Annotated in this window: 436 protein-coding genes, 12 tRNA genes and 3 pseudogenes (2 of these 451 only partly in view); 166 read left to right on the forward strand and 285 right to left on the reverse strand. The window is 57.6% G+C overall.

The genetic code is table 11. The annotated features are described in order from the left end of the window. Both C7436_RS03675 and C7436_RS03680 read right to left on the reverse strand, forming a co-directional pair. Positions 1–227: the beginning of a MarR family winged helix-turn-helix transcriptional regulator gene (locus C7436_RS03675; RefSeq protein ID WP_121206750.1), read on the reverse strand. 241 nt of this gene lie to the left of the window's left edge; only the first 227 of its 468 coding nucleotides appear in the window; its start codon is at positions 225–227; its stop codon lies beyond the left edge, outside the window. A 2-nt stretch (positions 228–229) separates the two neighbouring features. Continuing rightward, complete coding sequence (locus C7436_RS03680; RefSeq protein WP_023009992.1) at positions 230–715, reverse strand: glutathione peroxidase; 486 nt, start codon at positions 713–715, stop codon at positions 230–232. 255 nt (positions 716–970) lie between these two features. Here C7436_RS03680 and C7436_RS03685 point away from each other — a divergent pair, with 255 nt between their 5' ends. The 3 genes from C7436_RS03685 (at position 971) to htpX (ending at position 3,646) form a co-directional block, all read left to right on the forward strand. Continuing rightward, positions 971–2,185, forward strand: coding sequence for a pyridoxal phosphate-dependent aminotransferase (locus C7436_RS03685; protein ID WP_011785252.1), 1,215 nt, complete (start codon positions 971–973; stop codon positions 2,183–2,185). A gap of 12 nt (positions 2,186–2,197) precedes the next feature. Beyond that, positions 2,198–2,671, forward strand: a complete 474-nt coding sequence (locus tag C7436_RS03690; RefSeq protein ID WP_011785253.1) for a hypothetical protein — start codon at positions 2,198–2,200, stop codon at positions 2,669–2,671. A gap of 93 nt (positions 2,672–2,764) precedes the next feature. Then, positions 2,765–3,646, forward strand: a complete 882-nt coding sequence (gene htpX, locus C7436_RS03695; RefSeq protein WP_121206751.1) for a protease HtpX — start codon at positions 2,765–2,767, stop codon at positions 3,644–3,646. 62 nt (positions 3,647–3,708) lie between these two features. On the opposite strand, the gene pdxB is transcribed toward htpX, so the two are convergent. The 3 genes from pdxB to C7436_RS03710 are packed head-to-tail and all read right to left on the reverse strand — an operon-like array spanning position 3,709 to position 6,718. Further along, positions 3,709–4,863 (reverse strand): 4-phosphoerythronate dehydrogenase PdxB, encoded by a 1,155-nt coding sequence (pdxB, locus tag C7436_RS03700; RefSeq protein WP_014421208.1) that lies wholly within the window; start codon positions 4,861–4,863, stop codon positions 3,709–3,711. A gap of 23 nt (positions 4,864–4,886) precedes the next feature. After that, on the reverse strand, positions 4,887–6,158 hold the full coding sequence (locus tag C7436_RS03705; RefSeq protein WP_014421207.1) for a DEAD/DEAH box helicase: 1,272 nt from the start codon (positions 6,156–6,158) through the stop codon (positions 4,887–4,889). Beyond that, complete coding sequence (locus C7436_RS03710) at positions 6,155–6,718, reverse strand: elongation factor P hydroxylase (protein ID WP_227499482.1); 564 nt, start codon at positions 6,716–6,718, stop codon at positions 6,155–6,157. Before C7436_RS03710 ends, C7436_RS03705 begins: the two co-directional genes overlap by 4 nt. A gap of 146 nt (positions 6,719–6,864) precedes the next feature. On the opposite strand from C7436_RS03710, the gene dsbD reads away from it, so the two are divergent. Beyond that, a complete protein-coding gene (gene dsbD, locus C7436_RS03715) occupies positions 6,865–8,742 on the forward strand; it encodes a protein-disulfide reductase DsbD (RefSeq protein WP_121207036.1) in 1,878 nt (625 codons plus the stop codon). A 1-nt stretch (position 8,743) separates the two neighbouring features. Here the strand turns inward: dsbD and tusA are convergent, their stop codons facing one another. Beyond that, positions 8,744–8,989, reverse strand: coding sequence for a sulfurtransferase TusA (gene tusA / locus C7436_RS03720; RefSeq protein ID WP_023009987.1), 246 nt, complete (start codon positions 8,987–8,989; stop codon positions 8,744–8,746). A gap of 84 nt (positions 8,990–9,073) precedes the next feature. Between tusA and C7436_RS03725 the strand changes: the two genes are divergently transcribed. Further along, positions 9,074–9,367 (forward strand): antibiotic biosynthesis monooxygenase family protein, encoded by a 294-nt coding sequence (locus C7436_RS03725; protein ID WP_011785260.1) that lies wholly within the window; start codon positions 9,074–9,076, stop codon positions 9,365–9,367. Between the two features lie 9 nt (positions 9,368–9,376). On the opposite strand, the gene rlmM is transcribed toward C7436_RS03725, so the two are convergent. Then, positions 9,377–10,453 (reverse strand): 23S rRNA (cytidine(2498)-2'-O)-methyltransferase RlmM, encoded by a 1,077-nt coding sequence (gene rlmM, locus C7436_RS03730; protein WP_031210493.1) that lies wholly within the window; start codon positions 10,451–10,453, stop codon positions 9,377–9,379. Positions 10,454–10,584: 131 nt separating this feature from the next. Here rlmM and C7436_RS03735 point away from each other — a divergent pair, with 131 nt between their 5' ends. Then, on the forward strand, positions 10,585–12,474 hold the full coding sequence (locus C7436_RS03735; RefSeq protein WP_121206753.1) for a sensor domain-containing diguanylate cyclase: 1,890 nt from the start codon (positions 10,585–10,587) through the stop codon (positions 12,472–12,474). Here C7436_RS03735 and C7436_RS03740 read toward each other — a convergent pair. Next, a complete protein-coding gene (locus C7436_RS03740; protein ID WP_228198050.1) occupies positions 12,447–13,094 on the reverse strand; it encodes an alpha/beta family hydrolase in 648 nt (215 codons plus the stop codon). The genes C7436_RS03735 and C7436_RS03740 overlap by 28 nt on opposite strands. 234 nt (positions 13,095–13,328) lie before the next feature. Here C7436_RS03740 and ccoN point away from each other — a divergent pair, with 234 nt between their 5' ends. The 9 genes from ccoN (at position 13,329) to C7436_RS03785 (ending at position 22,009) form a co-directional block, all read left to right on the forward strand. Further along, complete coding sequence (gene ccoN / locus C7436_RS03745) at positions 13,329–14,759, forward strand: cytochrome-c oxidase, cbb3-type subunit I (RefSeq protein ID WP_023009983.1); 1,431 nt, start codon at positions 13,329–13,331, stop codon at positions 14,757–14,759. Positions 14,760–14,773: 14 nt separating this feature from the next. Beyond that, positions 14,774–15,382, forward strand: coding sequence for a cytochrome-c oxidase, cbb3-type subunit II (ccoO, locus tag C7436_RS03750; protein WP_011785265.1), 609 nt, complete (start codon positions 14,774–14,776; stop codon positions 15,380–15,382). Positions 15,383–15,386: 4 nt separating this feature from the next. Next, complete coding sequence (locus tag C7436_RS03755) at positions 15,387–15,572, forward strand: CcoQ/FixQ family Cbb3-type cytochrome c oxidase assembly chaperone (RefSeq protein ID WP_011785266.1); 186 nt, start codon at positions 15,387–15,389, stop codon at positions 15,570–15,572. Further along, entirely contained in the window at positions 15,569–16,459 is an 891-nt protein-coding gene (gene ccoP / locus C7436_RS03760) for a cytochrome-c oxidase, cbb3-type subunit III (protein ID WP_121206754.1), read from the forward strand. Before C7436_RS03755 ends, ccoP begins: the two co-directional genes overlap by 4 nt. A gap of 131 nt (positions 16,460–16,590) precedes the next feature. Beyond that, a complete protein-coding gene (gene ccoG / locus C7436_RS03765; protein WP_121206755.1) occupies positions 16,591–18,024 on the forward strand; it encodes a cytochrome c oxidase accessory protein CcoG in 1,434 nt (477 codons plus the stop codon). A gap of 51 nt (positions 18,025–18,075) precedes the next feature. Beyond that, complete coding sequence (locus tag C7436_RS03770; RefSeq protein WP_121206756.1) at positions 18,076–18,591, forward strand: FixH family protein; 516 nt, start codon at positions 18,076–18,078, stop codon at positions 18,589–18,591. Next, positions 18,588–21,035, forward strand: a complete 2,448-nt coding sequence (locus C7436_RS03775) for a heavy metal translocating P-type ATPase (protein ID WP_121206757.1) — start codon at positions 18,588–18,590, stop codon at positions 21,033–21,035. Before C7436_RS03770 ends, C7436_RS03775 begins: the two co-directional genes overlap by 4 nt. 36 nt (positions 21,036–21,071) lie before the next feature. Then, on the forward strand, positions 21,072–21,308 hold the full coding sequence (ccoS, locus tag C7436_RS03780; protein WP_121206758.1) for a cbb3-type cytochrome oxidase assembly protein CcoS: 237 nt from the start codon (positions 21,072–21,074) through the stop codon (positions 21,306–21,308). Between the two features lie 11 nt (positions 21,309–21,319). Next, positions 21,320–22,009: a sulfite exporter TauE/SafE family protein gene (locus tag C7436_RS03785; RefSeq protein WP_121206759.1), complete on the forward strand. Its 690-nt coding sequence runs from the start codon at positions 21,320–21,322 to the stop codon at positions 22,007–22,009. Between the two features lie 3 nt (positions 22,010–22,012). Here C7436_RS03785 and ttcA read toward each other — a convergent pair whose 3' ends face one another. Further along, positions 22,013–22,921 carry a tRNA 2-thiocytidine(32) synthetase TtcA gene (gene ttcA, locus C7436_RS03790; protein ID WP_011785273.1) on the reverse strand — a complete coding sequence of 303 codons (909 nt, stop codon included), beginning with the start codon at positions 22,919–22,921 and terminating at the stop codon, positions 22,013–22,015. Positions 22,922–22,994: 73 nt separating this feature from the next. On the opposite strand from ttcA, the gene C7436_RS03795 reads away from it, so the two are divergent. Genes C7436_RS03795 through C7436_RS03805 form a run of 3 tightly spaced genes read left to right on the forward strand, consistent with a single transcriptional unit; the run spans position 22,995 to position 25,412 of the window. Then, on the forward strand, positions 22,995–23,651 hold the full coding sequence (locus tag C7436_RS03795; protein WP_022991796.1) for a TetR/AcrR family transcriptional regulator: 657 nt from the start codon (positions 22,995–22,997) through the stop codon (positions 23,649–23,651). Between the two features lie 19 nt (positions 23,652–23,670). Beyond that, complete coding sequence (locus C7436_RS03800) at positions 23,671–24,339, forward strand: DNA-J related domain-containing protein (RefSeq protein ID WP_228198051.1); 669 nt, start codon at positions 23,671–23,673, stop codon at positions 24,337–24,339. Positions 24,340–24,377: 38 nt separating this feature from the next. Continuing rightward, positions 24,378–25,412, forward strand: coding sequence for a polysaccharide deacetylase family protein (locus C7436_RS03805; RefSeq protein ID WP_121206761.1), 1,035 nt, complete (start codon positions 24,378–24,380; stop codon positions 25,410–25,412). Between the two features lie 9 nt (positions 25,413–25,421). On the opposite strand, the gene C7436_RS03810 is transcribed toward C7436_RS03805, so the two are convergent. The 6 genes from C7436_RS03810 to C7436_RS03835 form a co-directional block, all read right to left on the reverse strand. Then, entirely contained in the window at positions 25,422–26,495 is a 1,074-nt protein-coding gene (locus C7436_RS03810) for a MalM family protein (protein ID WP_121206762.1), read from the reverse strand. A 20-nt stretch (positions 26,496–26,515) separates the two neighbouring features. Continuing rightward, entirely contained in the window at positions 26,516–28,141 is a 1,626-nt protein-coding gene (locus C7436_RS03815) for an OmpP1/FadL family transporter (RefSeq protein WP_014421190.1), read from the reverse strand. Positions 28,142–28,180: 39 nt separating this feature from the next. After that, positions 28,181–29,191, reverse strand: coding sequence for a transporter (locus tag C7436_RS03820; protein WP_121206763.1), 1,011 nt, complete (start codon positions 29,189–29,191; stop codon positions 28,181–28,183). 55 nt (positions 29,192–29,246) lie between these two features. Continuing rightward, positions 29,247–30,047, reverse strand: coding sequence for a C39 family peptidase (locus C7436_RS03825; protein ID WP_011785280.1), 801 nt, complete (start codon positions 30,045–30,047; stop codon positions 29,247–29,249). A 188-nt stretch (positions 30,048–30,235) separates the two neighbouring features. Continuing rightward, a complete protein-coding gene (locus C7436_RS03830; RefSeq protein ID WP_121206764.1) occupies positions 30,236–31,699 on the reverse strand; it encodes an SLC13 family permease in 1,464 nt (487 codons plus the stop codon). 30 nt (positions 31,700–31,729) lie between these two features. Then, positions 31,730–32,050 carry a TraR/DksA family transcriptional regulator gene (locus C7436_RS03835; protein WP_023009976.1) on the reverse strand — a complete coding sequence of 107 codons (321 nt, stop codon included), beginning with the start codon at positions 32,048–32,050 and terminating at the stop codon, positions 31,730–31,732. 145 nt (positions 32,051–32,195) lie between these two features. Between C7436_RS03835 and C7436_RS03840 the strand changes: the two genes are divergently transcribed. The 3 genes from C7436_RS03840 to C7436_RS03850 all read left to right on the forward strand — a co-directional run bounded on the left by C7436_RS03840 (position 32,196) and on the right by C7436_RS03850 (position 36,227). Continuing rightward, the gene (locus tag C7436_RS03840; protein ID WP_121206765.1) at positions 32,196–32,552 is read left to right on the forward strand and encodes a phasin family protein; all 357 of its coding nucleotides are present in this window, start codon (positions 32,196–32,198) and stop codon (positions 32,550–32,552) included. Between the two features lie 70 nt (positions 32,553–32,622). Further along, complete coding sequence (locus C7436_RS03845) at positions 32,623–34,422, forward strand: PHA/PHB synthase family protein (RefSeq protein ID WP_121206766.1); 1,800 nt, start codon at positions 32,623–32,625, stop codon at positions 34,420–34,422. An 80-nt stretch (positions 34,423–34,502) separates the two neighbouring features. Then, a complete protein-coding gene (locus C7436_RS03850; RefSeq protein ID WP_121206767.1) occupies positions 34,503–36,227 on the forward strand; it encodes a diguanylate cyclase domain-containing protein in 1,725 nt (574 codons plus the stop codon). 41 nt (positions 36,228–36,268) lie between these two features. On the opposite strand, the gene C7436_RS03855 is transcribed toward C7436_RS03850, so the two are convergent. The 15 genes from C7436_RS03855 to C7436_RS03925 all read right to left on the reverse strand — a co-directional run bounded on the left by C7436_RS03855 (position 36,269) and on the right by C7436_RS03925 (position 51,374). Next, entirely contained in the window at positions 36,269–37,249 is a 981-nt protein-coding gene (locus tag C7436_RS03855; RefSeq protein WP_121206768.1) for an AgmX/PglI C-terminal domain-containing protein, read from the reverse strand. 5 nt (positions 37,250–37,254) lie between these two features. Continuing rightward, positions 37,255–37,755: an ExbD/TolR family protein gene (locus C7436_RS03860; protein WP_014421183.1), complete on the reverse strand. Its 501-nt coding sequence runs from the start codon at positions 37,753–37,755 to the stop codon at positions 37,255–37,257. Beyond that, positions 37,752–38,264 (reverse strand): ExbD/TolR family protein, encoded by a 513-nt coding sequence (locus C7436_RS03865; RefSeq protein WP_121206769.1) that lies wholly within the window; start codon positions 38,262–38,264, stop codon positions 37,752–37,754. Before C7436_RS03865 ends, C7436_RS03860 begins: the two co-directional genes overlap by 4 nt. A 25-nt stretch (positions 38,265–38,289) precedes the next feature. Continuing rightward, positions 38,290–38,997: a MotA/TolQ/ExbB proton channel family protein gene (locus tag C7436_RS03870; protein WP_121206770.1), complete on the reverse strand. Its 708-nt coding sequence runs from the start codon at positions 38,995–38,997 to the stop codon at positions 38,290–38,292. Between the two features lie 133 nt (positions 38,998–39,130). Next, positions 39,131–39,442: a hypothetical protein gene (locus tag C7436_RS03875; protein WP_121206771.1), complete on the reverse strand. Its 312-nt coding sequence runs from the start codon at positions 39,440–39,442 to the stop codon at positions 39,131–39,133. Positions 39,443–39,457: 15 nt separating this feature from the next. Further along, entirely contained in the window at positions 39,458–40,027 is a 570-nt protein-coding gene (locus C7436_RS03880) for a tetratricopeptide repeat protein (RefSeq protein WP_121206772.1), read from the reverse strand. Continuing rightward, positions 40,014–42,896: a tetratricopeptide repeat protein gene (locus tag C7436_RS03885; RefSeq protein WP_228198052.1), complete on the reverse strand. Its 2,883-nt coding sequence runs from the start codon at positions 42,894–42,896 to the stop codon at positions 40,014–40,016. Before C7436_RS03885 ends, C7436_RS03880 begins: the two co-directional genes overlap by 14 nt. Continuing rightward, positions 42,889–44,823 (reverse strand): tetratricopeptide repeat protein, encoded by a 1,935-nt coding sequence (locus C7436_RS03890; protein ID WP_228198053.1) that lies wholly within the window; start codon positions 44,821–44,823, stop codon positions 42,889–42,891. Before C7436_RS03890 ends, C7436_RS03885 begins: the two co-directional genes overlap by 8 nt. Before the next feature lie 20 nt (positions 44,824–44,843). Beyond that, a complete protein-coding gene (locus tag C7436_RS03895; protein WP_121206775.1) occupies positions 44,844–45,395 on the reverse strand; it encodes an AraC family transcriptional regulator in 552 nt (183 codons plus the stop codon). 19 nt (positions 45,396–45,414) lie between these two features. Then, on the reverse strand, positions 45,415–46,575 hold the full coding sequence (locus C7436_RS03900) for a DUF3570 domain-containing protein (RefSeq protein WP_458367878.1): 1,161 nt from the start codon (positions 46,573–46,575) through the stop codon (positions 45,415–45,417). Further along, on the reverse strand, positions 46,562–46,798 hold the full coding sequence (locus C7436_RS03905) for a DUF4266 domain-containing protein (RefSeq protein ID WP_014421175.1): 237 nt from the start codon (positions 46,796–46,798) through the stop codon (positions 46,562–46,564). Before C7436_RS03905 ends, C7436_RS03900 begins: the two co-directional genes overlap by 14 nt. Before the next feature lie 19 nt (positions 46,799–46,817). Then, entirely contained in the window at positions 46,818–47,321 is a 504-nt protein-coding gene (locus C7436_RS03910) for a TlpA family protein disulfide reductase (protein ID WP_014421174.1), read from the reverse strand. Positions 47,322–47,333: 12 nt separating this feature from the next. Beyond that, the gene (locus C7436_RS03915; protein WP_121206776.1) at positions 47,334–47,978 is read right to left on the reverse strand and encodes an outer membrane beta-barrel domain-containing protein; all 645 of its coding nucleotides are present in this window, start codon (positions 47,976–47,978) and stop codon (positions 47,334–47,336) included. Then, entirely contained in the window at positions 47,948–48,700 is a 753-nt protein-coding gene (locus C7436_RS03920) for an SH3 domain-containing protein (protein ID WP_023009961.1), read from the reverse strand. The genes C7436_RS03915 and C7436_RS03920 overlap by 31 nt, the downstream gene beginning before the upstream one ends. A 22-nt stretch (positions 48,701–48,722) precedes the next feature. Next, a complete protein-coding gene (locus tag C7436_RS03925; RefSeq protein ID WP_458367879.1) occupies positions 48,723–51,374 on the reverse strand; it encodes an HzsA-related protein in 2,652 nt (883 codons plus the stop codon). 198 nt (positions 51,375–51,572) lie between these two features. Here C7436_RS03925 and C7436_RS03930 point away from each other — a divergent pair, with 198 nt between their 5' ends. From C7436_RS03930 to C7436_RS03940, 3 genes are all read left to right on the forward strand, one after another. Next, positions 51,573–52,796 (forward strand): hypothetical protein, encoded by a 1,224-nt coding sequence (locus C7436_RS03930; RefSeq protein ID WP_121206778.1) that lies wholly within the window; start codon positions 51,573–51,575, stop codon positions 52,794–52,796. Positions 52,797–52,799: 3 nt separating this feature from the next. After that, complete coding sequence (locus C7436_RS03935; protein WP_121206779.1) at positions 52,800–55,292, forward strand: LamG domain-containing protein; 2,493 nt, start codon at positions 52,800–52,802, stop codon at positions 55,290–55,292. Between the two features lie 120 nt (positions 55,293–55,412). Next, positions 55,413–56,867 carry a general secretion pathway protein GspF gene (locus C7436_RS03940; protein ID WP_228198054.1) on the forward strand — a complete coding sequence of 485 codons (1,455 nt, stop codon included), beginning with the start codon at positions 55,413–55,415 and terminating at the stop codon, positions 56,865–56,867. 20 nt (positions 56,868–56,887) lie between these two features. On the opposite strand, the gene C7436_RS03945 is transcribed toward C7436_RS03940, so the two are convergent. Next, complete coding sequence (locus C7436_RS03945) at positions 56,888–57,889, reverse strand: FAD:protein FMN transferase (RefSeq protein WP_121206780.1); 1,002 nt, start codon at positions 57,887–57,889, stop codon at positions 56,888–56,890. Positions 57,890–58,089: 200 nt separating this feature from the next. Here C7436_RS03945 and C7436_RS03950 point away from each other — a divergent pair, with 200 nt between their 5' ends. Both C7436_RS03950 and glpD read left to right on the forward strand, forming a co-directional pair. Then, entirely contained in the window at positions 58,090–59,340 is a 1,251-nt protein-coding gene (locus tag C7436_RS03950) for an ABC transporter substrate-binding protein (protein ID WP_121206781.1), read from the forward strand. Positions 59,341–59,526: 186 nt separating this feature from the next. Beyond that, positions 59,527–60,966, forward strand: coding sequence for a glycerol-3-phosphate dehydrogenase (glpD, locus tag C7436_RS03955; RefSeq protein ID WP_410110927.1), 1,440 nt, complete (start codon positions 59,527–59,529; stop codon positions 60,964–60,966). On the opposite strand, the gene C7436_RS03960 is transcribed toward glpD, so the two are convergent. The 3 genes from C7436_RS03960 to edd are packed head-to-tail and all read right to left on the reverse strand — an operon-like array spanning position 60,950 to position 64,325. Then, positions 60,950–61,546 carry a uracil-DNA glycosylase family protein gene (locus C7436_RS03960; protein WP_121206783.1) on the reverse strand — a complete coding sequence of 199 codons (597 nt, stop codon included), beginning with the start codon at positions 61,544–61,546 and terminating at the stop codon, positions 60,950–60,952. The two genes, glpD and C7436_RS03960, sit on opposite strands and share 17 nt — an antisense overlap. Beyond that, positions 61,543–62,508 carry a glucokinase gene (gene glk, locus C7436_RS03965; RefSeq protein WP_121206784.1) on the reverse strand — a complete coding sequence of 322 codons (966 nt, stop codon included), beginning with the start codon at positions 62,506–62,508 and terminating at the stop codon, positions 61,543–61,545. The genes C7436_RS03960 and glk overlap by 4 nt, the downstream gene beginning before the upstream one ends. Continuing rightward, positions 62,505–64,325, reverse strand: a complete 1,821-nt coding sequence (edd, locus tag C7436_RS03970; protein ID WP_121206785.1) for a phosphogluconate dehydratase — start codon at positions 64,323–64,325, stop codon at positions 62,505–62,507. Before edd ends, glk begins: the two co-directional genes overlap by 4 nt. A gap of 275 nt (positions 64,326–64,600) precedes the next feature. Between edd and pyk the strand changes: the two genes are divergently transcribed. Next, positions 64,601–66,049 carry a pyruvate kinase gene (pyk, locus tag C7436_RS03975; protein WP_121206786.1) on the forward strand — a complete coding sequence of 483 codons (1,449 nt, stop codon included), beginning with the start codon at positions 64,601–64,603 and terminating at the stop codon, positions 66,047–66,049. Between the two features lie 77 nt (positions 66,050–66,126). Here the strand turns inward: pyk and C7436_RS03980 are convergent, their stop codons facing one another. The 3 genes from C7436_RS03980 to zwf are packed head-to-tail and all read right to left on the reverse strand — an operon-like array spanning position 66,127 to position 69,006. Next, a complete protein-coding gene (locus C7436_RS03980; protein ID WP_121206787.1) occupies positions 66,127–66,774 on the reverse strand; it encodes a bifunctional 4-hydroxy-2-oxoglutarate aldolase/2-dehydro-3-deoxy-phosphogluconate aldolase in 648 nt (215 codons plus the stop codon). 50 nt (positions 66,775–66,824) lie between these two features. Continuing rightward, entirely contained in the window at positions 66,825–67,538 is a 714-nt protein-coding gene (gene pgl, locus C7436_RS03985) for a 6-phosphogluconolactonase (RefSeq protein WP_121206788.1), read from the reverse strand. After that, the gene (gene zwf / locus C7436_RS03990) at positions 67,531–69,006 is read right to left on the reverse strand and encodes a glucose-6-phosphate dehydrogenase (RefSeq protein WP_121206789.1); all 1,476 of its coding nucleotides are present in this window, start codon (positions 69,004–69,006) and stop codon (positions 67,531–67,533) included. The genes pgl and zwf overlap by 8 nt, the downstream gene beginning before the upstream one ends. A 207-nt stretch (positions 69,007–69,213) precedes the next feature. On the opposite strand from zwf, the gene C7436_RS03995 reads away from it, so the two are divergent. After that, positions 69,214–70,086, forward strand: a complete 873-nt coding sequence (locus C7436_RS03995) for a MurR/RpiR family transcriptional regulator (RefSeq protein ID WP_011785314.1) — start codon at positions 69,214–69,216, stop codon at positions 70,084–70,086. Between the two features lie 54 nt (positions 70,087–70,140). On the opposite strand, the gene C7436_RS04000 is transcribed toward C7436_RS03995, so the two are convergent. From C7436_RS04000 to C7436_RS04045, 10 genes are all read right to left on the reverse strand, one after another. Beyond that, positions 70,141–71,994: a SurA N-terminal domain-containing protein gene (locus tag C7436_RS04000; protein WP_121206790.1), complete on the reverse strand. Its 1,854-nt coding sequence runs from the start codon at positions 71,992–71,994 to the stop codon at positions 70,141–70,143. 158 nt (positions 71,995–72,152) lie between these two features. Next, positions 72,153–72,425: an HU family DNA-binding protein gene (locus tag C7436_RS04005; protein ID WP_008174603.1), complete on the reverse strand. Its 273-nt coding sequence runs from the start codon at positions 72,423–72,425 to the stop codon at positions 72,153–72,155. Positions 72,426–72,663: 238 nt separating this feature from the next. Then, positions 72,664–75,081, reverse strand: a complete 2,418-nt coding sequence (lon, locus tag C7436_RS04010) for an endopeptidase La (protein WP_121206791.1) — start codon at positions 75,079–75,081, stop codon at positions 72,664–72,666. Between the two features lie 175 nt (positions 75,082–75,256). Beyond that, positions 75,257–76,540 (reverse strand): ATP-dependent Clp protease ATP-binding subunit ClpX, encoded by a 1,284-nt coding sequence (gene clpX, locus C7436_RS04015; RefSeq protein ID WP_011785317.1) that lies wholly within the window; start codon positions 76,538–76,540, stop codon positions 75,257–75,259. A gap of 76 nt (positions 76,541–76,616) precedes the next feature. After that, positions 76,617–77,252, reverse strand: coding sequence for an ATP-dependent Clp endopeptidase proteolytic subunit ClpP (gene clpP, locus C7436_RS04020; protein WP_011785318.1), 636 nt, complete (start codon positions 77,250–77,252; stop codon positions 76,617–76,619). A gap of 163 nt (positions 77,253–77,415) precedes the next feature. Continuing rightward, positions 77,416–78,720, reverse strand: coding sequence for a trigger factor (gene tig, locus C7436_RS04025; protein ID WP_113879023.1), 1,305 nt, complete (start codon positions 78,718–78,720; stop codon positions 77,416–77,418). Positions 78,721–78,938: 218 nt separating this feature from the next. Then, a tRNA-Leu gene (locus C7436_RS04030) sits at positions 78,939–79,023 on the reverse strand. A 65-nt stretch (positions 79,024–79,088) separates the two neighbouring features. Beyond that, positions 79,089–79,164: transfer RNA gene (locus tag C7436_RS04035), tRNA-His, on the reverse strand. 88 nt (positions 79,165–79,252) lie between these two features. After that, positions 79,253–79,329, reverse strand: a tRNA-Arg gene (locus C7436_RS04040). A gap of 32 nt (positions 79,330–79,361) precedes the next feature. Next, positions 79,362–79,438, reverse strand: a tRNA-Pro gene (locus C7436_RS04045). A gap of 219 nt (positions 79,439–79,657) precedes the next feature. On the opposite strand from C7436_RS04045, the gene folD reads away from it, so the two are divergent. Further along, positions 79,658–80,518: a bifunctional methylenetetrahydrofolate dehydrogenase/methenyltetrahydrofolate cyclohydrolase FolD gene (gene folD, locus C7436_RS04050; protein WP_121206792.1), complete on the forward strand. Its 861-nt coding sequence runs from the start codon at positions 79,658–79,660 to the stop codon at positions 80,516–80,518. An 84-nt stretch (positions 80,519–80,602) separates the two neighbouring features. Here the strand turns inward: folD and C7436_RS04055 are convergent, their stop codons facing one another. The 3 genes from C7436_RS04055 to C7436_RS04065 all read right to left on the reverse strand — a co-directional run bounded on the left by C7436_RS04055 (position 80,603) and on the right by C7436_RS04065 (position 86,001). Further along, positions 80,603–82,783, reverse strand: a complete 2,181-nt coding sequence (locus C7436_RS04055; protein WP_121206793.1) for a malate synthase G — start codon at positions 82,781–82,783, stop codon at positions 80,603–80,605. A 147-nt stretch (positions 82,784–82,930) separates the two neighbouring features. Next, complete coding sequence (gene cysS, locus C7436_RS04060) at positions 82,931–84,322, reverse strand: cysteine--tRNA ligase (protein WP_121206794.1); 1,392 nt, start codon at positions 84,320–84,322, stop codon at positions 82,931–82,933. Further along, entirely contained in the window at positions 84,322–86,001 is a 1,680-nt protein-coding gene (locus C7436_RS04065; RefSeq protein ID WP_121206795.1) for a glutamine--tRNA ligase/YqeY domain fusion protein, read from the reverse strand. Before C7436_RS04065 ends, cysS begins: the two co-directional genes overlap by 1 nt. Positions 86,002–86,162: 161 nt before the next feature. Between C7436_RS04065 and C7436_RS04070 the strand changes: the two genes are divergently transcribed. Next, a complete protein-coding gene (locus C7436_RS04070) occupies positions 86,163–86,663 on the forward strand; it encodes a peptidylprolyl isomerase (protein ID WP_121206796.1) in 501 nt (166 codons plus the stop codon). Beyond that, positions 86,660–87,394: a UDP-2,3-diacylglucosamine diphosphatase gene (lpxH, locus tag C7436_RS04075; RefSeq protein ID WP_121206797.1), complete on the forward strand. Its 735-nt coding sequence runs from the start codon at positions 86,660–86,662 to the stop codon at positions 87,392–87,394. Before C7436_RS04070 ends, lpxH begins: the two co-directional genes overlap by 4 nt. A gap of 33 nt (positions 87,395–87,427) precedes the next feature. Here the strand turns inward: lpxH and C7436_RS04080 are convergent, their stop codons facing one another. Beyond that, a complete protein-coding gene (locus C7436_RS04080) occupies positions 87,428–87,658 on the reverse strand; it encodes a ChaB family protein (protein ID WP_121206798.1) in 231 nt (76 codons plus the stop codon). 30 nt (positions 87,659–87,688) lie between these two features. Further along, positions 87,689–88,225: a type 1 glutamine amidotransferase domain-containing protein gene (locus C7436_RS04085; protein WP_121206799.1), complete on the reverse strand. Its 537-nt coding sequence runs from the start codon at positions 88,223–88,225 to the stop codon at positions 87,689–87,691. 184 nt (positions 88,226–88,409) lie between these two features. On the opposite strand from C7436_RS04085, the gene C7436_RS04090 reads away from it, so the two are divergent. Further along, on the forward strand, positions 88,410–90,500 hold the full coding sequence (locus tag C7436_RS04090; protein ID WP_211329847.1) for a catalase: 2,091 nt from the start codon (positions 88,410–88,412) through the stop codon (positions 90,498–90,500). A 91-nt stretch (positions 90,501–90,591) separates the two neighbouring features. Here the strand turns inward: C7436_RS04090 and thpD are convergent, their stop codons facing one another. The 3 genes from thpD to C7436_RS04105 form a co-directional block, all read right to left on the reverse strand. Next, a complete protein-coding gene (gene thpD, locus C7436_RS04095) occupies positions 90,592–91,449 on the reverse strand; it encodes an ectoine hydroxylase (protein ID WP_410110922.1) in 858 nt (285 codons plus the stop codon). 164 nt (positions 91,450–91,613) lie between these two features. Next, complete coding sequence (locus tag C7436_RS04100) at positions 91,614–92,447, reverse strand: hypothetical protein (protein WP_121206802.1); 834 nt, start codon at positions 92,445–92,447, stop codon at positions 91,614–91,616. 188 nt (positions 92,448–92,635) lie between these two features. Beyond that, entirely contained in the window at positions 92,636–93,133 is a 498-nt protein-coding gene (locus C7436_RS04105; RefSeq protein WP_228198055.1) for a response regulator, read from the reverse strand. Between the two features lie 417 nt (positions 93,134–93,550). Between C7436_RS04105 and C7436_RS04110 the strand changes: the two genes are divergently transcribed. Further along, positions 93,551–94,303 carry a Crp/Fnr family transcriptional regulator gene (locus C7436_RS04110; RefSeq protein WP_121206803.1) on the forward strand — a complete coding sequence of 251 codons (753 nt, stop codon included), beginning with the start codon at positions 93,551–93,553 and terminating at the stop codon, positions 94,301–94,303. Between the two features lie 217 nt (positions 94,304–94,520). Here C7436_RS04110 and C7436_RS04115 read toward each other — a convergent pair whose 3' ends face one another. Further along, positions 94,521–95,291 (reverse strand): ferredoxin--NADP reductase, encoded by a 771-nt coding sequence (locus tag C7436_RS04115; protein ID WP_011785332.1) that lies wholly within the window; start codon positions 95,289–95,291, stop codon positions 94,521–94,523. Between the two features lie 136 nt (positions 95,292–95,427). On the opposite strand from C7436_RS04115, the gene C7436_RS04120 reads away from it, so the two are divergent. Further along, positions 95,428–96,333, forward strand: coding sequence for a LysR family transcriptional regulator (locus C7436_RS04120; RefSeq protein WP_014421143.1), 906 nt, complete (start codon positions 95,428–95,430; stop codon positions 96,331–96,333). Here C7436_RS04120 and miaE read toward each other — a convergent pair. Continuing rightward, complete coding sequence (miaE, locus tag C7436_RS04125; RefSeq protein WP_114435015.1) at positions 96,306–96,917, reverse strand: tRNA-(ms[2]io[6]A)-hydroxylase; 612 nt, start codon at positions 96,915–96,917, stop codon at positions 96,306–96,308. The genes C7436_RS04120 and miaE overlap by 28 nt on opposite strands. 257 nt (positions 96,918–97,174) lie before the next feature. On the opposite strand from miaE, the gene C7436_RS04130 reads away from it, so the two are divergent. Next, entirely contained in the window at positions 97,175–99,769 is a 2,595-nt protein-coding gene (locus C7436_RS04130; protein WP_121207040.1) for a bifunctional aconitate hydratase 2/2-methylisocitrate dehydratase, read from the forward strand. 168 nt (positions 99,770–99,937) lie between these two features. Here C7436_RS04130 and putP read toward each other — a convergent pair. The 12 genes and pseudogenes from putP to C7436_RS04190 form a co-directional block, all read right to left on the reverse strand. Then, a pseudogene (gene putP, locus C7436_RS19045) lies at positions 99,938–101,432 on the reverse strand (sodium/proline symporter PutP). A gap of 312 nt (positions 101,433–101,744) precedes the next feature. After that, positions 101,745–102,524, reverse strand: coding sequence for an AraC family transcriptional regulator (locus C7436_RS04140; RefSeq protein ID WP_011785337.1), 780 nt, complete (start codon positions 102,522–102,524; stop codon positions 101,745–101,747). A 98-nt stretch (positions 102,525–102,622) separates the two neighbouring features. Continuing rightward, on the reverse strand, positions 102,623–103,267 hold the full coding sequence (gene tmk / locus C7436_RS04145; protein ID WP_011785338.1) for a dTMP kinase: 645 nt from the start codon (positions 103,265–103,267) through the stop codon (positions 102,623–102,625). After that, a complete protein-coding gene (gene mltG, locus C7436_RS04150) occupies positions 103,264–104,334 on the reverse strand; it encodes an endolytic transglycosylase MltG (RefSeq protein ID WP_011785339.1) in 1,071 nt (356 codons plus the stop codon). The genes tmk and mltG overlap by 4 nt, the downstream gene beginning before the upstream one ends. Next, positions 104,334–105,152: an aminodeoxychorismate lyase gene (gene pabC / locus C7436_RS04155; protein WP_121206804.1), complete on the reverse strand. Its 819-nt coding sequence runs from the start codon at positions 105,150–105,152 to the stop codon at positions 104,334–104,336. The genes mltG and pabC overlap by 1 nt, the downstream gene beginning before the upstream one ends. 6 nt (positions 105,153–105,158) lie before the next feature. Continuing rightward, the gene (fabF, locus tag C7436_RS04160) at positions 105,159–106,406 is read right to left on the reverse strand and encodes a beta-ketoacyl-ACP synthase II (RefSeq protein ID WP_011785341.1); all 1,248 of its coding nucleotides are present in this window, start codon (positions 106,404–106,406) and stop codon (positions 105,159–105,161) included. A 125-nt stretch (positions 106,407–106,531) separates the two neighbouring features. After that, on the reverse strand, positions 106,532–106,765 hold the full coding sequence (gene acpP / locus C7436_RS04165; protein WP_008938713.1) for an acyl carrier protein: 234 nt from the start codon (positions 106,763–106,765) through the stop codon (positions 106,532–106,534). Between the two features lie 132 nt (positions 106,766–106,897). Continuing rightward, positions 106,898–107,641 (reverse strand): 3-oxoacyl-ACP reductase FabG, encoded by a 744-nt coding sequence (fabG, locus tag C7436_RS04170; RefSeq protein ID WP_121206805.1) that lies wholly within the window; start codon positions 107,639–107,641, stop codon positions 106,898–106,900. 16 nt (positions 107,642–107,657) lie between these two features. After that, positions 107,658–108,596, reverse strand: coding sequence for an ACP S-malonyltransferase (fabD, locus tag C7436_RS04175; RefSeq protein WP_014421135.1), 939 nt, complete (start codon positions 108,594–108,596; stop codon positions 107,658–107,660). Positions 108,597–108,723: 127 nt separating this feature from the next. Then, on the reverse strand, positions 108,724–109,728 hold the full coding sequence (gene plsX / locus C7436_RS04180; protein WP_014421134.1) for a phosphate acyltransferase PlsX: 1,005 nt from the start codon (positions 109,726–109,728) through the stop codon (positions 108,724–108,726). Between the two features lie 42 nt (positions 109,729–109,770). After that, positions 109,771–109,950, reverse strand: coding sequence for a 50S ribosomal protein L32 (gene rpmF, locus C7436_RS04185; protein ID WP_011785345.1), 180 nt, complete (start codon positions 109,948–109,950; stop codon positions 109,771–109,773). 30 nt (positions 109,951–109,980) lie between these two features. Then, entirely contained in the window at positions 109,981–110,538 is a 558-nt protein-coding gene (locus tag C7436_RS04190) for a YceD family protein (protein WP_121206806.1), read from the reverse strand. A gap of 141 nt (positions 110,539–110,679) precedes the next feature. On the opposite strand from C7436_RS04190, the gene C7436_RS04195 reads away from it, so the two are divergent. Continuing rightward, positions 110,680–111,273: a Maf family protein gene (locus tag C7436_RS04195; RefSeq protein ID WP_121206807.1), complete on the forward strand. Its 594-nt coding sequence runs from the start codon at positions 110,680–110,682 to the stop codon at positions 111,271–111,273. Between the two features lie 13 nt (positions 111,274–111,286). On the opposite strand, the gene C7436_RS04200 is transcribed toward C7436_RS04195, so the two are convergent. Genes C7436_RS04200 through rluC form a run of 3 tightly spaced genes read right to left on the reverse strand, consistent with a single transcriptional unit; the run spans position 111,287 to position 114,083 of the window. After that, positions 111,287–112,336 carry a S49 family peptidase gene (locus tag C7436_RS04200; protein ID WP_121206808.1) on the reverse strand — a complete coding sequence of 350 codons (1,050 nt, stop codon included), beginning with the start codon at positions 112,334–112,336 and terminating at the stop codon, positions 111,287–111,289. A 29-nt stretch (positions 112,337–112,365) separates the two neighbouring features. Beyond that, positions 112,366–113,016 carry an HAD family hydrolase gene (locus C7436_RS04205; RefSeq protein ID WP_121206809.1) on the reverse strand — a complete coding sequence of 217 codons (651 nt, stop codon included), beginning with the start codon at positions 113,014–113,016 and terminating at the stop codon, positions 112,366–112,368. Continuing rightward, complete coding sequence (gene rluC, locus C7436_RS04210; protein WP_121206810.1) at positions 113,016–114,083, reverse strand: 23S rRNA pseudouridine(955/2504/2580) synthase RluC; 1,068 nt, start codon at positions 114,081–114,083, stop codon at positions 113,016–113,018. Before rluC ends, C7436_RS04205 begins: the two co-directional genes overlap by 1 nt. 630 nt (positions 114,084–114,713) lie before the next feature. Here rluC and rne point away from each other — a divergent pair. Further along, positions 114,714–117,881 (forward strand): ribonuclease E, encoded by a 3,168-nt coding sequence (gene rne / locus C7436_RS04215; RefSeq protein WP_121206811.1) that lies wholly within the window; start codon positions 114,714–114,716, stop codon positions 117,879–117,881. Positions 117,882–117,883: 2 nt separating this feature from the next. Further along, positions 117,884–118,426, forward strand: a complete 543-nt coding sequence (locus C7436_RS04220; RefSeq protein WP_014421126.1) for a YecA/YgfB family protein — start codon at positions 117,884–117,886, stop codon at positions 118,424–118,426. Positions 118,427–118,430: 4 nt separating this feature from the next. Here the strand turns inward: C7436_RS04220 and C7436_RS04225 are convergent, their stop codons facing one another. Beyond that, entirely contained in the window at positions 118,431–119,297 is an 867-nt protein-coding gene (locus tag C7436_RS04225; RefSeq protein WP_011785353.1) for a PHP domain-containing protein, read from the reverse strand. An 87-nt stretch (positions 119,298–119,384) separates the two neighbouring features. Here C7436_RS04225 and C7436_RS04230 point away from each other — a divergent pair, with 87 nt between their 5' ends. From C7436_RS04230 to C7436_RS04240, 3 genes are all read left to right on the forward strand, one after another. Further along, a complete protein-coding gene (locus C7436_RS04230; RefSeq protein WP_011785354.1) occupies positions 119,385–119,684 on the forward strand; it encodes a YciI family protein in 300 nt (99 codons plus the stop codon). A 117-nt stretch (positions 119,685–119,801) separates the two neighbouring features. Then, positions 119,802–120,470: a TIGR04211 family SH3 domain-containing protein gene (locus tag C7436_RS04235; protein WP_011785355.1), complete on the forward strand. Its 669-nt coding sequence runs from the start codon at positions 119,802–119,804 to the stop codon at positions 120,468–120,470. A 5-nt stretch (positions 120,471–120,475) separates the two neighbouring features. Beyond that, positions 120,476–120,766: a PilZ domain-containing protein gene (locus C7436_RS04240; RefSeq protein ID WP_011785356.1), complete on the forward strand. Its 291-nt coding sequence runs from the start codon at positions 120,476–120,478 to the stop codon at positions 120,764–120,766. 49 nt (positions 120,767–120,815) lie between these two features. Here C7436_RS04240 and rraA read toward each other — a convergent pair whose 3' ends face one another. Then, positions 120,816–121,295, reverse strand: coding sequence for a ribonuclease E activity regulator RraA (gene rraA, locus C7436_RS04245; protein ID WP_011785357.1), 480 nt, complete (start codon positions 121,293–121,295; stop codon positions 120,816–120,818). Positions 121,296–121,333: 38 nt separating this feature from the next. Then, positions 121,334–123,706 (reverse strand): phosphoenolpyruvate synthase, encoded by a 2,373-nt coding sequence (gene ppsA, locus C7436_RS04250; protein WP_014421120.1) that lies wholly within the window; start codon positions 123,704–123,706, stop codon positions 121,334–121,336. Positions 123,707–123,838: 132 nt separating this feature from the next. Between ppsA and ppsR the strand changes: the two genes are divergently transcribed. Next, positions 123,839–124,654 (forward strand): posphoenolpyruvate synthetase regulatory kinase/phosphorylase PpsR, encoded by an 816-nt coding sequence (gene ppsR, locus C7436_RS04255; RefSeq protein WP_011785359.1) that lies wholly within the window; start codon positions 123,839–123,841, stop codon positions 124,652–124,654. 44 nt (positions 124,655–124,698) lie between these two features. Here the strand turns inward: ppsR and C7436_RS04260 are convergent, their stop codons facing one another. Further along, positions 124,699–127,623, reverse strand: coding sequence for an insulinase family protein (locus tag C7436_RS04260; protein ID WP_121206812.1), 2,925 nt, complete (start codon positions 127,621–127,623; stop codon positions 124,699–124,701). A 99-nt stretch (positions 127,624–127,722) separates the two neighbouring features. Between C7436_RS04260 and C7436_RS04265 the strand changes: the two genes are divergently transcribed. The 3 genes from C7436_RS04265 (at position 127,723) to C7436_RS04275 (ending at position 130,833) form a co-directional block, all read left to right on the forward strand. Then, positions 127,723–128,184, forward strand: a complete 462-nt coding sequence (locus tag C7436_RS04265; RefSeq protein ID WP_023010480.1) for a hypothetical protein — start codon at positions 127,723–127,725, stop codon at positions 128,182–128,184. 114 nt (positions 128,185–128,298) lie between these two features. Beyond that, positions 128,299–129,684: an MORN repeat-containing protein gene (locus tag C7436_RS04270; protein WP_121206813.1), complete on the forward strand. Its 1,386-nt coding sequence runs from the start codon at positions 128,299–128,301 to the stop codon at positions 129,682–129,684. 51 nt (positions 129,685–129,735) lie between these two features. After that, positions 129,736–130,833 carry a response regulator gene (locus C7436_RS04275; protein ID WP_023010482.1) on the forward strand — a complete coding sequence of 366 codons (1,098 nt, stop codon included), beginning with the start codon at positions 129,736–129,738 and terminating at the stop codon, positions 130,831–130,833. Here the strand turns inward: C7436_RS04275 and C7436_RS04280 are convergent. Then, entirely contained in the window at positions 130,813–131,520 is a 708-nt protein-coding gene (locus C7436_RS04280) for a nucleotidyltransferase family protein (protein WP_081699711.1), read from the reverse strand. The two genes, C7436_RS04275 and C7436_RS04280, sit on opposite strands and share 21 nt — an antisense overlap. Here C7436_RS04280 and C7436_RS04285 point away from each other — a divergent pair. Further along, positions 131,512–132,366 (forward strand): 6-carboxytetrahydropterin synthase, encoded by an 855-nt coding sequence (locus tag C7436_RS04285; RefSeq protein WP_121206814.1) that lies wholly within the window; start codon positions 131,512–131,514, stop codon positions 132,364–132,366. The genes C7436_RS04280 and C7436_RS04285 overlap by 9 nt on opposite strands. Positions 132,367–132,492: 126 nt before the next feature. Here C7436_RS04285 and C7436_RS04290 read toward each other — a convergent pair. The 3 genes from C7436_RS04290 to gltX form a co-directional block, all read right to left on the reverse strand. Continuing rightward, positions 132,493–132,568, reverse strand: a tRNA-Glu gene (locus C7436_RS04290). Positions 132,569–132,575: 7 nt separating this feature from the next. Next, positions 132,576–132,651, reverse strand: a tRNA-Ala gene (locus tag C7436_RS04295). Positions 132,652–132,767: 116 nt separating this feature from the next. Beyond that, a complete protein-coding gene (gene gltX, locus C7436_RS04300; protein ID WP_121206815.1) occupies positions 132,768–134,249 on the reverse strand; it encodes a glutamate--tRNA ligase in 1,482 nt (493 codons plus the stop codon). Between the two features lie 142 nt (positions 134,250–134,391). Here gltX and C7436_RS04305 point away from each other — a divergent pair, with 142 nt between their 5' ends. Then, positions 134,392–135,357 (forward strand): zinc ABC transporter substrate-binding protein, encoded by a 966-nt coding sequence (locus C7436_RS04305; RefSeq protein ID WP_023010486.1) that lies wholly within the window; start codon positions 134,392–134,394, stop codon positions 135,355–135,357. On the opposite strand, the gene C7436_RS04310 is transcribed toward C7436_RS04305, so the two are convergent. Then, positions 135,337–136,251, reverse strand: coding sequence for an AEC family transporter (locus tag C7436_RS04310; protein WP_121206816.1), 915 nt, complete (start codon positions 136,249–136,251; stop codon positions 135,337–135,339). The genes C7436_RS04305 and C7436_RS04310 overlap by 21 nt on opposite strands. Positions 136,252–136,559: 308 nt before the next feature. On the opposite strand from C7436_RS04310, the gene rnk reads away from it, so the two are divergent. Both rnk and C7436_RS04320 read left to right on the forward strand, forming a co-directional pair. Next, the gene (gene rnk / locus C7436_RS04315; protein WP_121206817.1) at positions 136,560–136,946 is read left to right on the forward strand and encodes a nucleoside diphosphate kinase regulator; all 387 of its coding nucleotides are present in this window, start codon (positions 136,560–136,562) and stop codon (positions 136,944–136,946) included. Positions 136,947–137,048: 102 nt separating this feature from the next. Beyond that, on the forward strand, positions 137,049–138,203 hold the full coding sequence (locus C7436_RS04320; protein ID WP_121206818.1) for a cytochrome P450: 1,155 nt from the start codon (positions 137,049–137,051) through the stop codon (positions 138,201–138,203). 68 nt (positions 138,204–138,271) lie between these two features. Here C7436_RS04320 and selD read toward each other — a convergent pair whose 3' ends face one another. Beyond that, entirely contained in the window at positions 138,272–139,309 is a 1,038-nt protein-coding gene (selD, locus tag C7436_RS04325) for a selenide, water dikinase SelD (protein WP_014421107.1), read from the reverse strand. A 101-nt stretch (positions 139,310–139,410) separates the two neighbouring features. Between selD and C7436_RS04330 the strand changes: the two genes are divergently transcribed. Further along, complete coding sequence (locus C7436_RS04330; protein WP_121206819.1) at positions 139,411–140,583, forward strand: trans-sulfuration enzyme family protein; 1,173 nt, start codon at positions 139,411–139,413, stop codon at positions 140,581–140,583. A gap of 13 nt (positions 140,584–140,596) precedes the next feature. Here C7436_RS04330 and C7436_RS04335 read toward each other — a convergent pair whose 3' ends face one another. Next, positions 140,597–141,400, reverse strand: coding sequence for an SDR family oxidoreductase (locus tag C7436_RS04335; RefSeq protein ID WP_121206820.1), 804 nt, complete (start codon positions 141,398–141,400; stop codon positions 140,597–140,599). Positions 141,401–141,607: 207 nt separating this feature from the next. Between C7436_RS04335 and C7436_RS04340 the strand changes: the two genes are divergently transcribed. From C7436_RS04340 to C7436_RS04350, 3 genes are all read left to right on the forward strand, one after another. Then, entirely contained in the window at positions 141,608–142,048 is a 441-nt protein-coding gene (locus C7436_RS04340) for a methylglyoxal synthase (RefSeq protein ID WP_121206821.1), read from the forward strand. Positions 142,049–142,124: 76 nt separating this feature from the next. After that, positions 142,125–142,865, forward strand: coding sequence for a type 2 periplasmic-binding domain-containing protein (locus C7436_RS04345; RefSeq protein WP_023009904.1), 741 nt, complete (start codon positions 142,125–142,127; stop codon positions 142,863–142,865). A gap of 37 nt (positions 142,866–142,902) precedes the next feature. Next, positions 142,903–143,955, forward strand: coding sequence for an NAD(P)H-dependent flavin oxidoreductase (locus tag C7436_RS04350; protein WP_121206822.1), 1,053 nt, complete (start codon positions 142,903–142,905; stop codon positions 143,953–143,955). Here the strand turns inward: C7436_RS04350 and C7436_RS04355 are convergent. Beyond that, entirely contained in the window at positions 143,952–144,563 is a 612-nt protein-coding gene (locus C7436_RS04355) for a class I SAM-dependent methyltransferase (protein WP_228198056.1), read from the reverse strand. The two genes, C7436_RS04350 and C7436_RS04355, sit on opposite strands and share 4 nt — an antisense overlap. A gap of 144 nt (positions 144,564–144,707) precedes the next feature. Here C7436_RS04355 and C7436_RS04360 point away from each other — a divergent pair, with 144 nt between their 5' ends. Beyond that, complete coding sequence (locus tag C7436_RS04360; protein ID WP_121206823.1) at positions 144,708–145,559, forward strand: protein NO VEIN domain-containing protein; 852 nt, start codon at positions 144,708–144,710, stop codon at positions 145,557–145,559. A gap of 1 nt (position 145,560) precedes the next feature. Here C7436_RS04360 and C7436_RS04365 read toward each other — a convergent pair whose 3' ends face one another. After that, complete coding sequence (locus C7436_RS04365; RefSeq protein ID WP_121206824.1) at positions 145,561–146,475, reverse strand: ROK family protein; 915 nt, start codon at positions 146,473–146,475, stop codon at positions 145,561–145,563. Positions 146,476–146,685: 210 nt separating this feature from the next. Between C7436_RS04365 and C7436_RS04370 the strand changes: the two genes are divergently transcribed. After that, the gene (locus tag C7436_RS04370; RefSeq protein WP_121206825.1) at positions 146,686–147,318 is read left to right on the forward strand and encodes an HPP family protein; all 633 of its coding nucleotides are present in this window, start codon (positions 146,686–146,688) and stop codon (positions 147,316–147,318) included. Between the two features lie 3 nt (positions 147,319–147,321). On the opposite strand, the gene C7436_RS04375 is transcribed toward C7436_RS04370, so the two are convergent. Genes C7436_RS04375 through C7436_RS04385 form a run of 3 tightly spaced genes read right to left on the reverse strand, consistent with a single transcriptional unit; the run spans position 147,322 to position 149,452 of the window. Continuing rightward, positions 147,322–147,666 carry a YdbL family probable chaperone protein gene (locus C7436_RS04375; RefSeq protein WP_121206826.1) on the reverse strand — a complete coding sequence of 115 codons (345 nt, stop codon included), beginning with the start codon at positions 147,664–147,666 and terminating at the stop codon, positions 147,322–147,324. A 41-nt stretch (positions 147,667–147,707) separates the two neighbouring features. Then, entirely contained in the window at positions 147,708–147,923 is a 216-nt protein-coding gene (locus C7436_RS04380) for a YnbE family lipoprotein (RefSeq protein WP_022992281.1), read from the reverse strand. Then, positions 147,920–149,452: a YdbH domain-containing protein gene (locus tag C7436_RS04385; RefSeq protein ID WP_121206827.1), complete on the reverse strand. Its 1,533-nt coding sequence runs from the start codon at positions 149,450–149,452 to the stop codon at positions 147,920–147,922. Before C7436_RS04385 ends, C7436_RS04380 begins: the two co-directional genes overlap by 4 nt. A gap of 127 nt (positions 149,453–149,579) precedes the next feature. Between C7436_RS04385 and dusA the strand changes: the two genes are divergently transcribed. From dusA to C7436_RS04410, 5 genes are all read left to right on the forward strand, one after another. Then, positions 149,580–150,593 carry a tRNA dihydrouridine(20/20a) synthase DusA gene (gene dusA, locus C7436_RS04390; RefSeq protein WP_121206828.1) on the forward strand — a complete coding sequence of 338 codons (1,014 nt, stop codon included), beginning with the start codon at positions 149,580–149,582 and terminating at the stop codon, positions 150,591–150,593. A 117-nt stretch (positions 150,594–150,710) separates the two neighbouring features. Continuing rightward, the gene (gene tal / locus C7436_RS04395) at positions 150,711–151,676 is read left to right on the forward strand and encodes a transaldolase (protein WP_121206829.1); all 966 of its coding nucleotides are present in this window, start codon (positions 150,711–150,713) and stop codon (positions 151,674–151,676) included. A 26-nt stretch (positions 151,677–151,702) separates the two neighbouring features. After that, positions 151,703–152,152 (forward strand): tellurite resistance TerB family protein, encoded by a 450-nt coding sequence (locus C7436_RS04400; RefSeq protein ID WP_121206830.1) that lies wholly within the window; start codon positions 151,703–151,705, stop codon positions 152,150–152,152. Between the two features lie 14 nt (positions 152,153–152,166). Next, a complete protein-coding gene (locus C7436_RS04405) occupies positions 152,167–153,294 on the forward strand; it encodes a 3-deoxy-7-phosphoheptulonate synthase (RefSeq protein ID WP_121206831.1) in 1,128 nt (375 codons plus the stop codon). Further along, complete coding sequence (locus tag C7436_RS04410; RefSeq protein WP_121206832.1) at positions 153,291–154,064, forward strand: glycerophosphodiester phosphodiesterase; 774 nt, start codon at positions 153,291–153,293, stop codon at positions 154,062–154,064. The genes C7436_RS04405 and C7436_RS04410 overlap by 4 nt, the downstream gene beginning before the upstream one ends. Positions 154,065–154,092: 28 nt before the next feature. On the opposite strand, the gene sthA is transcribed toward C7436_RS04410, so the two are convergent. The 10 genes from sthA to C7436_RS04460 all read right to left on the reverse strand — a co-directional run bounded on the left by sthA (position 154,093) and on the right by C7436_RS04460 (position 164,559). Next, positions 154,093–155,484 carry a Si-specific NAD(P)(+) transhydrogenase gene (gene sthA / locus C7436_RS04415; RefSeq protein ID WP_011785397.1) on the reverse strand — a complete coding sequence of 464 codons (1,392 nt, stop codon included), beginning with the start codon at positions 155,482–155,484 and terminating at the stop codon, positions 154,093–154,095. 72 nt (positions 155,485–155,556) lie between these two features. Further along, a complete protein-coding gene (gene nqrM, locus C7436_RS04420; protein ID WP_014421086.1) occupies positions 155,557–155,799 on the reverse strand; it encodes a (Na+)-NQR maturation NqrM in 243 nt (80 codons plus the stop codon). Positions 155,800–155,811: 12 nt separating this feature from the next. Next, positions 155,812–156,861 (reverse strand): FAD:protein FMN transferase, encoded by a 1,050-nt coding sequence (locus tag C7436_RS04425; RefSeq protein ID WP_121206833.1) that lies wholly within the window; start codon positions 156,859–156,861, stop codon positions 155,812–155,814. Positions 156,862–156,870: 9 nt separating this feature from the next. Next, positions 156,871–158,097, reverse strand: a complete 1,227-nt coding sequence (nqrF, locus tag C7436_RS04430; RefSeq protein ID WP_121206834.1) for an NADH:ubiquinone reductase (Na(+)-transporting) subunit F — start codon at positions 158,095–158,097, stop codon at positions 156,871–156,873. A gap of 37 nt (positions 158,098–158,134) precedes the next feature. Beyond that, entirely contained in the window at positions 158,135–158,743 is a 609-nt protein-coding gene (gene nqrE / locus C7436_RS04435) for an NADH:ubiquinone reductase (Na(+)-transporting) subunit E (protein WP_011785401.1), read from the reverse strand. Continuing rightward, complete coding sequence (locus C7436_RS04440; RefSeq protein WP_014421083.1) at positions 158,743–159,408, reverse strand: NADH:ubiquinone reductase (Na(+)-transporting) subunit D; 666 nt, start codon at positions 159,406–159,408, stop codon at positions 158,743–158,745. The genes nqrE and C7436_RS04440 overlap by 1 nt, the downstream gene beginning before the upstream one ends. A gap of 2 nt (positions 159,409–159,410) precedes the next feature. Next, positions 159,411–160,214 (reverse strand): Na(+)-translocating NADH-quinone reductase subunit C, encoded by an 804-nt coding sequence (locus tag C7436_RS04445; protein ID WP_022991580.1) that lies wholly within the window; start codon positions 160,212–160,214, stop codon positions 159,411–159,413. Further along, a complete protein-coding gene (locus tag C7436_RS04450) occupies positions 160,207–161,415 on the reverse strand; it encodes an NADH:ubiquinone reductase (Na(+)-transporting) subunit B (protein WP_011785404.1) in 1,209 nt (402 codons plus the stop codon). Before C7436_RS04450 ends, C7436_RS04445 begins: the two co-directional genes overlap by 8 nt. 4 nt (positions 161,416–161,419) lie before the next feature. After that, a complete protein-coding gene (locus C7436_RS04455) occupies positions 161,420–162,766 on the reverse strand; it encodes a Na(+)-translocating NADH-quinone reductase subunit A (protein WP_014421081.1) in 1,347 nt (448 codons plus the stop codon). A gap of 323 nt (positions 162,767–163,089) precedes the next feature. After that, positions 163,090–164,559 (reverse strand): glyceraldehyde-3-phosphate dehydrogenase, encoded by a 1,470-nt coding sequence (locus tag C7436_RS04460; RefSeq protein WP_121206835.1) that lies wholly within the window; start codon positions 164,557–164,559, stop codon positions 163,090–163,092. Between the two features lie 171 nt (positions 164,560–164,730). Here C7436_RS04460 and mfd point away from each other — a divergent pair, with 171 nt between their 5' ends. Both mfd and C7436_RS04470 read left to right on the forward strand, forming a co-directional pair. Further along, a complete protein-coding gene (gene mfd / locus C7436_RS04465) occupies positions 164,731–168,252 on the forward strand; it encodes a transcription-repair coupling factor (protein ID WP_121206836.1) in 3,522 nt (1,173 codons plus the stop codon). A 29-nt stretch (positions 168,253–168,281) separates the two neighbouring features. Beyond that, a complete protein-coding gene (locus C7436_RS04470; RefSeq protein ID WP_121206837.1) occupies positions 168,282–169,076 on the forward strand; it encodes a CsiV family protein in 795 nt (264 codons plus the stop codon). On the opposite strand, the gene C7436_RS04475 is transcribed toward C7436_RS04470, so the two are convergent. From C7436_RS04475 to C7436_RS04495, 5 genes are read right to left on the reverse strand one after another with little or no spacing between them, the layout of a single operon-like run. Continuing rightward, on the reverse strand, positions 169,057–169,845 hold the full coding sequence (locus tag C7436_RS04475) for an S-methyl-5'-thioinosine phosphorylase (RefSeq protein ID WP_023009890.1): 789 nt from the start codon (positions 169,843–169,845) through the stop codon (positions 169,057–169,059). The two genes, C7436_RS04470 and C7436_RS04475, sit on opposite strands and share 20 nt — an antisense overlap. Continuing rightward, positions 169,842–171,083, reverse strand: coding sequence for a mechanosensitive ion channel family protein (locus C7436_RS04480; protein WP_014421076.1), 1,242 nt, complete (start codon positions 171,081–171,083; stop codon positions 169,842–169,844). The genes C7436_RS04475 and C7436_RS04480 overlap by 4 nt, the downstream gene beginning before the upstream one ends. A gap of 23 nt (positions 171,084–171,106) precedes the next feature. Further along, positions 171,107–171,607: a L,D-transpeptidase gene (locus C7436_RS04485; RefSeq protein WP_022991585.1), complete on the reverse strand. Its 501-nt coding sequence runs from the start codon at positions 171,605–171,607 to the stop codon at positions 171,107–171,109. 58 nt (positions 171,608–171,665) lie between these two features. Next, complete coding sequence (locus tag C7436_RS04490) at positions 171,666–172,343, reverse strand: TetR/AcrR family transcriptional regulator (protein WP_011785412.1); 678 nt, start codon at positions 172,341–172,343, stop codon at positions 171,666–171,668. A 60-nt stretch (positions 172,344–172,403) separates the two neighbouring features. After that, positions 172,404–173,297, reverse strand: coding sequence for a hypothetical protein (locus tag C7436_RS04495; protein WP_014421074.1), 894 nt, complete (start codon positions 173,295–173,297; stop codon positions 172,404–172,406). Positions 173,298–173,454: 157 nt separating this feature from the next. Between C7436_RS04495 and C7436_RS04500 the strand changes: the two genes are divergently transcribed. Next, the gene (locus C7436_RS04500; RefSeq protein WP_121206838.1) at positions 173,455–174,072 is read left to right on the forward strand and encodes a riboflavin synthase subunit alpha; all 618 of its coding nucleotides are present in this window, start codon (positions 173,455–173,457) and stop codon (positions 174,070–174,072) included. 3 nt (positions 174,073–174,075) lie between these two features. On the opposite strand, the gene C7436_RS04505 is transcribed toward C7436_RS04500, so the two are convergent. The 5 genes from C7436_RS04505 to C7436_RS04520 all read right to left on the reverse strand — a co-directional run bounded on the left by C7436_RS04505 (position 174,076) and on the right by C7436_RS04520 (position 182,526). Next, a complete protein-coding gene (locus tag C7436_RS04505) occupies positions 174,076–175,215 on the reverse strand; it encodes a class I SAM-dependent methyltransferase (protein WP_121206839.1) in 1,140 nt (379 codons plus the stop codon). A gap of 195 nt (positions 175,216–175,410) precedes the next feature. Then, the gene (locus tag C7436_RS04510) at positions 175,411–176,466 is read right to left on the reverse strand and encodes a class I SAM-dependent methyltransferase (RefSeq protein WP_121206840.1); all 1,056 of its coding nucleotides are present in this window, start codon (positions 176,464–176,466) and stop codon (positions 175,411–175,413) included. 133 nt (positions 176,467–176,599) lie between these two features. Beyond that, the gene (locus tag C7436_RS18795; protein ID WP_170155411.1) at positions 176,600–176,773 is read right to left on the reverse strand and encodes a hypothetical protein; all 174 of its coding nucleotides are present in this window, start codon (positions 176,771–176,773) and stop codon (positions 176,600–176,602) included. Between the two features lie 126 nt (positions 176,774–176,899). Continuing rightward, on the reverse strand, positions 176,900–177,577 hold the full coding sequence (can, locus tag C7436_RS04515) for a carbonate dehydratase (protein ID WP_011785417.1): 678 nt from the start codon (positions 177,575–177,577) through the stop codon (positions 176,900–176,902). A gap of 68 nt (positions 177,578–177,645) precedes the next feature. Continuing rightward, positions 177,646–182,526, reverse strand: a complete 4,881-nt coding sequence (locus C7436_RS04520) for an NAD-glutamate dehydrogenase (protein ID WP_121206841.1) — start codon at positions 182,524–182,526, stop codon at positions 177,646–177,648. 143 nt (positions 182,527–182,669) lie between these two features. Between C7436_RS04520 and C7436_RS04525 the strand changes: the two genes are divergently transcribed. The 6 genes from C7436_RS04525 to C7436_RS04550 are packed head-to-tail and all read left to right on the forward strand — an operon-like array spanning position 182,670 to position 189,649. Beyond that, positions 182,670–183,632, forward strand: coding sequence for an AAA family ATPase (locus C7436_RS04525; RefSeq protein WP_011785419.1), 963 nt, complete (start codon positions 182,670–182,672; stop codon positions 183,630–183,632). 31 nt (positions 183,633–183,663) lie between these two features. Further along, complete coding sequence (locus C7436_RS04530) at positions 183,664–184,602, forward strand: DUF58 domain-containing protein (RefSeq protein WP_121206842.1); 939 nt, start codon at positions 183,664–183,666, stop codon at positions 184,600–184,602. Then, positions 184,599–185,066 (forward strand): DUF4381 domain-containing protein, encoded by a 468-nt coding sequence (locus C7436_RS04535; RefSeq protein WP_022991592.1) that lies wholly within the window; start codon positions 184,599–184,601, stop codon positions 185,064–185,066. Before C7436_RS04530 ends, C7436_RS04535 begins: the two co-directional genes overlap by 4 nt. Beyond that, positions 185,063–186,082 carry a vWA domain-containing protein gene (locus tag C7436_RS04540; RefSeq protein ID WP_121206843.1) on the forward strand — a complete coding sequence of 340 codons (1,020 nt, stop codon included), beginning with the start codon at positions 185,063–185,065 and terminating at the stop codon, positions 186,080–186,082. Before C7436_RS04535 ends, C7436_RS04540 begins: the two co-directional genes overlap by 4 nt. Then, positions 186,075–187,913: a VWA domain-containing protein gene (locus C7436_RS04545; protein WP_121206844.1), complete on the forward strand. Its 1,839-nt coding sequence runs from the start codon at positions 186,075–186,077 to the stop codon at positions 187,911–187,913. Before C7436_RS04540 ends, C7436_RS04545 begins: the two co-directional genes overlap by 8 nt. Continuing rightward, positions 187,907–189,649 (forward strand): BatD family protein, encoded by a 1,743-nt coding sequence (locus C7436_RS04550; RefSeq protein WP_121206845.1) that lies wholly within the window; start codon positions 187,907–187,909, stop codon positions 189,647–189,649. The genes C7436_RS04545 and C7436_RS04550 overlap by 7 nt, the downstream gene beginning before the upstream one ends. Positions 189,650–189,694: 45 nt before the next feature. On the opposite strand, the gene ccmI is transcribed toward C7436_RS04550, so the two are convergent. The 9 genes from ccmI to ccmA are packed head-to-tail and all read right to left on the reverse strand — an operon-like array spanning position 189,695 to position 196,936. Beyond that, a complete protein-coding gene (ccmI, locus tag C7436_RS04555) occupies positions 189,695–190,969 on the reverse strand; it encodes a c-type cytochrome biogenesis protein CcmI (RefSeq protein ID WP_011785426.1) in 1,275 nt (424 codons plus the stop codon). Positions 190,970–191,002: 33 nt separating this feature from the next. After that, the gene (locus tag C7436_RS04560; RefSeq protein ID WP_023010579.1) at positions 191,003–191,485 is read right to left on the reverse strand and encodes a cytochrome c-type biogenesis protein; all 483 of its coding nucleotides are present in this window, start codon (positions 191,483–191,485) and stop codon (positions 191,003–191,005) included. After that, positions 191,485–192,021, reverse strand: a complete 537-nt coding sequence (locus C7436_RS04565) for a DsbE family thiol:disulfide interchange protein (protein ID WP_121206846.1) — start codon at positions 192,019–192,021, stop codon at positions 191,485–191,487. Before C7436_RS04565 ends, C7436_RS04560 begins: the two co-directional genes overlap by 1 nt. Then, the gene (locus C7436_RS04570; protein WP_121206847.1) at positions 192,018–194,015 is read right to left on the reverse strand and encodes a heme lyase CcmF/NrfE family subunit; all 1,998 of its coding nucleotides are present in this window, start codon (positions 194,013–194,015) and stop codon (positions 192,018–192,020) included. The genes C7436_RS04565 and C7436_RS04570 overlap by 4 nt, the downstream gene beginning before the upstream one ends. A 34-nt stretch (positions 194,016–194,049) precedes the next feature. Continuing rightward, a complete protein-coding gene (gene ccmE, locus C7436_RS04575; RefSeq protein WP_014421059.1) occupies positions 194,050–194,529 on the reverse strand; it encodes a cytochrome c maturation protein CcmE in 480 nt (159 codons plus the stop codon). Positions 194,530–194,543: 14 nt separating this feature from the next. Next, positions 194,544–194,777, reverse strand: coding sequence for a heme exporter protein CcmD (gene ccmD, locus C7436_RS04580; protein ID WP_121206848.1), 234 nt, complete (start codon positions 194,775–194,777; stop codon positions 194,544–194,546). A gap of 3 nt (positions 194,778–194,780) precedes the next feature. After that, positions 194,781–195,524, reverse strand: coding sequence for a heme ABC transporter permease (locus tag C7436_RS04585; RefSeq protein WP_121206849.1), 744 nt, complete (start codon positions 195,522–195,524; stop codon positions 194,781–194,783). A 58-nt stretch (positions 195,525–195,582) separates the two neighbouring features. Beyond that, positions 195,583–196,308, reverse strand: a complete 726-nt coding sequence (ccmB, locus tag C7436_RS04590) for a heme exporter protein CcmB (RefSeq protein ID WP_011785433.1) — start codon at positions 196,306–196,308, stop codon at positions 195,583–195,585. Further along, positions 196,298–196,936, reverse strand: coding sequence for a cytochrome c biogenesis heme-transporting ATPase CcmA (gene ccmA, locus C7436_RS04595; protein WP_022991602.1), 639 nt, complete (start codon positions 196,934–196,936; stop codon positions 196,298–196,300). The genes ccmB and ccmA overlap by 11 nt, the downstream gene beginning before the upstream one ends. Positions 196,937–197,096: 160 nt before the next feature. Between ccmA and fliK the strand changes: the two genes are divergently transcribed. Both fliK and C7436_RS04605 read left to right on the forward strand, forming a co-directional pair. Next, positions 197,097–198,461 (forward strand): flagellar hook-length control protein FliK, encoded by a 1,365-nt coding sequence (fliK, locus tag C7436_RS04600; RefSeq protein ID WP_121206850.1) that lies wholly within the window; start codon positions 197,097–197,099, stop codon positions 198,459–198,461. Next, positions 198,458–198,778, forward strand: a complete 321-nt coding sequence (locus C7436_RS04605) for an EscU/YscU/HrcU family type III secretion system export apparatus switch protein (protein WP_011785436.1) — start codon at positions 198,458–198,460, stop codon at positions 198,776–198,778. The genes fliK and C7436_RS04605 overlap by 4 nt, the downstream gene beginning before the upstream one ends. Here the strand turns inward: C7436_RS04605 and C7436_RS04610 are convergent. The 17 genes from C7436_RS04610 to flhA form a co-directional block, all read right to left on the reverse strand. Further along, positions 198,758–199,861, reverse strand: a complete 1,104-nt coding sequence (locus C7436_RS04610) for an ATP-binding protein (RefSeq protein ID WP_121206851.1) — start codon at positions 199,859–199,861, stop codon at positions 198,758–198,760. The genes C7436_RS04605 and C7436_RS04610 overlap by 21 nt on opposite strands. Further along, positions 199,858–202,137, reverse strand: a complete 2,280-nt coding sequence (locus tag C7436_RS04615; protein ID WP_121206852.1) for an ATPase, T2SS/T4P/T4SS family — start codon at positions 202,135–202,137, stop codon at positions 199,858–199,860. The genes C7436_RS04610 and C7436_RS04615 overlap by 4 nt, the downstream gene beginning before the upstream one ends. 26 nt (positions 202,138–202,163) lie before the next feature. Continuing rightward, on the reverse strand, positions 202,164–202,556 hold the full coding sequence (locus C7436_RS04620) for a DUF2802 domain-containing protein (protein ID WP_023009871.1): 393 nt from the start codon (positions 202,554–202,556) through the stop codon (positions 202,164–202,166). Between the two features lie 62 nt (positions 202,557–202,618). Next, on the reverse strand, positions 202,619–203,107 hold the full coding sequence (locus tag C7436_RS04625) for a chemotaxis protein CheW (RefSeq protein WP_011785440.1): 489 nt from the start codon (positions 203,105–203,107) through the stop codon (positions 202,619–202,621). A gap of 129 nt (positions 203,108–203,236) precedes the next feature. After that, a complete protein-coding gene (locus tag C7436_RS04630) occupies positions 203,237–204,013 on the reverse strand; it encodes a chemotaxis protein CheW (protein WP_121206853.1) in 777 nt (258 codons plus the stop codon). Beyond that, positions 204,006–204,803 carry a ParA family protein gene (locus tag C7436_RS04635; RefSeq protein WP_011785442.1) on the reverse strand — a complete coding sequence of 266 codons (798 nt, stop codon included), beginning with the start codon at positions 204,801–204,803 and terminating at the stop codon, positions 204,006–204,008. The genes C7436_RS04630 and C7436_RS04635 overlap by 8 nt, the downstream gene beginning before the upstream one ends. A 21-nt stretch (positions 204,804–204,824) precedes the next feature. Next, a complete protein-coding gene (locus C7436_RS18735) occupies positions 204,825–204,971 on the reverse strand; it encodes a hypothetical protein (RefSeq protein WP_157680627.1) in 147 nt (48 codons plus the stop codon). Positions 204,972–204,994: 23 nt separating this feature from the next. Continuing rightward, a complete protein-coding gene (motD, locus tag C7436_RS04640) occupies positions 204,995–205,777 on the reverse strand; it encodes a flagellar motor protein MotD (RefSeq protein ID WP_011785443.1) in 783 nt (260 codons plus the stop codon). A 19-nt stretch (positions 205,778–205,796) separates the two neighbouring features. Next, on the reverse strand, positions 205,797–206,537 hold the full coding sequence (locus tag C7436_RS04645; RefSeq protein WP_011785444.1) for a flagellar motor protein: 741 nt from the start codon (positions 206,535–206,537) through the stop codon (positions 205,797–205,799). Then, the gene (locus tag C7436_RS04650) at positions 206,537–207,682 is read right to left on the reverse strand and encodes a protein-glutamate methylesterase/protein-glutamine glutaminase (RefSeq protein WP_023009867.1); all 1,146 of its coding nucleotides are present in this window, start codon (positions 207,680–207,682) and stop codon (positions 206,537–206,539) included. The genes C7436_RS04645 and C7436_RS04650 overlap by 1 nt, the downstream gene beginning before the upstream one ends. Before the next feature lie 33 nt (positions 207,683–207,715). After that, a complete protein-coding gene (locus C7436_RS04655; RefSeq protein WP_121206854.1) occupies positions 207,716–209,839 on the reverse strand; it encodes a chemotaxis protein CheA in 2,124 nt (707 codons plus the stop codon). A gap of 18 nt (positions 209,840–209,857) precedes the next feature. Further along, positions 209,858–210,643, reverse strand: a complete 786-nt coding sequence (locus C7436_RS04660) for a protein phosphatase CheZ (RefSeq protein ID WP_011785447.1) — start codon at positions 210,641–210,643, stop codon at positions 209,858–209,860. A 21-nt stretch (positions 210,644–210,664) separates the two neighbouring features. Next, on the reverse strand, positions 210,665–211,048 hold the full coding sequence (cheY, locus tag C7436_RS04665) for a chemotaxis response regulator CheY (RefSeq protein ID WP_011785448.1): 384 nt from the start codon (positions 211,046–211,048) through the stop codon (positions 210,665–210,667). Between the two features lie 160 nt (positions 211,049–211,208). After that, positions 211,209–211,952 carry an RNA polymerase sigma factor FliA gene (locus C7436_RS04670; protein ID WP_023010591.1) on the reverse strand — a complete coding sequence of 248 codons (744 nt, stop codon included), beginning with the start codon at positions 211,950–211,952 and terminating at the stop codon, positions 211,209–211,211. Between the two features lie 32 nt (positions 211,953–211,984). Continuing rightward, positions 211,985–212,797 carry a MinD/ParA family protein gene (locus tag C7436_RS04675; protein ID WP_011785450.1) on the reverse strand — a complete coding sequence of 271 codons (813 nt, stop codon included), beginning with the start codon at positions 212,795–212,797 and terminating at the stop codon, positions 211,985–211,987. A 72-nt stretch (positions 212,798–212,869) separates the two neighbouring features. Next, positions 212,870–214,183, reverse strand: a complete 1,314-nt coding sequence (gene flhF, locus C7436_RS04680; protein ID WP_121206855.1) for a flagellar biosynthesis protein FlhF — start codon at positions 214,181–214,183, stop codon at positions 212,870–212,872. 55 nt (positions 214,184–214,238) lie between these two features. After that, on the reverse strand, positions 214,239–216,413 hold the full coding sequence (gene flhA, locus C7436_RS04685) for a flagellar biosynthesis protein FlhA (RefSeq protein WP_036148968.1): 2,175 nt from the start codon (positions 216,411–216,413) through the stop codon (positions 214,239–214,241). A gap of 223 nt (positions 216,414–216,636) precedes the next feature. On the opposite strand from flhA, the gene upp reads away from it, so the two are divergent. Together upp and C7436_RS04695 are read left to right on the forward strand one after the other, a co-directional pair. Then, positions 216,637–217,275, forward strand: coding sequence for a uracil phosphoribosyltransferase (gene upp, locus C7436_RS04690; protein WP_011785453.1), 639 nt, complete (start codon positions 216,637–216,639; stop codon positions 217,273–217,275). 2 nt (positions 217,276–217,277) lie between these two features. After that, entirely contained in the window at positions 217,278–218,534 is a 1,257-nt protein-coding gene (locus C7436_RS04695; protein ID WP_011785454.1) for a uracil-xanthine permease family protein, read from the forward strand. A gap of 52 nt (positions 218,535–218,586) precedes the next feature. Here the strand turns inward: C7436_RS04695 and flhB are convergent, their stop codons facing one another. From flhB to C7436_RS04810, 23 genes are all read right to left on the reverse strand, one after another. Further along, on the reverse strand, positions 218,587–219,723 hold the full coding sequence (flhB, locus tag C7436_RS04700; RefSeq protein ID WP_011785455.1) for a flagellar biosynthesis protein FlhB: 1,137 nt from the start codon (positions 219,721–219,723) through the stop codon (positions 218,587–218,589). 2 nt (positions 219,724–219,725) lie between these two features. Next, positions 219,726–220,511, reverse strand: a complete 786-nt coding sequence (fliR, locus tag C7436_RS04705; RefSeq protein WP_014421043.1) for a flagellar biosynthetic protein FliR — start codon at positions 220,509–220,511, stop codon at positions 219,726–219,728. A 4-nt stretch (positions 220,512–220,515) separates the two neighbouring features. Beyond that, complete coding sequence (fliQ, locus tag C7436_RS04710; protein ID WP_014421042.1) at positions 220,516–220,785, reverse strand: flagellar biosynthesis protein FliQ; 270 nt, start codon at positions 220,783–220,785, stop codon at positions 220,516–220,518. An 8-nt stretch (positions 220,786–220,793) separates the two neighbouring features. Beyond that, positions 220,794–221,555, reverse strand: a complete 762-nt coding sequence (gene fliP, locus C7436_RS04715; RefSeq protein ID WP_011785458.1) for a flagellar type III secretion system pore protein FliP — start codon at positions 221,553–221,555, stop codon at positions 220,794–220,796. Between the two features lie 4 nt (positions 221,556–221,559). After that, complete coding sequence (gene fliO / locus C7436_RS04720; RefSeq protein ID WP_121206856.1) at positions 221,560–222,009, reverse strand: flagellar biosynthetic protein FliO; 450 nt, start codon at positions 222,007–222,009, stop codon at positions 221,560–221,562. Between the two features lies 1 nt (position 222,010). Further along, the gene (gene fliN / locus C7436_RS04725; RefSeq protein WP_121206857.1) at positions 222,011–222,511 is read right to left on the reverse strand and encodes a flagellar motor switch protein FliN; all 501 of its coding nucleotides are present in this window, start codon (positions 222,509–222,511) and stop codon (positions 222,011–222,013) included. Further along, positions 222,504–223,502, reverse strand: a complete 999-nt coding sequence (fliM, locus tag C7436_RS04730; RefSeq protein ID WP_011785461.1) for a flagellar motor switch protein FliM — start codon at positions 223,500–223,502, stop codon at positions 222,504–222,506. Before fliM ends, fliN begins: the two co-directional genes overlap by 8 nt. 41 nt (positions 223,503–223,543) lie before the next feature. After that, positions 223,544–224,044 carry a flagellar basal body-associated FliL family protein gene (locus C7436_RS04735; protein ID WP_011785462.1) on the reverse strand — a complete coding sequence of 167 codons (501 nt, stop codon included), beginning with the start codon at positions 224,042–224,044 and terminating at the stop codon, positions 223,544–223,546. Positions 224,045–224,225: 181 nt separating this feature from the next. Next, positions 224,226–225,410, reverse strand: coding sequence for a flagellar hook-length control protein FliK (locus C7436_RS04740; protein WP_011785463.1), 1,185 nt, complete (start codon positions 225,408–225,410; stop codon positions 224,226–224,228). Between the two features lie 97 nt (positions 225,411–225,507). Beyond that, positions 225,508–225,858, reverse strand: coding sequence for an Hpt domain-containing protein (locus C7436_RS04745; RefSeq protein WP_011785464.1), 351 nt, complete (start codon positions 225,856–225,858; stop codon positions 225,508–225,510). Between the two features lie 23 nt (positions 225,859–225,881). Beyond that, the gene (locus C7436_RS04750; protein ID WP_014421037.1) at positions 225,882–227,606 is read right to left on the reverse strand and encodes a fused response regulator/phosphatase; all 1,725 of its coding nucleotides are present in this window, start codon (positions 227,604–227,606) and stop codon (positions 225,882–225,884) included. Positions 227,607–227,616: 10 nt separating this feature from the next. Next, the gene (locus C7436_RS04755; RefSeq protein WP_014421036.1) at positions 227,617–227,922 is read right to left on the reverse strand and encodes an STAS domain-containing protein; all 306 of its coding nucleotides are present in this window, start codon (positions 227,920–227,922) and stop codon (positions 227,617–227,619) included. A 137-nt stretch (positions 227,923–228,059) separates the two neighbouring features. Further along, positions 228,060–228,503 carry a flagellar export protein FliJ gene (gene fliJ, locus C7436_RS04760; protein WP_121206858.1) on the reverse strand — a complete coding sequence of 148 codons (444 nt, stop codon included), beginning with the start codon at positions 228,501–228,503 and terminating at the stop codon, positions 228,060–228,062. After that, complete coding sequence (gene fliI, locus C7436_RS04765) at positions 228,503–229,894, reverse strand: flagellar protein export ATPase FliI (protein WP_011785468.1); 1,392 nt, start codon at positions 229,892–229,894, stop codon at positions 228,503–228,505. The genes fliJ and fliI overlap by 1 nt, the downstream gene beginning before the upstream one ends. Continuing rightward, complete coding sequence (locus C7436_RS04770; protein ID WP_022991625.1) at positions 229,875–230,765, reverse strand: flagellar assembly protein FliH; 891 nt, start codon at positions 230,763–230,765, stop codon at positions 229,875–229,877. Before C7436_RS04770 ends, fliI begins: the two co-directional genes overlap by 20 nt. Further along, complete coding sequence (fliG, locus tag C7436_RS04775) at positions 230,765–231,808, reverse strand: flagellar motor switch protein FliG (protein ID WP_011785470.1); 1,044 nt, start codon at positions 231,806–231,808, stop codon at positions 230,765–230,767. The genes C7436_RS04770 and fliG overlap by 1 nt, the downstream gene beginning before the upstream one ends. Then, positions 231,801–233,507 carry a flagellar basal-body MS-ring/collar protein FliF gene (fliF, locus tag C7436_RS04780; RefSeq protein ID WP_011785471.1) on the reverse strand — a complete coding sequence of 569 codons (1,707 nt, stop codon included), beginning with the start codon at positions 233,505–233,507 and terminating at the stop codon, positions 231,801–231,803. The genes fliG and fliF overlap by 8 nt, the downstream gene beginning before the upstream one ends. Before the next feature lie 15 nt (positions 233,508–233,522). After that, positions 233,523–233,891, reverse strand: a complete 369-nt coding sequence (gene fliE, locus C7436_RS04785) for a flagellar hook-basal body complex protein FliE (protein WP_011785472.1) — start codon at positions 233,889–233,891, stop codon at positions 233,523–233,525. Between the two features lie 255 nt (positions 233,892–234,146). After that, positions 234,147–235,592 (reverse strand): sigma-54-dependent transcriptional regulator, encoded by a 1,446-nt coding sequence (locus tag C7436_RS04790; RefSeq protein WP_121206859.1) that lies wholly within the window; start codon positions 235,590–235,592, stop codon positions 234,147–234,149. 23 nt (positions 235,593–235,615) lie between these two features. After that, entirely contained in the window at positions 235,616–236,851 is a 1,236-nt protein-coding gene (locus tag C7436_RS04795; RefSeq protein ID WP_011785474.1) for a sensor histidine kinase, read from the reverse strand. Between the two features lie 213 nt (positions 236,852–237,064). Continuing rightward, a complete protein-coding gene (locus C7436_RS04800; protein WP_011785475.1) occupies positions 237,065–238,513 on the reverse strand; it encodes a sigma-54 dependent transcriptional regulator in 1,449 nt (482 codons plus the stop codon). Positions 238,514–238,583: 70 nt separating this feature from the next. Then, the gene (locus C7436_RS04805; protein WP_014421030.1) at positions 238,584–238,913 is read right to left on the reverse strand and encodes a hypothetical protein; all 330 of its coding nucleotides are present in this window, start codon (positions 238,911–238,913) and stop codon (positions 238,584–238,586) included. A gap of 80 nt (positions 238,914–238,993) precedes the next feature. Continuing rightward, on the reverse strand, positions 238,994–240,352 hold the full coding sequence (locus C7436_RS04810; protein WP_113878964.1) for a DUF1329 domain-containing protein: 1,359 nt from the start codon (positions 240,350–240,352) through the stop codon (positions 238,994–238,996). A gap of 219 nt (positions 240,353–240,571) precedes the next feature. Between C7436_RS04810 and C7436_RS04815 the strand changes: the two genes are divergently transcribed. Both C7436_RS04815 and C7436_RS04820 read left to right on the forward strand, forming a co-directional pair. Further along, on the forward strand, positions 240,572–241,054 hold the full coding sequence (locus tag C7436_RS04815; protein ID WP_121206860.1) for a DUF6586 family protein: 483 nt from the start codon (positions 240,572–240,574) through the stop codon (positions 241,052–241,054). Positions 241,055–241,111: 57 nt separating this feature from the next. Further along, positions 241,112–241,372: a hypothetical protein gene (locus C7436_RS04820; protein ID WP_121206861.1), complete on the forward strand. Its 261-nt coding sequence runs from the start codon at positions 241,112–241,114 to the stop codon at positions 241,370–241,372. Between the two features lie 7 nt (positions 241,373–241,379). On the opposite strand, the gene C7436_RS04825 is transcribed toward C7436_RS04820, so the two are convergent. After that, complete coding sequence (locus tag C7436_RS04825) at positions 241,380–241,874, reverse strand: cell division inhibitor SulA (RefSeq protein WP_121206862.1); 495 nt, start codon at positions 241,872–241,874, stop codon at positions 241,380–241,382. A 39-nt stretch (positions 241,875–241,913) separates the two neighbouring features. Beyond that, positions 241,914–242,525, reverse strand: coding sequence for a transcriptional repressor LexA (lexA, locus tag C7436_RS04830; protein WP_031210455.1), 612 nt, complete (start codon positions 242,523–242,525; stop codon positions 241,914–241,916). A 166-nt stretch (positions 242,526–242,691) separates the two neighbouring features. Here lexA and C7436_RS04835 point away from each other — a divergent pair, with 166 nt between their 5' ends. Genes C7436_RS04835 through C7436_RS04845 form a run of 3 tightly spaced genes read left to right on the forward strand, consistent with a single transcriptional unit; the run spans position 242,692 to position 245,118 of the window. Next, a complete protein-coding gene (locus tag C7436_RS04835; RefSeq protein WP_121206863.1) occupies positions 242,692–243,693 on the forward strand; it encodes an amidoligase family protein in 1,002 nt (333 codons plus the stop codon). After that, the gene (locus C7436_RS04840) at positions 243,686–244,423 is read left to right on the forward strand and encodes a gamma-glutamyl-gamma-aminobutyrate hydrolase family protein (protein ID WP_121206864.1); all 738 of its coding nucleotides are present in this window, start codon (positions 243,686–243,688) and stop codon (positions 244,421–244,423) included. Before C7436_RS04835 ends, C7436_RS04840 begins: the two co-directional genes overlap by 8 nt. An 11-nt stretch (positions 244,424–244,434) precedes the next feature. Continuing rightward, positions 244,435–245,118 (forward strand): SIMPL domain-containing protein, encoded by a 684-nt coding sequence (locus tag C7436_RS04845; protein ID WP_228198057.1) that lies wholly within the window; start codon positions 244,435–244,437, stop codon positions 245,116–245,118. 9 nt (positions 245,119–245,127) lie between these two features. Here C7436_RS04845 and C7436_RS04850 read toward each other — a convergent pair whose 3' ends face one another. Next, positions 245,128–248,895 carry a translocation/assembly module TamB domain-containing protein gene (locus C7436_RS04850; RefSeq protein ID WP_121206866.1) on the reverse strand — a complete coding sequence of 1,256 codons (3,768 nt, stop codon included), beginning with the start codon at positions 248,893–248,895 and terminating at the stop codon, positions 245,128–245,130. Next, positions 248,892–250,598, reverse strand: a complete 1,707-nt coding sequence (locus C7436_RS04855) for an autotransporter assembly complex protein TamA (RefSeq protein WP_458367880.1) — start codon at positions 250,596–250,598, stop codon at positions 248,892–248,894. The genes C7436_RS04850 and C7436_RS04855 overlap by 4 nt, the downstream gene beginning before the upstream one ends. 247 nt (positions 250,599–250,845) lie before the next feature. Between C7436_RS04855 and C7436_RS04860 the strand changes: the two genes are divergently transcribed. Beyond that, positions 250,846–251,850: a hypothetical protein gene (locus tag C7436_RS04860; protein ID WP_121206867.1), complete on the forward strand. Its 1,005-nt coding sequence runs from the start codon at positions 250,846–250,848 to the stop codon at positions 251,848–251,850. A 13-nt stretch (positions 251,851–251,863) separates the two neighbouring features. Here C7436_RS04860 and C7436_RS04865 read toward each other — a convergent pair whose 3' ends face one another. The 4 genes from C7436_RS04865 to C7436_RS04880 form a co-directional block, all read right to left on the reverse strand. Continuing rightward, positions 251,864–252,373 carry a shikimate kinase gene (locus C7436_RS04865; RefSeq protein ID WP_121206868.1) on the reverse strand — a complete coding sequence of 170 codons (510 nt, stop codon included), beginning with the start codon at positions 252,371–252,373 and terminating at the stop codon, positions 251,864–251,866. Then, complete coding sequence (gene sstT, locus C7436_RS04870) at positions 252,370–253,596, reverse strand: serine/threonine transporter SstT (RefSeq protein ID WP_121206869.1); 1,227 nt, start codon at positions 253,594–253,596, stop codon at positions 252,370–252,372. The genes C7436_RS04865 and sstT overlap by 4 nt, the downstream gene beginning before the upstream one ends. A gap of 126 nt (positions 253,597–253,722) precedes the next feature. Next, positions 253,723–253,799: transfer RNA gene (locus C7436_RS04875), tRNA-Met, on the reverse strand. 108 nt (positions 253,800–253,907) lie between these two features. Further along, positions 253,908–255,224 carry an acetyl-CoA C-acetyltransferase gene (locus tag C7436_RS04880; RefSeq protein WP_121206870.1) on the reverse strand — a complete coding sequence of 439 codons (1,317 nt, stop codon included), beginning with the start codon at positions 255,222–255,224 and terminating at the stop codon, positions 253,908–253,910. Between the two features lie 191 nt (positions 255,225–255,415). On the opposite strand from C7436_RS04880, the gene C7436_RS04885 reads away from it, so the two are divergent. After that, the gene (locus tag C7436_RS04885) at positions 255,416–256,822 is read left to right on the forward strand and encodes a 3-oxoacyl-ACP reductase (RefSeq protein ID WP_041656364.1); all 1,407 of its coding nucleotides are present in this window, start codon (positions 255,416–255,418) and stop codon (positions 256,820–256,822) included. Between the two features lie 131 nt (positions 256,823–256,953). On the opposite strand, the gene C7436_RS04890 is transcribed toward C7436_RS04885, so the two are convergent. The 6 genes from C7436_RS04890 to C7436_RS04915 all read right to left on the reverse strand — a co-directional run bounded on the left by C7436_RS04890 (position 256,954) and on the right by C7436_RS04915 (position 259,662). Beyond that, positions 256,954–257,029: transfer RNA gene (locus C7436_RS04890), tRNA-Val, on the reverse strand. Positions 257,030–257,038: 9 nt separating this feature from the next. Then, positions 257,039–257,115, reverse strand: a tRNA-Asp gene (locus tag C7436_RS04895). Positions 257,116–257,157: 42 nt separating this feature from the next. Continuing rightward, positions 257,158–257,233, reverse strand: a tRNA-Val gene (locus C7436_RS04900). A gap of 179 nt (positions 257,234–257,412) precedes the next feature. Continuing rightward, entirely contained in the window at positions 257,413–257,682 is a 270-nt protein-coding gene (locus tag C7436_RS04905) for a hypothetical protein (protein ID WP_121206871.1), read from the reverse strand. Positions 257,683–257,727: 45 nt separating this feature from the next. After that, complete coding sequence (locus tag C7436_RS04910; RefSeq protein ID WP_011785493.1) at positions 257,728–258,585, reverse strand: DUF2846 domain-containing protein; 858 nt, start codon at positions 258,583–258,585, stop codon at positions 257,728–257,730. A 117-nt stretch (positions 258,586–258,702) separates the two neighbouring features. Continuing rightward, positions 258,703–259,662 carry a hypothetical protein gene (locus C7436_RS04915; protein WP_121206872.1) on the reverse strand — a complete coding sequence of 320 codons (960 nt, stop codon included), beginning with the start codon at positions 259,660–259,662 and terminating at the stop codon, positions 258,703–258,705. 186 nt (positions 259,663–259,848) lie between these two features. On the opposite strand from C7436_RS04915, the gene purE reads away from it, so the two are divergent. The 6 genes from purE (at position 259,849) to C7436_RS04945 (ending at position 267,192) form a co-directional block, all read left to right on the forward strand. Next, positions 259,849–260,340, forward strand: coding sequence for a 5-(carboxyamino)imidazole ribonucleotide mutase (gene purE / locus C7436_RS04920; RefSeq protein ID WP_011785495.1), 492 nt, complete (start codon positions 259,849–259,851; stop codon positions 260,338–260,340). Between the two features lie 163 nt (positions 260,341–260,503). Beyond that, positions 260,504–261,622 carry a 5-(carboxyamino)imidazole ribonucleotide synthase gene (locus tag C7436_RS04925; RefSeq protein WP_023009845.1) on the forward strand — a complete coding sequence of 373 codons (1,119 nt, stop codon included), beginning with the start codon at positions 260,504–260,506 and terminating at the stop codon, positions 261,620–261,622. Between the two features lie 73 nt (positions 261,623–261,695). Then, positions 261,696–262,274: a superoxide dismutase [Fe] gene (sodB, locus tag C7436_RS04930; protein WP_011785497.1), complete on the forward strand. Its 579-nt coding sequence runs from the start codon at positions 261,696–261,698 to the stop codon at positions 262,272–262,274. Between the two features lie 256 nt (positions 262,275–262,530). Continuing rightward, complete coding sequence (locus C7436_RS04935; RefSeq protein WP_121207042.1) at positions 262,531–264,591, forward strand: putative bifunctional diguanylate cyclase/phosphodiesterase; 2,061 nt, start codon at positions 262,531–262,533, stop codon at positions 264,589–264,591. A gap of 23 nt (positions 264,592–264,614) precedes the next feature. Then, a complete protein-coding gene (locus C7436_RS04940; protein ID WP_011785499.1) occupies positions 264,615–265,202 on the forward strand; it encodes a LemA family protein in 588 nt (195 codons plus the stop codon). A 10-nt stretch (positions 265,203–265,212) separates the two neighbouring features. Beyond that, positions 265,213–267,192, forward strand: a complete 1,980-nt coding sequence (locus C7436_RS04945; RefSeq protein ID WP_121206873.1) for a M48 family metallopeptidase — start codon at positions 265,213–265,215, stop codon at positions 267,190–267,192. Positions 267,193–267,279: 87 nt separating this feature from the next. Here the strand turns inward: C7436_RS04945 and gspD are convergent, their stop codons facing one another. From gspD to C7436_RS04975, 6 genes are all read right to left on the reverse strand, one after another. Further along, positions 267,280–269,229, reverse strand: a complete 1,950-nt coding sequence (gspD, locus tag C7436_RS04950) for a type II secretion system secretin GspD (protein WP_114433390.1) — start codon at positions 269,227–269,229, stop codon at positions 267,280–267,282. A gap of 34 nt (positions 269,230–269,263) precedes the next feature. After that, positions 269,264–270,112 carry a type II secretion system protein N gene (locus tag C7436_RS04955; protein ID WP_121206874.1) on the reverse strand — a complete coding sequence of 283 codons (849 nt, stop codon included), beginning with the start codon at positions 270,110–270,112 and terminating at the stop codon, positions 269,264–269,266. Position 270,113: 1 nt separating this feature from the next. Next, on the reverse strand, positions 270,114–270,905 hold the full coding sequence (gene gspN / locus C7436_RS04960; protein ID WP_114433394.1) for a type II secretion system protein N: 792 nt from the start codon (positions 270,903–270,905) through the stop codon (positions 270,114–270,116). A gap of 166 nt (positions 270,906–271,071) precedes the next feature. Further along, positions 271,072–272,724, reverse strand: coding sequence for a chaperonin GroEL (gene groL / locus C7436_RS04965; protein WP_014421008.1), 1,653 nt, complete (start codon positions 272,722–272,724; stop codon positions 271,072–271,074). A 76-nt stretch (positions 272,725–272,800) separates the two neighbouring features. Then, positions 272,801–273,088: a co-chaperone GroES gene (groES, locus tag C7436_RS04970; RefSeq protein WP_011785505.1), complete on the reverse strand. Its 288-nt coding sequence runs from the start codon at positions 273,086–273,088 to the stop codon at positions 272,801–272,803. Positions 273,089–273,284: 196 nt separating this feature from the next. After that, positions 273,285–273,842: an FxsA family protein gene (locus tag C7436_RS04975; RefSeq protein ID WP_023009840.1), complete on the reverse strand. Its 558-nt coding sequence runs from the start codon at positions 273,840–273,842 to the stop codon at positions 273,285–273,287. A gap of 72 nt (positions 273,843–273,914) precedes the next feature. Here C7436_RS04975 and C7436_RS04980 point away from each other — a divergent pair, with 72 nt between their 5' ends. After that, a complete protein-coding gene (locus C7436_RS04980) occupies positions 273,915–274,676 on the forward strand; it encodes an SDR family oxidoreductase (RefSeq protein WP_011785507.1) in 762 nt (253 codons plus the stop codon). A 23-nt stretch (positions 274,677–274,699) separates the two neighbouring features. Beyond that, positions 274,700–275,023: an MGMT family protein gene (locus C7436_RS04985; RefSeq protein WP_121206875.1), complete on the forward strand. Its 324-nt coding sequence runs from the start codon at positions 274,700–274,702 to the stop codon at positions 275,021–275,023. Between the two features lie 42 nt (positions 275,024–275,065). Here the strand turns inward: C7436_RS04985 and C7436_RS04990 are convergent, their stop codons facing one another. Next, a complete protein-coding gene (locus tag C7436_RS04990; protein ID WP_121207043.1) occupies positions 275,066–276,580 on the reverse strand; it encodes a fumarate hydratase in 1,515 nt (504 codons plus the stop codon). A 477-nt stretch (positions 276,581–277,057) separates the two neighbouring features. Here C7436_RS04990 and C7436_RS04995 point away from each other — a divergent pair, with 477 nt between their 5' ends. Beyond that, on the forward strand, positions 277,058–279,874 hold the full coding sequence (locus tag C7436_RS04995) for a hypothetical protein (RefSeq protein WP_121206876.1): 2,817 nt from the start codon (positions 277,058–277,060) through the stop codon (positions 279,872–279,874). A 63-nt stretch (positions 279,875–279,937) separates the two neighbouring features. Here C7436_RS04995 and C7436_RS05000 read toward each other — a convergent pair whose 3' ends face one another. Then, complete coding sequence (locus C7436_RS05000) at positions 279,938–280,990, reverse strand: CaiB/BaiF CoA transferase family protein (protein ID WP_121206877.1); 1,053 nt, start codon at positions 280,988–280,990, stop codon at positions 279,938–279,940. Positions 280,991–281,176: 186 nt separating this feature from the next. Here C7436_RS05000 and C7436_RS05005 point away from each other — a divergent pair, with 186 nt between their 5' ends. Further along, positions 281,177–282,193 carry an AraC family transcriptional regulator gene (locus C7436_RS05005; protein WP_121206878.1) on the forward strand — a complete coding sequence of 339 codons (1,017 nt, stop codon included), beginning with the start codon at positions 281,177–281,179 and terminating at the stop codon, positions 282,191–282,193. Between the two features lie 10 nt (positions 282,194–282,203). On the opposite strand, the gene C7436_RS05010 is transcribed toward C7436_RS05005, so the two are convergent. Together C7436_RS05010 and rmuC are read right to left on the reverse strand one after the other, a co-directional pair. After that, positions 282,204–283,079 (reverse strand): hypothetical protein, encoded by an 876-nt coding sequence (locus tag C7436_RS05010; protein ID WP_121206879.1) that lies wholly within the window; start codon positions 283,077–283,079, stop codon positions 282,204–282,206. A gap of 4 nt (positions 283,080–283,083) precedes the next feature. Beyond that, entirely contained in the window at positions 283,084–284,730 is a 1,647-nt protein-coding gene (gene rmuC, locus C7436_RS05015) for a DNA recombination protein RmuC (RefSeq protein ID WP_121206880.1), read from the reverse strand. A 250-nt stretch (positions 284,731–284,980) separates the two neighbouring features. Between rmuC and C7436_RS05020 the strand changes: the two genes are divergently transcribed. The 4 genes from C7436_RS05020 (at position 284,981) to C7436_RS05035 (ending at position 288,766) form a co-directional block, all read left to right on the forward strand. Next, on the forward strand, positions 284,981–285,364 hold the full coding sequence (locus C7436_RS05020) for a hypothetical protein (protein ID WP_113878944.1): 384 nt from the start codon (positions 284,981–284,983) through the stop codon (positions 285,362–285,364). A gap of 132 nt (positions 285,365–285,496) precedes the next feature. Then, the gene (locus tag C7436_RS05025) at positions 285,497–286,303 is read left to right on the forward strand and encodes an ATP-dependent zinc protease family protein (protein WP_022991663.1); all 807 of its coding nucleotides are present in this window, start codon (positions 285,497–285,499) and stop codon (positions 286,301–286,303) included. Then, positions 286,300–287,817: an inactive transglutaminase family protein gene (locus C7436_RS05030; RefSeq protein WP_113878943.1), complete on the forward strand. Its 1,518-nt coding sequence runs from the start codon at positions 286,300–286,302 to the stop codon at positions 287,815–287,817. The genes C7436_RS05025 and C7436_RS05030 overlap by 4 nt, the downstream gene beginning before the upstream one ends. 1 nt (position 287,818) lies before the next feature. After that, positions 287,819–288,766 (forward strand): alpha-L-glutamate ligase-like protein, encoded by a 948-nt coding sequence (locus C7436_RS05035; protein WP_121206881.1) that lies wholly within the window; start codon positions 287,819–287,821, stop codon positions 288,764–288,766. A 67-nt stretch (positions 288,767–288,833) separates the two neighbouring features. Here the strand turns inward: C7436_RS05035 and C7436_RS05040 are convergent, their stop codons facing one another. Then, a complete protein-coding gene (locus tag C7436_RS05040; RefSeq protein ID WP_121206882.1) occupies positions 288,834–290,429 on the reverse strand; it encodes a BCCT family transporter in 1,596 nt (531 codons plus the stop codon). Positions 290,430–290,701: 272 nt separating this feature from the next. Here C7436_RS05040 and C7436_RS05045 point away from each other — a divergent pair, with 272 nt between their 5' ends. Together C7436_RS05045 and C7436_RS05050 are read left to right on the forward strand one after the other, a co-directional pair. Further along, positions 290,702–292,345, forward strand: a complete 1,644-nt coding sequence (locus C7436_RS05045) for an FMN-binding glutamate synthase family protein (RefSeq protein WP_121206883.1) — start codon at positions 290,702–290,704, stop codon at positions 292,343–292,345. Between the two features lie 110 nt (positions 292,346–292,455). Continuing rightward, positions 292,456–292,532 (forward strand) — tRNA-Pro (locus C7436_RS05050). Positions 292,533–292,622: 90 nt separating this feature from the next. Here the strand turns inward: C7436_RS05050 and C7436_RS05055 are convergent. From C7436_RS05055 to C7436_RS05120, 16 genes and pseudogenes are all read right to left on the reverse strand, one after another. Beyond that, complete coding sequence (locus C7436_RS05055; RefSeq protein WP_265936659.1) at positions 292,623–293,585, reverse strand: tyrosine-type recombinase/integrase; 963 nt, start codon at positions 293,583–293,585, stop codon at positions 292,623–292,625. After that, a pseudogene (locus C7436_RS19095) lies at positions 293,586–293,699 on the reverse strand (phage integrase Arm DNA-binding domain-containing protein); the annotation flags it as partial. Further along, on the reverse strand, positions 293,696–293,881 hold the full coding sequence (locus C7436_RS18850) for a hypothetical protein (RefSeq protein ID WP_211329850.1): 186 nt from the start codon (positions 293,879–293,881) through the stop codon (positions 293,696–293,698). The pseudogene C7436_RS19095 and the gene C7436_RS18850, both read right to left, overlap by 4 nt. A gap of 5 nt (positions 293,882–293,886) precedes the next feature. Further along, positions 293,887–294,558 (reverse strand): hypothetical protein, encoded by a 672-nt coding sequence (locus tag C7436_RS05065; RefSeq protein ID WP_121206886.1) that lies wholly within the window; start codon positions 294,556–294,558, stop codon positions 293,887–293,889. After that, positions 294,555–294,896 carry a hypothetical protein gene (locus C7436_RS05070; RefSeq protein ID WP_147423423.1) on the reverse strand — a complete coding sequence of 114 codons (342 nt, stop codon included), beginning with the start codon at positions 294,894–294,896 and terminating at the stop codon, positions 294,555–294,557. The genes C7436_RS05065 and C7436_RS05070 overlap by 4 nt, the downstream gene beginning before the upstream one ends. Beyond that, a complete protein-coding gene (locus tag C7436_RS05075; protein ID WP_121207044.1) occupies positions 294,893–295,162 on the reverse strand; it encodes a hypothetical protein in 270 nt (89 codons plus the stop codon). The genes C7436_RS05070 and C7436_RS05075 overlap by 4 nt, the downstream gene beginning before the upstream one ends. After that, the gene (locus C7436_RS05080; protein WP_121206888.1) at positions 295,159–295,359 is read right to left on the reverse strand and encodes a hypothetical protein; all 201 of its coding nucleotides are present in this window, start codon (positions 295,357–295,359) and stop codon (positions 295,159–295,161) included. Before C7436_RS05080 ends, C7436_RS05075 begins: the two co-directional genes overlap by 4 nt. Next, positions 295,356–295,640 carry a hypothetical protein gene (locus tag C7436_RS05085; protein ID WP_121206889.1) on the reverse strand — a complete coding sequence of 95 codons (285 nt, stop codon included), beginning with the start codon at positions 295,638–295,640 and terminating at the stop codon, positions 295,356–295,358. The genes C7436_RS05080 and C7436_RS05085 overlap by 4 nt, the downstream gene beginning before the upstream one ends. After that, a complete protein-coding gene (locus tag C7436_RS05090) occupies positions 295,640–295,852 on the reverse strand; it encodes a hypothetical protein (RefSeq protein ID WP_121206890.1) in 213 nt (70 codons plus the stop codon). Before C7436_RS05090 ends, C7436_RS05085 begins: the two co-directional genes overlap by 1 nt. Then, positions 295,849–296,007, reverse strand: a complete 159-nt coding sequence (locus C7436_RS18800; RefSeq protein ID WP_170155412.1) for a hypothetical protein — start codon at positions 296,005–296,007, stop codon at positions 295,849–295,851. The genes C7436_RS05090 and C7436_RS18800 overlap by 4 nt, the downstream gene beginning before the upstream one ends. Then, positions 296,004–296,192 carry a hypothetical protein gene (locus C7436_RS18855; RefSeq protein WP_121206891.1) on the reverse strand — a complete coding sequence of 63 codons (189 nt, stop codon included), beginning with the start codon at positions 296,190–296,192 and terminating at the stop codon, positions 296,004–296,006. Before C7436_RS18855 ends, C7436_RS18800 begins: the two co-directional genes overlap by 4 nt. Before the next feature lie 42 nt (positions 296,193–296,234). Next, complete coding sequence (locus C7436_RS05100; RefSeq protein ID WP_121206892.1) at positions 296,235–296,762, reverse strand: hypothetical protein; 528 nt, start codon at positions 296,760–296,762, stop codon at positions 296,235–296,237. After that, the gene (locus C7436_RS05105; RefSeq protein WP_147423424.1) at positions 296,755–297,045 is read right to left on the reverse strand and encodes a hypothetical protein; all 291 of its coding nucleotides are present in this window, start codon (positions 297,043–297,045) and stop codon (positions 296,755–296,757) included. The genes C7436_RS05100 and C7436_RS05105 overlap by 8 nt, the downstream gene beginning before the upstream one ends. After that, positions 297,038–297,226 carry a carbon storage regulator gene (locus C7436_RS05110; RefSeq protein WP_121206894.1) on the reverse strand — a complete coding sequence of 63 codons (189 nt, stop codon included), beginning with the start codon at positions 297,224–297,226 and terminating at the stop codon, positions 297,038–297,040. Before C7436_RS05110 ends, C7436_RS05105 begins: the two co-directional genes overlap by 8 nt. Positions 297,227–297,236: 10 nt before the next feature. Then, complete coding sequence (locus C7436_RS05115) at positions 297,237–297,440, reverse strand: hypothetical protein (protein WP_121206895.1); 204 nt, start codon at positions 297,438–297,440, stop codon at positions 297,237–297,239. 10 nt (positions 297,441–297,450) lie between these two features. Next, positions 297,451–297,840, reverse strand: a complete 390-nt coding sequence (locus C7436_RS05120; protein ID WP_121206896.1) for a response regulator transcription factor — start codon at positions 297,838–297,840, stop codon at positions 297,451–297,453. A 149-nt stretch (positions 297,841–297,989) separates the two neighbouring features. On the opposite strand from C7436_RS05120, the gene C7436_RS05125 reads away from it, so the two are divergent. Continuing rightward, entirely contained in the window at positions 297,990–298,724 is a 735-nt protein-coding gene (locus C7436_RS05125; RefSeq protein WP_228198058.1) for an HNH endonuclease family protein, read from the forward strand. A gap of 17 nt (positions 298,725–298,741) precedes the next feature. After that, positions 298,742–299,443: a type VI secretion system-associated protein TagO gene (locus tag C7436_RS05130; protein ID WP_121206898.1), complete on the forward strand. Its 702-nt coding sequence runs from the start codon at positions 298,742–298,744 to the stop codon at positions 299,441–299,443. A gap of 40 nt (positions 299,444–299,483) precedes the next feature. Here C7436_RS05130 and C7436_RS05135 read toward each other — a convergent pair whose 3' ends face one another. From C7436_RS05135 to C7436_RS05155, 5 genes are all read right to left on the reverse strand, one after another. Continuing rightward, positions 299,484–299,960 carry a hypothetical protein gene (locus C7436_RS05135; RefSeq protein ID WP_121206899.1) on the reverse strand — a complete coding sequence of 159 codons (477 nt, stop codon included), beginning with the start codon at positions 299,958–299,960 and terminating at the stop codon, positions 299,484–299,486. Between the two features lie 88 nt (positions 299,961–300,048). Continuing rightward, positions 300,049–300,504, reverse strand: coding sequence for a hypothetical protein (locus tag C7436_RS05140; protein ID WP_121206900.1), 456 nt, complete (start codon positions 300,502–300,504; stop codon positions 300,049–300,051). Then, positions 300,494–301,021: a type II toxin-antitoxin system HicB family antitoxin gene (locus C7436_RS05145; RefSeq protein ID WP_121206901.1), complete on the reverse strand. Its 528-nt coding sequence runs from the start codon at positions 301,019–301,021 to the stop codon at positions 300,494–300,496. The genes C7436_RS05140 and C7436_RS05145 overlap by 11 nt, the downstream gene beginning before the upstream one ends. After that, entirely contained in the window at positions 301,018–301,290 is a 273-nt protein-coding gene (locus C7436_RS05150; protein WP_158595256.1) for a type II toxin-antitoxin system HicA family toxin, read from the reverse strand. Before C7436_RS05150 ends, C7436_RS05145 begins: the two co-directional genes overlap by 4 nt. A gap of 55 nt (positions 301,291–301,345) precedes the next feature. Then, positions 301,346–302,338: an XRE family transcriptional regulator gene (locus tag C7436_RS05155; RefSeq protein ID WP_158595257.1), complete on the reverse strand. Its 993-nt coding sequence runs from the start codon at positions 302,336–302,338 to the stop codon at positions 301,346–301,348. A 398-nt stretch (positions 302,339–302,736) separates the two neighbouring features. Here C7436_RS05155 and C7436_RS05160 point away from each other — a divergent pair, with 398 nt between their 5' ends. After that, a complete protein-coding gene (locus tag C7436_RS05160; protein WP_121206904.1) occupies positions 302,737–303,027 on the forward strand; it encodes a hypothetical protein in 291 nt (96 codons plus the stop codon). Between the two features lie 458 nt (positions 303,028–303,485). On the opposite strand, the gene C7436_RS18740 is transcribed toward C7436_RS05160, so the two are convergent. Beyond that, a complete protein-coding gene (locus tag C7436_RS18740; protein ID WP_158595258.1) occupies positions 303,486–303,650 on the reverse strand; it encodes a hypothetical protein in 165 nt (54 codons plus the stop codon). Positions 303,651–303,851: 201 nt separating this feature from the next. Here C7436_RS18740 and C7436_RS05165 point away from each other — a divergent pair, with 201 nt between their 5' ends. From C7436_RS05165 to C7436_RS05320, 32 genes are all read left to right on the forward strand, one after another. Then, entirely contained in the window at positions 303,852–304,265 is a 414-nt protein-coding gene (locus tag C7436_RS05165; RefSeq protein WP_121206905.1) for an endodeoxyribonuclease RusA, read from the forward strand. Between the two features lie 163 nt (positions 304,266–304,428). Then, on the forward strand, positions 304,429–305,169 hold the full coding sequence (locus tag C7436_RS05170; RefSeq protein WP_211329851.1) for a Rha family transcriptional regulator: 741 nt from the start codon (positions 304,429–304,431) through the stop codon (positions 305,167–305,169). Continuing rightward, a complete protein-coding gene (locus C7436_RS05175) occupies positions 305,166–306,167 on the forward strand; it encodes a replication protein O (protein WP_121206906.1) in 1,002 nt (333 codons plus the stop codon). Before C7436_RS05170 ends, C7436_RS05175 begins: the two co-directional genes overlap by 4 nt. Next, positions 306,157–306,831 carry a DUF6475 domain-containing protein gene (locus C7436_RS05180; protein WP_121206907.1) on the forward strand — a complete coding sequence of 225 codons (675 nt, stop codon included), beginning with the start codon at positions 306,157–306,159 and terminating at the stop codon, positions 306,829–306,831. Before C7436_RS05175 ends, C7436_RS05180 begins: the two co-directional genes overlap by 11 nt. An 86-nt stretch (positions 306,832–306,917) precedes the next feature. Next, positions 306,918–307,148, forward strand: a complete 231-nt coding sequence (locus C7436_RS05185) for a hypothetical protein (protein ID WP_147423425.1) — start codon at positions 306,918–306,920, stop codon at positions 307,146–307,148. Between the two features lies 1 nt (position 307,149). After that, the gene (locus C7436_RS05190) at positions 307,150–307,482 is read left to right on the forward strand and encodes a nuclease domain-containing protein (RefSeq protein ID WP_121206909.1); all 333 of its coding nucleotides are present in this window, start codon (positions 307,150–307,152) and stop codon (positions 307,480–307,482) included. Positions 307,483–307,669: 187 nt separating this feature from the next. Beyond that, positions 307,670–308,194, forward strand: coding sequence for a hypothetical protein (locus tag C7436_RS05200; protein WP_121206911.1), 525 nt, complete (start codon positions 307,670–307,672; stop codon positions 308,192–308,194). Positions 308,195–308,213: 19 nt separating this feature from the next. Then, the gene (locus tag C7436_RS18675; RefSeq protein WP_147423426.1) at positions 308,214–308,582 is read left to right on the forward strand and encodes a hypothetical protein; all 369 of its coding nucleotides are present in this window, start codon (positions 308,214–308,216) and stop codon (positions 308,580–308,582) included. A gap of 26 nt (positions 308,583–308,608) precedes the next feature. Beyond that, positions 308,609–308,992 (forward strand): type II toxin-antitoxin system RelE family toxin, encoded by a 384-nt coding sequence (locus C7436_RS05210; protein WP_121206913.1) that lies wholly within the window; start codon positions 308,609–308,611, stop codon positions 308,990–308,992. Between the two features lie 153 nt (positions 308,993–309,145). Beyond that, positions 309,146–309,568, forward strand: a complete 423-nt coding sequence (locus C7436_RS05215) for a glycoside hydrolase family protein (RefSeq protein ID WP_121207046.1) — start codon at positions 309,146–309,148, stop codon at positions 309,566–309,568. 1 nt (position 309,569) lies between these two features. Then, a complete protein-coding gene (locus C7436_RS05220; protein ID WP_121206914.1) occupies positions 309,570–309,839 on the forward strand; it encodes a hypothetical protein in 270 nt (89 codons plus the stop codon). Next, positions 309,829–310,050 carry a hypothetical protein gene (locus tag C7436_RS05225; RefSeq protein WP_121206915.1) on the forward strand — a complete coding sequence of 74 codons (222 nt, stop codon included), beginning with the start codon at positions 309,829–309,831 and terminating at the stop codon, positions 310,048–310,050. The genes C7436_RS05220 and C7436_RS05225 overlap by 11 nt, the downstream gene beginning before the upstream one ends. Continuing rightward, positions 310,047–310,424, forward strand: coding sequence for a hypothetical protein (locus tag C7436_RS05230; RefSeq protein ID WP_121206916.1), 378 nt, complete (start codon positions 310,047–310,049; stop codon positions 310,422–310,424). The genes C7436_RS05225 and C7436_RS05230 overlap by 4 nt, the downstream gene beginning before the upstream one ends. A gap of 108 nt (positions 310,425–310,532) precedes the next feature. Then, positions 310,533–310,913: an HNH endonuclease gene (locus C7436_RS05235; protein WP_121206917.1), complete on the forward strand. Its 381-nt coding sequence runs from the start codon at positions 310,533–310,535 to the stop codon at positions 310,911–310,913. A gap of 105 nt (positions 310,914–311,018) precedes the next feature. Next, a complete protein-coding gene (locus tag C7436_RS05240) occupies positions 311,019–311,465 on the forward strand; it encodes a phage terminase small subunit P27 family (RefSeq protein ID WP_228198059.1) in 447 nt (148 codons plus the stop codon). A gap of 3 nt (positions 311,466–311,468) precedes the next feature. Beyond that, the gene (locus C7436_RS05245; protein WP_121206919.1) at positions 311,469–313,187 is read left to right on the forward strand and encodes a terminase large subunit; all 1,719 of its coding nucleotides are present in this window, start codon (positions 311,469–311,471) and stop codon (positions 313,185–313,187) included. Continuing rightward, positions 313,188–313,364: a hypothetical protein gene (locus C7436_RS18805; RefSeq protein WP_170155413.1), complete on the forward strand. Its 177-nt coding sequence runs from the start codon at positions 313,188–313,190 to the stop codon at positions 313,362–313,364. It begins immediately after the preceding gene. Then, the gene (locus C7436_RS05250; RefSeq protein WP_228198060.1) at positions 313,364–314,599 is read left to right on the forward strand and encodes a phage portal protein; all 1,236 of its coding nucleotides are present in this window, start codon (positions 313,364–313,366) and stop codon (positions 314,597–314,599) included. The genes C7436_RS18805 and C7436_RS05250 overlap by 1 nt, the downstream gene beginning before the upstream one ends. Continuing rightward, the gene (locus C7436_RS05255; RefSeq protein WP_121206921.1) at positions 314,596–315,198 is read left to right on the forward strand and encodes an HK97 family phage prohead protease; all 603 of its coding nucleotides are present in this window, start codon (positions 314,596–314,598) and stop codon (positions 315,196–315,198) included. Before C7436_RS05250 ends, C7436_RS05255 begins: the two co-directional genes overlap by 4 nt. A 32-nt stretch (positions 315,199–315,230) precedes the next feature. Further along, on the forward strand, positions 315,231–316,457 hold the full coding sequence (locus C7436_RS05260; RefSeq protein WP_121206922.1) for a phage major capsid protein: 1,227 nt from the start codon (positions 315,231–315,233) through the stop codon (positions 316,455–316,457). A gap of 66 nt (positions 316,458–316,523) precedes the next feature. Next, positions 316,524–316,871 (forward strand): head-tail connector protein, encoded by a 348-nt coding sequence (locus C7436_RS05265; RefSeq protein ID WP_121206923.1) that lies wholly within the window; start codon positions 316,524–316,526, stop codon positions 316,869–316,871. 11 nt (positions 316,872–316,882) lie between these two features. Continuing rightward, positions 316,883–317,134 (forward strand): hypothetical protein, encoded by a 252-nt coding sequence (locus C7436_RS05270; RefSeq protein WP_121206924.1) that lies wholly within the window; start codon positions 316,883–316,885, stop codon positions 317,132–317,134. A 1-nt stretch (position 317,135) separates the two neighbouring features. After that, a complete protein-coding gene (locus tag C7436_RS05275) occupies positions 317,136–317,657 on the forward strand; it encodes a head-tail adaptor protein (RefSeq protein WP_121206925.1) in 522 nt (173 codons plus the stop codon). After that, positions 317,654–318,211 carry an HK97 gp10 family phage protein gene (locus C7436_RS05280; protein WP_121206926.1) on the forward strand — a complete coding sequence of 186 codons (558 nt, stop codon included), beginning with the start codon at positions 317,654–317,656 and terminating at the stop codon, positions 318,209–318,211. The genes C7436_RS05275 and C7436_RS05280 overlap by 4 nt, the downstream gene beginning before the upstream one ends. A gap of 2 nt (positions 318,212–318,213) precedes the next feature. Further along, positions 318,214–318,675, forward strand: a complete 462-nt coding sequence (locus C7436_RS05285) for a hypothetical protein (protein ID WP_121206927.1) — start codon at positions 318,214–318,216, stop codon at positions 318,673–318,675. Positions 318,676–318,687: 12 nt separating this feature from the next. Continuing rightward, the gene (locus tag C7436_RS05290) at positions 318,688–319,422 is read left to right on the forward strand and encodes a phage tail tube protein (protein ID WP_121206928.1); all 735 of its coding nucleotides are present in this window, start codon (positions 318,688–318,690) and stop codon (positions 319,420–319,422) included. Positions 319,423–319,493: 71 nt separating this feature from the next. Continuing rightward, positions 319,494–322,586, forward strand: coding sequence for a hypothetical protein (locus tag C7436_RS05295; protein ID WP_121206929.1), 3,093 nt, complete (start codon positions 319,494–319,496; stop codon positions 322,584–322,586). Beyond that, positions 322,586–322,984 (forward strand): hypothetical protein, encoded by a 399-nt coding sequence (locus C7436_RS05300; protein ID WP_121206930.1) that lies wholly within the window; start codon positions 322,586–322,588, stop codon positions 322,982–322,984. Before C7436_RS05295 ends, C7436_RS05300 begins: the two co-directional genes overlap by 1 nt. Next, positions 322,981–324,453 carry a hypothetical protein gene (locus tag C7436_RS05305; RefSeq protein ID WP_121206931.1) on the forward strand — a complete coding sequence of 491 codons (1,473 nt, stop codon included), beginning with the start codon at positions 322,981–322,983 and terminating at the stop codon, positions 324,451–324,453. Before C7436_RS05300 ends, C7436_RS05305 begins: the two co-directional genes overlap by 4 nt. Before the next feature lie 9 nt (positions 324,454–324,462). Then, complete coding sequence (locus C7436_RS05310; protein WP_121206932.1) at positions 324,463–326,544, forward strand: hypothetical protein; 2,082 nt, start codon at positions 324,463–324,465, stop codon at positions 326,542–326,544. Continuing rightward, the gene (locus C7436_RS05315) at positions 326,544–328,385 is read left to right on the forward strand and encodes an RCC1 domain-containing protein (protein ID WP_121206933.1); all 1,842 of its coding nucleotides are present in this window, start codon (positions 326,544–326,546) and stop codon (positions 328,383–328,385) included. The genes C7436_RS05310 and C7436_RS05315 overlap by 1 nt, the downstream gene beginning before the upstream one ends. Before the next feature lie 3 nt (positions 328,386–328,388). Continuing rightward, on the forward strand, positions 328,389–330,302 hold the full coding sequence (locus tag C7436_RS05320; protein ID WP_121206934.1) for a hypothetical protein: 1,914 nt from the start codon (positions 328,389–328,391) through the stop codon (positions 330,300–330,302). 275 nt (positions 330,303–330,577) lie between these two features. Here the strand turns inward: C7436_RS05320 and C7436_RS05330 are convergent, their stop codons facing one another. From C7436_RS05330 to putA, 4 genes are all read right to left on the reverse strand, one after another. Then, on the reverse strand, positions 330,578–331,030 hold the full coding sequence (locus C7436_RS05330; protein WP_121206936.1) for a DUF4124 domain-containing protein: 453 nt from the start codon (positions 331,028–331,030) through the stop codon (positions 330,578–330,580). Positions 331,031–331,379: 349 nt separating this feature from the next. After that, entirely contained in the window at positions 331,380–332,645 is a 1,266-nt protein-coding gene (locus C7436_RS05335; protein WP_121206937.1) for an MFS transporter, read from the reverse strand. Between the two features lie 2 nt (positions 332,646–332,647). Continuing rightward, positions 332,648–333,859, reverse strand: a complete 1,212-nt coding sequence (locus tag C7436_RS05340) for an MFS transporter (protein WP_121206938.1) — start codon at positions 333,857–333,859, stop codon at positions 332,648–332,650. A 117-nt stretch (positions 333,860–333,976) separates the two neighbouring features. Then, positions 333,977–337,606 carry a bifunctional proline dehydrogenase/L-glutamate gamma-semialdehyde dehydrogenase PutA gene (putA, locus tag C7436_RS05345; protein ID WP_121206939.1) on the reverse strand — a complete coding sequence of 1,210 codons (3,630 nt, stop codon included), beginning with the start codon at positions 337,604–337,606 and terminating at the stop codon, positions 333,977–333,979. A gap of 199 nt (positions 337,607–337,805) precedes the next feature. Here putA and C7436_RS05350 point away from each other — a divergent pair, with 199 nt between their 5' ends. After that, on the forward strand, positions 337,806–338,258 hold the full coding sequence (locus tag C7436_RS05350; protein ID WP_011785524.1) for a winged helix-turn-helix transcriptional regulator: 453 nt from the start codon (positions 337,806–337,808) through the stop codon (positions 338,256–338,258). Between the two features lies 1 nt (position 338,259). After that, positions 338,260–339,396, forward strand: coding sequence for a glycerate kinase (locus C7436_RS05355; protein WP_121206940.1), 1,137 nt, complete (start codon positions 338,260–338,262; stop codon positions 339,394–339,396). Here C7436_RS05355 and C7436_RS05360 read toward each other — a convergent pair. Continuing rightward, positions 339,385–340,026 (reverse strand): Crp/Fnr family transcriptional regulator, encoded by a 642-nt coding sequence (locus C7436_RS05360; RefSeq protein ID WP_121206941.1) that lies wholly within the window; start codon positions 340,024–340,026, stop codon positions 339,385–339,387. The two genes, C7436_RS05355 and C7436_RS05360, sit on opposite strands and share 12 nt — an antisense overlap. Positions 340,027–340,138: 112 nt before the next feature. On the opposite strand from C7436_RS05360, the gene C7436_RS05365 reads away from it, so the two are divergent. Next, positions 340,139–340,327: a YgaP family membrane protein gene (locus C7436_RS05365; protein ID WP_011785527.1), complete on the forward strand. Its 189-nt coding sequence runs from the start codon at positions 340,139–340,141 to the stop codon at positions 340,325–340,327. Positions 340,328–340,416: 89 nt separating this feature from the next. Here the strand turns inward: C7436_RS05365 and C7436_RS05370 are convergent, their stop codons facing one another. The 21 genes from C7436_RS05370 to C7436_RS05470 all read right to left on the reverse strand — a co-directional run bounded on the left by C7436_RS05370 (position 340,417) and on the right by C7436_RS05470 (position 367,203). After that, positions 340,417–340,782 (reverse strand): MerR family transcriptional regulator, encoded by a 366-nt coding sequence (locus tag C7436_RS05370; protein ID WP_011785528.1) that lies wholly within the window; start codon positions 340,780–340,782, stop codon positions 340,417–340,419. Continuing rightward, positions 340,763–341,065 (reverse strand): integration host factor subunit alpha, encoded by a 303-nt coding sequence (gene ihfA, locus C7436_RS05375; protein WP_011785529.1) that lies wholly within the window; start codon positions 341,063–341,065, stop codon positions 340,763–340,765. Before ihfA ends, C7436_RS05370 begins: the two co-directional genes overlap by 20 nt. A gap of 3 nt (positions 341,066–341,068) precedes the next feature. Continuing rightward, the gene (pheT, locus tag C7436_RS05380; protein ID WP_121206942.1) at positions 341,069–343,441 is read right to left on the reverse strand and encodes a phenylalanine--tRNA ligase subunit beta; all 2,373 of its coding nucleotides are present in this window, start codon (positions 343,439–343,441) and stop codon (positions 341,069–341,071) included. 62 nt (positions 343,442–343,503) lie between these two features. Continuing rightward, positions 343,504–344,502, reverse strand: coding sequence for a phenylalanine--tRNA ligase subunit alpha (gene pheS / locus C7436_RS05385; protein ID WP_011785531.1), 999 nt, complete (start codon positions 344,500–344,502; stop codon positions 343,504–343,506). 137 nt (positions 344,503–344,639) lie between these two features. Next, positions 344,640–344,993, reverse strand: a complete 354-nt coding sequence (gene rplT / locus C7436_RS05390; RefSeq protein WP_011785532.1) for a 50S ribosomal protein L20 — start codon at positions 344,991–344,993, stop codon at positions 344,640–344,642. A gap of 50 nt (positions 344,994–345,043) precedes the next feature. Next, on the reverse strand, positions 345,044–345,235 hold the full coding sequence (rpmI, locus tag C7436_RS05395) for a 50S ribosomal protein L35 (RefSeq protein ID WP_007151842.1): 192 nt from the start codon (positions 345,233–345,235) through the stop codon (positions 345,044–345,046). Positions 345,236–345,327: 92 nt separating this feature from the next. Then, positions 345,328–345,873: a translation initiation factor IF-3 gene (infC, locus tag C7436_RS05400; RefSeq protein WP_081432078.1), complete on the reverse strand. Its 546-nt coding sequence runs from the start codon at positions 345,871–345,873 to the stop codon at positions 345,328–345,330. Further along, positions 345,870–347,795 carry a threonine--tRNA ligase gene (gene thrS, locus C7436_RS05405; RefSeq protein WP_121206943.1) on the reverse strand — a complete coding sequence of 642 codons (1,926 nt, stop codon included), beginning with the start codon at positions 347,793–347,795 and terminating at the stop codon, positions 345,870–345,872. Before thrS ends, infC begins: the two co-directional genes overlap by 4 nt. Positions 347,796–347,946: 151 nt before the next feature. Beyond that, on the reverse strand, positions 347,947–350,547 hold the full coding sequence (locus C7436_RS05410) for a TRAP transporter permease (protein ID WP_121206944.1): 2,601 nt from the start codon (positions 350,545–350,547) through the stop codon (positions 347,947–347,949). Between the two features lie 80 nt (positions 350,548–350,627). Beyond that, entirely contained in the window at positions 350,628–351,611 is a 984-nt protein-coding gene (locus C7436_RS05415) for a TAXI family TRAP transporter solute-binding subunit (protein ID WP_121206945.1), read from the reverse strand. 187 nt (positions 351,612–351,798) lie between these two features. Then, positions 351,799–354,186: an efflux RND transporter permease subunit gene (locus tag C7436_RS05420; RefSeq protein ID WP_121206946.1), complete on the reverse strand. Its 2,388-nt coding sequence runs from the start codon at positions 354,184–354,186 to the stop codon at positions 351,799–351,801. A gap of 46 nt (positions 354,187–354,232) precedes the next feature. Continuing rightward, positions 354,233–355,381 carry a WD40/YVTN/BNR-like repeat-containing protein gene (locus C7436_RS05425; protein WP_023010629.1) on the reverse strand — a complete coding sequence of 383 codons (1,149 nt, stop codon included), beginning with the start codon at positions 355,379–355,381 and terminating at the stop codon, positions 354,233–354,235. 145 nt (positions 355,382–355,526) lie between these two features. Further along, entirely contained in the window at positions 355,527–356,915 is a 1,389-nt protein-coding gene (locus C7436_RS05430; protein WP_121206947.1) for a DUF1329 domain-containing protein, read from the reverse strand. Positions 356,916–357,120: 205 nt separating this feature from the next. Further along, entirely contained in the window at positions 357,121–359,763 is a 2,643-nt protein-coding gene (gene pepN, locus C7436_RS05435; protein WP_121206948.1) for an aminopeptidase N, read from the reverse strand. Between the two features lie 31 nt (positions 359,764–359,794). Further along, the gene (locus tag C7436_RS05440) at positions 359,795–360,631 is read right to left on the reverse strand and encodes a DUF2797 domain-containing protein (RefSeq protein WP_121206949.1); all 837 of its coding nucleotides are present in this window, start codon (positions 360,629–360,631) and stop codon (positions 359,795–359,797) included. Next, positions 360,628–360,927, reverse strand: coding sequence for a YeaC family protein (locus tag C7436_RS05445; protein ID WP_121206950.1), 300 nt, complete (start codon positions 360,925–360,927; stop codon positions 360,628–360,630). The genes C7436_RS05440 and C7436_RS05445 overlap by 4 nt, the downstream gene beginning before the upstream one ends. 175 nt (positions 360,928–361,102) lie before the next feature. Further along, positions 361,103–361,777 carry a rhomboid family intramembrane serine protease gene (locus C7436_RS05450; protein WP_170155414.1) on the reverse strand — a complete coding sequence of 225 codons (675 nt, stop codon included), beginning with the start codon at positions 361,775–361,777 and terminating at the stop codon, positions 361,103–361,105. 16 nt (positions 361,778–361,793) lie between these two features. After that, entirely contained in the window at positions 361,794–362,807 is a 1,014-nt protein-coding gene (locus C7436_RS05455; RefSeq protein ID WP_113878887.1) for a metallophosphoesterase, read from the reverse strand. Between the two features lie 2 nt (positions 362,808–362,809). Next, positions 362,810–363,694, reverse strand: coding sequence for an NAD(+) kinase (locus C7436_RS05460; protein WP_011785545.1), 885 nt, complete (start codon positions 363,692–363,694; stop codon positions 362,810–362,812). Between the two features lie 76 nt (positions 363,695–363,770). Then, complete coding sequence (locus tag C7436_RS05465) at positions 363,771–365,006, reverse strand: DNA repair protein (protein WP_121206952.1); 1,236 nt, start codon at positions 365,004–365,006, stop codon at positions 363,771–363,773. 133 nt (positions 365,007–365,139) lie between these two features. Next, positions 365,140–367,203: an NADPH-dependent 2,4-dienoyl-CoA reductase gene (locus tag C7436_RS05470; RefSeq protein WP_023009319.1), complete on the reverse strand. Its 2,064-nt coding sequence runs from the start codon at positions 367,201–367,203 to the stop codon at positions 365,140–365,142. Between the two features lie 135 nt (positions 367,204–367,338). On the opposite strand from C7436_RS05470, the gene C7436_RS05475 reads away from it, so the two are divergent. Next, positions 367,339–368,385 carry an AraC family transcriptional regulator gene (locus tag C7436_RS05475; RefSeq protein WP_121206953.1) on the forward strand — a complete coding sequence of 349 codons (1,047 nt, stop codon included), beginning with the start codon at positions 367,339–367,341 and terminating at the stop codon, positions 368,383–368,385. Between the two features lie 23 nt (positions 368,386–368,408). Here the strand turns inward: C7436_RS05475 and C7436_RS05480 are convergent. Continuing rightward, positions 368,409–368,485, reverse strand: a tRNA-Asp gene (locus C7436_RS05480). Between the two features lie 118 nt (positions 368,486–368,603). Then, positions 368,604–369,635 (reverse strand): AraC family transcriptional regulator, encoded by a 1,032-nt coding sequence (locus tag C7436_RS05485; protein ID WP_121206954.1) that lies wholly within the window; start codon positions 369,633–369,635, stop codon positions 368,604–368,606. Positions 369,636–369,871: 236 nt separating this feature from the next. On the opposite strand from C7436_RS05485, the gene C7436_RS05490 reads away from it, so the two are divergent. After that, positions 369,872–370,747, forward strand: coding sequence for a MaoC family dehydratase (locus C7436_RS05490; protein ID WP_121206955.1), 876 nt, complete (start codon positions 369,872–369,874; stop codon positions 370,745–370,747). A gap of 3 nt (positions 370,748–370,750) precedes the next feature. Here C7436_RS05490 and C7436_RS05495 read toward each other — a convergent pair whose 3' ends face one another. Genes C7436_RS05495 through C7436_RS05505 form a run of 3 tightly spaced genes read right to left on the reverse strand, consistent with a single transcriptional unit; the run spans position 370,751 to position 375,438 of the window. Continuing rightward, the gene (locus C7436_RS05495) at positions 370,751–372,319 is read right to left on the reverse strand and encodes an ATP-binding response regulator (RefSeq protein WP_121206956.1); all 1,569 of its coding nucleotides are present in this window, start codon (positions 372,317–372,319) and stop codon (positions 370,751–370,753) included. Positions 372,320–372,370: 51 nt separating this feature from the next. After that, positions 372,371–372,991, reverse strand: a complete 621-nt coding sequence (fixJ, locus tag C7436_RS05500) for a response regulator FixJ (protein WP_014420970.1) — start codon at positions 372,989–372,991, stop codon at positions 372,371–372,373. Positions 372,992–373,029: 38 nt separating this feature from the next. Then, the gene (locus C7436_RS05505) at positions 373,030–375,438 is read right to left on the reverse strand and encodes a Lon protease family protein (protein ID WP_011785551.1); all 2,409 of its coding nucleotides are present in this window, start codon (positions 375,436–375,438) and stop codon (positions 373,030–373,032) included. A gap of 226 nt (positions 375,439–375,664) precedes the next feature. Between C7436_RS05505 and C7436_RS05510 the strand changes: the two genes are divergently transcribed. Further along, positions 375,665–376,054, forward strand: coding sequence for a PilZ domain-containing protein (locus C7436_RS05510; RefSeq protein WP_014420969.1), 390 nt, complete (start codon positions 375,665–375,667; stop codon positions 376,052–376,054). Here the strand turns inward: C7436_RS05510 and C7436_RS05515 are convergent, their stop codons facing one another. From C7436_RS05515 to C7436_RS05530, 4 genes are all read right to left on the reverse strand, one after another. Next, on the reverse strand, positions 376,055–376,516 hold the full coding sequence (locus C7436_RS05515; protein ID WP_121206957.1) for a flavodoxin family protein: 462 nt from the start codon (positions 376,514–376,516) through the stop codon (positions 376,055–376,057). It abuts the gene before it with no gap. A 32-nt stretch (positions 376,517–376,548) separates the two neighbouring features. Beyond that, a complete protein-coding gene (recA, locus tag C7436_RS05520; protein ID WP_011785554.1) occupies positions 376,549–377,592 on the reverse strand; it encodes a recombinase RecA in 1,044 nt (347 codons plus the stop codon). Between the two features lie 157 nt (positions 377,593–377,749). Further along, positions 377,750–378,250 (reverse strand): nicotinamide-nucleotide amidohydrolase family protein, encoded by a 501-nt coding sequence (locus C7436_RS05525; RefSeq protein ID WP_023009325.1) that lies wholly within the window; start codon positions 378,248–378,250, stop codon positions 377,750–377,752. A 37-nt stretch (positions 378,251–378,287) separates the two neighbouring features. Continuing rightward, a complete protein-coding gene (locus C7436_RS05530; RefSeq protein WP_121206958.1) occupies positions 378,288–379,388 on the reverse strand; it encodes an FAD-dependent oxidoreductase in 1,101 nt (366 codons plus the stop codon). A gap of 73 nt (positions 379,389–379,461) precedes the next feature. Here C7436_RS05530 and C7436_RS05535 point away from each other — a divergent pair, with 73 nt between their 5' ends. The 4 genes from C7436_RS05535 (at position 379,462) to fdxA (ending at position 384,009) form a co-directional block, all read left to right on the forward strand. Then, complete coding sequence (locus C7436_RS05535) at positions 379,462–380,166, forward strand: TIGR04283 family arsenosugar biosynthesis glycosyltransferase (protein WP_014420965.1); 705 nt, start codon at positions 379,462–379,464, stop codon at positions 380,164–380,166. Next, positions 380,163–380,786 carry a TIGR04282 family arsenosugar biosynthesis glycosyltransferase gene (locus C7436_RS05540; protein WP_121206959.1) on the forward strand — a complete coding sequence of 208 codons (624 nt, stop codon included), beginning with the start codon at positions 380,163–380,165 and terminating at the stop codon, positions 380,784–380,786. Before C7436_RS05535 ends, C7436_RS05540 begins: the two co-directional genes overlap by 4 nt. A gap of 111 nt (positions 380,787–380,897) precedes the next feature. Further along, positions 380,898–383,522: a DNA mismatch repair protein MutS gene (mutS, locus tag C7436_RS05545; RefSeq protein ID WP_121206960.1), complete on the forward strand. Its 2,625-nt coding sequence runs from the start codon at positions 380,898–380,900 to the stop codon at positions 383,520–383,522. Between the two features lie 163 nt (positions 383,523–383,685). After that, positions 383,686–384,009: a ferredoxin FdxA gene (gene fdxA, locus C7436_RS05550; protein ID WP_011785560.1), complete on the forward strand. Its 324-nt coding sequence runs from the start codon at positions 383,686–383,688 to the stop codon at positions 384,007–384,009. Between the two features lie 72 nt (positions 384,010–384,081). Here the strand turns inward: fdxA and C7436_RS05555 are convergent, their stop codons facing one another. The 5 genes from C7436_RS05555 to C7436_RS05575 form a co-directional block, all read right to left on the reverse strand. Next, positions 384,082–385,116: a hypothetical protein gene (locus C7436_RS05555; protein WP_011785561.1), complete on the reverse strand. Its 1,035-nt coding sequence runs from the start codon at positions 385,114–385,116 to the stop codon at positions 384,082–384,084. 129 nt (positions 385,117–385,245) lie between these two features. After that, complete coding sequence (locus tag C7436_RS05560) at positions 385,246–386,196, reverse strand: DegV family protein (RefSeq protein ID WP_011785562.1); 951 nt, start codon at positions 386,194–386,196, stop codon at positions 385,246–385,248. Positions 386,197–386,313: 117 nt separating this feature from the next. Next, entirely contained in the window at positions 386,314–387,132 is an 819-nt protein-coding gene (locus C7436_RS05565; protein ID WP_011785563.1) for a metal-dependent hydrolase, read from the reverse strand. 241 nt (positions 387,133–387,373) lie between these two features. Further along, positions 387,374–388,750, reverse strand: coding sequence for a solute carrier family 23 protein (locus C7436_RS05570; RefSeq protein WP_014420962.1), 1,377 nt, complete (start codon positions 388,748–388,750; stop codon positions 387,374–387,376). A 93-nt stretch (positions 388,751–388,843) separates the two neighbouring features. Beyond that, positions 388,844–390,472 (reverse strand): acyl-CoA synthetase, encoded by a 1,629-nt coding sequence (locus tag C7436_RS05575; protein ID WP_121206961.1) that lies wholly within the window; start codon positions 390,470–390,472, stop codon positions 388,844–388,846. Between the two features lie 148 nt (positions 390,473–390,620). On the opposite strand from C7436_RS05575, the gene C7436_RS05580 reads away from it, so the two are divergent. Beyond that, a complete protein-coding gene (locus C7436_RS05580; RefSeq protein WP_121206962.1) occupies positions 390,621–392,132 on the forward strand; it encodes a PAS domain-containing sensor histidine kinase in 1,512 nt (503 codons plus the stop codon). Continuing rightward, entirely contained in the window at positions 392,132–392,782 is a 651-nt protein-coding gene (locus C7436_RS05585; protein WP_014420959.1) for a response regulator transcription factor, read from the forward strand. Before C7436_RS05580 ends, C7436_RS05585 begins: the two co-directional genes overlap by 1 nt. Here C7436_RS05585 and C7436_RS05590 read toward each other — a convergent pair. Beyond that, positions 392,770–394,185 carry an aminotransferase-like domain-containing protein gene (locus tag C7436_RS05590; RefSeq protein ID WP_023009334.1) on the reverse strand — a complete coding sequence of 472 codons (1,416 nt, stop codon included), beginning with the start codon at positions 394,183–394,185 and terminating at the stop codon, positions 392,770–392,772. The genes C7436_RS05585 and C7436_RS05590 overlap by 13 nt on opposite strands. 205 nt (positions 394,186–394,390) lie before the next feature. Between C7436_RS05590 and C7436_RS05595 the strand changes: the two genes are divergently transcribed. The 3 genes from C7436_RS05595 to C7436_RS05605 are packed head-to-tail and all read left to right on the forward strand — an operon-like array spanning position 394,391 to position 396,738. Continuing rightward, the gene (locus C7436_RS05595) at positions 394,391–394,696 is read left to right on the forward strand and encodes a hypothetical protein (protein ID WP_121206963.1); all 306 of its coding nucleotides are present in this window, start codon (positions 394,391–394,393) and stop codon (positions 394,694–394,696) included. Next, positions 394,693–395,502, forward strand: coding sequence for a PhzF family phenazine biosynthesis protein (locus C7436_RS05600; protein ID WP_121206964.1), 810 nt, complete (start codon positions 394,693–394,695; stop codon positions 395,500–395,502). The genes C7436_RS05595 and C7436_RS05600 overlap by 4 nt, the downstream gene beginning before the upstream one ends. Positions 395,503–395,547: 45 nt before the next feature. Further along, the gene (locus C7436_RS05605) at positions 395,548–396,738 is read left to right on the forward strand and encodes a BaiN/RdsA family NAD(P)/FAD-dependent oxidoreductase (protein WP_121206965.1); all 1,191 of its coding nucleotides are present in this window, start codon (positions 395,548–395,550) and stop codon (positions 396,736–396,738) included. Between the two features lie 6 nt (positions 396,739–396,744). Here C7436_RS05605 and C7436_RS05610 read toward each other — a convergent pair whose 3' ends face one another. The 3 genes from C7436_RS05610 to C7436_RS05620 form a co-directional block, all read right to left on the reverse strand. Further along, complete coding sequence (locus C7436_RS05610) at positions 396,745–398,196, reverse strand: phospholipase D family protein (RefSeq protein ID WP_228198061.1); 1,452 nt, start codon at positions 398,194–398,196, stop codon at positions 396,745–396,747. A 109-nt stretch (positions 398,197–398,305) separates the two neighbouring features. Next, on the reverse strand, positions 398,306–399,244 hold the full coding sequence (locus tag C7436_RS05615) for a universal stress protein (protein ID WP_121206966.1): 939 nt from the start codon (positions 399,242–399,244) through the stop codon (positions 398,306–398,308). Position 399,245: 1 nt separating this feature from the next. Continuing rightward, entirely contained in the window at positions 399,246–400,733 is a 1,488-nt protein-coding gene (locus tag C7436_RS05620) for a SulP family inorganic anion transporter (protein WP_121206967.1), read from the reverse strand. A 169-nt stretch (positions 400,734–400,902) separates the two neighbouring features. On the opposite strand from C7436_RS05620, the gene C7436_RS05625 reads away from it, so the two are divergent. Next, positions 400,903–402,183, forward strand: a complete 1,281-nt coding sequence (locus tag C7436_RS05625) for an MgtC/SapB family protein (RefSeq protein WP_121206968.1) — start codon at positions 400,903–400,905, stop codon at positions 402,181–402,183. Between the two features lie 4 nt (positions 402,184–402,187). On the opposite strand, the gene alkB is transcribed toward C7436_RS05625, so the two are convergent. After that, positions 402,188–402,838, reverse strand: a complete 651-nt coding sequence (gene alkB, locus C7436_RS05630; protein WP_113878870.1) for a DNA oxidative demethylase AlkB — start codon at positions 402,836–402,838, stop codon at positions 402,188–402,190. A 90-nt stretch (positions 402,839–402,928) separates the two neighbouring features. Here alkB and C7436_RS05635 point away from each other — a divergent pair, with 90 nt between their 5' ends. After that, entirely contained in the window at positions 402,929–405,745 is a 2,817-nt protein-coding gene (locus C7436_RS05635; protein ID WP_121206969.1) for an HD domain-containing phosphohydrolase, read from the forward strand. 49 nt (positions 405,746–405,794) lie between these two features. Beyond that, on the forward strand, positions 405,795–406,577 hold the full coding sequence (gene djlA / locus C7436_RS05640; RefSeq protein WP_011785578.1) for a co-chaperone DjlA: 783 nt from the start codon (positions 405,795–405,797) through the stop codon (positions 406,575–406,577). Between the two features lie 9 nt (positions 406,578–406,586). On the opposite strand, the gene C7436_RS05645 is transcribed toward djlA, so the two are convergent. Further along, a complete protein-coding gene (locus C7436_RS05645; RefSeq protein WP_121206970.1) occupies positions 406,587–407,195 on the reverse strand; it encodes a methyltransferase family protein in 609 nt (202 codons plus the stop codon). A gap of 188 nt (positions 407,196–407,383) precedes the next feature. Here C7436_RS05645 and C7436_RS05650 point away from each other — a divergent pair, with 188 nt between their 5' ends. Next, complete coding sequence (locus C7436_RS05650; RefSeq protein ID WP_121206971.1) at positions 407,384–408,829, forward strand: amidase; 1,446 nt, start codon at positions 407,384–407,386, stop codon at positions 408,827–408,829. Here C7436_RS05650 and C7436_RS05655 read toward each other — a convergent pair. Both C7436_RS05655 and C7436_RS05660 read right to left on the reverse strand, forming a co-directional pair. Then, positions 408,820–410,694, reverse strand: a complete 1,875-nt coding sequence (locus tag C7436_RS05655) for a sensor domain-containing diguanylate cyclase (RefSeq protein ID WP_121206972.1) — start codon at positions 410,692–410,694, stop codon at positions 408,820–408,822. The genes C7436_RS05650 and C7436_RS05655 overlap by 10 nt on opposite strands. Positions 410,695–410,845: 151 nt before the next feature. Beyond that, complete coding sequence (locus C7436_RS05660; protein ID WP_228198062.1) at positions 410,846–411,574, reverse strand: pseudouridine synthase; 729 nt, start codon at positions 411,572–411,574, stop codon at positions 410,846–410,848. Positions 411,575–411,666: 92 nt separating this feature from the next. Between C7436_RS05660 and C7436_RS05665 the strand changes: the two genes are divergently transcribed. Then, a complete protein-coding gene (locus tag C7436_RS05665; RefSeq protein WP_121206974.1) occupies positions 411,667–413,292 on the forward strand; it encodes a methyl-accepting chemotaxis protein in 1,626 nt (541 codons plus the stop codon). Here the strand turns inward: C7436_RS05665 and C7436_RS05670 are convergent. Together C7436_RS05670 and C7436_RS05675 are read right to left on the reverse strand one after the other, a co-directional pair. Continuing rightward, on the reverse strand, positions 413,286–416,375 hold the full coding sequence (locus C7436_RS05670; protein ID WP_121206975.1) for an efflux RND transporter permease subunit: 3,090 nt from the start codon (positions 416,373–416,375) through the stop codon (positions 413,286–413,288). The genes C7436_RS05665 and C7436_RS05670 overlap by 7 nt on opposite strands. A gap of 5 nt (positions 416,376–416,380) precedes the next feature. Further along, the gene (locus C7436_RS05675) at positions 416,381–417,463 is read right to left on the reverse strand and encodes an efflux RND transporter periplasmic adaptor subunit (RefSeq protein ID WP_121206976.1); all 1,083 of its coding nucleotides are present in this window, start codon (positions 417,461–417,463) and stop codon (positions 416,381–416,383) included. Positions 417,464–417,795: 332 nt separating this feature from the next. Between C7436_RS05675 and ilvG the strand changes: the two genes are divergently transcribed. Genes ilvG through ilvD form a run of 3 tightly spaced genes read left to right on the forward strand, consistent with a single transcriptional unit; the run spans position 417,796 to position 421,466 of the window. Continuing rightward, complete coding sequence (gene ilvG, locus C7436_RS05680; protein WP_121206977.1) at positions 417,796–419,493, forward strand: acetolactate synthase 2 catalytic subunit; 1,698 nt, start codon at positions 417,796–417,798, stop codon at positions 419,491–419,493. Then, positions 419,490–419,768 (forward strand): ACT domain-containing protein, encoded by a 279-nt coding sequence (locus C7436_RS05685; RefSeq protein ID WP_011785586.1) that lies wholly within the window; start codon positions 419,490–419,492, stop codon positions 419,766–419,768. Before ilvG ends, C7436_RS05685 begins: the two co-directional genes overlap by 4 nt. Before the next feature lie 21 nt (positions 419,769–419,789). Beyond that, positions 419,790–421,466: a dihydroxy-acid dehydratase gene (gene ilvD / locus C7436_RS05690; protein ID WP_121206978.1), complete on the forward strand. Its 1,677-nt coding sequence runs from the start codon at positions 419,790–419,792 to the stop codon at positions 421,464–421,466. Positions 421,467–421,788: 322 nt separating this feature from the next. Here ilvD and C7436_RS05695 read toward each other — a convergent pair whose 3' ends face one another. From C7436_RS05695 to C7436_RS05705, 3 genes are all read right to left on the reverse strand, one after another. After that, complete coding sequence (locus tag C7436_RS05695) at positions 421,789–422,970, reverse strand: acetyl-CoA C-acyltransferase (RefSeq protein WP_121206979.1); 1,182 nt, start codon at positions 422,968–422,970, stop codon at positions 421,789–421,791. A 177-nt stretch (positions 422,971–423,147) separates the two neighbouring features. Further along, a complete protein-coding gene (locus tag C7436_RS05700; RefSeq protein WP_121206980.1) occupies positions 423,148–424,296 on the reverse strand; it encodes an acyl-CoA dehydrogenase family protein in 1,149 nt (382 codons plus the stop codon). A 77-nt stretch (positions 424,297–424,373) separates the two neighbouring features. Then, positions 424,374–425,135: a 3-hydroxyacyl-CoA dehydrogenase gene (locus C7436_RS05705; protein WP_121206981.1), complete on the reverse strand. Its 762-nt coding sequence runs from the start codon at positions 425,133–425,135 to the stop codon at positions 424,374–424,376. A gap of 117 nt (positions 425,136–425,252) precedes the next feature. Between C7436_RS05705 and C7436_RS05710 the strand changes: the two genes are divergently transcribed. The 7 genes from C7436_RS05710 to C7436_RS05740 all read left to right on the forward strand — a co-directional run bounded on the left by C7436_RS05710 (position 425,253) and on the right by C7436_RS05740 (position 434,226). After that, on the forward strand, positions 425,253–425,696 hold the full coding sequence (locus tag C7436_RS05710) for a MerR family transcriptional regulator (protein ID WP_023010745.1): 444 nt from the start codon (positions 425,253–425,255) through the stop codon (positions 425,694–425,696). A gap of 51 nt (positions 425,697–425,747) precedes the next feature. Then, positions 425,748–426,914 (forward strand): isovaleryl-CoA dehydrogenase, encoded by a 1,167-nt coding sequence (locus C7436_RS05715; RefSeq protein WP_014420930.1) that lies wholly within the window; start codon positions 425,748–425,750, stop codon positions 426,912–426,914. Positions 426,915–427,174: 260 nt separating this feature from the next. After that, positions 427,175–428,782, forward strand: a complete 1,608-nt coding sequence (locus C7436_RS05720) for a carboxyl transferase domain-containing protein (RefSeq protein WP_022990981.1) — start codon at positions 427,175–427,177, stop codon at positions 428,780–428,782. 12 nt (positions 428,783–428,794) lie between these two features. Continuing rightward, entirely contained in the window at positions 428,795–429,601 is an 807-nt protein-coding gene (locus C7436_RS05725; RefSeq protein WP_121206982.1) for an enoyl-CoA hydratase-related protein, read from the forward strand. Continuing rightward, positions 429,601–431,589: an acetyl/propionyl/methylcrotonyl-CoA carboxylase subunit alpha gene (locus tag C7436_RS05730; RefSeq protein ID WP_121206983.1), complete on the forward strand. Its 1,989-nt coding sequence runs from the start codon at positions 429,601–429,603 to the stop codon at positions 431,587–431,589. Before C7436_RS05725 ends, C7436_RS05730 begins: the two co-directional genes overlap by 1 nt. Beyond that, entirely contained in the window at positions 431,589–432,497 is a 909-nt protein-coding gene (locus C7436_RS05735; RefSeq protein ID WP_121206984.1) for a hydroxymethylglutaryl-CoA lyase, read from the forward strand. The genes C7436_RS05730 and C7436_RS05735 overlap by 1 nt, the downstream gene beginning before the upstream one ends. 40 nt (positions 432,498–432,537) lie before the next feature. Next, entirely contained in the window at positions 432,538–434,226 is a 1,689-nt protein-coding gene (locus C7436_RS05740) for an AMP-binding protein (RefSeq protein WP_121206985.1), read from the forward strand. A 60-nt stretch (positions 434,227–434,286) separates the two neighbouring features. Here the strand turns inward: C7436_RS05740 and C7436_RS05745 are convergent, their stop codons facing one another. Beyond that, positions 434,287–435,552, reverse strand: a complete 1,266-nt coding sequence (locus tag C7436_RS05745) for an MFS transporter (protein WP_121206986.1) — start codon at positions 435,550–435,552, stop codon at positions 434,287–434,289. A 155-nt stretch (positions 435,553–435,707) separates the two neighbouring features. On the opposite strand from C7436_RS05745, the gene C7436_RS05750 reads away from it, so the two are divergent. Then, positions 435,708–436,370: an HAD family hydrolase gene (locus C7436_RS05750; RefSeq protein ID WP_121206987.1), complete on the forward strand. Its 663-nt coding sequence runs from the start codon at positions 435,708–435,710 to the stop codon at positions 436,368–436,370. 75 nt (positions 436,371–436,445) lie between these two features. Here the strand turns inward: C7436_RS05750 and C7436_RS05755 are convergent, their stop codons facing one another. From C7436_RS05755 to C7436_RS05800, 10 genes are all read right to left on the reverse strand, one after another. Next, on the reverse strand, positions 436,446–437,351 hold the full coding sequence (locus C7436_RS05755) for an EamA family transporter (protein ID WP_121206988.1): 906 nt from the start codon (positions 437,349–437,351) through the stop codon (positions 436,446–436,448). Between the two features lie 19 nt (positions 437,352–437,370). Next, on the reverse strand, positions 437,371–439,101 hold the full coding sequence (locus tag C7436_RS05760) for a putative 2-aminoethylphosphonate ABC transporter permease subunit (RefSeq protein ID WP_121206989.1): 1,731 nt from the start codon (positions 439,099–439,101) through the stop codon (positions 437,371–437,373). A gap of 49 nt (positions 439,102–439,150) precedes the next feature. Beyond that, complete coding sequence (locus C7436_RS05765; RefSeq protein ID WP_014420920.1) at positions 439,151–440,221, reverse strand: putative 2-aminoethylphosphonate ABC transporter ATP-binding protein; 1,071 nt, start codon at positions 440,219–440,221, stop codon at positions 439,151–439,153. Between the two features lie 89 nt (positions 440,222–440,310). Next, positions 440,311–441,315 (reverse strand): putative 2-aminoethylphosphonate ABC transporter substrate-binding protein, encoded by a 1,005-nt coding sequence (locus C7436_RS05770; protein ID WP_228198070.1) that lies wholly within the window; start codon positions 441,313–441,315, stop codon positions 440,311–440,313. Positions 441,316–441,450: 135 nt separating this feature from the next. After that, positions 441,451–442,278, reverse strand: coding sequence for a phosphonoacetaldehyde hydrolase (phnX, locus tag C7436_RS05775; RefSeq protein ID WP_014420918.1), 828 nt, complete (start codon positions 442,276–442,278; stop codon positions 441,451–441,453). Positions 442,279–442,309: 31 nt separating this feature from the next. After that, positions 442,310–443,461 (reverse strand): 2-aminoethylphosphonate--pyruvate transaminase, encoded by a 1,152-nt coding sequence (locus C7436_RS05780; RefSeq protein ID WP_014420917.1) that lies wholly within the window; start codon positions 443,459–443,461, stop codon positions 442,310–442,312. Positions 443,462–443,478: 17 nt separating this feature from the next. Beyond that, positions 443,479–444,711, reverse strand: a complete 1,233-nt coding sequence (locus tag C7436_RS05785) for an NAD(P)/FAD-dependent oxidoreductase (protein ID WP_121206991.1) — start codon at positions 444,709–444,711, stop codon at positions 443,479–443,481. 98 nt (positions 444,712–444,809) lie between these two features. Continuing rightward, positions 444,810–445,538 carry a UTRA domain-containing protein gene (locus C7436_RS05790; RefSeq protein ID WP_113878846.1) on the reverse strand — a complete coding sequence of 243 codons (729 nt, stop codon included), beginning with the start codon at positions 445,536–445,538 and terminating at the stop codon, positions 444,810–444,812. A 176-nt stretch (positions 445,539–445,714) separates the two neighbouring features. Further along, entirely contained in the window at positions 445,715–448,144 is a 2,430-nt protein-coding gene (locus tag C7436_RS05795) for a metallophosphoesterase family protein (protein ID WP_121206992.1), read from the reverse strand. Between the two features lie 231 nt (positions 448,145–448,375). Beyond that, the gene (locus C7436_RS05800; RefSeq protein ID WP_121206993.1) at positions 448,376–449,011 is read right to left on the reverse strand and encodes a glutathione S-transferase family protein; all 636 of its coding nucleotides are present in this window, start codon (positions 449,009–449,011) and stop codon (positions 448,376–448,378) included. A gap of 146 nt (positions 449,012–449,157) precedes the next feature. Between C7436_RS05800 and C7436_RS05805 the strand changes: the two genes are divergently transcribed. Further along, the gene (locus tag C7436_RS05805; RefSeq protein ID WP_121206994.1) at positions 449,158–450,114 is read left to right on the forward strand and encodes a helix-turn-helix transcriptional regulator; all 957 of its coding nucleotides are present in this window, start codon (positions 449,158–449,160) and stop codon (positions 450,112–450,114) included. Between the two features lie 74 nt (positions 450,115–450,188). Then, positions 450,189–450,671, forward strand: a complete 483-nt coding sequence (locus C7436_RS05810) for a VOC family protein (protein WP_121206995.1) — start codon at positions 450,189–450,191, stop codon at positions 450,669–450,671. A 72-nt stretch (positions 450,672–450,743) separates the two neighbouring features. On the opposite strand, the gene C7436_RS05815 is transcribed toward C7436_RS05810, so the two are convergent. The 8 genes from C7436_RS05815 to C7436_RS05850 all read right to left on the reverse strand — a co-directional run bounded on the left by C7436_RS05815 (position 450,744) and on the right by C7436_RS05850 (position 455,652). Then, on the reverse strand, positions 450,744–451,040 hold the full coding sequence (locus C7436_RS05815; RefSeq protein ID WP_121206996.1) for an antibiotic biosynthesis monooxygenase family protein: 297 nt from the start codon (positions 451,038–451,040) through the stop codon (positions 450,744–450,746). A 103-nt stretch (positions 451,041–451,143) separates the two neighbouring features. After that, positions 451,144–451,641, reverse strand: a complete 498-nt coding sequence (locus C7436_RS05820; RefSeq protein WP_023010739.1) for a PH domain-containing protein — start codon at positions 451,639–451,641, stop codon at positions 451,144–451,146. Between the two features lie 193 nt (positions 451,642–451,834). Beyond that, positions 451,835–452,254 carry a GFA family protein gene (locus C7436_RS19100; RefSeq protein WP_121206997.1) on the reverse strand — a complete coding sequence of 140 codons (420 nt, stop codon included), beginning with the start codon at positions 452,252–452,254 and terminating at the stop codon, positions 451,835–451,837. Positions 452,255–452,257: 3 nt separating this feature from the next. Then, positions 452,258–452,605: a hypothetical protein gene (locus C7436_RS05830; protein ID WP_121206998.1), complete on the reverse strand. Its 348-nt coding sequence runs from the start codon at positions 452,603–452,605 to the stop codon at positions 452,258–452,260. Between the two features lie 98 nt (positions 452,606–452,703). Next, positions 452,704–453,372, reverse strand: coding sequence for a class I SAM-dependent methyltransferase (locus C7436_RS05835; RefSeq protein WP_113878839.1), 669 nt, complete (start codon positions 453,370–453,372; stop codon positions 452,704–452,706). 41 nt (positions 453,373–453,413) lie between these two features. After that, entirely contained in the window at positions 453,414–454,322 is a 909-nt protein-coding gene (locus C7436_RS05840; protein ID WP_228198063.1) for an alpha/beta fold hydrolase, read from the reverse strand. A 69-nt stretch (positions 454,323–454,391) separates the two neighbouring features. Further along, positions 454,392–454,988 carry a glutathione S-transferase family protein gene (locus C7436_RS05845; protein ID WP_121207000.1) on the reverse strand — a complete coding sequence of 199 codons (597 nt, stop codon included), beginning with the start codon at positions 454,986–454,988 and terminating at the stop codon, positions 454,392–454,394. A 172-nt stretch (positions 454,989–455,160) separates the two neighbouring features. Continuing rightward, positions 455,161–455,652 carry a 2-thiouracil desulfurase family protein gene (locus C7436_RS05850; RefSeq protein WP_211329852.1) on the reverse strand — a complete coding sequence of 164 codons (492 nt, stop codon included), beginning with the start codon at positions 455,650–455,652 and terminating at the stop codon, positions 455,161–455,163. A 446-nt stretch (positions 455,653–456,098) separates the two neighbouring features. On the opposite strand from C7436_RS05850, the gene C7436_RS05855 reads away from it, so the two are divergent. Together C7436_RS05855 and C7436_RS05860 are read left to right on the forward strand one after the other, a co-directional pair. Further along, the gene (locus tag C7436_RS05855) at positions 456,099–456,290 is read left to right on the forward strand and encodes a CsbD family protein (RefSeq protein WP_113878835.1); all 192 of its coding nucleotides are present in this window, start codon (positions 456,099–456,101) and stop codon (positions 456,288–456,290) included. Positions 456,291–456,613: 323 nt separating this feature from the next. After that, positions 456,614–456,868 (forward strand): hypothetical protein, encoded by a 255-nt coding sequence (locus C7436_RS05860; RefSeq protein ID WP_121207002.1) that lies wholly within the window; start codon positions 456,614–456,616, stop codon positions 456,866–456,868. A gap of 63 nt (positions 456,869–456,931) precedes the next feature. Here the strand turns inward: C7436_RS05860 and C7436_RS05865 are convergent, their stop codons facing one another. The 9 genes and pseudogenes from C7436_RS05865 to C7436_RS05900 form a co-directional block, all read right to left on the reverse strand. Then, positions 456,932–457,387 carry a host attachment protein gene (locus C7436_RS05865; protein WP_121207003.1) on the reverse strand — a complete coding sequence of 152 codons (456 nt, stop codon included), beginning with the start codon at positions 457,385–457,387 and terminating at the stop codon, positions 456,932–456,934. Between the two features lie 341 nt (positions 457,388–457,728). Further along, positions 457,729–457,827, reverse strand: a pseudogene (locus C7436_RS18915) (AAA family ATPase); the annotation flags it as partial. Positions 457,828–457,934: 107 nt separating this feature from the next. Beyond that, positions 457,935–458,399 carry a GNAT family N-acetyltransferase gene (locus tag C7436_RS05875; protein ID WP_121207004.1) on the reverse strand — a complete coding sequence of 155 codons (465 nt, stop codon included), beginning with the start codon at positions 458,397–458,399 and terminating at the stop codon, positions 457,935–457,937. 101 nt (positions 458,400–458,500) lie between these two features. After that, positions 458,501–458,749, reverse strand: a complete 249-nt coding sequence (locus C7436_RS05880) for a hypothetical protein (RefSeq protein ID WP_121207005.1) — start codon at positions 458,747–458,749, stop codon at positions 458,501–458,503. Between the two features lie 80 nt (positions 458,750–458,829). Further along, a complete protein-coding gene (locus C7436_RS18680) occupies positions 458,830–459,165 on the reverse strand; it encodes a hypothetical protein (RefSeq protein WP_147423428.1) in 336 nt (111 codons plus the stop codon). A gap of 112 nt (positions 459,166–459,277) precedes the next feature. Next, positions 459,278–459,520: a hypothetical protein gene (locus tag C7436_RS05885; RefSeq protein ID WP_121207006.1), complete on the reverse strand. Its 243-nt coding sequence runs from the start codon at positions 459,518–459,520 to the stop codon at positions 459,278–459,280. A 124-nt stretch (positions 459,521–459,644) separates the two neighbouring features. Continuing rightward, on the reverse strand, positions 459,645–460,079 hold the full coding sequence (locus C7436_RS05890) for a hypothetical protein (RefSeq protein WP_228198064.1): 435 nt from the start codon (positions 460,077–460,079) through the stop codon (positions 459,645–459,647). A 66-nt stretch (positions 460,080–460,145) separates the two neighbouring features. Beyond that, positions 460,146–460,484 (reverse strand): DUF2750 domain-containing protein, encoded by a 339-nt coding sequence (locus tag C7436_RS05895; protein WP_121207007.1) that lies wholly within the window; start codon positions 460,482–460,484, stop codon positions 460,146–460,148. 102 nt (positions 460,485–460,586) lie between these two features. Beyond that, positions 460,587–461,373, reverse strand: the 3' portion of a protein-coding gene (locus C7436_RS05900) for a hypothetical protein (RefSeq protein ID WP_121207008.1). 11 nt of this gene lie beyond the right edge of the window; only the last 787 of its 798 coding nucleotides appear in the window; its start codon lies beyond the right edge, outside the window; it ends in the stop codon at positions 460,587–460,589.

The raw sequence follows: 461,373 nt of genomic DNA on the forward strand, positions 1-461,373 counted from the left end.
GTCAATGTGCCCGAGTCCAGTCTTAATCTGGCCCCCAGGTCGCTGACCCGCGGCTTGATTCCCTCACGGTCCGCTTCCCACATCACCAGCATGACCAGGTACTGGGGATAGGTCAGCCCCAGCTCCTCCAGTAACGGCCGGTACCTGGCAGTCACCGCCCGGTTCAGTGCATACAGTGCAAAACAGATCTGGTTATCAAGCGCCAGTATCTGATCGTTATCTGTCATGGTCAGAGCAATTTCTCGATATCGGCGCGGATGTCGGCCGGCTTCGCCGTTGGCGCATAGCGCCGCACAACCTGACCTTCCCGGTTAACCAGAAACTTGGTGAAATTCCACTTCACTTTCTCAGAACCCATCAGGCCTTTGGCCTCACGTTTCAGGAACCGAAACAGCGGATGCGTGCCGTCACCGTTCACCTCAATCTTGGCGAACATGGGGAAACTGACACCGTAGTTCAGGGAACAGAACTGGCTGATGGCATCGTCGTTACCAGGATCCTGATTCATGAACTGGTTACAGGGGAAACCCAGCACCTCAAACCCACGCTCCCCCAATTCGTCATGGAGCGACTGCAGCCCCTCAAATTGGGGCGTAAAACCACATTTTGAGGCCGTATTTACGATAAGCAGAACCTTGCCCCGATAATCGTCCATTGAAACTTCCTGCCCTTTGATATCTTTGGCACTGAAGCTGTAAATGGTTTCGCTCGCCATGAACTATCTCTCCTGTATTGGCCGGCTCCGGCCGATTTGTATGAACGACTGATTTACATTGTGCACAATATAATTTCCCACAACAACACCGCAAATTGTCCGTTCGGGTCAGCCTGATGACACATCACTTCAAAGACGGTCCGTAAACTATCCTGAATTGGCCACAATTCCACACAATTGCCCCTGTTACCCCGAGGCGTCCCTCCGCTAGAATAAGGCTTTCGTTCAGAACCTTAGCGAAGGACCCAGGCTCCCATGCAGAACTTTTTCAAATCCGCCAAGCTCGACAATGTCTGTTATGAAATTCGTGGCGTGGTTCTGCGTGAGGCCCGCAGGCTCGAAGAAGAAGGGCACCGCGTTCTGAAGCTGAATATCGGCAATCCGGCAGCCTTCGAGCTCGACGTGCCGGAAGAAATCCAGCAAGACGTCATCTACAACATGCACCAGGCCCAGGGCTACGTGGAATCCAAAGGCCTGTTTTCGGCCCGAAAGGCCGTGATGCACTATTGCCAGCAGCGGGGCATCGCCAAAGTCGATATTGATGACATTTACCTGGGCAATGGCGTCAGCGAACTGATTGTAATGTCCATGCAGGCATTGCTGAACACCGGCGACGAAGTACTCATTCCGGCCCCGGACTACCCGCTCTGGACCGCCGCCGTCACGCTGTCCAGCGGCAAGCCGGTGCATTACCGCTGCGACGAACAACAGGACTGGTTCCCGGACATTGATGATATTCGCAAAAAGATTACCCGTCGGACCCGGGCTATTGTGCTGATCAACCCGAATAACCCGACCGGTGCCGTGTATTCAGAGGAACTGCTACAGCAGGTTCTGGAACTGGCCAGGGAACACAATCTGATCATCCTGTCGGACGAGATCTACGACAAGATTCTCTACGATGGTACCCAGCACACATCCATTGCCTCGATGGCGGACGATGTGCTGTTTTTCACCTACAACGGTCTGTCCAAGAACTACCGGGCGGCCGGTTACCGTTCTGGTTGGATGATCATCAGCGGAGCCAAACACAAGGCCCGGGATCTGATCGAAGGCATCGACATGCTGTCGAACATGCGCCTTTGCGCCAACGTACCGGCCCAACTGGCAATCCAGACCTCTCTGGGCGGCTATCAGTCCATCAACGATCTGGTGGCACCGGGCGGGCGTCTGTACGAGCAGCGCGAGACCGCCTGGCGCATGCTGAACGACATTCCCGGGGTGAGCTGCGTCAAGCCCAAAGGGGCGCTGTACCTGTTCCCAAGGCTGGACCCCAAGCACTTCCCGGTGGTGAATGACGAGAAGCTGGTTCTGGATCTGCTGCTTCAGGAGAAAATTCTTCTGGTTCAGGGCTCGGCCTTCAACATTGATGACAAGCAGCATCTCCGGGTTGTTTTCCTGCCCAGAGCGGACACGCTGTCGGATGCCATGGGCCGTCTGGGCAATTTCCTTGAACACTATCGCCAGTAAACCGGAGTCAGGATGGCAGACATTCATGTCGAGGAATTCTACAAGGACGTTGCAATTGCTCTGGTTCAGCTCTACATGTCGTTTCCCCGGCGGGTAAACCTGTTCGTGGAGGATATCGCCGGGCCAGACGAGCCCGACGAATTCGGCCTGCACAGCAAGCGCCATATGGCCTGTTTCGGTGCCCTGCTCTGGCTGTCCGAAGAAGGCCTGCTCCGTTACGTGGATACCATTCGCCAGGAAGCTCTGGATCAGGCGGTGCTGACCCGGGAGGCATTTGTTCGGCTCAGCGCCCCGGCCCCTCAGGCGCTTCTGAGGGAACTGTCGGCGGTTTCAAACGAGCCCGAATTGCCGCCTTCTGTTCAGAAAGACTTGTCCACCTATATTCATCTGCTGCGCTCCGCCCTGAAAAGCGGCAGTTCGAGCCGCATCAGTCTGGCGGTGCAATCAACCTTCTTCAACGATTCAGGCCTGCAACCCGTTCATTAAATGGCGTTAAGGTTCTTGAACCGCTGAACCGGATCCACATATATCGGTCAGAAAGGCGATACGTTTCCCGGTAAGCTGATACAGGAAAAAACCATGCGTATTCTGTTGTTTCTGGCCACTAACCTGGCCGTTATTCTGGTTGCCAGTTTTACCCTGCGACTGCTGGGGGTCGATAGTTATCTGGCACAACAAGGCATCGACTACGGCTCGCTACTGGCGTTTGCGGCGGTGTTCGGCTTCGCTGGTGCGTTTATCTCGCTGTTTCTCTCCAAGCCCATGGCGAAGTGGAGCACCAAAGCCCGGGTGATCGACTCGCCTCGCACGCCGGCGGAGCGCTGGCTGATTGAAACCGTCGCGGAGCTGGCAAAGAAAGCCGGCATCGGCATGCCCGAAGTAGCGATCTTCCCTGCTCAGCAATCCAATGCCTTTGCCACCGGATGGAATAAAAACGACTCTCTGGTGGCGGTCAGCGAGGGGCTGTTAAGCCGCTTCGACAAGGACCAGATCCGGGCCGTACTGGGCCATGAGATTGGCCATGTGGCCAATGGCGACATGGTGACTCTGACGCTGATCCAGGGCGTGGTAAACACCTTTGTTATCTTCGCATCGCGGGTGATCGGCTCGTTCGTGGACCGGGTCATCTTCAAGAATGAGAACGGCCATGGTATCGGCTTTTTTGTCGTGAGCATCGTGGCAGAAATCGTGCTCGGCATCCTGGCCAGCACCATCGTGTTCTGGTTCTCCCGTCGTCGGGAATACCGTGCCGACATTGCCGGTGCCCAACTGGCAGGGCGAGGCGCCATGATCAGTGCCCTGGCGCACCTGAAAAAGGAAAGTGAGGTTCCGGATCAGATGCCGGACACCCTGCAGGCATTCGGTATCAACCGGGGCGCCCGCGAAGGTCTGGCAGCAATGTTCATGACCCACCCGCCGCTGGAGGACCGAATTGCAGCGCTACAGAACGCCAAACTGTAATCACATGAAAAAGGGCGCCACACAGGCGCCCTTCTCTTTTGACGAGTAAGACATTCAGGGTGTCAGATCTTCAGTTTGAACCCGATGGCCCTGAAGCTGTCCTGAATCGACTTGCTGCTACCCTTCAACTGCACTTTCAGACTCGAGCATTCCCTGCGCACCGGGTAGTCCCTGCGTAGCCTGTCAAAGGCCTGCGCCCGCTCTTCAGGATTACCGCGCATGGTCAGCCGCAGGCGGGCATCGTCCCGGCGGGGATCGTAACAGGCGCGCAAAGCAACCTGAACGGCCTCATCTTCATCAGCACTGCTGGTAAAGGACACTTTACTGAGGGCCGGCTCCGGCAGAAACTGTCCGGCTTTCTTGCGCACAGGCAGCCCCAGGTAACGGCACAGGGCCTGGTAAATCATCTCCGTGCCCTGCATCTTGCCTTCCAGGCTGTAGCCGGCAATGTGTGGCGTCGCCAGCCACACCCGGTCTAGCAGATCCGGGTTGATTCTGGGCTCATGCTCCCAGACATCCAGCACCACCGTGGGCGAGTCCGCCTGCTGAAGCCGGGCAAGCAATGCCTCTCCGTCTATCACCTCGCCCCGGCCGGCGTTGATCAACAACTGATCCTGCCCAAGCGCCGCGAGCTCGCTGCCCGCGATCATCCGGTTGGTGGGATGGTCTCCAGTTCGCGTCAACGGCGTGTGCAAGGTTACAACGTCACACTCCAGAGCCTCGGCCAGCGGCACAAACTCCTCTGCGTGCTCTTCTTCAGCTTCCTGCCTGGGCGGATCACAGAGCTTTACCGTGAAATCCAGCCGCTCCAGCATTCGGGCCAACTCACCACCGACATTACCCACCCCGACAATCCCTACCGTCAGGGATGACCAGTCTTCAATACCCCGCTTTTCGGCGTACAGCGACAATACCGAGAGCACATACTCTGCCACACTGACGGCATTGCAGCCTGGCGCAGCGGCGAAACCGATGCCTTGTTCCTGGAGCCAGGCCTGGTCTATGTGGTCCGTTCCAATCGTGGCCGTACCAACGAACCGCACCCGGGCACCCTCCAGCAACTGCCGGTCTACCCGGGTTACCGAACGGACCAGAAGTATATCGGCATCCCTTACCTGGTCCGGAGCCAGCGTCCGGCCATTCACCCGGCGAATCTCTCCGATGTCGCCAAAAAAGGAATCCAGTAAGGGTATATTCTCGTCCGCAACGATCAGCATAACAGTGGTCTCACCAGTGACTCTCAATGACGACGTGGTCTGGGCCCGCGACCGCTGTTGCCCTGCGGCCGGCGACCACCCCGCTTGCGGGTAATCGGCGGGTTATCCATGGCGGCTGTCAGATTCTCATCTGGCACCGCCGTCTTCAGCTTCTGGCTGATGTATTTTTCAATCTCCGGCAGGGCAAACGCGTCCTCTTCACCAGCGAAGCTCACCGATACGCCGGTTTTACCGGCACGGCCAGTACGACCAATGCGGTGAACGTAATCTTCGGCATTGTCTGGCAAATTGTAGTTAAATACATGGGTCACGCCGTTTACGTGGATGCCACGGCCCGCCACATCGGTAGCAACCAGCACCTGGATCTGCCCCTTCTTGAACTGGTCTAGCGTTTTCAGCCGCTTGTTCTGGGCGATCTCGCCAGACATCAACGCCACTTTCACACCCTGGTTTTTAAGATCCTCTTCAAGATCACGGCACTGGTCACGACGGTTGGCAAAAACAATCGCTTTCTCTACTTCCGGCCGCTTCAGGTAATTCACCAGTACCGGCAGCTTTTCGTTATCGGACACCAGGAAAACAGTCTGTTCAACTCGTTCTGCAGTCTTCTGTTCCGGCTCGATCTCGACAAACTCAGCATTTCGGGTCCACATGGATGCCAGGTTGAGGACATCCTGGTTGAAGGTGGCACTGAACAGCAGGGTCTGACGCTCATCCTTGGGGGTACACTTGCGGATGATGCGCTTGACGTCCGGGATAAAGCCCATATCGAGCATTCGATCCGCCTCATCCAGAATCAGGATGTCGAGCTGATCCAGAAAAACATCCTGTGAGCCCAGGAAATCGATCAATCGGCCCGGAGTAGCCACCAGGATGTCGACAATTTCGTTCTGCAACTGCTCCCGCTGCTTGTCGTAGTTCATCCCGCCAACCACAGTAACCACATTGTGGCCAGTGTAATGACACAGCTGTTCGGCGTCCTTGGCAATCTGCATGGCCAGTTCGCGGGTGGGCGCCAGCGCCAGAACACGGGGCTCGGAGGCAAAACGCTCTTTCTCGTCGATCGGAGTTTCCAGCAAAGACTGAATCGCGGTAATCAGAAAGGCTGCAGTCTTGCCGGTGCCCGTCTGAGCCTGGCCAATGAGGTCTTCACAGGCCAGGGTCCAGGGCAGCGTTTCTGCCTGAATGGGCGTGCAGTACTCGAAGCCAATTTTGGAAATGGCATCCAGCAGTCGCTTGTCCAGATTGAGGTCGCTGAAGCGTAAATCGCCGGTATGCTTTGGTTCTGATGTCATAGGGGTTCAGGTATCCTTGATTGATCGTATTCCTGCTCTGCAGTTAACAGACGGGTCTTCACTCGAGCCCAGGTTTCATCTATCCGGGCACCAGTGCTGTAAAACTGCAAGAGCGAATCGTAGAACTGCTGTGCACGGCGGGGTAATCCACAGGCAAGGTAATCGCTCGCCTGGTTGAGCACATTCAGGCGGAATGCATCTCCATCGGCAGCGCCTCCGCCGGCGAGGTTGTCGACACTGATGTGAAAGCGGAAGCCGGCCGCCAGGGAAAACAGACACTCTATGGCCTGAGGTTTCACCTCCACCTGCTCAAACGCTTGCTGCTGTTCAGGTGTTCGTCCATCCGGACAGTACCAGTATCCGTAATCGTACATTGTGCGCCGATGCTCACCGGCAATGCACCAGTGGGCAATCTCGTGCAGGGCACTGGCAAAAAAACCATGGGCAAAGACTACCCTGGCAAGACCCTCGGGCTCGCTCACAGGGAGATATTCCGGTTCTTCGCTGCCCCTGACCAGAATCGTCCGGTATGATTCCCGGAACAGGTCATTGAACAGCATGATAAGATCGTCTGGATTGTGATTCATCGGTTGGCTATTGTGCGACTTTAACGCGGCCAATACCAGTGGGAACTTTCGCCACAGGATGGTGTCCACTGGCTTCGAACCGACTTCATGCATACCAGAATCAGGAAATGACCGTATCCATGTCAGCAGTCCAGGCCTTCAGTGCTCCTACGCGAAATCTGTTCTACCATCTTTTGCTTGTGTTGGCAGTGGTTCTGTCGCTGGCGTCTCCCGGCGCCAAGGCTCTGGGGTCCGGCAATGGCAGCCTGTTTGGTAACAGCGAATTTCTGCCGGTAGATGAAGCACTACCCTTTGATTACACCACTGATAACGGGGCTGTGGTGCTGGCCTGGAATATCACCCCCGGCCATTACCTCTATAAGAGCCGCATACAGATCAATGCCGTAACTGATGGTGTACAGGTTGGCGAACCCGGCTTTTCTTTGCCGGGCACGCTGACTGAAGACGAATTCTTTGGTGAGATCACCGTATTTTTTGATCCGGTCCAGGCCAGGGTACCCATCACCCTGCCCGACGGTGTCCGGGAAGCGGAGCTTCAGGTGACGTACCAGGGCTGTGCAGAGGCCGGGCTTTGTTATCCCCCGCAGACCCGGGACATCTTCTATTACCCTGGTGGCGACGCTGCCGAGACGGCAGCCAACAGCGTGACCTCCGATACCGGTAATGCGGCGCCCGCAGATACCTCCACCGCGACCGGCCTCGCCGGCTTTCTGTCCAGCCAGTCGATCTGGATGATCGCCGGCGTATTCTTTTTGCTCGGTCTGGGGCTGACCTTTACGCCCTGCGTTCTGCCCATGGTACCCATCATCTCCTCCATGGTCTCCGGGCGTAATACAAGAACCACCAGCCACGCATTATTGCTGTCTGGCAGCTATGTGCTGGGCATGGCATTGACCTACGCCGCGGCGGGTGTCATTACCGGCCTGCTGGGCGCCAGCTTCAATCTCCAGGCGCAGCTACAGTCGCCCTGGGTGCTGAGTGTTTTCGCTGGCCTGTTCGTGGTCTTTGCGCTGTCGATGTTCGACCTGTTCGAAATCCAGTTACCACGTTTTATTCGGGAACCCCTCAACGATGCCAGCCATCGCCTGACTGGTAGCCGTGTCGCCAGCATCTTCGGCATTGGTGCCCTTTCAGCACTTATTGTCTCGCCCTGCGTGTCTGCGCCACTGGCCGGCAGCTTGCTGTACATTTCCACCACTCAGGATGCCGTGATCGGCGGTGTGGCGCTGCTGGCACTGGGCCTGGGCATGGGAGTTCCCCTGATTCTGGTTGCCGTTGGCGGCCGGAAACTGCTGCCAAGCTCAGGGCACTGGATGACCACGGTGAAGCACTTCTACGGTGTCATGCTGCTGGCCGTGGCTATCTGGCTGGTTGAGCGCCTGGTACCGGTCTGGTTCAGCCTGACCATGTGGGGGCTGTTGATTGCTATTACTGGCGTGCAGCTGGGCGCATTCGATGCCGCCAAGGCTGGCTGGCAGCGCACCCGTAAGGGGCTGGGGCTGGTTATGTTTGCCTATGGCCTGGCCTTGCTGGCCGGTGCCGTCAGCGGCGCCAACGACCCGCTCAAGCCGCTGGCGCCCTTTGTGGCCTCCGCGGCGCCGGGACCAGTGGCGGGCGAGCTATCACATGCCAGCTTCCAGCGTGTTGAGGATCCGAACCAGATCCGCACATTGCTGGCCAATGCCAGTGACCGGGGGCAGCCCGTCATGCTGGACTTCTATGCGGACTGGTGTATTTCCTGCAAAGTCATGGAACGCAATGTGTTCAGCGATCCCCAGGTCATCCAGGCACTGTCACCCTACACCCTGCTGCAGATCGACATGACGGACAACACGCCCGCACAGCAGGCCCTGCTGGATGAACTCGGCCTGTTTGGCCCCCCGGCAATACTGTTCTATCAGGCGAGCGGGTCAGAGCTCAGCAACGCCCGCGTACTGGGCGAGATGGATCGGGATCAGTTTCTGGAGCACGTGGCCAACATTGGTCAGAAACTCTGAGTCAGGCGTCCTGACAGCGGCGGATCAGAAACAGGAATTCGCCGCCCGCTTCCTGCTGACTGAGAAGTTCGTGCCCGAGGAACTGGCAGAACCTCGGGATATCCCGAGTGGTTGAAGGATCGGTGGCCACCACCCGCAGCACCTGCCCAACCTCAACATCGAGGATGCGATTGTGCAGCATCATGACCGGCTCGGGACAGAACAGTCCCCGTGCATCCAGTTCTGCGTGATAATCATGATCGGACAAGCGTGACCTCCTGCAAGTAGCGTGATTTTTCTGAATCCAGTGCTAAATTATTGTTTATAGCAGCGAAAATAAAGGGAGATTGTCATGATTCGGGTACTTATTGAACGCCATATTGCCGAAACTCTGGAGTCGGCCTACGAAGACCGGGCCAGAAAAGTGTTACAGCAGGCCGTCAGTGCCCCGGGCTTTATCTCCGGTGAGACCCTGGTCGACTGCCGCGACCCCAACCATCGCATGACACTGGCAAACTGGCGTTCAGAGGCAGACTGGGATCGCTGGTACCGCTCTCCTGAACGCCGGGAATTAATGGCGGAACTCACCCCCATGATGGACCGGGATGAAGCCATTACCGTGCTCCAGCACAGCGATATGCCGTGAGCCCGGTGATCAGTCCAGGCGCTCGATGAAGCAGGTTATTTCTTCCCTGTCGTGGTAGAGGTGCCGGGCCCGGAGCCGGCAATTGAGCTCGGCCTCTGCCAGCCCCTGCAGCAGTATGTCCCGGCAGATCAGCCACTCCTCATAACGTTTCTTCATGGGTAGCTTGAGATTGAACACTGTGTAGCGACACAGCTTGCCGCCTACCCAGTCCAGCGCCAGGCGCGCTGTTTTTCGGGGCTTGTCGACGATATCGCAGACCATCCAGTCCACGGCCCGCTTCGGGCGCCAGGCGTAGCCATCAGCCCGGACATGCTCAACATGCCCTGTGGCCATCAACTCTGGATTCATGGGGCCATTATCGACCGCCGTCACCATCATGCCTTGCTGAACCAGTTGCCAGGTCCATCCGCCGGGAGCGGCGCCCAGATCTACCGCTTTCCGGCCGCCACCCAGGTAGTCCAGATAACGATCTTCAGGAATAAAGACTTTCCACGCCTCTTCGAGTTTGAGCGCAGACCGGCTGGGCGCTGAGGCAGGCAAACGCAAACGGGGTATGCCCTGCGGAAAAGGGGATCGATTATCGGCCAGGCTTAACCCGACAACAGCCGTTTCAAAATCCAGCAACAGCAACTCCAGACGGTCACCTTTGGCACTGTCCGAGTCCTGCGCCAGCAAGCCCGCCTCCCTGAGTCCGCGGGACAGGGGTGCCACCCATTTTCGGGCAAAGTTGCCCAGATCGCGGTCTTCATTGGTTTCCGTAAGCCGGGTTTCCAGTCGTGATGCCAGGCTGCCCTGCCAATCGGCGCCCCGGAGGAACTCGATAACGGCTCCAACCCGGTCCCTGGCCGGCAGCGGGCAATCGCCAATCACCAGAAACCAGTCCCGCACAAAGACCAGCTCGCCCAGCGGTATTCTCTGCATCAATTCAAAGGCGGATTCGGGCCCGCCAAGGGTAAACCGCACGAGCCCTGCGTTCCTGATCGGCTGAAAGTAACCGAACAGGCCACAAGCGGCCGCCGAATCCATCAACTCCTGGCCCGCCTCGGTTTCAAACCCCGGGCGACACATCAGCATTATCTGTTGCATTCCATAACCTTGTTGGTGACCACTGTCAGGATTCTGACGCACTGACAGCGATAAAACTTGAACGTGTTTAACGGCAGCACTTGTTCACGCTGGCTACACTTTCCGCCTCCCAACGTACCGCCTGGTGGAAGATGCTCCGACTCTGGAACCTGCTTACGGCCTGTTTTCTGGCCACGGCTGGCCTACTGTTCAGCGGCCAGCTTGCGGCTATGGAACCGTGTCCCGCTCTTGATGCCGCCAGCCCGGACGCCCGAAGTGCGATCAACCACCACATCTGTTTCTACTCGGCCCGCCCGGGTGAACCGGCCCATTCTGCAACCGCACCGGAGGAACTGCCGGCTGAACTGGCCTGGAAATCAGCCCGGGGCCATGATCTGGTATTCAGTCACACGGATTCCGTGTACTGGATTCAGCTCAATGTCCGCAACAGCAGCACCGAATCCGGTCTCTGGTACCTGAAGCTTCATTACCCACTGCTGGATGAGGTGACGTTCTGGCAAAAAAGCCGCTACCAAAGCGGCTACAGCCCTGAGGACGTCCGACCGCCACTGGCGACCGGCGACTTGTTCCCGTTTGCCACAAGAGGCATAGATTACCGTTATTACCTGCTCCCCGTCACACTGAATGCCGGGGAAAGCCGCGCCATCCTCATCCGGGTGCATAGCAGTGGCGCACTCAATGTGCCCCTGGGCATGATGACACCCGGTGAGGTTGTTGCCGAAAGCAATCACCTCACTCTCGTGCACGGCCTGTTTTATGGCGCGATGCTGGTACTGGCGGCATTCAACCTTCTGCTGTTCTTCAGTTCCGGCACCCGTTACTATTTTTACAACGCCTTCTACATTACCTCTCTGGGTATGTTCCTGTTCGCCATGGGCGGCTTTGCCAACCAGTACTTCTGGCCCAACAGTACGGCGCTGGCAAATCCCTCCATTCCGCTGACGCTCGCGGTCTGTGCACTGGCAATGGCCCTGTTTGGCAGCTCCTTTCTGGAGGTCGGCCCCGGAACTCTCTCAGCCAAGGTTCTGAAGTCACTGGCCACAGTCGCCACGGGTGCTGTGACACTGACACTCATCATTCCCTATACAAAATCCATTCTGATCAACACCGCGTTGGCGCTTATGGTTATTGTGGCTCTGCAGGTCATCGCCTACGTCCGCTGGCGACAGGGCTACAAACCCGCCTTCTGGTACCTGGCAGCCTGGATGGTGATGGTTATCGGCGCACTGATCTATGCCATGGCCGCGTTTGGCTATCTGGGCGATTACCCGGCCCGGGAAGTGATGATGCAGGCGATCGTCGGCGGCCAGGTGATCCTGCTGAACTATGCCCTGGTGCAACGCTGGCGCCTGCTTAACCAGAAATTGCTGGATGTCGAACACCAGGCCCGGACGGAACTGGAACTAAAGGTTCATGAGCGCACGGCCCAGCTCCGCAACACCATGCGGGAACTGGAGCAGGCAAACCGGAAACTGGCCTCTATAAGCCTCAATGATGCGCTCACCGGCCTGTACAACCGGCGTCACATGGATAACCTTTTACCTGAACTCTGCAGGGAAGCCCGTCGAACCGGAAATCCATTATCCCTGGCCCTGATTGATGCCGATCACTTCAAGCGAATTAACGATACCTGGGGCCATGACTTTGGCGATAAGTGCCTGAAACAGATCGCGGGTATTCTGGATGAGCATGTCAAACGCCCCAGGGATGTGGCCATCCGGTTTGGCGGTGAGGAATTTGCCCTGCTGCTCCCGGGCACTGACCTGGACGGTGCACGCACGCTCTGTCTCGGCATACTCAAAGCCATGCGGAAAACCCCGCTTATCGCTCCGGGCAATAAGACTTTTCATCTGACACTCAGCGCCGGGATTGCCGAACTGGCTACGGGACAGGAGCCGACCGACCTGTTCCGGAAAGCCGATGAAGCACTCTATCAGGCCAAAGGCGCAGGGCGGGATCAGATCGTACTCGCCAATCGTGTTTCAACGCCTGATCACAGTACGGCATCTTCGGCAAACTGACGCGTCAGAAGAGCAGCCTGCGCAATCAGGTCGGACTGTTGCTCTGGCTGCCGCGCCAGAGGCTGAAAATCGTGATTTCCGCCGTCCAGCCAGCACAGCCGGGTGAGACCCGGGATCTGCCCCTGTGCCTTCAGCTCATCCGGTTTGCCGAATGGGTCCCGGGTACCCTGCACCACCAGTAGAGGAACCGCGACCTTATCCAGATGGTCAGTCCGCCAACGATCCAGCTTCCCCGGCGGGTGAAACGGATAGCCATAACAGGCAACGCCATCAATATCCCTGCACTTCCCGGCAGCCAGAAGCGTGGCCATCCGCCCTCCCATTGATTTCCCCCCCACCAACAGTGGTACCTGACTTCCGAGCTCCTCTCTGGCCAGGGACACCTGATCTTCAAATGCCGCCAGCAAAGCCGGCTGCCGATCGGGCGGTCGTTTTCTGCCATCCTCCCGACGCTTCACCATATAGGGAAACTCAAACCGCACACTTTCGATGCCTTGCCCTGCGAGAGCCTCAGCTAACAACTCCATGAACAATGAGTCCATGGGCGCGCCTGCGCCGTGGGCCAGTATCATTACGGCTTTGGCATCTTTTCCGTAGCCTTTGGTCTTAATTCTTTTCACCAATTTTCTCTCTCTCGCTCCTGTTGCGGATCAAACCCGATGACAGAATGGATCTGGCAAGCCATTAAAGCGTCAATAAAAACATATTGAATAGACTTGCAACTTACTGGCCAGCCTACTGATTCCGGCGGATTTGACGGATGTCATAACTTGATCTTGATCATTGCAAAGGAATAATCGTTTCTCCATACTTGCCCCCGCATAATTCCCCATCCTGAACCCATTGGTAAGGCTATGAGCACAGTAAATGCAAACCTGACATACAACTATAAGGTGGTGAGACAATTCGCCATCATGACAGTGGTATGGGGTATTGTAGGTATGGCTCTGGGTGTGCTGATTGCAGCACAGCTGGTTTGGCCATCCCTCAACCTCGACCTGCCCTTTACTCACTTCGGTCGCTTGCGGCCGCTGCATACCAACGCCGTAATCTTCGGCTTTGGCGGAAGTGCCCTTTTTGCAACGTCCTACTACGTCGTTCAGCGAACCTGCCAGGCTCGCCTGATGTCTGACGGATTGGCGGCGTTCACCTTCTGGGGCTGGCAAGCGATCATCGTGGCTGCTGCCATCACCCTGCCGATGGGCCTGACAACGTCCAAGGAATACGCCGAGCTGGAATGGCCGATTGACATCGCGATTGCGGTTGTCTGGGTCAGCTACGCCCTGGTGTTCTTCGGAACCGTGATGAAGCGTAGCACTCCGCACATCTACGTTGCCAACTGGTTCTACGGTGCGTTCATCATTACCGTTGCTGTACTGCATATCGGTAATAACATGGCGCTGCCGGCCACCGCCTTCAAGTCGTACTCCGCCTATGCGGGTGTTACCGATGCGATGATGCAGTGGTGGTACGGTCACAACGCGGTGGGCTTCTTCCTGACTGCCGGCTTCCTGGGCATGATGTACTACTTCGTTCCCAAGCAGGCCAACCGTCCGGTTTACTCCTATCGCCTGTCTATCGTGCACTTCTGGGCACTGATCGCCACATACGTCTGGGCCGGTGGTCACCACCTGCATTACTCCGCTCTGCCTGACTGGGCACAGACCGCAGGCATGGTAATGTCCCTGATTCTGCTGGCGCCGTCCTGGGGCGGTATGATCAACGGCATGATGACCCTGTCCGGCGCCTGGCACAAACTGCGCACTGACCCTATCCTGCGCTTCCTGGTGGTTTCTCTGTCCTTCTACGGTATGTCTACCTTCGAAGGCCCGATGATGTCTATCAAGACCGTAAACGCTCTGTCCCACAACACTGACTGGACCATCGGCCACGTGCACTCCGGCGCCCTGGGCTGGGTTGCCATGATCAGTATCGGTGCGGTTTACCACCTGATCCCGAAACTGTGGGGCATCCAGGCCATGTACAGCACTGCCCTGATCAACACTCACTTCTGGCTGGCTACCGTAGGCACCGTGCTTTACATCGCCGCCATGTGGGTGAATGGCATCATGCAAGGTCTGATGTGGCGTGCAGTGAACGAAGACGGCACCCTGACCTACAGCTTCGTGGAAGCGCTTGAAGCCTCCTACCCGGGCTACTTTGTACGCTTCATCGGTGGCGCGATCTTCCTGACCGGCATGCTGATCATGGCCTACAACGTGTACATGACCGTACGCCAGAAAGACGCCGTTGCAGAAGATAATGCTGCGGTTCAGGCGGCGTAAGGGAGAGAGACCAGATGAGACACGAAATAGTCGAAAAGAACCTTGGTCTGATGATCGTGCTGATCGTGCTGACCATCAGTGGCGGTTTCCTTGCGGAAGTGGTACCCCTGTTCTTCCACAAAGAGGTGAACGAGCCGGTCGAAGGCCTGGAGCCTCTGTCCGCTCTGGAACTGGAAGGCCGGGACATTTACATCCGTGAAGGCTGCCACGTGTGCCATACCCAGCAGATCCGTCCGTTCCGGGCTGAGACTGAGCGTTATGGTCACTACTCCGTTGCGGGCGAGTTCGTTTATGACCGTCCGTTCCTGTGGGGTTCCAAGCGTACCGGGCCGGACCTGGCTCGTGTAGGTGGTCGTTACTCGGATGCCTGGCAGCGCCAGCACCTGTACGATCCGCGCAGCGTGGTACCCGAATCCAACATGCCTGCCTTCCCGTGGCTGTTCGAGAATCGTGTTGATCACGGTTCCATTGAGTCCCGGATGAAGACGCTGCAAACGCTCGGCGTGCCATACAGCGACGAACAGATTGCCAACGCAGCGAATGAGATCGAAGGCAAATTTGAAATCGAAGCGCTGGTCGCATACCTGCAGCAGCTGGGTACTGTGATTTCAGAGAAGCGGTGATCCCATGGATATTAATGAGTTACGCGGCATTCACACGCTGCTGGTAATGGCAGCGTTCTTCGGAATCGTCTGGTGGGCGTACAGCGCCCACCGCAAGAAGGCCAACGACGAGGCAGCACACCTCCCCTTCGATGACGACGAAGTCGAAAAGCGTACTCTCGAACAGGAAAAAACGGAGAAGAAACAATGAGTACCTTCTGGAGCATCTGGGTCAGTGTGATCGTGCTCGGTACCGTTTTCGGCTGCTGGTGGCTCCTCTGGGCCACCCGCAAGAGCCAGACAACCGATACTGAAACCGACCGGACAATGGGCCATTCCTTTGATGGCATTGAGGAATACGATAACCCTCTGCCGAAATGGTGGTTCTACCTGTTCGTAGCAACCTGCATCTTCGCCCTTGGCTACCTGGCTCTGTACCCGGGCCTGGGTAACTTCAAGGGTCTGCTGGGATGGACATCCACCAACCAGTGGGAAGCGGAAGTGGCAGCTGCCGAAGAGAAATACGGCGAAATCTATGCCCAGTTCGGCGACACCGCCATTCCTGAACTGGCGCAGAACGACGACGCCATGAAGATCGGCCAGCGCCTGTTTGCCAACAACTGTTCGGTCTGTCACGGCACCGCCGCTCGCGGCCAGGTGGGCTTCCCCAACCTGACCGACGACGACTGGCTGTGGGGTGGTCAACCAGACCAGATCCTGCACAGCATTGCCCAGGGTCGTAACGGCAATATGCCTGCAAAGGGCGTCATGCCGAATATGACCAATGAGCAAGTCGATCAGGTGGTTAACTACGTGCTGAGCTTCAGTGGACGCGAAGAAGATGCCGAGGCGGCCAAAGCTGGCGCCCAGGTGTTCGCACAGGCCTGCGTTGCCTGCCACGGTCCGGAAGGCAAAGGTATGGAAGCCATGGGTGCGCCCAACCTGACCGACAATGTCTGGCTCTACGGTTCCACCTATGAGTGGATCAAGGAGACCGTGATGAACGGTCGCCAGAACCAGATGCCTGCACAAGGCGGTCGTCTGTCCGACGACCAGATTCAGATCCTGGCAGCGTACGTTTACAGCCTGTCTAACTGAATCCGACCCGGCCAGGCTCGCCCTGGCCCGGTCTTCTCAACCCTGTATCTGCGCCCGCGGGTACAGGCTTGAGAAGATCAGCTGACCCTCCGAGGCCCGCTCCCAGCTTTACCACTCACCGGGAGGTACCCATGAGCAACGAGATTCCGGTCAAACAGGTTGACCCGAACGGCGATTCCTCCAATAACAAGAAAAAGCCAGAAACCGTCGACCTGTACGCCAGTCGACAGAAAATCTACGTCAAGGAAGTCAAAGGCTTTTTCCAGCGAATCCGGAATGTCAGCTTGACCCTTCTGATGGGCATGTACTTTCTCTTCGTTTGGCTTACCCTGGACGGGCAGCCCCTGATCCACTTCGACTTGCCCGCCCGAGAATTTCACCTGTACGGCGTGACCTTCTTCCCGAAAGATTTCTTTCTGCTTTCGGGCATGCTGATCATTTCAGCATTTGGACTCTTTTTCATCACCACTCTGTTCGGTCGGGTCTGGTGTGGCTATACCTGCCCCCAGACTGTCTGGACCTTTATTTTCATGTGGATCGAGGAAAAGGTTGAGGGCAGCCGCAACAAGCGGATGAAACTGGATAAATCTCCGAACTCCAGGGAGAAACTTGCCAAAAAATCGATCAAACACGCGCTCTGGCTGTTTGTTGCGCTGGCGACTGGCGTCACCTTCGTTGGCTATTTCTACCCTATCCGCGAGCTGATCGTTGACCTGTTTACCATACAGGCCAACGGCTGGGCCTATTTCTGGGTAGCCTTCTTTACCGTCGCCACCTATCTGAACGCCGGCTGGATGCGGGAGCAGGTGTGTCTGTACATGTGCCCGTACGCCCGCTTCCAATCCGTGATGTTTGACCCCAACACCCGCGTTGTTTCCTATGACCCCAACCGGGGCGAGCCACGCGGCAGCCGCAAGAAAGGCGTCGAACCCGCCGAAGTTGGCCTGGGCGACTGTATTGATTGCGGCCAGTGTGTTCAGGTCTGCCCCACCGGTATCGATATCCGTGACGGCCTCCAGTACGAGTGTATCGGCTGCGCCCTGTGTATCGACGCCTGCGATGAAGTTATGGAGAAGATGAACTATCCCAAGGGGCTGATTCGCTACACCACTGAGAACGAACTGGAGGGTAAAACTTCCAAACTGCTACGGCCGCGTACCTTTGGCTACGGCGCCGTGCTCATACTGATGATCAGCGCGGTGATCTTTACCATTGCCACCCGGGTTCCGGCCAAGATGGATGTGCTGCGGGATCGCGGCGCTTTGTTCAGTTTTAACGGCGAAGGACGGGTGGAAAACTCGTATACCGTCAAGATCCAGAACATGTCAGAAGTACCGCAAACCTTCAGCCTGTCTGTGGACGGTCTTGAAGACATGCGTATTCTGACAGACACCACGGTAACGGTGAGCAGTGGCGAGAATCTCTCCTTGCCCACGGTTGTAGATGTGCCACCGGAAGCGCTGGTGGATACCAATAACGACATTCGTTTCTACGCCGAGTCCCAACCGGATTCCTTGATTAAACTTGAAACTGAAAGCCGGTTTGTTGGTCCAAGGCCCCGCTAACAAGAGGGCCCGACAACCGGCTCTGAAGCCATAAACCGAGACAAGACCGTAATGACTGATAGCACAACACCTGCCCCCTGGTATCGCCAGCCCTGGTTCTGGTTCCTGACCATTTTTCCGCTGGCGTCGATGATGTGGGGGATAACGGCCCTGACAGTATCGTCCAGCATGGACAACTCGCTGGTAACCGACGACTACTCCAAACAGGGCCGTGGCATCAATATGTCCATTGCCCGGGATGAAAAGGCGGCCGATCTGGAGATGGCGGGCACGCTGAGCCTGAATGGTCGTTCTGCGACACTGGATCTGAGCACCGTGAATGGTGCTGCCGATTACCCGTACCTGGTGTTCAACCTGTATCACCCGACATTGTCTGGTCAGGATAAAACCATCCAGTTTACCCAGGTTGCTCCTGGTCAGTACCGGGGCCAGCTCCTTGAGGATGTCAGTGGTCGCTGGTACTACGACCTTCAGGGTCCAGACAATGACTGGCGGGTAAAGGGTGAGGTAAGGCTCCCTTCCTCCACCCCTATACGCATTAACGCAGAAGGCGACGCCCAAGGGTGACCACCCTGAACTGCTTCCATTGCGGAGAACCAGCGGATGGCGACCCCCCGATCACCCTGGAACTGCAGGGACAGCAACGGCATTTTTGTTGCCAGGGTTGCAAGGCTGTGTGTCAGACCATCCACCAGGAGGGTCTGACCGGTTTCTATGAGTTTCGCACCGAACCCGCCGTTACGCCAAGAGAGCTGACCCGGTCAGAACTCGATCGTATCCGGGAACTGGATCACCCCCTGGTTCAGCAAGCCTTTGTGGCACCAGTCAAGGCTGGCCAGGAGGCACAACTGCTGATCGGCGGTATTACCTGCGCCGCCTGCATCTGGCTGCTTGAGAATCACATGAAGCAGCAGCCAGGCGTGCAGAGCTTTACCGTAAACCACACCACACAGCGGGCTCGCCTGGTCTGGGCATCGGACAAGGCACGTCTCAGCGACCTTCTGATTGCCATCCATGAACTTGGCTACACCGCCCGCCCCTATCAGGCAGACGAAGCGGAACAGGCGCTCAAGGCAGAACACCGCTCGATGCTCATTCGCCTGGCGGTGGCCGGGATTGGTTCCTTCCAGAGCATGATGCTGGCCTTTCCCCTGTACTTTGAGCTGGTCAGTGATCTTTCCACAGATTTTGTGGATTTTTTCCGCTGGTTCAGTCTGCTGGTTGCCACGCCGGTGGTGTTCTACAGTGCTCGCCCATTCTTTACCAATGCCCGCCGGGACCTGCTCTCCCGTCATCTGACCATGGACGTACCGGTGGCCATCGCCATCGGGCTTGCCTATGGCGCAAGCGCCTGGATCACGTTGATCGGCGGCGAGGAAGTGTATTTTGAATCCGTATGTATGTTCACCTTCTTCCTGCTGCTGGGCAGATACATTGAAGTTCAGGCTCGCTATCGCGCCGGGCTGAGCGGTAATGCCCTTGCGGGCTTCCAGCCTTCTGTCGCGGCGCGGGTCCTGAACGGTGAGGCAGAGATCATTGCCATTCACCAGGTACAACCGGGTGATGTGATCCGGGTTCGACCAGGGGAAACGCTACCTGTGGATGGCGAAATCGTCTCGGGGGAGTCTACCCTGAACGAAGCCGCTCTCACCGGTGAATACCTTCCAGAAACCCGAAAGCCGGGCGACACCGTTCATGCCGGCAGCGTAAATGGGGAAAATCCGCTCGACATCCGCGTCACCCATGCCGGGGCCCAGACCCGGCTGTCCGGAATCTTGCGAGTTCTGGATCGCGTACAGTCCGAAAAGCCGCCGGTGGCCCGGATGGCCGATCGCATTGCGGGCAAGTTCGTCGGCCGTGTGCTGATACTGGCACCAGTGGTCTGGGCAGGCTGGTGGCTGGCCGGCGCCGACAACGCCTTCGATATCACGCTTTCCGTACTGGTGGTTACCTGCCCCTGCGCCCTCTCGCTGGCTACGCCAACGGCGATCACATCTGCCACGGTGCGCCTGAGAAGGCTTGGTTTCCTGCCTACTCGCGGTCACACCCTGGAATCCATGAACACCATCGATACCGTGGTGTTTGATAAAACCGGGACTCTGACCCGGGGAGAACTCAGCCTGACCGATCAATCGGTGTTCGGCAGTCTGGATCAGGACACCTGCATCCGGATCGCCGCAGGGCTGGAGAAGCATTCAGAACATCCGATTGCCAGGGTATTCCACGAGCAGCCTTCGCTTACCGTCAGCCAGGTGAGTAACCACTTGGGCGGTGGCTTGTCCGGGCTTTACCATGGCCGGGCGGTCTACATCGGGCACAAAGTCTTTGTCGCCGAGCACACGTCGGCAATTGCGCCAGAAGGTGAAGACGCCCAAGGCATGGAAATCTGGCTCGCGACAGACAAGGAATGGCTGGCACGCTTCCGGCTGGATGACAAGATACGGGAAGACGCGTCACAAGCCTTGCAGGCGTTACGGAAATCCGGAATCGAGACCTTGCTGCTTAGTGGGGATCGCTCCGGCCACGTGCAGCAGGTGGCTCATGCACTGGGCATTGACCGAGCCATTGGTGAAGCCTCACCGGAGCAGAAACTGGAAGTACTGGAACAGCTTCGCGCGGACGGACACCGGGTGATGATGGTGGGTGACGGGCTGAATGACCTTCCTTCCATGGCCGGGGCCGGGATTTCAGTGGCCATGGGAACAGCGGCAGACCTGACTCAACTCAAAGCCGACGCGGTGCTGCTGAACGGCCAACTGAACTCCCTGGTCGCGGCGATTGAAACCAGCAAACAAACCCGGAAAATCATCCGCCAGAATATGATCTGGGCGTTCGGCTACAATGTCTGCGCCCTGCCCCTGGCCGCAGCCGGCCTGGTTCCGCCCTGGCTTGCTGCCATCGGCATGTCCCTGAGTTCACTGATCGTGGTGCTTAACGCCTTGCGACTGAGCCGGGCCAACAGGAGCAACCCGTCTCCGGAGGCACCCCTTGGCGCACCCGAAACAGCCTGATACTTTGGGTAATACACTTATGAACAGGAGGTTATCGTGCAGATTGTCATGATACTGGTTCCGCTTATGCTCATCCTGGTGGCGCTGGGCGTCCTTCTGTTTTCCTGGGCCGTGAAAAACGGCCAGTACGATGACATGGACGGCCCCGCTCATCGCATTCTTTACGACGATGATAAAGATATGATTCCCAAAGAAGCTCGCCGAACCGAGTCGAAACCTGACGGTCAGAAAGACCAATCGGAGCAAACCGATACCGATACCGACAAGGGCTGACAGGATAGCCAATGCAGCCTGAACTTTATCTGAGCTACCCCAGCGCCTTCCTAATCGGGCTGCTCGGCAGTACCCATTGTCTGGGCATGTGCGGTGGCATCAGTGCATCGCTGTCCATGGCGTTGCCCGTCGGCCAGGGCTTCCGTTTTCGGCAAACCCTGTTATTGCTGGCATTCAATTTTGGCAGGATTGCCAGCTACGCCCTGATCGCAACCCTGATTGCCCTGCTCAGCACCAGTGCCGCCAGCCAGTGGCATGGTGCCGGATTGGCTCTGATGACCCTGGCGGGATTGCTGCTGATCATGATGGGGTTATCCATGGGGCAATGGTGGCAGGGTATTCGCTACATTGAGCGGGTCGGGGCGCCGGCATGGCGCTTCCTGTCGCCGCTTACCCGCAAGTTCCTGCCGGTTCACAATGGCGGCCAGGCCCTTGCTCTCGGTGCCTTGTGGGGATGGCTGCCCTGCGGCCTTGTTTACAGCACACTGGGATGGGCGGCGCTCCAACCAACCGTCAGCAGCGCCGCTCTCACGATGATGTTCTTCGGACTGGGAACCCTGCCGTCGATGTTGGCGACGGGCTTCGCCGCCAACTGGATAAGAGGCCTGAAAAGCAACCAGAGCTTCCGCAAGCTCAGTGGCCTGCTGTTAATCCTGTTTGGCCTCTGGACGCTGCCTTTCCAGGCCCTGCTGAATCACTGACGATCAGAGATTCAGTACATCCAGCCGGCCAAAATCCTGCTGGGGCTCCGCGGTTTGAACGGCCTGACGCTTGCCGCCAAGACGCCGCCCTTCCCTGAAGTCATATAATTCCGGATCGGCCAGGTGCGACGGCTCGACATTGCAAAGGGCCCGGAACATGGTTTCCAGACGGCCAGGATGCTGTTTGTCCCAGGTCTGGAACATTTCCTTGATAACCTGTCGCTGAAGGTTTTCCTGGGAGCCACATAGATTGCAGGGAATGATCGGAAATTCCCGAAGTGACGCGTAGCGGGCAATATCCTTCTCCCTGGCATAGGCCAGAGGACGAATAACCGTATTGCGGCCATCGTCGCTGTGGAGCACCGGTGGCATGGATTTGAGTTTGCCGCCGTAGAACATGTTGAGGAACAGGGTTTCCAGCAAATCATCCCGGTGATGGCCCAGGGCAATCTTGGTTACACCATGCTCCTCGGCGAAATTGTAGAGAATGCCCCGCCTCAGGCGTGAACACAGTCCGCAAGTGGTCTTCCCTTCAGGCACTTTTTCCTTAACAATACTGTAGGTGTCTTTCTCGATGATGTGATACTCGATACCCATCGACTCAAGATAGTCCGGCAGGACATGCTCGGGGAAACCCGGTTGTTTCTGGTCCAGGTTCACGGCAATCAGTTCGAAACGCACTGGCGCACTCTTCTGCAGATTGAGCAGAATATCGAGCATTGCGTAGGAGTCTTTGCCGCCGGACAGACAGCACATCACCTTGTCTCCGGCTTCAATCATCGAGAAATCAGCAATCGCCTGCCCAACTTCACGGCGGAGACGTTTCTGCAATTTGTTAAGCTCCAGTTTCTGGCGACGTTCGTAATCAGAAGCCGGTGTCTTCTCAGGGCTGGCAGTCATTGCTTCGGGCATTCGTTTTCACGCTCACAAGGTAAGTGAGCGGGCAATTATACGCGCCACAAACCATCAGGGACAGGATAGCAACATGGATATGTTGAAATTGACTTCACCACAAGCCACGGGCAAGCGCGCGCTCAACCGTATCCGAAATCGTCACGCCATTCTCAGGGCGGCCAGAGACTGTTTTCAGGAACACGGTTACGACAACACCACCATTCGGGACATTGTCCGCAGAACCGGTCTCGCCGCCGGCACCTTCTACAACTACTTTTCCAGCAAACAGGATATCTTCGCGGCCCTGCTCAGCGATTTCCTGACCTCGCTCAACAACGACATGAGCCAGCAGCGACAATCTGCATCCTCAACCCAGGAATTTGTCTACCGTGCCTATCTGGCGCTCTACAGTGCCACCGCGAAAGATCCGGTGGTGTATGAACTGGCCCATCAGAATCAGCGCGCCCTGAGAAACCTGTTCGGCTCAGATATTCTGGGCCTGACCATGCTGTCCCTTGAGGAAGACGTTCGGAACGCCATGACCCGCGGGCTGCTGCCGGCAGTCGATGCGGACTATCTTTGCGCCGCGTTTTTTGGCGTGGCCTACGACACCAGCATGCTGGTGGCCAGGCGGGCACACCAGAAGCCGGAACTCGCCCAGGACGAAGCCAGAACAGCGGCTGAGTTTTCCACCCAGCTGTTTCTGGGCGGCTTCCCGGCCCTGACCAGGCTTTCAAGCGAAGGCTGACTGGCATACCATGATGGCCATGACCATCTCCGCAGATAACCAGATACTCGATGACTCACCCGAAGCCCGTGGTGAAGAGCGCGGCTGGCTACAGCAACAGGTGCAGCATCTGTTGGTTGCCGTGGAGCACGAGCTGCGGGCCGCAGGCCCGGCCGGGCTATCCGAGCTGGAGCTAATTCGGGCCTTGCAGGGCGAGCGCTGGAGCCTGATTGGCATCGTCGACTTTCACGAGCCCGATCGACTGTACCCGGTGCACTTCCTGCTGTTCCACGTACTCTACCGTCTGCGCGATCAGATTGCCCTGGAGGGCGAGAGCCTGAATATCTCTCCGCTTCGGCTCAGTATCGGGCAAATGGTGACGCGCACCGAATCAACGGCACTGCCGGATTCTACCGATGCCCTGCGTGAGTTCTATCTGGATCTGTCACAGTACTTTCTCTCCGAAGCCGCCATTCAGGAAATGATGGACAACTTCTGGGCCGGCAACACCCTGTCCCGGCCCGAGCACTCGGAAGCCGCCGAGGCGGCCAGGACGCTGGGTTTCGATGAATTACCGGAGCAGTTCGCTACCGTCAAGAAGCGCTTCCGAAAACTCGTGATGCGTGCGCACCCGGACCGGGGCGGTGAGACCGGAGAAATCCAACAACTGAATCAGGCCTTCTCGGTTCTGAAAGCCCATTACGCCTAAATCATCCTACGAGATCCCGTGTGTCAGGAAACAAGACCATGCTTCGAATAAACAAACTGATTGCGTATCCCCTGATCAGTGCCCTGTTGCTGGCCGGAACACAGGCTCAGGCCGACCTGGTGGTTCTGCAGTATCACCACGTGGATGACAGTACACCTCCGGCGACCAGCACGTCCCGATCATTGTTTGAGGCGCAAATGAACATGATCCGGGATCTTGACCTTGACGTGGTGCCGCTGGAAGCCGGCACCAGGGCGGCACTGGCCGGCGAACACCCTGACACCAATGAAGTGGCCATTACTTTCGATGATGCCTATGAATCCGTCCATACCTTTGCTGCGCCGTTACTGGACAGGCTCGGGCTTCCATACACTGTCTTCGTCAATACTGACGCAGTGGGCGCCAAGGGTTACATGACCTGGGAGCAACTCCGCACAATGGCAGACAACGAGCTGGCGACCATCGCCAATCACAGTACGGATCACGCTCACCTGGCACGCAGACGGGGTGAACCCGAAGAGGCATGGGAAAACCGGATTACCAGCAGCCTGGACGAGGCTCAGCAAGAGCTGAAGAACCGTCTTGGCGTGGAGGAACCTCTGTTCGCCTATCCCTACGGCGAATTCGATCAAGCCCTGGAACAGAAGCTCAGCGAGAGAGGCTGGCTTGGATACGGGCAACAATCGGGAGCTATCGGACAATACTCAGGTAAAACCCGTCTGCCCCGTTTCCCCATGGCCAATGCCTACGGCCAATTGGGCAGCCTGAAAGACAAACTGATGAGCAAGACTTTTCCGGTACCGGCCAAAGACCTGCCCGACGGGGTGTTCGAGCAGAATCCGCCGCGTTTGAGGTTAACGCCCACCGATGCCATCAGCCCCTCCCGGCTTACCTGTTTCGCGTCCGGACTCGGTCGAATCAATTTTGAAGTGGTGGGAGATAGCATAGAGGTCCAAGCACCCAAAGCCATCAACAGCCGTCGGTTCCGATACAACTGTACCCATCCGGCGGGTAACGGCAGCTTCTACTGGCTGTCCCAGCAGTGGTTGAATCTGGACGCACCGGAAGACTGATGGTCGCCATCACTCCTCAAATGTCGTGATGCCGATTTCTCCGGTTTCAACGTGTGGAATCGCTTTGGGCGTGTCGCCCGCTTCCGTCACCGTTTGCCCAGCCAGGTCTTCCGGGCGGGTGAATACCACCAGCCAGCGCTCGCCCTGGCCGGGAAACGCCGGCACCCAGCTTTCCAGATACCCGCGACGGCGCCAGTTTTCCGGTTCGTAGTTCATAACCAGATCCGTCACTATCCGCACGGGCTGAAAGTCCTTGTCGAGAAATGCCAGGCTTGGTACCAGCACGCCATTGTGGGCGTAGGAACGCAGCCGCATCACAAACCCGGGGACAAAGGTACTGGATGGCAGGGCAATCAGCCGATAGGGCGAATCACCCGTGCTGAAACGGTGGCGGGGCGTGTCTTCCTCAAAATCAACACCAAACTCACGGCCTTCCTGCCACTGCAGGAAATCCCGGGCTGGCAGGGTCTGGCAACAGCTTTCGGCAAATACCGGGAAAAACGAATCCGATTCCTCAATCCCCAGTATGGCAAAGGCGTCGGGATCATGGCCCTCAACCGGCGTATGGTCATCTACAGTAACCGGCAGGTATACGCTGGCATCGCTGAGCATGACCGGCGCCTGATCCGCCTGTTTCTGCTCTTCGGTTCGCATATCCGGGGTGTAATAGCTGACACGGACAATGCCGTCGGCATCACGCCATGTGAAATAGGGTTGCCGCTGGCCAGGCCGGATAAACCCTTTTTTCGCCAGCTCCTCACCATCCGGATAATTCTCGGTGGTGTATTCGAGGTTTTCTTCCAGCTTTGCGGCGGCGCCGCGGTCGCTGCCAGAGGTCGGCCGATAAGCCTCAGACCCGGTGGCTTCGCCTGAGATGGCGACCGGCTCGGCATCCGGCTCACCTGGGGTAACGTCTTCGCGCTGGGCGTCGGGAATCCGGGAATAACGCACCCTGCCCTGCTCATCCACCCAGGAAAAGTAGCCTTCCCGCTCGGCAACGCCGCTGCTTCCGGTCTGGCAACCTGCCAGCAACGCGAGCGCAAACACACAGACCGCCAGTCCGCTGTATCGACCACGTCCCATCACAGCCCCCCCTGTCAGGATCAGAATTTGGTTCGGAAGCTCAAGCCTGCCATCACCACCCGCAGGGAAGTCTTGATGGTGAGGTCGGCATAGGGGTTATAGATGATGTTGGTGATGTTGTCGCAGTTCACGTTGCAACTGGTGTCGGCCGGAATGGTCTCAATCGATTGAAGATACGACAGGTTCATATCAATTTCCGTGTCCTTATCCCACTTGTACCCCATGCCAATACTGTACAGGTTCGCGCCCCCGAATGGCGCCATAATCGAGCGCTGGTCGTCCGGAATAACCGAGTCCCGGATTTCCACCCCAGCCCGCAGATCCAGACGAGATGATGCATGGAACTCAACACCAAAAGCCCAGTTCCACTGGCTCTTGAAACCCAACGGCAGGCGCAGGGTGTCCGAGGTGGCATTGTCCGGCGACAGAATGCGTGCCGCGTTCAGGAACTCGAGGTTACGATCAAACTGGAAATTGAAGGCATCCCACTGGGCAAAATCCGTCCAGCCCACATCCGCGTTCACGGTCAGCTTGGGATGAACATCCACGCTGATACCGGTCTGAAAATGTTGCGGGTAAACCAGATCCATGCTGACATTGCCCGCCTCCCGCGGTGCGCCGGAGGGCAGGCTCAGAATGGCCGATGATATGGCGCCCAGAATGGAGCCATTCACACTCTGCCAGAATCCGGACCAGTCATCGGTGTACTGTATCTCGAACTGCCCTTTGAGGTTCATGTCGGCTTCTGAGGTATAACTGGCCCCCCAGCGGAACCAGTCCGTCGGCTCCCACATAACGCCCAGGGCGTAGGTGGGTGAGATGGTTTCCTGCAGATTCAGGCTCATGGCCCCGATATCATCCCAGGGGCCGACATTACCGCCGCACAACGCAAGCCAGGGCTGCAGGGGCTCGTCACCGCTTTCACAGTTAAAGGCATCCTGCAGAACCTCTGCCACCCCCATCAGCAGGTTTGGCGCCCGCATGTACTGGTCCGCTGCGAAGCCGAAATGCGAGAGATGAATGCCCGCGCCCACAGACCATTCATCATTGATCTCATACCCGACGGTGGGAGACAGGTAGGTGGTCCGCTGGAGGGTGGCCGCCTGGGGCTGGTAGCGACCGGGGTCGTTTTTATCCCGGTAGAAGCCTGCGGCCATCGGCAGATAAAAAGCGTTGGCGAACGTCAGCTTCGAACCCGGCGGCTTGATACTGATACCCGCTGATGGCGCAACGGCAGGGCCAGGGGGCATACGAAGAATGCCGTAACCCGGCACATAGAGAGCTACGTTGTTGGTATGACTACTGCTGTTCGCAATCGGGTCGCGTTGCTTTCCGGTTAAAGGGTCAGTCTCGAGCCCGCTGATTCCGAATATCTCGTAGTCTTCATCTGCGTAGAAGTCGGCGTCAATATCCAGATAGATGCTGAGGAGGTTCACCTCAAGCTGGCGCCCGTCGAGTTTGGTCAGGCCCGCTGGATTGTAGTGAATGGCCATCAGTCCCGGGGGATCTGCTGTAACGGCGTTACCCAGTGCCAGCGCCTTCGGGTGTATCGTCAGGTTCTGCGTCATCTGTGCCTGGGCCCCGCAGGATACGCCTGCGACCATGGCGGCGGCCAGAAGATGTCGCTTGTGACTAGCTTGTCCCATGAAATCCTTCCCCTTCCCTTGAAACGTCCTCGATTTCAATCACTCTTTGAGGCCAGAGAAATTGATGGGCAGGGATACACCCAGGGAGAAGTCCGGCGCGTCCTCCGTCAAACCGATCCCGAGGCTGGTATTCACGATGGTCATATCGCTGAGACGGGTGCCCAGCGACATACTGAGGAAGCCAGTCATCTGGTCTTGGGCCACGGCCTGGTCACCGTTGGAGAAGGTCAGCACCGTCTCGTCGCTGTAGCTGAGCTGGCCAGACACACTGAGAGAGATGTCATAGGAAAGGGAGTAGGCAAAACCCAGAGAACCGGACAAGCCGAACCCTGGTTCCACCTCCTGTAGCAGCCGGGCGCCCCGAACCTGTTCCAGACCGTCGACCGTGAGGTTGTAGGTTGCGCTTACCGAGCCAAAGACCACCACCGGATCCAGTACCTTCGACATACTCAGGCCACCGCCCACGGAGTAATAGCCACTGCCGGTGGACAACTGCTCGTTGATGTCGATTTCGTAGGGACTGACGCCGGTTTTACTGTTCAGGGTGCCAAAGAAGGTGGTCGACATCTTGCCAGGCACATAGGCAAACGGCTGCCAACGTCCGGTGAAGGAGATATCGCCGAAGTCGTAAACGTTCAGCTCGTCCTGGGTGTCGTACTTCACTACCAGTGGAACACGGGTGCCGATGGTCAGGTTATCCAGTAACCCGTAATCGTAGGAAAAGGCATTTGTGAAGTTATGGGTGGCCGATGGAACAACGTCCAGATTACGCACCGAGCCGTTCGATATCGCCAGATCCAGCCGTTGGTCGCCGGTATAGGAATAATCGAACGAATAGTTCAGGGAGTGGGTGCCCTTCTTCTGCAGTGAGTAGTTCTTTTCGGCAGCCTGGAACACTTCCTCCAGCTGTTTGGTAGAATCCTCATCCCCTTCCTGACGCGCCAGTGCTTCCCGCGCCTGATCCACAGTCCCTTCCTGAGCCATGGCCATGCCCGGAAGCAGACCAGCCGCGGAAACAAGGATAAAACCTCGCACAAACCAACGATTCATCCTGACTCCCTACTTTTATTTGTTTTATTCCTGCCCGATCAAACAACCGGGAAAATTAATGACGACGGTAATGGAGCTGTTTGCGGGTATTTTCCACGCTACCGTCCGGATTGTTCTTCTGGCGTTCCAGCAAGTTCTGAATGCGTCTCTCCGTTGACTCGTGGAACGCTGGAATCTGCTGCATGGCCAGCAGAGTCATTGTCTGGTCATCCACAAAGCGCAGGTCTTCCTCTTTCAACTCAAGGTTATCCAGGGGTTTGTCGCTGCCCGGGAAGACAATGAACAGTACGTTGTCGTCCCACTTCTCCTGAAACTGCGCCACGGTGAAGGAAATATTGCCAACCGCCGGGTCTGCAAGGTAAACACGCCCGTCCCGGATGGTTCTCAGCACCACAAAGTGCTTGAAACCGGCGTGATCAATGGGAACGATTGCCGGATGGTCCAACTCCATCAGGTCCTCGATTTCTGCCTTGAAACCGCCAGAGGGATAGCCAAGGGCTGTGACCAGCCGCTTCATATCAAGCATGGAGAAAGCGCGGCGCTCAACGATGCGCTCGCTCTCACCGTAGTGCAGCAAACCTTCCATCACCTGGCGTTCGGTCAGAGACCGGCCAACATAGAAGTTGAGTACCGTGGTCAGGGCTGCGCTGCCGCAACTGTAGTCGTACGCCTGACGAACGATATTGCGGAATTTCTGCTCTACCAGGGGTTCGACCCGGGTGTCCCACCGAAGCTCGACAGGGCTGGCATCCACCTTCTGCTCCAGAACAATCGTGCCACGATCGAATGGCTCGACCTCGGTGGCTTCCTGCACCATGGTGAACGTGAGAATGGATCCGGCCAGCACCAGCAGCATTTTGGAAAGTCCCTGTTTTTATTAGACGTGCAACTTATCGGGTTACATGTTGTTACCGTACGATACCGAAATCGCAACTGGCTTAAAGATAACTGTGCCTCAAATCTGTCGCTGCAGAAGGGGCCTCCGGGAACCGGTATGAGAACTGGTTCAAGACCGGAGGCAAAGCCATGAAGTGGCGGGGAGCATCAGAGCGAGAACACCAGCCCCAGCAACCCGTATGTGATGAGAGTGACGACCACAATGCCCATCAGATTCAGGGCAAAACCCGCTTTGATCATGTCCGAAATCTGCATGTGGCCGCTGGAGAAGACAATCGCGTTAGGCGGCGTGGCCACCGGCATCATGAAGGCGCAGCTGGCTGCAATCGCGGCGGGGACCGTCAGGAGCAACGGAGAGACGTCCTGCGCCATGGCCAGAGCTCCCAGCAATGGCAGGAAGGCGGCGGCAGTAGCGGTATTGCTGGTGACTTCGGTCAGGAAAATAATCACTGAGGCCACTATCACCATCATGACAATGGTCGGCAATACACCAGCCACGCCCAGACTGCCGGCGATCCATTCCGCAAGACCGGAGCTGCTGATTACCCCCGCCATCGCCAGGCCACCGCCGAAGAGCAACAGTACTCCCCAGGGCAATTTGTTGGCGGAATCCCAATCCAGCACAAACGTGCCTTGACGGGCATCTACCGAGATAAGGAACATGGCGATCGCTGCCGCGATCGCGATGCCGGTATCACTCAACCAGGGCATCAGACTGGCAGACAACAGCGGGCGAAAAATCCACGCCGTTGCCGTGATGACAAATACCACGGCCACCAAACGCTCTCCCCGGCTCATGACTCCGAGTTTGGCCAGTTCATCCCGGATCATCTGGCCGCTGTCCGATGCCTGACCAATCCCGAAATCCCTCCGGGTCAACCACCACCAGGTCAGCACCAGCATTACCAGAGTGACCGGCACCCCCAGCACCATCCACTGGGCAAAGCCCACCGAGATGCCCTGGTTTTCACTCAGATAGGCCGCCAGCAAAGCATTGGGCGGGGTCCCGATCAGCGTCGCAATACCACCAATGCTTGCAGAGTAGGCGATGGCCAAAAGCAGCGCTGTTGCATACTTCCGAACACCCTCCGGGTTCGAGTTGTCCATCATAGCTACCACGGACAAGCCAATGGGCAGCATCATGATGGCGGTTGCGGTATTACTCACCCACATGCTCAAAAAAGCCGTCGCCAGCATGAAGCCGGCAATCTGTCGCTTGGGCTGATCGCCCATGGCTTTGAGCGTCAGCAAGGCAATACGCCGATGAAGATTCCATCGCTGCATCGCCAGGCCCAGGGTAAACCCACCGAGAAACAGGAAGATGATCGGATTGGCATAGGGCGCCGTTGCCTGCCCGATAGTGCCAAGCCCAAGCGCGGGTACCAGCACGATCGGTAAAAGGGCTGTGGCCGGAATCGGTATCGCTTCGGTGGACCACCAGGTGGCCATCAGCAGCATGAGCCCCAGCGCCGCCCAGGCCTCCGCCCCCATGGAGCCTGGCGCAGGCAGGGCCAGCGTTGCCAGGAGGAACGCCACCCCCAGGATCAGACCAATTACCTGACTCTTCGGCAGCCCGGAACGGGTTCCGTCGTTGCGTTGCACTTCAGCCATTGTTCATCCTGTGCTTTTGCGTCCAGGTTGTCAGTCTGACGCGCAATCTACACAAACCGTGGTATACGGCAATACCTGAAGCCGCCTGGGATCGATGTCATTACCACACTGCTCGCATTCGTTGCCGACGCCCTGCTCTATCCGCTCCAGGGCGTGATCAATCTGCTGGAGTTCCGCTCGCGTTTCCGCTTCCAGGGAATCCACTACCTCATCGTTCTGGGTCTGGCTCGCCTGCTCTTCGAAATCCTTTTCCAGAGCCCCTGTCTCCCTGCGCTGATGCGCCTGATAGCGGGACAGCCTGGCTTCAAGGTCTGCTTTCAGGGTTTCCAGTTCGGATTGACGGTTTGCCATCGGATGCCTCCCGGGTCTATGTGCCATCTGCTTAACTATAGACTAGGAGATATGGTGGAAGCCGGTTTGATGCCTGTCAAAATCGTGTCATCGAACGTGAGCTAAACTACTTGTTCCGACAATCACTACAAAGGAGTTGTAACGAATGAACCAGGATATGATCAACAAGGCTAACCGCCTCAACGAAACCCTTTTCACCCAGTTCAGCAAGGCCGCCGAAATGCAGATGAATGCGTTTCGTCGTTATGCCGATGTCGCCATGGACCAGGCTCGAAAAGTCGCCGAAGTTCGCGATCTGGATGGGTTGAAGCAACTGACCACCGACCAGGCAGAGACCCTCAAATCCCTCAGTGACCAGTTCACCCAGGACTGGAAAGCCTGGCAGGATTACTTCAGCGAAACCCGTGACCAGATACAGAAAGCCTTTGAACAGGATTCGAGCGAACCTGCCAAAGAGAAGACACCAACCGCCAAGGCCAGCGGTTCCAAATCTGCAGCCTGAAAGGCAGGACCAAAACCGGTCGGAATGGTATCCATTCCGGCCGTTTTTTATTCAGCGGCAGGAGAGCCCTATGTTCGGTCTGGATTTCGTGAGCAAAACCGCCACTAATCTGGTGAAAACCTTCGAGGACAACGTCCGCCAGGGCCAGCAACAGCTGGAAAAATGGCTCGGCGATACCGGGATGATGGAGGACACCAAACTCTCGACGCTGAGCGAAATCTCGGACGCCTATCGAACCATGGCCGAAGATCTGCTGCTGCACCCGCTCCGGTTCGCCAGTGCAGAAATCGATCTTGCCCGCAAACATCTGGGGCTGGCTCGCTACACCCTGACCAGACTCACCGGCAAACCGATGGAACCGGTCGCCGAACCGGACCCGGACGACCGGCGCTTCATGGCGGAGGACTGGCACCGGCATCTGTCGTTTGATGTGCTCCAGCAGGCCTATCTGATCAACTCCCGCGCCTTCCTGAACTGGGTTGAAGGTATGGAGGGGCTCCCCGGCCCGAGTCGCGACCAGATGCTGTTCTACGCCCGCCAGTTGACGAGCGCGCTTTCACCTTCCAACTACCCGCTGACCAACCCGGAAATTTTGCGGATAACCTGGGAGCGAAAAGGCATGAATCTGGTGGATGGGGCCCGCAACCTGGTAGACGATATCCGGCAGAACCCGAATCTGTTCAACGTCGCCATGACCGACCGTTCGGCCTTCGAGGTGGGCGGAAACCTGGCAACAACGCCCGGCAAAGTGGTGTACCAGAATGAACTGATGCAATTGATCCAGTACTCGCCAACAACTGAAACCGTGGCCCGGCGCCCGCTTCTGATCGTCCCCCCCTGGATCAACAAGTTCTATATTCTCGACCTCACCGAACGCAATTCCTTCATTCGCTGGCTGGTAGACCAGGGCCAGACGGTGTTTATGGTTTCCTGGCGGAATCCCGGGCCAGCCCAGAAAAACCGGGGCTGGGACGACTACATGACGTTGGGCCCGCTGGCTGCCATTGATGCCGTAACTGAAGCGACTGGCGAGCCCCAGATGAATGCCATTGGCTACTGCATTGGTGGTACGCTGCTCGGAACTACGATGGCCTGGCTGGCAAAAAAACAACGTAACCCGATCGTCAGCACCACCTATCTGACCACCCTGCTGGATTTTTCAGACCCTGGCGGCATCGGCGTTTTCATTAACGATCACTCAATCCGCGGCATCGAACGCACCATGGAGCGCAAAGGCTATCTGGATGGCCGGGCCATGGCCTTTACCTTCAATCTGCTGCGGGAAAACGATCTGTTCTGGTCGTACTGGACCAACAACTACCTCAAAGGCCTGAAACCCAAAGCGTTCGACCTGCTGTACTGGAATACCGACGGCACCAACCTCCCCGCCAGAATGCACAGCTACTACCTTCGGGAAATGTACCTGCATAACCGGCTGGTGCAGCCGGATGCCCTGACGATTGCGGGTGAAAGCATTGATCTTTCCGCCATCAGGGTACCTTCCTTCTTCCTTTCCGCCCGCCAGGACCATATCGCTAAATGGAAAACGACTTATCGGGGCGCCGGGGTTTACGGCGGCGATGTGCGATTCGTTCTGTCCGGTTCCGGCCATATTGCCGGGGTCATTAATCCCCCTTACAAGGAAAAATACGGGTACTGGACCAATAACCAATTGCCAGGCTCGCCGGATGACTGGTTTGATAGCGCAGAACATCACCCTGGATCCTGGTGGCCACACTGGCGTGAATGGCTGGCGACATTCGAGGGAGAGCAAGTTCAGCCCCGTCAGCCCGGGGAAGGCCCGCTTGAGGCGATTGAGGACGCGCCTGGAAGCTACGTAAAAGTTAAGGCATCGGAAGCCGGGGGTTGATAGACTTCAATATAAATGAGCGAAGGTTCACTTTTACCGAATTCTTCGCAACAGACCGACCAAGAATAACAGGAGTGCCCATGGGGCAGCCGCTTCCGATATCACGCATTATGCACACGGGCGTCCTGCTTCAGTGTGAGCTGGACACAACCATTGCCGATGCGGCTGCCCGGATGTCCGAAACCTCGGTCAGTTCCATTTTGATTACCGACGGCGGAACGGTTGTTGGTATCTGGACAGAACATGACGCCCTGGCGATCGACTTTACAGATCCCGAAACATTCCGGCAGCCGGTAAGTACGGTGATGAGCTCACCTGTGCTGTCCCTGCCCGAGACTCTGGATGCCGGTGAAGCCGCGGTTCGTTTGCGTGATACCGGAAAACGCCATTTTCTGGTGACTAACAGTAGTGGCAAACCGGTCGGTATCCTTTCCCAAACCGATCTGGCCCTCAACCAGGGCCTGGAACCCTACTTGCGACTTAGGGAAGTGCGGGCGGCCGTACCGCGCCCGCCACTGGTGGTTCGGGGCGACCAGTCTCTGGCGGAAGTGGCCAGTTACATGCATCGCCATCATGCCGATGCGGTGGTGGTCGATTGCGGCGAGGAAGGCTTGGGGATTCTGACCGAGCGGGATATGGTCCGGTTTATTGCCCGCCACACCAGCAACACCCTGGTCAATGAATTGGCGACCCGGCCTCTTCTCACCGTAAACGAAGAAGACCCGCTGATTCACGCACGTGATCTGCTGATAGATCATCGCATCCGCCATCTTGCCGTGGTCAATCAGCTTGGAGAGGTTACCGGCCTGATCGGTTATCACGACATGCTGACCGGCGCTGAGCAGATGTATCTGGACGATCTTCGCGAAGCCCTCGAACAAAGGGATCAGGCCCTGGCCAAATCGAGGCGAACCCTGCAACTGGCGGAGCGGGTCATTGAATCGTCTTTTGAAGGCATAATGGTGACCGACAAAGACGTCTGCATTGAATTCGTCAACCCGGCATTCACCCAACTGACCGGTTATACCGCCGAAGAGGTCATCGGTCGGTCACCGGATCTGCTCTCATCCGGGCGCCACGACAGCGAGTTCTACCGGCGCATGTGGAATTCCCTGGAAACCCACGGCTACTGGCGCGGAGAAATCTGGAATCGCCGAAAAACCGGTGAGCTTTATCTGGAACTACTGACCATTACGGCAATCACCGACGATGACGGCAATACCACACATTACGCGGGCCTGTTCACGGATATCACGCAAAATCGCAGGAACGAGGAACAGATCCGACAGCTAGCCTACTACGATGCCCTCACCGGTGTGCCGAACCGACGATTGCTGGAAGACCGGCTGGAGCACGCCATTCGCCATGCCCATCGCAAGGAAATGCTGCTTGCAGTGATGTTTATGGATCTGGACCGTTTCAAGGAAGTGAACGACACCCTGGGCCATGCGGTGGGGGATGACCTGTTGCTTCAGTTCACTACCAGGGTAAAAGACTGCCTGCGGGAAGACGACACACTCGCCCGACTTGGAGGCGACGAGTTTATTGTGCTGCTACCGGAGATGGAACGGCTATCCGACGTGTTTGCCGTGGCCGACAGGCTGATTGAAGCAAACAAACGGCCCTATCAGATCAACGGCAACCAGATAAACGTGGGTTCAAGCATTGGCATCAGCCTGTATCCGGAAGACGGTACCACCGTTCAGGAACTGATCAACGGCGCCGACATCGCCATGTATCGTGCCAAGCGGGAGGGGCGAAACCGCTACAAGCTGTTTGCGCCCCACACTGTCGAAAGCGCCTGATCAGGAGCGATCCTTCACCACCCCTGATCCGGAGCCAACCGTCAGCTCGACAACAGCTCGATCGGATAACGAATGGTGGTCTTGTCGACTCCTGGTCGTGCTCCAAAGTCTACCAGCCGCAACCGGTTGCAGATCTTGTTCTCAAGTGCCGGTTCATTGAGTGTTGACTCCACAACCGAGCAACTGGACACCGCACCATTCGGCTCGATAACCAGTTCGGGCGTGATACTGCCCTGCAGCGAGGGTTTTCGGCGCAGCTCGCGATTGTAGATGCTGTAAATGGCGGACTTGTTGGCATCCATGGTGCGGCGCAACTCCTCCCGGCTACGCGATTTCGAGGCAATTTCCTGCTGCTCCCTGCGCACCGTCTCTTTTACCGAAGCCACACGTTCCGCCTCGGCCACCTCCGCGCGCTCCCGTTCTGCCAGGGCAAGCTCACGGGTTTCCCGGCTCAAAGCGGTTTCGTTCACGCCACTACTGCGGGTGTTTTCGGTAGCGCGGGAAGCCAGGGTATCACCGGTCTTCCTGGCGATCGGCTCGGCCGTATTGGTAACCGGACTATCCAGTTTGACCGATTCCGCCAGCGAACTGATCTTCGACAGCTCGTTGCCCATGGCCAGAATACCGGTGTTTTTCGCCTTTTCCCGAGCCTTGGCCACCTCTTCCGGTTTGGGCTCTGGTTCCGGTTTTTCAGCCACTTCCGGTTCTGGAATAACCGGCGCTGGAGCGGGTTCGGGTTTTGGTTTTGGCTCAGGCTTCGCCTGCTCCACCGGCTTTTCCTCAGGCTTTGGCGGCTCGGGCTCTGGCAATATCGGCTTGGGTGGCTCCTTTTTCTCAACAATCAGCTTCGCCAACTGGGGCGGCAAGGCTTCCTGTTCCTGCCGATCCTGTTCCGGCAACTCAACCCAACTCACATAGCCCGCGAAAATCAGAAACAGGGGCACCACGACAACCGCCGCCGCCAACAGTCTCTTGCGCTCTCCCCTCTCCTGATTCCAGGGCAATCCGTAGCGATAATCCATTAGCTTCAGGCCCCCTGTTCCGTGCGCTGATTAACCGCCAGGGAAATGCTGGCATAACCGGCGTCCACACAGGTGGACATGATTTTCTTGAGCAGCTCGTAAGGAAGTTCCCGGTCCGCAAGAATGGTAATGGGGCGACCGGCCTCCGGTGCTGGCGCCGACGAACGACTGGCCTGGTAGTCGAGCTCCTGCTTCAGCGATGGCTCAACCTGCCCCTCGAAGGTCTGGAACGCGTCGCGTTTCACCACCAGCCGGCCGTTCACCAGGATATCCCGGTCGGTCACGGTTAGTGCCAGTACATCACCCGGGGGCTGTTGGGCAGTCGAATCGGGCAATTTGATGGTGTTGTTCTGGTTGAGTACCTGTACGTCAGACGAAGAGTTCACCATCAGGAAGAACACGAGGATGGTAAAAATATCCATCAGCGACACCAGGTTCATTTTTCCCTGGCTTTTGTTGCGCCGGTAATGCCGTTTCAGACGACGGGCCTTGGCGGATTCTTTCATGAACTCACCTCTGCGGATCCCGAGGTCTGGGCCGGCGCATCACCCAGTGAGATCTCGGGGAACAGTTCCGCCTCCACCACATTGCCGGCTACGACCGCCTCGTACGAGCGAACCGTATCCATCACCGAGACCAGAGACTGATACGAGGTCTGGCGGGAAGGCATGATGATCACGTCCTTCTTGTCCGGAACACGGCTCTTGATTTCCTTCATCACATCCTTCAGGAGAACGAAATCATGCTCGCCCTCACGCTGGGGGATATTCTTGATGACGCCGCCCTGGTTATCCGCAACGACCAGGCGATCGTCATAGATCACCACCTGGATCTGCAGCTCTTCCGCCTGCTCGGCCGACAGGCTCTCACCGGTCGGGAAGTTGAGTTCCAGAACGCTGGTGTGGGCGAACACCATATTCAGCAGCAGTACCGGCACCAGCACTATCATGAGATTCATGAAGGGCGTGATGTCGAGATCTGCCTCACTTTGTAGGCGACGATGCTTCCGTCTCATGGCCTGACATCCTTCTGGCTGGTTATCAGGCCGGGCTACCGGCCGGTGTCGCGACCTGTGCCGGCGCAGCGGCAGTCTGACCCTGTGGTTGTGCACCGGACTTGTTGCCGGAGCCATCGCTGAGGAGGTTCAGAACCTTGATGCCGGCCATCTCGAAGCTATCAACAATCTCGTTGGTCTTGGTTTGCAGCAGCGAATGGATCAGCAGCATCGGAATGGCTGACATCAGGCCAAACGCTGTAGTGTTCATGGCGACCGAGATGCTCTGGGACAACAGGCTCGCTTTCTGGGCCGGATCCGCTGCGGCTACTGCGGTAAAGGCGGCAATCAGGCCGATAATGGTACCAAGCAGGCCCAGCAGCGTGGCAATGTTGGCCAGTGTTGCCAGGTACTGTGTGCGCTTTTCCAGCCGAGGCATAACATCCAGCAACCCCTCTTCCATGGCGTATTCGATCTCTTCGCGACCCTGGCGGCGGGCGAGGCGCTGAAGGCCGAAGCCGATCATGGTGGACATGGCACTACCGGACTCCTGAGTGTAATTCAGGGCGCCCCTCAGATCGCGCTTTGCAATCATCTGATGCAGGCGGTTGAAATCCCGACGGTTGGTCAGTTTCTGGGCGGAAAGGTAGACGTAACGTTCAATGGCTACAATGAGTCCGATGATCAGCACAACGGCGATCGGAAACATAAAAAAGCCACCTTCCTGGAAGAAGCGAACGGCGGTATCGATCATTTTCTGGGCACTCCATGGTCCGTTTTCAGATCAGTCTATTCGCGAGCTCGCCCGGACAGGGTAAGTTCGCGCAAGTCTGTGTGAGGGTTTGTTTATTTTTGCGCAAGAACACAGAGCAGATGTGAGGAATGTCTCACTCCGACGATTCATCTGCCGGTTGTGTCTGTTTCAGGAATTCGTTGTGGTATTGCACCAGCCTCTGGAATTCATATCGTTCCAGCGGCGCAATCCCCTGATTAACCATGAGCCGCTCGTCTGGCGCCCGAAGTTGTTCAACTTCCGGTGGTTGCCAGGGCACCAGATACATGACTGTGGGCACTTCCTGGTCGCCACGAATGCGGGTACCTTCGATGGTTACCACACCCGGGGTGTCCTGGGCGTAAAGCATGGGCGCCGCAGCTATCAGAGCGGAAGCGGCCAGAATGATCGGCGCAAGACGTTTCATATCAGCCTATCCAAATCAGATCCTGTTTTTCGCATCAAATATCCAGTCTTCCAGTCTCGGGTGCGGTTCGCTGGCAGCCGATTGATAACGCTCATAGAGTTCGATCGCATCGGCAGGGTTACCCAGATAGATATCCAGCAGGAAGGCCAGATTAAGAATCGCAGGCGCGTAATCCGGATCCGCCGCCAACGCAGCTCGGTAATACCGTTCCGCCTCATCGAATTCTCCGGCATTTCGGGCAATCACGCCCAGATGATTCAACGCCTGGACATGCTCAGGATTGACTGCCCGCGCGCGCTCAAACCATTCTTTCGCGCCATCGGCGTCCCCTTCCCGGAAAGCAATGATGCCAAGGTTGGCCATGGGGCCGGCTTTGTCCGGATAGTTCCGGGCCAATTGTTCAAAAACGGTCCGGGCTTCGGCAAAGTTGCCCTGCTCCATGGCCTTGACCGCTTCGCTGAATGACGCCTCAAGGACAGCCTGCTCAGCCTGAGGATCAGATTCTGGCGGCGTCGGGGCCGTGACACATCCAGACAACGCGACTGACAACAAAAGACAGAGACCACAGGTCTTAATCAAGTTCATAGACAACCCCCGAGGTCACTTCTTCCTTCCGGTAGCGCCCTGGCAGCAGGACTTTCAGGGCCTCGTAGCTGCGCTTGACCCACTCATCGAATATGCCCTCGCGGGCCCGCCGGATGTTCTGCTCGTGGATATCGATGGCGTTGTCTTCGAATGGATAGGCCTGCTCTTCCAACAAAAGCTCGTACTGGGCCAGCTCAAGCTCACTCAACCCGGTGGGCCGCTCCGAATCCATCAGATCGGCACCGAGGCGTCCATAGATATGGGCAATCTGGTATCCGGCCTCGGTTGCGAACGTCGAAAGGCCGTAACTGGCGGTTTTCTTGTAGGCATTAACTGCCCGTTCAAGCGCATCGGTCTTTGCAGCCATGCTCTCATTCAGTGGCAACGTCAGGCGAATGTTGTCATACCGGGCAAGCGCTTCGCGGGCGAGAATGGCCGAAGCTGACGCGGCAAGGTAGCGCATGCGGTCGTCCGCCGCGTCCGGATTCCGGTCCACCGTTTCCATTTGCTTGCGCAACCAGTAATTTCTTTTTACGGTGTCATCAGCTTGCTGATAGAGCTCAGCCAGCCGATTGGCCGCTTCCATGTAGACATCGGCCGGCTCGGGATGGCTGTTGGCGTAATTCCGCCAGGTATCGATGGCCTTGTCACGGTTTCCGGCCTGATCGTACAGCTCTGCTGCAATCAACAGGTTTTCTCTTCGCTCTTCCGGCGTTGTCGCCAGAGCCACCATTTGTTGCAATTCGTCGGCTGCTCGCTCCCACTGCGCCGTCTCACGATAGGCCAACGCCAGTTTTGCCGGGACCGTATCAATCAATTCGTGGTCCGGGAAAGCCCTTCGGAAACCGGTCAGCACACCAATGGCCGGTTCCCAGAGCTTGGCGGTTATCAGAAGTGAGGCGGCATCGTATTCAGCGTTTGCCCTTAGTGCGGATTCCGGAACCACAGCACCGACTCGCAGGAACTCGCTGACGGCAGCTTCCACATTACCGGCATCGGCCAACTGCTCGGCCTGCCGATAGACCGCAGCGGCCAGGTTTTCACGTACTCCGCTTCTTCGCTCATCATCCTCGGCCATGGTTGCCAGGGCATCACGGTAAGCCTGCTCCGCCTCAGCGTACCGAGCCAGTTCAGAGAGGCTGTGACCAGAGAACAGTAAGGCTTCTGTCGTTAACTCAGCGGAAGGCGTGGGCTGCCAGGTCACAAGCCGGGCCGCCATATTGACGGTCTCTTCCCAGTTTTTCCGGTCAAGCTCCCGCTGCAGTGCAATGTAATACACCGCCGGGGCCCTGGTGTCTTCGGGAAACGCATTTGCAAACCTCAGCCGATTCAACTGCTGCAGTTCCTGATAAGCCGCCTGTTCTGATACGGATAGACTGTTCCAGGTTATTGAATACTCACGGAAAGCCAGAACCGACGCGTAGCCGGCTTCGGCTGCCCGCTCGGCCACCGTGTCCTCCGGGTAGTCATAGGCCACCCGCTCAAAAGCGGCGATCGCCGCCGGCCAATCTTCCAGCTCCAGATAGGTCTCACCCAGAAGGAACAGACGCTCCGGTGTGCGGGGATGATCCGGGAAGGTAGCGGCAAATTCTGCGTAATAGCTGGCGGCTTTGCGGTAGTGATCATCGGCCTGCTGCTGATCGGAGGCCTCCCCTGCCAACAGGTACTGGCGGTCTGCCAGCTCAGGCAGGAGCTGCTCCAACTGCTGCTCAATGAAACCCATCGCATCCGGGCCCGCTGCCTGCCAGTAATCGCTGTAAATTCCGTAAAGGCTGACAAAGTCGGCCTTTCTTTCAGGGACGGTACGGGTGAAACCGGCCAGTTCCAGGGTATCGATAATCCGGATGTGGTAGCGTGGCGCCCAGGGACTCGCCGGGTGGTCTTCTATGTAGGCCTCAAAGACGTCGATGGCATCACCGTATTGCTCCCGCTCCAGCAAGAGCTCGCTGTAGCGGTCGTAGACCAGGATTTCATAGGGACGTCCGCCCGTCTGGCGAAACAGCGCCTGCAGGGTTTCCGCTCCATCAAGGTAAGACAGGGACAGCCCTACGACCCGGAACAGATCCTCGATTAGCGTCTGGCTCCGCTGATCCACATCTTCCACCGGCTGGCCCTCAGGCATCACCAGATCAAGCACTTCTACATAGCTGAACAGGGCTTCCTGGTATTGCGCCTGCTTGAATAGACTCCAGCCCTTCATGTAGTGCGCGTTCACCAGAAACGAGGCATCGGCCATGCGCTCCTGGCTGGCCAGAGTAACCTCGCCGAAGGCCTGCTCGGCTTCCCGGTATCGGCCATCGATAAACAGCAGATCGCCGCGGCGAAACTGAGCTTCTATCCAGTAGTCCGAATCGGGGTACCGCCGGACCAGAGTATCCAGAGTATCGAGTTGCTGGGGCGTCGCGCCCCGAAGTTCCCAGGCCCTGGCAAGCTGATAATAGATCTTGTCATTGCCCTCGCGCTCCGGGTATTCGGACAGAAGACGCTGGTAGGCCTCGATAGCACCGGCGAGCTCATCGACAGCGGTATCGGCCATTTTCCGCTCCGCCCGCTGGAATTCCAGATCGGCCAGCCGGTGGCGGATGGTAACCTGCTTGCGGGGATCGTCCACCAGCGGCAAAAGCGCCTTGTAGCTTTCCATCACTGTTTCGATGGAGACATCATCCGCGGGGCCGCTGCCAGCCTCAATACCCTGAACCTGACGGGTTTCAGTCGCCGGAAGCGCGGCCAGGGTACCCTCACGGACCCTGGGCATTTCCTCGTCGCCGGCGGGCATCATCGACTGTAACATCTGACAGCCACTGGCCATGAGCAGCGCACCTGCTACGACAAGGCCTTTCACCATCTTTCCAGGAGTCCCGTTACTCATCACCGGCTCCCGGGTTTTGCGATCTACGGAACAGTTGGTCCGCCAACCTGGCCTGGGCATGGCGGGAAGCCACCAGATACCCATTGAGCTCCTCCTGCTGGGCGACAAGCATGCTGTCTACCTGGCTCAGGAGGATTCGCCGGGCGTTGCTCAATGCAACCGCCACCTCTTGGCCAAGGGTGGCGAGTTCGCGCTCGCTGGCAGAAATGCGGCGAGCCAGTTCGGCATGGCGGCCATCGTCGGACATCAGGGTTTCAACCCTCTGCCGCTGGGCCTGGAAGTGCTGCATTTCACGATCCAGCTCCCGCAACTGCTTTTGCGCCGCCCAGCGATTCAAGCCATAGTCATCCGCAATCCACCAGTCGAAGTAGGCACGCATCCTCCGGTAAGTCTCACGCTGCCTGGCCGTGGTGGCGTCGTCAGGCAAGCCCGCCAGAGTTTCTTCAACCTCGTTGAGCTTGTCTCTCAGTGCTTTCTGTTCTGCGGTCATGAAGAATTGAGCGTCTTCTTCAGCCAACGCAGTGGCGATCGTTTCCCTGAATTCCTCATGCAATGTCTGCCACTGGTTCGCCAGCTGGCTTTCGAGCGCCCGGCGGGTTTCCGCAATCCGCACCTGACGCTGTTGTTCGCGGGTTTCCAGCATGATTCGGAAGGATTCAAACCGGGACTGCCGCTCGGCGATAAAGGATTGCATTTGGTAGAGCTCGTTCAATTCTGCAAGCGCCTGCTGGAAAGTCTCCGAAGCCAGCACTTCGGCCATGCCGAAATCGGAAGGCTGGACCCGCAAACGGCCGTAGGAATCCGTGAGAATCCCGTCGCTGTCACGAGTGAAGTCAAGCTGCGCCATCAGACTCTCTTCAGTGAGCCGATTCCGGATAATGTCCAGCTCCTCAATACGGGCCTGGTAAAGGTCGGCCGCTTGCCTGAAGGCCGGCAATGCTCGCTGTGGTTTGTTCATCTGCTCAAGAACATAGGCCCGGGCGAACGGAACCTGCTGGCGCCATGGCAAAAACAGATCCCTGCTCGACAGCGTATCGAGCGCATCAAGTGCCCGATCCGGCCTGCCCTGCCCGGCCGCCGCTATGGCATAGTCGAAAAGGGCCTGGTCAGCGAATACGCCATTCAGCGGCATGTCGCCAAGGATCTCAAGCGCCGCGTCGAACCGGCCATCCCTGAGGTAAAGCCGGGCAAGTGACAGTCGGGCCCTGTCCAACAGGCCTTCGCGTTCGGCCTCTGGTTCGGCGGAATCGGCAGACTGTTGAATGATGGCGATGAGTGTCTGCAGTTCAGCCTCGGCTGTCGCGACGTCTCCCGCGTCCAGAGCGGCGACGGCAGAATTGTATTGCAGGTAAAGGGACCAGATGTCCGTGTCTTCCAGTTGTTCCTTTAGCGACGTCAGCTTCGATACGTCTTCGATCCTCGAAGACATCATGGCCACTCGTGCTCGCAGATAAACCCACTCCCGAAAGAGGTCATGGTTGGCCTCAGCGAGTATCTCACCATCCACGCGCTCAAGATTCTCGCCGGCCAGCTCACGATTACCTTCCAGGAAAAACACCTTACCCAGATAGAACCAGGCCTGATTGCGAACCTCCGGCGAAAGTGTGCTACCCGCGCCGTCACTACCGAGCAGTTCCGTGAACAATTTGCTGGCCTCACGGGTCATGCCCCAGGACAACATCAGCCCACCCTCTACCAAAGCCGGGTGATCACCATGTCCTTCGATACCGCCTTGCTCACGGGCAACCGCCAGCTGGGTCAGAGCCTCAAAGACATTGCCCTGATGATACTCATACAGAGCCCAACCGTACCGAAGGTCCTTCGCCCGCTCAGGTCCGGGCTCATCGGCCTGGGCCGGAGCAACCATCGTCAGCCATAACAAAGCGCCGGTAAACAATACCGAACGCGTTCGAAATGGTTTGATCACTGTCAATCCCACGGCGCGGCTTACTCCCACTCCACGATGGAAACTGAGGGCTGATAATCGGAAGAGCGATCCTCAACACGGATCTCCAGTGCAGCTGTGCCGGTGCCCTTCTCGAATTCCAGCGACGCTGCCTGTTTGTAAGGCCGCTGATCCGGCCCGATGCCCTCGACGAACGCCGTCACCTGATGGGCTCCGGTCTTCAGGTTGCCCACGTAAAGCCTCTGCATACCGCCGCGTTCAAGTGCTTTCGCCTGACGCTCGGTATAGAGGTGAGAGGCAACGATCTCGTCATCAACCTTCAGCTTGACCGCATCCAGCTTCAGAAACTTGCCCGCATCTACGCTGAGAAACACCGCAACCTGGGTGTTGGCCGGAAACAGCAGGTCCTCCTCAAGGATAAACAGATCCCGGTTAAGCCGGATAACCTTCTTCTTGAGAGCCTCAACCTGCTCGGCGACCGCGGTCTCGTCCTTCTCCTCCCCGGGATTGGACTGGGCGAAGGCAGGGGCTGTCAGGGCGAGGGTCAATGCCGCTAACAGCGCCGGAAATCGGGAGTTCAAGCAAGTGGCCATGGTCGTTCTTCCTGCATGCTCAGTATTCAAGAATCAATGACGCCCGGGTGACATAGGCATCGAAGGAATAAAGGGGTTCTTCGCCGGGGAGATAGTTTCCGGCCGCGGTGACATCCCGGAAGTTGTCATAATCAAAATTCAGCCAGTCCACCAACAGACTGAACTGCAGACGATCAATGCCCGGAAGCGACGTCTGTTTCCATTCGTACACCGCGCCGAATGCCAGGGTTGTTCCTGAAAGGGAGCTGAGCTCCTTGTCCCGGGCAAGATGGGTCTGGGAGTTCGCGAACGGGAACAGGTCGCTATAGAAGTCCGCCTCGCTCTGGGTGTAATAACGAACGGAACCCTCAAGGGTCCAGTGCTGGTTCAGCCCGTGAACGTATCCCAGCTCCATGGTATGGGCATTGATCCCCCAGGTATCTGAAAAATAGCGGTATTCACCGCGTATTGAGGCGCGGTACGGGAGATAGTAAAGCGCTCGCAAGGCCACCGAGGTGCTGGTTCGGGTTTCCGGATAACGCTCTGGTTGAGTCTCGAACAACGTTGAATCATTGGGATCAATGTAACGGTTCACTCGATACGGGTTTTGCAGATAACCCTCGTCCGTGACCACCTCAAGATCCAGGCCTACCAAGCTATTGCGGGTAACGACCTGACTCAGTCCGAGCTGGTAGTTCCGACGATCGGCTTCCTCGCTGAAGGTCTCGTTGCCAACCTTGCCCACTTCGTCCCAGCCACTGGCATAACCCATGGTGACCGTGGACATGCCTCCGAAGAATTCCTGGCTCACCGAAAAATAGAGGGTATTGGCTTCGTAATCATTTTCCGTACTGTTGGTATACCCCAGACTCAGAATGGCCTTGTCGTAAAGGTAATCCACACCCACAGTGTATTCTGTGCGCTCCTCCTCGTAGGCACTGGCTGTCGCCAATACATCCACCGAGGCAGCAGACACAGAATCCACGTAATACTGACCGGAAAATGAGACCTGGGGGCCAATGCCTTTGCGGACCAGCACCGACGGGCCATCAATCACCATGCCGCCACCATCGTAACGATGATAGAGCACGTCTACTTTGTCCACGGGTAAGGTCGCCGCTGTGGCGGACTGAACCGTGAGTAACGCCATCAGGGCCATCAGACTGAGTGCAGCAACCCGAAATCTGTCAGTTACAGCCACAGCCACCCCCTGAACCGCCTTCAGCGCCGCGAGCGGATTCTCTGGCCTGATAGACGTGATGCATGTAGGCGTCAGCCGTGCCATGCCTGCTCAGACTCATGACCGGATCCGCCAGATTGTCACGCTCGTAGGGTTTCACCCAGGGTTTTACCGAGCTGCAGCCGGTCGCCATCAGCAGCAGTGCAACAAGAGACAGGGACGACAGGATCGACAAAATTCGCATAGCGGGCACCGTCCAGAAGTTACTCGCGCACCAGTTCGCGAATCTGTTGCTCGTATTCATCCTCGTAACCTGGCTGGTAGCCGTAGTGCAGATATCGGGCATTGCCGTTCCGGTCAATCATCACCGTCGTTGGCATGGCCTGAACCTCATACAGCTCACTGACCGAGCTCTCCGGATCGTAAAGAATCGGATAGTTGACCGGCACCTTGTCGAGGAAACGGAGGGCTTCGTCCCGGTTCTCATCCACGTTCACTGCCAGAATGGTGAAACCGAGATCCTTGTACTGGCTGTAAAGCTCGTCCATCAGGGGCATCTCCTGACGGCAGGGCCCACACCAGGAAGCCCAGAAGTTAAGCATAACGACCTCGCCCCGATGATCCTCCAGCCGCAGGTTTTCCCCGGAGCGGCTTTCCAGGGTAAAGTCTGGCGCCGGTACGTTAATGGCCTCAGCCGCGGCCAAGGGGCTCGCGCAGGCCAGTACACCCGCCAATGCCAGTCTTGCTATGGATGCTCTCACAGCCATTCCTCCTTAATTTCAGAAAAACACAGACAACCCGGTACTGACCTCGGTATTGACGGAGGTCTTCTCTTCCCCAAGCACATCAATGTCGTAAAAGTGTTGCCGCACCCCAAAATGCACCGACACGCTGTCGGTCAATAGAACCTGATAGCCGGCACCCGCATTCAGGGTGAAACGGGTATCGCCGGCAAACTCCGTGGCCCCTGCCCCGGCAATCAGATAGAAATTGGTGTTGAAGGCGTAATTCTCTGTGAGGAACGCCTCACCCGGCAGCACGTTGTACCCCAGGTTGATGTTGTAGTAGCTATAGTCCCGTTCACTGTCGGTCAGCACCTCCACATCTCCGGCCAGCTTCTCGAAACTGGTCTCGCCGCCTTCCGCAAAGCCCACACCTGCTTCGAAGAAGAACGATTCGCTCAGGTGGTATGTCAGCTTGCCGCCGTACAACAGGGACGATTCAAAATCCTCAATGTTCAGCACACCCACAAATGCCCCGATCTCGAAGTTTTCGGTATCGATCAGGGCTTCGGTAACCGGCACCGGCGTCACATCGGGCTCGATCAGCGGGCGGTCTTTCTGCGCCTGTCCTGCCGCAGCGGTGCAAAGGCCTGCCGCAAGGCACAGCGGTTTCAGAAAAAGATGCTTAGTCCGATTTTCCATTCTGTCGCTTCTTCGTTGGTGGACCGGGTCGTGAAGACTTTGTAGTCCTTCACCTCGGCACGGATGAAATATCGATCGGTGATGTAGGCCCTGATTCCAAGGCCAGCATGGCCGATGCTGTTATCACGTTCCTCCGGCTGGGCGAGAGACGCTTTCGGCTCAACCCAGATGTGGCCAATCCCCAGGGTGAAAAAAGGCGATATCCGCCAGTCCGGAAATGGCTGATGCACCAGATTGCCATTAACCATCCGAATCTCGGAGGCACTGCCAAGAATCTGAGACCCCCACAGCTCTGCAGACAGATTCCGGGTCAGCCAAAGACCTCCATAGCCAGCCATCACGGCAGCACCGTCAAACTCGCCCATCATCAAACCGGCTTCTGCCCGTCGCTTCCCGAACGAATCCAGGTCAGGAACCTGGAGGCTCACGGTCTCTCCCGTGACATCCACGGTTTGAGCCAGGTCCGCCACCGACACCCAGCCCTCCCTGCCTCGGGAGTCCATCACCTTGATCCAGCTGGTCTTGCGCTGAAGGATGGTCAGCCACTCCCCTTTCTCACTTGTATGGAACACCGGGTATCCGGATGCCGGGCCCGTCCTCCAGGACAGATAGGCTTCGGTTACCTGCACCCGGGCCACATCCTGGCCCTCCGAGCCCCATAACCCACCGGCCCAACTCTGGGCAGGGAGCAAGAGTAAAATCATGAGAATGGCGATGGGCATGGCGCGAGCTTGAGTCCTTGGATCAGTCTTCCGGGGCATCGAAGGGGTTGTTGTAATACTGGCCACCAATATCCAGCCATTCTGAAATCAGCCTCAGTTCGGAAGGCTTCAGAAAACCTTCATGGCTGCCACCGGCTGCGAACACACCAAAGAATCGACTGAACCGAGCGCCATTGACAGACATGGATGGCCGAACCGGCACGGTGACCATGATCGGTTGCTCGTTCCCATCAGCATCAAGGATCGGATTGCCCTCTTCATCCCTTAGCACCTCCCCGGAATCCACCAGCACATCCACGAGGGCGCCGTTCATCAACTCCTGCTCGTTGTCCGGATAGAGGAGTTCGCGATAAGAATTGAAGTGCAGCGGCTCTGCAGGTGACGGGCCATCGCCCAGATCCAGCTGCCCGGCGGGCACCTGAGCAGCGCCTGCTGCATCGGCGGTAGTGTGGCAGCCGGTGCAGGTGGAATCAGAAATGACGTCCATGGTGACAGGGTCCACTTCCTGCCGGAGCTTACCCCAGAGTGGATGGATATGCTGTTCGTAGTTAATCACAATACGGCAGTTCGGCGACCACTCCCCAGCACAGACACCGGAAATGGGCGGAGCCGTGTCCAGGTCACCGTAAGCGTACGCGAAACTCGCGCCCAATGGCGCCACATTCGGGTCGGTCCATTCATCTTCGTACTCAAGATCCGGTGACGGTCGGCGAATGCCGTTGATGCGACCATAGACCTCGGCCATGGTTTCGCCCATGTCGGCAAACAGTGCAGGATTAGTGTTCAGAAAAGGCCGGCCAGTGGTTGGCGCCCCAGCCCAGGCGGGCGCGGGGCCGGCATCGGTGCGGCCATGAGGAACGGAGCTATCCGGATCATGGCAACCTGAACACTCCCGGGTCTCGCCAGGGCGCACGGACAGCCAGTTCTCATGCCTTGGCCCGAGTCTTCGCCCCTGCCCGTCCAGCACGCTGATCGCAAAGGAAACATTGGCAGGGACCGCCACTTTCACCGAGCCATCCGGCTCAACAGGCACATAACCGAGGATCTCACGCATTAGCTGGCCACGGCTTCGCCCATAAGCGCTGTTGTCAAAATCCCGTACGTCGTCATCGGGTATCGCCACGGGCTTCTCTAGCCGCAGGAATCTTGCTGGCCGCTGCTCCGGGGGCGTTTGCACCGGATTGGCCATGGCGGGGATGCCGGCTGGCGTGGTGTCCGTGCCGTCCAGATCGTAAACACTGCGAATGTGCAGAATTCCGTAGCCGTCATCCGCCAATGCGCCAGCATCGCCGGGGAACTGGGCCTCTGGAATAAAACGTTCCAGAGGGCGACTTCGCATCAGCAAGGCCTCGTCAAACTGGACGCCTTCTACCGCAGTCACAATCGGACGGCGGGTGCTTTCAGCCGCATCCAAAAGCCAGAGCCCATACACCGGGGGGGCCGGACGATATTGGTCAGAAGCCAGTCGGTCTTCCGTACAATTTACAATGCGATCGGTCGCAACTTCCCGCAATCGGCAAGGAGTCCAACTGACAAGGTAACGGCCGGTGCCATCCAGTAGCGGCGACGCAAACCCGTAGCGCCCGTCAAGAGACAACTCTCCATTCAGGCGAATGCCCGGAATCAATGAGCGTTGTCCCACAGCCTCAGTGCCATCGACGCGAAGATTGGCCTCAACAAAGCTTTCAACATCAATTTCTGCCAGCACCGACGCATAGTCGTCGCTTTCAAAGGGGCGCAACTGGACCAGCAGGTTGCCTGAATCCAGTGCCTGAGGCCGCAGGAACTGGATGTCGCCGGCTTCCGGAATGGACTCATGGGAATGCCGGCCGTAAAGGTAGCTCAACCCGGTACCGTCAGGATTGATGCGATAAAGGTTCACACCATTGTTTCGAGTCTGACCGGCATTATCCCAACGACTGAAAATGATGGTGCCATCGCCCATAACCACAGGGTCCAGGTCATGGCTCTGGTTAAAGGTGATCTGCTCGATATTGCGGCCATCGTCATCCATGACATGAAGCAGAAACGCCGGACTGTCCAGTTCCTCGTCCAGGCCGGAATACTGAGGCTTGCCCTCATCCAGCAGAATCGCCTTGGATACGCGCTGGCGTGTGGATGAGAAAACAATCCGGCCGTCAGGCAGATAAGCCGGCGCCACGTCCTGACCCGCGCGGGCGGTCACATCCGAATCAATAATACGGCGAAGCGATGCCGCGGTTCGATCGTATTCCCAGATATTCCAGGTGGGCTGTTCGTCATCGTCGGCACCCTCTATCTCTGGGGCACGCAGGGCAAACAGTAACCGGTTTCCATCCTGGGACACGTGAAGATCTTTGACATCGTAGCCCCCCTGTCCAGGGGTACCACCAGATAAGGCAGCAGAGGATATATCCTTTGCCGAAGATCGTGCTGCGGCGCTGGACTTCAGCAAAAGGCGGGCGCCTGGCCTGAATTCTGCGGGGTTCGCAAGGTCATCCTCAACCAGCGATCCGGTGTTTTCATTGAATACAAGTTGCCGTTCTATGTAGGCAACCGGCTCCTCGACCACAACCGGATCAGCCTTCTGGCTGTCACCGCCAGACAGGCATCCTGTCAGCGACAGCGCACCGATACAGGCCAGCAACCGACCACGGTGATAGCGAGCAGAGAGAACCGATGACGTGACTTCCAATGTAACAAACCCTGTGGTGGATGACATTCCATGACATAAATTAAGTCGGTTCGAACCTGTCACTCCAAAGCTTTTACGTAACGCAATGTAATAACGTGGCCTGGGACTCAATTTTTAAGATATAGCAAGTCGTAAACTTTTAACAATTGTCAAAAAGCATTAATGTGCGGACGCTAACCATCATTGAGGGATACGGACATGACCGCCCGGAACAGGATGACAAGCCTGATGACCATGGCTTGCAGTATCATCGTTCTTTCAGGAATGGTGTCCAGCCTGGCTGAGGCAGGCGCCAGGGAACAGGCCAAACAGATACACGACCGTATTGCGGGCGTTCCACCGTCCGAGAGCGTCCTCCAGTCGATGGCCGACCTGATACCTTCCAATCCCGAAGGCGCTGCGTTCATCGCCATGGAAGATCCCGCCTTTTACGATGTCACGCTCAAGAACTTTGCTGCGCCATGGACCAACGAGGCCATGTCCAAGTTCGTGCCTCTCAACGATTACATTGCCACCGTTGTCGGCATGGTTCGTGACGACCAAGATTTTCGGAAGATCCTTTTTGAAGACGTGCTCTACATTGGCGATCCGTCTCTCGGTTTACCGCCCTACTCTGTGAGCAACAACAACCATTACTCAGAACTGGAATCCCGGGGCATCAGCCTGCGCGATAACCTGATTCGGGTCAGCCAGTCCAGCTACAACGGACTGCCATCTTCGGCCACGGCCGGCGTGATCACCTCCCGTGCCTCTGCCCGAGCATTCTTCAGCGCGGGCACCAACCGCGCCATGTTCCGGTTTACCCTGATCAACCACATGTGCAACGACCTGGAGCAGGTCGCTGACGTTACCCTGCCCACCGACCGTATTCGGCAGGATGTCTCTCGCAGCCCCGGCGGAGACAGCCGGGTTTTTCTCAATAACTGCGTAGGCTGCCACACCGGCATGGATCCGATGACACAGGCCTTTGCCTATTACGACTACCGGTATGACCAGAACAACGACCCCGACGGTGAATTGGGGCGGTTGGTCTACAACGCCGTCGGCACGACAGATCCGGTAACCGGAACCCGGGTTCAGAGCAAATATCACATCAATTCGGCGACGTTTGAGCAGGGTTATGTCACACCTGACGACCGCTGGGACAATTACTGGCGCCAGGGTGCCAATCGACGCCTTGGTTGGGATCCGACCTTGCCCGGCTCCGGCAACGGCGCCAAAAGCCTGGGTCGGGAATTCGCCCACTCCCAGGCCTTCGCCCAGTGTCAGGTGAAGAAAGTCTTCGAGAACGTTTGCCTGCGCCCACCCTCGGACAGTGACGACCGGGCCAAGGTCAACAGTATGGTTGTCAGCTTCGCGAACCAGGGCTACAACCTGAAGCAGGTGTTCGCTGAATCCGCTGTTTACTGCATGGGGGAGTAACAGATGATGACACTGCGAGCACACACACCGGCGCAAGCCCTGAAATCGGTACTCGTTGTTGTGGGAGCCACCCTGCTGCTGGCGGCCTGTGGCGGAGAGTCTACAGAATCTCTTCCCAACACCTCCGGCAACTCAGGCGGCATTGTCTACAGTGGTCCGGCCCCGGCAACCGAGGATGTGTCCAATTTCAAACGCAGCGTTTGGGACAATCTGGTTACCCAGGATAAATGCGGGTCCTGCCACGGAGCCGATGGTCAGTCGCCCACCTTTGTTAATGAGCAGGACGTCAACAGCGCCTATTCCCAGGCAAAGAAGATTGTAAATCTCTCGGATCCGTCTGACTCCCTGATGGTAACCAAAGTGGCAGGTGGCCATAACTGCTGGTTATCCAGCAACTCTGCCTGCGCCGACATCCTGACAACCTACATCACAAACTGGGCAGGCGGTGGAGGTTCGGCCAAAACCGTCGAGTTACGTGCACCGGCCCTGAAAGATCCGGGGGCCACCATTTCTCTGCCGGCCGAGCCCGGCCTGTTCGCCACCACAGTGTATCCGGTGCTCGAACAGTACTGCAGCGAGTGCCATAGCGATGGTGGTCAGACACCCTATATTGCCAGTGCCGATGTAAACACCGCCTACGACCAGGCCCGAAGCCGCATTGATGCCACGGTGCCCGCCGACTCTCGCCTGGTACAGCGGCTGCGCTTTGACTTCCATAATTGCTGGGATAACGACTGCGTAGCCTCGGCCAACCTGATGGAAATAAAGATTCTGGAAATGGTCAAGGATCTGAGCGCAACGCCTGTCGACCCTGCTCTGGTGGTCAGCAAGGCGGTTGAGCTCAGTGCCGACGGCCTGCTGGCCAACTCCGGCGGTCGCTATGAAGACAATGTCATTGCCCTGTACGAATTCAAAGCGGGTGAAGGGCAAACTGCATTTGACACCAGCGGTATTGAGCCACCGCTCAATCTCACGCTCAGCGGCAACGTTGACTGGGTTGGCGGCTGGGGCATCGACCTTGGCCCCGCAGGAGAAAACAGCGAAGGATTTATGGTGCCTGCCGGCAAGGCCCAGGGCAGCACCTCGGCAAGCCGAAAACTCCATACCCAACTGACCACCTCCGGTGAATACAGCATCGAAGCCTGGGTAGCTCCCGGGAATATCACCCAGGAAGACGCCCGCATCGTCACCTATTCCGGCTCCGCGACCACACGCAATGTAACCCTGAGCCAGTCGCTCCAGCGTTACGAAGTACTGCATCGCTCCACCACCAGCGACGAGAACAGCGCCTTTGCGACTCAGGATGCCGATATGCTGTTGCAAGCAACCTTGCAGCATGTGGTGGTTAATTACAGCCCGACGACCGGTCGACAGATCTTTGTCAATGGCGAGTTTTCGGGCGACCTTGATCCCGACGAGGGCGGACTGCTAACCGAGTGGGACGACAGCTTTGCCCTGGTGCTGGGTAATGAAACCGACGGTAATTCCCCGTGGCAGGGGGCCATCCGTATGGTGGCCATTCACAACCGTGCATTGACACCCCAGCAGATTCAGGCCAACTTTGAAGTGGGTGTGGGCCAGAAGTTCTATCTGCTGTTCGGGGTCTCCCACCTGATTGACCTGCCACAGAGCTTTATCGTCTTTGAAGTCAGCCAGTTCGACAGCTACGCCTACCGATTCACCAGTCCGTTTTTCATCAGCCTGGATGACAGCGTCGAGCCCTCGAATATCCCGCTCAGGGGAATGCGTTTGGGCATCAACGGTAAAGAAGCCACTGTCGGGCGAGCCTGGGCCAACCTCGATGTCCTGCTCGATGCAGACCTCTACCAGCCAGGCATCGGCCAGCCACTGTCCCCTATGGGCACCATTATTGCGCTTGAAGGCGGCCCCGGAATTGACGAGTTCTTCCTGACCTTTGATCAGATTGGCAGCAACCAGTTTGCCCGGACCGAGCCCGCGCCCCTGCCGCAGCCCGAGCCGGCAGACCTTCCGGCGTCACCGGAAATCGGTCTGAAAACCTTTGATGAAATCAATGCCTCCATGGCCCGAATGACCGGCGTTGCCACCACGCATCCGGATGTAAGTGCCACCTACAATACCGTGAAGCAACAACTGCCCACGGTGGAGAATATTCAGGGTTTCCTGTCGTCGCACCAGATGGCTGTTACGCAATTGGCTATCCAGTATTGCGATGCGTTGATAGAGAACAACGAGCTCCGATCAACTATGTTCCCTGGCTTTAACTTTTCTGCTCCGGCCGAAAGCGCTTTTGATCATGGCGGCAACAGTTTGATTACGAGCTCCCTGATGACCCATTTCGTGGGAGATAATCTGGCTTCCCAACCGACCGACAATGAGATCCAGACAGAGCTGTATGCACTCATCAATAAGTTGAAAGCCTGTGGTGGTAATGCTTGTGAAGATGACCGCACCAAGACGATTGTCAAGGCAAGTTGTGCCGCTGTTCTTGGCAGCGCCACCACATTGGTTCAGTAAAGGAAGCCGATCATGTTTATACGCAAATCCCGGAAAAAACCTTTGGCAAACGGCAGCCCCCTCCTCCACCAGGATCATGGCAAGCCGCGGACCAGACGCGAGTTTATTTCCCAAGGACTGATGGCAGGTTCGGCCACCCTGTTTGGCGCCTCGGTCTTCAGCCTGTTCGCCAATCCACGTCAGGCAGCCGCAGCGCTGTCATCCGATCTCGAGAATCTGAAAGAAAGCTGCGGTATCGCCGTGTCCGGTGCCGGAAAGATACCCTTCATCTGCTTTGATCTGGCCGGCGGCGCCAACATCGCGGGCTCCAACGTACTCATGGGCAAAGCGGGTGGTCAGATGGACTTTCTAACCACTGCGGGATACAACAAACTCGGGCTTCCGGGTGACATGCTGCCTTCTGACCCAGCCTTCGTAAACGAGGAGCTTGGCCTGGCGTTTCATTCCGATAGTGGTTTTCTGAGAGGTATTATGCAAAGCACCAGTGCCAGCACACGCGCAGGCGTGGATGGCGCTATCATCGCCGCTCGCTCAGAAAACGATACTGGCAACAATCCACACAACCCGATGTATGGAATCTACAAAGCCGGCGCCAACGGAGAGTTACTTACGTTAATAGGCTCCCAGAGCTCGGAATCCGGGGGCAACTCCATGGCGCCGATGAACCTGATAGACCCCGAAGTGAGGCCCACCAAGGTAGACCGCCCATCTGATGCCTCGGGCCTGGTAGACGTAGGCGATTTGATCGGAATTCTTGATCCCTCCGATGCTGTGGCCGTCATGGAGTCTATCTACCAGATCAGCGACGCCAAAATGAAAAAAGTGAACGCTGGGATCACCACAGATGAGGTGGTCAAAAAGCTGGTGAAGTGCGGGTATCTCAAGAGTGCAGACCTCGCAGACCGTTATGGCAAAGAGGCAAACCCTCTTGATCCAATGGCCGATCCCGACATCGTTGGCCCGGCCGGTATTTTCTCAAGCTCGGAATTCAACGGGAATCGGGAATTCCAGAAAACAGCCTCTGTGATGAAACTGGTGCTTAACGGCTACGCTGGTGCAGGTACTATCACCATGGGTGGATACGACTACCACACTGGTGAGCGAGGCACGGGAGAGCGGCGGGACGAACAGGCAGGCCGCTGCATGGGGGCATGTCTCGAATACGCTGCACGAATTGGAACGCCGCTGATGCTGTATGTATTCAGCGACGGCTCGGTTTCCAGCAATGGTCGAATTGATGACTCCCTGGAAGGCAGAGGCAAAGGTGAATGGACTGGTGACAACCAACAAACGGCTGCCTCGTTCTTCCTCATCTACGATCCAAAGGGCCGCCCTACCCCGATTAGAAGGCAAATCGGCTCCATGCGTCCAGATGCATCCGTTGACACAGGTTCCAGCCCGGCCGCCAACAACGTCAACCAGTTGGTTCAAACGGTGCTTTTGAACTACATGGCACTGCATGGCGAACAGGGTGATTTTGGCGCTCGCTTTACCGGCCACGGCCTGGGCAACAGCACCATGCAGGACAGCCTGATTGCGTTCTCCAATGTGGTCAACGGCACCATCAACGGCTGACAGCAGGGACGTTGCCTCTACTAAGGCTCTGGGGGAACCAGCCCTTCTGACACATGCATCATGCGTTTGTCGTCGATCACAACCACATCGATCGCCGGCAAGCGCTCCACCATCTTGAGGCCTTTCTCAGGGCCCAGAACAAAAACCGCGGTGGACAAGCCATCGGTGGTCAATGCATCGTCACCAATAATCGTAACGCTCTGTACTCCCTTCACCGAACGGCCAGTGCTCGGTGACAGTATGTGGTGTACGCGCTCACCGGCGTCATCAACAAAAAAGCGCTCGTAGTCGCCGGATGTGGATACCGCTACATCCGCCAACGGCAACACCACCGCGTTGTCATTGCCAGACCGGGGATCCCGGATACCCACATACCACGGGCGCCCCCGCTTGTCCCCCAGCAGACGCATATCACCGCCAGCACTCAACCGGGCGTGGCGTATGCCGTGAGCTTCCAGCACTTCAATACCCAGATCAACAGCGTAACCTTTAGCAATGCCCCCCAGGTCCACCAGCATTCCCGGCTGGCGAAACGCCACCGTTTGCCCGGATACATCCAGTACGACATCGCGGAAGTTTACCCGCGTGAGCCCGGTCGCTACCTGTTCATCCGTTGGCTGCTTGCCGGCCCGAAAGTCATAGAGGTAACCCACCGAGCCAAAGGTGACATCGAATGCCCCCTCACTCAGCTCGGACACCTCACGGGCTTTCTGAAGCACCTTAAACAGACCATCACTGACGTTAACCGGGCCTTTTCCAGCCTCCTGGTTCAGCGCTGATAATTCAGAATCTGCCCGGTACCGGCTCATTTGGGTATCGACATGGTGAAATACATCGAATACCTCACGGGCCACCACATCGGCGGTCACGCTTTCATCAGCCCAGAACTCAAGCTCAACGGGCGTTGTCATTGCCGTGTCGGAGTATCGGTGCCACTCGGCACTGGCCGGAAGCGCCACCAGCAAAGCGAGCAATGCCATGAGCACCGCCGACAGGCATTCAGGCGAGCGTGAATAGATCATTCTTCTCAATGTTTCCCTGCCTTATAGCAACGGTTGTGTGATCGAACGCTCGTCCTACAAATTGTTACCGGAACTTCAACTTTAGTCCCATTGTTGGCCGGACAGTATCGGCTGACACTTGAGTTGCCCAATAAACAATCAAAATAACTGTTTGCAACGCAGCCATACCCGCTGTGCTGCCGTTACGGAGGCCAACGTAAATGAGACCAAGGAACGCGCTGATCTTTGCGACTGTCCTGCTATTATCCAGCACGCCCGTCCTCGCCGATACCCTCAAGATAGGTTTGAATTACCCCCAGACCGGAAGATACAAGGACCAGGGCCTTCAACAACGGCTTGGCGCCTATCTGGCGGTAGATGAAATCAACCAGGCTGGTGGTGTTATGGGCCAGCCCCTCGAACTGGTGATTCGCAATACCCGTGGAGAACCAGACCAGGGCGCCAGGAATACCGCCGAACTGATTGATCGCGAGGACGCGCAGATGGTTTTCGGTGGCGTCTCCAGTGCCGTCGCTATTGCTTCCGGCAAAGCCGCCAGGGATCGTAACCGAATCTATTTCGGCACCCTGACCTACTCCAATGCCACCACCGGCGCCGAGGGGCATCGTTATATGTTCCGGGAACCCTACAACGCCTGGATGACGGCCAAGGCACTGAGCCAGTATCTCAATCGTAACCACGCCGACCAGAAGTTTTTCTACATCACCTCAGACTACACCTGGGGATGGTCCGTGGAAGAATCGGTACGAAAGTTTTCCAATACCGAAAACACCGACGTGCACCAGGGTGTAAAAACCCCCTTCCCCCGGGCGCTGATCAATGATTTCCGCGCAGCGCTGGAACAGGCCCAGGAGAGCGATGCCAAGGTATTGATGATGGTATTGTTCGGCGATGACATGGTCCGGGCTCTGAACCTAGCCTATGAAATGGGTTTGACGGAAAAAATGCAAATCGTTGTGCCCAACCTGACACTGGGGATGGTCAGACAGGTTGGCCCGACCATCATGGAAGGTGTTGTTGGTGCCGCCCCCTGGGTCTGGAACCTGCCCTACGAGAACAACTACCAGCGCGGTAAAGACTTTGTTGAGGCCTTCTCAGACCGCTATGAAATGCGCCCTTCATCATCCGCGGCCTCGGCCTACAGCATCGTTTACCAGTATAAGGATGCTGTCGAACGGGCCGGCAGCACCAACACAGACGCCGTTATCCGGGCCCTTGAGGGGCATCGCTACAGCTTCCTGAAAGATGAACAGTACTGGCGCGAGTTCGATCACCAGAATGTCCAGACCGTCTACGTGGTTCGGATCAAACCTCGTGAAACCGTGGTGGCAGACCAGTTCAGCTCTGATTACTTCGAGATCATCGACTTCCTGCCCGGTGATGAGGCCGCACAAACCCGCGAAGAGTGGGAGCAACGGCGCAAAGAGGCAGGTAAGCCCACCCGCCTGTGACAGGGTCGCTTTACCGGACCAGGCAGTTTCCTGATAATCGTTCCATGACAGGCGTTATGTGCGATTATCAGGAGCACTCAGGCAGTGGCAAATAACAAAGGACTGGTTTCAGGCAACTCTCACACTCCCCCCACGCAATGCGATGTTCTGGTGGTCGGGGGCGGCGTAAACGGCACCGGAATTGCCATGGACGCCGCAGGCCGGGGGCTTCGGGTTGTTCTGTGTGAGATGAACGATCTTGCCTCTGCCACTTCGTCCAGCAGCAGCAAACTTATCCACGGCGGTCTGCGCTATCTTGAGCATTACGAATTCCGGCTGGTCAGGGAAGCACTCGGTGAACGGGAGGCCCTGCTACGAAACGCCCCACACATCATGTGGCCGATGCGTTTTCGCCTGCCCCATCAGCCCCACCTGCGACCAGCGTGGATGATCCGTACCGGCCTTTTCCTCTACGATCATCTGGCCAAGCGCGAACTGCTGCCCGGCTCCCGGTCTATTACCTTTGGCCCGGACTCGCCCCTGAAACCAGACATCAGCCGTGGATTCGAGTATTCGGATGGCTGGGTTGATGATGCCCGGCTGGTGGTACTGTCTGCTCGCAAGGCCGCTGAAAAAGGCGCAACCGTATTGACCCGCACCCGCTGTAGCCGCGCCGAGCGCCGTAACGGGCAATGGCACGCCATCCTGGACGATCACCACCGGGACAAGCAGTACAACATCCGCGCCAAGGTGGTCGTTAACGCCACCGGCCCCTGGGTCAGCAGCCTGTTCGGTGAAAGCCTGTCTATGCCAGCTCCCAAGCAGATCCGCATGGTCAAGGGCAGCCACATCGTCGTACCCAGGCTCAACCAGGATACCGAAGCCTATATTCTTCAGAATCAGGACGAGCGCATTGTTTTCGTGATCCCCTACGAGGACCGCTTCTCCCTGATCGGCACCACCGATGTCGATTACGTGGGCGATCCGTCGCAGGCACGGATTTCCCCAGAGGAAACCGACTATCTGCTGTCGATCGTCAACCAGTATTTCCGCCGGCAACTGTCCGCCAACGATGTAGTCTGGAGTTACTCCGGTGTTCGGCCGCTGATGGACGACGAGGGTGGCACCGCACAGTCTGCCTCTCGCGACTACTCATTCGAGGTTGATGACGAGGACTCGCTGCCCCCTTTGATCTCGGTATTCGGGGGCAAGATCACCACCTACCGGAAGCTCGCCGAAGCTGTGACCGATCAGGTCAGTCGCTATTTTCCCGGTGCCGGCCGGTCCTGGACCCGAACGGCCGTGCTGCCCGGCGGCGACTTCAACACTCAGGAGCAGCTGGCCACCGAACTCGCGGCCGATTTCCCCTGGCTGGACGATGCTGTAATCCATCGGTTTGTGCGAAGCTATGGCACCAGCAGCTACCACATTCTGGAAGGCTGTCAGAACATGGCCGATCTCGGCCACTGGTTTACCGATACCCTGTCTCGTCGCGAGGTGGATTATCTGATGACCCACGAATGGGCAATCACACCAGAGGACCTGCTCTGGCGGCGAACCAAACAGGGCCTGTACATTAACCCGGAACAATACAGCGAGCTATCTGAGTATATGAACCGGAATGACCAGGTCAGTCCAGAATGCTAGCAACTCTGGCCTGAATGGCCGGCACCACTTCCGCTTCAAACCAGGGATTCTTTCGCAACCAGAGATTATTGCGGGGGCTGGGATGGGGCATCGGAATGACATCCGGCCAGAATTGTTGCCACTGCCGCACATTCTCGGTAACCGCGCGCCTTGCGCCGGGAATATGCCAGGCATGAGCATATTGACCGATCAGCAAGGTCAGGCGAATCTCCGGCAAGCGGTCGAGCAACGCCTGGCGCCAGGCCGGAGCGCACTCGGGGCGTGGAGGAAGATCTCCGGATTTACCGGTGCCCGGATAACAGAATCCCATGGGCAGGATGGCAAGTTTCTGTTCATCGTAAAAGGTGTCGCGGGTAATGCCCATCCATTGGCGCAGCCGGTCGCCACTGGGGTCGTTAAACGGCAGACCGGTTTCGTGTACCCGTCGACCCGGCGCCTGCCCGACCACAAGAATGCGGGAGGATTCACTAAGCTGAATGACCGGCCTCGGCTCGTGGGGCAGATCGCTTGCACAAATCTGACAGGCCCGAACACGCCGAACCAGCTCATCAAAGGACAGGTTTATCAAAGAATTGGTCATACCTCAGAATTTCCTAACGCTTCGGCAGCTCCCAGTAAACCGGTATAGGGCTCTGTCACCACGTAAACCGGTGTAAATTCCATTAGCGGACGCATCCGCCCCTTGGCTACAAAGGCTTCACGGAACGGGCTCCCAAGAAAAAAGTCGAGAAATCCTGGCAGCATACCGCCACACAGATACACGCCGCCCAGACTCCCCAGCGTCAGCGCCGAATTGCCTGCGGTTCGCCCAAGCATTTCGCAGAAATGCCGAAGGACTTCCCCGGCCAAGGCATCGGAGGCGTCCACAGCGGCGGCTGTAATCTTCTCCGGAGCATCGAGCGGGGCCGCCACGCCACGGATTTCGGCATGGGCCTGATACAGGTTCAGCAAACCCGGGCCGCACAGAATCCGCTCGACCGACACCCGCCCAAACCGGGACCGGAGAAGGCGCAACACGTCCATTTCCGTGTCATCGGTGGGCGCAAAATCCACATGGCCCCCTTCAGTCACCAAAGGCACCCAGCCATTTCGAATCGGAACCAGACCGGAAACGCCCAGGCCCGTTCCCGGGCCCATCACCAGTTTCGGCCGGCCAGGGTCTCCCGGGCCGCCACAAACGTGCACCAGATTGGCGTCCGATACATGGGGCACGCCCAGCGCCATGGCGGTAAAATCATTGATGACCTTGAAGGCCGACCAGCCAAAGACCTGTCGCACCGCCTCAATATCAAAGCGCCAGTGGTTGTTGGTCATTGTCACCCGGGTACCGCGCAAGGGGGAGGCCACGGCCAGACAGGCCTGCCTGACCGACGCCATACCTACACGTTTCAGATAGGTGACCACCGCCTGATCCAGGTTCTCGTAATCACGGCAGTGCAAAACTTCAATAGCTTCTGGCTCTATACTGCCCTGCCCCACCAGAGCAAAGCGTGCATTGGTTCCCCCAATGTCCCCCACCAGAGAATAGTGTTCTGCCGTCATGTCTCGTGGTTCCAGAAAAAACTGGCACCTTGTTCAGGGTTGCTTACCGAACGACGGAACCAACCAAACAGCTCCCGCCCGTAGCCCGTATGATAGCCGGACAGATCCGTCGTTGCAGGCCTGCGGGCGGCCAGCACGTCATCCTCTACCCTGATGCTGAGGGTTCCGTTGCGGGCGTCCAGGACAACGGTATCCCCGTCTTCAACTCGGGCCAAAGGTCCGCCATCTAACGCTTCGGGGTATACGTGGATGGCGGCAGGCACTTTCCCGGAAGCGCCAGACATCCGGCCATCCGTCACCAGGCCCACTTTGTAGCCCCTGTCCTGCAACACCCCCAGATAAGGGGTGAGTTTGTGTAGCTCCGGCATACCATTGGCACGGGGACCTTGAAATCGCACAACCACAACGCAATCCCGATTCAGCTCTCCGGCCTCGAAGGCCGCCTTGAGCTCGTTCTGATCGTTGAATACCACGGCCGGGGCCTCAATGGTATGGTGCTCAGGCGCGACTGCCGAGACCTTGATCACGCCCCTGCCCAGATTGCCCTCCAGCACCCTGAGCCCACCATCCGGCGCAAAAGGCTGGGCCACACCACGGAGTACCTCCGGCATGGCACTTTGCTCAGCTGCAGGCTTCCAGGCGGGCTTACCATCGTCGAGTTCCGGCATGCGGGCGTACTGCTCCAGGCCTGGGCCCATCACTGTGTGCACGTCGTTATGCAGGTATCCGCCAGCAAGCAGTTCGCGGATCAGGAACGGCGTACCACCCGCCTCGTGGAAGGCATTCACATCCTCCTGGCCATTGGGATAGATACGGGTCAACGAGGGCACAACCGCAGAAAGCTCGGCATAGTCATTCCAGTCAATGATGATGCCGGCAGCGCGGGCGATGGCTATCCAGTGAATGGTGTGGTTGGTTGAGCCGCCCGTTACCAGCAGGGCGACCAGAGCATTGACGATGCTCTTTTCGTCTACCATATCGCCCAGCCCCAGATCTCCACCGTTAGGTTTCGATAACCGGATAACCTGTTCCGTCGCTGCCCTGGTCAGCGCATCACGCATCGGTGTGCCTGGATTCACAAAGGCGGCACCCGGCAAGTGCAGCCCCATCACCTCAACCAACAGCTGGTTGCTGTTGGCGGTGCCATAAAAGGTACAGGTACCGGGACTGTGGTATGACTTGCTCTCGGCTTCCAGCAACTCCTCTTTGCCAATCCTGCCTTCAGCATAGAGCTGACGGATGCGCTGCTTCTCTTTGTTGGGCAATCCGGACGGCATGGGGCCGGCGGGTACCAGTATGGTCGGCAGATAGCCAAAACTCAGCGATCCGATGAGCAGCCCCGGAACAATCTTGTCGCAGATCCCCAACAACAGCGTGGCATCAAACATGTTGTGGCTGAGAGCAACCGCCGTGCTCATGGCGATCGTGTCCCGGGAGAACAGGCTGAGCTCCATGCCAGGCTGCCCCTGGGTCACGCCATCACACATGGCGGGTGTGCCCCCGGCAACCTGGGCCACCGACCCCATACCATGGGCCGCCTCGCGGATGATATCGGGGAACTGTTGGTAGGGTTGATGAGCCGAAAGCATATCGTTGTAGGCCGTTACGATTGCCACGTTGGCCTTGTTCATCAACTTGAGCGTGTTCTTATCCGCCTGATTACAGGCGGCAAAGCCGTGGGCAAGGTTGCCACAGGACAGCGTGCCCCGTTGGGGGGAGTTCTTTTTCAGCGCCGCCATACGACAGAGGTACTCTTGCCGCGTGGCTTGACTTCGGGCCACAATTCTTTGAGTAACCTTCACTATGGTTGGATGCATCCTGCAGCCTCCTCTACGGATTCACTCGAACATAGAACAAAGAATAGTAAAAAACGCTTCAAAACATAGACACAGCAAAAAATTATCGCCATTATTTTGGTAACTTTACTACATATCACGAAAGCAGGCATCGGGAGCCCTCGAACCTCTAGCGAGGTGAAACCGTGTCACAGAAGGGTCATCAGTAGTTCATATACTGGCACCCGTTTTCATTGACCGCCGGCACTGTCGACTCTTCGACCATACCGGCGAACCTGGAATAAGGACACCCACATATGCTCAGGCGCACGAAAATTGTCGCCACGCTCGGCCCCGCCACAGACACACCGGAGTCACTTGCCGCCATCATCAAGGCTGGCGTTGACGTGACTCGCCTGAATTTTTCCCATGGCAGCGCCGAAGAGCACAGGGCCCGGGCCCGCCAGGTTCGTGAAGCCGCTGCAGCACAGAGCCGCTTTGTTGCCCTTCTCGCCGACCTTCAGGGTCCCAAGCTGCGCATCGCGCGGTTCACCGATAACAAGGTATTCCTGGAAGCCGGGCAAACCTTCGTTCTCGACGCCAGCATGGACAAGGACGCCGGCACAGCCGAGCGGGTGGGCATCGACTACGAGCAACTGATTGAAGACGTTGCCCCCGGCGACATTCTGGTGCTCGACGACGGCCGCATCGAAATGGAAGTGATGTCGGTAGACGAGCACAGCATTACCTCCAAGGTACTGATTGGCGGTCCATTATCCAACAACAAGGGCCTGAACAAGCGAGGCGGAGGACTGTCTGCCGAAGCTCTGACCGAGAAAGACAAGCAGGACATTGTTACCGCCGCAAAACTTGACGCGGATTATGTCGCCGTCTCATTCGTGCGCACCGCCGAAGATATGCACATCGCGCGCAGACTGCTGAGCGAGGCCGGCTCTGAGGCGGGCCTGGTCGCCAAAATTGAGCGGGCGGAGCTGGCACACGACGACCAGGCCCTGGATGAGGTCATCCTCGCCTCAGACGCCGTCATGGTCGCCCGGGGCGACCTGGCGGTTGAGATTGGCGATGCCGAACTGGTAGCAGTTCAGAAGCACATCATTGCCCGCGCCCGGGTTCTGAACCGGGCGGTCATCACCGCAACCCAGATGATGGAATCGATGATCACCAACCCGATGCCCACCCGGGCCGAGGTGTCCGACGTCGCGAATGCCGTAATGGACTACACCGACGCGGTCATGCTGTCGGCCGAAACCGCAGTAGGTGACTATCCGAAAGAAGCGGTAGAGGCCATGGTCCGCATCTGCCTGGGGGCCGAACGGCATCCCTCCATGCACCAGTCCAAACACCGGATTCACGAGAGCATGGAGCGGGTCGACGAAGCCATCGCTTTGTCTGCCATGTACGCCGCCAACCACCTGCATGGTGTACGTGCCATCATCTGCATGACTGAGACAGGCGCTACCCCCAGACTGATGTCACGCATCAAGTCCAGCCTGCCGATCTTTGCCCTGTCGCGCCATCACTCCACCCAGCACCGGGTGGTTCTTTTCCGCGGCGTGCAGACCATACCCTTCGATTCGGCCCGGATTGCCAATGAGCAGACCAATGCTGAGGCCGTGGAACAACTGCGCAGACGCGGCGTAGTCGGCGAAGGTGATCTGGTGGTGATTACCAAGGGGGATTACGTCAACGCTCAGGGCGGCACCAACACTATGAAAATCGTGCGCGTTGGCAGCGATATCCGCTAGCCGCCGAGCAGCGCCTGACACAGCCTTCGGCCAGACACACAAAACCCACCACGACGGTGGGTTTTGTGTTTACCGGTTTAAAGGTCGCCCAGACTTCCCCTGGCAATTTCCGACACTGCCGGCCAGTCTTTACCGGCAATGGCCTCTGCCGGCGTGAGCCAGGACCCACCAACAGCACAGACATTCGGTAACGCCAGATAATCTCTGGCTGTCTGGCGGCTAATGCCACCAGTCGGACAAAAGACGACATCGGGAAATGGCCCGCTGAAGGCCTTAAGCGCAGGGATACCCCCTGCCACTTCCGCCGGGAAAAACTTGAACTCCCGATAGCCCAACGCATACCCCATCATCAGCTCGGACACCGTCGAAACCCCTGGTAACAGCGGTGCCTCGGAGGTAACACCGAACTCCAGAATGGCCTCAGTAACCCCGGGGGTAATCACAAACTGCGCACCAGCAGACTCCACCTGTCGATACTGGGCAATACTGGTAACCGTTCCTGCACCAACCCAGGCTTCGGGAATGGCTTTCCTGACCTTTTCAATGGCACGCACTCCATGCTCTGTGCGCAAGGTGATTTCAAGCACCCGAATACCTCCATCTACCAGCGCACGGCACAGCGGGATGGCATCGTCCGGGTCTTTGATCGCAATCACAGGCACCAGAGGTGAGGCTGCCAGAACGGCCTGCACCCGCTCGCGATGATAGTCCGACAATTGATTCATGATGATCTCCTAAAGCAGTTAGCGGCGGTGACCAGACAAGCAACGCGCCGTCACGGGCTCCAGAACACTTCCAGGCCGGGTTTCAGGAAGGCCCGCACCGGCATGGCAAATACATCATCCAGGGCCGAACACGCCCTTCTGAGTGTATCCAGCTTGTCCTCCCCTTTCAGGTGCAGCGCGGTAAAGCGCGCTTGCGCCAGTACCGCCCGGGTCAGCGTCACCCTGGGCTGAGGCTGGGATTCGGGTGTCATCGCCGCTACCAGGCCAGTATTGAACTTATCCATGGCTTCAGGCAGCTCAGGCGCGTCCGGAAACAGCGAAGCGGTATGACCGTCATTGCCCATTCCCAGTATCACCACATCCACCGGCAGAACCAGCACCGAAAGCGCCTGCCGAACTGCCTCCAATCCTTGATCCAAGATTTCCCCCGGCTGCTTCAGTGCCAGGTAACGGGCTTTCGCAGCCCTGCCCACTAACAGATTGTTTCTGACCAGGGTTGTGTTACTGGCAGGGTCGCCCTCCGGCACCCAGCGCTCGTCCGCCAGCACAACATCCACTCTGGACCAGTCCAGATCCGCGTCGGACAACGCCTTGAAGAAGGGTAAAGGCGTAGAGCCTCCGGACACCACCAGGCTGGCCCTGGGCGCCTGTTCAAGACGACTGGCGAGCACATCGGCGACGGTCGAGGCCAAGGCCCGGGCCACGCCCCCGGCATTATCGTCGGCGTGGAACCCGACCCCCTCTGGCAAGCGAATGTCAGGCATCCTCATACCAGCTCCTCCCATCCCGTGTGATCATGGCAATGGAGGCAACCGGGCCCCAGGTGCCGGCGGCATATCGCTTGGGCGGTTCGCCACTGTCTCGCCAGTTCGCGATAATCTCGTCGACCCAGCGCCAGGCGTATTCCACCTCATCTCTGCGAACAAAAAGGTATTGATTACCTTTCATCACCTCCCACAGCAGACGCTCATAGGCATCCGGAATGCGTTCCGCTTCAAAGGTTTCGGAGAAGGTCAGCTCCAACGGCCCCTGCCGCAATCGCATCCCCTTATCCAGACCCTGATCCTTGGTCAGGATTTTCAGGGCCATTCCCTCATCCGGCTGCAACCGGATAATCAGTTTGTTGTTGGCCAAATGCTTCTGGTCCGGGTCAAAAATATAGTGAGGCGCGGGCTTGAAATGGATGATGATCTGGGAAAGCTTCTCCGGTAGTCGCTTGCCCGTGCGGATGTAAAATGGCACACCAGACCAGCGCCAGTTGTCGATCTCAGCCTTCAGGGCCACGAAGGTTTCGGTGGCACTGCCCTTGTTGGCATCGTCCTCCTCCAGATAACCCGGAACCGGCTTGCCATTGCTGGTGCCTGCAGTGTACTGACCACGCACGACGTACCGATCCATCATGTCCGGGGCAATCCGCTTCAGCGCCTTGAGTACCTTTACCTTCTCGTCCCGGATACTGTCCGCTGACAGGTCAGCAGGCGGATCCATCGCAATCAGGCACAGCAACTGCAGCAGGTGATTCTGAATCATGTCGCGAATCTGACCGGCCTGGTCAAAATAGCCCCAGCGCCCTTCTATACCGACGCTCTCCGCGACGGTAATTTCAACGTGAGAGATATGATTCTGGTCCCACTGGGAGGCAAACAGGTTGTTGGCGAATCGCAGGGCAATCAGGTTCTGCACGGTCTCCTTACCCAGATAGTGATCAATCCGGAACAACTGGTTTTCGTGGTAGACCTCTCCAAGCTCATCGTTGATGACCCGGGACGACTCAAGGTCGTGGCCAATAGGCTTTTCCACCACCACCCGGGTTTTCTCATTACAACAACTGGTCGCTTTCATATTGCGGGCAATCACGCCATACATCGAAGGCGGCGTGGCCATATAGACGATGAGTTCGTTGTTGGGTTCATCCCGCCACTCACGCAGAGCCCCATAGCCCTCAGGATCTGTGAAATCCAGCAACAGGTAATCCACCCGCTGCAGAAATACATTCGCAACACCAGCATCAAACTCACGGTCTTTCACATGATAGCGAAGCTTTTCAAACAGTTGCTCCCGGACGTCCGCTGTTGTTGCCTTCGTGCGCGCAATCGCCAGAATGCGACTGCCCTGCGCGAGCAAGCCCGCGCGCTCCAGCTGATACAACGCAGGGAAGAGTTTACGCTGAGCCAGGTCACCCAAGGCGCCAAAAAGCATCAGGTCACACGGGGCATTCGCGTTCTTTACCATGAGTCGCGCCCTCCATGATTTGCCGCTCCACTTCGTTCACATTAACAGGAAGTAGTAGTTTTAGAAAAAAAACAGTCAAACTGCTGACTCCCGCCCCTCAGAAAACCACGTTATGACACGTTGACTACCGCACACCCACCAATAAAACGGTATACTCCCGAGTTCTTAGATGATTCGGCCCCCAAGAGATCAACGGAGCATCCATTCATGACAACCAGTCACGCGCACCGGGAAGAGAATCTGCTGGAAGATATTCAGGAACGCCTGGATAATCTGAACAAGTCCGAGCGCAAAGTGGCAGAAGCGATTCTTAAGGACCCCAGCGCTGCAACGCGGTACAGCATTGCAGCCCTGGCCCGGGCGGCCAATGTCAGCGAACCTACTGTAAACCGATTCTGTCGGAGTTTTTCAGCGACGGGCTTCCCGGATTTCAAGATCCGATTAGCACAGAGCATTGCGACAGGAACACCCTATGTCGGCCAGAATATAGAGCCCGACGACACCGTGGCTGAATTCGCTGACAAAATCATGCTCAGCACCATTGCCAACCTGGATAAGTCTCGCCAGTCACTCGATCACAAAGCGCTAGCTTCGGCCATCGACTATCTTATCCAGGCAAAACAGATCCACTTTTTTGGCATGGGCGGCTCCGCGTCGGTCGCACTCGATGCCCAGCACAAGTTTTTTCGATTCAACATTCCCGTAACCTCATACGACGACGCTCTCATGCAGAGAATGGTAGCGGCAGGGGCGCAGGTCGGAGATGTGATCGTGATGATCTCATACACCGGCCGAACCAAGGAAAGCGTTGATATCGCCAGAGTGGCGCGAGAGAACGGCGCAACGGTTATTGGTATAACAAACCCGGAATCCCCTCTTGCGGAGTTCTGTACGGTGGTGGTTGGCGTCACAACCCCGGAAGACACAGAAGTGTACATGCCCATGTCTTCCAGAATTATTCATTTGACGGTCATCGACATCCTCGCAACCGGTGTAACGCTGAAACGTGGATCGGATTTTCTGGGCCATCTCAAGAAAATCAAGGAAAGCCTGAAAGCTACCCGATATCCGAAAGAATGAACCGCTCACAAAAAAGCCCCCGAAAGGGGGCTTTTTTGTGAGGTCTATAGCAAATCAGTTCCGCTCAACTTCAGCTGTGTTGCTAAGGTACTGCTGGTAGGCCGTATATTCACGCTGCCCCTCCAGCTGCGCCAGGAAACGCATCAGCTGTTGGTATTCCGCACCTTCCTGATCAACCTCACCTTCGTTGACACCGGTCAGCACAATGACAGCAGCCTGATCGGCCGTAACGGCGCGGCCAACGGTTGGCGAGTCACCATCCGGGCGGGCCATAGAAAACACTTCCTGCACCACGCGCGGGCTCAGGCCAGACACACTCCGGCCCTGATCTTCAAACTGCTGCCATTCACCGGCACCAAGTTCATCAGCATTGGTACCGGATTCAAGCTGAGCCACGAGCTCATCAACACGGGCTGCCAGCGCATCCCGGGTTTCGGTTCTCTCCAGAATCCGACGAATCTCCGGCTCCACATCGGCCAACTCCAATTGGCGCGGTTCGTGATACTCGCGCACCCGGGCAACGACCGACACGTTATCACCCACGTCGATCAGCTCGGTATTGTAGCCACCCTCAAGTACATCTTCAGAGAACAGTTGACGTACCAGACCCGCATGATCAAAGGGTGCTGCACCGCCATCCCTGCTGACACCTTCGACCACCCGAATTTCCAGACCCAGCTCTTCGGCCGGGCTGGCAAGATCGTCGGCGGCGTAGGCCGCATCAGCCAGTTGCGAGCGAACTTCCGCAAAACGCTCACTGGCCTTGGTTCTGGCCAATTCGAGTCGCAGATCTTCACGCAACTCGTCAAAGGCAGGCACATCGGAGCGGCGCACCTCTTCCAGCTTAATCAGATGAAGACCAAAGCTGGTCTCAACCGGACCAGAAACTTCGCCTTCGTCCAGCCCAAACAGAGCGTCTTCAAAGGCTTCATCGTAGACACCACGGCCGGCAAAACCGAGATCACCACCTTCCTGCGCAGAGACGGTATCGACTGAGTATTCCTCGGCCAGGACGGCAAACGACTCACCGTCTTCAAGACGCTGCTGGATGGTTGCGAGAGTCGCCTGCCCTTCATCACCGGCCTCTACAAGAATGTGAGCGGCACGGCGCTCTTCCCGTGCGTATTCTTCAGCACGCTCCTCGTAATAGGACCGCAATTCATCTTCGGCGACCTCAATGGACTCCGCCAACGCTCCCTGGGACAAGGTAATGTAGGCAGCATCCACCTGCTCTGGCTGACGAAACTGGTCACGGTTCTCGTCGTAGTACGCCTGTACGTCCGCCTCGGTCACATCCACCTGGTCCTGAACACTACTGCCATCGAGAGTCAGCACGCGGAAGTCACGGGTCTGGTTCTGAATGGCCAGCAAATGGGCTGCATTCTCAGGTGCCACGACACCGGTCTGGGCGATCGCCGCGCGAATCTGGTTTACCACATAGTTCTTGCGCATGCTTTCGCGGAACTCGGCAACGCCCATGCCCACATTGCGCACTGTGGCTACAAACCGATCACGATTGAACTGGCCATCCACCTGGAACTGGGGCATCTGGGTAATCAGGGAATCGATGTCGGCGTCGGTCAGCTCCAGCCCCTGGCTCTGAGCGTCCTGAGTGAGCACGGCCTCCCGGATCAACGCATCCAGCACGTCGCGGCGAATCTGATCCTCGTCCAACAGGGATTGATCCGGATTCTCCATCTGCATCAGGCGCTGCTGACTTTCCATCTGTACGGTACGCAGAAACTCCCGCTCGGTGATGTCCTGGCCGTTGACCGTTGCCACTTCTGGCTCGCCAGTGAAGCCGCCAATGATGGCATCCATTCCCCAGATCGAGAGGGAAATAATCAATAGGCCAACGATAACCTTGGCGATCGTACTCTGGGCGTTATCCCGAATATCTTGAAGCATGTTGTTCTCGAATCCCTGTTCAAGGTTCTGCTGTTGGTAGTGGTGAGGCGAAAGCTGAGTGAGCCACCGTTAACACGCAAAAAGGCGCACCCTTACCGGAATGCGCCTTGAATTCTGATGGCAGTTCCCGAAACCGGGAACTGCCAGAGAAAGAACCGTTACTTAACGGCGTCTTTCAGGGCCTTGCCTGCCTTGAATCCAGGCACTTTAGAGGCCGGAATCTTGATTTCTGCACCAGTCTGCGGGTTGCGACCAGTACGGGCAGCACGCTCTTTCACAGAGAAGGTGCCAAAGCCGATCAGGGTAACCTGGTCGCCTTTCTTCAGTGCACCGGTGATTGAGTTGGTCATGGCATCCAGCGCACGGCCAGCTGCGGCTTTGGAGATGTCTGCGGACTCTGCAATTGCATCGATCAGTTCGGACTTGTTCACACTAAACCCCTTCGATTTCAGGTTGAAGATGTTATAGGTCGGTTTGTTTTTTCGCGGACGTTCTCGACTATCGCATAAGCGATGGGAGAATTCCATTCTTCAGTTTTTTTATTCCTTGCGGCATTAAACCGGTGTTCGGAATAGGCACTTACTGCGCGGGAGCCCTTGGTATTGGCTGCTTCACGGCGAAACAGTTATACCAACGGGCTCTCAGGCGTGTCAACAACTCATCCGGTGTTTAATGTGTATTTATGCGCTCTGCAGCGTCGCCGGAATCATCAGAAGCGGCCGATTTGCCGGTTTCCTTGTCAGCATTTTCAGCCCGGGGATCCGGCTGGTAGGCCAGCGCAATATCCAGAACCTCATCAATCCACTTGACCGGACGAATCTCCAGCGATTCCTTGATGTTGCCAGGTATCTCTTTGAGATCCCTGACATTTTCATCCGGGATAATGACAGTCTTGATGCCGCCGCGATGGGCTGCCAGCAGCTTTTCCTTCAAGCCGCCGATCGCCAGAACGCGACCTCGCAAGGTGATTTCACCGGTCATCGCTACATCCGCCCGAACGGGAATTCGGGTCAGTGCAGAAACCAGTGCTGTACACATGCCAATACCGGCACTCGGGCCATCTTTCGGGGTTGCCCCCTCTGGTACGTGCACGTGAAGATCGTGTTTTTCGTGGAAATCATCCGCCACACCCAGGCCGGCCGCCCTGCTCCGGACCACTGTAAGTGCCGTCTGAATGGATTCCTGCATAACGTCACCCAGCGAGCCGGTTTTAACAACACGCCCCTTACCTGGCGTCAAAGCGCACTCGATGGTCAACAGCTCGCCGCCGACCTGGGTCCATGCCAGACCGGTCACCTGTCCGATCTGGTTGGTTTCTTCTGCCAGTCCGTATTTGAACTTTTTGACGCCTGAGTAATCCTCAAGAAGATCCGGCGTCAGGGTCACCGAGGCCTTGGTGCTGCTCTCTACGTGCTCACGCACCACCTTACGGCAGATCTTGGCTATTTCGCGCTCAAGACCCCGTACACCGGCTTCCCGAGTGTAGTAGCGGATCAGATCCCTGATGGTCTCTTCCGGCAGTTTCAGTTCGTCCTTGCGCAGACCATTGGCCTTGAGCTGCTTGGGCAGAAGGTAACGCAACGCAATATTGACCTTCTCATCTTCGGTGTATCCGGGAATCCGGATGATCTCCATGCGGTCCAGCAGTGCCGGTGGAATATCCATGGAGTTAGAGGTACACACGAACATCACGTCAGAGAGGTCGTAATCGACCTCCAGATAGTGGTCATTGAACGTATGGTTCTGTTCCGGGTCCAGCACCTCGAGCAGAGCCGAGGCCGGATCGCCACGATGGTCCATGCCCATCTTGTCGATTTCGTCGAACAGGAACAGCGGGTTCTTCACACCCACCTTGGAAAGCTTCTGCAATAACTTGCCCGGCAACGCGCCGATGTAAGTCTTGCGGTGGCCTCGTATCTCGGCTTCGTCACGCACACCACCCAGCGCCATGCGGGTGTATTTGCGATTGGTAGCCTTGGCGATGGACTGCCCAAGGGAGGTCTTGCCAACCCCGGGAGGCCCTACCAGGCAAAGCACAGGCCCTTTTACCTTCTTGACCCGACTCTGAACCGCCAGATACTCCAGAATACGCTTCTTCACCTCGTCCAGGCCGTAGTGATCCCGGTCCAGGATTTCACGGGCCTTTTCAAGGTCGTGACGAACCCGACTGCGCTTCTTCCAGGGGACCGCCAGCATCCAGTCAATGTATCCGCGCACCACGGTAGCTTCCGCGGACATCGGCGACATCATCTTGAGCTTGTTCAGCTCTGTTTCGGTTTTCTTCCGGGCCTCTTCCGGCAGACCGGCTTCCTCAAGCTTCTGCTCGAGTTCCTCGAAATCGTTGTTACCCTCGCCGAGCTGGCCCATTTCCTTCTGGATCGCTTTCATCTGCTCGTTCAGGTAATACTCGCGCTGACTGCGCTCCATCTGCTTTTTCACACGGCCACGGATGCGCTTCTCCACTTCGATCAGATCAATCTCACCGTCCAGCTTGCCCAGCAAAAGATCAACCCGCTTACGAACGTCCAGAGCTTCCAGCAACTCCTGTTTCTCGGGAATCCGCATCTCCAGATGCGCGGCCATGGTATCGACCAGACGCTCAAGTTCGTGGATACCGGTCAAAGCATTGGAAACCTCAGATGGCACCTTTTTGGACAGCTTCACGTACTTCTCGAATTCGTCCATCAGGGTCTTGGTGAGGACGTCTTCCTCGCGCTCCGGCAAGGATTCCTCATCCATCAGAATGGCCTGGCCGGACAGGTAATCGCCTTCCTCGATGTCAGAAATGCTGGCTCGGGAATTACCCTCTACCAGAACCTTGACGGTGCCATCCGGGAGCCGAAGCATCTGCAGCACCGTCGCCAGGGTGCCCATGGCAAATACATCCTTCGGGCCCGGCTCGTCGGTGGAGGCATCTTTCTGGGCTACCAGCAGGATTTCCTTGCTGCCCTCCATTGCCGCTTCCAGCGCCTGAATGGATTTTTCGCGGCCCACAAACAGCGGAACCACCATGTGCGGGAACACCACCACATCACGCAAAGGAAGCAGCGGGTATTCGTGCACAGTTTCATCAGGTATACGGGTCATGGGGAATCCTCTGACAGTATTTCTTTCAGCATATCACCCAACATTGGGGCGCTGACAAAAATTGCAATCTTTTTACGATGGGAAATATCAGGGAGCAAACGATAAGGGCCTGAGATGAAAAAGGGGCGTTGAACGCCCCTTTTATATCACCCGGTATTCTACGCCCTGTGCCCGCTCAGTCTTCGGGCACCGCCTTGGCGTGATCGCTGCTGGCGTAGATCTTGAAGGGCTCTGAATCCCCCTTGATCACACTCTCGTCGATCACCACCTTGGAGACATCATGCTCAGAGGGAATCTGATACATGGTATCCAGCAGGGTCGCTTCCATTATCGACCGCAGACCACGGGCACCGGTCTTGCGCTCCATGGCTTTTCTGGCCACTGCGCGCAGGGCGTCTTCCCGGAAGTCCAGCTCCACCCCTTCCATATCAAACAGCTTCTGATACTGCTTGGTCAGGGCGTTTTTGGGCTCGGTCAGAATCTGCACCAGTGCTTCTTCATCCAGTTCGGTCAACGTGGCCACCACAGGCAGACGGCCGACGAATTCCGGAATCAGGCCAAACTTCACCAGATCCTCGGTCTCGACTTCGCGAATGATATCGCCAGTGCTCTTGCTGTCGTCCTGGCTCTTGACTGTAGCCGAGAAGCCAATGGAACTGCGCTCAGAGCGTTCCTGGATAACCTTGTCGAGGCCGGCGAAGGCACCGCCACAGATAAACAGGATGTTACCGGTATCCACCTGCAGGAATTCCTGCTGGGGGTGTTTACGCCCACCCTGAGGAGGAACCGAAGCGACAGTACCCTCGATCAGCTTCAGCAAAGCCTGCTGAACACCCTCACCCGATACATCCCTGGTAATGGACGGGTTATCGGACTTGCGGGAAATCTTGTCGATCTCGTCGATGTAGACAATACCGCGCTGGGCCTTTTCGACATCGTAGTCGCACTTCTGCAGCAGTTTCTGGATGATGTTTTCAACATCCTCACCCACATAGCCTGCTTCGGTCAGCGTGGTCGCATCCGCGATGGTAAACGGTACATTCAGCATGCGCGCAAGGGTTTCCGCCAACAGGGTCTTACCGCTACCGGTGGGACCGATCAGCAGAATGTTGCTTTTGCCCAGCTCGACATCACTCTTGCCCTCGCCGTAGCGAAGACGCTTGTAGTGGTTATACACCGCTACAGACAGAACGACCTTGGCGCGATCCTGGCCAATAACATATTCATTCAGAGTCTCACGGATCTCTGCCGGCGTGGGCAGGCGGTCGCTGGCCTCCTCCGGGGCGTTCTCCTGAATCTCTTCCCGGATAATGTCATTGCACAGATCAACGCACTCGTCGCAGATGAACACCGAGGGCCCTGCAATGAGCTTACGGACTTCATGCTGGCTCTTTCCACAAAACGAGCAGTAGAGCAACTTGCCGTTATCGTCGCCTCTGCCGTTTCTTTCATCTGCCATTGAAATACCTCTGTTCTTCGTTGGCCGGTGTCATCAGTGTGTACGCCGGCCGGTAGTGATGCGATGACTTTCAGTATTATTTATTCGATACGCGCTTATCAAGTATTGTATCGATCAACCCGTACTCTTTGGCCTGGGCAGGATCCATGAAATTATCACGGTCGGTATCCCGGGCGATGGTCTCGATGTCCTGACCGGTGTGCTCCGCCAGCAGCTCGTTGAGCGTGTTGCGGATTTTCAGGATCTCACGGGTATGGATCTCGATGTCCGTCGCCTGCCCCTGATAGCCGCCCAGCGGCTGATGAATCATTACACGGGAGTGCGGCAGGCAGGCACGCTTGCCCTTCGCGCCACCCGACAACAGGAAAGCACCCATGCTGGCTGCCTGACCGATGCAAAGCGTTGCTACGTCCGGCTTCACGAACTGCATGGTGTCGTAAATGGACATGCCGGCGGAAACGGAGCCACCCGGACTGTTGATATAAAGATGGATATCCTTGTCCGGATTTTCGGATTCCAGGAACAGCAACTGGGCAACCACGAGGTTTGCCATGTGATCTTCAACCGGGCCAACCAGAAAGATCACCCGCTCCTTGAGCAGACGGGAATAAATGTCGAACGAACGTTCGCCGCGTGCCGTCTGTTCAATAACAATCGGCACCAGGCCTGAGCTGGTTATCATTGTAGGGCCATCAAACGGTTTCTGCGTCATGTGCGCCTGAACTCCTTATGGACAATGGTTTGGACTCCTGCTTCAACGGGAGCCCGTTGTATTCCGGTACCCCATATACTCTGCCAGCAGATCGCCCAGATGAAAACAGCCGGACACGCCGGCTGCTTCCAGAACACGGCACCGGGCCAGAGCCCGGCGGCCATCAGCGCTGGGGCTGACCGGCCTGCACCGCTTCCTCGTACTTCATCTTCTTCTCTTTTACCTTGGCCGCGCCAAGCACAAAATCAACCACGGCATCTTCCAGTACAGAAGACTCAACCTGAGCCTTCTGATCCGGGTTGCTGTTGAAGTGTGCAACAACCTCGTCCGGCTGTTCATACGTAGAAGCGATCTCCTGGATCTTTTCTTCCACTTTCGCTTCGTCAGCCTTCAGGTCATTTTTCTTGACCACTTCCTGGAACAGCAGACCCGTCTTCACGCGACGCTTCGCCTGCTCTTCGAAGATTTCCTTCGGCAATTGCTGGAAATCCACCTGCCCGCCAAAGCGCTGAACGGCGTCCTGACGCAGGCGATCAATTTCCTGGTCAACCAGAGCCGCAGGTACTTCCAGCTCGGTGGTCTCCAGCAGACCATCTACAACGTCGTTCTTGACCTTGTTGGATACCGCCTGCTTGAGCTCGCGCTCCATGTTCTTCTTCACTTCCTCGCGGAAAGCTGCTTCGTCTTCAGCTTCGATGCCGAAACGCTTGAAGAATTCCTGATCCAGTTCCGGCAGCTGCGGCTCTTCTACCTTGTGGATAGTGATAGCGAACTTGGCATCTTTACCCGCCAGGTCTTCGTTATGGTAGTCCTCAGGGAAAGTGACATCGATTTCCAGCTCTTCGCCGGCTTTACCACCCACAATGCCCTTTTCAAAGCCAGGGATCATCTGACCTGAACCCAGGGTCAGACGATGACCTTCAGCGGAGCCACCTTCGAATTCTTCACCGTCGATGGAGCCCTTGAAGTCGATAGTCACGATGTCCTTGTTCTTGGACTTGCGCTTGACCTCTTTCATGGTGGCCTGCTGGCGACGCAGATTATCGATCATGTTGTCGATATCCTTGTCGGCAACTTCAGACACCGGCTTCTCAACGTTGATCTTGCTCAGATCGCCCAGCTCAATTTCCGGCAGAACCTCAAAAGTCGCAACGAACTCGAGGTCCTTGCCTTCTTCCATGGTCTTCGGCTCCAACTTGGGCCAGCCAGCCGGATTGATATCCTGCTCCTGCAGCGCCTTGATGTAGTTGTCGCGCATAGCCTCGCCAACCACTTCCTGGCGGATGCTGTCACCAAAACGACGCTTGACCACGCTCATGGGAACCTTGCCAGGGCGGAAACCGTTCAGGCGCACGGTGCGAGCAGTTTCCTGCAGGCGTTTCTGAACCGCCTGGTCGATTTCCTGGGCGGGCACACCAATCGTCATGCGACGCTCGATGTTGGAGGTCGTTTCAACAGACACTTGCATGGAAGTTCCTCAAATTACAGATTCTGTAGGTGAATGAAAATTAAACCAAAATCCCGGCAGGAGCAGCTCACCCCAAAGGGACGCAAAATTAAAAGCCGGTAGTTTATCACGGTTTGCCCCGCCGAGAGAATCACCCGGCCACCCTGAATATGGGTTTGAGACGCGCCTGACAACGCGGTACGGGAATACAATGGGGACAAATCAGAAAAAAGAAAGGGTGGTGCGAGAGGAGAGACTCGAACTCTCACGGTATTACCCGCTGGAACCTAAATCCAGTGCGTCTACCAATTCCGCCACTCTCGCATATCCGGCGCAGCTCTGAACCATAACAGGGAATCAGGTTGCTCGGAAACAAACAAGGGGAAAAGTGGGGTGGACGAAGGGGTTCGAACCCTCGACCGCAGGAGTCACAATCCTGAGCTCTACCAACTGAGCTACGTCCACCACATCAGGGAGGTGCCTGCCGGCACACTACTGCTTACTTCAACTTTGCTGGTTCGGCGAGTCCGGTACCAATCTGCGATTAACGAGATGGCGCGCCCGGCAGGACTCGAACCTGCGACCATCCGCTTAGAAGGCGGATGCTCTATCCAGCTGAGCTACGGGCGCTTGACCGTTCGCCCACCTGAATATCCAGAAAGTGGTCGGGGTAGAGAGATTCGAACTCCCGACATCCTGCTCCCAAAGCAGGCGCGCTACCAGACTGCGCTATACCCCGTTAACTGAACAACAAGTGCCTCAGCAAAGTTGGCGCGCATATTACCGGCGCCGATCGCGTCCGTCAACACGGAATTGAAAATTCCTTGCCGAGACAGTCCTATAAATGACCACCTGTAACCGCTGGAGTTCCCGACCACCCCTCTACATTGGCGTTAACCCTGAAGCATGAGACAATGCCCGGCCTTCACTTTTACGCCCAAACCGACAAGACGGAAACATGAGCGCCAAACTGATTAACGGAAAAGAAATTGCTGCACAGGTCCGGCAACAGGTGGCCGCCGGTGTCGAAGCCAGAAAACAGAAGGGCCTGAGAGCGCCCGGGCTGGCCGTGGTACTGGTCGGTCACGATCCGGCATCCCAGGTATACGTTGGCAACAAACGCAAGGCCTGCGAGCAGGCAGGCATCCTGTCGCTGTCCTATGATTTGCCGGAAGATACCTCCCAGGCGGCACTGGAAGCGCTGGTTGACGAGCTGAACGAGAACCCCGCCGTTGACGGCATACTGGTTCAACTTCCCCTGCCCTCGCACCTGGATGCTGATCCGATTCTGGTAAAGATACGGCCCGACAAGGACGTAGACGGCTTTCATCCCTACAACATCGGCCGCCTGATGCAGCGCAAGCCTACCCTGCGGCCCTGCACACCGGCAGGCGTCATCACCCTGCTGGACTCCATTGGCACCCCCTACAAAGGCCAGCACGCAGTTATTGTCGGGGCCTCCAACATTGTCGGTCGCCCCATGAGCATGGAACTGCTGCTAAAGGGAGCCACGACAACGGTATGCCATCGATTTACCGACAATCTCGAGAAATTTGTTGGGGAAGCAGACATCCTGGTGGCCGCAGTGGGCAAACCGGGCATCATCAAGGGCGAGTGGGTCAAACGCGGCGCCACCGTCATTGATGTGGGCATCAACCGGATGGATGATGGCAAACTCTGTGGCGATGTCGATTTTGACGCTGCAGCAGAGCGTGCGGCTTACATCACCCCGGTACCGGGCGGCGTCGGCCCCATGACCATTGCCACCCTGCTGGAAAACACCCTTTACGCCGCCGACGTGCTGCACGCCGACACCTGACGCGCCATCCCGCGAACTCTTCGTCAGCGGGGGCAACCCCAATAAAAAACCCCGCCGAAGCGGGGTTTTTTATGGACGGGCGTTTTACTGCCCGTATTTGGCCTTGGCCTTCTGACGGTAAGCGTGCAGCAGCGGCTCAGTGTAACCGGCCGGCTGTTCGCGACCCTTCAGAACCAGATCCACAGCGGCCTGGAAGGCGATGCTGTCATCAAAGTTCGGAGCCATGTTGCGGTATGCCGCATCACCAGCGTTCTGCTTATCAACAACCGCAGCCATGCGCTTCATGGTTTCCATGATCTGCTCTTCAGAGCAGATGCCGTGGTACAACCAGTTGGTCAGCAGCTGCGAAGAAATACGCAGTGTCGCACGGTCTTCCATCAGGCCCACATCGTTGATGTCAGGCACCTTGGAGCAGCCCACACCCTGGTCGATCCAGCGTACAACGTAGCCAAGGATACCCTGGGCGTTGTTGTCCAGTTCCTGCTGAATGTCCTCGGCGCTCAACGAAGACGGATCATCCATCACCGGCACAGTCAGGATGTCGTCCAGAGACGCGCGCTGACGGTTAGCCAGCTCTTTCTGCACATCAAACACGTTCACCTGGTGGTAGTGAGTGGCATGCAAGGTAGCGGCTGTCGGAGACGGAACCCAGGCGGTGTTGGCACCAGCCTTCGGATGACCGATCTTGGCCTCCAGCATGCCTGCCATCAGATCCGGCATGGCCCACATACCCTTACCAATCTGGGCAACGCCGGACAGACCGGCTTCCAGGCCGATGTCCACGTTCCACTGCTCGTAGGCGTTGATCCAGGCGGCCTGCTTCATCGGCCCCTTACGGATGAAGGGACCCAACTCCATGGATGTATGAATCTCATCACCGGTGCGATCCAGGAAGCCGGTATTGATAAACACGGTGCGCTCTTTGGCCGCGTGGATGCAGGCCTTCAGGTTCACCGTGGTGCGACGCTCTTCGTCCATGATGCCCACTTTCAGGGTGAAGCGCGGCAGACCAAGAGCGTCTTCAACACGACCGAAGAATTCATTGGTGAACGCCACTTCTTCCGGGCCGTGCTGCTTGGGCTTAACAATGTACACAGAACCCTTGGTGCTGTTCTGGAATTTGCCGTCGCCCTTCAGGTCGTGGATGGCGATCAGGGATGTTACCAAGCCGTCCATCAGACCCTCGGGGATTTCGCTACCATCCTTCAGCAGAATGGCCGGGTTAGTCATCAGGTGACCAACGTTACGAACGAACAGCAGGCTGCGACCCTTGAGGGTCAGCTCGCTGCCATCGGCGCCAGTGTAGGTGCGGTCGCCATTCATGCGACGAGTCATCATCTGGCCGCCCTTCTCAAAGGACTCTTCCAGATCGCCCTTCATCAGGCCAAGCCAGTTCTTGTAGGCGACAACCTTGTCATCAGCATCTACCGCGGCAACTGAGTCTTCGCAGTCCATGATGGTGGTCAGGGCCGATTCCATCAGAACGTCTTTAACGTGGGCACCGTCATCCTTGCCGATCGGATGGCTGGCATCAATCTGGATTTCGAAATGCATGCCATTCTTCACCAGCAAAACGCCAGTGGGGGCACCGGCAGCGCCGGTGTAACCCACAAAACCGGACTCGTCTTTCAGACCGGTCACGTCACCGTTCTGAAGTTTAACCGCCAGCTTGCCGCCATCGATGTAGTATTTTGCGGCGTCTTTATGGCTGCCGGAAGCCAGTGGTGCAGAGCCATCCAGCAGGTTGCGGGCCCACTCAATCACCTTCGCGCCACGAACCGGGTTGTAGCCACGACCTTTCTCAGCACCATCTTCCTCAGAAATAGCGTCGGTACCGTACAGGGCATCGTACAGGCTACCCCAGCGGGCGTTAGCCGCGTTCAGGGCGAAACGGGCATTCATGACCGGCACAACCAACTGCGGGCCGGCCATGGTGGCGATTTCCGGATCCACATTGGAGGTGGAGATTTTGAAATCCGCCGGCTCATCTACCAGGTAGCCGATGTCTTTCAGAAACGCCTTGTACTCAGCCATGTCCAGTTTCTGGCCCTTGTGCTCGCGGTTCCAGGTGTCCATTTTTTCCTGGATTTCGTCACGCTTGAGCAGCAGCTCGCGATTGCGCGGAGCGAGCTCGTTCACGATCTTGTCGAACTCGGCCCAGAACTTGTCAGCGTCAATACCGGTGCCCGGAATCGCTTCGTTATTTACAAAATCGTACAGATTCTTGGCGATCTGGATGCCGCCAACTTGAACGCGTTCTGTCATCGTTGCTTGCCTCAATGGGTTTGTAGTTCCCGACTCCCCTGATGGCGCCTGAAAGCGCGGGGACGTTCTGATTAGAGCGCCGCATTGTACGTGAAATTCCCTACAAGGTCATTCCCACCGGTACAATGCGACATTGCGCGAATCAACTCAGTCCTGGCTCCGGCGCCAGGTGGTTCCTTCGCGGCTGTCATCCAGGATAATGCCCTTCTCCAGCAGATCATCGCGAATGCGATCAGCCTCCGCAAAGTCTTTGGCTTTGCGGGCATCGGCACGGGCCTGAATCATGGCCTCGATGTCCTCGGCGGTCAGCTCACTGCCGGTATCCGCCTGGAAGAAGGCTTCCGGGTTCTGCTGCAGCAGACCGAGCACAGCACCCAGCCGCACCAGAACGGCCGCGCTACGCTTGGCGGCTTCTTCATCACCTTCCCGGCGGTAATGATTGATGTCATTCGCCACTGCATGCAGCACGGCAATGGCGCCAGCAGTATTGAAATCATCATCCATTACCTCGGCAAAACGACGGTCGTGGTCCGTTTCCGCTACATCCGCTTCTTTCGCTGGCACGATACCCCGCAGGGCATGATAGAGCTTGGTCAAGGTTCGCCCGGCCTCCGCCAGGTTATCCTCGGAATAGTCCACCTGGCTCCGGTAGTGGCTGGACACCAGGAAATAGCGAACCACTTCCGCCGGGTACTTTTCCAGAATCTCGCGAATGGTAAAAAAGTTGCCCAGCGACTTGGACATCTTTTCCTTATTCACTCGAATGGCGCCGGCATGCATCCAGGTGTGCACAAAGGTGTGGCCGGTGGCACATTCCGACTGGGCGATTTCGTTTTCATGATGGGGGAACAGCAGATCCGGACCACCACCGTGAATATCGAAGGTATCACCCAGGCACTTGGTAGACATGGCGGAACACTCAATATGCCATCCGGGGCGACCTTCGCCCCACGGCGACTGCCAGCTCACCTCGCCTGGCTTGGCGGCCTTCCAGAGCGCAAAGTCTGCAGGGCTGCGCTTGGCCTCCTGCACATCCACTCGAGCACCGGCTACCAGATCTTCCAGCTTTTTCTTGCTCAGCTTGCCGTAATCCGGGAAAGACTCCACGGCAAAGTACACGTCGCCATTATCGGCAGCGTAGGCGTGGCCACCGGCGATCAGCTTCTGGATCATGGCAATGATGTCGTCGATAAAGGCAGTCGCCCGAGGCTCATCGTTGGGTGACAGCACGCCGAGCTTCGCCTCGTCCTCGTGCATGGCCCGGATCATCCGGTCGGTCAGGTCGGTATACACCTCACCATTTTCATCAGCCCGGCGCAGGATTTTGTCGTCGATATCGGTAATGTTGCGCACATAGTGTACGTCGTATCCGCGATGCCGCAGATACCGAGTCACTACGTCAAACGCCACCAGCACCCGGGCATGCCCCAGATGGCAATAGTCGTAGACAGTCATGCCGCACACGTACATACGAACCTTGCCAGGCTCCAGGGTTTTGAACGCTTCCTTTTGCTGTGTCAGCGTATTGTAGATACGCATTACTTGCCTCCCTTACCCCAGGAATCCCGCAGCGTTACGGTACGATTGAACACCGGCTTGCCAGACTTTTCAGTCAGTTCCTGGTCGCAGAAAAAGTATCCCTCGCGCTCGAACTGGTACGGCAGATCGGTACGGGGCTGAGCCAGACTTTTCTCAACGCGGGCACCTTTGAGAACGACCAGAGATTCCGGGTTCAGATGATCCAGAAAATCGCCTTCCTTGTCGCTGTCCGGAGATTCGTGGTTGAACAGGCGGTCGTAAAGATTGATATCCGTCTCCACGCTGTCGCTGGCCGACACCCAGTGAATCACGCCATTGGGTTTGTAGCCCTCCGGGTTCACGCCCAGGGTATTCGGATCGTATTCGCACTTGAGCTCGACAATCTCGCCGCTGCCGTCACGCACAACCTCTTTGCAGGTCATCACGTAACCACCGCGCAGCCGCACCGCCTGGTCCGGGGCCAGCCGCTTCCACTTACGCGGCGGCTCTACCTCGAAATCTTCCCGGTCAATAAACAGGGTCTGACTCCAGGTCACTTCCCGCTCGCCCATATCCGGATTCTGCGGATGCACTGGCAGAGTGAGGGTTTCCGTCTGGTCAGCCGGATAGTTGGTCAGGGTGACCTTGAGCGGACGCATCACGCACATGGCGCGGGGCGCACGGTTATTCAGATCTTCTCGGATAGCGTGCTCCAGCATACCGACATCCACGGTGCCACCGGCCTTGTTCACGCCGATCATGTCGCAGAAGTTGCGAATGGACTCCGGTGTGTAACCACGACGGCGCATGCCGGAAATCGTCGGCATCCGGGGGTCGTTCCAGCCACTAACCACGTTTTCATCCACCAGCCGCTTCAGTTTGCGCTTGCTGGTAATGGTGTAGTTCAGATTCAGCCGGGCAAATTCGATCTGGCGCGGATGACAGGGGATGGTGATATTGTCCAGCACCCAGTCGTACAGCGGCCGGTGATCCTCGAATTCCAGGGTACACAGGGAATGGGTAATCCCTTCCAGAGCATCGGAGATCGGATGGGTAAAGTCATACATCGGATAGATGCACCACTTGCTGCCGGTCTGGTGATGATCCGCGTAGCGAATCCGGTACAGAATCGGGTCCCGCAGGTTGATATTCGGGGATGCCATATCAATCTTGGCCCGCAACACCAGCTCACCGTTCTGGAACTTGCCGTCGCGCATGTCCCGGAACAGCTGCAGGCTTTCCTCTACCGGGCGATCCCGGTATGGGCTGTTCTTGCCGGGCTCTTTCAGGGAGCCCCGGTACTCGGCCATCTGTTCAGCGCTCAGGGCACAGACATAGGCTTTATCGTTCTGAATGAGCTCTTCGGCAAAGGCGTAGAGCTGATCAAAGTAATCCGACGCGTAACACACCTCGCCGGCCCACTCATAGCCCAGCCACTCCACGTCCTGCTTGATAGCGTCGATATACTCCTGGCTTTCCTTTTCCGGGTTGGTGTCGTCAAATCGCAGGTTGCACTCACCGTTAAAGGTTTCGGCAATGCCGAAATTCAAACAGATCGATTTGGCATGACCAATGTGCAGATAGCCATTGGGCTCCGGGGGGAAACGGGTGACCACCTTCCCGGTGTGCTCCCCTTTGGCGATAGCGTCTTCAATCAGGCTCTGGATAAAGTTGTGGGCTTTCTTCGACTCGGCGCTCATACAATCTCTGTCAACAGGGAATGAATCATGGGAGCTGTCCGGATGCTCCGTTTAAACCGCCTATTATACTCACAAATCCATGCCGGACTCATGCACCGGACGAAACTCTTGAGTACAATAGCCACTTTAAACATTCCGATCCCCAAACACAGGAAACCCTGATGATTCTGCTGCAGACAAACTTCGGTGATATCAAGCTGGAACTGGACTACGAGAAAGCCCCGGAAACCGCCAAAAACTTCGAACAGTACGTTCGCGACGGTTTTTACGATGGCCTGATTTTTCACCGCGTTATCAGCAACTTCATGATTCAGGGCGGCGGCTTTGAGCCTGGCATGACGCCGCGCAAAACCCGCGAACCTATCCAGAACGAGGCTGACAACGGCCTGAGCAACATGGTCGGCACCATTGCCATGGCCCGCACCATGGACCCCCACTCCGCCACCGCCCAGTTCTTCATCAACGTTGAGAACAACGGTTTTCTGGACCACACCGCCAAGAACGCAGAGGGCTGGGGCTACTGCGTATTCGGCAAGGTGGCCGAGGGCATGGAGACCGTCAACAAGATCCGCGCCGTTCGCACCACCATGCGCGCCGGCCACCAGGACGTCCCGTTTGAGGACGTAGTGATTGAAAAAGCCGAGGTTCTGGAGGACGCGTGACCACGCTGTTTATCTCGGATCTGCACCTGGAAGAATCGCGCCCGGATATTACGGGAGCGTTTCTGACCTTCCTCAGAGACAAAGCCTTGGGCGTTGAGCGTCTATACATTCTTGGCGACTTTTTTGAAGCCTGGATTGGAGATGACGAGCGAACCCCGCTGCAGGAACAGGTAGCGGCGGCCTTGCGGGAGGTGCGGGACACAGGCACCGATATTTACCTGATGCACGGCAACCGGGACTTCCTCATTGGCGAAGATTTCTGCGCGCGCGCCGGCGCCATCCTGCTGGATGATCCGACGGTAGTGGATCTGTATGGCACACCCACCCTACTGATGCACGGTGACAGCCTCTGCACGGCCGATGTGGAATATCAGAAGTTCCGGGCCAACATGCGTAACCCGCAAACGGTGAAGATGCTTCTCTCCCGCCCACTCAAAGATCGTCAGCTGATGGCACGGCAACTGCGGGAAATCTCCATGGCGAAGAATCAGGGCAAGGCTGAGACCATCATGGATGTGACCCCCGAGGAAGTGGTGCAAGAACTGGAAGCCCATAACGTTCAACTGATGATTCACGGCCACACCCATCGCCCCGCCATTCATGAGCTGGAAGCCAATGGCAAGCCCGCCCGCAGGGTTGTACTGGGAGACTGGCACGAAAATGTCTGGTGGCTTGAGGCCAGCGCAGGCCAGCCCGTTGCCCTGAAGCACCAACCACTCGCCGATTTCTAGAGACTGAATGGCAGGGTGCCCCCCAGCCGGTAGTCAGGAACGGTCTTTCACCCACTCGCCGTCGGCTTTGTGGTATTCCTGTTTTACCGCCGCCCACGCGACGCGATGGGCGGTTTCTTCACGATCGGCGTCGCCACGGCGGTCTTCAGGGTGGCGGTACTCCTCCCAAGCCGAATTGAACGCTTTGCGATATATTTCCTGGGCGTGGGCCGGCAGATTGTTTCGAACTCCGTCTGGCAAATCGGATTTACGATCGTAAGGCATAGGTCACCTCCTCGCTTCTCACGCACCCGCTCATCCAAGGGCGGCGATCAGCGCGTCACAGAATTGCTCCAGGTCATCCGGCTTGCGGCTGGTAATGATGCCTGCCTCCTGATGGACCGCTTGGTCAACCCAGTGGCCACCTCCGTTGTTGATATCCGTCCTGAGGCTTGGGAACGACGTCATGGTTCGACCCTTGACCACCCCGGCCTCAACCAGCAACCAGGGGGCATGGCATATCGCCGCAACCGGCATATCTGACTGAACACAGTGTTTCACCAAGTCAACGGCTTCGGTGTTTAAACGTAAAGCATCGGGATTGGCCAGGCCACCAGGTAAAACCAGCGCATCGAACTGCTCAGCTGTCACCTCATTCACCGTCTTATCGACAGAGAACAAATCCCCCTTGTCCAGATGGTGATACCCTCGTATCGAGCCGGATTCGAGTGAAACCAGTTCCACCTTAGCCCCGGCCTGCCTGAGTTTGTCCCAGGGCGTTGTCAGCTCTACCTGCTCCACGCCGTCCGTTGCAAGCAGGGCCACCGTTTTCCCGCTTAATGCACCAGTCATACGGCTCTACCTCCTCTAATAATCTTGCGCAGAAAAAACGAAGGGAACGCAAATACACTATTCCAACCCTAGTCGCATATGGTGTGGTTATTCCAGCCCTCGGGCATTAACACATGTTAAAGGCAAGCAGCGGAGACTCTGCTTAAATGAGAGGCTCTTGCCAGCAAAGCATAGGAGCCAAGTTATGCCTGAGAACAGAACCGAGCGCCCCTACCCGATGACGGCCGGCGGAGAAACGCACCAAACAGCGCAGAGCCGCAGCGACACCCTGACCACACCCCAGGGCGTTCCCATTTCAGATAACCAGAACTCTCTGAAAGCCGGGGCCCGCGGCCCTACCCTGCTGGAAGACCAGGTGCTTCGGGAGAAACTGTTTCATTTTGACCACGAGCGGATTCCCGAACGTGTGGTGCATGCCAGAGGCTTTGGCGTGCACGGCTATTTCGAAAACTACAAATGCCAGGCCGAACTCACCTGCGCCGACCTGTTCCAACGACCCGGGGAACAAACTCCCGCGTTCGTGCGCTTTTCCACTGTACTGGGAAACAAAGGCTCCTTTGATCTGGCCAGAGATGTCCGGGGCTTTGCGGTAAAGCTCTACACCCGTGAAGGCAATTGGGACCTGGTCGGCAATAACATTCCCGTATTCTTTATTCAGGATGCAATGAAATTCCCGGACCTGGTCCATGCTGGAAAACAGGAACCAGACCGGGGGTTCCCTCAGGCACAATCCGCCCATGACAATTTCTGGGATTTTGTCAGCCTGATGCCCGAGAGCACCCATATGCTCATGTGGACCATGTCGGACCGGGGCATCCCGCGGTCCTTCCGCTTTATGGAGGGCTTTGGCGTGCACACCTTCCGGATGGTAACGAGCGGCGGCGAGACGCGATTCGTAAAGTTTCACTGGAAACCGCTGCAGGGACTCCAGTCGGTGGTCTGGAACGAGGCGGTCAAGATCAATGGCGCCGACCCGGACTTTCATCGCCGGGATCTGTGGGAGGCCATTCAACGCGGTGATTACCCGGAATGGGAGTTGGGTGTGCAGGTGTTTGACGAAGCCTTTGCCGATCAGTTTGAATTCGATGTACTGGATCCGACCAAACTTATCCCGGAAGAACAGGTTCCGGTGCAACCCGTCGGCAAACTGGTGCTCAACCGTGTAGTCGAGAACTTCTTTGCCGAGACGGAACAGGTCGCCTTCTGCACCCAGAATATTGTTCCTGGCATTGATTTTACCGACGACCCCTTGTTGCAGGGGCGTAATTTTTCCTATCTGGACACTCAGGTCAAGCGCCTGGGCGGGCCAAACTTCAACCGCCTGCCTATTAACGCCCCGAAATGCCCGATGCATCACTTCCAGCAGGATGGGCATATGGCGGAAAGCAACCCCACCACCCGCGCCAACTACGAGCCCAACAGTTGGGGCAATGACGGTGGTCCACGGGAAAACCCCGATACCGGCTTTCGCAGCCATCCCCGTGCACTGCAGAGTCCCGCCGGTCGGGTACGATCGGAAACCTTCGCTGACCATTATAGCCAGGCACGGCAGTTTTACATCAGCCAGACCCGTGCGGAGCAAACCCATATTGCCGATGCTTTTGTCTTTGAACTGAGCAAAGTCCAGCGTGAGGATATCCGGGCACGGGTGGTGGGCCACCTGCTGAATGTCGATAAAACGCTGGCCGAAAAAGTAGCGACCGGCCTCGGTCTTACGCCAATGCCGGAGCCGGCGGAAGCAGCCAGGCAACCGCGCTCCGATCTGCCCGTCTCGGACAAACTCAGCATCATTCGAAATGGCCCCGACAGCTTTAAAGGCCGCCGACTCGGCGTCCTCGTCAGCGATGGCGTAGATACCAAGCTGATCGATGCGCTGAAACAGGCCCTGGACGACGAAGGCGCCGAACTCAAAGTCGTGGCCCCCACCATCCACGGAGTCACCACCAGCGATGGGTCTGTGCTGGCTGCAGACGAAAAGATCGACGGAGGCCCCTCTGTCCTGTTCGACGCAGTGGCCTTGCTGATGACGGACAATGAGGCAGACACCCTGGCCAGCCACGGTCCAGCTCGCGATTTCGTCAATGATGCCTTTGCGCACTGCAAGTTCATTGGCTATAACAAGGCGGCCAAGGCCTTGCTGAAATCAGCAGGGCTGGAAGAAAAAGTGGATGCCGGGTGTCTGACACTCGACACAACGGAACAGGCAGCCACTCTGGTTAAGCAGTGCCAAACCGGCCGTTACTGGCAGCGCCAGGAGCATGTCGACATCGTGTAAAAACGCCTCCCGTAGAAACAGAGATGCCCCCATCGGATAGCCGATGGGGGCATTTTTTATGTAGAGCCTGGTCAGGCACTCAGACCGCCAATCAGCTCCAGGGTTTGAGAGGCTGAGTATTGGCACGAGCCGCGAGATACTCAGGACGCCGTTTACTTCCGCAGAATGGCTCCACAAGGCGGTTGTCCACGCTGTTGTAAACAAAAAACAGATTGGCTCGAGGCCAGGGCGACATGTTCCGGTTAGAGGCATGCAGGGTATTGCACTCAAACAGTAGCAGAGACCCTGCCGGACCGGTGGGCGCCTCAATACCATGCCGATTTGCCAGCTGACCTACAGCATCACGGGACGGCACCCCTGCTGTCTGCTTCTGCAGTGACTGTGTCCAGTTGTTCTCAGGCGTGGCACCGGCACAGGGCACAAAATACTCGTGCGAACCGGGAATGAGCATCAACGGGCCGTTGAAAGCATTATTATCCGTCAACATGATCGACGCGCTCACGGCCCGCATGGCGGGCATCCCGTCTTCCGTGTGCCAGGTTTCAAAATCCGAGTGCCATTCAAAACCATTGCCGCAAAATCCCGCCTTGCTGTTAATCCGGGACTGGTGGATGTAGACGTCTCCGCCCAGCAGTTGCTGCGCGATACCCAGCAATTCAGGATCACGGGTCAAACGGTGAAACGCCTCGGAAGTCTCATGCATTGCAAACACCGACCGGATTTTCTCGCGGTTTGCATCCATGATCACTTCATCCCGCTCACAGAAGGCCTTGTCCTGAGCCATGTCTCGCAGCTCGTCGAAGAAGCCCTCCACCATCTCCGGGGTAAAGAAGTTCTCGAGCCACAAGAACCCATCCCGCTCAAATTGTGCCAGCTGTTGCTGGGCCAGTGGCCCTTGCTCGCGCTGCGACCCCGCGCTGTGAACGATCGGCTCGTGCCGGGGAAACATGTTTCCTGCGTTTTCCTCTCTGCTTCGGTAAAAGTCAGCTCGTTGTAACATGGTGATGAAACCTCATTACTCTGAAAATGAGGTTTCAACGTAACAATCGAAACATGCCCCAACTACAACATAGGTTATAAAGGGAAACCGCTAGAAGTTACTGAAAAGTAAGGCTATAACGCATCGCTTTCGGTAGGTTCCCGATAGCTTTCAAGGCGTTTCAGCCAGCCTGGAAGCCACCGCTCTCGCTCAATGGGCATCTCTGCGTTCTCGGCCCGCCGGGTAAGCACCCGGCCGGCCGCTTCGCGAAAGCGCTCCAAGGCCGTATCGGCCTTGCCGGGTTCCATTTCCAGCAGCACCTGACGCAGCCCCCACCCTTGCCCCCTGTAGACCTCTTGTGACGATAAACCCTCACCTTTGAAATTCACATAATCCATCAGGGCATAGACGCCGCCAGGTCTCTTTGAAAGTTCAGTAATGTGTGCTGTCACCGTGTCCCGCTGATCATCCGGCACGGCTTCTATAACCCGGTGCAGAGATTGCTCTGCTCGCTTGAAAATGAAGGCCACCTGAACGGCTTTGGTTCGGTCCAGAAAGGCACGCAGTTCCGCCAGTCGTTGACTGCCTGCGGCTTCAATAAACGCGTTCTGGTCCGGCCATGGGGCATCCGGTACCGGATCTTCCGTTAACCAGTCAGGCATCGCCACTGCGCGGGCTTTCATGAAGCGAATCAGATCAGGGAAACTCTCCACAAAACGCTCGTTCACGCCCTCGGGGTACCAGATAAAATGCCCGATGCCCAGCGATGGAAAGGCCTCTCCCTGATTCCAGTGCACCAGGCAGTCATAGCGCCCGGCACACTCATTACGAAATATCTGCTGACCAACCCATTCCAGTTGCCGCTCGGAGAGCGCAAGCGCTGGCACGGCCGGCTTCCGAGTCAACTGATCCGCCAACACCACGGTGAGAATGGCCACTATAAGGCCGACCACAAGCCACTTGTGCACGCTACTCTCTCTCAGCAACAAAACCAGTACCTATCGGTGAATCAGAGTGAAAGAGCAGGCTGAACGATCGCCGCATATACGCCACCGGATTGCTCAGACCTTTTCAGTCAGTTGTAACTTTGAACCCGCCCTCACCGGATATACACCACTCACTGGCATCCCCGCAAATCCCTTGCCACTCAAAAGCTTCACAAGAACTCATCCATAAGTGCTTCCAGATCCCGGGTATCGCGAGGCTTGGCCCGACAGGCCGTTGTTCCGGCATCGACACAGGCCTGACGATAGTCCTGGCTGCGGTTCGCAGAGATGGTCACTATTGGTGTGTATACCGGGAGGAGATTCTGATGGCGAATGGCTCTGATGGCTTCGATTCCATCCATAAAAGGCATTTCGCCGTCCATCAAGACCAGGTCCCAGCGATCATCCGCAACGGCCAGGAGTGCCTCCACACCATCACTGACTCCGGTCACCTGAACGCCCAGGTTGGAGAGCTTCTTGCACATCACCATCCGTACTCCCGCATCGTCATCCACCACAAGTACTCGGACAGGCAGTGAAAACCCCAGTCGACGTGCCAGGGGCTCCGGTCTGGACGGCGAACGCGGTGCCGGGTTCTCTTCCAGAATGGTCGAAATGCGTTCCCCACCAAGCACCAACCTGACCCAACTCCTCAGAGCCAGAAACATCAATGCCAGCGCCAGAAGACTCGTCAGGGGAGCATGATATGGGAGCCAATAATTAATAAATCGTATTTCGAAGTTCGAAAACAGCGTCCACTCCAGGGCAATCAACGCTGCTACTCCGGCAATCGTGATTAGTGAGGCAGAGCATGACCGCTGCACCAGCGCACCCGATGCGCTCTGATCTTTGAATGGGAATCTGATTATCTTTTCCTTAAATTCACTCGAAGTGTGCCGCCAACGTAACAACGTGTTCTGTAACCGTCGTTAACATAGGTTAAACCAGGACCATTATTCGAACACATTGAAAGGCCTGGTCCGCGACTCGCGCATTCGGCCCTTCCACTGACCTACCTTGCCCGTCCCGCCTTCCTTTGCTATCAATAGGTTGTTCACTGGCTGGCGGTAAGAAAAGGTAATCACATGGAAAGCGGTTGCATCATCAAACACTTCGAGAGCTACGCCCCTATCTCCCGTTCTGAGGCAGAGCTGCTGGCATCCCTCGAGAAAAATCCCAAAGACTACGGCAAGAACAGCTATGTGTGGTGCCAGGGGGATACACCCGGAGATTTCTACTCGCTGAAGCAGGGATGGGCTTACTCCTTCAGAGACTTGGAGGACGGCACCCGTCAGGTACTGGATGTCTACGTGCCGGGTAATGTGATCGGTTTGAGGGACTATGCGTTCCGGAGTCGTGTATCCGGCTTGAGAATGCTCACGGACGGAGTGCTGTGTGCCTTTCCCCGGTCTCGTCTGACAGAAGTCTTCGCGGAATCTTTGTTGCTTTGCAACATTTTTTTCACGATCGGATCACGAGATCAGGCCATCCTGATTGAGCGGCTGGTTAACCTGGGACGCCGGTCCGCGCGGGAAAAAGTTGCTCATTTCCTGGTTGAAACCGTCTATCGTGTGGACAGGACCGTTACCCAGCCAAACCAGCCACTACACCTTCCCCTCACGCAGTCACTGATTGCGGATGCTCTCGGCCTCAGTGCAGTCCACGTAAACCGGGTATTTCAGGAACTGAAGGACGAAGGCCTGGTTAGCTCACCCAACTCCGGAGTTCAGCTACAGGAACTGAATCGCCTCAAGGAAATTGCAAGGTTCGACCCGACGTATCTCGAGGAAGATATCCAGGCTGCCATGGGCGAGGCTGGGCAATTCAGGCAGTTATAGACCAGGACCGCGCAAGCACCATAATCAGACAAGAGCCCCTTGAGGTCGCTGCCCCATCCACGGCGAACTTACGCCGTCTCCTTTACCCTGTGCTCGGCTAATTCTGCCTTGGCATCGTCCTGCTGTGAAAGAGCGAAAACTATACACACAAACTTTGTCGCAAAAAAAAAATCCCGGAGCGTTAACCCCGGGATTTTTCGCTCGTACTTTAGTCGAATTACTGCTCCACGAAGGCCCGCTCAATCACATAGTGGCCCATGTCGCCACCACGGGCTTCGCGAAAGCCCATGTTATCGAGAATGGCACAGGTGTCCTTGAGCATACTCGGGCTGCCACAGATCATGAAGCGGTCCTGCTCCACGTCGAAGTCCGGCAGCCCCAGATCCCGGGTGATCTTGCCGGTTTCCATGGCATCGGTCAGCCGGCCCTGATTTCGGAAGGGCTCGCGGGTAACGGTGGGGTAATACACCAGTTTGCCACTGACCATTTCACCAAAGAACTCGTTTTCTGGCAGTTCTTCAATCTCTTGCTGGTACGCCAGCTCCGAGATGTAACGTACGCCGTGGGTCAGGATCACCTTGTCATAGGCCTCGTAAACTTCCGGATCCTTGATGATGCTCATGAACGGTGCCAGCCCGGTGCCGGTGCTGATCAGCCAGAGATTTCGGCCCGGCAGAAGATTGTCCAATACCAGCGTACCCGTTGGCTTGCGGCTGACCAGAATCTCGTCACCCACTTTGATCTGTTGCAGGCGCGAGGTCAGCGGGCCATCAGGAACTTTGATAGAGAAAAACTCCAGCTCTTCTTCATAGTTCGCACTGGCAATACTGTAGGCGCGCATCAACGGTTTGCCATCTGTCTCCAGACCGATCATTACAAAATGACCGTTCTTGAAGCGGAAGCCGGGATCCCGACTGGTCTTGAAGCTGAACAGCGTATCGTTCCAGTGGTGCACACTGGTTACGGTTTCTTTCATCAGGTTGCTCATGGGAGCCCTCGCCTATTAACGTCAGTCCATCAGGAATTGGGAATAGTTTAACCTTTTGCTTGAAATCGACAAAACGGGCTGTTTTCATAAGGCTATTCGATTTTTCCGATAAACAGCTTCCACCGGAAGAGACCCTATGAAATACAGCTTTCGTCAGCTCGAAGTTTTCCTGGCCGCCGCCCATTTCCAGAACATCACCCGGGCTGCCGAATCGCTGGCCATGTCCCAGTCCGCCGCCAGCAGCGCCCTGAAAGAACTGGAGAGCCAGTTCGATATCCAGCTCTTCGACCGCGTGGGCAAACGGCTGCAATTGAACGAACTCGGCCGACTCTACCGGCCCAAGGCAGAGTCCCTGCTGGCGCAGGCCACGGAACTGGAACAGGCCTTCAGTAAACATTCAGAAGTCGGCGCCCTGAAAGTCGGCGCTACCCTGACTATAGGGAACTATCTGGCCGTGGGCGTGATGGCCAAATACATGAATACCCCTACCCGCCCGAAGGTTTCACTGGAGGTGGCCAACACCAGCTCCATAGCCCGCCGGGTCCGGGACTTCGAACTGGATATCGGTCTGATTGAAGGCGAGCTACAGTCCCCGGAGCTGGAGGTAATTCCCTGGCGGGAAGACGAACTGACGGTATTCTGCTCTCCGTCACACCCCCTGGCCCGAAAACAGGCTCTGACCGACGAGGACCTTCGTCAGGCGGTCTGGATTATGAGGGAACCGGGATCTGGCACGCGGCAGAGCTTTGAGCGGGGAATGCACGGCCTGTTGCCAGACCTCAACATCCTGCTGGAACTCGAACATACCGAGGCCATCAAACGGGCCGTAGAGGCGGATCTGGGCATCGGATGCCTGTCCAAAGTAGTCCTGGCCGATGCTTTCAAACGCGGTAGCCTGGTCCCCCTGAGCGTCCCCGACTATCGGAAATTCGACCGTCAGTTCTACTTCATTCTGCACAAACAGAAATACCGCAGCGCCGGAATCGCCCGCTGGATGTCACTTTGCCAGGAGCTTCAACCTGCCAGAACCGGGCCGCTGTGAAAGCGGAACTCGGAATCCGGAGATTCAATCAGCTTTTGCTCGATGGCCAGGAACTGCACAACGCGTTCATCCACCGGGCCACCATTGGCCTGCTCGGCCAGCGTCAGGTAATCCTGGTAATGACGTGCCTCGGATTTAAGCAGGCTGTTGTAGAACTCAGCCAGCTTTTCATCCAGCGAGGGAGCCAGGGCAGCAAAACGCTCACAGGATCTGGCCTCAATAATGGCGCCGACGATCAAGACATCGACCAGCCGCCCGGGATCCTCTGTTCGTACCGCTTCCCGCAGGCCGGCGGCATACCGTGCCGGTGACAGATGCGCATAGGTAACCCCCCGCTTTTTCATGATCGCCAGTACCTGCTCGAAGTGCCTCAGTTCCTCACGGGCCAGACGCGACATCTTGTTGAGCAACTCGGTGTTGTCCACGTAGCGATACATCAGACTCAGCGCGGTGGACGCCGCCTTCTTTTCACAATGCGCATGATCGATCAGCAGCAGGTCCTGGTTCGCCAGGGCGCTGTCAATCCAGGTTTGCGGGGTACGGCACGGAAGGAAATCGTGAATTTCTTGCAGAGCATCGTTCATATCGGGGTTCAGGCTGAAAATTCGGGAGGCCGGAGTATAGCGCACTTAGCAGATTCCTCCGACCTCTGTCCAACTTAACTTTATAAGGGGTTTCCTATAGAATGCAGCGCCAGATCAAGGAGTCTCTGAATAAATCCTGAAACCCCATCAGTGATTTGAGGCGTTATTCAGAGGCTCCTGCGGCCTTTTCGCCAAAAAACTCCCGCCGGGCACCACGCCCACAGCGCGGAACATTCCAACTGATGAGGGTCCATATCGTGTTAGAAGCCTATCGTGAACACGTTGCCGAACGTGAAGCCCTGGGTATTCCCCCCAAGCCCCTGAACGCCGAGCAGACCGCCGCCCTGGTTGACCTGCTGAAGAACCCGCCGGCCGATGAAGAAGAAACCCTGGTTTACCTGCTGGAAAACCGCATTCCGCCGGGCGTAGACGAAGCTGCCTACGTTAAGGCTGCATTCCTGTCTGCCATCGCCAAGGGCGAAGCCTCTTCCCCGCTGGTCAGCAAAGAATACGCTGTGAAACTGCTGGGCATGATGCAGGGCGGTTACAACATCGAGACCCTGGTTGAGCTGCTGGACAACAGCGACCTGGCCGAACTGGCCGGTGAGCAGCTGAAGAAAACCCTGCTGATGTTCGACGCCTTCAACGATGTGAAGGAAAAGATGGACGCCGGCAACGCCGTTGCCAAGTCTGTGGTTGAGTCCTGGGCCAACGCCGAGTGGTTCACCAACAAGAAGAAGGTTCCCGAGAGCACCAAAATGGTGGTGTTCAAGGTGACCGGCGAAACCAACACCGACGACCTGTCTCCGGCCCCGGATGCCTGGTCCCGCCCGGACATCCCGCTGCACGCCCGCGCTGCCTATAAAATGGAACGTGACGGCCTGAAGCCGGAAGAGCCCGGCGTAACTGGCCCGATGAGCCAGATCGACGAAATCAAATCCAAGGGCCTGCCCGTTGCCTTCGTTGGTGACGTAGTGGGTACCGGTTCTTCCCGTAAGTCTGCCACCAACTCTGTTCTGTGGTTCTTCGGTGAAGACATCCCGGGCGTGCCGAACAAGCGCGCTGGCGGTGTCTGTATCGGTAACAAGGTTGCCCCGATCTTCTTCAACACCATGGAAGATGCCGGTGCTCTGGTATTCGAGGCCCCGGTTGACGACATGAACATGGGCGACGTCATCGAAATCCGCCCGTACGAAGGCAAGATCCTGAACGAAGCCGGTGAAACCATCTCCGAGTTCAAGTTCAAATCTGATGTGATCCTGGACGAAGTTCAGGCCGGCGGCCGTATTCCGCTGATCATCGGCCGTGGTCTGACCAACAAGGCCCGCCAGGCTCTGGGCATGGGCGCTACTGACATCTTCCGTCTGCCGAAAGATCCTGAAGCTGGCGACAAGGGTTTCACCCTGGCCCAGAAGATGGTTGGCAAGGCATGCGGTCTGCCGGAAGGCAAAGGCGTTCGCCCGAACACCTACTGTGAGCCGCACATGACGACCGTAGGCTCCCAGGACACCACTGGCCCGATGACCCGTGACGAGCTGAAAGACCTGGCGTGTCTGGGCTTCCAGGCAGACCTGGTGATGCAGTCCTTCTGTCACACCGCCGCTTATCCGAAGCCGGTTGACGTTGAAATGCAGCACACCCTGCCGGACTTCATCCGCACCCGTGGCGGTGTTTCCCTGCGTCCGGGCGACGGCATCATCCACTCATGGCTGAACCGCATGCTGCTGCCGGACACTGTGGGCACTGGTGGTGACTCCCACACCCGTTTCCCGATGGGCATCTCCTTCCCGGCCGGTTCTGGCCTGGTGGCCTTTGCCGCTGCTACCGGCGTTATGCCGCTGGATATGCCGGAATCCGTTCTGGTTCGCTTCAAAGGCGAAATGCAGCCTGGCATCACCCTGCGTGACCTGGTACACGCCATCCCGCTGTACGGCATCAAGCAGGGCATGCTGACTGTTGAGAAGAAAGGCAAGATCAACGAATTCTCCGGCCGTATTCTGGAGATCGAAGGTCTGGAGCACCTGACTGTCGAGCAGGCGTTCGAACTGTCTGACGCCTCTGCCGAGCGTTCCGCTGCCGGTTGTACCATCAACCTGTCGGAAGACTCCGTGGCTGAGTACCTGCGCTCGAACATCGTAATGCTGCGCTGGATGATTGCTGAAGGTTACGGCGATCCGCGTACCCTGGAGCGTCGCGCCCAGCAGATGGAAGAGTGGCTGAAAGATCCGAAGCTGATGCGTGCTGATAAAGACGCGGAATACGCCCACGTGATCGAAATCGATCTGGCTGACATCAAAGAGCCGATCGTGTGCTGCCCGAACGACCCTGACGATGCCAAGTTCCTGTCCGAAGTGGCTGGTGACAAGGTAGACGAAGTGTTCATCGGTTCCTGCATGACCAACATTGGTCACTTCCGTGCCGCTGGCAAGCTGCTGGAGCAACACAAGGGCGCCCTGAGCACCCGCCTGTGGATGTCTCCGCCCACCAAGATGGATCAGCAGCAGCTGATGGAAGAAGGCTACTTCAACACCTACGGCACCGCCGGTGTTCGCACCGAGATGCCGGGCTGCTCCCTGTGCATGGGTAACCAGGCACGTGTAGCACCGAAGTCAACGGTCCTGTCTACCTCTACCCGTAACTTCCCGAACCGCCTGGGTGATGGTGCCAACGTGTACCTGACCTCCGCGGAACTGGCTGCTGTGGGCGCGGTACTGGGCAAACTCCCGACTCCGGCGGAGTACATGGAGTACGCCAAGGACCTGAACAGCATGTCCAAGGAGATCTACAAGTATCTCAACTTCGACCAGATGGAAGAGTACACCCAGAAAGCATCTGAGGCTTCCGTAGCCTGAGATCTTCTGAGGTAACCTACCTCTGATCTGAAAACGCCAGCCTTCGGGCTGGCGTTTTTTTTGGTCCTGACACACAGGCCCGGCCACCCCCATGACCGGCGACACTCCATTGTTCAAGGACAAAAAAAGGGCTCCCGAAGGAGCCCCTTATTCAGTGCAGGTGAATTATCACCGTTCGATGTGCTGGTACTCACCGGCATCAGAAGTGGCCAGAGTCACCACAACGATAGCGATAAACGCAGCAATGAAGCCCGGGATAATCTCATACACACCCGGGCCACCCATGAACTCACCATTCCAGCCCAGAGATATCCAGATCATCACGGTGGCTGCACCTACGATCAGACCAGCCAGCGCGCCTGCACCGTTGGTACGCGGCCAGGTCAGGGCCAGGATGATCAGAGGACCGAAGGCAGCACCAAAGCCCGCCCAGGCGTTACTGACCAGCCCCAGGACCTGGGAGTTGGGATCGGAAGCGATAACCGCAGCAACCAGACCAACCGCAATAACGCAGGCACGGCCGACATTCACACATTCTTTATCCGTTGCTTCCTTACGCAGGAACAGGCGGTAGAAATCTTCGGTCAGAGAGGCGGAGGAAACCAGCAACTGACTGGAGATGGTACTCATGACTGCCGCCAGCAACGCAGCGTACAGGAAGCCGGTAATCAACGGGTGGAACAGCAGATCTGACAGAACAATGAAAATGGTTTCCGGATCAGCAACGTCCAGGCCATTACGCACAGCATAGGCACGGCCAAACACACCCAGCGCGATCGCACCAATCAGGGAGATGCCCATCCAGGACATACCGATATTACGGGCAGTCCCTACCTCACCCACGGTACGGATAGCCATGAAACGCACGATGATGTGCGGCTGGCCGAAATAGCCAAGCCCCCAGGTAACCGCCGACAGCCAGCCAGCCAATCACCGTGAGCCCTTCCGTCCACGACAGGAGCGTTGGATCCACACTGTTCAGGGTCTCGGAAGCCTGGGCGAAACCACCACCGCCTTCGCCGAACAGCACCACTGCAGGCATGATGACCAGAGCGAGCATCATGATGCAGCCCTGTACAAAGTCCGTCATGCTCACCGCGAGGAAGCCGCCGACAACGGTGTAAGCCAGCACCACACCCAGGGTGATCACGATACCGGCGGCGTAGTCGCTCATGCCACCGAAGTTGAAGATACCAGCGAAGGCACTTTCAAACAGCTTGCCGCCGGCAACCAGGCCAGAGGCGGTATAAACCGCGAAGAACAGCACGATAACGATGGCTGATACTGTGCGCAGCGGCAGGGCCTTGGTTGGGAAACGGTTGGCCAGAAACGCCGGGATGGTGAGTGCATTGCCATAATGCACGGTCTGCTCCCGCAGCCGGGGTGCAACCACAACCCAGTTGATGAAAGCACCAACAAACAGGCCGATACCAATCCAGGCCGAGGCCAGACCGGTAACATAGAGGGCGCCGGGCAAACCCAGCAGCAACCAGCCACTCATGTCTGATGCGCCGGCTGACAAAGCCGCAACTTTAGGACTGAGGGCACGGCCCCCCAGCATGTAATCCTCAGCAGTGGCTGATGATGTGCGCATGGCCCAGAGGCCAATTACGATCATCAGGGCGAAATACGCAAATAGACTGATCCAAACTCCAATAGCCATATGGCTCCTCCGGTTTTATGAGTCGGATAAGATCCGCTCGATTGGCACAACACCAGATCAAAGATCGGCACTGTGTGCCGTTTTTTTGTATGTCTCGGATTCGTCAGACCTGTAGCAAGAATCAACTTGCCGGGATTCCTCATTGAATATAGCTGATCGCCAGATCTTTGCGACCAGCCAGCTCAGCTCCGGAGCCTCGGTCCTCGGGCGATATAAATTAGTATTACTACGGATTCGAGGCTTACAAAATCCTACGATTATTTTGCAGAATCCTACGGGACTGACGTCAAAACCTACGAATCCGTGCCTGAATCAGGCCACATGTTCATTAAGCTGTAGCCTCGAGGGTGTAATACCCCGGTGTTTTCTGAGCGCGTTGGTCAGCGCACTTTGCGATGAAAAGCCCGTGCGATAACTGATTTCAGAAACCGAAAGCGAGGTCGAGGAAAGCAGCCCAACCGCCTGATCGAGGCGGGTCTGCAGCAGAAACTGATGCGGCGTGGTCCCGGTAACCTGACGAAAAATTTCGTGAAACCGGCTCACACTCAGGCATGCGACACCGGCCAGATCCTGAACGGTTATCTTGCGGTGAAGATTGCCGACGATATAGCGGCGGATGTCCTCGGGATTGAGACTGTTTCTGTTACTGGAAACGGGGGGCCGGTCGACGATGCGCTCAGCCATGCAATGAAGAATACTGGCGGCGAGGTGCTGATGCAGCGCCCGGTTATCCGGTGAACGGTCGAATTCACCGGCGGCAAACTGGACCAACCCCTGAATACGGTTATCCATCTGTACCGTACGCGGCTTCTCAAACAGCCGCATCAACTTGTCGTAGTCCGAGTGCAGTGGTGTCGACAGTGCTGCGCAGAAGGGATCAACATTGATGACCAGCACGTGGTTTTGCTGATCACCACAATAATCGTGGCGCGCCTCTGTAGGTACCAGACAGGCTTTCCAGGTGTCGAGGCAGGCACCGGATCCATCAATGCTCAGCTCCGCCTGCCCGCGCACACCGACCACGATCTGGTGGTGTTCATGGTGATGCTGTTGGGCAGCCGTGGGTAGCTTCAAAAGTTTCGCGTTGAGCATTACTACTGAAAGCCGTTATCGAGAATGTTCCTCAATTAAAGCAGAACATTACAAAAAGTGCACGAAAACACCGGGATTCGCCAGCGATCTGTCTGCTGTCAGTCAGAAACCGGCAGTTTTGCCAATGCGGTCAGGAGGGCTGATACACTCTCGGATACCTGCTCGAGGGGTAAGGCGGCGTTTACCACATGGTAGCGCCCGGGCATTTCCGTCGCGCGCTCCAGATAGGTTTCCCGTATCCGCTGAAAAAATGCCTGCGCCTCCCGCTCAAACCGGTCAAGCTCACCGCGCTTTCGAGCACGAGCCATACCGGTTTCCACAGGTGCATCCAGCAGGATAACGTGGTCCGGACGCATCTCACCCTGAACCAGAGCCTCAAGCAACGCAATCCGTTCTCTGGAGACGCCACGGCCACCTCCCTGATAGGCGAAGGTGGCATCGGTAAACCGGTCACAGAGAACCCACTTACCGGCGGAAAGTGCCGGGAGGATTCTGTTATGGAGGTGCTGAGCCCTGGCGGCAAACATCAGCAGCAGCTCGGTGGTTTCGTGTACTGACTCCTCTCTGGGGGCCAGCAACAGCTCACGGATGCTTTCTGCCATAGGGGTGCCACCTGGCTCACGGGTCACAATGTAATCAATACCAAGCCGTTCCAGGGTTTTCGCAGCGTTATCCAGCTGTGTTGACTTGCCAACCCCTTCGGTACCCTCGAATGTAATGAATCGCCCTCTGGCCAAAATCATTGCTCTCCGTTACTGCTGGTTTCTGAATCCGGGGCCGGGAATGAACGGTAATCTTCCCGGCGGTTCAGCTGGAACTCACGCACGGCTTTCTGGTGCTCGGCAAGCGTACGGGAAAACTTGTGACTGCCATCCCCCCGGGCGACAAAGTACAGGGCATCGCCGTCATCCGGATGCAACGCGGCATGAATGGATTCTCGTCCCGGTAACGCAATAGGCGTTGGCGGCAGGCCATCAATGCGATACGTGTTATAGGGTGTCCAGGTACGAAGATCACTGCGACCAATCCGGCCCCGATATTTGTCACCCATACCGTAAATAACCGTTGGGTCCGTCTGCAGGCGCATACCCTTCTTCAGGCGCCGGACGAACACACCCGCCACCTGTTGTCGCTCGCCGGCCACTCCGGTTTCACGCTCCACAATCGACGCCATGATCAGTGCCTCATAGGCGTTGTCGTACGGAAGCCCTTCCTCACGGTTCTGCCATTCCTCCTCAAGGACCTCGGTCATGATGTTGTAGGCCCTTTTGAGAATATCGAGATCGGTTTCACCACCGTGAAACAGGTAGGTATCCGGGAAAAACCAGCCCTCGGGATGCTGCCCTTCGGCTCCCAGAGCCGCCATGATCTCCTCATCCGTCCAATCGGTGGTCTGCCTGGTGAGCCTGTCGGTGCGCGCCAGCGCTGCCCGCATCTCGGCAAAGGTCCAGCCCTCGATAAACTGCACGGACCAGAGCTTGACCTTACCTTCTACCATCTGGTTGATCATGTCGACCGGGGTCATACCAGAGGTGAACTCGTAGTCCCCAGCCTTGATCAGAGTCTGCTCCGGGTTCAGGCGCCCGTGAATCCGCAGCCAGAGCGGATCATCCACAAATCCTTTCGCAGCCAGCTCCCGCGCAACGCGACCAAACGCCGTACCGGGCTCGACAGAAAACAGAGTGGGCTCGTCAAGGACAACCGGGGTCTCAAGTGTTTTCAAACCCTGCCAGAGCCAGAGACCACTGCCGGTAACCGCCAGAACAGCAAGAGCAACAATACCTACGAGTAGCTTTTTGAACACGCGCATCAATCCGGTCGCTTATGAGGATCGCAAATTGTCGCAAGCCGGTTGCCCACAGGCAAATCAAGGCCCGCCAGATTGCGAACCGGAACAACTCCAAGCACGCTGTTGGTCAGGTACAGACCCTGGCATTCGCGGCCCAGCAGGTCCTCCACCTGCAGTTCACATTCCCGGAACGGCTCACCCGCCACGAGCAGGCATTCGATCACCTTTCGGCGCATCACACCGGAAACCGCCAACGAGGCCGCCGGAGGTGTTCTCCAACCATCAGGGCCATGCAGGAATAAATTGGTTCTGGTACCTTCAACCACATGCCCTGCCGCGTTGGTCATCAGCAATTCAAACGTTGGATCCTTCATTTCACGGGCCGCCATGACCTGCTCCAGCCGATTGAGGCTCTTGATGCCAGACAGGAGTGGATTGACCGTCAACGGTACCCGGGAGAAGTCCACCATAACCCCGGTTTCGGGCGGTAGCGGAGGAAGAACAGAATGGAACAGATACAGATGGGGGCTGACATCAGCTGCCGGCCGATATCCGCGGCCACCGCTGCCACGGGTTACCACCAGCTTGAGCACCCAGTGGCTGATGCCATGAATGGCGCCATAGCGCTTCATTGCATGGGCAACCGCTGACTCCAGTTCGGGCCGACTCAGACGAATACCCAGGCGCCCGGCATCCCGCACCAACCGGTCAAGGTGATAGACCAGCAAAGGCGCGGAATCCCCGTTCACCCTGATGGTTTCGAACAGGCCATCTCCATATGCCAGCCCCCGGTCACCAGGGAGCAGGCAGTCGTCGTCTGCCCAGTAGAGCTTCAACACCCGGGCTCAACCCTCGTAGCGGCTGACGATCAGGGTCCCGTTGGTGCCGCCAAAGCCGAACGAATTCGACAACGCGACCTTCACATCGGCATCTCTGGATTTGTGCGCAACAAAGTCCAGATCACAACCTTCATCCGGATGATCAAGGTTGATGGTGGGCGGCAACACCCCGTCCCGGACTGCCAATACCGAGAATATAGCCTCAACGGCACCCGCGGCGCCCAGCAGGTGTCCGGTCATGGATTTGGTGCTGCTCATGGCCAGTTTTTCCGCATGGCTGCCAAACACCGATTTGACTGCAGCCACCTCAGCCACATCGCCAACCTGAGTGGAGGTTCCATGGGCATTGATGTATCCGACCAGATCCGGGCTGATGCCGGCATCGCGGATGGCATTTCGCATGGAGCGCGCCGCGCCCTCACCATCGGCCGGGGGGGCCGTGATGTGATGGGCGTCATCGCTCATACCAAAGCCGATGACTTCGCCGTAAATGGTTGCTCCTCGCGCCCTGGCGTGTTCCAGCTCTTCCAGAACCACAACGCCGGCGCCATCACTGAGTACAAAGCCGTCACGGTCACGATCCCAGGGGCGACTGGCCTTTTCCGGCTCATCATTGCGGGTCGACAGGGCCCGGGCGGAGGAAAATGCCGCCACGCCGCTGCGTGTGGTCGCCATTTCAGAGCCGCCGGCCAGCATGACATCGGCATCGCCGTAGGCGATGGTTCTGGCGGCATAGCCGATATTGTGTGTTCCAGTGGTACAGGCGGTCACGATCGCAATATTCGGCCCCTTGTAGCCGAAACGGATCGCCGCATTACCGGAAATCATATTGATGACGGATGCCGGCACAAAAAACGGCGAAACCTTGCGCGGGCCGGCCTTATCCATCTGAAGAACGTTCTTTTCGATGTATTCCAGGCCACCGATACCTGAACCTATGGCAATCCCTACCCGCTCCTTGTCGAGCTTGCTGTATTGCTCAAGGCCGCTGTCATCTACCGCCTGCTGCGCTGCAATCAGGCCATAGTGAATAAAGGCATCCAGCTTTCGCGCTTCCTTGCTGGACAACCAGGGCTCGATATCAAGATCCTTGACGGCACCGCCAATGCGAGTGGTGTACTCGGACGCGTCAAAGCGGTCAATCAGTCCGATGCCACTGCGTCCGGCACGAATGGCTTCCCAGGAAGACGTCACATCATTCCCCACCGGAGAAAGCATACCCATTCCCGTGATGACAACCCGTCGCTTGCTCATATCCCCAATCACCCGATTGTTCCGTGTCTGATGGTTCACTGCTGGCCAATGTCCGACCAATAAAAAAGCCGTCCTTCAATAAGCCCAAAGGACGGCTTTTGCCTGGCTATCTGATTCGCAGGGTATCAGGTGTGCGCGACAATGTAGTCGATCGCGTCCTGAACGGTGCCCAGCTTTTCGGCCTCTTCGTCAGGAATTTCGGTCTCGAATTCCTCTTCCAGGGCCATAACCAGCTCAACAGTGTCCAGTGAGTCAGCGCCAAGATCCTCTACAAAAGAAGATGTGTTCTGAACTTCGGACTCTTTCACGCCCAACTGCTCACAAACAATCTTCTTAACGCGCTCTTCAACTGTACTCATAATGTCCTCACTTTATGTGTCAACCAAGCAACTCTATGGCTGCCAGTTTAGTTTAAACCCCACCTGCAAACAAGCAGGGATTCTGTCAAACATGTTGTGCGACAAGGGGTTGCACACCAGCCCGGAACGGACTTAACCCATGTACATGCCGCCATTCACATGAATGGTTTCTCCGGTTACGTAAGCGGCGCCGTCCGATGCCAGGAAAGCCACCACAGCGGCAACCTCCTCCGGCGACCCCAGGCGACCAGCCGGTATGATTTCCAGCATAGCCTCACGCTGCTTATCGTCCAGTTTTTTGGTCATGTCTGTGTCAATAAAACCAGGTGCCACGCAGTTCGCCGTGATACCGCGGTTAGACATTTCCTTGGCCAGGCTACGGGTAAAACCCTCAACACCGGCCTTCGCCGCACAGTAATTGCCCTGCCCGGGATTTCCCATACCAGCAACCACTGAGCTGATATTGATGATTCTGCCCCAACGGGCTTTCGCCATACCACGCAATACCGCCTTGCTGGTGCGATAGACGCTGGACAGGTTGGTTTCCAGAACCTCAGACCAGTCATCGTCTTTCAAGCGCATCAGAAGGTTATCACGGGTGATGCCGGCATTATTGACCAGAATCAGGGGCGCACCTGATTGCTCGGCAAGCTGCTTGAGGCCAGCCTCGATGCTCTCGGGCTCTGCCACATTCATAACAATGCCATAGCCACTGAAACCCGCATCTTTCAGGCCATCGGTAATGGCCTGGGCCCCCTCGGCACTGGTCGCGGTACCCACCACTTCGGCTCCCTGCCGGGCAAGTTCATGAGCAATGGCTTTGCCAATGCCTCGACTGGCGCCGGTTACCAATGCAACTTTGCCTTCCAAAGACATAATTCACTCCGTGTAATCAGGACTGACCAAAGGCCTTAAGGGCTTCAGCCAGAGAATCAGGACTCTCGATGCCGTGAACCGGCAGAGAACGATCGATACGTTTGATCAAACCGGCCAGTACCTTGCCGGCGCCACACTCAACAGCCACACCCACCCCTTCGGTAGACAGCCGCTGTACCGAGTTTGTCCACAGCACCGGTGAGTATAGCTGCTTGAGCAGATTAGCTTTCAGCACCTCTGCATCCCTTGCCGGCTCAGCATTGACATTCTGGACAACAGGAATGACAGCATCGTTAAACCGAATATCCTCAAGGGCTTCAGCCAACTGTTCCGCCGCCCCCTTCATGAGCGCACAGTGGGAGGGAACCGAAACCGGCAACGGCATGGCCTTGCGGGCACCTTTGGCTTTGCAGGCTTCAATGGCCCTTTCAACGGCCGCTGCGCTACCGGCAATAACCACCTGGCCCGGCGCGTTAAAATTCACTGCGGCAACCACATCACCTTCAGCAGACTCCTCACACGCCGACACCACATCCGAGTCCTCAAGACCCAGAATGGCCGCCATACGCCCCTGCCCTTCAGGCACGGCATCCTGCATCAGTTCACCGCGCAGCTGAACCAGCTTTACAGCTTCAATAAAATCCAGGCTTTCCGCCGCCACCAGGGCGCTGTATTCACCCAGACTGTGGCCAGCAACAAAATCCGGCCGGGGGCCGTCAGATACACACCACTGCCGCCACAGCGCAACACTTGCGGTCAGCAGAGCAGGCTGAGTAACCATGGTTTTATTGAGCTCTTCGGCGGGGCCATGCTGACAAAGATGCCACAGGTCATAACCAAGAACGTTGGACGCCTCGTCAAACGTTTCGGTGATCATCGGCCACGCTTCAGCGGCAGCAGATAACATGCCGAGTGACTGGGAGCCTTGTCCGGGAAAAACAAACGCTGATTTCATAAGCGGAATCTTATCGTCATTGAAGGGTTACTGAAGATTAGCCAATAGTACAATCAGGGCCAATTATCCGCGAATAAGAGCCGGGATGCGGGACGACTTTAGTCGCGCTCCCGGTAACGAGGAGGGATCATAACATCAGATCATCGAGTCTTTCGTTGATCCTTCGTGGCACTTCCAGCTGAACCTCACGAACGGCCTGCCGGATCGCCGCCAGCATCGCCCGCTCATTGGCGTTGCCGTGACTCTTGATGACCACACCCTGCAACCCGAGCAGACTGGCGCCATTGTGCCTGGAAGGGTCCATCAATTGCAGAAGTCGCCCGATAATCGGCCTGGCCAGCAAGCCCACAAAACGACCGTACATGGAGCGTGTGAATGCCTGCTCCAGCAATTCGATCAACAGGCCGGCAACCCCCTCTCCGGTCTTGAGGGCTATATTGCCCACGAAACCGTCACACACTACAACATCGGCGACATCGCGAAAAAGGTCACTTCCCTCGACATAACCGATGTAGTTGATGGTGTCGCACTGGGCCAGCATGTGTGATGCGAGCCGGACCTGTTCATTACCCTTGATTTCTTCCTCACCGACATTCAGCAGTGCCACCCGTGGCTCGGACTGGCGGCAGATAGCGGATGCCATCAGGGACCCCATCAGGGCGTACTGGTAGAGATTCTCCGCTGTGGAATCGACGTTGGCACCAAGATCCAGGACATGGCAACGGCCACGCAGAGAGGGGATCAGCTTTGCGATGGCAGGACGTTCAATCCCGGGATACATCCGAATGATCGAGCGACCGAATGCCATCAGCGCACCGGTATTTCCGGCACTGACACAGCCCTGCGCTTCTCCGTCCCGCACGAGACTGAGCGCAATGGCCATAGAGGAGTTTTTCTTGTGGCGGAGGGCATGGGAAGGCCGCTCGTTCATACGAACGACGTCGGCAGCCTCAACAATGCGAATACGGGCATGCCCCTCATGCAACAAAGCCTCGAGCTCGCTCCGGATTCCCACCAGAACAAGACTCAAGGCTTCGTTTTCACGCACTGCTTCCAGCGCAGCATGGACGACAACCGCGGCACCGCGATCACCGCTCATAGCATCAATGGCAATGGTGACCGGCGTGTTCACCACTCGTCCATGCGGCACAGGTCAGAAGAAATTCCCGACGAATTACTCGTCGCGAGCCTCAACTACCTGCTTGCCACGGTAGAAACCGTCTGGAGATACGTGATGGCGACGATGAACTTCACCAGTTGTTGCGTCGGTAGACAGAGCAGCAGCACTCAGTGCGTCGTGTGAACGGCGCATGCCACGCTTTGAACGAGTTTTGCGATTTTGCTGTACAGCCATGGTTATGCTCCTGACCTATTTTCGAATACGTTAATGCTTTGTCGTCTTAAGTCCCGCCAGAACACTGAACGGGTTCTCTTTTCTTTGCTCTGTCTCGGGCTCTTCGGTAGCCTCGGGCACTTCGAGCGCTTCAAGATCTTCTTTTGCCGGACACTCTTCCCGCTCGTGGAGCGGAAATGGCGGCAGCACCAGAAGCAACTCGTCTTCCACCATTGCCCAGAGATCGGCGTTGAAATCTTCTACCAGAAATGGCTCCAACGCTTTCGGCAACCGCTGCGCCTGCTCATCACTGATGACCAGACCGAGATCAAAACGGGATTCCAGAGTCACCTGCATGTCACCCATGCAGCGCTGGCATTCCAGAATGACCGGCGCAGACAACTCACCCGACACTATCCGGCGACGCTCCCCATCCCGATAGAAAGACAGCTTTACGCTGCACTCACCATCTTCTGGCAGTCCCGGCACAGCTTCACGAAAACGAGAAAGCCCCCTGAAAGGAATCACCCCTTCAAGCGTTGTGTTCTGCTCTGCCAACTTGTTTGGGTCGACAGATCTGGGCAGTTCGACGATCGGCGCTTTGGACATAGGCGCGCAATTTTAGGGGCGAGACCCGCCTCTGTCAAAGACTTAATCGACTTTCTACCGGGCCTTTCGCCCGGAATAGGGGTATTTTACGATATCAGCCCGAAAGAACCCCCATATCCAACCGACCGGACCTGAAACCCTATGCTTCCTCCCAAGCTGCTATTGGCCTCTTCCTCACCCTACCGAAAGCAATTGCTGGCCCGGCTCGACCTTGCGTTCGACACTGCCAGCCCCGACATCGACGAAACACCCACTCCAGGAGAAGCAGCCGAAGCCCTGGCCGTCCGACTTGCAGAAAGCAAAGCAAAAGCTCTCGCCCCGCGCTTTCAGGACCATATCATCATCGGCTCTGACCAGGTGGCGGCATTACCGGATGGCAGCCTGCTGAGCAAACCCGGCCACTACGACACAGCAAAACAGCAATTGATGCGAAGCAGTGGCAACCGGGTGCGCTTTCTCACCGGTCTGGCCGTTCTGGATACCCGAAGCGGCAACCTTCAAACTCACTGCGAACCGTTTGAGGTGCACTTCAGGGACTTACAGGAAGAGGAAATTGAAGGCTACCTGCAGAAAGAGCAGCCTTACGACTGCGCGGGCAGCTTCAAGATGGAAGGTCTTGGCATCGCCCTGTTCAGCCGCCTTCAGGGCGACGATCCCAACAGCCTGATCGGCCTGCCGCTGATTGCGCTCACCCGTATACTGAGAGAGCTGGGCATCAATCCATTGCTGGACTGATGCCCGAGGCAACTTATCGGAGCTCCAGTCGTGACTCCATCAACCGGGTTGCGACACCTTCACCAACGGCGACCCCCAGCTGATCCACAAACTTCTGAAAAGGAGAGCGGCTGCGACTGTAATCGACAAGCTCCTCTTCGCCCACCAACTGGCGCGCGACCCAGGATGAACTGCCCAGACCATCTACAAGCCCCAGCTCTACCGCCTGCTCACCACTCCAGACCAGACCACTGAACAGCCGGGGATCATCCGCAAGGCGATCGCCCCGCCCCTGCCTGACCGCTTCAATGAACTGCTTATGGGTGTTTTCAAGCACGCCTTGCCAGAACGCAACCTCTTCCTCCTGCTCCGGCGAGAACGGGTCCAGGAAAGCCTTGTTGTCACCTGCGGTATAAAGACGACGATCCACGCCAATCTTTTCCATCGCCTCAGTGAAGCCAAAACCACCGGCCACTACACCAATCGATCCGACCAGACTGGCCCGGTTGGCGTATATCTCATCGGCTGCTGCGGCAATGTAATAAGCGCCCGATGCACCAATATCAGAAATCACCGCGTAGATCTTCTTGTCGGGATATTCCTCCCTCAACCGCTTGATCTCATCATAGACATAGCCGGACTGCACCGGACTGCCACCCGGACTGTTAATCCGCAGCACAACCGCCTTCGAGCTCTCGGCCTCAAACGCGGCACGCAATGCCCCGACCAGGTTATCTGCACTGGCCAGCTCATCAGCAGCAATCGGGCCATTCACCTCTACCAGCGCGGTATGGCTTCCCACTGTGGCCCCGACGCCTTCTCCGAAGGGCGCACGAATCATGAACAGCAGCGCAAACAGATATCCGAACGTGAGCAGCTTGAAGAAAATACCCCAACGACGACTGCGCCGCTGCTCCGCCTGCAAGGACATCACCAGCTTTTCAATCAGACGCCAATCACGCCCCGTCTCCGGCGGCATCGACGGCTTCCTGCTGCCAAACAAGCCACCTCGGGCGCCCCGGGCTTCTGACTCAACGGGCTTGTCGCCCCACTCCGACTGCTTATCCGAATCCCACTCGCTCATTCGTATTCCTTACTTGCAACGTCCTGCTGTTAGCGCAGACCCAACACCTTCCGGAGGTCCGCCACTGAATTCACCACTGCATGAGGATCATAGGTCTCAAGCACATCACGCTTGTGCACCCCCCACTCCACACCGATGGAGGGCATACCAACACGCTGAGCCATCTCCAGATCGTAACGGGTATCGCCAATCATCACAGCCTCTTCCGGTTCATAGCCGTAGAACGCCAGGATTTCCTCCAGCATCAACGGATGCGGCTTGGACCGGGTTTCATCCGCACAGCGCGTGATATCAAAATGCGACCCCAGACCACTGGAGGTCAACGCCAATTCAAGACCCCGCCGACTCTTGCCAGTCGCCACCGAACACCCACGCCCGGAACCCCGGAGATCGGCAACCACATCTGCCATGCCGTCGAACACATTCTGGGGCGTGGTCACCTTCTTGAAGAAGTAACCGGCATAACCTTCACGGATACGAACCATCTCCTCACGACTCAGCCCCGGATACAGCTTCTCCAGCGCCTCAATCATGCCCAGACCAATAATGTCGCGATAGGCCTCTCGCTCCAGCTCTGGATACCCCAGCTCCGTTGCCGCCTGGTGCAGGCTGTCAGCGATATGGTCCACTGAATCAATCAGCGTTCCGTCCCAGTCAAAAATAACGACTTTTACCTTCATCAAGACCGCTTCCCGCTTCGCTTGGTCAATTCTTCGAGCACCCCGGAAAAGGGCCCGTCGTATACTGCTTCCAGCCGCATGGGCTCACCCGAACCCGGAAGCGAAAACTCAAGAGCCCTGGCGTGCAACATCAAGCGCTGCCCACCAATGGCCCGGAAAGCTTTCAGGCTCGCATCATCCATATACTTGTCATCGCCCGCAATCGGATGACCCGCCCAGGCACTGTGTACTCGAATCTGGTGAGTCCTGCCGGTCACCGGCGATGCCTCAACAAGACTATACCCCTGAAATCGCTGCAAACAGGTAAACAAAGTCAGGGAACTCTTGCCCTCCTCACTGACCCGAACCCGACGCTCGCCATTAGGCATCTCAAAACGCAACAGCGGCTCAGCAACACGATCAACATATTCCGGCCAACTGCCGACCACCAGAGCGTGGTAATACTTGCGAATCCGCTTCTGCCGCAGCTCATCCTGCAAAAACCGCAACGCGGAACGCTTTTTAGCCACCATTACCAGACCAGACGTATCGCGATCCAGACGATGAACCAGCTCCAGGAACCTGGCTTCCGGCCGGGCCGACCGCAACACTTCAATCAAACCGAAACTCAGTCCGCTTCCGCCATGAACCGCTATACCGGAGGGCTTGTTCACCACCAGCATTTCATCGTTTTCGAAAACGACCGCAGCCTCCATAACCCCCTGCACCCGACTGCCGGGCTTGGGCTGCTCCGCCCTGGCCTGCTGCACCAGCGGCGGAATTCTGACCACATCCCCCGGATTAAGACGGGTATCAGGCTTTACACGCCCCTTGTTTACCCGCACCTCACCCTTTCTGACAATGCGGTAGACAATGCTTTTGGGCACCCCCCGCAATCGTGCAAGCAGGAAATTATCCACCCGCTGCCCTGCCATATCCTCATCAACGGTAATCCACTGAACCTCTGTCGCCACCTTTCCCTGAACACGATCAGAACCCGCCTTCACAGCAGCCTTTCCAACTTCACGGACCTTCCCACTGGCGGGGCGACGACCCTTTGTCTTACGGGAATCGGGGGAGCGCGACATGTAAACCCTTGCGTTGGTAAATTGCGGCACCGTATGGCCGCCCCTGCATACCGGGACGGACGCAACTGAGGAGTTGCCTGCCCACGCCGTACCTGTTATATTCCGGCGTGCTCTGCCGTTTGTCTACGGCCTGACGAACTCTGGTCAGAAGCCGGAGCGGCAGCAGTATACCGATACTGATTAAGAGTTTGAACGCTGCAAAACCAATCATTAACGGATGCAGCGGGAAACAGACTCCCGGAATCACAGGCCAGACCGAGAAAGGCTGTTACCTGCTCCGGGAGAGGAAAACCGACTGGAAAACCGTCGGGCGACATCGCGAAGAATCATTGCCACGCAAACCCGGGCCGTCCAGCAAACCAATACGACGTGAGACCCAGGGGCTTGTGTGAACCTGAAACGGATATTATGCGTCAACAGACTCTCACCCTATTCGACCTCGACCTGCCCACCGGCAGGCGGGATGTCGGCGGTGGTCTCAGACACCCAGGATTGCACCCCATAAGGGTATGATCCGTCTGGCCGCCGGCCTGCCTGCTGTAAAGGGCCCGCGGCACGCACATCCTGCTTCGCTGATGCGAATCCCCCCGGTTTTCTGTCACCAACAAACGACAGGAACCCTTTCTTTCCATGAAAAGAATGCTGATCAATGCAACTCATCCCGAAGAGTTGCGCGTCGCGCTGGTTGACGGCCAACGGCTGTTCGACCTTGATATCGAATCCAGTACCCGCGAACAGAAAAAGGCCAACATCTACAAGGGGCGCATTACCCGGGTAGAACCCAGCCTTGAAGCGGCTTTCGTTGACTTTGGCGCAGAGCGCCACGGCTTCCTGCCCCTGAAGGAAATCTCCAAAGAGTATTTCAAGAAGTCGCCCGGGCAGATTGAGGGCAAAATCAACATCAAGGATGTTGTCTCCGAAGGCCAGGAAGTCATTGTTCAGGTCGACAAGGAAGAGCGTGGCAACAAGGGCGCTGCCCTAACCACCTTTATCTCCCTGGCTGGCCGCTACCTGGTGCTGATGCCCAACAACCCCCGCGCCGGTGGTATTTCGCGCCGCATTGAAGGCGAAGAACGGACCCAGTTGAAAGAAGCGATGAACGGCGTTCAGGTGCCGAAGTCCATGGGCATTATTGTGCGTACGGCCGGCATTGGCCGCACCACCGAAGAGCTCCAGTGGGACCTCGACTACCTGGTACAGTTCTGGGAAGCCATCACCCAGGCGGCCGGCGAGCGCAAGGCTCCTTTCCTGATCCATCAGGAAAGTAATGTGATCATCCGCGCCGTGCGCGATTACCTCCGCCAGGACATCGGCGAAGTCCTGATCGACGCCGAAAGCGTGTACGAAGACGTTCTGAGCTTCGTTCGTGCGGTCATGCCCACCTTCGAAAACAAGATCAAGCTGTACAAAGACGAGATCCCCCTGTTCAGCCGTTATCAGATCGAAGGCCAGATCGAAACGGCGTTCCAGCGCGAAGTGAAACTGCCCTCCGGCGGCTCGATTGTCATCGACCCAACCGAAGCCCTGGTGTCCATTGACATCAACTCATCACGGGCCACCAAAGGCCAGGACATTGAAGAAACGGCCCTGCAGACCAACCTTGAAGCGGCCGAAGAAATCGCGCGCCAACTGCGCCTGCGGGATATGGGCGGCCTGATCGTTATCGACTTCATCGACATGACGCCAGCCAAACACCAGCGGGAAGTCGAGCAGAAGATGCGTGAAGCGCTGGAACTCGACAGGGCCCGCGTTCAGGTTGGCAAGATCTCTCGTTTCGGCCTGCTGGAAATGTCACGTCAGCGTCTGCGCCCCTCACTGGGCGAGACCCGCAGCGAGGTTTGCCCGCGCTGTGAAGGCCAGGGCACCATCCGGGGTATCGAATCTCTGGCGCTGAGCATCATGCGCCTGATCTACGAAGAATCCTCCAAGGAGAAGACCGCAGAAGTACGAGCCATGGTGCCGGTTTCTGTGGCCACCTTCCTGTTGAACGAAAAACGCAAGCAGCTGGCCGACATTGAAGCCCGCCAGGGCGTAGCGGTTGTGGTCGCACCTGTGCCCAACATGGAAACGCCGCACTTCGAGATTCTGCGCCTGCGTCAGGACGAAACCTCTCCAGAGCATGTCTCCAGCCATCAGGTAGCTCAACAGTACAGCGAGCGCGAGGAAGAGGCAGCCGTAGAAGTTGCAAGTGCCGAGAAACCGGTGCGCGAACAGGCCGCCGTGAAAGCCATCCGTCCCTCTGCGCCAGCCCCAGCACCGACAGCCGCTGCGCCAACGGCTGCTGAGCAGGAAGAAGGCCTGTTCCGCAAACTGGGCAAGAAGATCGCGTGCTTCTTCCGGGGTGAAGAACCGGAGCAGGAAGCCAGCCGCGACACTAACCGGAACCGGAGTGAAGAGCGTCGCAACCAGGCCCGCCAGGATCGCCGCAAATCCCGCGTTGCCCGCGATGACCAACGCACCGGCGGCAACCGCAGCGGCAATGATCGCCGTCAGGGTAGCCAGCAGAACCGTGGCGATGACAACCGCGGCCGCAATCGTGGTGGCCGTGGTGACGATCAGAATCGCGGTGAACGTGGTGGCCAGAACCGTTCCAACCGGGACGACCGCTCTGGCGACAGCAAGGGCAATGACAACCGCCGGGACAACCGCAAGGACTCCCAGGGCCGCGGCCAGAACCGGAACCGTCCCCAGCGTGACCAGAAAGGCCCGCAGGACAACCGGGAACAGCAGGAATCCCAGAAGGGACCTTCCAACGACAAGCAGGGCGGTGACGACAAGCAACGCAAACCACGCCGACAACGTAACCGGGACGGCTCGCCCGCCGAGACTCCGGCATCGACGCCAGCAGAACGCAAAGCGGAACGCAGCGAGAAGCACCAGAAAGATACCCAGCCGGAAAAAGCGGCTGACAAGACAGCTCCTGTGGACGCTAAAGCCAGTGAGTCGCGCGTAGATAAAGCCGAGCAACCGGCCGCAACAACGCCGGAAACCAAAACTGCGCCAGAGAGCCGCAAGCCTGAACAACAGGAAATGGCCGAGAAGCCGGAGACCAAAACCGAACAGGCCGAGCAGAAAGAGGCTCCCTCAGCAGAAGACAAGCCTGAAGCAAAGGATGAGAGCAGCCGCAAAGAGAAGTCTGACGGCCGCAAAGGCCGCAGCTCCGGCCGCCAGCGCAAGCCTCGCTCTGCGGATAGCGCCGAAAAATCCGGTACTACCGAAGACAAGGGTGACAAGGAGAGCTTGCCAGCAGAAGCCGAGCAGAAACAGGCCGCCAAGCCTCAGCGTACCGAGCAGGTCACCGCAACAGAAGCCGAGCAGCCTGCAGAAAAGGCCAGCGCCGAGCCTGCCAAAGCCGAAGACAAAGAACCGGTCAAGGCAGAGGCCAAGGCACCCCGGCAAGCCAAGGCTGACTCACCGAAGGCGTCTGAGCCGGAAACCGGCGCGGCTTCTGATCAGAAGGCTGCCGAGGATAAAGCCGACAAGGCGCCGGAACAGAAAGCCGAGGCCGCTAAAACCGAGCCTGAAGTAGATACGGCGCCCGAGAAGCAGGCCGGATCCAGCAGCGAAAAACCCGCTGACAAACCGGAGCAGCCTGCAGAGCCCGTAAAAGCCGAGCCAGCTCCAGCCAGCGAAAAGCCAGCGGAGCAGAAAGAAGAGACTCAGGAAGCCAGTGCATCGGAAGCTATCCCGGTGACTCCGGGCCGGGCCTATAATGACCCAAGAGAGGTCCGCAAGCGCCAACGCGCGGCCGAAGAAGCCAAAAAGGCAGAAGAGGCCAAGCAGGCCGGGAGCAACTGATCATGCTGAGCAACTCGGACATCGAAGCGCTGGAAGACATTCTGTTCGCCGAACCCTGGGGAGATCATGCCCTGGACTTTTTCGGGTTCCATGGCGTGGTGTGTGCCAGCGTGATCGGGCCGGTCAGCCTGAAGGCGGAAGACCTCTTCCGCCTTGCCACAGGCACAGATCAGTTGCCGGATACCGGCATTCCCGACACGTTTACCCATTGTGTAAATGAGCTTGCACGGGATATGGCCCACGCCCTGGATATGGGCCAGCCACTGGAGCTGCCGGAGCCAGAAGACGGCGACCCGATGAATGCTCTGGAAAACTGGTGTGCGGGCTTCGTCGATACCTTCCTCGAACATGAGGAGGCCTGGCTGCAAGCTGCGGATGAGGATGAAGTAGCTGACCTCATGGTGCCGATGCTGACACTGTCTGGCCTGTTTGAGGACGAGGACTTCCAGAAAGTCCGGAATGACGAGAAGCTGTCAGCCAAGATGGCAGAGGCCATCCCGGACTCGCTGACCGACCTCTACCTGTTGTTCCACGCGCCGGATTGAAGCCTCAGGCTTCAATCGGCTGCCGAAAATGATGCCAGACGGGCTCCAGCCCCTCTGGCATTTTCATTATGCGCCCCAGCTCACACCAGGGAGCTCCCGGGAAGTGAAAATCACTGCCCTGAGAGGCCCAGAGTTTTTCCCGCCGCGCCAGCTCGGCCACAAAACCCAGATCGCCACTGGACTGGCCCGACACTGACACCTCAATGCCCTGCCCTCCGGCACGGCCGAAATCCGCAGTTAATGCCCGTAAACGGGTTGCTGTGAGACGATATTTCCTGGGATGCGCCAGCACAGCAATCCCGCCGGCCGCCACGATCCATTGCACCACCTCCGGCAACTCCGGCCAACACGCCTTTACATCTCCTGGCTTGCCAGTTCCCAGATACCGTTTAAACGCGTGCGCCACCTTGGGCACAACACCGTCTTCCACCAGAACTTCGGCAAAATGCGGGCGCCCGGGCACGTCCCCTCCGGCCACTTTCGTCGCCCGCTCAAGAAGCTGGTCGACGTTCAGGCGGCTTAGCCTGTCGGCGATCATACGCGCCCGCTGCCAGCGGTTCTCGTTCTGGCGCTCAAGTGCGGCGAGAAACGCGGGATCACGTTCGTCAAAATCGAGCCCAACCACATGAATGGTATGACTGCGCCAGACACAGGAAAGCTCCACACCGTTAATCAGGGAGAGGCCGGAACCTGATGCCGCACTTCTCGCCACTTCAAGGCCAGCGATGGTGTCGTGATCGGTCAATGCCAGATGGCTAACCCCTTGCTCAACAGCTCTGGCTACCAGAGCCTCGGGAGACAGCGCGCCATCGGATGCCGTGCTATGGCAATGCAGATCAATGCACGTTCTGGAGTCTTGGGGTATAGTCACGAACATTCCTGAATAACGAAACGGGCACCAGTGTAGCAGCCTTCAGGCAGTGCCCCTAACCTCAGCTGATCGCAGATCGGAGAACTCATGTATTACGCCATCATCAGCGAAGACATTGCCAACAGCCTGCCCTTGCGCAAAGAAGCCCGACCCGCGCACCTGGCCCGGCTGGAACAGCTCAAGGCCGAAGGTCGGTTACTGGTAGCCGGCCCCCATCCCGCCATTGATTCGCCCGATCCTGGAGAAGCAGGCTTCAGTGGTAGCCTGGTCATCGCCGAGTTTGAATCGCTGGAGAAGGCTCAGGCCTGGGCCGATGCAGATCCCTACGTCGATGCCGGCGTGTATGAAAAGGTAATCGTCAAACCCTACAAGGTGGTGCTGCCCTGAACGCAGCCGCCGCCAGCATGAGCGGATTGTAACGCTGAGGTGCTTGAATAGCGGCCACCTTGTGACAGAATTGCGGGTTTAAATCATCAGTAATAACACTATCAGGGAACGTACTCCGTGACACCGCTCCGCCTCCTTTTCAGCCTTGTGCTTATTGTCAGCTCCGTTTCCGTTGCGCAGGCGCGCACCGTCTGGGTCGATGATCAGCTTTACCTGCCTGTGCGCTCGGGCGCTGGCAGCCAGTACCGGATCATCGAAAACGCGGTTCCCAGCGGAACGCCACTGGAAGTTCTCGAGACCGGTGAGAGCTATACCCGCGTACGCACCCCGAAAGGCACCGAAGGCTGGGTATCGAGCCAATACCTGAGCAATGAACCCATCGCCGCAGACCAACTACGAAGAGTCAGCCAGCAGCTGGATGCGGCACGGGCCGAGCTGACCGAAACACGGCAGCAACTGGCAACCGTTACCGAAGAACGAAATTCTCTGCAGAATGCCGAGAATAATCTTTCCAATCGGGCTGAAGACCTGCAAACTGAACTACAACGCATCAAGAATATTGCCGCTGACTCCATCAATCTTGAGCGTCGTAACCGTGAATTGCGCGAAGAAAACCAGAAACTGCGGAATGATCTGGAAGTACTGACAGCGGAAAACGAGCGTCTTGAGGCCAGCAAGGAATCTGATTTCATGCTTCTGGGCGCGGGCCTCGTGTTTGGCGGCGTACTGCTGGCCCTGATCATTCCCATGCTCAAACCGACAAGAAAAACCGACAACTGGGCGTAAAGGTGATGAAAGATTACTCTGAGAAGCGCGACTTCCATCGTATGCAGGTGAACAGCACCATCACGATTATCGGCAACGATGGTGAAACCCACACCGGTACCTGCCGGGATCTCAGTGCCGCCGGTATGCAAGTAGCAGTGGAACGACCGTTCAGGATTGGCGAAGAGCTGAGGACCCGAATGGAGTCCGCTGGGGATCAGTTCCCGCCCCTGGAGACGCTCGGTGAGGTGGTGCGTTGCGAGCCGGATGGTGATGGTTATCTGCTCGGAATCAACATCATAGAAGTGACCCAATAAAAAACGGCGGCCCAAAGGCCGCCGTTTTTGTCTGTGCCGAGGCCGCGGCTTAAACCAGCGGCTTCTCTGAGACGATGATGCCGTTGTTATCGGCATACACATACTGCCCGGGCTTGAACGTCACACCGTGGAATGTCACCGGGATATTCAGATCACCGATACCACGCTTTTCGGTCTTGCGCGGTACGGTACCCAGGGCCTGAACGCCCAGAGTAGTCTGTCCAATCTCATCTACATCACGGATGCAGCCATAGATGATCAGGCCAGCCCAGCCGTTTTCCGCGGCTTTCTCGGCCAGCATATCACCCAGCAGTGCATTGCGCTTGGACGCGCCACCGTCAACCACCATCACGCGGCCGTTACCGGGCAGCCCAACCTGCTCTTTAACCACTGAGTTGTCTTCAAAGCACTTCACGGTCACGATCTCACCGCCGAACTGGCGCACGCCACCGTAATTGTTGAAGCCAGGTTCGACCACCTGCACTTCCGGAAATTCGTCACACAGATCCGGAGTAATAATCTTGCTCACGTTGTCGCTCTCCTTTTCCCATTCCCAAGTGTTGGTGATCAGTCGATCTTCTCGTCGGCCAGGAAGAACCAGGTATCGAGTACCGAATCCGGGTTCAGAGACACAGTATCAATGCCCTCATCCATCAGCCACTTGGCCAGATCCGGATGATCTGACGGGCCCTGACCACAGATGCCGATATACTTACCGGTTTTCTTGCAGGCCTGGATAGCGTTGGACAAGAGCGCCTTCACCGCATCGTTACGCTCATCGAACAGGTGGGCAATGATACCGGAATCCCGGTCAAGACCGAGCGTCAGCTGAGTCAGATCGTTGGAACCGATGGAGAAGCCATCAAAGTGCTCCAGGAACTGCTCCGCCAGAATGGCATTGGCCGGCAGTTCACACATCATGATGACCCGCAGGCCGTTCTCACCGCGCTTCAGGCCGTTTTCCGCCAGCAGGTTCACCACCTGTTCGGCTTCGCCGACAGTCCGTACGAACGGCACCATCACTTCAACGTTGGTCAGGCCCATTTCATTACGGACCTTCTTCAGAGCCCGACACTCAAGCTCGAAACAGTCGCGGAAGGTATCGGAGATATAGCGCGATGCACCACGGAAGCCCAGCATCGGGTTTTCTTCGTCCGGCTCGTACAGGGTGCCACCAATCAGATTGGCGTACTCATTGGATTTGAAGTCGGACAAACGCACAATCACTTTCTTCGGAGCGAACGCCGCTGCCAGGGTGGAAATACCTTCCACCAGCTTGTCCACGTAGAAATCCACCGGTGAGGCATAGCCGGAAATGCGCTTTTCCACGGTCTGTTTGATGTCACGGGGCAGGCCATCGAAGTTCAACAGCGCTTTCGGGTGCACGCCGATCATCCGGTTAATGATGAACTCAAGGCGGGCCAGACCCACACCTTCATTGGGCAGCGCCTGGAAGTCAAAGGCGCGGTCCGGGTTACCCACGTTCATCATGATCTTGAACGGAATGTTGGGCATGGAGTCCACGGTATTCTCACGCAGCTCGAAGTCCAGAGCACCCTCGTAGATCATACCGGTGTCACCTTCGGCGCAGGAGACGGTCACGTCCTGACCATCCTTGAGCACCTCGGTGGCATCGCCACAGCCCACAACCGCCGGAATACCCAACTCCCGGGCAATAATGGCGGCGTGGCAGGTACGGCCGCCACGGTCGGTAACAATGGCCGAAGCCCGCTTCATCACCGGCTCCCAGTCCGGGTCGGTCATATCGGTGACGAGCACGTCGCCGGCCTGTACCCGGTCCATTTCGTTAATGCTGGTGATGATCTTCACCGGGCCACTGCCGATCTTGTGGCCGATACTGCGACCTTCCACCAGTACTTTGCCGGTTTCCTTCAGCAGGTAACGTTCCATCACATTGGCAGCTGCACGACTCTTGACCGTTTCCGGCCGGGCCTGAACGATGTAGATCTTGCCGTCATCACCATCTTTGGCCCACTCAATGTCCATCGGGCGCTGGTAATGCTTTTCAATAATCATGGCCTGCTTGGCCAGTTCTTCCACTTCCGCATCGGTGATGGAAAAACGATTACGGTCTTCCTGCTCTACCTTCACGGTTTCAACAAACTTACCTTCACCCGGTTCGGAATGGTAAACCATCTTGATGGCCTTGCTGCCGAGGTTACGGCGCAATACCGACGGACGTCCGGCTTCCAGGGTCGGCTTGTGTACGTAGAATTCGTCAGGGTTCACGGCACCCTGCACCACGGTTTCACCGAGGCCGTATGAGGAGGTAATAAACACAACATCGCGGAAACCGGACTCGGTATCCAGGGTGAACATAACACCGCTGGAAGCGGTTTCACTGCGAACCATCTTCTGGATACCGGCAGACAACGCTACCAGCTTGTGATCAAAACCATGGTGCACGCGATAGGAGATCGCCCGGTCATTGAACAGCGAGGCAAACACCTCTTTCACCGAGGTACGAACCTGCTCCAGGCCCACCACGTTCAGGAAGGTTTCCTGCTGGCCGGCGAAAGAGGCATCAGGAAGGTCCTCCGCGGTGGCGGAGGAACGCACCGCGACAGCCATCTGGTCATTACCGGCCTGAAGCTTGGCATAGGCTTCTTTCAAGGCGTTATCCAGCACTTCCGGAAACGCGGTGTCGATTACCCACTGGCGAATCTGGGAGCCAACCCGCGCCAGTTCGTTAACGTCGTTGACATCCAGGGCATCCAGGGCTTCGTCAATGCGGTCTTTCAGGCCGTCGGTGGCCAGGAATTCACGGTAAGCATGAGCAGTGGTAGCGAAACCGCCAGGGACGGTAACACCAGCATTGGCGAGATTACTGATCATTTCACCGAGGGAAGCATTCTTGCCTCCAACCCGGTCTACGTCGGACATTCCCAGGTGGTCAAACCAGATAATGTAATCTTCCAAAGCGTGTCTCCCTTGAGTCTGTGTAGCGCGGAGTCTCGAATCTGGCGTGTATGATACTGTAAGCTGCGGAAATTACCTAGGGAGGCAACCAAAGACTCCCGGGAACAAGTTCAAACCAGACCGGATACGACCATGAAAAGAACGGCGTTTTTTATCTCTGATGGCACTGGCCTTACGGCAGAAGCGCTCGGCCATGCCCTTTTGGCGCAGTTTGAAAAAATCGAGTTTGAGCGGGTTACCGTGCCCTATATCGACGATGAGGAGAAGGCCCGGGATCTTGTCAGCCGCATCAACAAAGCGTCGGAAATCGATGGGGAACGGCCGCTGGTATTCGACACCATCGTTAATGGCGGCATCAGGGAAATTATCAGCCGGGCAGACGGCTTTATGGTAGATATCTTCGGAACCTTCCTGAACCCTCTGGAGCAGGAACTCAACTCGTCGTCCTCCTACTCCGTAGGCAAATCCCACTCCATCAATAACGCGGGCAGCTACGAGCGCCGGATCCACGCAGTCAACTTCGCGCTGGACAATGACGACGGTGCCCGCACCCGGCATTACGATGAGGCCGACCTGATTCTGATCGGGGCATCCCGGAGCGGTAAAACGCCCACCTGCCTGTACCTGGCCCTGCAGTACGGCATCAAGGCCGCCAACTATCCGATTACCGAAGAAGATCTGGACGACCAGAAGATGCCCGCCGCGCTCCGGCCCCATAAGGAAAAACTGTTTGGCCTGACCATCGAACCGGAACGCCTTGCCACCATTCGTAACGAGCGCCGACCGAACTCCCGCTACTCATCGCTGCAGCAATGCATGCATGAGATTGAAGAAATCGAATTAATGTACAAGCGGGAGCGGATTCCCTATCTGAATACTACGGCGTATTCCGTTGAGGAAATCTCGACCAGAATCATGGTGACAACGGGCCTGAAGCGGCACCGCTGAGGCAGGAAACCCGGCAGAGAGCCAATGGCCCTCTGCCGGTCAGATCAAAGTTCCTGAATGTCCATGCCAAGCCCTTCCACAACCGCACGGTTGTCGGGGCTTGTCACGACGGCCACATTGGCCTTTTCAGGCGCAAGCCAGGTCTTGGCCACGCGCTGAAGCTCGTCCAGAGTGACACCAAGAACCCTCTCACGGAAACGTGCGCGCTGCTCCGGCGTACGCCCGAACAGCCTGTTGTGGTAAGCATGGCGAGCCGCTCCGGCTGGCGAGCGGGGGCGGTCGAGTTGGCCGATCACACCCAGGATAGCCTCTTCCAGAGCCTGGTGCTCATGCGCTTCGCTGTATAACCAGTTCAGCGCTGCATCGAAGTCATCCAGGGTTTCCGCAAGGCGGGGATCGCGATAGGAAAAGAACCGGAAAACACCATTCACGCTGTCCTGGCCGGCGCCACCACCGTAGGCCCCGCCTTTTTCACGGATGGCCCGGTGCAGATAACCATTCCGGAGAAAGCCTCCCAGTACCGTCAGCGCAGCCGCATCGGGATGATCCACCGCAACCGACGGGTAGGCTTTGGCACAGAAATTGACCTGGGTAGATGTCAGCCAGGCCTCCCGGGTGTTGTAGCTGACCGGCTCCATGGACCAGTTACCCTCACCCTCTGCAGACACTCCGCTCCAGCAAGTGCCCAACTCATCCAGCATGGGCGACAACTGGTCGTTCTCACCAATCAGCAGGAACTGGCGGTTCTGGCTGCGAATACGGTTGTGCAGCGCGGCCAGCTTGCCACAGAAATCGGCCAGGCCGGCTTCATCTTTGAGCTGCTGATCAAGCTCCTTAGTACCACGAATTCCAGCCAGACCACCCAGACGGTACGACAACCAGGCACCGGAACTGACGCCCTGAGCCGCTGCGCCCATGGCCAGGGCATGCCCGCTGCCCGTCACCGCCTGCTCACGGCGAGCCCTGATCTGGGCAATGATCTCACGAACACGCTCTTTTTCGTCAAAACGGGCCCCGGTGTAGACATCCTTCAGCAGGCGGGTCAGCGCTTTGCTGTTGCGGCTCAGCGCCTTGCCACTGAAAATCAGATAGCCGGTCATGGCCTGAACATCATCAATCTGCCCCTTGGCAGTAAAAGAAGCGCCGATGCCGCCAGATTCCGCAGAAATACGATCCTGCATTTGCAAGTAATCCAGCTCTCCACACCCCACTTCGGAAATCAGAGTGGTGTAATAAGGCAACAGCAACAGTTCGTCTTTGCTCAGAGCCGGCAGCGGTAGCACCACCTGCTGATACACCAGGCCATTAGTGCCTCGGGAATAAACGGTCGCACCGGTTTCGGCATCGTACCGTCCCTCCGGCTCCGGCATCTGCAGCGGCACATCATCCAGCCCAACCTTGGGCAGTATGGAATCATCATCCTTGCGCATCTGGCGCTCTTCCAGTGCTTGGGCACGCTGCACAATATGGCTGATATCATCGTCGGACAGCTCCGCCTTGCGCCGGGCAAGGGCTTCCTTGATGGCCTGCTGACGACGGCCTTCGAGTTTTTCATCCGGGCGCAAGGTCAGGGTTACCCGGTGCGGGTTCTCCAGCAACTTGCGCCGGATCAGCCCGGGCACATACTCGGGATCCTTGATCTTTTCCCTCAATGTCGCCAATACCGGCTCGAGATCCAGCAGTTCCACCGGATCACCACCATGAACCATGGGGGCAATCGCGCTCATGATCAGTTGCAAGCCGTAGGGGAACTGGTCTCCGGCAATCTCCCGCTGGTGCAGTTCCAACTGATGCAGGATGGCCTCGAGGCGCTCCTGGCTGACACCGTCATCCACCACCTTCTGCAGCGTAGACTCAATCAGCTGTTCCAGATCCGCCCTGCGCTCCGGCTCGCTGCCCTCAATACCGCAAACGAAGGTCATTTCCCGGTTGGAATCCTCCAGCCCGCACATGGGAGACGGCGCATGGCCCAGGTCTGTGGTTTCCAGCGCCCGCATCAACGGCGATGCGCTGTTTTCCAGCAAGACGGCAGACAATAACTGGCCTTCAAGATTTTCCTGCAGGTCGAAGCTGTGGCCCAGCAACCACCCCATCACAATGTGGGTCTTGTTGTCGGTGCTCTCACCTTCATTTACCGCATAGCCCTGCTCTACCCGGACCGGCGCGAACATGCGCTTCTCGTCTTTCACCGGCAGTTCAATATCCAGCCGATCGAACCGTTTCAGCGCCAGCTCTTCAAACTTCTCGTGGTGTTCCCGGGCCGGGATATTGCCGTAGGTCGCAAAAATCGCATTGCTCGGGTGGTAGTGGTGGCGATAGAACCTCACCAGGTCGTCATAACTCAGATCGACAATATGGTCCGGCTCGCCGCCGCTGTTGTAGTGATAAGTCGTGGTCGGGAACAGATGGCTGGTCAGGTTCTGCCAGAGCTGGGAGGTAGGTGCGCTCATCGCCCCTTTCATCTCGTTGTAGACCACACCCCGGTAGACCAGGTCGCTGGATGGGTCATCCGGCTTGTCAAATTCCAGGCGATGACCTTCCTGTGCAAAATCCAGCGGGTCCAGCTTGGAGAAGAACACGGAATCCAGGTACACCGACAGCAGATTATCGAAGTCCTTGCGGTTCATGCTGGCAAAGGGATAAGCAGTCCAGTCGCTGCTGGTGAACGCGTTCATGAAAGTGTTCAGGGAGCGGCGAATCATCATGAAGAACGGATCACGCACCGGGTAACGCTCACTGCCGCACAGGGCGGTATGCTCCAGGATGTGGGCGACACCGGTCGAATCCATCGGGAACGTGCGCAAAGCAACGAAGAATACGTTCTCGTCGTTATCCGCCGCCAGGTGAAGATGGCGTGCACCGGTCTTTTTATGGCGATACTCCTCAACCTCAAGGTTCAGGGTGCCGATCCGGTGACTGCGAAGTTTCTCAAAAGCCGGATGGATTGCGTTGTCAGTCACTGCAGCCATTAAAAAATCCTGTGTATAGAACAATTGGAGAATTACAGGGTAACACGTAGTATCGGATATCATGCACGGAACGGACTCAACAAGGTAGCCTGCCAATCCATGACAGACCGCAGCCCAGACAAATCCCACATCGACGCCCCTGAAGTTGCCGCCTGGTGGGCCGAACGACGCCAGTATCTCGAGCGAATCCGCAAAGTTCCCGAGATTCGACAGCGATTCTGGCGGGAAGTTGCTATCTACCTGTTACGGCGTGTGCTGTGGTCTTACGGCTTCTTCCCCATCTTCATTGCCTTCTGGCTGCCCTTTGTCCTGGCCAGCTTCAACCCGGTAGTCATGGCCGGTGACCTGATCCCGATGCTGCAGGAGTTCGTCAACTCGAATCCGGAGGAACAGGCCACGACCATCAGCACCCTGACGATCGCCTGGCTGTCGATCGGCTCCTTTTTCCTGATATTCGATTTTGTTCTGACCCCGTTCCGGTCTCCCTATCAATATGAAGCCGATGTTTACATGAAGTCCTGGGAGCAACTTAACCATGATCGGCTTCCGGACAAAATGTGATACGACCGGCATTCTGATCAAGTTCAGACACTTTCTGTTACATAACGTTGCAGACAGTGGTTAAGATGAACCCATAACAAAGCATCCGGAACACTTGGATCAAGAGGTTTTGTCATGGTCGATTTCAGGCCGCTGCTGTTCATCAATGCACTTGCGCTCATGCTTCTGGTTACTGCCGGATTCGCATCGGTTCGCAAGGATCTGGATACCACCGACCCCACAGCTCCGGCTCTGGCGCAAACCGTGGAGCATGCCACCGCGCCGGAAACCTCAGCCGCGAAAACACCCACAACCCGGATTGAAGCCGAAACACCCGCACCTGTGGCTGAAGAGCCGCTGTTTGCTGATACCCGCGAGACACCATTGGCAGACACTCCGGAGACGCCGCAGCCCGTCGACAACGCGCTTCCGGCCACCGGCGAACAGACCGAAACAGCAGCAAACAGCGAACCGTTCACCGTTGAACCAATGCCCGAAAACCCGGAAATGCTGGCCATGGCCGAACCAGTTTCGGTTATGCGTTCCCAACGCGACGTGCCGGAGACGAAACCCGCGCCCGAGCCTCCGAAAACCGGCACCCTGGTGTTACGCTCCAACGTGGTGGGCGATCAGGTTACGATCAACGGTAAATCCTATGGCGCCACCCGCCTGGACCTGGAGCTGGACCCCGGCCTCTATGACATCACCATCGAAAAGCCCGGATACCAGTCCTGGAGCAATTCAGTGGCACTGGAAGCCGGCGACGAACTCACGCTGGTCGGCAAACTGGAAGCCTTCACCACCGTAAACTACAGGAATGGTGAATGGCGCGGCGGCATCACCACTGGTGATGGCACCTGGGAAGATAGCTCCGGCCTGCGTTATGAAGGCCACTTCGTGGACGCCGAGTTTGATGGTTCCGGTACCGCCTGGTACTCCGATGGAAGCCGCTACGAGGGCGACTGGAAACGGGGCGAACGGCACGGTGAGGGGCGCTGGCGCTCCGCAGACGGCACGACTTATACCGGCCAGTTCCAGAACGATCAGTTCCACGGCAAGGGCACGCTTACCCTGGCCAACGGCGACATATTGACCGGAAACTGGGAGCAGGGCCGTATGAATGGCCATGGTTCCCTGACCACCGCCGATGGCATGCTGTACGTTGGCGGCTTTCGGAATGATGAATTCCACGGCCAGGGCGCCCTCACCTACCCGGACGGACGCTCCTACGAAGGCGAATTCTCCAACGGCGAATTTCATGGCAAGGGCTCGGAAGTCTTTGCTGACGGAAAGAAATACGATGGCCAGTACATGGAAGGCAAGTTCCACGGCAAAGGCCTGCTGCGCAACCCTAACGGCAGCTCCATCGAGGCCACTTTCCGCCATGGCGAACCCTATGGACAGGTTCGCCTGACAACCGCGGCCGGCGAAGTGTTTACCGCCCGCACCACGGAACCCGGTGTCTGTTATCGGGAAAAGAGTTATCGGGCAACCCAGTGCCCGCAACTGGAAGGCTGGTAATCACCCGGTCGCAGCACCCACGCGTTTGCAGTAACAGGTTGAGGTAGTGACATGGCAATCAAAAATGCTCTGCTGGTGGACGACTCCAAAGTTGCCAGGTTTGCGCTAAGCAAACTGCTCGAGAGTCGGGACATGGAAGTGAACATGGCGGGATCAGCAGAAGAAGCGCTGGATTTCCTGAAGAGCCACGACCGGCCAGACGTGATCTTTATGGATCACCTGATGCCCGGCATGAATGGCGTGGAAGCCACCAAGGCCATCAAGAACAACCCGGAAACGGCCGGCATTCCGATCATCATGTGTACCTCCAAGAAATCCTCTTCCTTTATGGAGGAAGCGCGCAACTTTGGTGTCTACAACATCCTTACCAAGCCGCCTCACAACGAAGGTCTCAACCTGATGCTGGAGCAGTTGGCCAGTGACGTCGAGCAGGGGAACGTGCCAGAAGCACCTGTTGAAATGAACGGCCATGACCTGCGCGAGTCAGATGACGAACCCATGGACTTTCCGGAGGATGCCTCTGTGCAACTGTCGCCAAAAGCAGAAAGCGGCCTGAACGGCCAAAGCGCCCCGAATGTGGTGCCTCTGACCAGCGACCTGATTGAGCAGATTGCCCGCTCGGCGGTCAAGACTCATATCAACAACCGGCTGCATGAACTGCTCAGCTCCCTTTTCGACGAACAGTTCGATCACCTCAAGCGTGCGCTGGACGAAACCCGCAGCAGGCAGGAAGCCACTATCGAGGAGCGCCTGGAGTCACTCAGCAAGATGCTGGATGAACGCACCCGCAACCTGCGCGACGAAGTGGCTGCCGAAGTTAACCTGAACCTGGGTCGCGAGCTTACTTCCCTGAAAAAAGAACTCTCCAAAAACGCCGGATTCACCTCCGAGCATATGGCAGAGCTGAAGGACCACATCACCAGCGTACAGACCATCGACACCGAGTTCTGGCAAACCCTGCAGTCGGAAGCCATTCAGCAGGCCCACGAGATTTCCCGGGAGACCGCCGAGGACATTGCCCAGCGCACCATCGATCTGTACGTGTCTCAGCAGCGCTCGGCCAACTCGCGCATCTATACCGTTGGCTTGGCCATCAGTCTGGGTATTTTCAGCGTAGGAATCGCCTGGTTATCCGGCCTGTTCGGCTAATTGCCCACGGACCTGCTGCCAGTCCTGAGGGGTGTCAACGTCCTGTTGCACCCCGGCTATTTCAACCGGACGGGTTCCGGCCCGGTTCAGAACCACCCCCGCCCCCGCATCGCCCTTAAGCAATAACAGATCTCCCCAGAGCGATTTCGGAATCCAGGCTGGCACGCCTACCCGCTTGCCATAACTGGCTGCCCAGGGCACCTCTGGCTTCCGCCGGGCGTTTGCGGACAGCCGTCTGAGCCCTTCGGTATCCAGTAAGGGCTGGTCTGCCAACAGCACAAACACACCCAAAGCAGCGGGAGAAAGCGCCTGCAGGCCGGCAATCAACGACGTCGACAAGCCCTCCCGCCAACGCTCGTTAACCACCCAGTGCGCCGGTTGCCGATTGCAGCGAAAGCGCACCAGAGGGTAGCCTGCGCCCGCAACCACCCACGTCTGCGCCGATAGCTGCCGCGCCTGACTAATGGCGTGCCCCAGCAATGAATCGCCACCTGGCAGTTTCAAGGCCTGCTTGTAACACCCCATTCGTCTCGCTTGGCCGGCTGCCAGCACCAATGCCGGAAACTGCGGATCCTTGATGCTATGATTCGCGTTTATGATGCGCCCCCTGAAACTGCTGAATGCAGCGATTTTTGCTAGAATTCCGCCATCATGCAACCTGACCACGCCGGACCCTCCATGAACCATCTCTTTGTCGACAACCTCACTGTGATTGATTTCGCCTATCTGGATCCCGCTCGAGGCCTGGTTGGCGAAAGCTGGATTGCCGATGTGGTGCTGGGAGGAGAACTGGACGAACAGGGTATGGTCTTTGACTTCAGCAACGTCAAGCGCACCATCAAAAGGGTGATTGACGAACGCGTTGACCACCGGTTGGTGATTCCCCGCGGATACGAAGGCCTGCAATGGAGCGAGGACGCGCCCAACACTTTCCGCTGGGCACTCTCTGGCGGCGGTCACATCGAGCACAGCTCGCCGGACGAAGCCGTTGTCTGGCTGTCCTCGGACCGGGTCGTCCCGTCTGCCGTGGCCGCCCTGCTGGAAAAAGAGCTTAAAGCCGTTCTGCCCGGCAATGTCACCTCCGTCGACATCAACCTGCGCGAAGAAGTCATCGAAGGCGCTTACTACCACTATGTTCACGGCCTGAAAAAGCACCTGGGCAACTGCCAGCGCATTGCCCATGGGCATCGCTCCCCGATACGCATTGACCGCAACGGACACCGGGCCTATGACCTGGAAGAACGCTGGGCGAAGCTCTGGCAGGATATCTATGTGGGCACGGAAGAAGACGTGGCTCGCCGGTTCGTGGGCGAGGATGGCATTGGCTATATCACCTTCGAGTATGAAGCCAACCAGGGTGAGTTTGCCCTGACACTGCCGGAGCACCGGGTGTACATGCTGGAAACGGACACAACCGTAGAGCTGATTGCCGCCCACATTGCGGAAAAACTGAAAGCGGAGTTCTCCGGAGAGGAAATTCGGGTAAAAGCCTACGAGGGAGTGGGCAAAGGCGCCATTGCCATACGAGCCTGAACCGACCATCCGGGATTGGCGCCCTAAACGGCGCGAATCCCGCTGCTCATTCGTTCAGACACAAAAAAACCGCCCGAAGGCGGTTTTTTTGATGGCTATCCGGTGGACTAAACCGTCAAGCCTAATTGGCGTCCCCTAGGGGGTTCGAACCCCTGTTGCCGCCGTGAAAGGGCGGAGTCCTAGGCCACTAGACGAAGGGGACTAGAAATTGGTGGAGCCAAGCGGGATCGAACCGCTGACCTCAACACTGCCAGTGTTGCGCTCTCCCAGCTGAGCTATGGCCCCTCAACGGATGCGTATATTAAGGATCCGCCCTTGGGGCGTCAACACCCGATTCCGCTTTTTTTAAAGTTTTTTGAACATCCCTGTTCTCATCGTTCAATTAACCAACAAACCGCTCATCAAACACCCAGAGCAGCGTATTCCTTCTCTACTTTTTTGGTTTCTTTCTTGGAAAAGCCACCCATAACCTCAAGGGCATGACGCAAACGGGAGCGGGTCATGTCCGGGCCAAGCAACGCCATGGAGTCCATCACTGACCAGGAATTGGGCGTTCCGGCAATGGCCACAAAGATCGAGAACATGAAATCGCCCATCTTCAGGTCCATGGCTTTCGCCAACGCCTTGATGTCGGCAAAGATGGTGTCCTTGCTCCAGTGGCGCTGAGCTTCCAGCTTCCAAAGGGCGAACTGCAGCACCCGTTTGACCTGGCTCTCATCCAGCTTGTTATGGGCAAAGTCCTCCGGTTTCAGATTCAGCATGCCGCTGAACATGAACTGGGCCATTGGCGCCACATCGGAAAACACTTCCGCCCTACCCTTGATATGGGGCACCAGGGCTTTCAAGTCGTCCAGGTTAAACCACCACTGTTGCATCCGCGCCATGAACTGCTCGTCGCTCAGCTCCTCACGAATCCACTGGCCGTTGAGCCAACGCAGTTTTTCCACGTCAAACACGGGGCCACCCAGGGACACGCGCTGGATATCAAAGTTCTCGATCATCTCATCCAGAGTGAATTTCTCACGCTCGTCCGGCATGGACCAGCCCATACGACCCAGGTAGTTGGTCACAGCCTCTGGCAAGAAGCCCATACGCTCGTAAAAGTTGATACTGGTCGGGTTCTTGCGCTTCGACAGCTTGCTCTTGTCAGGGTTACGCAGCAGCGGGAGGTGACACAGCTCTGGCATATCCCAGCCAAAGTACTGATACAGCAGCTTGTGCTTGGGCGCAGAATTGATCCATTCCTCACCTCTCAGCACGTGGGTAATGCCCATCAAATGGTCATCAACAACATTGGCCAGGTGATAGGTCGGCATCCCATCAGACTTCAAGAGGATCTGGCAGTCCACCTGAGCCCAATCGATCTCAATGGTACCCCGGAGCATATCCTGAATTTCACACACGCCTTCATCGGGCACTTTCATGCGGATAACGTACGGATCACCCGCATCCAGACGGCGCTTCACCTCGTCTTCCGGCAACTCCAGATCGCCCTTGATGCCAGGATTCAGGCCCTGAGCCTTACGCTCTTCACGGATGGCATCCAGCTCTTCCGGTGTACGGAAGCAATAGAACGCATGACCAGCGGTGACCAGGTCCTCGGCATACTGACCGTACATGTGCTTGCGCTCAGACTGGCGATACGGGCCGTGGGGGCCGCCAACGTCGGGACCCTCGTCCCAATTCAGACCCAGCCACCGCAACGCTGTCAGAATATCCTGCTCGGATTCAGCGGTACTGCGGGCCTGATCGGTGTCTTCGATGCGCAAAATGAACTGGCCGCCGTGCTGACGGGCAAAGCACAGGTTAAACAGGGCCACGTAGGCGGTACCAACGTGTGGATCGCCGGTGGGCGACGGGGCAATTCGGGTGCGTACTGTCATGAAACCATCCTGAAAATAAGTGGCCGATTTATAAAGGGCGCATTATAGCGGCCATCCTGAGGTTTCGCATGGGCGGCTTTTGCATCCCCGACACAAGCTGTTATATTATAACGTTTCACGTACACGCAGGATTCGATACACCATGCCACAGAATGTCACCCGCCTGGCCCTTGCACTCTCAGCCCTGGCTATAGCAACACCCGCCGCCGCAACCAATGTGGTTGCGTCCATTAAACCTGTCGAACTTCTGGTCAAAGCTGTCGCGGGTGACAGCGTGGAGGTATCAACGCTGGTACCACCCGGCTCCAGCCCCCATAACTACAGCATGAAGCCCTCTCAGCGGCGTGCCCTGGAACAGGCGGATGTCATCTTCTGGGTCGGCCCGGATATGGAAACCTTCCTCAACCGTCTGCTCGGTGGCAAGGAATTCGCTGGCCGGTCGGTGGCTTTCCTGGAAAGCGAAGGCGCTGAATCTGAGCACGACGAGCATCATGATGAGCACAACCATGAGCCTGAGCATGAAGAGCACGATGATCACGGGCATCATGACGAACCCGATGTCCATCACCACGATCACGGCGACGGCGAAGACCCACATATATGGGTAGACCCGATGCTGGCACTGGACATGGCGAAAGACATCCGGAATGTACTGAGCGAACTTGAGGGCGTAAACCCCGAGGAACTGAATGCCAACCTGGAGCGTTTTCAAACCGAACTGCTCAACAAAGAGCAGAGTATTCGAGCGAGCTTTGCCGGCCTGGATGACATCAGCCTGTTCGCCTATCACGATGCCTTTACCCGCTACGCCGAGCACTATGGGCTGACGCTGGAAGGCGTTCTGACCCTGAACCCGGAACTTTCCCCTGGCGCCCGACACATCGCCGATGTTCAGGCCAAGCTCGAAGCTGCCAATCACCCGTGCCTGCTGACCGAGCCCCAATTCAACCGCCAGTGGTGGCGTTCCATTACCGAAGGACTGAACGTCACCTTCAGCACCTGGGACCCGCTGGCAACCGACATTGAATCGACACCGGCAGGCTACATCGAGTTTCAGCAATCTGTGGCCGATGCGGTTCTCAAGTGCTTACCAGAGCAGGCTCAGTAGCACCGGAATAGAGACCATCGCCAACAGGGTTTGCCCGCTGATGATCCCTGCCATCAGCGGCGCATCCCCGCCAAGCTGGCGCGCCAGAATGTAGGCCGACGTGGCAGTAGGCAAGGCCGCCAACAGCACCGCCACTTGCACCAGCAGCCCCTCCAGCCCGAGCATCCAGGCCAGGCCTGCGGTCATCAGTGGAAACGCCACCAGTTTAAGAGCCGAGGAGACAATAAACGGAACCGAACCGCCACGCAGGGCACTGAGCTGCAAACCAGCCCCCACGCACATCAGCCCCATCGGCAGCGCCAGATTACTCAACGGCTCCAGTATGCCCGCCAGCAAGGGATGAAACCCTACCTGAAAATAGCTCCAGAGCACGCCAATGACCGAACCGACGATCAACGGGTTGGTGACAATCGCCCGAATCACCGCCGCCAGATTGATTTGCTCTCGCCCTGCTACCAGAGCGAACATCAGAATACACAGCAGGTTCAACAACGGCACCATAATGGCCACGGCGATAGCCGTGAGCGAGAGCCCATCATCCCCCAGGAGCATGCCACCCGCGGCCAGACCCACGTAGGAATTGAAACGAATCGCACCCTGGTATACCGATGAAAACACCGGACCAGACCAGCCCCAGAGCCACTGTGCAGCCACCAGCACCAGCGTCATCGCCAGCAGCATGGCGATAATCAGCATCGCCGTATCACCGTAGGCGGAAGGAGGCAGCCGGGCCTGCCCAAGCTTGAACACCAGCATGGCAGGAAACAGTACGTAATAGGTGAAGCGCTCTGCACGGGGCCAGAAATCACCTCCGGGAAAGTCCACGCGGCGCAAGCCATGGCCCAACATGATCAGCACGAAGACAGGAATCAAAGCCTGAACCACCATTGGCATCACCACCTCCCGACTACCAGACACCAGCCCGTTCACAGGTGCAAGACACTAGCACAGATCTTCGGCAAGTTCGCAGTTGCCATTTTGCTCACCCGGGGTTAGATTCAGAGCTTCTTCAACTCTAAAGGCGAAGTGCAATTCCCGTGAACATTCTGCGTTCAGGCAATTACACGATATCTCTGGCACTGCGGTCCTCCTTCGGGAACACCGGCAGGGCTGCCATCCGCCTCTGATTTCGCTGAATCCACTCTCTTCCCCGTCCGGATTCAGCGCCTAACCAACAATCGATTGTTTACCTGGAGATTGCTATGGCTGAATTGCCACCTATCACTGTTGCAGAAGAAGATTATAACCGTCTCAGCACCTTGCTTGAGCGGGTCGCCGGCCAGTCTGATGTGGCCGATGGGCTGGAAGACGAACTCAGCCGTGCCGACATGAAGCCTCTGGCCGACATGCCAGAGGGCGTGGTAACCATGAACTCACGAGTGCGCTTCCTGAACGAAGACACCGGCGAGGAGCAAGAAGTGGCGTTGGTATACCCCCATGAAGTAGGCGACGCCGATCACAAAGTCTCGATACTGGCACCGGCCGGTGCCGCCATGCTGGGGCTGAGCATTGGCAGCAGCATCGAATGGCCCATGAAAGGCCGCAAGCCCATCCACCTGAAAGTGATCGGTGTTACCCGAAACCCATAAGCACTTTCCTTTACAAATATCAGGACTTGATATTTCTCCAAAGGCAGAACGGCCTCCGGTGGTAGCATTTCATCAATGCTAACCGACAGATCAGGAGGCCGTATGGCAGAGCAGCACCACGAAGACTGGGATCCCAGATCAGCCGAGGTTCAGACGGACCAGATCCGCGCCTACGATGCCATGCGCAAGGAATGCCCGGTAGCCTGGAGTGATTACCAGCAGTGGACGTTGTTTCGCCATGCCGATGTCATGCGGGCACTGGAGGATCATCACACCTTCAGTAACGCCGTCTCCGCGCACCTGTCCGTACCGAATGGCATGGACCCGCCGGAACACACCCCTTACCGCAAGGCCATCGAACCCTATTTTGCCCCCGAGCCCATGGCACGCTTTGAACCGGTATGCCGGGATGTGGCCCGGGCGCTGGTGCAATCCCTGAACAAAAACAAGCCGCTGGATGTGGTCAACACTCTAAGCCGCCCCTTTGCACTACAGATTCAGTGCGCGTTTATGGGCTGGCCGGATAGCCTGCATCAACCGCTGGCCGAGTGGGTGATGAAGAATCACCGAGCAACCCTGGCCCGCGACCGTTCCGCCATGGCCGACGTTGCTGAAGAATTTGACGGGTACATCCGCGACCTTCTGAACTCACGGCGCCGGACCCGGGAGCCCGCACCAGATGATGTCACCACCCGACTAATGCGCGAGCAAATCGATGGCCAACCCATGACCGACGAAGAGCTGGTCAGTCTCTTGCGCAACTGGACAGTCGGAGAACTGGCCACCATTTCAGCCAGCATTTCCATACTGACCCACTATCTGGCCCATCATCCCGAGCTTCTTAATGACCTTAAGGCCGCCCCGGAGCAGCTCTCCGATGCTATTGACGAAATCCTGCGAATGGACGCCCCACTCATTTCCAATCGCCGACTAACCACCCGAGAGGTCAAAATAGACGGCAGAACCATTCCCGCCGGCGCGAAAATCACCCTTCTTTGGGCATCCGCCAACCGGGACGAAGTCGCTTTCGGCAACCCGGATCAGTTCTGCCCACGTCAGAACGCAGCCAGGAACCTGCTCTATGGCGCCGGCATCCATGTCTGTCCCGGCGCCCCCCTTGCACGAATGGAACTCAGGATCTTCATGGAGGAGTTGCTGAAGCAGATCGAAGCTATCGAGCAGGCTGACGGCGAACAGCCTGAGCGGGCGATGTTTCCCACGGGTGGATTTAACTATCTGCCACTGGTGTTCCGCTGATAGCTTTCTCCAGAAAAAACAAAAGCCGCAGCGGAGAACCTCCGGTGCGGCTTTATATTGCGACGGGATCAGTCTTCGATAAACACCAGGCTTTCGTCGGACCCCGCGGCTTCAAGACGCCCGAGAGGCTGCAGATCCAGACCATGCTTTCGGGCGAGGGCCTCAAAGGCTTCCCGGCTCTTTTCGGCCACGCTAACCATCAAGCCACCGCTGGTTTGCGGATCACAGAACAACAGTTTGTCGGCGTCGGTCATACCGGAAATCGCCTTGCCGAACGCCGCCGCGTTGCGGTGGGTGCCACCAGGGATGCAATCGGCATCAATATATGGCTTCAGGTTTGGCAGCACAGGCACAGCCTTGCGACTTACCGTTGCCTTCAAGCCGCTGCCCCGGCAGATTTCCAGCAAGTGCCCGGCAAGACCAAAGCCGGTTACATCGGTCATGGCATTGACACCATCCACCTCAGCAAACACTTCGCCAACCTTATTGAGGGTCGCCATGTTCTCCACCGCCACGGCGAGGTCTTCAGGAGTAACCTTACCTTTCTTGGAAGCACTGGTGAGAATACCGACGCCCAGTGGCTTGGTGAGATACAGCAAATCGCCCGCTTGAGCGGTATCGTTTCGGATAATACGGTCAACAGCCACCTGGCCAGTCACCGCCAGCCCGAAAATCGGCTCCGGTGAGTCGATGCTGTGGCCACCGGCCAGGGCGATACCTGCCTCGGCACACACGGCACGCCCACCATCGATTACCTTGGCGGCAATTTCCGGTTCCAGCTCATTGACCGGCCAGCCCAGAATGGCAATAGCCATCACGGGCTTTCCGCCCATGGCATAGACATCGCTGATGGCATTGGTGGCAGCAATACGGCCGAAATCGAACGGGTCGTCCACCACCGGCATAAAGAAATCGGTGGTGCTGATAATGCCAAGGCCGTTACCCACATCGGCAACCGCAGCATCGTCTCGGCTGCTGTTGCCCACCAGCAGTCGCGGATCGTGAAATTCGGGAGCATCAGTGTGAAGGATGCGGTCCAGAACGTCCGGAGCAATCTTGCAGCCACATCCGGCACCGTGGCTGAACTGGGTCAATTTGATCGACAAAGCGTCTTCCTTCTTTCGGTTGAGCAACTCGGTTATCGTCAGGATACGCAACAGTCTACAATGCAGCTCACTCTCCGGCCACCAAATGCGTAGGAACCACCATGACCACCCCGAACAACCAAGGCCCCGCGACTCGCATCATCCACAATCGCCGCCATAAGGATGCCTTCGGCAGCCCCTACTCGCCGGTTTACAACACCACCACCTACCGGTTTGAAAACACGGCAGACTTGCTGGATGTGATTGAGGGGCGAAGCGACGGTAACCTGTACACTCGCTGGGGCACCAACCCGAGCATCCAGGAACTGGAACAGGGACTGGCCGGGCTCGAAAATGCTGAAGCAGCATTGGGGTTTGCCTCCGGCATGGCGGCAATTTCGGCAACCCTGCTGGCCCATGGCCGTAATGGGATTGTGTGCGTAGGCGATCTTTATGGGGGCACACAGGAACTACTGAAGAATCACTGCCAGGCGCTGGGCATTCCAGTGACCTTCCTGTTCCGTGAAGAGCAGAACCAACTGGCGGAAACACTGAACGAACCGGGCAAGCTGGTCTATTTCGAAACCCCGGCCAACCCGAACATGGCGATCCTGGACATTCGCGCCATCGCTGAAACGGCCCACCAGCACGGCGCACTGGTGGCGGTGGACAATACGTTCGCTAGCCCCATCAACCAGAAACCGCTGGAACTGGGCGCAGACCTCGTCTTGCACAGCGCCACAAAATACCTGGGTGGCCACAGCGACCTGACCGCCGGTGCCCTGATGACCTCTGCAAGCCTGGCAAAACCCGTGGTCGCCTGGCGCAAGAACCTGGGCCAGCTGATTGCCCCGGAAACCGCCGCCCTGCTCTCCCGCAGCTTGCGCACACTGCCATTACGAGTGCGCCAACACAACGAGAACGCCATGGCAGTCGCTCAAGCGATGGAACAACATCCGAAAGTCACCAAAGTACACTACCCCGGCCTGCCTTCCTTCGAAGGCCACGACCTGGCCAAACAGCAGATGACCGGCTTCGGCGGTATGCTCAGTATTGAAGTGGACGGTGGCCAGCAGGCAGCCGAAAAAGTGGCGGACTCCCTGAAAGTCTTCCTGCTTGCCACCAGCCTGGGCGGAGTAGAAAGCCTGGTGAGCCAACCGAGCGCCACCAGCCATCACGGCCTGAGCCGGGAAGAGCGCCTCAAACGGGGCATTGGCGATGGCATGCTGCGCCTGTCAGTGGGGCTGGAAGATGCGGAAGACCTGATCGCCGACCTTAATCAGGCACTCTCCTGAGGTTTGGATCGCTTCAGCGGCTGACCAGAAAGTCAGCAAACTTGCGGGTAAGCGCGCCAGGCAAAAGCTTGTTCGTGAACCAAAGCCCCCTGGCCCGCCAACCCGGAATAATCATAAACCGACGGCGATCGATACCTTTGCGGATCTGCGCCACGGCAACATTCAAAGGCAAGGTGCCGGCCATCAACTTCAGCGCTTCGGTTTGCCTGGGGCGATTCAAGCGCTCCGCCTCTACCATCGGCGTTTCCACTTCCGGAGGGCACACCACAGAGACATCAATGCCTCGCGTTGCCAGCTCGATGCGCAACACCTCAGCTAACCCCACCACTCCGTATTTGGAAGCACAATAAGCCGCGTAGCCATAACACCCCACCAATCCGGCCATGGATGCAACCAGAACCAGCTGCGAGCCTGCTTTCAAATGGGGCAGGACACCAGCCACCACATTGCGCGTGCCGACCAGGTTGATGTTGATCACCCGGGCATAGGCATCGTCATCTATGGCCTCAAAATCGGCCGCAATGGCAATTCCCGCGCAGTGAATGACCAGATCTGGCGGTGAAGACTCCGCCGCGGAGGCAAAGGCCTCTCTCACTCCGCCCGGTTTGGTCACATCCATGGCGAATGTTCGAATGGATGCCGGCCCCGCTATGGCTGCCAACCCCTCCACAGCGGGTTCCATCGGCTGGATATCAAACAGGGTAACCTCTGCCCCTGAACGCAGATAAGACCGCGCCAGTTCAAAGCCAATTCCGCTGGCACCACCGGTGATGTATACCTTCCTCGCAGACTTCTTCTGTACATTACCACCCGCCATACCACACGCTCCGCAAATCCTTGTTATCCCGCCAGCGTACCCCCGGCCAGCATAATCCTCCATGCCTTCAATGCCGGCCAATGCCCCGTGTTTGGCTATTGACGTAGCCGGTGCCGGTGTGATGCCGCCATCGTCCTATTTCCCGGGCCACGCGTTTATGAAACACTCTGCCCCTTTTGACGGAACCTCACAGATTAAGGACGCAACATGGCCGTAAAATCCGTTGCCCTGGTGGCACACGACAACAAGAAGAAGGAACTGGTGGACTGGGCGAACGAGAACCGCACCCGCCTTGCCCCGTTGCGTTTGTACGCCACCGGCACCACTGGCCGGCTACTTAGTGAAAGCCTCGGACGAACCGATCTCAACTGTCTGCTGAGCGGGCCTTTGGGTGGCGACCAACAGATCGGCGCCAAGGTTGCCGAGGGTGAAATCGACCTGCTGGTGTTTTTCTGGGATCCTCTTGAACCCCAGCCCCACGACCCGGACATCAAGGCCCTGCTGCGCATAGCCGCCCTCTGGAACATCCCCGTTGCCTGCAACCGGGCCACTGCCGAGTTCGTGCTGACCTCTGCCTACATGACCGACGACCAGCACCAGCCACAGAAGCCGGACTTCTCGGAATACACTGGTCGCAAAGTTCAGTAACCGAAAAAAACAGCCAGACGTCCAGATCGGAACTAACATGTAGGGACACCCTTGAAAGGAGCCGAGGGGAAAGACTATGGAAGCAATACGCCGATTACTGATCGCAGTGCTTGCCTCTCTGGCATTCGTTGCGCCCCATACGACGGCCAACGGGTTGCCGGCAGAAGTCAGACTGGCAACCATTGAGGGTGTGCCCAGCGCAACAGCCGCAAGGCAAATCCTGGAAATCGCCTACCAACGCTTGGGTGTCGGTGTCTCCGTGATGGAGGTGCCCACCAAACGCGCTCTTCTGCTGGCCGACAATGGCGGCCTGGATGGCGACCTCTACCGGGTTGATGCCGTCGCATCGAATTACCCAAACCTCGTGAGGGTTGAGTTCCCTCTTCTCCAGGGCAAGCTTCTGGCCGTTGTCCGGGAGACAGAAACCCACGACCTGCCACACTCACCCAAGAATCAACCTCTTCGGGTATCTGTACTCCGGGGGGCCATCATCGCCGAGGACAAAGCCAGAGAGCTCGGCATGGAGCCTATCCTTGCAGACGATTACGATCAGGTCCGCTCCCTTCTGGAGCTAGGGAGAGTTGACGTGGCTTTCGTCTCGGATGTTGAGGGCATATCACCGCTGACAAACGAACATTGGCATCGGCTAAAGCCGATCCGAAAGCCCGTGACGACTTTTACGTTCTACCACTACCTTAACCAGCGACATGCTGTGCTCGCTGATCAACTCGCCAAGGTGCTCGAACAACTTGAACGCGAAGGAATCAAAGCCGAAGTACTGGAGTCCCTCCGTCGACATCAACACAGCAAAAGCTGACTCAGCGTCGGAAAACCGCCTTTAAGGATCCCACATTATGCCCCGATCATGGCCGCATCCACTGTTGGACATACTGCACGTAGAAAAACCCATCATCCAGGCCCCCATGGCTGGCGTTCAGGATTTCCGCCTGGCAGCCGCAGTTACCAACGCCGGCGGCCTCGGCTCTCTGCCCTGCGCCATGCTCGGCCCCGATGCACTGAAAACAGAACTTCAGGCACTGAATGAAGCCACCCAGGGTGGCCCCTATAACCTCAATTTTTTCGCCCATACACCGCCCGCCCCGAATGACTCGCAGGAGGCCGGATGGAGGCAGGCACTGGCGCCCTATTACCAAGAATTCGAGATAGATCCAGCCACCATCAGCAACGGCCCCGGCCGCATGCCTTTCAACGAAGAATCCGCAGCTATTGTTGAAGCCTCCCGCCCGGCAGTGGTGAGCTTCCACTTCGGGCTACCAGAGCCGGCATTGCTGGATAGAGTCCGGCAAGCCGGGGCAAAGATATTCTCTACCGCCACGACTGTGGAGGAAGCCATCTGGCTGCAACAACACGGCGCAGACGCAATTATCGCCCAAGGGTTGGAAGCGGGCGGTCATCGAGGGATTTTTCTTACGAAGGACATGACCACACAAATGGGCACCTTCGCCCTGTTGCCTCAGATTGTGGACGCCGTGAACATTCCCGTTATCGCGGCCGGTGGCATTGCAACTGCAGAGGGAGTACAGGCCGCGTTGAAGCTTGGCGCAGCGGCAGCGCAGATTGGCACGGCGTTTATGCTGTGTCCCGAGGCAACCACCCGCCCCCTGCACCGGCAGGCACTCAAAAGCCCGCAGGCCAGGCATACCGCCCTGACAAACCTGTTTTCCGGAGGCCCTGCACGGGGCATTGTTAACCGGATAATGCGAGAACTCGGGCCAATATCAGAGCTCGCACCGGCATTTCCACTGGCAACCAACGCCATCGCACCACTCAGGGCAGCGGCTGAAGCCGCAGGATCCGGTGATTTTTCACCGTTATGGAGCGGACAGAATGTAAGTGGGTGCAGGGAGGTTTCGGCGGGGGAGTTGGTGAAACAGCTTATGCTTTAACTGGAAGGTTTTTCTGCAGCCAGGTAAACGGCGGTCTCCCACCACACATCGGAACGGTTTAACTGATCGGCCCGAGGTGAATCCGCCAAAGGCACCGACATAACCGCGCGATGAAGGGCAAAGCTGTCCAGCTCGGCCTTGGTGACTTCATAAAACTGCCGTTCACCATCCCCCGACCCATGGCGCAGGGTGATCACCAGCATGCCGGACGGCGCCAGCAGCTCAGTCAGAATCCAGAACGCCCGTTCCCGGTGTGCAGAGGGCAGATGCATCCACACCGCAGACACCAGCACCAGACCAAACCGGTAACTGAGTTTGCGGATCTCGCTCAGATCCGGCAGAGCATCATCCACCCACTGGATACTGCGGTGAGCCGTTGCCGACTCGCTCAGCCGGCGCAACTCTACAGCGGGTTCCACCGCCACCACGTCCCAGCCAAGCTCCGCCAGTGCCAGCGCATCGCGGCCACTGCCGGCGCCCACATCCAGCGCGAGGCCGGTTACATTATCCAAATGAGGGAGCCAGTGGCTATGGACCTGTTCGAAGGTCAGGGACTGGTATTGGGTGAAGAATTTTTGGGCGTTTATGTTGTATGTAACAACGGTCATTAACGCGACCTCCGCGGTCGACTCAATGAGAAAGCAGCTTGGCTTGGAATAACTGAGAGCGTTTTATTTCGCGAATTGTCATATGAATATTACTCGGTCAAGATAGCTCCACCTACTTGAGCTTGCAGTCTTAGAGGATTCTTTATGCCAAGGGCAGATCGTTGGAGCAACGAAGAAATAGCACTTACAGTGGCAGATTACATGAAGATGTTGACCCTCGAGCTTGCAGGTCAGCGGTATAACAAAAGTGCCCACCGCCGAAAGCTACTAGAGAACCTCAATAATCGCAGCAATGCTGCTGTTGAGCTGAAGCACCAGAACATTAGCGCAGTACTCCGGGATTTGAATTGCTTTTGGATACCTGGCTACAAACCCAGAAGTAACTATCAAGAAGCGCTCGCGATTTACGTTGAGGACTGGATTGCTTCACATCCAGAATTCGATCGTATCTCCCAAGCAGCTGTCGAACAGCCAGCAACCGTTCCGAGCTCAGTAGAGTTTTCTAGACTTGTCGTTGAGGCACCGTCGACATCTGCAGAAATCAGGGAGCCATCATCCGCGTACCATCCACAGCGCGCAGCCTCCCGAAGAGACTATGTTGCGCAGGAGGCCAGAAACTCAGCTCTAGGAAACGCGGGCGAGTTACTGGTACTTGAATACGAAGAGTATCGCCTCAGATCTGCGGGCGAAATCACTTTAGCAAATCGTATAGAACACGTTTCTCAATCTAAGGGAGACGGACTGGGTTACGATATCCTATCGTTCGAAACATCTGGGAAAGAACGATTCATTGAGGTCAAAACTACGGCATTTGCGAAAGAAACTCCGTTTTATGCATCTCGCAATGAAGTTTCGTTTTCGTCCGACTTCCAAAGCCAGTTTCAGCTATACCGCCTTTTCGAATTTCGGAGATCTCCCAAGCTATTCTCATTGAAGGGTTCAATCAGCGATCATTGCCATATGGATGCCGCCAATTTCCTCTGCAGGTTGCGATAGCCTATAGCAAATCGGACAACCAAGCCGCCCCCCTCACCCCACTGGAATCTCCATGGGCGGCTTTCACAATCGACGTATCACACTCACCCCCAAACACATAGCTCGAAAGCTTTCCCGGCAGTTCCCGATATATCTGTTCCGCATTACTCATGCCGCCACCCAGCACGACGATGTCCGGGTCCAGCACGTTGATAACGGCGGCCAGGCCCCGGGCCAGGTGCTCCAGATATTGCTTCAGGGTGTCGGTGGCTTGCGAGTCGCCATTTCGTGCGTTTTCAACAATGATGTGGGCGGGCAGTTGCTGTCCCGTGTGCAGTTTGTGAGTGAGTGACAACCCGGTTCCAGAAAGAAAGGTTTCGTTGCAGCCGTACCGGCCACAAAAGCAGGGGCGCAGTCGCAGTTCAGCTTCCGGTGTCCAGGGTAACGGGTTATGGCCCCATTCGCCGGCTACGCCGTTGGGGCCGGTCAGCAGCTGGCCGTTCACGGTGATGCCTGCGCCACAGCCCGTGCCCAGTATGGCCGCGAATACCGTGTGGTGGTTGCGCCCTGCCCCGTCTGTGGCTTCGGAAAGTGCCAGGCAGTTAGCATCGTTGGTCAGGGTTACGGGCCGTTGCAGGAGTTCACGCAGGTGTTGCTGCATGGACTGGCCGTTCAGCCAGGTGGAGTTGGCGTTTTTAATGCGGCCGGTTTTGCCCGAAACGCTGCCGGGTATGCCTATGCCCACGGGTATTCCGGTGGTACCGGCGTGGGCTTCAGCCTTTTGTACCAGGGCGTGGATGGTTTGCAGGGTGGCTTGATAGTTGCCGACGCTGGTCGGTACGCGTTGGCGATAATGCTCCTGGCTATGCCGGTCCATCAGGATGACTTCGGTTTTGGTGCCCCCCAGATCGATGCCTATCAGCCAGTTGCTTCCCATGCCGCACTCTTTGTTCAACGGTTTCCCAGAAAATACGGTGTTATTAGCGGAAAGGGAACCCGGTATTTTTATGCGTTTTCTTTCTGACAAAAGCTCAGGTTATTCATAGAGCTCTTAACCATTATCGAAAATCCCTGTTTGCCTTGATATTCGTCAGTGCTTATCATCCCGCCCCCTTTAACGCACCAATTCAGGGCATGAACAGGCAGTATGGGACGCAGGAACGAGCAACTCCGCTGGCAACTGGCCAAAGGCCTGGTTCAGGCGCTGCACCTGGAGCGCCTGGCGAACACGTACAGCCGTACCACGGTGATGGCGGTGTTCAACCTGGTTAATGGCGGGTTCAGTATTGCTTTGGTGTCGTTTGTGGCGCTGGTTACGCAGGAGGCTTTCATTTTCCCCTCCCTCGGTGCCACGGCTTTTATTCTGTTCTATGTGCCCATGGCGCAACCGGCGTCTCCCAGAAACACACTCTGCGGGCACCTGATCGGCGCTCTGATGGGCTTGCTGGCTCTGTATATTTTCGGGCTGCAGGGTCAGGCTTCGGCATTCATGACCGGCGTTGATCTGCCCAGGGTGGGTGCGGCGGCATTGTCGCTGGGACTTACCAGCTGCCTGATGGTGGTGTTTCGGGTTGCTCACCCCCCGGCCGGTGCCACGGCACTGATCGTTTCCCTGGGCCTGATGCCCAATCCGGCGCAGTTGCCAGTGCTCATGGCGGGGGTGGCGTTGCTGTTGGTCCATGCCTTTGTGATGAATCGGCTGGCAGGTATTCCCTATCCACTCTGGTCGGCCAGCACGGGTTCCACTCCCATTCGGCAACAGGCACCAGCGGCCGATTGAGACTTACTTCTTCACCCATTTGCCGTTGATCAACACAAACTGGCCTGCAGGCGTTCTTTCAATGGCTTTCTGACCGGCCACCGTCTCTACCTGAGTCACCGGAATGTCGTGTTTTTCAGCAATGCGGGTGTATTCATCCCGGCGGGCCTGGTTAATGGCTTTCACCACAGCCTGGGCATCGCCTTCTGCGCGCACTACGTCCAGGTAGCCGGTTGGCGTTTCCCCCACCTGGCCCTGCTGTTTAGCCGTGTCCAGTTTCTGTTTCGCTTCTTCCAGCCCCATGGCCAGCGCCGGTATTGCTACGGCGAGCGCCAACACAAAGGCGCCCAGTTGTATCAGTCGTTTCATACTCAACCCCTTGGTCAGCCGTTGGCATTGTCCGGTGTTACTCAGAACAGCCCCTGTTCGCTGAACAGTTCGTCTACTTCTTTGTCCACCTTCACGTAGATCTCGTGCTGAATCTTTACGTTCAGGTTGACGGTAATCGGTTCTTTTGGTGCCGCCATCTGCACAGTGGGTGTGCACGCAAATAGCGCCAGCGGCAACATTAAAACCAGCAATGTTCTGGCCGCCAGTGGCCGGCACCAACGCCATAGATTTGTCATGGCACTGCCTCCTGCCCGGATTGTTGTAACCGTTCCCGAACCCTTTCGGTCACGGCTTCGTTCACTCTGCCACTCAGCTGAAGGCTGGTTAACAGGGCGGGGATATCCTCTTCAAGATTGATGTTGAGCACAACCGGCTGCCCGCCACGAAGATCCGGATTCTCACCTTCCAGCCTCAGACCGAGCGCCAATTTTCCCTCTTCATCGTAGTCTATCGTGCTCTCCAGCACCGAATAGTGAAAGTTTTGCAAAGCTTGCACCACCAGATCCATGGCATCGCTGCTACCCAACATGGCCTGCAGTCGCTCGGCCGGCATGATGAGTTTGCCACCGGGCGATACCGCCCTTAGTGCGCCCTCGTCTACTCGCACACCAGCGTCGGTCACCGCTACCGGAATGCGGCCTGTCAAGGTGCCAGTGCCTGAGAAGCCCTCTGCCGGATACGCCTGCAGCAGTCGCTCCAGCGAAAGATCGTAGACATCAATGGGAACATGCCAGGGACGATTCGAGAGGTCCACAGTGCGCGGCGCTACGCGAAGCCGGCCACCCAGAAACTCGGCTGTCGCCTGCTGAACGGCAAGCTGCCCCCTGAGCGGCGCAGCCAGGTTCGCTTCGTAATCCGCCAGGAGCTGAATCGGCCCAATGCCGATTCCGGAATCGACTTCGCCTATCCGGATGTCTCGCAGGGCGGCGGTTAATGTGTCCGCTTCCAGGGCAAACAACAGGCGCCCACTCAGGTTGGTGAGCGCCGTACGGTCCATTACCCCGGACACATCCTTAAAATCCAACCTGGCATCCGCCGCCAGTGGTTCATTGGACTCCACCCTGAGATTTGCCTGAAGTGTAAGTTCACCGTTGTCCATCGAGAGCAATTCCGGCCAGTTCAGGAGCGTGGCCGCAAGCGCCTCTCCGGCTTTCTGCGCAGCCATGGTCGTGCGGATGTCGGCTGTAAAGTTGCTCTCCGACCCGCTACGCAAGACGAGATTGGCTGTCAGGCCAGAGTTGGCATTCAGCGTCCCTTCAAGTTCCAGATCTGCCAGCGTTCCGCTCGCCTTGCCCTGAAACCACCAGCGTTGGGGCTTCAGGCTCGGGTGGCGGATCTCCGCTACGTCGATGCGCACATTTCCGGAGATGCGCGTGCGTTCCGGCATAGCACCGGGGGCGCCAAGATCAACGGCTACCTCGGTATCCGCGAGATCCAGCTGAACACCTATTAACTCTGCGGGGGTGCTTCCGGATTGCCGGGCAATGCGGGCTATTGTCAGCCGGGACCCCGGGCGGAAGGTAACGCCGACCTGCTTGTTACTTGCTTCAACGGAATTGACGATATCTGCGTGAATGCCCGTCGCTTTCCAGCCGGCGATTTCATAGTCAGGCAGCGCCAGGTCCATCCGACCTTGCTGGAGCGAGAACGTCCATGGCGTGGCATTTGCCTGAGAGAGTGTCAGGGCACCAGCCACCACAGCAACCAAACAGAACCAGAGGGCCCGAAAGAAGCTGGCTGGGGATCTTGGCGGTGGCAGTATCATCCAGTCGTTCCGATAAATTGGATTACTCCATGCAGGTATAGAGAGCCGGATTTAGGATACTACGGAGGCAGGGCTGATAATATTTCGTGTTAGACTCCACTCCGAATTTTTCTGTATCCGGAATACGATGACTTCTGAACAAGCCACCTCAAAGGCCCTGTCCCGTCGCTTCTGCGTCGCTCCCATGATGGACTGGACCACCCCGCACTTTCGTTACCTGGCCCGCATCCTCAGCAAGCGGGCGCTGCTTTATACAGAAATGGTCACCACAGGTGCGCTCATCCATGGCGATACCGAGCGCTTTCTGCGCCACGATGTTTCAGAGTATCCGCTGGCGCTTCAGCTCGGCGGCAGCGACGCTAACGAGTTGGCCCATTGCGCGCGTCTGGCGCAACAGTTCGGATTCAGCGAGGTTAACCTGAACGTGGGTTGCCCCAGCGACCGGGTGCAGAACAACATGATCGGCGCCTGCCTGATGGGTCATCCAGACAAGGTAGCAGAGGGCGTGGCCGCAATGATTGAGGCCACCGACCTTCCGGTTACGGTAAAGCACCGCATCGGCATTAACGGCCGGGAATCCTGGGACGAGCTGTGCGAGTTTATTGAAACCGTGGCAGCAGCCGGCTGCAAAACGTTCATTGTGCATGCCCGCATCGCCGTTCTTGAAGGATTGAGCCCGAAGGAGAACCGCGATATTCCACCCCTCAAATACGACTGGGTGTATCGTCTGAAACAGGCCTATCCGCACCTGGAAATCATCATCAACGGCGGCATAAAAACCTTCGGGGAGTGCCACGAGCACCTGACCCACACCGATGGCGTGATGCTGGGGCGAGAGGCCTACCACAATCCCTGGCTGCTGGCCGAGGTAGACGCTGAGCTTTTCGGCGAGCCACCGGCCGTTACCAGTCGCCATGAGGCGCTCCGGGCCATGTTCCCGTTCATTCAGCAGGAGCTGGACCGGGGCGTGTACCTCACCCACATTACCCGCCATATCATGGGCCTGTTCCTCGGGCAGCCGGGGGGACGGCAGTTCCGCCGCCATCTGAGTGAGAATGCCAACAAACCCGGCTCCGGGCTGGAAGTAGTCGAACAGGCGCTGGCGAAAGTCAGAGAACCGGAACCCAGTTTGGAAACCTGATCGCCACCATACCTTTTGTTGTCTTGTTACTGTCGTAAGCTGCCGTTATTGTAGGAGTTAAAAGGGCATTGTGGATGAATGCCCGAATAACACCGAACCATCGGGGTGACAGGACGAATGAACAGCAAACTCGAACAGCTTAAAACCATGACCACGGTTGTGGCCGACACCGGCGATATCGACGCTATCCGGCAGTGGCGCCCGGAAGACGCCACCACCAACCCTTCTCTGTTGCTGAAGGCCGCGGCCTCTGAGGCGTATCGGCCCATGCTGGAAAAGGCCGTGGCCTACGCTGCCAAACACGGTGGCTCGGATGCCGAACAGCTGACGGTCGCAACCGACATGCTGGCAGTGCTGGCGGGCAAGGAAATTCTCGGGCTGATTCCAGGCGTGGTCTCCACCGAGGTAGATGCCCGTTTGTCCTTCGACACCTCCGCCACTCTGGAACGTGCCCGCCGCCTGGTGGACTTTTACGACCGCCTGGGCGTGGACACTAACCGTGTTTTGATCAAGATTGCCTCCACCTGGGAGGGTATCCGTGCAGCAGAGCAGCTTGAGAAAGAAGGCATCCGCTGCAATCTAACGCTGCTCTTCTCTTTTGTGCAGGCAGTGGCGTGTGCCCAGGCCGGCGCCCATCTGATCTCACCGTTCGTGGGCCGTATCCTCGACTGGCACCTGGCCAGCTCCGGACGCGACAGCTATCCGGCCGAGGAAGATCCTGGCGTAATCTCGGTTTCACGCATCTACAATTACTACAAGGCCAATGGCTTCAACACAGTGGTAATGGGTGCCAGCTTCCGCAACACCGGCGAAATCGAAATGCTGGCCGGCTGCGACCGGCTCACCATCAGTCCGGCACTGCTTCAGGAGCTGAAGGATGATCAGGGCACTCTGGCCAGGAAACTCAACCCGGAGACGGCCTCCTCGACCGACAAACCGGGGCAGATTAACGAGAAGCAGTTCCGCTGGGAATCCAACGAAGACGCCATGGCCACCGAGAAGCTGGCTGATGGCATTCGCCGTTTTGCGGCAGACCAGATCGAACTGGAGCACCGGGTCCGCCAGCTTGCGCAGGCGGCCTGACATTTGTTGAAACGAAGTAACTGACCATGATCGAACGCCTGAAGAAACTGTTTTCCGTTGCCGAGTCAGAACCGGTCGAGCCGGATACACATCAACTGGCCGTGGCAGCCACCGCCCTGATGGTGCAACTTTCGCGGGTAGACAACCAGGAAGATGAGCGGGAACTGAAGACCATTGTCGACTGTGCGGTGAAGGCTCATCAGATTACCCGGGAAGAGGCTGAGGAAATCCTGCACGATGCCCTCGCCCACGCCGAAGACGCCACATCGTTGTATCAGTTTACCGGGCAGATTAACGATCATCTGGATCAGAAACAGAAGCAGTCCCTGTTGGAGAGTATCTGGCGGGTTGCCTTTGCCGACGGCCGTATCGACAAATACGAGGAACACCTTATTCGCCGCATGGCAGACCTGCTGCATCTTAATCATCGCGAGTTCATGCAGGCCCGGCACCGGGCGGAAGAATCCGCATCCTGATTCAAGGAGATTCCATGTTAGCCATTCTTCACCCCAACACCGCGCTCGATAGTGAAGCCTATCGCCAGACCATGGAATACCTGGAAAACCTTCCGGGCGTCAGCATCCGGGTACACGAAATTCAGGGTGCCAGCCAGCGACTGACCGAAATCTACCTGCTGGGCGACACCAAATCCCTGGAAAAAGCAGAAATTGAAGCCCTGCCGGCGGTGGAACGCGCCATCCGGATTTCCGAGGATTACCGGATTCTTGGCCGCCACAAGGATGACCAACGCCAGAGTGGGTTTACTTATAATGGCGTGGAGTTCAACCAGAACAACCTGAACATTTTCGCCGGCCTTTGTGCGGTGGACGTGCCCGAGCATGTGGAAATGATGCTGCAGGCGCTGGAAGACAACGGTGAGGTATGTACCCGAATGGGGGCCTACAAGCCGCGCACCAACCCTTACTCCTTCCAGGGCCACGGCAAGGGCTGTCTACCCTGGGTGTTCGAGAAAGCAGGCAAGCATGGTATCAAGGTGATTGCCATGGAAATCACCCACGAAAGCCATATCGAGGAAATCGACACTTGCCTGGAAAAACTCGGCCGGCCAACCGGCGTGATGCTGCAGGTAGGCACCCGCAACACCCAAAACTTCGAACTGCTCAAGGCCATTGGCCGGCAGAGCACCTATCCGGTGCTCCTCAAGCGTGGTTTCGGTATCACCCTGAATGAATCCCTGAACGCAGCCGAGTATCTGGCCAGCGAGGGCAACGCCAACGTCATTTTCTGTTTACGCGGCATGAAAACCGAGGCCGGCCTGCCCCACCGCAATATGGTAGATTTTGCCCATGTGCCTGCGGTAAAACGCCTGACCCGCATGCCGGTGTGTGTGGACCCATCACACTCCGTGGGCAGCCGGGACCAGTCACCGGATGGTATTCTTGATGTGATGCACGCGACCGCACAGGGGGTCATTGCCGGCGCCAACATGGTGCTGGTGGACTTCCACCCAAAACCGGAGAAAGCCCTGGTTGACGGCCCTCAGGCGCTTCTGATGAGCGAACTGCCGGCCTACCTGAAAGATATTCGCCTGTGCCACGAGACCTGGAAGAAACGCCAGGCCATCTACCAACGCCTCAGGGAAACTACAGCAGAATGATCGTTTATGGTCACCGTGGAGCCAAAGGAGAGGCTCCGGAAAACACCATGCCTGGCTTCATCCATGCCCACCGGCATGGCATCCGGCATTTTGAGCTGGATCTGGTGCTGTCTAAAGACGGCATCCCGGTACTGGTGCACGATCTGACCGTGGACCGCACCACCGGCCAGAAAGGCAGTGTCGGCAAGTATACCGCCGCCGAACTGGCCGAGATGGATGCGCGCCGCAATACCAGCTCATGGTCCCGGAAAACCGGTATTCCCTCGCTGGAGAATCTCCTAGATCAGTTTGATGACATTGAGCACCTTCAACTGGAAGTGAAAAAGGATGCACGGCACAGGCTGAACATCCTGTGCAATCGCCTGACCGAGATCATCCAGCGCCGGGATTTGTACCAGACGGCCGCCATCACCTCGTCCGATCCCTGGTTTCTGCGTGAAATCCGGCGACGCGACAAAAACATACGCATCGGCCTGGTAGCCGAGCGCAAGTTTCCCAAGCCACTGAACCTGGCCACCCGGCTGGGCTGCGAATATTTCTGTGTGAACTGGAAAATTCTGACCAAAGGCATGGTCGAGACGGCACATCGACGGAACATGCATGTCTCTACCTGGACGGTTAACCGTATCCACGACATGCTGCTTCTGGAAGAGATGGGGGTCGACAGTATTATCACCGATTACCCCACCAGCACCCGTATGTTTTTCGACAACCGGGCCAAGGCGGTGTTGAACCTGCCGATACGGGAAATCTCACCAGAGCCCGCCTGAAGCAGGGCTCTGGTGGGCAACGGTCTGATCAGAAGATTCGGTTCAGGCCGTTGAGGGCAGCTACCCGATAGGCTTCCGCCATGGTCGGGTAGTTGAAGGTGGTGTTGATAAAGTAGTTCAGGGAATTGGCTTCCCCTTCCTGGTTCATGATGGCCTGGCCGATGTGAACAATCTCGGCGGCCTGGTCACCAAAGCAGTGTATCCCCAGAATTTCCCGGGTCTCCCGGTGGAACAGAATCTTCAGCATGCCCACAGCTTCGCCGGTAATCTGCGCCCGCGCCAGATCCTTGAAGAACGCCTGGCCGACATCGTATGGCACTTTTGCTTCGGTCAGTTCGCGCTCGGTTTTACCAACAGAGCTGATTTCCGGAATGGTATAAATGCCGGTAGGCACGTCGTCCACAAAGCGGAAATACTCGTCCTGGGTAATGTCAGACGAGGCCGCCCGCCCCTGGTCGTAAGCGGCACTGGCCAGGCTTGGCCAGCCAATCACATCGCCGGCAGCATAGATATGCTCGACTTCCGTACGGTAATGCTCGTCTACCGCCAGCTGGCCCCGGCTGTTCGGTGTCAGGCCCACGTTCTCAAGCCCCAGATTCTCGGTATTGCCGCTACGGCCATTACACCACAGGAAGGCATCGGCCCGAATCTTCTTGCCGGATTGCAGTGACAATACAACACCGTGATCGTCACCTTTCACGGATTCATACTGCTCATTGTGGCGAACCAATACACCGTTGTTGCGCAGGTGGTAACTCAGGGCATCGGAAATTTCATCATCCAGGAACGACAGCAAGCGACTGCCCGGGTTGATCAGGTCTACCTTCACACCCAGTCCAGCAAAGATGGAGGCGTATTCCGAACCAATGACACCGGCACCGTAGATAATCAGGGTACGCGGGGTGTGGGACAGATTCAGAATGGAGTCTGAGTTGTAGATCCGATGATGACGGAAGTCGACATCGGGCGGCAGGTACGGGCGGGAACCAGTGGCAATGATGGCCTGCTTGAAATGGATGGTTTCCACGGACTTGTTGCCACGGATTTCCAACCGGTGCTTGTCGACAAATGCGGCACGGCCGTTGATAAGGTCTACCCGGTTACGGGAATAGAACTGAGTGCGCAGCTTCACCTGTTTGCCAATCACCTTCTGGGCGTTCTGCAATACCCGCGGAAAAGAGAACCAGCGCGGTTCACCAATGTCCCGGAACATCTGGTTGGTGTTGAAGGTGATGATCTGCTTGACCGAGTGACGCAGCGCCTTGGACGGAATGGTGCCCCAGTGGGTGCAGTTACCGCCAACCGTAGGCTTGTCTTCAATGATGGCGACGCGCCTGTTGTGCTTCGCCGCATTCATTGCCGCCCCTTCTCCCGAAGGACCGGCGCCAATAACCACCACGTCGTAATGATGCTCTGCCATGCGCGCACTGACTCCTTATCTACACTCTGAAAGCGTAGCTATAGTTATTAATGTATTGTTGGCCGGGAGCGGTTATTTTTCGGCCTTGGTGGCATCGTATGCCAGGTCTTCCGCTTTTACTGGCTCATCCGAGCCGCTCCGGCTCTCTTCGCATTTCTGGGTATTGCCACCGCAAATCTCACAGGAAGTACTGATTCCCAGAGCGCCAATACCACCGCAGGTTCCGCTGATCGGCTTTCGACCGAAAATCACACCGATCGACATACCGGCAATCAGCAGCACCACAATAAACAACACCAAAAGAAAGGTACCCATTACTGCCCTCCTTTACTGGACAAGGTAAGACGAGAACGCCGGTGTCTGATGGGTTTCAAAGCCGTTGTCTCCCCTCACAATAAAAAATGCGGGAATGTTTTCACGGGTTGCCAGGCCCATGGCCTTGTCAAAACCCATCACATTAAAGCCGGTTGCCAGAGCATCTGCCGTCATACAGTCTTCTGCAATAACCGTAACCGAGGCCAGTCGATGACCAATAGGCTTTCCCGTCTCAGGGTCTATTGTATGGGAGTACCGCTGGCCGTTCGATTCGTAATAGTTACGATAATCGCCGGACGTGGCCATGGCCTGAGCATCCAGCGCCACCACACTATTTACTGCCCGGCCCTGCTCTATAGGTTGCTCAATAGCCAGACGCCAGGCGGTACCGTCCGGCTTGCGTCCATTGGTACGCACTTCGCCGCCCACTTCCACAAGGTAAGCGCCGACACCTTCACTGTCGAGGTAACGGGCCACCGCATCCACGCCATAGCCCTTGGCAATACCCGACAGATCAATGTACTGGGGCTTCTCGCTGCGAATGGCACTGGCCAATTCATCGAACTCCAGGTGCTCCCAACCGGTGCCACGAAGTACGGTGTTCAGTTCATCGTCGGAGGGTATCTGTTCAGGCCGCGCCTTGGGCCCAAACCCCCAGAGATTCACTACCGGGCCAATGGTCACGTCGAACGCCCCACCCGTCAGTTCAGCAATCTCGACTGACCGCCGGATAACCTCGAACAATGCCGGCGAAAGCTCAATCCACTCCGACTGGTCCCGCAGACTGTTCAGCTGAGACAGCTCGGAATCCGGCTTCCAGGTCGACATGGCATTGTCCACCTGATCCAGCGTGCTCTCGATGCCCTTGGCCAGAGTCTGAAGCCGTTGCTCATCTTCTGGCAATACGACGTTAATGTGATAGGTCGTCCCGAAAATCCCGCCAGAGATCTCCCAGACTTTTTCTTCTTCCTGAAACGAACAACCCGCCAGGGTGGCCAGAGCCAGCGCCATAAAGACGCTGACCACGGCTACCCTGGCGGGTCGGAACATGCGGGATGTCATGCGGTCTGATTAACCTCCGAAGTCATCCAGCATGATGTTCTCGTCCTCTACACCAAGATCTTTCAACATCTTGATCACAGACGCGTTCATGATTGGGGGTCCACACATGTAGAACTCACAGTCTTCCGGAGCCGGATGGTCCTTCAGATAGTTTTCGTACAACACGTTGTGGATAAAGCCCGTAGGGCCGTTCCAGTCATCGGTTGGCAGGGGGTCTGAAAGCGCCACGTGCCACTCGAAGTTGTCGTTCTCTGCAGCCAGACCGTCGAAGTCTTCCACGTAGAACATTTCGCGTACGCTACGCGCACCGTACCAGAAGCTGATCTTGCGCTTGGAGTTCAGGCGTTTGAGCTGGTCGAAGATGTGAGAACGCATCGGCGCCATACCGGCACCACCACCGATGAATACCATTTCCGCATCGGTATCCTTGGCGAAGAACTCACCAAACGGTCCCATCACGGTAACCTTGTCGCCCGGCTTCAGGTTGAACACGTAAGTGGACATGATACCCGGCGGATGGTCGGTACCAGGAGGTGGCGTGGCAATACGGATGTTGAACTTGAGAAGACCTTTTTCTTCCGGGTAGTTCGCCATGGAGTAGGCCCGGATGGTTTCTTCCTTGTTCACGCCCTTGTAGCGCCAGATATCGTGCTTGTCCCAGTCTTCGTGGAACTCTTCCTCGATGTTGAAATCCTTGAACGGAATTTCATACGGAGGACACTCCAGCTGCACGTAACCGCCGGCGCGGAAGTCCACTTCCTCGCCTTCCGGCAGCTTCAGTACCAGTTCCTTGATGAAGGTGGCCACGTTGTGGTTGGAGATAACCTCACATTCCCACTTCTTCACACCGAAGAACTCTTCAGGCACTTCGATCTTCATGTCCTGCTTCACAGGAACCTGGCAGGACAGACGCCAGCCTTCTTTTTCTTCGCGGTTGGTGAAGTGGGTCTTTTCCGTGGGCAGCATGGCGCCACCGCCGTCCAGAACCTTGCACTTGCACTGGGCACAGGTACCGCCACCGCCACAAGCAGAGGACAGGTAGATGCCACTATTGGCCAGAGTACCCAGCAGCTTGCCGCCCGCGGCGGTCTTGAGCGTGTGCTCGGGGTCGTCGTTGATCTCAATGGTCACGTCACCGGTGCTTACCAGCTTGGAGCGGGCTGCGAGGATAACCGCAACCAGCGCCAGAACGATAACGGTGAACATGACCACGCCGAAAATAATTTCTGTATTCATGGTCTCGCCTTTTCGTTAAACCGAATCACCGGGTGAATTACAGGGAGATGCCTGAGAACGACATGAAACCCAGTGACATCAGACCAACGGTAATGAAGGTGATGCCAAGGCCACGCAGTCCGTTCGGAACATCGCTGTACTTGAGCTTTTCACGGATACCCGCCAGAGCAATGATGGCCAGAGCCCAGCCAACGCCAGCGCCGAAGCCATACACCAGACTCTCGCCAAAGGTGTAGTCACGCTCAACCATGAACAGTGACGCACCAAGGATGGCGCAGTTAACCGTAATCAGCGGCAGGAACACACCCAGCGCCGCGTACAGGGCCGGAATGTATTTATCCAGCACCATTTCCATGATCTGTACGATCGCGGCGATAACACCGATGTATGTCAGCAGGCCCAGGAAGCTCAGGTCCACATTCGGCAAACCGGCCCAGTCCAGGGCACCTTCACGCAGGATGGTGTTATAAAGCAGGTTATTCACCGGTACGGTGACCGTCAGTACCACCACAACGGCGATACCCAGACCAGTCGCCGCTTCGATCTTCTTGGAGATGGCCAGGAAGGTACACATCCCCAGGAAGAACGCCAATGCCATGTTTTCAACAAAGATCGCCTTAAGCAGGAGGCTCAGATAGTGTTCCATCAGAAGGCCTCCTTGACGGTATGGCGAGACAGCTTGTAGTCAGGCTCTTCTACTTGCTCCGGCTTCCAGGTACGCAGACCCCAGATTGCCAGGCCGATGATGAAGAACGCACTCGGCGGCAGCAGCAGCAGGCCATTCGGTACGTACCAGCCGCCTTCGTTAACGACAGGCATCAGGCTTACACCGAACAGCGAACCGGCACCCAGCAGCTCGCGGAAGAACGCCACGAACAGCAGAATAACCGAATAACCCAGACCGTTACCGATACCATCCAGGAAGCTCATCAGCGGCGGATTGGTCATGGCGAAACCTTCCGCGCGGCCCATAACGATACAGTTGGTGATGATCAGACCAACGAATACCGATAGCTGCTTGGAGATTTCATAGGCATAGGCCTTGAGAATCTGGTCTACCACGATGACCAGGGAAGCAATGATGGTCATCTGCACGATGATCCGGATACTTCCCGGGATCTGGGTCCTTACCAGTGAGACCGCCAGGTTGGAAAATGCGGTAACGGCTGTAACAGCCAGACACATGACGATACTCACGCTCATGCTGGTGGTTACCGCCAGCGCCGAACAGATACCAAGGATCTGAAGGGCGATCGGATTGTTACTGAAGATTGGTTCGAAGAGAACCTGTTTGGCTGTTGAGCCTGCCATGATCAGACCTCCCCTTCACGAAGTTTTTTCAGGAACGGGGCGAAGCCGCGCTCACCCATCCAGTAATTCACGAGCTGCTCGACACCACGACTGGTCAGTGTGGCACCAGAGAGTGCGTCAATCTTGTGTTCCTTGTCCTTGGCATCGGCGCTGACTCCACCTTTCACCAGACGGATCTGGGGTTCGGTCGGATCGTCACTGTAGAGTTCCTTGCCTACCCACTGCTGTTTCCAGCGCGGGTTATCAACTTCACCACCCAGGCCCGGCGTTTCCGCGTGGGCGTAGAAACCCAAACCTTCAATAGTGTTGAGGTCACCTTCAAGGGAAACGAAGCCGTACAGGGTAGACCACAGACCGTAGCCGTGAATCGGAAGCACCACACGAACCAGCTCGCCGTTCTCGCTCAGGGTGTAGACCTTGGCAACGTTCGGACGACGCTTGATGCCAGCTTTGTCTTCAGACGACGGGATGTTGGTCGACATCTCCGGATCGGAAGCAGCCTTGTACATGTCGTACTTCATGGGATCCTGAACACCCACAGCAGACGGCTCTACAAAATCGCCCTTGTCCAGGTCGACCAGGCGGACATCGAAGCGTGCAAACGTCTCTTCAATGTCCTGCGCGGTTGAGCCTGGCTCAAGCATGCCGGCGGCAGAAAGGATGTTGGTTTTGATGTCCAGATTCTGGTTCTGGATCTGCGCGGGACGGAGCATGACCGCAGCCGTGGAAACCACAACCGAGAACACAATACTCAGTACCAACGCCACCATCAGGGTTCTGGAGACGGTATCTTTTGCTTTAGCCACGAGCAAGCCTCCGTTTGATGTTGGCCTGAACCACGTAGTGGTCCATCAGCGGCGCAAACAGGTTAGCGAACAGGATCGCCAGCATGATGCCTTCAGGGAAGGCCGGGTTGATCACACGGATCAGCACCGTCATCACGCCCACCAGGATGCCGAAGCACCAGCGACCGGTGTTGGTCATGGCGGCAGATACCGGATCCGTTGCCATGAACATCATACCGAAGGCAAAGCCGCCCATAACCAGGTGCCAGTGTGCCGGTACGCCGAACATCGGATTGGTTTCTGAACCGATAAGATTCAGCAGCAGCGACATACCGATCATGCCGATCAGCACACCACCGACAATCCGGTAGGAGGCGATCTTCATGGCCAGCAGGATCAGACCACCAATCAGAATGGCGATAGTGGAAGTTTCACCCATGGAGCCCTGAATGGTGCCCACAAAAGCGTTCATCCAGCCAATCTGGGCTTCCAGTGCTTCGAGGCCACCAGAGGCAGCCCAGCTCAGGGCCGTAGCGCCACTGAAGCCGTCTACCGCCGTCCAGACGGTATCGCCAGAGATCTGTGCCGGATAAGCGAAGTACAGGAAAGCACGGCCGGTCAGTGCCGGGTTCAGGAAGTTCTTGCCGGTACCGCCGAACACTTCCTTACCGATAACCACACCGAAGGTGATACCCAGCGCCACCTGCCAGAGCGGGATGGTCGGCGGGCAGATCAGCGCGAACAGAACGGAAGTGACGAAGAAACCTTCGTTCACCTCGTGCTTGCGCACGGTCGCGAACAGGACTTCCCAGAAGCCACCTACAATAAAGGTAACCGCGTAAATGGGCACGAAATAAGCCATGCCATACACGAAGTTATCCCACAAGCCAGCGCCGGCTCCGGTTACCGCCAGTGCGGTAATGAATGCCTCACGCAGTCCACCGTCGGCAATCATCGCATCCGGGTTGGAAGCCAGGAAGTTGTTGGCCTGGAAGCCAATGTTCCACATGCCGAAGAACATGGCCGGGAACGTACACAGCCACACCGTGATCATGATGCGCTTGAGGTCTATGCCGTCACGCACATGAGCGGTGGTTTTGGTCACGCTCGCAGGCGAATAGAAAATGGTATCAACGGCTTCGTACAGTGCGTACCAGCGCTCGTACTTGCCGCCTTTTTCAAAGTGGTGCTCGATTCCATCGAGAAACTGTCGGATTGCCATCGTATTAGCCCTCGATCTCGATTCGGGTCAGGTTCTCACGGAGAATCGGACCGTATTCATATTTGCCGGGGCACACGAAGGTGCACAGCGCCAGATCTTCTTCGTCCAGCTCCAGGGCACCCAGTTTCTGTGCCATTTCAGTGTCGCCCACAATCAGAGAGCGCAGCAGCTGCGTTGGCAGAATATCCAGAGGCATCACCTGTTCATAGGCACCCACCGGCACCATCGCACGCTCACTACCGTTGGTCGTGGTCGTGAAGTTGAACAGCTTGCCGGGATTGAGCTTGGACAGGTAGATGTTCAGCACGGAGAACTTGTTGGGACCCGGCGACAACCAGCCCATGAACTCGCGTTTGCTGTGTTCTTCCAGAACAGTAATCTGGTTGGCGAACCGCCCCAGGTAGGCACAGGGGCCATCACCACGACGGCCACCGAACACGGAACCGGAGATGGCACGGACTTCACAGTCTGTGGCAACCTCCCCGTCCAGAAGTTCCGGCAGGCTGGCACCCAGACGGGTACGGACCAGGCGCGGCTTCACAGCCTTGGGGCCACCAATAGCAACAATGCGCTCGACCGGCACTTCACCGGTTTCGAACAGCTTGGCGATATCGATCACATCCTGGTAGTTAATAGACCAGACAGTCTTGCTGGCCGATACCGGATCCAGGTGATGGATATGGGTACCGACATTGCCTGCCGGATGCACGCCATCAAACTGGTGCACTTCAATATTGTCAGCCTTGGGCACGGCAACGTTAGAGCCGGGCTTGCCAGTCACAAACACTTTGCCGTTGGTGAGGCGGGAGATAATAGTCAGGCCCTTTTCAAAAGCCTTGCTATTTTCGCCAATGATAACGGTGGGATCTGCCGCCAGCGGATTGGTGTCCATAACAGACACAAAAATCGAATTCGGCGCAGAGTCGATTTCAGGAACCTTGCTGTAGGGGCGCGTACGGAAAGCTGTCCACAGGCCAGACTCTACCAGGTTATCAACCACCTGCTGGCGTTCCAGGCCGGCGAGGTCGGAATCGCTGTAGCGGGCATAGGTTTCCGCATCGTCGCCATCAATTTCGATCACGACAGACTGGAAAACGCGACGCTCACCGCGATTGATTTCTTTCACCACGCCTGCAGCGGGGGAAGTATAACGAACGCCTTCGGTCTTCTTGTCCGTGAACAGCAGCGTACCGCGCTTGACACGGTCTCCCTCTTTCACAGCCATCGTCGGCTTCATGCCGTGATAGTCAAAACCGATGAGCGCCACGTGGCGAACCGGCTTGCCGTCAGTAATGGTCTGTTCGGGAGCGCCGCTGATGGGAAGATCCAGGCCTTTTTTGATCTTGATCATTAGCCTCATCCAATCATCAGAAACTATTCTGTGGATTTGTAACGCCCGGCCCCTGCGGCCCTGGTTTCCTGTCCGGATTGCGCCGAACGGCTGCACCTTGAGGTTCAAATGCCATAGCAGTTGCTGCTGTTTGCCATTTGACGCAGGAAAAGATGAGAAACGGGGTGCCAGACATACCCAAAATCGCGCCAATTATAGAGATTAAGGAAACCTATTTCCACCGGTAACAAAAATGGTTTTGTACGGCCAAAGTAACAAAAAACCCCGGCAGCTGGCGCTACCGGGGCTTTCTGCCAATCAACTGCCGAGACCGGCCTACGACTTTAGTCGCGAGCGCGCTTCGGGAAGATCGGATAGGTTACGCCGGCCATCTGGTTCACACAACGCACAACCTGGGCGCTGTAGCCGAATTCGTTGTCGTACCACACGTACAGGATCAAACGCTTGCCATTGGCGATGGTAGCCTGGGCATCGACGATACCGGCATGACGGGAGCCCACGAAATCGGTGGAAACCACTTCCGGAGAGTTCACGAAGTCGATCTGTTTCTGCAGCTCGGAGTGAAGCGCCATATCACGCAGATATTCGTTTACCTGCTCGGCATCCACATCGCTTTTCAGGTTCAGATTCAGGATCGCCATGGACACGTTCGGTGTCGGCACCCGGATAGCATTACCGCTCAGCTTGCCTTTCAGCTCCGGCAGTGCTTTGGCAACGGCTTTGGCCGCGCCGGTTTCGGTAATAACCATGTTCAACGGGGCGCTGCGGCCACGACGACTGCCCTTGTGGTAGTTGTCGATCAGGTTCTGGTCGTTGGTGTAGGAGTGAACGGTTTCAACGTGGCCATCCTCAATACCGTACTCGTCATTGATGGCCTTCAGTACCGGAGTGATGGCGTTGGTGGTACAGGAAGCAGCAGACAGGATCTTGTCTTCGTCGGTGATCCAGTCGTTGTTGATGCCATAAACGATGTTCTTGATGTCGCCCTTGCCCGGCGCAGTCAGAATCACTCGACTGACACCCTTGGACTTCAGATGCAGGCCAAGGCCCGCTTCATCCCGCCACTTACCGGTGTTGTCGACCACGATGGCGTTGTTGATGCCGTACTCGGTGTAGTCCACCTTGTCCGGGTCATCAGAATAGATCACCTTGATAAAGTTGCCGTTGGCGATCAGCGCAGAGTTCTCGGCATCAACCGTGATGGTGCCATCGAAAGGACCATGCACGGAGTCACGACGCAGCAGGCTGGCACGCTTTTCCAGATCGTTGTCAGCACCACCCTGGCGAACAACGATCGCACGCAGGCGCAGGTTGTTGCCGCCACCGGCCTTTTCAACCAGGATCCGCGCCAGCAGTCGGCCGATCCGGCCAAAGCCGTAAAGCACCACATCCTTCGTTTCTTCCTTGGCATCCTTGGCCGCCTCTTCGGCGTACTTGCCAACCACCGGGCCGATTTCCTTTTTCAGGAACTCGGTGAGGTCACCGCCCTCTGCCTTGAATTTGACGGCCAGCTTGCCAATATCCACGTGAGCGCGGCCAAGCTCCAGCTTGTCCATCGCCTCGAGAATGGGCAGCGTGTCGTGAACAGACAGCTCGCTGTCCTCAACCTGACGCACAAAACGATGGGCGCGGATGATATCGATAACAGACTGGTTGATGATCGCACGGCCGTATACGGACGTAACAACGTTGTTTTTACGGTACAGGCGGCCGATCAACGGGATCATCGCTTCTGCGGTAGACTCCCGGTCAGTCCAGTTGGACAGGTGCTGGTTGATCTGTTCGTGACTCACGGTTGGAACCTCGTATAGCACTGGAAATAATTTGGGGCGCACATTATCCAACTTAAAAGGCGATACGGCAAATAGCCGTTTGTCTGCCCCGACCATGACACTGTCACAACCGGGCGATAGAATAGCGCCGCCCCGGCAAATGATGCATTTATTCAGGAGAACGCTTGCCCCATGACCAAAGGCCAGGCCCACGCCCCGCTTATCGCCCCCGCTGCCCCTGAAAAGGCTGCCGACCACAGAAAATGGGGGCAACTGAATGGCTGTGCCGACGCCCTGGCCATCTGCGAGAGCGCCCGCGCCCACAAGGGTCTCACGCTGGTCATAACCCAAAGCACCAGCGAAGCCATCCAGCTGGAGCAATCCATCCGGTTTTTCCTGGGGCTGCCCACGGATGAAGACGGCGCTACCGTTTCCTCCGATGGCATTGAGCTTTTGTCGCTCCCCGACTGGGAAACACTGCCCTACGATCTGTTTTCGCCACACCAGGACATTACCTCGAGGCGGATTCGCTCCCTGCACCGGTTACCCGGCACACGCCACGGCATTCTGGTAGTTCCGGCGCGCACGCTGATGCACCGGCTTGCCCCCCCGAGCTATCTGCAGGGCAATACCCTGCTGCTGGAAGTGGGCCAGACCCTGGATATCGACAGCTGGCGAATGCAACTCGAGGCAGCCGGTTATCATCATACTGACAACGTGTATGAACATGGCGAGTATGCGGTACGGGGGGCCATCCTCGACATTTACCCCATGGGCTCTAACCTGCCCTACCGCATTGATCTTTTCGATGACGAAATCGAAACCCTCCGGACCTTTGACCCGGAAACCCAGAGATCCATCGATAAAACCGAACGCATCGAACTTCTGCCAGCCAACGAATTTCCCTGGCACAAGGAAGCCCGCTCAGGCTTTCGCAATCGCTGGTTTGAATATTTCCCCAATGCCGACAAAGACGCGCCCGTTTACCAGGATGTTACCCACGGCATCACACCGCCTGGCATTGAGTACTATCTTCCACTGTTTTTCGATGAAACCGCCACGCTGTTTGATTATCTGCCGGGCAGCACCCTGGTATTCACCGCCAACGGTCTCAATGATGCCGTCAATGCCTTTGATGCGGAAACCCGGGCCCGTTACGAAGACCGCCGCCACGATCGACTGCGCCCTATTCTGCCCCCCACCGAGCTATTTCTGCAGCCGGATGAAGTGTTCGGGCAACTCAAACACTACCCGCGCATTACCTGCAGCAGTCAGCCCGAAGACGGCGCGGGTGCCAGCAACTGCGGTACCGAATCTCTCCCGGATGTCGCCATGGACGGGCGCGCCGCTGATCCGGCAGGGCGCCTCAAACGGTTCATCCAGGAGTTCCACGGGCGCATCCTGATCTGTGCTGAATCGTCCGGGCGCCGGGAGGCGCTGATCGACAACCTGGCCGATCACAAGCTCAAGCTGGCAACCGTGCAGAGCTGGTCGGAATTCCTCGAAAACGAGAACACCACTCTGGCCATCACCATTGCCCCACTGGAACAGGGCATGGTGTTGCCCGGCCAGAATCTGGCACTGATTACCGAAACGGCGTTGTTTGGCGAGCGGGTGCTGCAGCGTCGCCGGCGCCAGAAACCAACCGAAACCGACGATGCCGGCTACCGGGACCTGTCTGAACTGAGAATTGGCGCACCGGTCGTGCATATCGACCATGGCGTGGGCCGCTACAAGGGGCTGGAGACACTCACCGCCGGCGGCCAATCCGACGAATTTCTGACCCTGGAATACGCCGGCGGCTCCAAACTCTATGTACCGGTGTCCAGCCTGCACCTGATTTCCCGTTACGCCGGCACCGATGAGGAACACGCACCGCTCCACAAGCTCGGAACGGAGCGCTGGAGCAACGCCAAGCAAAAAGCGCTGGAAAAGATCCGCGACACCGCCGCAGAACTGCTGGATGTTTACGCCCGCCGGGAAGCCCGGAAAGGCTTCCAGTTTGAAGACCCGAAAGAGGCCTATCGGGCCTTTGCTGCCGGATTCCCTTTCGAGGAGACGCCGGACCAACAGGTGGCCATCGAATCGGTGTTCGAGGATATGACCAGCGAACGCCCGATGGACCGACTGGTATGCGGCGATGTCGGCTTCGGTAAAACCGAAGTCGCCATGCGCGCGGCTTTTCTGGCCACCTGGTCTGGCAAACAGGTGGCCGTGCTGGTACCCACTACTCTTCTGGCCCAGCAACATTACGAGTCGTTCCGTGACCGGTTCTCGGATACGCCGGTAACTGTAGAGCTTCTGAGTCGCTTCCGCAGCGGCAGCCAGACCAGCAAGGCCATCACTGCCATAGAGGAAGGCAAGGCAGATATCGTCATTGGCACCCATAAGCTTCTGCAAGGCGATATCAACTTCAAGAATCTGGGTCTGGTGATTATCGACGAAGAACACCGGTTTGGCGTTCAGCAGAAGGAAAAACTGAAATCCCTGCGGGCCGAGGTGGATATGCTGACCCTCACCGCCACACCGATTCCCAGAACCCTGAACATGGCCATGGGCCATCTGCGCGACCTTTCCATTATCGCCACCCCACCAGCCCGCCGGCTGTCGGTGAAAACGTTTGTGCGCCAGCGCGACGAGGCCATGGTGAAAGAAGCTATTCTGCGGGAAATTCTGCGGGGCGGTCAGGTCTATTTCCTGCACAACGATGTCGCCACCATCGAGAAAACCGCGGAAGATCTGCGCAAGCTGATTCCCGAGGCGCGGGTGGGTGTGGCGCATGGTCAGATGCGCGAGCGCCAGCTGGAACAGATCATGTCGGATTTCTACCACAAGCGTTTCAACGTACTGGTGTGCACCACTATTGTGGAAACCGGCATCGACATCCCCAGCGCCAACACCATTATTATTGAACGGGCAGACAAATTTGGCCTGGCGCAGCTGCACCAGCTTCGGGGTCGCGTGGGCAGGTCTCATCACCAGGCGTACGCCTATCTGCTGACACCACCGCCAAAGGCCATTTCCGCCGATGCCAGGAAGCGGCTGGATGCGATTTCCGAATCCCAGGACCTGGGCGCCGGCTTCATGCTGGCCACCCACGATCTGGAAATCCGGGGCGCTGGCGAGCTGCTGGGTGAAGAACAGAGCGGTCAGATCGAAAGCATCGGCTTTACCCTCTACATGCAGCTGCTGGACGAAGCCGTAAAAGCGATTCGCGACGGCCGCACGCCCAACGCCGAATTGCCTCTCAGCCACGGCACCGAGATGAACCTGCGCATTCCGGCCCTGATTCCGGACGACTACCTGCCAGATGTCCACAACCGCCTGATGCTGTACAAGCGCATTGCCAGCGTGAAGGATCGTGAGGCATTAAAAGAACTTCAGGTTGAGATGATTGACCGCTTCGGATTATTACCAGCCCCGGCCAAGAACCTCATGCGCCAGGCACAGCTACGTTTGCAGGCAGAGACTCTGGGCATCGTGAAAGTGGATGCCGGTAAGGAATGGGTGCGGCTTGAGTTCGGGGCAACGACACCGGTCGACCCTCTCGAACTGGTTAAAAAAGTGCAATCCGCTCCGGATCGATACCGGCTCGAAGGCGCCAACAGCTTTCGCTTCCGGCTGAATGATGACTCAACCGATGGTAAACTCGACGCCATCGCAGCGATGCTCGAAGAACTGGCGCCCGACAAGGCCCCGGCAAAGGCATCGTGATAAAAAAGGATTCAGGTGGAGTAACGCCCTTGCAAGCTCACATTTTATGCTCCCGGCAAACCCTGGCCAGTGCGGCGCTGTTCGCCTCAGTTGCATTCACACCGGCTACCCTTTGGGCCCAGGGCGCTTCAGGCAATGTCCCGAACGACTACTACCGGGCAGAGCTGGTGATTTTACAGCGTCTGGTGGACCCGGCCGGCATTGAAGAGCAGATGGCGAACAAGTCGGTGGAACCTGTCGAAGAGGCCGGCAAAACCCTTTGGGTGGAGCAGGAATCCGGGGAGCGGGTAACCGAACTCAACCTGGTACCCCGCAACCAACTGCACCTGGGCGAGGCGGCCAACCGGCTTGAGCGAAGTGGTAACTACCGGGTACTGGCGAGTGCCGGCTGGTATGAAGCTTTTCCGCCCGACTACAAGGGCGAACCTCTACGTGTCGCAATCGGTGACTGGCTGGCCGAGTCTGGCCAACGAGCGGTGGAAGGCCAGATCACCATTGACCGCCAACGCTACCTGCACGTTAATGTGCAGCTTAACCACTGGGCCGTCAGCGACGATCCCGAGGCTGTGCCGGCAGAGCCTGAAACACAGCCTCAGACCGAAGCGGTTGCGGAGTTTTCCAATCAGGACTCTGGCAATACACGTGATAGCGAAACCGGTGGTTCAGCATCAGAAGGCACCGGTACCGCTTACCAACTTCGTCCGGCACCAGTAGAACTGGTGACCTGGATTCGTGAAACGCGGCGGATGCGCAGTGAGGAAATCCACTTCATCGACTCCCCCACCGTCGGCGTCCTGGTTTTCTTCAAGAAGATTGAGGGGTAAGCGCAAGCTGCCCCAGACTTGCCATTGAACGCTCCAGAATCTGCCGAACGCCGGACATGCCCTGGGCAATCGCTTCTTCAATCTCGGCCATGGTAATAATGTGGTCGGTTTTACCCGCAGCCCAGTTCACCACCAGCCCGAGGCTGACGTACCGCAAGCCCAGCTCTGCCGCCAGCACTGCCTCGGGCATGCCGGTCATACCAACGATGTCACAGCCATCCCGCTCCATCCTGCGGATTTCCGCCGCCGTCTCCAGCCTGGGCCCCTGCGTCGCGCCATAGACGCCAAACCCGGAAAATGACAGCGACGCCGCGCGAGCAGCATCAATCAACACCTGACGCGCTTCCTGATCGTAGGGCCAGGTAAAATCAATGTGTGTAACTTCCTCCAGCTCGCCTTCGAAGAAAGTGCTGGCCCGGCCCCAGGTGTAGTCGATCAGTTGATCCGGGATCACGATGTGGGCCGGCCCCATATTGGCATGTATGCCACCAACCGCGTTTACACCCACCAGCACCCGAGCGCCGGCATCATGCAACGCCTGAATGTTGGCCCGGTAATTGACCTGATGGGGCGGAATGCGGTGCGGGTTACCATGACGCGCCAGAAAGATAACAGGCTGATCACCCAGTTGCCCCCGCACCAGCGTGGAGGAGGGCTCACCCCACGCAGTTGTCACTGTCTCTTCTCCGGTGATCTGGATATTGCTCAGGCTGGTCAGCCCCGTACCACCGATAATGCCTACCGGTACATTGTCATTCGTTACTGTCATTCCCCGTCTCCGGAATCTGAATCGGCTTCACCGTAACCGCCATCATGATCGATGTTTTTTCCGGATTTTCCGGAATCAGCATCCTTGTCCGAGGACTTGTCGTTTGAGTCCTCACGTTTTGAGGAATCACGCCCGTCTACCCGCACCCCATCCGGCAGATGCAGCGTGCGCGTCGGGAAGGCCACCTCGGCACCATGGTTTTCGATGATGTCACTGATTTTCAGTAACACATCTTCCTTCACCTCATGGAAACGCACCCACTGGGTGGTTTTGGTAAAGGTGTACACCATGATATCCAGTGACGATGAATTGAATGCCAGAAAATTAACGATCAAGGTCTCGTTGGCATCAATCTCTTCATGATTCTTCAGCATCTCCCGGATTTCGTCCACGATGGTTTTCATGGAATGCACATCGGCATAGCGAATGCCGATGGTCTCGTAGATCCGGCGATTGGTCATACGTGATGGGTTTTCCACTGCAATAGTGGTAAACGCCGCATTGGGGACATAAAGCGGGCGCTTGTCGAAGGTGCGAATGGTGGTCAGTCGCCATCCGATATGCTCAACCGTACCCTCAATGCTCCGATCCGGGGATCGAACCCAATCCCCCACCTTGAACGGACGGTCCAAATGGATAATGAACCCACCGAAAAAGTTCGCCAGGAGATCTTTCGCGGCAAAACCAACCGCGATGCCCCCGACACCACCAAATGCCAGCACGCCTGAAATACTGAAGCCCAGGGTTTGCAGGGCGGTCAGCGCGGCGGTAATAATCACGACCGCTCGCGACAGCTTGCTGATGGCATTGACCGTGGTGTAATCCATCGGCTTGCGCATCTTGATCGGAGAGGTGAGGATGTTCTCGAACTGTTTGATCAGCCGGATAAAAAACCAGACCACCACCCAGACAAAACCGATCTGAAGCAACGTTCCGTTGGCCTTGAAGACCTCAGCCTCGGAAAAATGGTGTGCCACTTCGGCAGCCCAATACACCCCCTGGAGCCATACGAAAGCCACGACAGGCCGACGGACCGCGTGCAGAATAGCATCGTCCCACAGGTTATGAGTGCTGGCGAATTTGCGCTCCAGCGCAGAAATCACATGACTGGCAATGTAGGCAACCGCCGCCGTACCCAGCACGAGCAGGAAGACGAGCACACCGGCCCGCCAACCCTCAGACAGCAACCCGAACTGCTCTATCCAGCCATTCAGTACACCCAAAACTTCGCCAATCATCCTGTCCCTCTGAATTATGCGGGTTAATAGATACTGACCGGGGTCCCCGCTGGAACCCGGTCAAAAAGCTCAACAATATCGGTATTGCGCATCCGGATGCAGCCATGGGATCTGGCAACCCCCATAGGTTCACTGTCCGGCGTGCCGTGGATATAGATAAAACGACGAAAGGTGTCTACCCCCGGCCCACGGTTTCGCCCCCATTCACAGCCACAAAGCCAGAGTATACGGGTAAGAATCCAGTCGCGCCCCGGATTCGCTGATGCCAGACTCTGGCTGTAGATCTCGCCAGTGGGACGGCGCCCGCGATACACCGTATTTAATGGCTGCCCTGCCCCGATTCGGGCGCGGACATAATGCTTGCCAACAGGGGTACAGCCACTGCCGTCGGCCTGGCCGGGGCCATTCAGGCCAGTGGATACCGGGTAGCGGGCAATGATATCACCCGATTGAGTAGCCAGTGTCAGGAACTGATTGGCGATATCAATGGACAGGGTAACCCCGGGGGGCTTGTTATCGGGCATTGGTAGCGACTTCCCTCCGGCTGCGAACCAGAGGGAAGACTACCCGAGGCGGGGGAGTTCAGGCAACCGAAACGCCTGAAGCGGTAGGCGGCACCAGCATTTTGTCTGGCGCCTTCATGCCTGCGGCCAGGAACGGCACCAGGCGTGCGGCAATTTCCTGAACCGTGGTTTCAACGCCCAGCTTGTTTTCGAGAATATCAATCAGGGCATCACTGCTGGACATGGTGAAGGCCGTCGCTCCCAGCATGAACTGGATGCGCCAATAGCGATCAACCGAGGACAACTCAGGCGTGGCCTCTTTGAGCAAGCGCATGAAACGACCAAAGGGCTCACTGTATTCCTGTTCGAGAAATTTACGCAGGTGGCCCTGAGACTGGGTATAGGCAAGACCGAGCAGGCGCATGAAGATGGATATGCCTTTCTCATTACGCTGAGGCATGCGCACGGCACTTTCCGTAAGCGCCCACAGGGTTTGGTTCAGCGTGGGCGGCTGGCCATCACAACGCTCTTCGAGTTCATCAAAGGCGGTATCCAGGGTGGCCGAAAACGGCGTCAGGAACCGGGCGAACACGGCGTGGATCAGGGCATTCTTAGACCCAAAGTGATAATTGACAGCGGCCAGATTTACCTTAGCCTTACTGGTAATCATACGAAGCGATGTTTCCGAGAACCCACGCTCGGCAAACAGCTCTTCGGCAGCGTCAAGAATGCGGTCAACGGTATCAGACTGCGCCATTTTGTTGTCAGAGCCTCTAGCAAACGTCTGTTTGAAACATACGTTTGAAGGTCTGTCATGTCAAGCTCGGTCTTCAGGAACCGCCGCCACTGCCTGCCAACCCCGGTCTATCGCGTCCTGATTGCCGTCGAAAAACGCTTGCTGGACTTTGCCATAGGCTTTCTCGGCTTCCAGCAGATAGATAAGATACAGCCGAACATGTTCCCGCCGGGTAAGATAACGCGGCAACACCCGTTGCTCAGACAGTCTGAGCAATTCACTGAAGCGGGTATGACGCAGTGTCGGGTTGTACTCTGCCATACGCGCACACTGCCATATCAGCCCGTCCTTTCCCTCCAGGTGGGCCGCATGTTTGCGGGCATCCCGAAGCATGCGCTGACGGCGAATGATCAAATCCATATAGGAGGGGCTGGACGTGTAAATCCGACGGATAAACGGCACTCCCAGCAACAGAATAATCACGAAAGCGCCAAAACCGCCACCGGCTACCCAGGCCGGCACAAAACCGGTCAAACCACTGAGGAAAAACGTCGCAGCCAAAAGGGCACTGAAGATCCAGAGGTCCCGGCTACGCCGCGCAGCTGCCATCTGATAGTTATCCGGCCAGTCCGACATAGCCAGCAAGTTGAAGTCCATCAGCAGGACCCGGTCACACTGCCGTAGCATAAGACGCAGCTTGCGCTGCCGTGACTCCGCCAGCGCCTGCTCGATATCCGGGTTCTCCGACCCGGTCTCGGCAGTCCGATCCTGCGATTCCTGCGCCTCGGGCCGCTCGCTGCCGGATTCAGTATTCTGGCCCTGGTCATCATCAGCCTGCAGGGCAGCGGTTCTTTGCGCCGCATTGAGGGCGGATTCCGGTGTCGCCGGCACCGGATCAGCGGCCCGGCCGGGGCGAAGCACCGCTCCGGATGCGTTGGCCGGATCTGTCTTGTCTACTGCTGTATTTTCCGCCATTGAGGTCACTGTTCTTCAGGTTCTTTATGCAAGTATCGACCTTTACGAATAATTCTTGAATGTCGGCTTTGCCGGCATACGCGGCTTGCTGGCTTCTTGGCAACACTGACAGGCACCGGTATGCTTGCGCCAATCAACGGGTTTCAGGAGATTATGTATGTTTACCGGTATCGTTCAGGGCATTGCACGGGTCGAAAACGTGATCGCGGCGCCGGGCCTGAGTACCTTTTTGATCGATTTCCCGGAAGATCGGGTTCAGGGCGTAACCATCGGTGCCTCGGTTGCCATCAACGGCACCTGCCTGACGGTTACCCGCCAGGAAGGCCAACGGCTGTACTTCGACGCCATGCAGGAAACCCTGCGCCTGACCACCCTCGGCGACCTGAAACCCGGCGACGAAATCAACTTCGAGCGCGCCGCCCGAATCGGCGATGAAATCGGCGGCCATCTGCTCAGTGGCCATATCCACACTACCGCAACCATCGTCGATATTCTGCGGCCGGAAAACAACGTGACCCTATGGTTCGAACTACCGGAAACCTGGGCGAAGTACATCTTCCCCAAAGGCTACATTGCCATCAATGGCGCCAGCCTGACCATTGGCGAGGTGGAAGGTAACCGCTTCAACGTCCACCTTATCCCGGAGACCCTGCGTGCCACCACGTTCGGGAAGGCCACTAAGGGGCAAAAGGTCAACATCGAGATTGATAGTCAAACCCAGACCATCGTGGATACCCTCGCGCGCCTCGGCTACGATCGCCCGGCGACGGCCTGAGACTCACACCGCGCCATTCCGGGCTTCGAACACCACGAATTTCGGGCTTGCAGCTCTCTGTTCAACGCTGCTGAAGTATTGTTTCAGGGAACGGTGATACCCCAGGTGGCGATTGCCCACCATCAATACGCGGCCGCCCGGCGCCAGATGCCGGGCGGCATCCCTGAACAGTCTCAGTGCGATGTGATCGCCCACCACGCCACCCTCATGGAAGGGTGGGTTCAGTAGAATAAGCTGATAGTCAGGCAAATCATCTGCAATGCCGTCCTGATGCCATAAGCGTACGCAATCGCCGCCCTCGTACCTGCTCAGGTTATGCTCAACACTGGCAATGGCCTGGCTGGACACGTCACTGAAATGCACTTCGGCACCCGGTCTGCCGGCAAGCGCAGACAACCCGAGCACGCCGTTTCCACACGCCAGATCCAGAATCCGCCCGGCCGGGGGCACTCGACTAACCGCCTGAGGAATCAGCGGTAACAACTCCCGCGTGCCAATATCCAGCTTTTCTCTGGCAAACACTGCGGGCAGTGCCTCAACCGGCCCGGGCAATCCTGCCACCGGGTAGCCGCGCCATTGCTCCTGCCATTCCGGCAATGTGGCCGAGCCACCACGACACACCACTACCCGCGCCTTTTTGCGGGCAGGCAACACCTGTTCGGTAACCACCGCACTGGCGAACACATCAACACTACGATCGGGCAGATGCTTGATCATACCGCCCGCCAGTATGCGTCCGTCTTCCGCCAGCACGCTGTTGAGCCACCGTAACAACCAGGCCAGATAACCGGCCTGACGGGGAATACGGAGCAGCACCAGATCAAAGGGCCCTGAGGGTGGCCGACGCCAGTTCAAAACCGCGGGGCAGTCGGGCAACGCCGGATTGAGCGAAGCGTTCGTCAACAGGGAGTGGGCGAGCGTCGCGCTGTCGGCAACTGTCTGCGGCTGATAGCAGGCAAGCCCGAGGGTCAGCGCACCAAACTGGTCGTCAACCACCAGCACGCGCAAACCGTCTGCCAGATAAGGCTCCGCAGCCGACAACAACAACTCGTCGGCAGCGTCCCAGGCGCGCAGCCCAGCCGTTCCGCCAGGCCGGATCAGGCGGAGGTCACCGGCAGGTGTCTGGAGTCTGGCAGTTGTCATTTTGGGCTTCCGTTGGCAGCTTTCGGGAAAATAAACACTTTTAGGCTGTTTATTCTAGAAATTAAACCTAAGTTAGGGGTGTTCACGCCGAACACCCTTTCCGGTCATGCCCCAGCCCTGACCAGGCTGGCCGGTCGCATTTTTCCGGACAAGATCTTTTGCCCCTTACCCCAGGGGCTTTTTTCTGTCTGTTTTTCAGCCCGACTTTTTCCGAAATGCCCGGTAAACGGTAAACCGCCGGTCCTGCGCAAGTTTCTCAACCGGGCCGATGTGTTGTCGAATCAGGGCTTCATACGGCAGAAAACTGTTGGCCACCAGCCTCAGCTCGCCGCCGTGCGCGAGATGCGCGGCCACCTGGGCCAGGAACTGCTCGGTCATGGAGGTATCGGTTTTTACACCGGTGTGGAAAGGCGGGTTGCTGATCACGGCCGGCCATTTGCCTTGAACGGCTGCCAGGCCATCGGCGGCAAAAATCTCACCGTTTACTCCTGCCTTACGGTAACTTTCCCGGGCACAGAACACGGCCTGCGCCTGAACATCGGTCCCATCTACTCGAATCGGCTTCTTCCCCGCCAACTGATGAAAACCATGCAACCAGGATCCGATAACGCCTGCACCGCAAGCGAAATCGAGCACGCGATCGACACCCAGGGGTGACTCAGCAAGGGTTTCCAACAACATCCGGGTGCCATCGTCCAGTCGACCCAGGCTGAAAACGCCTGGCAAACCGGCAACAGAGAGCGCCACGCCAGCGCAGGAAAGCTCCGTCCAGCTGAGCCAGTCAGTCAACCGGAATTTGGTCAGGGGTTGGGTATTTCTGCCGCACCAGACCTGGCAATGGCGGGCGCTGTCAACCTTTACAACCTCCCCGGCAACGACAGAAAACTGCTTTATGGCACCGGCAATGCCTTCCTTCTTCTCGCCAATAACCACCAGTGCCGCACCTGGTTTGCCGAGGTAACGAGCCAAAGCCAGGCGGAGCTCACACTCAGCCCGGGCTTTAGGCAAAAATACCACCACGGTATCGCAAGAGCCCTGCTGCTGCCGATCTGGCTCGTAACCAAAACAGCCAGCCCAGTCAGTGTCATGGGACAGGATTTGCCAAAGACCGGCGTGCTCGGTCATCGCGATACCGGGAACCGGGCATCGGGGCAAAAGCGATGCATCCGAGACGCCTAACAGCGCTGGGCGTCCATTCAACAGATGCGCATTGCGGAGCAGAACTTCGTGGGTATTGGGCAGTGCAGACATGGGTAGCGGACCATTGCCAGAATCATGAGCCGCGTATGCTAACCGGAAAAAAGCCCCGAGTCTGCCCTGTGGCATCAGTCGGGGCTATCGCTATCGGGGTCGGCCTCTGGGGCCGCCCGGGAAGAGCCAGATATTATTTGTAACGTGCAACCGTACCCACACGCAGGGCGTCTTCAGGTGACATTCCCCATTCTTCCGGGGTGCGTGCTTCGGTGCGCTTGGCCTCAGCCCTTGCGCTATCCATGGCAGAACTTTCGTTTCTGCGGGTTCCCAGTGCCTGCAGGGCTTTCTGCATCAGTTCTTTCATGGTTTACCTCCCTTACTGCTTACAGTTGCTACTGTAACAGACGCAGAAGGTCACTACTGTGATGACGCCACGGGTCAGGAAGTGACGAGCATCACGATTTTTTGACAGTTTTTGACAATCTTCGCATTATATTTTTTGGCGGCCGGAGCGAACCGGTCGTTCGATCAGCTCATCCAGACTGGACTGACGAATCGTTTCCCGGTCTGCCTCACTGGCGATCGAGAGCCCCATATCCCTCAACAGACCGTCGGCCACGTCGTAAACGAAACCGTGCACGGTCAATGGCTGGCCGCGACGCCAGGCTTCCTGAACGATGTTGTTCTGGCACACATGCCCTACCTGCTCTACCACGTTCAGCTCACACAGGCGGTCTACCCGGTCCTGCACATTGGGAATGGCGTCCAGTACGGACTGGTGACGGTCACGCACGTCCTGAACATGGCGGAGCCAATTTGAAATCAGGCCAAAACCTTCGTTCAGCAATGCCGCGCGCACGCCACCACAACCGTAATGCCCCACCACCAATACGTGTTTGACCTTTAACACTTCGATGGCGAACTGGAGCACCGACAGGCAGTTGAAATCTGTATGTACAACCACGTTGGCCACGTTTCTGTGCACGAAAAGTTCACCGGGGAGCAAGTCCACAATCTGGTTCGCAGGTACCCGACTGTCGGCACAGCCGATCCACAGGTACTCCGGTGCCTGCTGGTTCGAGAGCCGGTCAAAGAACTTCGGGTCCACCGACTTGATGCCATTGGCCCAGGCCCGGTTCTTGTCCAGTAGATGTTTCAGTGGTGCCATTATCTTGTTGCTCCTGCCATTGATTCCCGCTGCGGGATTGAACGGGAATCAACGACATAACGCAATAGTCAGTTGGTCGTTACGTCTTCCGGGCTCTGGTGCATGGTGCTTTGCGCCAGGTCCAGCAGCTCCCGCAGTGCGACCGAGAACATGGCGTATTCCGGTTCCCTTACGCCTTTGAGTTCCGCCAGCATCGCGTTCCAGCGATCAATCATGTGCTGGTTGCGCTGCTCCCAGGCGTTCACACTATCGGTGACTTTCTCCGGGCTTTCAGCGGTTTTCAGCACACCGGTGGTCAGAGCCCGTTGCTGCCAGTCCAGATCCTCCCGGAAGCTTTCCCGCGCCAGGGCCTGCCAATGGGAACTTGGCGTCAACGCTGCGATGGCATTAGCGAACCAGGTCAGGTCGAGACGGTCACCCAGACCGTAGTACAGGTTGGCCACCGTTTTCAGCGGCATGCCTGTGGCTTCCTGTGCCTCGATAATACCAAGAGAGGAATACAGATAGCCGGTTCCTGCCAGCACCGACGCCAGTTCCTTCGGCAAACCCGCAGCCATCAGCTGATCATTGCGTTTTTCCCAATTGGCACGAGCCTGGTCGCCAAGGTATTCCGGCAGACCCGAGGTAATGGCCCAGACGCTGTCGGCAAACCGCTCCATGTGACTCTGGATATTGAGTTCTGCCCGGCGATTACGAAGCAACCAGCGCACAGCCCGACGCATCAGACGCATCAGATCCTGCATCAGCTCCATCTGCAGATCCGCGGAAACGTGGAAATCCAGCGCTTCAATCTTGTCCCACCAGCTGTCGATGCGGAACACATCCCTGGCAATAATCCAGGCCAGGGCAATGGATGCTGCGTCCGCCCCGGTAGACTGGTTCAGGCGCTCCACAAAGGTAATGCCCATGTGGTTAACCATGTCGTTGGCGATCTGGGTTGCGATGATCTCCCGTCGCAGCTGGTGTTCACCCAGCTCTTTCGAGAAACGCTTGGTCAGATCCCGCGGGAAGACCTTGTACATCTCACCCGCCAGCAGAGGATTGTCCGGCAGATTACTGTCGATCAGCACCTGCTTCAGATCCCCTTTGACGTAGGAAATCAGCACCGACAGTTCCGGCCGCGTCAGCCCTTTCTTAGCCAGCTTGCGCTCTGACAGGGTTTCGTCATCCGGCAGGAACTCCAGTGCCCGGTTGAGCTTGCCTTCGCTCTCGAAGGTATTCATCAGCCGACGATACTCCTCCAGCCGGGTGGCGGCATCCTCGCTGGCGATACTGATGGCCTGGGTCTGACGGTAGTTGTTCTTCAGCACCAGCGAGGCAACATCATCAGTCATTTCCTCCAGCATGATGTTGCGCTGCTTGCCAGTTAGATCGCCCATGGCCACCGCCCGGTTGAGCAGGATCTTCATGTTCACTTCATGGTCAGAGCAGTCCACGCCGCCCGAGTTGTCGATGAAGTCCGTATTCAGGCGACCACCCTTCAGGGCGTATTCAATCCGCCCCATCTGGGTGAAGCCGAGGTTTCCGCCCTCACCTACAACCTTGCAGCGCAGCTCGGCACCATTGATCCGCAGGCCATCATTGGCCTTGTCGCCCACGTCGGAGTGGCTTTCACCGCTGCCCTTCACGTAAGTGCCAATACCACCAATCCAGAGCAGGTCCACTTCGGCCTTGAGTATGTGACTGATCAGCATATTGGGCGGAACGCGGTCCGCCTTGATGCCCAGCAGCTTTTTCATTTCCGGGCTGACCGGAATGGACTTGGCATTGCGGCTGAATACGCCGCCGCCCTTTGAAATCAACTTACTGTCGTAATCGGTCCAGGCGGAACGCGGCAGTTCAAACAGGCGCTTACGCTCCTTGTAGCTGCGTTCGGCGTCCGGGGTCGGGTCAATGAAGATGTGGATATGGTTGAAGGCGGCCACCAGCCGGGTTTTTTCCGAGCACAGCAGGCCATTACCAAACACATCGCCCCCCATGTCACCGATGCCGATGGCGGTAAATTCATCCACGGCCGGGTTGATGCCCATCTCACGGAAATGCCGTTCCACCGAAACCCAGGCGCCCCGGGCAGTAATGCCCATTTTCTTGTGGTCATAACCGTTACTGCCACCGGAGGCGAAGGCATCTCCCATCCAGAAGCCATATTCCGCGGCCAGGCCATTAGCGATGTCGGAGAAGGTGGCGGTGCCTTTGTCAGCCGCCACCACGAGATAGTGATCGTCTTCGTCATGGCGGATTACCCGCTCCGGCGGCTGGATGCCGGAATCCACCAGGTTATCTGTGATATCCAGCAAGCCCCGGATGAATGTTTTGTAGGCCGCAATACCCTCTGCCTGGAATGCCTCCCGGTCAGACGGATCGGGCAGACGCTTGGCCACAAAGCCACCCTTCGCGCCCACCGGCACAATGACGGCGTTTTTCACTTGCTGCGCTTTTACCAGGCCCAGAATTTCTGTGCGGTAGTCCTCGAACCGATCCGACCAGCGCAAACCACCACGGGCCACTTTGCCACCACGCAGGTGAACCCCCTCCACACGAGGGGAATACACAAAGATCTCGAACATGGGTAATGGCAGCGGCATGTCCGGAATCTGCGACGGGTCAAATTTCACACTGATGTAGGGCTTGGGCTGGCCCTCGCCATCCGGCTGGTAGTAGTTGGTGCGCAACGTCGCCTGCATCAGCTCCAGATACAGCCGTAGCACGCGATCCTCACTGAGGTTCTCCACTTCATCCAGGCCGGCGTTGAATTCGATTTCCAGTTTCTGCTGGGCCGCCTCGCTTTTACCCTTACTCTTGAAACGCTCAGGGTTGAATCGGATCTCAAAGTATTCCAGCAGGATCCGTGTCAGGTTGACGTGGTTGACCAACGTGTTGGAAATGAACGTCTGACTGTTGGAGAACCGGATCTGGCGCATGTAGCGGGCGTAAGTACGCAGCAACGCGATCTCACGCCAGCTCATGTAGGAGGACAACAACAGGCGGTTAAAGGCGTCGTTTTCGGCTTCACCGTGCCAGACCCGGCGGAACAACTCTTCGAAAATCGGGCGAATACGGTGAATATCCACCATATTGCCGGTGTGGGATTGCAGGGTAAAGTCATGAATCCAAACCGTTTTACCCGTTCGATCAATCACCTCAAACGGGTGCTCGCCAATCACCCGGAAACCGAGATTGTCGAAAATCGGCATCACATCCGACAGTGGCAGCGGCTCGTCCGGATAAAACAGTTTGAAATGCAGCGTGTTCTCGTCTTCTTCCAGGGCCCGATAGAAGCTCATGGCCAGATCATCGTCGCGGGCAGAGGCAGTGATGTGCTCCAGGTCGATGGCCGCCCGGCGGGGTGAAAACATGTCAGTGTAGCTGGCCGGGAAACCGCCTGCCCAGACGCGATACAGCTCATTGCCCTGCTCTTCGCCATAGGCTTCGCTTAATGCCTCGTAGAGGCCGTCTCGCCAGGATTGGGCGAGCTCAATAACCTTGTCGCGGATCTCCGCCAGCGGCAACTGGCGGTTTTCCACCTGTGGCACCCGGATGGTGAACTGTACCCGGGCAAGCACCGACTCGGAAAAATGAGTAACAAACTCAATGTCCTCGGCCTCCAGGCGATCCAGCAGCACCTGTTCCACCTTCAGGCGCAGCTCCGTGTTGTAGATGTCCCTGGGGAAGAAGGCCAGACAGGTTACAAACTGGCCGTAAACATCCTCCCGCATGAACAGCTCAATCCGGCGACGTTCCTGGATGTACAGAATGTTCTTGGCAACACGCAGCAGTTCGTCGGTTTCAATCTGGAACAGCTCGTCCCGCGGATACAGCGTCAGGATCTGCTCCAGCTCCTTGCCAGCGTAATCGTCGGTCAGGAAGCCGGATCGCTTCATCACGCTCTGGAACTTGCGCCGTAACAGCGGAATCTCATCGGGACGCTCGTTGTAGACTCGAGCGGTGTATAGACCGAGGAAGCGGCGCTCACCCACCACTTCGCCCTTGCTGTTGAATTTCTTGACCGCAATGTAATCCGGATAGGCCGGCCGGTGCACGCGAGACCGCTGCGCCGATTTGGCGAAGATGAAGATGTCATCGGAACGGGTCATTTCATGGCGGGTGCGCTGTGGCAGCTCATTCAGCCGAACCCGATCCGGGCGCTCGTTGTTGACCCGAAGAATACCCAGCTCCGAGTTCTCCACCCGGCGTACCACCATGCCCTGCTTGTCCTTGGCAAAGTCGTATTCGTCGTACCCCAGGAATGTGAAGTGGTCATCCACCAGCCAAGACAGAAAAGCCCGGGCTTCTTCCTTACCTTCCTCACTGATTCCAGCAGTGGTGGCATCCAGCTCCTTGACGATCTCGCTGACCTTCTCTTTCACAATCGGGAAATCACCCACCGCAATGCGTACCTCATGCAGCACTTTCTGCAGAGTCTGCTCCAGGTCGCGCAGGTCTTCCGGGGCACTGTGGCGGTCGATTTCAAGCACGATGAACGCTTCGTAGCTTGCGTCCTTCGATGCCTTTTTGGTGGTGTGCAGTTTCTTCAGCTTACCATTGTCATCCCGCTCCACTCGCAGGATGGAATGCTGAATGGAGTGGGTGCCGATTTCCCGCTGATTGATGGCCATGCGCAGGGAATCAATCAGGAACGGAATATTGGGATGGAGAATGAAAACAACGCTGTGGGTGGACTGCCAGCCGTCGCTTTCCAGGTCCGGGTTGAACACCGAAACCGGGGTTTCATCGGCACTGCGTTTTTGCAGGAATTGCCACGCCGCCAGGACGGCACCGTAGGTATCCGAGAAGCGGCGACTGACCAGCTCCTCCAGAGGAATATGAGCATAATGCTGTCTGGCAAAATCCGCGATCTTCTTTGCCTCGGTTTTTGCAATCTTTTCTGAGAACGCATCGGCCAACTGTTCGAAAAACTGATCCTTGCTGGCGATTGTCAGCGCATTCATATCCGACCTCTGGTTTGTGTGAAAGAAACGTAATCAGGGTATCGTCACATAAGCATAGTCAAACCCTTGATTTTTGCCGGCCAGACGCCAAAACTGCGGCAATCACTTACGCAGGCATTCATACATCAAGAGCAGTTATTTTCATGTCGTTACAGCAAACGTTCGGTGATCTCAGAGCACAGCTGGCCAAGCGTATTATTGGCCAGGACAAACTGGTCGACCGGCTACTGATTGCCCTTCTGGCCGATGGCCATCTTCTGGTTGAGGGCGCGCCGGGGCTGGCCAAAACCACCGCGGTGAAAGCACTGGCCGACCATCTGGAGGGTGACTTCCACCGGATCCAGTTCACTCCGGATCTGCTGCCCTCCGATGTCACCGGCAGCGAAATCTACCGCGCGGAGACCGGCACCTTTGAGTTCCAGCGCGGCCCCATTTTCCACAACCTGGTGCTGGCCGATGAAATCAACCGGGCACCGGCGAAAGTCCAGTCGGCCCTGCTCGAGGCCATGGGCGAACGCCAGATCAGTGTTGGCATGAGAACCTTTCCCCTGCCCAAGCTGTTCATGGTGATGGCGACCCAGAACCCGATTGAACAGGAAGGCACCTACCCGCTGCCGGAAGCCCAGCTTGATCGCTTCCTCATGCATGTGGTGATTGACTACCCCTCTGCCGATGCCGAGCGTGAGATTCTGCACCTTGCGCGCAGTGACTACCGTCAGGGAATCCCGAACGTAGACATTCGTCTAACCCAGGAACAGGTGATGGCCGCCCGGCAGGCGGTTTCGGATATCTACATGGCGGAACCTGTGGAGCAGTACCTGCTGGCGTTGATTCTGGCCACCCGCGATGCCGCAACCCTGGACCCTGAACTGGCTCGATGGACCGCCTTCGGCGCCAGCCCCCGCGGCACTATCGCACTGGATCGATGTGCCCGGGCACTGGCCTGGCTCGATGGACGGGATTACGTGACACCGGACGACGTTCAGACCATGGCTTACGATGTGCTGCGCCACCGGATTCTGTTGACCTTTGAAGCCGAGGCCGAAGGCATGACCGCCGATTCCGTGTTGCAGAGGCTGATCGACCGGGTTCCGGTTGCCGCCTGAGGTGTTGCTGACAGGAGACCATCACAGCGTCATGGCAGATTCCAGCCCAGCCACTCTCATTACCCTGCCAGAGCTGGTGCGCCTGCAGGCAGATGCACGAGCTCTGAAGCTGCCATCGGTAAAACCGGGCCGGTCACGCCAGGCCGGGCTACGCCAATCACGGCAGAAAGGGCGCGGAATGACGTTTTCCGAAGTGCGCCAGTACCAACCCGGTGATGACATTCGCAGTATAGACTGGCGGGTAACGGCCCGGCGCCAGGCACCACACACCAAGCTGTACGAGGAAGAGCGGGAGCGACCGGTACTGTTGATTGTCGATCTCGGGCCGACCCTGTTCTTTGCCAGTGCCGGCGCCTACAAACAGGTTCGGGGTGCCCAGGTTGCGGCTCTGCTGGCCTGGTTGGCACTCTGGGCAGGTGACCAGGTGGGGGGCCTGGTATTCAATGACCGGGACCTGGCCGTACTCCGGCCCGCCCGGCGCCGTAAGTCCGTCTTGCGCCTTCTGGATCACCTGGCCAACCACCAGCACCAGGGCAAAACACCACCACCCCCTGCAACGGACTCCAGCCATGGGCTGGACACAGCGCTGGCAGAAGCCCGCCGGGTCACACACACCGGTTCCCGCGTTTTTATCATCAGTGACTTCATGAATATCACCGAGCAGACCACTACCCTGCTGGGCGCCATGAGCCGGCACAACTCGGTCAGTGCCATCCGCATTCAGGACCCGCTGGAAAAGGCACTGCCTTCTTCCGGCCGGTTTGCCGTTGCCGGCCCGGACGGCCCGATCTGGTTCGATGCCTCCAATCCTCGCTTCCAGCAGGCCTGGCAAGGCAAAATCGACGCCCATGAGCAACGTCTGGCCGACTGTTTTCGGGCATCCGGCGTGGCTTCTGCAACGCTGTCGACCGGAGAGGATCCGGCTAAGGCCCTGCGCCTGCTGCTGGGCCCGGGAGGTCGCATCGGATGAACCCTCAGGATCCCCTGGCACAACTTCGTGATATCCAGTTACCAGCTACCGGTGGTTGGTGGCCCCCGGCCCCTGGCTGGTGGCTGCTGGCGATACTGACGATTGCCGCTGTGTTGGTATTTGCGTGGCTGTGGCGCCGTGAGCGCCGAAAGCTTCGCTGGAAACGCAGCGCCTGGTCCGAACTGCAACAGCTTGAAACCAAGGCCCGGCCTGCGCCGGAATGGTTCGCGGCGCTCAATGCCCTGCTCAAACGAGCGGCGCGGCAGAGTCATCCGGAAAAGCATCCAGAGGCCATGACCGGGCAGCAGTGGATCGACTTCCTCCTGGAAACCGCGCCGAAAGACCGCATCGCCGCCCGTCCCGTCGTTGAGGCTATGGTCACAAGCACCTGGCAACCACGTCCCGGCGCACAGACTGAACAGGCGCTGGCGTTCGCCAGAACCTGGTTGGAGGCCCAGTCATGATCAGTCTGGCTTACCCGTGGGTGCTGTTACTGGCATTGCTGCCGCTGCTACTTGGTAACCGCAAGCGGCAGAGCGAACCGGTGGATGCTCCGGTCATTCCGGTCGGGCACTGGTTGTCCGGAATGCCGGGCGTGAGCTCCCGGGGAAGATCAACGCCGCGCTGGCGCCAGCTTCTGCTATTGCTGGCCTGGCTATGCCTGGTGGTCGCCCTGGCCCGCCCTCAGCATGTTGGCGAAGAAATCCAGATGCCCGTAACCGGCCGCGATCTGATGCTGGTGGTCGACATTTCTCCCAGCATGGACGAACAGGACATGGTGCTTCAGGGCCGCAGCATCAACCGCTTGCAGGCGGTGAAACGGGTGCTGGATGACTTCATAGACCAGCGTGAGGGCGACCGGCTGGGGCTCATTCTGTTCGGCACCGAACCTTACGTTCAGGCTCCACTGACCTTCGACCGGGAAACGGTACGGACCCTGCTGTTCGAGGCAGGCCTGGGCATGGCTGGCCGGGCCACCGCCATCGGGGATGCCATCGGGTTATCGGTGAAACGTCTGCGCGAACGCCCACAGGAACAACGCGTGGTGATCCTGCTGACAGACGGGGCAAATACCGCTGGCCAGGTCAGCCCGGACAAGGCCACGGAAATTGCCCAGGCAGCCGGCGTGCGGCTTTACACCATCGGCATCGGCGCCGATACCATGATCCAGCGCGGGCTGCTGGGTTCAAGGCGGGTCAACCCCTCAAGGGATCTTGATGAGGAACTGCTCACACGCATGGCAGAACAGACCGGTGGCCGGTATTTCCGAGCCCGAAGCCTGCCAGAGCTGGAAATGATCTACGACAGCATCAATCAGCTCGAACCGATAGAACAGGATGGCCAGTTCTACCGGCCGGTGACAGAACTCTACGCCTGGCCGGCTGGCATCGCCGCCGGGCTTTGGCTGCTATTGACTGCCCTGCGACTGGCATCCAACCGATATCAGCAAAACACCGCTACGGAGGCTGGCCATGGCTGACTTCCATTTTCTGCGCCCCTTGTGGTTAATTCTGTTGCTGGCGGTTCCGGTCCTGTTTATGGCCCGACATCAACTTCGCCAGGGTGAGACCGGATGGGCCCGATACATCCCCGCTCACCTGTTACAGCCCTTGATTCGTTCCCGGACCAACGAGACCACTGGCACCACCCGCTCGCCACTGCTGCCTCTGAGTCTGGCGCTGGTTCTGCTCGCGATTGCCCTCGCCGGGCCAAGCTGGCGACAGGCACCCACCCCCCTGAAACAAACCCAGGACAGCCTGGTCATTCTTCTGGATCTGTCGCTTTCGATGCTGGCCACCGACGTAGAACCAGACAGGCTGACGCTGGCCAAGCGCAAGGTCCGCGACATCCTCACGCAGCGAAAAGGCGGTTTGACGGCGCTGGTGGTTTACTCCGGCGACGCCCACACGGTAACGCCACTTACCGGCGACACCCGCACCATTGAGGCCATGCTCAGCGTGCTGGACCCCACCATCATGCCTGCCCAGGGCAACCGCGCCGATCTGGCCGTGCGTCAGGCGGTCGACCTGCTGGACCAGGGCGCACCGGGCCAGGGTCGCATACTGCTGATCTCCGAGGCGGTACCGGAACAGCAATACAGTTCAATCCGTCAGCAACTGGCAGATACTCCCTATCCCCTGAACACCTTCGTGGTGGGCACCAGCGAAGGCGGTCCCATTCCCCTGGCAAAACGCGGATTCATTCGGGACAACGGCAGGATTGTCATCAGCCAGGCCGAACCAGACTCCCTGGCCCAACTGGCCAGCATCAACGGCGGAACCAGCCACGAACTGACGCTGGATGACCGGGATATTCGCGCCCTGGCGCTGGAGCCATCACAAACCGATGAATGGCAGAACGAACAGGACGGCATGACCGTTAATCGCTGGCAGGACGACGGTTACTGGCTGCTCTGGCTGGTGCTGCCGTTACTCATTCTGGGCTGGCGTCGGGGAGCCTTTGCCATTCTGGCCTTCGCGCTGATTCCGCTGGCAGGCGCTCCGCGCCCGGTTCAGGCTCTGGACTGGGGCAGCCTGTGGCTGCGAGAAGACCAGCGTGGGCCGGATCTTATCCAGCAGGATCCGGCCAGGGCCGCCACCGTTCTTGAACAGCCGGGCTGGCGCGGTTCAGCACTCTATCGCGATGGCCAGTACAGTGACGCCGCGGAAGCCTTTGCCAATCAACCGGGGGCCGCCGGCGACTACAACCGGGGCAACGCCCTGGCCCGGGCCGGCCAACTGGAACAGGCCATTGACGCCTATCAACAGGCACTGGAACAGCAGCCGGATTTCGAAGATGCGCGCTTCAACCGGCAACTGGTAGAGCAACTCCTGAACCAGCAACAGAAGTCTCAGGGCGAGGGAGAAGGCGACAACAACCGGGAAAACAACGATCAGAATCCCGGACAGCTGAATGGCTCCAGAGGCCAGGGCCAGGGCAATGACAGCCAGGACAGCGCCGGGCAGGATTCTGCAAACAACAATGGCGAGAATCAGGATTCCCGGCCTGGCGAGCAACAGCAGCCCTCCGAGAACGGCGAAAATTCACAGGATAACGCCGGAGAGCCACAACCGGAGGATGGCTCACAGGAGCAACAGCGGAATGCCCAGGCAGGCCCGGACGGGCCTTCCGGAGAGCGACAGAGTGGTGCCAGTGCGCCCGCCGAAATATCAGAACAGCCCCTGAGCCAGGGCCAGGAACAGTGGCTGCGCCGTATACCGGACAACCCCGGCGGGTTACTGCAACGCAAGTTCCTGCAACAGTACCAACAACGACAGACAACACCCGATGAGGGCGACACACCATGGTAACGCGCGTTCTCTCCCTTGCCGCGACATTCATTCTTTTGTTCCTGTCAGCCGTCAGTCACGCTGCCGACAGACTGGTAGTGGAACCGGATCGAACCCAGCTCTACGAAGGTGAGGTACTGACCCTGACCGTCAAGGGTTCCATGAAAATCGACATTAATCTGAGCAATCTGTTCAGCTTCGATCTGTCACAGTTGCCGTCGCCAGATATCGAAAAGGTCGAGCCGGATTTCGAAATCCTGGCCCGCAACCAGCGCTACAGCGTGCAAACCGTCAACAACGAAATGGTAGGCGAAATAACCTGGACCTATCAGCTCGCCCCGACCAGCACCGGTACACTGACAATTCCCGAACTGACGTTCAAGGATTCCATTTCCGACCCGGTCGACATCGAGGTTATTTCCGGCACCCCTCCGGATCAACCGGCGGCCAGCCGTGACAGCTTTATCGAGCTGTCCGCAGACAAGGCGGAAGTGTACGTTCAGGAACAGCTGGTACTGACCATACAGTTGTTCTTCTCCGGCAACCTGATCCGGGGAGAGCTGTCGGAGCCTGAGCACCCGGACGCCATCATCGAGTCACTGGGCAAACAGCGTGAGTTTACCCGCTATCGCGACGGAATCCGGTATCGGGTGGTTGAGCGGCGTTACGCCATCTTTCCCCAAACACCGGGCACTCTCAGCCTGGAGCCTATCCGGTTTGAGGGCCAGGCCAGGGATGCCTCGGGCCAGTTGCGCTTCCTTCGCGACCGGCAGCAACTCTATGACGTTCCGGTCAAACCCGTACCTGCCGGATATCCGGACAATCAGCCCTGGTTACCAGCACGAAGTCTGACCCTGAGCGACGAAGGCCTGCCCTCTACCCAGGAACTCGCCGTCGGCAGCAATCTCAGCCGGAAAGTGACCCTACAGGCGCTAGGATTGCCCGCCGAAGCCCTGCCGCCTATATCCCGGGAGCTACCGGACGCCATCCGCAGCTACCCGGAACAGCCCCTGCGCAATACCGAAACCACTCCGGAGGGACTTCGCGCCACACTGCAGCAGGTGACCGCCCTGGTGCCTGTCCAGGCGGGCGAAACCACCCTGCCCGCGCTTCGTGTACCCTGGTGGAACACCGACACCGACCAGTTGGAGCACGCCGTGTTGCCGGAGCGCCGTTTCCGGATTACTGGCGATAACGCCACCTCCGCGCCGCCCGCACAGATAACGGACGATTCAGCGGGGCCCACAGGTTCACCGGTAACCCCGGAGACAACCGAGGGCTCAGAACCATACGGAAACCGCCTCTGGCTTTGGGCTACGGTTGTGTTTGCGGCCCTTTGGTTGCTGACCCTGGCGCTCTGGTGGCGGGCTCGTCAAACCTCAGCACCGGGCTCCAAAGAACCCGTCGATGGCGGCATCGACAACGAACGTGAAGCGTTTGAAGCACTTCAGGCTGCGGTCAAACGAGGCTCCGGGGAAACGTCTACGCTGCTGCTGCGCTGGGCCCGACTGCGCTTCCCAAGGCTCTCATTTGATTCCGTTTCGGATCTGTTCAAACTGACAGAAGACCGCGCACTGAAAACCGCCTTTGACCGCTTTCAGGCCGGACTGTATTCGGGCCAGCACCATACCCACGAAGAGAATGCGAGGCAACAACTGCAACAGGCACTGGATAGCCTGCGCCGGAACACCGCCTGGGACAACGAAGCGTCATCGCCAGACCTACCGCCGCTGTATCCCGCGTCTCTCTCGCGCTGATTCCGGCCCAGAAAAAAGCCCGTCGAAGTGACGGGCTTTTCAATTTCAGTTGGTCAGTTCCTGGTTAATCACCAACTCGACAGGTGGTTCCGCTTCCGCCGGGGGCAGCACCTCTGCCTCAACCCGGCCTTCCCAGTCTCCCGGCTGCGGATTAACACTGCCTGAGCGGCTCAAACGGGCGACCACCACCACATCTTGCTGTGCAGAAATCGCAGATTCAGGGGACATGGCATAACGATCATCCAGCCGGATCTCGGCGGGCAAATCGCCGGCTGTCATCCTGGCAACAGCAACCGGCGCACCGCCCGCCGCAGCCGCTGGCCGCGCAAAGATGAACAGCACGGTATTGTCAGCCACTTGCTGGCGCAAACCTTCGTCCAGCGATACCCGTAAGGACACGCCCGGTCCAGCAGCCTGCTGAGGCTCGGAGGCAACTCCCTCAGGCGGGGTCTCGCCCAGGCGTCGGTAGGCCTCCTCGATACCTCCACGGATGGCCCCGAGCTGTGGATGGTCCGGCGCTACCTCGGTAATACGCTGCCAGTATTCAATGGCTTCCCGGTAGTTTTGCTGACCGAAGGCATTGATGCCCATCAGCCCCAGTGCATTGACCTCATCCGGGTTCAGGGCCCGGGCAGCCGCAATGGCATCGGTAACCGCCGGGGTCATCTCGCCTTCGCTGGCAAAATAGTTAGCCTGTGCAGCCAGCCCCAGGGCCACCGCGCTGGCGTTTCGGTCCTCGGATACCACATCGGCAAGACGGCGATAGGCCTCGGCCGCTTGCTCATAGCGCTCAAGACGCATGTAGGTCTGCCCCAACATCGCCCACCCATCGGCATTGTCCGGGCTTTCTTCAAGTCGCTTGCGCAGTTGGTCGGCCAATGCCGCCATGCGGGCCGTCTGGTCGCCTTGCGTGGCATTCATTTCCTGCATCGCAAGGAACTGCTCCACCTGATCCATGGAACCCCATTCCTGATACCCGAAATAGGTGCCCACCGGCAAGACCAGGATCGCCAGCAAGGCGACAACCATGGCGCTACGCCGCCCGGGTACTCGTCGCTGGGTAACGGGCTCCTCCGGTACATCATCGAGCATGGCGCCCGCCAGCTCTTCCTTCAGCTGCTTGTAGCTCTCGTCATCCAGTATGCCGGCCTCATGCTCGTTCTCCAGCTCTTTGAGCCGGGTGCGATAGGCCAGAAGATTCTGATTTCGCAGATCTGCCTCCAGGCGGGCCCGGGGTTTATGAAAAAAGACTGGATAAAGCACAAAGGCCAGGGCCACCAGAATGAGTACGGTCCCGGCAATCCAGAAGGTATCGGTCATGGAAATATCGTCACGTCTCGAAATGAATGGGAGTTATCGGCGATCAGCCTTGTCACTTTGACTGGCCAGAATCTGCTCTGCCCGGGCCCGGTCTTCCGCACTCAGGGGCGGTTCGTCTTCACGCCTGCGGGCACGCCACACCACACCGGCCACAATCAGAAAACCGCCAATGGTGGCAATCGCCGGAAAGGCCCAGAGGAGAATGGTGCGGTTATCCACCGGCGGTTTGTACTGAACGAATTCGCCAAAACGGTCGACCAGAGCACCCACGATCTGATCATTGGAGGCCCCCTCCTGCATCATGCGGTAGACCTCGTCCCGCATATCCTTGGAGATCGGCGCATTGGAATCGGCAATGTTCTGGTTCTGACACTTGGGACAGCGCAATTCTGAGATCAATTGCTGATAACGCTGTTCTTCAGCCCGGGTATCGAAGTCATAGACTTCTGACACCTCGGCAATTGCCGGGCCCGAGAGCACCATCAACACGGTTAAGAAAGCGGGTAACAAACGCATCAGCTGTTCCCCCGGGCCTGAGCGATAACCGGCAAGAGCACTTCTTCCCAGACTTTCTGGTTCACAACGCCTACGTGGCGATAGCGCACCACGCCCTCTGCGTCGATAACAAAGGTTTCCGGCGCACCATACACGCCCAGGTCAAAACCCAGGGTTCCCTTCGGGTCGAAGATAATGGTCTCGTAGGGATTACCCAGCCGGTTCAGGAACCGGAAGGCACTTTCCCGCTGATCCTTGTAGTTCAAGCCCACAATGCGAACTCCCTGTTCCCGGGCCAGATACATCAGGTATTCATGCTCATCCCAGCAAGAGGGGCACCACTCGGCCCATACATTCAACAAGGATACTTCGCCCTGGAACACTGAGGGATCCAACTGAACCTCCGGATTGTCCAGAGACTCCAGGCTGAATTCGGGAACGGGCTTGCCGATCAGCACGGATTCCAGTTTGGTGGGGTCCTTGCCCAGGCCGGCAAACAGGAATATCCCCACGCCGACGGCAATCACCAGCGGCAGGAACAGCAATACCCGCTTCATGAGGACGCCTCCGCCACTTTACCCGGCGCTGCCGGCTCGCCGCTTTTCACGGCTTCCTCATCGCGCACACGAATACGGTATCGCTTGTCGGCAATCGCCAGGAATCCACCAATGGCCATCACCAGGGATCCGAGCCACAGCCATCGCACTAACGGTTTATACTGCAGCCGGATAGCCCAGGCATCGTCACTGATACGCTCACCAATGGCTACAAATATATCCCGGAACAGGCCGGCATCAATGTCCGCTTCGGTCATCACACTCATGCCAACCGGATACTGCCGCTTTTCCGGATGCAGGTCAGTCACGAGCTCCCCATCCAGGTAAACATTGAAGCTGCCGTACTGGGCGGTAAAGTTGGGGCCACGACGCTCACCGATGTCGGTGAATACAATCTCATAATCCCCCACCATAGCGCGGTCACCCGGCTGCATGCGCACATCACGCTCAATCCCGTAGTTGGAAACCACCGTCGCACCGGCCATCACCATGGCAAGCCCCAGATGCCCGAGAACCATGCCCCAGTAACTGCGGGACTGGCGCTTCAGGCCATGCCAGCGCCCTTTGCGGGAGGCGGATTTATCCCAAAGGTCCCAGGCGGTGGCCACCGCTACCCACATGGCCGCAAACACACCCAGGAAGGCCCAGGGTGCAAACCCTCCGTAGCCGATCATCACCCCCGCGCTGGCAATCAGACTGACGGCCAGCGGCCACAGCAGCTTGCGGGCCAGCCAGCCGCCGTCGGTTTTCTTCCAACGCGAGAAAATGCCTGCGCCCAGCAGCAGGCCAGTTGCCACCGCCAGAGGACTGAAGGTGGTATTGAAGAACGGTTCACCAATAGACAGCTTGCCCAGATCCAGATAATCCAGCACCAGCGGGTAAAGCGTGCCGATGGCCACAAGCATCGTGGCCGATACCAGCAAGACATTGTTCAGGAGCAGGAAGATTTCCCGGGACAGAGAGCCATAACGGGAGCGCACATGCACTACCGGCGCCCGGAAGGCATAGAGGGTCAGGCTGGCCAGAATGGTAATGCCCAGCAGCGCCAGCAGGAAACTGCCTCGCTCCGGATCCGACGCGAAGGCATGGACGGAGGTGAGCACACCGGAACGAACCAGGAAGGTACCCAGCAGGCTCAGTGCGAAAGTGACAATAGCCAGCAACACGGTCCAGCTCTTGAAGACCCCGCGTTTTTCCGTGACTGCCAGCGAGTGCATCAAGGCGGTACCCGAAAGCCAGGGCAACAGGGAGGCATTTTCAACCGGATCCCAGAACCACCAGCCGCCCCAGCCAAGCTCGTAATAGGCCCACCAGCTGCCCAGAGCGATGCCCACCGTCAGGAAGGACCAGGCAACCGTGGTCCAGGGGCGCGACCAGCGAGCCCAGGCCGCGTCCAGTCGGCCGTTGATCAGTGCCGCAATGGCAAACGCAAAGGCCACCGAAAAACCAACATAACCCATATAGAGCATGGGCGGGTGCATGATCAGGCCAATGTCCTGCAACAGCGGATTCAGATCCTGCCCATCTGCCGGTACGTTCGGCAGCAGACGGTCAAACGGGTTGGAGGTCAGAATGATAAACAGAAGGAAGCCAACGGAGACCATGCCCAGAACCGACAACACCTGGGATACCATCACCGAAGGCAGTTTACGGCTGAAGATGGCAACGGCCAGCGTCCAGCCTATGAGCATCAGTATCCACAAGAGCAACGAGCCCTCATGGCCGCCCCAGACCGCGCTGAACTTGTAGTACCAGGGCAACATGCTGTTGCTGTTATTGGCCACATAGGCCACCGAGAAGTCATCCACCAGAAAGGCGTGGGTCAGGATCGCAAACGCCAGGGCGGTGAACACAAACATGCCGGACGCCAGTGGCCGGGCAAATGCCTGCAGGCTGTCACGCCCGGTCAGAGCGCCCGCAAGCGGCACCACGGAGAGAAGTACTGCCAGCAGCAACGAGAGAATCAGTGCAAGCTGTCCGAGTTCCGGATACATCGGGTTTCTCCAACGTCAGAAATGAATTGGGCGCTCAGTACGCCGTGGTTTCCGCGGCTTTTTCCACATCAGCAGACTTGTGCTGCCCCTTGGAAGAACGCTCCAGCGCCTCGGCCACTTCCGGTGGCATATAGTTCTCATCGTGTTTGGCCAGAACCTGATCGGCCACGAACACGCCCTGTTCATTCAGCCGCCCCATGGCAACCACGCCCTGCCCCTCGGCGAACAGATCAGGCAGTATGCCCTCGTACTGTACCGGCACCGACGCAGCATAGTCGGTCACCCGGAAGTTCACCTTCAGGCTGTCGGTATCCCTTGCCACACTGCCCTCTTCAACCATGCCACCGGCCCGGATCCGGACATCAACCGGCGCGTTACCCGCAGCAATTTCCGTAGGATCGTAAAACAGGTTGATATTCTGTCGGAGGGCATAGGTGGTCAGGCCTACCGCAATGGCAATACCGGCCACCAGAAAGAGCACAATGGTCAGTCGTTTTTTTCGGATCGGATGCATGGATTACCTGCTGTTTATTCCTGGGAAACTTCGACACGGGCGAACGTAGCGGCCTGTTTCGGCCGGGCACTGGTGCTGCTTTCCTGCTGCTGGTAACGGCGTTTGCAGCTGGCCATAACCGCCTGATGATGCCGGGACGACCAGATCATCAGGCCCACCAGCAGAACGGCGAACACGGAATAACAGGCCCAGACATAGGGACCATGGCCTTCCATTGCGATAAATGCTGAAAAAGAATCAAACGCCATCGGTCAGCCTCTCCCCGCCATCACCAGCTCTCTCACCCAGCGGGTTTTTTGCTCCCGCATGACAATTTCGGTTTTCATGCGCAGACACGCCAGCCAGCCAAACAACAGGTATAACCCGAGCACCGAAAGCAGCAGCGGAACCCACATCTCAACGGGCATAGAGGGCTTTTCGGTGAGTTTGAACGTGGCCGGCTGGTGCAGTGTATTCCACCACTCCACGGAGTATTTGATAATCGGGATATTTACCACCCCCACCAGCACCAGCACCGCTACCGCCCTGGCAGCGGATTTTTCGTCATTGATGGCCCGATCGAGGGCAATAGTACCGCCATAGAGGAAAAGCAGAATAAGCATGGAAGTCAGCCGGGCGTCCCACACCCACCAGGTCCCCCAGGTAGGCTTACCCCAGACGGCGCCGGTGAATAGCGATAGGAAGGTAAAAACCAGGCCAACCGGAGCCACGGCTTTCACGAAGACATCCGCCAGTTTCATGCGCCAGACCAACGTAACGATGGCGGCGGACGCCATCATGATGTAAATGGATTGGGCGAGAAAGGCAGTGGGAACGTGGATAAAAATGATGCGATAGCTGTTGCCCTGCAGATAGTCTTTGGGAGCAAACGCCAGCCCCCAGACCAGGCCGGCAAGGAGCAGAATGATACCGATCGCCAGCAACCACGGCATAAACCGGGTTGCAATCCCGAAGAACCATTTGGGAGAACCCAGTTTGTGAAAGAATTGCCACATCAGTTGGTCACCATCTTCACTGTTATCGTTTGGTTGGTTACCGGCCCCAAAGAACCGATCAGCTGTTCGAAAGACTGATTCTCAGGGCCGCTGCCGAGGCGAAAGGCGACAGGGTTACCGCCAGAACCAGAAACGCGCCCATCAGAGCCAGGTATCCGCCAACCGGCGCGCCTTCAGCTGCCGCCGCTACCGTGCCGGTACCAAAAATCAGCACGGGAATGTACAGCGGAATGATCAGCAGTGACAAGAGCACGCCTGCCGAGCGCAATCCCAGGGTCAAAGCTGCGCCAATAGCTCCGATCATGCTCAGTACCGGGGTGCCGATCAGGAGCGTTAGACACAGAATTGCAATAGAGTTCCCGTCCAGGTGCACCATAACGCCTAAAACCGGCGCTAACAGCACCAGTGGCAGGCCCGTCAACACCCAGTGTGCGGCTGTTTTGGCCAGCACCAGCAGGAACAGAGGCTGAGGCTGAAGTACCAGTTGCTCCAGGGTTCCATCGTCAAAATCGTGACGAAACAGATGGTCCAGCGACAGCAACACCGACAGCAAAGCCGCTACCCAAAGGATACCGGCTCCGGACTGTTTCAGAAATGCCACTTCCGGGCTGACTCCCAGGGGAAAAAGGGTTACTACCATGATGAAAAACAGCAACGGGTTCAGCAGATCCTGCCGCTGCCGGAAAGCCACCCGGACGTCCCGGGCAAAAACTGCCGCCATGGCGGCTATCGGGCCAACCGATTCAGACACCGGCTTCAGTGCCGGCCGCCGATCAGCATTCATGTACACCTCCGGCACCCAGGGTGATGCGTTTCATACCTGGCAACTGGAGTTCATGGTGGGTCGTCACCAGCACCGCCCCCCCTTCCGCGGCACGTTGCTGTAGCAGCGACTCAATCGCTCGGACACCGTCTGCATCAATCGCAGTAAAGACTTCGTCCAACAGCCAGAGTGGCTCGTCGGCAATCAGCAACCTGGCCAATGCCACACGGCGTTGCTGCCCGGCAGACAGATTCCGGCATGGTACGTTTTCAAATCCTGCCAGCCCGGTACCTGCCAGTGCCTGAACCAGCACCTCGTCGCTCACCTCCCGACGACCGGCCATCAGCGCTTTCAGGTTCTCGACCGGGGTAAGCAATGGTTTGATGCCGGGCCGATGGCCAATGTAAAGGGTGTTTCGAAGAAAAGACTCGCGTTGCCGGGCCCTGGGCTCGCCGCACCACAGCAATTGACCCGACCAGGCATCGTTCAGGCCAGCAAGGATTCGCAGCAATGTTGTCTTACCGGTACCGTTGGGGCCCTCGACACGGGTAACCGTACCGGGCAGTATGGAAAAGGACAGATTCTGGAACAACAGGCGCTCGTCCCGTTCACACTCAAGATCTATCGCCTGTAGTAACGGCTCGGACATCAGGGCTCCGTTTCAGAGCGATGGATGCGCAGCAGGCATCAGGTGCATGTAATGAAGGACACACGGGTGCCAACATGAAATCAGGGCATTCACTGCCAGCGCGGCGTATTATAACGAAAGCGCCAGCATATTACTCTTGCCCGACATCAAATCGACACCAATGAAACTGAACGGCGGACCACCACCCTTACCCCCGAAACAGCCCGCGCCGGACCAGCCCCCCCGGAGTCCGGCCGCGGTTACTCCCGGCACCAGCACGGCGCCCGGGGCTGCGCTTTCGGCCAGACAACAACTGGCCCAGTTACAGCTGGCTGATCGGGAGACAGCGTTGGCCAAAGTGGCCGAGATCCTGAGGCAGAAAGGCGGGGGCCATGAGCTGTTGCTGGAACTGCGCGGACAATCCCTGAAAGTCGCTGCCGGCAACCAGCCACCGGATCTGTCCGTGGGCGATCTGATCAAGGTCATGCGGGCCGGTAACGAATTGCAGCTGATAGGCAAGCTGGCGCCGGGCCAGGAGAGTGCCGTTGCCCGGGCCCTGGCCCAGCGACTACCCTGGCAACAGAGCCTTCAGGCTGGCCTGACGCAACTGTTCAGCGCCCTGAGCCAGGGCCTGAAACTGCCCCCCCCACCCGGGCAATTGCCATCTACCACCAGCGCACAGCCTCTGCCAGCGCCTGCACAGCAGGCCTTGCAACAGCTGATCAACCAGTTACCCAAGGCTGACGCCCTGGCGCCAGGCGCCGGCAAGACCGAATCCATGGCCACTCAGGTGCGGCAGTGGTTGTCTGAAAGCGGCCTGTTTTCCGAGGCTCGAGTGCTACAGACCGGCCCTTCCGCCGCCAGCCAACCGGATCTTAAACTGGTACTCGCAAAGGTGGTGTCGGCTTTGCTCACCAGCCAGAACCAGGGGCCGGAGCAATTCAACCGGCTGCCCCCCCTGGCCAGCCAGGATTTGCTAAAGGCGCCATTACAGTTTCCCAGGGCACCAACGCCCGCAGCCTCTCAGAACACCGGGGAACCTGCCACGGTCGGGCAGACCCTGCGACTGCTTGCAGGCATGTTGAACCGGATTACGGTAAACCAGTTGCACAGCCAGACCTTGAATGCCAGGGCCGGCGGCGAACCTGGCGTGCCCGTGAACACTCTGCTGATTGAACTGCCATGGTTAACGCCGCAACAGGAACCCCGAACGGCACAATTGCGACTGGAACAGTACTCACAGGAGAAAGACGGCAACAAACGACCGGAACGGACCAGTGCCAGTGAGTGGCGACTGTCCCTGTCTATGGATCTGGACGATGCGGGCCCGCTGCATTTCGATGTCACCTTCCGGCCGCCGTCCGTGAGCGCTATGGTCTGGGCTGAAAATCAGGCCACGCTTAGAACCGTGCATCGCGAGCTGCCGCTGCTGCGCCAGAGCCTGAACGACCTCGGGCTGGAAGTTGCTGACCTGGATTGTCGCAGGGGCAGCCCTCAGCAGATGCAAACCCGGCTGGAGCACCGACTGGTGGATACCAAGGCATGACCGAAAACGCACAGAACAATATCCCGGCCGCTGTCGCCCTCAAGTACGACGGTGAACGGGCACCGGTTATCTCGGCAACCGGCACGTGGGAACTGGCCGAGGAAATCATCCGGATTGCCCGCGACAACAATGTTCCGTTGTACGAGAATGCCGAGCTTGCCGGCATTCTGGCGCGTCTGTCGCTGAATGAAGAGATTCCGGAAGAGTTGTACCGGGTGATCGCGGAGATTCTGGCGTTTGCTTTCCACATCCGGGGCCGGACACCCGGAGATGCCCGGCCAGAAGAAGATAACCCGTCAGTGGATCAGGGAACGTAACGCCCAGGCCTGTTGCCAATGCTCACCTTTGCGTGGCGCCACAGTGGTATCGAAGTAATGCTTCAGGCGTCGGCGGTCCTCCGGCTGATCCTTCAGGGCCGAGCCTATAACGTGGTGCATCATGTGTTCAACGGTCATGGCGCCGCCACCGTAATACCACGCATTCAGGCTGGCGGCGTGGGCCACGGATACCGCCTCGGCGGTGGACAGGGCCGCCCCTGCCAGCCGGTCGGTGCTTCGCCCGTCCAGAGTCTGCCCGTTACGCAATTCGTGGAAGATGGTCACCAGCACTTCCACCACCGACTGCTCCAGCGCCACATCGATTCCGGCACGCCGGTTGGCTCTGGCCACTTCCCGAAGAACCACATCGATCTCATCGTTCAGGTGCCGTATCGGCCGGATTTCCTCAAAGTCCATCCGTCGTTTCAGGGCCGCACTCATGCTGTGAACACCCTCATCAACACTGTTTGAGGTGGCCACCAGGTTAAAGCCTTCCCGTGCCAGAATAACGCCGTCGTCCCCCGGCAATTCCGGGATCACCACGACCCTGTCGGAAAGTACAGACAGCATGGCATCCTGCAGCGCCTGCGGGCAGCGGGCGATTTCTTCAAACCGGACCAGCTGCCCCTCCATCATGCCCCGCAACAGCGGGGTTGGCACCAGCGCCTTTCGGCTGGGGCCCTCGGTACGAAGCAGAGCTTCGTTCCAGCTATAGAGCAACTGGCTGACCTGGCTGATGGCGCCGCCCTGCAAGGTCAGCGTGGAATTACCCGAAATCGCCGCAGCGAGCAGCTCCGACAGCCAGGATTTGGCCGTACCCGGCTCCCCCACCAGCAAGCACCCCCGGGACGTACACAGGGAAATGATGATCCGGACCACCATGGCCCGGTCGGCGACAAACTTACGCTCTATACCCAGTTTTTCATCGCCCAGCAGAAACTTCTCGACGGCCCGGGGCGACATCAGCCAGCCAGGAGGCATCGGGCCCGAATCCATGGACATCAGTTTGTCCAGTTCCTCGCGATAGGTTACTTCTGCCGGCTCGCGCTGGGCTGCCTTGTTGTTGGATCTGGTATTTTTCATCCGATACTCCTGCGGCCACCACGAACTTCCGGAGCCATGCGCTCCCTGGGCAGAATTCGGGGCAACTCAGCCAGCGGAATGATGCCCTCGATGACATGATCCAGGGCACTATCCCGCATGGTCACAAGGCCGGCATCCAGCGCTCGCCAGCGCAGCTCCCCGATGGGCGGCTGACTGGAGATGGCATTACGGATATCCGAGTCCACCTCCATGTACTCCACAATCGCAACCCGACCCTGGGTACCCCGGCCGTTACACTTGTCGCAACCCTCCCCTTCAAAACACCGGAAATCCGCCGGCGCACCGTCCGGGAAAACCTCCGCCATAATGGCAGGATCGGGCCTGGCCGGCTTGCGGCAATGCTTGCAGATTCGCTTCGCCAACCGTTGCGCAATCACTGCCAACAATTCGCCGGCGATGGAGTTGGGATGAACGCCCAGGTCGTAAAGTCTCTGCAGGGAATCCACGGCGTCATTACAGTGCAGTGTGGAGAGCACCACGTGACCGGTCTGAGAGGCGCGAATGGCTTCCAGCGCGGTCTCCTGATCCCGGATTTCACCGACAAGGATGACATCCGGGTCTTCCCGAACAAACGCCCGCATGGCATCGGCAAAACTGAACCCGATTTCAGAACGTACTCGGGTTTGCTGGATGTTGTCGATGGAGTACTCAATGGGATCCTCCACGGTAATCACCTTACGGCGACCATCATCAGCCAGGGTCTGCAGGCCCGCATAGAGTGTGGTGGATTTACCAGACCCGGTCGGCCCGACCACCAGCACCAGTCCAGCCGGGTTATCCAGCAGGCGCTGATAACGGGAACCAATGGCCGATGACATCCCCAACTCAGCGATGGTCATTGCCCGACCGGTTTGCGGCAACAGACGGATAATCGCGTTCTCACCGTGCAGTGAGGGCTGGGTCTGGATCCGCAAATCGTAGGAGGTGTCTCCGAGCTGTAGCCTGGAACGCCCACCCTGGGGTAACCGGTGCTCGGCGATATTCAGCTCCGCCCGGAGCTTGATGACGTTGATAACGCCTCGAATTTCCCGGGCCGACAACTGGTATTGCGGTAAATCGTGCAGATCGCCATCCACCCGCAAGCGAATACGCACCCGGTTCTCATACTGTTCGATATGAATATCACTGGCCTTCTCGCTGACGGCATCCAGCAGAATAGCCTCATACACAGACACCAGATACGGGCTGATGTGTTTGTTGCTGTCCTTGCCGAGCAGATCCTTGCCCGATGTCTCCGGTTTTTCGGTGCTGCCCACCGACACGCCATGCTCCGCCACAAAGCGGCTGCCTTTGACAGTCAGATCCAGCGCCGACCAGATCCGCCGGAAGTCCGTCGGTGTCACCAGCAGACAGACAATTCGATGCTTGGGTGTCAGCCGTTCCATCTGATCGGTGCGTGCATCCGGGTCGTCGGTGACCACGGTCAACGTGCTGTCCTCTTCCGACACCGGGATCACGCGGGAGAGATCCAGAAAGGTTCGGGAAAAACGCCGGAACAGGTCCGTATTCAGATGACTGAGTACGTCATCACCATCGGTAAACGTCATGCCCCGCTGCTGAGCAAGAGACCGGTAGAGATCAATCTCTTCCAGATTCAACCGGCGACGCAGGACATCCAGCACCCGTTCGTTTTTAGTCGCCGCCTCGGTGCGGGCATCCGCCAGTGCCGCTTCGGAGACCACGCCAAGATCAATCAGAATCTGTTCGGAGTTACGGTTGAAATCCACCCAGCCCAGAGTTCTGACCCGCTCCAGCTTGTCGCCTTTGCGCTGGAACATGGCGACACTGGGCACCGGCCCCGCCCGACCCTCCAGGCACACCAGATTCCCCCCCTCGCGCAGGTTCGGCAGAAGCGCCTTGGGATCCTGGATGAAGGTCGTACACAGAATCAGGTCACAGGGCGAGTCCAGTTCCAGCCCGGTATCTGCCGAGGCCTCAATGACATCCACATTATGGACGCCGTGCTTGAAAAAGCGCTCGCGGGCTTTCTCCACCAGCGCCGGGTTGCGGTCAACATAGACCACCCGGTGAGCCAGATCCGCCAGCACGGCGGTCACATAACCTGAGCCGCCCCCAACGTGCATGACGACCTGGTCAGGCTCGATCTCTGGCATCAGGCTCAGCAGGTGTCGAACCGTTTCTTCTCTGGGGATTGAGTGGCCGGTGATGGAGGGGACAAGATCGGCACCGGAAACGAAATCGGGGCGGGAAACAACAGCGAGGGCCTCAACGGCCCTCTGATAGAGCTTCTTCATTCAGCAGCATCCGATAAAACGCCGGATCAGGCCGCCTGTCGCCGCTTCAGGGCAGATACCAGTTCGGCCTCCGGACGGGAAATTCCGCAGGTATTCATAAGATCGTCGATATCCGCGCCAAGATCAACCAGTCGCGCGGCTTCGTCGTAGGAAATTCGCAACGGATCATTCTGCCGCATTTCTTCCAGAGTGTTCTTGAGCTCATGAATCTGCCGCTCACAGGCTACCAGGCGCTGCCCCACGCCGAGGCTGCCACTGGTAGTGGCATGCAGTTCACGGCCAAGGGTATCGCAACGTTGTTTGACAGAAGCCTGCAAGGCCCGGATACGACGGCCATGGATAATGCCCTGAACCAGAACCAGGGTGATGGCTGCAGCGGTCAGGCCCCAGGGGAGCCAGGAGGGAATGGTGAAACTCATAGTGGACGTCTCCGTTGTTGGTGACCACGGGAGACGTCCATCACTGCGCTGTGAAAAGCCGGTTACAGCGACGCGATTTCAGCCCACTCGTGGTCTGACAGCATCTTGTCGAATTCGACGAGAATAATCAGCTCGCCGTTCTTGTTGCACACGCCCTGGATGAACTTGGCACTTTCCTCGTTCCCCACGTTCGGTGCAGTTTCAATTTCACTGGCCTTGAGATAGACCACCTCTGCCACAGAATCCACCAGAATGCCCATCACCTGGCTGGACGACTCCATGACCACAATCCGGGTGGCATCGGTCACTTCCGCGTCCGCCAACCCGAACCGGCGACGGGTATCGATGACCGTAACCACGTTACCCCGCAGGTTGATGATCCCCAGCACATAATCCGGGGCTCCGGGAACCGGCGCGATTTCCGTGTAACGCAGCACTTCCTGGATCTGCATCACGTTGATGCCATAGGTTTCGTCATCCAGGCGGAAAGTCACGTACTGCAGTACCTGATCGTCCTGGGCCTGATTTTGCTGTCCGCTCGGGGATGCCATAGCACTCTCTCCTTCTCGGCTGCCCGGCGGGCAACCTGATCGTCAAAAATTCATCATCAGTGCCCAATACTATAGTTAAGGGCACAAACCGTGCCAGCCTCACACGGTTTCATTGAGTAACGGACCTGTTTAACTCAGATCCAGATGGTGTTCACGCTCTGCCCGCACCAGCAGATGCGCCATGGTGCGCACATCGATCAACGCACACATGTGGTCAACCACGGTGCCCGCCAGCCAGGGGCGCTTGCTGCGCGCTGTGCGCCAGCGCACTTCATCCGGCCGCAGCGTGAAAGACTGGGCCACATCGTCACAGGCCAGCCCCCACTCACTGTCATCCAGCCGGATCACAAACCGATAATTGTCCCGGGCACCAGCCGGTACCCGGCCAGCCATAATCCACTCGGCGGTGTCCACAACCCGCAGGTTGTGGTCCCGATCCGGCCGTATCCCCATGTACCACCGGGGACTGCCAGGAATTGGCCGGATCTCTTCTTCAATACGATGGATGGCGCCCAACAGAACCAGCGGCACCGCCAACTGCAGCCCGGCCACCGTAAAAATCAGGCACTCGAACGGCTCTTCCGACCAGTCCGGGCGCGCCGGTGGCACCTCGCCATCGTTGCCCGGGGCCGTGACCGGCGCCTCCGTCTGAACCGGCTCCGGCGCTTTCTGTTCCACCACAGGTGCCTGAACGATTGGGCGAGGACGGGCTCTGGTGACAGGCTTTGCTTCGGTTTTTACCGGTTTCGGCGGCTCCGGTTCCGGTTGCGCCACTAACGGCTCCGGCTCAGGATGTATCTGTTCTTCCTGCAACGCAGTGCTGGTGGCGGTGTGCAGCAATTCATCCAGATAACTGGCAATGGCCGCTTCCGGCGCTGCCAGTTGCGTCATTTTTCTGTCAGCCATGCTGACGCTCCTTCACCGAACCGGTTCGCTTCAGGAGGTCGTCCAACAGATGATCATAGGCCCGGACACCGTGGGTTTCCGCATCCAGTTGCGAGGGAATAACCCCGGCCTGGCTGGCATCCCGGAATTTGGTATCAACCGGTACGGCGAAACGCCAGAGGGTATCCTGATAGGTCTTGCGCAACAGATTAAGGCTCTTGACCGAAGCCTGCGTCCGGCGATCATAGAGTGTGGGAACGATCATGTACGGTAATTCGTTCTTCTGGGAGCGCATGATCATTTGCAGGGTGTGCAGCATTCGTTCCAGGCCCTTGATGGCCAGAAACTCGGTCTGTACCGGAATCACCAGGTACTGGGCAGCGGCCAGTGCATTCACCATGAGCACACCCAGTGACGGCGTGTTGTCGAGAATCACGTAGTCAAAATCATCCCACAACTGGGCCAGGGCACGGGAGACAATCAGCCCCATACCCTCAACGCCAATCATCCGACGCTCCAGGGTGGCCAGTGCAGTACTGGCAGGCAGCAGCGACAGCCCGGGGCAACCGGTATCGGTGATCAGTTGCGCCGGCAGGCCTTCAGGAACCTTGCCCTGATGCTGAAACAGGTCAAATACGCTGTGGGCGATGGTATCCGGGTCATAACCAAACCAGCTGGTCAGCGATCCGTGCGGATCCAGATCAACCACCAGCACACGCTTGCCGCGCTGGGCCAGCAGTCCGCCCAGGGCGACCACAGAGGTTGTCTTCCCCACTCCACCTTTTTGATTGGCTACAGCCCAGATACGCACGTTTTGTTCTCCGGTAACGGCTCAGCCTGGCGTCATGCGCCGGCCTCTGTTCAACTTATCGGCAAGGATACGGGTAACTTGAAAGCCGAATCGATGGTTTTGCGGCAACCCCTTGCCGATTCGGACGATGAACAACAGGTAATACAGGAAGTGTGCCAGCTCAGCCATACGCATCTGCCACCGTCAGGTGATCAGCGCACCGCCCCCCGGATGCTTGCATCCCGGGAGATCAGCAGAACCACCCGGCGGTTACGCCGCCGGCCCTCCTCGGTATCGTTGCGGGCCACAGGCTGGTATTGACCATAACCCACCGCTGCCAGGCGCTCTGGCTCGATGCCCTCCATCATCAACATCCGGGCGACAGCCGCTGCACGGGCGGTCGAAAGTTCCCAGTTGGACGGAAAGCGGCTGGTACGAATGGGTTGGTTATCGGTAAAGCCTTCCACCTTGACCGCATTGTCGCGGTTGCGCAGTACACTGGCGATCTTTTCAATGACTTCAAAAGAGTCGTAATGGGGCTCAGCATCACCACTGCCAAAGAGCATGCTGTTCGGCAGATTGAGTTCAATCCACTCGCTGCTGGTTTCCAGACTCACTACCCCCTGATTGATCAGTTCGTCGAATTCCATGGCAAGCTGGTTGGCCATGGTTCGCAAAGCCTCGGTGCGACCCTCTGCATCCAGTTCCGGATTACGGGGCGCCTCGGTAACCGGCGGCGGAATAACATCTTCATGCTGTTGTTGCGGCGCCCGGACCGGCTGGCCGCCTACGGTGACCGGTTGCAATGAGCGCTGGGGGGCGTTAAAGACACCGGTGAAGGTTTCCGACAGCACCTTGTACTTGCCCTCATTCACGGACGATACCGAATACATCACCACGAAAAAGGCAAACAGAAGCGTGATGAAATCCGCGTAGGAAATCAGCCAGCGTTCCTTGTTGTGGAGATCATCCTGGGGTGGTCTGCGACGGCGCATAGGAAGCCCTGGCCCGGAATTACTGCAGGAAGCCCCGCAGTCTCAATTCGATGGATTTCGGGTTTTCGCCCTCGGCAATGGCGATAATGCCATCGATCATCATGTCCTCATAACGGGTGCGTTCCTTGATGATGCCCCGCAATTTATTGGCCACCGGAAAGAACAACAGGTTGGCGAGGGCAACGCCGTAGATGGTCGCCACAAAGGCCGTGGCGATGCCGCCCCCCAGTGATTGGGGATCTTCCAGGTTCGTCATGACCTGAATAAGGCCCATCACCGCGCCAATAATACCGATAGTGGGGGAATACCCACCCATGGCCTCATAGACCCTGGCCGACTCCAGATCGCGCTGCTCCCGGGTTTCCAGGTCCACTTCCATGATACTGCGAATGGACTCGGGCTCCGCACCATCAACCAGCAACTGCAGCCCTTTCCGGGCGAACGGCTCGGGCTCTCTCTCCGCAAGCCCTTCCAGGCCCAGCAGGCCCTGTTTTCGGGCTTTGACGCTCCAGTCGATGACCTTGCCAATGCCATCTTCCAGCGAGATATAGGGCGGAATAAACACCCAGCGAACCTGACCGAAGGCACGTTTGAGCATTGGCCAGGAGGTTTGCAGGATGGTTGCCGCCAGAGTTCCGCCCACCACGATCAACCCGGCCGGGCCGTTGAACAGTGAACTGACAGCACCACCTTCCAGCAGATTGCCACCCAGGATGGCCACGAACGCCAGGATGATTCCGAGCAGGCTCAGAATATCCATCAGCTCACACCTTCAACCAGCCGCGCGCCAATATCTTCCAGCGCCAGAATTTCGTCGCTCAGTCCGGCTTTGGCCACAGCCATCGGCATGCCATAGATGACGGAGGATTTCTCGTCCTGGGACCAGATCACGGAACCGGACTGCTTCATCATCCTGCAGCCTTCCTTGCCGTCGGAACCCATACCAGTGAGGATCAGACCCAGGGTTTTGCCTGGGAAGCTCCTGGCCAGAGAGCCGAAGGTAACATCCACACAGGGTTTGTAATTCAAGCGGTCATCACCCGGCAGAATCCGCACTTTCGCCTGCCCGCCGCGACTTTCAATCATCATCTGCTTGCCACCGGGCGCCAGCAGGGCCAGTCCCGGACGAAGCACATCGCCGTCCTCGGCCTGACGCACCTCAATGCGACACAACTTGTTGAGCCGCTCAGCAAAGGCCGGAGTGAAGCTGGCGGGCATGTGCTGAACCAGCACAATAGGCGCGGGGAACGAAGCCGGTAACGCCGTGAGCACCTTTTGCAGCGCAACGGGGCCACCGGTGGAAGTGCCGATGGCTACCACACTGTAGTGCCTGGCGGCCGTTTTTCTGGCGGGTTTACGAACCGGCTCGGAGGTCGCAGGGTCTTTACGGGGTTCCGTCGTTACCGGGCGGTGCAGGCGCGAACCAGCGCGCTCGACAGGTTCACGGCGAGGTTCCGTAGCCGGTGCCGCCGGCCTCGGGGCCACAGGCGCCGATCGGGCACCCGGGCGGCTACCGGCCACATCCAGAATACGCTGGATAAGGATTTTCTGAAGTTGACTGGTGTCCCTGGCAATTTCCTCGAAGTTCTTGGGCAGGAAATCCACTGCACCGGCTTCCAGGGCATCCAGGGTAACGCGGGCACCTTCATAGGTCAGGGACGAGAACATCAAAACCGGGGTGGGATGTTTGCGCATGATCTCGCGCACGGCAGAGATGCCGTCCATCACCGGCATCTCGTAATCCATGGTGATCACATCGGGGCGCAGTTTTTCTGCCAGCTCGACACCTTCCCGCCCGTTGGTGGCGGCGCCTACCACTTTAATCTGGCCCGAGGCCGTCAGGATTTCCGTCAGCCGTTTGCGAAAAAAGCCCGAATCATCCACGACCAGGACAGAAACTGTCATCCATTTCTCCTACACAATCCCGGAAATTCCTGCTCAGCCGTAGTGCTGCAGGAGGCTCGGCACATCAATAATCAGGGCGATACGGCCATCACCGGTGATGGTGGCGCCGGCCATTCCTGGCGTCCCCTGCAGGGCCCGGCCCAGAGGTTTGATCACCACCTCTTCCTGGCCAATCAGCTGATCAACGACAAAGCCGACTTGTTTGGTCCCCATGGCCACAATCACCACGTGCGCATTCTCCGGCTCGCCCTGACCTGCCGCACCGTGCACCAGCCAGCGCTTGATGTGGAACAGTGGGAACACTTTGTCCCGCACGACAATGCACTCTTTGCCGTCGACAATGTTGGTCTTGGTCAGATCCAGGTGGAAAATCTCCACCACATTCACCAGCGGCAGCGCGAAAGACTGGTCACCGAGCATGATCATCAACGTTGGCATAATGGCCAGAGTCAGCGGCACCTTGATGATAATGCTGGTGCCCTTGCCCTGTTCGGACATGATATTGATCTGCCCATTGAGCTGGCCGATCTTGGTTTTCACCACGTCCATGCCGACACCCCGACCAGAGACATCGGAAATCTGGTCCTTGGTGGAGAAACCGGCCGCAAAAATCAGATTGAAGCACTCGTTATCGGTAAGGCGGTCTGCCGCATCCTGATCGTACAGGCCCTTCTCGACCGCCTTGCGGCGCAAGACATCAGGATTCATACCGGCGCCGTCGTCGACAATGGACAGCAGAATATGGTCGCCTTCCTGCTCCGCCGACAGAGTCACGGTTCCAGCGCGAGGTTTGCCGGCCTTTTCCCGTACGTCCGGTGCCTCGACACCATGATCCACGGAATTTCTCACCAGGTGCACCAGGGGATCGGCCAGAGCTTCAACCAGGTTTTTATCCAGGTCGGTTTCCTCACCGTGCATGACCAGATTCACTTCTTTCTTCAGACTGCGGGCCAGGTCGCGCACCACTCTGGGGAAACGGCCGAAAACTTTCTTGATCGGCTGCATCCGTGTTTGCATGACGGCAGCCTGCAGATCCGTGGTCACCACATCGAGATTGGCCACTGCCTTGTGCATGTGTTCGTCTTCGCTTTCGGAACCCAGACGCTGCAGGCGGTTACGCACCAGCACCAGTTCGCCCACCATGTTCATGATGTCGTCCAGGCGCTTGGTATCAACCCGAACCGTGGTTTCGCCCGCTGGTGCGGCCTCACGGGCAGGTGCAGGGGCCGGCTTGGCAGCGGCCTTGCTCTCGGCTTTGGCTTCCGCTTTCTTTGGTTCCGGGGCTGGTTCGGCCTTGCTTGATGGAGCCGGCGCAGGCTTGGGCTCACCTGCGGCAGCCCCCGCGCTTGGGCCTGCACCCTTGCCATGCAGTTCGTCCAGCAGGTTCTCGAATTCGTCGTCGGAAATCAGATCGGCGTCACCGGATGATTTCTCCGAGCCACCGCTGGTGTCGATATCTGCCTTGGGCGCTTCATCTTCCGCAGGCGCGCCGGCAAACTGGCCCTTGCCGTGGAGTTGATCCAGCAGGGCCTCAAATTCATCGTCGGTAATCTCATCACTGTCTGAGCCGCCGCCGGGTTCTGCCGGGGTGCTCACCTGCTCGTTGCCGACCGGTTTCTGGCCATCGGATTTTTCATCCGCCAACGCGTCCAGCAGCTGCTCGAACTCTTCGTCAGTGATATCGCCCTGATCCCCTTGCTGCCCGACATCCGCAGACGACGGCTCCTGTGCCGGGGTTGGCGCTTCCACCGCCGGTGCATCCTCGGACTCGGGTTTGGCGAGTGCATCCAGAGCTTCAATCAGTTCGTCCGGCGCGGGCGTCGGTTCTTCCCGGTTGCGGACTTCTTCGAACATGGCATTAACGTTGTCCAGCGCCTCCAGCACCACGTCCATCAGGTCCGGTGTTACCTTGCGCTTGTGATTCCGGAGAATATCAAACACGTTTTCCGCAGAGTGGCAGCAATTAACCAGTGCCTCCAGTTGAAGGAAGCCTGCGCCCCCTTTCACGGTATGGAAGCCACGAAAAATGGCGTTCAGCAGATCGCTGTCATCGGGATGCTGCTCCAGATCCACCAGCTGCTCCGACAACTTTTCGAGTATCTCGCCGGCTTCTACCAGGAAGTCCTGCAGGATCTCTTCATCAGCATCTAACGCCATGCGTCACCCTCTTTATTATCAGAATCCGAGACTGGACAGCAGATCGTCCACATCGTCCTGTCCCGAAACCACATCTTCCCGCTCATCGGCCTTGATCTGGGGGCCTACACCTTTTTCGGCCGATTCTTCTTTTTCTTCAATCTGATGCACTGTGCCGGTCAGTTGATCCACGTGGCTGGCCATCACCACCAGACCAAGAAGGTTGTCTTCCACCTCTTTCACCAACGCGGTGACTTTCTGGATGACCTGACCGGTAAGGTCCTGAAAATCCTGAGCCAGAAGGATTTCCGACAGGTTCTGGTACAGACTGTCGGAGTCTGTCGTCAGGCCAGCGAAGAACTTGTCGATGCGACCGTAAAGCTCCCGAAACTCCGCAGGCTCCATTTCACGACGGCGCAGACGCTGCCACTCATCCCGCAGGGCAACCGCTTCATCCCGCATGGCGTGAGCCACCGGCATGCTTTCCTCAACCAGATCCATGGTGCGGTTCGCCGCCTGGCTGGTCATCTGAACCACATAGGCCAGACGGTCAGAAGCGTCGCTCATCTTCGACAGGACTTCTTTCTGCTCGGCATTACGCGGGTCTATCTGGAAGTTCCGGATTGCCTCATGGAGGCTGCGGGTCAGTCGCCCCACTTCCCGATACAGACTCTGATCGCGAACCTCGCTCAGTTCATTGATCAGGGTCATCGCCTTGGCATAATTCCCGGCGTTTACATTCTCGGCCAGGTCGGAGGCCTGCTTTTGAAGCTTCTCCGCCACCTCCGGATCAAGGCCCTGATGGTTCTGTTTGGTATCACTCATGGCGAGCCATCCGACCTCTGGTTACTGGATTCGTTCGAAGATTTTCTCGATCTTTTCCTTCAGCACGGCTGCCGTGAAAGGCTTGACCACATAACCGTTCACCCCGGCCTGAGCCGCAGCCACGATCTGGTCCCGCTTGGCCTCTGCCGTTACCATCAGAACCGGCAGGTTCTTCAGGTTTTCATCAGCACGGACAGCCTTCAGAAGGTCAAAGCCCGACATGCCGGGCATGTTCCAGTCAGTCACCAGGAAGTCATACTTGCCGCTTCGGAGCATGGGCAACGCGGTGTTGCCATCGTCTGCTTCATCCGTATTGGTGAAGCCGAGATCTCGCAGCAGGTTTTTGATGATGCGTCGCATTGTGGAGAAGTCATCCACAATGAGAATTTTCATGTTCTTGTCCAATGGGACCTCCAGTCAGTAACACCCGGAATTCATTCAGCCTTTTGGAAGTCTAGCAGGCTGCTACCTTAAGCGCTTATTGTGTGGTGTTTGCGCACGTTGTAAAGCATCGTTTACCAAAAGCTACACAGCTTGCTGAAAGAGAAACACAGCACCTGGCCGATCAGTCGTTGTCACCATCCCGCCACTCGGCCAGCCGGCTGCGAAGTCGCAACGCCGCCTGGCTGTGAATCTGGCTTACCCGGCTCTCACTGACCCCTAGCACCGCACCGATTTCCTTGAGGTTGAGCTCTTCCTGGTAATACAGGCTCAATACCAGCTTTTCACGCTCAGGCAACTGCTCAATGGCGTCTGCGAGACTTCGCTGGAAAGCGCCTGAAGCAATACCGTCCAGCGGATTATCACTCGCTTCTGCTTCTTCTATCGGCAGCTCGCCGGATTCATTGAGTTCATCAAGACTAAAAAGTCTACCGCTGTTAGCGTCGGCGAGTGAGGCATGATACTCGTCCAGACCAATGCCAAGCTCTTCAGCTACTTCGGCATCCTGGGCCTCGCGCCCGGTACGATCTTCCACCTGCTTGATAGCACTGGCGATTCGCCGGGCGTTGCGATGCACTGAGCGGGGCACCCAGTCGCCTTTGCGGATCTCATCCACCATGGCGCCGCGGATGCGAATCCCTGCGTAGGTTTCAAAGGTGGCACCTTTGCCGGAAGAATAGCGCTGCGCGGCCTCCAGCAGGCCAATCATACCGGCCTGCATAAGGTCTTCCAGCTGCACTGATGGCGGCAGCCGGGCCATGAGATGAAGGGCGATTTTCTTGACCAGCGGCGCATGCTCTTCAATCAGGGCTGAAGGGCTCCTGGCGCCGGCCTGATGGTAAATTCCCAGATGTTTCGCCAATGTCATGTATCCGGTTTTCTTGTAGGACTGGATTCAGATCAGACTTCGACGAGCCGCTCCACGAAGAATTCGAGATGCCCCCTGGGAGAGGACGGCAAAGGCCAGCTATCCACTTTTTCGGCCAGAGCCCGGATAGCCAGCGAGGCTTTCGCCCTCGGATAGGCATCCAATACCGCTTTCTGTCTTTGGACGGCTTTCTTGACGGCCTCGTCGTAAGGCACGATACCTACATATTGTAGTGCCACATCCAGAAAACGCTCGGTGACCCGGGTCAGTTTTTCAAACAGATGGCGGCCTTCCTGCTCATTGCGGACCTGGTTTGCCAGGATACGGAAGCGGTTGGTGCCATAATCCCGGTTCATCAGCTTGATCAACGCGTACGCATCGGTAATGGAAGTAGGTTCGTCGCAGACCACCAGCAGAAGTTCCTGCGAGGCCCTGAGGAAGCTGACCACCGATTCAGAAATACCTGCGGCGGTATCCACAATCAGAACGTCAATCTGGTCGCCCAGCTCACTGAAAGCGTTGATCAGGCCGGCATGTTCCATGGCGCTGAGCTGGGTCATACGCTGGGTGCCGGAGGAAGCCGGTACAATCTTGATACCACCAGGGCCATTCACCAGCACGTCTTTCAGATCACAATCGCCGCTGAGTACGTCTTGAAGATTTCGATTGGCGGTAATGCCGAGCAACACATCGATGTTGGCGAGCCCGAGATCCGCGTCCAGCAAGACAACCCGGCGCCCCTTCTGGGCCAGGGCGATACCGAGATTGACCGAAACATTGCTCTTGCCGACACCGCCCTTGCCGCCGGAAACCGCAATCACCTGAACCGGATGTGGTCTGCTCATACTGTTATCAGTCTCTTACTACGTTCTTGTACGGGCACGCGTGCCGGTGTTTTATTCTGTCGCCAACGAGGCTCAGGCACCTTCGGCGACTGTCTGTGTGCTCTGCACGGCCTTAAGCCGTTCTACGCCCAGGCGCACTAACGGAATGGCCTCCGCCCTCTGGAGATCTTCCGGTATCTTCTGGCCATCGGTGTACCAGGCCACCGGTAAGCTGGTCTCCATAACGAACCCGAGCGCTTCGCCCAGGGTCAGGGCCTCATCAATCTTGGTCATGATGCAGCCTGCAAGGTTTGCCATCTTATAGCAATGCCACACGGATTTCATGATACGTGGCTGACTGGTGGCGGAGACCACCAGATGTGTACGGATATTGTGATCGCTGTGAGCCAACTCCGCCAGTTGTTCCTGGTAACCGCGGTCGGCACTGGTCAGGCCGGCAGTGTCAATCAGCACCAGGTGTCGATCCGATAACTCATCAAGAATGTCATCCAGGGAATGGCTCTCATCCACCACTCGCACGGGCACATTCAGGATGCGGCCGAACACGAAGAGCTGCTCATGAGCGGCCACACGATAGCGGTCGGTGGTCACCAGTGCCAACGAATCCGGACCATGCTCAAGGACGTAGCGGGCCGCCAGCTTGCCAATGGTGGTGGTTTTGCCAGACCCGGTTGGCCCAACCAGGGCATAGTTACCGCCGGCATCAAGCCAGTCTTCGCGACCGGTACGAACGCCGGTCGCCAGCATTTTCAGTGACTGCTTCCAGCCGTCCTCCAGACGCCCGGCCCGGTGCCGACGGGACAGAGAGCCGGCCAGCTCCGCGCCCAAACCGAACTCCTGCAGGCGCTCGGCCAATCGTTGCTGAACTGCGCTGTTGCCGGTCGGCGTGGCAGTTGCAGCCTTACCACTGACCAGATCACGCAGAGAGCTGATTTCGGCACGCATACTGGCCAGTTCATCGGCATAGCCACCGGCGCCGGATTCGCTACCCGCAAACGGCTTTGCCAGCGCTTCATCACTGGGACGTGACGCCGGAAAATCGGCAGTCTCGAAAGACAAGGACGACGCCACGCCACCTGAGGCGCCACTTCCTGCGCGCTTTTCCCGAACCTCACGAATGCGACTGCGGGACCGGTTCAGCTCCTCTTCCAGCCGACGATGCTGCTCGGCCTGCATCTCTGCCAGCCGGGAGCCGTTGGTGGCTTCAACCGCCCTATCGCCAAGACGCTGACGCGCCATGTTTTCGTCGTAGTCGAGTGCCGTCACGATCTCAACACCACCATCAACCCGGCGGTTAGACAGAATAACGGCATCCGGCCCCATTTCGTGGCTTACCTGCTTCAGGGCCTCAGCCATGGACTGCGCAAAAAACCGTTTTACTTTCATGCTGTTTCATCCTCCCACCGGCAAGCACTCTGGCTCCCCGCGATGCTCCGTCGGTTTATTGACCCACAGAAGCGACTATCGTGATCTGTTTGTTATCCGGGATTTCCTGGTAAGAGAGCACATGCAAACGCTCTACCCCGTAGCTGGCAAACTTCGCCAGTACTGGCCGCAAGGGCCCCGAAACCAGCAGGATGGCGGGCTTGCCGAGCATTTCCTGGCGCTGCACGCTGTCCTGAAGGGATCGTTGCAGCTTTTCCACCATGTTGGGCTCAAGCACCAGACCAATGTCATCCTGACCGCCGGATTGTTGACTCTGCTGAACAGACTTCAGCAATAACTGTTCCAGGTCTGGATCCAACGTGATAACAGGGATTTCGGCGTCGTTGCCACAAATACTCTGAACAATCATCCGGCGCAGCGCCTGGCGGGCTACCGTGGTCAGTACTTTCGGGTCCTGACTCTTTGGATGCACGTTCACGATGGCCTCGGCAATGGAGCGCATATCCCGCACCGGCACTTCTTCTTTCAACAGGTTCTGCAAAACTTTCAACAGGATGCTGATGGAAATCGTGGTCGGCACCAGTTCCTCCGCCAGCTTGGGCGAAATCTTCTCCAACTGGTCCAGCCACTTCTGGGCTTCTTCGTGGCCAATCAGTTCATGAGCGTGTTTCTGCAGGATCTGATTCAGATGTGTCGCCACCACGGTACTCGCATCCACCACGGTGTAACCCAGGGTCTGGGCCTGATCCTTCCTGTCGGACTCAATCCAGATGGCGTCCAGGCCGAAGGCGGGGTCCTTGCCGGCAATGCCTTCAACTTTGCCAAACACCTGCCCCGGATCAATGGCCAGCTCCCGCTCCGGATGGATCTCGGCCTCGGCAATGGTCACGCCCATCAGGGTAATCCGGTAGACGTTCGGCATAAGATCCAGGTTGTCGCGAATGTGCACCGAGGGCATGAGGAAGCCCAGATCCTGCGAAAGCTTCTTACGAACCCCTTTGATCCGGCTGAGCAATTGTCCACCCTGGGATTTGTCTACCAGCGGAATCAGGCGGTAGCCCACTTCCAGCCCGACAATGTCCACCGTGGCCACGTCATCCCATCCGAGCTCGCGGGTTTCCCCCGGCGCCGGCAGTGCCTGCCCCTCGCCGCCCGGACGATCCGGAGAAATTTCCGCACCCTGCCGGGCCGCACCACCCGCCATGCCGCCACGACCAACAAAGCCACCTTCATCTTCAACCGTTTGCTGCTGTTTCTTCCAGATAAACCAGGCTGCGCCGGCGGCCAGCAAACCAAGGCCGAGAAACGCGATGTGGGGCATGCCCGGAATCAGGCCCAGCAGAATCAGGATACCCGCCGCAATACCCAACGCCTTGGGAGCGCTGAACATCTGCTGAATGATCTGGCCACCCATGTCCTGGCTGGACGTTACCCGGGTAACCATGATGGCGGCCGACGTGGAGAGCAACAGCGAGGGAATCTGGGCCACCAGACCATCACCGATGGTCAGCAGAGCATAACGCTCCATTGCCAGACCAAAATCCAACCCGTGCTGCATCATGCCGATAGCCACACCACCAACGATGTTGATGGCCAGAATCAGCAAACCGGCAACAGCATCGCCTTTCACGAACTTCGAGGCACCGTCCATGGAACCGTAAAAATCGGCTTCCTGGGCGATTTCCGAACGGCGATGCTTGGCCTCGTCCTGATTGATCAGCCCGGCATTCAGATCGGCATCAATCGCCATCTGCTTGCCAGGCATGGCATCCAGAGTGAAGCGGGCACTGACCTCAGACACCCGGCCGGCACCTTTGGTGACAACCAGAAAGTTGATGATCATAAGGATGGCGAAAACCACCAGACCAACAGCGTAGTTTCCCCCAATCAGGACTTCACCAAAGGACTCGATTACCTTACCGGCAGCATCGCCGCCCTCATGGCCGTTCAGCAATACAATCCGGGTGGACGCCACGTTCAGGCCCAGCCGCAACAGGGTGGCCACCAGCAATACCGTGGGGAAGGAGGCAAATTCCATCGGCCGCATGGCGTACACGCAGACCAGCAGAATGACGATAGACAGAGTGATGTTGAAGGTGAAGAACACATCCAGCAGGAACGCCGGCATGGGCAGAATCATCATGCCAAGCAGCCCCATCAGCATCAGGGGGATGCCGAGGTTCCCCCGCGTCAGGGATTTGACGTTGTTAAGGACTAGAGCTCTGTCCATGCCGGGTCTGTCTCCACGTATCTGTGCCTGCGGGCATTTTCCGGGTCGAAAATCTGACACCAGGGGTCGCTTTCCGGGTGGTATCGCAAGAACCGTACCAGCCCTTGCAAAATTTGACGTCTGAGCACCGTTCAACGCCTGACGCAGCGGCCCAGATACGGTATCCTTTCGCCATTTGCACTATCCCGATTCAAGCCAGAAACCCGAACACACAGGTGACCCCATGCCGATCCACGAAGTGAAGCACCCTCTGATCCGCCACAAGCTCGGCCTCATGCGCCGCGCCGACATCAGTACCAAAAACTTCCGAGAGCTGGCACAGGAAGTTGGCGCGCTGCTGACTTACGAGGCCACCAAAGACTTCAATCTTCAGGAAAAAACCATTGAGGGCTGGGCAGGCCCGGTCTCCGTGGAGCAGATCCACGGCAAGAAGGTAACCATCGTGCCCATCCTCCGTGCCGGTCTGGGCATGCTGGACGGTGTCCTGAGCCTGATTCCGGTGGCCCGGGTGAGCGTGGTTGGCCAGATCCGCAACGAAGACACCCTTGAAGCGGAAACCTACCTGGAAAAACTGGTAGGCGAGCTGGATCAGCGCATGGCCCTGATCATCGATCCGATGCTGGCTACCGGCGGCTCAATGATTTCCACCATCGATTTGCTCAAAAAGGCCGGTAGCACCGAAATCCGGGCTCTGGTTCTGGTGGCTGCGCCGGAGGGCGTGGAAAAGGTTCTGGAAAAACACCCGGACGTGTCCATCTACACCGCATCGGTGGATGAGCGCCTGAACGAGAAAGGCTACATTCTGCCGGGCCTGGGTGATGCCGGCGACAAGATCTTCGGCACCAAGCAGAAGGACGTCTGAGCATGCAGGACCATAACAACGATCCGGTCTGGAAACAGGCTATTGCCGGTTCCCAGATGCTGCTGGTGGCTTTTGGCGCCCTGGTACTGATGCCACTGATTACCGGCCTGGACCCGAACGTCGCGCTGTTCACTGCCGGCCTGGGCACTCTTATCTTTCACATTGTGACCGGTGGCCAGATCCCGATTTTCCTGGCTTCATCGTTCGCGTTCATCGCGCCCGTGCTGGCCTCCAAAGGCCGCTTTGGCCTGGAAGAAACCCTCGGTGGCCTGATGGCCGCAGGCATTCTATATATCATTCTGTCCGGGGCGATTCGCCTGCGTGGCACCGGCTTCATTACCCGGCTGCTGCCTCCGGTGGTGATTGCACCGGTCATCATGACCATCGGCCTGGGGTTGGCTCCGGTAGCAGTGTTTATGGCTACAGGCAAAACCGGTGACGGCCAGACTCAGCTGGTGCCCTACAACACTGCCATATGGATTGCCATGATCTCTCTGGCCGTGACCATCATCATGTCGGTCTGGGCCAAGGGCATTTTCCGACTGATCCCGATCATGTTCGGTGTCCTCGTGGGTTACCTTCTCTCTGCCATTATGGGCATTGTTGACACAACGCCGATCCAACAGGCTGAGTGGCTGGCAATGCCAAACTTCGTAGCACCGGCGTTCAGCTGGGGCGCTATCCTGTTCATGATTCCGGTCGCCATCGCACCAGCCATCGAACACATCGGCGACGTTCTGGCCATCGGTAACGTTACCCGCAAGAACTATCTGGAAAAACCGGGCTTGCACCGTACCCTGCTGGGTGATGGTCTGGCCACCAGCGCTGCCTCGCTGCTTGGCGGTCCTCCCAACACCACGTATTCCGAGGTAACCGGTGCGGTGATGCTGACCAAGAACTTCAACCCGAAAGTTATGTGGTGGGCGGCGGTGGTTGCCATTGTTCTGGCGTTTGTCGGCAAGTTCGGCGCCGCGTTGCAGACCATTCCGGTACCGGTTATGGGCGGCATCCTCTGCCTGCTGTTCGGTTCAATCGCCGTTGTGGGCCTGAATACCCTGATCCGACATCAGGTGGATCTGTCCCAGTCCCGTAATCTGGTGATCGTAGGCGTGACCCTGGTCTTTGGTATCGGCAACATGGCGCTGGGCCAACTGGAAGGCATCGCCCTGTGCGCAGTGGTTGCCATCATCCTTAACCTGATCCTGCCGGGCGAACGGGAAGCCTGGGGCAAGCGGATTCACGAGCACGAATCCAGCTGACCCCGCGGAAAGCAATATCCTGCCTCTATTCCGATCCCCGGAATAGAGGGCTTCAGATATCGCGCCGCATATCGGGCGGAATCGGGAAGTCCGGCATGCCGGGCTTCGGCCCACGGCCCTTGCGGAACTGACGCAGCTGGAAGACGTAGGCCAGCACCTGAGCAATGGCCATGTACAGGCCGTCCGGAATCTCTTCACCAATATCGGTATTGTGATACACCGCCCGTGTCAGTGGCGGTGTTCGCAGGACCTCGACCTTGTTCTCCCTGGCAATTTCCATAATCTTGAAGGCCACCTCGTCTGCCCCCTTGGCCACCACCACTGGCGCGCCCATGGTTTTCTGATCGTACTTCAATGCCACGGCATAGTGGGTCGGGTTAGTAATCACCACATCGGCCTTGGGAACGTCCTGCATCATCCGGCGCTGGGCCATCTCCCGCTGGAGCTGGCGAATCTTGCCTTTGACCTCCGGCTTGCCCTCGGTGTCCTTGTACTCGTCCTTGACCTCCTGCTTGGTCATACGGAGCTTTTTCTGGTGATCGTAGATCTGGAAAGGCACGTCGATGGCGGCAATAGCAATGGTGGCGCAGGACAGGAAGAAGAAACTCCAGCCCAGCGTCCACAGCACGTGCTCCATGGCAGGTACGGTCGGTTCTTCCGCAATCGCAAGCAAGTCTTCGGTGCGAAGGTTCAGAATCAGGATGGCGACCGCCATCACCAGGCCCACCTTGGCAATCGCCTTGACCAGCTCGATCAGGGAGCGCATGGAGAACATTCGTCCCAGGCCCTTGATCGGATCCATCCGGTTGAATTTCGGTGCGATGGCCTTGGCACTGAACAGCAGACCGCCGATGCCAATGGAGCCGGCAATGGCTGCAATCAGCAACATCACCAGTATCGGTGACAGCGCCCAGGCGGCCTCTTTGGCCGCCAGTATCAGTTGAACACTCATATGCCGGGTATCAAAAATCGCTGAGCGCTCGATTACGAAGGAGTCGCGCATGATGGACTCAATAGAAGCGCCAAGCGACGTACCAAAAATCAGAAGCCCGCCAGCACCGGCCAGCAATACCGCCATGGTGGCGAGTTCCTTGGAACGAGCCGTCTGGCCTTCCTCCTTGGCCTTCTCCAGGCGTCGGGGGGTAGGCTCTTCGGTTTTTTCCTGACTGTTGTCGTTCTCTTCGGCCATGGTCAGGGTTGCCCTTGCAGAGCGCGCATGAAATCAAACGTTTCCCGCGTGTACTGATCGAAGTGTGGCAGGAAATTGGCGTGTAAGACCCAGATAGCAAACAACCCAAAAATCAGGCCAATCGGAAAGCCGAGGGCGAAGATGTTCATCTGAGGCGCCGCACGGGTCATTACACCGAAAGAGATGTTCACAATCAAAACCGCAGTCACGGCCGGCAATGCCAGCAACATGGCAGAGGCAAACATCCATGAAATGCGATGGGCCAGCGCCCACACACCATCCTGCCCCAGCCCTTCCAGGCCAATAGGCAAGGTGTAGAAACTCTCGATGAACACCTCGAAGGCCACCAGATGGCCATTCATCACCAGAAACAGCAAAGTAATGGTGATGGTGTAGATCTGAGCCAGCACTGGCACGTTAACACCATTGGCGGGGTCTACCATGGAGGCAAAGCCCAGGCCCATCTGCATGGCAATCATCTGCCCGGCGATCACAAACAACTGCCAGAGTGCGGTCAGCGCGAAGCCCAGGCCGATACCAATCAGGATCTGCTGCAGCGTGATGACGACCGCGTCGGCACTGAGCGCTTCCACCTGGGGAACGGGAGGGATCATGGGCACAATCAGGATGGTCATCAGTAACGCCAGTCCCAGCCGCACCCTCGCCGGCACCAGTTGAGTACCGAAAACAGGGATGACCATGAGAAAACTGGCCAGCCGGAACAATGGCCAGATATGCTGCCCCACCCACTGGCCGATCAGATCTGCACTGAACTCCGCCGGCAGCATGGGCTCAGCCGATCAGATAGGGAATGCGGGAGATCAGCCCGTTGGCGTGGTCCAGCAAGGTGGTCAGCATCCAGGGCCCGGCGGCAATGATCACGATCAGTGTGATCAGGAGGCGAGGCAGGAAACTGAGGGTCTGTTCGTTGATCTGGGTGGCAGCCTGGAAGGTACTGACCACAAGACCAATCGCCAGCCCCGGCCCGATGATGACCGCAGACAGCAAAACAATCAGCCAGAGCGCTTCTCGCAGTATGTCGATAACCGTTTCCGGAGTCATGATACCTCCTAGATCCCGTAACTGGCGGCCAGGGTTCCCATGATCAGGGCCCAGCCATCCACCAGCACAAACAGCATGATTTTAAAGGGCAGCGAGATGATAATGGGTGACAGCATCATCATACCCATGGCCATCAGAACACTGGCCACCACCATGTCGATGATCAGGAATGGTATAAACAGAATAAACCCGATCTGGAACGCCGTCTTCAGTTCACTGGTGACAAACGCCGGCATCAGAATCCAGAAAGACACGTCCTGCGGTGTTTCATACTGAACATCGGCAATCCTCATGAACAGCGCCAGGTCGTCTTCTCGAGTCTGCTCCAGCATAAACTTCCGAAACGGCTGGCTGGCCAGTTCCACCGCCTCCAGTGAAGTCACCTCTTCCTGCAGGTATGGTTGCAGGCCCACCCGGTTCGCCTCTTCCAGCACCGGCTTCATGATAAAAATGCTCAGAAACAGCGCCAGCCCCAGCAAGATCTGGTTGGAGGGTGTGGCCTGTAGCCCCAGAGCCTGACGAAGAATCGCAAAGACCACGATGATCCGGGTAAACGAGGTCATCATCATCAGCATGGCCGGCAGGAAAGTCAGCGCGGTCATCAGCGCCAGGATCTGCAGGGTTACCGAGTACTCCTCGGTGCCGTTCTCGCCGGGCTCAACCGTAAATGCCGGAATGCCGGGCAGATCAGCCTGGGCTAGGGCGGGAAGACAAAGGCCGGCAATCAGCGCAAGCCAGGGAAAACCGCGTTTGAGAATGGCCACCACCATGACGTTAGTCTTTCCTCTCTGGCGCTGACCAGGATTTGCCAATCATGGACTGCAGCTTGCGGGCGAAGTCACTGGAGCCGGCATTGCCGGCATCCACCACCGGCTGATCAAATACATGCAGGGTCCTGATCGTGCTGGGAGTAATGCCAAGCAGAATCTGCTGCTGCCCCACTTCCACCAGCGCAATACGTTCCCTGGCACCGATAGCCAGCACAGACACCACCTTGATGGCGTTGTTGTTCATACCGGTCATGCCGCCCATCCGACGGATCAGCCAGGCACAACCATAAATGATGGCCACCACCGCCAGCAGGCCCGCTCCCAGGCTCAGTATCGTCGCCACAGTATCCGGGGCACGCCCACCAGAGGTGGCGATTTCGCCCGCCGCTGCCGTTTCCTCGGCCAACAGCGGCAGCGGAGCCCACAACAGCAACCAGCCCGTCAGTCTTGCCATATTATTTCTGCAGCCGTTTGATTCGCTCACCCGGACTGATCACGTCCGTCAACCGGATACCAAACTTCTCATTGACCATGACCACCTCACCGTGGGCGATCAGGGTGCCATTAACCAGCACGTCCAGAGGCTCGCCCGCCAGTCGGTCGAGTTCAATCACTGAGCCCTGGTTCAGCTGAAGCAGGTTTCGTATCGGAATCTGGGTGTTCCCCACTTCCATGGAAATGGTAACCGGAATATCCAAAATTACGTCAATGTCAGGAGACTCACCGCCACCAGGGCCCTGGTCCGCACCAAACTCTTCCATGGGAGCGGTGCGCACATCCTGGCGTTCGGCTTCAGGCTGGTCGTCGCCACCTCCAGCCTCGGCCATGGCCGCTGCCCACTCATCTTCCCGGGAGCCTTCTCCATCGCCGGACTCGTCCATTGCCGCTTCCCACTCGGCCGCCAGCTTTTCGTCTTCGCTGAGTTCCTGCTCGTCTTTCTTGTCGTCGTCAGCCATTGCGTCCCACCTTCAGTTGTTTCTTTACCTTGGGCAACTTGGCCCGGTCGTGAATCCTCAGCGCCAGCTTACCGTCGCGGGTGCCCAGCGTTGCCTTGTAGATTGGAATACCATTGGCGGTCACCGTCAGGTGCTCGGGAATCTCTACCGGAATCACATCGCCAGCTTTCATCCGGGCAATGTCACGCAGAGAGATGCGGCGCCGGCAGACGGTGGTATTGATGGGCACATTGACCTCTTTGATGTCCTCCTGCAAGGCGTTTACCCAGCGTTCGTCGACATCATCAATATCACTCTGCACACCCGCATCCAGCACATCGCGGATTGGCTCGATCATGGAATACGGCAGTGCGAAATGAAGTTCGCCGCCCCCCCCATCGAGTTCAATATGGAAGGTGCTGACCACGACCACTTCGCTCGGGCTGACGATGTTGGCCATGGCCGGGTTGACTTCCGAGCTGAGGTATTCGAATTCCACCTGCAAGACTGCGTGCCAGGCTTCTTTCATATCGTGGAAGACCTGATTCAGTACCATTTGCACAATTCGGGTTTCGGTCGGTGTGAATTCCCGACCCTCGATCTTGGCATGGCGGCCCTCACCACCGAAGAAGTTGTCCACCAGTTTGAACACCAGCTTGGCGTCCAGCACGAACAGGGATGTACCGCGTAACGGGCGAACCTTGCACAGGTTAAGGCTGGTGGGTACGTACAGGGTATGGATGTACTCACCGAACTTCATGATCTGGACGCCGCCGGTGGAGACATCGGCATTGCGGCGCAGCAGGTTGAACAGACTGATACGGGTATAGCGGGCAAAACGCTCGTTGATCATCTCGAGCGTTGGCATGCGGCCACGGACGATCCGATCCTGGCTGGCGAGGTCGTAGTTCTTTACGCCGGTATCATCGGTCTCTTCATAGGTATCGATGTCACCATCATCCACCCCGTGGAGGAGGGCATCGATCTCGTCCTGTGACAGTAAATCCTGCATACCTGTTCCTGCCCCTAATGTTGGTTATCCGCCCGGTATGATTACTGAACCACAAAATTCCGGAACAATACCCGGTCGATTGCCGGCTCCCCTTCCTGCTCCAGCACCTGATTCACAGTCTGCAGCATGCTGTCGGCCAGCGTCTGACGACCTTCCGGCGTTTGCAACTGCATGAAGTCGCTGCTGCCCAGCACCATCACCAGTTGGCTGCGGATAAGCGGCATATGAACGTCAGCGGCGGCCAGTGCAGCAGGATCTTTGGCTTCGAATGATACATAGACCTGGGCATAGCGCTGTCGACCCTGAGCCTGAACGGTGGTCACCAGGGCTTTCTCAATTTCGGTATAACTGCTGGCGACAAACGCGGGCTCTGCCGAAGTCGTGGTTTCGGCGTCATCTGCGCCGGGCAATCCTCCGCCCAGGAACCAGAGTGTCCCGACCACGGAAAGGCCCACCGCCAGGATAATGATGATCACCAGCATGATGATCAGTTTCAGCTTGCCTTTTTTGGCAGGCGCTTCGGTCGCAGTATTTTCGGCCATAACACTCGCTTGTCACTTTTTTGGCGTCCGGAAAGCTCCGAACAACCTTTCGCTGATGTGATGCAAAGGCCGGGCCAGACAGCCCATCCCCTGTATTCAGAACCGCAGTTTAGCGTTGCCGGAGGGGATGGGCAAAGAAGTCGGAAGACAGCAGGCTGAATTGGTCAGAAATCATCCGGACTCAGGCAAAGACGTCCACTTCACCCCGCCAGCCCAGATCAAGCTGGCCGGTGCTCAACGACTCTGCATCAGCATCGTGGCTGGCCAGGGATGATCCACCAGAAGACCGACCATCGCCCTCACCGGCCTCACCACTCTCGCCACCGGCCTGCTGACCGCCCTGGTCAGAGACATCAAACTGCCCCAAGGACAACCCCTGTTCACCCAGCATGTCGCGGAGCCGGTGGGAGTGCTGTTCGAGCTGCTCCCTCACCACCGGGTTGGCCGCATGCACGGTGACGCTGGCCTGATCGTTGTGGACTTTTACCTTGACTTCCATTGGCCCCATATCCGGAGGCGTGAGGTGTATTTCGGCAACCGACATATTGCGGGCGGTCAGCCAACTGAGCTTGCCCATGACCTTGTCGCCCCACTCCGCCTGTCCAACCGGCACATCCACCGAGGTGGTGTAGCCCCGGAGCGGAATGTTGGCGTCCGCAGCCAGTTTTCCGGGCTGTGCTGCCTGCTGCGCTGCGGTATCCATTACACTCTGGAATCTGGGATTGGAGAGCAGACTGGTCGGATCAACGGGACGGGCGCTCTCAGCGCTTGTCGCACCGGCAAGCAGGTCGGTTAGCTGCATGCCCGGAGCCAGAGCGGTGCTGCCTCCCCCGGCAGATGTTTGCCCCGGCAGGCCCTTGATCAGTCCGGGAGTGGCCTGAGTTCCTGTGAGCGCCATATTTGATGCCAGGCTCTCAGGTCCGCCCGTACCGGATTGGTTGGCGGCTGCAGGATACAGCGACTGAAGATTGGCGAATGTCAGGGGCATCAGCGGTTCGGCAACGACCAGGGCATCGTCTGCCTCAGTATCGCCGGTATTGCTGGTGTCACTGGCCGAGGAAGGACGGGCCGGTGAATCGGAGTCCGCTACCTGCTTTTGGTCAGTGGGCGTATCATTTTTTTCTGGCCGGGTACCGGAGGCTTCGGCTTTCTCATCGGCCCGGTCGGCCGCCTTGCGTTCCTGCGCGGCATCAGCCTGATCCCGACGTTCGGCGCGCTTGGCATCCATCCGCTTCTGCTCGGCCCTGGACAGCTCGTCAAAACGACTGTCACCGGCCTCCGGGTCCTTCCGGCCTTGCGATTTCGCTGCACCGACCTCTGGCTGACTCGTTTTCGCCGGTGCCTGGGGAAGTATGGTCTGTTGCATGGCAACCTCTTGCCGCTTTAGATCTCAGGTAGCCCCTGTTCGGAGCGTTTTCCTGAGAGCTGCAAAAGCGGTGCCAAACCTTCACACGGGCTGACGTTCAGGCCTCCTGGCCAAAGTTTTGCAAACGTCTAGCCACCTCCGAAAACTCGGCCTCAATCCGTTCAAGCACTGCAGGGGCCTGTTCCAGAGTGGCGTCCTTGCCCAGTTGCTCGGCCTCAAAACACAGGCCTCCGAGCCTGGGAGCACCGATATTGATGCAACTGCCCTTGAAGCTGTGCGCGGTCTTGGCGAAGTGCTCCGGGTCGGCCGTTGCCAGCGCCTCTTTCAGGCCGTCAATGCGTGAACGGGAGTCTGCCAGGTAGGTCTGGATCAGGACATCAAACTCGTCTTCCATCACATCCTGCAGTTCGGCCAGCGCCTCCACGTCAAGATGGGGTTTGTCGTTCATTCGCTATCCTCGTTTGTCGGCACTCAGGCGCCACTGATTATGGCCGCGTCGGGGAACCACCAATCATAGACGATTTCCACGCGATTGCCCCGGCCGTGAACCTTGAGATTTCGCGTCATACGCCGGAGGATCTCAAGTCCCCGGCCCGCGTATCGGCCGGTTGAAGCCGCCTGCTGTTGCATCACTGTGTCAGAATATTCAGTGAAATCAAAACCATCACCACTGTCTTCACAGACAACGGTAAGGGTACCTCCACCCTCCCTGGGCTGATGCTCAAGAGAAAACCGTATGAAATGCCCATCGGTGTTCCCCAGTCTGCGCGTTCGCTCCTGGTAATAGCGGCTGAAACCGCCAGGTGACGTTTTCCACTCTGAGGACAGGGCCAGAACACCGTGCTCAAGAGCATTGTTGTAGAGTTCCGACAACAGGGTGTAGACCTCGCCGCTTCGGCTCCTCAGTCCGGGCACCTCCATACAGATATGCAGTAAAAGCGGCAGGGGGTTGAAGTCTGCCAGTGTCTGTTCCCTCAGCTCATAGACGCAGCGCCAGTCCGCCGGGCCCGTCAACGCCGATTCAGGAATCTTGTCGGGCATTGCTTCTGGCGCCTCGGCCCGGACCATTTGCAGGCAGCAGAGCGTCAGGTCATCAGCCAGCTCTGGCTTCCCGGTGTGCTGCTGCATTCTCTCCAGCAGGGCCTCGAACGGCTCCTGCCCTGGTTCCAGACCCGCCAGAACGCTCAAGACACCTTCCTCGCCCAGGCTTTCACCGCCACTATTGGGCGCCTCGGGGAGCCCGTCGGTCATCATCACCAGCCAGTCGCCCGGTGCCGCATCCAGCACGGTCATGGAGGCCGAAAACTGGTCCGGCTCCCGGACACCCAGCGGCAGATGCCGGGACGGAATGGCGACACGGTCGCCTCCGGCACGCAACAGCCAGCCATCCGGCAAGCCACCATTCCAGACACGCAGGCTGTTGTGTTTGAAGTCAGCCTCAACCATCAAACCACAACAGAACATGCCTACCGGCAGTATTCGCCGAAGCTTGCGGTTAATTTCCCGGAGGACATCCGGGGCGCCAAAGCCTTTGGCCGCCATCCCGTAGAAGATTTCAGCAACCGGCATGGCGCCAATGGCGGCAGGTAATCCGTGCCCGGTGAAATCACCCAGAAACACCAGAGTGCCGCCCCCGGGGCGCTGAGCAGCAAACAATACATCACCGTTGAAAACCGAGAGAGGGGATGCATGGTGGCGGATGTTGGGGGCATCCAGACAACCGGTATGGGCAATGTTATCAAACACCCGCCGCGCCGTGCGCTGCTCGTCCAGCATCTGCTGATTCTGGCGCCGAATATGGTCACGCTGGTCCGACAATGCCTGGTGCAACCCTCTCATACGATTAAACGCGTTAATCTTCGCTTCCAGAATCACGCGATTGTAGGGTTTGACGAGAAAGTCGTCGCCGCCGGCCTCAAGACACCGGGCCAGATCACCCGCCCCCGACAGGGAGGTGAGAAAGATGAGCGGCACCAGGCGCTCGCCTGCCAGAGCCTTGATTTGACGAGCGGCCTCCATTCCGTCCATCCGCGGCATCAGGGCGTCCAGCAACACCAGATCCGGCTGGGTCTCCCGGAACAGATCCACCGCCTCGGTACCGTCTTCGGCTTCAATCACGGTATGGCCCAGGCGCTTTACCAGCCGCGCCAGAATCAACCTGTCGCTGGCACTGTCCTCGGCAAGAAGTACCTTCAAGGGAATCGCCTCAGCGAATGCTGAACAACTGCTCGAAGTTGGAAATGGAGAGAATTCGCCGGACATCGCTGTTGCAGTTCTCGATTGAGATGCGGGCGCCATCTCCGCCAGCATGATCCCTTAACAGAAGCAACATGCCCAGAGCAGAGCTGTCGAGGTAAGTGGTGTCTGAAAGATCAATGACGTAGTGGCTGACGGTGGGTTCGCTGTGCTCGTAGGCATCCCGAAAGGATTGATGGGTACTGAAATCGAACCGACCCTCCACGCAGATCGTGAGGGTCTTGCCGTCATCGCTCCGGCGTGTCTCTATAGGCATTCCTGAACCTCCCGGCACATTCCACCAATGACTTTCCTTCGCTGCCAGCCATTGATGGCAAGCTTATCTGGTAAAGGATAGTCAAATAAACGGAAATTGCATCCGGGTTATCTGATGCAGATCACCGGGGACTTCAATTATCGCTGTCGCCGGGCAAAGGCCCGACCGGCAGCTTCGTCCGCCAGTTTCTGGTCTCTGAGATCCTGTTCCCGTTGTTCCTGTTGCCGGCAGGACTCAATGTATTTTTCCATACCACGGCGACGTTCCCAGGCCTGTTGCCACTCCCGGCGCCTGGCTTCAAACACCTGTTCAGCCTGTTGCAGCTGCCGCTGTTGCTGGGCAATCACCTGGTCCAGCTGGGCGATAAAAGCCTGCCAGGCCTGCAGCCGCGCCACAGGAACAACACCCTGCTGGCTCGCGCGGATCTGGTCACGATACTCCTGCTGATAGCGTTCCAGGTTCTCCACCTGTTCGCGGTGCGCCTCCACCTGCTTACGGGCCTCACCAAGGCGTTCCAACGCTTCCTGTTCTTTCCGCTCTTCAAGGGAGAGGACAATTTCAAGCCGTTTCGATCGCAGCATCAGACATTATCCCGATTGCCGGCGGGGTTCGGCACCGCCGTCTTTCTTCGTTCCGGTGAACGTCGTTCCGGCACTACCGCCATCAGTTGCTCAATCGCCTCCGTGAGGGGAGCGCTTTCATTCAGCCCCTGCTGCAGAAACTGGCTCATATTGCCTATGTGCTGAATGGCAAAGTCAGTCTCCGGGTCGGAACCTTTCACATAGGCACCCACACTGATCAGATCACGGGCCTGCTGGTAACGGGAGTAAACCTGCTTGAATCTCTGGGCCCGGGAGAAATGCTCAGAATCAGTCACCTGGGGCATTACCCGGCTGATAGAGGCTTCCACATCAATCGCCGGATAATGGCCTTCTTCCGCCAGCCGCCGGGATAAGACGATGTGACCATCAAGGATGGCCCTGGCTGCGTCGGCAATGGGATCCTGCTGATCGTCGCCTTCCGTCAGAACGGTATAAAATGCAGTAATGGAACCGCCGCCGGGACGGCCGTTACCTGTTCGCTCAACCAGTTGCGGCAGCTTGGCAAAAACCGAGGGCGGATAACCCTTGGTCGCCGGTGGTTCGCCAACGGCCAGGGCGATCTCCCGCTGTGCCTGGGCATAGCGGGTGAGAGAATCCATTAAAAGAAGAACGCGCTTACCCTGATCGCGGTAGTATTCGGCAATTCGGGTGGTGAGCATGGCAGCGCGCAGGCGCATCAACGGCGAGTCATCTGCCGGAGCGGCTACAACCACGGAACGAGCCAGGCCTTCATCGCCGAGAATGTCCTCGATGAATTCCTTGACCTCCCGGCCCCGTTCACCAATCAACCCAACCACGGTAATGTCTGCATCCGTGAACCGGGTCATCATTCCCAGCAGCATACTCTTACCGACACCACTGCCGGCAAACAGGCCGAGACGCTGCCCCTGCCCTACGGTCAGCAACGCGTTGATTGCACGGATTCCCACATCCATGGACTGGCGCACCGGAGCCCGGTTCAATGGGTTGATGATGTCGCCGGTCAGCTGCACTCTGGCCTCTGCCTGCAACGGTCCCTTGCCGTCCAGCGGGTCGCCGGCACCATTCACCACTCGCCCCAGCATTTGCGGGCCAACCGGTACCCTGCTGGCCGAGGCCAGAGGAATCACCCGGGCTCCGGGCTTGAGACCTTCGATGGCAGTCAGCGGCATCAGGTAAACCTTATCTTCCTCAAACCCCACCACTTCCGCTTCCACACTGGTGGCGCTATCACCCTGAATCAGACAACGGTCCCCCACCACCATCGGGCAACCCACGCACTCCAGCGTGAGACCCACCATGCGCGTAAGCCGTCCAGACAATTCTGGCGCCGGCTCGTCGCTGATGGCCCCCTGAAGCTGCCGTAACCGTTCAGCCAGGCGTGACGTCATCGTCCCGGCCCTGGTCGTTGAATTCGTCAGACTCGGATTCTGGCGGTGATGTCATGCCCGAATCACTCAGCACATCCCGGTGAAAATCGGTCAGCTCCCCCATACTGGGTGCCAGCTCCTCCTGATCCGGACCGGCAGGCTCCGCCAGCTGTTCTTCCAGCATACCCTGAACCACCCGCTGGAAGCGCTTCTCCACGGTGTAATCCACCAGACTATGGCGCGATTCCACTTTACAGCCACCAGGCATGAGAGAGTCATCCTCAATGAGAACCGCCGGTGATTCCAGGCGCTCTGTGACTTCCCGTACCGGCTCGATATCGTCGGGGTGAATATGAATGCGTAGATTGTCGGCGGTAGAGGGCAGTGACGACAGAGCCCGACGCACCACCTGGCGAATCTGGGAGGAATCAATGCTGAGCTCACGGAAGACCACCGCCCGGGCCAACACCGTAGTGAGGTTGACCAGCACCGCTTCCAGCTCGTCTTCATGGCGCTCGATGGGCAACAACAGCTCTCCCATCAGATGCTCCAGTCGTTCCATCCGGGAGGCAACTTCCTGACGCGTCTGCTCCGCTGCCTGCTGCTCGCCCTCGCTCCGCCCCTCCGCCTCGCCTGCGGCGTAGCCATCTTTGTGCCCGTCTGCGCGACCCTGCTCAAAGCCTTCCGCGTAACCGGCCTGCCGGCCCTCCTGAAAACCGTCCTCGCGGGCAGCCTGGCGAATCTCTTCCAGGTCGGCCGCGGTCAGCGGCTTGACTTCCTCTTCCTCGACAACCTGGTTTCCGCGCTCATCAAGCAGGGGCAATTCCCACCGTTCCCAGGCGGTCATCTGTTCTTTCGGTATGCGCTTGCTGTCCTGATCGGAATCTTTCATCACATCATTTCTTCGCCACTACCACCCAGCGAGATCTCGCCGGCTTCAGCCATACGGCGAGCAACGGTGATAATGTCTTTCTGGGCCGCTTCGACTTCGCTGACCTTGACCGGCCCCTTGGCTTCCAGATCATCCTGCAGCAACTCCGCAGCACGCTTGGACATGTTCTTGAAGATCTTCTCCTTGACGGCTTCGTCAGCGCCTTTGAGCGCCACCACCAGCACCTCCGAGGACACCTCTCGAAGCAGCGCCTGAATACCCCGATCATCAATATCCTTGAGGTTATCAAACACGAACATGAGGTCTTCAATGGTGGACGCCAGATCCGGATCCATGTCTTTGATGGAATCCATCAACGAGCCCTCAATCCCCCGATCCATGAAGTTCATGATATCGGCCGCTCGCTTCACACCACCAATCCGACTGGTCTGAGAGGCCGCGCCACCGGAGAACTGCTTCTCAAGGATGTCGTTCAGTTCCTGCAGGGCCTGTGGCTGAATGCTTTCCAGCGACGCCACCCGCATCATCACGTCCAGTCGCACTTTCTCATCAAGTGTGCCAAGAATTTCAGCGGCCTGGTCCGGGTCTAGGTAGGAGATAACAATGGCCTGAATCTGGGGATGCTCGTAACGGATAATATCGCCCACAGCCCGAGGCTCCATCCACTTAAGAGTATCCAGGCCGGTGGTATTGCCGCCAATCAGGATTCGGTCAATCAGGCTCGCGGCCTTGTCATCACCCAGCGCCTGGGTGAGCATCGCCCGGATATAATCGTCATTACCAACCCCCAAACCGGTCTGGCCGCCGACAGCGTCCACAAACTGGTTAAGCACGTAGGTGACGTCGTCCTTGCTGACGTCTTTCATCTGCGCCATGGCGACGCCAACCCGCTGAACCTCTTTCGGCCCCATGTGCTTGAGCACCTCAGCAGCGTCCGCTTCACCCAGAGACATCAGCAGGATCGCTGCCTGCTCCACTCGCGGAATCTTGCGCTGCGGCTTTTTCGGGGCATCCCCCTGCAACTGGCCGTTTTCTTCAGTCATCGACGTTCACCCACTGGCGCATAACCTGTGCAACCCTGGCGGGATCTTCCGCAATCAGGCCTTTGAGTGCATTCAACTGTCTATCATAGCTGTCTGTGGCGCCCGGCAAAAGCAGGTCATCCTGAGACGACATGGCATCGCGTAGTGCCTGCCCGCCTTCGATATCAGCAAGGCCACCATACTCCCCCTCTTCTCCGCCTTCACCACGCTCGCGGCGGCCGCCACCGGACAGCGTCTTCAGGGTGGGGCGCAGCAAGCCAAGAACCAGAATCAGAATGACCAGTCCTGCCAATACCTGCTTCATCAAATCCCAGAACCAGGGCTGCTCCCAGAAGCCCGGAGCTTCAAACTCCACCGCTTCCTCTGGGGCAAACGCCGTATTCATGACGGTAACGCTGTCTCCGCGGGACGCGGAATAGCCAACCGCATCACGCACCAGCATGCTCAGCCGTTGCAGTTCGGCCTCTGGCCAGGGTTGATAGCTCACCTCGCCGGTTTCCGGGTCGACCACTTTCATGTCATCCACGGCAAGGGCCACGGTCACCCGCTTGACCGCACCCAGCTCCTGACGGGTGTAGCTGACGGTACGATCCAGTTCATAGTTCCGGGTGGATTCACTCCGGACATTCACCGGCGGAGCTGCAGGAGCGCCATCTTCCCCTGGGGCGGCAGTGGCCTGCTCCGGAACCGTCGCAGCCCCTGGCGGCTGATTGGCCAGCGCACCGGGAATGCCACCCTGGGCTCCCGCCACACGCTGCTCAGACAACTCGCGCTCACTGCGCACCGCCTGTTGCTCCGGATTGTATAACTCCTCGGCACGCTCGACCGCAGAGAAGTCGAGGTCGGCGGTGACTTCCGCGCGGTAACGCCCTTCCCCGACAATCGGGCCAATCAATGAGGCGACACGGCGGGTCAGCCGCTCTTCAACCCTGGACGTGTATTCATACTGGTCTTTCATCCGGTCTGTTTCGGCCTGAACCTCATCGCCCGTCAACAGATTGCCGTTCTGGTCAACCACGGTCACCTGATCCCGGTTCATCATCGGAATGCTGCCGGCCACCAGGTTGACGATGGCCCGAATCTGTTCAGGCTCAGGGCGACGGCCCGCAAACACTTCAAGGAATACCGAGGCGGTCGGTTCACGGGCATCCCGGATAAACACCGAACGCTCGGGAATGGCCAGGTGCACCCGGGCATTTCGAACACCACGCATGGCGGCGATGGTCCGGGCCAGTTCGCCCTCCAGTCCGCGCCGGTAGCTGATGGTTTCCATGAACTGGGACGTTCCCAGACCACGTTCCTGGTCCAGCAACTCATAACCCATGGTCTTCTGGTCGGTTACGCCTTCAGCAGCAAGCTTGAGGCGCGCGCTATAGACCTGTTCAGACGGCACCAGCAATGCTCCGGTGCGGGGGTCCATCTTGTAATCGATACCGTTGCTGTCGAGGATGGTGGTCACGTCCTGCGGGTTGTAGGCAGACAGATCCCCCACCACCGGCTGGTAATTGGGCTCCTGGGCCCAGAGCACCACAGCCACACCCAGTGCCACGCTGGCGGCCAGCCCGACCATAAGCCCGACCTGGCGAAGCAGATTCAATCGGTTGAATCCGAGCAAAAGATTGCTACGGCTCTCCGGAGTATCAGACTCCTGAGTAGCCGGCAGGTCAGAGGCGGCGGTTTCCGCAGGTACGCTTGCCATGCTGTTGCTCCGTTATCAGATCGGCATATTCATGATGTCTTCATAGGCTCGCACAACCCGGTTACGCACCTGGGTCAGAGCCTCAAAAGACACCGAAGATTTCTGGGCAGCAATCATTACCCGGGTAATGTCCACGTTCGGATCGCCCATTTCGTAGGCCGTCCTGAGTTCACTGGCCTGACTCTGGACCTCGTGTACATTGTTGACGGCCTTGCCCAGCATATCGCTGAAGCTGGGAACTTCCTGGGTTTCCTGAACCTGTCGTGGGCCATCGATGCGGCCACGTACGGACTGATCCTGTTCAATCCTCTGGTTCTGCATCATCTGGGTACGCAGATTCCGGATCTCAGACAGAACATTGTTTATGTCGGCACGTTGAACCATCACACTCTCCCGGCGGCCCCGTCGGGCCTGTACTTGTTGCTGACTCAAATGAACTGAAAGCAAGCAACAGGCCAGAAACAATTAAAGCATTTATTTCAACGGGTTAATAAAGAATTTTACAGTGGAAGGCGTCTACGTGACAAAGAATTGACAGGAGTGAAACCAGACCGAAAAAGAAGACCAGGCAGGCGGGTAAAAAAACGGCACCCCGAAGGGTGCCCGAAGGAGTATAAGGTCGACAACAAAGGCCCTGACTCAGGCCATGGCCAGCTCCGCCTCAAGATCGATACCGGCATCTCGCATCTGGGCCAGTTTGTAACGAAGCGTTCGCGGGCTGATGCCCAACTGCTCCGCTGCCCGGTTGCGCCTGCCACGCTCTTTCTTGAGGGTCTGGATAATAATACGGAACTCCTGTTGGCGCAGATCATCTCCGAGTGAGCCAATCGCCTCATCAGCCGCTGAATCCGCTTCCAGCCCGGCCTCGGGGTCTGGCACGTCAGCCGCAGGGACCTCCATGGACCTGGCGGAAATGGCCGGCTCGGCGGGTGCACCAAAGTCAGCGGCACCGGTAATCCCAAGCTCCAGACAAAGATCGCCGGCGTGGATTACATTACCCTGATGCAACACCAGCGCCCGCTGAATGGCATTGTCCAGTTCCCGGACATTACCCGGCCAGGCATGAGCCATCAGTGCCTTACGGGCATCCTCGGCCAGGGTGATGCCGGTCAGCTTCATCTTGCGGCAATGTTTTTTCAGCAGTGAGCGGGCCAGGGGCAGAATATCCAGCGGCCGCTCCCGCAGGGGCTGCCACCGCATCGGGAACACCGTCAATCGATAATAAAGGTCTTCGCGGAACTTGCCCTCGCGCACGTAGTCCGCCAGATCACGGTTTGTGGTCGCCAGCACACGAACATCCAGCTGAATGGTCTTGCGACCACCGACGCGCTCCACTTCCCGCTCCTGCAACACTCGCAGCAGCTTGGACTGCAAACCAAGATCCATTTCGGAAATCTCGTCCAACAGGATGGTTCCGCCATTGGCCTGCTCGAATTTACCTGGGGAGGCTGCAACGGCACCCGTGAATGCACCTTTCTCGTGACCGAACAGAATGGCTTCCAGCATATTCTCCGGAATAGCGGCACAGTTGATCGCGACAAACGGCTCATCCGCTCGGGGTGACTGCTGATGGATATAGCGGGCCAACACTTCTTTACCGGTACCACTCTCACCGGAAATCATCACTGTGGAATCACTGGCCGCCACTTTCGCGGCCAACTGGAACATGCGTTTGCTGACAGGATCCTCAGCCACCGGCTCATCGCCAGCCTTCTGGCGGCTTCCGCCCACGACCCGACTGACCGCTTCCACCAGAACCTGAGGCTCAAACGGCTTGACCAGATAATCGATGGCACCGGATTGCATGGCAGACACCGCGTGGCTGATCTGGCCGTACGCGGTAATCAGCATCATGGGCAGCCCCGGATACAAGCGCTGAACTTCCGCCAACAACTCATGGCCGGACATGCCGGGCATATTGACATCGCTGACCACCATATCGACCGGCGCCCGGGCCAGGCTTGCCAGCGCATCTTCAGCGCTGGCCGCTTCCCGCACCTGGAATTTCGCCAGTTCCAGCGTCGTTACCAAAGCTTCGCGCAGGTCGTGGTCATCTTCCACAATCAGAATCTGGGCCTTTGCCATGCTATGCACCTCCAACCTGTTCTTTAAAACCGGGCTGTCAGAATAGGCAGCCGAACTATCGCGTCGGCGCCTTGCTGTCCGGGGGATGAAATCGAAAACTCGCCCTGATGGGCCTTGACCACAGCCTGCACCACGGCCAGCCCGAGGCCGGTGCCATGGGACTTGGTGGTGTAGAAGGCTTCCATAATCCGACCTGCCTCACCAGGCTCGAACCCGGGCCCATTATCGGAAACCCGGATTTCCAGGCGGCCAGAGGTAGCGGAAACGACGATTGAAACGTCGGCTGCCCCCGCCTCCAGACTGTTATTCACAAGATTGGTACAGGCGCCGACCAGGGCATCGCGATTGCACATCAGCCGGCAAGGCGTCTGCACCTGGTTGTCCAGGGTCACCTGCACGCCTGGCGCAAGCTTGAGTCCATCAACAGCAGACTCGAGCGCTTCCACCAGGCGCGACGAATCCAGCTCTTCCGCCAGTCGGGTTTCACCGCGGGCGAAGATCAACATGTCGCGAACCTGCTGTTCCAGATGGGTCAGGCGGGACATCAGCCGGGAAGCGCAACGTTGACGTAGCTCCTCATCGAGATCCGGCTGGCTCAGATGACCACCATAGAGAATGGCGGCGGACAGCGGTGTGCGAATCTGGTGGGCCAGGGACGCAACCATCTTACCCATGGCAGAGAGGCGCTGGGCATGAGCCAGTTGCGACTGGAGCTGGCGCGTTTCAGTCAGATCGGTCAGCAGGATCAACTGACCCGGCTGATTCTCCATGGTACGGATCTCAATGCTGACCCGGCGACCATCCTTCAGGGACACCTCATGGCCATCGTCGTTACGGGGCGCGAAACAGCGGCGGATAACGTCAATCCAGCGCTCGCCCTCAAGCGGCTCGCCGAGCAAGGCAATGGCGGCCGGGTTGCTCTGGCTGACAGTGCCATGCTTGTCCAGCACCACCACACCCGCAGGCAGGGCATTGAGCAAGGTAGACAGGCGATCTGCCAGCTGCTCTTTCTGCTCCAGCTCCTGCTGGCGCTGCCGCGATTCATAAGACAGCTCACCCGACAGCTGGTTCACCCGAGACTCGAGTGTGCGATAGGAATCGGTAATCTGCCGAGACATGCGATTGAACAGTTCCAGCGCAGAATCTACAGCCTCATCGTCCTGCTGCGGAAACAGTGCTGTCACCTTGTCGTTGACATCAGCCGCAGCGTTGGCATCCGGCTGGTGGCGGGACTCCATAACGACATGTGCGTGGCTCATAACCTTTCCCCCTGACAGGCCCGGCGGGGCCATCAATACTTTTGTTCGGAAAGGTCAAAGCTAACAGCGTGCCAATTAGTATTTATTGTTTATTTTCAAATAGTAACGAAACCAACGATACCCGGGGTGACGGATTACCGTCGGCCAGAAACAACAATGGCGTCGCAGGTTACAAACCTTTGACGCCACCTTTTACCGGCCACCCCGGTGTCATCAGGCTTCTTCTGAGTCGTCCCTCAGACCATACTTTCGCACTTTCTCCACCAGCGTCGTGCGCCGTATCCGCAGCTTCTCGGCAGCGCGGGCGACTACGCCGCTGGCTTCATCGAGAGCCTGCTGAATCAATTGCTTTTCGAGATTGGAGAGATAATCCTTCAGATCAATGCCGTTCACCGGAAGCAACGCTGGCGCATCCAGCCCCACCAGGCCTGGTATGGAAGAGGGCATACCTGAATCCTCTACCGGGCGATTCTCGTCGTAATCATCCACATAGCGGAACTTCTTCGGCAATTCCTGCACTCCGATCACGCCATAGGGATGCATGATGGCAAGACGCTCCACCAGGTTCGCCAGCTCACGGACATTGCCCGGCCAATCATGACGACACAGGCTCATGATGGCCGCCGAGTTCATCCGCAATGAACCACGCTTCTCTTTCTCCATCCGGGAAATCAGCTCGTTGATCAGCAGTGGAATGTCTTCGACTCGCTCCCGGAGTGCCGGCATTTCGATGGGGAACACGTTCAGCCGGTAGTACAGATCCTCCCGGAAATCACCGGATTCAATCATGTCCTCAAGATGCTTGTGGGTCGCCGCAATCACCCGTACGTCAGCGGTCTGGGTGCGGTTACTGCCCACTTTTTCAAAGGTGCGCTCTTGCAGAACCCGCAGTATCTTCACCTGCATGTTCAGGGGCATATCGCCAATTTCATCCAGGAACAAGGTGCCGCCTTCCGCCATCTCAAAGCGCCCTACCCTCGCCGTAATGGCACCGGTAAACGCGCCTTTCTCATGGCCAAAGAGCTCGCTTTCCAGCAGCTCTGCCGGAATAGCACCACAGTTCACCGGCACAAAGGGCTTATCGCGGCGGGAAGAATGGTAATGCAGATTGCGAGCAACCACTTCCTTCCCAGTACCGGACTCTCCGGTAATCAGCACGCTCACATCCTTGTCGGCCACCTGCTCCATCAACTGGCGCACTTGCTGGACTTTACGACTGGTTCCCACCAGGCTGCGGAACAGCTGCACACCACGCTGCTGGCCGCGCTGCTGGTTGCGGCTGAACTGGTCACGATAGATCTGTGCGCGGTACAGGGAATCCACGAACTTGGTGTAGTTCAGCGGCCATTCCATCCGTGCAATCACTCGTGCCGCATCGTCCTCTGACAAACCCTTGAGCTCAGGGTCGCCAACCAGCAACACTGGCACACCGGTCATGGCTCGGCATACCTGCTCTATGGCGGAACAGGCGCCGGATTCGGTGCCGTTGACGACCGCCACTGAAACACTATCCCAGGCCTGATCATCGTCACTCGCCAAAAGCGCCAAAGCCTCGTCGCCGGAAATCACCTGCTCTTCACCGACAAACTCCAGAATGGTGACCAGATCTCGTCGCCTGGTTTCATCCTCACTCAGCACCAGCACTTTGTTATTTTTGGACATTCACAGGAATCTCTTCATGGATTTGTGCGGTATTTAAGACCGTATGTCGGCCCGAGTCAATTTTATGACGCTATCTTTGACGATTCGAGGAGACGTTCTGATAGGTTTTGGCGGCGTTACGGTTCTGGCTGACCCCCTTCAATGAGGCTTTCGCCTCGTCGCGGGCCTTCACAGCGGCGGCATCGGCCTCGGCCACAAAACGATTCAGCGCTTCCAGTCGCTCTCGCACCAGTGTGGCATCAAGGCAGCCCTTCTCGAGCTCAGCCATCAACGGTTCCACCGTCGGTCGAACCCGGGCATTAAGCTGGCCCAATCGTTCCCAATCCTGGTTGTCCAGGGCCAGGGTTAATTCGTCTTGAAGCTGATCCAGATCGGAAAGGAGGTTTTCAGGGTTGGCCATCAGCAATCTCCGTGGTCTGCGGGACAGACTGGCCAACGAAAGGGCGCCACCGGAAACAATGGCGCCCCGCAAGCGGACGGTTAACGCCGTGCAGCGCGACGGGCCGCAGAGGCGGTAAACTCGTTACCACGATACCCCGGCGCGAAATCATAGGCGGGGTAACCATTGTCCAGACCATCAATGTAATAACGGTTTGCCTTCAGATCATACGTCATTTCCATGGTGGTCCAGAAGACCGGCTCGCTGTAGTAGCTGATATTGTGAGCCTCGGAAACGCGCCATAGCTCGCCCTTCTCGTTGTACTCCTCAGAAACCAGAATCTGCCAGCTATCTTCGTCAATGTAGAACACACGGCGCTCATAAATGTGGCCGATACCGGTACGACGCTTGGCCTCTACCACCCACACCCGATGCAGCTCATAGCGAGCAAGACTCTGGTTGATGTGGTTGGGGCGGATGACGTCCTCAGGGCGAACACTGGAATCGTGAAGCTTGTATCCGTTGTAGGGAACCAGCAGCTCCCGTTTACCTTTGAGTTCCCAGTCATACTGGTTTGGAGCGCCGTTATACATATCTTTCTGGTCTACCGAACGCAGAGAGGACGAATTCGGCAGGTCTGTCTCGTAGGCCAGGTTCGGAGAACGGCGCAGGCGTCGGGAACCGGCGTCATAACGCCATGCAAGGCGAGGTGAACGAACCTGGTCCAGAGTCTCGTGTACCAGGGTGATGGTGCCCGCCAGCGTGGTTGGGGCGATCGTCTCGGTTTTCAGGTAGAAGATCTTGTTGTCGATATCGGCAAGATCCGCGCCTACCTGACTGTACGCGAGGAAATAATCATAGTGATTGACCACCGGGTTGAAGGAACCGTCTTCCTGAGGGGTGGCTGAAGCACTACGGAAGGACACTTCCTCACCACGATACCGGAGAATGTGGTTCCAGATCGCTTCCAGACCATTCTGTGGAATGGGGAACGGACTGGTCATGATGGTGTCTCTTACCCCGTTACCATTATCCAAAAGCTCGGCGGTCAGGGCATTCTGGCGAAACTTCTCGTATACATGTTCGGGAAACGCCGCTGTCCGACGGGTTTCATACACCGGCATGAAAAATGCCGGACCATATTGCTCCAGCATCCGGATGTGGCCGTCCGACAACTTATCCCGGTAAAGATCAAGGTTATCCCCCGTCACCACATACAGGGCGTCATCGCCAGGGAACGGATTGATTTCTACAGACCCCTCGCGCCAATTCGCCGGTGGCGTGGCAAGCCCGCCATCCCAGGCTGGAATGGTGCCCGCCGCGTTGCCCGCGCGCTCGGCACCAACCGGTGTCAGCTCATTGTTCAGGCGCGCGGCTTCAGCCTGTGTTACCTTTGCCAGCAGCGGACTGGACGCCCCCATAACAGCAACTGCGATGGCAGCAATAAATCGGTTTCGCATCCTCAACCTCCAGCGTGAGTCACATGAGTGGTCAATACTCACCCAATTTGACGCTCTTTGTGCCAGTTTCAAACGCCCGTTTCAAGTGGTTGTTTGTAGTTTCTTGTGACAAGAGCATTTCCACAAAGCGGATAGAGCGAGAAATAAACAGCCAAAAATGGTAGACTCCCAAAGTTTTACCGGCCCTGTTTCTCTGATTTTTCGCTCGCAGGTTTCCTCATGGCATCACAATGGCACACCCTGGTTTCGCAAAAGCTGTTTCTGGCCAAAACGTTACTAGTCCGGGTTGAGCAAGACGAAGCGGCGACTGCACCAGAACGAGAAGCCCAACTGCAAGGTGCCATTGAGTTGTTGCTGCGGGCTCGCGAACTCCTGCTGGTAATGATTGCCCGATGTCACCAGAACAAAGTCGACAGACCGGCCTCCATTGACGAGCTGGAGGCGTTGTTTCCCTATGCGATTGCAGAAGGCGGGATGTTGAAGGAACTGGCTGAAACACCAGGGAGCTGGTGGCAACAGCTGAATCAGTTGGAGGCTGCCGCTGGAGAACCGCCCAAGACACGGAAAACCGTGACGGAAGAAAACATCATTGCGGTTTCGGCGGATCAGGGGCCAGATCGGTCCGTTCAGGCTCTGAACAAGATACTGGCTGCCATGACCGTATTGACCAGAGAGATAGACGAGCAACACAGCGAGTGGTAATCCGCCTGCCGGAGCCAATCCATTAACATACGCTGACAGCAGATAAAGGTTGAATGAATGTCACCTTCGTTTTTTGAAATTGTACAACTCGCCGACGGCGACTACGCGCTTCGCCGGATTGATGACGACGCAGCTCCACTTGTGCGCATCTCATTCTCTGATGAGGCCAGAGAAATGCTGGAAGACCGGGACATGAACGTCGCCAAGGCGATGATTGCCGCTGGCATCGAGGCCGCTGGCAACATCAGCCACGACATTGACTGGGAAGAGGACGAAAGCGAGTTCGCCGACAATCAGCCCCACTACACCTTGCATTGAGCACCCGTTATCTCTGGCGCAACACCACACCGTGGCTATTACCCTTGGCAGATGCCTTTTGCAACGCTTCCAGCGCCGCACGGCCCAGCTTGTGAGTCCAGAGCACAACGGCATGGCAGGTGCCTGCGCCCAGCGCCCGCTCAGCCAGCTCTTGTGCTGGGAATTCTGTCGTTGACCGCAACACCAGAATCTCACTGGCCACAATGCCGTGCATTTTCTGCCACTTGGCCACCAGGGACTGGGGAGGATCAATCCACGCCAGCCAACGTTTCTCCTGGTTGAGTTGTGTGAGCATTGGCAGCAGCAACTGGAAATTCTCCACCTGCTCCTCCGGAAGAATAATCTCGGTAACATTGCCACCGAAGCCAGACGCTGAACGTCGCTCCGAACCGGACGCTGCTACCCTGGCCGCCGGTGCCCTTTGGCCAGAGGAAACCGCGCCAGCCGCAACAACAGCTGCAGGCTGAAATGCCATGTTCTGAGTGAAGCTCAACTGTTCCATTACTCACCTACCTGCGCCATGCGCTGCCGAATACGGTATTCAGTGAAGATCGGAGCGGCGGATAACGCCTACGCCGAGACCTTCAATAAACAATTCCTGCTCCGCAAGATCGACCTCAATGGGAGCAAACTCCTCATTCTCTGCAATCAGCCAGACCTTGTTGCCTTCCCTGCGGAAACGCTTGACGGTGACCTCCTCTCCGACACGAGCGACAACGATCTGACCGTTATGGACATCCTGGGTACTGTGCACCGCCAGTAAGTCACCATCCAGAATCCCGATGTCTTTCATGCTCATCCCCCGTACCCGCAAAAGGTAATCTGCTGAAGGAGAGAAGAAGCCCGGCTGCAGCGTGCAGTGATCTTCAATATGTTCCTGCGCCAGAATCGGGCTACCGGCGGCAACCTGCCCGATGACAGGGAGGCCCAGATCTTCTTCGGCCTCCGGCAGGCGAATGCCCCGGCTGGCTCCCGGGACCATCTCGATGGCGCCTTTCCTTGCCAGAGCCCTCAGATGTTCTTCCGCCGCGTTGGCGGAACGGAATCCCAGCTCTGCGGCAATTTCAGCCCTGGTGGGCGGGTAGCCGGTTTCATCCACGTAACGTCGGATAATGTCCAGCACCTGGGATTGTCTTGCAGTCAGTTTCATCAGTCGGGCTCCGGAATTTCGATCCTGTTTTTTTATACAGTGAACTGACTATATACAGTGTTTTATCCAGTGTAAAGCCCTCTCCGTTTCGTTTCCTTCCTGTAACGGGCGACCAACAGCCTGTATGTTATGGTGACGCAAACCAGACACAGGGAAGCCACACACAACCATGACCGTACACGACCGCTGCAAGATGCCGGAACAAACGACAAACCGGGACGGCCAAGAACGAAAAGTCGGGGTTGAGATTGAACTGTCCGGCCTGACCTACGAGGCCCTGGTCCAGCATGCTGCCCGACTGCTTGGGGGAGAGCCTGAGCTGACATCCCGTTATGTCACCCGACTGGATACGGACGCCGGGGCTTTCACCATTGAGCTGGACTCTGATCCTATCAAAGACCTGGATCTTGCCGACGAGCGGCTCCCGGAATCCATTCGGGAACTCGGCAACCACGCCATGGACGTCATTGATTTTGCCGCCGAGAAGATTGTGCCATTAGAGATTGTGGGACCACCGCTCGCAATGTCGGCTCTGGGCATGATCGAGAATCTGGTAGACGAGCTGCGAGACCTTGGTGCTGAAGGCAGCCGGGAGGCCATCTACTTTGCGTTCGGGCTTCAACTTAACCCGGAACTGCCCGATCTTGAACCCGAGACCCTGGTACGTTATCTGCAGGCGTTCGCACTGCTGTATGACTGGCTCAAGTCCCGGCATCAGCTGGATATCAGCCGGAAGTTCACCACCTACATCGAGCCCTGGAGCAGCCGCTACACAGACAAGCTGATGGCGGACGATTACCGTCCTGACCTGGACACACTGATGAGGGACTATCTGCACTACAACCCTACCCGGAACAGGGCATTGGATCTTCTGCCACTGTTCGCTCATCTGAACGAATCGCTGTTGTCCGAATACGTTCAGGACCCCAGGATCAAAAGTCGTCCTACTCTGCACTACCGGCTGCCGGATTGTGATATCGACAATCCCAATTGGCACTTCTCCACAGTCTGGAACGATTGGGTAGTGCTGGAGCAGCTTGCCAACAACCGTCAGGATCTTGATGCCCTGCGGGGCGAATTCCACGAATCCCGGAAGTTCAGCTTCCGCAATCTCACCCGCTCCTGGCGTGAGACCACCGATGAATGGCTGCATCAGCACGGTTATGTCTGACTGGGAAAGCGAAACGGACATCCCCGGCCTCACCATCGGCATCAGTGGCCCGGCCCGGCGAAGTATGGCCCATCGGCTGATCAGTCTGGGCCTGCGCCTGCATGGCGCCAGAACACACTACATCCGCCCGGGCGACCGAACCAACGTCGAACTACTGGACGGGCTGGTACTCTCGGGCGGCACCCACGTGCATCCGTGCCGCTATGGTCAACAACCCCAGGTGACGGCCAGGTATGACCTGAAACGGGATGCAACCGACACCGAGCTTCTCCGCCAGGCGGAGGCGATTAACATTCCGGTGCTGGGTATCTGCCGCGGTGCACAGTTTATCAACGTCTTTCACGGCGGGTCCCTGTGCCAGAACGTTACCCCGTTGCGGGTACATACCCGACATCGACCTTTGTTATTACCCCTCCAAACGGTTCGCCTGGTCCGGGACAGCCGTCTGGGAGGCCTGATGTACAGCCACGTGATTGGCGCCAACCGCATTCACAGCCAGGCCATCAAGCGCCTTGGACAGAATCTCAGAGTGACGGCCGTGGACAACGACCTGTTTGTGCAGGCCATCGAAAACACCGGCCGACAATGGTTGATGGGAGTGCAATGGCACCCCGAATACCTGCTTTACCACACCGGGCACCGTCGCATCTTCAGCCACTTTGTGCACGCCGCCCGGGCCCGGAAACTGGAACGACTGGATAACCGGGAAGGCCCGGAGTTCCACTCATAAGGAGAATGACCATGATCAAACGTCGACTGCCACTTGCGCTCGCCGCCGCCGTCACCGTAATACCCGCGGCAGCCAGTGCCGGAGAAGTGAGCCTGAATGGAGAGGGTATTGTTCGTTACGAACCAGACAGCGCCAGACTGCAGTTCTCAGTCACGGCCGAGCACCCGGATGCCGCAAAGGCCTCTGAACAGGTGTCCGACACCATGGACGAATGGCGCCAGGCCATTGCGGCCTATCGTAATGAGCTGGACGACTATTCTGATGCCGATCTCAGTGTTTACACTCGCATGCTTCCTGTACGGGAACAAGGCCAGGATCCCAAGCGAGTATCGGTGGCAAGCCAGACCGTCAGCTTCTCGATCAACGATCTGGATCTGCTGAATCCGTTGATTGGTGAAGCCAACAAGCTGGGGCTGCAATATCATCTTGGCAGCCACCAGTTTTTCCACTCAGACGAGCAGGGGCTGGAACGCGAGGCTCTGGCAAGGGCCATCGCCGATGCCAGAAGCCGCTGCGAGTTTGTCGCCAAGCAACTCGAGCAACGTTGTGGCGAAGTGGTCAGTCTGAATGTGAACGGCGGCCATCGTCCGGTACCGATGATGCAAGCGGAATCGAAAATGGTCGGTGACGCCGTTTCAAGCGTGGGCCCCAGGGAAATCCAGGCCACCGTCAGCGCCACCTTCGAGCTGGACTGACCTGGCCACTCAGAAGTTCCGTGTATAGAAAATATCCAGTGAGGCCGCCAGACCACTGGCGGCCTCCAGATAGAAGTAGCGGCCCAAATCGTAGCGCAGGGCTACCGTGGTAATGGGTTCAAATATGCCAACACCATAACGGAGGCTTAGTTCGTCTGTGATATAGCCGCTCGCCACCACGGACGCCTGCTCCCCTGAACCCTCCGCCTCCAATGTCAGGTTACGGATACCCAGCTCGTTTCCAATACCTTGTGTGATCTTGCTGGCCTGGGTAAGACCCAGTGACAACGCAGCCCGGCTCATCTGCCCCTCATCCCCCTGGCCCCGGGGCGGACGGCCAAGAATAACGTACGACAAGGCATCACTCTGCGGCATCGACGGTTCCGAGAACACTTCCGTTTCCGGCTCATCCACCGGGCCGGACAACCGGATCCCGGCGACCACCGTATCAACTTCACGGACTGCCTCAATGTCCAAATACGGTCGGGTCAGCGCACCTACAAAGAGAATCCGTGCCCGGCGCAGGTCCAGTTCCTGGCCAAAGGCTTCATAGCGACCATTCACTAACTGCAGCGCACCCCGCGTATCCATGTTGTTGCCAATGCGCAACGTGCCTTCGAGGTTGCCGGTGACACCAAACGCGGCAAACGACACCTCATCCTCACCGACCACCACAGTCACATCCATCAGCATCGACCGAATGGCAGGTTCTTCCCGTTCGACACCCACGATGACTTCATCCTCGGAAACCGATACCGCCGATGGGGGGACGCTCTGGACTTCGATTTCGCCTCTGGGCACCTCAACGCGGCCGGAGACCGACAGCTCTCCAGATTTGAAGGCAATATCCAGATCCGGCGCCACCTCCAACCGGGCATAAGGTTCCAGCGTCACCGGCAGCCGTTCGCCTTTCAGGTTGATCGCGACTTGCGGCGACTGTGCCCACTCCAAGCTCCCGGAGACCTGGCCCTTACTGCGATCATTGCTTTTCCAGCGCCCGCTGATATCGGCCGACTGCCCCCTAAACTCAAGCACTACAAGCAATTCCTCCAGTGGCAGGGGAAGGCCAGGATCAAACACTCGCCCTTCACTAAGCACCAGCTCGCCGGTGACGTCAGGCTTCATCAAGGGACCGTTCAAACGACCACTGCCATTAACCCGCCCCTGAATGTCTTCAATACCGGTAAATGCCGAGAGGAAGGCAAGATTAAGGGCCTGGAGCCGGAATTCACCATCAACCGTGCGGTCACTGGCCAGAGGATCCACAGCAAGATCCAGGTCAAACTGGCCAAGTTCCGGGCCGCTGAAATCCAGGCTGACATTGGCCTCATCCGGTTTAAGATTAGCCTCAACCACTAGCTGGTCATGAGTGATGGGCTGCCAGTCGTCCAGCACCAGAACCCCGAACTCGCCGGCGCCGGCATCAATCCGGATAGTGCCATCAGGACCCGCATCCGTGAGAGTTACGGCAATGTCGGCGTCTATAGTCGATTGCCACCGAAAAGTCTCTGGAAACAACGGTGCCAAAGCACTGGCCGGGAAACCTCGCACTTCATAAGCAATGCGGGAGTCTGGCCACAGTCTCTGGTCAGCCGCACAGACCGAGCTTTGCTGCCAGCGCCAGCAGTGACTGCCAAGTTCAAGAGCCCCGGCCACGTAGGTGAGATCCGCTCTCGTATCCAGCTGCCAGATCTGCCCTGGCTCTGGTACGGAAATCCGGCCCCGGGTCAGCTGTCCGCGCCAACCCGGTAGTTTCTCTCCCAGCCCGCCCGCGAATTCCAGCTCAACCGAAGCTTCAGGATGATCGACTTGCAAAGCCAGGGTGTGGCGCTCCCGGGTGCCGCTGAGGGACGCTACAACCTTGTCGAGTTCCTGGCCAGCGAGACGCAGCTCAGTGCCCGACAGATCAAGGTCCAGCACCCCGTCACTATCAAGTCCCGCCTCAAGCTGCGCCTCGGTAACCAGGAATTGATCCTGCCAGGCCAGATTGCCCGCCGTCAGTGAGAGCTCAGCTTCCGGAGCTTCCGGCGAGCCAGCCAGCCGAAGCCGTCCGGCAGCCTCCCCACCCAGACCAGCCAACAGTTGTTGCGGTGCGGCAAGATCAAAGCGCAGGTCGCCCGCCAGAGATTCGCCATACCGTCCACTGCCCTCAAGCCGGTTATCCCCGACGGACAGGTTGAATTTTTGCACAACCCAGTCTCGCCCCTGGGTGGACAAGGTTCCTTTTGCCTGTGCCGGCTGCTGCCGCCATTGGCCGCTGAGATCCAGATCTGCGAATAATTCGGGCAGCGCCCCCTCCCGCAACTGGCCTCGGGTAGCCGCCGTTCCATTCAAACGCGCTTCCAGTTGCGGCACCCAAAAGCCCGGATTGAATCGATCGAGCTCAAACTGCGCCTCCCAGCTCAGCGGCCCGGAAAACACCAGTTCTGCCTGTCCGGAAAGCGCGCCGGCACCGGTGGTCATGTCCAGCTGGCTAAGGCTCACCGATTGCAGATCCCCTATCAGCCGGGATGTCAGTTCGGCTTCACCCAGGGGCCCCGCCACTGAAGCATCCAGCGCTGCCTGATAACGACCATTACCATACTGAACCTGGCCATCCAGACGTTTCAGCACAACCGGTGGCGGCTCCAGGCCCGGAATCAGGCCGTACCAGGGAAACTCCTCCAGGGTTATGTCTGCGCTGGCATCAATACCGTCACGCCAGGATACCTTGCCGTTCGCACCGAAGCGGCCATCGGAATTGCCCTCCCGATCCCGCGCGATCATCGTAACCTCGACGCCGGAAGCGCCTTGGAGGGTCACCAGACCCTGAACTGACGCCTCCACTGGCCCGGTGGACGCCGGGAGCATCGCCCGGGTTCGGGTATCGAAGCCCCGAGCCAGGCTACCATCGAGTTCCAGCCGCCATTGGCCCAGCGTCAGGGTTTCAGGCACGGCGCTGTGCGGCCGAAATTCCGGCGACTGAAGCTTCAGGGTAGCCGGCAGATCGACATCAAGCGGATCCAATTCCCCCTCAAGGCGGGCATCGAGGTAGCCGCTGCTGGCGCCTGCCAAACGAAGATCCCGGGCGCTGCCGGACAGATCCAGGGCAATCTGCCAGTCGTCTCCGCTCGGTGGTGGCAAGGTCACGTTGACTGAAAGAGTCAATGGCCAGTCCCGACGCATCTCGGCTCGGCCATTGGCGGTCACCAGAATATCACCGCGTTCATACAGAAGGTGGTCAATGTTCAGGGTGGCACCCGACGCCCGGGCATCCAGCTCGACCCGATTCCAGACCAGGTTGTCATTTACCGTCAGTGCCCCGAGCCGGACTTCACGGATATTCACACCCAGGGGCAGATTGACTAAAGGCAACTGGATATCACCTCGTGGCTGATCAGCCTGGTCGGGGGATTCCTGCACAGTAACCGCGATACTGGCCGCCTTGAGCGTGTCCAGACATACCGTCAGCTCAAGAAGGCACGACGGTGACCAGTCAATTTCCGGTTCGCTCACCTGCACGCCAACACCATAGCCCTGCCAGACCAGGCCATCGGCCCGCCACTGCCCCAGCATCGAGCCCTCGGCAGCTTCCGTCCGCAGGCCTGGTACCTGTTCAATGACCCAGGCGGTTCCCGTCTCACTGCGCAGGGCCAGCAGAACTGCAACCACCAGCAACAGGGGCACCAGCAGCAGTACCAGGACAATAACCAGCGGCCAGAACCACCAATGCCGGGATTTTCGGGTTTCCGGTTCGGCATCCGGGGCCTGTGTATTTCTGGATCGCGCCTCGGTCACAGTTCCGGCCCCATGGAAAAGTGAATCCGCCAGCCACCGCCAAGCTCCTCATTCAAACCCCTGGCAACATCCAGGCGAAGCGGCCCCACGGGGCTGACCCAACGAATCCCCACCCCAACACCGGTCGCCAGCGGATCAAAGGCATCGTTCACGGCATTACCCTCATCCACAAAGGCGGCCACACGCCAGTTCCTGGCAAACTCATACTGGTACTCAGCACTCCCCACAATGAGATATCGACCGCCAACGGCCACACCATCGCTGTCCTCCGGTGAAAGCGTCTCATAACCATACCCTCGTACGCTTTGGTCACCACCGGCAAAGAACCGCAGAGAGGGCGGCACATCGGAAAAATTATTGGTGGCAACACCGCCAAAGTTGAATCGGGCAAGAAAACGATGGTTGTCAGCCAAGGTGTACAGACCCTTGGCAAGCAGATTGACATGCAGAATATCCGCATCTGAAAGCACAGCCCGGTGGGCCCCGGTAACATCCAGCTGTAAACGGAATCCCCGGGACGGATCCAGTGGCGAATCCGCCTGCAGCTTTGAATAGCTCACACCCGGCAGAAGCAGGCTGGAGGTTCCTCGCTCACCGTCACCAATGCGAAAGCGCTCGCCTTCCCAGCGCATCGACAACACCTGCATCCAACCGTTGTCCAGTTGATGGTTCCATTGCTGACCGAAGGTCAGGCGCTCGGACTCAACGTCTTCCACATGTTCCCGCTGATACCCGGTGCCCAGGCGAATGGAATCGGTCATGGGCGGGTCAAGAGGCAGCTCGTACCAACCACTGACACTCTGGCGCAGTTCAGATAGCTCGGTGTCTGCCCCTCTCTTGTGCCCCATGGAGTTAATATAGTGCTCCCGCCAGTTGCCGCGGAAACGCGGCCCCACATCGGTCGAAAACCCGACGCCCGCAGACACCGATCTGGGAGGCCTTGGAGTGAGACCGATTGTCACTGGAATAACACGATCCTCTGCCTGGGAAGGAGAGGCATCAATGTCGACGCCAGAAAAATAGCCGCTGTTGGAGAGATCCCGGTTCAACCGGGCCACCTTGTCGGCATGAAACGGCTCGCCCGGCTCTGTGGTTACAAATTGCCGCAGCAACTGCTCATCAAAACCATGGCCTTCCAGAAAGGTGACCTCACCCAGTTGGTAGCGTTCACCGGTGCGATAGGTAAGCAGGATATCCGCGGCGTTGGCGTCCGGGTCGACCTTCAGCTTTCGGGTCTCATACTCGCCATCAAAGTAGCCCAGGCGCCCTGCCCGGTTCTGGATCGCCTGCCGCAAACCGTCATATTCACCATGATGCAGAATATCACCTTCCCGGGGACGCTCCGGGAGGCTTTGCACCAGGCCCGGATCGTCGGCCCCAGGCCCCTGGATATCCACCTGCCGGGATCGCACGCGCACGGGCTCGCCGGGAACGATGGTCAGCACCAGCTCCGCTGGCGCTTCATCCTGTTCATTCACTTGCCAGCGTATGGTCGGATTGTAGTATCCGAGGGCCCGGACCGCTTCTTCCACCTGGGCGGCGGCGCTGGAGGCGTAACGCCGCAATCCGTCAGCGGTTCTGTCCTGTACCTCACCCAGCAGGATTTCCGCGTTCTCCTGCAATTGGTCGTAATCCCCCTCGACCTCTACCCGAACCTGGTTGGCAAATCCCGAGCTCGCCTGCCATAACAGCAACCATATCACCGGCCTGATCGCTGCTTGAATGTGAGTCCCGAATAACCGCATCAAAGGATGGCTGCCCTGACCAGATAAAGTGAGTGTTCCCTGTCACAGGGGCGAGAGTTTACCCGCAAGAACGGGGCGCTATCCATGCCCGCCGTATTAAGATTAGCAGCATAACGCCATCGCCGTTGCCACCGTCAGCCTCGTACCTGATCCAGAAATAGGCTAACCTGTCAGACACTTATAGAGTCATAGACAGGTCCTACGGATGCTTCATGTAAACCGCGAAAACCTGAAATCCAGTCATCAGTTGATCTGGTTCCTGATCGACTTTCTGATGCTTGGCCTGTTGATCATCAACCTTTCGTTCATCATCTGGGATTCCATCTACAACTTCGTGGCTGTGCAGAATCTCCTCAAAGACTACGCGCCGGCACTGCAATCTGCCTACCACCCCATTCATGAACGCTTCATCTTCTACGACCTGATCTTCGTGGCCATTTTCCTGAGCGAATTTGTATTGCGCTGGGGTTATTCAATCAGGGCAAAAGTCTATGACCGCTGGTACTTCTATCCGTTCATCCACTGGTACGATCTGGTGGGCTGCATTCCGGTTGGCAGCCTCCGGTTTCTGAGAATCCTGAGGGTGATCTCTATTATCTACCGGCTGCATCAGTACAAGATCATCGATTTCACCAACACCCGGCTGTTCCGGTTCGTTAATTTCTACTACGAAGCATTCATGGAGGAGCTGTCTGACCGGATTGTCCTGAAAGTACTCAGCGGTGTTCAGGAAGAAGTTCGGCGGGGCTCGCCTCTGTTTGAGCGTATCCAGCAGGATATTCTTTATCCGCGGCGGGACATGCTGTCAGAGTGGATTTCAGAGCGGGTGGCAGTGGCAGCCAAGGAGGGTTACGTACCAAATCGCGGCGCACTGAGGGCCTATCTGGAAAACCGGGTGGACCAGGCCTTGAAGCAGAATCTGGAGCTGTCCCGGTTGAAATACCTGCCAGTGGTGGGGCCAACCATCCAGGACACACTGGAGAATGCGGTGGGTGACATTGTCGCCAATGTGATTCACCAGATTCTCGAAGACCTCGCCTCCACCTCCAACCATGCGTTTATTGAAGATATCGTCAACGTGTTCCTGCCCGAACCTGGCCAACAACAGGAAGAGGCCGAAAACGAAGCGCTAATCAACCTGATACTGGAGGTGGTCGACGCCATCAAGGACCAGGTCCGGGTCAAACACTGGCGCGAGAATCTGCCCTGACAGGAATTGCTCGTTACTGTGGCAACCCATCGATGACCGCCTGACAGACCTGTTCCTGGTTCAACCCCTGGCCCTTGATGGCCAGGTCCGCGTAGCGGGTATAAAGGGCGAAACGCTCTTCAAATAACGCTTCCAGCGACTGGTCGGGCCGACGGGAGATACCGCGGAGGCTGTAATTGCCGATACGTCTGCGCACCTCATCCAGAGAAATATCGAGAAACACTACGGTGCCCTTCTGCCTCAGGTGTGTCATCGCGGCCTCACTGTACACCGCGCTACCACCGGTGCTGATGACCTGACCTTCAACCTCAAGAGCCAGCAGTACCTGCTCTTCAATCCGACGCAGGGCCAGATAGCCGTCCTGGTCAACGATCTCCTGCAGCGTTCGCCCGGCCTGCTCCTGTATCAGCAGATCGGTATCGATAAACCCCAGGCCCAGGCGTTTTGCCACCAACACCCCGACGGTGCTTTTGCCGCTGCCAGGCATGCCGATAAACACCAGATTTCTGCGCCCGGTGGTCATGCTGATTCACGAGCCTCTGCCGAACGACAGGCCGCCGCGGTGAACAGAACATCGGTTGATGAGTTCAATGCGGTTTCGGTGGAATCCTGAACCACGCTGATGACAAAACCAATGGCAACCACCTGCATGGCCACTTCCGTGGAGATACCAAACAGACTGGTCGCCAGCGGAATAAGCAGCAGTGAACCTCCAGCCACGCCGGAAACCCCGCAGGCCGCAATAGACGACACCACGCAAAGCAGCAGTGCGGTCGGGAAATCCACCGGAATACCCAGGGTATTCGCAGCCGCCAGGGTAATCACGGAGATGGTGATGGCGGCACCGGCCATATTGATAGTGGCACCAAGCGGGATGGAAATAGCGTAAGTATCCGGGTCCAGCCCCAGCCGGTCACACAGGTTAAGGTTAACCGGGATATTGGCAGCGGAACTGCGGGTAAAAAAGGCGGTGATGGCACTGCCCCTTAAACAGGCGAATACCAGGGGGTAAGGATTCTGGCGGGTGTGGAGGAAGACAATCAACGGATTGGTCACCAGAGCCACAAACAGCATACAGCCAACAATGACGGCCAGAAGGCGGCCGTATTCCAGCAGCGCGCCGATGCCGGCATCGGCCAGGGTATTGGCAACCAGCCCGAAGATTCCCAGGGGCGCAAACCGGATAACGGCCCGGACAATGCCGGAAATTGCATCGGACAGGTCGTTCACCACTTGCCGGGTGGCGTCACGGCCCTGGCGCAGCATTAATCCCAGACCAACGGCCCAGGCCAGAATAGCAATGAAGTTCCCTTCCATCAGGGCGCTGACCGGATTCGTCACCGCGCTCAGCAGAAGATTGCGCAGGATCTCGACGACCCCGCCAGGCGGGTTGCCGCTGACTTCCGGAAGCTCCAGCGTGAGTTCCGTGGGGAAGACAAAGCTGGCGATCACCGCTACCACAGCCGCCACCAGCGTACCGATCACATACAGCAGCAACACCCCACGAATGTGGGTTGGCTGTCCCTGCTGGTGATTGGCAATGGCTGCCGTCACCAGCGCAAACACCAGGATCGGCGCAACCGCTTTCAGGGCTGAGATGAAAAGCTGGCCAAGCAGGGAAACAGATTGGGCGGTTTCAGGCCAGACGACGGCCAGCAAAACGCCGGCAATAATTCCGATGGTGATCTGGGGAATCAACCCCATCTGCAGCAGGGGGCGTACAACACCAAGTCGCCGGGAGGACATCAGAGGGCTCCTTTTGCTTGTTCAGAAAGGGGCATCACCCGGCGATACTGGCCACGGGAATAATCTGCCGCCCAGAAAGCAAAAAAGGCAGATCAGTGAAGGTAACTGACCTGCCTTTTTCTTTTTTGGTAGCGGGAGCTGGATTCGAACCAACGACCTTCGGGTTATGAGCCCGACGAGCTACCAGACTGCTCCATCCCGCATCAAACTTTTTATCAATCAGGTAGAGGCCCGATCAACGTGGCGCGAATACTATAGCTCTGGCCGCCAGCTGTCAAAGAGGATTTCGGTTATTACCTATCCCGCCCGGATCAGCGCTCCAGAATTGCCGTCACGCCCTGGCCGCCAGCGGCGCAGATTGAGATCAGGCCACGACCACTACCTTTCTGCTCCAGCAGCTTGGCCATCGTGGCGACAATACGGCCTCCGGTCGCGGCAAACGGATGCCCCGTGGCCAGACTCGAACCCTTCACGTTCAGCTTGTCGCGATCAATGGTGCCCAATGGTTTTTCCAGCCCGAGGCGCTCCCTGCAGAATCCCGGATCTTCCCAGGCTTTCAGGGTAGATAAAACCTGTGCCGCAAATGCCTCGTGAATCTCATAGAAGTCGAAATCCTGAAGGGTCAGGCCGGCCCTTTCCAGCATCCGGGGTACGGCATAGGCTGGCGCCATCAGCAGGCCCTCTTTCTTGTCGACGAAATCCACAGCAGCCACTTCGGAGAAGGTCAGCCAGGCTTTGACATCCATGTTATGGGCCTTTGCCCACTCTTCGCTGGCCAACAGCACTGCCGACGCGCCATCGGTGAGCGCCGTGCTGTTGGCTGCAGTCATGGTGCCGTTTTCCCGATCAAAACAGGGCTTGAGGGTGGCCAGTTTTTCCAGCGTGGTGTCCGGACGCAGGATATTATCTTTATCGAGACCGGCCATGGGAGTCATCAGATCGTCGAAAAAGCCCTCCTCGTAGGCCTTTGCCAGCTTCTGATGACTCTCCCAGGCCAGGCGATCCTGATCTTCACGGGCGATACTCCATTCTTTGGCAGTCACCTGGCAGTGGTCCCCCATGGACATGCCTGTACGGGGCTCGCCGTTCTCCGGAATCTCCGGCACCAGATGGCTCGGCCGGAAACGGCCAAGAATTTTCAGGCGCTCCTTGGTGGTCTTGGCACGGTTGAGGTCCAGCAGGATTTCCCGGAGCCCTTCGCCCACCCCGATCGGCGCATCAGACGTGGTATCGGTGCCGCCGGCAATGCCGCACTCGATCTGCCCCAACGCGATTTTGTTCGCCACCAGAATCGCGGCTTCCAGGCCGGTTCCGCAGGCTTGCTGGATATCGTAGGCCGGTGTTTCAGGTGCCAGACCACAGCTGAGAACCGATTCACGAGTCAGGTTGAAGTCCCTGGAATGCTTGATCACGGCGCCCGCGACCACTTCGCCCATTTTCATGCCGTCCAGATTAAAGCGATCCACCAGCCCACGAAGCGCCGAAGTCAACAATTCCTGGTTACTGATCTTGCTGTAGGCAGTATTGGAGCGGGCAAACGGAATACGGTTACCGCCAATAACGGCAACCCGTCGAATGCCCTGGCTTGCCCCTTTCACGGGTGCTGAGGTTTTCTTTGCCTGTGCCATCGCTGTGTTTCCTTGTGAGTCAGATGATTCTGTTTCGGTTCACCGATACTGTTGATGAGTCTAGCGCCTGACGGCAGTCTCTCATTGGCAACTCTGACAACGCACAACCTGCGTTCAGTCAATACAATAGCTGGAAGATTCCTTACCCTTTAGGCTAATTTGCAATCAACCAGATGCACAAGGAAGAAAACATGTCTGACCTCTACCTCAAACTCGTGAATACCCCGGTGGGAAAAACCGCCGCCCAGTCTCTTGGCTTGCCGTCACCGGCCCCGCTGAAACGCCTCAAGCGAGTGGATCAGCCTTTTATTGAGGGCGACGTCCTCATTGGAGCCGGCAATGGTGCCCGCGCCATCGCCACCCTTGGCAGCATTGTTGGCGCCAGCCCGGCCACCCTGCACCACGCCACCGGGCCGGAAACCCTGGCCGAATCGGCCAAGACAAGCAACAAGGCTCAGGCACTGGATATCACCGGCGAGGTCTCCGGCAAGTTCTCGGCACTGATTTTCGATGCGTCCGGCCTGCAGAAACCGGATGAATTGCGCGCCCTGTATGACTTTTTCCACCCCACTATCCGGAAACTGGCGACGAATGGCCGGGTTCTGGTGATTGGCCAGGACCCGCACACCTGCCGCAAGGCGCCCCAGGCCGCTGCACAACAGGCACTGGAAGGCTTCGTACGAGCCGTTGGCAAAGAGATCGGCAAAAAGGGCGCTACCGCGAACCTGGTCTGGATAGCACCCAATGCTGAAAACCAGCTGGATTCCTCGGTTCGGTTCTTCCTGTCGCCACGCTCAGCCTACGTCTCCGGGCAGGTGGTTCGCATCGGCAAAGCCGACGAAGCCAAAGCCACCAATCCGGTCGCACCATTGGCAGGCAAAGTGGCCTTGGTGACCGGCGCGTCCCGAGGCATTGGCGCCGCTATCGCTGAAACCCTGGCCAGAGATGGGGCAACCGTCATCGGGCTCGACATTCCGCCGGCACTCGAGGAATTGCAGAAAGTAACCGGCGCTCTGAAAGGCAAGGCGCTCGCCTGCGACATCACCGATGAAAAGGCGCCAAAGCTGATCGCAGACTTTATCGAAAAGGAAACCGGCGGTGTCGACTTCGTCATCCACAACGCCGGCATCACCAGAGACAAAACCCTAGGCAACATGCCCGAACATTTCTGGGATATGACCATTGCCGTCAACCTGACTGCAGAAGAGCTGATTGACGAGGAACTGGCGGAGCGCAAACTGATGCGGGAAAACGGCCGCATCGTCTGCATTTCTTCGATCAGCGGCATCGCAGGCAATTTCGGCCAGACCAACTACTCCTGCGCCAAAAGCGGCGTGATCGGCTATGTTGAAGCCATGGCCCGTCATCTGAAGAACGGCATCACCATTAACGCCATCGCACCGGGCTTTATCGAAACCCAGATGACTGCCGCCATGCCGTTTACCATCCGTGAGGCCGGTCGACGCATGAACAGCCTGTCTCAGGGCGGGCAACCGGTTGATGTGGCCGAGGCTATCGCCTGGTACTGCAACCCAGCGTCTGCGGGCGTGAACGGGAACGTGGTTCGGGTATGTGGCCAGTCCCTGATCGGCAAGTAATTCAGAAAAGGCACTACAGGAAGAGGCCGGTCAGGGTAACCCTGCCCGGCCTTTTTGCGGCTCACCAAAGGAGCTTGGCGTTTTCTGAGGGCATAAAAAAAGCAGACCAGATTGGTCTGCTTTTTAGAATCTGGTGGGTGGTGCAGGGATCGAACCTGCGACCCTCGCCTTGTAAGGGCGATGCTCTCCCAGCTGAGCTAACCACCCAGGGTAAGGTGGCGGAGCGGACGGGACTCGAACCCGCGACCCCCGGCGTGACAGGCCGGTATTCTAACCAACTGAACTACCGCTCCGCATCGATTCAGCTTTGCCGAATCTGAACTCTGTTTTGAAAGTGGTGGGTGGTGCAGGGATCGAACCTGCGACCCTCGCCTTGTAAGGGCGATGCTCTCCCAGCTGAGCTAACCACCCACTTTCGCTGCCTTACTTTACTTCAGGCTCAAAACAGTCACTTGCTGCGCTTGGCGCCTGCTGAGTCAGCGTTGCTGTCTCAACCAAGTGAGACGCGCATTTTAAGCATTTCGCTCACTGTGTCAAATGTTTTTCCGAAAAATACTGAACTTTTTTCCGAGACGCTCTCAGGCGAACATTTATTGATCAAAATCAGAACGTTGTACTGTTTTACCCTGTTCAGGGAAGGGCCGTATTTCCGCAGACTTCTGGCCTGCCTGCTGCCCCTTTCGCTTCAGAGCCAGCTCACTCACTCGCGCCCGGCGCTCGCCAGGCACCGCCTGACTGGCAAGCGCCTGGTTAAGGTCATCAAGGCGTTGCCGAGCCTCCCGCCAGGACTCTTCAAGCAACGGACCAACCTGCCCGGCCAGCCTGTCAATACGCAGCCGGAACGTATCTTTGAAGGACATTGTTTTTATCTCTCTTCACTACACCATCCCCAGTGTAGACATTGCCTAGAAGATCCACCAGCCTCCCGATTCCGCCTCTTCCCTGCGCTCGCGCTCAAGTTCCAGTTGGGCATACTCCTGCTCCAGCGCCTTCAGCTTGCGATCGGCTTCCAGCGGCACCGTTGGCCCACCCCCGAATGGCCAGAACCAGGAGGTCTCCTCATATTTACCCTGCTGCTGCAGGCGCTCAATCTCCAGCTCGCGCTCCTGCTCAAGAGCCAGCTTCCGCTTCTCGTAGTCGGTATCTTCGTTAACTTCGACAATCGACGTTGCGGCATGGTTCGGCGCCAGTAGATCGCTGTTCAGGAACAGGGTGGACACAATTTCGTCCGACTGCATGGCGTATTCACGGGTAACCAGCTGCAGCTCGCCGGAGGCCAGCGGGTGCTCCGGGTCCAGGTCCGGATGAGGGCGCGAGGGCTCCTCCAGTTCGTTGTATCTCAGGTAGTAGATCTTGCCAGACTCCACCTTCAGAGTGGCATCCGCAATCAGGCTCAAACTGAAGGAGTTCAGGCCTTCAAGCCCAAGCAAAGGCCGACGCATGGCGATGTGCCGTTCACCGGGGCTCACTTCCAGCCAGGTAAAGCTGTTATTGCGGATGTTGAAATAGTGCTTGTCGTCAATATAGACGCTGGGAGACTCGATCTCATCCGCCGCCCATTGGGAGTGGGTACGGTAGAAATACAACAAGGCATTGCTCTGGTCCCACTGATCGGTGTCGATATGCACGAAATCATGGCCCGACACCGGATGCAGAAAGCCACCCACACTCTTGCCGATAGACTGATAAACGGTGCAGCCAGACAACACCAGAAAGCATGCCACAACGGCGGCACTTTTAACGAAAGGCACTCGGATTTTCATTGTTATGCACTCTTCATCCCTTATCGAGTAGGGACGATCATAACAACTGGCCACCACAAGAAATGAGAGCTACCGCAAGGGATGAATACAAACCGTTACATTCACCCCCGGCAACCGTTACTGCCCTGAGTTCGACGCCCTGAGCTGATTGACCTCCTCCGACAGGCGCACGAGGCGCGAGGTAAGTTGGGCACGGGAAGCATCGATGGATTCCACGGTCCGGGCCAGTTCTGCCAGTCGATTCCGCAGCGCCTGAACATCACCGGCTCCTGCGAGGCCGTCCGTTCGAGCCTCAACGGAGGACAGCCGGCTTTCAATACCATCGATACCCAGTTTCTGCTCTTGCTCAAACCGGCGGATACGGCTCTCTACCACCTGATCGATATCACCGATCTGCTGACTCAGCCTGGTCAGTTGCGACGTCGCCTCACTATTTGCCTGCTCCAGCGCAGCCACAGACGTCTCCAGCTTCTGGCTCAGTTGGGCGATATCTCCAGCAAACGTGGTACGAACCTGCTCGAGCGTGGTTTCCAGATCTGACACCGATTTACCGGTCTCGGCCAGATTCTGATCCAGCACCGAGAGCCGCTGACCATGCTCCTCAAGCTGTTTCCGGTTACGCTCATTGGCAACCACCCAGAGCTTGCGGATTTCACTGTTGGCGGTCTCAACCTTTTCCGCATTGGCCGCTATCTTTTCCTCCAGAGAGGCACCCCGCTCCTGCAAGGATTCCCCGGTTTCCGAAAGCTCGCCCTCAAAACGGGCCAGCGCCAGCTTACTTTGCCGCGCCCAGTAATCCGCCTCTTCCAGTTGACTCTCCAGCGCCGCGATGCGCTTACTCTGGCTATACCACCCTGCGCCAGCAGCCACCGCAAGCCCGAAAATCGCTCCCCAGACAAGAACTCGTCCACCACGACCACCGCCTCCGCCAGAGCCCGCAGCTGCACCTGGCGGCCTGGCTTTGGGAGCCCCACGCCCAGTCTCACGCTCTTTACTGGCACGAGGGGTTCGCGCTTCCCCGGCGCCGATCGGGGGTTCTGCTCTCAGCTCATCTTCGTCCGGGCGGATGGGTTCCATTACAGCTCCTGGAAATGGATGGTTTAATTGTATAACCGACGATAATACCTGCAGTTACGGACAGGTTAAAATGAAGGCTTCTAAAGAAAGCGCTCCGGCACCCGGACGCCCGGGCTTGCCGTGTTGCACGGCAACTGGCCAGAACATACAATGGCCGGCTTTCCAATTATCACAGGACTGTTGCTTATGCAGCCGCTTGTTGGACTCATCATGGGCTCCAAATCTGACTGGCCCACCATGGAACACGCTGCCGATATGCTCGACAAACTCGGCGTGCCCTACGAAACCCGGGTTGTCTCCGCCCATCGCACACCGGATCTGCTTTTTGATTACGCCAAGACCGCGGCCGATCGCGGACTGAAGGTCATCATCGGTGGCGCCGGCGGCGCGGCGCACCTGCCGGGCATGGTTGCCTCACAAACGTCTTTGCCGGTGCTGGGCGTGCCCGTACAATCAAAAGCACTGAATGGCCTGGATTCGCTGCTTTCCATCGTGCAGATGCCAGGCGGCATTGCTGTTGGCACCCTGGCGATTGGCAAGGCCGGCGCCACCAACGCAGGCCTGCTGGCAGCACAGATCGTTGGCACGTTCGACGACAAGGTTCGCCAGGCAGTGGAAGACTTCAGGAAAAACCAGACCCAGACGATTCTGGACAACCCTGACCCCAGGGATCAATAACCTATTACCGAGACCAGGCGAGCGGGCCGGGGAGGGCTTTCCAAAACACGCTACAAGCACCTCCCTGTGCGCTTGTTTCGGGCCGTCCATGGCCCTCAACAGTTTTGGAAAGCCCTCCCCGGCCCGCTCTGGCGTCGCCCCAAATAAAGAGCAGGAGAACCAGATGAGAATCGGTGTACTCGGAGCCGGCCAACTCGGGCGCATGCTGGCCCTTGCCGGATACCCCCTCGCAAAGGAATTTGTGTTCTACGACATGTCCGGCAGCCCCAGCGCTGGTCTGGGGGAAGTCATTGTGGATCGCGACGGCAGCTACCTGGACGACTTCCTCTCCCGCGTCGACCGCGTAACCTACGAATTCGAGCACCTGCCTGTTGAAGTGGCGGAGAAGCTGGCCCAACACAAGCCGGTTCACCCCTGCCCCAGGGCACTTCAGGTTTGCCAGAACCGGGAGGCAGAGAAAACCCTGTTCGGCCAGCTTGGCATTCCAACGCCGGAATGGAAAATCGCTGATAGCGCCGCTTCCCTGAAAGCCGCTGCCGAGGCACTTGGCTGCCCGGTGGTAGCCAAATCCATCACTGAGGGCTACGACGGCAAAGGCCAGGCCGTCCTGAGAGATCCGGAACAGGCAGAAGAAGCCTGGACCGCCATCGGCCACCCCAGGGTAATCGTGGAGAAGTTCGTTAACTTCAAACGCGAAGTGTCCATCATCGCTGTTCGCGGTGAGGATGGCGATGTCGCCTTTTACCCCATTGCCGAGAACAGCCACCACGAGGGCATACTGCGCTACTCCATTGCCCCGGCACCCGGACTGCAACCCCACATCCAGCAAGATGCTGAAAAGTACATCAAGGCACTATTGAACGAATTGAACTATGTGGGCGTACTGACTCTGGAACTGTTTGAGACCGAGGACGGCCTGGTAGCAAACGAGATGGCTCCACGGGTCCACAATTCCGGGCACTGGACCATTGAGGGTTCCATGACCAGCCAGTTCGAGAATCACATTCGCGCGGTCAGCGGACACGCTCTGGGCAATGTTCAGGCACGCGGCCTGAGCTGCATGATTAATATCATCGGCGAGCACGGCGACATTGAACGGATGCTGGAACTGCCCTACGCTCATCTTCACCTCTACAATAAAGGGGAGCGCCCAGGGCGCAAGCTCGGGCATGTGAACATTCTGGCAGACAGTTATGAAGAGCTGGTCTGGCGGGTCCGGAACTGCGCTCAGTTTCTGCCCGGCAGCCCCGAGTTTAAAAGCTCTCTCACAACAAAGGGTTGATTTAACTCAAACCGCCCTTATATTGCGAGAGTGTCAACTCACATAAACAGAGAGAACCAGGGAGAACGACCTCATGGCATTTGAACTTCCCGCACTGCCTTACGAAAAAAACGCACTGGAACCGCACATCTCTCAGGAAACCCTTGAGTACCACTACGGCAAACATCACAACACCTACGTAACCAAGCTGAACGGTCTGGTTGAAGGTACTGAGAATGCCAACAAGTCTCTGGAAGACATCATCAAGAGCGCCAGCGGCCCGCTGTTCAACAACGCAGCCCAGGTATGGAACCACACCTTCTACTGGCACTGCCTGAGCCCGAACGGTGGTGGTGAACCCACCGGCGCCGCCAAAGAAGCCATCGAGAAGGCCTTTGGCTCCTTCGAAGACTTCAAGAAAGAATTCAACGACAAGGCCGCCAACAACTTTGGTTCTGGCTGGACCTGGCTGGTGAAAAAAGCTGACGGCAGTGTTGCCATCGCCAATACCAGCAACGCCGAAACTCCGCTGACCGGCGCCGACAAGCCGGTACTGACCGTTGATGTATGGGAGCACGCCTACTACATCGACTACCGGAACAGCCGTCCGAATTACCTGGAAGCGTTCTGGAACCTGGTCAACTGGGATTTCGTGAACGAAAACCTGGCCTGATCCAGCCGGAACAACGGTAGGTAGCAACAACCTGACCGTTGACCAAACGCCCGCACGGGACCCCCTGCGGGCGTTTCTGTATCTGAATGCGACGAAACCGAAACAAATCGACACACGCATCCACAAGAAACTCTGAAAAAATCGTCCATACTCCATGAAGTTGAAAGGAATCTGAACCATACTGTCATGTGCCGCGTGATAGATCCTGTCGCAGGGTCCGACAGAACCAATCAGACAGATGAGCCAAGAACAGCGGATGCAAAAAACCTTTGAAGTAGAGAACCACCTCGGATACCGCATTCTCCGATGGGTACTGCTCGTCGCGTTGCTGAGCGGTATTCTGATGAGCGCGGTACAGGTGGTGCTGGATGCAAAGAGGGTATCCGCTGAACTGGAGCGTGATGCAGCCCAGACCCTTGCCATGGTAGAAGACTCTGCCACCCAGGCCGTTTTCAGCATTGATGACACGCTCTCCCAACAGGTGGTGGATGGACTGTTCGCCCTGGAACCCATTCACATGGCCAAAATCACCCACCCCGACGGTGATGAACTGGGTGATCGGCTACGGCCTCTGCAGGACTCCCCGTTTCGCCCTTTAACTGATCCGATATTCGGCCAGGTTCGCGAATACCGCGAGAGTCTCACGCGAGGCAGCAATCCGGATCTTGTCTACGGCTATCTTGAGGTTCACTACGACACCGCCCCCTATGCTCGAACCTGGCTCGGCCGAGCACTGGTGACGTTTGCATCAGGCATCGCCCTGGCACTCATTCTTGGCATCGTACTGTTCGTGGTGTTCCATCTGCTGCTGACCCGCCCGCTGCTGCGCATTGTGCAGTCGGTCAAAAAGGTGGACCCGGCACACCCGGACGATCGCCTGGTTTCGATCCCGGAAGGACACCGGGCCGACGAGCTTGGCCTCTGGGTTAACGCCACCAACAATCTGCTCGTAGCCATCGGAGATACCCAGAAAAAACATCGGGAAGCAGAAGACCGGGTCACCCGACTGGCCCGTTACGACACACTGACAGGCCTGCCCAGCCGCGATGCCTTTATGGAAGATCTTCAGGGCGCTATTGAACGAGCCCAGGAAGGCCACAGCTCTATCGCTCTGATGGTCTGCGGTATTGACGACTTCAAATCCGTCAATGAGCAGTGCGGTTTCCGCACCGGCGACACCATCCTTCAAACGGTGGCCAGTCGCCTGACCGCCAACCTCTCATCCGACAGATTCAATGTCGCGCGGCTGGGCAGCGACCAGTTCGTCATTGTTGAGAAACATCTGCGCGATGGATTCCAGGCGGCGGAAACCGCCGAGAAGGTACTCGCTACCATCGGCTCTCCCATCAATTCGGGCAACCACCGGATTTCCATGACCGCCACCCTGGGGATTTCCCTGTTTCCGTCAGATGCCGACCAGGCCGATCGCTTGCTCCAGAGCGCCGAACAAACCATGGCACTGGCGAAGCAGACCGGGCACAACCACTTCCAGTTCTATGTGGCCAGCATCGACAAGGAAATTCGCGAACGCAAACAGATGGAAAAGGACCTGGCCCAGGCCCTCGCAAACCACGAATTCCATCTGGTCTACCAGCCACAGATCAATCTGGAGACACGGCGCGTTATTGGTGCAGAAGCACTGCTGCGGTGGGAACACCCTGAACACGGCATGATTCCCCCGGACCTTTTCATTCCGGTAGCGGAAGCGAATGGTTCCATCGTCGAGATTGGTCAATGGGTCCTGGATCAGGCTTGCTGGCAGGCCGCTCGCTGGGCCAGCGAGGGCACTCACATCAGAATCGCTGTGAATCTGTCCGCTGTTCAACTGCGCCAGGAATCGATCGTTGACGATGTTCTCAACACCTTGAAACGACATAATATTCCTGCGGGCCGTCTGGAGCTGGAAGTGACCGAAACAAGCTTTATGACCAACCTCACCGATGCGGTCGCCAAGCTGCATCGGCTGCATCGGGCCGGCATCAGTATTGCGGTTGATGATTTCGGCACGGGCTATTCATCGCTGACCTATCTGAAGCAGATGCCGGTACAGCATCTGAAGATCGACAAGCAGTTCATTCGGGACCTGCTGATCAACGAGGAAGATACCCGAATTGCCAACACCATCATCGACCTTGGCAAGAGCCTGAATCTGACCGTCGTCGCAGAAGGTGTGGAAACAGCAGAGCAGGAGTATTACCTCAGCCAGCGTGGCTGTGCGCTTGCTCAGGGGTATTTCTTCTCCAAACCCCTGTTACCCAGAGATTTTGAGAATTTCGTACAGACTTTCCACGCCCGGATCGTGGAAAATAACGCCTGAACCTTTAGCCCTTAGGAGTAGTCATGGGAACGACTGTCATCGGTCTTGTAGTAATTGCCGTTGTCATCCTCTATCTGGTGTTTATCTACAACCAGCTTGTTTCTTTGCGCAACCAGTTCAAGAATGGCTTCGCCCAGATTGATGTCCAGCTTCAGCGCCGCCACGATCTGATCCCCAACCTGGTGGAGTCCGCCAAAGCCTATCTGGACCATGAAAAGTCCACCCTGACCCAGGTAATGGAAGCACGCAATAACGCGGTCAGTGCCCAGAAAGATGCCGCCCGTGACCCAGGCGACAGCACCAAGATCCAACGCCTTGGCAGCGCCGAGAACCTGCTGACCAAAGCCCTCGCCAATTTCTACGCCGTGGCCGAGAACTACCCTGAGCTGAAAGCCAACGAGACCATCCAGCAACTGATGGAAGAACTCTCCAGCACCGAGAACCGTGTCGCGTTCGCGCGCCAGGCGTATAACGATGGCGTGATGAACTACAACATCTTCCGCGAGAAGTTCCCCAACAATCTGGTCGCTGGCCTGTTTGCGTTCAAGGAAACCGCCCAGCTCCAGCTTGAATCTCCAGAGGCCCGCCAGGCTCCAAAAGTCAGTTTCTGAGGCCTGATTCATGGCGAGCCCCGGTTTCTTCCAGCGCCAGGCCAGTGCCCGGCGCAACACTGGCTTGTTGGTTGTGCTGTTTCTCACCGCAGTCACCCTGATTACTCTGGCGGTCTGCCTGGTGGGTTACATGGTCACCCGCAGCCAGACCTCGGCCCTGCCTTTTCATTACTGGCTACTGTCCAGCCATGGCCTGACAACCGCCGGTGCGGTGGTCGCGCTGATTGGCATCGGCTCCCTGGTACGCTGGGTGGACCTCGCCGGAGGCGGCACCCGCGTGGCGAGAATGGTTGGAGCCCGGGCTATTGATCCGGACACCCGCGACCCGGAAGAACGCAAACTGCGCAATATCGTCGAGGAAATGTCAATTGCCAGTGGTGTTCCGGTACCGGAGCTCTACGTGATGGACCATGAAACCGGCATCAACGCCTTTGTGGCCGGTTACACCCCTGGTGAAGCGGTGATGGTGGTTACCCACGGAGCCCTGACCCAATTGAACCGGGACGAACTCCAGGGCGTGGTAGGCCACGAATTCAGCCACATCCTCAACGGCGATATGCGCATCAATGTCAGGTTGATCGCCCTGCTGGCCGGTATACTGATGATCGGCCAGATTGGCCAGTTTCTCCTGAGGGCCGGCTTCTACAGCAGCGGTCGTAGCCGAAACCGGGACGGCCGGGCACAGGCCGCCATGGGGCTGATCGGGCTGGCCTTGATGGTGATCGGTTATGTCGGCGTGTTCTTTGGCCGGCTCATTCAGTCGGCCGTCTCACGTCAGCGGGAGATGCTGGCCGACGCGTCATCCGTTCAGTTCACTCGTAACCCCGAAGGCATTGGCGCCGCCCTGTTCAAAATCGGGATGAAAGGCGGGTATCTGGACACTACCAGCCATGCCAGCGACATGAACCACATGTGTTTCGGCGAGGCAGCAAGGATGAAATTCACCTCCCTGCTGGCATCCCACCCTCCCATTGACGAACGAATCAACGCCATCCAGCCAGGGCTGATGGCACGCCTGCGCAGCAGGCTACGGGATACCGAACCTGGCTCACGCTTGCAGGGACAAGGCCGCAATCCGGATAAGGCAGCCATTGGAGACCTGGTGAGCCAGGTAGTCGAACCCGCTCAAGGCACCCGAAAGTACAGCCTATCGCCTCTGGCGAGCTCCCTGACCAACGAATCTCCGACGGCAACCCCTGCGCTGTCCAGCCGCGTCGGCACGGTTTCCGCGGACAGCGAGCGCTTCGCCAGCAGTCTCCTGAAGAAACTGCCATCGACCTTTCGCAACCTGTTATATACCCGGGCTGGGGCCGTTCAACTTTGCTATGGCCTGGTGATTTACGAACTGACGGACCCCGAGCAAACCGAGAGGCTTGCTCTCATCCCAGAGCACTCCGTGCTGGGCGCCCAACCCGAGTTGCTTGGTAAACTACTGCCATCCCTAAAAGAACTTGGCGAACGCGCACGTTTTCCAATGCTTGAACTGGCCATGCCGGCGTTGCGAAAGCTCGATCCGGAGGAGCGGGACACCCTTCTCGCAAACATTCAGACGCTGGTTCAGGCGGACAACCGGGTGACCCTGTTCGAGCTCGCACTCACCACCTTCCTGTGGCGGCATCTAGGCCGTGGCTCCGGGCAGGTGGTGCCCGTGAAATACCGAAGCTTCCGGCAAGTCAAACCCGCCATTGAACAGGTGCTGAGCCTGTTCGCCCGGGCCGGCACCGAAGCACCGGAAAAGGCTCAAGCGCTCTATCAGGAAGCTATTTCCGGGTTTGGCAACGGAAACGACGAAACCATGCACAGCAAGATCACCATGCAGAACCTGAGAGCTGCTCTGAATGTTCTCAGCAAGCTCTCACCACTGCTGAAGCCTGCCATTATTGATGCCTGCGGACATTGCATCAGTCACGACGGAAAGGTGGAAGTTAAGGAATACGAATTAATGAGGCTGGTGGCGGATCAGCTGGACTGCCCGATGCCGCCACTCTGAGAGCACTCGAAGCACCGCCCCAGTCCTGCTCGCCAGGGCGATGATCAGACAGCGCGGTTATCCACGCTGTCTCGTCAGCGCAACTCCCTACTGCCGGCGCCCTTCAAACAGCATATCGACCGACGGATCGGATTCTTCCTGGGGCAAGCCAAGCTTTTCCCGCACTTCCAGGTTCACATCCCAGAGGCGGTTGAACTTTTCAGTGGTCGCCGCCACAGCATCTGCCTTGCCCAGCATGATCGTGGGGCGCAGGAAAACCAGCAGGTTGCGCTTAACGCGGGTCTCGGATTCAGAAGAGAACAAGCGACCAAGCACCGGGATATCGCCCAGCAGCGGTACCTTGCTCTTGCTGACCTGGTAATCGTCCTTGATCAGACCGCCCAGTACCACGGTCTCACCGTCATCCGCCAGCACGGTGGTTTTAATCTCACGTTTGTTGGTGATCAGATCGGACGCACCATCAACGCTGGTTGTGGAAATGTCCTCGGTCGTTTGCTCAACCACCAGACGCACCAGGCCATCTGCACTGATCGTAGGCGTGACTTTCAGCGACAACCCCACATCGCGCCGCTCGATGGTGGTAAACGGGTTGGTGGTCCCGTCTCCGGTCACGGTAGACTGGCCAGTACGGAACGGTACGTTCTGGCCAACGATAATTTCAGATTCCTGATTGTCGAGGGTAATAATGCTGGGCGTAGACAACAGGTTCGCCGCAGAGGAAGAAGACAGTGCCTGAATCAGTAAGCCCCAGGTAACACCATCCTCATCACGCTGCCCGGCACCGACGGTCAACCCGCCGGCAAGCTGCGGAATAGTGTCACCCACCAGAGCTCCGATCACGGAGTTCAGGCCAACCATACCCTGGCCACTGGTCAGGTTTGTACCCAGCACCGGAAATGAACCAGCAGACTCATCGCCAGCCGCCAATTGCACCCCGAGCTGATCGCCCAGCTCATCACTGATTTCCACAATCGCCGCTTCAATCATCACCTGGGCACGGCGCACATCCAGCTGTGCCACAATCTGCTCGGCTTCCTGCATCAGGGAGGGGTCCCCCCGGACAACGAGAGCATTCAGCCCTTCATCAGCAAAGACTGAAAAGCTGCTGCCCGGATTCCCGGTAGAGCCACCCGAGCTGCCGCCAGCGCTGCTCTCTTTCACTACCTCACCCATCACACCTTTGAGTATTTCGGTCAGGGTCTTGGCATCGGCATGACGAAGACGAATCACCTTGGTGGTCCCGCCACTGGCAGACGGTTGGTCCAGTTGGAGAATCAAACCGCGCATCTTGTCCCGAAAGGTTTCGTCGCCGCGCAGAATCAATCGATTGCTGCGCTCGTCGGCTGTCACGCTGTATTTGCGTGCGGCATTCTCACCGCCAGCGCGGCCAAGCTCTTCTGGTGCCAGCTCCTGCAGCAGGGTCACCATGTCACCAACCCAGGCTTCCTGCAGCTGAATCACTTCCACTTCGTATTTTGAGGGGCTGTCCAGTTCCCGAACGATCTGTTCAATGCGAGCGATATTAGAGGCATGATCACTGACAATCAGGGCGTTTGCCGCAGCCACGCCCGCCAGATGGCCGTATTTGGCAACCAGCGGCCGCAGAATCGGAACCAGTTCCAGGGCGTTGGCATTATCAATCTGGATAACACGGGTGATCAATTGCTCGGAGGGCGTTTGCGGAAACCTGTTCAGGTTCTCTGCAGACTGTTTGGCATCGACCTGCTGGACAATTTTGACGACTTCCTCTCCGGGGATCGCAGTAAAACCATGCACATTCAGCACTGCCAGGAAAAGATCGTAGATTTCGTCCTTGTTCATGGGGGCACTGGACAATACCGTCACTTTCCCTTTAACCCGGGGATCCACCACAAAGCTGTAGCCGGTTATGTCTGCCACCTGGGTGACGAAGGCCCGAATGTCCGCATCCTTGAGGTTCAGCCTCCAGGTTTCTTCCTGCGCCTGCGCCAGCGACGCCAGCGGCAGTAAAAGCGCGAACATGATTGCCTGGAGGAGGTTGATCTTGTGGTTATACATCTGGCGATATCGTCCTGTTATTTTGAGTACCCTGTCAGCGCCATTGTTCGGGTATGGCGTAACTGACCGTCAGCAGGGTTCCGTCACGTTCAATTTCTATATCCAGCTGCGGCTGGCTGCGCCAACTGTCCAGCAGCTGCTTGTCCTGCTCGATGTCGCCCAGAGGCTGACCGTTCACCGAGGTAATGATATCTCCCGGACGCAGATTCACGGCGTTCAGCATGGCGTTCGAGCCATCATACACATACCCGCCGCGATCCTCTGCAGGCTGCAGACCGTAGGTTGCCAGTGCAGCCACGCCTTCACTGTCCAGCCGCGCTCTGGCGTCTTCCAGGTAGGTATCCGGCGATTCTGCCGTTTGCACCGGCTCTTCCGCAACCAGCGCTCCGGTCTCTATCTGTTCCTCAAACGCCAGGGATTCGTACCTCCCCCCCCTGCGTAGCAGAATTCTTCCAGCCTCGACCTCCGCCAGCTCAGCGTTGCCCGGTAACTGGTCGCCAACCCGATAGTATTCGGTTTCGCCGTTACTTCCGGCAACTATAGCACCGGAGTCCTCCGGACGCCGCCCGACAAGCACACCTTCCAGCCTCAGGCGCAGCCCGGTTTCCGGTGCAGAGCGGCGCACCACGTCGGCCACACCCACCTGATTATCAGGTCTCCCGAAGAACTCATAACCGGCGATCGGAGCCTCTGACACTCGGCTACGGACCTCAACGCCGGCACCCGTCTGCCCGAAGATTTCCGGTACAGGCCGGTCGTTCCAGGCAATCAACCAGGTTAGTTTCGCCAGCTCTACCGCAAGGTAAAGCACCAGCGCAAGCAACAGCAGATTCGCCAATGTACGCGAGAACCGCTCCTGACGCCCCACCGACAGCTTCATCATATTACAGGCCTCCGGGCAGCAATGGCTGCCGGACCCGGAACACTACGTCACCCGGCCTTGCAGAATCTGGCCAGGGCTGTTGCGCCAGATCGACCATGCGCTTGTACACCCGCAGTTCCATCATGCCATCCCAGAGTATGCTGGCATCAGCCGCCGGCCCGCTTGCACCCTGCTCTGCCACTACCAGTGAAACGCCTCCGTCCACGGTGTCCAGATCTGCCTGCATGGGAGGAAACACGGCCTGGCCCACCTGATTGCCCATCGGCCAGGTAACCCTGCCACCATCCCAGCGCCCGAGCCCGTCTGCTGACTTCAGGCGACCGTCTGCCCAGGACATCTCGAAGCGATCCACAGACACGGTTCCCTCAATCATGGCGCCACCGCTCTGGCGTATCAGTTGCTCGAACTCGGCAACCGCTATCAGCCCATTGGCACTGACCTCAAAATTACCCTGCCAACCGGCACGGGCAACCCCTTCCACGCGGGATTGTGATGAAGACACGGAAAATTGCAGCGGTAATGTCACCCCGGACAGCGATGGCCAGCCAAATTGCCATTCCAGGCGTGCCGGAAAACCAGCCACAACAACCCCTGCGGCCCCATCCCAGAGACGCCCGGATACCTGCTGCACCCGAACCTGCTCTGGCAGCTGCACCTGGGCCGAGGCCTGCTGCCAGAGCCAGCCAGCCGGAACCAGAACAATCAGCGTGATCCCGTAAACCAGCAGACCGAGCAACAGCAGCAGAACCACTTTGCCAGGGCCGAGAAAGGATTTTGATCGGGATTCAGTCATTGCAATTGGCACATTTAAAAACCGGTAGCCGAGTCTAACAAAGCCATTGGGCAAGTTCATGACAAAAAAACGAAAAACCCCGCACCAGTGTGAACCAGCGCGGGGTTTTCAGGGGTAGATCGGGCCAGGCCTCAGAAACTGAGACCTGTTCGGGATCTGGCCGGCATTACATCATGCCGCCCATGCCTCCCATTCCGCCCATGCCACCCATATCCGGCATACCACCGCCGGCTTTCTCGTCTTCCGGCTCGTCTGCAACCATCGCCTCGGTGGTGATGATCAGAGAAGCTACAGAAGCTGCTGCCTGCAGGGAAGAACGGGTTACCTTGGCGGGATCCAGGATACCCATTTCCAGCATGTCGCCGTACTGCTCGGTCGCAGCGTTGAAGCCGAAGGAGCCTTCGCCTTCTTTTACCTTGGCAACCACCACAGAAGACTCACCGCCTGCGTTGAATACGATCTGACGCAGCGGAGCTTCCATGGCGCGACGCAGAATGTTCACACCGGCTTTCTGCTCGTCGTTGATGGCGTCTACCTTGTCCAGAGCCGCAATAGCGCGGATGAGGGTAACACCACCACCAGCTACGATGCCTTCTTCAACGGCAGCGCGGGTGGAGTGCAGAGCGTCTTCAACGCGGGCCTTCTTCTCTTTCATTTCAACTTCAGAGCCGGCGCCCACTTTGATGACGGCGACACCGCCAGCCAGCTTGGCGACGCGCTCTTGCAGCTTCTCTTTGTCGTAATCAGAGCTGCTGTCTTCGATCTGCTTGCGAATCTGCTCAACGCGAGCGCTGATATCAGCCTCGGCACCAGCACCACCGATGATCGTGGTGTTTTCCTTGGTCACGTTGACACGCTTGGCAGTACCCAGGTCATCCAGAGTGGTGTTTTCCAGGGTCAGGCCGACTTCTTCGGAAATCACGGTACCGCCAGTCAGAATGGCGATATCCTGCAGCATTTCCTTGCGACGGTCACCAAAGCCAGGCGCCTTCACAGCGTTGACCTTCACAATGCCGCGCATGTTGTTGACCACCAGAGTAGCCAGGGCTTCGCCTTCGATGTCTTCAGCGATGATCTGGAGCGGCTTGCCAGCCTTGGCAACGGCTTCCAGCACCGGCAGCAGTTCGCGGATGTTGGAGATCTTCTTGTCGACCAGCAGGATGTACGGGTCTTCCAGCTCGGCAGACATGTTGTCCTGGTTGTTGATGAAGTACGGGCTCAGGAAACCGCGGTCAAACTGCATGCCTTCAACCACATCCAGCTCGTCTTCAAGGCCACGGCCTTCCTCAACGGTAATGACGCCTTCTTTACCCACTTTTTCCATCGCGTCTGCGATGATCTTGCCGATGGTTTCGTCACCGTTGGCGGAGATAGTACCGACCTGGGCGATCATGCGGCTGTCGTCGCAGGGCTTGGCCATTTCACGGATGGCTTTAACAGCTTCGGCGGTACCTTTGTCGATACCACGCTTCAGGTCCATCGGGTTCATGCCGGCAGTCACGGCCTTGATACCCTCATTCACGATGGACTGGGCCAGTACGGTCGCAGTCGTGGTACCGTCACCAGCAGTTTCGTTGGCCTGGGAAGCGACTTCCTTCACCATCTGCGCGCCCATGTTCTCGAACTTGTCTTTCAGCTCGATTTCCTTGGCCACAGATACGCCGTCCTTGGTCACAGTCGGAGCGCCGAAAGACTTCTCCAGAACCACGTTACGGCCTTTGGGGCCCAGTGTTACCTTGACCGCGTCCGCCAGGATGTTAACACCTGCTACCATGCGCTTACGGGCGCTATCACCGAATTTAACGTCTTTTGCTGCCATGTCTTCTATTCCTGTTCGTTAAACCGAAAATTGAACCAATCGGATTAATGAGCGTTCGTGCCTATCGCTGTTGCGATCACTCAAGCACGCCGTAAATATCGTTCTCACTCATGATGAGCAGCTCTTCACCGTCAACCTTCACGGTGTTACCGGCGTACTGACCGAAGACCACGGTGTCACCCACCTTGACCGCCAGTGCACGGGTTTCGCCGTTATCCAGAATGCGGCCATTACCCACAGCGATCACTTCGCCCTGGGAAGGCTTTTCTTTGGCATTACCCGGCAGCACGATGCCACCCGCAGTTTTCTCTTCTTCTTCCTTACGGCGTACGACAACACGATCGTGTAGCGGACGAATTTTCATTGCTCTGTTTCTCCAATAGTCAGATTAATGTGGCAATGACAATTGCATGTTAAAAATGTCTGGCCGGAGACCCGGACCCGACAAATTGCCCCGGCATCCAAGCCACTGATAGACAGCGGTTTTCAGCCTGAAGCGAATCTGTGCTGTGTTAATGGGGTTGAGCGAAAGATTTTCAACACCCGCAACGAAAAAAATTTCACTTTTTTTCCTGCTCATCCTGATCAGACTGCCCCTGCTGGAGCTGGCCCCTATCAGTCCGGGTCTGATCCTGGTACTCGCCTTCAATGATGTTGCCGTTGGCATCACGATCGAATGGTCGCTGCTGGCCAAATGGGCCTTGCCCGAAGGGCCCTGCACCGCCTCCGGCGCTGAAAAAGAAACTCCGGCCGTGATTCTGCCCCGACACCGTCATCCGCTTCAGCGCCTGCGATGCCAGCCAATGTCGCGAGCCCGGCAACAAACACAGAAAGCCGAAGGTGTCGGTGATAAACCCCGGCGTGAGCAACATGGCGCCACCGACCGCAAGAATCAGCCCCTCGGCCACTTCTTTTGCCGGCAACTCACCGCTGTTGAGCCGTTCATTCGCCCGCAACAAGGTCGCCAGCCCCTGCTGGCGCAGCAACCAGGCCCCGATTACAGCTGTCAGAAACACCAGCCCTACCGTATTCAACACGCCGATAACGCTACCGACCTGAATCAATACCGCCAGTTCGGCAATGGGCATAACGATGAAAAGAAAAAAGAAAACGGGCAAAATGCCTCCCCATAAAAACGATGCAGACACACAGAGAACGTAAAACACCTCTGAACTTAATTAGGGCAAACCATGAAACTTCAAGATTCTGTTATCGCAATCACTGGTGGCGGCCAGGGCCTCGGCCGCGCAATGGCTGAATACCTGGCAGCCAAAGGCGCCAGGCTGGCACTCATCGACCTGATGGAAGACAAGCTGGCTGAAGCCGCTGAGGCCTGCAAACTGGCCGGTGGCGACGCCAAAACCTATGTCTGTAACGTCGCCAAAGAAGAAGACGTTGAGGCAACCTTTCAGGCAATCATCAATGACTTCGGCCACCTCAACGGCCTGGTGAACAACGCCGGCATCCTGCGCGACGGCCTGATGGTGAAATTCAAGGACGGCAAGCTCGAGAAGCGCATGGAACTGGCCCAGTGGCAGTCCGTGATCGACGTTAACCTCACCGGCGTTTTCCTGTGCGGCCGGGAAGCGGCCACCCGCATGATCGAAAACGGCGACCAGGGCGCGATCATCAACATCGCCTCCATCTCCCGCGCCGGAAACATGGGCCAGAGCAACTACTCCGCCGCCAAAGCCGGCGTATCTGCCCTGGTGCCAGTGTGGGCCAAAGAACTCGCCCGCTACGGCATCCGCTGCATGGGCATCGCCCCAGGGTTTATCGAAACCGAAATGACGGCCTCCATGAAGCCCGAAGCCCTGGAGAAAATGACCGCCGGCATCCCCCTGAAACGCATGGGCAAGCCAGAGGAAATCGCCTCAGCAGTAGCGTTTATCTTCGAGAACGACTACGTTTCTGGCCGCATGATCGAGGTGGACGGCGCCCTGCGCCTGTAACCCGGCCAATACCGGAGCTCTGAATGAACGAGTCCGAAAAGGAACCGACAAAGGAGCAGAAAATCTGGCAGGTAGTGGCCGCGATTCCGAAAGGGAAAGTGGCCAGCTATGGTCAGGTAGCCGCCATGGCCGGCCTCGGACGCCAGGCGCGTTTCGTTGGCCGGGCCCTGGGCAAACTGCCCGCCGGCCACTGCATTCCCTGGTATCGGGTTATCCGGAGCAACGGCCAGATCGCCTTTCCTGAAGGCACGGAAACCTGCCAGCTTCAAACAGAGAAACTGAGGCTGGAAGGGGTGGAAGTGTACAAAGGAAAGGTAAAGATGAATGACTTTCAGTGGCAGCCTTGAGCCGAACACCCAAGGCTGCCACCGGACTAACAAAGACTCAGATCAAACCGCCTTGGCGGCAATGATCTTGTCGTGCCACTCAACCGGGCCGGTCTGGTGCACGGAACTGCCACGGGAATCCACGGCTACTGTTACCGGCATTTCTTCCACCTCAAACTCATAGATGGCTTCCATACCCAGCTCTTCGAAGGCCACCACCTTGGCGCCCTTGATGGCCTTGGAGACCAGGTATGCAGCACCACCCACCGCCATCAGATACACTGCGCCGTGCTTCTTGATGGCGTCGATGGCAACCTGACCACGCTCGGCTTTGCCGATCATGCCAGTCAGGCCGGTTTTTTCCAGCATGGTGTCAGTGAACTTGTCCATGCGGGTTGCAGTCGTAGGGCCGGCGGGGCCAACCACTTCTTCGCCTACGGGATCAACCGGGCCCACGTAATAGATGAAGCGGCCTTTCAGATCCACCGGCAGCTCTTCACCGCGCTCGATCATATCCACCATCTTCTTGTGGGCCGCATCACGGCCGGTCAGCATCTTGCCGGACAGCAGAACGGTTTCACCCGGTTGCCAGTCTTTCACGTCTTCCGGAGTTACAGTGTCCAGATTCACACGGCGAACATTCTCACCTACTTCCCAGGTGATTTCCGGCCAGTCGTCCAGGCTCGGCGGGGTCTGCAGGGACGGGCCCGTACCATCCAGCACAAAGTGTGCGTGGCGGGTTGCTGCGCAGTTCGGGATGATCGCCACCGGCTTGTTGGCCGCGTGGGTGGGGTAATCCTTGACTTTTACATCCAGAACGGTGGTCAGGCCACCCAGCCCCTGAGCGCCGATGCCCAGCTCGTTCACCTTCTCGAACAGCTCCAGGCGCAATTCCTCGGCACGATTGGAGGCACCGCGGGCCTGCAGATCGTGAATATCGATCGGATCCAACAGAGCCTCTTTCGCCAGCTCCATCGCCTTCTCAGCGGTACCACCAATACCAATACCCAGCATGCCAGGCGGACACCAGCCGGCACCCATCTGCGGCACCATCTTCAACACCCAGTCCACAACCGAGTCGGACGGGTTCAGCATGGCAAACTTGGACTTGGCTTCAGAGCCACCGCCCTTGGCCGCCACGTGCACGTCTACGGTGTTACCGGGCACCATCTTGTAGTGAATGATGGCCGGGGTGTTGTCCTTGGTATTCTGGCGCTTGCCGTCAGGATCAGCCAGCACAGAGGCGCGCAGCACGTTGTCCGGATGGGTGTAGGCGCGGCGTACACCTTCGTTGATCACATCGTCCAGCGCCATGTCGCACTCGAACTTCACGTCCATACCGATGTTCACGAACACGGTGACGATACCGGTGTCCTGACAGATCGGACGGTGGCCCTGGGCACACATGCGGGAGTTAATCAGAATCTGGGCCATGGCATCCTTGGCCGCCTGGGACTCTTCCTTCTGGTAGGCCTCGTACACGGCCTGAATGAAATCCTTCGGGTGATAATAGGAAATGAACTGCAGCGCATCGGCTACGCTTTCGATCAGGTCGTCCTGGCGGATCACGGTGGTCATAGTGGCCTCATCAGCTTGCTGATTATCGGAAGTATGCGGAGCCACCAAAGCAGCCCCCTGCTTATATAAGGAAGCGAGAGTTTACCAGAAATTCGACACAGCGGTTGATGCGACAGAAGGCGCAAATGCTATGTACGCCAGCGAAAATAGCTATGACGGCAAAACCAATTCGCAACAATTTGTTAAAACAGGCATTACCCGGCCACTGGAACTCGACAAACCGCGGAGCGGCCACTATTTTTGATTGAGGGCCACTCCAAGGGTGCGAGGAGGGTTTCCAGACGCAGAATCACACTTTTGGCTGATCAACACTTGCTACTCTGTCGCTATAGTCGAAGCTACAGAAATTGGCTATTAAGTGCTGGCTACAATTTCAGACAACCAACAAATCAGAAAAGGCTGTGCGCGGAATCCTGGGGCCGACCGGTTCCGTCAACGCCGGATATAACGACACAACAACAGGAAAAGGTTCCACCCATGTTCAAGAAAACTCTAATAAGTCTTGCCGTGGCTTCTTCCCTTGGGTTGACGGGCTGTTTCAGTGGCTCTAACAGTGGGGGTAATGATAATCCCAAGCCGCAGTATTCTGCTGATTCACTGGGAAAAACCTACCCCATCTTTAACCCTGCGAAGGGCCAGTTGCCTCTGCCCAACGATTTGATTTTTGACTCCACGCAGAAAGACGGAACCTTTGGTGTTGATGACACTACTCCGCCGGTTACCACAGCGCTAAATGAGCTGTCCGGTGCTTCTACCATTGCCCCTGCTGTAATTCAGACCAGCGGGCAGCTTGATGCGTCAACCGTTATTGCCGGAAAAACAGTTCACCTCATTGAATTGGCTTACGCCAGCGGCGACCCGGTACAGGCGCTGTCTGCTGGCGAGCCACCAACTCTCGAACTCGCAATCAGCGGCCCCCAGAACATGCCGAAGATTCGCGCAGACGTTGAATCTCTCGACGGCAATTCGGCCATTCGAATCCTGCCGCTCGAACCCCTGAACCCGCAGAAGCGCTACGTGGTTCTTGTCACGACAGGGGTCAAGGACATCAATGGCGATTCGATCATTCAGGATCCGCTGTATACGAACATTACCGGCGAGGGAACAGAGGATGACCCCGGCAAAGGGCTCACCAACGGGGCTCTTCTGCCTGTCAGAACTCTCGTTAACAACCTTTGGGAGCCAATCGCTACCAACTACATCAAGGCGCTGGGTGGCTCGCTGAATGAAAGCGAGATAGCTCTGACCTACAGCTTCACAACGTCAAATGATGCGAAAGTACTGCAATACATTGCTGAGCCGGCGGCCTGGTTCGCGGATCAGATCACTACGTTCGTACGCACCAGTGCGGTGACGGCCGCTCGTCAAGGGGGCGCCTCCGCATACGCGGATCTTGCAGCCGCTGCGGACGCTGCCGTCGCACAGTTCCCACAATCGCTTCCCGAGAATCCGGCCTCGCCTCTGAACGCCGTATTCGCGCCCACTGGGCCCTGCCCGATCGCAGGCGCCGGGGATCTGGGCTCAGGAGCCATCGACTGCCTGGCAACCTCCCTCGCATCGCAGTTCCGGGAGGAGCTCCCAACACCGTTACCTGGTGTTAACCGTAACGTATTCGATGGCGCCGGCTTTACGGATGCGATCACCATCGACAACGGCACCATTCAGCCTGTTGGCCTGGTATCAGCAGTTGCTGGAAGCATTCCCGGAGCTTCCGGTGTGCTGGCCGTTCAGGGCAGCATCTCGCTCCCCTACTATCTGGGCAATACTCCCGCGGGCATCGCAGGCGGCAACGCAGTGAACTGGGTTGCAGACCAACCCCTGGCCGAATCTCTGAATACCACCTTCTCGGCGCTTGGCCTGAGCCTGCCGCAGGCCGATGCTTCCGTATCGACAGCGGTCAACTACATCTTCCCTTTCCCGCTGGAACAGAGCACTCAGGAAGTCCCGATGCTCGTTCTATACCCGAACAGCGGCAACGAACGCGGTGTGGTCATGTACCAGCACGGCATCACCACGGATCGTAGCGCAGCCCTGACCTTTGGCACGGCGTTGGCGGCTCAGGGTTACGTTGTAGTCGCTATCGACCAGCCACTGCATGGCATCACGCCATTCTCCGAGGAGGCTCAGCTCGAGCTGGCAGGTGACCTGCTGGCAGCCGGCGGAGCTCCGGAAGCGGCAATTCCCGTATATGCCCCGGTCGTTGTAGCGGGCGATACTACACGTCTCGTTAACGAGCTGGGCTTGTCTGCAGCAACCGCTCAGTCGCTCGTCAACACCGTAGCGAATGCTGGCAGTACCATCCCCGGCCTCGCGCCGGATACGTTTGAACGCCATTACGGCCTGTACGCCACCCCCGCAGGAACACCAGCGCCAATGGTTTTCGATCCAGCCAACGCCGCCGGTACCGATGGCTCCGGCAGCTTCTTCATCAACCTCCAGAATTTCCTGGCTGGCAGGGACAATATCCGTCAAAGCGTTGTTGACCAGCTGAACCTTCGCGCCACCCTGGCCGGCAGTCCGGCGGCAGGTCGTGCAGGCATGACGCTTCAGAAACCTTCAGCGGCAGGAGGAGATGACGGCACGCTGACCATCGACATCAACGATCCGGTCTACTTTGTTGGCCACTCGCTCGGCACCATCACCGGTATGCCGTTCCTGGCAGCCGCCAACGAGGATCAGATCGCTGATACCATTTTCACGGCATCTGATGGCAGCACCTCACTGCCGTCTGCGTTCAACAACATCCAGTCTGCCAGCCTGCTGACCCCAGGTGGCGGCGTAGTTCGCTTGCTTGAGAACTCACCTTCTTTCGCACCGCGCATCCTGTTCGGGCTGCAGCAGGCGGCAGGGCTTGAGCAAGGCGACGCAAACCTGGAAACGTTCTTCAACGTGTTCCAAGCTGCAATCGACTCAACGGATCCAGTGAATTTTACCGCCTCCCTTGCAGCGGGTGGGACGCCAATTCTGCTGTCAGAAGTTGCAGGAGATATCGTTATCCCAAATGCAGCTGACCAGGAACAGTGGGGTATTGATGCACTGTCTGGCACCTTCGGGCCGGAAGTAACAGGTCTGCCGGTACCAGTCACGGTGAACAGCTTCAGTGCACCACTGGCTGGCACAAAACCACTGACGATTGGACTCGGCGATGATCTGTTGACGACTTATCAGGCAGGTGATCACGGAACCCCGGTATCGGCAAATAATGATGCCGTATTTGGCGGCATGGTCTGCGAGACCCTGGTGACCTTCGGTGTTACTTTGGCGGAACTGCCCGCATTCTGCACCGCGCCCTGATAAACTCAGGCAGGCAGAATGACAAAGGGCTCCCTCAACGGGAGCCCTTTTTTGTCTGTGCCTCTAGCTGAAAACGGAACCAATCTGCTTCTGCAGATTTCCATCTCCTCGATCCCTTTCAACAACCATCCCCCTGGCCTTCAACTGCGGATGCTCTGCCGCCTCCTCAATCGTCAATACCGGCTCTACACAGGCATCCACATCGGCAAACACCTGCCGCCACTCAGCCAGTGAACGCTCCGCGATCTTCTGCTTGATAGCGGCTTTCAATTCCTGCTGATGTTCGGGCTTCTGGCTCAGGGCATAGCTTTTCAGTTCGCCCAACCCAAGGGTGTCACACAGGCGCGAAGAGAACTGCGGCTCCAGGCTCCCGACAGACAACCAGCGGCCATCTCTGGTCTGGTAATAGTCGTAGAAGGTGCCACCATTGAGCATGCCGCTTTCGGGCTTCTGAGGCTGTCCGCCTGCCAGGGCAGCAGCACCCGCCATGGCATTCAGGGCGAAGGCGGCATCGGTCATGCTGATGTCGATAAAGGCGCCCTCACCGGTTTCCTGGCGTTTGATGACGGCAGCGAGGATGCCCATCACGGCGTGATGGGAGCCTCCGGCCACGTCGGCAATCTGAATGCCCATGGGTGGTGGGCCGCTGTCGGCACGACCGCAGTGGCTGGCAACACCGGAAATAGCAAGATAGTTGATATCGTGGCCTGCCCTGTCCTTGTAAGGACCGGTCTGGCCATAGCCCGTAATGGCACAGTAAATCAGCTTGGGATTGATGGCTTTGAGTACCTCATAACCTATCCCGAGGCGGTCCATGACGCCCGGGCGAAACTGCTCCACCACGATGTCGTAGTCCTGAACCAGCTGCTTGACCCTCTCAACACTCTCGGGCTGCTTCAGGTTCAGTTGCAAGGTTTGCTTGCCGCGACCGAGGTAGGAAAAAGTCGTGCTGAATTTACCATCAAAAGGTGGCATTACCTTAGCCAGATCCACGCGATCCGGAGCTTCAATTCTGAGCACTTCCGCGCCCATATCGGCGAGCATCATGGTGGCGTAGGGTCCGGGCAGCAAGGTACTGAAATCCAGAATTTTCAGGTTAGCGAGCGGGGCTGCCATAAAGCGTCTCCTTGTTTTTGATCGGCGGCAATGACTCTGGCTCATGCTGACGGGTTTTGCAGGCCGGGCCAACTACCGGTTCCTTCATTCCTATTGACCGTTTCTTCCATCTGTTGGCAAATCATAGGCTTGCAATGTTGAGCCGGGTACTTATGATGAAGTTCGTTCTTTCTTCTGGCTGCCTCTATGTCAACACTGACAGTCTCACGACATTTTGTTGAAGCTTCCCTGTCAGGCGCCGAACGCCTGGGCCTGGACAGCCGTGCTTTGCTCCAGGAGGCCGGGATCTCGCCAGATCTTCTTCGCATTGAAATGGCAAGGGTGAGCAGTGATCAGTTCAGCAAGCTGATGCAGGTAATCTGGCAGCGCACCGGCGATGAGTTTATGGGCATGGGGCCACGCCGTGCCCGCTCCGGAACGTTCGCCACCATGTGTGCGTTGGTGGTCGGTTGCCAGACGCTGGAAGAGGTATATCAACAGGCCTTCCGGTTCTCTCGGCTGTTCGAACCGATGGTGTCCATGGAGCTTGAAATCTTCGGTGACCGTGCGCGCCTGGTCACGCGAATTGAAGGCAGCATCCACGACCCGGACTATTTTCTGCGCGAGAGCATTCTGGTGATCTGGCACCGGCTCGGCAGCTGGCTTATTGGCCAGCCCGTGGAACTGGAGAAAGCTGAGTTCGATTACCCGAGGCCAGACCACGGGGACGAATACCGGCACATTTTTCATTGTCCGCTGGCGTTCGAGTCCGACAGTACGGCATTGACCTTCAGCAAACGTTTCCTCTCAGCCCCGGTGATTCGGGACAAGCCGGAAATGCGACAATTCCTGAAAACCTCCCCGGCAGATCTGCTGTCACGACCGGATGAGAGCAACACCTGGACCGGTCGCATTCGGGGCCTGATTGGCCGTGATTTCTCCAAACCCATGCCGGATTTCGACTGGATAGCGCAAGAGCTGCACACCAGCCCGCAGACCCTCAGGCGCCGCCTGAAGCAGGAGAACACGTCGTTTCAGGAGATCAAGGATCTATTGCGGCGGGATATGGCCATCTACTATCTGGCCCATCCGGAGATGCCCATCAACGATATTGCCGAACGGGTAGGCTTTACCGAACCATCCACCTTCCATCGGGCCTTCAAGAAGTGGACGGGGGTCACCCCGGGCGCCTGGCGGGAAGGCGAACGGGGCGATCTGGTCTGAACACCCGGCCTTACGAACTTCCCTGCTGCAGGTTCCGGATCAAGCGCCCCAGAGTACGGGCAATGTCCCGGGCCTGATCGCGATTCTCCGCCAACTGGAAAAGCCTGGAGCCGTCCCGCGGATCATAAACCCAGCAGGCTCCGACCACCGGTTCACAATCCCAACGCAACTGAGGATTAACACCGAATACCGACAGAGACAGGGTTCTGCGAACGGTGGTGCCATCGGGATTGCGCTCGATGTCCTGAATACTGATATTGCCATCGTCCAGAGCCACCTGGTACTGGCGATCTGCTGGCCTGTCCAGGCGCACCACCGTTTTGTCACGCCGCCAGCCAGCGGTCTCAAGCAGAGTATTCAGATGGATGACCAGAGCCTCCCTGTCCGAGCCTGCCAGATACAGCTGGCGCAGCGTCTTCACATCCTGTTCATTCGCCGGCTCAATCACGGCCACGGGCTCGTTGGCATTGGCCTGCCCTTCGGCCAGAGCGCGAACACTGGCACGGCTGGCCTTCTCTATGTCGGTAATCAGCTTCAGGCTTTGCTGGTAATGCGTGCCCTCTGCCCCGGCCCGGGTAATGTATTGCTCCAGTGCTGAACGTGCCTCATTCAGATGATTGGCCTGCAACATGGCCCGGCCGCGATAGTAGTAATACTCGGCGGGCTTCTCTCCCTCCATGGCCTGAAGGCGGTTCAGGTACTCCCCTGCCTCACTCCAGTTCTCTGCTGCAACGGCTTCTTCAGTCGCCAGCATCAAGCGGCGAATCTCGTGTTCCGGAGCCAATGCCTGGGCGAACCCCGCCTGCAGGGCAAGAACAGAAGACAACACCAGGCCCGCAAATACCCTGTGACCAGGCAAACGCCTTTTTTTCATGGATGACAACATACCGCTACTCCTGTTGGTCCTCTGCACGGGCTTCCCCGGCGTCCGTAGGCTCCCTGTCGATGGCGGGCGTATCTCCCGGCTCATCGGCGTCTTCAGAATCGACCTCGGCGTGATCCACTATCGACTTGGGCAACTCTTTTTTAACCCTGACCCCCAGCTCCACAAACCGATTGGCCTGGGAAATCAGATTACCACGGCCCCGTGTCAGGGTATTCATGGCATTATCGTAGGTGCCCTGGGCCGTGTGTAACTGGCTTCCCAGCTTTTCCATAGCCTCGACAAACACCCGCAGCTTGTCGTAGACCGCGCCGGCGCGATCGGCAATGCGGCGGGCATTCTGGCTCTGGCGTTCATAACGCCAGATATTCTCAATGGTTCTCAGTGTCGCCAGCAGGGTGGTAGGCGTCACCACAATAATCTTCCGCTCAAATGCTTCTGCGAAGAGATTCTCGTCCTGCTGGAATGCTGCCACAAATGCCGGCTCAATGGGCATGAACAGCAGCACGAAATCGGGAGAATGCAGCCCGTTAAGCTGACTGTAATCTTTCTCGCTCAATGCACGGATGTGATTGCGAACCGCCTCAACATGCTGCTTCAGCGCCGCAGCGCGTTCTTCCTCCTGATCTGCGGTCACCCACTGCTGATAGGCCACCAACGATACTTTGGAATCAATCACCAGATTTCGCTGGTCCGGCAAATGCACGATGACATCGGGCCTCAACAACTGATTATCTTCGTCCCGGTAACTCCCCTGGGTTTCGTACTCGACCCCTTTGCGCAGGCCCGACCGTTCCAGCACCCGCTCCAGGATCAACTCACCCCAGTTGCCCTGAATTTTCTTGTCACCTTTGAGAGCGCGGGTCAGATTGGCGGCTTCTTCGGTAATTTGCCGGTTCAGCTCCTGCAACGATTTTATTTCGCTGCGAAGCGCCTGACGATCCCGGGTTTCCGTGGTGTAGACATCCTCAACCCGTTTGCGGAAATCCTGCAACTGGTCGCGGAAGGGGTTAAGCAAGGAGTCCAGGCTGGTTTTGGATTGCTGGCTGAAGCGCTCACTTTTCTGATCGAAAATCCGGTTCGCCAGGTTCTCGAATTCCTGTTTCAGTGCATCTCGATTCTTTTCCAGCAACTCCAGTTTTTCCGAGGCACTACGGCGCTCTTTATCCAGAGTGACCTGCTGCTCGCGTAACTCGACCTTCAACTGGCCTAGCTCTTCTGAGAGCGTTTCAGCCCGCTGCTGGTATTGATTGCTCTCACTTGCCAGTTGCGCAAGCCGGTCCTGTTTTGCTGTCAACTCCGAGTCCAGAGCCGCCAATCGGTTTTCCAGGGCAGCAGACTGTTGTCGCCAGTGTTCGATGCTCTGCTCCAGCTGCCCGGAGCGGGCTTTCTGCTCCTCGAGTGCCGTCCGCAGGTGTTCAACTTCCTGTTCATGCAAGGCCTGCACCTGCTCGCTATCTCTCAGTTGCCTGTCCCGGGCGTCCAGTTCCTCGCGCAAGGCAGACTCGGTGGCTTTATCCTGACGCCGACGCCACAGCAGCCAGATCATGCCCGCCAGACACAAGGCGGCACTCGCCACCAGAGCAAGGAACCAGCCTGCCAGCCATTCCGGACGTTCAGCCATGGTGAGGGTAAGCGCATCTAGCACCAGCATGTTCTCCTTGGTCTTCGTTGGTCAGTTCAGGGCATGGCCCCGGGATCAAAGCCTGACAGTCTACCGCAATGCTCACCCTTTTTTCTTGTTGGCGGAACGGTGCCACCAGGCCGGCCTCGACTGTTTGGCATTTATCAACATTGCGTCAATCCACCTATGGACGCAGAGCGTAAATTGCTCTACAACGGTTAAAAAGCACCCAACCGGAGTGCTAAAGCCGTAAACGGAAAGCTGACTGGCAGGTCGGAGCATGTTCAAGGAATTGTGGAGAAAATTCGGGTCCGATTTCCTGCAGGCTACCTGTGTGGAAGACGAAGAGACATTGTCTTCGGAAAATCAGCGCTCGGCGGAAAAGCATGTGCGGGTTTTGCCTCACATCACCCATACGGGCGAGTTTCACCTTGAGCGACTGACCCAGTTGCTGAAAAGCCGTTATGGAAAGAGCTTCACGGTGCCGACAGACACCACCTCCAGCGACCGTGCGCTCAAAGAAGTCATTTCCTTTGCTGCGCGCATTCAGGACCAGGATATTCAGCGGGAGCTGCTACTGTTCTACCTGAATTGTTCCCCGGTCATCCAGGAGTACCTGAGATCCGAGACGCCGCTGGGCCAGGGGCCTTTCCTGGGCCGGTAAAGATGCGCCTTAACCATCTGTAAAGTCACCACACAGGTACGTTGTAGTATACTCTCCCGCCTGATTGACAACACATCCAATGGCTGAGGCATCCATTGCCAATAATTCTCACGGCCGGTTCAGGGGATATTCATGGGGTCCAGTGTTTCGCAAACCCGCTCATTGTTCGCAGTTGCCTTAACAGGGCTGGCAGTCGCACTTTCTGGTTGCGCTTCCGATCGTTATTTCATGGTACCGAAAGAGAATATTGAAGAGGTGCGAGCCTCGGTCCAAAGCCAGCGTGCGACCCTTGTTACCATGGAGCAGAATGCCGGTGTAAGGCACGAAAAGCTCCTGCAGCAGAATCAGGATTCTACCCAGACCATTCTTCAGGCCATTGCCACTCAGGTTGAAAAGCCATCGTGCCCACCACCAAAGGCAGCACCTACCTGCCCCGCTTCCCGCGAAGATAAAGGCCGGGCGGATCGCCTCAAAGGCAAAGTCGTTGTCGGTGAGGTCGAAAAGTTTTTCCTGGCTGGCCCCGACCATGTCTATACCGCCCGAATCGACAGTGGCGCGGAAACCTCTTCCATACACGCCCGTAACGTCCAGCGTTTTGAACGGGATGGCAGCAACTGGGTACGCTTTGAAGTGCCCGTTCCCGGTACTGAGGATGCCGAGTGGGTAGCCATGGAGAAAGAAATCTCCAGGCGCGTGAAGATTATCCAGTCCAGTGCCGATGAGTCAGAGCGACGGGTCGTGGTGGAGCTTCAGTTTGCCATCGGCGACCACCAGCAGGTAGCTGAGTTTACGTTGGCCGACCGGACAAATCTGACTTACGAAGTCCTGATTGGCCGCAACGTATTGCGAGACGTCATGTTGATCGATGTCGGCAAGGAATTCGCAACAGAGCTGCCCGAATCCTACCTTGAACAAGCGGCAAACGGAGAGGAAGAATGACGGTACGCTCCCGGGTCCCGTTTTACGTGTTTGTCTTCCTGTTGATTGCGGCAGGGATAGCGATCGCCACCTGGCGCCATCTGGAACTGGGTATTCCGTGGATGACCGGTGAACAACGTCCGGTCTGGATGATTGAGGCGCGAGTCGATTTTGAGGGCCAGAACAGCCCGGCTGAAGTGAGCCTGCACATCCCGGAGCAACCGCCCGGCTTCCGTATCCTGACGGAGCAGGCCGCCTCGCCCGGCTACGGCTTCTCAATTCTGGATAGCAACAGCGGGCGCAGAGCCCAGTGGACAAAACGAGACGTCGCCGGTCCTCAGACTCTCTATTTCAAAGCACAGTTTGTGCCCGATGAAGACGTGATCCACACTCCGCCAGTGCGTAAACCCCGGGCATTGACGGTTTTCTGGGAGGAGCCCCAGGCCACCGCCGTAAGAGAGCTCCTGACCCAGGCTTCCGAGCGATCCAGTTCCCCGGAGAGCATGACCCGCGAGCTGATCCGCCTGATGCAGCCAGACAACCGCACCCAGAACACAACACTACTGGTATCCGACGACAACTATCTGCAACTGTTGGTAAAGATGCTGAACCACGCTGGCATCGCTGCGCGCACCGCAGATGCCCTGAAGCTTGAGGATGCCCGCCGTCGCCAGCAGCTGGTGCCATTTCTGCAGATATACAACGGCAAGCGCTGGCTTACCTTCGACCCGCGCACCGCAGAACAAGGTGTACCGGAAAACCTGTTGCTCTGGCGACAGGGGGCTGATTCCCTCCTCGACGTGGTGGGTGGCGACGACTCCCAGGTAAGTTTTTCCATGCTGCGGCAGACTGTACCGGCGCTGCAACTGGCAACGCTTGAGTCCAATGCCAATGGGCTTAGTGTGCTCGGTTTCTACCAGCTACCCATTGAAGAACAGAGCATGTTCCGAATGCTGCTGTTGCTCCCCATCGGCGCCCTGATTGTTGCCTTCATGCGGATTGTCATTGGCATCCGGACATCGGGCACCTTCATGCCGGTCCTGATTGCCGTGGCCTTTGTACAGACCACTCTGGTGCCAGGGCTGATCGCATTTCTGTCCGTTGTAGCCATTGGCCTGCTGTTGCGCGGCTATCTTTCCAGCCTGAACCTGCTGCTGGTATCACGCATATCGGCGTTGATCATTCTGGTGATCTTCATCACCGCAGGGCTCAGCATCATTGGCTACCAGATGGGCTTTAACACCGGCATGACCGTCACCTTCTTCCCCATGGTGATCATCGCCTGGACCATCGAACGTATGTCCATTCTCTGGGAAGAGGAAGGCGCCCGCGAAGTGCTTGTGCAGGGGTCAGGCAGTCTGTTTGTGGCCATCTGCGCCTACCTGGCCATGAGTACACCGCTGGCTGGCCACCTCACCTTCAACTTCCCGGAGTTACATCTGGTTATTCTCGGGCTGATCCTGCTGATGGGTCAGTACACCGGCTACAAGCTCAGCGAGCTCAAGCGGTTTACCCCGATGAAGGCCTACGACTGATATGGACTGGATCTCTCCACGCAGGCTGAAAAATCTCGGGATGCTGAACATGAACCGGCGCAATGTAGATTACATTGCCCGGTACAATGATCGCACCTCCTACCCGCTGGTGGACAACAAGCTGAAAACCAAGCTGGCGGTCAGCGAATACGGCGTAAAAACCCCCAAGCTGCTGCAGGTGGTTCGCCAGCAACACGAAATCTCCCATTTTCGGGAAATGGCAGAGGATCTGGCCGGTTTCGCCATCAAGCCAGCAAAAGGCTCTGGCGGCAAGGGCATTACCGTGATTACCGGGCGAGACGGCGACGACTTTATCAAGGCCTCCAGCGCCCGCATTTCCGTCGCCATGCTGGAGCGTCACCTCACCAACATTCTGGCTGGCCTGTATTCCCTTGCCGGTACCCCGGATGTTGCCATTGTTGAAAATCTGGTTCAGTCCTCCCCGGCACTCGCCAAGTACTCCTTCCAGGGCGTACCCGACATCCGGATCGTGGTGTTTCAGGGATATCCCGTCATGGCTATGCTCCGGCTGGCAACCACCGCGTCCGACGGTAAAGCCAACCTGCACCAGGGGGCTGTTGGCGTCGGGCTGGATATCGGCTCTGGCCAGAGCCTGAACGCAGTTCAGTTCAATCGGCCGATTACCCTGCACCCGGACACCGGACTGGCTCTGGAGAATATCCAGATTGAAGACTGGGAAAACATGCTGGAAATGGCAGCCCGATGCTATGAGGCCACCGGCCTGGGATATATGGGCGTAGACCTGGTGGTGGACGCCAACGAAGGCCCTCTTCTGCTCGAACTGAACGCCCGGCCCGGACTGGCCATTCAGATGGCCAACGGCTGCGGCCTGTTACCCAGGCTCAACGCGATCGAGAGCCTCAAGCGCCCGCATTTCAGCCCCAGAGAGCGAGCGCTGTTTGCCATGGAAAGCTTTGCCCGGCGCTGACAATCAGTGTTTGGGCATAAAAAAACCGGAGCTGATGTAGCTCCGGTTTTTTGTTCAGACCCGCTGATCAGGAGGCCAGCTCACCCCTTTGCAGGAGCAACTTCCTCTCATGGGTCAGGCCTTTCAACAAGCCCCAGGTCATCAGTAGAAGTATTGCCGTGAAGGGCAACCCGGCACTGATGGCCACGGCCTGGATCGCGCCCAGAGCGTCTTCGCCACCGCCGAAGATCAACGCCGCCGCAATGGCACCTTCCATGACCACCCAGAATACACGCTGAGCCGTCGGGGCATCGGTTTTGCCGCCAGCAGTGATGCTGTCGATCACCAGCGAGCCGGAATCCGACGAGGTTACGAAGAACACCAGCACCAGGATAATACCGACGAACGAGACAATGCCGGTCCAGGGCAGCTGCTCAAACATCTGGAAGGTCGCCAGAGAAACCTCGGTCAGCCCTTTGTCTGCGAGCACACCAACGCCTTGCTGGATCTGTTCCAGTGCCGTGCCACCGAAACCACTCATCCATACGGTGGTGATCAAGGTCGGGATAATCAGAACCGCAGTGACAAACTCACGTACTGTCCGGCCTTTTGAAACCCGCGCGATAAACATACCTACGAACGGTGACCAGGAAATCCACCAGGCCCAGTAGAATACAGTCCAGCCCTGGAACCACGCCTCGTCTTCACGACCAAACGGATTACTCAGCGGCACAATGTTGGCCACGTAGGTGGAAGAGGTTACCCAGATGGTCTCCAGAATGGTCATGGTTGGACCGGCGAAGATCACGAAGAACAACACGATGCCCGCAGTCGCCATGTTGATGTTACTGAGCACCTTCACGCCGCCGTCCAGGCCACGCAGCACGGAAATGAGCGCCAAGGCCGTAACGCCAACAATGATAGCCATCTGCACATTGGTGCCAGAACCTACCTGAAACAGGTAATCCAGGCCGGAGGCAGCCTGCTGGGCACCAAAGCCAAGTGACGTGGCCAGACCAAAGATGGTGGCCACAACCGCGAGGACATCAATGATGTGTCCCGGCCAGCCCCACACCTTGTCTTTCAGCAGTGGGAAAAACGCGGAACGGATGGTCAGTGGCATGTTCTTGTTGAACGCAAAGAACGCCAGAGACAGGGCCACGATGGCGTAGATTGCCCAGGGGTGCAGCCCCCAGTGATAAAGGGTTGCTCCCATCGCCAGATCACGCGCTTCGGGAGAGTTGGCAGCCACGTTGAAGGGGGTTTCGTACCAGCCTGTATAGTAGGCCACCGGCTCGGCCACGGCCCAGAACATCAGGCCGATCCCCATTCCGGCTGCGAACAGCATGGCAAACCAGGACATGGTTGAGAATTCGGGCGTTGCATCCTGTCCGCCCAGCCGGATCTTGCCCACCGGCATGAAGATCAGCGCAAGGCTGACAACCACGAAAATGTTGGCGCTGAGCAGGAAGAACCAGTCAAAACTGGCAATAATGTCCCACTTGGCCCCATCAAGAGTCTCCTTCGCCGCTGCCGGAAACATCAGGGTTCCGATAACGAACAGAACCACAATGATGGCCGCTACCGGGAAAACCCAGTTATGAAGATCCAGGCCGAACGGATTGATATTATCCTGGCCTGCGACGTAATCCGTCTGATATTCGTCTTTCACTACCTCGCCCACGTTGGCGCCTCCTGGTCTGGTGTGATCACTGAATATGCTGAGTGAATGGATAACGCAATGAACAATCATTCATACGTTACAAGCCGGTCATTTTATTACTTTGAACTCAAAACATCAAAAGCAAGAAAAATGCCTTTTTTATCTACATCAGCATAGCCCAGATTTTGCAGAGGCAAAGATTGTTCCCTGAAACAGGTCTACTACCCGGACAGGTGACGTAGTTATACTGCAAGGTTTCTCCGGCACCCGCCCGACAGCAATCAGAGGTATTCATGGAAAAAACCACCACCTTCCCTTTGCGCTATTCTGCTTATGTCCTCAGCATCGCCGGGCTGCTGGTGTCGTTACCGGTAACGCTTTGGCTTGGAGCAGGCTATCTGTTTCCGGTGATTTTTGGTGCGCTCACAGCCCTCGGCACCTGGGATTTACTGCAGCGAAAGCATACTGTTAGCCGAAACTATCCCATCATGGCCAACTTCCGGTATCTGTTTGAGTCCATCGGCCCGGAGATCAGGCAGTACTTTATCCAGTCCGATACGGAGGAGCGGCCCTTCTCGCGGGAACAGCGCACTATTATCTACCAGCGGGCGAAGAACGTGCTCGACAAGCGACCATTCGGCTCACAGTTAGGCATGTACGAGGAGGGCTTTGAATGGATGAACCACTCGCTCACCCCAACCCGACTCGACAGCAGTAACTTCAGGATTCTGATCGGCAAAAACTGCGAGAAACCTTACAGTGCCAGCGTTTTCAATATCTCCGCCATGAGCTTTGGCTCACTCTCCGCCAACGCCATTCTCAGCCTGAACACCGGTGCAAAGAAGGGCGGCTTCTACCACGATACGGGGGAAGGATCGATCTCCCGCTACCATCGGGAACCCGGTGGAGATCTGGTCTGGGAAATCGGTTCCGGCTATTTCGGTTGCCGGCATCCCGACGGCTCCTTCAATGCCGAGATGTTCGAAAGGAATGCCACTCTGGACCAGGTCAAAATGATAGAGGTCAAACTATCTCAAGGGGCAAAACCAGGCCACGGTGGCATTTTGCCTGGAGCAAAAGTGACCCCCGAAATTGCCGAAGCCCGAGGCGTTCAGGTTGGCGAAGATTGCATCTCCCCCGCCAGCCATTCCGCCTTTTCCACCCCCATTGAACTGCTGGAATTCCTCGAACAGCTGCGAAGCCTCTCCGGCGGCAAACCGGTCGGCTTCAAGCTCGCCATTGGCCACCCCTGGGAATGGTTCGCCATCGTTAAGGCCATGCTGAAGACAGGCAAAAAGCCCGATTTCATCGTGGTTGATGGCGGCGAAGGCGGCACCGGTGCGGCGCCACTGGAGTTCATCAATCGCCTTGGCATGCCGATGACAGAGGCTCTGCTTCTGGTTCATAACACACTGGTGGGCACTCACCTGCGCGAAGACATCGCCATTGGCGCCGCAGGCAAGATTACGTCCGCGTTCAATATTGCCCGCACCCTTGCTCTGGGAGCGGACTGGTGTAATTCCGCCAGGGGCTACATGTTTTCCCTGGGCTGCATCCAGGCATTGAATTGTCATACCGGCCGCTGTCCCAGCGGGGTCGCAACACAGGATCCGCGTCGTGGCAATAAACTGGACGTCCCCTTGAAAAGCGAGCGGGTATTCAACTTCCATAAGAACACCCTGGATGCCCTCCAGAATCTGCTTGAGGCCTCGGGGCTCCGGCATCCCTCTGAGCTTGGCCCGGAGCACATCGTCCGTCGCGTCTCCAAAACCGAAGTGCATAGCTATCTGGACCTGTTTCCGTTCCTCGAACCGGGAGCACTGCTTGAGGGCAAAACTGGCCTGAGGGTCTTCGACAAGTACTGGGAAAGCGCTCAACCGGATACCTTCGAACCGCCGGAATTCATCCTGGCACTGCGGGAGACCAAGTTACGTTGATTTCGAGAGAAATTCGCCAGCCCGGTGTTTATTTTTAGACTGGGCTGGTGTAGACTTCGCTCCCGCTAAGCCACTGAGATAAACCTTGTTTCTCGGCAGCTTGCAGTTTACGGGGCGTAGCGCAGCTTGGTAGCGCACTTGCATGGGGTGCAAGGGGTCGTAGGTTCAAATCCTACCGTCCCGACCAGAATTCCCCGAAAAGGCAGACACTTAAAAGGCGTCTGCCTTTTTTCGTTTTGGGCCAACCAAAATACAACCAATAGAAAACCAAAACCCCCTACTCTGCAGCAACCTCTACCCACCGAATTTCATCGTGTCCTGAGTCATAGTTGCTGGTCATTTTTGCACTGGCATGGCCAGCCAGTTGTTGCGGGTCTACTCCCTTGTCCCGATAGTTCTTGATGCCCAGCGCCCGGATCTCGTGGAACGTTGGCAGCTCACTTTCCGGTACGCCGTCGAACAAGCCGGATTCGTCCCGAGCTTCAGCGAATGCCCTGGTAATCATCTGAGGGCGAACCTGTGTCCAGTGATCCATGCCCTCCCGATCTTTCACTTTACGCTCAGGCCTGCGATGCACCAGGTACGGACTGGCCAGATCGTCACGGCACCGCCGGATAACCTTCTTCAGCTTCGGACCAATGCTGATGGCCAAATAGCCGGTGTCGTACTTCTCCGTTTTCTCCTGCACCACGTACAGCTTTTCGTCACGGATATTGTCGAACTTCATCCGCGACACATCACCCCGGCGCTGCAGCGTAATAAGAGCAAGATCCATGGCGTTCTGAGCCCATGCCGGGCAAAGCGCGTGGATGGTGTCGTACTGCGCCTGGGTGAGACGCCGGCGGGCTTTCTTTTCTCTGCGCTTCAGCGTGGCCTCGGCTGGATTATCGGACCGGAGCCCCCTGCTCACTGCCACCCTGAACAGGCCAACAGCCACCTGCCGAATCTGGTTCGCGGATCGCGGCGAATACTTTTCCAGTAGCTCGGCGATGTCCTGAACGCTCACGTCCTCGACCGCCACATCGCCCATGGCAGCTTCCAGCTTTCGAGCCTGGACCCGGTACATTTCCAGAGTGCTCGGCTTGTATTCCCGCTCCGGAGCGATGTTTTCAAAAAACCATTTGATGTGCTGGCTGATCGTCACGTTGCCCAACACCTTCGCCACCAGGTCATTCTCTGGCATCAGGTGCGCGTTCAGTTCCTTGGCAGCCGCGATGGCCTGGGCCTTATTGGACCCCATACCGTGGAACTTTCCGGTGACCGGGTGACGGTATTGGTATGACTTGCCACCGTTGTTCGGATACAGATTCGGTGGTAAAGCTCTGTTCTTCGGTCTGCGAGGCCGTGGACTCATGCTGCCAGCACCCTATTCACCAGCGGGTTATTCGATACCTTGAGTCTGTCCAGATCCACATAGTAGATGGTTCCGATACGCTGACCGGGAAGCTCGCCTTCGTCGATGCACTTTTTCAGCGTCTTCATGTCCGGCTCACTCCCCTTCTCAAAGTACCGAGTCCGGAACTGTGTTGCTTTCATGAGTTTCACCGCTCACCTCCCTTGCTGTGCGGCTGGGTGTAGACAAGCGAATGAGACTCAAACGGAGACGGCGTTGCAGCCATCGGGTAGATTTTCGCCGGGTGACCGGCGTTAAGATTATTCAGCCCACTGGACGGGATAAAGCCCACTGGCTCCGGCTCTGAATGCTCAAGAGTTGCCGAGATCTGATCCGCATCCGAGCCACCCTCAGCGCCTGCGGCGAAGAATTCAGGCTCTTGCAGAACAGCCGCGTCAGCAGTTCGGGCTGCCCGGGCAAGCACCCTGGCCAACTCGTCCGGCCGGAAATCCGCCAGTGGCCGGTTCAACTCCCTGTTAAACAGCCTGCGGAAGTACGCCATATCGAGACCATAACGGTTCTTGCCCTGTTCGTCTGGAACACTGTTGCGCGATTGGGCAGCGAGATATTCCTTAACCAGCTCGACAACCGGGCGCCCGGCTTCTTCTTCCGGGACACCCAAAAGCTCAGTTACTGTCGCAATATCGCTGATGGCACGGGATGAAATCGCGGCATAATCGGTGCCATCTGGAAGCCATGTAGTCCGCCCATGCTCATCCACAGCAGCCAGCTTCTGGCCATTACGCACCAGCACCCCGCAAACATCGCCGCCCAGCTGGCGGACTTTGGATTCTGCGATTGGTTTTAGTTCGATGTTCACCCTTTCATCCTCCGCACAGTCTCTGCCTTCCGAGCCTTTAGCCCTTCGGGTGTAATCATCCAGTAATGATTGCGCTGCAGTTCAATCAGGCCCAGCTCCTGAGCTTTATCCAGAGCCTTGCGCAGCCGATCGGGACGCCATGAGGTCTTTGGCCGCTTGTCGGGATCCTCGAAAACGCTGTGGTATACCTGCAGCAGATCCTGCCAACCCTGAGGCAGATCAATCCCGCGGTAGTTCTCAAACAGGCGTAAGAGTGTGTAAACGTCCTTCGGGAGCAACTTGGCAAACATTTCGGCCTGCTCGTCGCTGCGCTCGCTGATAAACATTGGTCTGGTCACAGCAGTCTCTCCTGTATTGCAGATCGAGGCTCTGGCCGATTGGTCACGTCCACTAGGTGAACGAAAGGCTCTGGCTCGTGGCTATTGCATATTTCCGTGGCGAAGACTTCCTGGCCGTGCAGATCGCACTGGCCGTAACTGGTTCGCCCATGGGTTTCACCCCACCGGTTGGTAAACGGACAATGCTTGTCATCGTCATGCCCTACCGGGCTGTAGTGTTCGCAGCTGATGCAGGCCCTGGGCATTTGGAGCTGAGGTTCAGTCATTTCTTCCACCATGTGCACCGGTCCCAATATCCCGCCCGCTCTCGCAGTTCCGAGATAAAGCGGCCCTCCAGAGCAGTGTCTTTCACGCCGTGTTCGTGAGCGATTGCCACCAGGTCAAGCATGCAGTCGGCCGCCTCATCCATTTTTTTCACTGCCTTTTTCACGGCCCTTTCCTTTTGCTTCTGCGTCATGCTCATGCAGCCTGCTCCTCATAACCCCGGTAACACTCGGCGTCTGCCGGCTTATCAAATGGGCAGTTGCACTCCGGGTAGTTGCAGGCCCGGCTGGCGGGCTTCTTCAGATCTGCGTATACCAGGTCAAGCAAATACTCTGTCTGATCGTCATACCCCTGCCTGCTGGCGGCCTTGGCAATGCTGTGTCGCTCTGAGCTGGTGAGCTCCATGCGGTAGGTCTGCATGTCCAGCTCCTTTTCCCGCTCCCGCTGACGGCGTTTTCGTTCGGCTGGGGTCATGGCCATCACGCATCCCCCAACACGTTCAGCGCCTTTCGGCCCGCCTTCATCAGGGCCTTCCGGTGGCTAATCTTTTGAATACCGTTGGCGTTCATGTAGTGCAGGGTCTCAGCCACGGTTGCCAGAGTGCTCACCGGGCTGGTGGTAGCGCTGAGCATCAATGATGTCTCGCAATCGCTGGCGGAACTTCCGATTACGTATTGGGGGCCTTTGCTCATGATTCTGTCTCCGGTTCTTTCAGGTGCTCCAACCACACATCCCATTCCTCTGGCTGCAACCAGGTGCCATCTGTCAGCACGGCGCACCCACTGGAATGGATGTAGGCCAGCCCTGCCCTCTCAATCAGTTCGATGATTTCTTCTGGCGACTTCATGCCGCTAATGCCTCTCTCGAAATGCTGTATGCAGTCACTCCTTCCCCGAACAGATCTTTGCCGCACGGGACAAGGACGCCTTTCTTAACCAGGGCCCGAAGCGTTAATTGGTTCACCTGGGTGCCATCGACCATGTAGGCCTTACCGCTGGCATCAACATTGATGCTCTGCCCGGTCTCCTGCATGTGCTGTAAAACTTTGATCTGGGGGGGGGGTATAGCCGTTCATCACGCCACCTCGCCCACGTATGCTTCCTGAATGGCTTTGAAGGCCTGCAGGTCTTCCGGCTTCTGGATGGCAAACCGAGCCCCGCGCCATGCAAGGAACACCTCGTCTGCCTCAATCACCAGGCTGCTGCCATTCGGGATCTCATGCTGAAGCCGGCGGGCCATTTCCCAGGAATTGAGTTGGGCAGGAGTTGCGACACTTTCTGCTTTCCGTGACGTGTCACGAATGCCCTGCTCCCAGTCCGACACAACGGTTACCTTTTCGTCGGCTGGATCTTCAGTGGCAGCGGGATCAGGTGCCGCATCTTTCTTGCCCAGGTCACTGGCACCTTCCAGCCGCTCGCGGCCCTTTTGGGTCAACGCCCAGTAACCATTTGAGCGTTTGTGAATCAGCCCAGCACTCCGCATGTTGCCCAGAAAGCCCGATGCAAAAGCTCTGTCCGACCAATCCGGGAAGGCTTCCATCAGTGCCTTAGTTGAGCGCTCGGCTTCTTTGAGCGCGCCGAGTACGTCCAGAACGTCAGCCATGGCTTGAGTCCTCCGTGGATTCACGTTCGATCTGTTGCAGCAGCTCGTTGGAATTCCGAACGGCTGCCTGGTAAGTGTTCAGGGGTGCCGCCGCCATCATGGCCAGCCCGGTCAGGTCTTTGAGCACCTGGTAAAGCTCGTCTGCGTACCGGACCTTGGCGGTTTCAGCCCGCAGCGGGATAACGCACCCACCTGCCCGATCAGCGCAGAAGTCAGCCGGGGTTTTACCGATAAACGCACCGGCCACCCGCCCTTCATGTATCCATGCCCATGCATCAGCCACGGCGCTTACCCTCCCGCTTCTTCAGGTGGACTTCCTCCCGGTCGATGGTCACCGACTTCGGCGCAATGATTCCCATGCGGGCTGTGTTGCCGCTGTTGTGGATCATCACCACCTTGATTTCTGGTCCACCTTCCGGGGTGATCACCAGAGCTTCGCCGTCCTTCCTGGTAACTACCAACATGCCGATCTCCTTATGCCGCGCCCGGGCCCGGCTGATTGATTTGCCGAAGCCGCACAGGCAGACGGACCACGTTCTTTTCCCTGGGCACGACCTTGTAGGTGCGATTGGCGCCCAGGCGAATCTCACAGCCCAGCTCGGTTGCCAACTGGCGGAGTGCAGGATCCAGCTTTGCCAGGGTCAGGTTTTCCGGAAATTCCACAGTTACAGCTGCCATGCTCTGCTCCTTATGCGTAGATGCCGCGAATAGCCGTGCGGCCGATGGTGTTCTGGGTAACGGGAGGACGACCGCCACTGATCGGCGTGGGCCGGCTGCGCATCGCGGGCAGCATGGCGAAGGCTATCAACGCCCAGGCAAGCATTCGGGCCCGGAACAGGCCCTGCATCCAGCCTTGGGAAATCAGGTCTACCCTGCTGTGCGCGTGAAACTGGTCTTTGGCCTCGTCGAGGTGCCAGTTAACGGTGTCTGGTGAGATATCGAGCTCGCGCGCAATCTCTTTGGCGCTCATGCCCCGGGCCGCCAGCATGACGACTTCGGCCCGGCGAGGTGGAAGCAGTGACTCATCCGCCAGCTCAACGATCATTCGGGGGTAATGCGGTTTCTGTCTGCGGCCCATGGTGTTGTCTCCCTGATCAACGTTCACGGGAAAAATATACGTTCACGTATATATTCGAGTCAATACGTATGCGTATATCTTTTTGAAGTTTTCGAGCAGGCGCGAAATAGGCTATGGTTCCGCCCTCACGAAACAGGGAGACCGTCACATTGAAAGCAGTAGTGAATACCCTCCTAGCCCTGGTGCTGATCGTCAACGCCGGCACTGCACAGGCAGAGCTCGTCAAGAAATCGAAATCAGGCATCTGCCACCCACCCGCCAGCTCCCACTACGAACGCACAAAGAACTACCAGGCTTTCGATTCTGTTCACGCCTGCATCCAGTCAGGCGGGCGCCTGCCAAAGAACATGAGCAGCTTTCGGCCGATAGCCAAGGCGGAAGTGTCCGCCAGACCTGCCACCAGCAGTGGTTATGAGAGAAGCAAGTTCGGGCATGGATGGGATGATGCTGATGGAGATTGCCAGAACAGCCGCGCTGAAGCGCTGATCACTGCTTCAACGACGACCGTGAGGTTTGCGGACGAACGCCGCTGCAGAGTGGTTACCGGGCGCTGGATAAGCATGTTTACAGGAAACGTGATACAGAACGCCGGCGATATCGATATCGACCATGTGGTGCCCCTGAAGTGGGCCTGGGATCACGGTGCCAGCTCCTGGACGAAGGAAAAGCGGGAGAAATTCGCAAACGATCCGGTAAACCTGATACCGGTAGAGGCCAGCCTGAACCGAAGCAAGGGCGCCCAGGGCCCAGAAGACTGGTTGCCGCCATCAGGTAAATGCCAGTATGTCAGCAGGTTTGTGAGAATTGTGCGAACCTATAACCTAGAGCCCTCTAAGGAGCAGTTCTACCGATATAAACAGCAGCTGGCATCGTTTTGTAGCTAATATTTGGTTGATAACCCATGAAGATTCTGAGCATCGCTGCGGCATTCGCAACAATAATGGTTTCCCAGGGGGCGCTATCACAAAGTCGCCTGCCAGATGCGCTTCATTGTGTAGGCGTGGAAAACGACATAGCCAGACTTGAGTGCTATGACTCGGCCTACGACAGTTTCAGGGCTGCTGAGACGGCGCAAGACAACTGGCAAATCGTAGCTAAAACCAATCCTCTCGATGACACTGTAACCACGGTATTTATCGTTGAATCATCTGGCGGCACGAGCCCCGTGTTCGGTGAGCACAGGTTGATCATCAGATGCCGCGGAAACGAGCTGAACATATGGATTGATTGGCATCAGTTCCTCTCAACTGAAAGTGCCAGCGATGTAACCTGGAGAGTTGGTAAGCAGAAAGCGCAATCAGGGAAATGGCCACACGGGGCGAGCTCATCATCACTGACGTTCTACCCCCATGATGAGCCGGAACTTGTGACTCAAATGATAGATTCTGATCAATTCGTAGCGCAAACGAAGGCGGCGACCGGGGAAACTCTTACAGCCATTTTCAACGTCAGGGGCTTGGAGCAAGCAGTCACGCCAATCAAAGACGATTGCTTGCAGGAGGAGGCTCTGACACGCCCGGATTACATGAACAAAGAGCTTTTTGAGGCGTTGAAAAGCATCAAACAAAGAGATGAATACCGGTCCAGGTCAGAAGTGGAGTAACCTGGCGGATTAATGAGATTAATACCAACACCAGAAGGCCCTACTTGAAATTCACGTCGATGAGGTGGACATACCCTGTTAGGACCCCATCGGTAAACCTATCGATCGTTCCGGTAAAACGGATGACGTCTCCTTGGGAGAGTATAAGCGCCTGATCGTCAGGAACTTCCTCGAGGTAATAATCGACTAGCGCCCTTCGATCACCGTCACTAAGCTCAACCCTATTACCCCGGTTGCCCTGCTCAACATCGATCACAGTTCCCAGCCAGGTCACTCGTTTGCCGACAAACTGAGATTTCTTGTCAGTCTCTTGGGCGGACGTGAGACCAGAAAGATAGATCTGATCCATCATCTGACCATAGGACAGGTCAATGTGTTCGGCCTGAAAGCCAGGGATCTGAAAGCTTTTGCTGAAAACGCCAGCCAGAGCACCAACAGCCAAGACGATCATGAAGATCATCTTCGGCTTACTGGACTTGAGCTCGTCCCACATTTCGCTGGATGATTCCTTCTTCACAGCCAATGCCGTCCTTGTGGTTTGTTAAAGCGCTCAATGCTGGCGGATTATTGCGGATAAGAAAAAGCCCGCTCTTTGGCGGGCACGATTACTCTGCAACTGGTTTTTGAACCGGCCTCAACTGTAGCGGAATGGTAATGCTATCAATGCCCGCATCGAGAAGAATTTCTCTCAACTTACTGACAATCAGAGGGTCGATAACATTGCTGAAGGTTACCACCTCTTCATGCTCTAACTCATTCAGTCTCTTGCTCGTGATCCCGTGATCCGCGCCCAAGTCAAAGCGGCCCGTTCCTGCAAGTTCAATTTCGATTATCACTTTGTCATCGGAATCAATGTCATCTTGACCCTCGGGAATGATCTTGACGAAAGCTGTCACAGTACAGTACAGAGAATTTGAATCGACTCCAAATCTCAAGTTGGTTTCGATTGACAGGTCTCCACCATTATTGTCTATGCGATCATAACTCGGTATGTCAAACCGAATACGATGAAAACGCATTTCCACCAAGTGGTAGTTGTAAGCACAAACCTCAATGCTCATGTGCACGCCCCTGACCCAGCGAATAATTGCCTTTCAGCCCCTGAAAAATCTCCTCAGACCAGCTTAATCCTGCAGTTCGTGGTTCGTTCGACGTACGAACGCTACTTGCATAGAGGCTCGCTTGATATACGTGCTTCCTAATCTGGTCATTAACGTTTTCAAGAAACTTCTGCTGTGGATCATCTTCAACATATTCAGCGATGGCCCTTGTTACAGCGTCATTGATCGAAATGTCTTGCTCAGCTGCCTTGAACGCAATTCGCTTATGCAAGTCTGCCCCGATTCTAACGTTGAATGACCCTTTGAACGGCTTGTTGGGCTCAACTCCAAGTTCGGAGCAGGTTTCTAAGTAGTCATCGACCGCTGCTTCAAACTCTTCTTGCAGTTCGGCCGGGGAGCAGGCTTCATAGGTGACCAAATCGTTGATATACATTAGCTGGCCATACATGCAATTGGTCTCTGTATCCCAGTCAACAGAACCGATTTGGCCTTTGTAATTTAGTACCTTTGAACTCATTTTAAGAGCCCCCTCTCCTTAAGGGATTTCACAACGGCGTCAATAGCGCCGGGCTTTACATCAGGGCTGGGATGGGGATTATGCAGGCTTATGATCATTCGATCGCCATCCGGAGCCTCTGGTAGAAAATATTTTACGCGCGAGCCACTACCTTGGAGCTCTTCAAAGCCCAATGACTCTAAATATTTCTGTAATTGTCGCCACTTGATATCCTTTGGCGTTGGCTTTCGCTTTAGCTTTTCAGCGAATCTATCCTGTTTGTTGCCCACAATTTTAGGTCCTGATTTCCCGAATGCAACTAGAATTTAGTTGCAAGCTTGTAACTCATCGCAATACTGACCACCAAAAGACTCTTCCGATCACTCGCACATTGGCCGCCATCTCTTCAGCAGTCACTTCTTCAACTGGATGTTCACTCGCATTCTGGCTCACGATCTTGATACCACCACCTGGTCGGCGGTGCAGATACTTCACCCGCAGCATGCCACCGTGGTCGATCGCGTAGATCTCGCCATCCTTAACTGTCTTATCGGCAGTGTTCACGCCAACACAAGTACCATCCGGCATGACCGGTTCCATGGAGTTACCGCGAACAAAGGCACAGGCCGCGGCTTCAGCTGGCACGCCGGCCCGGCTCAATGTGGACTTTGCGAAACGTAATTTGGCGCCGTGATTCTCTATCACCTGAGTGGCGCCACCTCCGGCAGCCAGCTCGACTTCCCTGAACAGAGGCAACTCTACTTCATCCTCATTCAATGGCGTGTTGCTGTCCCAGGCATCCATGTGGCCGAAGAACTCTAGCTCGTCCGCATTTTCCGGTCTCCGCTCTTCGGCGTTACCAGTCTGCTGTGACTTAGAAACATCAAGTTCTGCCCCCGGCTCGGGATAGCCCTCAATTTTAACTCGCGAGAGCAGCCAATCTGGCGCATGTAAGCCGCCGTCGGTTACTTCTTCAAACTCGTCTTCAGTAATGCCGAGCAGTGCCTCAATGCTTTGGCCAGCAGCCAGGCTTTCTCGAATACACTCAAAGAATGTCGCCTCCCATCGATATCGAGCGTCATAACGCTCAAGTTCTTGGCGGGCCTTCTTCGCATCTTTGTCCATCATTGGGCCCTCACCAAGGATCAGCCACAAACTACTGACTCCCATTGCATCGGATAAGGCTTCCAATGTTTCCGTTCGAGGGTTCTGGCTAATGCCTTTCAAGATGCGCGAGATCGTCGGCTGAGGGACTCCGGATGCCTGAGCAAGCTTGTATTGGGTAACACCGCAGTGCGTCATCGCTCGCTGCAGTCGATCTGAGTAGTTTTCTTTCATGCCCAAATCATACGCGCGCGTATAAGGTGCCGGTAGAAACATAAACGCATACCCTGTTGCGCAAACATATACGTTTGCGTATATTCGCAAGCATGACTAACACAACCTGCGAAAAAATCAGAAAGCTCGAAGCCAAAGGCTTATCGATTACCGAGATAAGCAGGCTCTCTGGTGTTCCTCAGCCCACTGTCTGGAGGATTGCCAGAAAGAAGCATGCTCACCCGCTCGAATGCACAGCTCGGAAAATTGATGACCTATACCGCCGAGAGTTTCATTTAGGACAGCCGCCAATCAATTCCGAGGTGGCTTGATGTTCTTTATTGAACCACACCATCGCTGGCGGAATACCCGCCTGACTATGGGTGGTTATTCATACAGGTATTTATGAGGAAGGACCGATGGCAGCAATGACAAGAGACGTGAACACGAAAATGGCAGCGCCGACGCCCGAAGAGAGCCTTTCCGCTGCTGTCATGGTTTCGGTCCTGGGCGTGGGCAACGTTGGAGTGAAAACAAAGTTACAGGTTATGTGGCCCTACTACGAGTTGGACGACGCTCTTGTAGCCAAAGAGGCCGCCCAGCTGCTTATAGATGCCCATACTGCTGCGCTAAAAGCACTGCCTCCTCAGCATCTTGAGCAGATTTGGAAAGATCGAGACGAACGCCTGTTTTCTGTTTGTGCTCCTTAACGACGCAATAGTAGAAGCCGTCGCCAGGCTCGATCACGTCACCAATTTTGACCGGAAATTCTGACTCGTAATGCCTCTCGCAGGCATCGTCCATATCGGACAGATAGTGAAGGCGGTACTTGAACATAGTTTCTCCCTGAAAGAACTGAGGCTCAGGGAAAAGGATACACCAGATAAAGATTGATGAAGGCGCGAGCTGCAGCGCTATCAGAAGCAGCCGGTAACAGTCGCTGGCCAGGCGTAAGCCGAGGTGCCGACATTGCAGGTGGAGATAGGGACCACCGATAGAACGCCAGCAGCGTGGGCCAAAGGACCATCACGACCTCCGCCCCCGGTGACCACGCTGACAGCCCGGAAAGACGGGCCGTATTCGAGAGGATCTTACTCCCATGAGCCGGGTGGCTTGGTCGATCTCCCTGGGCGTGTGAGCCAGGTAGAGCCCCCTCGAATTCAGTAGATCATTTGGCCTCGTCTTTCCCGGGGTTACTCACTACCTCGTAGATGGAGCGGAATGCGTCAGTAATGTACTCGATCTTGTGGTGATTAACGCTACCACTTTTCGAAAGATGAGCGATGAGAATGTCGGCAGCAATACGTTCGAAGGATTCTTTTTTGTCGGACATAGAAGTCTCCATTTCCTTTGGATTGATGAGTGAAAAGAGTAGCAGACAATCCCGAATTGTTAAGGAGTCTCGGAGAATAGAACGCATGTGACGCCGGCGGGCCGGACCGACAAGAGAGATGGGCTCGGTTGTAAGAGCGTCCCGAGTCGCCACAAGAAAACGTGACACGTCACGAAAAATAAACCGGACAACGGAGCAGTCATGCCGGAGAAATTGCAGATCACCTTACCCTGGCCGCCGAAGGCGCTCAGTCCGAATAGCCGCGGCCACTGGTCGAAGAAGGCCAGAGCCGCAGAACTCTATCGGTACACCTGCAAGATGGAATCGTTAGCAGTCATCCGGGAAGGCAAGTGGGACCTGCAGCCTATGCGTGATCTGGTCGCCGCTGGCGGTGAAATTCATATGTTCCTCGACTTCTGCCCGCCGAATCGCCGGCAACGTGACGACGACAATGTGGTTGCCGCGTTCAAGTCTGGCCGTGATGGGCTGGCGGATGCTATGGGAATCGACGATTGCCACTTTCGGACACACCCATTCCTGAAGCGCGACGAGATCGTTAAGCCGTTGGGCGAAGTGCGGGTGGTGATTACGGGGAAAGCGAAAAGTGAGGAATAGCCACTTCCTAATTTTTCCGACGCCGTAAGCAAATCGTTGCTTGGTTTTCTGAGTCTTCGCACATGGGGGTGTCTGTTACTCAGTAGCCAGCATCGGAAAAAACTACCCGGCTTAAACGGTGCTGGTAACACCTGGCCGGGTTAATCGATGAAACGGAGTGATTATGACTGAATTAGCAACTGCCAGCAACGAACAGCAGACCATGAGTAGCAAGGAGATTGCCGAGCTTGTGGAAGCCAGGCACAACGATGTGCTTGTGACGATTCGCCGACTATTTGATAAGGGCCTTTTACGATCATCTCGTAAAACCCATCGGATCCAAACCGGTGGGAGGCCGATAGATGTTTATCAGCTCACCGAGCGCGACACCCATTTAGTCGTTGCTGGATACAGCGATGAGCACCGAGCGCGGGTTATTGATCGGTGGCAGGAACTGGAAGCGAAAGCCGCCCTACCCTCCTGGGCTCAAAACCTTAGCCAGGCCGCCCGGATCGCCCTCGAAGACCTCAGCACCCAGCTGGAGCACTTCAAAGACGAAACCCATCGCCTGAACGCCGTATGCAACGATCTGGCCGCGAATCTGAAGGCTGGGCTCACGCCGGTTGAGTTCTGTCGGATGCTCAACGGCGTCAACCTGAATCGGGTTCAGCCCCTCCTGGTTGAGCGCAAGCGGCTCCTGAAGACCCAGCACGGGTACCGGAGCGCCGCTGCATACCGCGACAAGCTTTTCACCGAACGCCGCTACCTGAACCGAGATGGCCGAACCTGCGAGAAGGTCGTGCTCACCCAGAAGGGCGCCAAGTGGCTCTATTCCCAGTACGAACAGGGCCAGCTCGAAATGCGCAGGGACTGGGATGGCAGATACACACACATGCTTTTCGATAACGAGGAAAAGGCCGCATGAGCATCATCAACTTGATGGCGCGCCCTATCGCCTTCAACCGCGTCTTTGTTGATCTGGGCCTTGGCATGTGCGGTGCCATGATGTTGTCCCAGGCGCTTTACTGGCGCGCCAGAACGAGAGATCCGGAGGGCTGGTTCTACAAGTCCCAGACTGAGTGGCAAGCCGAAACCGGTATGACGAGGCGTGAGCAGGAGACTGCCCGCCGCCGATTGACCAAGGCCGGATTCCTTGAGGAACAGCGCAAGGGTGTTCCTGCCCGACTGTACTTCCGCGTGGACATCCATGCGTTGGAGACTGCGCTGGAAGAGCTTTCATCCAGTTTGGCGGAAAACGCCAATCAAGAATGTATCGAGAATGAAAACAACAGTTTGGCGGATTCCGCCAACCAAGATTGTACGAACGGTGCAACCAGTATGGCGGAAAGCGCCAATCAAGAATGCGCAGAAGCGCCAGACAGTGATGGCGGAAAGCGCCAATCTATTACAGAGATTACTTCAGAGACTACAGCAGAGATTACGGCAGAAGGATTGTCCGGGCCTGATCGGCCGGACGCCTCCGGGCCCACTTCCGATGACAGTGCTACCGAACCAGACCGCCCTGACGCAGCTATCCAGAGCGGCCGGTACTGGGGAACTCAAGACGATCTCAACTTGGCGACGTGGATGTGGGAGCAGCTGGCGGAGCAGCTGGGCCAGGACAAGCCCCGAGAGCCAAACCTTGCGCGCTGGGCGAATACCATCCGGCTGATGCGACAGCAGGATCGCCGGGAGCTGGTGCACATTCGGGCTCTATTCAACTGGTGCCGTCAGCATGGCTTCTGGTCTGCCAATGTTCAGTGCCCCGACAAGCTTCGCGAGAAATGGTCTCAGCTTGCGGCTCAACGCAAGGCGGAGCGCCGAAAATCCCCAGAGCAGGCCGGGCTTGATCGAGCGGCAGAACTTCGACGGATCCACGAACAGCGCGCTGGCAACCAACGGGGGGCAATCTATGAACACTAACGACCTGGAAGCCTTTGGCGATATGTGGGCCCAGGCTCATGAGATCTACGGTAAAAGCCCGGAGCCGAGAGTAGTTTACATGGTGTTTCAGTCCCTGATCGGTTTCTCGCTGGCGGACATTGAGCGCGCCCTGTCCCGACACATTACCAACCCGGACACTGGCCAGTTCCCGCCAAAGCCAGCGGATATCGTTCGACTGCTCCAGGGCAGTAGCCAATCCGCCAGCGGTGAGGCATGGGCAAAGGTCGATCACGCGATCCGCTGCGTGGGCAATTACCGGTCAGTCGTTTTTGACGATCCCAAGATTCACGCGGCCATCGAACGCCTGGGCGGCTGGCTGAAGGTCAGCATGACTGACGACAAGGAATACCCGTTCCTCCGGAACAACTTCCAGAAGCTCTACCAGGGCTTCACGGTACAACCGCCGGAGTCGTTCCCTCGAAAGCTGGTCGGTACATGTGAGCACGAGAACAGCCAGCACAGCGGATTCAGGCGCGGGCGTGCACAAGATGAACCGGTAATGATTGGCAATGCGGAAAAGGCCCGGCAGGTGTACCAGGGCGGCGGCGACCTCGGCATCACTCATATCCACCAGCGAGGTACCCAGGAGTACCTGGAAAGCGCCATCGACAGCGGAGTTAAGAAACTCGGAGGCCTGCATTGAAGGAAGTAACGAAAAAGGCCGGCCCAGCGTTCAATCAGGAGAAGCGACCGCTTAAGCCCTGCCCCCATTGTCATGGAGCGGGATTCGTGCAGTCGATGTTCTATCAGCTGCGATGCGACAACTGCGAGGCGTCCGGTGTTGTGTGCAAAGAGACCGGTGAAAGCCTGGCAATTGATGATCTGGTGATTCAGCTGCGGATCCGTCTGAACGATCGAAGCCAGCAGCTCAGATCCCTGCGCAAGCAGTTGGGAGAGCTCAGAAGCGGAGAAAGCGGCCGGGGTTATGGCGCTGGCGGATCACGGTACCACGGTGACTGACATGCTGAAGAAACCGACACCTATTCGATCAAACCACATTCGAAACGCTGCTCGGGGGCAAGCCTGCACCCTGCAGATCGTTGGCGTGTGTAACGGAGACTGGTCGACAACCGTGCTGGCTCACCTCCCGGATGAAAGCCACGGCATCGCCAGGAAGGCGGACGATCTGAGCGCCTGCTTCGCGTGTGACGCCTGTCATTCAGTCATCGATGGCCGAATGAAGTGGCCACCCATGGAACGGGAGCACAAAGACTGGTACCTGCGCCGGGCACAGATGCGCACCTGGCGGGAATTGTTCGGTATGGGGGTGATCACGATCAAGGGGGCGGCATGACGCCAGAACAGCATAAGGCCGAATGCCTGGAACGCTGGGAGGCGCTTAAAGCTGAAGCCATGACCAAATGGGGATTGTTCCTGCGAAAGCGGATCAGTCGGGGGCAGCTGGAACAATGGCTGAGACAGCAGTCAGAAATGGACGAAAGAACAATACGCGCGATGTTCAACGGGATGCGGAGTAGGTAATGGCAGAACAGAATCGGAGAACAGCAGAGCAGAGACGAGCCCGGGAGGTCGCCCAACGGGAAGTGGACCGGTTCATTGCATACCTGCAGGGATTGGACACCATCGACCAGATCGCGCACCAGGGCCGCAGCATTATGGGCATGTGGGCCGAATTTGAGGGCAAGCCGCCGTCAGGATCTGGATTTAGTGGGTTTTGCGTGCTGGCGGACAAACTGGAGAAGATCCGCATGCGTAACATGCCGGCAGAGTTTGCTAGGGCCTACGAGCGACTCAGAACAATGGCTTCCAAGTCCCCTAAGCGAGTAGATGCGTTGGTAGTAGATCGCTTCTACCGCGGCCGGACCAAGGTAGCGATAGATCCGTTTACAGAGAAAAGGCTCGAAATCCATTGGAATGATGAGGCTTGCGGCCAACTTTTGGATTGCACGGCAAAAGTGTTTCAACGGCGAGTAACAGAAGGCTACAAGCAGCTCGAAAGTCTGCTTGAGGGATCAAAACGTAAAACTTTGACGTCGGTGGCGTAACGAGAATTCCCTTTGGAAGATGATTCTCAAGCGCTTATCAATAGTTCACACAAGTTTTACCAGGGCGCGCCAACCTGCATTGAGTGGCTTAATCAATCCAGAATGCGTTAACACGGTGAATGTAGGTAATACTGCTCTATTTGCAGAAATTGCACATTGCGCATACAATTACCGCCTGAATATACCTATTGAGGTTGATCCCATGAGTGTTGCAGCTATGAGCTTTGTTGCAAACAAAGCTGATACCAAGTTAAAACGCACCACCAAAAAGAAGTCGCCGATCAACCGTGCTCGCATGGAACATGCCTTGAACAGCGGCGAAGCGACACAAATCCCCCACGGCCTCTCACGCGAAGAAATGCGCCAGTTCATCCTTAACGCAAGTTGAGATTGCGTATAACAAGGATGTTCTGAGTGCAGTATACGGTCGACTTTCTTCCCAAATTCAAAAAAGAGTTCGCGAATTTCCCTCCAGAGCACCAAGACAAGGTGCTCGATTTCGTGAAGCAGTTCCAAATGCATGGACTTTCCGATTTCTCACTATACGAGGGGAAAGTAGCCCGAAGCGCCGTCCCCGGCACACCGGAATACTACTATGCGAGCTCGAATGACTTGTGGCATTACCACATCGGTATCCCGGCCTACACCCAGATCCATGGACGATACAAAACCTCGGACATGCTTCTACATTTCCAATGGCGAAACAAAGGTCCACATATCAGCCTCGTAGATATGTATGATCACTACACCAGCACTGGACGATTTTACCTGCCATCTGGTGATTACTTGGTTCGATGATCACTACATATTGACATCAGGGGTCCAGTGGCTACACTATTTGCTAACTGGTCGAAATGACCCCAAACGAAACCGCCCTCCCCTAGGAGCTGGCGGTTTTTTTGTGCCCGACTACTCCAACTTGCCCGCCACTGAGCGGGCTTTTTTATGCCTATGAATCGCGAACTGCTGAGATCACAACTTGAGCGGCATGAAGGCCTGCGCCTGAAGCCCTACCTGGACACAGTAGGCAAGTTGACCGTCGGTTATGGCCGCAACCTGGAAGAGGTAGGCATCAGTCGAGATGAGGCGGACTTCATGCTCGATAACGATATCGACATGATTGAAGCTCAACTGGAGACCGTTGACGAGTATCTGTCGCTGGACCCAGTGCGTCAGACCGTTCTTGCGAACATGGGCTTCAACTTAGGGTTTTATGGCCTTATGAAGTTCAAAAGGATGTGGGCAGCAATCAGCCGGCAGGATTGGGAAAACGGTTCATGGGAAATGCGCAATTCCAAATGGGCCCGCCAGGTCGGCTATCGCGCAAGTGAACTCGCCAAGATCATGGAGACTGGCGAGGTAGCCGGTGAGTGATATGGCCGACCGCAGGCAATGGCACCTGGATAAGAGCGTCAGTGTTGCCCACATCATCACGACTGTTGCGCTAGTTGTGTCGGCGCTGTGGTTCCTTGCCGGGCAAGACCGGAGAATCAGCAACCTCGAATTGAACTATGCGCACCTGAAGGCGGCCCGAGTTGAAGATCAGGAGCGGGCTGAACGCAAGTTCGACGAGCTCAAGACTGACCTGCGTATGATTAATGCCAAGCTTGACCGACTGATCGAGGGAAGCGGTGGTGGCCGCTGATCACCCGAACCCCAATCAGTGGTGGTATCACCGCCGCCTGATGGCCTATTTCAGTTTGGCCTGTCTGGCCGCCTTGCTGCTCGGCATGTTTGGGAACCGTATACCAGAGCCGATGTTGCCGCTGGCTCAAACCCTGGCTTGGGTGTTCAGCGTCAACCTTCTGTACTACTACGGTGGCAATGCCGTCGAGTACCTCAAGGATCGCAAATGACTTTCAAAGTAAAGCTTTTGATTGTTGGCGCGGTTCTCGGAGCTGTTGCTCTGGGTAGCTGGACCGCTCGCGGTTGGTTTGAGGACAGCAAAGACCTCGCTGCCGTTGAAGCCCAACGCGCTCTGGCTGCTGAGATTCGCGAGGGCCAGGCTGCCATCTCCAAGCAGGTAGAGGAGCGCCTCAGCCAGCTGCGCGCCAATGAGCGCATCATTGATCGTGGAGTTATCCGTGAGATCCAGAAGCCGATTTATCAGCGCGTGTGTTTTGAGCCTGAGCTTGTCGAGCTGCTCAATGCTGCGCAGCGAGGCGATGCTGGGGCCGGATCAGCAGAACCTGCTGGTGAAGTGCCCCGCCCAGCTTCCAGAGTTCAGTAATGGTCAGGCAGACACCGCCGCCAGCGTGATAACAGCCACGGCCAGCATCTACCACGACTGCGCCACCAGGCAGCGTGGCTTGGTCGATGCAGTGATTGAGAGCCAGTAGTGCCTCGCAGACCACTGAAGCCATGCGCAGCAGCAGGTTGCCATGAGCTGCTGCGAGGGCAGCGCTATTGCGACAAACACCAGCCCGCCCCCAGGCAGTACAACCGAGCCAAGGAAAGGGAGCGTGGCAGCAGCACCCAACGAGGTTATGGCTACAAATGGCGCCAAGCCCGGCGCGATTGGTTGATGGCCAACCCCCTGTGTGCTGAGTGCAACAGGCAAGGCCGAATCACAGCGGCAACAGATGTTGATCACATCATCCCCCACAGAGGCGACCTGAAACTCTTCTGGAGCCGCTCCAACTGGCAGTCACTCTGCCACCCATGCCACTCACGAAAGACCGCGAGAGAGGACGGAGGGTTCGGCAACGATCGAGGCTGAGGGCCCCGGGGGTGGTCAAATCTCTACAGGTCACAAGACCTCGACCGCGTGCCCTAGCCAGATTTTTATGCGTGAGAAATAACGAAACTTTTTTGGGAGGCCCTGGTGAACAACAACGCCCCGGTTCGCGCCTCCGGCGGAGGGCGGAAAAGGAAGTCGCTCGGCACACAGAAAAGCTCGATCACTCGGATTAACCCGCCAGAGGAATTGATGGGCGAGGCGGCCCGCCGGATCTGGAAACAACAATCGAAAGTTCTGATTGATCGCGGCACCTTCGAGGTCGAAGACGCCCCACTCCTGCAAGCCTACTGCAACGCCTGGCAGTTGATGCTCGATGCTGAAACCAGAATCGCCAAGGAAGGATTAACGCTGCCCACCGCTGACGGCAGCGAGAAGATGCACCCAGTCATCAACGTGCGAGACAAATCAGTGCAGCAACTTTCGAGGCTCGGCTCTTTGCTCGGCCTGGATCCGCTCACCCGCCATCGGATGCTCGGTGGCGGAGCGAACGACGATGGCAAAAACGAGGGCAACGAATTCGACGAGTTCTAACCTATGAGCGCCTACCCGAATGTGAACGCGGCGCAGAAGTACGCCCGCGACGTGGTAGGGGGCCGGATCGTCGCCTGCAACTACGTGAAGGCAGCTTGTGCCCGACACCTCAACGATCTGAAAGCCGCGAAGGCGAAGAGCTACCCCTACCGGTTCGACCGGGATCTGGCGGAGCGGGCGTGTCGATTCGTCCAGCTGCTGCCCCACACCAAAGGTGAGTGGGCCCGCGGCAATCAGAGAATCGTTCTCGAGCCTTGGCAGCTGTTCAGCTTTGCAATGGTGTTCGGGTGGGTTCGCAAGAAAGACAAGCTCCGGCGGTTCAGGGAAGTCTACGAGGAAGTTCCCAGGAAGAACGGCAAATCGATCAAGGTAGCCGGTGCGGGGCTGTACGCCTTCTGCGCAGATAACGAATACGGCGCCGAGGTTTACTGCGGTGCCACCAGCGAGAAACAGGCATGGGAGGTTTTCCGCCCTGCCCTCAAAATGGCCCGCCGGCTCCCAAACCTGCGCAAGCGATTTGGCATCGTTCCCTGGGCTAAAAAACTGGAACGGGCTGACGGTTCTGTATTTGAGCCGGTGATAGGCGATCCCGGCGACGGCTCCAGTCCGTCAATGGCCATCGTGGATGAATACCACGAACATCCGGACTCCCGCCTTTACGACACGATGATCACCGGCATGGGCGCACGATCCCAGCCGCTGATGTGGGTGATCACAACCGCCGGCTTCGATATCGCGGGCCCGTGCTACGAAATGCGGGAACGCGCCATCGAGATGCTGGAAGGAACCAGCCAGGACGATGAGCTGTTCGCGATCATTTACACGATCGACCCCGGCGACGACTGGACGACCGACGAGGCGATTCTCAAGGCCAACCCGAACGCCGGGGTTTCAGTAAAGCTCGACTACCTCCGCAGCCAGCGGGACAAGGCAGTGGCGCGGGCAAGGCTGGCCAACAAGTACAAAACCAAGCACCTCAATGTGTGGGTTTCCTCGAAAGAGGCATTCTTCAACATGGAGGATTGGAAGCGCTGCGAAGACCGGTCTCTAACGATCGACCAGTTCCGCGGCGAAGAGTGCATCCTCGCGTTCGACCTGGCCCGCAAGCTGGACATGAACTCCATGGCCCGGGTGTTCCGAAAAGTGATCGACGGCAAAACGCATTACTACAGCGTGGGGCCTCGATTCTGGGTGCCAGAAGATACCGCCTTCGATAACGAGGACCGCCGGATCAGCGAGCGGTTCCAGGGCTGGATTGAGTCGAAGCACCTGGACGCGACGGACGGCAGCGAGGTGGATTATCGGGAAATTCTGGAGTGTGCCAAGGAAGCGAGCCTTGAGACGCCAGCACTGGAATGCCCAATCGACCCACACGGCGCCACCAACCTTTCGCACCAGCTGGACGACGAAGGCCTGAACCCGGTCACCATAGTTCAGAACTACACCAACATGTCGGACCCCATGAAGGAACTGGAAGCGGCGATCGTCTCTGGCCGGTTCCACCATGATGGCCACCCGATCATGACCTGGTGTGTTGGCAACGTGGTTGGCAAGTATCTGCCCGGCAACGACGACGTGGTTCGTCCTATCAAGCAGGGCGATCACAACAAGATTGACGGCGCGGTGGCGCTAATCATGGCCATTGGCCGCGCACTGGCTCACGCCCAAGTAGGCGAGAGCGTGCTCGACACCCTCTCCGACGACGACATTCTGGTGATGTGAATGCGCACTTACCTGATCGACACCCTGGGCCTGACCGGCTTCGGGGCGATGACTTATGGCCTGTATCTCCGTTTCGGCCTCGCGGACGCCCTTATCGCTGCCGGCGGCATGATGCTGGTCATGGCTTTGGCAGCCGCCCGGGCGTCCAAACGCAACGCTGGCGGAGGTAAGAAATAATGCTCGAGTCTCTTTTCGCCTCCGAGGCCCGTTCGATCGAGAACCCGGACACCCCGCTGACCGGCCAGAACCTTGATGAGTATCTGCAGGGCGACAGCGGCATCACCGTGGACAACCACTCAGCCTTAACGCTTTCAGCTGTGTACTCCTGCATCTACGTGCTGTCGTCATCCATTGGCCAGCTGCCGCTCCACGTTATGCGCAAGCAGGGCAACAACATCGAGGCCGCCAAGGACCACCCGGCTTATTGGCTTCTGCACGACGAGCCCAACACCTGGCAGACCAGTTACAAGTGGCGAGAAACAAAACAGGCGCACGTCCTTGGTTGGGGCAACGGCTACACACAAGCCATTCGCAGCCCTCGCGGCGAGCTCCGGGAATTGGTAACGCGGCGCCCCTGGGAGACCCAGCTGGTCAAGAACGGTAACCGCTGGCTATTCGCTGTAAACGAGGAAGACGAAGGCAGCCGAGCGGTGGCGCTGGAAGACATGATCCACGTTCGAGCTCTGGGCTCCGATGGCCGCACCGGGAAGAGCCTGATTCGCCAGCACGCCGAAACCATCGGCCTGGGGCTGGCGGCTCAGCGGTATGGCAAGGATTTCTTCACTGGTGGAGGCAGGCCGACAGGGCTGGTGACCGTAAAAAATGCCCTGCAAAAAGACAGCTGGACGCGCCTGAAAGAGGCATGGCAGGGCGCTGTCTCCCGCCTGAAAGCCAGTGAAAACAAAACCCTATTACTCCCGGCGGATCTCGATTACAAGTCGATCACCATCCCGCCAGAAGACGCGCAGTTCCTGGAAACCCGGAAGCTGAATCGCTCCGAAGTGGCCGGCATCTTTAACGTCCCGGCCCACATGATCAATGACCTGGACAAGGCCACCTTCTCCAATATCAGCGAACAAGCCATCCAGTTCGTCCGGCATACCATGATGCCGTGGATCGTGAACTGGGAGCAGGAAATTAACCGGCGGGTTTTCACCCGAGCAGAACGGGCCGCTGGCTATTACGCCAAGTTCAATCTGGCAGGCCTGCTCCGCGGTACCGCCAAGGAGCGCGCCGAGTTCTACCACTACGCCATCACCGATGGCTGGATGGACCGCAACGAAGCCCGAGTGCTGGAAGACATGAACCCGCGTGACGGCCTCGACCAGATGCTGGTCAGCGTCAACGCCCAACCCCTGAGCAATCTGAACAACTCCAACACCCCCAACGATGACGAGGAACCCACCTCATGAGCGAAGTCGAGAAGCGCGCCCTTCCGTGTGAGGTGCGTGCCGAAGAAACCGAGGAAGGACAACCCGCCCGCATCGTCGGGCACGGTGCCGTCTTCAACAAGCGCAGCGACATGATTCTCGGCATGTTCAAAGAGGAGATCGCCCCGGGCGCCTTCGATGATGTGCTCGGTGACGACGTGCGCGCTCTGTTCAACCACGACCCCAACTTCGTGCTGGGCCGAACCCTCAGCGGAACTCTTGAGCTGTCCGTGGATTCAGAGGGCCTTCGCTACGACATCAACCCGCCAGATACCCAGTCTGTTCGCGATCTGGTTCTGGCACCGCTGGCCCGGGGTGATATCACCGGTTCCAGCTTCGCGTTCCGAGTTGCCCCCGATGGCGATGAATGGCGCGAAGAAGACGACGGCCTGATTGTGCGGACCATTCGCCGCTTCAGCCGGTTGCTCGACGTTTCGCCGGTGACTTACCCGGCGTACCCGGATGCGGGCGCTGCCAAGCGCTCCCTCGAAGCTCGCTGTGCCGAGATTCAAAACCTCGCTCAGCGAGCAATCAATCAGCGCCGCGCCCGCGAGCGCTTCCTTGAACTCATCCACGCCTGAACCTCAAACAGCGCCCCGGAGGGCTGAACAACATGAAACTTCATGAATTGAAGCAAGCTTACAACGAAGTCGCCCGCAACATGCGCAACCTGCATGACAACATCGGCGATAACACCTGGACTGACGAACAGCGCAGCCAGTGGACCGAAATGAAGAAGAAGCTGGACGGCTTCGACGAGCAGATCAAGCGCGAAGAGGCCCTTCGTGATGCAGATCAGCGCTTCGTGGAGGAGCACGAAGAAGAGCATCGCAACAACCAGGAAAGCGAAGAACGCGGCGGAGAGTCTGCTGACGAACAGCGTGCCGCTGCCTTTGATGCTTTCCTGCGTCAGGGCATGAGCGAAATGACCACCGAGCAGCGCCAGATCCTTCGCGAGATGCGCGCTCAGGCAACCAGCCCCGGTGAGAAAGGTGGCTATACCGTACCGACCCAGATGCTGAACATGATCTACGAATCCATGAAGGATTATGGCGGCCTTGCCGGTGTGGCCCAGATCATGACCACCGACAGCGGGAACCCGATTGAATGGCCAACCAGCAATGGTACTGCCGAAGAGGGCGTGCTGCTGGGCGAGAATCAGGAAGCTGCCGAAGAGGATGTCGAATTCGGCATGGAGACTTTGGGCGCTGTGAAGCTCACATCCAAAGTGATCCGCGTGTCCAATGAGCTGTTGAACGACTCCGGCGTGAACATCGAGGCGTTCCTGGCAAATCGCATCGGTCAGCGCATTGGTCGCGGCGAAGCCAAGTATCTGGTTCAGGGTACCGGTGCCGGAACTCCGAAACAGCCCAACGGCCTGCAGTCCGCCGTTACTGGTGTCACAAATGTGGCTGCCAATAACGAGTTCACCTGGCAGGAGATCAACGCCCTCATCCACTCCATCGATCCGGCATACCGCCGCGCCGCTGGCTTCCGCATCGGCTTCAACGACAACACCCTGAAGCTGTTGACGGAAATGGAAGACAACCAGGGCCGTCCGCTTTGGCTGCCTGCCGTTGCCGGCGCCGCGCCAGCCACCATCCTGAACCGGGAATACTTCGTCGACCAGGGCATTGACGATATCGCCGACAACGCCAAGTTCATGTACGCGGGTGATTTCAAGCAATTCATCATCCGCCGCGTGCGCTACATGGTGTTGAAGCGTCTGGTTGAGCGTTACGCCGAATTCGATCAGACCGGCTTCCTGGCATTCCACCGCTTTGACTGCGTTCTGCAAGACACCGCCGCAATCAAGGCGCTGGCCGGCCCGGTCGTTTAATCGGCTGGCGGTTCCGAACCGGCTGGTCCCGCTACGTTGGGGCCAGCCTTCACTTGAGACTGTCACATGCTCGAACTGGACATCATCAAGCCGCACCTTCGGTTGGAGCTGGACGACTCCGAAGAAGACGCGCTGCTAGAAACCTACGCAACGGCTGCACAGCGCTACGTCGAGAATCACATCGGCCGGAACCTGTATGCCACCGCGGGCGAGATCCCCAAGGATCCGGAAACCGGAGAACCAACAGACGACCACGCCCTGGTGCTTGATGACGACATCACGGCAGCAATGCTGTTGCTGATCGGCCACTGGTACGTGAACCGGGAAAGCGTCGTGGTTGGATCAATCACCGCCGAGGTGCCGATGGCGGTAGACGCGCTGATCTGCCCTTACCGTCACTTCTACTTCGCTTAGAGGAATCGAACATGACTCGCAAAAACCAGAAGACCGAACCAGCTCCAACTGAGGAAGCCGTCAAAACGGAAAGGTCTGAATCAGCCGAGCAACAGGCGCCGCGTGCTGCTGGAAAGACCGGAGCAAAAACCAGCGCCGGTTACATCGAAGCAAAGCTGAAAGCCCGCCACTGCAGCGGTGGGCGCTGCAAAGAAAAGGGCGACACCATGCGCATGACCCGCGGGGAATACGAGCGCCTGAAGAAATACGACCGGGTAGAGTGATATGCGAGCGGGCCACCTGAGAACACGCTTGAGCATTCTGGATGCTGGGGTAGAAGTCGGCAAAGTCTGGGCCGACGTTCGCCCTCCCACTGAATCAGGTGAGGCCAAGGGGCTCCGCGAATCGGGTTCAACCAAGGTCATTATCCGGCCGCGCCCGGGCATCCGCCCCGGGCTATTTCTTTCGGGTAAGGGGTACGTGCTGGTGGTCGAAGCGGCCGGCGATCACCTTGCCCGCGGTCGTGACCTGCATATCACCTGCACCCGCCTGCTTGGCACTCCAGGCACCTACACCCAGAAGGACGGCACAGAAATTAATGTGCTGGCCCACGTTGCTGTGAACACCCCATACATCGGCATGAATGGCCAGCTGATGGACTTCCGGTATCGGATAGAAGTGCCGAGTTATCAAGTGCCGGCCAACTGGCAGCCCGGTGACAAGATCACAGTGTCCGGCCGCGAGTATGTGCTGACCGGGCTGGCGGAAGATTCGGGCCACGGACAAGTTACGGCGTACACGGCATGAGTTACACCCTGCAAACCCAAGGCGCCGACCGACTGGCTGAACTATTGGGCGCCCTGCCGGATGAAACCGAGCGGGCTCAACGTAACGCCCTGAACGCCGCCGCCACCGAGTTCAAACGGAGCTTTGTGGATGAGATCAGCGCCGGCACCAGCCTGAAGAAAAAGCTGGTTCGCCAGGGCATCCGCGTGAGCCGTGCCAAGCGTGCCACCAGCGAGGCCCGGATTATCCCGGACAGCCAGGGCCTACCCATTACCGAATACACCTGGCGTCCAGAGCCTGCCGGACACCCTACGCGGGCTCGGGTTCTGATCCGATGGTTTGGCGGCTGGAAGGTGGCAGCCGGCTTTATCAACCCGGAGTCCGACCGCCCCATTCCCCTGAAAACGATCACCAGTCGCGGCCGATCACGCCGGCCAATGTTGGCCCACGGCGTAAGCATCGCAGCCGCGTTCAAGTACGTCAGAGACGACGATCGAAAGATGGAGACCTACGCGGCCCGGCTCGCCGAAATCTTTGAAGAGAAGCTTGAAGACCAAATCAACCAGAGAGCGTGACCATGGCAGACCCCAAATCCCTGAGAGTGGTGAAGGCCGTTCAAGGGGCGCTCGAGCAAATCCAGAGGCCCGACTACAACACCGACGCCGGTACCCGAATAAGCCGAGGCCGCCGCCGGATCAGCACCAACGAAACCTTCCCCTTGATCATTATCCACGAAGGTGAAGAGGAAGTGGTTAAGCGGGCGGGGGTGCACCAGGTTCAAAACCGCCTGAACATCACCGTGGAGGGCTGGGTGCAGGCTGACCCGATCAACCCGCTCGATGATGCCCACCTGCTACTGGCTGACATTCAGAAATCCCTGTTTCCGGCCCTGGAAAGCCGAACTAATCCGGGGCTGCTTGTGCAAGTGCAATACCTGGGGCGAGTCATCGACCCGCCCGAAGACGGTTCCCGTTCCTGTTCTGTCTCTGTCCTGCTCGCCATTGACTGGACAGAACATCTCACCGACCCCACGAAATAAGAGGATCGACCCATGGCTGAGCAAATCAACGAGGCGTATATCGGCTCCGGTATCGTCTACATCAACGGCCGCGATGTCGGCAACTGCTCCAACGTGAACTTTGCGATCGAGCAGGAAACCCAAACCCAGCGGAACTATCGGGGCGGCGGCGGCAACTTTGCCTCTGTGACCACCGTAAGTGCCGTGAATCTGTCTATGGAACTGGCCAACTTCAGTAACGCCAACCTGGCGCTGGCGCTTCGCGGTGTCGTTGAAAGCGTAGCGGCGGGTCAGGTTGCCGATGAGTCGGTTGTGGCGGTTGCTGGCGGTTTGGCTGAGACATCCAAGATGATCGACCTTTCCGATACTGCCAACACCGTAACCGTGAAGGATGAGACAGACCAGACCACTTACGTTGCAGGTACCGACTACGAGGTTACCGCTGCCGGCCTGAAGATCCTGTCTGGCGGCAATATCACTGACGGCGAAACGTTGAAAGTGAGCTACGACAACCAGGGCACCAACGTTCTGCAGGCTCTGATCGACTCCGGTCAGGAAGTGCGCGTGGTGCTGGATGGTATCAACGACGCGACCGGAAAGCCGGTTACCGTCAAGGTACACCGCTGGAAGCCGTCGCCAACCTCTGGCCTTGGTCTGATCTCCGACAGCTTCGCAACCTTCACCATTGAAGGTGAAGTGCTGGCGGATGAAACCATCCAGGCTGCTGGCAAATCCAAGTTCTTCACCCGCGCCGCAGCTGCAGCGTAAAAGCCTGACCAACCGGTGGGGCCACCCGGCCCCACCACTCCCCCTCCCCTTGCTGTTCTGCTGAGACTGACATGGCGCTGAAAGACTCGATCATCAACCTTGTCCTGAAAGGCAAGGACTTAATGACCCCTGCCACCAAAACGGCAGCGGACAGCGTTGGCAAACTGCAAGAGCGCAGCGACGAACTTACGACTGCCCTCGAAAAGCTCACCAAAACCGAACGCAACATTGAGCAGTTCAAGAAGCTCAGCGAACAAAGCGATCGCCTGAAAGATAACTGGCAGGAAGCCGAGTACGAGCTGCAGCAACTCAAAGAAACCTTCGAGGCTACAGAGAAGCCCACCAAGGCCATGGCCCGGGAGCTGGAGAAGGCAGAGAAGTCTGCCGAAGGCGCCCAAGTTGCCTGGCGTAGAAACAGGGATTCCCTCGACCGCCTGACGCCGCAACTCAAAGCCGCCGGCGTGAACATGGACAACCTCGACCAGGCTCAGGATGACGTTCAGCAGTCTGCCATGCGTCTGCGTTCAGACCTCACCGGCGTCAACGTGCAGCTCGATCGTCAGGAGCAGGCTGCAAAAGAAGCCGCCGAGGGTACCGAAGAGCTGGGCGACGAAGCCGAGCGGTCATCTGGTCTGATTTCAAAACTCGGTGCAGGCATTAAAACCGTGGCCGCCGGCGCCGCTGCCCTGGTCGCCAGTATCGGTGCATCAGCTGCCACGCTAACTGTTTTCTCCCGTAGCCAGGCGTCCCTTGCCGACGAGATCACCAACACCAGCAACGCCATTGGCGTAAACCGTGAAGCCCTGCAGGTCTGGCAGGTTGCTGGTGAGCGCGTTGGTCTTACAGGTGAAAAGGTCACCGATATTCTCCGCAGCGTGACGGAGCGGCTGGGCGAGTTCGCCGCCAACGGAGGTGGCGAGGCAGCCCAGGTGATGGAGCGCCTTAATCTCCAAATCGAGGACTTTGAAGGTCTAGCCCCGGATGAGCAAATGCTCAAGTTTGCCGAGGCTATCGAAAGCCTGCCGAAGGCCGAGCAGGTTGCCCTTCTGGAAAAACTCGGTAGCGATGCCAGTCAACTGCAGCCTCTCCTCGAGGACAACGCTGCAGGGCTGAGAGCCATTGCCGCGGAAGCTGCGCAATCAGGAGCAATATATTCCGAGGAAGAGCTCGACAAGCTCCTTCGCGCCAATGACATCTACAACTCCATTACCATAAAAATTCAGGGCCTCACCCGCCGAATTGGCGCGGAGCTGGCACCGGCTGTTGCCGATGCAACGGATAAAGTCGTCAAGCTTTTCGATCAAAACGAAACCGGTGAAAAGCTGATCGACATGTTCAGGCGCATCACTACCTGGGGCGCCGATATGGCGACCAAGCTGGTGGAGAATGCTGACAGCATATCCGCCGGTTTCGGCAAACTCTGGGACACCATTCAGGCTGGTGCCAACGGAGCCGTTGCTATATTTCGCGGATTGCAGACCATCGTTGCAGCTTGGTCCACGCTGGTGGCTGGTAGCTTTGCCACCGTTCTCAGCATCGCGGAGGGCCTGGCTGTTGCTATGAATAAGGCCGGCCTCGTCAGCGATGAAACCCTGAACAACATTAGATCGAAAGCCGAAGCTGCGCGTCAGTCGGTAATGGATCTGGGCCAACAGACTGCAGAGTATGGCCGCCAAGCAGTCGAGGCTGGGAAAGGTGTGGTTGATGCCTTCGATGGCGCGGCTGACGCAGGGACAAAGCTCCAGGAGAAAACCGAGAAAGGAATCGGCACCCTGACCACACTGGCTGAGAATGTTGAAACTGCCGTCCGTAAAGCTGGGGATGAAACGACCAAAGCAAGGCAGAAAGCCAAGGATTTGGCGGAGGCCTACGAAACGCTTGGTATAGAGAGCCAAGCCGCTTTGAACAAAGCGGCGGAAACTGCCAAGCAAGACTTTGAAACCATTCTGGCAAGCGGAAAAGCCACAAAACGTGAACTTTCCGAAGCTTTTCAAGCCTACGCTCAAGCCATTATAGATTCTGGCGACAAAGCCAAGATCCGGGCCCTGGAAGTGGAAGCCGCCCAACTCGGTCTACGTGATGCGCTGAGAGAGGTGAGGGCTCAGGCGGAGGAATCTGGAGATGCCGCGAGCTCCAGTGCTGAGGATATTGCTATAAAGGCCGGCAAAGCTGCCGATGAAACAAAGCGCCTCGCAGATGAAACCCGGAAGGCCAAGCAGGAAGCTGAGGCTGCACGGGAGAAGTTTCGGGAAACCCTTGGAGCGTCCTTCTCCAAAGCGATATCCACGGCCAGAGAGCAGGTAACCGCTCTATCTGTGGCTGCCCGAAACCTGTTCGAGATGAAGATCGGCGGCAACGCGTTTGTGAAACAGAGCGAAGACGCCGCCGCATCACTGGAGAGGGCCCGCCAGCGTACCGATGAGCTGGCATCTGCCCGACGGCGCTTGATGTCCAGCAGTCTGGCGGCTTGGTTTGCGGACACCGCCTTACATGCCGCCGAGACAGAAGAACGGTTCTGGGCCCAGGCCGTAGCGATGGAGAACCTGCAGGAAAAGATTGAATCCGGCAGCTTCAGCCTTAGCCAGCTCAACGGCCTGAGCGAAACCGCCGCCACCCGTTTCGATGTTTTGGACAAGCAGCGCCTCAGCGGCCTGCAAAGTGCGATCGACTCCGCCAAGCAGAAACTACAGTCACTCACCGACACCGCAGACAACACCCTCAACAGTCTGCGTCAGCGTTTGGCGGATATCCGGGGTGACACTGAAGAAGCCCAGCGCATTCAGTATGAATCCGAGCGTAAGCGCTTGCAGGAGCAGCTGGAGCAGGCCCGGCAGGCTGGCGCCGATGCGGCCGCTGCCGACTACCAGCAGTCCCTGGATACCCTCGAAAAGATCTACCAGATCGAACAGAAGAACCGCCGGGAAGAACAGAACGCCCGCGAGAAAGAGGCCGCCGATCGGGCGCGTGATCAGCAGCTGGCAGAGATTGAGCGCCAGCGGGCGGGGCGCGATCTCAATAAACCAACACCGGCTGCATCGCCGCCGTCTCGGACAATCGTCCTACAGGGCCCGAGCGGCAACCGTGCAAGTGTCTCAGTAGCCGAGGCCGAGGAAAGCAATCTCCTGGACGTACTTGAGGATCTCGGATATCGGAGTAATGCGTAATGGCAATGAGCATATCCAATGGAATGATAACGATCGATCTCCCGCCTGATCTGCAATGGGTAGATGAGTTCGGGTGGTCTGCCGTCGAGCAGATCAAAGAATACAGCCTGACCGGTGCCCTGATAGTGCAGCAGGGGGTCAAGGCTAAGGGGCGGCCATTCACTCTAAAGAGTAACGGCGCCTCGTGGGTTAAGCGGTCGGTTGTGGAGCAAATCCAAGCCTTCTACAACACCCCAGGCAACGTTTTCACCCTCACGATTGATGGAACGAGCTACTCATTCCTGTTCGAGCGGCCAGACGGTTTCATTGCCTCCGAGGTTGGACGCCTCGTGCGGTCGGCTCAGGGTCCAGATTACCCCTTCACCATCGAGATTAAAGGCTTCGAGGTAGCAGTATGACGATTACCAACGATCAGATCGTCCTGGCAAAGAGCCAGGTAATGGCAGACACCGAGGACGGCGGCGGCCGCATGGGCGCGGATATCGTCGAGGAAGGCGCGGTAAACAACACCATGCCGGACGTGTCCCGTCTCGATCGCGTGTATGGTCGGGTCAACATGCTAAAGCTCTATCTGTCCGTGCGATCGGCGAACCAGGACACCTACCTCGGCGCCCATACATGCGTACTTCGTAACCCGGTGGATCCGCGCGTCGCCGTTACCCTATTCCAGACCGGCAGCCACACCGACCGCCGGGACTCGGCGCGCGATCGGATCGAGTCCTATGTCGTGAAGGCCACCGAGGCCAACTTCTGGCTATGGGGCGATCAGCTCCAGGGCCAGCGGGCTATCTCCGCCCTGCAGCGTAAGGACGCCACACCGCCGGAGACCGGCGAGGTCTACTGTTTGATTTCAGACGACGAGCAGACCGAGCAATACGTCCGTGTTATCGAGGTTGAGGTCGCAATCCAGACCTTTACGATCCAGATCAACAGCGATTTCCGGGAGTTCGAGCTCCAGACCCTACAGATCCGGCTCGCGAACCAGCTCGAGCACGACTTCGAGGGGTCAGATCCACACCCGACGGGCAAACAGGGAGGCGCGGCCGCGGTCCGATCAACTCAGGTCGCCGACGCAGCCCGTTACTACGGAGCGAAGAAACTCGCCGTCAGCGCGGCGCCTGGGGATCTGACAGCCCAGGTCGAGTCGGTCTATAACCACCTGGTACCGAGTGCGCAGTCGGAGACCGCCCTCACCGATCGCAGCGGCGGGCCAGGCCGTATACCGGTCGTTCCGGCGTCGACGAGCACGATCTCGGTTAATGCCGACGACGTGAACCTCGACGGCGACGGGTACGCGGTCTACTACTCCGGCCGGTCGATCGTGCCCGGATCCCTGCAGATCACCGGCAGCAACGGCACCTATGAGGACGCCGGCGGCGAGCTCGCGCACGTCAGTGGTAGCGACTACCTGGTCGAGTCCTCGATCGACTACGTCGAGGGCATTGTCCGGATCAAGTACGACACCAGCAGCCGGCGGTACAACCCGGTTACGCTAACCTTCCTGCCTGGCGCGGCGTTCTCTCAGCAGAGCTACACCGCGTCGCAGGAGGTCACACTACAGACCCGCTCCCTGACCTGGGTATTCCAGCCTCGACCAATCCCCGCACCCGGGACCCTGATCGTCGAGTATCGGGCGCTCGGCCGTTGGGCAACGCTCCGCGATCGCGGGGACGGAACGCTCACCGGCGACGGTACCGGAACGATCGACTACGCGACCGGCACGATCAGTATCACGATGGCCGGCCTTCCGGACGTCGGTACCGAGATTATCTACTCCTGGGGGGATGATCTCTCATTCGATATCGAGGACGGCAGCACAGACGCACCGATCAACGTCGTCGAGTTCATCATCGCGGACAGCATTTAAGGGGAAACCATGGCAAGCGTAGGTTATGCAGTCGGCGGGTACGTCTCCCGGCGCAATATCACACCGAATACCCTAACCATTGAATGGGCGATCGGGGCCACGACTTACAGCCTGACCGACGACGGCGCCGGAAATCTGACCGGCAACGGATCCGGCGAGGTTAGCTACTGGAACGGCCGCGTCTTTTTCCGGCCGAACCCGGCGCCCACTCCGGCCGATGGGGACTACTCGATCAGCTATAACGAGTGGGCGGCGACCCTGAAAAAGACCGACAGCGTTACGCCGACACAGGCCTCGATCAATAAGACCCTGGCCAATCAGAACCTTACACCGGGATCCCTGGTTGTCGTGGCGAAGGTTCTCCGGATCAAGGAAAGCCTCGACTACAACAGCTATTCCGGCAGCTTCGACGACGTCCGAAAGTACGAGCTCGAGGCGGTCGCTCACGACGACGGAAACGGCAACCTCCGCCGGGACGGCGCGGTGGTCGGCACGATCGACTATGTGAACGGGACGGTCAATTTCGACCTCCGGAAAAGCTACACCTACCAGGAATTAGAGCAGGGCTCCGGATTCCTGTCGCGCCAGTGGAAAGCCGGCGGCTCAACAGCCACCGAGGAGTACAATACCGCGACCGATATCACCTTCGAGTACACCGTCACCAGTGACCCGGACACCGCGAAAACGAAAACGATCGCGATCCCCGGCCTCAAGATCGCCCTTGTTCCTGGAACGCCCCGGCCGGTTGTCCCTGGCTCGATCCTGTTCCAGTTCGCCGGCAAGCTCTACCGGGACCGCTCCGGATCCATCATTACCGACTGGTCACCGGTCACGGACGGCGGGATCAATGTCGGATCGATCGACTACTCGACCGGTATCGTCGAGCTGAACGACTGGCCAGCGTCTCAAAACCTGCAGACCGCCGCCAATATCCTTAGTTGCCTGGTCCTCAAGGGCGAGCGGACGAGCTATTACTCGAAGTTCCGGACCGCCGGATCCCCGCTTCGCCAGGGCTCGCTGATCATTAACGCGACCACCGAGTCCGGCGAGGAGGTCAGCGTACAGGCGGCGCAGGACGGCACGATCACGCACACGGCCATTACGGCCGGATCCGTCGATCACGAGACCGGGATCGTCTCGATCGAGTGGGCCGAGGCGATCTTTCCCACCTCGCTCAAGTATTCGGCCGTCGCTTACAGCTATCTTCCCCTGGATCCTGGGCTCCTGGGCCTGGATCCGACACGGCTCCCGAGCGACGGCCGCGTCCCGATCTTCCTCCCTGGTGACGTGGGCGTATTCAGCCACACGATCGAGACCGAGGTCGCCAGCCCGATCGCCGGCGCCACGCTGACCTTTACCCGCGATCACCAGGCGGAGGTATGGGTCAAGGGTGATAACGGCCTGGTACTGGATGAAGCCGCGTACACCGTCGATCGGGTCGCCGGTACCCTGACCTGGGCGGATCCGCTGAACCTGCAGGACGACCAGGGCCAAGCCCTGACAACACCGCTCACGGTTTACGATCGGGTCGAGGACATGGTCCTTATTACGGATGTCCAGGTCTCCGGGCTTGTGGGCTTCAATGCGCAGCTTTCGCAGGATTACCCTGCCGGTGAGGCGGTCCTGTCCTCGGCGGTCCTTCACGGCGATTTAAGGGCCCGCGTATACAACCTGTTCCATCAAGCGAGCTGGACCGGGGAATGGTCGGATTCCAGGATCGGCAACGACACCACCGCGAAATATAACGAGGTCGCCTACCCGATCGAGATCACGAACCAGGGCTCAATTAAGGAACGCTGGTTGATACGGTTCACCAATACGACCAGTTACGAGATCGTCGGCGAGACCGTGGGCGTTGTCGCGACGGGCAACACCTCTACCGACACCTCCCCAGTCAACCCCGCGACTGGCGCCCCTTATTTCACGATTCGTCAGGCTGGATGGGGTACCGGCTGGAGCGCGGGCAACTCGGTACGGTTCAACACCGACGGGGCACAGGCGCCTTTCTGGATCGCGCGGACGATCCTTTCCGGTCCGGCCACGGCCACCGAGGACAGCTTCGCAACGCAGAACAGGGGGGACGCTGACTAATGGCGGGCTCAGGATGGGATGCAGCAACGGCCGGCCTGGGCATTGTGGTCAGCCCGGACGGCCAGACGATTACGCGGCCAACCAGCGACGGCGGCGGTACCTATGCCGGAATCAAAGGTCTCGCCGGCCGATCCAAGGGTAAGCGTTACTATGAGATTGACATTACAACAGGATCGGTCGGGGCAGCCGACGCAGCGGCCGACGTCTCCGGGATGCTTGGCGGCGGTAGTGCGATCTCCTGGGGGTACCTGAACGCAGGGTCAGAAGGCGAGCTTTACTATCAGTACGGTGCGGGCGGAGGGACCAGAGCCACCAGCGGGGCGGCTGGAGCTGGCGTTTACGGGATCCTGCTCGATTTCGACAATATGACGGCCGAGATCTATAAGGACGGCGCACTCCAGTACACGGAGACAATGAACGCTCCAGCCAATACCGAGCTTTTCCCGGCCGCTTCGATCGGCACCGGCGCAAGCGCGACGCTGCAGACTGAGGAGCCTTTCCAGTACCCGCCGGAAAAAACGTTCATCGCCTGGGATAAGCCGGACTCCGCTCTCGGGAGTCGTGTCGCCGGCCTTATGCAGATCGAGGACGTTCCGGTCAAACGAATGCTCAAGGCCTTTAGTTTCGAGCGCCTGACCTTTGACCTGGACGGCGGCTCGATAACCGAATCTAAGCCGCTCGGGCAGACTATCAGCGACGAGACCACCGGCGAGTACGAGATCATCCTCCGGGACGGCTTCCCGCGGGAAATTTTCCTCGTGGCCTTCGACGACTACGGCGAGGACTTCGCGGCCAATGCTCCGATCGAGCTCGGCGAGCGTCTCCACCCGAGCACCCCGAACGGCCACGTCTACGAATGCACCACGGCCGGGACACTACCATCGGAGGAACCGGTCTGGTCGACCGATACCAGCCAGGACCAGGCGATCGGCACCGCAGCCGTTCGCCCGACCTTGTTCTACCGCCCGGAGGCACACGGCCCGATACAGCCGGAGATCATCGAGATCGGCCTTAACATTCAGCACTTCCGGAAAACGCTCGCTCTGGGCGCGACCTTCACCGCTTGTGTGAAACCGGACGGAACGGTCGCTTGTTGGGGTAGTAACTATTGGGGGCAGCTCGACGTACCCGCTGGCTTAACAGACGTGGTCGCGATTGCCTGCTCGTTCTATAACGTATACGCCCTCAAATCGGACGGAACTATCGTGGCCTGGGGGTACTCAGGCAACAACGCGAAAAACGTGCCGCCTGGTCTAACTGGCGTTATTGGCGTCGCCTCTACAGGTTACGGCGGCATAGCCCTAATCGACGACGGAACAATCGTAACTTGGGGAAGTACGTCCGGATCCACTAGCGCAACAGACATTGCTCAGACTTCGGGAGGCTACGACCACGGCCTCGCAGTGACCTCGGAGGGTCAGGTCGTCACTTGGGGCGACACGGGCAACGGAAAGCGGACCGTGCCGGCTGGCCTGACCGAGGCGGTTCTAGTCAAAGCGGGCGCAGAGCACTCACTCGGCCTCGGATCGGATGGCACGGTCTACGCCTGGGGAGACAACTCCCAGGGTCAGTGCAATGTCCCTGCCGGGCTTGGCGGCGTCCTCGATCTCGGCGGCGGCCGCTTCCATAGTATTGCTTTGATCGATACCGGCGAGGTCGTCGGATGGGGCGGGGGATACTACGGCGAAAGCTCACCACCGGCCGGACTCGGCGACGTAGTTATGATCGATGGAGGGTACGAGCATGTGGGGGCGGTTCAGTCCGACGGAACCATCGTTCTATGGGGTCGCAGCAGTGACGGTCGATTAGACGTCCCGGCCGGCGTTAAGGCGAAGGTTTAAGCCGTGGCTTACCTGGTACCGTCGGCCACGTCGGCAGACTTCAACCTCGGGCGCTCGGGGTACGTCCCGCCCACGGATCCGCGGGCGGTTAACTTCAACCTCCTGGACTCCGGCGAGCTCCCGATCGTGTACCCGATCCCGCCGGGGATCATGGTTACGTCGACGCTCGCGGTCCGCCTGACCGGATCCGCCCCGGCGAGTTCCGCCGGGATCGGCTACTCCATGACGCCGGCACAGAAGGCCGTCAGGCGGGCGCTACGCTCGGCCATGGCCTCGAGCACGATCGACGAGCGCGCGCCACAACAATGGGACAAGGTCGCCGTTAAGGACGAGTCGATCGACGAGGGGCTCCAGCCATGGGGCGCGGCCGCCCGGAAAGATACAGGGCGAAACGCAACCGGATGGGATCCGGTACCGATCAAGGACCAGGTGCGCGGCGGGCCGGCTCAGGCCTGGGACGGTTCGATCCGGCCGCTCGAGGGTCGAGCGAGCCAGGGTTACAACGTCCCTCCGCCCAAGGACGCCACAGACAAGCACCCGCAGGCCGACAGCGCCAAGTATTGGGAGCCGGAGCCGATCGTCGTTCTCGGCGGCTACATACCGGACGTTAATTTCAATCTGACCAGGCCCTACAACGTGCCCGGCGCGGCCGTGACGGACTTCAATCTCAGCAAGGAGAGCCGGGTCCTCCCGCCGGTATATCCGACCCGCCCGGTCAACGGCGGCCGAGACCTGCAGGGCTGGACCAGCAACCAGCCCCGGGACCACCGTGAGCGCCACCCATGGGACACCAAGCCTCGGAAAGGGACAGAGGTCGATTTCGACTATGGCCAGGAGGAGCCGTTACCGCCCAAGCCACCGGCGCCGGATCCTGAAATCAAAGAGGGTTACCTGTTTATGAATGCCTCAAGCCTCAAGAAGTTACCGGAGGGGATCCCGCTCGACTTCGAGGATCTCTCGATCGGCCTCGATATCGATTCGTTTTCGTGGGCTCTCTCGGCCCGGATCCTGAACCCGGAGAGTATGGACCAGATCCGGCCGGGCCCGAGCGGACCGGTCGAGGTCGAGGCCATGGTCAATAACAAGAAATGGCGCTTTATGGTTGAGCGGTACAGCCTCGAGCGTAAGTTCCCCGATGAAACCTACCGGATCACCGGATCGAGCCTTACGCAGCTCCTCGCGGCGCCCTACAGCCCGAAGCAATCGAAGCAGATCGAGACGCCGACAAACGCGCTCCAGGTTATCCAGGACGTTCTGCAGTACACCGGCTTTACCGTCACCTGGGATACTTCCCTTGCCGACTACACCATCCCGGCCGGCGTGTGGGGGTATGAGAACAGTACACCGATCGAGGTTATCGACGAGCTGGTCAAGGCTGCCGGCGGGATCCTGGTCCCGACCTTGAGCCTCTCCGAGCTCCGCGCTTACCACCGGTACCGCGAGGGCGCGCCCTGGTACTGGTCACAGATCGACGCCTCTCGCCTGGACTTCCAGATCCCGGACTCGACGATCCTCGGTCTGTCCAGCCAATGGGAGCCAAACCCGGCCTATAACGGCGTGTACGTCTCCGGGATCTCCGCCGGCGTCGCGGTCGACGCGGTCAAGTACGGTACCGCCGGCGACGTGAGGGCTCCGGACGACTACAACGCCCTGAACCTGTCGACGCAGCAATGCCGCGGGAAGGCGACCTCGATCCTGGGCCAGGGCGGCGACCAGGAGATCGTAACGATCGAGATCCCGATCCCGACCTCCGGAGCTCCTGGCCTGGTAATCCCTGGCCAGTGGGGCGAGATCCAGGATACCCGAACCCCGGCCAACTCCTGGCGGGCCCTGGTCCTGTCGACTGGCGTCCGGGTCGCGCGCCCGGGATCCGGCCGGGCGGTCCAGATCCTCAAGCTCGAGCGCCACCACTACTGACCGATGTTGATTTTTTCGACCTGAAACGAGACAGTCCATGACCACAGTAAACAAGTTTCTACGCTTCCGGCGCCTGCTCCCGCAGCGGACCAGGTACACGATCACGATCGCGGCCGTGAACAGTGACGGGACCAGCATCGGCACAACCAGGGACGGGGGTAAGGTTCGGGTCCTTGGGGACTCGGTCGCAGTCGGTACGAAAGCCTGGGTCGACGACGGCCGGATCGTTGGGGAGGCCCCGGATCTGCCAGAGTATTCGGAGCTGATCTAGCTCCTCAGCGGTAGTAGCCACTCCAATTCACGACGCAGCCATTCTCAAAGTACACATAATTTGCGGAGCCTCCCGAGTAGTGGTAAGCCCACTGTGTTCGCCTGCCGGTCAGAATGCTTGAAGGGCTTCCCCACGAGCGCCTGACATCATTCGGCTTCATTCCGCGTTTAATCTTGTTCTGGATGATTAATCGTCGAAGGTCAGTAGAATTGATGTATGGGCAGGGGTCTTCAGGCCTGGAGCGCTGGCGGGGTTCTGGCTCATAGAACTCTACGTCGGTACCAGTATCAAATCGTCCCCCAATAGCGGGGGCCGGTTCGTGATCCAATTCCTTGGCGTCATCACCGCAAGGTTCGTCAGAGAAAATTGTCTGGCCATCAACCTTGCACTGATAGATGGCGGCCTGGCCCACTACTGGGAAGAGTAACGCGATGAAAAGCAACGTCCTTTTGAGCATGCTAACCTCCTTTATCGAGATACCTTAGCCAATGCAGTCAGAAACTGCATGTCAAAAGGTGTTAAATAGCACGCTGGCGGTTTGGTGGTACCCCTATTTTTGGCAGGGGCTTGAAAGGAAAGCGGGCGGAATTTCGAACCAAAACAACAAGGTAAGATTTTGATTTTTAAGGGGCGGTTTTCCCGATTTTCTGACCTTCCAGAATTCCCCTTTTTCTATATATTTCAGCACCCTACCCCGCTTCCCATCCATACATGGGGTGCAAGGGGTCGTAGGTTCAAATCCTACCGTCCCGACCAGAATTCCCTACACAAAGCCCGGGCCGAAAGGTCCGGGCTTTGTCGTTCTATCAGGCAGCAACCGCCTGCCCACGCTTCTCCCAGGGGTATTCCCGAATCGGCAGGTGAATCAGTGCCGACAACGCGCCAACGCCCACACCAATCCACCACACCAGCGTGTAGTTGTGGTAGAGGTCGTACAGGGCCCCACCCAGCCAGACACCAAGAAAGCCGCCAAGCTGGTGCGAAAAGAATACCAGGCCATAGAGCGTGCCCATGTACTTCAAGCCGTATATGTGCGCAACCAGGCCGGAAGTAAGCGGCACCGTCGCCAACCACAACGAACCCATTGCCACCGAGAAGAGCACCACGCTTTCAGGAGTAATGGGCGCCATGATAAAGGCGGCAGAGACGATTGTTCGTAACAGGTAAATCGTCGCCAGAAGGTACTTGCGCGAGTAACGGTTACCCAACCAGCCGGCCATCAGTGTGCCACCGATATTGAACAGACCGATCAGAGCAATTGAGATGGCGCCGAGCCCGGACGCTGACGTTACCCCCAGCACGTAGATCAGGCTGTCTGGCGTAATTGGCCCACACATTTCGGTTATAAACGCCGGAAAATGCGCGGTGATGAAAGCCAACTGATACCCGCAAGAGAAAAAGCCAATAAAAATGAACAGGAACGACGGGTCTTTCACCGCTCGCTTCAGCACCACCCCCATCGGTTCATCGGTCGATACCGAGGGCTCCGCCTTGGGTGCCCGCATAAACAGAAGGGCAAGCATCGACACCGTAATGAAACCGGCCAACACCATGAACACGCTTTGCCAGGGCATCTGGCTCAGCAGCGCCTGCGCGACGGGCGGGCCAATGATCTGCCCTGCAGAACCGGCTGCGGTTGCAATGCCCAGCGCCATGGAGCGATGCTTTTCCGGGGCAGAGCGCCCTACGACAGCGAGAATGACCCCGAATCCGGTTCCGGCAATCCCGAACCCAACCAGCATCTCCAGGAACTGGTGCTGGCCCGGGGTAATGGCGAATGCCGAGGCAACCAGCCCGACCACGTAACAGATACCGCCCACCAGGATAGCTTTGCGATCACCGTAGCGTTCGGCAAAGGCACCAAAGATGGGTTGCCCGATGCCCCAGAACAGGTTCTGAATGGCGATGGCCAGAGAAAACGACTCCCTTGGCCAGGCAAATTCCAGGGCAATCGGCAGTTGAAACAGACCGAACGAGGCCCGCACGGAAAAACCAACCAGAATAATAATACAGCCTGCGACAAGTACAGGGTTGATCAGTCGATCATAGGTGCCGGAGGCCGTGCCAGACATGGTTACAGATTCCCGGAGCTGAACAGTCGGTGCGCCAGAATAAGCGCGAAGCCAATCAGTATACCTGAAGCAGCGAAAGCCAGGGTAAAGCCGCTCAGTTCAAGTAGCAGGCCAAAGAACAGGGGCGCCAGAAAGTGCACCGCCCGGTTTGCCATCAAACGCATACCCAATGCCCCTGCACGCCGCTCACGTTCCACAGATTCCGCCAGGATCACCATGGATAAAGGCTGGGTAAGGCCGGAACCGATACCGACCAGCATGGCCAGGGCAGCCATCAGCAGCAACTGCTCAGACGCCCCCAGAAAAGCCAAGCCAGCGGCAAGGGTACCGAGCGAGAGTAACACTGTCGGCACGCGGCCTCCGGCAAGTGCAATAATGCGCGCCATAAACGGCCGAACCAGCATGGAAACACCGGCTCGAAGACTGACCAGAACTCCGATAATCAACGGGCTGATGGCCAGGCTCTCCAGGTACACTGGCAAATAGCTTCCGTAGACCCCGAGTGCGAACATCCCCAATACCGTGACCAGAATCGACAACTGCACCCCACGGTTACTGCCGACAAGCTGCCATTGCGCCCGGAAACCCGCCTGCTTTCGGGTAACGTGAATACGCTCCCTCGCCTGCCCGGTCAGGCGGAGTGTTACAACGCCCGAGACCAGCGCAAACAGAGCCATCACAAGGAACACGTACTGGGTACCAGAAGACTTCAGCACAACACCGGCCAACAGGGGGCCGATAACCTGCCCGCCCGACAGCCAGGTGGCATACCAGCCAAAGTACTGCTCCAGCCTCTGGCCGGTGCCCAGGTTTGAAATGATGGTTTGGGCGGCCAGAACCATCTGGAGGTGAGCCAGCCCCACCAGCAACTGACCAGTCACGAGGCCCGCATAGCCATACCACGCATGCATCGACAACAAGCCTGCCACCATAATGCCCGCCCCGGCCAGCAGCGTGGCCCTGCCACCAAACCGGCTCACGATGCCTCCCAGGGGAATGGCCAGGACCAGCGGTAGCAGATACTGGGCGCTTAACACTGCACCCAGAACGAGCGGAGACGCGCCAAGCTGAAGTCCATACACAGGCACTGCCACAATCAGCATTGAATAGACGACAAAACACAGCGTCAGTGACAGACAGACCGCGAAGAAATTTTGCGAGGCCTCAGAGGCTCGCCCGGAAGAGTCGCGGTGGCTGGAATGGTTGCTTTGCAAGTGGATGCCCGATTCGAATGATGTAGCTAAAGCGGGCTATGGTAACGCGAATGGCTCGCAACAGAAACGCGAGGAAAGGACATGCCGGGGGAAGCGCTCCCCCGGCCTAAACCGGCTTTATTCAGCCGACGCAATCAGGCTGGCGTTACCGCCGGCCGCTGTGGTGTCGATACACAGATGCCGCTCAATCACGTAGCGCTGATCCAGCTTGTGTTCGGTGATCACCGGCAGCAACGCGCCCTCACGCTTACTCAGCGCCATGCGGTACTGCTTGAGCAGCGGCTTCTCGGCTACGCTCACCACCGCTTCAAAGCCGGTCAGATGGCTCAGAGCGTCCGGATCAAGCATGCCATCGCTGGCAACAACCGGAAGGCCCGCCTTGATGGCATCGGCCAGTGCCTTCTCGGCGCCCGGTGCAATCACCACCACCTTGTTACCCTGCGACAGGGCGGTGCCGGCCTGCTCAACGGCAGATTCGGCGTCTGGGCCAAGGCACAGCACCAGACCGCGACCATGGCAGGACAGATGGTTCTGCTCGCCCGTCGGCCCCGGCATCTCCTCGTAGCCTTCGTCCAGAGGCGCCGGCACCTTGCCGAAGAAGGGATCCAGCAACGCCTGACGACCTTCCGCCTCCGGTACCGCTACTTTGGCCAGCTTGTCGATCAACTTCTGAGCCTTGTCGGTACTGAGCACCTTGTCACTGGACTGAGCGGGCTTTTCAACCACCTCACCCCGCAGGAAGCGGTGCACGTACTGCGGGCCACCGGCTTTCGGCCCGGTACCCGACAGTCCCTCGCCACCGAATGGCTGGGAACCGACGATGGCGCCGATCTGGTTACGGTTCACGTAGGTGTTACCCACCTTGATACGACTGGCAATGTGCTCGATCCGGCGGTCAACGCGGCTATGAATACCGAAAGTCAGGCCGTATCCCTTGGCATTGACGGCGTCAATCACCTTGTCGATGTCCTTGGCTTCAAACGTGGCCACATGCAGAACCGGGCCGAAGATTTCCTCTTCCAGCTCTTCAATTCCGCTCACCTGAAGCACTGCCGGCGACACGAACAGGCCCTTCTCCGGTACGTTCAGTTTTTTGAGCAGCTTGCCCTGCTGCTCGAATTTCTGGCAATGGTCGGTAATCTTCTTGCGGGCATTTTCGTCGATCACCGGGCCCACATCGGTCGACAACTGCCATGGATCACCAATACCCAGTTCCTCCATCGCACCGTAAAGCATTTCCAGCAAATTATCGGCAATGTCCTTCTGCACATACAGCATACGAAGTGCAGAGCATCGCTGGCCGGCACTCTGGAAGGAGGATGCCAGCACGTCACGCACCACCTGCTCCGGCAACGCGGTGGAATCCACAATCATGGCGTTCAGACCACCGGTTTCTGCCACCAGCGGTGCATCCGGCTCCATGTGTTCGGTCATGGCCTTGTTGATCCGCTGTGCGGTCGCGGTTGAACCCGTGAAACACACACCGGTCACCCGGGCATCGGACGTCAGGCCGGAACCCACGGTGGAGCCGGTGCCGGGCAATAACTGGATCGCGGCCCTGGGTATGCCGGCCTGATGCATCAGCTCCACGGCCCGGAAGGCCAGCAGCGAGGTTTGTTCTGCCGGCTTGGCCACCACCGCGTTACCGGCCGCCAGGTTCGCCAGAATCTGGCCAGTAAAGATCGCCAGCGGGAAGTTCCAGGGCGAGATACAACACATTACACCACGGGCCTCGCCGTCATTCTTGTAACGGATGCCTTCGTTGGCATAGAACATGGCAAAATCCACGGCCTCACGAATCTCGGCCACGGCATCCAGCAGGGATTTGCCTGCTTCTCGGGTGGTCAACGCAAACAGCTCGTGCACGTTCTCTTCGTACAGGTCGCCGACCCTGCGAATCATGGCCGCACGCTCTTCCGCCGGTACCGAAGACCACTGTTTGAAGCCCTCCTGAGCGGCGTCCAGAGCCGACGAAATATCCGCCTCTGAGGTATAGGTGATGTGACCGACCAGGTCGTCCGGGTTTGCAGGATTCCGCACCTCAACCACTTCGTCACTGACAGAATCCACGGCCAGTATCGGGCCACCTTTCCACTGATGGCTCTTGTAACGGTTACGACCTTCATCAATCTCAGCCACCGTCACCGGATCGGTAATATCCCAGCCCTTGGAGTTTCGACGCTGCTCACCGAAAATTTTCGACGGATGCACGATCGCCTTGCTGGACAGGTTATGGCCAAGCTCCACCACTACATCAATCGGGTCTTTGGCGATTTCTTCCGGGGTGATGCTGGTATCCACAATCTGGTTAACAAAAGAACTGTTGGCACCGTTCTCCAGCAACCGGCGAACCAGGTAAGCCAGCAGGTCTTTGTGAGCACCCACCGGCGCGTAGATCCGGCAAGGCACACCACTGTCCTCCAGAACCTGATCGTGCAGGGATTCCCCCATACCATGCAGGCGCTGGAACTCGAATTTATCCCGACTCAGATCCTTGGCCAGTTCCAGCACCGCTGACACCGAATGGGCGTTGTGGGTGGCGAACTGCGGGTAGATACGGTCGGTCATGCCCAAAAGCTTGCGAGCACCGGCCAGGTAAGCGACGTCGCTGCAGGCCTTGCGGGTGAAGACCGGAAAGTCTGACAGGCCCATCACCTGGGCACGCTTGATCTCGGCATCCCAGTAAGCACCTTTAACCAGCCGCACCATGATGCGGCGATCCAGTTTTTCAGAAAGCGCATAGAGCCAGTCCAGGGTCTGCGAGGCACGCTTGCCGAACGCCTGGACCACAACACCAAAACCTTGCCAGTCTTTCAGTTCCGGGTCGGACAGGATGGCCTCAATCACATCCAGGGAAAGATCCAGACGATCCTGCTCTTCGGCATCAATATTGAAGCCCATGTTGGCCGCTGCTGCCTTTTTGGCGAGCTTGAGTGCCCGGGGCATGAGCTCATTCATCACGCGCTCTTTATGCCCGTACTCATAGCGTGCCAGCAGCGCCGACAGCTTCACCGAGATACCCGGATTCGTTCTTACATCGCCTTTGCAGCGCTTGCTGATGCTGTCAATGGCATCAGAGTACGCCTGGTAATAACGCTGAGCATCGGCATCGGTGCGCGCCGCTTCGCCCAGCATGTCATAGGAATAGGTATAGCCCCGCTCTTCCTGGGACTTGCCGCGGTCCTGCGCCTCTTCAATGGTACGGCCCAGTACAAACTGGCGCCCCATTTCCTTCATGGCCTGGCCCGCCACGGTGCGCACAACCGGTTCGCCCAGGCGCTTTACCAGCTTACGCAAGGTATCACCCACACTCTGGCGCTCGGAATCCTTCAGCAGGTTGCTGGTCATCAGCAGGGCCAGGGTGGCCGAGTTGATCATTCCGGATTTGGCTTTGCCCACGTGAGCACCCCAGTTGCCCGAGGTGATCTTGTCTTCGATCAGGTCCTGGATGGTGAGATTGTCGGGTACCCGCAGCAAAGCCTCCGCCAGGCACATAAGAGCCACACCTTCTTTGGTGGTCAGCCCATATTCGGCGAGAAACTTTTCCATGATGGTCGGGCGTGCGCTGTTGCGGACATCACGCACCAGCTCTGCCGCCCGGGCCGAAATAGCCTTTCGGGTTTCATCCGACAACTGGGCCTCAGCAATCAGCCGGTGAATCACTTCATGTTCATCTGCCAGGTAGTTTGCACGGATCGCCTGGCGAATGTCGTTGAGCTCCGGTGCCACAGATTGCTGAAGACTCATGGTGTACCCTCCTGATTGTTTGAATACTGACCGCATTTTAGCGAAGCAGGTACATGCAATTAGCCTGTTCAGCATCACAATAGATTATTATTTTCCTTTTTTGGTACCTGAAAAATTACCTATAAGCCTGCACTTTCGCTAATATTGGACGTTTCGGCCTTTTAAAAAAATTCATCCACTATCTCAAAGGATAGCAGTCATGGCAGATCTCGACAGAATCGATCTTTCCATCATCCGGGAACTGCAAAAGAACGGCCGTATTACCGTGACAGACCTTGCTTCCCGGGTCGGTTTATCAAAGACTCCCTGTCAGGTACGAATGAAACGGCTGGAAGATCAGGGATACATTACCGGCTACAGCGCCATGGTGAATCAGACCAAGCTGGGGCTCTCTCATGTTGCGTTCGCCCAGGTCACCCTGAATGACACCAGCAGCAAGGCACTGGCGGCGTTCAATGAGGCCGTCCGACAAATCTCCGCGGTGGAGCAGTGTCATATGATGGCGGCGAATTTCGACTATCTTCTGAAAATACGTACCCGCAACATGGCTGAATACCGCCAGGTTCTGGGAGAACAGATCTCCAGCCTGCCCCACGTACTCCAGACCAGCACTTTTGTCGTGATGGAAAACGTTAAAGACCGAGGACAGTAAGATGCGGATCGTTGTTGCCCCCGACTCTTTCAAGGAATGTCTCTCAGCGCAGCAAGTTGCCTCTGCCATCGCCCGTGGTTGGCGCAACGCTGCCCCGGAGGATGAGATTGTAGAAATCCCTCTCGCTGATGGGGGCGAAGGAACCACAGTGGCACTGACAGAGGCTCTGGGCGGGCAACTGCATACGGTGGCCGTCACGGGCCCGCTGGGTGAGCGTATCGAAGCCCGCTTTGGCCTGGCCAATAACAACGAAACCGCCGTCATTGAGGTAGCTGAAGCCAGTGGCTTGCATTGTGTACCCGCCGAGGCCCGTGATGCGCTCCGGGCAACCAGCCGTGGTACCGGAGAGTTGATTCTGGCAGCCCTGAAACACCGGCCGAAAACATTGATCATGGGCCTGGGAGGAAGCGCCACAACGGATGGCGGCGCGGGCATACTGCAGGCTCTGGGGGCGCGCCTGCTGGATAACCAGAGCGAGGAAATCGGGCCCGGCGGTGCAGGCCTGGCACGACTGGCCACGGCGGACCTTGAACCTGCCATTCGCAGACTCAACGGCATCCAGTTGATTGTGGCCTGTGATGTTACCAATGCGTTGCTGGGCCCGGAGGGAGCGGCAGCGGTTTTCGGGCCGCAGAAAGGCGCCAATGAAGACGACGTTCGTCAGCTGGACGCCAATCTTGCGCATTTTTCCCGTCTGGTTAAGGCGCAGGGCCTGGACATTGCCAGCTTTCCCGGTAGTGGCGCCGCCGGGGGTATCGGTGGCACGGTCAAGGGTATTCTGGGCGCCCGACTCCAACCGGGAATAGAGCTGGTGATGGAGGCCGTCAAACTGGAGCAGCATATCCGCAACGCGGATCTGGTGATCACCGCGGAAGGCGCCATCGATGCTCAAAGCGCCTTTGGAAAAACGCCGGCCGGCGTGTCCAGACTGGCGCATGCCTGCGGTGTACCAGTGATTGGCCTGTGTGGAAAATTAGGGGCTGAACTGGCTCCGCTCCATAGCGTTGGGTTAACAGCGGCTTTCTCGATCACCCCCGCTCCCATCACCCTGACGGAAGCCTATGGTCTGGCAGAAGCTAACCTCGAGAAGTCTTCGGAGCAGCTGGCGCGCCTGACGCACAGTTTCTCACGCCGGTGAAGCGGTTTTCCGTAATCCGGTGAGCTCAACCCGGCCGCGGGCTAACCGAACCTGGCCCCGGCGTTCGAGTTCTTTAAGCAGTCGGCTGACCACTTCCCTGGCCGTTCCCAGCTCCACGGCCAGCTCCTGATGGGTAATATTCAGTACACTCTGACCATCAGCCGCACGGGCCTGAAGCCACTCCGCCAGGCGCTCATCCATACGGTGAAACGCTACTTCTTCAACCAACAACATCAGATCGTCAAGTCGACGGCCATAGGACTCCATAATCCCCAGCCGGAACTCTGCCGACTGATCCATCAGCCGATCGAATAATCCGCGCGGGATAATGGCGGCTTCTGCCTCCTCTTCAACGATGGCTTCAGCCCGGTAGCCACGGCCCGTCATCAGACAGCCAATGGACAACGTGCAGATATCGTCAGCGCCCATACGGTAGAGCACGATGCTGTGGCCAGATGCTCCGGTCATCTGCACCTTGATACTGCCATCCAGCACCAGGGGAAGCCCCCGGCAATGCTCTCCAGCACTGAACAGCACCTGCCCGGGAGGGAAACGCATGGCCCGGAGACCCTCCAGGGCATCTTTGCGCAAGGAGTCATGTAGTGTGTCGAGAATACTGTGCCTGGCCATTCCGCATTGCCTTGTATCGAAAGTCGTCTGCCTGTGTGACTTTATCACTGAATCCGGCCAATAACAGGCCTATAGTCAAACCATCATCCGACATCACACAGGAGAGACCAAGATGACGGTAAACATGGGTTCCGCTGATCGTATTATTCGTGCCATCGTGGGTGTTGTCCTGCTGGCCCTGGTCTTTGTTGGCCCTCAGACGCCCTGGGGCTGGATTGGCATTGTACCGCTGGCAACAGCACTGGTGGGAAACTGCCCTGCCTATTCCCTGCTCGGCATCAAAACCTGCAAAACAAAATAGGCCTCCAGGCACCAAAAACACAAAGGCCAGAGCAGCTCTCGCCACTCTGGCCTTTGTCGTTCTTCAATGCAGACAGGCTTACTGCTGTTTCAGCGCACCGGCGTGTTCAGCACATCCAGCACTTCCTCAAGCTCGGTGATCATCTGACGGATCAACTGCTTGTACTGTGAAGTATCATCCTTCACTTCGCTGCTGCTGAGCTTCTGCTTGGCACCACCAATGGTGTAGCCCTGATCGTACAGCAGGCTGCGGATCTGGCGGATGGTGATCACATCCGCGCGTTGATAGTAACGGCGATTGCCCCGGCGCTTGACCGGCGACAGCTGCGGGAATTCCTGCTCCCAATAGCGCAACACATGCGCCTTGACCGCACACAGCTCGGCTACTTCACCAATGGTGAAATAACGCTTGCCCGGAATAACCGGGAGCTCATTGTTATGACTGGGTTCCAGCATACGCTTCTACTTTCTGCTTCAGTTTCTGACCTGGTCGAAACGTAACTACGCGCCGTGCACTGATGGGAATTTCCTCACCCGTTTTCGGGTTCCGTCCCGGTCGCTGCTTCTTGTCCCTGAGATCGAAGTTGCCGAAACCCGACAACTTCACCTGCTCGTTGTGGCTGAGTGCGCCTCTGATTTCGTCGAAGAAAGCTTCCACCATTTCCTTGGCTTCCCGCTTGTTAAGCCCCAACTCCTCGTACAAGCGCTCTGCCATGTCCGCTTTCGTCAAAGCCGCCATCTGTCAACTCCTCAGTGTTGCCCCCAACTCTTCTTTCAGGGCATCGATAACCCCATTGAAGAGCGAATGCACTTCGTCCTCGTTAAGCGTGCGTTCAGGATGCTGCCAGAACAGGCTCAGAGCCAGGCTTCGGTTACCCTCACCCAGGCTTTCACCTTCATAGACATCAAACACACGCAACGCCGTGAGGTGCTCGCCAGCATGTTTACGGGCCACATGTTCTACCTGGGCGAACGCCACATCGCTCCCGATAATGATAGCCAAATCCCGGCGAACTTCCGGGAATTTTGAAATATCTTTGAAATTAGGCACATAACCGGCAACGATCGAATTCAAGAATAGCTCAAACATCAGGATCGTGCCATTAAGTTCAAGATTTTTCTGAACTTGTGGATGCAGTGCACCCAGCCAGCCCACATGCTCGCCATCCCTCAACAGTTCCGCCGTCTGGCCCGGATGCAGCGCAGGGTGCTGGCTGGCAATAAAATCAACCTCGATGCCAAGCAGTCGGAACAGGCTTTCCAATTCCCCTTTTACATCAAAGAAATCCGTGGTTCTGCGACCGTTTACCCAGTTTTCGGGATTCTGGTTACCAACCACCACCCCTGCCAGCATCGGCTGCTGACTGATGCCATCGGCATCCTGAACGAATCGCAAACCGGTCTCAAACAGGCGAATACGGGGCTGCTGCCGGTTCTGGTTGTAGCCCACGGTTTTAAGCAGGCCGCTCCACAGCGTCGTGCGCATCACCGAAAGATCCGACGAGATGGGATTGGCCAACGCAATCCCCTCACGTTCCGGATCCACCAGCTGTTGAACCTTGGGATCAACAAAGCTGTAGGTCACCGCTTCCTGGTAGCCCTGGGCGACGAAAAAGTTACGCACAGCAGACAGCGGCCGAACCGCTTCTTCCCGGGCCCGCAGCCCAAGCGAGCCGGTTGGCTCGGTGACCGGCAGATTGTTATAACCAAAAATGCGACCGACCTCTTCGATCAGGTCTTCTTCGATGGAAATATCCGGCCGGAAGCTGGGCACACTGATACGCCAGCCGTCTTTCAACAGCTTGTCGATGTGCAGGCCAAGCCGGCTGAGAATCTCTTCAACGGTAGTGCGGTCAATTCTAAGCCCCAACACATCCGCCAGGCGCTGCTCACGCAGATCAATCACCCGCGCCTTTGGCAGGTGTTCCTTGCTGGCCACTTCGACAATTTCGCCGGGCTCACCCCCGACAATAGCCATCAGCAGACCGGTTGCCCGCTCCATGGCATCCCGTGCCTGCTCATAATCCACGCCCCGCTCAAAACGGTGGGAGGCATCTGTATGCAGGCCATATTGACGAGCCTTGCCGGCCAGCGTGATCGGGTCAAAAAAGGCGGATTCAAGCACCAGATCCCGGGTTTTCTCACTCACCCCGGAATGCTCGCCCCCCATCACACCGGCAATGGCCACTGGCTTCTCGTGGTCGGCAATCACCAGCGTTTCCGGAGTAAGCTCGACCTCCTGACCGTCCAGCAATACCAGTTTTTCGCCCGAGCCAGCCATACGCACAACAATCCCACCTTTGATCTCATCCCGGTCAAAGGCATGCATGGGCTGGCCCAGTTCCAGCATGACGTAGTTGGTGACATCCACCGCCGCATCAATGGAACGGATACCGGAACGACGCAGCTTCTCCTGCATCCAGAGCGGCGTTTCTGCCTGCAGATTGACGTTTCGCAGAACACGCCCCAGATAACGGGGGCAACCCTCAGGGGCTTCCACCCGGATGTCAGGCACTTCCGAGTGCTCCGCTTCCACGTGCGGAATGGAAGGCGCATTGGTGACCAGGCTGTTCAACACGCCCACTTCCCGGGCCAGGCCCTTGATGGACAGACAGTCGCTGCGATTCGGGGTCAGATCCACATCAATGGTGATGTCATTCAGCTTCAGATAGTCAACCACCGGCTGCCCAACCGGGGCATCCTCCGGGAGCTCCATCAGGCCGTCATGGTTATCGGACAAGCCCAGCTCGGATTCCGAACACAGCATACCCTCGGAGGGCTGCCCCCGAAGCTTGGCTTTCTTGATCTTGAAATTGCCGGGCAGTACAGCGCCCACCTCGGCAAAAGGCACCTTCAGCCCGTGGCGAACATTGGGGGCACCACAGACCACCTGCACGGTCTGCTCGCCATTGCTCACCTGACACACCCGCAGCTTGTCGGCATCCGGATGGGGCGCAACGGAAATAACCTCACCCACAACCACCCCGGAAAATTCGCCAGCCACGGCCTCAAAGCCGTCGACTTCCAGCCCGGCCATGGTGATCTGGTCCATCAACTCCTGAGAGCCAATGTTCGGGTTTACCCACTCGCGCAGCCACTGTTCACTGAATTTCATTATCCTGGTCCTGTCCTGATTCGGTTGATTCTGAGCCTGTTACGCCAATTCCTGGTGTCGTATCAACGGAACTGACGAAGGAAACGCAGGTCGTTTTCGAAGAACATACGCAGGTCTTTTACTCCATAACGAAGCATGGCCAGGCGCTCGACACCCAGACCAAAAGCAAACCCGCGATATTCCTCGGAATCAATACCGCAATATTCGAACACTTTCGGATGCACCATGCCGCAGCCCATCACTTCCAGCCACTTGATGCTGCCATCCGGCTCACGTCCCCATTCAATATCCACTTCCGCCGATGGTTCGGTGAACGGGAAGTAGGAGGGACGGAAGCGAACTTTCAGATCCCGCTCAAAGAAAACCCTGAGGAATTCCTCCACGGTGCTTTTCAGGTCCGCGAAGCTGACATTCTTCTCCACCAGCAGACCTTCCACCTGATGGAACATAGGGGTGTGAGTCATATCGGAATCACAGCGATAGACCCGTCCGGGGCAGATCATGCGGAACGGTGGCTTGCCTGCCTCCATGGTCCGAATCTGTACCGGCGAGGTGTGGGTACGGAGCAAGGTACCCGGATTGAAATAGAAAGTATCGTGCATGGCACGAGCCGGGTGGTGCCCGGGAATATTCAGAGCTTCGAAGTTGTGGTAATCGTCTTCGATTTCAGGCCCCTGCTCTACGCTATAACCGGCACGGGCAAAGATTTCCTCAATGCGCTGCAGGGTGCGGGTTACCGGATGCAAACCACCCAGGTCCTGCCCCCTTCCCGGCAGTGTTACGTCAATGGATTCCGCCGCAAGCCTGGCTTCAATGGCCGCTTTCTCAAGATCTGCCCGCCGTGCGTTGATGGCTTGCTCCACCTGCCCCTTGGCTTCATTGATCTTCTGGCCGGCCGCAGGGCGCTCCTCCGCAGAGAGCTTGCCCAGAGTTTTTGCCTGCTGGGTAATCACACCCTTTTTGCCGAGGTATTCCACACGAATTTGATCAAGCGCCTGCAGGTTGTCGGCCTTTTCCACGGCATTCAACCCGTCCTGAACCAGTTGCTCCAGGTTTTCCATTGACCCTGCTCCAAACCAGAAATGGGGTAGGTTAAAACAAAAATAGGGGAAGAGCGTGCCCTTCCCCTATCAGAAGGCGCCGTCATGAAACATGGGGCGCCCGGATCGATCAGCAATCGATGAAAGAGCTTAAGCGATCACAGGGACGCTTTGGCCTTCTCAACAACAGCGGCAAACGCCTGCTGTTCGTTCATGGCCAGATCGGCCAGAACCTTACGATCGATTTCAACATTCGCCTTCTTCAGACCAGCGATCAGACGGCTGTAAGACAGACCGTTTGCACGGGCGCCAGCGTTGATACGGGCAATCCACAGAGCGCGGAATGCACGCTTACGGTTGCGACGGTCACGGTAGGCATACTGACCGGCCTTGATAACCGCTTGCTTGGCAACGCGGTAAACACGGCTACGGGCACCGTAGTAACCTTTGGCCTGATTGAGAATCTTCTTGTGACGACGACGTGCTACCACGCCACGCTTTACACGAGCCATACTTTAATCCTTCTACCTTTACTTTCTAAGGAATGATTCGCGCGGCTGAATCAGCACGCGGTCATGCGCTTGATAGACGCTACGTCCGACTTGGCGATGAGCTTGGTACCGCGCAGCTGACGCTTACGCTTCGGGCTCTTCTTGGTCAGGATGTGGCTGGTGAAGGACTGCTTGTGCTTGAAGCCAGTGGCGGTCTTCTTGAACCGCTTGGTAGCTCCGCTCTTGGTTTTCATCTTCGGCATTTTTAAAACTCCGCATTCTATTTTGGATAAACAATTGTGCCCCTGAACGACAAATCCCCCGCTAATGCGGGGGACCCGTCACGGGATCAGGTTCACTTCTTCTTGCGGGGAGCGATAACCATGGTCATCTGCCGGCCTTCCATTTTCGGCCGCATCTCAACCTGGGCTATTTCTGCCACATCTTCCTCAATCCGCTGCATGAGCTTCATACCAATTTCCTGGTGTGCCATCTCACGTCCACGGAACCGGATTGTGATCTTGCCGCGGTCCCCGTTCTCAAGGAAACGTACCAGGTTGCGTAGTTTGACCTGATAATCCCCTTCTTCCGTTCCTGGTCGGAACTTCAGCTCTTTGACCTGCGTCTGCTTCTGCTTTTTCTTGGCAGCCGCCTTGGCCTTTTTCTCTTCAAAGATCTTCTTGCCGTAGTCCATTATCTTACAGACGATCGGATCGGAATCCGTAACCTGCACCAGATCCAGGGTCGCCTCTTCCGCCATACGCAGGGCGTCTTCGATCGGAACAATCCCGACCTGATTGCCTTCGGCATCAATCAGTCGGACTTCAGTTGCGTCAATGTTCTCATTGATAGGCGCCTTGGGTGCGCGCCCACCCCGATTCGCTCGCTGTTTAATAATCAGATCTCCGTTTTGGTTCTACCTTTGCGCTCGACGTCAGCTGCAAGCAGCTTTTCAAAATCGTCGACCGACATGGTTCCCAGGTCTTCGCCCTTACGTGTCCGGACGGCAACGGCGTTGTTCTCGATTTCTTTATCGCCAACAACAACCAGATAGGGAACCTTATTTAGAGTATGCTCGCGGATTTTAAAGCCGATCTTCTCGTTTCTCAAGTCAGCATTAACCCGATAGCCTAAAGAATCCAGTTTTTTGGCCAGATTCTGACAGTAATCACGCTGTTTATCAGTAATATTCAGGACAGCAACCTGTGTCGGTGCCAGCCAGGTCGGGAAAGCACCCTCGTACTCCTCGATCAGGATACCGATGAAGCGCTCAAAGGAACCCAGTACAGCCCGATGCAGCATAACCGGCGTTTTGCGCTCGGAATTGTCGGCCACATACTGCGCCCCCAGACGACCCGGCATCGAGAAGTCGACCTGGATGGTACCACACTGCCATACCCGACCGAGGCAATCTTTCAGAGAAAATTCGATCTTCGGGCCGTAGAAGGCACCTTCGCCCGGCAACAGCTCCCAGTCAACCCCTTCACGGTTCAGCGCCTGCTCGAGCGCTGCCTCGGCTTTGTCCCAGACTTCGTCCGACCCTACCCGCTTTTCAGGGCGGGTGGACAGCTTGTAAAGAATTTCACTGAAGCCGAAGTCTGCATATATCTCGTGCAACATGGCAATAAATGCAGACACTTCTTCCTGGATACCATCTTCCTCACAGAAGATATGGGCATCATCCTGGGTAAAACCACGCACCCGCATCAGGCCATGCAACGCGCCAGAAGCTTCATTCCGGTGACAGGAGCCAAACTCGGCCAGGCGCAGCGGCAGATCCTTGTAGCTCTTCAGCCCCTGATTAAACACCTGCACGTGACACGGACAGTTCATGGGCTTGATGGCGTAATCGTGCTTCTCGGACTCAGTGGTAAACATGTCATCCTTGAACTTGTCCCAGTGACCGGACTTCTCCCACAGGGTCCGCGACACCACCTGAGGTGTCTTGATCTCCTTGTAGCCATGCTTATGCTGCTGGGCACGCATGTACTGTTCCACCTCCTGATAGAGGGACCAGCCATCCGGATGCCAGAACACCATACCCGGGGCTTCTTCCTGCATGTGGAACAGGCCCAGCTTCTTGCCAATCTTGCGATGATCCCGTTTTTCGGCTTCTTCCAGGCGGTGCAGGTAGGCCTTGAGGTCTTTCTTGTTACCCCAGGCCGTACCGTAGATACGCTGCAACTGCTCATTGCTGGTATCGCCACGCCAATAGGCCCCGGCCACCTTGGTCAGCTTGAAGGCCTTGAGCTTACCGGTGCTGGGCACGTGAGGACCACGGCAAAGATCGATGAAGTCGCCCTGACGATAGAATGACAGGTCTTCCTCTCCCGGAATGTCTTCGATGATGCGAACCTTGTACTCCTCGCCCATCTCGTTAAACAGCTTGATCGCTTCGTCCCGGGACATAATGGAGCGTGATACCGGAAGATCCTGTTTCGCGAGTTCTTCCATACGCTTTTCAATGCGCGCCATGTCTTCATTGGTAAACGGGCGTTCATATTTGAAGTCGTAGTAGAAGCCGTTCTCGATTACCGGACCGATGGTGACCTGGGCGCCAGGGAACAGCTCCTGAACCGCCATGGCCATCAGGTGGGCAGTGGAGTGGCGAATAATATCCACGCCGTCTTCATCACGCTCCGTCACAATCGCCAGCTCTGTATCGTTTTCAATCAGGTGGCTGGTATCCACAAGCTTTCCGTTAACCTTTCCGGCCAGGGCCGCTTTGGCCAGGCCCGCGCCAATGTCTGCGGCAACGTCGTGTACGGTTACGGGTTCAGCAAAACTGCGATGACTGCCATCTGGCAGGGTAATGACGGGCATGTTTATCTCCTCGTGGTTTCTCAGCGGTGATCTATACCAAAGATCACTTGGTTGCCGGGCTGCGCGACACAAACCGCGAGCCGGATTTGAGGGCGAGTCTAACAGAAAAAAACCCGGCAGCAACGCCGGGTTTTTACGGAGCCGAAGCCAATCAGGCCGGCTGGGGTTGGGCCTCCTCCCGTGCCTTGCGCCTGAGCTGACCGAAAGCGACCAGCCCCAACAGCAACAGTGCCGGGATAAACATCAACTCTTTCGGTGGCCGCTCCAGCTCAATCTGGACTGCATCAATGGTCCAGCCAAACTGGATACCGGCATCTTCCGCAGCACTGCCAAAGTTGACGAAATCCACCACCAGATCACCGCCCTGCTCTGACACTTCCAGGCCTGCACCCGCCAGGCGCTCCTGCGCGGTTTCACCTCCAGGGATCTCAAGCTCGACGTAGGTGGTGACATCACTGCCATCCAGCGCCATGCCTGACACCTTCAGCACCACCTCACCATCAGCAGGCACATCCGCCACGTATTCCATAACGGCGGTCCCCGGCCGCTCTTCGTTCGGCGGATAGATCATGTCCCACCAGAAACCGGGCCGGAACATGGTGAAGGTAATCAGCAACAACAACAGGGTTTCCCACTTCCGGCTCCGGGTGAACCAGAAGCCCTGGGTTGCCGCCGAGAACACCAGCATGGCCGTGACGGCGCTGAACACCGTAACCAGCAGATCAAACCAGCCAGTCAGACCAATCAACAACAGCTGCGTGTTGAAGATGAACATGAACGGCAGAATGGCGGTTCGAATATCGTAGGTAAAACCCTGGACACCCGTTCGGATCGGGTCTGCTCCTGAGATTGCGGCCGCCGCGTAGGCGGCCAGCCCCACGGGCGGCGTATCATCCGCCAGTATCCCGAAATAGAACACGAACAGGTGCACCGCAATCAGCGGAACAATCAGGCCATTCTGGGCCCCCAGGGTTACGATAACCGGAGCCATCAAGGTGGAAACCACAATGTAGTTGGCGGTTGTCGGCAACCCCATGCCCAGAATCAGACTGATCACAGCGGTGAAGATGAGCATCAGCAGCAGATTTCCGCCAGACAGGAATTCCACGAATTGGGTCATCACCAGGCCGATACCAGTCAGCGTCACCGTACCAACTACGATGCCGGCCGTCGCTGTCGCAACGCCAATACCCACCATGTTCCTGGCGCCGGTCGCCAGCGAATGGAACAAGTCACTGATGCCGCCAATGAATTCAGACATCAATCCGCCATGCTTGCGGAAAAATGCCTTCAGCGGCCGCTGGGTAATAACGATAAAGATCATGAACAAGGTTGCCCAGAAGGCAGACAGCTGGGGCGAAAAGCGTTCAACCGTCAGACACCAGACCAGCACCACCACCGGCAGCAGATAGTAGAGCCCGGTTTTAACCGTGGGCCCCACCTCCGGCAACTCGGTCATCTCTTTGTTGGGATCGTCTTCCTCCAGCTCCGGGAATCGGGTGGCGTATCCAACCAGTCCCGCATAGATCAGAACCAGAATTGGCCCGAGCACCCAGGGCGCAGCCTCACCCAGCACCCCTTTGGTCCAGCCAACCCCGTAATAAACCGCGAAGGTCAGTACGATCAGGCCAATCAGAATGACCACCCAGTTCAGCATGCGCTGGGCCAGGGTTGGACGATTCAGCCGCTCTACCCCTTCCATCTTCAGCTTGCAGGCTTCCAGATGGACGATGTAAATCAGCGCAACATAGGAAATCAGTGCCGGCAGAATAGCGTGCTTGATCACCTCGAGATAGGAAATCCCCACGTACTCGACCATCAGGAAGGCCGCGGCCCCCATGATTGGCGGGGTAAGCTGGCCGTTGGTGGACGCAGCCACTTCAACCGCGCCGGCTTTGGTAGCCGGGAAACCGACCCGTTTCATCAGGGGAATGGTGAAGGTACCGGTGGTCACCACATTGGCGATGGAGGAGCCGGAAATCACCCCACTCAGACCACTGGAAACCACCGCCGCCTTGGCCGGACCTCCGCGCATATGCCCCAGCATGGCGTAAGCCACCTTGATAAAGTAGTTACCGGCTCCCGCTCGCTCAAGCAAGGCACCGAACAACACAAACAGGAAAACAAAGCTGGTAGATACCCCAAGAGCAACCCCGAATACCCCCTCGGTTCCGAGCCATTGGTGGGAAGCCAGCTTGTTCAGGCTCACGCCTTTATGAGAAATCACATCCGGCATGTAAGGGCCGGCCAGTGAATAGACAATAAAAACCGCCGCAACAACAGTCAGCGGGAGCCCAAGGGCCCTCCGGGTAGCTTCCAGCAGCAATACCAGGCCACCCAACGCCACCCAGAGATCCATGGTGGTTGGTGCCCCCGGCCTCTGCGAAAGAGCATCATAAAAAACATAAAGATAGGAAGCCGCAAATGCAGCAGCCAAAGCCAACACCCAGTCATATATGGGCACCTTGTTGGCATGCACCCCCTTGATCATCGGGAATGCCGAGAATGCAAGAAACACCGCAAACGCCAGATGGATTGAGCGCGCTTCGGTGGAATTGAATATTCCGAAATTCAGAATGAACGGCAGGGGTGATGCAATCCAGAGCTGGAACAACGACCAGCACACCGGAACGATGAACAGGATAACCGCTGCAGGCCCGGTCAGCGCCCGGCCTCCGGTTTCGGTCTGCAATACCTGTTCTACCTTGCTGGCATCAACTCCCGCCCCGGTACCGGGGTCATTCTTTGCCATAGAATGTTCCTGTGATGGGAAATAACCTTACTGAATCAACAGAGCGGGCCTCAGCCCGCTCTGTTGACATGCCTGGCCGATCAGTCGATCAGGCCAGCCTCGCGATAGTACTTGGCCGCGCCCGGGTGCAGCGGCGCACTCAGGGCATCAGAGACCATTTCTTCTTTCTTCAGGTTGCCGAAGGCAGGGTGCAGACGCTTGAAGCTGTCGAAGTTCTCGAACACGGCCTTGACCACTTCGTAAACGACATCTTCCGGAACGTCAGTTGAGGAAACGAACGTAGCAGCCACACCAAAGGTGGTTACATCTTCGTCGGAACCACGGTACATGCCACCCGGAATCACTGCCTTACGGTAGTATGGGTTTTCCTTGATCAACGCTTCTGTCGCCTTGTTGTCAACGGCAACAATTACACTGTCACAGGACGTGGTGGCTTCCTTGATGGCACCGGAGGGGTGGCCAACGGTATAGAAGAAAGCGTCAATGTTGCCATCGCACAGCGCCTGGGACTGCTCGGCAGCCTTGATCTCAGCCGCCACCGAGAACTTATCCATAGTCCAGCCCATTTCATCCATCAGCACTTCTGCTGTGGCGCGCTGGCCAGAACCCGGATTACCCACAGACACGCGCTTACCTTCCAGGTCTTCAAAGGTCTTGATGCCGGAACCTTTGCTGGCAACCACGGTGAACGGCTCAGGGTGCAGAGAGAAGACCGCACGCAGCTTCTCGTTCTTGCCCGCATCTTCAAACTGGCTGGTGCCATTGTAGGCGTGGTATTGCCAGTCGGACTGGGCAACAGCCAGGTCCAGCTCGCCCTGGCGAATGGCGTTCAGGTTGTAAACGGAGCCACCGGTACTCTCAACCGAGCAACGGATACCATGCTCCTTGCGATCCATATTCACCAGGCGACAGATAGCGCCACCCGCCGGATAATAAACGCCGGTAACACCACCGGTACCGATGGTCACGAAGCGCTGTTCCTGCGCGGAAACCGCAGAGGACGCGGCACCCAGGCTCACGGCGGCTGCAACGGCAAAAGCGGACGCTTTGAGTTTCAGTGTCATGTGTGTTCTTCCTTTTCTTGATAGTTATAGTCGATTACCCGCACGGGTATACGGGCAAACATCCGGTTCGTTCTAGAACATAGAACACTTCTGGCCATAAATAAAGGAAGGATTAGCACGCTAACCAGCTGACCTATCAACAAAAAAGCCCGCACAGGCGGGCTTTTTTGCTGGTTCAGGGCGATTTTCAGGACTTCGCAGCCCGTGCTTTCGCCAGCATCTTGTCCGGGCGAAGCAGGAATCTCGCCAGGGCCGGCAGCAGCCAGATTGCCCCTACCATGTTCCACAGGAACATGAAGAACAGCAGGAAGCCCATGTCCGCCTGGAACTTGATCGGAGAGAATATCCAGGTCACAACACCAAGACCCAGAGTCACACCGGTAAAGATAACCGCCTTACCGGTGGAGCGCAGGGTTTCATAGTACGCCTCCTGCAGCGTCTTGCCCTCCAGCAGGAACTTTTCAAGTTTGCTGTAGATATAGATACCGTAGTCCACACCGATACCCACACCCAACGCAATCACCGGCAGCGTGGCCACCTTGATGCCGATACCGGACACCGCCATGATCGCCTCACACAGGATGGAGGTCAGGCCCAGCGGAATCACAATACAGGCCACAGCCCTGATGGAGCGGAAGGTCAGGAAGCAGAGCAAACTCACTACGCCATACACCAGCAGCAGCATCATGTCCTTGGCGTTCGAGATCACCTCGTTAGTCGCCGCTTCGATACCGGCGTTACCAGCTGCCAGCAGGAAGGTATGCTCCTCGTTGCTGTTGGCATCGGCGAACTGTTCGACCCGCTCGACTACCGTTTCCAGAGTTTCCGCCTTGTGATCTTCCAGGAACACCAGAACCGGCGTGAGGCTGCAGTTGGTATTAATCAAACCTGCCGGCGCGTCACGAATGGAGGCATTGATGATGGTCTGGTTGCGGGAAATCTCGTACCACTTCCAGTTACCCTCGTTCAGAGCCTTGGTAACCAGCTTGGAGACATCAGCCAGGGAGGCGGAGCTCTGCACACCCGGAGTGTTCTGCAGCTCCCACTGCAGACTGTCCATGGCCCGGAGTACGCTGTACTGGGTACATTGTTCTTCCGGGGTCTTCACCATCACCACAAGCACGTCTGCACTGGTGGAATAATTGTTGATGATGTAGGCGTTATCCTTGTTATAGCGGGAATCCGGGCGCAATTCGGGCGCACCCTGGTCCAGGTCACCCACTTTCAGGTCCTGCTTGTAGTACATGCCCAGCCCCAGGCCGATCACCGCGATCAGCAGGGAAATCGGCGCAACCCCCGGATGGGAGAAGTAGGACATGACCCGCCACTTGCGGTCCTGCTTTTCACCATGATTCTGAACATGCTGAACACCGCCTTTGGAGATGCCGATGTAAGACATGATCAGAACGTGCAGCACCAGGTTGGTAATGATGACGAACGCCACACCCAGACCGGCCGCCACAGCCAGATCACGAATAACGTCGATTTCGATAAACACCAGCGTGAGGAAGCCGACAGCGTCAGAAATCAACGCCAGCATGCCCGGAATATAAAGAGCCCGGAACGCCAGACGAGCTGAGGTGACGGCATCGAAACCCTTGGCCGACTCAACCGCCATGGCATTAACGATCTGAACCCCATGACTGATACCGATCGCGAACACCAGAAACGGCACCAGTACCGAGTATGGATCCAGGCCATAGCCCAGCAGCCGCAGGGCCCCCAACTGCCAGAACACGGCAATGATTGAGGTAAAGATCGGCACCAGGGTTCCGGCGATGCAGCGGGAATACCAGAACAGCAGCAGCGTGGTCAGCAGAATGGTAATGCCGGCAAACCAGGCAATGGAGCCGATACCTTCAATCAGGTCACCGACTTTCTTGGCGAAACCAACAATGTGAATATTGACGTTCGGATTCTGTGCTTCGTACTTCTCCCGGATCTTCTCTTCCAGCTCACGGGAGAATGCTGCGTAATCCAGAGCCTCGCCGGTTTCCGGATTTTTCTCATACAGTGGCGCATACACAATCGTGGATTTGAAGTTGTCTGAAATCAGACGACCCACCTCGTTCGAACGCAATACGTTCTGGCGCAGCTGCTCCAGACTCTCCCGGGAGCCATCGTAGCCATCCGGAATCACAGTACCGCCCTGGAAGCCTTGCTCGGTAACCTCTACCCAGCGAACGTTCGATGTCCACAAGGTTTTCAGGCCGGAACGGTCCACCCCATTCAAATAGAACACCTCATCGGTGATCTGCTTGAGGGTTTCCATGTATTCGGCAGTAAAGATGTCGCCTTCTTCCACGGCAACCGCAATCCGGACGAAGTTACCCAGGTTGTCCAGGTCATCCCGGTGATCCAGCATATTGACGACGTACGGATGCTCCAGCGGAATCATCCGCTCAAAACTGGCATCCGGCTGGATCTTGATAGCGTTGTAGCCAAGAAACAGCGTCAGCACAAAAAAGGCGATCAGGATCAGCGCCCGGTTGTTGAAAAGTAAACGCTCAAGGAACGGTTCCGCCTTGGGCGTTGTCAGGTAATGTTCACCCCTGTCATGCATCGGGTCAGACATTAAAAAACCCCTCTATCCATTAATCCGTTGATGCCACACCAGGGCGTTAATTCAGGTTCCGGCCGCGAGCGTCGGTAATCTCAACACCGCCTTCGCCGACCAGCAATAGATTGGTTCCCGGCAATGGAACCACACCCATGACACCTTCCCGGTCATTGCGGAAGTAGGGGCGGAAGCTTTCACCATTGTTGGTGCTCATCAGCACTGCGCCGCCATTTCCCACCAGGGTAATGCGTCCATCCTCGGCCACCGCCGCGTTATTCAGGGTGGCGCCGCCCTCATTGGGCACCATGGTCCAGCTGCGGCCAAGATCGGTCGACAGCAGAGTGTTGCCCCGCAAGCCGAACGCCAGCACCTCGTTCACCCGCCCGGTTCCGGTGACGCCAAAGAGGGAGCCATCGTATGGGCTTTCCCGCTTCTCCCAAGATTCTCCGCCGTCAACAGATACGTGAATCTGACCAGCTTCACCGACCACCACCAGCGCGCCACCGGCTACCTCGGTAATGCTGTTGTAGTGGAAGTTGGTTGGGTTATCGAGTTTCGGCGCCCAGTCTTCCCAGGTCTGCCCACCATCCTGGGTTCGCAGAATCATGCCATAGGCACCCACCACAAAACCGTGGTTCTCGTCTTCGAACCAGACATCAAGGAACGGGTTAACCGGCCCGATTTCCATATCTGCCTGGGTGTTTTCGAGGGCGAAGAACAGATCGTCAAGCGCCCACTCCAGGTCAGCCTTCTCTTCTTCCGGAGCCTGTTCAATGCGCTCTTCCAGCTCAGCAATCTGGTCTTCCTTGCTGGCAATCACGAGCTCGGCGGCCTGAATACCATCGAGCTGCAGCTCCCAGGTCTCCCCGGAATCGCTGGAATGCAACACAACACCGCTGTGGCCAACCACCCAGCCATGCTGCTCGGTGCCAAAATCAACGGCGGTCAAGGTGACCGCCACCGGCACTTCGGCCTGCGTCCACGACTGGCCCTGATCGTCGGAATAGATTACGTGCCCACGCTCACCCACTGACACGATTCGATCGCCTGCGCGGGTTGCGTCGGTCAGTAGTGACTGGGGAGCCAGTTCTGTTGGCCTCGCCGGTGTCTCGATAATATCCGCGAGTGCAAATGCCGCTGGAGCTGCCAGTGCCATAGAGAGGCCAAGGCAGGCAGTTCCCAGTGTCTCGCACATGAACCTTTTAGCCATTCAGATTGCCTTTACGTTGGTTAAATCCTGATGCGCCTGCTGCACGACTGGCAGCAGCCTTCGCAAACAAACCGGCAGCCCCCTGGGCCGCCGGTCGACATCCTGCTTGTGGCCTCAGGCGCCGGATCAAACCGGCGCCGAAGCCTCAGCGTACGCTTCGCCTGCGCAAAGAAGCTGGCGAGAAGTAACGTGTGTTTGGTACATCATTGGTAAATACACGGGTATTCGGCTCTTCGGTATCCAGACCCAACACGTGATATCGACGGGCCTGGAGATCGTGATACACATCAAGCACCGTCCAAACCCCCGGCAACTCGTAGTAGTTCTTGGGAATACCCATGGTCACACGCCAGAGATTGCCGCGACCGTCATACTGGTCGAGCAATACGGTGTTCCAGCTGTCTTCATCCACATAGAAGCGACGCTTACCATAGATGTGACGCTCACCATCCTTGAGGGTCGCTTCGACCACGTGCACGCGGTGCAGCTCCCAGCGGGTCAGATCAGGATTGAGGTGGGACATACCCAGAATTTCAGAGTAAGGCGTACCCTTCTCACCGATCCGGTAATTGTTGTAGGGAATGTAGATTTCCCGAACACCTTCGTAATCCCAGTTATAGCGATCCATGGCACCGTTGAAGATATCGGTGTCATCAGCGGTACGCAGGTTATCAGAGGCCGCAATCGGTGAGTCGTAGCCCAGGTTCGGAGCACGGCGGACACGACGTTGACCAGCGTTATAGCCCCAGCCATTGCGCGGATTGATGATCTGGTTCAGGGTTTCGTGAATCAGAATGGCGCCACCGGCAAGACGAGGTGGCGACTGAGTGAACGAGAGATAGTAGAAGATCACGTTGTCCAGATCTTCTTCACCACCCTCAGGGTTGTAGAAGTTGAAGAACGCTTCCTGCTGAGAGGTCACCAGGCTGTAGTCGCCGTTGGTCTGAACCGCCACCTCACTGGAGCGCCGGGTGACAGACACACCGCGCCAACGGGTCAGGTGGTTCCAGATTACCTGCCAGGCCTTTTCTTCGTCATTGCCGTGAAGAATCGGGAAAGGATAGCCACCAAAGGCACCCTCAATACCCTCTGCCTCACCCACAATCTCGGCATTCACCGCGTTCTTACGGGTGTTTTCAGCCACCCATTCGGGCACCGCGTGGGTGCGCCGGGACTGATACACGGGTATGCGGAAGGTAGTCGGGTAGGTTTCCAGCATCGCCCGGACGCCATCGGTCAGATACTCGCTGTACTGATCCATGTTGGAGGCTGTAATGGTAAACAGCACTTCGTCGTCGGGGAATGGATTGATATGGTGCTGCCCGCTGCCCTCGTAGCCAGCCGGCGGCTCCGTCAGGCCGCCATCCCACGCCGGAATGGTGCCGGCATCGTTACCGGCCTTGGGTGAACCGAACGGGGTGAGATCCTGGCCAAGGCGCGCTGCCTCGGATGAAGACACTGCCGCCTGAAGTGGCGAAGCAGCAAAGGACAGAGCCAGCAACCCGCCAAACAAAACGTTTTTGTTGTATCTCATTGTGCAACCTTAAATCCGTCTGGAAGCCTCTGTGGGCCTTTTTGTTATCGTCTGATGCAATCGCAGACTTTCTGACAGATTAGCCGATCCGGCAACATTGTCTATCGACCGAAAGTGCGATTTTGTATCCGGCTGTGACGACGGCTTTACAATCACAGCCAGACAAAGGGCCCCACGGCATCAGTCACGGGGCCAGGCTCCGGCGTTAGTCTGCCAGGCTCTTGTGTACTACTTCATACACGTCTCGGGACAACTCGGCTTTATCGCGAATCCGCTCCAGTGCCGATTTCATCTGTTTGCTATAACCGGGAGCGAACTTCCGCCAACGGGTCAGCGGTGCCACCAGTCGCGCCGCAATCTGAGGATTGCTGTCATCCAGTCGGCATACCTGCTCGGCAAGGAATTCATACCCGCTGCCGTCAGGATTGTGGAATGCCGCCAGGTTCTGGGCCGCAAAGGCACCCACCACAGAGCGCACCTTGTTCGGGTTCTTCCAGTCAAACGCCGGGTGGTCGAGCAACTGCCGGATCTGCGGCAGCTGACCTGCGCGGTCACTTGAGGCCTGAACCGAGAACCACAGCTCCACCACTTGCGGGTCGTCGCTGAACTGCTGGTAGAACGCCTCCAAGGCCTCGGTACGGTCTTCCGCGAAATCAGAATTCACCAAGGCTCGCAGTGCACCGAGCCGGTCAGTCATGTTATCAGCGCCTCGGAACTGCTCTTTGGCCAGCGCCAGCGCTTCCTGATCACCAATATGCAGCAACCAGCCCAGCGCGGTGTTACGGAGACTGCGGCGGGCAATGGCCTCAGGCGTCAGCTGGTAATCGCCCTGCCCGGCGTTGCCCCGATAACAGGCCATGAGTTCATCCCGCAGGCCTTCAGCCAAATAACCAAGCACGTTTTCACGGGCCTGGTGAATGGCAGCAACATCAGCCTGCTCCGCCAGCTCAATGAGATAGGCCTCTGAAGGCAACTGCAGCATCTTTGCCATCAGAGCCTGATCCAGCTCGCTGTCCTGCAGCAACGACCGATAAGCATCCACCAGGCGCGGCTCCACCCCGGCAGACTCCGGAGCCCCCACCAGAGACTGAATAACGTCCACGGCCAGGCGCTGACCTGCGTCCCAGCGGTTAAAACCGTCCGGATCATGGCTCATCAGGAACAGTAGTTGCTCCCGCGTCCAGGGGTAGTGCACCCGCACGGGGGCAGAAAAATCTCTCAGCAGAGAAGGTACCGGGCGCTCCGACAGGCCCTCAAACTCAAAGCAGTGTTCCGCCTGGCTCAGCTCCAGCACCCGCTCCAGAGGCGCTTCGCCACTCTCACCACTCAGCTTCAGGGGCAGAGGCTGCCCGTCGGCGCCCAGAAGGCCGAGCGCAAATGGAATATGCTGCGGCTTCTTGTCGGTCTGGCCTGGCGTGCCAGGAATACTCTGGCGCACGGTAAGCCGATAGATACCGCTCGACTCGTCGTACTCATCAGACACCGAAACCACCGGCGTGCCGGCTTGCTCATACCATAGCCGGAACTGGCCCAGGTCCCGCCCGGAGGCGTCTTCCATAGCGCGAACAAAATCATCGGTGGTGACCGCCTGCCCGTCATGGCGCTGGAAGTACAGATCGCTGCCCTTACGGAACATCTCGTCACCAAGGAGGTTGTGGATCATCCGAACCACTTCGGCACCCTTTTCGTAGATGGTCAGGGTATAGAAGTTGGAGATCTCCATGTAAGACGCCGGGCGCACCGGGTGGGCCATAGGACCGGCATCCTCGGCAAACTGTGCTGTGCGCAGCAGTGTGGCATCCTCTATTCGTTTTACAGTCGGCGATCCCATATCGGCAGAGAACTGGGAATCCCGGAACACCGTAAAACCCTCTTTCAGGCTCAGCTGAAACCAGTCGCGGCAGGTTACCCGGTTGCCGGACCAGTTATGGAAGTATTCGTGGGCGACGATGGCCTCGATACGCTGGAAGGCGGCGTCCGTGGCAGTCTCCTGACTGGCCAGCACACAGGAAGAGTTGAAAATATTCAGCCCTTTGTTTTCCATGGCGCCCATGTTGAAGTCGTCCACCGCCACGATCATGAAGATATCCAGGTCGTACTCCCGCCCGTAGACATCTTCGTCCCAGCGCATGGAACGCTTGAGGGCATCCATCGCGAAATCACACTTCTTCGCGTTGCGGGGCTCGACATACATGCGCAGATCAATGTTGCGGCCGGAACAGGTAGTGAAGGTGTCTTTTTTCTCCACCAGGTCTCCGGCTACCAGGGCAAAGAGGTAAGCCGGCTTGGGGAACGGATCTTCCCAGGTGACAAAATGGCGACCATTTTCCAGCTCGCCCTTATCCACCGGATTACCATTGGAGAGCAGCACGGGATAGGCGCTTTTGTCTGCCTCGATACGGGTACGGAAGCGCGCCATGACATCCGGCCGGTCCGGATAGAAGGTAATGCAGCGAAATCCTTCCGCCTCGCACTGAGTGCAGAACATACCGGAGGACTTGTACAAACCTTCCAGCCGGGTGTTGTTCTGAGGTTCGATCCAGGTGACTACCTGCAGCTCGAATTCTTCCGGCACCGAGGGCACGACCAGCGCATCGCCACGGTCTTCGAACTCACCAGTGCCCAGAGGCGAGCCATTCAGGGAAACCGATTCCAGTTGCAGACTATCACCGTGCAGAAACAGAGGGGCAGCTCTCTCCGCGGAATCCGGGTTGCGGCGCACAGTCAGGGTACTGTGCACACGTGCGCCGTCTTCAAATAATTCAAAACGCAGATCCACCTGATCAACCAGATACGCAGGAACCTTGTATTCACTCAGGTAAATGGTTTGTGGCTGGTTGGTTCGCATTCATACTCTCCAGAGAAAAGACATGGCGGATTCAGTCAAGAACCCGGAACCGGACTTCATAGCCGGTAAATTTGCGGATATTGATTACACCGGTGTCGAGCATCAGATACTGGCCTTTGATACCTTCCAGCAAGCCCTCCACTTCCGGCGTTTTGTCCAGATTATGGGTTTTCACCTTGGCCGGCCATACCTGAACCGGATAACCCAGCCCAAGTGTGGCTTCGTCCACAATTCGTATGCTGTCTTCACCATGCTGCGCCCGCAATTGCGCCAGGTCGTCTGCGATCAAGTCCAACAGCCGCTCACGCTCTTGCACCAGATCCAGCTCCGGCACATCACCCTTTAGCATGGCTCGCCAGTTGGTGCGGTCAGCCACGTGGTTCTTGCACGCTACTTCTACCAGACCAGACAGGTAACGGCTGGCGACCCGCAGCATCGGTATCGCCGTTACCGCCCCTTGATCAATCCAGCGGGTCGGTACCTGGGTGGCCCGGGTTATACCCACTTTCAAGCCGCTGGAATTGGCCAGATACACGACATGTTCAACCATGCAGTTGGCCTCGCCCCACTCCGGCTCCCGGCAGGTACCCAGGTGATAGTGGCATTTTTCCGGGCTCATGATGCAGCTGTCGCAGGCGGCCAGCTTTCGGAAACACGGATAGCAGTAGCCCTGATTGAAACTCTTTTTGGTGGTGCGATCGCAATGAATACAGCGAATCACGCCATCAAAATTCAGCCGCACCTTATGACCAATAAGGTCATTCAGGGTAATGCGTTTGTCGCCGATAGCCAGGTTATAGGCCACCGGGTCGCCGGCCTCTGCCGGCATCTTACGAAGCCGACCGGTTACATCAATGGATTCGCTCAAACCTTGACCTCAACAAACTGATCGGGGTCCACATCGTTGTTGCCCTGGCGATCTTTGCGGAACTGCACAGACGGATCGCAAGCGGTACCGGCTTTCTCGCCACGGTCCAGGTATCCCACTCGCTGTTCTTCCGGGATGTTGTGCTTTTCTTCATAATAAATCACCGCTTCCAGGCTGATAGCGCGCTGCTCACGGGTCAGCGCGCGACCATCTGGCCATTTACCAAGCTCAATGGCCCGTTTCAGGTTGCGGTAAACCGTCGGGTCCAGCCGCTCAATCAGTTCTTCGTATGTCATTCCCGCCTCCTGAACGTTTCTTCATATAAAAAAATGCCAAGACCGTTTGACAATTAAAAATGATAACGATTATCATTAATTCACCAAATGACAACGGTCGTATCATTTGGTCTCTCTCATCAGGAGCTAAAAGCTCTTTTAACAGCCTCACCTTTTGGTGGGGCTTTTTTTTGTTTCAGCCTCGGTATCGACGAGGAGGCATGATCGCCGCCATCGCCAACCCGGCCAGAAAGCCGCCCAGGTGTGCCTCATTGGCCATGCGACCCACGCCAATCATCTCCGGCACTGGCGTAAAGCCAATGATCATCCACACCAGCGCAAAGGTCACGAGTGCCGGCGGGAATTGGAAACGCGGCAGTCTTCGCTGGCTCAACCAGCAATAACCGAGGATGCCGTACACCACCCCCGAGAGCCCGCCGAACAGCGGGCCGGACACCAGATACTGTAGAAGATTGGACGCCAGACTGGTGGCCAGAAACAGTCCTACCAGCCGTGCCCGGCCGTCCATCCATTCGATCTGACTGCCCAGGAACCAGAGCATCACCGAGTTGAAGATGATATGGGTCCAGCTGAAATGCAGGAAATCCGGCGTCAGCAGCCTCCAGACCTGGCCTCCCGAAAGGGTCATAGAGAGCGCTTCCAGGCGCCCGGCCAGTGTGCTGAAGGTATCCCAGCTGAACGGCCGGGGGTCGACAATCATCATAGCGGCGGCAAAATTGCTCTGCCCCATGCCGGTCAGCCATACCATCACCACGGCAACCACGATGACGCCAATGACAAAAGGAGCATGGCGGGGCGCAGGCTGCCAGCGGCCGCCAGGAGTGATCGGGGAAGACGACGGACTATCCAAAACTACCTCTCTGGTGTTAGCGGGCGACACTATCTTCGCTGGTCGGGTAATCGGGCTGCTCCGGCCGGTCAACATCAACCCAGACAAATTTGTCCGAAGAGAGCACTTTTTCCCCATCAAACCGATAGGCCACCAATTTGCCATACTTCACGGCGCTGAAATCAATACACGCCACATTGTGCTTGAGCGGAGCGGGGGCACCCTCCATCCAGTAATGCCCGACAAACACCGGCGGCGCGTCCAGTGGATAGGTAATCAGCTGCTTGCGCTCCTCCTCGCGCAAAGTCCTGCTGGCCACCTCCGGCGGCAGCGGATCCGGCTGAAACACCACATCTGCATAGGTTTGCGGGTCGTCTGCCCAGAACTTGGTACGGAAGAACTGCCGGACGTAGCCATCCCGGCCCGTAATGGACATCCCTTCCGGCAGGCGCAGGTCGGTTCCGCGCAACAGGGTATCCATCACCTGCCCGGCGAAGGATTCGATGGCCGCCGAGGCGTGCAGGAAATCTTCGTCGATACAGGCGCCGCCCTGGCTCTGGCGGAACTGATCAATCAGGGTCTGATCCCAGCAGGCATGCACCACGCGAAAGCCTTCCTCATCAATGAACAGCGGAATGCTGTAAAACCACTCCAGAAATTCGTTCCATTCATGTGGATACGCATCAAACTGCTCAAGGGTTTCCTTGATCAGCCGATCGTGGCGGGCATTGTGTTCCCTCAGAAACTTCTTGCCGCTGCCTGGCCGTGCCCGGGTGCAGTAACCCAGTGCGTTGTACTCGTGGTTGCCCATGACAATTCGGGCAAAGCCGTGCTCCACCATGTCACGCACCAGGTGCAACGCTTCCCGGATTCTCGGCCCACGATCAATAATATCGCCGATAAAAATGGCCTGTCGGCTGGGGTGCTGGTAAATGCCGTTCCGCTTCCGATACCCCATCTGCTCCAGCAATCGCTCCAGGGTATGGGCGCAGCCGTGGATGTCACCAATAACGTCGTAGCCGCGATGTGCGGTTGTCTTGATTGCCGCCATGATCAACTCGCTGCTATTTCGCTTGCCCAGCCCAGCTTGTCCCGGCAGGTCGCGTAAAAATTGTGATCGGTGGGATGAATCAGACGGATCTTGAATGGTTTTTTGGTGATTCTGATGATATCCCCCGGGGCACAGGCAATGTTCATCTGACCATCGAAGCTGACCTGTGGATAGGTCTCATTGGTTTCGCCGATCACCAGTTTGATTTCGCTTTTGCCATCCACCACGATCGGCCGACTGCTCAGGGTGTGGGGGAACATGGGCACCAGCACCACCGCATCCAGCTTCGGATGCATGATCGGACCACCAGCCGACAGCGAATAGGCCGTGGAGCCGGTGGGCGTCGCCACAATCAAACCATCTGAACGCTGGCTGTAGACGAAATGACCGTCGATAAACAGGTCAAAGCCAATCATCCGCGTGGATTTGCCCGGGTGCAGAACCACGTCGTTCAATGCCGAGCCATACCCCAATGGCTGGCCATTACGCTCAACATGGCCATCCAGCAAAAACCGGGATTCTTCGATGTAATCGCCCTCAAGAACCCGGGCCAGGCGCTCTTCAAGATCTGACGGCGAGATATCGGTCAGAAATCCCAGTCGACCGCGGTTCACGCCAAGAATCGGAATCTTGGACTTGGCCAACTCCCTGGCGGCGCCCAGCAGGCTACCATCACCCCCGACCACGATCACCAGATCACAGATCTCACCCAGGAGCTTCTTGCTGGCCACCTGCAGACCATGACCAGGAATCATGGTGGAAGTGTCTTCCTCGATGATCACATGGTAATTGTTGGCGGTAAGGTACTGCTTGAGCTGCCGTAAAGACTCCACCACCTTGACGCTGCCCATGCGCCCGACGATGCCGATATTCCTGAACTGGTCCATGAAGTGTCCCGTGGTCTCTGAATGAAACAGGAAACAGTTTAACGAAACTCGGGCAGATTCTGAAAAAAGATACCGATCAGGCCTTGTGCTGGTCGCAGCGGTCGTCCTGTCCGGGCTCAAATTCGGCAGGCTGGGTCACGCGCATGATGGGCTCGCCACAGGCTTTGCCTTCGTCATCAACATGTTTGCATACGGGGTGTTCGTAATGGGCAAGCCATTCCCGATAGGCAGGCTCATTCATACCACAGCGCTCTGCGGCATAGGCCAGCGGGTTTCCGAAGTAAGTGTCGATGTCTTCGTAGGGCAAAGTAATATGCCCGACACCAGGGTGATAGGCCACCAGGAATACCGCCTGGGTGCGCAGCTGCTCCAGCAGGGAATCTTCCGGAGGCTGGCGATGGCGGAGTTCATGGTTCTCCTGCTCCAGAGCCACGATTTTGTCGTCCCGCAATTCCAGCTCCCGCTGTTTGCGCTCCAACTGTTCCCGCAACAACACCGTCTCGGCATTGGCGTTGGCATCTTCCCTGCCTTGCCCGGCACTGCCCTCCGCCATTTTCTCCTGCATGCTCAGGTATTGCTCATTGCGCTGGGACAGGCGTTTTTTCAATTGCTCGTTGGTCAGTTTCAGGCGTTCGTGTCGCTGCTCCAGGTCCACCAGCTCACTGCGCAGCCCCTGCATTTCATTGCGATGCTCACGCTGAAGGTCAGCCAGTGAATCCCGATGGACGCTCTGGAGCGTCTTGATTCTGAGCCGTTGCTCGCGGAGGACCTGAGCCAGACGCGCGCGGTCACGGCTACCATCGTCACTATTCGATTGCGGGGTCGGGGCCGTGAGTACCGGGATATTCTCTTCTTCGGGCTCGATCTTCTGAAAACGGAGAGTATTGGCGTCAACCGCCTTGCGAATGGCCTGAAAATGGTTGTTGCCGGGGGTCATGTCCGGGTCCCAGAGTTCATTGGCAAACTCCGGATCCGGACACTGACTACGACACACCAGCCTGATAGGGCCGCCCCCCATGTTGGGGCCTTTGGCGCCCTGCTCTGCCAGAGCTTCAATGGGGACATTCCAGTGGCTGTCTGCGCGCCCCTCCTCATCAAACCAGATGCGGAAGAACACCAGAGAACGCACATTCAGATCGGAGCTGAGATTGACGAGAACCGCCCGGACATCAGTTTCGGCCAGGTCTGACAGACCGACATAGCCATCCAGGAAAGCGCCAAATTCCGACAGCCTCATCTGCCGGGCAACCTGGCTACCGTCCATAAAAAATACCGCCGAATAACCTTCAGCGGCCTGGCTGGCATTTACCATCAACCTTCTCCGTGCCCCGGGAATCTCAGTTCCGGACGCTCGCCAGCGCCCTTTGGTTCCAATTCAAACACTTTCCGACATAGTCTAGCCAGACAAGTGCCGAAGCACAGAGAAAAACTGCAACGATTTGTGATCAAATCTCCGCAGCGAGCCGGCTACCCTGGTTAATGGCCCGCTTGGCATCCAGCTCTGCCGCCACATCGGCGCCACCAATCAGGTGTACCGGAATGCCCGCTGCCTCAACACCGGCCTGCAGCTCGCGAAGCGGCTCCTGACCAGCACATACAATGATGGTATCCACCGGCAGGATCTTGTCCTCACCCTGCTCCGAGCCTTTCGGCGTAACCGTGATGTGCAGACCTTCATCGTCGATCTTGCGATAAGTCACCCCCGGCACCATCTGAACATGGCGATTCTTCAGCGAGGTTCTGTGAATCCAGCCCGTGGTCTTGCCCAGGTTCTTGCCCACTTTGGAGGCCTTACGCTGCAGCAGATAGACCTCGCGAGCCGGCGCCGGCACTTCCGCTGTAACGCCCTGTATACCGCCACGATGCTCTACCGACAGGTCCACGCCCCACTCCTTCATGAAGTGTTCGGTATTCAGCGAGGGAGAATCGCCCTTGTGGACAATAAACTCGGACACATCAAAACCGATACCACCGGCACCGATCACCGCCACTCGCTGGCCCACCGGCTTGCGCTCCAACAGGGCGTCGAGGTAACCGATAACGTTCGGGCGATCAATGCCCTCGATATCCGGAGTACGGGGTTCCACACCAGTAGCCAGAACCACTTCATCGAAACCACCCGCTTTGAGTTCCTCGGCGGAAACCCGGGTATTCAGACGTACCTCGACCCCGGTCTTGTCGAGCATTTTCCGGAAATAACGCAGGGTTTCGTAGAATTCCTCCTTGCCCGGAATACGCTTGGCCACGTTGAACTGGCCACCGACTTCGCTGCCGGCATCAAACAGGGTCACCTTGTGACCACGCTCCGCGGCCACGGTGGCAAACGCCAGGCCCGCAGGGCCGGCACCGACTACCGCGATGGACTTGGGCTGCGCCGTTTTAACGTAAGCCAGCTCGGTTTCATGGCAGGCCCGCGGGTTGACCAGGCAGGAGGTCAGCTTGCCGCTGAAGGTATGGTCCAGGCAAGCCTGGTTACAGCCGATGCAGGTATTGATCTCGTCGGCACGATCCTGCTCCGCCTTCAGCACCAGCTCAGCATCGGCCAGGAACGGCCGGGCCATGGAGACCATGTCGGCATCGCCGTCCGCCAGGACTTTCTCGGCGACATCCGGCATGTTAATCCGGTTGGTGGTCACCAGGGGAATGCTGACCTCGCCCTTCAGGCGCGCTGTTACCTTGGTAAATGCAGCCCGGGGCACCGAAGTGGCAATGGTCGGAACACGGGCTTCGTGCCAACCGATACCGGTGTTGATAATGGTGGCTCCGGCTTTCTCGATTTCCTTGGCCAGGTGAACCACTTCTTCCCAGGTGCTGCCGTCTTCAATCAGGTCCAGCATGGACAACCGGTAGACAATAATAAAGTTCTCACCCACCCGCTCACGCACCCGGCGCACAATCTCCAGCGGCAGACGGATACGGTTCTCGTAGCTGCCGCCCCACTGGTCGGTGCGGTGGTTGGTGTGAGCGACGATAAACTGGTTGATGAAGTAACCTTCAGACCCCATGATCTCGACGCCGTCATAGCCGGCCCGCTGCGCGAGAGCGGCGCAATTCACGTAATCGTCGATCTGCTTCTGGATACCAGCTTCGTCCAGCTCCCTGGGTTTGAAAGGGTTGATAGGCGCTTGAATAGCAGAGGGCGCCACCAGCTCCGGAGAGTAGGCGTAGCGGCCAGCATGCAGAATCTGCATACAGATCTTGCCACCTTCGTCGTGAACCGCCTTGGTGATGACCTTGTGCTTGTCGGACTCTTCCTCGGTATTCATCTTGGCCGCATGCTGGAATACCGCACCTTCCGTATTCGGGCCTATACCACCAGTCACGATAAGACCAACGCCGCCACGGGCGCGCTCAGCGTAGAAAGCAGCCAGGCGCTCAAAACCGTTTTTCACTTCCTCAAGGCCGGTGTGCATGGACCCCATCAGGGTACGGTTGCGTAACGTGGTAAAGCCCAGATCAAGAGGCTTCAGAAGATTCGGGTATTTGCTCTCGCCGGAAGCAGTGGTCATGAAATTCTCCTCATCTGATCAGGTATCGGGACATCCGCCCATTTGTTATGGGCATAACACTACCGACCCTGCTCTGCGCCAACAATATCCAAAAATAACATTTGATTATCCCTGAACAACATCAATAATAGGCCCATGATCAAATCCCGAACGCCGGCCCGGAATGCTCTGGGCGATATCAGCCTGCTCTACGTGTCCGTACTACTGCGGGCCGTTGCTGCCGAAGGTGGAGATGCGGAACAGCTGAAAGCACGGTTCCATCTGAGCGCTCCGGAACAGGCAGCCGTCGATGCCCGTATCAGCATCCCCAGATTCATGCGACTGGGCCACGCCGCTATCAAAGCCACGGGGAATCCGGCGCTGGGGCTGCGCATGGGGGCGCTGTCACGCCCGGTCGACGCCGGCATCGCGGGGTTCGCCGCCGAAACCGCCGGGACAGTCGCCGGGGCACTTGAATTGCTGGTGCGATATTCACTCCTCACCAGCCATAATTCCCGCGGGGCTCCCAGCTTTCAGCGCGCAATGAAAACCGTGAGCTTCTATTCCATTCGCCCCTACAACCAATACAACTATTTTGTCGTGGATTCTGTGCTGGCCGCCTGGACCCAACTGATTCGACACATGACTGGCCGCTACGATGTACTGGAGCGTGTCCGGATTGAGTACCCATCAATTGGCCAGGACGACCTGTTCGAGAGCTGGTTCCGATGCCCTGTGGAATTCGGGGCTCCGACAAACGATATCCGGATCAAGGCTTCAATCTGGGAACTGGTACCGGCACAGGCCCAGAGAGGCATGAATGAGAAACTGGTGAACCTGTGCGAACAGGAACTGCAGCGGATCCAGCGAGGGTGGAGAATTACCGATCGCGCTCGCCATCACATGGCGCCATTACTGGTGGGTGGCAAGGTGTCGGTGGACGTTCTGGCCGCAAAAATGGGCCTGACGCCCTGGACACTGCAACGACAGCTGGCCGAAGAAGGCAGTGGATTCCGGCAATTACTGGACACTACCCGCCAACAACTGGCCTGGGATTACTTGAAGGAAACCGACAGCTCGCTGGCAGAAATTGCCTGGCTGCTCGGCTTTGCCAACCCTCCGGCATTTCACAAGGCATACCAGCGATGGCATGGCATCAGCCCGGGCGAACATCGAAAGATTCTGAGGATCAGGAAAAACTGAGAAGACTTAAGGGGAGGTGAAAATGGCGGAGCGGACGGGACTCGAACCCGCGACCCCCGGCGTGACAGGCCGGTATTCTAACCAACTGAACTACCGCTCCGCGTAGCTGCCTGAGCTGTCTTGCGACTGCTCTGTGACAACGAGGGCGCATTATAAAGAGGCCCTCGTTTATGTCAACGATTTTCCCAAACTTTTTTCAGATTTGCCTGAATCGCCACTTACATGGCATCAACCATTGCATCCTTGCCTTGGGCGGTCTTGCGGTATTCAATCGGTGTCATGCCAGACCAGCGTTTGAACGCCCGATAAAACGTACTGGGTTCTGAAAAGCCGGTCAGGTAGACAATTTCATCAATGGATTCATCGGTGGTGGCCAGTAGCTGCCGTGCAAGACGGTAGCGGAAATCCGCCAATACCTGATTAAAACTGGTTTCGGCTTCGGTCAGCCGGGTTCGCAGGGTCCGAGGCTTGATCCCCAAACGCTCAGCCACGGCATCAAGCGTGACTTCGCCGCTATCGAGCAATTCCGCGATGATGCGCTCCACCTGGCCAACAATGTCCTTCTTCTCGAGCCGGGCCACCTGCTCACTGGCGAATCGTTCATGCAGGGCCAACAGTTCGGGTTCCGCATGAGGCGATGCATGGGACAGCAATTCGGCGGGGAAATAAAGCCGGTTCTCCTCAGCACCGAACACCACGTCACAACCCAACACCTCACGAACATGGTCCTGACCCTGCTCCCGATCATGCTCGAACTCAATCCGGGATGGGTAGAAATTGCCGTCGGTAATGGATTTGAAAAAGGTAATCAGGCCTTGAACAAAACACTCATTGAAGTGTTTCAGACGGCGAACATCGTCTGAGGCGGTATCCAGAACCATGCAGGCTTCATCGCCAGCCACGAAAAAATCCGTGTTGGCGGCATCGCTGAGCAAGCGCTGATAATTCTGGGCGCGGCGCAACCCCTCGCCAAACGTCGGACTACTCAGAAACAGGTATTCCAGTACCTGCCCCTTGTAGGCGGGGAGCAATGGCCCAAGGTGCAAACCAACGTCGGGGTCACCGGATACATCCTCCACCGCCTGCCAGAAATAGAGCTGGGCGCTGTGGGGAGTCCTTAGCTGATCCGTGTATACGTACTGCTCGTTAACGCCAAGGCGGCTGAAGATGGCGTCGGTATCAATACCTCTTCGCTTCATCGCCTCGTATATCAGGCGCAGCATCACGCCTGCATCACGTAGTTCCTGCATAGTATCCCGCTTTTTTATTTATTGGTTACTACTTTGACCCGCCGGACAGGGCCCGGAGCACGCCAGGTCAATGCCAGATCTGGCCGGGTTTGCCAGACTTTCGTCGTACATTAGAGCATATCAGGCCACATACGCACAGTTGTACCAGAAATTGGCAACGCCCAATATAAAATCACATTGCCATCAAGACATGCACATGGATGCCGGCCCCGGGGCCGACCAAGGAGAACGCTACGATGTCCGCGCCACTGGTTTATCACCACACGCCCCCTGCCCTCTTGCCTCTGTACGGTAAGGCACTGCTGCCGAAATCCGGAAAGAACCACCCCCAAGCGGTGCAGATTCCGAGGCTGGAGGCCAGTCTTCTGGGCGTTACAACGGACTCTCCCGCGCTCCGCGATTATATGAAAGTCTGCAGTTTTCAGCCGGGAACCCGCGTGCCAGTGACCTGGCCGCATATCCTGGCGTTCCCCCTGCACCTTAAACTGCTCACCGAACCCGCATTCCCGCTGCCGTTGCTGGGGTTGGTCCACCTGAGAAACAGCATCACCCAGCATCGCCCTCTGGCCGCAGGCGAAAATCTGGACCTCAAGGTTATCCTCGATAACCAGAAACGCACCGACCGGGGCCTGGAGTTTGACCTGGTTACGGAAGCGAGAGCCTCAGGACGCCTGATCTGGGAGGAAGTCAGTACCAACCTGTTCCGGATAACCAACGGCCCCGGTAAAACCAGCACCAAACCGAAACCGGAGCTGGAAACCTACCCATTCTCCGAAGCGATCAAGGCCCCGGAAAACCTGGGCCGGCAATACGCCAAAGTCTCGGGGGATCGAAACCCAATCCACATGCACGCCCTGAGCGCCAGAGCCTTCGGTTTTCCACGGGCCATTGCCCATGGCATGTGGAGCAAAGCACGGGCACTGGCGCTGCTGGAGAACCAGAAGGGCTGGAAGGATGGCCCGGTGCGGGCCAGTTGCCAGTTCAAGAAACCCCTGCTACTGCCGGGAAACGCGATGCTGAACTGGCAGACAGGAAAAGATGGCTGGGATTTCCAGTTACTGAATGCGAAAGGCGATGCCCCGCACCTGACCGGGCGCATCGACTGGCTGTAGCGCTTATTCCTCCGGAGCGCAGACCTCTACTTCTGCTCCGGAAACAGGCAGGGTGAACCAGAAACAAGCGCCGCCATCTTCCGGTCGCTCGTATCCGATTTCGCCGCCCTGAGCCTGAATCAGGGAGCGGCAGGTGGCCAATCCGATACCCATACCCTCGTCTTTGGTGGTATGAAACGGATGAAACAGCTTCTCTTCGGCTTCTTCGGCGACTCCGATGCCATGGTCCCGCACCTGAACCCGGACACAGTGGTCGCCACAACGGCGGGCACTCACTTCAACCGGCGTTGCCGCGCCGGCACTGCGGGTGGCTTCCAGGGCATTGCGTATCAGGTTCAGGGCGACCTGCTGCACCTGTATGGGGTCCGCCAGCACATCCGGCAGCGAATCCTCTACCTGCACCTCGATGCCACCTTCGTTGTTGCGCATGTCGACTTCGGCAAACTGGCGGGTATCCTCCAGCAAACCGGGAACCGAGAGTATTTCCTTACCGGTGGCGGGCTTTTTCATGAATCGCCGGATCCGGCGGATGATTTCGCTGGCGCGATGGGACTGAGCCTCGACCTTGTCCAGGGTTTCCTGCAGCAAACCCAGGTCGGGTTGCTCCTTGCCCATCATACGCTTGGCCACTCGGGCGTAATTGGTGATTGCCGTCAGTGGCTGATTGACTTCATGGGCAAATCCCGCCGCCATCTCGCCCATGGTGCTCAAACGGGAGGTGTGGGCCAGCTGATCCCGCTGCTCCTGAACCATGGCCCGGGCATCCTCCAGTGCCTGCTCGTTTTCCAGCTCGGTGGTGATATCCCGGAACACCACCACCGCGCCGTGGAGTTCTTCGTCATCCAGCTTTGGCGTTGAGCGATACTCCGCGGGGAAACCGGAACCGTCGGCCCGTAGCATACGGATATCTCGCTGGTTCTCGGCCACGCCTTGCCGGCAGGTAGCCATTACCGGCAGGTTGTCTTCCGAATCTGACGCGGTCGAAAAATGCAGATCAAAAAAGCTCTTGCCGATCAGGTCTTCAACCGGGCAGCCCATGATCATGCCCGCAGCGGGATTGGCGAATTCAATGATGCCATTCTCGTCGAGGCCGTAGATGCCCTCGCTGATGGAATTGAGAATCCGGGCCTGATCACCCTGGAGTTCGCGGTTCCGGGCCTGCAATTCACGCTCAAGGCGAATCACCTGGGCATGGGTTTTCACCCGCGCAATCACTTCCTGGGACTGAAACGGCTTGGAAATGTAATCCGCGCCGCCAAGAGAAAAACCTTTTACCTTGGCCTGCAGATCATCCAGTGCCGACAGAAACACCACCGCGCAGTCGGCCGTTTGCGGGTCGGCTTTCAGGCGCTCGCAGACCTCATAGCCGTCCATTTCCGGCATCATGATATCCAGAAGGATGACTTCAGGGTGGTGTCGGTGGGCAAGGTCCAGTGCTTTCTCGCCTTCGTTGGCGATCAGCAAACGGTAGCCTTTGTCTTTCAGGGTCTCGTAGAGGACCTTCAGGTTCTGCGGGTTGTCGTCCACCAACAGAACCGTCACCTCGGAGTTCTCACTGACAGTTTCAGTCATAGAAATACGGCCGGTTAAAAACGTTCGGACATGATGACGGTGCCGGCCGTCCTAGTCGATAAGGTCCTTTACGGACAGGACCATACGTACCAGATGGGCCAGGGAATGGGTGCCCATTTTGTGCATTACGCGGGAACGGTGAATCTCCACGGTACGCTGGCTGATTTCCAGCTCAATGGCGATGACCTTGTTGGCCTGGCCGGCAATCATGCGGTCCATGATTTCCCGCTCGCGGGGCGTCAGGCTCTTCACCCGGCGGATGATTTCCTGTTTTTCGTCCAGGGATTTACGCTGTTCCTGATCCTGCTCCAGGGCCGCCTCGATCTTCTCCAGCAGAGCCTCTTCACGGTAGGGCTTCTGGATGAAATCCACGGCACCCTCTTTCATGGCGTCCACCGCCATCGGCACATCGCCATGGCCGGTCACAAAGATGATGGGCAGGATCGAATGCTTGTCGTTAAGCTTCTTCTGAAGCTCCATGCCATCCATCCCGGGCATACGGATATCCAGCACGATGCAGCCTGCCATCTTGTCGGAATAGTCCTTCAGAAAGGCATTGGCGCTTTCATAGGTTTTCACCGGCTTGCTATCGGATTTCAGCAACAACTCCAGTGAATCACGAACGGCTTCATCGTCCTCTACCACGTACACAGTTTGCTGGATCTCAGTCATGGATCTGTACTCTCCTGTCCGTTTTATTATGGTGCCGGTCAGTGAATGGACGGATCTTTATGATCGTCCCGGGCGTGCTCCTGCCGCTCATGCTCTCGCATTTTTTCGAGCCGTTGCTGAATAATGCCAAAAACACTCTGCTTGGGGTACCTGCCTTTCTCATCGGCTTTGCCCGCCGGCTTGCCCAGTAACAGTGTAATCGCCTCTTCCACCCGGGCAACCGGGTACACGGCAAACCGCCCTGCCCGGGCCGCCTGCACCACTTCGCTGTCCAACATCAGGTTCTGGACATTGGTGGTTGGAATGATGACACCCTGGCTGCCGGTCAGACCACCTTTAAGCTCACAGGTGGCATAGAAGCCTTCCACTTTTTCGTTCACACCACCAATCGGCTGCACCTCGCCAAACTGATTAACAGAGCCGGTAATGGCCAGATCCTGCCGCACCGGAATGCCGGACAAGGCCGAAATCAGCGCACAGAGTTCCGCCAATGAGGCACTGTCGCCATCCACCTCGCCATAGTTTTGCTCAAAGGTCAGGCTGGCAGACAGGTGCATGGGATCGTTCACGGCAAAATGAGAGGCCAGCCAGGAACTCAGAATCATCACGCCCTTGGAATGGATATTGCCGCCCAGCTTCACATCGCGCTCAATGTCCATGACTCCGCCATCTCCATAGTAGCAGCTTGCGGTCACGCGATTGGACAAACCAAACTCGAAGCCACCGGTGGACAATACCGAAAGCGCGTTAACCTGACCTACGCAGGTGCCCGTGGTGGTCACCAGAGTGGAACCGTCCCGGATGGAATCATAGAACTGATCACGGATGCGACTGCTGCGGTAACGGGCGCTCTCCAGCGCACGTTCCACATGTACCTCGGAAATCAGCTTGGCGCCAGCCTGGCGGGCCCAGAAATCCGACTCTCGCAACAGGTTAGCGATGTCGGCAGCATGCAACGACAGCCTGTCCTGATGGTCGGCCATGCGGGCACTATGCTCGATAATGCGAGCCACCGCCTTGTTGGTGCAATGCAACAGCTTCTTCTCGACCACAAGGCTGGAGATGAACTTGGCGTACAGCAACTGGCTCTCTTCGGTGCGGTACATCTCGTTTTCGAAATCCGCCGTTACCCGGAACAGCTCGGCAAACTCGGAATCGTATTCCTGCAGCAGCATCCAGGTTTCTCGATCGCCGAACAACACAATCTTGACGTTCAGGGGAACCGCCTCCGGCTCGATGGAAATGGTGCCGGACAGGGTCAGCTCCCGCTCCAGGGAGTTGATCTGGATCGATTTTGATCGCAATGCGCGCTTCAGACCATCCCATACGAACGGCTGCTCCAGCACCTTGATGGCGTCCATCAGCAGATAGCCACCGTTGGCCCTGTGCAGGCTTCCGGCCCGAATCAGAGAGAAGTCGGTAAAGACCGTGCCCTTGTAGGTCACGTTTTCCACATAGCCGAACAGATTGTGATAGGTGGGATTATCTTCCACCACCACCGGTACTTCATTGGTTTTCTGATGCACCAGCACATTGATGAGGTAGCGCCGGGGCATTCTCTTGTCCAGTGCGGCCCAGGCAATGGCAGCCTGCTCCTCGTCGTCTTCCAGGAAGATATCCAGGTTATCCACCAGGTCTTTGCGAACGGCCTCCAGGTAAGTAACCACATCGGGCTGTTCACGATATTTCTCTACCAGCTCGTCAATCTGATGGCCGGAAATACCCTCCAGGGTCTCCTGGTTTAGAGCCTGCTGTTTGTCGGCATATTCCTGTTCCCAGTCCGCCATCTTCCGCAACGCCTGGCGCAGCTTCTTCTCGAGCTTGTTGATCGAGTCTTCAAACTTGTCCCGCTGCTCCTCGGTCAGAGCCTGGAAGCTTTCCGCGGTGTGCGGCTCGTCGCCATTCATGGCAACCAGGCGATAGCCACCGGGGGTGGTTACCGTCAGGCTTACCTTTTTCCGTTTGGCCTGGGCGGCCACTTTGGCCAGCTCATCTTCCTGCCTCTTGCCGTAATCATTCTTCAACTGCTCCGAGCGTTCCAGAAAACTGTCGCTGTCGAAAGTCTGGGGGATCGTCTTCACCAGCCGGGTCATCAGCTTTTCCATGTCCTGCTTCAGCTGGGTACCCATACCTCCCGGCAGCTGCAACAGCTTGGGATTACGCGGTTCCTCGAAGTTGGCGACATAACACCAGTCATGGCTTTGCTGCAGCGTGTCCACATGATGCTCAAGGTAACGCAGCATCATGGTTCGCTTGCCCAGCCCATTCCGACCCACGGCATAGACGTTGTAGCCGCCATGGGGCATGGCCAGGGCGAAGCGCACGGCCTCCTGGGCACGGTTCTGGCCCACGATTTCGGCCAGGGGCTCAAGTTGCCTTGTGGTCTTGAATGGCAGGTCTTTGAGGACGCAGGCTTTATACAGCTGATGCAGGGGCAGAGACTTCAAATTGGCTTCCCGTAACGGTCAGTTTTGTCGGATTTCAGGCCCGCCATTGTAGTGCCTGGGACCGGGTCTGTCGCGTACCTCGTCCGGTTTTATCGAAAGGGGCCAGAGCCGACAGCAAGTGCCAACTTGGTCACAAATCCGGCCGTGGTCATTTTTCATGCAAGCCGTCGATTACTACACTTCATCTCCCGGACGGAATCCGGCCACAACAAGTACAAGACACGTGATGACTGAAAACATGACGAATAATTCCGCAGATCGCCGTATCAAGGATCGTTTTCCGGCGTCCTGCCTAAGGGTTCAACTGCGTGAGCGCGGTTTCTTCGGCCGTGGCAAACAGCCTGTGGCAGTTACCTGCCTGGACATGAACCGCTATGGTATGGCGGTTCTCTGCCCCCGGCCGGTAGATGTAGGTGTGCGACTGTTTCTTGATATCGAGGGCAAGTACATCAGTGAATCCCGGGTCGGCGCCCGGGTTATCGCCTGCCAGCCCTATCAGGCGGGATATCGGGTCAGCCTGCAGTTTGCCTATTGCCTGGATAAAAATGCCTACTCACGAACGATGGACAACGCACTGTCCCGTATTGAAGGCTTCTACAACCGCTACGCCAGTTGATCAGATCAGGCCGGCGTCAAGGCTGGCCGCCACTGTCATACCCAACTCGTAACACTGCTCTTCAAACTCGGGCCGGAATTCACCCCGGCATACCAGTGCATCCTGCACCAGCTTCCAGCGCAGCCCTGTGGTTATGGTCTCAATAGCTCGGCGGGTCCCGGTACCATCATGGCCGGCACGGATATAAAAGGCAAAAGGCAGGCCTTGGGTTTTCTCCAGGCAGGGATAGTAGCTGCGGTCGAAAAAGTCTTTCAGCGCGCCAGACATGTAGCCGAGGTTTTCCGTGGTGCCCAGGATAATGGCGTCGCATGCGAGGATGTCTTCGGGGCCAGCTTCGAGAGGCGCCTTTACCACCACCTCTACCGCTTCGATGTCCGGATTACGGGCGCCATTTTCAATGGCACTCCGTAATCCCAGGGTATTCGGAGACGGGGCATGGGCCACAATCAGCAGTCGCTTCATGTCACGCCTCCTTATCTTTCTCTTTTTAGAATTTACAGCAGTTCGCCATTGGCTTCAGCAGGAGCCTCCGCCGTTTCTTTCTTGACCGGCTTGGGCATCAGCTTGTCACGCACCTTGGCCTCGATTTCATTGGCGATATCCAGGTTCTCTTCCAGGAACTTACAAGCGTTTGCTTTGCCCTGGCCGATCTTGTCGCCGTTATAGGCGTACCAGGCACCGGACTTGTCCACAAAGCCTTCTTTCACGCCCATATCGAGCACTTCCGCCATGTGGTAGATGCCCTTGCCGTACATGATCTGGAATTCTGCCTGCCGGAACGGCGGCGATACCTTGTTCTTGACGACTTTTACGCGGGTTTCGTTGCCCACCACCTCGTCGCCGTCTTTCACCGAACCGATACGGCGAATATCAAGGCGCACAGAGGAGTAGAATTTCAGGGCGTTACCACCGGTGGTAGTCTCGGGGCTACCGAACATAACGCCAATCTTCATACGGATCTGGTTGATGAACACCATCAGGCAATTGGCGTGCTTCACATTACCGGTAAGCTTGCGCAGTGCCTGTGACATCAGGCGAGCCTGAAGACCCACGTGGCTGTCGCCCATTTCGCCTTCAATTTCCGCTTTCGGGGTCAGCGCCGCAACCGAATCGACAATAATCACGTCCACCGCGTTCGAGCGCACGAGCATGTCGGCGATTTCCAGCGCCTGCTCACCGGTATCCGGCTGGGAAACCAGCAGCTCATCAACGTTAACACCCAGCTTTTCCGCATAAACCGGGTCCAGAGCGTGCTCGGCATCCACAAAGGCACAGGTTTTACCCTGTTTTTGCGCTTCCGCGATAACCTGCAAAGTCAGCGTGGTTTTACCGGAGCTCTCCGGGCCGTAAATCTCAACGATCCGGCCGTAAGGAAGACCACCAATACCCAGAGCAACATCCAGCCCAAGAGAGCCGGTGGATACGGCAGGAATCGCCTCACGGGGCTGGTCGCCCATCTTCATTACGGCACCTTTACCGAACTGGCGTTCGATCTGGCTCAACGCTGCGCCGAGTGCTTTCTTGCGGTTATCTTCCATTCTTGCAAACCCTCGTTACCAGGGCCGCTCAACCTTGTTGGCCAATGCGGCAGAATCCGGAGAAAACCTGAATAGCCATCCAGTGTTTTCCTGTATATTTGAACAGTATTAAAACATATGGCCAGAAGGAGACCAACCCCCGGAAAGGTGAAAATCCTCACAGGGTTTCGACAAATCCGGTAACTCCTTCTAATACATACAAAACCGACTGCCGGCGCACCTGATCCCGATCGCCATCGAAATGCGCTACCCGGGCTTCGATGTTGCCAGCCCGGCTGCCCCAGGCAAACCAGACCGTACCAACCGGCTTGTCTGCACTACCCCCACCCGGCCCGGCAACACCGCTGATAGCGACAGCAATATCCACGCCTGTGGCACGTATGGCACCTGTCACCATCTGTCGCACCACCGGTTCACTGACCGCCCCGCACTGCTCCAGAGTATCAGCCTGTACGCCAAGGATGGCCTGCTTGGCGGCGTTACTGTAGGTCACCAGACCCGCCATAATATAGGCGGACGACCCCGCCCGGTCAGTCAGCACCTTGGCCACCCAGCCACCGGTGCAGCTTTCAGCGGTGGCGATGGTCATCCCCTTACGCTCAAGCGCCACCGCCAGCGCGTCACCAGCCTTGGCCAATTGTCCGTCGGTCACATTCATATTGTTCTCCCGTTTCCTGTAATGCCCGTCGCCAGTCTCAGGCTCCGGGAAAACTGTCAACAAATCCGCGATCAATGCGGTCTTTCCACTTCCAGACCCAGGCCCCCGAAAACGTCAAAGGGCCATAACTACCAATCGCCGTGCAGTCTCCCGCCGCCAACAGGTACAACGAAAACCTTCGCGGATAGAAACGCGCCAACGGTTTACCCGATATCGCAGCAGCAAGATTACGGGCCAGTATCGGCCCGGCACGAACCGCGTGTACCCCGGAACGGTCCAGCCGTTGGTCAACCCGGCTACAGGCGTCTCCGGCCACAAATACATTGTGGTGAGACTTACTGCGATGGCTGGCGTCTACCCTGACAAAACCGGCTTCGTCTACCGCCAGGCCGCTGGCTTCCAGAAAGGGCAGAGCCCTGCCACCGGTAGATACCAGAACCGCATCAGCCCGCAATCGTCGCCCACCGGCCAACCGAACCCCGTCAACCACCGGCTCTCCATACTCCTCAACAATCTCGACACCGCAGCGCATCAGCGCCCGCCGCACCAGGCGGCGAAAGCGAGGACGAAAGCCCGGGACCACACCATTGCTGCCGGCCACCAGAACAACGCCCGCCTGGTCGCAGTCCGCTGATCGCCGGGCCAGGGCCATAGCGATCTCCGCACCTCCCGCGCCTCCACCAAGAACAACAATACGCGGGCGCGCTCTGGCGCGCAGGGATCGCTCGGTTGCCGGCCAGTCTTCAGCAAATCGTTCGACGGGCTTAACACCGAGGATCATGCTGTCCGGCTCGTTCAGCACGGCACTGTCACTGGCCGATCCAACATCGACAGAGAGCAGATCGTAGGGCACCCGCTCACCACTTGCCAACACGACCTCCTGCTCGGTTGCCCGCAATTCAACAGCCCGATCGAGCACCAGCCTGCCACCGGCGGCGATCACCGTGGGCTCGACCAGGACACGACACTGATCGAGGCGATAGTGCCCGGCCAGCCAGCCCGGGATCATCCCGGAGTAGTACTGCCACCGGGACGGTGACACCACCACCAGCTCAGTTTCCGGCAACGGCTCGCGCGCGAACTGACGCAACGCCACCATGTGAGCGTGGCCGGCACCCAGCAAAACCAGTCGTTTCATAACCTCATCTCCCGCCTGCCATGCTCACCACCCCGAGCTCTGATATGCTCCTCTCAGGAGGCCACCAAAATCCATGTTGCGACACCCAATACGCGAAGAAGATCCCCGGATGGCGATCATCGTCCCCGTTCTCAACGAGATCGACGGTATCGAATCACTGCTGAGCCACCTGGAAATCTGGCGTCAGCGGGGCGCCGAAATCATTGTGGTGGATGGCGGCAGCGACGACAAATCGGACAGTCTCATTGAAGCGAGGGGGTTTCCCCTGATTCGCTCTGCCCGCGGACGCGCAACCCAGATGAATGCTGGAGCACGCAGCAGCCAATCGCCTTTCCTGATATTCCTGCACTCGGACACCCGGTTGCCGGAGCATGCGGACACGCAAGTAATGACTCACCTGGCACGCTCAGAAACCAGCTGGGGCCGTTTTGATGTTCGTATCGACGGCCGCTCCCGCCTGTTGCCGATCGTTGGCGCCATGATGAATCTGCGCTCGAGACTGACCGGCATCGCCACGGGCGATCAGGCCCTGTTTATGACTCGAACCCTGTTCGAGCAGGTCGGAGGCTTTCCGGAACAACCACTGATGGAAGATGTGGAAATCTGCAAACGCCTGAAACACATCACGCCCCCGGTGTGTCTGAGTGACAGAGTGGTCACCTCCGGCCGGCGCTGGGACCAGCGCGGCGGCTGGCGGACGATCTTTTTAATGTGGCAGTTGCGCTGGGCCTATTGGCGCGGCGTTCCCGCAGACCAACTGGCAGCCCGTTACCGATGAACCAGACACGTATTATTGTTATCGCCAAAGAACCCCGGCCCGGAAAGGTAAAAACCCGCCTGATCCCGGCGTTGGGCGAGGCCGGTGCCGCCCGGCTGGCAGACCGCATGCTGCGGCACACTCTGGCGCAGGCCCTCGACGCCAATATCGGCCCGGTGGAACTCTGTGTCAGCCCGGATCCTGCGGCAGAATACTGGCAACAGTTGGACCCTGGTGACCGAGCCATCCTGTCTTCCCAGGCTGAAGGTGACCTGGGCCATCGCATGGCGGAAGCCGCCAGACATGCCCTGACAGCCGGCTTACCGGTGATCCTGATCGGAACGGACTGCCCGGATCTTGACGCCAACCGACTGAAGCAAATGGCCGGCGACCTCCTGAACCACGATGCCTGCCTGTGCCCGGTCGCCGACGGCGGCTATGCCCTGCTGGGGCTCCGGCGTTTCAGCCCGACCCTCTTCACGGATATACCCTGGAGTACCGAGCAGGTGGCCGCCATCACCCGACAGCGTCTGGCGGCCCTGGGGTGGCGCCTGGCGGAGAGCGAAACCCTGAACGACGTCGACGAGCCGGCTGACCTGCAAAGGCTGGCGACAGACTATCCCGGGCTGATGATGTCCTGAGTGACTGACCGGCTGCCGACACCTCCGGACCATGGTACCATCGCGGGTTTTGGTATCCCGAACGGCGTGCCACCACCCTTGCCGATGTTTACCCGGAAGAATTGAGGAACTATGACGGACTTGTCCAAGCACACCCCGATGATGCAGCAGTACCTGAAAATCAAGGGAGAACACCCGAACGAGATGGTGTTCTACCGCATGGGGGACTTCTACGAGCTGTTTTACGACGACGCTAAAAAAGCCGCAGAGTTGCTGGACATTACCCTGACCGCGCGTGGCCAGTCCGGAGGTAATCCGATTCCCATGGCAGGGGTACCCTTCCATTCGGCCGAAGGCTACATTGCCCGCATGGTTCGCGCGGGCCAGTCCATCGCTATCTGCGAGCAGATTGGTGATCCTGCCACCAGCAAGGGCCCGGTGGAACGCAAGGTCGTGCGCATTGTCACTCCCGGTACACTGAGTGACGAGGCGTTTCTGGAAGACCGCCGCGATAACCTGCTGGCAGCCATCTACCATCACAAAGAGCAGTTCGGCTTTGCCTCTCTGGATATTTCCAGTGGCCGGTTCGCGGTGTCGGAACTGGAGAGCCTTGATGCCCTGCAGGGTGAGCTCCAGCGCCTGCGACCCGCTGAGATCCTGATCAGCGAGGATTTTCCCTATACCGAGATCCTTGAGGGTTTCACCGGCGTACGCCGTCAGGGCCCCTGGCTGTTTGAATCGGACACCGCCCTGCGGGTGATCACCCAGCAGTTGCAGGTACGCGATCTCACCGGCTTTGGCTGCGAAGACCTGACCCTGGCCGTTTGCGCTGCAGGCTGCCTGTTGCAATACGCCAAGGAGACCCAGCGCACGGCGCTGCCCCATATCCGCAAACTGACCCGCGAACGCCGGGAAGACGCCGTGATACTGGATGCCGCCAGCCGCCGGAATCTGGAAATCGACACCAACCTGATGGGTGGCCAACAACACACCCTGGCCTGGGTGATGGACCGCACCGCCACTGCCATGGGAGCCCGGGAGCTCCGACGCTGGCTGAATCGTCCACTTCGGGATGTTGAGCGCGTGCGCCAGCGCCAGCAGGCAGTATCTGCGCTGCTGGACGGTTTCCACTATGAGCCGGTGCACGATCTACTGAAACGGGTGGGTGATATCGAACGGATTCTGGCCCGAGTTGCCCTGCGTTCTGCCCGCCCCAGGGACCTTGCGCGCCTGCGCGACGCTTTTCATGCCCTGCCAGAACTGCAGGAGGCACTGAAACCGGTCAACTCACACCATATCGTGAAGCTGGCCACCGTCATCGGTGAATACCCGGAACTGGCCGACCTGCTGGAACGCGCCATCATCGACAACCCGCCGGTGGTAATTCGTGATGGCGGTGTGATTGCCGAAGGCTTCGACGAAGAATTGGATGAACTCCGCAACATCAGTGAAAACGCCGGCCAGTATCTGCTGGATGTGGAAACCCGGGAGCGTGAACGCACCGGCATTTCCACCCTGAAAGTGGGCTACAACCGGGTGCATGGTTACTACATCGAAATCAGCCGGGCGCAGTCTGACCAGGCACCAGTGGACTATATCCGCCGCCAGACCCTGAAAAACGCCGAACGCTTCATCACCCCGGAACTGAAAGAGTTTGAGGACAAGGCACTGAGCGCCAAAAGCCGTGCCCTGGCCCGGGAAAAAGGCCTGTACGACGATGTCCTCGAAACCGTGGCCGAACAGCTGGCCCCGCTGCAGGACGCCGCCCAGGCCCTGGCCGAACTCGACGTGCTGAGCAACTTCGCCGAACGAGCCACGTCCCTGCGCTTCACCGCGCCGGAATTTACCGACCAGCCAGGATTTGATGTGGAGGAAGGTCGGCACCCGGTGGTGGAGCAGCTGCTGGACGAGCCGTTTGTGCCCAACAACCTGTTGATGGATACCAAACGCCGCATGCTGGTGATCACCGGCCCGAACATGGGCGGTAAGTCCACCTACATGCGCCAGGCCGCCCTGATTGCCCTGCTGGCCTACACCGGCAGTTTCGTGCCCGCCAACCGCGCCGTGCTTGGCCCGGTGGACCGGATCTTCACCCGCATGGGCTCCTCGGATGACATTGCCGGCGGCCGCTCCACCTTCATGGTGGAAATGACCGAAACCGCCAATATCCTGCACAATGCCACCGAACACAGCCTGGTGTTGATGGATGAAGTGGGCCGGGGCACCAGCACCTTCGATGGCCTGTCGCTGGCCTGGGCCACGGCCGAGCACCTGGCGAAGAACATCCGGTGTTATACCCTGTTCGCCACCCACTACTTCGAGCTGACCCAGCTGGCCGATGACCTGGAACATGCGGTTAACGTGCATCTGACCGCCACCGAGCACGACGATTCCATCGTGTTTCTGCACAATGTGCACGATGGCCCGGCAAGCCAGAGTTACGGGCTGCAGGTGGCAAAACTGGCCGGTGTACCCCAGGATGTGATCCGCAACGCCAAGACCCAGCTGGCGCATCTGGAAGGCCTGGAAGCAGGCAGCAACCCGTCGCCGGCACCCGTGAGCGTTAACGAGCCGAAACCGGCTGCACCATCTGCGACAAAGGCCGCCAGTGTCGACGCGGTGTACCAGGGCGACATGTTTGCCATGGCCGAGCCGAGCGTGGTGGAACAGGCTCTGGAGAAGCTCGATCTGGACGGCATTACCCCTAGAGACGCCCTGAACCAGCTTTATGAACTCAAGGAGTTACTGGCAAAATAACAGCATTCTGCGCCAAACTTGATCTGGGTAATAACGATATAGCAGGCCAACGCTTGCGGCAGTGTGGGGGGCTCCCTACAATATCGCTCCAAATTATAAACGGGGCCGGGTAACTGACAGGCTCCTGATGAGACTGAATCTTCTACGAACCAGGGATCTGACTATGGCGTTTATCGTTACTGATAACTGCATCAAGTGTAAATACACCGACTGCGTGGAAGTCTGCCCCGTGGACTGCTTCTACGAAGGCCCCAACTTTCTGGTCATCGACCCGGACGAGTGCATTGACTGCGCCCTGTGCGAGCCAGAGTGCCCGGCCGAGGCCATCTTCTCGGAAGACGAGCTGCCGGCAGGCCAGGAAGCCTTTGTTGAAATCAACGCAGAGCTGGCCGGCAAGTGGCCCAACATCACTGAAAAGAAAGACCCGCTGCCAGATGCCGAAGAGTGGGACGGTAAGCCCGACAAACTCAAGTACCTGGAGCGCTGAGGCCAGGCCGCGCGCAAACGAAAAAGGCCGGAGGCATCACCTCCGGCCTTTTTTGATTGGCCCTGATGCGTTTCAGCCAGCGGCCGCCAGCAGCTTTTTCGTCGCTGCCGAACGATAGAACGGTTCCAGCCTGCGCCGCAACAGCGCTTCCAGATAGCCCTCCTGCCGGAGCAGATCCACCAGCGGCAAGCCCACCGCTTCAAGTTCCGTGACAATCACTTCCCGCGTGACGCCGATATCCGCGAGCAGGTTCATCACCGGTTGGTTACCATAACGGGCATACAACCCCTCCACTACTGCCTGAACGCAGCCCTCAAAATACGGGGTCTGGCGGAAATGCAGCCAGAAGTCATAGCCCAGCACCACAAATTCCTGCAGCTGAACATCACCCAGTCCGTCCTGCAGATCCTCGATGGTTCGGTCTTCGAGAGACACCCAGGCCGCCATGACTGTGTCACGCAGTTCGTCATCACTCAAAGCCTTGTGGAGGAACTGCTCACTTCGGGCAATCAGGCTCGGCAGGCTGTCCGAAAGCCAGGCCTTGATGCGGCGTTCAAAGGTCTCATCCAGCCCCGGCACCGCCTTGTTAGCCATTTTCTTGCCGAACTTCATCATCGAGCCCACCCCGGGTACTGAGCGGGTAATCAGATTATCCTCGTAGAGGTAGTTCACCAGCCCGTGATAGACCACATTCGACACCAGCTCCTGATAAACCGGGTGAGCCATAATCTCACTGATCACCCGTTCCCGCTGGTGGCGCAACTCCAGGGCTTCCTCAACAAACGCACTGGCCTGCTCACGGGACAGAATATCGCCCAGTCTGGTCTGGCTCTGAACCGGGGCCTTCAACACTTCGGTTGCCAGGTCCGCTGCCAGCTCCGGAATGCCGGCATCCAGCTCCATGCTCACCACCACCCGCCGGATCAGGCCCATAATCTGCTCGGCACTAACCACACGCTCCAGGGTCACGCTATTGGCATACTCCAGCAGTTCGTCCACTTCCTGATGCAGGAACTTTTTCAGTTTGGCGCCTTTCAGGGCATTCAGCTCGTGCCGAACGTGGGCTTCAAGTAATTGGTCCGCCAGGGTTGAGGTGGTCTCGGTCATAAGCCTGTTTTCCTTTGCCAGGTTTTCTTGTCTGGCAAAGAGGCTAACACGTTCCGGCGTATGGCGGGTTTGCCCGAACTACACCATCAGGCGTGATACAGGGCCAGTCTGGCGACCGGCCCGTTCGATTTACTGAAAATCACTGAACTCGTGAGGCTCGGCGGCCAACGCCAGGCAGATACTGCCCGGCCCCACATAAATGGCACTGGTAATACCCATCTGGGACAACAACAGCTCAACGCCGTTCTGCTCACACGCGTCCCGAAGGCGATTCAGGCCCGGCAGATCCTCGATCTCGGTCCAGCTCAGGCCACAGGAAAGGCTGACGTACGGCGTCAGCAAACCAGCTTCCACCCGGGCGACCGCGTAATTCATCACCTTCTCTACAGCCATGTCGAAGTTACGGGTCTTGGCAACCGGTTTGCCTTCCACACCCTGCCCGAAAATCACCGGGATGATGTTCAGCGCCTTACCCAGGAAAGCCGCCACCGCAGACACGCTTTTGTCCCCTCGGCGCCGGGCGCGTTCACGGATGTAATGCAGATCCCGGGGAATGACACAGGTGTAGATTTTGTCGGTGAAGGTTTCCACTTCATGGCGAAGCGCATTCTTCGATACTTTCTGGCCAATCAGCTTCAGCGTGTGAGCCGCCAGCAGCCCCTGGCCGGCAAAGATCTGTTTGCTGTCGATCACCCGCATGGAAAATTTGCCATCCCGGCCTGCAGCCTTGCGCGCCTCTTCATAATGCGCCATCACAGAGTTCATGGCTTCAGATGCGTTCTGGTAAATCAGGCTCCGGCTGCGGGTAACGGTTTCGCAGATGGCGACATCAAATTCGGTGACGATTTTTTCCATGAAAAGATCATGAATCTGCTCGGCGCTGAACGCCTCCGTTTCCGCCTGGTGCCCCTTATCGAGCAGGCCGCTCTGATAGAACTCCTGGGTACGGACAGGATCGTGGTTATCGATGTAGGTCTGGCCATCAATAATGGCCGTGACGGGCAGCACAAACAGGTCGTGTTTGCGGGCGAATTCATAGGGTAGATCACAGGCGCTATCAACGATCAGACCAACTCGCATGCTGAATGTCTCCGGGTTCGGGCGCGTCCTCTGGCGGGTACGCCCTTTCTTATGATTATTTTGCAGCGCCCCAGTGTTACACAGGCTGATGAAAATTTCAGCAACCCGGAAACCGGATCAGGCTTCCAGTTCCCTCAGATTGGCTTCCAGCAAACCGCGATTGTCCTGCTGCCACGGATGAAAATCCCGCCGGAAATAGGCCAGAAAATCCGGCAGGCACTTGCGCAGAACCCCCGGCTTGCCCCACAGGAAATTCAGCCCGCCCAACCAGGTTCTCAGGCTCCAGAGCTTGCCGTCGGTTTTCAGAAGGCTGCAGGTATTAAGGAAGGTGTAGCGGAAGAAATTCCAGGTTACGAACAGGAACACGATCCGGCGAAGCTTGTCGTTTCCAATACAGGCACGGTATACGTCGAAGGCCACCGACTTGTGTTCGGTTTCCTCAATGGCATGCCAGCGCCACAGCCTCTTCATGGTTGGAGTCGCCCCTTCCATCCACTCCGGGTGACTGAGAATGGCGTTGGCCAGAACGGCCGTGTAGTGCTCAGCACCACAAGTCCCGGCCAGCTGCCGACTCGGCGGCAGGCGACCGACCCACTCCATATGTTTGCGGAACCGTTCGTCCAGGGCATCAATATCGTAGCCCCGGGCTTTCAGAGCCTCGTTGTATTCCTTGTGCTCGCGGCTATGCAGAGCCTCCTGACCGATAAAGCCCTTGATCTCCTCCTTCAACTTGGGATCGGTAATCTGATCCCGGTAGAGCCGGACGGCGTTGATAAACTGTTGCTCGCCATCCGGAAACTGCAGGGACAAGGCATTGAAAAAGGCCGTTCGAAAGGCATCGTTACCATGCCAGAGCGTTCTCAGTTCGGTACGAACATCGAACCGCAGGTGCCGGGGTTTGACCGTGACACCATCGGGGGTGGAGCTGATCGTCATAGCAGCCTCCTGTGGTCTGTTTGTTGTTATCGGGAGTTTGACTGCGGATAATTTTTAATCAACGGGATCAGTTTACCCCCACGTAACTGCAAACCGGAAGGCATACCTCAAGAAAAAAAGACGCTTTGTCACAATATGACAACTTGTCAGAAATCCGAACAGAAACAAAAAAGGGAGGCGCTCAGGCCTCCCAAGGACACACAGTGGGTAGATGCCACCGCCGAACACGGCGGCATCAGGTTCAGTGCTCGTTGACCGGCTCCGCGCCCGGTGCTTCCGGGTCGGGGGTAAAGCCGAGAATATGAGTGCGCTCGATCAGGAAGTACAACACCGCACCAGTGGCCAGGCCCCAGCCCGCGCCGTAAACCGCGAGTACTACGCCCATCGTGCCAGCAATACCGCGTTCGGTGTTGTTTTCCAGTTGCTCCAGGCCCACCATCAGACAGATGTAGCCGGTCAGCAGCAGTGTCAGCGACAGGGCAATCGGCAGCACCGGCTGGAAGAAGCTCACCAGCGGCAGCACAAACAGTGCGATGAAACCTGTAATCCAGAAGGTGCCACCACCGCTGTAGATGGAATCCATGGCATTACGGCCATACTTGTAGCGCTCGGCCATGGTGGCGGTCACCGCCGTCCAGATCGGGCCAGCCAGGCCAGGGTAAGGCGCGAAGAATGCGTGGCCGCCATTACGGATAGCGGTCACCAGGTGCACGCGGTCCACGCTGTTGTCGATGTCTTCGTCTTTGCGCAGGTGGTCGACACGGTTCATCAGGGACTGACCAACCACGATGTCACCGAAGGCAATGACGTAGGCAATGACTGCGGTCGGAATCGCATACAGGAATACATTCAGATCCGGGAAACCAACACTAAACGGCAGGTAGTTCCACAACTGGTCGAACGCTGGCTTGGTGATCCCCCACTCAACGTTCGGCACATCGTATTCGCCGGTGGCAAAGCCCACCAGAATGGCCACCACCATGCCCGGCACCATGCCGTAGTTGGCAATCTTGCGGGCCAGCACGTTCTTGTCGACAAAGCCTTTGAACGAGACGGAGAACATCAGATACAGACACACCAGGCCACCCACGATCAGGGAGATCGGCGTGTTGGCCAGGCGGCCTCCGGCCTCGATTTCACCCATCAATGCCGCAATACCGGCACCGATAATGATACCGCCCTTCATAGAGCGCGGGATCCAGTTAACCAGTTTACTGCCCAGCCGGGTAACGCCCAGAATCAGGAAGATCAGGAACACCAGGAACTGCAATGCAAACAGCGCCTGGATGGCCTCAGGGCCGGGTTCATAATCGGAAAGGAACAGCAGCACCACCGGAATACCCGGGGTAATCCAGCCGGGCACCAGAGGCACACCCAGCAAGGCTGGCAGCATAAAACCAATACCGCAGATCACCACGTAGGCCAGGGCCACGTCATAGGGAACACCGAGATATTTTTCCAGCAGCGGGATCATGGCCAGACTGACCACAAACATGATCAACGCCTGCACCATCTCCGCAAATTCCCAGCGGTAATGTACAAACGGAAGACGAACTTTGAAGGGACCAGCAGGCCAGTACGGCTGCTCTTCACCATTTTTTCTATGGAACATTTGCATAAAGAAACCTCCAGACACCGTGTTTCAGGCGCCAGCCAGTGTTGTTTTTGTGGAGAGGTATGGCTGCGCCGGCAGGCGCAGCCGTTAAAGGATTCAGTTCAGGTCTTTGGCCTGGTCCCTCAGTACGAACTTCTGGATCTTGCCGGTTGAGGTTTTCGGCAGCTCCGTGAAGACCACGGTCTTGGGCACCTTGAAGCGGGCCAGGTGCTCGCGGCAGAAGTTGATGATGTCGTCTTCAGACACATCCCCGGCTTCCGGCTTCAGGGTGATGAAGGCACAGGGGGTTTCGCCCCACTTCTCATCAGGCCGGGCAACCACCGCCGCTTCCAGTACGGCCGGATGGCGATAGAGGGTATCTTCCACCTCGATGGTGGAGATGTTCTCGCCACCGGAGATGATGATGTCCTTCAGGCGATCCTTGATTTCCATGTAGCCGTCTTCGTGCCACACCGCCAGGTCGCCAGTGTGGAACCAGCCACCACGGAACGCCTCTTCCGTGGCGGTCGGGTTTTTCAGGTAACCCTTCATCACTGTGTTACCACGCAGGAAGATCTCACCGATGGTTTTGCCGTCCTTGGGGACTGGCTGCATGGTGTTGGGATCAGCCACCATGGTGCCGCCCAGCGTGTGGTAACGCACACCCTGGCGGGCTTTGATCTTGGCGCGATCATGCAGAGGCAGCTCGTCCCACTCGGATTTCCAGGCACACACAGTGACCGGTCCATAGACTTCGGTCAGGCCATACACGTGCGTAACCTTGATGCCCATTTCTTCGATGGAGCCAATCACCTGGGCAGGGGGCGCAGCGCCGGCAGTCATGGACTTCACTTCGTGGTCGATGCCCGCCTTGGCTTCCGGTGAGGCATTCAGCAAGGCATTGAGGACGATCGGGGCACCACACATGTGGGTAACCTGATGGTCACGAATCAGCTGCAGAATCTTCTCCGGGTCTACCCGGCGCAGGCACACGTGGGTACCGGCCATGGCGGTAATGGTCCAGGGGAAACACCAGCCATTGCAGTGAAACATCGGCAGCGTCCACAGGTACACCGGGTGCATGTCCATGGACCACACCGTCTGGTTGCCCAGCGCGTTGATGTAGGCACCGCGGTGATGGTACACAACGCCTTTGGGATTACCGGTGGTGCCGGAGGTGTAGTTCAGGGAAATGGCATCCCACTCATTATCCGGGAAATTCCACTGGAACTGCGGGTCCCCTTCCTGCAGGAAGGCCTCGTAATCCAGATCGCTGACCTGAACGCCCTCACCATATTCCGGGTCATCCACGTCAATCACCAGCGGCTTGTGCTCCAGATGGCGCACCGCGTCCTTGATCACCTGACCGAACTCCCGGTCAGCAATCACAACCTTGGCTTCGCCATGCTCCAGCATGAAGGCGATGGCTTCGGCATCCAGGCGAACGTTCAGGGTATTGAGCACGGCACCGATCATAGGGATGCCGAAATGGCACTCCACCATGGCCGGAATGTTCGGCAGCATCACGGCAACGGTGTCGCCCCGGCCGATTCCACGGCCTTTCAGGGCAGATGCCAGGCGCAGACAGCGGTCGTAGGTTTCAGCCCAGGTGCGGCGGATAGCACCGTGAATGATGGCCGGGTAATCCGGATACACACTGGCCGTGCGCTCGATAAAATCTATGGGGGATTGAACAGCGTAGTTCGCGTCCCGGGGCTCTAGGCCCTGGTCAAAGATCGACGTCATTGGCGTGGTCCTCTAACTCGGATGTTGTTCTTATGGCGTATTCAGAAGAATCGCTAAAGCAGCTATACTCAGCATTGCCGAAAATGGTAGACCACAGCAAAACTACTAGAAACTCTACCATGGTATTATGGGAATACTTCTATAAAACATGACAGATCCCAACAATTCTCGACAAATCAATCTCCTACTGGACAGCGACCCGCAACCCACGCTGATTCTGGCAGCCGACGCAACGGTATCCGACTGCAACCGTACCACCCGTGAGTTGCTCACTATCAGTAAAGCACCTACACCAGATGCTTTGTTACCGGTAAACACTCAGGCGCTGGTGCAGGCGGCCATCGGCCAGGGCCGGGCCATTGAGGATGTGGAGTCACGGTTCAGTGATCGAATCGTTCTGTGGAGCTTTATTCCCCTGCCAGAGGGCACGCAGGTTCTGGTGCGCGGGCGCGATGCCACCAACGACATTCGGGATCAGGAGCAGGCGGTCCGCTCCAACCGGCTTTACCGCCTGATCACTGAAAACACCACCGACCTGATCTCCCGGCATGCCCCGGATGGCCGTTTTATCGACGCCACGCCCGCCTCCTGGCGGCTGCTGGGATACTGGCCCGAAGAGCTGCGCGGCAAAGCCCTGGAAGACGTTTTCCAGGGGGAGAATCTGGCCGAAGAGCTGGCACAAACCCGCCACTGCCTGCGGGAAGACGGCTACGCCACCCTCACTCTGGAACTCCATCACCGGGACGGCAGCCGCCGCTGGTTCGAAATTGCCAGCCGGGCCATCCGCGAGACATACACCGGTGCCGTAGTCGAAGTGATCAGTGTCTCCCGTGATATTACGGCCCGGGTAGAATCGGAAGAGCAGAACCGCCGACTGGCAGACGAGCTGGCCCATACCGCCCGCCTGGCCACCCTGGGCGAGCTCGCCTCGAGCATTGCTCATGAAATGAACCAGCCGCTGGCCTCCATCGTCAATTTCGCCAGCGCCAGCCAGCGTTTTCTCAAGGAAGCGGACAAACATCCGGACCGTCTGCTGAAAGTGGACGACGGTCTGCAGAAGATCGTACATCATGCCAACCGGGCCTCAGAAGTCATCAAACGGCTACGAGCTTTCCTGCGCAAAGGCCAGAAGCGCATGGCACCGGTCTCGCTCAATGCCGTTATCAGCGACGTGGTGAAACTGTGCCAGTGGGAAGCTGAAAAAAACGGGGTCCGGTTGCAGGAGTATCTGGCCGCCGATTCTCCCGTGATTACCGCAGACCCGGTTCTGCTGGAGCAGGTGTTGATCAACCTGGTCCGCAACGGCATAGAAGCCAATGTCGAAGCCCGTGGCGAAACCGGCCGGCTGTCCCATATCGTGGTGACCACCTGCATCAACGATCAGCGCGAAACCCTGATCCAGGTCACCGACGAGGGCACGGGCCTGGATGACGAAGGCATACGCCAGATGTTTCAGCCGTTTTTCACCAGCAAACCCAAAGGCCTGGGGCTCGGGCTTTCCATGAGCCGTTCGATTATCGAAGGTTTTGGCGGCTTTCTCGACGCCATACCCGCCGAAACCGGCGGGCTGTCATTGATCTGTCGATTCCCGCCTAACCAGCACCGACTCGCCCCAAATCGCACCGCAGATTTCGCACATCCGCCAGGAGAAAAACCCTGATGCCAGACACGCACAACACGGTCTACGTGGTCGACGACGACGCCGGCATGCTTGAATCCACCCAGTGGCTACTGGAATCAGTGGGGCTGAAGGTGAAAGCCTACAGCGATGGCCGCCAGTTTCTGGATGCGGTGGAAGACCAGCGCCCTGGCTGCGTGGTTCTGGATATCCGTATGCCGGGGCTGGGGGGGTTGAACGTACAGGAAGAGTTGCAGAAACGAGGCCTGGACGTGCCGATCATCTTTGTTTCCGGCCACGCCGACGTGCCCATTGTGGTACGGGCCTTCAAGTCCGGGGCTTTTGACTTCATCGAAAAACCATTCAACGAACAATTGTTGCTGGACAGTGTGCAACAAGCCCTTCAGGACGCCGACGATCCTGTACCAAACGCAACGCCTGCTGCCAGTACCGAAGCATTGATTGCCAGCATGACCCGCCGGGAAAAGGATGTATTCCTGCCCCTGGCCCAGGGTTACACCAGCAAGGAAATTGCCGAGCAACTGGATGTCAGCGTCAAGACCATCGACCTGTACCGGGCCCGGGTGATGAAGCGCCTTGGTGCCGAGCGCCTGCCAGACGTGACCGGCCTGGCCATTGCCGCGGGTCTGTTGAACCCGCTCGAACTCAGGCAGCCCGCTCAGCCAGAATGACGCTGGACTTCGTGGGCCAGGGAGCCAAGTCGTATCACCGCGGTCTCCAGCCGGTCTGTCCAGGGATTGCCACCGTTCAGTCGCAGGCAGTTCTCGAACTTGTTGGTGGTTGAGAACATCAGCCCCGGTGCCACGTTGATGTTTTCGGCCCGGGCGCGCCGATACACTTCAGTACCGGACACACCGTCCGGCAGCTGAACCCAGAGCACAAACCCTCCCTGTGGCCGGCTGACCGCCGTGCCCTCCGGGAACGACCGGGCCACGGACGAACGCAGCCGTTCGGTCGCCTCACGGTAGTGTTGGCGGGCAGCGCGCAAATAACGATCGTAACCACCCTGCTCCAGAAAATGCGCCACCGCCAGCTGAGGAATGGACGAGGTTGCCAGGTTGACAAAATATTTGTGCTGGCGGGCACTGGCCATGTGTCGGCCGGGGATCATCCAGCCCAGTCTCAGGCCCGGTGAAATGGTTTTGGAGAAGGAACTGCAGTAGATCACGTTGTCTGCACGATCAAAAGCCTTGGCCGGCCGCGGGCGCTCACCCGTGTGGTACAGATCGCCATAGATATCGTCTTCAATCAACGGCACATTGGCGGCCGCCAGCATGGCCACCAGTTGTTGCTTGCGCTCGTCCGTCATCCTGGCACCCATAGGATTACTGTGATTCGGCACCACCACGCAGGCTTTCAGAGGCCACTGCTCCAGGGCCAGCTGAAGCCCCTCCAGGCTGATACCATCGGAGGGATGGGTCGGAATCTCAATCACCCGGAGCCCCACCACTTCCAGCGCCTGCAGGATTCCCGGAAAGGAAGGCGATTCCACGGCCACAATGTCGCCGGGCTGGGTGACCGCTCGCAGGGCCAGGATGATGGCCTCCTGGGCACCGTTGGTGGCTAGTACATCGTCTGGCGAGATCGGCACGCCGAGGCTCGCCATGCGCTGGGCAATCTGCCGGCGAAAGGATTCCTTGCCGGGGAAGGCGTAGTCCAGGGTTTCCAGGCCCCGCCGGGCAGCCCACAGGGTGCTCTGCTGGATCTGCCGCAGCGGCAGGTAATCCGGGTGTGGTATGGCGGTTGCCAACGGCACCATGCGCTTCTGCTCGTCCGCGCACAGATCCAGTGTCATTTCCCGGGCAGACACCGGCAGCGGCTGGCTGCGTTGTTCCGACATTCTGGGTTCCGGCACGTCCCTGGCAGGCAACCTTACGAAATAGCCACTACGCTCCCTGGCCTGCAGATAGCCACGGGCTTCCAGCGTCTGGTGGGCCTGAAGCACCGTGGAAATGCTGACACCAAACTGACGGCTGAGCACCCGAACCCCGGGCAAACGCTCACCCTCCCGGTAAACGCCATCACGGATCAGCCCCTGCAGCTGATCCGCTACCTGGTTATAAAGCACACCCATGGTCTTCTCCCTGTTTGCAGTGGCCAATCGAGGTCTATTGCAGCAGATCCGGCGCCAATTCAGGCAGTACAGATTGGCTACTTTTCGGCCAGCACAGTTCAGATTATAGATCATCTGTACCGATTCAATGCCTGGTTAACTGAATCTGTTATGGCAACACGGATAAGCGAACAATAGAGCCATCCACTGAAGAAGGAGTTTCACCATGGCACAGGTACAGAAAACCGACGAGCGCTTTAATCAACAACCGGATAGATCCAGAGCCAGTCAGAAAGACCTGTTCAACCTTGCCGGAGCAGGCGCTACGACAGGCAACGGTCATCACCTCAAAACCATACAAGGCCTGGCCCGGGATGGCATCCGGGTAATCCCGGCCGGCCACAACCACTGGATTCTCACCGGCAACCGCCCGCTGCCGGAAGTCCACTGCTACAGTGAGCAGGAATTACAGCGTTTCGCCTGTTCGCGAGCCAGACATTATCTGACCAACCCCAACAGGGAGAACCTATGAACACCACACCGATTTATCAGGTCGATGCCTTTACCAGCACCCTGTTCGGCGGTAATCCGGCGGCCGTCATGCCCCTGGACCAATGGCTGCCAGACGAGCAGATGCAGGCAATAGCGCTGGAGAACAACCTGTCGGAAACCGCGTTTCTGGTGCCGTTGCCAGAGTCTGAGCCGGCGGATTTTCACATCCGCTGGTTCACCCCTGCGGTGGAAGTACCGCTGTGCGGCCATGCCACACTGGCCTCGGCGTGGGTGGTGTTCAACCGGCTGAGCTGGTCGGCCGACACCGTGCATTTTCACTCCAGAAGTGGTCCATTGGCCGTTACCCGCCGGGCAGAAGGCTGGCTGGAACTGGATTTCCCGAATCTGCCTTTCGAGCACAGGCCAACGCCGGCGCTGATTCTGGAGGCTTTGCCCGGGGCGCCGGCCGAGTCTTTCTACGTGCCTAACGACACCAATTACATGGTGGTGCTGGGCTCCGAAGACGAGGTGCGGACCGCAACTCCGGATAACCGCAAACTGGCCGAGCTGGGCAACCAGGGCCTGATTGTGACCGCCCCGGGAACGGACTGCGATTTTGTCAGCCGCTATTTCGCTCCCGGCGCCGGTATCGACGAGGACCCCGTGACCGGCTCCATCCACAGTGTGTTGGTGCCCTACTGGGCTGAGAAGCTTGGTAAAACCGAACTCAGGGCTCGCCAGGTTTCTGCCCGCGGCGGCGAACTGCGCTGCGAGCTCCGGGGCGAGCGGGTGGCCATTTCTGGCCAGGCAGCCTTCTACATGGAAGGCTCCGTTCACCTGCCGTGAGGCTGGTATACTGCCCGGCGTTCTTCACCAACGGCGGGTAGTATCATGGCAGATTCATCCTCAGCGTATGACGTAATCATCATCGGCGCCGGCGCAGCAGGGCTGATGTGTGCGGCAACCGCCGGCTACCGTGGTCGGCGTGTGATGGTACTGGATCATGCCAACAAACCGGGCAAGAAGATCCTGATGTCCGGCGGCGGGCGCTGTAATTTCACCAACCTGAACAGCACACCCGCCAACTTCCTCTCGGACAATCCCCATTACTGTATCTCGGCGTTGAAGCGGTACACGCCCCAGGATTTCCTCGAACTGGTGGATCGACACGGCGTCGAGTACGAGGAGAAAGCGCCCGGTCAGTTGTTCTGCCGGGACAGCGCCAGAGACGTCCTCAATGTTCTGCTGACCGAATGTGAATGGGCGGGCGCCGAGATCCGGCTAAAGACCCAGATTCAGAAGGTACGGGAGGTGAACGGTGGCTATCAGGTTGTGACCGGCAGCGGCGTGCTGAGCTGCGAATCTCTGGTGGTTGCCTGCGGCGGCCTGTCCATTCCCACCATGGGCGCGACCGGATTCGGTTATGAGCTCGCCAGAAAATTCGGGTTGAACGTCCTGCCGACCCGGGCCGGGCTGGTGCCCTTTACCCTGCAACCGGAGCTGAAACAGCAACTGGCACCACTCTCGGGCGTCAGTTGCCCGGTGGATGCCCACTGCCACAACCAGCATTTCCGCGAGCCCATGCTGGTGACGCACCGGGGGCTGAGTGGCCCGGTCATGTTGCAGGTGTCCAGCTACTGGAGGCCGGGGGATGAGGTGCACATCAACCTGTTACCCGGCCAGCCAATTCGGGAGGACCTGCTGGCACTTCGCAAGCAAAAGCCGCAATCCACTCTGGCGCAGTATCTCAACCAGCATCTGCCAAAACGTTTTGCCCAGGCATTTAATGAACTTCAGGGCTGGCATGGCCCACTGCAGGGCTGCAGCAATCAGGACATCGAGCAGATTGCCGACACTCTGGGCAACTGGACGGTGAAACCGGCCGGCACCGAGGGTTATCGAACCGCAGAAGTGACCTTGGGCGGAGTTGATACACGCCAACTCTCTTCCAAAACCATGGCGGTTCTGGATCGGCCGAATCTGTTTTTTATTGGCGAAGTGGTGGACGTGACCGGGCACCTGGGTGGTCACAATTTCCAGTGGGCCTGGGCGTCCGGTGTGGCTGCCGGCAACGAGGCCTGAGCCCCGCTACAGGTACTTCTCGATAGGCAGCCACGACAGCATCCGCGACATGGCCCGGCGCCAGAAACCCACCTCCGGCTCGTGCTGCACCTCCTGCCCCTCTGACCGCCATACCAGTTCATCCTGGCCGTTCAGTTCAACCCGCCAGCTGTTCCGGGGCTCCATGGCGTAACGGATATCGTCCGCCACGGCACCGGCGAGCTCCGGGCTTTTGATCACCAGCACCGTCTCGCCATTGAGATAAATGGAACGCAGATTCACGTTAAAAGACCCGATAAACAGGGTTTCCCGATCAAACACCACCGCTTTGGAATGAAGGCTTACCTCACCGCCGTCACAGGCCGCGCTGGCGGCCACCCAACGTTGGCAGGCAGGGGCATCCGGTCGCAATTCGTGCAGCTCAATACCCTGTTCCAGCATCGCCCGGCGCCAGCGGGCATAACCCGAATGATTGGTCACCAGATCATTCGTCGCCAGGGAGTTGGTCAGTGCAGCGACCTCCAGGCGACCGTTGCCAATTCCGTCAACCGCTTTCAGCTGGTTGTCGGTGAGGATCAGATACGCCGATTCAATCAAAATCTCGGAGCGAGCGTCCTCTACCAGTTCATACAGGGCTTGTGCGGTTCTCTGGGGAGCCTCTGCCGGTGCATCCGGGTCTTCGGGAGGCGGATCGAACACCAGTTCGGCGGGTGCGGACACGGTGTTGGTAAACAAAGTCTCCAGATAGGTTCTTGCCGTTTGCCGGTTTCCTGGTGGCGCGATCTGGTAATGCCGCGAGGCGGCAGATTCAATCAGGACGCTGAGCTTCGGTTGTGCCTGTTCAGGCTTGGGATAAAGCTCTACCAGTGGCAAGGTCCAGGGACTGTCCCAGTAGGCCTCGAAATTGGCGGTCATGTCCCCCGCCAACGGCCCCAGCACCAGAACATCGCGATCCCGGAAGTTCAGTGTCGGATGCTGATCGAAGTACTCATCCCCGATGTTCCTGCCCCCGGCAATGCCCACAAGACCGTCCACCACAAAGGTTTTGTTGTGCATGCGCCGGTTGATGCGATCAAAGTCAGTGATAAACGAGAGCCAGCGGCCAAAGCCATCCCGGGACCGGGATGGGTTGAAAATACGCACGCGGATATTGGCATGGGCATCCAGGAGGGCGAACAGGGATTCCTTGCCAGCGACGTTTATATCGTCCAACAGCAGGCGAATCACCACTCCGCGATCCGCGGCCGCAACCAAGCGGCTGGCCAGGTAGCGGCCGCTGTCATCGTCGTTCCAGATGTAATACTGGGCGTCGATGCGCTGGCTGGCAGTCTCGATCAGTGCGGCCCGGGCCAGAAAGGCATCCTGGCCTGTGTTCAGCAGTTTTACCGCCGGCAACCCGGCGCCGACCCGCTCTTCGCTCTGTGCCTGCAGAAAAGCGTCTGGCTCCGAGGCGACCGGTATTGCCGGCCCGTGTTCCATCGGCTTGATCCCTCCTGCACAGCCAGCAAGGACAACCAGGGATATCAGGGTCAATAACCTTCTGATCATCGGGTTCCCTTCTCGGCTGCCTTTGAGCAATGGTTGCTCCTTATCTGAGAATAACCAGCGGCTTGTGCGCGGTTTTCAGCATGGTGGTTGTTGTACTGCCCACCAGAAACTGGCGGATTCGCGAGTGGCCGTAAGCGCCCATCACCAGAATGTCGATGCCGTGCTCTTCCTGATAGGCGTGCAGCGTGGGCTCCACATCGCCAGCGCGGATAGCCAGCGTGATCTCAACCCCGAGGCCTTCCAGAATTTTTTCCGCCTTTTTCAGCTGCTCCCAACGATCAGCCGTGTCCGCCCCAACCATCACCAGGTGCAGGGGCATACCCCGTAACACCGGGCTGGCCGCAATCATCTCAATGCCCTTGAAGGCCGTCGCACTGCCATCAAAGGCAACCATGGCGCTTTTCGGCTCGCGGTATTCATCCGGCACCAGCAGAATTGGCCGGTGCACACTACGGATCACGGTCTCAAGCTGGCTACCGATGTGCACATCCCGATCGGAACTGCTTTCACCGTGCAACCCCATCACGAATAGCCGGGTTTCTTTTTCCAGCGCGGTCAGGGCCTCGGCCAGGTTGTCATGGCGCTGGCGCTTGACTGTCTCGCCAATACCCGCGGCTTTTACCCTGGCCTCTGCTTCGTCCAGCATGTGGTGGCCATGCTCCAGGGCAAGCTTGGAACGCTTACGGTCCAGCTCCGCCAGCTCATCCAGCAATTGCTCGCGGCTGCCAAGGCCGATGCTGCCAGCCAGATCCGGTTCGGCCGGATACCGTTCTTCATCCAGAACATGCAGCAGCATCAGCGGCGTGTCCATGTGGCGGCTGGCCCAGGCGGCAAAATCGCACACTGCAGGGGCGGCCCGGGAACCGTCAATACACGCCACAATTCTCAACTTGTCTGCCGTCATAGCTGCCTCGCCTTGCGCCTGATTCTGGCTGTTATTATTGCTGCGAATGTCAGAGTTTTCTTTGGTCTGAGTCATATCAGTGCCCCATCAGCTGGTCAACGGCGTCGGGCTTGTCGTGCACCCCGAAGCGGTCAACGATGGTGGCACTGGCCTCATTCAGGCCAATCACTTCTACATCCGCACCCTCTCGGCGGAACTTGATCACCGCCTTGTCCAGCGCGCCAACGGCGGTAATGTCCCAGAAGTGCGCGCGGCTGAGGTCTATCACAACATTATCTACCGCTTCCTTGAAGTCAAAGGATTCCAGGAATTTTTCCGAGGAACTGAAGAATACCTGGCCCACCACGGTATAGCGACGGGTGTCCGTTGCCTCGTCCAGCTCGGAGGTCACCAGCATGTAATGGCCAACCTTGTTGGCGAAGAACAGAGCCGCCAGCAGCACACCGGCCAGTACGCCGAAAGCCAGGTTATGGGTGGCGACCACCACAATAACCGTCACCAGCATCACGATATTGGTGGACAATGGGTGCTCCCTGAGATTACGGATGGAATCCCAGCTAAAGGTACCGATGGAGACCATAATCATCACGGCCACCAGGGCGGCCATCGGAATCTGCACCAGCCACTTGTCGAGCACCAGCACCAGAATCAGCAGAAAGACACCGGCCGTGAGCGTGGATAAACGTGTGCGACCACCGGATTTCACGTTGATGATGGACTGACCGATCATCGCGCAGCCGGCCATGCCGCCCAGCAAGCCGGAACCAATATTGGCAATGCCCTGGCCCTTGCACTCGCGGTTACGGTCGCTGGTAGTGTCCGTCAGCTCATCGACAATCGTCGCCGTCATCAAGGATTCCAGCAGCCCTACCACGGCAAGACCGAGTGAGTAGGGCAGGATGATCATCAGGGTTTCCAGCGTCAGCGGTACGTCTGGCCACAGAAAAATCGGCAAGGTATCCGGCAATTCACCCATATCACCTACGGTACGAATATCCAGCCCCATAACCATGGAGACAATGGTCAAACCGACGATGCAAACCAGCGGAGACGGAATCAACTTGCCCACAGTGGGTATCAGCGGGAAGAGATAGATAATAGCCAGACCAGCGGCGGTCATGGCGTAGACATGCCAGGTCACATTGGTGAGTTCCGGCAACTGGGCCATAAAAATCAGGATGGCCAGAGCGTTCACGAAACCGGTCACCACTGAACGGGATACAAACCGCATCAAGCCGCCCAGTTTCAGGTAGCCGGCGGCAATCTGGATCACACCGGTCAGCAGGGTTGCCGCCAGCAGGTATTGCAGCCCATGCTCTTTCACCAGCGTCACCATCAGCAGCGCCATGGCGCCGGTGGCCGCCGAGATCATTCCCGGGCGGCCACCTACAAAGGCAATAATCACGGCAATACAGAAGGAGGCATACAAGCCCACTTTCGGGTCAACCCCGGCAATGATAGAGAAGGCAATCGCCTCCGGAATCAGTGCCAGCGCAACCACGGTTCCGGCGAGTAAGTCGCCACGGATGTTCGAAAACCAGTTCTGCTTGAGTGCGTTTGTCATGGTCAGGGGTGTCGCTTTCAATTCCTGGGGATATCAGATCGGGGCCGCGAAGGGTACCAGAAACCGTCCTGAAAGTATGGCCAGACTGGCCATCCAGACAGACCGGGGGTGCCGCCGGGGCCGCTAATTGCCTAGAATGCGTTTAAATAATCTTTGTGGTGACAAGTACATGGACGATGTAGCAAGCCAGTTCCTAAACGCCAACCAGACCACCATCAATCTGGCCGTGGCCTTGCTGCTCGGGGCCATCATTGGCCTGGAGCGGGGCTGGGATGCCCGGGAGCAGAAATCCGGGGAACGCATTGCCGGTATCCGCACCTTCTCACTGGTCGGGCTGTTGGGCGGTATTGCCGCCGTATTGTCAGAGCAGATTACCCCCTGGGCCTTTCCGGTATTGCTACTCAGTGTAGTGGCCATGGGGCTGGTGGCCTACAGCGAGCGCCTGGAACACATCCGCAATTTCAGCATTACCGGCATGGTCGGCATGTTGCTGACCTTCTGTTTCGGCGCTGTTGCCGTGGCGGTGGATCCGGTGATCGCCACCGCTGCTGCGGTGGTCACCGCCATCATTCTGGACAACAAGGAAGAAATCCACGGCTGGGTGCACAAGCTTCAGGCCAGCGAACTCGACGCTGCCCTTAAACTGCTTTTGATCTCGGTGGTGATGCTACCTCTGCTGCCAAACGAGGCCATGGGCCCGGGTGGCGTGCTCAACCCCCGGGAAATCTGGTGGATGGTGGTGATGATCGCCTCCATCTCATTTGTCGGTTACTTTGCCATCCGGGTCGCCGGGGCCCGCAAAGGCATTCTGTTCACCAGCCTGTTTGCCGGGCTGAGTTCATCTACCGCCCTGAGCCTGCACTTCGCCCGGCAATCGGCGAAAAATCCCGACTTCAGCCCGCAGTTTGCTGCCGGCATCCTGATTGCCTGCGGCACCATGTTCCCCCGGATTCTGGTTTATTGCCTGGTCATCAACAAGGCACTGCTGCCCAGCCTGATCTGGCCGGTCGCCATGATGACCACCCTCCTCTACGTGCCCGCGCTGATCATTTGGCGCCGCAACGCCCGGCAACTGCAGGTGAGCCAGCCCACCATGAACCAGAACCCGCTGGATCTCTCTTCCGCACTGGCGTTCGGTTTCTTGCTGACCGCCATTCTGTTACTGGGGGAATTCCTCAAGAATGCCTTTGGCGATGTCGGCATTTACGCCCTGGCCGCCACCTCTGGCGTGGCGGATGTCGATGCCATCACCCTGTCTCTTACCCGGATGTCCAACGATGGCCTGGGCATGGATGCAGCCGTGCTGGGGATTGTCATCGCGGCAGCGGTGAATAATCTGGTGAAATCGGGCATCGCCTGGAGTATCGGCAACCGACAAACCGGTCTGCTGGTGGCTGGCCCGATGGTGTTATCTCTGGCCGCAGGCCTGTTGGTGGCCTGGCTGCAATAAGGTTTCAGCCAGCCTTACGGAAGGTCAGATTGTAGCGGGCCGAGCCGGTCACCGGGTGTTCACCGGCTTTCAGAGTCAGGACGCCGTGGTAACGCAAACGGGCCGGGCCGCCCCAGACCACCACATCACCATGTTCCAGCAGAATACGCGCGGGGCGGTCGTTGCGCTTGAGTCCACCAAACTGAAACACAATGGGCAGCCCCAGGGACACCGACACAATGGGCCAGGCAAAGTCTTTTTCATTCTTATCCTGATGCAGTCCCATTTTGGCCCCTGGCTGATAGCGATTAATCAGGCAGGCATCCGGGTCAAAGCCGGTAAATCCCGCTTCCTGGGCCGACTTGCGGGCCAATGAGACAAAGCTATCGGGTATAGCCGGCCACCGAAGCCCGGATAACGGATCCTGGGGCTGGTAGCGATACCCTGTCTCGTCAGTCACCCACCCCAGGGGGCCGCAACAGGTCATGGCGGCCGACATCTGATGGCCACCCGGCGTTTTCATATGGCGGAACGGCGCGTGTCGCGTCACCTGATCTATATCTCGCATCAAGGCCTGCTGGTGCTTCACGGCATGACGCCGTAGCACAACCACGCCCTCGTCAAAGGCTTCCACTGTCGGTTGATCATTCAACCCAGAAAACAGATCTGGCGTCATAAGCCCCCCGTTTATCTTCTGAAATCAGAATAACGCCCGCAGAGCGTCTACACTTAGAGAACCCTTCATCCGTCGCTGGATCCCGACGCTGTGAGACAGACAAAACCGCCACACAACAAACAGACCGCCCGGGTATCACTGGCATTCCTGATTGCGTCTGCCATCACCCTGGGAATGCTGATACTGGCCATCACACTGGTGGCCCAGAGTTATCGGGGCATGGAACAGGCCAAGGTCACCGCTGCCGCCGCCACTGCCCGACAGCTGGCTCTCAGCGTGGACGATCGTATCAATGCCATTACCCAACCGCCGGCTACGGCGCTGGCCTTGTTGCGGCACGCCCCACTCACCCAGAGTTCCACCCTTGAGCAACGACTGCAACGCCTGCCGGTGATTGCCGATGTGCTCACCAGCAGCGATATTGTCAGTGCGGTATACGCAGGCTATGACAATGGCGATTTTTTCCTGTTCCGTAAGATTCGCAGTTCGGGCTCACTCCAGTTTCCGGACGCCCCCGCAAACAGTCGCTATCTGCTGCAAAGCCTGGAATACCAGGGCAACCTGCGCGAGGGTATCTGGCAATTCTATAACAGCGACCTGGAACTGCTCGAACGCCGCTCGCTGCCGGATTACGACTATGATCCCCGCCAGCGCCCCTGGTATCAGGCAGCCAGGGCCGGAGATTCGCTTCAGCTATCAGCGCCTTATGTGTTTTTCACCACCCAGGAAACCGGGCTGACCCTGTCTCAGAGGGCCGCCAGTATCCCGGGTACCGTGCTGGGTGTTGATGTCACCGTGACCGACCTGGGCTCGCAACTGGCGGAGCTGAAACAGACCGCAGGCAGCCGGCTAGCCATTGTCAGCGCTTCCGGGGAACTGCTTGCAGACGCCGACGGTAACACCGAACCCGATGCCGTGATCCGCCAGGTGCTTGAGCCGGGCACCAACCGGGAAATCCGCCGCTTTCAGCAGCAGGGCCGTGACTGGTATGGCATGGCCGAGCAACTTGGAACCCTGCCCGATGAAGCACTCTCCGTAGTTGTCGCCATTCCCTCGGATGAACTGCTGGCCGATGTCTGGGCCGCCCTTGCCCGACAGACCGCGATCGCCGGCGCCATAGCGCTTCTGCTGTTGATACTTGGCTGGTTTATGGGGCGCCAGGTGGGCAAACCCCTTGAACGCCTGACCGACCGGGTCAGCAGCCTCTCCCGCTTCCGCTTTGACACGCCAATCCGCTCGGAGTCCCATATCCGGGAAGCCTCGGAACTCAGCATTGCCCTGGATGACATGGCCCGCACCATCCGAAGCTTCCAGAACATCGCCACGGTGCTCAACCGGGGCCAGGATCTGAACCAGTTGTTACGCGACATTCTTGATCAGATCATCGCCATCGTCAGCCAGGAACGGGGCGCGATTTACCTGTACAGCAGCCATGAACATAAGCTCGACCTGGCTGTTAACCGCGGACTTGAACTGCCCGCCAGCCTGCCAGCCATCAACCAGGCGGCAGACGATAACGAGATCATTCGCCAGCTCAGAAACCACATATCCGGCCACCCGGTGTTTGCCATCCTGCGTAATCGACGCAAGAAACTCATTGGTGCATTGATCATCGAAATGGAAGTGGGCGACCACACCCACCTCAGTGATGACCTGATTGTTTTCGTGGATGAAATTGCCGGCTCCGCCGCAGTTGCCATCGAAACCCGTGAACTGATCGAAAGCCAGCAGGCCCTGCTCGATGGGTTTATCCGCCTGGTGGCCAGCGCCATTGATGCCAAGTCGCCCTACACCGGCGGCCATTGCGAGCGGGTGCCCAAGCTCGCCCAGATGATCACGGAGGTGGCAGAGCAGGCATCAGAAGGGCCTTTTGCCCATTTCCGCATGAACGAAGACGAACGTTACGAATTTCACCTGGCGGCCTGGTTGCACGACTGCGGCAAGATCACCAGTCCGGAATATGTGGTCGACAAAGCCGTAAAGCTGGAAACCATCTACAACCGCATCCACGAAATCCGGACCCGCTTTGAAATCCTGCACCGGGATGCCGAGATCCGTTACCTTCAAGCCTGCCTGAATGGAGAAGACCCGACCGAGGCTGCCCGTTACAGAGATGAGGCTCAGGCACAATTGCAGGCTGACTTTGGCTTCCTGGCAAACGCCAATGTGGGCAGTGAGTCCATGTCGGACGAGGATGTAGCGCGCATTCGCCAGATCGGAGCCCAGACCTGGCAACGCCATTTCAGTGACCGACTGGGCCTCTCCGGGGATGAGCAGCAAGCCCTGACGGGTTCTCCGGAAGCGGCACTGCCCGCCACCGAGCCACTGCTGGCAGACAAACCCTGGCATATTCGCACCTGGGGCGACCGGGTGCCTCCGGTCCAGCGGGACGACCCGCGCAATCTCTGGGGCTTTGACATGAAGCTGCCTGAGTATGCCTACAACCGGGGAGAACTCCACAATCTGACCATCCAGTACGGCACCCTGACGGAAGAAGAGCGCTTCCGTATCAACGAACACATCGTGCAGACCATCTGCATGCTGGATGCCCTGCCCCTGCCAGACCGTCTGGCCCGTGTGCCCCGGCTGGCCGGCACCCACCACGAGCGTATGGACGGCAAGGGCTACCCCTTCGGCCTGAGCGGTGAGGACATGAGCATTCCCGAGAAAATCATGGCCGTGGCTGACATCTTCGAGGCGCTGACCGCCGTGGATCGCCCTTACAAGCAGGGCAAGACACTGTCTGAAGCGCTGAACATCATGGATAAAATGACCAGACAGGGCCATATAGACCGGGACGTATTCCTGCTCTTCGTACGCTCCGGAACCTATCGGCGCTACGGCGCTCAGCACCTGAAGGCCGAGCAGATTGATGCCGTGGATGAAAGCCTGTTCATGAAGCCCTGACCAAAAACACGTATATTCTCAGGACTGTTTACTCAACGAAGGATAGAGAATGCTGTTCGCAATCATTTTTGGCGGTCTGATCGGTTATGCCTTTGGTCGATTCCCCGGCTTTCTGGTTGGCGCAGCCATTGGTGCGTTCCTGTTCCAGCGCATGAAAAGCCGACTGCTGGGCAAGCTTCAGGGGCTGCAGGCCGGTTTCATTGAATCCGTGTTCGCGGTGATGGGCGCCCTGTGCAAGGCCGATGGTGTGGTCTCACGGGATGAGATTCAGATGGCAGAGGCCATGTTCGTTCGCTTTCGCCTGAACGAATCCCAGAAAGCCATGGCCAAGGAAGCGTTCAACCGTGGTAAAGCATCGGACTTCGACCTGGACGCCGAACTCCAGCGCTTCATGCAGGCTTCCGGCCGCCAGCCGGTACTGTTGCAGATGTTTCTGCAGGTACAGGTGTCTGCGGTTGCCGCAGACGGGCAGGTGCATCCGGCCGAGCACGAAATGCTGGTTCGTATCGCCCGTGGGCTGGGGCTGCCGGAAAGTCAGGTCGACCAGCTTGAAGCTATGCTGCGTGGCGCCCATGCCGGCCAGGCGGGCGGTACCCGCAATTATTCCAGCAGCCAGCAGATCGATGATGCCTACAAGGTTCTTGGCGTCTCGCCAGAGGCCTCAGACGCCGAGATCAAGCGCGCTTACCGCAAACTGATGAGTGAAAACCACCCGGACAAACTCGCCGGACGCGGCTTGCCGGAAAGTATGCGGGAAATGGCGGAAGAACGAACCCGTGAAATCAGCCACGCTTACGACGTGATCAAGGAAGCGCGGAACAAAGCATCCTGAACCCGACAGTCAGAACCAGCGGGGCACCCGTTTGCAATAGGCCTCGTACTGTTCATCAAAACGCCTGGCCAGGGCTTTCTCTTCCTCCCTGGCCTGGCGCATGATCACCAGCACGCCAGTCACCAGGCACACCAGCGAAAACGCGCTGGGCAACGCCAGAAAGAACCCCAACTGCCCCGTCATCACCGCCAGAAACAGCGGGTTCCGGCTGCGACCAAAAGGCCCCTCGGTCAGCAAATGGCCACTGCCATGGTGGTCATCAATGCCGGAACGCCAGTCCTCATGCATGTAGGCCTGCAGATAGTTCACGGCTGTGTAGGAAACCAGCAGAAGCACAGCCCCGGCCAGTAACACCGGCCAGTGGTACAGCAGGGGGAAAACGCCCAACCAGGCGTCCAGATCAACCCAGATCCTGGCCAGGCAAACCAGCAGAATCGCAGCCCGGAACAGGTTAAAGGTGTGGCGATGCCACCAGGTAGCCGTACCGGCCCTGCCATAATTGATGTGAGAGAAGCCCAATCGTGAATACAGGCCGAGCGTACGGGCCGCAAACTGCAGGCCAATCATCAGGAAAAAAACGCCGAGAAAAACCCGGACAGCAGGCTCGATCAGATCCATTATTCATTCTGGTTCAGTAGGTTGGCAAACAGCTTACTGTGCTTGAGGCTGCATTGAAAGAGACACCGATCAATCCTTTGCTGCCATATTTTGCACCCATTTTGTGACGCCATACCTGAAATGACATATCGTCACGTTTAAGCCTGGGTTATGTTAGTAAGCCTCTGTTTTTGCTTTCAGGAGCCGCCATGAATCAGCCACCCAGTACCCGCTTCCATTGTTTCCGCAACGACGCGATGGCCGACAACGACGCTACCGCACTTGCTGAACGGATTCGTTCAGGCGAGGTTTCGGCGCAGGAAGTGACGGCGGCGGCGATTGAGCGGGCACAGCTCGCGGCGCCGGTGATCAATGGTGTGGTGGCCGAACGTTATCAGCCAGCGCTGACACAGAGCCAGCGACCGGGCGCCCAGACTGGCCCCTTTGCCGGTGTGCCTACCTATATCAAGGACAACACGGACGTTGAGGGTTTGCCCACCGGGCACGGCTCACAGGCTGTCACGCCCCGGGTGGCGAAAAGAACCAGCCCTTTTGCCGAACAGATGCTGGCCCAGGGCTTTATTTGCCTGGGCAAGTCCACACTGCCGGAATTCGGTTTTAACGCCTCAACTGAGCCCTCCCAGGGAGACCCGACACGCAACCCATGGAACCTGGACCATTCGTGTGGCGCTTCCTCCGGCGGTGCTGCCGCCCTGGTCGCAGCCGGCGTGGTGCCCATCGCCCACGCCAATGACGGTGGCGGCTCTATCCGCATACCGGCTGCCTGTTGCGGGCTGGTAGGGCTGAAACCTACACGAGGCCGAGTGGTGGATAACGATGCCGCCCGGGATTTGCCCGTCAACATCATCAGTGATGGTGTCGTCACGCGTTCAGTGCGCGATACCGCCGGCTTCCTGGCGTACGCCGAGTCCTGGTTCAGGAACCGGAAACTACCCGCCATCGGGCATGTGCAGGGCCCCTCTGGCCGACAGTTGCGCATTGGCCTGGTGCTGGACTCCATCAACGGCCACCCCACCGACCCGGAAACCCGGCAAACCGTGGAGCAGACGGCCCGCTACCTGGAAAAGCTGGGGCACATTATCGAGCCCATGGATGTGCCGGTCGCCAGCTCATTTCCGGATGACTTTGCGCTTTACTGGGGGATGCTCGCGTTCGGTGTAAAAGCCCGCGGTAAGAAGCTCTATCACCCGGATTTCGACAAATCCCGAGTGGACGGTCTGACCAATGGCCTGGACAAAATGTTCCGCCGCCAGTTCTGGCGCCTGCCCGCTGTCATCTGGCGGCTGAAACGCTCCTGGCACGACTATCAGAGGCACATGAATGATTATGACGCGGTGCTGACCCCCGTCCTGGGACATACCACACCGCCGCTGGGCCATCTAAGCCCCGGCGTACCTTTCGATACCCTGTTCGAACGTCTGACCCGCTATGTGAGTTTTACGCCGCTGGCCAACGCCACTGGTGCTCCGGCTATCGCCTTACCTATGGGGGAAAGCAGTCAGCACCTGCCTATTTCGGTGCAGTTTATGGGTCGGCATGGCGATGAGCGCACGCTGCTCGAGATTGCCTACGCGCTGGAAGCCAACCACCCCTGGCCAACCCTTAACCAGGCAGCCCGGTCAAATCAGGCCTGACAGACTGCGTGGTCCCGCCCGGCCTGGGTATTTGCAACTACCCGGTTACGACCCTCCGCCTTGGCCTGGTAAAGCGCGTCATCGGCGCAGGCAAACAACGCTTTGGTGGCGTCCGCCCGGGCCGGCGCGCAGCTGCAAACACCAATACTGACGGTGAGATGAAGTACCTGATCCGAGACCCGGAAAGCTGTTTTCTGAATCTCCTCGCGGATTCTCTCGGCGACCCGAACAGCTCCGGCTTCCGGGGTGTCCGGCAACAGGACGACAAACTCCTCGCCGCCATACCGGGCGGCCAGATCCTGCGGCCGGGTGACGTGCCGTTTGATGCAGTCGGCGACCATTTTCAGGCAGTCATCGCCCACCAGATGGCCGTAGGTATCGTTAAAGCTCTTGAAGTGATCAATATCTACCACCAGCAGCGACAGCGTCTCCTCAAACCGATAGGCATGGACCACGTCAGCCTGAAACCTTTTGTCAAAGTGCCCCCGGTTTTTGAGTCCGGTAAGGGGATCCGTCGCACTCAGTTCCAGTAGTTGTTCGTTCAGGGATTCCAGGTCACGGGTCCGCTCCTGCACCCTCTCCTCCAACAGGGCATTAGCCTCTTGCTGAACACGCAACGATTTTTCCTGGGCCAGTCGAGCTTTGCGTTCCTCACGCAATAACTTCTGCTGGGCCGCAAACGACTTCTTCTTCTCCCGGTTCAGCCTGTCAGCCAGCGCAAGTGATAACAGAATCACACCAAGGGCCGAGCCAACCTGAGTGGCATTCTCAGTCAGCAGGTTCCTGGGTAGCATGGTAAATTTGCTCAGCGCCAATACGATGCCCCCGAACAGCATAAACACCCAGGCCACCGTGTAATACCGGGCAGCTGGGTCACGCTTCAGCCAGCGCACCACACTCAGCATAAGCATGGTGGAGCATCCCACAAAGGCAACCAGAATGGTCGGAAGAATCATCAGCCTGTAGGGAATCAGAAGGCCCGCCAGGGCAAGCAGACCGGCCGTCATGATCATCGCCATCGTCCACCGGTTCAGCCACGGGTGGTTTTTTCTTGTCACACTGATGAAGCGAATACTGAAGGCTCCCCCGAACAGCACCACCAGATTCAGGAACACAATAATGGATTGGTCGTTCCACCAGGTCGCCTCAGGCCAGAGGTACTGGAACGCCACACCGTGCAGTGACGCCAGGAAAAGTGGCATCGCCGCAATATAGCCAACGTAGTAGAGAAAACTGCGCTCTCCCACGGCCATGAAGACGAAAAGGTTGTAAAGCATCATCACCAGGACGATGCCGTAGTAGATTCCCTCAAACAGGCTACGGGCCTGTTCGGCCGCGTAGAAGGCATCCTGCTCCCAGAGCGTCATGGGCACCTGCATAGAGCTGGTGGTGTCCACCCGAAGATAAACCGTTGTGGACGATTCCGGGGGCAGCACCAGCGGGACAATGAAATTGCGGTGGTGGATCGGCCGATCGTAGAAAGGACGCTTATCCCCAAGGATCAGCGGTTCAAGCAGCTTCCCCCTGACCTCACGGTAGATCTCAATATGGTCCAGGACGGGATAACCGATCTCCAGAAAATTACTGGCTTCCGATTTCAGCGTGTTGGTGAGCTTTACCCGAAACCAGTAGATATCGTCGCCATACCCCAGACTGACACTGTCACTGCCGTTTCGGGTCCAGGCCTGGTCCGGAAGGTTCCGTATGTCAGCAACCGATGGCGACCCTGTTTCCTTCCAGTAATCGACGAACCGTGAAAGCTCAAGGCGTTTGGAAAAGGGCCCCCACTCTCCGGCATCTGCATGGGCAATGGAAGGGAGCACCAAATAAAAGAACAGCGTCAGGAAGACAAAAAGCCGTGGCATAGCAGTCTCGGGCGTCAAACGCACTTGTTATTTGTTATAAGCTTACGACTGAGTATGCACCAAGGTAGCGACAACGTCTGCTGAAAGTACTATTTGTCTCAAATTGACATAAAAAGCTACACAAGTTATTCGATCTGGCTGGCGTCAGCCTTTAACCCGTCACCGTATCCTGTTCAAATATTTCCAGCACAGTTCGGAAGCTCTCCTCGGGAGGGGCAGAGAACCGCAGGACTTCCCCGGTGGCCGGGTGTGAAAGTTCCAGCTCAGTGGCCGCTAACATCAACCGCCCATAGCCGAACCGTTCAGCAAAATACCGGTTGTGCCGGCCACGCCCGTGATTGGCATCCCCGATAATCGGATGACTAATATGCTTCATGTGCCGCCGGAGCTGATGTTTCCGGCCGGTTTCGGGCTTCAGCTCCACCAGGCTGTAACGACTGGTGGGGTAACGCTCAATAGAGACCGGCAACTCCGTGGTGGCGAGGCAACGGTAGCGAGTCAGGGCCGACCGGACGGGCTGTTCTTCTCCCTTCAATCGGCGGTCTTCGGGCTCTTCCCGGAGTGGATGATCGATCACGCCCTGTTCCGGCGTCCAGCCTCGAACCAACGCAAGGTAGGTCTTCTTGAATTCGCCCGCCATCATTGCAAGCCCCAGTACCCTCGCCGTTGCCTGATCCCTGGCGAACAAAACGATGCCAGAGGTCGGCCGATCCAGCCGATGCACCGGATAGACATGCGCTCCGCCGTTCATAGAACGGGCGTACTGCAACGCGAATTCCGTCTCATGGCGGTCAATCGGGCTGCGATGCATAAGCAACCCGGCCGGTTTGTGAACCACCAGAAGCTGGGAATCACGATAAATTTCTGTGAGCGGGTTCATAATATAAAATGTCGGCCGATAAACCAGTCAGGCAGCCCGCCAGAGGCCGCCACGATACTCCATTATCCCTAGCATCTTACAGGACCCCGCCCATGCGCTGGTACAACAAAAGCATCCTTAACCGGATCCTTACCATCATCGTGGTCTCCAACCTTCTGATTGCGATTGTTGCAGGCATTTACTTCAACCGATCACTCTCCAGCCAGGATGAATACGAGCACCTGATCAGTGATGAGATTGTCCTGGCCCTGCAAGCGCAAGACATTCTCAGCGATTTCAAGACACAGGTTCAGGAATGGAAGAACGTCCTGATTCGCGGCGCCGACGATGCCCAGCGCGATAAATACTGGCAACGGTTCCAGAAGACCGAGTCCAGTATCCAACAACAGCTGGACCAATTGATCCCAAGAATCGCTGATCAGGAAGCCCGCGCGCTGATGGACCGGTTCAGGGCCGCCCATCAACGGATGGGCAAAGCGTACCGGGCGGGATACCAGGATTTCGTGGCCTCGGGGTACGATCATACCGAGGGCGATGAAGCGGTGACCGGGATTGATCGTGAACCCGCGCAACTGATTGAGCAGGCGGCCAACAAAATTCGTGACGTGGCCGTCTCCCACTCCGGCGAATTGCGGGACAGCGCAACGGAAACCACCTGGCTGATGGGTGGCTTGCTGCTCGCTGCCATCGTGATGGGCACGCTGGCCTGTCTTGGTGTTCTGGTGACATCCGTGGTACGTCCGACCCAGGAGCTGATTGCCAAACTGAGCAGAATTGGTGAGGGCGACCTGACAGACCCGGTAACCCTGAAACGCCCGGACGAGCTGGGTCGACTGGCGGACACCGCCCGAACCCTGCACCGGTTCCTGCGGGAAACCGGCGAAATGATGCAACACAACGCGTCTCAGCTGGCCGACACCGGAGCGATGATTCGGTCCAACGCCGACGCAGTGTCCTCTCAGTCTGACAAAGCGCACCAACGCATTGACCAGATAGCCACGGCGATGAACGAGATGTCAGCCACCGCTCAGGACGTCGCACAGCACGCAAGTTCTGTTGCCAGCCAGGTGGACGAAACCGCCAACCAGACGCGACACGCCGACGAACAGATCAACCAGGCGGTTGCCAGCATGAATCGATTGACCGATCAGATCCGCAGTTCCGCGGCCACCGTTGCTGAACTGGCCAAAAGCGGCCAACAGGTCGGCGACGTCATGCGGGTAATCCGGGAAATTGCCGACCAGACCAATCTACTGGCGCTCAACGCCGCAATAGAGGCTGCCAGAGCTGGAGAAGCCGGGCGGGGGTTTGCGGTCGTTGCCGATGAGGTTCGCAACCTGGCAGCCAAAACTCAGGACGCAACCGTGGAAATAGATGAGATCATTGCCTCCATTCAGAATGGCTCCCGGGACGCCACAGAGTACATGCAGGCCTCTGAGGTGGTCGCCAAAGAGAGCAGCGAATCCGTGGATGCAGTACGAACCACACTGGCAGACATTACCCAGAGGATGATCAAGGTAAACGACGCCACAACGCAGGTGGCCACGGCCGCTGAAGAGCAGACCAGTGTCAGCGAAGACATCAACCGAAATGTCACAGAAGTGGCCGAAATATCCGAAGCCATGCACGATGCCGCAGAGCAGAACCTGCGCACGGTTCCGGAGCTCGAGGCTATGGCCCTGAAGGCCCAGGAATTGGCTGGGCGAATCCGCTACTGATCACGCTGCGAAACGCGCCGGACCAGCCCCCTGACCCGCTGGCCGGTGCGTTCTCCCAGAACCAGCAAAGCCGGCGTCAGTAATAGAGTGAGCAGCGTCGCAAAGGCCAGGCCGCCTGCAATGGCGCTGGACAGCTGAGTCCACCACTGAGTGGATGGCGCACCCAGTCCCAATGATGGTTCCAGCAGATTCACATTTACCCCCAACACCATGGGGGTAAGCCCAAGGATTGTGGTGATGGCCGTCAGCAACACCGGCCGGAAACGCAGACAACCGGTCTCCAGGGCGGCTTCGTAGGCGGCTTTGCCCTCCCGCTTCATCTGGTTGAAGGTATCGATCAGGATGATGTTGTTGTTCACCACAATACCCGCCAGCGCAATAATGCCCATGCCCACCATCACCACGCCGAAAGACTGACCGGAAAACAGCAAGCCCAGCAGCACTCCGGCGGTGGACAATACAATCGCCGACAGGATCAGAAGGGTCTGGTAAAGGGAATTGAACTGAGTCACCAGAATCAGCAACATCAGGCCAACCGCAACCAGAAAAGCGGAGGTCAGGAAGTTGGCGGCCTGCTGCTGATCCTCGTTTTCGCCGGCAAAGCGCACGCTCACCCCTTCCGGTGGCTCGGGCATCTCAGCCTGCAGGGTCCGCAGCAGCTCGTCCATTCGCCTGCCCGGCGCAATATCCGATTTGATGGTGATCGTGCGCTGGCCATCAACCCGCACGATTGAGCCGGTCTTGTCGCCTGGCTCCAGGTCCACGAATTCAGACAGCGGCACCTGACCGCGGGGGGTGTTCAGTGTCTGGCGCTCCAAGTGGTCCAGCTCCCGCCAGTTGTTGGGCACCCGCACCGCAATGTCCACCTCATCGCGAACATCTTCCGGCCGGTAGGTGGCCAGCACCAGGCCATTGGTTACCAGCCGAACCGCACTGCCGATGCTCAACACATCAGTACCGAATCGAGCGGCCGCCTCACGATCCACATTCAGGCGCCACTCGATCCCGGGCAGGCTCCGGTCGTCTTCAATATCGACAAAACCACCGAGTTCGCGCATGCGGTTCTCAATGCTGTCGACATAACCATCCAGCTGTGTACTGTCCATACTGCTGACCTGCAGCTCGATGGGCTTGCCTTCAGCCGGGCCGCCCTCCTGCTTGCGGAACTCCAGTTCAATGCCGGCAATGTCGGCCGTACGTTCCCGAAAGTCTTCCAGAATATCCGTGGCCGTGCGGCGGGTGTACCAGTCCGTGAACTGGAACTGCAGAACGCCGATCACATCCGGCGCCATCTGGGAGCTGGTGGTCACCATGGAGCGCGCATACAGGGCCTTTACCTCCGGCATATTCTGCAGCCGAGACTCCACTTCACGTACAATGGCATCCCGTTCCCACACCGACAGATCGCCACGAGCCCGTACCTGAACCTGGGCCGACTCGGGCTCGACACTCGGGAAAAACTCGACGCCATGGTTAAAGCGCCCATAGGCGGCGTAGATCACAACAATCACCATCAGGGTGCCGAGCAAGGTCAAGCCCGGGCGCTGCAGAAGAGCGGCCAGCACTTGTCGGTAGCCCCGCATGAAACGCCCTTCACTGGCATCCTGGTGGTGCCGGCGACCGCCGCTCACGCCACCCAAAACCGGGAGAAAGACCAGCGCCATAGCCAGCGAGGCAATCAGGCAGATCAACACGGTCATCGGCAGGTATTTCATGAACTCGCCCACCACTCCGGGCCAGAACAGCAGCGGCACGAAGACCGCAAGCGTCGTCGCCGTGGAGGCAATAACCGGCCAGGCCATGCGCGAGGCTGCTTCCACCCAGGCGGCTTTGACCGGCTGCCCGTCCGACAGATTCCGGTCTGCCAGCTCAGACACCACAATGGCGCCATCCACCAGCATGCCCGCCACGAGGATCAGGCTGAACAGCACCACGATATTGAGCGTCAGGCCCATGCTCCAGATCACCAGGATGCCGGTCAGAAACGCCCCGGGGATGGTGAGCCCCACCAGCACAGCTGAGCGTGGGCCCATGGCCGCGATCACCACGATGATTACCAGCACAATGGCAGTCAGCACGTTGTTGAGCAGATCCGAGAGGATATCGCGCACTTCCTCGGACTGGTCCATGATGAAGCGGATATCGAGGGTCTCCGGCAACCGGGGCCGGGACTCATCAATCAGGGTGCGAATATGCTCAATGGTTTCAATAATGTTGGCGCCCGAGCGCTTGGAAACTTCCAGTACCAGGGCTGGCTCCCCGTTGATGCGGGCGAAGCCGGTCGGGTCTTTGAAGGTGCGCTGCAGCATGGCCACATCACCAAAGGTAACCACAGTGTCGCCGTCCACCTTCACTGGCATCGACATCACATCTTCGATGGTTTCGATTACTCCCGGCACTTTCAGCGCCATCCGACCATTACCCGTGTCCAGTGAGCCGGCAGCCACCAGCTGGTTGTTCCGGGTAACCAGGGAGGCCAACTGATCAAAATCGATGCCGTAGCTTTCCAGCACCTGGGGATCCACCACGATCTCCAGCAGATCCTCCCGGTCGCCGCCAATTTCCACCTCCAGCACTTCGGGAATGGCTTCGATGGCATCCTGAAGTCGGCGCGCAATGGTAATCAGCTCGCGTTCCGACAGCGGACCGGACAGGCCTACCGACAACACCGGAAACAGCGACACGTTGATTTCATTGACCCGGGGTTCGTCGGCTTCCTGGGGTAGCTTGCTGCGGGCGGTATCCACCTTCTCCCGGACATCCTGCAGCGCCTTGTCCGGATCGAAACCGGCGTCGAATTCAAGCATTACCGAGGCATGGCCTTCTGAGGCGGTACCCCGCATTTCCTTGATGCCTTCCAGCGAGCGCAGCTCCTGCTCCATGGGCCGGACCAGCAGGCGCTCACCGTCTTCCGGGCTGATGCCTTCAAGCGTCATCGAGACATAGATCATCGGGATGGTGACGTCCGGATTGGATTCCTTGGGAATCGCCTGGTAGGCCGCCATACCGCCCAACAGCAGGAACAGGAACAACAACAGCGTGGTGCGGCTTCGGTCCATGGCCGCGGCAATCAATGCTCGCATGACGGTCAGCCCCGCTGGTCGGAGGTATCAACAGGGCGCACCTGTTCACCCGGCGAGACAAATCCGGCCCCTCGGGTAATCAGGCGAATCTCAGGCGGCAAGCCGGCAACCCAGGCACCGTCGGTCGAGACGCTTAGCAGCCGCACGGTCTCAAACACCACTCGATTATCGGCATCGACATACTTCACGCCGGGCCGGCCGTCGTCATCCAGCCCCAGATAAGCCGGCGATATGAAGGTGGCCTGTTGTTCCGGCAGTTGAATACTCAGGCTGGCAGAGCCGCCCGCAGCCCGCTTCAATTCAGGATTCTCCACCACCACTTCCACCGCAAAACTTCGCGTGTCCGAATTGGCAGCGCTGGCCACAAAACTGACAACGCCGGCCAGCCGGGAGCCGTCCAGCAGCTGAATATCTACGGCCTGCCCCGGTTGAACCAGCGCCGCCGATTGTTGGGGGATCTGTCCGGTGGCTTTCAGGCGGTCTATCTGTACCAGCTCAAACAGGGGCGTTCCCACCTGCACCAGACTGCCCTCATCCACTTCGCGGCGATTCACAATGGTATCAAAAGGCGCTACCGGTTTGAGGTGATTCAGTGCCAGTTCGGCCGAGGCAAGCTCAGCTCTTGCCGCAGCAAGCTCACTCTGCAGGCGCAGTATTTCGGTTTCGGCGGCCAGATTGCTGGAGCGCAGTTTCCGGGCGGCGGCCAGGTCTGCTTCCAGTTTGCGAATACTGGCCTGCCAGCGCTGAACCACCGTGTCCCGACCGTCCGTCGACAATGTCGCCAACACCGTACCCGCTTTCACCTGTTGCCCCAGCTGAACGTTCAGTTGCTCAACGGTGCCGTCCACCCGGGCACTGACCTGAACCGACTGCCAGGGCTCCAACTGGCCCTGAAGTTTCAGGGCTGGTTGATAAGCCTGGGCGCTGACCGGTGTTACCTCTACCCGAGTTATGGCTACCTGTTCGGAGGCCGGCTCCTCCGGCGCCTCATCACTGGCAACTTTTACCTCACCCGTTGCCATCCAGATAACCAATAACACGATGACCAGAAGGGATAATCCCAGGGAGCTCCATTTTGCTCTTGTCATGCACCACTCGCCGTGAACAGATTCGGTTTGAGAAAGCGGAAAAACCGGCACCGGTTGAATTTCCGGAAATAAGCCCTTGCATCCGCCTGAAAACGTGGGTTAGATTCTACACACATTGTTCAACTCTATTCAGAGCAGATTGTCGATTCCATGAATCTCAACGCAGTTATGGTCCTTGTGAAGCTAGTCCTGGTGGTCGTGGTACCGTCCGGGGGCTTTTGCGTGGACAAGCGGGTGAGATAGCGACAACCTGACAACGACACCAGAAACCCCCGGCACCGCAAGGTCCCGGGGGTTTCTTTTTTGCGGCAAAGAAAAAGGGAAAAACGACCATGAACGGCTCACAGCACATTCTTGCAGCGTTCCACCGCCATAACATCAGCACGGTTTTCGGGTATCCGGGTGGCTGCATCATGCCCCTGTATGACGCGCTGGTGGATGACGTGGGAACGGAGCATGTGCTGTGCCGCCACGAGCAGGCCTGCGCCCTGGCGGCAGACGGTTACGCCCGGGCCAGTGGCCAACTGGGGGTTTGTATTGCCACCTCCGGCCCCGGCGCCACCAACCTGATCACTGGCGTTGCCAATGCCTACATGGATTCCATTCCCCTGCTGGTGATCACCGGGCAGGTCCCCTCCGGATTGATTGGTACCGACGCCTTTCAGGAAACCGACATCCTTGGCATGACCCTGGGCATCGTCAAACACAGCTACCTGGTGGACGACCCCGAAGACTTGCCGGGCATTCTGGAGGAAGCCATCGACCTGGCCCAGGCTGGCCGCCCCGGGCCGGTGTGGATTGATATTCCCAAAGACATTCTGTTGTCCGAGATTGAGGCTCCAGCCCCGGCCCGCACCGAGGCACCGCCAGCGGATTGCCCGGAGATCGGCCCGGCCCTGGCCATGCTGAAATCAGCCAGGCGACCCCTGCTCTACAGCGGTGGTGGTGTGTCTCTGGCCGGAGCCGAAGACCGTTTTCGTACCTTTGCCGAAGTCTCGGGGCTGCCGGGTGTGGTTACACTCAAAGGCATAGGTAACGCCGGCCGAAACAACCCGAATGATCTGGGCATGCTCGGCATGCACGGTTCCCGGGCGGCCAACAAGGCGGTTGATGAGTGCGACCTTCTGTTCGTCATCGGCGCCCGGCTGGATGACCGTGCCACCGGCAAGCTGGACGGCTTCGCGCCGAATGCCCGGATGATCCACATTGATGCCGATGCCGCCGAGATCAACAAACTGCGGCCAGCAGAACTGTCTCTGCGTGGTGACCTGAACGCCATTCTGGCGGCATTGACCGATGCCATTGCGGCGGAGCCACTGGCTATCGACGCCTGGCAGAAACAATGTCGCACCTGGCATACCACCGGAGGCTTTCGCGCTGCAGATAACGAGGAACCGTTGGCACCCATTACCGGCCCCGCATTCATCCGTCAGCTTTCCGGCATCACCGGCGACGACACTGTCATCGCCTGCGATGTTGGCCAGCATCAGATGTGGGTTGCCCAGTACTACCAGTTCGCCCATCCACGCCACCACCTGACCAGCGGAGGCCTGGGCACGATGGGCTTCGGGCTTCCGGCGGCCATCGGCGCCCAGTTCTCGGACCGAACACGCACCGTCATCAACGTGACCGGTGATGGTTCGTTCATGATGAACGCACAGGAACTGGCCACCATACGGCGCTACAACCTGCCGTTGAAGCTGATCATTCTGGACAACCAGTGCCTGGGCATGGTTCGTCAGCAACAGGAACTGTTCTACAACAACCGCGAAAGCCAGATCGATCTGGACGACAATCCGGACTTTGTCGCTATGGCCCGGGCGTTCGATATCCCGGCCCTGCACATTGAGCGGACCGACCAGATCCGCCGCGGCATCGAGACCATTCTGGCGTACAACGGCCCGATGCTGCTGCATGTTGCCATCAGCCGCGAAGAGAACGTCTGGCCCATCGTCAAAGCCGGCGCCAGCAACAAGGAAATGATTGACGAACCCCGTAAAACGAACAGCCGCAAGGAGCAGGTAGCATGAAGCCGAATCATGAAAGCGCCAGTCAACGATATACCCTGAATTGCCGCATGAACCAGGAAGCGGCAGCTCTGGAGCGGCTGTGCCGGGTGGTGCGGGTACGCGGCTTCCGGATTTCCAGGATGGCCATGGAATCAACTGGCGATACCCTCGACATTGCCCTCACGCTGGAGGGTTCCCGGCCAGTTGCTATGCTTCAATCTCAGCTGGAGAAACTGCATACCGTTGCCGGAGTTGAACTGGTCTCCGATACCATGGCACGGTCGCGATCGGCTTGAAACGACGGAGAGGGATAACGCATGACAACCGATAAACGACGCCGACACTCGGCACCGGTGGTAGACGGAATCAATAAATCCGCCAGCCGGGCCATGCTCCGGGCGGTTGGTTTTACCGACGAGGATTTCCGAAAACCTCAGATTGGCATTGCCTCCACCTGGAGCAACCTCACGCCCTGCAACATGCACATTGACGGCCTGGCCCGAGAGGCCGCCAAGGGTGCCGACGGAGCCGGGGGCAAGAGCCTGATCTTCAACACCATCACTATCTCTGATGGCATAGCCAACGGCACCGAGGGCATGAAATATTCTCTGGTGTCGCGCGAGGTGATTGCCGATTCCATTGAGACCGTGGCCGGTTGTGAGGGCTTCGACGGACTGGTCGCCATCGGTGGCTGCGACAAGAACATGCCCGGCTGCATGATGGGCCTGGCCCGGCTGAACCGGCCCTCGGTCTTCGTTTACGGCGGCACCATCATGCCCGGCGAAAACCATACCGACATCATCTCCGTGTTTGAGGCGGTGGGCGCCCATGCCCGCGGTAACATGGAGCTGATCGAAGTCAAACAGATCGAGGAAACCGCGATTCCCGGCCCAGGCTCCTGTGGCGGCATGTACACCGCCAACACCATGGCCTCCGCCATTGAGGCCATGGGCATGAGCCTGCCAGGCAGCTCCGCCCAGAACGCCATCTCCGACAGCAAACTGGCGGATTGCGAAGCCGCAGGCGCCGCGGTGCTGAAACTGCTCGAAGCCGATATCAAGCCCTCCGACATCATGACCCGGGAAGCGTTCGAGAACGCCATCACCGTGGTGATCGCGCTGGGCGGTTCCACCAACGCCGTGCTGCACCTTCTGGGTATGGCCAGTACGGTGGGAGTGGAGCTGTCACTGGACGATTTCGTACGCATCGGCAAACAGGTACCGGTCCTGGCAGACCTTCGCCCCTCCGGCCACTACATGATGTCCGAGCTGGTGGCCATTGGTGGCATTCAACCGCTAATGAAGATGCTGCTCGACCGGGGACTGCTGCATGGGGACTGCCTCACGGTGACCGGCAAGACCCTGGCAGAGAACCTCGAGACCGTGGTGCCCTACCCCGAAGGCCAGCAGATCATCCACGCCTTCGACAACCCGATCAAAGCCGACAGTCATCTACGCATTCTCTATGGCAACCTGGCTCCGGAAGGCTCGGTGGCGAAAATCACTGGCAAGGAAGGCACCCATTTCTCCGGCCGCGCCCGTGTCTTTCACTCGGAAGAGGAGGCCCAGGCACGCATCCTGGACGGCACCGTGGTGGCCGGCGACGTGCTGGTGATCCGATACGAAGGCCCCAAGGGCGGGCCCGGCATGCGGGAAATGCTCAGCCCCACCTCGGCGATTATGGGCAAAGGTCTTGGCAGTGATGTAGCTCTGATTACAGACGGCCGCTTCTCCGGTGGCAGCCATGGTTTTGTGGTTGGCCATATCACACCAGAGGCCGCCGTGGGCGGGCCAATTGCGCTGGTGGAAGACGGCGACACCATCACCATTGATGCCGTGAGCAACTCGATTGTGCTGGAAATCTCTGACGCGGAAATGGAAAAACGGCGCAAAGCCTGGACGCCGCCGGAACCCAGATTTACCCGGGGCGTGCTGGCCAAGTATGCCCGTGTGGTGAGTTCCGCATCTACGGGGGCCGTTACCGACTTGCCGTAGTTAGGGTTGGGCTCGCAGCCTTGTTGTTATGGGGCAGGTACGGCGGGTATGGGGTATTTTTCTTCGGGAAAAAGAACTCGCTTCGCTCAGACACCTTTTTCCTGTCAGAAAAATACCCCATACCCCCCTACCGACGTGCAGAACAGATATAGTCTTTTTGAAAGACATCACTGCGTTACCCGTAGTGCCCGTCGGCGCGGGGTGGTTGGTGGGTTTTTCGCCGGAAAAAGGTGTCTGAGCGAAGCGAGTTCTTTTTCCAAGACAAATCCACCGGCCACCCCGCAAGCCTGCCCCTGAACGAGCAGACTACAAGGGCACCCGATCAGATCAGTTCAATAGCCACAGCCGTGGCTTCACCACCACCGATGCAGAGCGAGGCTACACCACGCTTAAGCCCACGCTGTTTCAACGCATTGATCAGGGTGATGATGATCCGGGAGCCGGAGGAACCAATCGGATGCCCCAGTGCACAGGCACCGCCGTGCACGTTGACCTTCTCCGCAGGAAGCTTCAGCTCATTGATCGCCGCCAGGGTGACCACGGCAAAGGCTTCGTTGATCTCGAACAGATCGACATCGTCCAGCGTCCACCCCGCTTTCTTGAGCACCTTCTCGATGGAGCCGATCGGTGCGATGGTGAATTCGGACGGCAGGCGTGCGTTGGTAGCGTGGGCCACGACCCGGGCCTGCGGGGTCAGGCCCCGGGCATCGGCTTCGGCGGCTGAGGCCAGTACCAGCGCGGAAGCACCATCACTGATGGAGCTGGAGTTGGCGGCGGTGACAGAACCATCCTTGGCGAACGCGGGTTTGAGGTGTGGAATTTTTTCCGGTTTGGCGTTGCCCGGTTGTTCATCGGTATCCACTTCGGTGTCGCCGCCTCGGCCCGGGACGGTTACCGGTACGATTTCGTCCCGGAACCAGCCGTTTTCGATGGCCGCCAGAGATTTTTGCAGGGAGCCGATGGCGAATTCGTCCATGGCCTGGCGGGTGATGTCGAATTTGTCAGCCGTGCGCTGGGCGAACACGCCCATCAGGCCACCCTCGTAGGCATCCTCAAGACCATCCAGGAACATGCTGTCGAGCACCTGGCCATGGCCCATGCGCATGCCGGCACGGGCTTTGGGCAACAGGTACGGTGCCTGGCTCATGTTTTCCATGCCGCCGGCGATCATGATGTTGTTGGTGCCAGCTTTGATCTGGTCGTGGGCCATGATGACGGCCTGCATGCCGGAGCCGCACATTTTGTTGATGGTGGTACAACCGGAGCTGTCCGGGATGCCAGAGGCCCTCGAGGCCTGGCGAGCTGGTGCCTGGCCCAGCCCCCCGGGCAGTACGCAGCCCATGATCACTTCCTGAATGTCTGCCGGCTGAAGGCCGGAGCGTTCAATGGCTGCCTTAATGGCGACGGCACCCAGGTCCGGTGAACGTACCGAGCTCAGGGAGCCCATCATTCCGCCCATGGGGGTTCGGGCGGAGCCTGCTATTACTATATCGTTTGAGCTCATGGTGACTGTCCTCATTTTTTGGTGAGCGGTCGGGTGCGGGGAGGCCTTTCAGAAACACGCTGTAAATACATCCCTGTACGCTCGACAAAAGCCATCCATGGCTTTTGACGGTTCCTGAAAGGCCTCCCCGCACCCGCCCGGTCAACGTCTGTATCTGTCCGAAAAAGTGATAGGGGATTAGCGACCTAAAACCGACCGGGCAATGATTTCCTTCATTACTTCCGAGGTGCCGCCATAAATCCGCTGCACCCGGGCATCAATAAAGCTCCTGGAAATCGGGTACTCCGTGGTGTAGCCATAGCCGCCAAACAGCTGCAAACAGCCATCAGCAACACGACACTGCATCTCGGTAGCGCTGTACTTGGCCATGGACGCCGTGGGGGCATCCAATTTGCCCTGTTCGTATTCCCGAATGCACTGATCCACAAACGCTTTGTTGATTCGGTAATCCGTTTCCATGCGGGCAATTTCGAAACGTGTGTTCTGCAACTGGCTGAGCTTCTGGCCAAACAGCTCACGCTCCTGGGCATACTGGATGGTCATGTCCAGCGAGCCCCGGGCCGCTGCCACACCCAGCGCTCCGATCACCAGTCGCTCACGGGGCAGTTCGCGCATCAGGTAAACGAAACCCTGTCCTTCCTCGCCCAGCAACGCCGAGGCAGGTATGCGCATGTCGGAGAAAAACAGTTCAGAGGTATCGCCAGAGTGCTGGCCAATCTTGTCCAGGTTCCGGCCTTTGCTGAATCCTGGCAGCGACGTATCCACCAGGAACAGGCTGATCCCTTTGGCTCCGGCTTTGGGATCGGTTTTGGCGGCGACGATCACCATATCGGCGTGTTGGCCGTTGGTGATGAAGGTCTTGGAGCCATTGAGGATGTAGTCGTCACCGTCTTTCACAGCACTGGTGCGCATGGCCTGCAAGTCGCTGCCGGCGCCCGGCTCGGTCATGGCAATGGCGCCCACCGCCTCACCTGATACCATCTTCGGCAGCCACTGCTGTTTCTGCTCTTCGTTGCCGATATGGCTGAGATAGGGCGCGACAATGTCGGAATGCACCATCACGTTGGTGGAAAGCGCACCGAATCCCAGCCGGGCAAGCTCCTCACCCACCACGACCGAGTACTGGAAGGGTGCACCGCAGCCGCCGCAGTCTTCCGGCACATCGACGCACAGCATGCCTGCATCGCCCAGAGTGTTCCATAGCTCCCGTGGCACAATGCCGCTTTTCTCCCAGGCCTCGTAATGCGGGGCCACTTCGGTTTCCAGAGCCTTGATCACAGACTCCCGGAAAAGAGCCAGTTCTTCCTGATCGACAGGGTTAGTCATATCACTCACCTGTGGTTACCGGTTCGCTTTTGGCGAACACCATTACAGAAACCTGCTTTTGGCAGGTTATTTCAATGTCACTTTGGCGCCATCCGCAGGGCACAATCAAGCCGGATGACTTCGCCATTCAGAATCGGGTTGCGCACCATCTGGTCCACCATCATCCCGAACTCTTCCGGTTTACCGAGGCGTTTCGGGAACGGCAGCGTGGCTGCAAGGCTGTCCTGCACTTCCTGGGGCATACCCGCCAGCATTGGTGTCATAAACAGGCCAGGAGCAATGGTATTCACCCGAATCCCTTCACGGGCCAGCTCGCGGGCCGCCTGCAGGGTCAGGGACACCACACCGCCTTTGGATGCGCTGTAAGCCGCCTGTCCAATCTGGCCTTCGTAGGCAGCAACCGAAGCGGTATTGATGATGACACCGCGCTCGCCGTCACCGTTCGGTTCCCGTTGCGCCATATCGGCAGCCGCCAGCCGCAGGATATTGAAGGTGCCGATCAGATTTACCTGGACCACCTTGCTAAAGCTTTCCAGCGGCATCACACCTTCCCGGCCCAGAATCTTGGCCGCCGGTGCAATACCCGCGCAGTTCACGGCGACACCGCAGGGGCCGTGAGCCTCTCGCGCAGCAGTGACAGCAGCCTCAGCACTGTCGGCCGAGGTCACATCGCAATGCAGGAAGATACCGCCGAGCTCAGCCGCAACCTTTTCGCCCTGCTCCTTGTTCACATCAAGAATCGCAACCTTGCAGCCAGCCGCCGCCAGAGCACGGGCAGCGCCCTCACCCAGACCGGAGGCACCGCCTGTTACAATTGCCGGCACATTCTGGAATTCCATCGGGTACTCCTTATTAACAATGATCGAAGTCTGATCCGCGGGTATCCATTCGGACCACAAAAACACTTTACGTTTACGTAAACTTTAACTAACCTTGGTGAAAAAAGGAAATCCGTCATGAGCGAAAAACGAACTTTCAGCATCAGCGAGCTTTCCCAGGAGTTCGATGTAACCACCCGGAGCATCCGGTTCTATGAAGACCAGGGGCTGCTCAAGCCCAACCGGCGCGGGCAAACCCGGATCTTCAGCACCAAGGACCGCGTTCGCTTGAAGCTGATTCTCCGGGGCAAGCGCATGGGCTTTTCCCTGGCCGAAACCAAAGAACTGTTCGACCTCTGGGACGAAACGCTGACCGGCAATGAAAAGCAGCTGCTGAAGATGCTGGAAATCCTCAGCGCAAGACGGGAACAGCTGGAACAGCAGAAAGAAGACATCGCCATGGCAGAGATGGAAATGGACACCGCCGAAGCACGGTGCCGCGAGGCCCTGACCGAACTGCAGAAGAAAAAGGAAGAGCAGGGCCTGACGACGAACACCAAAGAAACCGCTGTCAGCAAATAGCACCTGGCAGCCAACGGATACCCGACGTTAAAAACAAAAAGGTAGCAAACGATGAAATCACAGTACTCAGAGCTCAATTTCGGCCTCGGCGAGACCCTGGACATGCTCCGGGAACAGGTGAACAACTTCGCCGCCACCGAAATCGCCCCGCGGGCCGAGGAAATCGACAAAAACAACGAATTCCCCATGGACCTGTGGCGCAAACTGGGCGACATGGGCCTGCTGGGCATTACCGTCAGCGAAGAGTACGGCGGCTCCGACATGGGCTATGTGGCCCACGTCATCGCCATGGAAGAAATCAGCCGCGCCTCGGCCTCCGTTGGCCTCTCTTACGGTGCCCACTCCAACCTGTGCGTGAACCAGATTCACCGCAACGGCACCGAAGAACAAAAGCAGAAATACCTGCCCAAGCTGGTTACCGGTGAACACATCGGCGCCCTGGCCATGTCCGAGCCCAACGCCGGCTCCGACGTAATCTCCATGAAACTCCACGCCCGCGACGAAGGCGACCACTACGTCCTCAACGGCAACAAAATGTGGATCACCAACGGCCCGGACGCACACACTTACGTTATCTACGCCAAGACCGACCCGAAAGGCGGTTCCAAAGGCGTCACCGCCTTTATCGTGGAGCGCGACTACCCGGGCTTCAGTCGCCACCAGAAACTCGACAAACTCGGCATGCGCGGCTCCAACACCTGTGAACTGGTGTTCCAGGACTGCAAAGTTCCCAAAGAAAACGTCCTCGGCGGCGTGGGCAACGGTGCCAAAGTCCTCATGAGCGGCCTCGACTACGAACGCCTCGTCCTCTCCGGCGGCCCGCTGGGGATCATGCAGGCCGCTATGGACGTGGTCGTCCCCTATATCCGCGAGCGCAAACAATTCGGCCAGGCCATCGGTGAATTCGAGCTGGTACAGGGCAAAGTCGCCGACATGTACACCTGGATGAACACCGCGAAATCCTACGTCTACATGGTGGCCCAGTCCGCCGACCGCGGCGAAACCACCCGCAAAGACGCCGCCGGCGCCATCCTCTACTCCGCCGAAATGGCCACCAAACTGGCCCTGGACGCCATCCAGCTGCTGGGCGGCAACGGCTACATCAACGAATACCCGACCGGCCGCCTGCTGCGGGACGCGAAACTCTACGAAATCGGCGCTGGAACGTCTGAAATCCGACGGATGCTGATCGGTCGCGAGCTGTTCCTGAACAAGTAACGAAGCGCGGACTCCAGTTCCCAATGTACGACAAGGGGCTGGAGGGAGAGCCTTCTGAAAATGTCGGAGGCCATGGATGGCCGGAGAGAAGCGCACATGGATGTGCTTGTAGCGGTTTTCGGAAGGCTCCCCCTCCAGGCCCGCAGCAACAACACATGAATTGACGAGGTTGGACAAGGGCTTGGCGGAATGCTCGTAGCATTTCCCGGAAAGCACACCCCGCCAGACCCGGACGCCCCCAAACCGAGGGATACGAACCAATGACCGTGCTCCAAAGCAAAATCAACCCAAGGTCCGACGAATTCCAGGCCAACCACCAGGCCATGCAACAAGCCGTCGCCGACCTCCGGGAAAAAGTCGAAAAGATCCACCAGGGCGGCGGCCCCGACTACCAGAAGCGCCACACCGACCGAGGCAAACTCCTGCCCCGCGAGCGCATCAACACCCTCATCGACGAAGGCTCCCCCTTCCTCGAAATCGGCCAGTTCGCCGCCTACAACGTCTATAAGGAAGAAGTGCCCGCCGCTGGCGTCATCGCCGGCATCGGCCGCGTCTCCGGCACCGAGTGCATGATTATCGCCAACGACGCCACCGTCAAAGGCGGCACCTACTTCCCGCTGACCGTAAAAAAACACCTGCGGGCCCAGGAAATCGCCATGGCCAACCGCCTGCCCTGCATCTACCTGGTGGATTCCGGTGGCGCCAACCTGCCCCAACAGGACGAAGTCTTCCCCGACCGCGACCACTTCGGCCGCATCTTCTACAACCAGGCCCGCATGAGCGCAGACGACATTCCCCAGATCGCCGTCGTCATGGGCCTGTGTACCGCCGGGGGCGCCTACGTACCCGCCATGGCCGACGAATCCATCATCGTCCGTAACCAGGGCACCATCTTCCTGGCCGGCCCTCCGCTGGTAAAAGCCGCCACAGGTGAAGTGGTCAGCGCGGAAGACCTGGGGGGCGCCGATGTGCACTGTAAAATCTCCGGTGTCGCCGACCATTACGCCGAGAACGACGCCCACGGCCTGGCAATCGCCCGGCGCTGCGTGGCCAACCTCAACCGTCGCAAACCGGTACCGGTTGAGGTCCAGAAGCCCCGCGCCCCGCTGTACGATCAGGAAGAAATCTACGGCATCGTCGGCACCGACCTGCGCAAGCAGTTTGATGCGCGCGACGTCATCGCCCGCATCGTCGACGGCTCAGAATTCGACGAATTCAAACGCTACTACGGCTCCACCCTGGTGACCGGGTTCGCCCACATCCACGGCTACCCCGTGGGCATCATCGCCAACAACGGCATCCTGTTCAGCGAATCCGCCCAGAAAGGCGCACACTTTATTGAACTGTGTTGCCAGCGCAACATACCGCTGCTGTTCCTGCAGAACATCACCGGCTTTATGGTCGGCCAGAAGTACGAAGCCGAGGGCATCGCCAAACACGGCGCCAAGATGGTGATGGCCGTGGCCTGTGCCAACGTGCCCAAGATCACCGTTCTGATTGGCGGTAGCTACGGCGCCGGCAACTACGGCATGTGTGGCCGCGCCTACAGCCCGGACTTCCTGTGGATGTGGCCCAATGCGCGCATCTCAGTGATGGGCGGCGAACAAGCCGCCGGCGTGCTGGCGCAGGTACGCCGGGAAGGCCTGGAGCGTAAAGGCCAGAGCTGGAGCGCCGAGGAAGAAGCCGAGTTCAAGAAGCCCATTACCGAAACCTACGAACACCAGGGCCACCCGTACTACGCCAGCGCCCGCCTGTGGGATGACGGCGTGATCGACCCGGCCCAGACCCGGGAAGTGGTTGCCCTGAGCCTGTCTGCCACCCTCAACCGGCCCGCCAAGCCAACGCGCTTCGGCGTGTTCCGCATGTAAAGGAGCGCAGCCATGTCACAGCAAGACACCGCGGTTCTGCTGCACCAACGGCGCGATGGCGTCTCGGAAGTGGTGTTGAACCGCCCGGACAAACGCAATGCCTTCGACGACGTGATCATCCAGCAGCTGATTCAGGCTCTGGAACACGTGGACCGGGATGAGCAAACCCAGATCGTTATCCTGCGCTCAGAGGGCAAACACTTTTCGGCAGGCGCCGACCTGGGCTGGATGCGCCGCATGGCGGACAACACCCGCCAGGAAAACCTGGACGACTCCCGGGAACTGGCCCGTCTGATGAACACCCTGAACCACCTGTCCAAGCCCGTGATCGGCCTGGTGCAGGGGGCGGCCTTCGGCGGCGCGGTCGGCCTCGCGGCCTGCTGCGACATTGTGCTGGCCACTGAAAAAGCCAGCTTCTGCCTGAGCGAAGTCAAACTCGGCCTGATTCCGGCCGTGATCAGCCCCTATGTGGTGCGAGCCATCGGCGAACGTCAGGCCCGGCGCTACTTCCTGTCGGCGGAAGTCTTCAGTGCTCAGGAGGCGCAGCACTACGGCCTGGTTCACCTGGTGTGCGAGGACGAACAGGCCATGCACCAGCGTTGCGACGAACTGCTGCTGCAACTCGCGCTGAACGGTCCCGAAGCCATGAAAGCAGCCAAAGACCTGGTCTTTGCGGTCAGCCACAAGACCATCACCTCCGAAGTGATTGACGACACCGCGCAGCGCATCGCCGATATTCGTGTGGGCGAAGAAGGCCAGGAAGGGCTCAGCGCTTTCCTGAACAAACGAAAGGCCAGTTGGATTCCGGAGACACAATAATGTTTAACAAGATCCTGATAGCCAACCGGGGCGAAATCGCCTGCCGGATCATCCAGACGGCCCATCGAATGGGCATCCGCTGCGTGGCGGTCTATTCCGAAGCCGACGCCAACGCCCGGCACGTGGCCATGGCCGATGAGGCCTTCTACATCGGCCCTGCCCCCAGCTCTGAGAGCTACCTGCGGGCCGACAAGATTATCGAGATTGCCAAAGAAAGCGGCGCCCAGGCCATCCACCCGGGGTACGGCTTCCTGTCTGAAAACACTGACTTCGCGGAAGCCTGCGAAGCCAACGGTATCGTCTTCATCGGCCCGCCCTCTTCCGCCATTGCCGCCATGGGCTCCAAGTCCGCGGCAAAAGCGATCATGGAAGACGCCGGTGTACCGCTGGTGCCGGGCTACCACGGCAAGGACCAGTCGCCGGACCTGCTGCGGGCTGAAGCCGAAAAATGCGGTTTCCCGCTGCTGCTGAAAGCGGTTGCCGGCGGCGGCGGTAAAGGCATGCGGGTGGTCGAGAACATGGCCGAATTCGACGATGCCCTGGCCGCGGCCCAGCGCGAGGCAAAAAATGCGTTCGGCAACCCGGACATGCTGATCGAGCGCTACCTGACCCAGCCACGCCATGTCGAAATCCAGGTGTTCTGCGATCAGTCCGGCAACGGCATCTATCTGGCCGAGCGGGACTGCTCCGTACAGCGCCGGCACCAGAAAGTGCTGGAAGAAGCGCCCGCCCCCGGCCTCAGTGAAGACACCCGCAAAGCCATGGGCGAAGCCGCGGTGCGGGCGGCCCAGGCCATCAGCTACGTGGGCGCCGGCACCGTCGAGTTTCTGTACGACGTGGACGGCTCCTTCTTTTTCATGGAAATGAATACCCGCCTGCAGGTAGAACACCCGGTCACCGAAATGGTCACCGGCCAGGATCTGGTGGAATGGCAACTGAAAGTGGCCTGGGGTGAGCCCCTGCCGCTGACCCAGGACCAGGTAAAGACCCGTGGCCACGCCATCGAGGCGCGTATCTACGCCGAAGATCCGGATCAGGACTTCCTGCCAGCCACCGGAACCCTGCGTTACCTGAGCACTCCGGATGAGTCTGCCCACGTGCGGGTAGATACCGGCGTGACCGAAGGCGATGAAATCAGCATTCACTACGACCCGATGATTGCCAAACTCATCGTGTGGGACGAGACCCGCGAACAGGCGGTCAACCGCATGGTTCAGGCCCTGGAGCACTACCGTATCGCCGGGCTGAAAACCAATATCCGGTTCCTGCATGCGGCGGTGGATGCGCAGCCATTCCGCGAAGCCGAACTGACCACCAACTTCATTGCCACTCACAACGACCTGCTGTTCCCGAAATCCAGACTGGATCTGGACAAGGCACTGGTGCTTGCCGCTGGGTTCATCCTGGAGCAACGCAAATCAGCGGAACCGGTTACCGGCGATCCCTGGTCGCCGTTCGGCCGCAAGAACAGCTGGCGCATGAACTCCGAATACGCCCAGCCTCTCACCCTTCAGGTGGGCGACGATAAACACGAGCTCAAGATCCTGGAACGGGATGACCGCTACCAGGTGTTCGTGGGCGGCAGCGTGTACCACCTGAACGCCAAACTGAATGACGATTACCTGCAGGCGGTCATCAACGGCCACCGGCTAAGCGTGCACGGCAACCTGCACAACGAAGAACTGGTGCTCTTCTACGAGGGCGATACCTTCAAGTGCACCGTATACCGGGAAACCTACGGGTTTGAGGAAATGGCCAGCGAAGGCAGCCTGGCGGCGCCCATGAACGGCTCCGTAGTGGCGATTCAGGCCCAGGTAGGCGACAAGGTAACGGCCGGCCAGACGCTGGTGATCATGGAAGCCATGAAAATGGAACACGCCATCAAGGCGCCCGCCGATGGTGTGGTTTCCGAGATTTTCTACGCCGAGGGTGACCAGGTGGCCGAGGGTGCGGAACTCATCGCCATCGACACCGGGGAGGCAGAATAATGGCCTTTCCAAAGCAGGCTCGGTTGGTGGAAATGAGCCCCAGGGACGGGCTCCAGAATGAGCCCGGCGATGTGATCGCCACCGGGGTCAAAACCGGCCTGATCGACCGGCTGGCCGATTGCGGTCTCAACCACATCGAGGCCGCCAGCTTCGTATCACCCAAATGGGTGCCGCAAATGGGCGACGCGGCCGCAGTGATGGCCGGCATCACCCGTAAACCCGGCGTTCGCTACTCGGCCCTTACCCCGAACCTGAAAGGATTCGAGGGCGCCCTGGCGGCCGGGGCCGACGAAGTGGCGGTATTCGGTGCGGCATCGGAGTCCTTCACCCAAAAGAACATCAACTGCACGATTGCTGAAAGCCTGGAGCGCTTTGCACCGGTGGTTGAAGAAGCCCGCAAACACGGCATTCCCGTGCGCGGTTACGTGTCTACCGTGATGGGCTGCCCGTACGAAGGCGATATCCAACCGGCACAAGTGGCCTCCGTGGCCAAGGCCCTGTACGACATGGGCTGCCACGAAATTTCCCTGGGCGACACCATCGGCGTGGGTACGCCACTGAAAGCCAAGCGCATGCTCGAAGCCGTGGCTGCCCATGTGCCTATGGACAAACTGGCGGCGCATTTCCACGACACCTATGGCCAGGCCCTGGCCAACCTGTACTCAGTACTGGAAGAGGGCGTAAGCGTGATTGACGCCTCTGTGGCCGGTCTGGGCGGCTGCCCTTATGCCAAAGGGGCATCTGGCAACGTAGCCACCGAAGACGTGCTATACCTGCTTAACGGCCTGGGCATCGATACCGGCGTGGATCTGAACAAGCTGGTGAAAACCGGCGACTGGATCTGCGCGCAACTGAAACGTCATAACGGCTCTAAAGTGGGCCAGGCACTCGGGGGCCTGTGCCAGTAACTTTCCAGCCCTCAACTACAAAAACAATGGAGGCAGAGACATGAGCAAGACTCTCCCAAGTTACACCAGTGGTATCGCAGAAAAGCCACTGCTGGGCATGACCATCGGCGATATGCTGGACCGCACCGCCCAACAGTTTCCCGACAACGAGGCTCTGGTGTGCCTGCACCAGGACATTCGCTGGACTTACAAAGAGTTCGTCGACAAGGTGAACGAGGCGGCCCGGGCGTTCATGGCCATCGGCGTCAAGCGTGGCGACCGCGTGGGCATCTGGTCACCCAACCGTTACGAATGGACCGTTACCCAGTTTGCGACTGCGAAAGTAGGCGCCATTCTGGTAAACATCAACCCGGCCTACGGTGTGCACGAGCTGAAGTACGCAATGAATCTGGCCGGCATCAGCGTTCTGGTTACCGCCGACAACTTCAAAACCTCCAACTACCGGGAAATGATCTACGAGCTGGCCCCGGAACTGAAGCGCAGCGCACCCGGTAAACTCAAAGCTGACAACGTCCCCGATCTCCGGGCGGTCATTAACGTACACCCGGATAACCACGAGGGTATGTGGACTTGGCAGGATTTCCTGGGCTTTGCCGGCGACGTATCAGAGGCGGACCTTGCCAAGCGTCAGGATGAGCTGCAGTTCGACGACCCCATCAATATCCAGTTCACCTCCGGTACCACCGGCAACCCGAAAGGCGCCACGCTCACCCACCACAACATTCTGAACAACGGCTATTTTGTTGGTGAAAGCCAGCGCCTGACCGAGAACGACCGGCTGGTGATTCCTGTGCCGCTCTACCATTGCTTCGGCATGGTGATGGGCAACCTGGGCTGCATCACCCATGGCACCGCCATGATCTACCCGAGCGAAGGCTTTGACCCGAAAACCGTACTCCAGGCCGTCCACCAGGAAAAAGCCACGGCCTTGTACGGTGTGCCCACCATGTTTATCGCCGAACTGGCCGACCCGGAGTTCGATAGCTACGACCTCTCCACCCTGCGCACCGGCATCATGGCGGGTTCCATCTGCCCCGCCGAAGTCATGAAGAAGGTCAACGGCAAAATGCACATGAAGGAAGTGCAGATTGCCTACGGCATGACGGAAACCAGCCCGGTTTCCACCCAGACCAGTTCCCTCGACCCGTTCGAGAAGCAGGTCACTACCGTAGGCCGCACCCAGCCGCACCTGGAAACCAAGATTGTCGACCCGGGCACCGGCAACGTCATGCCCCGAGGTGAGATTGGCGAACTGTGTACCCGCGGCTACAGCGTGATGCTGAAGTACTGGAACAACGAGGAAAAGACCCGCGAAGCCATCGACGATGCCGGCTGGATGCACACCGGCGACCTGGCGACCATGGACGAGGATGGTTACATCCAGATCGTGGGCCGCATCAAGGACATGGTGATCCGCGGTGGTGAAAACATCTACCCGAAAGAGATCGAAGAGTTCCTCTACACCCACCCAGCCATTGAAGAGGTGCAGGTAACCGGTATTCCGGACGAGAAGTACGGTGAAGAGCTGATTGCCTGGGTGAAACTGCGGCCCGATGCAGACCCGGTAACCGCGGAGGACCTGCAGGCCTTCTGCAAGGGCAAGATTGCCCACTTCAAGATTCCCAAAAACTACAAGTTTGTGGATGCATTCCCGATGACCGTGACCGGGAAGATCCAGAAGTTCAAGATGCGGGAAATCTCGATTGAGGAAATGGGACTGAAGCAATAATCGAATACCGCCCAACCCCAGGAAACCCGGCCACGGCCGGGTTTCTGCTATCAGTGAAACCTAATGCTTGCTCATACGCTTGTACCGGTAGGGCTCACCCTCTTCATTCTGCAGTTGATAATCGTAGGCAGCCTGGAGCCCGGTTTCGTCTTCCGTCTCGTCCTCCGGTTCCTGCTCCAGATAGCGCGGGTATAGAGGTGAAAACATGGCCACGACAATGCCAATAGCGCAGAAGAACCCAAAGGCATCGGCATAGCCCACCTGCCCCACCAGCATACCGACCACAGGCGAGCCCGCTGCCTGTCCCAGAGACACCGCCATGAATGGCAGCACCGGCCCCATGGACAGCCGCCCCGGCAACAAACGAATCCCTGTCATCAGGTACAGCCCGGTCAGACTCATATAGGCCAGCCCGAACACCAGGGCTGAAAACCCTGCCAGCGGCAGGTTGTCTGGACTGGCAGCCAACAGAGCCAGGCTCGCCGCAAGCATCATCAACATCAATGCCTGGGTGATCGGCGGGTTATTGCGGTCTGCCAGATCGGCAACCACAGCACCACCCAGGCCAGCAACCCCAACCCCCAGCCACAGCCAGGCGGTGGAATCGGAACTCATTTCACCCAGGTTCACCACCAGGTCGGGCGCGAAAATCCAGTAGGCCGCCGAGACAAAACCCATCATGAAGCCAAAGATCGAGAGCCGTAACAGGCGCCACCACTGCAAGGCCGTGATCGCCGGCGGTGGCGCTGCGTTAGATGGCATCACCCGTGAAACCGAAGGCAGGAAAAACCAGGTGGCAAACACCCCGATCAGGGCAAGAACGGCAAAAGACGCGTAGGTATAGCGCCAGGCCCCGGCCAGAAAAAGAACCGTGGGCACCGCGACCATCACACCCACGCTGGTGCCAGCATTCATCACCGAGCTGACCCGGCCATGCATCGAGCGCCGAACCAGTGCCTGCATGGCCGCTGTCAGGGCAGGCATCATCAGGCCCGTGCAGATACCACAGGCAAATACGCCCAGCCCCAGTGACAGGGCACCGGCCGACTGACTGATCAAAGCCAGTCCGACTACCCCGAAAACGCCGGAGGCCATCGCCGTATTCCGGGCGCCGAGACGGTCGGCACACCAGGGCGCCACCACCGACGCCAGGGCAAAGCTGATCAGAGGGAGTGCACCGATGATACCGATCACATGGGGCGACAAAGACAGATCCGCACGAATGGGCGGAACAAACAGACCGAAGGCGAAGCGCGCAAGGCCGAAGCTGATCGCAATCAACCCCGCGCCCAGGAGCGCGAACGCTGTGCTGGAGGGAAACTTCATATCGGTCTGCCCTGCTCGCTGTCCATAGCGGTCAGCGTAGACAGCAAAACCACCAGCATCAAGCCGGTCGCCGGAATCCCACCGCTCAGCCAGTCGTCGTCACACAACCGTAACACGCCTGAAGCACAATCTGGTGTATACCAAAGGAGTTAACAATGCTAGCCATTTTTGATCTGGACGAGACCCTGATTCAGGGGGACAGCTCTCAATTGTTCACCGAGTTCCTTCGGGCACAGGAGATCGAGCGCACTGACGATGCCCTCGATAAAGACCGGGATTTCATGTCGGACTACCGACAAGGCCGGCTGAACCTTCAGGCGTATATGGAATTCAGCCTGGCACCGCTGCAGGGCTGGCACCGGGAGCAACTCAACACCCTCGTCAGCCGGTTTATTGATTGTGTCATTGCGTCACGGGTGTTACCGACCGGCCGCGAGCGTGTTGCGTGGCATAAGGCCCAGGGGCACCGGGTGTTGATAATATCGGCCACCGGCGAACATCTGGTCAAACCCATTGCCCAGCATCTGGGCATTGAGGAAGGCATCGGCGTGGAAGTGGAATGGCGCGACGGAAGCCTGACCGGACAGATCGGGCCAAGGCGCCCCTTCCAGGAAGGTAAGGTGGCCGCCCTGCGCGAATGGCTGGGGAGGGACCAGGTAACACCGGAAAAGACCTGGTTCTATTCCGACTCGCATAACGATCTGCCGCTACTGGAACGAGTTGATTTCCCTGTTGCGGTCAACCCGGACCCCAGGCTGAGACAACACGCCCAGAAACACGGCTGGCAGATCCTGACAGATTCTGCGACCCTGCCATGATGCTACGACACCTGGCAATAGCCCGGGCATGTCTTGCGGCGCCAGCGATCGTGCCGGCCGCCGCCCCTTCCCCGGTTATCCCAAAACCACAAGCAGCAAGCCGGCCAGTATGGTCAGAACCCCCACGACCTTCGGCCCATGCAAGGCCTCGCCCAGGAAATACCAGCCCAGGGCTACGCCCATGGGAATACTGATTTGCCGGAACGCGACAACGTAACTCACATCGTCCGCATAGGCCATAGCCCAAACCACCAACGCGTAGGTGCCCAGAATCAGGATGCCAGCCGCCATGGTGCTGCGCCAATTTGCGGCCAGCTTCCTCAAAAGTCGTCGCTCTTCGGATTGTAACCACAGACCAAGACTGAGCCAGCACAGCGCCGACCAGGCCTGGAGAATCACGAACACGAGTGCCACCTCGGCGTCCTGCGCCAGTCCCGCCAATAGCGCCCGCATCCGCTCGGTGGCCAGATCATCAACCATGGAGTAACCGGCCGTGCTGGCTGCGGCCAACAGCGCAAACAACGTGGCCAGGTTACGGTAGTTCGCCAGCGTGAAGTCGCGGAATCGCTGCATTGGCAGAACAATACACCCAGCCACAATCAGAATGATCCCTATAACCGCAGCAGTGGTGATTGCCTCCGCGGTGCCAAGGAACAACGTGCCCACTAACAGGATGATCAGCGGCGAAGAACGGGCCAGCGGGTAAACCACCGACAATTCCCCGTGTCGGTAAGCTGCCGCCAGACTGCTCAGGTAGGTAGCCTGAAAGAAACCGGTCGCGACCACCAGCCACCAGATCCCTGCGTCCAGTTCCGGCAACATCCGGTGGTAATACAGTAAGACTGGCAATGTCAGAAAGGCGCCCCAGAAGGTGCTATACCAGAAGAAAGCACCAGTGGGACTGACTTTTTTGCCAAACAGGTTCCAACCCGCATGGGCCAGCGCCGACACCAGTACAATAACAATCGCGGTTGGTGTCATAGGATCACTGCCGGGCCGTTCATTCGGTGCCCTGGCGCCAGGCCCGCGTAGACCGATCCACCCAGAAGCGCAGGCCACCCTGAATGAGCTTCGCGGCAGCACAAGTGGTGGTTATCAGGATCGCCATGGCGGCGGCGGGCGCAATGTCTCCCGCTTCATCCATGTTGAGTACCGCGACAGAGGCGAGTTGTGAATCGTGACCGTACAGGAAGACCACCGCAGACACCGTGGTCATGGCGTTAACGAAAAGGTAGAGCGCAACGTCAAGAATCGCCGGCAGACACAAGGGCAAGGTCACGGTGAACAGGACCCGCCAGCGAGACGCTTTCAGGGACTCGCCCACCGCTTCGAACTCCTGATCAAGCTGCTTTAACGCCGTTACCGCCGTCAGGTGGGACACCGCGTAAAAATGGCTCACGGTACACAGAATCAGAATAAACAGCGTGCCGTAGATCCCGTTAATCGGGTTATCCGGATGATTAAAGAAGAAAATATACGACAACCCAAGCACCAGGCCAGGTACCGCCAGCGGCAACAGCGACAGGAACTGAAAAACACCGGTCAGCAGCCTCGGCTGGGGTGTGCGCTCCATCAGCCAGGCGTTGAAGAAAACCAGCAGTGTCCCGATTACCATGGTGCCCAGGGCCATTTGCAGGCTATTGGTATAGGCGCCCCAGCCACCCCCGTCCATACGGCCGAACTGATAGTTGTTCAGGCTCAGTTCCAGATTGTACGGCCAGAAAGTCACGAACGAGGCGTAGACAGCCATACCGATAATGGCCAGGATGAACAGGATCGTCGGCGCCAGCATAACAGCACCGATGACATCCCTCCTGTGGTCCCGGCGCGGCCGGTAAGGAACCGAACGCGCGGTAAAGCTTGCCGATTGCTTGCGCTGCACATAGCGGTCGGCCAGAAAGGCCAGCATGGCGGGCAGCAAAAGCAGCACGCTGACGACGGCCCCCATTTCAAATTTCTGTTGCCCGATCACCTGTTTGTAGATGTCGGTAGCCAACACGTCGAATTGCCCGCCAATCACCTTGGGCACCCCGAAGTCAGTGATCACCAGAGTGAAAACCACAAACGCGGCACTGACCAGTCCATAACGGGCACCTGGCACCGTCACGGTCCAGAAGGTGCGCCAGGGGCTCGCCTTCAACGCGGTTGCGGCCTCATAGTGCCGACCATCGGCATTGTCCATTGCCGTCAGCAGAATCATCAGTGCATGGGGAAACGTCCAGAAACAGGACCCCATGATAATACCGATGGGGCCGTAGATTTCGGCACCGAACAACCAGCTTTTCAGGACACCCTGATTCCCGAACAGATACACCAGGCTGATCGCTGGCAACAGAGAGGGCGCCAGTATCGGCAGCACCAGAACCCCGCGGATCCAGCCGGTCATCGGCAGGCGAGTTCGTGTCAACGCCCAGGCCGCCATAAACGCCAGACCGACCACCACCAGGGTGCTCAGTCCCGCAACCCAGAGGGAGTTGAAAAACGCCGATTCGATGCCGCCGGAACTCAGATAATGGGCAAAGTTGTCGAGCCCGACAAAGTCACCGGCCTTGTTCTCCACACTCTTGGACAACAGGGTATAGAGCGGCGCCAGAACCAGAAGGCTCAAAACCGCGCAGCCGAGCACCAGCAGCAACGCAAACAGCCAGCGCCCGGTGACACGCTGCCGGAGTTCCGACAAGGCCCCGGCCCTGCGTGAGGGCGAGGTTAAAGGTACAGAGGAATCCATCATGAAGGTCTTACCAGGGTGAAACGAGGGCATCGGGTTTTCGCGACCTCTTTCAGGCCGCGAAGCAATGCAAGGCATCAGACGGCAGGTTGAGACAGACTGCACCGCCCACCCGCAATTCCAGTTGTCGGGCAGAGCGCGGGTCTACGTCCACCACCAGGTCCAGTTCCACGCCATGCAGCCGGACGTGGGTGCGAATAAAGGCCCCCAGGTAATCCATCGCCTGGACCTGGCCTTCCCACTCACCGTCGCCCTGCGGCAGGAGATGAACATCCTCAGGCCGAATCGCCAGACGAATGCCGTCCGGCGTGGCCGGTAGCGGCCTGACCAGATCCAGCTCCCGATTGCCGAGGCGAACACGTTGCCCGTTCACTGGAGCGCTGTCGAAAAAGTTCATTGCCCCGATAAACGACGCCACAAACGCCGAAGCAGGCTGTTGGTAGATGTCCAGGGGTGTTCCCACCTGTTCAATCACCCCGTTATTCATAACCACCACTCGGTCTGCCATGGCCAGGGCTTCTTCCTGATCGTGGGTTACCATGATGGTGGTAACGCCCAGTTGCTTCTGCAGGCTGCGAATCTCGCTGCGAAGGTGGTGGCGAACTTTCGCATCCAGAGCTGAGAGTGGCTCATCGAGAAGCAGCAGGCCCGGGGATGGCGCCAAGGCTCGGGCAAGCGCCACCCGTTGCTGCTGGCCACCGGAAAGCTGCGCGGGATACTTGCGGGCGTGATCCTCCAGCCCGACCACGGCCAGAAGCTCGTCTACCCGATCACGAACCCGGGCCTTGGGCATACCGATGCTACGCAGTCCGTACGCCACATTGTCGGTTACCGTCATGTTCGGGAACAGCGCGTAGGACTGGAACACAATGCCGAAGTCACGATCCCGGGGCGGCTTTTGCGAGATATCGACATCGCCCTGTCGGAGCGTGCCGCAGCTCTGCTGTTCAAGCCCGGCAATAATGCGAAGCAGGGTCGTCTTGCCACATCCGGACGGCCCCAGAAAACACACCAGTTCACCGGGCTCAATGGTGAGATTGATATCCTTCAAGGCACAAAACTCGCCGAAGAACTTGTTTACGCCCCGGACTTCCAGACGACTTCCCTGGGTATGCTGAATCATGGTACCCCCTGCTTTTCTGATATCTGCCCGGGCACACCAGAACGGGTGCCCGGTCGCACAGGCCGGGGCTGGGCCCGGCTCCGAGCGGATTACTTGGCTTCGGATTTGCCGTCGTAACGACGCGCCCACTCGGTCAGAATGGCTTCGCGATTACTGGCGGCCCAACCGAAATCGTTGTCGATAATCAGCGCTTCCGCGTTGGCGGGAAAATGTTCCACCGGCTGTGCCACACCTGGCATCGCTACAATGGCGTAGCCTTCGTTGTACATCTCCATGGCCTGGCGGGTGATTGACCAGTCGACCAGAGTCTGGGCGGCTTCCAGTTTGTCGGTGCCGTCAACAATGGCGGTCGCTTCAACTTCCCAGCCCAGCCCTTCTTCCGGGAACACCAATTCAAGAGGCGCGCCCTTCTCTTTCAGACGAGCACCACGGAAAGCGAAAGACACACCAATCGAGGTCTCACCCGAAGCAGCCATTTTGCAAGGCTTGGAGCCGGAGTGCGTATAGCGACTGATGTTCTGATGCAGGCCGTCCATGAACTCCCAGCCTTTGTCTTCGCCCATCAACTGGAGCCAGGCTGAAACGTCCAGAAAACCGGTTCCGGAAGAGTTCGGGTTCGGCATCACAACATGGCCCCGATACACCGGATTGGTCAGATCCTGCCAACTGGTGGGCATGGGCAAATTGTTCTTCTCAGCCTCGATGGTGTTGACGCATACCGCCGCCATCCAGGCATCCATGCCCACCCATGAGGGAGTCTCATCGCGGTCACGGAACTTCGGCGACAGTTTTTCCAGCCCTTCCGGTGCATAAGGCGTCAGCATGCCCTCGTTCTTCAGCAACAGCAGGCTGGTTCCCGCCAGCCCCCAAACGACATCTGCCTGCGGGTTTTCTTTCTCGGCCAGCAGTCGCGCGGTGATGACACCGGTGGAGTCGCGAACCCAGTTGATCTTGATGTCCGGGTGGTCTTCATTGAATCGGGCGGCATACTTCTTGAGATCTTCCGCCTCAACCGCGGTGTACACGGTCAGTTCGGTCTGGGCGTTGGCGTTAACGGCCGCCATCAGGGCGGCCAGGGCCAGGGCTTTTTTCAGGTGTTTCACGCTACTCTCCTTTTACGGCATCAGTTCGGTTAGGCTTTCTGGTCTATACCAGATTCGCTAACCACCACCTTAGGGACATTTGATTGCAAAGACGTGACAGATCAATGACGTTTCCTTGTCGGTCCCTCAGGGGCGCTCTCCCGCTGCCAGACGCCTCTCGATATCGCGGATAACGCCCGGCAGGTCCTGTATCGAATCGATGACATAGTGGGCTGCCGATCTCGCCATCACCTGGCGACCACGGGCCAGCAACGCTTCGCGATCGTTCTCCGGAAGGGCGTAAAACTGAGCTTCACTCAATCCGACTGAATTACCGGAGGCCACTACGGCCACCGTCCACATACCCGCATTCAGACCTTCCTCAATACCCGTCCCTGTGTCGTCCACTTTGACGCAGGCCTGAACTGCGCCAATGCCCAGCTCGAGTGCGTTTTTCAGGCTCATGTGGGGTGCCGGCCTACCGGCCGGCACTTCTGTCGCCACAACCACGCTTTCCGGCATAAACCCCTGATCCGCGAGCCCCGGCAGCATAACGTTCACCATGTCTCGGCTATATCCGGTGTTCACCCCCAACCTGATGCCTTTTTCACGAAGCAGATCCTGAAGCGCCAGAGCACCCGGAATCAGTGTTGCCCGTTCCGCAATCGCCGCGGTCTGAAGGGGCAGAAATGCCTCATATAGGCGATCGACATCAGCGGCCTCCGGCGCCTTACCATGAGCCTCCAGCCATTGGCTCCGAATGCGGGGCATCGCCAGCAAACAACGGATATGCTCACGCTTTTCGGTCCCCATGGGCTCCCGGGCTTCGGTTTCGGAGACATCAATGCCCTCGTTCCGGAAGAGCTGGAGAAAGGCCTGAATCGGTGCCAGTGAACCGAAATCCACGCAGGTTCCGGCAAGGTCCATAATCACCGCTTGCAGAGGACCGGTGTAACGACGGGTGTAACTGTGCATAACGCTTCTTCCTTTTGCGATCAGAGTGAGATCATTGGTTTTCAAGATTGTCTGGCGCAGCAGCCGGAGGGGGTACCGGCACCGGCATTCCCAGCGACTGACAGGCATCGGCAATCGCCGCCACCACTGCATCAATCTGCGGATCATGAAGTTGGCCAATACAGCCAAGCCGGAAGCTCTCCGCGACCGTCAGCTTGCCGGGATAGATCAGGAAACCTCGGGCCTTGATGGCCTCGTAAAAACGGGGAAAATCGAAATCCGGGCTGTCTGGAGACAGGAAAGTCGTAATGATTGGAGACAGCCATTCATCGGCCAGCAGAGTCTGGAATCCTAGCTCGCGAAGGCCCGCCACCAGTCGGTCGCGGTTTCGGCTGTAGCGGGCAAGACGACCGGCCACACCGCCCTCGGCCTCGTGTTCTCGCAGGGCCTGCAAAAAGGCGGCGACCACGTGGGTCGGCGGCGTATAGCGCCACTGCCCCGTTCTTTCCATGTACCGCCATTGGTCGTGCAGATCCAGCGACAGGCTGTGGCACTGCCCTTCGGATTCAGACAGCAGGGTCTTGTCCACTATGGCAAAACCGAAACCCGGCACACCTTCAAAGCACTTGTTAGCGGACGAAATCAGCGCCGCACAGGGTAACTCCGCCACGTTGACCGGCAACGCGCCAAACGCGCTCATACTGTCGATAATCAGGCGCTTGCCAGCCTTTTCACAGACCTCGGCGATTTCAGGAATCGGGTTGAGAATGCCCGAACTGGTTTCGCAGTGGACGACCACCACCTGATCAATCTCCGGGTACTGTCGAAGTGTCCGTGCCACCTCGTCACCCCGCGGCGGATGGTAATCTCCTTTGTCGATGGCCAGGCATCGACGGCCCAAGCGATCAAGAATTTTGCTGATTCGCTGTCCATAGGCTCCGTTCATCAGTACCAGCGTGGTGCTGTTCCGGGGAACCAGCGTGCCCAACGTGGCCTCCACCGCAAAGGTACCGCTACCCTGCATGGGAACGCACACATGACTATCCTGGCCACCGGCCACACGCAGCAGACGCGCGCACACCTCTGCGGTCAGTTCATTAAAGTCGTTATCCCAGGAGCCCCAGTCGTGCAACATGGCCTGCTTCACAGACAGACTGGTGGTCAGCGGACCGGGGGTCAGTAAATACGGATCGTTCGGGGTCATTGGAGTCTCCAACGGAATTAGCCAGTGCGTTTGCGGGCTCGTGCCGCAGCACAGCGGTGGATAAAATCAGAATCAAAGGGATCAATGGCGCCAAACCGGTCCAGGCGAAACGGCTCGGAAGTGACGAAGGTCGGCTGGCCGGCTATCAGTTCGCTGATGAATCGACCAATGCCTCCCGACATACCAATGCCGGCACCGGAACAGCCGGTTGCAGCGATAAAACCCTGAATGCCGGGCATGGGGCCTAGCAGGTAGAAGCCGTCCGGGGTATAGCTGGAAACGTTGCTGACGTATTGGGCCAACCGGAGTTCGTCCAGCAGGGGAAGCTGAGACCGCAGTGACGCGTACCCGTCCTCAAGGGCGTGCTCACCCGCTGGATCGGTATCGAAGCGGAAACCCTGCAGACTCTCGGGCAGGGCCGCCGGGTCTGCAACCACGGCCTGAGCCTCCCGAAGACCGAACAGCAAACCGCCCACGTCTGGCCGCGCATAGGCGCCACTGTCGGGCAATATCGTCATCGGGCCATGGGCAGGAATACGAGCGTCAGGTGCGGATATCCAGTAATGACTGCGCACCGGCGCCATGCCAAGGTGAACACCCACTTGCCTGGCCAGAGCCGTACTCCAGGGGCCGGCGGCATCAACCACCAGGCCGGCCGAGAGCACCTCACCATGCTCGAGGCGAACACCCGTTACCCGGCCACCCTGCATCAGCAGGTCGCTGACACTTTGCTTCAGACGAAACCGAACACCATGGCGGCGCCCCTCAGCGGCATAAGCCATGCACAACGAATAAGGATCAATATAGCCATCGTCCGGCAACCAGAGGGCGGCAGTATCGGGTGTCAAATCAAGCCACGGAGCCAGTTGCATGGCATCCTGCACGGCAATCGCTTTTGCAGTCACGCCGGCCTCTTTTGCTCGCCGGGCTGTCTCTTCGAGCTGGCGCAGCCCGTCTGGTCGCGCAGACACCTGCAGACTGCCAACGCTTCTGAGCGGTAAGGGCTCACCGCTGCTCTGCCCCATTTCCTCAATAGCGCGAAAGGTTTCCATGGCCAAAGCCGTCAAGGCCGAATGCGGACGGATACGGGTAAGAAGCGCAGCCGCGTAGCTGGTGGTCTGCTCTCCCAGACCGTGTCGCTCAACCACGGTGACGCTGAGGCCGGGTAAACGACTGAGATATCGGGCAATCGCGCATCCGAGGATGCCGCCTCCAATAATGACGACATCCGGATGATGGGGTGTGGGCATGGTAGCTCCTCGCTCATCTGGTATAGACCAGTTTGACGAGGAACTGTGACGGTTTTATGAAGACCCGATGACAGTCCGGAGACGATCTGCCGGAGTGGTCAGCTCACTTCAACCTGAATACTCAAGGCATCGTGCAGCCAGAACTCTTCATCGAACTCGATAAAGCCTCCCTGACCGTCCTGACTGCAACGGGTGACATAGAGCCCTGCGGTACCAGCCGTTACACCGATGGCACTCGCCTGAGGATCCACCAACGCCGTGGGATACATTTCAATTCGCTTACCCTTCAGTTCCACGCCGTATTGCTCACGGAGAAGTTTCCAGAGCGAGCGGTTGAAATCGTATGTCTCAATGCCCGGCAAGCGGGTTGCATTCAGGTAAATGTTCTCAACCAGCACTGGCCGGCCATCAATCTGACGGCGCCGACGAAGCCAGATCACCGGATCGCCGACAGCCAGGCCGGTTTTTGTGGCAAGCCAGGCATTGGCCTCGGTCGCGGTGACATCCAGGGTTTCGGTTTCGGGCACTCGCCCCTGAGCGGCAACGTTGTCTGAGAAACTGTAATCGTGCGTTGGCTTATAGATCAGCCGGGGCGGGGAAACAAACCAGCCACGGCGATTGGAGCGGTAGATCTTTCCTTCTGCTTCCAGTTGCGCGAGCGCGAGACGGGTGGTGACGCGGGTAGTGCCGAATTGTTCGGCCAGGATTCGCTCGGAAGGTAATCGGGTATTCGGGGTCAGCACTCCCTTGTCAATCTGCCCCGCTAACTGATCTCGCACCCTCAGATAAAGCGGCAGGGTACCCTCCGCAAACGCTTGCTGCTGCATACTCCGCTCCTGTCACCCACAAAACCTGCCACGCTAAGCCGGCACTGTGACGACAGTATGACAGAGCACGGGCGAAGGGCGTAAGTTCCTGAACCCGGTACGTTAAAACAAGAAACCCCGGGCCACATCGGCGGCCCGGGGTTTCGGTCAATTGCTTTTCAATGAGCAAAGATCGCTCAGTACAGCAAACTCAGCGACACGTTATCAAAGTAAACGTCGTTGTCGTTGCCGGCCTTGCGCTCACCGCCAATGTGCACCACCACGCTGCGGACACCGGCCGGTAAAAAGCCCTCTATTGACTGGGTTTCCCAGCTCTTGATGGAGGCACTGGTACGCTCCGGCGACTGGTTCCACGCCACCGGTTGATCGTTCGCGTCGCGCAATTCAATCCTTAGTTCCGGTATATCATCCGCCGACCAGGTGGTCATTTGCGCCGAGAGATCCAGATACACCTTGCCGGCGTCGATATCCTGTCCATAGGACGAAATATCCACCTGCTGGAACGCCGAATCCGTGCAGCAGTCGCCAGGCAGTCCCTGACCGAACCCACGGCCCGCGAAATAGTAGTCGCCCTCGGCCGCACCAAAGCCCCCGTTGTTGTTGGCCGTGATGGCACTGACCAGTCCGCTCGACAGCGTCCAGGCCGACAGGTCTCCGGCTTCTGCATCACCATTGGTCAGCAGGTTCGGGGTGCGGGTGCCGGCCAGGCTGAAACTGTAGCCCTCACTCCAGGACGACCAGTTCATCTGCGAGTCTCTCACCCGGGCCCGCCAGTAATAGGTGGTGCCGGGTTTCAGCCCCAGAGTGGGCCTTGGCTGTCCGCCGTAGGCATCGTAGGAGGAAACGTGCGTATTCTGAGAGGCAAACCGTTTGTTCCAGCGGTAGTAGTCATCCCCCCCCGGACGGACGGTCTTCAGGCTTAACAGCGCCGACAGATTCAGGCGGAAGATATCGGCGCCCTGCTGGGTATCAATGGCTTCATAGCCCTGATATTCATCACCGCCCACCTGAGTGGCTTCATCATAGAACAGATTGTGGCGCCGGGTTTCGTTACCCCATACGTCAAACACGACCCCCTCGAACTGCTCATTCTCGGAGATCTGCCATTGCACTTCGTGCACCTGCTCAGGCGCTCCCACGTTCACCGCCAGCTGAATATCCGTGGCCGGCAGCTCACCCGTTCCCGCGGTTGCCTGCGGCAGGTTGTCATTGCGTTTACTGGCGAAGGTTACCTCATCCACCACCTCAAATTCGGTATCACCGTCATACCCGCCTTTTTTCCGCTGCAACGTCACCGAGGCGTCCGCTCCAAAACGGTACGTCAGCACGCTGTAACCAAACTCGCTACGGCTGACCTCAAAGGTATCGTAGTCGCTGATCTGATTGTTCTGATGATCGGCGTTGTCGAGTGGTTCAATGTAGCCTGAGGCACTGGCTGCGTTGAGCCACAGGTGCGGCGTGTTTAACGACTGCCCGCGGGAATAGGAATGAGTGTGCCCGAAGAAATGGCCGGTGACCGCACCGGTGCGGTCGCTGTATTTTTCCAGCTCTGACACCATTTCGCAGGAACCAATGCTTTCCCCCACATTCCACATCTCAGACAGGCAGCCGTGATGGAACATGCCCATCACGAAGGTCTTCTGCTGGATTTCGGCATCAAGCAGCGTTTCCCGCAGCCATTGGCGCTGAACCGCCAAGGTCTCACGATTGAAACTGCCGTGGGCGCCCGAAATCGGGTAGCTGTCCAGCCCAATCAACCGAAGGTCCAGATAATCGATGAAATACCAGTGATCCTCATAGCCCACCGATCCGTTTTCCGGTGGCGACATGTAAGTTCGATACAGCTCCAGCTCCGCATTCGAGTAGTAGTCATGGTTACCCGGAACCGTAATCAGTGGCACGTAGGGTGTGATATCTGCCATTCGCCCGAACAGTTGGTCCCGCCAGTTGGAACGGTTGCCGCCGGTTTGTACCACGTCCCCGGAGATAGTAATGGCAGCAATGTTCTCGGCACAGGTCTCGGGCTGAGTACCGTTGCATTCCTCGGTCATGAAACCGTCTGTCACCACATTGTTCAGCACCACCTCGTAGATCTCCCGATCCAGCTGGGTGTCACTGATCGCAATGAACCGCGCCTGCTCAACATCGTCGCTCGCATCTGGCCAGGTTTTGAAGGCAAAGGCCTGTGTCACCCGCCCCACTCCGCCTGCGTCGTTCGTCAGCACGTAGTATTCGTACAAACGATTTGACTCGAGCCCCGACATGACCGCCCGATACACCAGGCCATCCTCGGAGTGAACGCCAGCGTCAATCTTCTGAAACTCGTCCGAACTGCCGAAAGGACGCACCCACACCTGCGGCTGCGTGTTCTCGGTCTCAAACATCACCGTCATGGTATCGCTACCCGGTGCCTGCAAATACGGCCTGACAATGAATTCGGGGGGCTGCTCTGCCGCAGGCGCCGGCACCACCACAGGGTCTGGGTCGCCCGGCTGCTCAGTGCCAGGGGCCGGAGTTGCGTCAGAACTCGAACTGGAATCGTTACAGCCTGTCAGCAGCAGGGCCGAGGCACCGGCTGCCAGCAGTATGCGGTAGGGGGAAGACATGAGACTCTCCTTTTTTTTGGTATATACCAGTTTTGGTACCTACCAAAATAGAGGGAGAAAGTGTCAGTCCTGTGATTATTGTGTTGCGGTCACCTTAAAGATTCATGACAACTGGTACATACCAGATACGCCCTTGCAAACTCTTCCGGTAATGCCTGTAACCGTGCCGGGCCGTCACAAGCAGGCCTGCCCGGCACGGTTATCATGCCCCGGATATCAGAGCCGACAAAATCAGACCACTGCGGCTTTGAGCTGCTCTGCCAGTTCGTCGTCCAGTGCGTTGGCACGTTTGGCCGCTGGCCGGCTTTCCAGTCTGTCGGTGTACTCCCGGAACACATCGAGCCTGGGGATGTTTTCCTGCATCATTTCCCACCAAAGGTAACTACTCACCAGCACATCTGCAGCCGTGAACTGATCACCGCAGATATAGGGAGTTTTTGCCAGCGCTTGTTCCAGTACCTTAATACTGTCGTTGACTGGCCCACACCCTACAGCCTGCTCGTTGCTGCTATCGATCCGCCAATCATAAGCGATGGCGCTGCTCGCCATTTCAAAAGGCCCCGCCATAAAAAACAGCCAGCGGTAATACCCGCCACGCTCCGGTGCGTGGAGCCCGGGAGCCAGATTCTTTTCCGGGAACCGATCGGCCAGCCAGGCACAGATCGCGGCGACTTCAGTCACCACCACGTCGCCATGCTTGATAGCGGGCACCTTGCCCATCGGGTTAATGGCCAGGTATTCCGGCCCTTTCATATCCCCGCCAAACTCCAGTGTTTTCACCGTATAATCGGCGCCCACTTCCTCCAGCATCCATCGAACCACGCGCCCACGGGACATGGGATGGGTATAGAACGTCAGATCTGACATATTGATCTCCTTTTCCTGCCAGTTGTTTTCATGATTGTGTGTACTGCAGCGCCAGCTTATGCGGCAACTAGGCAAGAATCCGTCCTAAATAAATGAAATAATTCGTGGCATCATCTGACGGCTGATTCAGCTCCCCGGAGGCGCCCATGTCTGGCCCAACCACCCGTGTATTGACTGTTCTGGAACTACTTCAGGCTCATGGCCAGTTGGGCGGAGGGGAGTTAGCGCAACGGCTGGGCGTAAACCGGCGCACGGTTCGGCGCTACATCCGGATACTGGAGGATCTGGGTATTCCTGTGATGACAGAACAGGGGCGCTACGGTGGGTATAGACTGGTGGCGGGCTTCAAACTACCGCCGATGATGTTCACCAACGAGGAAACGCTGGCGATCTCGCTGGGCCTGCTTTCCGCGAAGCAACTTGGATTGACCGATGCAGCGCCCGCCATTGCGAGTGTTCAGGCCAAACTGGAGCGGGTAATGCCCGACAAGCTGAAAAGTCGGGCTCGGGCCATCAGCGAGACAGCCAGAGTAATCCTGCCGCGCAAAGAGCCCAATCTGGATGAACATGCACTGGACACACTGACCACTGCCACAGAAACCGCTCGTTCAGTCCATTTCATATACCACGCTCCACAACACTCGGAAATGGAGCGGAAAATCGACCCCTACGGCCTGGTCTTCAGACAGGGGCGCTGGTATGTCACGGGGTTTTGCCATCTCCGATCGGCCATGCGCTCATTCCGATTGGACCGAATCAGCGAGGTTCAGCTGCTCGCAGACCGCTTCACACGGCCTGCAGATTTTGATGCCGCAGAATTCCTGCACCAGAGCTTCATGGCCTGGAACAATACCCACGCGGTATCCCTGACCTTTCATACCGATCCTGCAACGCTAGCCTCATTATTTGATCCCGGCGAATACTGCCGTGATGGCATTCAGCAAACTGCCGATGGGCTTTTGATGGAAACCCACGTCGACAGCTTCGAGTGGTTCGCCAGCTGGCTCGCCCAGCTGACCTTTGCTTTCACCATTCATTCCCCTGCTGAGCTCAAACACGCGGTAAAGGCGCACGCCACTCGCCTTCTGGATAGTTGCCGATAGCCGTTGTCGATTTCGACCATTCCCAACCGACTAGACTCATAGACACAAACCAAACGTCCAGGAGGGTTATTGCCATGACACATCCGAGAAATACCATTTGCCTCTGGTTCAACGGCCAGGCTGAGGAGGCCGCTCAGTTTTATACCAGCATCTTCCCCGATTCCTCAGTCGGCAGGATATTGCGCGCACCCGGGGATTATCCCGCCGGATCCAGGGGCGACATCTTAACGGTTGAATTTACGGTGCTTGGCGTTCCCTGTCTTGGGCTCAACGGCGGCCCCGCCTTCCAGCATAACGAGGCCTTCTCTTTCCAGATTGCGACTTGGGACCAGGAAGAAACAGATCGCTATTGGCATGCCATAGTCGATAACGGGGGCGAGGAAAGTGCGTGCGGATGGTGCAAAGACAAGTGGGGACTTTCGTGGCAGATAACCCCTGTGGCCCTTACCGAGGCGATCAATAACCCGGACCCCAATGTTGCCAAGCGTGCCTTCGACGCCATGATGACCATGGGAAAAATCGATATTGCTGCAATCGAGGCAGCGGTTGGCCCCTGAGAGCCACACCTGGATCAAGTGATGGGAGCAAGAAACGCCACTGGCTGGTCGATTGACGCTTTGCAGCCAGAGCTAACGGGTAAAGTCTTCGACTTCCTCATAGTGCATCACTGAAACGCGCTCCCCCAGTGCCCGCATGCCGACCATCTGCGCAGGGTTTTCCCCGCTCCAGAATACTTTCCAGCTTTCCACGGAATCCCATTTCGCGACGGTGAGCACCTCGGTTTTGTCCTCAGGACTGCGGAGCATAAAGCTACCCAGGGCTCCGGGCACGGTTTCATGGATATGGTTGGTGGTGCGAACCCAAACCTTCTTGAAGTCCGCGAAGTTCTCTTCCTTAACTTTCCAACGATAAACAACCCGAATCATACTGCCTCCTGCAGTTCCCTGGAAATCCCGAGGAGCTTTTGGTCATTCAGGAGTCCTGAGCGGCCACTGCACAACCTTTTTAAACCCGTCCACGTGGATTTTACTAGACGTCATATCCCATGCTCTCGATCTTATCGAGCAGCAATCCATGGCCGTTTAGATAGATTGAGATTCTAATCGTCCTCCCATGGCGAAAACGAAGAACGTACCAATGCAGATGCTTGTTAAAGCTTATGCTTCTTAACTCACTCCACGTAAACCGCCGTTTACCCTGCCAAAGGCTTTGAAACGTCAGAGACTCATCATCAAAGCAACCTCTGGTCCAGATCACCTCGGCCCATCCATAAATCGCGAAGGCGCCAAACATCTCCAACATCAGGATGATGGGGATATCCTGACCGCCATGGTCAACAAAAAACAACAACCAGAGCATTCCTGCCGCAATCAGCGTAGACGCCAAGCTGGTCAATATAAGGAACCAACCGAAGAAAAGCTTACCGCCGGTCTCAGCAGTTGATGATCTCTTTGCCGCATTGCTGACGATATAGTAGGTCAGAAAACTACCCACCACGCTGATTACAATCTTAGCCAAGACTTCCATGTTTGCTTTGAATCCAAATAGTTACAGGCGGTAAAACCCTGAGATCACCTTCAGCGGCTAAATGCCCCCGAACCTGGAGATAGAATTACCACTTACCTACCCCGCTGTTGCCAAGCGTGCCTTCGGCACCAGGATGACCATGGGAAAAATCGATATTGCTGCTATCAAAAAGCTCAGTGGAGGCTAGAACGGGCTACAACATACTATCAAGCGTTTCCAAGCTTTCAGGCCCGCCGGCCAATCGCACACACCGAGCCGATTCTTCTTCCCAGGATGCAGCAGACTCTGTGTGAAGATGAACAGATATCTTCGACGTAAGAGTCTCTTCCATCAATCCAGCAGGAATCCAGACCATCCCGCTGTCCCTCAGACTATTAGGAACCGGACTGCCACAGACCGAGCAAAAATCGCTTCTGAACCCACTGGGCTTCTTGTAACTGCGTATACCGCTCTCACCGGAAACCCAACGAAAGGCATGCTCATTTACAAAAGTTGCGGCATTCGCCGCCGCTCCAGTGGCTTTTCGGCAGAGCGAACAGTGGCACTGATAGAGGTTTCGGATTTCCTCTGTGATTTCAAACTTTACACTTCCACAGAGACATTCGCCTTTCATAGATCATTCCTTTCGCCAGCTACCCCGTTCCCGGACTAATACCTCATCCCGGTTACGTATAACTTCAAGCAGTCCATCCTGATGCACGTAGTACGTGGTATTTCCATTCTCAAACTTATACCCGAGAAAACGGCAGGGAGTATCGCCGTCGGCACAGAGTGTGTGCCAGGAACTCCCTTCCAGCATGATGCTATTTCCTGTTGCCTTGCTTGTACTGTGATAGGTCATTTGGTTGCACGAAACCTCGCCTTCAGCGCAGCGAGATTCTATATTGATAATGAACCTCTCTGTTGCCGGCTCCGCCGCCGAGGCAGAAAACGAAAAAAAAGCGATGACAATGAGCTTTTTCATATGCGGCTTAACCCGTTGATTACGAGGGGCCTCTCCCAGTTCTGAACTCACAGCATAGTCTTCAGTTATTCATAAAATTGCGGTGTTGCTCTTCTTTTTTATTCCACTACGACCAGAAGAGACAAAGGCAGCTCCGTGGATGGGTGACGAGGCTCGGTTAGTTCTATGATGGAGTAACCGCAGTCCCGGAACAACGCTACCCAGGAGCCGAGCGTGCGAAAGTACCAGGGCATGGATTGCCATGTTCCCGGGAAATCCCGAAAATCCTCATTGCGCCAACCGTCGAGATAGGGGCCGCTCACCGACCAGGGATGCACCGTCTGCATGACCATTCTTCCCCGAGGAGCAAGCAACGGCCGTAGGGCCCGCAATAACCCGGCCACGTCTTCATGGAGGATCGCGAAGTTCACAGACACCACATCAAAGTTGTGGCCTATCTTCCGGGCATCGTCGACAAGCTCAGAATAGGTACAGACGTGGAATCGTCCTCCCCCAAGGGACCGGGCTGCTTCAATCAACCCGGGGGAGCCATCCACCCCGACGCAGTCAACACCATGACTGGCGAGCGCCCGTACCAGCCAACCTTCTCCGCACCCCAAGTCAAGCACCCGCCTTGGATGTTGGGCGAGCACGGCGTTGATCATGGCCTGGTCAGTCACCAGGCGGCGACTCTCGATATCGCCGTCACGGACCGCCGAGGTCCAGAGTTCGGCATTCGTTATCCAGCTTTGCGCCAACTCGGATGGTTTATTGGAGCTGCTGCTCATTCAGAATTCCCGCGTGCCACCAAGCATGCCCTGCCCGGCAGTTAAATGGGTTTACTGCCCTTTTCCTCGATCGAGTCAATGGCCTGCTTCAAAAGCTCATTGAACGCCTCAGGCCTTTCCAACATCGGGAAATGGCCAGCGTCCTCAATGTACATAAGCTGGTAATCATCAATGTGTTTTCTATTCTCTTCCACCGCTGTCGGCCACAACCTGGCGTTTATCGAGATGACGGGAACCCTGACATCATCAAACGCAGTGGCCGCTTCGCCAGTGACATATCGCCCGAGATAGTTTCGGAAAGCGTTCAAGGCAATGGCCTTTGGCGCAGAAGACATATCTTCTTTCACCCAGGCAACCAAGGGCTCATCGGCACCTTCAGGAAACATAGGTGCGACAAAATCCTTTGCCGCCGTCGTAAAGTCAGCTTCAAAGGGCTGAGCCATTTCTTCAACGACACTTTGGGGAATTCGCTCCGCAACGTTCTGCAAGGTATCAACCCCTATCACACCAACAACTCTGGCCGGCATCAATCTGGCTGCTTCGGCAATCACCGCACCGCCCATCGAATGCCCTACCAGAATCGCACGTTCAATGCGCTCTTGATCAACAATGGCCTTCACATCGTGAGCGAAAGCCACCATCGAATAATCAGAGCGGCCAACCGATGAGTGCCCATGGCCCGCCAGATCAACCGTAATTACCTGATAATCGCCGGCAAACGCCGGTATTTGTTGCTGCCAGTAGCGTCCATCACAACTCCAGCCGTGGATAAACACCAGAGCCGTTTTTCCACTCCCGACCACGTCATAAGCGATTCGTTCTGAGTCAGAAGACAAGGCGACCTTGTGCCTGACAGGTATCTGGTGAGAGGCACAGCCTGTCAGCAGGAGGAAAGACAACACAACCAACACTATCGATCTATGCATAAACAATCCCTTTGGTTCATACAAGGCTGTTGTTAAGCGCCCGACGCGGGCATCCGGTTCACTGGATTGGAAAGCTCAGAAAAGCCAATGGCCTCAGGCCATCGGCTTGAAATCTGGCAACGAAGCCACCCGGTTCAGCCATGCCAGAATCGCCGGATAGTCTGCCAGTTCAAAGCCGCCCTCGTGAGCTACGTGGGTGTAGGCATAAAGCGAGATGTCTGCCGTGGTCGCATGCTCGCCTGTGAGATAAGGCGTTTTCTGAAGCTGCTGCTCCATCACTCGCAACGCTTTGTGGCCGCCGGCTTGCTTCGACGCATATTCCTCTGCTCTGTCATCAGGCAGCCCAAGGTATTTATTGATGAAGCGGGCTACCGCGATATAGGGCTCATGGCTGTATTGTTCGAAAAACTGCCACTGCAGAATGCGCGCTTGAGCCAGCCCACCCTCGGGGTAAAGCGTCGACCCGCCTGTCAGAAAGTTGATAATGGCGTTGGACTCGGAAAGCGTCTCGCCCTCATCGAGCTCCAGCAGAGGTATTTTGCCATTGGGGTTCTTTCGCAAGAACTCGTCGGACCTGGTGTCACCAGCCAGAATATCGACCTCAATCCACTCGTGGTCGATGTTCAGGAGGTTACACACCAGCTGAACTTTGTAGCAGTTGCCGGATTTGGCATCACCGTAAATTTTCATCTGCTCTCCTTACCGTGCCCCACCGGAGCACCCGATGTAAGCTCCAGTCCGGAACGAACTACAATAGAAAGCTCTTCAGGAACCGGTTTCGTAGTCTTTCAAATGATCCCGTACTCATTGCCATCACTGGTTCCGAACACTTTGCCGAAAACTTGCTTCATAACGCCCACCATCACGCACTCGTCGCGTGGATGGCCTTGTTGGCATCCGCTATCTCATGTTGGCTAAACACCTGAATACCATGCCGACGCAGCAACGCGGCCGTAACCCCGATGCCAGGAGTCCGATTACCTGAAAAGCTACCATCATAGATGAAAGAGCTGCCGCAAGAAGGACTGGACTCAGCCAGTACGGCTATCTCAATGTTGAACTTTTTGCACAGCTCCAAAGCAATGGAGGCACCTGCGATAAAATCATCGGTGACAACATCTCCGCCTTTTTCAAAAACGTCAGCTTCACCGTCTAACACACTGGTTCCGCTACCTCCGAAGATCTCCGCAGGTTTCCTGGGGATACTCATCCCGGCCTCCACTTCCGGGCACACGGAAACGATCCGGCCTTCAGATACCCACTTCTCCACAAGTTGATCGTGTACCGAAAGGCTTCCACCATCGTATCTGACCTTTTTCCCTAAAAGGCATGCACTCATCAATACTTTTCTCAAATTACTAGCCCCTCAGGGTTGCGGTTCTAATGCTGAAATAAGCAGGGCCCTGACAAGGGCGTCCGGTGGAGGCTGGGGTGTGACATGTGTATCGGGGTAAGTCCAAACCAAGCCGCCGTGGGTCCAGATACCGTGACATTAGGCTGAAACCTAAGGATAAGGTATACCAAAACCTTCGCCTTACGGGAAACTTACACTTTCCTAATCAAAGTATAATTCCGTTTATTTTCAAATACTTAAAAACTATATACATAAGCTCACCCGAACGATAGCCGGGCCATTCATTGTCACAGTTTTGTTTGTGTGCCACGTTAAAAACCGAAGGAACGCAGTAATCACAGCAAATTGGCATCACGTTAGTCGATGCCAATCTCCATGCACTGAAGTTCTGGCCTTCGGTCCTGCATCCAGGGATCTACTCAGGGGCCAACAATGAGGAGGATGCTATGAATAACGACATTTTGGAAGGCAACTGGAAACAGCTGAAAGGTAAGGTGCGCGAAAACTGGGGTAAATTAACCGACGATGACGTGGACCAAATCGGCGGTAAAAGAGAGCACTTTATCGGCAAGCTTCAGGAAAAGTACGGCATGAAGAGAGACGAAGCAGAGAAAGAATGGGACAAGCTCACTAACTAACCGTCGTTTTTATTCTTGAGCCCGGGCCGATGGTGTGACGTATGCCATCGGCCACTCGCTGCTCCCCTTCCCCCTTCCAAACCTAATCTAAGCCCTCGCGGACGTTGAGATTGTGCATTGGCACAACCGGGAATTTCCAACTCTGGGTGGACCTGATACGGGGTCAGGGTCATTGTGGCAGCGCGCCAAAATACGTCTGAAGCGGTTCTAAAACCCTCCGTGGAAACGGTGTAGAACCCACACCCGGATTGAAAGAACCTCGTTTCGCCCCACGTGAAACGACTATCCCCCAAGAACTGATATGCAGCGAAAGGAGGCAAACCATGGTAAATGCGAACGAATGGAAATCCGAGCGTGAAGGCTATGATGCGGCATGGGCCAAATACCAGAATGTGGCAGAACGGATTGATGCCAAATATGAAAGCCTGGACAGCGGTACCCAGGATCAGACGCCCGCGCAGGAGGATTTATCCGAATTGCAGGAAGCCTGGGAGGAACTTGAAAACGCTCGGCAGCGGCTAGGCGAATATATGGACGAATTTCACGAGCGGCATGTGGCGCAAGGGAAAAGCATGTAACGTCGCGTCAGTAGGCCAAAGCCACCCCGGTTTTACCAGGGGTGGCTTGTTCTGGCGTGAGAGTTATAAGTCAAGGTGCTCGATAATAGAGTCAGTCTCCTGTCGCACCAGGTCTTTGTCGATAGACTTCACCACCGCCGCCATACAGTCTTTGCTTAATTGGTGGCGCAGGACCCCCAGGAACTCCGGGGGCGCAATGAGAACGAGATTATCAAAGTGGCCTTCATGGCGGGCCTTTTCGAGTTGTTCGCTGAGTTGTGCGGCAAAACGCCGTTCTTCAGGGTCTTCAGAGGGTTCACGGTCATAGCTTTGGTAGCCGCCAACACCACCATGATCGCTTCCCGGCCGGTCAGAATAGCGTTCCGAGTCTTTTTCGCGGCCCTTTTCATGCTCTTTGGTCACAACCTCATTTAGCACTTTTACAGGCGTGACCGCCTGGAAAAGCCTGGCTCGGGAACTATCTGCCACCAATACGTAAAGTGTTTCCTGCGCGAGCGGCTTGTCAGCGTCTTGGTTCATGGCTTTGCCCTCGTAGTCTGTGTGATTTCACCCTTCAAAGTAGCAGTCATCCTGATGGCGTCAAAATAGGGCAATTCCGTGATGGTGGCAGGCCACGGTTTACTAGACGCTTGATAGTGTTATGAAGTACTGCCTTTCGAAGTCCACCGGTGCCAAGGTACAAAAGGCCCTCGTAGCTCTGAGTGTAGGGGTTGTCTTACGTGCCAGTTAACGCCGCCAGCACGCGGCTTTGTATCAAAGGCGTAGCCGCAATGGATGGGCCGTCGCCGTGCCTTCGATCTCCCTGAAATCACAGCCCGCTTGACATGCCACATCACGCCAAGCTTGCCTGAACTCTTCTTCGAATCTATGCGTAGAAAAACAGCGCCCTTTCGCTCAGCTAAAGCTCTTGAAACTTCTGTTTTTCCTGTCCCGGGTAGCCCTCCAAATATATACAGCATGAATAGGTTGCTCTCTCCTTGAAGACTAACGCTGATGGTAACCAGCGCCGGAGCGCAGCGGAGGGAACCAAAAGCGGTACGCTTTTGGCGCCCGGTTGAGCGCCTTGTTACAGGGTGATTCGATAGTATCGGCCATGCTCTCCATCCTTAGATCCGCTATGTGTGGCTTGCCAACCCAATTTCTCAGCTACCCTTTTACTGGCAGCATTTTCATCCGCAATGAAAACCTGGACAGTCTCTAAATCAGTATCCGCGGCCAATTTTTGAACTGCCAACTCACACGCCCGGACAGCTATGCCGTTACCCCAGAACTCTGACCTGATGAAGTAGCCAAAATCTAGAACGCCATCTATCTGCTTAACGCCGCAGAACCCGATGAATTCATCAGTCTCTGCCTCTGCGACAACGAACCGGGACGGATGAGCGAGCGCACTTTCGAACCATGACCCAGCCTCATCTTCGGTCAGAGCGCGGCGGGGGCCAAGAAACCTCATTACCTCAGGATCACGAAGCATGGCTACTACAGCCGCTTTGTCTTGATGAAGAAGTTCCCTCAGTTTCACCGCAGTCATAAGTCTGAATTCACTGGATAACGCCAATAATATGCGACGCCCGACTAGGGCGTCCGGTGGACGGTCGATAGGCCGGGACGAACTTAATTGATTGGTTATATTTACTCTTCGTCCATGGCCTTCAGTATCTGATGTGCAAGTTCCCTGGCTTGGTCTCCGCTTAGTGAGACGGGCAAAACTTGATAAGACAGAAGACTCTTCGCAACGACCTTCAAACCCACGCCTTTCTCTCCGTTCTTAAGCACCAGCTCGACGAGATCAATGCGTTGTTTCAGGGGACCCTTTCCCAGAGCATTAACCGCTGCTAGCTTGCCGATATTCCTGCCTCGATAAAGGCTGAACAAGCCCATAACCGCTCCCTAGGAAATATAACGCCAGTGGTAAGGGATGCCGACTGAGTGGAGCGTAGTTGGCGTCCCTTACCACCTTGTTATGCCTCAGTCCGAATAAATTTTTCATAGCACTCGCAGCAGAGCCAAGTGCGACCTTCTATGGTGTAGCCTTCATCTGACTCAGGATCATCTGTTTCGTGCAATGACCACCAACATATTTCGCAATGGTCGTGATTCCAACCATCCTCAACAAGCTCGGTATATTCCGGACGATAGCTTTGGCCGACGTACTCTGACGTTTTACCTTTGGATACGAGAGCGGCTCTGGGCAGCCACTTCCGCTTTACCCATAGCTGCGCCCGAGCCCATTTTATTTGCTCATCAATATCGGAAATTTTCCACTCATCGCCATGTATGGATACGTACTCGTCCATGTTTTCACAAGGCATAACGCTTGCAGCATGCGCGCCTATGGAATGGAGCCGAAGGCGCAATGTAGTAGGCGTCGCCGTGCCTGCACTGGTTATGTGGTTGTTTCACCGAGGTTCACGAGTCGATACCAATTAACGAATCGATGCCTTCATCCCTGATAGTCGCTTTAGCCTCATCCAGTGCTGCAGCATCTGTATCAAACTCGTCATCCCATACGGTGGAGTTATTGAATTCATCCACCACTTCGAGAATCCAGCCACCAGTATCACCGCGGTAGATCTCGACTTTGACCGTTTTCCCCTCAGCTGTCAGTTCTTGGCAAAGAGGGCTTATTTCGACTTCAAAATCATCTTCCATTGACTATCTCCGAGGTGGAATCTTTGTACACATAACGCTGAGCTTAGCGGCGCCCTTGTAATGGAGGCGAAGCCGCAATGTAAAGGGCGTCCGGCGGCCATCGGCCGCGTACTACAGCGACTTGTTAATTGGATACCTCAATGTACCACTTGGGCTTGATGCGCCCGAAATCCCGGCGAACGTTTGATTTCAGTATCTTTTTGGAGTCGAGCACCTTTGCCTCGCCATTTTCTCGGACAAACAAAACCCAGTGCCAAAATGGCTTGCCCTGCTCTATTCGCCATTTAATGGCGAGAAGGGCTTTGTCTGGCAACTGGTCCCAAGACTCGAATGGTGTTTCTTTGGGAGAGACGGAGATACCGAAATCTCGCAAAAGCGTTCGGACGTACTCCGTGTCGGACCAAAGTGATGTGTCTGATGCGTGAATACCAAGAACGCTGGCTCTATTTTTGGCCTCAGCATAGCTGAGACCCGCCAGTGCAGCAGATGCCGCAATGCCACAACCAGTCACTTCTTCTTGAACGACAACTTCCATATCTTTACCAATTAACGCCAGCAATAAACGGCGCCCTGACAAGGGCGTCCGGTGGAGGCCCATCGGGCTGGAACGAATTTGATTGCCTTGTTACGTTCTAAGTCTGGCACGGAGGTCCTCGGCTGTGTAGGTGAGAGACTCTTGGCCGTAGCGGGGCGAAGCCAAAACATCGACGATTTGTAGACTCGACGAACCCAACCAGGCAGCACCCAGGAAATTGCTCATCGGCACGAACACCGGGAAGAGCCCTTTTTGGCTCAAATTCTCGGCGAACACTTCTGCTTTTTCTGCTGATGACCAGACAGGAAGACCCCTGCCACCCTCCGCTTGTAGGGCATAAAGCGATTGGCCTGCCATTAGCACCCAAACACCGTCTTGCTCCTGAACAGAGGTGATAAATTCGCGATCACCGATGACTTCTACATTCATTCAAATACTCGATGCTTTGTCGACGACGAAACGTAACGCTTGGCTTTGCGGCGCACCGGAGCGCTAGCGGAGGTGCGTCCGACAACAGCCTCTTGTTATAGCTTATCTCAACTTTCGCTTCAGGCTTTTGAGTTCCGACTGAGCCTTCTGAAGCCAAGCCGGAACTGCCCTGTCAGAATTCTCGTACACGTAGCTCATGTAGTTGACTGCGTGTTCGGTCGGTGTAAAAGAATTCGTTTTAAAAAGCTTTATTGCAAAAGATACTCTATCGACTTCCTCATTCGAGAGATTGAGTTTCTGTTGCATGTGCATGACGATATTGCGTTCTTCGACCAAATCATCAATCTGTTCTCGCAATGTGCTTGATGATTTGAGAGGGGCGACATCGAAGATTTGCGGGACTAGCTGAAACAATTTAACGCGAACAGGAATTTTCAGATCTTGTGGCACTTGATCTGAGAGGACCTCTCGGCTTGGCTTATCGGGCCGCTCGATAATAAGGCTAGATGGCTGGCCATTTTTCTGACCGAAAATAGCTATCGATTTGTTAGCCCAAGACTCCAGTGCGCTGACGGCAAAAGTAATAGCAGTCATTGAGTTTTGACATGCCTGAAAGAACTTCGCGTGATTGTTTTCGCTAATCTCGACTTCCACTATCTGATCGTCTTTGTTTTTCGAAGTTTCGACCAACTTTTTAATTGCCTGTGCCTTGCCCGCTGCTTCGAGCGAGTTAAACAACATTAAAGCTTCAAATTCTGGTGGCGGCACCCGCATCGCGAATCCATTAAACCTACCTTGCTTTGAGACACAGATAACTTTCGCACCCGCCTGCGCGATTCTGCCAAAAACGTCAGCGTCTTCTTTTAGCCTGATGTTGTTGTCTTCAAGA

The organism is Marinobacter nauticus (assembly GCF_003634635.1).
In the GTDB taxonomy this organism is placed as follows: Bacteria; Pseudomonadota; Gammaproteobacteria; order Pseudomonadales; family Oleiphilaceae; genus Marinobacter; species Marinobacter nauticus.

What these genes read in the sequence shown, in the direction of transcription:
- C7436_RS03680 (WP_023009992.1), bottom strand. Translation starts at nt 715, where the DNA reads ATGGCGAGCGAAACCATTTACAGCTTCAGTGCCAAAGATATCAAAGGG.
- C7436_RS03685 (WP_011785252.1), top strand. Translation starts at nt 971, where the DNA reads ATGCAGAACTTTTTCAAATCCGCCAAGCTCGACAATGTCTGTTATGAA.
- C7436_RS03690 (WP_011785253.1), top strand. Translation starts at nt 2,198, where the DNA reads ATGGCAGACATTCATGTCGAGGAATTCTACAAGGACGTTGCAATTGCT.
- htpX (WP_121206751.1), top strand. Translation starts at nt 2,765, where the DNA reads ATGCGTATTCTGTTGTTTCTGGCCACTAACCTGGCCGTTATTCTGGTT.
- pdxB (WP_014421208.1), bottom strand. Translation starts at nt 4,863, where the DNA reads ATGCTGATCGTTGCGGACGAGAATATACCCTTACTGGATTCCTTTTTT.
- C7436_RS03705 (WP_014421207.1), bottom strand. Translation starts at nt 6,158, where the DNA reads ATGACATCAGAACCAAAGCATACCGGCGATTTACGCTTCAGCGACCTC.
- C7436_RS03710 (WP_227499482.1), bottom strand. Translation starts at nt 6,718, where the DNA reads ATGCTGTTCAATGACCTGTTCCGGGAATCATACCGGACGATTCTGGTC.
- dsbD (WP_121207036.1), top strand. Translation starts at nt 6,865, where the DNA reads ATGTCAGCAGTCCAGGCCTTCAGTGCTCCTACGCGAAATCTGTTCTAC.
- C7436_RS03725 (WP_011785260.1), top strand. Translation starts at nt 9,074, where the DNA reads ATGATTCGGGTACTTATTGAACGCCATATTGCCGAAACTCTGGAGTCG.
- rlmM (WP_031210493.1), bottom strand. Translation starts at nt 10,453, where the DNA reads ATGCAACAGATAATGCTGATGTGTCGCCCGGGGTTTGAAACCGAGGCG.
- C7436_RS03735 (WP_121206753.1), top strand. Translation starts at nt 10,585, where the DNA reads ATGCTCCGACTCTGGAACCTGCTTACGGCCTGTTTTCTGGCCACGGCT.
- ccoN (WP_023009983.1), top strand. Translation starts at nt 13,329, where the DNA reads ATGAGCACAGTAAATGCAAACCTGACATACAACTATAAGGTGGTGAGA.
- ccoO (WP_011785265.1), top strand. Translation starts at nt 14,774, where the DNA reads ATGAGACACGAAATAGTCGAAAAGAACCTTGGTCTGATGATCGTGCTG.
- C7436_RS03755 (WP_011785266.1), top strand. Translation starts at nt 15,387, where the DNA reads ATGGATATTAATGAGTTACGCGGCATTCACACGCTGCTGGTAATGGCA.
- ccoP (WP_121206754.1), top strand. Translation starts at nt 15,569, where the DNA reads ATGAGTACCTTCTGGAGCATCTGGGTCAGTGTGATCGTGCTCGGTACC.
- ccoG (WP_121206755.1), top strand. Translation starts at nt 16,591, where the DNA reads ATGAGCAACGAGATTCCGGTCAAACAGGTTGACCCGAACGGCGATTCC.
- C7436_RS03770 (WP_121206756.1), top strand. Translation starts at nt 18,076, where the DNA reads ATGACTGATAGCACAACACCTGCCCCCTGGTATCGCCAGCCCTGGTTC.
- C7436_RS03785 (WP_121206759.1), top strand. Translation starts at nt 21,320, where the DNA reads ATGCAGCCTGAACTTTATCTGAGCTACCCCAGCGCCTTCCTAATCGGG.
- ttcA (WP_011785273.1), bottom strand. Translation starts at nt 22,921, where the DNA reads ATGCCCGAAGCAATGACTGCCAGCCCTGAGAAGACACCGGCTTCTGAT.
- C7436_RS03795 (WP_022991796.1), top strand. Translation starts at nt 22,995, where the DNA reads ATGGATATGTTGAAATTGACTTCACCACAAGCCACGGGCAAGCGCGCG.
- C7436_RS03800 (WP_228198051.1), top strand. Translation starts at nt 23,671, where the DNA reads ATGACCATCTCCGCAGATAACCAGATACTCGATGACTCACCCGAAGCC.
- C7436_RS03805 (WP_121206761.1), top strand. Translation starts at nt 24,378, where the DNA reads ATGCTTCGAATAAACAAACTGATTGCGTATCCCCTGATCAGTGCCCTG.
- C7436_RS03810 (WP_121206762.1), bottom strand. Translation starts at nt 26,495, where the DNA reads ATGGGACGTGGTCGATACAGCGGACTGGCGGTCTGTGTGTTTGCGCTC.
- C7436_RS03815 (WP_014421190.1), bottom strand. Translation starts at nt 28,141, where the DNA reads ATGGGACAAGCTAGTCACAAGCGACATCTTCTGGCCGCCGCCATGGTC.
- C7436_RS03820 (WP_121206763.1), bottom strand. Translation starts at nt 29,191, where the DNA reads ATGAATCGTTGGTTTGTGCGAGGTTTTATCCTTGTTTCCGCGGCTGGT.
- C7436_RS03825 (WP_011785280.1), bottom strand. Translation starts at nt 30,047, where the DNA reads ATGCTGCTGGTGCTGGCCGGATCCATTCTCACGTTCACCATGGTGCAG.
- C7436_RS03830 (WP_121206764.1), bottom strand. Translation starts at nt 31,699, where the DNA reads ATGGCTGAAGTGCAACGCAACGACGGAACCCGTTCCGGGCTGCCGAAG.
- C7436_RS03835 (WP_023009976.1), bottom strand. Translation starts at nt 32,050, where the DNA reads ATGGCAAACCGTCAATCCGAACTGGAAACCCTGAAAGCAGACCTTGAA.
- C7436_RS03840 (WP_121206765.1), top strand. Translation starts at nt 32,196, where the DNA reads ATGAACCAGGATATGATCAACAAGGCTAACCGCCTCAACGAAACCCTT.
- C7436_RS03845 (WP_121206766.1), top strand. Translation starts at nt 32,623, where the DNA reads ATGTTCGGTCTGGATTTCGTGAGCAAAACCGCCACTAATCTGGTGAAA.
- C7436_RS03850 (WP_121206767.1), top strand. Translation starts at nt 34,503, where the DNA reads ATGGGGCAGCCGCTTCCGATATCACGCATTATGCACACGGGCGTCCTG.
- C7436_RS03855 (WP_121206768.1), bottom strand. Translation starts at nt 37,249, where the DNA reads ATGGATTATCGCTACGGATTGCCCTGGAATCAGGAGAGGGGAGAGCGC.
- C7436_RS03860 (WP_014421183.1), bottom strand. Translation starts at nt 37,755, where the DNA reads ATGAAAGAATCCGCCAAGGCCCGTCGTCTGAAACGGCATTACCGGCGC.
- C7436_RS03865 (WP_121206769.1), bottom strand. Translation starts at nt 38,264, where the DNA reads ATGAGACGGAAGCATCGTCGCCTACAAAGTGAGGCAGATCTCGACATC.
- C7436_RS03870 (WP_121206770.1), bottom strand. Translation starts at nt 38,997, where the DNA reads ATGATCGATACCGCCGTTCGCTTCTTCCAGGAAGGTGGCTTTTTTATG.
- C7436_RS03875 (WP_121206771.1), bottom strand. Translation starts at nt 39,442, where the DNA reads ATGAAACGTCTTGCGCCGATCATTCTGGCCGCTTCCGCTCTGATAGCT.
- C7436_RS03880 (WP_121206772.1), bottom strand. Translation starts at nt 40,027, where the DNA reads ATGAACTTGATTAAGACCTGTGGTCTCTGTCTTTTGTTGTCAGTCGCG.
- C7436_RS03885 (WP_228198052.1), bottom strand. Translation starts at nt 42,896, where the DNA reads ATGAGTAACGGGACTCCTGGAAAGATGGTGAAAGGCCTTGTCGTAGCA.
- C7436_RS03895 (WP_121206775.1), bottom strand. Translation starts at nt 45,395, where the DNA reads ATGGCCACTTGCTTGAACTCCCGATTTCCGGCGCTGTTAGCGGCATTG.
- C7436_RS03905 (WP_014421175.1), bottom strand. Translation starts at nt 46,798, where the DNA reads ATGCGAATTTTGTCGATCCTGTCGTCCCTGTCTCTTGTTGCACTGCTG.
- C7436_RS03910 (WP_014421174.1), bottom strand. Translation starts at nt 47,321, where the DNA reads ATGGCTGTGAGAGCATCCATAGCAAGACTGGCATTGGCGGGTGTACTG.
- C7436_RS03915 (WP_121206776.1), bottom strand. Translation starts at nt 47,978, where the DNA reads ATGGAAAATCGGACTAAGCATCTTTTTCTGAAACCGCTGTGCCTTGCG.
- C7436_RS03920 (WP_023009961.1), bottom strand. Translation starts at nt 48,700, where the DNA reads ATGCCCATCGCCATTCTCATGATTTTACTCTTGCTCCCTGCCCAGAGT.
- C7436_RS03930 (WP_121206778.1), top strand. Translation starts at nt 51,573, where the DNA reads ATGACCGCCCGGAACAGGATGACAAGCCTGATGACCATGGCTTGCAGT.
- C7436_RS03935 (WP_121206779.1), top strand. Translation starts at nt 52,800, where the DNA reads ATGATGACACTGCGAGCACACACACCGGCGCAAGCCCTGAAATCGGTA.
- C7436_RS03940 (WP_228198054.1), top strand. Translation starts at nt 55,413, where the DNA reads ATGGCAGGTTCGGCCACCCTGTTTGGCGCCTCGGTCTTCAGCCTGTTC.
- C7436_RS03945 (WP_121206780.1), bottom strand. Translation starts at nt 57,889, where the DNA reads ATGATCTATTCACGCTCGCCTGAATGCCTGTCGGCGGTGCTCATGGCA.
- C7436_RS03950 (WP_121206781.1), top strand. Translation starts at nt 58,090, where the DNA reads ATGAGACCAAGGAACGCGCTGATCTTTGCGACTGTCCTGCTATTATCC.
- glpD (WP_410110927.1), top strand. Translation starts at nt 59,527, where the DNA reads ATGGACGCCGCAGGCCGGGGGCTTCGGGTTGTTCTGTGTGAGATGAAC.
- C7436_RS03960 (WP_121206783.1), bottom strand. Translation starts at nt 61,546, where the DNA reads ATGACCAATTCTTTGATAAACCTGTCCTTTGATGAGCTGGTTCGGCGT.
- glk (WP_121206784.1), bottom strand. Translation starts at nt 62,508, where the DNA reads ATGACGGCAGAACACTATTCTCTGGTGGGGGACATTGGGGGAACCAAT.
- edd (WP_121206785.1), bottom strand. Translation starts at nt 64,325, where the DNA reads ATGCATCCAACCATAGTGAAGGTTACTCAAAGAATTGTGGCCCGAAGT.
- pyk (WP_121206786.1), top strand. Translation starts at nt 64,601, where the DNA reads ATGCTCAGGCGCACGAAAATTGTCGCCACGCTCGGCCCCGCCACAGAC.
- C7436_RS03980 (WP_121206787.1), bottom strand. Translation starts at nt 66,774, where the DNA reads ATGAATCAATTGTCGGACTATCATCGCGAGCGGGTGCAGGCCGTTCTG.
- pgl (WP_121206788.1), bottom strand. Translation starts at nt 67,538, where the DNA reads ATGCCTGACATTCGCTTGCCAGAGGGGGTCGGGTTCCACGCCGACGAT.
- zwf (WP_121206789.1), bottom strand. Translation starts at nt 69,006, where the DNA reads ATGGTAAAGAACGCGAATGCCCCGTGTGACCTGATGCTTTTTGGCGCC.
- C7436_RS03995 (WP_011785314.1), top strand. Translation starts at nt 69,214, where the DNA reads ATGACAACCAGTCACGCGCACCGGGAAGAGAATCTGCTGGAAGATATT.
- C7436_RS04000 (WP_121206790.1), bottom strand. Translation starts at nt 71,994, where the DNA reads ATGCTTCAAGATATTCGGGATAACGCCCAGAGTACGATCGCCAAGGTT.
- lon (WP_121206791.1), bottom strand. Translation starts at nt 75,081, where the DNA reads ATGACCCGTATACCTGATGAAACTGTGCACGAATACCCGCTGCTTCCT.
- clpX (WP_011785317.1), bottom strand. Translation starts at nt 76,540, where the DNA reads ATGGCAGATGAAAGAAACGGCAGAGGCGACGATAACGGCAAGTTGCTC.
- clpP (WP_011785318.1), bottom strand. Translation starts at nt 77,252, where the DNA reads ATGACGCAGAAACCGTTTGATGGCCCTACAATGATAACCAGCTCAGGC.
- tig (WP_113879023.1), bottom strand. Translation starts at nt 78,720, where the DNA reads ATGCAAGTGTCTGTTGAAACGACCTCCAACATCGAGCGTCGCATGACG.
- folD (WP_121206792.1), top strand. Translation starts at nt 79,658, where the DNA reads ATGAGCGCCAAACTGATTAACGGAAAAGAAATTGCTGCACAGGTCCGG.
- C7436_RS04055 (WP_121206793.1), bottom strand. Translation starts at nt 82,783, where the DNA reads ATGACAGAACGCGTTCAAGTTGGCGGCATCCAGATCGCCAAGAATCTG.
- cysS (WP_121206794.1), bottom strand. Translation starts at nt 84,322, where the DNA reads ATGCGTATCTACAATACGCTGACACAGCAAAAGGAAGCGTTCAAAACC.
- C7436_RS04065 (WP_121206795.1), bottom strand. Translation starts at nt 86,001, where the DNA reads ATGAGCGCCGAGTCGAAGAAAGCCCACAACTTTATCCAGAGCCTGATT.
- C7436_RS04070 (WP_121206796.1), top strand. Translation starts at nt 86,163, where the DNA reads ATGATTCTGCTGCAGACAAACTTCGGTGATATCAAGCTGGAACTGGAC.
- C7436_RS04080 (WP_121206798.1), bottom strand. Translation starts at nt 87,658, where the DNA reads ATGCCTTACGATCGTAAATCCGATTTGCCAGACGGAGTTCGAAACAAT.
- C7436_RS04085 (WP_121206799.1), bottom strand. Translation starts at nt 88,225, where the DNA reads ATGACTGGTGCATTAAGCGGGAAAACGGTGGCCCTGCTTGCAACGGAC.
- C7436_RS04090 (WP_211329847.1), top strand. Translation starts at nt 88,410, where the DNA reads ATGCCTGAGAACAGAACCGAGCGCCCCTACCCGATGACGGCCGGCGGA.
- thpD (WP_410110922.1), bottom strand. Translation starts at nt 91,449, where the DNA reads ATGTTTCCCCGGCACGAGCCGATCGTTCACAGCGCGGGGTCGCAGCGC.
- C7436_RS04105 (WP_228198055.1), bottom strand. Translation starts at nt 93,133, where the DNA reads ATGTTTCTGGCTCTGAGGAGTTGGGTCAGGTTGGTGCTTGGTGGGGAA.
- C7436_RS04110 (WP_121206803.1), top strand. Translation starts at nt 93,551, where the DNA reads ATGGAAAGCGGTTGCATCATCAAACACTTCGAGAGCTACGCCCCTATC.
- C7436_RS04115 (WP_011785332.1), bottom strand. Translation starts at nt 95,291, where the DNA reads ATGAGCAACCTGATGAAAGAAACCGTAACCAGTGTGCACCACTGGAAC.
- C7436_RS04120 (WP_014421143.1), top strand. Translation starts at nt 95,428, where the DNA reads ATGAAATACAGCTTTCGTCAGCTCGAAGTTTTCCTGGCCGCCGCCCAT.
- miaE (WP_114435015.1), bottom strand. Translation starts at nt 96,917, where the DNA reads ATGAACGATGCTCTGCAAGAAATTCACGATTTCCTTCCGTGCCGTACC.
- C7436_RS04140 (WP_011785337.1), bottom strand. Translation starts at nt 102,524, where the DNA reads ATGCTCAACGCGAAACTTTTGAAGCTACCCACGGCTGCCCAACAGCAT.
- tmk (WP_011785338.1), bottom strand. Translation starts at nt 103,267, where the DNA reads ATGATTTTGGCCAGAGGGCGATTCATTACATTCGAGGGTACCGAAGGG.
- mltG (WP_011785339.1), bottom strand. Translation starts at nt 104,334, where the DNA reads ATGCGCGTGTTCAAAAAGCTACTCGTAGGTATTGTTGCTCTTGCTGTT.
- fabF (WP_011785341.1), bottom strand. Translation starts at nt 106,406, where the DNA reads ATGAGCAAGCGACGGGTTGTCATCACGGGAATGGGTATGCTTTCTCCG.
- acpP (WP_008938713.1), bottom strand. Translation starts at nt 106,765, where the DNA reads ATGAGTACAGTTGAAGAGCGCGTTAAGAAGATTGTTTGTGAGCAGTTG.
- fabG (WP_121206805.1), bottom strand. Translation starts at nt 107,641, where the DNA reads ATGTCTTTGGAAGGCAAAGTTGCATTGGTAACCGGCGCCAGTCGAGGC.
- fabD (WP_014421135.1), bottom strand. Translation starts at nt 108,596, where the DNA reads ATGAAATCAGCGTTTGTTTTTCCCGGACAAGGCTCCCAGTCACTCGGC.
- rpmF (WP_011785345.1), bottom strand. Translation starts at nt 109,950, where the DNA reads ATGGCTGTACAGCAAAATCGCAAAACTCGTTCAAAGCGTGGCATGCGC.
- C7436_RS04190 (WP_121206806.1), bottom strand. Translation starts at nt 110,538, where the DNA reads ATGTCCAAAGCGCCGATCGTCGAACTGCCCAGATCTGTCGACCCAAAC.
- C7436_RS04195 (WP_121206807.1), top strand. Translation starts at nt 110,680, where the DNA reads ATGCTTCCTCCCAAGCTGCTATTGGCCTCTTCCTCACCCTACCGAAAG.
- C7436_RS04200 (WP_121206808.1), bottom strand. Translation starts at nt 112,336, where the DNA reads ATGAGCGAGTGGGATTCGGATAAGCAGTCGGAGTGGGGCGACAAGCCC.
- C7436_RS04205 (WP_121206809.1), bottom strand. Translation starts at nt 113,016, where the DNA reads ATGAAGGTAAAAGTCGTTATTTTTGACTGGGACGGAACGCTGATTGAT.
- rluC (WP_121206810.1), bottom strand. Translation starts at nt 114,083, where the DNA reads ATGTCGCGCTCCCCCGATTCCCGTAAGACAAAGGGTCGTCGCCCCGCC.
- rne (WP_121206811.1), top strand. Translation starts at nt 114,714, where the DNA reads ATGAAAAGAATGCTGATCAATGCAACTCATCCCGAAGAGTTGCGCGTC.
- C7436_RS04220 (WP_014421126.1), top strand. Translation starts at nt 117,884, where the DNA reads ATGCTGAGCAACTCGGACATCGAAGCGCTGGAAGACATTCTGTTCGCC.
- C7436_RS04230 (WP_011785354.1), top strand. Translation starts at nt 119,385, where the DNA reads ATGTATTACGCCATCATCAGCGAAGACATTGCCAACAGCCTGCCCTTG.
- C7436_RS04240 (WP_011785356.1), top strand. Translation starts at nt 120,476, where the DNA reads ATGAAAGATTACTCTGAGAAGCGCGACTTCCATCGTATGCAGGTGAAC.
- ppsR (WP_011785359.1), top strand. Translation starts at nt 123,839, where the DNA reads ATGAAAAGAACGGCGTTTTTTATCTCTGATGGCACTGGCCTTACGGCA.
- C7436_RS04260 (WP_121206812.1), bottom strand. Translation starts at nt 127,623, where the DNA reads ATGGCTGCAGTGACTGACAACGCAATCCATCCGGCTTTTGAGAAACTT.
- C7436_RS04265 (WP_023010480.1), top strand. Translation starts at nt 127,723, where the DNA reads ATGACAGACCGCAGCCCAGACAAATCCCACATCGACGCCCCTGAAGTT.
- C7436_RS04270 (WP_121206813.1), top strand. Translation starts at nt 128,299, where the DNA reads ATGGTCGATTTCAGGCCGCTGCTGTTCATCAATGCACTTGCGCTCATG.
- C7436_RS04275 (WP_023010482.1), top strand. Translation starts at nt 129,736, where the DNA reads ATGGCAATCAAAAATGCTCTGCTGGTGGACGACTCCAAAGTTGCCAGG.
- C7436_RS04285 (WP_121206814.1), top strand. Translation starts at nt 131,512, where the DNA reads ATGAACCATCTCTTTGTCGACAACCTCACTGTGATTGATTTCGCCTAT.
- C7436_RS04280 (WP_081699711.1), bottom strand. Translation starts at nt 131,520, where the DNA reads ATGGTTCATGGAGGGTCCGGCGTGGTCAGGTTGCATGATGGCGGAATT.
- gltX (WP_121206815.1), bottom strand. Translation starts at nt 134,249, where the DNA reads ATGACAGTACGCACCCGAATTGCCCCGTCGCCCACCGGCGATCCACAC.
- C7436_RS04305 (WP_023010486.1), top strand. Translation starts at nt 134,392, where the DNA reads ATGCCACAGAATGTCACCCGCCTGGCCCTTGCACTCTCAGCCCTGGCT.
- C7436_RS04310 (WP_121206816.1), bottom strand. Translation starts at nt 136,251, where the DNA reads ATGCCAATGGTGGTTCAGGCTTTGATTCCTGTCTTCGTGCTGATCATG.
- rnk (WP_121206817.1), top strand. Translation starts at nt 136,560, where the DNA reads ATGGCTGAATTGCCACCTATCACTGTTGCAGAAGAAGATTATAACCGT.
- C7436_RS04320 (WP_121206818.1), top strand. Translation starts at nt 137,049, where the DNA reads ATGGCAGAGCAGCACCACGAAGACTGGGATCCCAGATCAGCCGAGGTT.
- C7436_RS04330 (WP_121206819.1), top strand. Translation starts at nt 139,411, where the DNA reads ATGACCACCCCGAACAACCAAGGCCCCGCGACTCGCATCATCCACAAT.
- C7436_RS04335 (WP_121206820.1), bottom strand. Translation starts at nt 141,400, where the DNA reads ATGGCGGGTGGTAATGTACAGAAGAAGTCTGCGAGGAAGGTATACATC.
- C7436_RS04340 (WP_121206821.1), top strand. Translation starts at nt 141,608, where the DNA reads ATGGCCGTAAAATCCGTTGCCCTGGTGGCACACGACAACAAGAAGAAG.
- C7436_RS04345 (WP_023009904.1), top strand. Translation starts at nt 142,125, where the DNA reads ATGGAAGCAATACGCCGATTACTGATCGCAGTGCTTGCCTCTCTGGCA.
- C7436_RS04350 (WP_121206822.1), top strand. Translation starts at nt 142,903, where the DNA reads ATGCCCCGATCATGGCCGCATCCACTGTTGGACATACTGCACGTAGAA.
- C7436_RS04355 (WP_228198056.1), bottom strand. Translation starts at nt 144,563, where the DNA reads ATGACCGTTGTTACATACAACATAAACGCCCAAAAATTCTTCACCCAA.
- C7436_RS04360 (WP_121206823.1), top strand. Translation starts at nt 144,708, where the DNA reads ATGCCAAGGGCAGATCGTTGGAGCAACGAAGAAATAGCACTTACAGTG.
- C7436_RS04365 (WP_121206824.1), bottom strand. Translation starts at nt 146,475, where the DNA reads ATGGGAAGCAACTGGCTGATAGGCATCGATCTGGGGGGCACCAAAACC.
- C7436_RS04370 (WP_121206825.1), top strand. Translation starts at nt 146,686, where the DNA reads ATGGGACGCAGGAACGAGCAACTCCGCTGGCAACTGGCCAAAGGCCTG.
- C7436_RS04375 (WP_121206826.1), bottom strand. Translation starts at nt 147,666, where the DNA reads ATGAAACGACTGATACAACTGGGCGCCTTTGTGTTGGCGCTCGCCGTA.
- C7436_RS04380 (WP_022992281.1), bottom strand. Translation starts at nt 147,923, where the DNA reads ATGACAAATCTATGGCGTTGGTGCCGGCCACTGGCGGCCAGAACATTG.
- C7436_RS04385 (WP_121206827.1), bottom strand. Translation starts at nt 149,452, where the DNA reads ATGATACTGCCACCGCCAAGATCCCCAGCCAGCTTCTTTCGGGCCCTC.
- dusA (WP_121206828.1), top strand. Translation starts at nt 149,580, where the DNA reads ATGACTTCTGAACAAGCCACCTCAAAGGCCCTGTCCCGTCGCTTCTGC.
- tal (WP_121206829.1), top strand. Translation starts at nt 150,711, where the DNA reads ATGAACAGCAAACTCGAACAGCTTAAAACCATGACCACGGTTGTGGCC.
- C7436_RS04400 (WP_121206830.1), top strand. Translation starts at nt 151,703, where the DNA reads ATGATCGAACGCCTGAAGAAACTGTTTTCCGTTGCCGAGTCAGAACCG.
- C7436_RS04405 (WP_121206831.1), top strand. Translation starts at nt 152,167, where the DNA reads ATGTTAGCCATTCTTCACCCCAACACCGCGCTCGATAGTGAAGCCTAT.
- C7436_RS04410 (WP_121206832.1), top strand. Translation starts at nt 153,291, where the DNA reads ATGATCGTTTATGGTCACCGTGGAGCCAAAGGAGAGGCTCCGGAAAAC.
- sthA (WP_011785397.1), bottom strand. Translation starts at nt 155,484, where the DNA reads ATGGCAGAGCATCATTACGACGTGGTGGTTATTGGCGCCGGTCCTTCG.
- nqrM (WP_014421086.1), bottom strand. Translation starts at nt 155,799, where the DNA reads ATGGGTACCTTTCTTTTGGTGTTGTTTATTGTGGTGCTGCTGATTGCC.
- C7436_RS04425 (WP_121206833.1), bottom strand. Translation starts at nt 156,861, where the DNA reads ATGACATCCCGCATGTTCCGACCCGCCAGGGTAGCCGTGGTCAGCGTC.
- nqrF (WP_121206834.1), bottom strand. Translation starts at nt 158,097, where the DNA reads ATGAATACAGAAATTATTTTCGGCGTGGTCATGTTCACCGTTATCGTT.
- nqrE (WP_011785401.1), bottom strand. Translation starts at nt 158,743, where the DNA reads ATGGAACACTATCTGAGCCTCCTGCTTAAGGCGATCTTTGTTGAAAAC.
- C7436_RS04440 (WP_014421083.1), bottom strand. Translation starts at nt 159,408, where the DNA reads ATGGCAGGCTCAACAGCCAAACAGGTTCTCTTCGAACCAATCTTCAGT.
- C7436_RS04450 (WP_011785404.1), bottom strand. Translation starts at nt 161,415, where the DNA reads ATGGCAATCCGACAGTTTCTCGATGGAATCGAGCACCACTTTGAAAAA.
- C7436_RS04455 (WP_014421081.1), bottom strand. Translation starts at nt 162,766, where the DNA reads ATGATCAAGATCAAAAAAGGCCTGGATCTTCCCATCAGCGGCGCTCCC.
- mfd (WP_121206836.1), top strand. Translation starts at nt 164,731, where the DNA reads ATGACCAAAGGCCAGGCCCACGCCCCGCTTATCGCCCCCGCTGCCCCT.
- C7436_RS04475 (WP_023009890.1), bottom strand. Translation starts at nt 169,845, where the DNA reads ATGACAGTAACGAATGACAATGTACCGGTAGGCATTATCGGTGGTACG.
- C7436_RS04480 (WP_014421076.1), bottom strand. Translation starts at nt 171,083, where the DNA reads ATGATTGGCGAAGTTTTGGGTGTACTGAATGGCTGGATAGAGCAGTTC.
- C7436_RS04485 (WP_022991585.1), bottom strand. Translation starts at nt 171,607, where the DNA reads ATGCCCGATAACAAGCCCCCCGGGGTTACCCTGTCCATTGATATCGCC.
- C7436_RS04490 (WP_011785412.1), bottom strand. Translation starts at nt 172,343, where the DNA reads ATGGCGCAGTCTGATACCGTTGACCGCATTCTTGACGCTGCCGAAGAG.
- C7436_RS04495 (WP_014421074.1), bottom strand. Translation starts at nt 173,297, where the DNA reads ATGGCGGAAAATACAGCAGTAGACAAGACAGATCCGGCCAACGCATCC.
- C7436_RS04500 (WP_121206838.1), top strand. Translation starts at nt 173,455, where the DNA reads ATGTTTACCGGTATCGTTCAGGGCATTGCACGGGTCGAAAACGTGATC.
- C7436_RS04505 (WP_121206839.1), bottom strand. Translation starts at nt 175,215, where the DNA reads ATGACAACTGCCAGACTCCAGACACCTGCCGGTGACCTCCGCCTGATC.
- C7436_RS04510 (WP_121206840.1), bottom strand. Translation starts at nt 176,466, where the DNA reads ATGTCTGCACTGCCCAATACCCACGAAGTTCTGCTCCGCAATGCGCAT.
- C7436_RS18795 (WP_170155411.1), bottom strand. Translation starts at nt 176,773, where the DNA reads ATGAAAGAACTGATGCAGAAAGCCCTGCAGGCACTGGGAACCCGCAGA.
- can (WP_011785417.1), bottom strand. Translation starts at nt 177,577, where the DNA reads ATGGCACCACTGAAACATCTACTGGACAAGAACCGGGCCTGGGCCAAT.
- C7436_RS04520 (WP_121206841.1), bottom strand. Translation starts at nt 182,526, where the DNA reads ATGAATGCGCTGACAATCGCCAGCAAGGATCAGTTTTTCGAACAGTTG.
- C7436_RS04525 (WP_011785419.1), top strand. Translation starts at nt 182,670, where the DNA reads ATGTCGTTACAGCAAACGTTCGGTGATCTCAGAGCACAGCTGGCCAAG.
- C7436_RS04530 (WP_121206842.1), top strand. Translation starts at nt 183,664, where the DNA reads ATGGCAGATTCCAGCCCAGCCACTCTCATTACCCTGCCAGAGCTGGTG.
- C7436_RS04535 (WP_022991592.1), top strand. Translation starts at nt 184,599, where the DNA reads ATGAACCCTCAGGATCCCCTGGCACAACTTCGTGATATCCAGTTACCA.
- C7436_RS04540 (WP_121206843.1), top strand. Translation starts at nt 185,063, where the DNA reads ATGATCAGTCTGGCTTACCCGTGGGTGCTGTTACTGGCATTGCTGCCG.
- C7436_RS04545 (WP_121206844.1), top strand. Translation starts at nt 186,075, where the DNA reads ATGGCTGACTTCCATTTTCTGCGCCCCTTGTGGTTAATTCTGTTGCTG.
- C7436_RS04550 (WP_121206845.1), top strand. Translation starts at nt 187,907, where the DNA reads ATGGTAACGCGCGTTCTCTCCCTTGCCGCGACATTCATTCTTTTGTTC.
- ccmI (WP_011785426.1), bottom strand. Translation starts at nt 190,969, where the DNA reads ATGACCGATACCTTCTGGATTGCCGGGACCGTACTCATTCTGGTGGCC.
- C7436_RS04560 (WP_023010579.1), bottom strand. Translation starts at nt 191,485, where the DNA reads ATGCGTTTGTTACCCGCTTTCTTAACCGTGTTGATGGTGCTCTCGGGC.
- C7436_RS04565 (WP_121206846.1), bottom strand. Translation starts at nt 192,021, where the DNA reads ATGAAGCGGGTATTGCTGTTCCTGCCGCTGGTGATTGCCGTCGGCGTG.
- C7436_RS04570 (WP_121206847.1), bottom strand. Translation starts at nt 194,015, where the DNA reads ATGTATCCGGAACTCGGACAGCTTGCACTGATTCTCTCGTTGCTGCTG.
- ccmE (WP_014421059.1), bottom strand. Translation starts at nt 194,529, where the DNA reads ATGCATCCGATCCGAAAAAAACGACTGACCATTGTGCTCTTTCTGGTG.
- ccmD (WP_121206848.1), bottom strand. Translation starts at nt 194,777, where the DNA reads ATGGCGTTTGATTCTTTTTCAGCATTTATCGCAATGGAAGGCCATGGT.
- C7436_RS04585 (WP_121206849.1), bottom strand. Translation starts at nt 195,524, where the DNA reads ATGTGGCAATTCTTTCACAAACTGGGTTCTCCCAAATGGTTCTTCGGG.
- ccmB (WP_011785433.1), bottom strand. Translation starts at nt 196,308, where the DNA reads ATGAATGCTGATCGGCGGCCGGCACTGAAGCCGGTGTCTGAATCGGTT.
- ccmA (WP_022991602.1), bottom strand. Translation starts at nt 196,936, where the DNA reads ATGTCCGAGCCGTTACTACAGGCGATAGATCTTGAGTGTGAACGGGAC.
- fliK (WP_121206850.1), top strand. Translation starts at nt 197,097, where the DNA reads ATGAAACTGAACGGCGGACCACCACCCTTACCCCCGAAACAGCCCGCG.
- C7436_RS04605 (WP_011785436.1), top strand. Translation starts at nt 198,458, where the DNA reads ATGACCGAAAACGCACAGAACAATATCCCGGCCGCTGTCGCCCTCAAG.
- C7436_RS04610 (WP_121206851.1), bottom strand. Translation starts at nt 199,861, where the DNA reads ATGAAAAATACCAGATCCAACAACAAGGCAGCCCAGCGCGAGCCGGCA.
- C7436_RS04615 (WP_121206852.1), bottom strand. Translation starts at nt 202,137, where the DNA reads ATGAAGAAGCTCTATCAGAGGGCCGTTGAGGCCCTCGCTGTTGTTTCC.
- C7436_RS04620 (WP_023009871.1), bottom strand. Translation starts at nt 202,556, where the DNA reads ATGAGTTTCACCATTCCCTCCTGGCTCCCCTGGGGCCTGACCGCTGCA.
- C7436_RS04625 (WP_011785440.1), bottom strand. Translation starts at nt 203,107, where the DNA reads ATGGCATCCCCGAGCGGACAGCAAAATCAGGCCCAGGACGATCAGGTA.
- C7436_RS04630 (WP_121206853.1), bottom strand. Translation starts at nt 204,013, where the DNA reads ATGGCTGACAGAAAAATGACGCAACTGGCAGCGCCGGAAGCGGCCATT.
- C7436_RS18735 (WP_157680627.1), bottom strand. Translation starts at nt 204,971, where the DNA reads ATGGCTGAGCTGGCACACTTCCTGTATTACCTGTTGTTCATCGTCCGA.
- motD (WP_011785443.1), bottom strand. Translation starts at nt 205,777, where the DNA reads ATGCGCCGTCGCAGACCACCCCAGGATGATCTCCACAACAAGGAACGC.
- C7436_RS04645 (WP_011785444.1), bottom strand. Translation starts at nt 206,537, where the DNA reads ATGGATATTCTGAGCCTGCTCGGAATCATCCTGGCGTTCGTGGCCATC.
- C7436_RS04650 (WP_023009867.1), bottom strand. Translation starts at nt 207,682, where the DNA reads ATGACAGTTTCTGTCCTGGTCGTGGATGATTCGGGCTTTTTTCGCAAA.
- C7436_RS04655 (WP_121206854.1), bottom strand. Translation starts at nt 209,839, where the DNA reads ATGGCGTTAGATGCTGATGAAGAGATCCTGCAGGACTTCCTGGTAGAA.
- C7436_RS04660 (WP_011785447.1), bottom strand. Translation starts at nt 210,643, where the DNA reads ATGAGTGATACCAAACAGAACCATCAGGGCCTTGATCCGGAGGTGGCG.
- C7436_RS04670 (WP_023010591.1), bottom strand. Translation starts at nt 211,952, where the DNA reads ATGACATTGGCGAAACATCTGGGAATTTACCATCAGGCCGGCGCCAGG.
- C7436_RS04675 (WP_011785450.1), bottom strand. Translation starts at nt 212,797, where the DNA reads ATGAGCAGACCACATCCGGTTCAGGTGATTGCGGTTTCCGGCGGCAAG.
- flhF (WP_121206855.1), bottom strand. Translation starts at nt 214,183, where the DNA reads ATGAAAGTAAAACGGTTTTTTGCGCAGTCCATGGCTGAGGCCCTGAAG.
- flhA (WP_036148968.1), bottom strand. Translation starts at nt 216,413, where the DNA reads ATGGACAGAGCTCTAGTCCTTAACAACGTCAAATCCCTGACGCGGGGG.
- upp (WP_011785453.1), top strand. Translation starts at nt 216,637, where the DNA reads ATGCCGATCCACGAAGTGAAGCACCCTCTGATCCGCCACAAGCTCGGC.
- C7436_RS04695 (WP_011785454.1), top strand. Translation starts at nt 217,278, where the DNA reads ATGCAGGACCATAACAACGATCCGGTCTGGAAACAGGCTATTGCCGGT.
- flhB (WP_011785455.1), bottom strand. Translation starts at nt 219,723, where the DNA reads ATGGCCGAAGAGAACGACAACAGTCAGGAAAAAACCGAAGAGCCTACC.
- fliR (WP_014421043.1), bottom strand. Translation starts at nt 220,511, where the DNA reads ATGCTGCCGGCGGAGTTCAGTGCAGATCTGATCGGCCAGTGGGTGGGG.
- fliQ (WP_014421042.1), bottom strand. Translation starts at nt 220,785, where the DNA reads ATGACTCCGGAAACGGTTATCGACATACTGCGAGAAGCGCTCTGGCTG.
- fliP (WP_011785458.1), bottom strand. Translation starts at nt 221,555, where the DNA reads ATGGTGGTGGCCATTCTCAAACGCGGTTTTCCCTGGCTTGCGCTGATT.
- fliO (WP_121206856.1), bottom strand. Translation starts at nt 222,009, where the DNA reads ATGGCAAGACTGACGGGCTGGTTGCTGTTGTGGGCTCCGCTGCCGCTG.
- fliN (WP_121206857.1), bottom strand. Translation starts at nt 222,511, where the DNA reads ATGGCTGACGACGACAAGAAAGACGAGCAGGAACTCAGCGAAGACGAA.
- fliM (WP_011785461.1), bottom strand. Translation starts at nt 223,502, where the DNA reads ATGCAGGATTTACTGTCACAGGACGAGATCGATGCCCTCCTCCACGGG.
- C7436_RS04735 (WP_011785462.1), bottom strand. Translation starts at nt 224,044, where the DNA reads ATGGCCGAAAATACTGCGACCGAAGCGCCTGCCAAAAAAGGCAAGCTG.
- C7436_RS04740 (WP_011785463.1), bottom strand. Translation starts at nt 225,410, where the DNA reads ATGCAACAGACCATACTTCCCCAGGCACCGGCGAAAACGAGTCAGCCA.
- C7436_RS04745 (WP_011785464.1), bottom strand. Translation starts at nt 225,858, where the DNA reads ATGAACGACAAACCCCATCTTGACGTGGAGGCGCTGGCCGAACTGCAG.
- C7436_RS04755 (WP_014421036.1), bottom strand. Translation starts at nt 227,922, where the DNA reads ATGCCTATAGAGACACGCCGGAGCGATGACGGCAAGACCCTCACGATC.
- fliJ (WP_121206858.1), bottom strand. Translation starts at nt 228,503, where the DNA reads ATGCTGCGATCGAAACGGCTTGAAATTGTCCTCTCCCTTGAAGAGCGG.
- fliI (WP_011785468.1), bottom strand. Translation starts at nt 229,894, where the DNA reads ATGACGTCACGCCTGGCTGAACGGTTACGGCAGCTTCAGGGGGCCATC.
- C7436_RS04770 (WP_022991625.1), bottom strand. Translation starts at nt 230,765, where the DNA reads ATGAAAGATTCCGATCAGGACAGCAAGCGCATACCGAAAGAACAGATG.
- fliG (WP_011785470.1), bottom strand. Translation starts at nt 231,808, where the DNA reads ATGACTGAAGAAAACGGCCAGTTGCAGGGGGATGCCCCGAAAAAGCCG.
- fliF (WP_011785471.1), bottom strand. Translation starts at nt 233,507, where the DNA reads ATGGCAAGCGTACCTGCGGAAACCGCCGCCTCTGACCTGCCGGCTACT.
- fliE (WP_011785472.1), bottom strand. Translation starts at nt 233,891, where the DNA reads ATGGTTCAACGTGCCGACATAAACAATGTTCTGTCTGAGATCCGGAAT.
- C7436_RS04790 (WP_121206859.1), bottom strand. Translation starts at nt 235,592, where the DNA reads ATGGCAAAGGCCCAGATTCTGATTGTGGAAGATGACCACGACCTGCGC.
- C7436_RS04795 (WP_011785474.1), bottom strand. Translation starts at nt 236,851, where the DNA reads ATGAGCCACGCACATGTCGTTATGGAGTCCCGCCACCAGCCGGATGCC.
- C7436_RS04800 (WP_011785475.1), bottom strand. Translation starts at nt 238,513, where the DNA reads ATGTCCAAAAATAACAAAGTGCTGGTGCTGAGTGAGGATGAAACCAGG.
- C7436_RS04805 (WP_014421030.1), bottom strand. Translation starts at nt 238,913, where the DNA reads ATGGCCAACCCTGAAAACCTCCTTTCCGATCTGGATCAGCTTCAAGAC.
- C7436_RS04810 (WP_113878964.1), bottom strand. Translation starts at nt 240,352, where the DNA reads ATGCGAAACCGATTTATTGCTGCCATCGCAGTTGCTGTTATGGGGGCG.
- C7436_RS04815 (WP_121206860.1), top strand. Translation starts at nt 240,572, where the DNA reads ATGGCATCACAATGGCACACCCTGGTTTCGCAAAAGCTGTTTCTGGCC.
- C7436_RS04820 (WP_121206861.1), top strand. Translation starts at nt 241,112, where the DNA reads ATGTCACCTTCGTTTTTTGAAATTGTACAACTCGCCGACGGCGACTAC.
- C7436_RS04825 (WP_121206862.1), bottom strand. Translation starts at nt 241,874, where the DNA reads ATGGAACAGTTGAGCTTCACTCAGAACATGGCATTTCAGCCTGCAGCT.
- C7436_RS04835 (WP_121206863.1), top strand. Translation starts at nt 242,692, where the DNA reads ATGACCGTACACGACCGCTGCAAGATGCCGGAACAAACGACAAACCGG.
- C7436_RS04840 (WP_121206864.1), top strand. Translation starts at nt 243,686, where the DNA reads ATGTCTGACTGGGAAAGCGAAACGGACATCCCCGGCCTCACCATCGGC.
- C7436_RS04845 (WP_228198057.1), top strand. Translation starts at nt 244,435, where the DNA reads ATGATCAAACGTCGACTGCCACTTGCGCTCGCCGCCGCCGTCACCGTA.
- C7436_RS04860 (WP_121206867.1), top strand. Translation starts at nt 250,846, where the DNA reads ATGCTTCATGTAAACCGCGAAAACCTGAAATCCAGTCATCAGTTGATC.
- C7436_RS04865 (WP_121206868.1), bottom strand. Translation starts at nt 252,373, where the DNA reads ATGACCACCGGGCGCAGAAATCTGGTGTTTATCGGCATGCCTGGCAGC.
- sstT (WP_121206869.1), bottom strand. Translation starts at nt 253,596, where the DNA reads ATGTCCTCCCGGCGACTTGGTGTTGTACGCCCCCTGCTGCAGATGGGG.
- C7436_RS04880 (WP_121206870.1), bottom strand. Translation starts at nt 255,224, where the DNA reads ATGGCACAGGCAAAGAAAACCTCAGCACCCGTGAAAGGGGCAAGCCAG.
- C7436_RS04885 (WP_041656364.1), top strand. Translation starts at nt 255,416, where the DNA reads ATGTCTGACCTCTACCTCAAACTCGTGAATACCCCGGTGGGAAAAACC.
- C7436_RS04905 (WP_121206871.1), bottom strand. Translation starts at nt 257,682, where the DNA reads ATGTCCTTCAAAGATACGTTCCGGCTGCGTATTGACAGGCTGGCCGGG.
- C7436_RS04910 (WP_011785493.1), bottom strand. Translation starts at nt 258,585, where the DNA reads ATGAAAATCCGAGTGCCTTTCGTTAAAAGTGCCGCCGTTGTGGCATGC.
- C7436_RS04915 (WP_121206872.1), bottom strand. Translation starts at nt 259,662, where the DNA reads ATGGAACCCATCCGCCCGGACGAAGATGAGCTGAGAGCAGAACCCCCG.
- purE (WP_011785495.1), top strand. Translation starts at nt 259,849, where the DNA reads ATGCAGCCGCTTGTTGGACTCATCATGGGCTCCAAATCTGACTGGCCC.
- C7436_RS04925 (WP_023009845.1), top strand. Translation starts at nt 260,504, where the DNA reads ATGAGAATCGGTGTACTCGGAGCCGGCCAACTCGGGCGCATGCTGGCC.
- sodB (WP_011785497.1), top strand. Translation starts at nt 261,696, where the DNA reads ATGGCATTTGAACTTCCCGCACTGCCTTACGAAAAAAACGCACTGGAA.
- C7436_RS04935 (WP_121207042.1), top strand. Translation starts at nt 262,531, where the DNA reads ATGCAAAAAACCTTTGAAGTAGAGAACCACCTCGGATACCGCATTCTC.
- C7436_RS04940 (WP_011785499.1), top strand. Translation starts at nt 264,615, where the DNA reads ATGGGAACGACTGTCATCGGTCTTGTAGTAATTGCCGTTGTCATCCTC.
- C7436_RS04945 (WP_121206873.1), top strand. Translation starts at nt 265,213, where the DNA reads ATGGCGAGCCCCGGTTTCTTCCAGCGCCAGGCCAGTGCCCGGCGCAAC.
- gspD (WP_114433390.1), bottom strand. Translation starts at nt 269,229, where the DNA reads ATGTATAACCACAAGATCAACCTCCTCCAGGCAATCATGTTCGCGCTT.
- C7436_RS04955 (WP_121206874.1), bottom strand. Translation starts at nt 270,112, where the DNA reads ATGATGAAGCTGTCGGTGGGGCGTCAGGAGCGGTTCTCGCGTACATTG.
- gspN (WP_114433394.1), bottom strand. Translation starts at nt 270,905, where the DNA reads ATGACTGAATCCCGATCAAAATCCTTTCTCGGCCCTGGCAAAGTGGTT.
- groL (WP_014421008.1), bottom strand. Translation starts at nt 272,724, where the DNA reads ATGGCAGCAAAAGACGTTAAATTCGGTGATAGCGCCCGTAAGCGCATG.
- groES (WP_011785505.1), bottom strand. Translation starts at nt 273,088, where the DNA reads ATGAAAATTCGTCCGCTACACGATCGTGTTGTCGTACGCCGTAAGGAA.
- C7436_RS04980 (WP_011785507.1), top strand. Translation starts at nt 273,915, where the DNA reads ATGAAACTTCAAGATTCTGTTATCGCAATCACTGGTGGCGGCCAGGGC.
- C7436_RS04985 (WP_121206875.1), top strand. Translation starts at nt 274,700, where the DNA reads ATGAACGAGTCCGAAAAGGAACCGACAAAGGAGCAGAAAATCTGGCAG.
- C7436_RS04990 (WP_121207043.1), bottom strand. Translation starts at nt 276,580, where the DNA reads ATGACCACCGTGATCCGCCAGGACGACCTGATCGAAAGCGTAGCCGAT.
- C7436_RS04995 (WP_121206876.1), top strand. Translation starts at nt 277,058, where the DNA reads ATGTTCAAGAAAACTCTAATAAGTCTTGCCGTGGCTTCTTCCCTTGGG.
- C7436_RS05000 (WP_121206877.1), bottom strand. Translation starts at nt 280,990, where the DNA reads ATGGCAGCCCCGCTCGCTAACCTGAAAATTCTGGATTTCAGTACCTTG.
- C7436_RS05005 (WP_121206878.1), top strand. Translation starts at nt 281,177, where the DNA reads ATGTCAACACTGACAGTCTCACGACATTTTGTTGAAGCTTCCCTGTCA.
- C7436_RS05010 (WP_121206879.1), bottom strand. Translation starts at nt 283,079, where the DNA reads ATGTTGTCATCCATGAAAAAAAGGCGTTTGCCTGGTCACAGGGTATTT.
- rmuC (WP_121206880.1), bottom strand. Translation starts at nt 284,730, where the DNA reads ATGCTGGTGCTAGATGCGCTTACCCTCACCATGGCTGAACGTCCGGAA.
- C7436_RS05020 (WP_113878944.1), top strand. Translation starts at nt 284,981, where the DNA reads ATGTTCAAGGAATTGTGGAGAAAATTCGGGTCCGATTTCCTGCAGGCT.
- C7436_RS05025 (WP_022991663.1), top strand. Translation starts at nt 285,497, where the DNA reads ATGGGGTCCAGTGTTTCGCAAACCCGCTCATTGTTCGCAGTTGCCTTA.
- C7436_RS05030 (WP_113878943.1), top strand. Translation starts at nt 286,300, where the DNA reads ATGACGGTACGCTCCCGGGTCCCGTTTTACGTGTTTGTCTTCCTGTTG.
- C7436_RS05035 (WP_121206881.1), top strand. Translation starts at nt 287,819, where the DNA reads ATGGACTGGATCTCTCCACGCAGGCTGAAAAATCTCGGGATGCTGAAC.
- C7436_RS05045 (WP_121206883.1), top strand. Translation starts at nt 290,702, where the DNA reads ATGGAAAAAACCACCACCTTCCCTTTGCGCTATTCTGCTTATGTCCTC.
- C7436_RS05055 (WP_265936659.1), bottom strand. Translation starts at nt 293,585, where the DNA reads ATGGGGTCCAATAAGGCCCAGGCCATCGCGGCTGCCAAGGAACTGAAC.
- C7436_RS18850 (WP_211329850.1), bottom strand. Translation starts at nt 293,881, where the DNA reads ATGAAAGCAACACAGTTCCGGACTCGGTACTTTGAGAAGGGGAGTGAG.
- C7436_RS05075 (WP_121207044.1), bottom strand. Translation starts at nt 295,162, where the DNA reads ATGACTGAACCTCAGCTCCAAATGCCCAGGGCCTGCATCAGCTGCGAA.
- C7436_RS05080 (WP_121206888.1), bottom strand. Translation starts at nt 295,359, where the DNA reads ATGAGCATGACGCAGAAGCAAAAGGAAAGGGCCGTGAAAAAGGCAGTG.
- C7436_RS05085 (WP_121206889.1), bottom strand. Translation starts at nt 295,640, where the DNA reads ATGGCCATGACCCCAGCCGAACGAAAACGCCGTCAGCGGGAGCGGGAA.
- C7436_RS05090 (WP_121206890.1), bottom strand. Translation starts at nt 295,852, where the DNA reads ATGAGCAAAGGCCCCCAATACGTAATCGGAAGTTCCGCCAGCGATTGC.
- C7436_RS18800 (WP_170155412.1), bottom strand. Translation starts at nt 296,007, where the DNA reads ATGAAGTCGCCAGAAGAAATCATCGAACTGATTGAGAGGGCAGGGCTG.
- C7436_RS18855 (WP_121206891.1), bottom strand. Translation starts at nt 296,192, where the DNA reads ATGCAGGAGACCGGGCAGAGCATCAATGTTGATGCCAGCGGTAAGGCC.
- C7436_RS05100 (WP_121206892.1), bottom strand. Translation starts at nt 296,762, where the DNA reads ATGGCTGACGTTCTGGACGTACTCGGCGCGCTCAAAGAAGCCGAGCGC.
- C7436_RS05110 (WP_121206894.1), bottom strand. Translation starts at nt 297,226, where the DNA reads ATGTTGGTAGTTACCAGGAAGGACGGCGAAGCTCTGGTGATCACCCCG.
- C7436_RS05115 (WP_121206895.1), bottom strand. Translation starts at nt 297,440, where the DNA reads ATGGCAGCTGTAACTGTGGAATTTCCGGAAAACCTGACCCTGGCAAAG.
- C7436_RS05120 (WP_121206896.1), bottom strand. Translation starts at nt 297,840, where the DNA reads ATGGGCCGCAGACAGAAACCGCATTACCCCCGAATGATCGTTGAGCTG.
- C7436_RS05130 (WP_121206898.1), top strand. Translation starts at nt 298,742, where the DNA reads ATGAAGATTCTGAGCATCGCTGCGGCATTCGCAACAATAATGGTTTCC.
- C7436_RS05140 (WP_121206900.1), bottom strand. Translation starts at nt 300,504, where the DNA reads ATGAGCATTGAGGTTTGTGCTTACAACTACCACTTGGTGGAAATGCGT.
- C7436_RS05145 (WP_121206901.1), bottom strand. Translation starts at nt 301,021, where the DNA reads ATGAGTTCAAAGGTACTAAATTACAAAGGCCAAATCGGTTCTGTTGAC.
- C7436_RS05155 (WP_158595257.1), bottom strand. Translation starts at nt 302,338, where the DNA reads ATGAAAGAAAACTACTCAGATCGACTGCAGCGAGCGATGACGCACTGC.
- C7436_RS05160 (WP_121206904.1), top strand. Translation starts at nt 302,737, where the DNA reads ATGGCAGCAATGACAAGAGACGTGAACACGAAAATGGCAGCGCCGACG.
- C7436_RS18740 (WP_158595258.1), bottom strand. Translation starts at nt 303,650, where the DNA reads ATGTCCGACAAAAAAGAATCCTTCGAACGTATTGCTGCCGACATTCTC.
- C7436_RS05165 (WP_121206905.1), top strand. Translation starts at nt 303,852, where the DNA reads ATGCCGGAGAAATTGCAGATCACCTTACCCTGGCCGCCGAAGGCGCTC.
- C7436_RS05170 (WP_211329851.1), top strand. Translation starts at nt 304,429, where the DNA reads ATGACTGAATTAGCAACTGCCAGCAACGAACAGCAGACCATGAGTAGC.
- C7436_RS05175 (WP_121206906.1), top strand. Translation starts at nt 305,166, where the DNA reads ATGAGCATCATCAACTTGATGGCGCGCCCTATCGCCTTCAACCGCGTC.
- C7436_RS05180 (WP_121206907.1), top strand. Translation starts at nt 306,157, where the DNA reads ATGAACACTAACGACCTGGAAGCCTTTGGCGATATGTGGGCCCAGGCT.
- C7436_RS05190 (WP_121206909.1), top strand. Translation starts at nt 307,150, where the DNA reads ATGCTGAAGAAACCGACACCTATTCGATCAAACCACATTCGAAACGCT.
- C7436_RS05200 (WP_121206911.1), top strand. Translation starts at nt 307,670, where the DNA reads ATGGCAGAACAGAATCGGAGAACAGCAGAGCAGAGACGAGCCCGGGAG.
- C7436_RS18675 (WP_147423426.1), top strand. Translation starts at nt 308,214, where the DNA reads ATGATTCTCAAGCGCTTATCAATAGTTCACACAAGTTTTACCAGGGCG.
- C7436_RS05215 (WP_121207046.1), top strand. Translation starts at nt 309,146, where the DNA reads ATGAATCGCGAACTGCTGAGATCACAACTTGAGCGGCATGAAGGCCTG.
- C7436_RS05220 (WP_121206914.1), top strand. Translation starts at nt 309,570, where the DNA reads ATGGCCGACCGCAGGCAATGGCACCTGGATAAGAGCGTCAGTGTTGCC.
- C7436_RS05230 (WP_121206916.1), top strand. Translation starts at nt 310,047, where the DNA reads ATGACTTTCAAAGTAAAGCTTTTGATTGTTGGCGCGGTTCTCGGAGCT.
- C7436_RS05245 (WP_121206919.1), top strand. Translation starts at nt 311,469, where the DNA reads ATGAGCGCCTACCCGAATGTGAACGCGGCGCAGAAGTACGCCCGCGAC.
- C7436_RS18805 (WP_170155413.1), top strand. Translation starts at nt 313,188, where the DNA reads ATGCGCACTTACCTGATCGACACCCTGGGCCTGACCGGCTTCGGGGCG.
- C7436_RS05250 (WP_228198060.1), top strand. Translation starts at nt 313,364, where the DNA reads ATGCTCGAGTCTCTTTTCGCCTCCGAGGCCCGTTCGATCGAGAACCCG.
- C7436_RS05255 (WP_121206921.1), top strand. Translation starts at nt 314,596, where the DNA reads ATGAGCGAAGTCGAGAAGCGCGCCCTTCCGTGTGAGGTGCGTGCCGAA.
- C7436_RS05260 (WP_121206922.1), top strand. Translation starts at nt 315,231, where the DNA reads ATGAAACTTCATGAATTGAAGCAAGCTTACAACGAAGTCGCCCGCAAC.
- C7436_RS05265 (WP_121206923.1), top strand. Translation starts at nt 316,524, where the DNA reads ATGCTCGAACTGGACATCATCAAGCCGCACCTTCGGTTGGAGCTGGAC.
- C7436_RS05270 (WP_121206924.1), top strand. Translation starts at nt 316,883, where the DNA reads ATGACTCGCAAAAACCAGAAGACCGAACCAGCTCCAACTGAGGAAGCC.
- C7436_RS05275 (WP_121206925.1), top strand. Translation starts at nt 317,136, where the DNA reads ATGCGAGCGGGCCACCTGAGAACACGCTTGAGCATTCTGGATGCTGGG.
- C7436_RS05280 (WP_121206926.1), top strand. Translation starts at nt 317,654, where the DNA reads ATGAGTTACACCCTGCAAACCCAAGGCGCCGACCGACTGGCTGAACTA.
- C7436_RS05285 (WP_121206927.1), top strand. Translation starts at nt 318,214, where the DNA reads ATGGCAGACCCCAAATCCCTGAGAGTGGTGAAGGCCGTTCAAGGGGCG.
- C7436_RS05290 (WP_121206928.1), top strand. Translation starts at nt 318,688, where the DNA reads ATGGCTGAGCAAATCAACGAGGCGTATATCGGCTCCGGTATCGTCTAC.
- C7436_RS05295 (WP_121206929.1), top strand. Translation starts at nt 319,494, where the DNA reads ATGGCGCTGAAAGACTCGATCATCAACCTTGTCCTGAAAGGCAAGGAC.
- C7436_RS05300 (WP_121206930.1), top strand. Translation starts at nt 322,586, where the DNA reads ATGGCAATGAGCATATCCAATGGAATGATAACGATCGATCTCCCGCCT.
- C7436_RS05305 (WP_121206931.1), top strand. Translation starts at nt 322,981, where the DNA reads ATGACGATTACCAACGATCAGATCGTCCTGGCAAAGAGCCAGGTAATG.
- C7436_RS05310 (WP_121206932.1), top strand. Translation starts at nt 324,463, where the DNA reads ATGGCAAGCGTAGGTTATGCAGTCGGCGGGTACGTCTCCCGGCGCAAT.
- C7436_RS05315 (WP_121206933.1), top strand. Translation starts at nt 326,544, where the DNA reads ATGGCGGGCTCAGGATGGGATGCAGCAACGGCCGGCCTGGGCATTGTG.
- C7436_RS05330 (WP_121206936.1), bottom strand. Translation starts at nt 331,030, where the DNA reads ATGCTCAAAAGGACGTTGCTTTTCATCGCGTTACTCTTCCCAGTAGTG.
- C7436_RS05335 (WP_121206937.1), bottom strand. Translation starts at nt 332,645, where the DNA reads ATGTCTGGCACGGCCTCCGGCACCTATGATCGACTGATCAACCCTGTA.
- putA (WP_121206939.1), bottom strand. Translation starts at nt 337,606, where the DNA reads ATGAGTCTTCAGCAATCTGTGGCACCGGAGCTCAACGACATTCGCCAG.
- C7436_RS05350 (WP_011785524.1), top strand. Translation starts at nt 337,806, where the DNA reads ATGGCAGATCTCGACAGAATCGATCTTTCCATCATCCGGGAACTGCAA.
- C7436_RS05355 (WP_121206940.1), top strand. Translation starts at nt 338,260, where the DNA reads ATGCGGATCGTTGTTGCCCCCGACTCTTTCAAGGAATGTCTCTCAGCG.
- C7436_RS05360 (WP_121206941.1), bottom strand. Translation starts at nt 340,026, where the DNA reads ATGGCCAGGCACAGTATTCTCGACACACTACATGACTCCTTGCGCAAA.
- C7436_RS05365 (WP_011785527.1), top strand. Translation starts at nt 340,139, where the DNA reads ATGACGGTAAACATGGGTTCCGCTGATCGTATTATTCGTGCCATCGTG.
- C7436_RS05370 (WP_011785528.1), bottom strand. Translation starts at nt 340,782, where the DNA reads ATGCTGGAACCCAGTCATAACAATGAGCTCCCGGTTATTCCGGGCAAG.
- ihfA (WP_011785529.1), bottom strand. Translation starts at nt 341,065, where the DNA reads ATGGCGGCTTTGACGAAAGCGGACATGGCAGAGCGCTTGTACGAGGAG.
- pheT (WP_121206942.1), bottom strand. Translation starts at nt 343,441, where the DNA reads ATGAAATTCAGTGAACAGTGGCTGCGCGAGTGGGTAAACCCGAACATT.
- pheS (WP_011785531.1), bottom strand. Translation starts at nt 344,502, where the DNA reads ATGGAAAACCTGGAGCAACTGGTTCAGGACGGGTTGAATGCCGTGGAA.
- rplT (WP_011785532.1), bottom strand. Translation starts at nt 344,993, where the DNA reads ATGGCTCGTGTAAAGCGTGGCGTGGTAGCACGTCGTCGTCACAAGAAG.
- rpmI (WP_007151842.1), bottom strand. Translation starts at nt 345,235, where the DNA reads ATGCCGAAGATGAAAACCAAGAGCGGAGCTACCAAGCGGTTCAAGAAG.
- thrS (WP_121206943.1), bottom strand. Translation starts at nt 347,795, where the DNA reads ATGCCCGTCATTACCCTGCCAGATGGCAGTCATCGCAGTTTTGCTGAA.
- C7436_RS05410 (WP_121206944.1), bottom strand. Translation starts at nt 350,547, where the DNA reads ATGGCAAAGAATGACCCCGGTACCGGGGCGGGAGTTGATGCCAGCAAG.
- C7436_RS05415 (WP_121206945.1), bottom strand. Translation starts at nt 351,611, where the DNA reads ATGACACTGAAACTCAAAGCGTCCGCTTTTGCCGTTGCAGCCGCCGTG.
- C7436_RS05420 (WP_121206946.1), bottom strand. Translation starts at nt 354,186, where the DNA reads ATGTCTGACCCGATGCATGACAGGGGTGAACATTACCTGACAACGCCC.
- C7436_RS05425 (WP_023010629.1), bottom strand. Translation starts at nt 355,381, where the DNA reads ATGGCTAAAAGGTTCATGTGCGAGACACTGGGAACTGCCTGCCTTGGC.
- C7436_RS05430 (WP_121206947.1), bottom strand. Translation starts at nt 356,915, where the DNA reads ATGAGATACAACAAAAACGTTTTGTTTGGCGGGTTGCTGGCTCTGTCC.
- pepN (WP_121206948.1), bottom strand. Translation starts at nt 359,763, where the DNA reads ATGCGAACCAACCAGCCACAAACCATTTACCTGAGTGAATACAAGGTT.
- C7436_RS05445 (WP_121206950.1), bottom strand. Translation starts at nt 360,927, where the DNA reads ATGACATACGAAGAACTGATTGAGCGGCTGGACCCGACGGTTTACCGC.
- C7436_RS05455 (WP_113878887.1), bottom strand. Translation starts at nt 362,807, where the DNA reads ATGGCGGCAATCAAGACAACCGCACATCGCGGCTACGACGTTATTGGT.
- C7436_RS05460 (WP_011785545.1), bottom strand. Translation starts at nt 363,694, where the DNA reads ATGGACCAGTTCAGGAATATCGGCATCGTCGGGCGCATGGGCAGCGTC.
- C7436_RS05465 (WP_121206952.1), bottom strand. Translation starts at nt 365,006, where the DNA reads ATGGTAAATGCCAGCCAGGCCGCTGAAGGTTATTCGGCGGTATTTTTT.
- C7436_RS05470 (WP_023009319.1), bottom strand. Translation starts at nt 367,203, where the DNA reads ATGACCACTGCTTCCGGCGAGAGCAAATACCCGAATCTTCTGAAGCCT.
- C7436_RS05475 (WP_121206953.1), top strand. Translation starts at nt 367,339, where the DNA reads ATGATCAAATCCCGAACGCCGGCCCGGAATGCTCTGGGCGATATCAGC.
- C7436_RS05485 (WP_121206954.1), bottom strand. Translation starts at nt 369,635, where the DNA reads ATGCAGGAACTACGTGATGCAGGCGTGATGCTGCGCCTGATATACGAG.
- C7436_RS05490 (WP_121206955.1), top strand. Translation starts at nt 369,872, where the DNA reads ATGTCCGCGCCACTGGTTTATCACCACACGCCCCCTGCCCTCTTGCCT.
- C7436_RS05495 (WP_121206956.1), bottom strand. Translation starts at nt 372,319, where the DNA reads ATGACTGAAACTGTCAGTGAGAACTCCGAGGTGACGGTTCTGTTGGTG.
- fixJ (WP_014420970.1), bottom strand. Translation starts at nt 372,991, where the DNA reads ATGACTGAGATCCAGCAAACTGTGTACGTGGTAGAGGACGATGAAGCC.
- C7436_RS05510 (WP_014420969.1), top strand. Translation starts at nt 375,665, where the DNA reads ATGACTGAAAACATGACGAATAATTCCGCAGATCGCCGTATCAAGGAT.
- C7436_RS05515 (WP_121206957.1), bottom strand. Translation starts at nt 376,516, where the DNA reads ATGAAGCGACTGCTGATTGTGGCCCATGCCCCGTCTCCGAATACCCTG.
- recA (WP_011785554.1), bottom strand. Translation starts at nt 377,592, where the DNA reads ATGGAAGATAACCGCAAGAAAGCACTCGGCGCAGCGTTGAGCCAGATC.
- C7436_RS05525 (WP_023009325.1), bottom strand. Translation starts at nt 378,250, where the DNA reads ATGAATGTGACCGACGGACAATTGGCCAAGGCTGGTGACGCGCTGGCG.
- C7436_RS05530 (WP_121206958.1), bottom strand. Translation starts at nt 379,388, where the DNA reads ATGAAACGACTGGTTTTGCTGGGTGCCGGCCACGCTCACATGGTGGCG.
- C7436_RS05535 (WP_014420965.1), top strand. Translation starts at nt 379,462, where the DNA reads ATGTTGCGACACCCAATACGCGAAGAAGATCCCCGGATGGCGATCATC.
- C7436_RS05540 (WP_121206959.1), top strand. Translation starts at nt 380,163, where the DNA reads ATGAACCAGACACGTATTATTGTTATCGCCAAAGAACCCCGGCCCGGA.
- mutS (WP_121206960.1), top strand. Translation starts at nt 380,898, where the DNA reads ATGACGGACTTGTCCAAGCACACCCCGATGATGCAGCAGTACCTGAAA.
- fdxA (WP_011785560.1), top strand. Translation starts at nt 383,686, where the DNA reads ATGGCGTTTATCGTTACTGATAACTGCATCAAGTGTAAATACACCGAC.
- C7436_RS05555 (WP_011785561.1), bottom strand. Translation starts at nt 385,116, where the DNA reads ATGACCGAGACCACCTCAACCCTGGCGGACCAATTACTTGAAGCCCAC.
- C7436_RS05560 (WP_011785562.1), bottom strand. Translation starts at nt 386,196, where the DNA reads ATGCGAGTTGGTCTGATCGTTGATAGCGCCTGTGATCTACCCTATGAA.
- C7436_RS05565 (WP_011785563.1), bottom strand. Translation starts at nt 387,132, where the DNA reads ATGACGATCAGCTCCACCCCCGATGGTGTCACGGTCAAACCCCGGCAC.
- C7436_RS05570 (WP_014420962.1), bottom strand. Translation starts at nt 388,750, where the DNA reads ATGCAAATGTTCCATAGAAAAAATGGTGAAGAGCAGCCGTACTGGCCT.
- C7436_RS05575 (WP_121206961.1), bottom strand. Translation starts at nt 390,472, where the DNA reads ATGACGTCGATCTTTGACCAGGGCCTAGAGCCCCGGGACGCGAACTAC.
- C7436_RS05580 (WP_121206962.1), top strand. Translation starts at nt 390,621, where the DNA reads ATGACAGATCCCAACAATTCTCGACAAATCAATCTCCTACTGGACAGC.
- C7436_RS05585 (WP_014420959.1), top strand. Translation starts at nt 392,132, where the DNA reads ATGCCAGACACGCACAACACGGTCTACGTGGTCGACGACGACGCCGGC.
- C7436_RS05590 (WP_023009334.1), bottom strand. Translation starts at nt 394,185, where the DNA reads ATGGGTGTGCTTTATAACCAGGTAGCGGATCAGCTGCAGGGGCTGATC.
- C7436_RS05595 (WP_121206963.1), top strand. Translation starts at nt 394,391, where the DNA reads ATGGCACAGGTACAGAAAACCGACGAGCGCTTTAATCAACAACCGGAT.
- C7436_RS05600 (WP_121206964.1), top strand. Translation starts at nt 394,693, where the DNA reads ATGAACACCACACCGATTTATCAGGTCGATGCCTTTACCAGCACCCTG.
- C7436_RS05605 (WP_121206965.1), top strand. Translation starts at nt 395,548, where the DNA reads ATGGCAGATTCATCCTCAGCGTATGACGTAATCATCATCGGCGCCGGC.
- C7436_RS05610 (WP_228198061.1), bottom strand. Translation starts at nt 398,196, where the DNA reads ATGGAACACGGGCCGGCAATACCGGTCGCCTCGGAGCCAGACGCTTTT.
- C7436_RS05615 (WP_121206966.1), bottom strand. Translation starts at nt 399,244, where the DNA reads ATGACTCAGACCAAAGAAAACTCTGACATTCGCAGCAATAATAACAGC.
- C7436_RS05620 (WP_121206967.1), bottom strand. Translation starts at nt 400,733, where the DNA reads ATGACAAACGCACTCAAGCAGAACTGGTTTTCGAACATCCGTGGCGAC.
- C7436_RS05625 (WP_121206968.1), top strand. Translation starts at nt 400,903, where the DNA reads ATGGACGATGTAGCAAGCCAGTTCCTAAACGCCAACCAGACCACCATC.
- alkB (WP_113878870.1), bottom strand. Translation starts at nt 402,838, where the DNA reads ATGACGCCAGATCTGTTTTCTGGGTTGAATGATCAACCGACAGTGGAA.
- djlA (WP_011785578.1), top strand. Translation starts at nt 405,795, where the DNA reads ATGCTGTTCGCAATCATTTTTGGCGGTCTGATCGGTTATGCCTTTGGT.
- C7436_RS05645 (WP_121206970.1), bottom strand. Translation starts at nt 407,195, where the DNA reads ATGGATCTGATCGAGCCTGCTGTCCGGGTTTTTCTCGGCGTTTTTTTC.
- C7436_RS05650 (WP_121206971.1), top strand. Translation starts at nt 407,384, where the DNA reads ATGAATCAGCCACCCAGTACCCGCTTCCATTGTTTCCGCAACGACGCG.
- C7436_RS05655 (WP_121206972.1), bottom strand. Translation starts at nt 410,694, where the DNA reads ATGCCACGGCTTTTTGTCTTCCTGACGCTGTTCTTTTATTTGGTGCTC.
- C7436_RS05660 (WP_228198062.1), bottom strand. Translation starts at nt 411,574, where the DNA reads ATGAACCCGCTCACAGAAATTTATCGTGATTCCCAGCTTCTGGTGGTT.
- C7436_RS05665 (WP_121206974.1), top strand. Translation starts at nt 411,667, where the DNA reads ATGCGCTGGTACAACAAAAGCATCCTTAACCGGATCCTTACCATCATC.
- C7436_RS05670 (WP_121206975.1), bottom strand. Translation starts at nt 416,375, where the DNA reads ATGCGAGCATTGATTGCCGCGGCCATGGACCGAAGCCGCACCACGCTG.
- C7436_RS05675 (WP_121206976.1), bottom strand. Translation starts at nt 417,463, where the DNA reads ATGACAAGAGCAAAATGGAGCTCCCTGGGATTATCCCTTCTGGTCATC.
- ilvG (WP_121206977.1), top strand. Translation starts at nt 417,796, where the DNA reads ATGAACGGCTCACAGCACATTCTTGCAGCGTTCCACCGCCATAACATC.
- C7436_RS05685 (WP_011785586.1), top strand. Translation starts at nt 419,490, where the DNA reads ATGAAGCCGAATCATGAAAGCGCCAGTCAACGATATACCCTGAATTGC.
- ilvD (WP_121206978.1), top strand. Translation starts at nt 419,790, where the DNA reads ATGACAACCGATAAACGACGCCGACACTCGGCACCGGTGGTAGACGGA.
- C7436_RS05695 (WP_121206979.1), bottom strand. Translation starts at nt 422,970, where the DNA reads ATGAGCTCAAACGATATAGTAATAGCAGGCTCCGCCCGAACCCCCATG.
- C7436_RS05700 (WP_121206980.1), bottom strand. Translation starts at nt 424,296, where the DNA reads ATGACTAACCCTGTCGATCAGGAAGAACTGGCTCTTTTCCGGGAGTCT.
- C7436_RS05705 (WP_121206981.1), bottom strand. Translation starts at nt 425,135, where the DNA reads ATGGAATTCCAGAATGTGCCGGCAATTGTAACAGGCGGTGCCTCCGGT.
- C7436_RS05710 (WP_023010745.1), top strand. Translation starts at nt 425,253, where the DNA reads ATGAGCGAAAAACGAACTTTCAGCATCAGCGAGCTTTCCCAGGAGTTC.
- C7436_RS05715 (WP_014420930.1), top strand. Translation starts at nt 425,748, where the DNA reads ATGAAATCACAGTACTCAGAGCTCAATTTCGGCCTCGGCGAGACCCTG.
- C7436_RS05720 (WP_022990981.1), top strand. Translation starts at nt 427,175, where the DNA reads ATGACCGTGCTCCAAAGCAAAATCAACCCAAGGTCCGACGAATTCCAG.
- C7436_RS05725 (WP_121206982.1), top strand. Translation starts at nt 428,795, where the DNA reads ATGTCACAGCAAGACACCGCGGTTCTGCTGCACCAACGGCGCGATGGC.
- C7436_RS05730 (WP_121206983.1), top strand. Translation starts at nt 429,601, where the DNA reads ATGTTTAACAAGATCCTGATAGCCAACCGGGGCGAAATCGCCTGCCGG.
- C7436_RS05735 (WP_121206984.1), top strand. Translation starts at nt 431,589, where the DNA reads ATGGCCTTTCCAAAGCAGGCTCGGTTGGTGGAAATGAGCCCCAGGGAC.
- C7436_RS05740 (WP_121206985.1), top strand. Translation starts at nt 432,538, where the DNA reads ATGAGCAAGACTCTCCCAAGTTACACCAGTGGTATCGCAGAAAAGCCA.
- C7436_RS05745 (WP_121206986.1), bottom strand. Translation starts at nt 435,552, where the DNA reads ATGAAGTTTCCCTCCAGCACAGCGTTCGCGCTCCTGGGCGCGGGGTTG.
- C7436_RS05750 (WP_121206987.1), top strand. Translation starts at nt 435,708, where the DNA reads ATGCTAGCCATTTTTGATCTGGACGAGACCCTGATTCAGGGGGACAGC.
- C7436_RS05755 (WP_121206988.1), bottom strand. Translation starts at nt 437,351, where the DNA reads ATGACACCAACCGCGATTGTTATTGTACTGGTGTCGGCGCTGGCCCAT.
- C7436_RS05760 (WP_121206989.1), bottom strand. Translation starts at nt 439,101, where the DNA reads ATGATGGATTCCTCTGTACCTTTAACCTCGCCCTCACGCAGGGCCGGG.
- C7436_RS05765 (WP_014420920.1), bottom strand. Translation starts at nt 440,221, where the DNA reads ATGATTCAGCATACCCAGGGAAGTCGTCTGGAAGTCCGGGGCGTAAAC.
- phnX (WP_014420918.1), bottom strand. Translation starts at nt 442,278, where the DNA reads ATGCACAGTTACACCCGTCGTTACACCGGTCCTCTGCAAGCGGTGATT.
- C7436_RS05780 (WP_014420917.1), bottom strand. Translation starts at nt 443,461, where the DNA reads ATGACCCCGAACGATCCGTATTTACTGACCCCCGGTCCGCTGACCACC.
- C7436_RS05785 (WP_121206991.1), bottom strand. Translation starts at nt 444,711, where the DNA reads ATGCCCACACCCCATCATCCGGATGTCGTCATTATTGGAGGCGGCATC.
- C7436_RS05790 (WP_113878846.1), bottom strand. Translation starts at nt 445,538, where the DNA reads ATGCAGCAGCAAGCGTTTGCGGAGGGTACCCTGCCGCTTTATCTGAGG.
- C7436_RS05795 (WP_121206992.1), bottom strand. Translation starts at nt 448,144, where the DNA reads ATGTCTTCCCCCTACCGCATACTGCTGGCAGCCGGTGCCTCGGCCCTG.
- C7436_RS05800 (WP_121206993.1), bottom strand. Translation starts at nt 449,011, where the DNA reads ATGTCAGATCTGACGTTCTATACCCATCCCATGTCCCGTGGGCGCGTG.
- C7436_RS05805 (WP_121206994.1), top strand. Translation starts at nt 449,158, where the DNA reads ATGTCTGGCCCAACCACCCGTGTATTGACTGTTCTGGAACTACTTCAG.
- C7436_RS05810 (WP_121206995.1), top strand. Translation starts at nt 450,189, where the DNA reads ATGACACATCCGAGAAATACCATTTGCCTCTGGTTCAACGGCCAGGCT.
- C7436_RS05815 (WP_121206996.1), bottom strand. Translation starts at nt 451,040, where the DNA reads ATGATTCGGGTTGTTTATCGTTGGAAAGTTAAGGAAGAGAACTTCGCG.
- C7436_RS05820 (WP_023010739.1), bottom strand. Translation starts at nt 451,641, where the DNA reads ATGGAAGTCTTGGCTAAGATTGTAATCAGCGTGGTGGGTAGTTTTCTG.
- C7436_RS19100 (WP_121206997.1), bottom strand. Translation starts at nt 452,254, where the DNA reads ATGAAAGGCGAATGTCTCTGTGGAAGTGTAAAGTTTGAAATCACAGAG.
- C7436_RS05830 (WP_121206998.1), bottom strand. Translation starts at nt 452,605, where the DNA reads ATGAAAAAGCTCATTGTCATCGCTTTTTTTTCGTTTTCTGCCTCGGCG.
- C7436_RS05835 (WP_113878839.1), bottom strand. Translation starts at nt 453,372, where the DNA reads ATGAGCAGCAGCTCCAATAAACCATCCGAGTTGGCGCAAAGCTGGATA.
- C7436_RS05845 (WP_121207000.1), bottom strand. Translation starts at nt 454,988, where the DNA reads ATGAAAATTTACGGTGATGCCAAATCCGGCAACTGCTACAAAGTTCAG.
- C7436_RS05855 (WP_113878835.1), top strand. Translation starts at nt 456,099, where the DNA reads ATGAATAACGACATTTTGGAAGGCAACTGGAAACAGCTGAAAGGTAAG.
- C7436_RS05860 (WP_121207002.1), top strand. Translation starts at nt 456,614, where the DNA reads ATGGTAAATGCGAACGAATGGAAATCCGAGCGTGAAGGCTATGATGCG.
- C7436_RS05865 (WP_121207003.1), bottom strand. Translation starts at nt 457,387, where the DNA reads ATGAACCAAGACGCTGACAAGCCGCTCGCGCAGGAAACACTTTACGTA.
- C7436_RS05875 (WP_121207004.1), bottom strand. Translation starts at nt 458,399, where the DNA reads ATGACTGCGGTGAAACTGAGGGAACTTCTTCATCAAGACAAAGCGGCT.
- C7436_RS05880 (WP_121207005.1), bottom strand. Translation starts at nt 458,749, where the DNA reads ATGGGCTTGTTCAGCCTTTATCGAGGCAGGAATATCGGCAAGCTAGCA.
- C7436_RS18680 (WP_147423428.1), bottom strand. Translation starts at nt 459,165, where the DNA reads ATGGACGAGTACGTATCCATACATGGCGATGAGTGGAAAATTTCCGAT.
- C7436_RS05885 (WP_121207006.1), bottom strand. Translation starts at nt 459,520, where the DNA reads ATGGAAGATGATTTTGAAGTCGAAATAAGCCCTCTTTGCCAAGAACTG.
- C7436_RS05895 (WP_121207007.1), bottom strand. Translation starts at nt 460,484, where the DNA reads ATGAATGTAGAAGTCATCGGTGATCGCGAATTTATCACCTCTGTTCAG.